At 61.8% G+C, this 461,373-nt stretch carries 397 protein-coding genes, 9 tRNA genes and 11 pseudogenes; 149 read left to right on the top strand and 268 right to left on the bottom strand.

What is annotated here, in order from left to right:
- Positions 1-168: 168 nt before the first annotated feature.
- Both rpsB and tsf read left to right on the top strand, forming a co-directional pair.
- The gene (gene rpsB, locus BE0216_RS02075; protein WP_094636145.1) at positions 169-1,005 is read left to right on the top strand and encodes a 30S ribosomal protein S2; all 837 of its coding nucleotides are present in this window, start codon (positions 169-171) and stop codon (positions 1,003-1,005) included.
- Between the two features lie 81 nt (positions 1,006-1,086).
- Entirely contained in the window at positions 1,087-1,938 is an 852-nt protein-coding gene (gene tsf / locus BE0216_RS02070) for a translation elongation factor Ts (RefSeq protein WP_094636146.1), read from the top strand.
- A gap of 92 nt (positions 1,939-2,030) precedes the next feature.
- On the opposite strand, the gene BE0216_RS02065 is transcribed toward tsf, so the two are convergent.
- Complete coding sequence (locus BE0216_RS02065; protein ID WP_094636147.1) at positions 2,031-3,443, bottom strand: aminotransferase-like domain-containing protein; 1,413 nt, start codon at positions 3,441-3,443, stop codon at positions 2,031-2,033.
- Between the two features lie 94 nt (positions 3,444-3,537).
- Here BE0216_RS02065 and BE0216_RS02060 point away from each other — a divergent pair, with 94 nt between their 5' ends.
- Positions 3,538-4,488 (top strand): ketopantoate reductase family protein, encoded by a 951-nt coding sequence (locus tag BE0216_RS02060; protein ID WP_158217172.1) that lies wholly within the window; start codon positions 3,538-3,540, stop codon positions 4,486-4,488.
- A 16-nt stretch (positions 4,489-4,504) separates the two neighbouring features.
- Here the strand turns inward: BE0216_RS02060 and BE0216_RS02055 are convergent, their stop codons facing one another.
- Positions 4,505-5,224 carry an aminoglycoside 3'-phosphotransferase gene (locus BE0216_RS02055; protein WP_226805673.1) on the bottom strand — a complete coding sequence of 240 codons (720 nt, stop codon included), beginning with the start codon at positions 5,222-5,224 and terminating at the stop codon, positions 4,505-4,507.
- A gap of 246 nt (positions 5,225-5,470) precedes the next feature.
- On the opposite strand from BE0216_RS02055, the gene BE0216_RS02050 reads away from it, so the two are divergent.
- Positions 5,471-6,334, top strand: coding sequence for an aminoglycoside N(3)-acetyltransferase (locus BE0216_RS02050; RefSeq protein WP_094636149.1), 864 nt, complete (start codon positions 5,471-5,473; stop codon positions 6,332-6,334).
- Between the two features lie 47 nt (positions 6,335-6,381).
- Here the strand turns inward: BE0216_RS02050 and BE0216_RS02045 are convergent, their stop codons facing one another.
- The 3 genes from BE0216_RS02045 to BE0216_RS02035 form a co-directional block, all read right to left on the bottom strand.
- Positions 6,382-6,795, bottom strand: coding sequence for a HepT-like ribonuclease domain-containing protein (locus tag BE0216_RS02045; RefSeq protein WP_094636150.1), 414 nt, complete (start codon positions 6,793-6,795; stop codon positions 6,382-6,384).
- Positions 6,796-6,805: 10 nt separating this feature from the next.
- Positions 6,806-7,303: a nucleotidyltransferase domain-containing protein gene (locus BE0216_RS02040; protein WP_094636151.1), complete on the bottom strand. Its 498-nt coding sequence runs from the start codon at positions 7,301-7,303 to the stop codon at positions 6,806-6,808.
- Positions 7,304-7,474: 171 nt separating this feature from the next.
- On the bottom strand, positions 7,475-7,801 hold the full coding sequence (locus BE0216_RS02035) for a hypothetical protein (RefSeq protein ID WP_094636152.1): 327 nt from the start codon (positions 7,799-7,801) through the stop codon (positions 7,475-7,477).
- 69 nt (positions 7,802-7,870) lie between these two features.
- Here BE0216_RS02035 and BE0216_RS02030 point away from each other — a divergent pair, with 69 nt between their 5' ends.
- Positions 7,871-8,716, top strand: coding sequence for a hypothetical protein (locus BE0216_RS02030; protein ID WP_193042825.1), 846 nt, complete (start codon positions 7,871-7,873; stop codon positions 8,714-8,716).
- Positions 8,717-8,825: 109 nt separating this feature from the next.
- Here the strand turns inward: BE0216_RS02030 and BE0216_RS02025 are convergent.
- Positions 8,826-8,957, bottom strand: a pseudogene (locus BE0216_RS02025) (DMT family transporter); the annotation flags it as partial.
- A 96-nt stretch (positions 8,958-9,053) separates the two neighbouring features.
- Here BE0216_RS02025 and BE0216_RS02020 point away from each other — a divergent pair.
- From BE0216_RS02020 to rlmN, 8 genes are all read left to right on the top strand, one after another.
- Positions 9,054-9,776, top strand: a complete 723-nt coding sequence (locus tag BE0216_RS02020) for an AAA family ATPase (protein WP_094636153.1) — start codon at positions 9,054-9,056, stop codon at positions 9,774-9,776.
- 100 nt (positions 9,777-9,876) lie between these two features.
- A complete protein-coding gene (locus BE0216_RS02015) occupies positions 9,877-10,137 on the top strand; it encodes a hypothetical protein (protein ID WP_094636154.1) in 261 nt (86 codons plus the stop codon).
- Positions 10,097-10,264: a DUF4160 domain-containing protein gene (locus BE0216_RS12175; RefSeq protein WP_404801801.1), complete on the top strand. Its 168-nt coding sequence runs from the start codon at positions 10,097-10,099 to the stop codon at positions 10,262-10,264. The genes BE0216_RS02015 and BE0216_RS12175 overlap by 41 nt, the downstream gene beginning before the upstream one ends.
- Positions 10,265-10,735: 471 nt before the next feature.
- Positions 10,736-11,332 carry a DNA-deoxyinosine glycosylase gene (locus BE0216_RS02005; protein WP_226805672.1) on the top strand — a complete coding sequence of 199 codons (597 nt, stop codon included), beginning with the start codon at positions 10,736-10,738 and terminating at the stop codon, positions 11,330-11,332.
- 357 nt (positions 11,333-11,689) lie between these two features.
- Positions 11,690-12,439: a UMP kinase gene (gene pyrH, locus BE0216_RS02000; protein WP_094636157.1), complete on the top strand. Its 750-nt coding sequence runs from the start codon at positions 11,690-11,692 to the stop codon at positions 12,437-12,439.
- 68 nt (positions 12,440-12,507) lie between these two features.
- Positions 12,508-13,062 (top strand): ribosome recycling factor, encoded by a 555-nt coding sequence (gene frr, locus BE0216_RS01995; protein ID WP_094636158.1) that lies wholly within the window; start codon positions 12,508-12,510, stop codon positions 13,060-13,062.
- 169 nt (positions 13,063-13,231) lie between these two features.
- On the top strand, positions 13,232-14,215 hold the full coding sequence (locus BE0216_RS01990; protein WP_094636159.1) for a phosphatidate cytidylyltransferase: 984 nt from the start codon (positions 13,232-13,234) through the stop codon (positions 14,213-14,215).
- Between the two features lie 192 nt (positions 14,216-14,407).
- Positions 14,408-15,586, top strand: coding sequence for a 23S rRNA (adenine(2503)-C(2))-methyltransferase RlmN (gene rlmN, locus BE0216_RS01985; protein ID WP_094636160.1), 1,179 nt, complete (start codon positions 14,408-14,410; stop codon positions 15,584-15,586).
- A 104-nt stretch (positions 15,587-15,690) separates the two neighbouring features.
- Here the strand turns inward: rlmN and BE0216_RS01980 are convergent, their stop codons facing one another.
- The 4 genes from BE0216_RS01980 to BE0216_RS01965 all read right to left on the bottom strand — a co-directional run bounded on the left by BE0216_RS01980 (position 15,691) and on the right by BE0216_RS01965 (position 19,475).
- Entirely contained in the window at positions 15,691-16,893 is a 1,203-nt protein-coding gene (locus tag BE0216_RS01980; RefSeq protein WP_158217173.1) for a sensor histidine kinase, read from the bottom strand.
- Positions 16,894-16,963: 70 nt separating this feature from the next.
- Positions 16,964-17,749 (bottom strand): response regulator transcription factor, encoded by a 786-nt coding sequence (locus BE0216_RS01975; RefSeq protein WP_094636162.1) that lies wholly within the window; start codon positions 17,747-17,749, stop codon positions 16,964-16,966.
- A gap of 105 nt (positions 17,750-17,854) precedes the next feature.
- Positions 17,855-18,523 (bottom strand): M15 family metallopeptidase, encoded by a 669-nt coding sequence (locus tag BE0216_RS01970; protein ID WP_094636163.1) that lies wholly within the window; start codon positions 18,521-18,523, stop codon positions 17,855-17,857.
- Positions 18,524-18,782: 259 nt separating this feature from the next.
- Complete coding sequence (locus BE0216_RS01965) at positions 18,783-19,475, bottom strand: putative ABC transporter permease (RefSeq protein WP_226805671.1); 693 nt, start codon at positions 19,473-19,475, stop codon at positions 18,783-18,785.
- A gap of 152 nt (positions 19,476-19,627) precedes the next feature.
- On the opposite strand from BE0216_RS01965, the gene hisF reads away from it, so the two are divergent.
- From hisF to BE0216_RS01950, 3 genes are all read left to right on the top strand, one after another.
- Positions 19,628-20,398, top strand: coding sequence for an imidazole glycerol phosphate synthase subunit HisF (gene hisF, locus BE0216_RS01960; protein ID WP_094636164.1), 771 nt, complete (start codon positions 19,628-19,630; stop codon positions 20,396-20,398).
- Positions 20,399-20,541: 143 nt separating this feature from the next.
- Complete coding sequence (gene hisI / locus BE0216_RS01955; RefSeq protein WP_094636165.1) at positions 20,542-20,919, top strand: phosphoribosyl-AMP cyclohydrolase; 378 nt, start codon at positions 20,542-20,544, stop codon at positions 20,917-20,919.
- A gap of 162 nt (positions 20,920-21,081) precedes the next feature.
- The gene (locus BE0216_RS01950; protein ID WP_094636166.1) at positions 21,082-22,638 is read left to right on the top strand and encodes a chorismate-binding protein; all 1,557 of its coding nucleotides are present in this window, start codon (positions 21,082-21,084) and stop codon (positions 22,636-22,638) included.
- A gap of 208 nt (positions 22,639-22,846) precedes the next feature.
- Here the strand turns inward: BE0216_RS01950 and BE0216_RS01945 are convergent, their stop codons facing one another.
- From BE0216_RS01945 to BE0216_RS01925, 5 genes are all read right to left on the bottom strand, one after another.
- Complete coding sequence (locus BE0216_RS01945) at positions 22,847-23,848, bottom strand: DUF5131 family protein (RefSeq protein ID WP_094636167.1); 1,002 nt, start codon at positions 23,846-23,848, stop codon at positions 22,847-22,849.
- A 91-nt stretch (positions 23,849-23,939) separates the two neighbouring features.
- A complete protein-coding gene (locus BE0216_RS01940; protein WP_094636168.1) occupies positions 23,940-24,614 on the bottom strand; it encodes a response regulator in 675 nt (224 codons plus the stop codon).
- The gene (locus BE0216_RS01935; protein ID WP_158217174.1) at positions 24,607-25,881 is read right to left on the bottom strand and encodes a sensor histidine kinase; all 1,275 of its coding nucleotides are present in this window, start codon (positions 25,879-25,881) and stop codon (positions 24,607-24,609) included. Before BE0216_RS01935 ends, BE0216_RS01940 begins: the two co-directional genes overlap by 8 nt.
- Before the next feature lie 49 nt (positions 25,882-25,930).
- Complete coding sequence (locus BE0216_RS01930) at positions 25,931-27,298, bottom strand: FtsX-like permease family protein (protein ID WP_158217175.1); 1,368 nt, start codon at positions 27,296-27,298, stop codon at positions 25,931-25,933.
- Positions 27,299-27,351: 53 nt separating this feature from the next.
- Positions 27,352-28,089, bottom strand: a complete 738-nt coding sequence (locus tag BE0216_RS01925; protein WP_094636171.1) for an ABC transporter ATP-binding protein — start codon at positions 28,087-28,089, stop codon at positions 27,352-27,354.
- A 355-nt stretch (positions 28,090-28,444) separates the two neighbouring features.
- Here BE0216_RS01925 and BE0216_RS01920 point away from each other — a divergent pair, with 355 nt between their 5' ends.
- The 15 genes from BE0216_RS01920 (at position 28,445) to BE0216_RS01850 (ending at position 40,496) form a co-directional block, all read left to right on the top strand.
- On the top strand, positions 28,445-29,008 hold the full coding sequence (locus tag BE0216_RS01920) for a hypothetical protein (RefSeq protein ID WP_094636172.1): 564 nt from the start codon (positions 28,445-28,447) through the stop codon (positions 29,006-29,008).
- Between the two features lie 384 nt (positions 29,009-29,392).
- Complete coding sequence (locus tag BE0216_RS01915; protein WP_094636173.1) at positions 29,393-31,480, top strand: bifunctional indole-3-glycerol phosphate synthase/tryptophan synthase subunit beta; 2,088 nt, start codon at positions 29,393-29,395, stop codon at positions 31,478-31,480.
- 31 nt (positions 31,481-31,511) lie between these two features.
- Complete coding sequence (gene trpA, locus BE0216_RS01910) at positions 31,512-32,387, top strand: tryptophan synthase subunit alpha (RefSeq protein WP_094636174.1); 876 nt, start codon at positions 31,512-31,514, stop codon at positions 32,385-32,387.
- 132 nt (positions 32,388-32,519) lie between these two features.
- The gene (lgt, locus tag BE0216_RS01905; RefSeq protein WP_094636175.1) at positions 32,520-33,455 is read left to right on the top strand and encodes a prolipoprotein diacylglyceryl transferase; all 936 of its coding nucleotides are present in this window, start codon (positions 32,520-32,522) and stop codon (positions 33,453-33,455) included.
- Positions 33,456-33,494: 39 nt separating this feature from the next.
- Complete coding sequence (rpe, locus tag BE0216_RS01900; RefSeq protein ID WP_193042869.1) at positions 33,495-34,163, top strand: ribulose-phosphate 3-epimerase; 669 nt, start codon at positions 33,495-33,497, stop codon at positions 34,161-34,163.
- Positions 34,164-34,213: 50 nt separating this feature from the next.
- Positions 34,214-34,477: a phosphoribosyl-ATP diphosphatase gene (locus BE0216_RS01895; RefSeq protein ID WP_072726087.1), complete on the top strand. Its 264-nt coding sequence runs from the start codon at positions 34,214-34,216 to the stop codon at positions 34,475-34,477.
- A 127-nt stretch (positions 34,478-34,604) separates the two neighbouring features.
- A complete protein-coding gene (gene hisG, locus BE0216_RS01890; protein ID WP_072726084.1) occupies positions 34,605-35,456 on the top strand; it encodes an ATP phosphoribosyltransferase in 852 nt (283 codons plus the stop codon).
- Positions 35,457-35,469: 13 nt separating this feature from the next.
- Positions 35,470-36,087, top strand: coding sequence for a CDP-alcohol phosphatidyltransferase family protein (locus BE0216_RS01885; protein WP_094636177.1), 618 nt, complete (start codon positions 35,470-35,472; stop codon positions 36,085-36,087).
- Positions 36,077-37,036 carry a DUF881 domain-containing protein gene (locus tag BE0216_RS01880; RefSeq protein ID WP_094636178.1) on the top strand — a complete coding sequence of 320 codons (960 nt, stop codon included), beginning with the start codon at positions 36,077-36,079 and terminating at the stop codon, positions 37,034-37,036. Before BE0216_RS01885 ends, BE0216_RS01880 begins: the two co-directional genes overlap by 11 nt.
- A complete protein-coding gene (locus tag BE0216_RS01875) occupies positions 37,036-37,368 on the top strand; it encodes a small basic family protein (protein WP_094636179.1) in 333 nt (110 codons plus the stop codon). The genes BE0216_RS01880 and BE0216_RS01875 overlap by 1 nt, the downstream gene beginning before the upstream one ends.
- Positions 37,369-37,371: 3 nt before the next feature.
- Complete coding sequence (locus BE0216_RS01870) at positions 37,372-38,196, top strand: DUF881 domain-containing protein (RefSeq protein WP_094636180.1); 825 nt, start codon at positions 37,372-37,374, stop codon at positions 38,194-38,196.
- 5 nt (positions 38,197-38,201) lie between these two features.
- Positions 38,202-38,639, top strand: a complete 438-nt coding sequence (locus BE0216_RS01865; protein WP_072726074.1) for an FHA domain-containing protein — start codon at positions 38,202-38,204, stop codon at positions 38,637-38,639.
- Positions 38,640-38,721: 82 nt separating this feature from the next.
- Complete coding sequence (locus BE0216_RS01860; RefSeq protein WP_094636181.1) at positions 38,722-39,366, top strand: MerR family transcriptional regulator; 645 nt, start codon at positions 38,722-38,724, stop codon at positions 39,364-39,366.
- A gap of 20 nt (positions 39,367-39,386) precedes the next feature.
- Positions 39,387-39,749 (top strand): hypothetical protein, encoded by a 363-nt coding sequence (locus BE0216_RS01855; RefSeq protein ID WP_193042824.1) that lies wholly within the window; start codon positions 39,387-39,389, stop codon positions 39,747-39,749.
- 120 nt (positions 39,750-39,869) lie between these two features.
- A complete protein-coding gene (locus BE0216_RS01850; RefSeq protein ID WP_094636183.1) occupies positions 39,870-40,496 on the top strand; it encodes a DUF3841 domain-containing protein in 627 nt (208 codons plus the stop codon).
- Between the two features lie 120 nt (positions 40,497-40,616).
- Here BE0216_RS01850 and BE0216_RS01845 read toward each other — a convergent pair whose 3' ends face one another.
- The 9 genes from BE0216_RS01845 to BE0216_RS01805 all read right to left on the bottom strand — a co-directional run bounded on the left by BE0216_RS01845 (position 40,617) and on the right by BE0216_RS01805 (position 51,562).
- Positions 40,617-41,330, bottom strand: coding sequence for an HAD hydrolase-like protein (locus BE0216_RS01845; RefSeq protein ID WP_094636184.1), 714 nt, complete (start codon positions 41,328-41,330; stop codon positions 40,617-40,619).
- Between the two features lie 96 nt (positions 41,331-41,426).
- A complete protein-coding gene (locus BE0216_RS01840; protein WP_072726068.1) occupies positions 41,427-41,774 on the bottom strand; it encodes an RNA polymerase-binding protein RbpA in 348 nt (115 codons plus the stop codon).
- Positions 41,775-41,847: 73 nt separating this feature from the next.
- Positions 41,848-44,433 carry a DEAD/DEAH box helicase gene (locus BE0216_RS01835; RefSeq protein ID WP_094636185.1) on the bottom strand — a complete coding sequence of 862 codons (2,586 nt, stop codon included), beginning with the start codon at positions 44,431-44,433 and terminating at the stop codon, positions 41,848-41,850.
- A 32-nt stretch (positions 44,434-44,465) separates the two neighbouring features.
- Complete coding sequence (locus BE0216_RS01830) at positions 44,466-44,783, bottom strand: hypothetical protein (protein ID WP_094636186.1); 318 nt, start codon at positions 44,781-44,783, stop codon at positions 44,466-44,468.
- Positions 44,784-44,795: 12 nt separating this feature from the next.
- Positions 44,796-46,706, bottom strand: a complete 1,911-nt coding sequence (locus BE0216_RS01825; RefSeq protein WP_094636187.1) for a helix-turn-helix transcriptional regulator — start codon at positions 46,704-46,706, stop codon at positions 44,796-44,798.
- A gap of 137 nt (positions 46,707-46,843) precedes the next feature.
- Positions 46,844-48,238, bottom strand: coding sequence for a UTP--glucose-1-phosphate uridylyltransferase (locus tag BE0216_RS01820; protein WP_404801818.1), 1,395 nt, complete (start codon positions 48,236-48,238; stop codon positions 46,844-46,846).
- A 196-nt stretch (positions 48,239-48,434) separates the two neighbouring features.
- Positions 48,435-48,508, bottom strand: a tRNA-Pro gene (locus BE0216_RS01815).
- A 154-nt stretch (positions 48,509-48,662) separates the two neighbouring features.
- On the bottom strand, positions 48,663-50,792 hold the full coding sequence (der, locus tag BE0216_RS01810; protein WP_094636189.1) for a bifunctional cytidylate kinase/GTPase Der: 2,130 nt from the start codon (positions 50,790-50,792) through the stop codon (positions 48,663-48,665).
- Positions 50,789-51,562: a pseudouridine synthase gene (locus BE0216_RS01805; RefSeq protein WP_094636190.1), complete on the bottom strand. Its 774-nt coding sequence runs from the start codon at positions 51,560-51,562 to the stop codon at positions 50,789-50,791. Before BE0216_RS01805 ends, der begins: the two co-directional genes overlap by 4 nt.
- A gap of 185 nt (positions 51,563-51,747) precedes the next feature.
- Between BE0216_RS01805 and BE0216_RS01800 the strand changes: the two genes are divergently transcribed.
- Positions 51,748-52,737 (top strand): MIP/aquaporin family protein, encoded by a 990-nt coding sequence (locus tag BE0216_RS01800; protein WP_094636191.1) that lies wholly within the window; start codon positions 51,748-51,750, stop codon positions 52,735-52,737.
- Here BE0216_RS01800 and BE0216_RS01795 read toward each other — a convergent pair.
- The 25 genes from BE0216_RS01795 to BE0216_RS01675 all read right to left on the bottom strand — a co-directional run bounded on the left by BE0216_RS01795 (position 52,654) and on the right by BE0216_RS01675 (position 73,990).
- Positions 52,654-52,938 carry a DUF3017 domain-containing protein gene (locus BE0216_RS01795; protein WP_094636192.1) on the bottom strand — a complete coding sequence of 95 codons (285 nt, stop codon included), beginning with the start codon at positions 52,936-52,938 and terminating at the stop codon, positions 52,654-52,656. The two genes, BE0216_RS01800 and BE0216_RS01795, sit on opposite strands and share 84 nt — an antisense overlap.
- A 134-nt stretch (positions 52,939-53,072) precedes the next feature.
- Entirely contained in the window at positions 53,073-54,689 is a 1,617-nt protein-coding gene (purH, locus tag BE0216_RS01790; RefSeq protein WP_094636193.1) for a bifunctional phosphoribosylaminoimidazolecarboxamide formyltransferase/IMP cyclohydrolase, read from the bottom strand.
- Positions 54,637-56,055, bottom strand: coding sequence for a cell division protein PerM (locus BE0216_RS01785; protein ID WP_094636194.1), 1,419 nt, complete (start codon positions 56,053-56,055; stop codon positions 54,637-54,639). Before BE0216_RS01785 ends, purH begins: the two co-directional genes overlap by 53 nt.
- Positions 56,052-56,966: a succinate--CoA ligase subunit alpha gene (gene sucD / locus BE0216_RS01780; protein WP_094636195.1), complete on the bottom strand. Its 915-nt coding sequence runs from the start codon at positions 56,964-56,966 to the stop codon at positions 56,052-56,054. Before sucD ends, BE0216_RS01785 begins: the two co-directional genes overlap by 4 nt.
- Positions 56,966-58,168, bottom strand: coding sequence for an ADP-forming succinate--CoA ligase subunit beta (sucC, locus tag BE0216_RS01775; RefSeq protein WP_094636196.1), 1,203 nt, complete (start codon positions 58,166-58,168; stop codon positions 56,966-56,968). The genes sucD and sucC overlap by 1 nt, the downstream gene beginning before the upstream one ends.
- A 40-nt stretch (positions 58,169-58,208) precedes the next feature.
- On the bottom strand, positions 58,209-58,790 hold the full coding sequence (locus BE0216_RS01770; protein WP_094636197.1) for an adenine phosphoribosyltransferase: 582 nt from the start codon (positions 58,788-58,790) through the stop codon (positions 58,209-58,211).
- Between the two features lie 64 nt (positions 58,791-58,854).
- A complete protein-coding gene (gene yajC, locus BE0216_RS01765) occupies positions 58,855-59,292 on the bottom strand; it encodes a preprotein translocase subunit YajC (RefSeq protein WP_094636442.1) in 438 nt (145 codons plus the stop codon).
- A 77-nt stretch (positions 59,293-59,369) separates the two neighbouring features.
- Positions 59,370-60,434 (bottom strand): Holliday junction branch migration DNA helicase RuvB, encoded by a 1,065-nt coding sequence (gene ruvB / locus BE0216_RS01760; RefSeq protein WP_094636443.1) that lies wholly within the window; start codon positions 60,432-60,434, stop codon positions 59,370-59,372.
- A 20-nt stretch (positions 60,435-60,454) separates the two neighbouring features.
- The gene (ruvA, locus tag BE0216_RS01755) at positions 60,455-61,081 is read right to left on the bottom strand and encodes a Holliday junction branch migration protein RuvA (RefSeq protein ID WP_094636198.1); all 627 of its coding nucleotides are present in this window, start codon (positions 61,079-61,081) and stop codon (positions 60,455-60,457) included.
- Between the two features lie 103 nt (positions 61,082-61,184).
- Positions 61,185-61,769, bottom strand: coding sequence for a crossover junction endodeoxyribonuclease RuvC (gene ruvC, locus BE0216_RS01750; RefSeq protein WP_094636199.1), 585 nt, complete (start codon positions 61,767-61,769; stop codon positions 61,185-61,187).
- Between the two features lie 5 nt (positions 61,770-61,774).
- Positions 61,775-62,530 carry a YebC/PmpR family DNA-binding transcriptional regulator gene (locus BE0216_RS01745; RefSeq protein WP_094636200.1) on the bottom strand — a complete coding sequence of 252 codons (756 nt, stop codon included), beginning with the start codon at positions 62,528-62,530 and terminating at the stop codon, positions 61,775-61,777.
- A 76-nt stretch (positions 62,531-62,606) separates the two neighbouring features.
- Complete coding sequence (locus BE0216_RS01740) at positions 62,607-63,206, bottom strand: HIT family protein (RefSeq protein ID WP_094636201.1); 600 nt, start codon at positions 63,204-63,206, stop codon at positions 62,607-62,609.
- Positions 63,207-63,441: 235 nt separating this feature from the next.
- Entirely contained in the window at positions 63,442-65,475 is a 2,034-nt protein-coding gene (gene thrS / locus BE0216_RS01735; RefSeq protein ID WP_094636202.1) for a threonine--tRNA ligase, read from the bottom strand.
- Between the two features lie 102 nt (positions 65,476-65,577).
- On the bottom strand, positions 65,578-67,335 hold the full coding sequence (locus tag BE0216_RS01730; protein WP_094636203.1) for a type 2 periplasmic-binding domain-containing protein: 1,758 nt from the start codon (positions 67,333-67,335) through the stop codon (positions 65,578-65,580).
- A 19-nt stretch (positions 67,336-67,354) separates the two neighbouring features.
- Positions 67,355-68,125 carry a hypothetical protein gene (locus BE0216_RS01725; protein ID WP_143249267.1) on the bottom strand — a complete coding sequence of 257 codons (771 nt, stop codon included), beginning with the start codon at positions 68,123-68,125 and terminating at the stop codon, positions 67,355-67,357.
- Positions 68,126-68,336: 211 nt separating this feature from the next.
- Positions 68,337-69,419 (bottom strand): hypothetical protein, encoded by a 1,083-nt coding sequence (locus BE0216_RS01720; RefSeq protein ID WP_094636205.1) that lies wholly within the window; start codon positions 69,417-69,419, stop codon positions 68,337-68,339.
- The gene (locus tag BE0216_RS01715) at positions 69,416-70,051 is read right to left on the bottom strand and encodes an ABC transporter ATP-binding protein (protein ID WP_094636206.1); all 636 of its coding nucleotides are present in this window, start codon (positions 70,049-70,051) and stop codon (positions 69,416-69,418) included. The genes BE0216_RS01720 and BE0216_RS01715 overlap by 4 nt, the downstream gene beginning before the upstream one ends.
- Before the next feature lie 28 nt (positions 70,052-70,079).
- Positions 70,080-71,150, bottom strand: a complete 1,071-nt coding sequence (locus tag BE0216_RS01710; RefSeq protein WP_094636207.1) for a peptidoglycan-binding domain-containing protein — start codon at positions 71,148-71,150, stop codon at positions 70,080-70,082.
- Between the two features lie 159 nt (positions 71,151-71,309).
- Positions 71,310-72,515, bottom strand: coding sequence for a sensor histidine kinase (locus tag BE0216_RS01705; RefSeq protein ID WP_193042823.1), 1,206 nt, complete (start codon positions 72,513-72,515; stop codon positions 71,310-71,312).
- 152 nt (positions 72,516-72,667) lie between these two features.
- Positions 72,668-73,342 (bottom strand): response regulator transcription factor, encoded by a 675-nt coding sequence (locus BE0216_RS01700; protein WP_094636209.1) that lies wholly within the window; start codon positions 73,340-73,342, stop codon positions 72,668-72,670.
- Positions 73,343-73,474: 132 nt separating this feature from the next.
- A tRNA-Gly gene (locus tag BE0216_RS01695) sits at positions 73,475-73,550 on the bottom strand.
- Between the two features lie 33 nt (positions 73,551-73,583).
- Positions 73,584-73,656, bottom strand: a tRNA-Val gene (locus BE0216_RS01690).
- Between the two features lie 49 nt (positions 73,657-73,705).
- Positions 73,706-73,777, bottom strand: a tRNA-Val gene (locus BE0216_RS01685).
- A gap of 40 nt (positions 73,778-73,817) precedes the next feature.
- Positions 73,818-73,888, bottom strand: a tRNA-Cys gene (locus BE0216_RS01680).
- Between the two features lie 29 nt (positions 73,889-73,917).
- A tRNA-Gly gene (locus BE0216_RS01675) sits at positions 73,918-73,990 on the bottom strand.
- Positions 73,991-74,169: 179 nt separating this feature from the next.
- Here BE0216_RS01675 and BE0216_RS01670 point away from each other — a divergent pair.
- Positions 74,170-75,003 (top strand): PAC2 family protein, encoded by an 834-nt coding sequence (locus BE0216_RS01670; RefSeq protein ID WP_169714245.1) that lies wholly within the window; start codon positions 74,170-74,172, stop codon positions 75,001-75,003.
- 170 nt (positions 75,004-75,173) lie between these two features.
- Here the strand turns inward: BE0216_RS01670 and BE0216_RS01665 are convergent, their stop codons facing one another.
- The 8 genes from BE0216_RS01665 to BE0216_RS01630 form a co-directional block, all read right to left on the bottom strand.
- Positions 75,174-76,235: a hypothetical protein gene (locus BE0216_RS01665; RefSeq protein WP_143249268.1), complete on the bottom strand. Its 1,062-nt coding sequence runs from the start codon at positions 76,233-76,235 to the stop codon at positions 75,174-75,176.
- A gap of 3 nt (positions 76,236-76,238) precedes the next feature.
- Entirely contained in the window at positions 76,239-76,874 is a 636-nt protein-coding gene (locus BE0216_RS01660; protein WP_094636211.1) for an ATP-binding cassette domain-containing protein, read from the bottom strand.
- Positions 76,874-77,932 carry a peptidoglycan-binding protein gene (locus BE0216_RS01655; protein ID WP_158217176.1) on the bottom strand — a complete coding sequence of 353 codons (1,059 nt, stop codon included), beginning with the start codon at positions 77,930-77,932 and terminating at the stop codon, positions 76,874-76,876. The genes BE0216_RS01660 and BE0216_RS01655 overlap by 1 nt, the downstream gene beginning before the upstream one ends.
- Before the next feature lie 102 nt (positions 77,933-78,034).
- Complete coding sequence (locus tag BE0216_RS01650) at positions 78,035-78,787, bottom strand: hypothetical protein (RefSeq protein ID WP_094636213.1); 753 nt, start codon at positions 78,785-78,787, stop codon at positions 78,035-78,037.
- 367 nt (positions 78,788-79,154) lie between these two features.
- A complete protein-coding gene (locus tag BE0216_RS01645; RefSeq protein WP_143249269.1) occupies positions 79,155-80,237 on the bottom strand; it encodes a sensor histidine kinase in 1,083 nt (360 codons plus the stop codon).
- A gap of 107 nt (positions 80,238-80,344) precedes the next feature.
- Positions 80,345-81,007, bottom strand: a complete 663-nt coding sequence (locus BE0216_RS01640) for a response regulator transcription factor (RefSeq protein WP_094636215.1) — start codon at positions 81,005-81,007, stop codon at positions 80,345-80,347.
- Positions 81,008-81,164: 157 nt separating this feature from the next.
- Positions 81,165-82,646 (bottom strand): DUF1846 domain-containing protein, encoded by a 1,482-nt coding sequence (locus BE0216_RS01635; protein ID WP_094636216.1) that lies wholly within the window; start codon positions 82,644-82,646, stop codon positions 81,165-81,167.
- Positions 82,647-82,825: 179 nt separating this feature from the next.
- A complete protein-coding gene (locus tag BE0216_RS01630) occupies positions 82,826-83,707 on the bottom strand; it encodes an undecaprenyl-diphosphate phosphatase (RefSeq protein WP_072726006.1) in 882 nt (293 codons plus the stop codon).
- A gap of 140 nt (positions 83,708-83,847) precedes the next feature.
- Between BE0216_RS01630 and BE0216_RS01625 the strand changes: the two genes are divergently transcribed.
- From BE0216_RS01625 to BE0216_RS01615, 3 genes are all read left to right on the top strand, one after another.
- Complete coding sequence (locus tag BE0216_RS01625) at positions 83,848-84,636, top strand: fructosamine kinase family protein (RefSeq protein WP_094636217.1); 789 nt, start codon at positions 83,848-83,850, stop codon at positions 84,634-84,636.
- A gap of 132 nt (positions 84,637-84,768) precedes the next feature.
- Positions 84,769-85,425, top strand: a complete 657-nt coding sequence (locus BE0216_RS01620) for a TetR family transcriptional regulator (RefSeq protein ID WP_143249270.1) — start codon at positions 84,769-84,771, stop codon at positions 85,423-85,425.
- A 5-nt stretch (positions 85,426-85,430) separates the two neighbouring features.
- Positions 85,431-86,078 carry a transmembrane-type terpene cyclase gene (locus tag BE0216_RS01615; RefSeq protein ID WP_211279901.1) on the top strand — a complete coding sequence of 216 codons (648 nt, stop codon included), beginning with the start codon at positions 85,431-85,433 and terminating at the stop codon, positions 86,076-86,078.
- Between the two features lie 83 nt (positions 86,079-86,161).
- Here BE0216_RS01615 and dnaJ read toward each other — a convergent pair whose 3' ends face one another.
- A complete protein-coding gene (gene dnaJ / locus BE0216_RS01610) occupies positions 86,162-87,307 on the bottom strand; it encodes a molecular chaperone DnaJ (RefSeq protein WP_094636219.1) in 1,146 nt (381 codons plus the stop codon).
- A 68-nt stretch (positions 87,308-87,375) separates the two neighbouring features.
- Positions 87,376-88,581: a heat-inducible transcriptional repressor HrcA gene (gene hrcA, locus BE0216_RS01605; RefSeq protein WP_094636220.1), complete on the bottom strand. Its 1,206-nt coding sequence runs from the start codon at positions 88,579-88,581 to the stop codon at positions 87,376-87,378.
- 278 nt (positions 88,582-88,859) lie between these two features.
- Here hrcA and tkt point away from each other — a divergent pair, with 278 nt between their 5' ends.
- Together tkt and tal are read left to right on the top strand one after the other, a co-directional pair.
- On the top strand, positions 88,860-90,959 hold the full coding sequence (gene tkt, locus BE0216_RS01600) for a transketolase (protein ID WP_094636221.1): 2,100 nt from the start codon (positions 88,860-88,862) through the stop codon (positions 90,957-90,959).
- A gap of 87 nt (positions 90,960-91,046) precedes the next feature.
- Positions 91,047-92,150 carry a transaldolase gene (gene tal / locus BE0216_RS01595; RefSeq protein WP_072725995.1) on the top strand — a complete coding sequence of 368 codons (1,104 nt, stop codon included), beginning with the start codon at positions 91,047-91,049 and terminating at the stop codon, positions 92,148-92,150.
- A gap of 173 nt (positions 92,151-92,323) precedes the next feature.
- Here the strand turns inward: tal and BE0216_RS01590 are convergent, their stop codons facing one another.
- The 5 genes from BE0216_RS01590 to BE0216_RS01570 all read right to left on the bottom strand — a co-directional run bounded on the left by BE0216_RS01590 (position 92,324) and on the right by BE0216_RS01570 (position 97,257).
- Complete coding sequence (locus BE0216_RS01590; RefSeq protein WP_169714246.1) at positions 92,324-93,895, bottom strand: aminotransferase class I/II-fold pyridoxal phosphate-dependent enzyme; 1,572 nt, start codon at positions 93,893-93,895, stop codon at positions 92,324-92,326.
- Positions 93,896-93,949: 54 nt separating this feature from the next.
- Positions 93,950-94,786: an HAD family hydrolase gene (locus BE0216_RS01585; RefSeq protein WP_094636222.1), complete on the bottom strand. Its 837-nt coding sequence runs from the start codon at positions 94,784-94,786 to the stop codon at positions 93,950-93,952.
- Between the two features lie 132 nt (positions 94,787-94,918).
- On the bottom strand, positions 94,919-95,167 hold the full coding sequence (secG, locus tag BE0216_RS01580; protein WP_072725989.1) for a preprotein translocase subunit SecG: 249 nt from the start codon (positions 95,165-95,167) through the stop codon (positions 94,919-94,921).
- Between the two features lie 103 nt (positions 95,168-95,270).
- Positions 95,271-95,609, bottom strand: a complete 339-nt coding sequence (locus BE0216_RS01575) for a winged helix-turn-helix transcriptional regulator (protein ID WP_094636447.1) — start codon at positions 95,607-95,609, stop codon at positions 95,271-95,273.
- Between the two features lie 28 nt (positions 95,610-95,637).
- Positions 95,638-97,257, bottom strand: a complete 1,620-nt coding sequence (locus BE0216_RS01570) for a peptide ABC transporter substrate-binding protein (RefSeq protein WP_404801800.1) — start codon at positions 97,255-97,257, stop codon at positions 95,638-95,640.
- A gap of 303 nt (positions 97,258-97,560) precedes the next feature.
- Between BE0216_RS01570 and BE0216_RS01565 the strand changes: the two genes are divergently transcribed.
- Positions 97,561-98,517: a zinc-binding dehydrogenase gene (locus BE0216_RS01565; protein WP_094636224.1), complete on the top strand. Its 957-nt coding sequence runs from the start codon at positions 97,561-97,563 to the stop codon at positions 98,515-98,517.
- Here the strand turns inward: BE0216_RS01565 and tpiA are convergent.
- The 6 genes from tpiA to uvrC all read right to left on the bottom strand — a co-directional run bounded on the left by tpiA (position 98,514) and on the right by uvrC (position 106,310).
- On the bottom strand, positions 98,514-99,308 hold the full coding sequence (gene tpiA / locus BE0216_RS01560) for a triose-phosphate isomerase (protein WP_094636225.1): 795 nt from the start codon (positions 99,306-99,308) through the stop codon (positions 98,514-98,516). The genes BE0216_RS01565 and tpiA overlap by 4 nt on opposite strands.
- A 111-nt stretch (positions 99,309-99,419) precedes the next feature.
- Positions 99,420-100,625, bottom strand: coding sequence for a phosphoglycerate kinase (locus BE0216_RS01555; protein ID WP_094636226.1), 1,206 nt, complete (start codon positions 100,623-100,625; stop codon positions 99,420-99,422).
- A 172-nt stretch (positions 100,626-100,797) separates the two neighbouring features.
- The gene (gene whiA / locus BE0216_RS01550; protein ID WP_094636227.1) at positions 100,798-101,745 is read right to left on the bottom strand and encodes a DNA-binding protein WhiA; all 948 of its coding nucleotides are present in this window, start codon (positions 101,743-101,745) and stop codon (positions 100,798-100,800) included.
- 171 nt (positions 101,746-101,916) lie between these two features.
- Entirely contained in the window at positions 101,917-102,840 is a 924-nt protein-coding gene (rapZ, locus tag BE0216_RS01545; protein ID WP_094636228.1) for an RNase adapter RapZ, read from the bottom strand.
- Positions 102,837-103,799, bottom strand: a complete 963-nt coding sequence (locus BE0216_RS01540) for a shikimate dehydrogenase family protein (protein WP_094636229.1) — start codon at positions 103,797-103,799, stop codon at positions 102,837-102,839. Before BE0216_RS01540 ends, rapZ begins: the two co-directional genes overlap by 4 nt.
- Positions 103,800-103,967: 168 nt before the next feature.
- Entirely contained in the window at positions 103,968-106,310 is a 2,343-nt protein-coding gene (gene uvrC / locus BE0216_RS01535) for an excinuclease ABC subunit UvrC (RefSeq protein WP_094636230.1), read from the bottom strand.
- 153 nt (positions 106,311-106,463) lie between these two features.
- Between uvrC and BE0216_RS01530 the strand changes: the two genes are divergently transcribed.
- Positions 106,464-107,741, top strand: coding sequence for an O-acetylhomoserine aminocarboxypropyltransferase/cysteine synthase family protein (locus BE0216_RS01530; RefSeq protein ID WP_072725972.1), 1,278 nt, complete (start codon positions 106,464-106,466; stop codon positions 107,739-107,741).
- 223 nt (positions 107,742-107,964) lie between these two features.
- On the opposite strand, the gene uvrA is transcribed toward BE0216_RS01530, so the two are convergent.
- The 3 genes and pseudogenes from uvrA to BE0216_RS01515 form a co-directional block, all read right to left on the bottom strand.
- Complete coding sequence (gene uvrA / locus BE0216_RS01525; protein ID WP_094636231.1) at positions 107,965-110,955, bottom strand: excinuclease ABC subunit UvrA; 2,991 nt, start codon at positions 110,953-110,955, stop codon at positions 107,965-107,967.
- A gap of 500 nt (positions 110,956-111,455) precedes the next feature.
- Positions 111,456-112,176, bottom strand: a pseudogene (locus BE0216_RS01520) (serine/threonine-protein kinase); the annotation flags it as partial.
- Between the two features lie 53 nt (positions 112,177-112,229).
- Positions 112,230-112,667 carry a helix-turn-helix domain-containing protein gene (locus BE0216_RS01515; RefSeq protein WP_094636233.1) on the bottom strand — a complete coding sequence of 146 codons (438 nt, stop codon included), beginning with the start codon at positions 112,665-112,667 and terminating at the stop codon, positions 112,230-112,232.
- 143 nt (positions 112,668-112,810) lie between these two features.
- On the opposite strand from BE0216_RS01515, the gene BE0216_RS01510 reads away from it, so the two are divergent.
- The 4 genes from BE0216_RS01510 (at position 112,811) to BE0216_RS01495 (ending at position 117,588) form a co-directional block, all read left to right on the top strand.
- Positions 112,811-113,590 carry a hypothetical protein gene (locus BE0216_RS01510; RefSeq protein ID WP_094636234.1) on the top strand — a complete coding sequence of 260 codons (780 nt, stop codon included), beginning with the start codon at positions 112,811-112,813 and terminating at the stop codon, positions 113,588-113,590.
- A gap of 134 nt (positions 113,591-113,724) precedes the next feature.
- The gene (locus tag BE0216_RS01505; RefSeq protein ID WP_094636235.1) at positions 113,725-114,351 is read left to right on the top strand and encodes an alpha/beta hydrolase; all 627 of its coding nucleotides are present in this window, start codon (positions 113,725-113,727) and stop codon (positions 114,349-114,351) included.
- 86 nt (positions 114,352-114,437) lie between these two features.
- Positions 114,438-115,790 carry an MATE family efflux transporter gene (locus BE0216_RS01500; RefSeq protein ID WP_094636236.1) on the top strand — a complete coding sequence of 451 codons (1,353 nt, stop codon included), beginning with the start codon at positions 114,438-114,440 and terminating at the stop codon, positions 115,788-115,790.
- 196 nt (positions 115,791-115,986) lie between these two features.
- Positions 115,987-117,588, top strand: coding sequence for an ABC-F family ATP-binding cassette domain-containing protein (locus tag BE0216_RS01495; RefSeq protein ID WP_094636237.1), 1,602 nt, complete (start codon positions 115,987-115,989; stop codon positions 117,586-117,588).
- Positions 117,589-117,741: 153 nt separating this feature from the next.
- Here BE0216_RS01495 and BE0216_RS01490 read toward each other — a convergent pair whose 3' ends face one another.
- On the bottom strand, positions 117,742-118,395 hold the full coding sequence (locus BE0216_RS01490) for a GNAT family N-acetyltransferase (protein ID WP_158217177.1): 654 nt from the start codon (positions 118,393-118,395) through the stop codon (positions 117,742-117,744).
- Positions 118,396-118,563: 168 nt separating this feature from the next.
- Between BE0216_RS01490 and BE0216_RS01485 the strand changes: the two genes are divergently transcribed.
- Positions 118,564-120,510, top strand: a complete 1,947-nt coding sequence (locus BE0216_RS01485; protein WP_158217178.1) for a glycerophosphodiester phosphodiesterase family protein — start codon at positions 118,564-118,566, stop codon at positions 120,508-120,510.
- Between the two features lie 221 nt (positions 120,511-120,731).
- Here the strand turns inward: BE0216_RS01485 and BE0216_RS01480 are convergent, their stop codons facing one another.
- A complete protein-coding gene (locus BE0216_RS01480) occupies positions 120,732-121,373 on the bottom strand; it encodes a TetR/AcrR family transcriptional regulator (RefSeq protein ID WP_158217179.1) in 642 nt (213 codons plus the stop codon).
- 163 nt (positions 121,374-121,536) lie between these two features.
- Here BE0216_RS01480 and BE0216_RS01475 point away from each other — a divergent pair, with 163 nt between their 5' ends.
- Positions 121,537-122,619: a lipocalin-like domain-containing protein gene (locus BE0216_RS01475; protein WP_193042822.1), complete on the top strand. Its 1,083-nt coding sequence runs from the start codon at positions 121,537-121,539 to the stop codon at positions 122,617-122,619.
- 146 nt (positions 122,620-122,765) lie between these two features.
- On the opposite strand, the gene BE0216_RS01470 is transcribed toward BE0216_RS01475, so the two are convergent.
- The 4 genes from BE0216_RS01470 to BE0216_RS01455 form a co-directional block, all read right to left on the bottom strand.
- Entirely contained in the window at positions 122,766-123,518 is a 753-nt protein-coding gene (locus BE0216_RS01470) for a carboxymuconolactone decarboxylase family protein (protein WP_094636448.1), read from the bottom strand.
- A 2-nt stretch (positions 123,519-123,520) separates the two neighbouring features.
- On the bottom strand, positions 123,521-124,573 hold the full coding sequence (locus tag BE0216_RS01465; RefSeq protein WP_094636242.1) for a zinc-dependent alcohol dehydrogenase family protein: 1,053 nt from the start codon (positions 124,571-124,573) through the stop codon (positions 123,521-123,523).
- A 175-nt stretch (positions 124,574-124,748) separates the two neighbouring features.
- Positions 124,749-127,799, bottom strand: a complete 3,051-nt coding sequence (locus tag BE0216_RS01460) for an ABC transporter permease (RefSeq protein WP_094636243.1) — start codon at positions 127,797-127,799, stop codon at positions 124,749-124,751.
- A 1-nt stretch (position 127,800) separates the two neighbouring features.
- Positions 127,801-128,502 carry an ABC transporter ATP-binding protein gene (locus BE0216_RS01455; RefSeq protein WP_094636244.1) on the bottom strand — a complete coding sequence of 234 codons (702 nt, stop codon included), beginning with the start codon at positions 128,500-128,502 and terminating at the stop codon, positions 127,801-127,803.
- A 147-nt stretch (positions 128,503-128,649) separates the two neighbouring features.
- Here BE0216_RS01455 and BE0216_RS01450 point away from each other — a divergent pair, with 147 nt between their 5' ends.
- The 3 genes from BE0216_RS01450 to BE0216_RS01440 all read left to right on the top strand — a co-directional run bounded on the left by BE0216_RS01450 (position 128,650) and on the right by BE0216_RS01440 (position 131,902).
- Complete coding sequence (locus BE0216_RS01450) at positions 128,650-129,252, top strand: TetR/AcrR family transcriptional regulator (protein ID WP_094636245.1); 603 nt, start codon at positions 128,650-128,652, stop codon at positions 129,250-129,252.
- 104 nt (positions 129,253-129,356) lie between these two features.
- Positions 129,357-131,225, top strand: a complete 1,869-nt coding sequence (locus tag BE0216_RS01445) for a bifunctional ADP-dependent NAD(P)H-hydrate dehydratase/NAD(P)H-hydrate epimerase (protein WP_094636246.1) — start codon at positions 129,357-129,359, stop codon at positions 131,223-131,225.
- Positions 131,226-131,272: 47 nt separating this feature from the next.
- Positions 131,273-131,902 (top strand): HAD family hydrolase, encoded by a 630-nt coding sequence (locus tag BE0216_RS01440; protein ID WP_094636247.1) that lies wholly within the window; start codon positions 131,273-131,275, stop codon positions 131,900-131,902.
- 79 nt (positions 131,903-131,981) lie between these two features.
- Here the strand turns inward: BE0216_RS01440 and BE0216_RS01435 are convergent, their stop codons facing one another.
- A complete protein-coding gene (locus BE0216_RS01435) occupies positions 131,982-133,418 on the bottom strand; it encodes an MFS transporter (protein WP_094636248.1) in 1,437 nt (478 codons plus the stop codon).
- Between the two features lie 192 nt (positions 133,419-133,610).
- Entirely contained in the window at positions 133,611-135,887 is a 2,277-nt protein-coding gene (locus BE0216_RS01430; RefSeq protein ID WP_094636249.1) for a glycoside hydrolase family 2 protein, read from the bottom strand.
- 189 nt (positions 135,888-136,076) lie between these two features.
- Here BE0216_RS01430 and BE0216_RS01425 point away from each other — a divergent pair, with 189 nt between their 5' ends.
- From BE0216_RS01425 to BE0216_RS01415, 3 genes are all read left to right on the top strand, one after another.
- Positions 136,077-137,111, top strand: a complete 1,035-nt coding sequence (locus BE0216_RS01425) for a LacI family DNA-binding transcriptional regulator (RefSeq protein ID WP_158217180.1) — start codon at positions 136,077-136,079, stop codon at positions 137,109-137,111.
- A gap of 129 nt (positions 137,112-137,240) precedes the next feature.
- Positions 137,241-138,164, top strand: a complete 924-nt coding sequence (locus BE0216_RS01420) for a LysR family transcriptional regulator (RefSeq protein ID WP_094636251.1) — start codon at positions 137,241-137,243, stop codon at positions 138,162-138,164.
- Between the two features lie 135 nt (positions 138,165-138,299).
- Positions 138,300-140,114: a DUF975 family protein gene (locus tag BE0216_RS01415; protein ID WP_094636252.1), complete on the top strand. Its 1,815-nt coding sequence runs from the start codon at positions 138,300-138,302 to the stop codon at positions 140,112-140,114.
- A gap of 133 nt (positions 140,115-140,247) precedes the next feature.
- On the opposite strand, the gene pyrE is transcribed toward BE0216_RS01415, so the two are convergent.
- The 14 genes and pseudogenes from pyrE to glgA form a co-directional block, all read right to left on the bottom strand.
- Positions 140,248-140,943, bottom strand: coding sequence for an orotate phosphoribosyltransferase (gene pyrE / locus BE0216_RS01410; protein ID WP_169714253.1), 696 nt, complete (start codon positions 140,941-140,943; stop codon positions 140,248-140,250).
- 126 nt (positions 140,944-141,069) lie between these two features.
- A complete protein-coding gene (locus BE0216_RS01405; protein ID WP_094636254.1) occupies positions 141,070-142,017 on the bottom strand; it encodes a dihydroorotate dehydrogenase in 948 nt (315 codons plus the stop codon).
- A gap of 1 nt (position 142,018) precedes the next feature.
- Positions 142,019-142,843, bottom strand: a complete 825-nt coding sequence (locus BE0216_RS01400; RefSeq protein WP_094636255.1) for a dihydroorotate dehydrogenase electron transfer subunit — start codon at positions 142,841-142,843, stop codon at positions 142,019-142,021.
- A gap of 45 nt (positions 142,844-142,888) precedes the next feature.
- A complete protein-coding gene (gene pyrF, locus BE0216_RS01395) occupies positions 142,889-143,848 on the bottom strand; it encodes an orotidine-5'-phosphate decarboxylase (protein ID WP_094636256.1) in 960 nt (319 codons plus the stop codon).
- A 56-nt stretch (positions 143,849-143,904) separates the two neighbouring features.
- The gene (locus BE0216_RS01390) at positions 143,905-145,452 is read right to left on the bottom strand and encodes a dihydroorotase (RefSeq protein ID WP_226805670.1); all 1,548 of its coding nucleotides are present in this window, start codon (positions 145,450-145,452) and stop codon (positions 143,905-143,907) included.
- A 102-nt stretch (positions 145,453-145,554) separates the two neighbouring features.
- Positions 145,555-145,974 carry an aspartate carbamoyltransferase regulatory subunit gene (locus BE0216_RS01385; protein WP_094636257.1) on the bottom strand — a complete coding sequence of 140 codons (420 nt, stop codon included), beginning with the start codon at positions 145,972-145,974 and terminating at the stop codon, positions 145,555-145,557.
- Positions 145,974-146,936 (bottom strand): aspartate carbamoyltransferase, encoded by a 963-nt coding sequence (gene pyrB / locus BE0216_RS01380; protein WP_094636258.1) that lies wholly within the window; start codon positions 146,934-146,936, stop codon positions 145,974-145,976. The genes BE0216_RS01385 and pyrB overlap by 1 nt, the downstream gene beginning before the upstream one ends.
- A gap of 193 nt (positions 146,937-147,129) precedes the next feature.
- Positions 147,130-150,237 (bottom strand): bifunctional [glutamine synthetase] adenylyltransferase/[glutamine synthetase]-adenylyl-L-tyrosine phosphorylase, encoded by a 3,108-nt coding sequence (locus BE0216_RS01375; protein WP_094636259.1) that lies wholly within the window; start codon positions 150,235-150,237, stop codon positions 147,130-147,132.
- A 142-nt stretch (positions 150,238-150,379) separates the two neighbouring features.
- A pseudogene (gene metF / locus BE0216_RS01370) lies at positions 150,380-151,220 on the bottom strand (methylenetetrahydrofolate reductase [NAD(P)H]).
- Between the two features lies 1 nt (position 151,221).
- The gene (metE, locus tag BE0216_RS01365; protein ID WP_094636260.1) at positions 151,222-153,525 is read right to left on the bottom strand and encodes a 5-methyltetrahydropteroyltriglutamate--homocysteine S-methyltransferase; all 2,304 of its coding nucleotides are present in this window, start codon (positions 153,523-153,525) and stop codon (positions 151,222-151,224) included.
- A 272-nt stretch (positions 153,526-153,797) separates the two neighbouring features.
- Positions 153,798-154,355 (bottom strand): SixA phosphatase family protein, encoded by a 558-nt coding sequence (locus BE0216_RS01360; RefSeq protein ID WP_094636261.1) that lies wholly within the window; start codon positions 154,353-154,355, stop codon positions 153,798-153,800.
- A 60-nt stretch (positions 154,356-154,415) separates the two neighbouring features.
- Entirely contained in the window at positions 154,416-155,495 is a 1,080-nt protein-coding gene (locus tag BE0216_RS01355) for a tRNA (adenine-N1)-methyltransferase (protein WP_094636450.1), read from the bottom strand.
- 119 nt (positions 155,496-155,614) lie between these two features.
- The gene (locus BE0216_RS01350; RefSeq protein WP_226805669.1) at positions 155,615-156,469 is read right to left on the bottom strand and encodes an ABC transporter ATP-binding protein; all 855 of its coding nucleotides are present in this window, start codon (positions 156,467-156,469) and stop codon (positions 155,615-155,617) included.
- Between the two features lie 376 nt (positions 156,470-156,845).
- Positions 156,846-158,087 carry a glycogen synthase gene (gene glgA / locus BE0216_RS01345; protein ID WP_094636263.1) on the bottom strand — a complete coding sequence of 414 codons (1,242 nt, stop codon included), beginning with the start codon at positions 158,085-158,087 and terminating at the stop codon, positions 156,846-156,848.
- Between the two features lie 233 nt (positions 158,088-158,320).
- On the opposite strand from glgA, the gene BE0216_RS01340 reads away from it, so the two are divergent.
- Positions 158,321-159,352, top strand: coding sequence for an alpha/beta hydrolase (locus tag BE0216_RS01340; protein ID WP_094636451.1), 1,032 nt, complete (start codon positions 158,321-158,323; stop codon positions 159,350-159,352).
- Positions 159,353-159,490: 138 nt separating this feature from the next.
- Here BE0216_RS01340 and BE0216_RS01335 read toward each other — a convergent pair whose 3' ends face one another.
- The 6 genes from BE0216_RS01335 to lepA all read right to left on the bottom strand — a co-directional run bounded on the left by BE0216_RS01335 (position 159,491) and on the right by lepA (position 170,319).
- Positions 159,491-159,955, bottom strand: coding sequence for a hypothetical protein (locus BE0216_RS01335; RefSeq protein WP_094636264.1), 465 nt, complete (start codon positions 159,953-159,955; stop codon positions 159,491-159,493).
- Positions 159,956-160,086: 131 nt separating this feature from the next.
- Entirely contained in the window at positions 160,087-160,344 is a 258-nt protein-coding gene (locus tag BE0216_RS01330) for a hypothetical protein (RefSeq protein ID WP_143249272.1), read from the bottom strand.
- Positions 160,345-160,599: 255 nt separating this feature from the next.
- Positions 160,600-162,132 (bottom strand): glutamate synthase subunit beta, encoded by a 1,533-nt coding sequence (locus tag BE0216_RS01325; protein ID WP_094636266.1) that lies wholly within the window; start codon positions 162,130-162,132, stop codon positions 160,600-160,602.
- Between the two features lies 1 nt (position 162,133).
- Positions 162,134-166,714, bottom strand: coding sequence for a glutamate synthase large subunit (gltB, locus tag BE0216_RS01320; protein WP_094636452.1), 4,581 nt, complete (start codon positions 166,712-166,714; stop codon positions 162,134-162,136).
- Positions 166,715-167,075: 361 nt separating this feature from the next.
- Positions 167,076-168,245 carry a radical SAM family heme chaperone HemW gene (hemW, locus tag BE0216_RS01315; RefSeq protein WP_226805668.1) on the bottom strand — a complete coding sequence of 390 codons (1,170 nt, stop codon included), beginning with the start codon at positions 168,243-168,245 and terminating at the stop codon, positions 167,076-167,078.
- A 193-nt stretch (positions 168,246-168,438) separates the two neighbouring features.
- Positions 168,439-170,319, bottom strand: coding sequence for a translation elongation factor 4 (gene lepA, locus BE0216_RS01310; protein ID WP_094636268.1), 1,881 nt, complete (start codon positions 170,317-170,319; stop codon positions 168,439-168,441).
- Between the two features lie 185 nt (positions 170,320-170,504).
- On the opposite strand from lepA, the gene rpsT reads away from it, so the two are divergent.
- The gene (gene rpsT / locus BE0216_RS01305) at positions 170,505-170,765 is read left to right on the top strand and encodes a 30S ribosomal protein S20 (protein ID WP_072726661.1); all 261 of its coding nucleotides are present in this window, start codon (positions 170,505-170,507) and stop codon (positions 170,763-170,765) included.
- A 226-nt stretch (positions 170,766-170,991) separates the two neighbouring features.
- On the opposite strand, the gene BE0216_RS01300 is transcribed toward rpsT, so the two are convergent.
- The 3 genes from BE0216_RS01300 to BE0216_RS01290 all read right to left on the bottom strand — a co-directional run bounded on the left by BE0216_RS01300 (position 170,992) and on the right by BE0216_RS01290 (position 173,733).
- Positions 170,992-171,657, bottom strand: coding sequence for a trimeric intracellular cation channel family protein (locus tag BE0216_RS01300; RefSeq protein WP_094636269.1), 666 nt, complete (start codon positions 171,655-171,657; stop codon positions 170,992-170,994).
- A gap of 136 nt (positions 171,658-171,793) precedes the next feature.
- Positions 171,794-172,921, bottom strand: a complete 1,128-nt coding sequence (locus BE0216_RS01295; RefSeq protein ID WP_094636270.1) for a branched-chain amino acid aminotransferase — start codon at positions 172,919-172,921, stop codon at positions 171,794-171,796.
- A gap of 227 nt (positions 172,922-173,148) precedes the next feature.
- On the bottom strand, positions 173,149-173,733 hold the full coding sequence (locus tag BE0216_RS01290; protein ID WP_094636271.1) for a 50S ribosomal protein L25/general stress protein Ctc: 585 nt from the start codon (positions 173,731-173,733) through the stop codon (positions 173,149-173,151).
- 259 nt (positions 173,734-173,992) lie between these two features.
- On the opposite strand from BE0216_RS01290, the gene BE0216_RS01285 reads away from it, so the two are divergent.
- On the top strand, positions 173,993-175,006 hold the full coding sequence (locus BE0216_RS01285) for an alpha/beta hydrolase (protein ID WP_094636272.1): 1,014 nt from the start codon (positions 173,993-173,995) through the stop codon (positions 175,004-175,006).
- 183 nt (positions 175,007-175,189) lie between these two features.
- On the opposite strand, the gene BE0216_RS01280 is transcribed toward BE0216_RS01285, so the two are convergent.
- Genes BE0216_RS01280 through BE0216_RS01270 form a run of 3 tightly spaced genes read right to left on the bottom strand, consistent with a single transcriptional unit; the run spans position 175,190 to position 178,075 of the window.
- Entirely contained in the window at positions 175,190-176,614 is a 1,425-nt protein-coding gene (locus BE0216_RS01280) for an NAD(P)(+) transhydrogenase (Re/Si-specific) subunit beta (protein ID WP_193042821.1), read from the bottom strand.
- A gap of 3 nt (positions 176,615-176,617) precedes the next feature.
- Positions 176,618-176,920 carry an NAD(P) transhydrogenase subunit alpha gene (locus tag BE0216_RS01275; protein ID WP_072726667.1) on the bottom strand — a complete coding sequence of 101 codons (303 nt, stop codon included), beginning with the start codon at positions 176,918-176,920 and terminating at the stop codon, positions 176,618-176,620.
- 3 nt (positions 176,921-176,923) lie between these two features.
- Positions 176,924-178,075, bottom strand: a complete 1,152-nt coding sequence (locus tag BE0216_RS01270) for a Rossmann-fold NAD(P)-binding domain-containing protein (RefSeq protein WP_094636273.1) — start codon at positions 178,073-178,075, stop codon at positions 176,924-176,926.
- Between the two features lie 290 nt (positions 178,076-178,365).
- Between BE0216_RS01270 and BE0216_RS01265 the strand changes: the two genes are divergently transcribed.
- Entirely contained in the window at positions 178,366-180,396 is a 2,031-nt protein-coding gene (locus BE0216_RS01265; RefSeq protein ID WP_094636274.1) for an AMP-dependent synthetase/ligase, read from the top strand.
- A gap of 60 nt (positions 180,397-180,456) precedes the next feature.
- On the opposite strand, the gene BE0216_RS01260 is transcribed toward BE0216_RS01265, so the two are convergent.
- From BE0216_RS01260 to BE0216_RS01245, 4 genes are all read right to left on the bottom strand, one after another.
- Positions 180,457-181,278 carry an SDR family oxidoreductase gene (locus tag BE0216_RS01260; protein WP_094636275.1) on the bottom strand — a complete coding sequence of 274 codons (822 nt, stop codon included), beginning with the start codon at positions 181,276-181,278 and terminating at the stop codon, positions 180,457-180,459.
- Positions 181,279-181,371: 93 nt separating this feature from the next.
- Complete coding sequence (locus BE0216_RS01255) at positions 181,372-182,154, bottom strand: SDR family oxidoreductase (RefSeq protein ID WP_094636276.1); 783 nt, start codon at positions 182,152-182,154, stop codon at positions 181,372-181,374.
- Positions 182,155-182,271: 117 nt separating this feature from the next.
- On the bottom strand, positions 182,272-183,186 hold the full coding sequence (locus BE0216_RS01250; RefSeq protein WP_094636277.1) for a LysR family transcriptional regulator: 915 nt from the start codon (positions 183,184-183,186) through the stop codon (positions 182,272-182,274).
- Between the two features lie 139 nt (positions 183,187-183,325).
- Positions 183,326-186,241 (bottom strand): glycoside hydrolase family 3 protein, encoded by a 2,916-nt coding sequence (locus BE0216_RS01245; RefSeq protein ID WP_094636278.1) that lies wholly within the window; start codon positions 186,239-186,241, stop codon positions 183,326-183,328.
- A 552-nt stretch (positions 186,242-186,793) separates the two neighbouring features.
- Between BE0216_RS01245 and BE0216_RS01240 the strand changes: the two genes are divergently transcribed.
- Entirely contained in the window at positions 186,794-188,167 is a 1,374-nt protein-coding gene (locus BE0216_RS01240; RefSeq protein WP_094636279.1) for an MFS transporter, read from the top strand.
- Positions 188,168-188,282: 115 nt separating this feature from the next.
- On the opposite strand, the gene BE0216_RS01235 is transcribed toward BE0216_RS01240, so the two are convergent.
- Positions 188,283-189,413, bottom strand: coding sequence for a YhgE/Pip domain-containing protein (locus tag BE0216_RS01235; protein ID WP_094636280.1), 1,131 nt, complete (start codon positions 189,411-189,413; stop codon positions 188,283-188,285).
- A 157-nt stretch (positions 189,414-189,570) separates the two neighbouring features.
- Between BE0216_RS01235 and BE0216_RS01230 the strand changes: the two genes are divergently transcribed.
- The 3 genes from BE0216_RS01230 to brnQ all read left to right on the top strand — a co-directional run bounded on the left by BE0216_RS01230 (position 189,571) and on the right by brnQ (position 193,376).
- Positions 189,571-190,218: a TetR/AcrR family transcriptional regulator gene (locus BE0216_RS01230; protein WP_094636281.1), complete on the top strand. Its 648-nt coding sequence runs from the start codon at positions 189,571-189,573 to the stop codon at positions 190,216-190,218.
- A gap of 259 nt (positions 190,219-190,477) precedes the next feature.
- Complete coding sequence (locus tag BE0216_RS01225) at positions 190,478-191,821, top strand: DUF4190 domain-containing protein (RefSeq protein ID WP_143249273.1); 1,344 nt, start codon at positions 190,478-190,480, stop codon at positions 191,819-191,821.
- A gap of 214 nt (positions 191,822-192,035) precedes the next feature.
- Positions 192,036-193,376, top strand: coding sequence for a branched-chain amino acid transport system II carrier protein (brnQ, locus tag BE0216_RS01220; protein WP_094636453.1), 1,341 nt, complete (start codon positions 192,036-192,038; stop codon positions 193,374-193,376).
- 102 nt (positions 193,377-193,478) lie between these two features.
- Here brnQ and BE0216_RS01215 read toward each other — a convergent pair whose 3' ends face one another.
- The 9 genes from BE0216_RS01215 to BE0216_RS01175 form a co-directional block, all read right to left on the bottom strand.
- Positions 193,479-194,012, bottom strand: a complete 534-nt coding sequence (locus BE0216_RS01215) for a hypothetical protein (protein ID WP_094636283.1) — start codon at positions 194,010-194,012, stop codon at positions 193,479-193,481.
- Between the two features lie 137 nt (positions 194,013-194,149).
- Positions 194,150-195,208, bottom strand: coding sequence for a HAMP domain-containing sensor histidine kinase (locus tag BE0216_RS01210; protein ID WP_094636284.1), 1,059 nt, complete (start codon positions 195,206-195,208; stop codon positions 194,150-194,152).
- The gene (locus BE0216_RS01205) at positions 195,205-195,876 is read right to left on the bottom strand and encodes a response regulator transcription factor (protein WP_094636285.1); all 672 of its coding nucleotides are present in this window, start codon (positions 195,874-195,876) and stop codon (positions 195,205-195,207) included. The genes BE0216_RS01210 and BE0216_RS01205 overlap by 4 nt, the downstream gene beginning before the upstream one ends.
- A 15-nt stretch (positions 195,877-195,891) precedes the next feature.
- Positions 195,892-196,863, bottom strand: a complete 972-nt coding sequence (gene era / locus BE0216_RS01200; protein ID WP_370737556.1) for a GTPase Era — start codon at positions 196,861-196,863, stop codon at positions 195,892-195,894.
- Position 196,864: 1 nt separating this feature from the next.
- On the bottom strand, positions 196,865-198,265 hold the full coding sequence (locus BE0216_RS01195) for a hemolysin family protein (protein ID WP_094636286.1): 1,401 nt from the start codon (positions 198,263-198,265) through the stop codon (positions 196,865-196,867).
- Positions 198,266-198,331: 66 nt separating this feature from the next.
- The gene (gene ybeY / locus BE0216_RS01190; protein ID WP_094636287.1) at positions 198,332-198,877 is read right to left on the bottom strand and encodes an rRNA maturation RNase YbeY; all 546 of its coding nucleotides are present in this window, start codon (positions 198,875-198,877) and stop codon (positions 198,332-198,334) included.
- Positions 198,874-200,064, bottom strand: a complete 1,191-nt coding sequence (locus tag BE0216_RS01185; RefSeq protein ID WP_094636288.1) for a PhoH family protein — start codon at positions 200,062-200,064, stop codon at positions 198,874-198,876. Before BE0216_RS01185 ends, ybeY begins: the two co-directional genes overlap by 4 nt.
- Before the next feature lie 49 nt (positions 200,065-200,113).
- A complete protein-coding gene (locus tag BE0216_RS01180; RefSeq protein WP_094636289.1) occupies positions 200,114-200,452 on the bottom strand; it encodes a histidine triad nucleotide-binding protein in 339 nt (112 codons plus the stop codon).
- A gap of 99 nt (positions 200,453-200,551) precedes the next feature.
- Entirely contained in the window at positions 200,552-201,349 is a 798-nt protein-coding gene (locus BE0216_RS01175) for a 16S rRNA (uracil(1498)-N(3))-methyltransferase (RefSeq protein ID WP_094636290.1), read from the bottom strand.
- A gap of 92 nt (positions 201,350-201,441) precedes the next feature.
- On the opposite strand from BE0216_RS01175, the gene BE0216_RS01170 reads away from it, so the two are divergent.
- The 3 genes from BE0216_RS01170 (at position 201,442) to glgC (ending at position 203,880) form a co-directional block, all read left to right on the top strand.
- Positions 201,442-201,531 (top strand) — tRNA-Leu (locus BE0216_RS01170).
- Positions 201,532-201,594: 63 nt separating this feature from the next.
- The gene (locus BE0216_RS01165; RefSeq protein WP_094636291.1) at positions 201,595-202,479 is read left to right on the top strand and encodes a TrmH family RNA methyltransferase; all 885 of its coding nucleotides are present in this window, start codon (positions 201,595-201,597) and stop codon (positions 202,477-202,479) included.
- A gap of 153 nt (positions 202,480-202,632) precedes the next feature.
- On the top strand, positions 202,633-203,880 hold the full coding sequence (gene glgC, locus BE0216_RS01160) for a glucose-1-phosphate adenylyltransferase (RefSeq protein WP_094636292.1): 1,248 nt from the start codon (positions 202,633-202,635) through the stop codon (positions 203,878-203,880).
- A 106-nt stretch (positions 203,881-203,986) separates the two neighbouring features.
- On the opposite strand, the gene BE0216_RS01155 is transcribed toward glgC, so the two are convergent.
- The 15 genes from BE0216_RS01155 to aroC all read right to left on the bottom strand — a co-directional run bounded on the left by BE0216_RS01155 (position 203,987) and on the right by aroC (position 224,179).
- On the bottom strand, positions 203,987-204,976 hold the full coding sequence (locus BE0216_RS01155; RefSeq protein WP_094636293.1) for a class C sortase: 990 nt from the start codon (positions 204,974-204,976) through the stop codon (positions 203,987-203,989).
- Positions 204,963-205,373, bottom strand: coding sequence for a hypothetical protein (locus BE0216_RS01150; protein ID WP_094636454.1), 411 nt, complete (start codon positions 205,371-205,373; stop codon positions 204,963-204,965). The genes BE0216_RS01155 and BE0216_RS01150 overlap by 14 nt, the downstream gene beginning before the upstream one ends.
- Positions 205,374-205,452: 79 nt before the next feature.
- A complete protein-coding gene (locus BE0216_RS01145; RefSeq protein ID WP_094636294.1) occupies positions 205,453-206,715 on the bottom strand; it encodes a SpaA isopeptide-forming pilin-related protein in 1,263 nt (420 codons plus the stop codon).
- A gap of 177 nt (positions 206,716-206,892) precedes the next feature.
- Entirely contained in the window at positions 206,893-210,423 is a 3,531-nt protein-coding gene (locus tag BE0216_RS01140) for a prealbumin-like fold domain-containing protein (RefSeq protein WP_094636295.1), read from the bottom strand.
- A 278-nt stretch (positions 210,424-210,701) separates the two neighbouring features.
- Positions 210,702-211,274, bottom strand: coding sequence for a metal-sulfur cluster assembly factor (locus BE0216_RS01135; protein ID WP_094636296.1), 573 nt, complete (start codon positions 211,272-211,274; stop codon positions 210,702-210,704).
- A gap of 129 nt (positions 211,275-211,403) precedes the next feature.
- Complete coding sequence (sufU, locus tag BE0216_RS01130; protein WP_094636297.1) at positions 211,404-211,955, bottom strand: Fe-S cluster assembly sulfur transfer protein SufU; 552 nt, start codon at positions 211,953-211,955, stop codon at positions 211,404-211,406.
- Between the two features lie 27 nt (positions 211,956-211,982).
- A complete protein-coding gene (locus BE0216_RS01125; RefSeq protein WP_094636298.1) occupies positions 211,983-213,254 on the bottom strand; it encodes a SufS family cysteine desulfurase in 1,272 nt (423 codons plus the stop codon).
- Between the two features lie 155 nt (positions 213,255-213,409).
- Positions 213,410-214,189: a Fe-S cluster assembly ATPase SufC gene (gene sufC / locus BE0216_RS01120; RefSeq protein ID WP_094636299.1), complete on the bottom strand. Its 780-nt coding sequence runs from the start codon at positions 214,187-214,189 to the stop codon at positions 213,410-213,412.
- 27 nt (positions 214,190-214,216) lie between these two features.
- The gene (gene sufD / locus BE0216_RS01115; RefSeq protein WP_094636300.1) at positions 214,217-215,440 is read right to left on the bottom strand and encodes a Fe-S cluster assembly protein SufD; all 1,224 of its coding nucleotides are present in this window, start codon (positions 215,438-215,440) and stop codon (positions 214,217-214,219) included.
- A gap of 2 nt (positions 215,441-215,442) precedes the next feature.
- Positions 215,443-216,939 (bottom strand): Fe-S cluster assembly protein SufB, encoded by a 1,497-nt coding sequence (sufB, locus tag BE0216_RS01110; protein WP_094636301.1) that lies wholly within the window; start codon positions 216,937-216,939, stop codon positions 215,443-215,445.
- A gap of 219 nt (positions 216,940-217,158) precedes the next feature.
- Positions 217,159-218,790, bottom strand: a complete 1,632-nt coding sequence (locus BE0216_RS01105) for a L,D-transpeptidase (protein WP_226805667.1) — start codon at positions 218,788-218,790, stop codon at positions 217,159-217,161.
- A 136-nt stretch (positions 218,791-218,926) separates the two neighbouring features.
- Positions 218,927-220,588, bottom strand: a complete 1,662-nt coding sequence (locus BE0216_RS01100; protein WP_094636302.1) for a CTP synthase — start codon at positions 220,586-220,588, stop codon at positions 218,927-218,929.
- Positions 220,589-220,647: 59 nt separating this feature from the next.
- The gene (locus BE0216_RS01095; protein WP_094636303.1) at positions 220,648-221,094 is read right to left on the bottom strand and encodes a type II 3-dehydroquinate dehydratase; all 447 of its coding nucleotides are present in this window, start codon (positions 221,092-221,094) and stop codon (positions 220,648-220,650) included.
- 125 nt (positions 221,095-221,219) lie between these two features.
- Positions 221,220-222,881 (bottom strand): bifunctional shikimate kinase/3-dehydroquinate synthase, encoded by a 1,662-nt coding sequence (locus BE0216_RS01090; protein WP_094636456.1) that lies wholly within the window; start codon positions 222,879-222,881, stop codon positions 221,220-221,222.
- A gap of 104 nt (positions 222,882-222,985) precedes the next feature.
- Positions 222,986-224,179, bottom strand: coding sequence for a chorismate synthase (gene aroC, locus BE0216_RS01085; protein ID WP_094636304.1), 1,194 nt, complete (start codon positions 224,177-224,179; stop codon positions 222,986-222,988).
- Positions 224,180-224,224: 45 nt separating this feature from the next.
- On the opposite strand from aroC, the gene BE0216_RS01080 reads away from it, so the two are divergent.
- Positions 224,225-224,698, top strand: coding sequence for a prepilin peptidase (locus BE0216_RS01080; RefSeq protein ID WP_094636305.1), 474 nt, complete (start codon positions 224,225-224,227; stop codon positions 224,696-224,698).
- A 344-nt stretch (positions 224,699-225,042) separates the two neighbouring features.
- Here the strand turns inward: BE0216_RS01080 and mltG are convergent, their stop codons facing one another.
- The 11 genes from mltG to BE0216_RS01025 all read right to left on the bottom strand — a co-directional run bounded on the left by mltG (position 225,043) and on the right by BE0216_RS01025 (position 237,670).
- The gene (gene mltG / locus BE0216_RS01075) at positions 225,043-226,221 is read right to left on the bottom strand and encodes an endolytic transglycosylase MltG (RefSeq protein ID WP_094636306.1); all 1,179 of its coding nucleotides are present in this window, start codon (positions 226,219-226,221) and stop codon (positions 225,043-225,045) included.
- Between the two features lie 11 nt (positions 226,222-226,232).
- A complete protein-coding gene (gene ruvX / locus BE0216_RS01070; RefSeq protein ID WP_094636307.1) occupies positions 226,233-226,691 on the bottom strand; it encodes a Holliday junction resolvase RuvX in 459 nt (152 codons plus the stop codon).
- A gap of 11 nt (positions 226,692-226,702) precedes the next feature.
- Positions 226,703-229,381: an alanine--tRNA ligase gene (gene alaS / locus BE0216_RS01065; RefSeq protein WP_094636308.1), complete on the bottom strand. Its 2,679-nt coding sequence runs from the start codon at positions 229,379-229,381 to the stop codon at positions 226,703-226,705.
- 116 nt (positions 229,382-229,497) lie between these two features.
- Positions 229,498-229,734, bottom strand: a complete 237-nt coding sequence (locus BE0216_RS01060) for a hypothetical protein (protein WP_094636309.1) — start codon at positions 229,732-229,734, stop codon at positions 229,498-229,500.
- Positions 229,734-230,111, bottom strand: coding sequence for a DUF948 domain-containing protein (locus BE0216_RS01055; protein WP_072726703.1), 378 nt, complete (start codon positions 230,109-230,111; stop codon positions 229,734-229,736). Before BE0216_RS01055 ends, BE0216_RS01060 begins: the two co-directional genes overlap by 1 nt.
- Positions 230,112-230,198: 87 nt before the next feature.
- Complete coding sequence (locus BE0216_RS01050) at positions 230,199-230,873, bottom strand: histidine phosphatase family protein (protein ID WP_094636310.1); 675 nt, start codon at positions 230,871-230,873, stop codon at positions 230,199-230,201.
- Positions 230,874-231,139: 266 nt separating this feature from the next.
- The gene (rpsD, locus tag BE0216_RS01045) at positions 231,140-231,766 is read right to left on the bottom strand and encodes a 30S ribosomal protein S4 (RefSeq protein WP_094636311.1); all 627 of its coding nucleotides are present in this window, start codon (positions 231,764-231,766) and stop codon (positions 231,140-231,142) included.
- 403 nt (positions 231,767-232,169) lie between these two features.
- The gene (locus BE0216_RS01040; RefSeq protein WP_404801817.1) at positions 232,170-233,120 is read right to left on the bottom strand and encodes an ABC transporter ATP-binding protein; all 951 of its coding nucleotides are present in this window, start codon (positions 233,118-233,120) and stop codon (positions 232,170-232,172) included.
- Positions 233,121-233,190: 70 nt separating this feature from the next.
- Complete coding sequence (locus BE0216_RS01035; RefSeq protein WP_094636312.1) at positions 233,191-234,402, bottom strand: ABC transporter permease; 1,212 nt, start codon at positions 234,400-234,402, stop codon at positions 233,191-233,193.
- 5 nt (positions 234,403-234,407) lie between these two features.
- Positions 234,408-234,821, bottom strand: coding sequence for a DUF4418 family protein (locus BE0216_RS01030; RefSeq protein ID WP_094636313.1), 414 nt, complete (start codon positions 234,819-234,821; stop codon positions 234,408-234,410).
- Between the two features lie 101 nt (positions 234,822-234,922).
- Entirely contained in the window at positions 234,923-237,670 is a 2,748-nt protein-coding gene (locus BE0216_RS01025) for an ATP-dependent helicase (RefSeq protein WP_094636314.1), read from the bottom strand.
- 205 nt (positions 237,671-237,875) lie between these two features.
- Here BE0216_RS01025 and BE0216_RS01020 point away from each other — a divergent pair, with 205 nt between their 5' ends.
- The 3 genes from BE0216_RS01020 (at position 237,876) to BE0216_RS01010 (ending at position 241,566) form a co-directional block, all read left to right on the top strand.
- A complete protein-coding gene (locus BE0216_RS01020) occupies positions 237,876-238,454 on the top strand; it encodes a xanthine phosphoribosyltransferase (RefSeq protein WP_094636315.1) in 579 nt (192 codons plus the stop codon).
- A gap of 167 nt (positions 238,455-238,621) precedes the next feature.
- Complete coding sequence (locus BE0216_RS01015) at positions 238,622-239,974, top strand: nucleobase:cation symporter-2 family protein (protein ID WP_094636316.1); 1,353 nt, start codon at positions 238,622-238,624, stop codon at positions 239,972-239,974.
- A 302-nt stretch (positions 239,975-240,276) separates the two neighbouring features.
- Positions 240,277-241,566, top strand: a complete 1,290-nt coding sequence (locus BE0216_RS01010) for an MFS transporter (RefSeq protein WP_094636317.1) — start codon at positions 240,277-240,279, stop codon at positions 241,564-241,566.
- A 41-nt stretch (positions 241,567-241,607) separates the two neighbouring features.
- Here BE0216_RS01010 and BE0216_RS01005 read toward each other — a convergent pair whose 3' ends face one another.
- Genes BE0216_RS01005 through BE0216_RS00995 form a run of 3 tightly spaced genes read right to left on the bottom strand, consistent with a single transcriptional unit; the run spans position 241,608 to position 245,070 of the window.
- Positions 241,608-242,900 carry an ABC transporter permease gene (locus BE0216_RS01005; protein WP_158217181.1) on the bottom strand — a complete coding sequence of 431 codons (1,293 nt, stop codon included), beginning with the start codon at positions 242,898-242,900 and terminating at the stop codon, positions 241,608-241,610.
- Complete coding sequence (locus BE0216_RS01000) at positions 242,887-244,143, bottom strand: ABC transporter permease (RefSeq protein WP_094636319.1); 1,257 nt, start codon at positions 244,141-244,143, stop codon at positions 242,887-242,889. Before BE0216_RS01000 ends, BE0216_RS01005 begins: the two co-directional genes overlap by 14 nt.
- Before the next feature lie 9 nt (positions 244,144-244,152).
- Entirely contained in the window at positions 244,153-245,070 is a 918-nt protein-coding gene (locus tag BE0216_RS00995) for an ABC transporter ATP-binding protein (RefSeq protein WP_226805805.1), read from the bottom strand.
- A 261-nt stretch (positions 245,071-245,331) separates the two neighbouring features.
- Between BE0216_RS00995 and BE0216_RS00990 the strand changes: the two genes are divergently transcribed.
- Entirely contained in the window at positions 245,332-246,627 is a 1,296-nt protein-coding gene (locus BE0216_RS00990; protein ID WP_158217182.1) for a sensor histidine kinase, read from the top strand.
- Entirely contained in the window at positions 246,624-247,457 is an 834-nt protein-coding gene (locus tag BE0216_RS00985) for a response regulator transcription factor (RefSeq protein WP_094636321.1), read from the top strand. The genes BE0216_RS00990 and BE0216_RS00985 overlap by 4 nt, the downstream gene beginning before the upstream one ends.
- A gap of 123 nt (positions 247,458-247,580) precedes the next feature.
- Here BE0216_RS00985 and BE0216_RS00980 read toward each other — a convergent pair whose 3' ends face one another.
- Positions 247,581-248,318 (bottom strand): hypothetical protein, encoded by a 738-nt coding sequence (locus BE0216_RS00980; protein ID WP_094636322.1) that lies wholly within the window; start codon positions 248,316-248,318, stop codon positions 247,581-247,583.
- A gap of 27 nt (positions 248,319-248,345) precedes the next feature.
- Here BE0216_RS00980 and BE0216_RS00975 point away from each other — a divergent pair, with 27 nt between their 5' ends.
- From BE0216_RS00975 to BE0216_RS00965, 3 genes are all read left to right on the top strand, one after another.
- The gene (locus BE0216_RS00975) at positions 248,346-249,011 is read left to right on the top strand and encodes a TetR/AcrR family transcriptional regulator (RefSeq protein WP_094636323.1); all 666 of its coding nucleotides are present in this window, start codon (positions 248,346-248,348) and stop codon (positions 249,009-249,011) included.
- A gap of 398 nt (positions 249,012-249,409) precedes the next feature.
- Complete coding sequence (locus BE0216_RS00970) at positions 249,410-249,685, top strand: hypothetical protein (RefSeq protein WP_072726717.1); 276 nt, start codon at positions 249,410-249,412, stop codon at positions 249,683-249,685.
- A complete protein-coding gene (locus tag BE0216_RS00965) occupies positions 249,675-250,049 on the top strand; it encodes a type II toxin-antitoxin system PemK/MazF family toxin (protein WP_226805666.1) in 375 nt (124 codons plus the stop codon). The genes BE0216_RS00970 and BE0216_RS00965 overlap by 11 nt, the downstream gene beginning before the upstream one ends.
- Before the next feature lie 54 nt (positions 250,050-250,103).
- Here BE0216_RS00965 and BE0216_RS00960 read toward each other — a convergent pair whose 3' ends face one another.
- The 3 genes from BE0216_RS00960 to BE0216_RS00950 all read right to left on the bottom strand — a co-directional run bounded on the left by BE0216_RS00960 (position 250,104) and on the right by BE0216_RS00950 (position 254,296).
- Positions 250,104-251,162 (bottom strand): helix-turn-helix transcriptional regulator, encoded by a 1,059-nt coding sequence (locus BE0216_RS00960; protein WP_094636324.1) that lies wholly within the window; start codon positions 251,160-251,162, stop codon positions 250,104-250,106.
- A 312-nt stretch (positions 251,163-251,474) separates the two neighbouring features.
- On the bottom strand, positions 251,475-251,681 hold the full coding sequence (locus tag BE0216_RS00955) for a YbdD/YjiX family protein (protein WP_094636325.1): 207 nt from the start codon (positions 251,679-251,681) through the stop codon (positions 251,475-251,477).
- A 212-nt stretch (positions 251,682-251,893) separates the two neighbouring features.
- Entirely contained in the window at positions 251,894-254,296 is a 2,403-nt protein-coding gene (locus BE0216_RS00950; RefSeq protein WP_094636326.1) for a carbon starvation CstA family protein, read from the bottom strand.
- Positions 254,297-254,440: 144 nt separating this feature from the next.
- Between BE0216_RS00950 and BE0216_RS00945 the strand changes: the two genes are divergently transcribed.
- The 4 genes from BE0216_RS00945 (at position 254,441) to BE0216_RS00930 (ending at position 259,871) form a co-directional block, all read left to right on the top strand.
- Positions 254,441-255,184 carry a LytR/AlgR family response regulator transcription factor gene (locus BE0216_RS00945; RefSeq protein ID WP_211279905.1) on the top strand — a complete coding sequence of 248 codons (744 nt, stop codon included), beginning with the start codon at positions 254,441-254,443 and terminating at the stop codon, positions 255,182-255,184.
- Positions 255,181-256,473, top strand: coding sequence for a GHKL domain-containing protein (locus BE0216_RS00940; protein ID WP_094636327.1), 1,293 nt, complete (start codon positions 255,181-255,183; stop codon positions 256,471-256,473). The genes BE0216_RS00945 and BE0216_RS00940 overlap by 4 nt, the downstream gene beginning before the upstream one ends.
- A gap of 158 nt (positions 256,474-256,631) precedes the next feature.
- Positions 256,632-257,297 carry an ABC transporter ATP-binding protein gene (locus BE0216_RS00935; protein ID WP_094636328.1) on the top strand — a complete coding sequence of 222 codons (666 nt, stop codon included), beginning with the start codon at positions 256,632-256,634 and terminating at the stop codon, positions 257,295-257,297.
- A 12-nt stretch (positions 257,298-257,309) separates the two neighbouring features.
- A complete protein-coding gene (locus BE0216_RS00930; RefSeq protein ID WP_094636329.1) occupies positions 257,310-259,871 on the top strand; it encodes an ABC transporter permease in 2,562 nt (853 codons plus the stop codon).
- 58 nt (positions 259,872-259,929) lie between these two features.
- Here the strand turns inward: BE0216_RS00930 and BE0216_RS00925 are convergent, their stop codons facing one another.
- Complete coding sequence (locus BE0216_RS00925; RefSeq protein ID WP_094636330.1) at positions 259,930-260,826, bottom strand: hypothetical protein; 897 nt, start codon at positions 260,824-260,826, stop codon at positions 259,930-259,932.
- A gap of 200 nt (positions 260,827-261,026) precedes the next feature.
- Here BE0216_RS00925 and BE0216_RS00920 point away from each other — a divergent pair, with 200 nt between their 5' ends.
- The 3 genes from BE0216_RS00920 to BE0216_RS00910 all read left to right on the top strand — a co-directional run bounded on the left by BE0216_RS00920 (position 261,027) and on the right by BE0216_RS00910 (position 264,328).
- Positions 261,027-261,335 carry a hypothetical protein gene (locus tag BE0216_RS00920; RefSeq protein ID WP_094636331.1) on the top strand — a complete coding sequence of 103 codons (309 nt, stop codon included), beginning with the start codon at positions 261,027-261,029 and terminating at the stop codon, positions 261,333-261,335.
- Between the two features lie 151 nt (positions 261,336-261,486).
- The gene (locus BE0216_RS00915) at positions 261,487-262,788 is read left to right on the top strand and encodes an alpha-amylase family protein (RefSeq protein ID WP_094636332.1); all 1,302 of its coding nucleotides are present in this window, start codon (positions 261,487-261,489) and stop codon (positions 262,786-262,788) included.
- Positions 262,789-262,915: 127 nt separating this feature from the next.
- Complete coding sequence (locus BE0216_RS00910) at positions 262,916-264,328, top strand: MATE family efflux transporter (RefSeq protein ID WP_094636333.1); 1,413 nt, start codon at positions 262,916-262,918, stop codon at positions 264,326-264,328.
- 31 nt (positions 264,329-264,359) lie between these two features.
- On the opposite strand, the gene BE0216_RS00905 is transcribed toward BE0216_RS00910, so the two are convergent.
- Positions 264,360-264,935 carry a TetR/AcrR family transcriptional regulator gene (locus BE0216_RS00905; RefSeq protein WP_094636334.1) on the bottom strand — a complete coding sequence of 192 codons (576 nt, stop codon included), beginning with the start codon at positions 264,933-264,935 and terminating at the stop codon, positions 264,360-264,362.
- A gap of 306 nt (positions 264,936-265,241) precedes the next feature.
- Between BE0216_RS00905 and BE0216_RS00900 the strand changes: the two genes are divergently transcribed.
- A complete protein-coding gene (locus tag BE0216_RS00900) occupies positions 265,242-265,955 on the top strand; it encodes a DUF4391 domain-containing protein (protein WP_094636335.1) in 714 nt (237 codons plus the stop codon).
- 49 nt (positions 265,956-266,004) lie between these two features.
- Here the strand turns inward: BE0216_RS00900 and BE0216_RS00895 are convergent, their stop codons facing one another.
- Both BE0216_RS00895 and BE0216_RS00890 read right to left on the bottom strand, forming a co-directional pair.
- Entirely contained in the window at positions 266,005-267,018 is a 1,014-nt protein-coding gene (locus BE0216_RS00895; protein ID WP_094636461.1) for an AEC family transporter, read from the bottom strand.
- 171 nt (positions 267,019-267,189) lie between these two features.
- Positions 267,190-268,155 (bottom strand): lactate/malate family dehydrogenase, encoded by a 966-nt coding sequence (locus BE0216_RS00890; RefSeq protein WP_094636336.1) that lies wholly within the window; start codon positions 268,153-268,155, stop codon positions 267,190-267,192.
- A 207-nt stretch (positions 268,156-268,362) separates the two neighbouring features.
- On the opposite strand from BE0216_RS00890, the gene BE0216_RS00885 reads away from it, so the two are divergent.
- A complete protein-coding gene (locus tag BE0216_RS00885; protein WP_404801799.1) occupies positions 268,363-269,853 on the top strand; it encodes an aspartate ammonia-lyase in 1,491 nt (496 codons plus the stop codon).
- Positions 269,854-269,863: 10 nt separating this feature from the next.
- Here BE0216_RS00885 and BE0216_RS00880 read toward each other — a convergent pair whose 3' ends face one another.
- The 4 genes from BE0216_RS00880 to BE0216_RS00865 all read right to left on the bottom strand — a co-directional run bounded on the left by BE0216_RS00880 (position 269,864) and on the right by BE0216_RS00865 (position 274,355).
- Positions 269,864-270,367, bottom strand: coding sequence for a MerR family transcriptional regulator (locus BE0216_RS00880; RefSeq protein ID WP_094636337.1), 504 nt, complete (start codon positions 270,365-270,367; stop codon positions 269,864-269,866).
- Positions 270,368-270,488: 121 nt separating this feature from the next.
- The gene (locus BE0216_RS00875) at positions 270,489-272,279 is read right to left on the bottom strand and encodes a 1-deoxy-D-xylulose-5-phosphate synthase (RefSeq protein WP_094636338.1); all 1,791 of its coding nucleotides are present in this window, start codon (positions 272,277-272,279) and stop codon (positions 270,489-270,491) included.
- Between the two features lie 255 nt (positions 272,280-272,534).
- A complete protein-coding gene (locus BE0216_RS00870) occupies positions 272,535-273,413 on the bottom strand; it encodes an aldo/keto reductase (RefSeq protein WP_094636339.1) in 879 nt (292 codons plus the stop codon).
- Positions 273,414-273,506: 93 nt separating this feature from the next.
- On the bottom strand, positions 273,507-274,355 hold the full coding sequence (locus BE0216_RS00865) for an aldo/keto reductase (RefSeq protein ID WP_094636340.1): 849 nt from the start codon (positions 274,353-274,355) through the stop codon (positions 273,507-273,509).
- 165 nt (positions 274,356-274,520) lie between these two features.
- Here BE0216_RS00865 and BE0216_RS00860 point away from each other — a divergent pair, with 165 nt between their 5' ends.
- Entirely contained in the window at positions 274,521-275,375 is an 855-nt protein-coding gene (locus BE0216_RS00860) for a LysR family transcriptional regulator (protein WP_094636341.1), read from the top strand.
- 58 nt (positions 275,376-275,433) lie between these two features.
- Here the strand turns inward: BE0216_RS00860 and BE0216_RS00855 are convergent, their stop codons facing one another.
- Positions 275,434-275,808, bottom strand: a complete 375-nt coding sequence (locus tag BE0216_RS00855) for a HepT-like ribonuclease domain-containing protein (RefSeq protein WP_094636342.1) — start codon at positions 275,806-275,808, stop codon at positions 275,434-275,436.
- Positions 275,808-276,308, bottom strand: coding sequence for a nucleotidyltransferase domain-containing protein (locus BE0216_RS00850; protein WP_226805665.1), 501 nt, complete (start codon positions 276,306-276,308; stop codon positions 275,808-275,810). The genes BE0216_RS00855 and BE0216_RS00850 overlap by 1 nt, the downstream gene beginning before the upstream one ends.
- Before the next feature lie 234 nt (positions 276,309-276,542).
- On the opposite strand from BE0216_RS00850, the gene BE0216_RS00845 reads away from it, so the two are divergent.
- The 4 genes from BE0216_RS00845 (at position 276,543) to BE0216_RS00830 (ending at position 280,196) form a co-directional block, all read left to right on the top strand.
- Positions 276,543-277,163: an MptD family putative ECF transporter S component gene (locus tag BE0216_RS00845; RefSeq protein WP_094636343.1), complete on the top strand. Its 621-nt coding sequence runs from the start codon at positions 276,543-276,545 to the stop codon at positions 277,161-277,163.
- A gap of 47 nt (positions 277,164-277,210) precedes the next feature.
- Positions 277,211-277,972, top strand: a complete 762-nt coding sequence (locus BE0216_RS00840; protein ID WP_226805664.1) for an energy-coupling factor transporter transmembrane component T — start codon at positions 277,211-277,213, stop codon at positions 277,970-277,972.
- A 71-nt stretch (positions 277,973-278,043) separates the two neighbouring features.
- Entirely contained in the window at positions 278,044-279,579 is a 1,536-nt protein-coding gene (locus BE0216_RS00835) for an ABC transporter ATP-binding protein (RefSeq protein WP_404801816.1), read from the top strand.
- Positions 279,576-280,196, top strand: a complete 621-nt coding sequence (locus BE0216_RS00830; RefSeq protein ID WP_094636345.1) for a hypothetical protein — start codon at positions 279,576-279,578, stop codon at positions 280,194-280,196. The genes BE0216_RS00835 and BE0216_RS00830 overlap by 4 nt, the downstream gene beginning before the upstream one ends.
- 253 nt (positions 280,197-280,449) lie before the next feature.
- On the opposite strand, the gene BE0216_RS00825 is transcribed toward BE0216_RS00830, so the two are convergent.
- From BE0216_RS00825 to BE0216_RS00805, 5 genes are all read right to left on the bottom strand, one after another.
- Entirely contained in the window at positions 280,450-281,157 is a 708-nt protein-coding gene (locus tag BE0216_RS00825) for an SDR family NAD(P)-dependent oxidoreductase (RefSeq protein WP_094636346.1), read from the bottom strand.
- A 226-nt stretch (positions 281,158-281,383) separates the two neighbouring features.
- Complete coding sequence (locus BE0216_RS00820; RefSeq protein WP_094636347.1) at positions 281,384-282,778, bottom strand: sugar porter family MFS transporter; 1,395 nt, start codon at positions 282,776-282,778, stop codon at positions 281,384-281,386.
- 58 nt (positions 282,779-282,836) lie between these two features.
- Positions 282,837-283,982 (bottom strand): aldose 1-epimerase family protein, encoded by a 1,146-nt coding sequence (locus BE0216_RS00815; protein WP_226805662.1) that lies wholly within the window; start codon positions 283,980-283,982, stop codon positions 282,837-282,839.
- Positions 283,983-283,984: 2 nt separating this feature from the next.
- On the bottom strand, positions 283,985-284,890 hold the full coding sequence (locus BE0216_RS00810; RefSeq protein ID WP_072726742.1) for a carbohydrate kinase family protein: 906 nt from the start codon (positions 284,888-284,890) through the stop codon (positions 283,985-283,987).
- 124 nt (positions 284,891-285,014) lie between these two features.
- A complete protein-coding gene (locus tag BE0216_RS00805; RefSeq protein WP_072726743.1) occupies positions 285,015-285,701 on the bottom strand; it encodes a D-lyxose/D-mannose family sugar isomerase in 687 nt (228 codons plus the stop codon).
- A gap of 313 nt (positions 285,702-286,014) precedes the next feature.
- Between BE0216_RS00805 and BE0216_RS00800 the strand changes: the two genes are divergently transcribed.
- The 3 genes from BE0216_RS00800 (at position 286,015) to hxlB (ending at position 288,191) form a co-directional block, all read left to right on the top strand.
- Positions 286,015-286,773: a DeoR/GlpR family DNA-binding transcription regulator gene (locus BE0216_RS00800; protein WP_226805661.1), complete on the top strand. Its 759-nt coding sequence runs from the start codon at positions 286,015-286,017 to the stop codon at positions 286,771-286,773.
- A gap of 106 nt (positions 286,774-286,879) precedes the next feature.
- Positions 286,880-287,590, top strand: coding sequence for a beta/alpha barrel domain-containing protein (locus tag BE0216_RS00795; RefSeq protein WP_094636348.1), 711 nt, complete (start codon positions 286,880-286,882; stop codon positions 287,588-287,590).
- Between the two features lie 34 nt (positions 287,591-287,624).
- Positions 287,625-288,191 (top strand): 6-phospho-3-hexuloisomerase, encoded by a 567-nt coding sequence (gene hxlB / locus BE0216_RS00790; protein ID WP_072726745.1) that lies wholly within the window; start codon positions 287,625-287,627, stop codon positions 288,189-288,191.
- 82 nt (positions 288,192-288,273) lie between these two features.
- On the opposite strand, the gene BE0216_RS00785 is transcribed toward hxlB, so the two are convergent.
- Entirely contained in the window at positions 288,274-289,563 is a 1,290-nt protein-coding gene (locus BE0216_RS00785) for a uracil-xanthine permease family protein (protein WP_072726746.1), read from the bottom strand.
- 337 nt (positions 289,564-289,900) lie between these two features.
- Here BE0216_RS00785 and BE0216_RS00780 point away from each other — a divergent pair, with 337 nt between their 5' ends.
- The 3 genes from BE0216_RS00780 to BE0216_RS00770 all read left to right on the top strand — a co-directional run bounded on the left by BE0216_RS00780 (position 289,901) and on the right by BE0216_RS00770 (position 292,729).
- Positions 289,901-291,034 carry a 5-methyltetrahydropteroyltriglutamate--homocysteine S-methyltransferase gene (locus BE0216_RS00780; RefSeq protein ID WP_094636349.1) on the top strand — a complete coding sequence of 378 codons (1,134 nt, stop codon included), beginning with the start codon at positions 289,901-289,903 and terminating at the stop codon, positions 291,032-291,034.
- Between the two features lie 183 nt (positions 291,035-291,217).
- A complete protein-coding gene (locus tag BE0216_RS00775) occupies positions 291,218-291,583 on the top strand; it encodes a YccF domain-containing protein (RefSeq protein WP_072726752.1) in 366 nt (121 codons plus the stop codon).
- A gap of 204 nt (positions 291,584-291,787) precedes the next feature.
- Complete coding sequence (locus BE0216_RS00770) at positions 291,788-292,729, top strand: NAD(P)H-binding protein (protein WP_094636350.1); 942 nt, start codon at positions 291,788-291,790, stop codon at positions 292,727-292,729.
- Between the two features lie 159 nt (positions 292,730-292,888).
- Here BE0216_RS00770 and BE0216_RS00765 read toward each other — a convergent pair whose 3' ends face one another.
- Both BE0216_RS00765 and BE0216_RS00760 read right to left on the bottom strand, forming a co-directional pair.
- The gene (locus BE0216_RS00765) at positions 292,889-293,716 is read right to left on the bottom strand and encodes a histidine phosphatase family protein (RefSeq protein ID WP_094636351.1); all 828 of its coding nucleotides are present in this window, start codon (positions 293,714-293,716) and stop codon (positions 292,889-292,891) included.
- A gap of 408 nt (positions 293,717-294,124) precedes the next feature.
- Positions 294,125-294,871 (bottom strand): AraC family transcriptional regulator, encoded by a 747-nt coding sequence (locus BE0216_RS00760; protein ID WP_094636352.1) that lies wholly within the window; start codon positions 294,869-294,871, stop codon positions 294,125-294,127.
- Between the two features lie 179 nt (positions 294,872-295,050).
- Between BE0216_RS00760 and BE0216_RS12070 the strand changes: the two genes are divergently transcribed.
- Positions 295,051-295,173, top strand: a complete 123-nt coding sequence (locus tag BE0216_RS12070; protein WP_264298314.1) for a hypothetical protein — start codon at positions 295,051-295,053, stop codon at positions 295,171-295,173.
- A gap of 65 nt (positions 295,174-295,238) precedes the next feature.
- The gene (locus BE0216_RS12065; protein WP_264298315.1) at positions 295,239-295,364 is read left to right on the top strand and encodes a hypothetical protein; all 126 of its coding nucleotides are present in this window, start codon (positions 295,239-295,241) and stop codon (positions 295,362-295,364) included.
- A gap of 316 nt (positions 295,365-295,680) precedes the next feature.
- Here the strand turns inward: BE0216_RS12065 and BE0216_RS00755 are convergent, their stop codons facing one another.
- The 6 genes and pseudogenes from BE0216_RS00755 to BE0216_RS12165 form a co-directional block, all read right to left on the bottom strand.
- Positions 295,681-296,751: a YeiH family protein gene (locus BE0216_RS00755; protein ID WP_094636353.1), complete on the bottom strand. Its 1,071-nt coding sequence runs from the start codon at positions 296,749-296,751 to the stop codon at positions 295,681-295,683.
- A gap of 162 nt (positions 296,752-296,913) precedes the next feature.
- Positions 296,914-297,729: a LysR family transcriptional regulator gene (locus tag BE0216_RS00750; protein ID WP_094636354.1), complete on the bottom strand. Its 816-nt coding sequence runs from the start codon at positions 297,727-297,729 to the stop codon at positions 296,914-296,916.
- Between the two features lie 164 nt (positions 297,730-297,893).
- The gene (ychF, locus tag BE0216_RS00745; RefSeq protein WP_072726758.1) at positions 297,894-298,988 is read right to left on the bottom strand and encodes a redox-regulated ATPase YchF; all 1,095 of its coding nucleotides are present in this window, start codon (positions 298,986-298,988) and stop codon (positions 297,894-297,896) included.
- A gap of 34 nt (positions 298,989-299,022) precedes the next feature.
- Complete coding sequence (gene proC / locus BE0216_RS00740) at positions 299,023-299,811, bottom strand: pyrroline-5-carboxylate reductase (RefSeq protein ID WP_094636355.1); 789 nt, start codon at positions 299,809-299,811, stop codon at positions 299,023-299,025.
- A gap of 11 nt (positions 299,812-299,822) precedes the next feature.
- A pseudogene (locus BE0216_RS12170) lies at positions 299,823-300,476 on the bottom strand (proline iminopeptidase); the annotation flags it as partial.
- An 87-nt stretch (positions 300,477-300,563) separates the two neighbouring features.
- A pseudogene (locus tag BE0216_RS12165) lies at positions 300,564-301,280 on the bottom strand (alpha/beta fold hydrolase); the annotation flags it as partial.
- Between the two features lie 202 nt (positions 301,281-301,482).
- Between BE0216_RS12165 and BE0216_RS00730 the strand changes: the two are divergent.
- Together BE0216_RS00730 and BE0216_RS00725 are read left to right on the top strand one after the other, a co-directional pair.
- On the top strand, positions 301,483-304,122 hold the full coding sequence (locus tag BE0216_RS00730) for a sensor histidine kinase (protein ID WP_094636357.1): 2,640 nt from the start codon (positions 301,483-301,485) through the stop codon (positions 304,120-304,122).
- Positions 304,123-304,279: 157 nt separating this feature from the next.
- A complete protein-coding gene (locus tag BE0216_RS00725; protein ID WP_094636358.1) occupies positions 304,280-305,098 on the top strand; it encodes a response regulator in 819 nt (272 codons plus the stop codon).
- 126 nt (positions 305,099-305,224) lie between these two features.
- On the opposite strand, the gene BE0216_RS00720 is transcribed toward BE0216_RS00725, so the two are convergent.
- From BE0216_RS00720 to BE0216_RS00705, 4 genes are all read right to left on the bottom strand, one after another.
- Positions 305,225-305,503 (bottom strand): GIY-YIG nuclease family protein, encoded by a 279-nt coding sequence (locus BE0216_RS00720; protein WP_094636359.1) that lies wholly within the window; start codon positions 305,501-305,503, stop codon positions 305,225-305,227.
- A gap of 94 nt (positions 305,504-305,597) precedes the next feature.
- Positions 305,598-308,213: an ABC transporter permease gene (locus BE0216_RS00715; protein WP_094636360.1), complete on the bottom strand. Its 2,616-nt coding sequence runs from the start codon at positions 308,211-308,213 to the stop codon at positions 305,598-305,600.
- A 156-nt stretch (positions 308,214-308,369) separates the two neighbouring features.
- Positions 308,370-309,188 (bottom strand): ABC transporter ATP-binding protein, encoded by an 819-nt coding sequence (locus BE0216_RS00710; protein ID WP_094636361.1) that lies wholly within the window; start codon positions 309,186-309,188, stop codon positions 308,370-308,372.
- A gap of 335 nt (positions 309,189-309,523) precedes the next feature.
- The gene (locus BE0216_RS00705) at positions 309,524-310,840 is read right to left on the bottom strand and encodes an O-acetylhomoserine aminocarboxypropyltransferase/cysteine synthase family protein (RefSeq protein ID WP_094636362.1); all 1,317 of its coding nucleotides are present in this window, start codon (positions 310,838-310,840) and stop codon (positions 309,524-309,526) included.
- Between the two features lie 384 nt (positions 310,841-311,224).
- Between BE0216_RS00705 and BE0216_RS00700 the strand changes: the two genes are divergently transcribed.
- The 7 genes from BE0216_RS00700 to BE0216_RS00670 all read left to right on the top strand — a co-directional run bounded on the left by BE0216_RS00700 (position 311,225) and on the right by BE0216_RS00670 (position 319,750).
- Positions 311,225-312,097 (top strand): pyridoxamine kinase, encoded by an 873-nt coding sequence (locus tag BE0216_RS00700; protein ID WP_094636363.1) that lies wholly within the window; start codon positions 311,225-311,227, stop codon positions 312,095-312,097.
- Positions 312,098-312,453: 356 nt separating this feature from the next.
- A complete protein-coding gene (locus BE0216_RS00695; RefSeq protein ID WP_193042820.1) occupies positions 312,454-312,834 on the top strand; it encodes a YraN family protein in 381 nt (126 codons plus the stop codon).
- A 49-nt stretch (positions 312,835-312,883) separates the two neighbouring features.
- Positions 312,884-314,422, top strand: coding sequence for a YifB family Mg chelatase-like AAA ATPase (locus BE0216_RS00690; RefSeq protein WP_094636365.1), 1,539 nt, complete (start codon positions 312,884-312,886; stop codon positions 314,420-314,422).
- A gap of 262 nt (positions 314,423-314,684) precedes the next feature.
- Positions 314,685-316,109 (top strand): DNA-processing protein DprA, encoded by a 1,425-nt coding sequence (locus BE0216_RS00685; protein ID WP_143249277.1) that lies wholly within the window; start codon positions 314,685-314,687, stop codon positions 316,107-316,109.
- A 63-nt stretch (positions 316,110-316,172) separates the two neighbouring features.
- Positions 316,173-318,041 carry an FAD-binding protein gene (locus tag BE0216_RS00680; RefSeq protein WP_094636366.1) on the top strand — a complete coding sequence of 623 codons (1,869 nt, stop codon included), beginning with the start codon at positions 316,173-316,175 and terminating at the stop codon, positions 318,039-318,041.
- Positions 318,042-318,054: 13 nt separating this feature from the next.
- Positions 318,055-318,999 carry a succinate dehydrogenase/fumarate reductase iron-sulfur subunit gene (locus tag BE0216_RS00675; RefSeq protein WP_094636367.1) on the top strand — a complete coding sequence of 315 codons (945 nt, stop codon included), beginning with the start codon at positions 318,055-318,057 and terminating at the stop codon, positions 318,997-318,999.
- Positions 319,000-319,096: 97 nt separating this feature from the next.
- The gene (locus tag BE0216_RS00670; RefSeq protein WP_094636368.1) at positions 319,097-319,750 is read left to right on the top strand and encodes an O-methyltransferase; all 654 of its coding nucleotides are present in this window, start codon (positions 319,097-319,099) and stop codon (positions 319,748-319,750) included.
- Here BE0216_RS00670 and BE0216_RS00665 read toward each other — a convergent pair.
- The 9 genes from BE0216_RS00665 to dtd all read right to left on the bottom strand — a co-directional run bounded on the left by BE0216_RS00665 (position 319,747) and on the right by dtd (position 327,074).
- Positions 319,747-320,499 (bottom strand): LOG family protein, encoded by a 753-nt coding sequence (locus tag BE0216_RS00665; RefSeq protein WP_226805659.1) that lies wholly within the window; start codon positions 320,497-320,499, stop codon positions 319,747-319,749. The two genes, BE0216_RS00670 and BE0216_RS00665, sit on opposite strands and share 4 nt — an antisense overlap.
- Positions 320,483-321,910 (bottom strand): Na+/H+ antiporter NhaA, encoded by a 1,428-nt coding sequence (locus tag BE0216_RS00660; protein ID WP_226805804.1) that lies wholly within the window; start codon positions 321,908-321,910, stop codon positions 320,483-320,485. The genes BE0216_RS00665 and BE0216_RS00660 overlap by 17 nt, the downstream gene beginning before the upstream one ends.
- Positions 321,911-322,092: 182 nt before the next feature.
- Positions 322,093-323,274, bottom strand: a complete 1,182-nt coding sequence (locus tag BE0216_RS00655) for a MalY/PatB family protein (protein ID WP_169714256.1) — start codon at positions 323,272-323,274, stop codon at positions 322,093-322,095.
- Positions 323,275-323,353: 79 nt separating this feature from the next.
- Positions 323,354-323,430, bottom strand: a tRNA-Arg gene (locus tag BE0216_RS00650).
- A gap of 29 nt (positions 323,431-323,459) precedes the next feature.
- Positions 323,460-323,533, bottom strand: a tRNA-Arg gene (locus BE0216_RS00645).
- A gap of 84 nt (positions 323,534-323,617) precedes the next feature.
- Positions 323,618-324,973, bottom strand: coding sequence for an ATP-dependent Clp protease ATP-binding subunit ClpX (gene clpX / locus BE0216_RS00640; RefSeq protein ID WP_094636371.1), 1,356 nt, complete (start codon positions 324,971-324,973; stop codon positions 323,618-323,620).
- A 190-nt stretch (positions 324,974-325,163) separates the two neighbouring features.
- Positions 325,164-325,865: an ATP-dependent Clp protease proteolytic subunit gene (locus BE0216_RS00635; RefSeq protein ID WP_094636372.1), complete on the bottom strand. Its 702-nt coding sequence runs from the start codon at positions 325,863-325,865 to the stop codon at positions 325,164-325,166.
- Positions 325,866-325,868: 3 nt separating this feature from the next.
- A complete protein-coding gene (locus tag BE0216_RS00630) occupies positions 325,869-326,483 on the bottom strand; it encodes an ATP-dependent Clp protease proteolytic subunit (protein WP_094636373.1) in 615 nt (204 codons plus the stop codon).
- Between the two features lie 105 nt (positions 326,484-326,588).
- Positions 326,589-327,074 (bottom strand): D-aminoacyl-tRNA deacylase, encoded by a 486-nt coding sequence (dtd, locus tag BE0216_RS00625; protein WP_094636374.1) that lies wholly within the window; start codon positions 327,072-327,074, stop codon positions 326,589-326,591.
- A 152-nt stretch (positions 327,075-327,226) separates the two neighbouring features.
- Here dtd and BE0216_RS00620 point away from each other — a divergent pair, with 152 nt between their 5' ends.
- Positions 327,227-328,582 carry a metal-dependent hydrolase family protein gene (locus BE0216_RS00620; protein ID WP_094636375.1) on the top strand — a complete coding sequence of 452 codons (1,356 nt, stop codon included), beginning with the start codon at positions 327,227-327,229 and terminating at the stop codon, positions 328,580-328,582.
- 189 nt (positions 328,583-328,771) lie between these two features.
- Complete coding sequence (gene bcp, locus BE0216_RS00615; protein ID WP_169714248.1) at positions 328,772-329,293, top strand: thioredoxin-dependent thiol peroxidase; 522 nt, start codon at positions 328,772-328,774, stop codon at positions 329,291-329,293.
- Positions 329,294-329,457: 164 nt separating this feature from the next.
- On the opposite strand, the gene BE0216_RS00610 is transcribed toward bcp, so the two are convergent.
- From BE0216_RS00610 to BE0216_RS00590, 5 genes are all read right to left on the bottom strand, one after another.
- Positions 329,458-329,805, bottom strand: coding sequence for an MGMT family protein (locus BE0216_RS00610; protein WP_169714249.1), 348 nt, complete (start codon positions 329,803-329,805; stop codon positions 329,458-329,460).
- Between the two features lie 30 nt (positions 329,806-329,835).
- Positions 329,836-330,162: a hypothetical protein gene (locus tag BE0216_RS00605; RefSeq protein WP_143249274.1), complete on the bottom strand. Its 327-nt coding sequence runs from the start codon at positions 330,160-330,162 to the stop codon at positions 329,836-329,838.
- The gene (locus tag BE0216_RS00600) at positions 330,152-330,709 is read right to left on the bottom strand and encodes a Panacea domain-containing protein (protein ID WP_094636378.1); all 558 of its coding nucleotides are present in this window, start codon (positions 330,707-330,709) and stop codon (positions 330,152-330,154) included. Before BE0216_RS00600 ends, BE0216_RS00605 begins: the two co-directional genes overlap by 11 nt.
- Positions 330,710-331,041: 332 nt before the next feature.
- A complete protein-coding gene (locus BE0216_RS00595; protein WP_094636379.1) occupies positions 331,042-331,371 on the bottom strand; it encodes a DUF2316 family protein in 330 nt (109 codons plus the stop codon).
- A gap of 154 nt (positions 331,372-331,525) precedes the next feature.
- Positions 331,526-332,323 carry a DUF1295 domain-containing protein gene (locus tag BE0216_RS00590; RefSeq protein WP_094636469.1) on the bottom strand — a complete coding sequence of 266 codons (798 nt, stop codon included), beginning with the start codon at positions 332,321-332,323 and terminating at the stop codon, positions 331,526-331,528.
- A gap of 257 nt (positions 332,324-332,580) precedes the next feature.
- Between BE0216_RS00590 and BE0216_RS00585 the strand changes: the two genes are divergently transcribed.
- On the top strand, positions 332,581-332,868 hold the full coding sequence (locus BE0216_RS00585; RefSeq protein WP_094636380.1) for a type II toxin-antitoxin system RelB/DinJ family antitoxin: 288 nt from the start codon (positions 332,581-332,583) through the stop codon (positions 332,866-332,868).
- A complete protein-coding gene (locus BE0216_RS00580; RefSeq protein ID WP_226805658.1) occupies positions 332,861-333,211 on the top strand; it encodes a type II toxin-antitoxin system PemK/MazF family toxin in 351 nt (116 codons plus the stop codon). Before BE0216_RS00585 ends, BE0216_RS00580 begins: the two co-directional genes overlap by 8 nt.
- Positions 333,212-333,214: 3 nt before the next feature.
- Here BE0216_RS00580 and BE0216_RS11915 read toward each other — a convergent pair.
- The 3 genes and pseudogenes from BE0216_RS11915 to BE0216_RS00560 all read right to left on the bottom strand — a co-directional run.
- Positions 333,215-333,856 (bottom strand): annotated as a pseudogene (locus BE0216_RS11915) (Abi family protein); the annotation flags it as partial.
- A 179-nt stretch (positions 333,857-334,035) separates the two neighbouring features.
- A complete protein-coding gene (locus tag BE0216_RS00565; RefSeq protein ID WP_158217183.1) occupies positions 334,036-336,417 on the bottom strand; it encodes a DNA/RNA helicase domain-containing protein in 2,382 nt (793 codons plus the stop codon).
- 207 nt (positions 336,418-336,624) lie between these two features.
- Positions 336,625-337,944, bottom strand: a complete 1,320-nt coding sequence (locus BE0216_RS00560) for an AAA family ATPase (RefSeq protein WP_094636385.1) — start codon at positions 337,942-337,944, stop codon at positions 336,625-336,627.
- A 185-nt stretch (positions 337,945-338,129) separates the two neighbouring features.
- Here BE0216_RS00560 and BE0216_RS00555 point away from each other — a divergent pair, with 185 nt between their 5' ends.
- Entirely contained in the window at positions 338,130-338,426 is a 297-nt protein-coding gene (locus tag BE0216_RS00555) for a nucleotidyltransferase family protein (protein WP_211279907.1), read from the top strand.
- A 163-nt stretch (positions 338,427-338,589) separates the two neighbouring features.
- Here BE0216_RS00555 and BE0216_RS00550 read toward each other — a convergent pair whose 3' ends face one another.
- The 4 genes from BE0216_RS00550 to BE0216_RS00535 form a co-directional block, all read right to left on the bottom strand.
- Complete coding sequence (locus BE0216_RS00550; RefSeq protein WP_094636386.1) at positions 338,590-339,750, bottom strand: ATP-binding protein; 1,161 nt, start codon at positions 339,748-339,750, stop codon at positions 338,590-338,592.
- A gap of 156 nt (positions 339,751-339,906) precedes the next feature.
- The gene (locus BE0216_RS00545; protein ID WP_094636471.1) at positions 339,907-340,275 is read right to left on the bottom strand and encodes a metallopeptidase family protein; all 369 of its coding nucleotides are present in this window, start codon (positions 340,273-340,275) and stop codon (positions 339,907-339,909) included.
- Between the two features lie 170 nt (positions 340,276-340,445).
- Positions 340,446-340,802, bottom strand: coding sequence for a hypothetical protein (locus tag BE0216_RS00540; protein WP_143249275.1), 357 nt, complete (start codon positions 340,800-340,802; stop codon positions 340,446-340,448).
- A 617-nt stretch (positions 340,803-341,419) separates the two neighbouring features.
- Positions 341,420-341,803 carry a transcriptional regulator gene (locus BE0216_RS00535; protein WP_094636390.1) on the bottom strand — a complete coding sequence of 128 codons (384 nt, stop codon included), beginning with the start codon at positions 341,801-341,803 and terminating at the stop codon, positions 341,420-341,422.
- Between the two features lie 282 nt (positions 341,804-342,085).
- Between BE0216_RS00535 and BE0216_RS00530 the strand changes: the two genes are divergently transcribed.
- Entirely contained in the window at positions 342,086-342,850 is a 765-nt protein-coding gene (locus tag BE0216_RS00530; RefSeq protein WP_094636472.1) for a MazG nucleotide pyrophosphohydrolase domain-containing protein, read from the top strand.
- Between the two features lie 340 nt (positions 342,851-343,190).
- Here the strand turns inward: BE0216_RS00530 and tig are convergent, their stop codons facing one another.
- From tig to BE0216_RS00490, 8 genes and pseudogenes are all read right to left on the bottom strand, one after another.
- The gene (gene tig, locus BE0216_RS00525; RefSeq protein WP_094636391.1) at positions 343,191-344,552 is read right to left on the bottom strand and encodes a trigger factor; all 1,362 of its coding nucleotides are present in this window, start codon (positions 344,550-344,552) and stop codon (positions 343,191-343,193) included.
- A gap of 52 nt (positions 344,553-344,604) precedes the next feature.
- Complete coding sequence (locus tag BE0216_RS00520; RefSeq protein ID WP_226805803.1) at positions 344,605-345,894, bottom strand: HRDC domain-containing protein; 1,290 nt, start codon at positions 345,892-345,894, stop codon at positions 344,605-344,607.
- A gap of 7 nt (positions 345,895-345,901) precedes the next feature.
- The gene (locus tag BE0216_RS00515; protein ID WP_094636392.1) at positions 345,902-346,564 is read right to left on the bottom strand and encodes a DUF3000 family protein; all 663 of its coding nucleotides are present in this window, start codon (positions 346,562-346,564) and stop codon (positions 345,902-345,904) included.
- 72 nt (positions 346,565-346,636) lie between these two features.
- Complete coding sequence (pflA, locus tag BE0216_RS00510; protein ID WP_072727075.1) at positions 346,637-347,518, bottom strand: pyruvate formate-lyase-activating protein; 882 nt, start codon at positions 347,516-347,518, stop codon at positions 346,637-346,639.
- Positions 347,519-347,721: 203 nt separating this feature from the next.
- Positions 347,722-350,097, bottom strand: a complete 2,376-nt coding sequence (gene pflB, locus BE0216_RS00505; protein ID WP_094636393.1) for a formate C-acetyltransferase — start codon at positions 350,095-350,097, stop codon at positions 347,722-347,724.
- A 216-nt stretch (positions 350,098-350,313) separates the two neighbouring features.
- Positions 350,314-352,011 (bottom strand): NAD+ synthase, encoded by a 1,698-nt coding sequence (locus BE0216_RS00500; protein ID WP_094636394.1) that lies wholly within the window; start codon positions 352,009-352,011, stop codon positions 350,314-350,316.
- Between the two features lie 6 nt (positions 352,012-352,017).
- A complete protein-coding gene (locus tag BE0216_RS00495; protein WP_094636395.1) occupies positions 352,018-353,169 on the bottom strand; it encodes a M20 metallopeptidase family protein in 1,152 nt (383 codons plus the stop codon).
- Between the two features lie 35 nt (positions 353,170-353,204).
- Positions 353,205-353,324, bottom strand: a pseudogene (locus tag BE0216_RS00490) (ABC transporter permease); the annotation flags it as partial.
- 62 nt (positions 353,325-353,386) lie between these two features.
- Here BE0216_RS00490 and BE0216_RS00485 point away from each other — a divergent pair.
- From BE0216_RS00485 to BE0216_RS11910, 8 genes are all read left to right on the top strand, one after another.
- Positions 353,387-354,190 carry a Cof-type HAD-IIB family hydrolase gene (locus BE0216_RS00485; protein WP_094636396.1) on the top strand — a complete coding sequence of 268 codons (804 nt, stop codon included), beginning with the start codon at positions 353,387-353,389 and terminating at the stop codon, positions 354,188-354,190.
- Positions 354,191-354,315: 125 nt separating this feature from the next.
- The gene (locus tag BE0216_RS00480; protein ID WP_143249276.1) at positions 354,316-354,867 is read left to right on the top strand and encodes a hypothetical protein; all 552 of its coding nucleotides are present in this window, start codon (positions 354,316-354,318) and stop codon (positions 354,865-354,867) included.
- A 182-nt stretch (positions 354,868-355,049) separates the two neighbouring features.
- Positions 355,050-355,586 carry a peptidylprolyl isomerase gene (locus BE0216_RS00475; protein WP_094636398.1) on the top strand — a complete coding sequence of 179 codons (537 nt, stop codon included), beginning with the start codon at positions 355,050-355,052 and terminating at the stop codon, positions 355,584-355,586.
- 145 nt (positions 355,587-355,731) lie between these two features.
- Positions 355,732-356,646 (top strand): LysR family transcriptional regulator, encoded by a 915-nt coding sequence (locus BE0216_RS00470; protein ID WP_226805657.1) that lies wholly within the window; start codon positions 355,732-355,734, stop codon positions 356,644-356,646.
- Between the two features lie 167 nt (positions 356,647-356,813).
- Positions 356,814-357,818, top strand: coding sequence for an aldo/keto reductase (locus BE0216_RS00465; RefSeq protein ID WP_094636399.1), 1,005 nt, complete (start codon positions 356,814-356,816; stop codon positions 357,816-357,818).
- Positions 357,819-357,872: 54 nt separating this feature from the next.
- On the top strand, positions 357,873-358,271 hold the full coding sequence (locus tag BE0216_RS00460; RefSeq protein ID WP_094636400.1) for a cupin domain-containing protein: 399 nt from the start codon (positions 357,873-357,875) through the stop codon (positions 358,269-358,271).
- Positions 358,272-358,376: 105 nt separating this feature from the next.
- The gene (locus BE0216_RS00455) at positions 358,377-359,390 is read left to right on the top strand and encodes an aldo/keto reductase (RefSeq protein WP_094636401.1); all 1,014 of its coding nucleotides are present in this window, start codon (positions 358,377-358,379) and stop codon (positions 359,388-359,390) included.
- Positions 359,387-359,974 carry a cyclophilin-like fold protein gene (locus BE0216_RS11910; RefSeq protein WP_211279909.1) on the top strand — a complete coding sequence of 196 codons (588 nt, stop codon included), beginning with the start codon at positions 359,387-359,389 and terminating at the stop codon, positions 359,972-359,974. Before BE0216_RS00455 ends, BE0216_RS11910 begins: the two co-directional genes overlap by 4 nt.
- A gap of 301 nt (positions 359,975-360,275) precedes the next feature.
- Here BE0216_RS11910 and BE0216_RS00445 read toward each other — a convergent pair whose 3' ends face one another.
- The 3 genes from BE0216_RS00445 to BE0216_RS00435 all read right to left on the bottom strand — a co-directional run bounded on the left by BE0216_RS00445 (position 360,276) and on the right by BE0216_RS00435 (position 363,728).
- Complete coding sequence (locus BE0216_RS00445; RefSeq protein ID WP_094636402.1) at positions 360,276-361,499, bottom strand: MalY/PatB family protein; 1,224 nt, start codon at positions 361,497-361,499, stop codon at positions 360,276-360,278.
- A 245-nt stretch (positions 361,500-361,744) separates the two neighbouring features.
- Positions 361,745-362,746: a DUF3737 family protein gene (locus BE0216_RS00440; protein WP_094636404.1), complete on the bottom strand. Its 1,002-nt coding sequence runs from the start codon at positions 362,744-362,746 to the stop codon at positions 361,745-361,747.
- Positions 362,747-362,831: 85 nt separating this feature from the next.
- On the bottom strand, positions 362,832-363,728 hold the full coding sequence (locus BE0216_RS00435; RefSeq protein WP_094636405.1) for a LysR family transcriptional regulator: 897 nt from the start codon (positions 363,726-363,728) through the stop codon (positions 362,832-362,834).
- Positions 363,729-363,880: 152 nt separating this feature from the next.
- Between BE0216_RS00435 and BE0216_RS00430 the strand changes: the two genes are divergently transcribed.
- The 4 genes from BE0216_RS00430 to BE0216_RS00415 all read left to right on the top strand — a co-directional run bounded on the left by BE0216_RS00430 (position 363,881) and on the right by BE0216_RS00415 (position 368,656).
- Complete coding sequence (locus BE0216_RS00430) at positions 363,881-365,356, top strand: aldo/keto reductase (protein ID WP_094636406.1); 1,476 nt, start codon at positions 363,881-363,883, stop codon at positions 365,354-365,356.
- Positions 365,357-365,429: 73 nt separating this feature from the next.
- Positions 365,430-366,269, top strand: a complete 840-nt coding sequence (locus tag BE0216_RS00425; RefSeq protein ID WP_158217184.1) for an aldo/keto reductase — start codon at positions 365,430-365,432, stop codon at positions 366,267-366,269.
- 36 nt (positions 366,270-366,305) lie between these two features.
- Complete coding sequence (locus tag BE0216_RS00420) at positions 366,306-367,691, top strand: MFS transporter (RefSeq protein WP_094636408.1); 1,386 nt, start codon at positions 366,306-366,308, stop codon at positions 367,689-367,691.
- A 2-nt stretch (positions 367,692-367,693) separates the two neighbouring features.
- Complete coding sequence (locus BE0216_RS00415) at positions 367,694-368,656, top strand: aldo/keto reductase (RefSeq protein WP_094636409.1); 963 nt, start codon at positions 367,694-367,696, stop codon at positions 368,654-368,656.
- Positions 368,657-368,768: 112 nt separating this feature from the next.
- On the opposite strand, the gene BE0216_RS11905 is transcribed toward BE0216_RS00415, so the two are convergent.
- From BE0216_RS11905 to BE0216_RS00400, 3 genes are all read right to left on the bottom strand, one after another.
- Positions 368,769-369,281, bottom strand: coding sequence for a hypothetical protein (locus tag BE0216_RS11905; RefSeq protein WP_226805656.1), 513 nt, complete (start codon positions 369,279-369,281; stop codon positions 368,769-368,771).
- Positions 369,282-369,573: 292 nt separating this feature from the next.
- Positions 369,574-370,095, bottom strand: a complete 522-nt coding sequence (locus tag BE0216_RS00405; RefSeq protein WP_094636410.1) for an NAD(P)H-dependent oxidoreductase — start codon at positions 370,093-370,095, stop codon at positions 369,574-369,576.
- Between the two features lie 134 nt (positions 370,096-370,229).
- A complete protein-coding gene (locus BE0216_RS00400; RefSeq protein WP_211279910.1) occupies positions 370,230-370,712 on the bottom strand; it encodes a flavodoxin in 483 nt (160 codons plus the stop codon).
- 305 nt (positions 370,713-371,017) lie between these two features.
- On the opposite strand from BE0216_RS00400, the gene BE0216_RS00395 reads away from it, so the two are divergent.
- Positions 371,018-371,500: a MerR family transcriptional regulator gene (locus BE0216_RS00395; protein ID WP_094636412.1), complete on the top strand. Its 483-nt coding sequence runs from the start codon at positions 371,018-371,020 to the stop codon at positions 371,498-371,500.
- A gap of 145 nt (positions 371,501-371,645) precedes the next feature.
- Here the strand turns inward: BE0216_RS00395 and BE0216_RS00390 are convergent, their stop codons facing one another.
- From BE0216_RS00390 to BE0216_RS12285, 3 genes and pseudogenes are all read right to left on the bottom strand, one after another.
- Positions 371,646-371,852 (bottom strand): DUF6199 family natural product biosynthesis protein, encoded by a 207-nt coding sequence (locus BE0216_RS00390; protein WP_072725392.1) that lies wholly within the window; start codon positions 371,850-371,852, stop codon positions 371,646-371,648.
- 394 nt (positions 371,853-372,246) lie between these two features.
- Entirely contained in the window at positions 372,247-372,720 is a 474-nt protein-coding gene (locus BE0216_RS00380) for a GNAT family N-acetyltransferase (protein WP_094636413.1), read from the bottom strand.
- A gap of 24 nt (positions 372,721-372,744) precedes the next feature.
- Positions 372,745-372,861 (bottom strand): annotated as a pseudogene (locus BE0216_RS12285) (helix-turn-helix domain-containing protein); the annotation flags it as partial.
- Between the two features lie 400 nt (positions 372,862-373,261).
- Between BE0216_RS12285 and BE0216_RS00370 the strand changes: the two are divergent.
- Together BE0216_RS00370 and BE0216_RS00365 are read left to right on the top strand one after the other, a co-directional pair.
- Positions 373,262-373,894 carry a flavodoxin gene (locus BE0216_RS00370; RefSeq protein WP_094636414.1) on the top strand — a complete coding sequence of 211 codons (633 nt, stop codon included), beginning with the start codon at positions 373,262-373,264 and terminating at the stop codon, positions 373,892-373,894.
- A 295-nt stretch (positions 373,895-374,189) separates the two neighbouring features.
- Positions 374,190-375,203, top strand: a complete 1,014-nt coding sequence (locus BE0216_RS00365) for an aldo/keto reductase (protein WP_094636415.1) — start codon at positions 374,190-374,192, stop codon at positions 375,201-375,203.
- A gap of 662 nt (positions 375,204-375,865) precedes the next feature.
- On the opposite strand, the gene BE0216_RS00360 is transcribed toward BE0216_RS00365, so the two are convergent.
- Positions 375,866-377,140, bottom strand: a complete 1,275-nt coding sequence (locus BE0216_RS00360; RefSeq protein ID WP_226805655.1) for an integrase catalytic domain-containing protein — start codon at positions 377,138-377,140, stop codon at positions 375,866-375,868.
- Between the two features lie 162 nt (positions 377,141-377,302).
- Between BE0216_RS00360 and BE0216_RS00355 the strand changes: the two genes are divergently transcribed.
- The 3 genes from BE0216_RS00355 to BE0216_RS00345 are packed head-to-tail and all read left to right on the top strand — an operon-like array spanning position 377,303 to position 380,055.
- Positions 377,303-377,887, top strand: a complete 585-nt coding sequence (locus BE0216_RS00355; RefSeq protein WP_094637170.1) for an IS607 family transposase — start codon at positions 377,303-377,305, stop codon at positions 377,885-377,887.
- Positions 377,880-379,151, top strand: coding sequence for an IS607 family element RNA-guided endonuclease TnpB (gene tnpB, locus BE0216_RS00350; protein WP_094637169.1), 1,272 nt, complete (start codon positions 377,880-377,882; stop codon positions 379,149-379,151). The genes BE0216_RS00355 and tnpB overlap by 8 nt, the downstream gene beginning before the upstream one ends.
- Entirely contained in the window at positions 379,144-380,055 is a 912-nt protein-coding gene (locus BE0216_RS00345) for a LysR family transcriptional regulator (protein ID WP_094637168.1), read from the top strand. Before tnpB ends, BE0216_RS00345 begins: the two co-directional genes overlap by 8 nt.
- Positions 380,056-380,283: 228 nt before the next feature.
- Here the strand turns inward: BE0216_RS00345 and BE0216_RS00340 are convergent, their stop codons facing one another.
- Positions 380,284-380,520 carry a hypothetical protein gene (locus BE0216_RS00340; protein ID WP_094637167.1) on the bottom strand — a complete coding sequence of 79 codons (237 nt, stop codon included), beginning with the start codon at positions 380,518-380,520 and terminating at the stop codon, positions 380,284-380,286.
- Positions 380,521-380,874: 354 nt separating this feature from the next.
- Here BE0216_RS00340 and BE0216_RS00335 point away from each other — a divergent pair, with 354 nt between their 5' ends.
- The 5 genes from BE0216_RS00335 to BE0216_RS00315 all read left to right on the top strand — a co-directional run bounded on the left by BE0216_RS00335 (position 380,875) and on the right by BE0216_RS00315 (position 385,179).
- Positions 380,875-381,063, top strand: a complete 189-nt coding sequence (locus BE0216_RS00335) for a hypothetical protein (protein WP_143249319.1) — start codon at positions 380,875-380,877, stop codon at positions 381,061-381,063.
- A gap of 87 nt (positions 381,064-381,150) precedes the next feature.
- Positions 381,151-381,903 (top strand): alpha/beta hydrolase family protein, encoded by a 753-nt coding sequence (locus BE0216_RS00330; RefSeq protein WP_094637166.1) that lies wholly within the window; start codon positions 381,151-381,153, stop codon positions 381,901-381,903.
- Between the two features lie 102 nt (positions 381,904-382,005).
- Positions 382,006-383,049, top strand: coding sequence for a zinc-dependent alcohol dehydrogenase family protein (locus BE0216_RS00325; RefSeq protein ID WP_094637213.1), 1,044 nt, complete (start codon positions 382,006-382,008; stop codon positions 383,047-383,049).
- Between the two features lie 211 nt (positions 383,050-383,260).
- Positions 383,261-383,893 carry a flavodoxin gene (locus BE0216_RS00320; protein ID WP_094637165.1) on the top strand — a complete coding sequence of 211 codons (633 nt, stop codon included), beginning with the start codon at positions 383,261-383,263 and terminating at the stop codon, positions 383,891-383,893.
- Positions 383,890-385,179, top strand: a complete 1,290-nt coding sequence (locus BE0216_RS00315) for a ferredoxin reductase domain-containing protein (RefSeq protein ID WP_094637164.1) — start codon at positions 383,890-383,892, stop codon at positions 385,177-385,179. The genes BE0216_RS00320 and BE0216_RS00315 overlap by 4 nt, the downstream gene beginning before the upstream one ends.
- 147 nt (positions 385,180-385,326) lie before the next feature.
- On the opposite strand, the gene BE0216_RS00310 is transcribed toward BE0216_RS00315, so the two are convergent.
- Positions 385,327-385,866, bottom strand: a complete 540-nt coding sequence (locus BE0216_RS00310; protein WP_094637212.1) for a TetR/AcrR family transcriptional regulator — start codon at positions 385,864-385,866, stop codon at positions 385,327-385,329.
- A gap of 142 nt (positions 385,867-386,008) precedes the next feature.
- On the opposite strand from BE0216_RS00310, the gene BE0216_RS00305 reads away from it, so the two are divergent.
- Positions 386,009-387,001, top strand: coding sequence for a lipocalin family protein (locus tag BE0216_RS00305; RefSeq protein ID WP_158217231.1), 993 nt, complete (start codon positions 386,009-386,011; stop codon positions 386,999-387,001).
- Between the two features lie 158 nt (positions 387,002-387,159).
- Positions 387,160-387,309 (top strand): hypothetical protein, encoded by a 150-nt coding sequence (locus BE0216_RS00300; protein WP_158217230.1) that lies wholly within the window; start codon positions 387,160-387,162, stop codon positions 387,307-387,309.
- 101 nt (positions 387,310-387,410) lie between these two features.
- Here the strand turns inward: BE0216_RS00300 and BE0216_RS00295 are convergent, their stop codons facing one another.
- Positions 387,411-387,845 (bottom strand): nuclear transport factor 2 family protein, encoded by a 435-nt coding sequence (locus BE0216_RS00295; RefSeq protein WP_143147979.1) that lies wholly within the window; start codon positions 387,843-387,845, stop codon positions 387,411-387,413.
- A gap of 147 nt (positions 387,846-387,992) precedes the next feature.
- Here BE0216_RS00295 and BE0216_RS00290 point away from each other — a divergent pair, with 147 nt between their 5' ends.
- Positions 387,993-388,625 (top strand): TetR/AcrR family transcriptional regulator, encoded by a 633-nt coding sequence (locus tag BE0216_RS00290; RefSeq protein ID WP_158217229.1) that lies wholly within the window; start codon positions 387,993-387,995, stop codon positions 388,623-388,625.
- A 90-nt stretch (positions 388,626-388,715) separates the two neighbouring features.
- Here the strand turns inward: BE0216_RS00290 and BE0216_RS00285 are convergent, their stop codons facing one another.
- From BE0216_RS00285 to BE0216_RS00275, 3 genes are all read right to left on the bottom strand, one after another.
- Positions 388,716-389,876: a type II toxin-antitoxin system HipA family toxin gene (locus BE0216_RS00285; protein ID WP_226805654.1), complete on the bottom strand. Its 1,161-nt coding sequence runs from the start codon at positions 389,874-389,876 to the stop codon at positions 388,716-388,718.
- The gene (locus BE0216_RS00280) at positions 389,873-390,103 is read right to left on the bottom strand and encodes a helix-turn-helix domain-containing protein (protein WP_226805801.1); all 231 of its coding nucleotides are present in this window, start codon (positions 390,101-390,103) and stop codon (positions 389,873-389,875) included. The genes BE0216_RS00285 and BE0216_RS00280 overlap by 4 nt, the downstream gene beginning before the upstream one ends.
- Positions 390,104-390,195: 92 nt before the next feature.
- Positions 390,196-390,567, bottom strand: coding sequence for a hypothetical protein (locus BE0216_RS00275; protein WP_094637160.1), 372 nt, complete (start codon positions 390,565-390,567; stop codon positions 390,196-390,198).
- 119 nt (positions 390,568-390,686) lie between these two features.
- On the opposite strand from BE0216_RS00275, the gene BE0216_RS00270 reads away from it, so the two are divergent.
- On the top strand, positions 390,687-391,661 hold the full coding sequence (locus BE0216_RS00270; RefSeq protein ID WP_094637159.1) for an aldo/keto reductase: 975 nt from the start codon (positions 390,687-390,689) through the stop codon (positions 391,659-391,661).
- A 409-nt stretch (positions 391,662-392,070) separates the two neighbouring features.
- Here the strand turns inward: BE0216_RS00270 and BE0216_RS00265 are convergent, their stop codons facing one another.
- On the bottom strand, positions 392,071-392,856 hold the full coding sequence (locus tag BE0216_RS00265; RefSeq protein WP_094637210.1) for an ABC transporter permease: 786 nt from the start codon (positions 392,854-392,856) through the stop codon (positions 392,071-392,073).
- Between the two features lie 16 nt (positions 392,857-392,872).
- Positions 392,873-393,739, bottom strand: a complete 867-nt coding sequence (locus tag BE0216_RS00260; protein ID WP_094637158.1) for an ABC transporter ATP-binding protein — start codon at positions 393,737-393,739, stop codon at positions 392,873-392,875.
- Between the two features lie 124 nt (positions 393,740-393,863).
- Here BE0216_RS00260 and BE0216_RS00255 point away from each other — a divergent pair, with 124 nt between their 5' ends.
- The 3 genes from BE0216_RS00255 to BE0216_RS00245 all read left to right on the top strand — a co-directional run bounded on the left by BE0216_RS00255 (position 393,864) and on the right by BE0216_RS00245 (position 396,451).
- Complete coding sequence (locus BE0216_RS00255) at positions 393,864-394,589, top strand: response regulator transcription factor (protein ID WP_094637157.1); 726 nt, start codon at positions 393,864-393,866, stop codon at positions 394,587-394,589.
- A gap of 55 nt (positions 394,590-394,644) precedes the next feature.
- The gene (locus BE0216_RS00250; RefSeq protein ID WP_158217228.1) at positions 394,645-395,661 is read left to right on the top strand and encodes a sensor histidine kinase; all 1,017 of its coding nucleotides are present in this window, start codon (positions 394,645-394,647) and stop codon (positions 395,659-395,661) included.
- 109 nt (positions 395,662-395,770) lie between these two features.
- Complete coding sequence (locus BE0216_RS00245) at positions 395,771-396,451, top strand: DedA family protein (protein WP_094637155.1); 681 nt, start codon at positions 395,771-395,773, stop codon at positions 396,449-396,451.
- Between the two features lie 79 nt (positions 396,452-396,530).
- Here the strand turns inward: BE0216_RS00245 and BE0216_RS00240 are convergent, their stop codons facing one another.
- Positions 396,531-397,142 carry a cyclophilin-like fold protein gene (locus BE0216_RS00240; protein WP_094637154.1) on the bottom strand — a complete coding sequence of 204 codons (612 nt, stop codon included), beginning with the start codon at positions 397,140-397,142 and terminating at the stop codon, positions 396,531-396,533.
- Positions 397,143-397,509: 367 nt separating this feature from the next.
- A complete protein-coding gene (locus tag BE0216_RS00235) occupies positions 397,510-400,458 on the bottom strand; it encodes a glycoside hydrolase family 3 N-terminal domain-containing protein (RefSeq protein WP_094637153.1) in 2,949 nt (982 codons plus the stop codon).
- 259 nt (positions 400,459-400,717) lie between these two features.
- On the opposite strand from BE0216_RS00235, the gene BE0216_RS00230 reads away from it, so the two are divergent.
- The 3 genes from BE0216_RS00230 to BE0216_RS00220 are packed head-to-tail and all read left to right on the top strand — an operon-like array spanning position 400,718 to position 403,766.
- A complete protein-coding gene (locus tag BE0216_RS00230) occupies positions 400,718-401,449 on the top strand; it encodes a LytR/AlgR family response regulator transcription factor (protein ID WP_158217227.1) in 732 nt (243 codons plus the stop codon).
- A 9-nt stretch (positions 401,450-401,458) separates the two neighbouring features.
- Positions 401,459-402,850 carry a GHKL domain-containing protein gene (locus tag BE0216_RS00225; protein WP_143249317.1) on the top strand — a complete coding sequence of 464 codons (1,392 nt, stop codon included), beginning with the start codon at positions 401,459-401,461 and terminating at the stop codon, positions 402,848-402,850.
- A gap of 31 nt (positions 402,851-402,881) precedes the next feature.
- On the top strand, positions 402,882-403,766 hold the full coding sequence (locus BE0216_RS00220; protein ID WP_094637150.1) for a LysR family transcriptional regulator: 885 nt from the start codon (positions 402,882-402,884) through the stop codon (positions 403,764-403,766).
- On the opposite strand, the gene BE0216_RS00215 is transcribed toward BE0216_RS00220, so the two are convergent.
- From BE0216_RS00215 to BE0216_RS00200, 4 genes are all read right to left on the bottom strand, one after another.
- Positions 403,752-406,514 carry an ABC transporter ATP-binding protein/permease gene (locus BE0216_RS00215; protein ID WP_094637149.1) on the bottom strand — a complete coding sequence of 921 codons (2,763 nt, stop codon included), beginning with the start codon at positions 406,512-406,514 and terminating at the stop codon, positions 403,752-403,754. The genes BE0216_RS00220 and BE0216_RS00215 overlap by 15 nt on opposite strands.
- A gap of 238 nt (positions 406,515-406,752) precedes the next feature.
- Positions 406,753-409,083, bottom strand: coding sequence for a RelA/SpoT family protein (locus tag BE0216_RS00210; RefSeq protein ID WP_094637148.1), 2,331 nt, complete (start codon positions 409,081-409,083; stop codon positions 406,753-406,755).
- 73 nt (positions 409,084-409,156) lie between these two features.
- Positions 409,157-409,636, bottom strand: coding sequence for a dUTP diphosphatase (gene dut / locus BE0216_RS00205; protein ID WP_094637147.1), 480 nt, complete (start codon positions 409,634-409,636; stop codon positions 409,157-409,159).
- The gene (locus BE0216_RS00200) at positions 409,636-409,929 is read right to left on the bottom strand and encodes a DUF4193 domain-containing protein (protein ID WP_094637146.1); all 294 of its coding nucleotides are present in this window, start codon (positions 409,927-409,929) and stop codon (positions 409,636-409,638) included. The genes dut and BE0216_RS00200 overlap by 1 nt, the downstream gene beginning before the upstream one ends.
- 155 nt (positions 409,930-410,084) lie before the next feature.
- On the opposite strand from BE0216_RS00200, the gene sepH reads away from it, so the two are divergent.
- On the top strand, positions 410,085-411,164 hold the full coding sequence (gene sepH, locus BE0216_RS00195; protein WP_094637145.1) for a septation protein SepH: 1,080 nt from the start codon (positions 410,085-410,087) through the stop codon (positions 411,162-411,164).
- Between the two features lie 49 nt (positions 411,165-411,213).
- Here the strand turns inward: sepH and BE0216_RS00190 are convergent, their stop codons facing one another.
- Positions 411,214-412,524, bottom strand: a complete 1,311-nt coding sequence (locus BE0216_RS00190) for an alkaline phosphatase family protein (RefSeq protein ID WP_094637144.1) — start codon at positions 412,522-412,524, stop codon at positions 411,214-411,216.
- Between the two features lie 294 nt (positions 412,525-412,818).
- Here BE0216_RS00190 and BE0216_RS00185 point away from each other — a divergent pair, with 294 nt between their 5' ends.
- Positions 412,819-415,542, top strand: a complete 2,724-nt coding sequence (locus BE0216_RS00185; RefSeq protein ID WP_094637143.1) for a DNA gyrase/topoisomerase IV subunit A — start codon at positions 412,819-412,821, stop codon at positions 415,540-415,542.
- Between the two features lie 23 nt (positions 415,543-415,565).
- Here BE0216_RS00185 and BE0216_RS11895 read toward each other — a convergent pair.
- The 5 genes and pseudogenes from BE0216_RS11895 to BE0216_RS00160 all read right to left on the bottom strand — a co-directional run.
- A pseudogene (locus BE0216_RS11895) lies at positions 415,566-419,900 on the bottom strand (Lhr family helicase); the annotation flags it as partial.
- 372 nt (positions 419,901-420,272) lie between these two features.
- Positions 420,273-420,962: pseudogene (locus tag BE0216_RS12280) on the bottom strand (DEAD/DEAH box helicase); the annotation flags it as partial.
- 250 nt (positions 420,963-421,212) lie between these two features.
- Positions 421,213-422,400, bottom strand: a complete 1,188-nt coding sequence (locus BE0216_RS00170) for an MFS transporter (RefSeq protein WP_169714277.1) — start codon at positions 422,398-422,400, stop codon at positions 421,213-421,215.
- A 171-nt stretch (positions 422,401-422,571) separates the two neighbouring features.
- Positions 422,572-422,784 carry a helix-turn-helix domain-containing protein gene (locus tag BE0216_RS00165; protein WP_094637142.1) on the bottom strand — a complete coding sequence of 71 codons (213 nt, stop codon included), beginning with the start codon at positions 422,782-422,784 and terminating at the stop codon, positions 422,572-422,574.
- Complete coding sequence (locus BE0216_RS00160; protein WP_226805652.1) at positions 422,785-423,363, bottom strand: DUF2975 domain-containing protein; 579 nt, start codon at positions 423,361-423,363, stop codon at positions 422,785-422,787.
- A gap of 403 nt (positions 423,364-423,766) precedes the next feature.
- Here BE0216_RS00160 and BE0216_RS00155 point away from each other — a divergent pair, with 403 nt between their 5' ends.
- A complete protein-coding gene (locus tag BE0216_RS00155) occupies positions 423,767-425,104 on the top strand; it encodes a DUF4153 domain-containing protein (protein ID WP_211279940.1) in 1,338 nt (445 codons plus the stop codon).
- Between the two features lie 85 nt (positions 425,105-425,189).
- Here the strand turns inward: BE0216_RS00155 and BE0216_RS00150 are convergent, their stop codons facing one another.
- The 3 genes from BE0216_RS00150 to BE0216_RS00140 all read right to left on the bottom strand — a co-directional run bounded on the left by BE0216_RS00150 (position 425,190) and on the right by BE0216_RS00140 (position 429,885).
- Entirely contained in the window at positions 425,190-427,469 is a 2,280-nt protein-coding gene (locus tag BE0216_RS00150; protein ID WP_094637140.1) for a DNA gyrase/topoisomerase IV subunit B, read from the bottom strand.
- Positions 427,470-427,605: 136 nt separating this feature from the next.
- The gene (locus BE0216_RS00145; protein WP_094637139.1) at positions 427,606-429,027 is read right to left on the bottom strand and encodes an RNA polymerase sigma factor; all 1,422 of its coding nucleotides are present in this window, start codon (positions 429,025-429,027) and stop codon (positions 427,606-427,608) included.
- 180 nt (positions 429,028-429,207) lie between these two features.
- Entirely contained in the window at positions 429,208-429,885 is a 678-nt protein-coding gene (locus BE0216_RS00140) for a DUF4192 family protein (protein ID WP_226805651.1), read from the bottom strand.
- A 224-nt stretch (positions 429,886-430,109) separates the two neighbouring features.
- On the opposite strand from BE0216_RS00140, the gene BE0216_RS00135 reads away from it, so the two are divergent.
- Positions 430,110-431,198 (top strand): polyprenyl synthetase family protein, encoded by a 1,089-nt coding sequence (locus tag BE0216_RS00135; RefSeq protein WP_094637138.1) that lies wholly within the window; start codon positions 430,110-430,112, stop codon positions 431,196-431,198.
- 132 nt (positions 431,199-431,330) lie between these two features.
- Positions 431,331-433,523: a Stk1 family PASTA domain-containing Ser/Thr kinase gene (locus tag BE0216_RS00130; RefSeq protein ID WP_226805650.1), complete on the top strand. Its 2,193-nt coding sequence runs from the start codon at positions 431,331-431,333 to the stop codon at positions 433,521-433,523.
- Positions 433,524-433,621: 98 nt separating this feature from the next.
- On the opposite strand, the gene BE0216_RS00125 is transcribed toward BE0216_RS00130, so the two are convergent.
- Positions 433,622-434,311, bottom strand: a complete 690-nt coding sequence (locus BE0216_RS00125) for a lysophospholipid acyltransferase family protein (protein ID WP_094637137.1) — start codon at positions 434,309-434,311, stop codon at positions 433,622-433,624.
- A 50-nt stretch (positions 434,312-434,361) separates the two neighbouring features.
- Between BE0216_RS00125 and BE0216_RS00120 the strand changes: the two genes are divergently transcribed.
- Complete coding sequence (locus BE0216_RS00120) at positions 434,362-434,928, top strand: hypothetical protein (protein ID WP_094637136.1); 567 nt, start codon at positions 434,362-434,364, stop codon at positions 434,926-434,928.
- A gap of 72 nt (positions 434,929-435,000) precedes the next feature.
- Here the strand turns inward: BE0216_RS00120 and BE0216_RS00115 are convergent, their stop codons facing one another.
- Both BE0216_RS00115 and BE0216_RS00110 read right to left on the bottom strand, forming a co-directional pair.
- Positions 435,001-435,381: a hypothetical protein gene (locus tag BE0216_RS00115; protein ID WP_094637135.1), complete on the bottom strand. Its 381-nt coding sequence runs from the start codon at positions 435,379-435,381 to the stop codon at positions 435,001-435,003.
- 94 nt (positions 435,382-435,475) lie between these two features.
- Positions 435,476-437,113 carry a UxaA family hydrolase gene (locus BE0216_RS00110; RefSeq protein ID WP_094637134.1) on the bottom strand — a complete coding sequence of 546 codons (1,638 nt, stop codon included), beginning with the start codon at positions 437,111-437,113 and terminating at the stop codon, positions 435,476-435,478.
- 205 nt (positions 437,114-437,318) lie between these two features.
- Here BE0216_RS00110 and BE0216_RS00105 point away from each other — a divergent pair, with 205 nt between their 5' ends.
- Entirely contained in the window at positions 437,319-438,185 is an 867-nt protein-coding gene (locus BE0216_RS00105; protein ID WP_158217226.1) for a sugar phosphate isomerase/epimerase family protein, read from the top strand.
- A 387-nt stretch (positions 438,186-438,572) separates the two neighbouring features.
- On the opposite strand, the gene BE0216_RS00100 is transcribed toward BE0216_RS00105, so the two are convergent.
- From BE0216_RS00100 to BE0216_RS12160, 21 genes and pseudogenes are all read right to left on the bottom strand, one after another.
- Positions 438,573-439,619 (bottom strand): LacI family DNA-binding transcriptional regulator, encoded by a 1,047-nt coding sequence (locus BE0216_RS00100; RefSeq protein WP_094637132.1) that lies wholly within the window; start codon positions 439,617-439,619, stop codon positions 438,573-438,575.
- A gap of 36 nt (positions 439,620-439,655) precedes the next feature.
- Positions 439,656-441,788, bottom strand: a complete 2,133-nt coding sequence (locus BE0216_RS00095; RefSeq protein WP_094637131.1) for a glycosyl hydrolase 115 family protein — start codon at positions 441,786-441,788, stop codon at positions 439,656-439,658.
- A gap of 48 nt (positions 441,789-441,836) precedes the next feature.
- Positions 441,837-442,517, bottom strand: a complete 681-nt coding sequence (locus BE0216_RS00090) for a DUF624 domain-containing protein (protein ID WP_094637130.1) — start codon at positions 442,515-442,517, stop codon at positions 441,837-441,839.
- A gap of 110 nt (positions 442,518-442,627) precedes the next feature.
- Positions 442,628-443,947 (bottom strand): ABC transporter substrate-binding protein, encoded by a 1,320-nt coding sequence (locus tag BE0216_RS00085; protein WP_158217225.1) that lies wholly within the window; start codon positions 443,945-443,947, stop codon positions 442,628-442,630.
- Between the two features lie 136 nt (positions 443,948-444,083).
- Positions 444,084-444,989, bottom strand: a complete 906-nt coding sequence (locus BE0216_RS00080; protein ID WP_226805649.1) for a carbohydrate ABC transporter permease — start codon at positions 444,987-444,989, stop codon at positions 444,084-444,086.
- Positions 444,979-445,911, bottom strand: a complete 933-nt coding sequence (locus BE0216_RS00075; RefSeq protein ID WP_211279938.1) for a carbohydrate ABC transporter permease — start codon at positions 445,909-445,911, stop codon at positions 444,979-444,981. Before BE0216_RS00075 ends, BE0216_RS00080 begins: the two co-directional genes overlap by 11 nt.
- 385 nt (positions 445,912-446,296) lie before the next feature.
- Positions 446,297-446,833 (bottom strand): hypothetical protein, encoded by a 537-nt coding sequence (locus BE0216_RS00070; protein WP_193042819.1) that lies wholly within the window; start codon positions 446,831-446,833, stop codon positions 446,297-446,299.
- Positions 446,785-447,033, bottom strand: coding sequence for a hypothetical protein (locus tag BE0216_RS00065; RefSeq protein ID WP_143249315.1), 249 nt, complete (start codon positions 447,031-447,033; stop codon positions 446,785-446,787). The genes BE0216_RS00070 and BE0216_RS00065 overlap by 49 nt, the downstream gene beginning before the upstream one ends.
- A gap of 252 nt (positions 447,034-447,285) precedes the next feature.
- A complete protein-coding gene (locus BE0216_RS00060) occupies positions 447,286-447,924 on the bottom strand; it encodes an RpiB/LacA/LacB family sugar-phosphate isomerase (protein ID WP_094637127.1) in 639 nt (212 codons plus the stop codon).
- A 105-nt stretch (positions 447,925-448,029) separates the two neighbouring features.
- Positions 448,030-448,836, bottom strand: coding sequence for a gluconate 5-dehydrogenase (locus tag BE0216_RS00055; protein WP_169714276.1), 807 nt, complete (start codon positions 448,834-448,836; stop codon positions 448,030-448,032).
- Between the two features lie 101 nt (positions 448,837-448,937).
- Positions 448,938-450,083 carry a glycoside hydrolase family 88/105 protein gene (locus tag BE0216_RS00050; protein ID WP_094637126.1) on the bottom strand — a complete coding sequence of 382 codons (1,146 nt, stop codon included), beginning with the start codon at positions 450,081-450,083 and terminating at the stop codon, positions 448,938-448,940.
- A gap of 57 nt (positions 450,084-450,140) precedes the next feature.
- Entirely contained in the window at positions 450,141-451,748 is a 1,608-nt protein-coding gene (locus BE0216_RS00045; RefSeq protein WP_094637125.1) for an MFS transporter, read from the bottom strand.
- 245 nt (positions 451,749-451,993) lie between these two features.
- Positions 451,994-452,914 carry a substrate-binding domain-containing protein gene (locus BE0216_RS00040; protein WP_094637124.1) on the bottom strand — a complete coding sequence of 307 codons (921 nt, stop codon included), beginning with the start codon at positions 452,912-452,914 and terminating at the stop codon, positions 451,994-451,996.
- The gene (locus tag BE0216_RS00035) at positions 452,911-453,930 is read right to left on the bottom strand and encodes a LacI family DNA-binding transcriptional regulator (protein WP_094637123.1); all 1,020 of its coding nucleotides are present in this window, start codon (positions 453,928-453,930) and stop codon (positions 452,911-452,913) included. The genes BE0216_RS00040 and BE0216_RS00035 overlap by 4 nt, the downstream gene beginning before the upstream one ends.
- 109 nt (positions 453,931-454,039) lie before the next feature.
- A complete protein-coding gene (locus BE0216_RS00030) occupies positions 454,040-455,623 on the bottom strand; it encodes a glycoside hydrolase family 28 protein (RefSeq protein ID WP_094637122.1) in 1,584 nt (527 codons plus the stop codon).
- A complete protein-coding gene (uxaC, locus tag BE0216_RS00025; protein WP_094637121.1) occupies positions 455,614-457,023 on the bottom strand; it encodes a glucuronate isomerase in 1,410 nt (469 codons plus the stop codon). The genes BE0216_RS00030 and uxaC overlap by 10 nt, the downstream gene beginning before the upstream one ends.
- 127 nt (positions 457,024-457,150) lie before the next feature.
- A complete protein-coding gene (locus tag BE0216_RS00020; RefSeq protein ID WP_094637120.1) occupies positions 457,151-458,152 on the bottom strand; it encodes a LacI family DNA-binding transcriptional regulator in 1,002 nt (333 codons plus the stop codon).
- Positions 458,153-458,353: 201 nt separating this feature from the next.
- Positions 458,354-458,857, bottom strand: a complete 504-nt coding sequence (locus BE0216_RS12060) for a mannitol dehydrogenase family protein (protein ID WP_264299037.1) — start codon at positions 458,855-458,857, stop codon at positions 458,354-458,356.
- A complete protein-coding gene (locus BE0216_RS00015) occupies positions 458,791-459,798 on the bottom strand; it encodes a mannitol dehydrogenase family protein (protein ID WP_264299036.1) in 1,008 nt (335 codons plus the stop codon). The genes BE0216_RS12060 and BE0216_RS00015 overlap by 67 nt, the downstream gene beginning before the upstream one ends.
- Positions 459,799-459,972: 174 nt before the next feature.
- Positions 459,973-460,494: a glycosyl hydrolase family 28 protein gene (locus tag BE0216_RS12055; protein ID WP_193042818.1), complete on the bottom strand. Its 522-nt coding sequence runs from the start codon at positions 460,492-460,494 to the stop codon at positions 459,973-459,975.
- 70 nt (positions 460,495-460,564) lie between these two features.
- A pseudogene (locus BE0216_RS12160) lies at positions 460,565-460,846 on the bottom strand (hypothetical protein); the annotation flags it as partial.
- Positions 460,847-461,373: the final 527 nt, after the last annotated feature.

The following is a 461,373-nucleotide window of genomic DNA, read 5'->3' as shown; positions in this document are numbered from 1 at the left end:
CGCGGTCGCAGGCGTTCGGGGCCACCCAACTGATCCCTACCGGCACGCACGCATATCGCGCCATGTCCGCGACGGCCTGTGTCGGTCGGCTGACCTCCCGAGAGGGGGCGACGCTGCACGCAGGTGCGCATGGCCAGGCAAGAACCGACAATGAAAGGTAGCATTACCATGGCTCAGATCGCTATGAGCGACATGCTGAAGGCCGGCCTGCACTTCGGCCATCAGACCCGCCGCTGGAACCCGAAGATGAAGCAGTTCATCCTCACCCAGCGCAACGGCATCCACATCATCAACCTGTTCAAGTCGCTCGACATGATCGACAAGGCGTACGACTTCATCAAGACCACCGTGGCCCACAACGGCACCGTGCTCTTCGTCGGCACCAAGAAGCAGGCCCAGGAGGCCGTTTCCAACCAGGCCGTCCGTGTGAACATGCCCTACGTCTCCGAGCGTTGGCTCGGCGGCATGCTGACCAACTTCCAGACCGTGTCCAAGCGCGTCAACCGCCTCAAGGAACTTGAGGAGATGGACTTCTCCGACGTGCGCGGCTCCGGCCTGACCAAGAAGGAGCTGCTGCTGCTCGAGCGCGAGAAGGACAAGCTCAACAAGCAGCTGGGCGGTATCCGCAACATGACCCGCACGCCGTCCGCGATGTTCGTCGTCGACATCAACAAGGAGGCGCTGGCCGTCGAGGAAGCCCACAAGCTGGGCATCCCGGTCGTCGCCATCGTCGACACCAACACCGATCCGGAAGCCGTCGAGTACCCGATTCCGGCGAACGATGACGCCATCCGCGGCATCGAACTGCTGACCAGCCTCATGGCTGACGCGGTCGCCGAGGGTCTTATCGAGCGTTCCGGCAAGGCCACCAAGGCCGAAGGCGAGACCGCTGAGCAGCCGATGGCCGCTTGGGAGAAGGAGCTCCTGGAGAACCAGGCCGCTCCCGCCGAGGCCGCCGAGGCTGAAGCTGAATCCACCGAGGCCGAGGCCGAACAGGCCGAGTGAATCCAACCGTGAATGGGAGGCGTGTTCCGCGCGCCTCCCGGTTTACGGGAACATCACACTTTCAACAAGGGAGACAAACACATGGCAGCAATTACCGCCGCTCTGATCAAGCAGGTGCGTGAAGACACCGGCGCCGGCATGATGGACGTCAAGAAGGCCCTCACCGAGGCCGAAGGCGACGTCGCCCGCGCCAAGGAGATCATCCGCGCCAAGGGCATCGCCGCCGCCGGCAAGCGCGAAGGCCGCAAGGCCCAGGAAGGCACCATCGGCTCCAAGGTCGTCGAGACCGCCGAAGGCCAGACCGGCTACGCCGTCGAGCTGAACTCCGAAACCGACTTCGTGGCCAAGACCCCGAAGTTCGTCGAGTTCACCGACGAGCTGCTCGGCTACGCCGTTGAGGCGAACGCCGACTCCGCCGACGAGCTGCTGGCCGCCAAGGTCGGCGACGCCACCGTGAAGGAGGCCGTCGAGGAGGCCGCCGCCCTGTTCGGCGAGCACGTCAAGGTCGGCCAGTTCGCGAAGATCTCCGGCGAGCACGTCGAGGTCTACGCCCACAAGAAGTCCGCCGAGATGCCGCCGAGCATCGTCGCGATGATCGCCACCGACAAGGCCGGCGCCGCCGTCGCGCACGAGGCCGCGCTGCAGATCTCCGCGATGGGCGCCCAGTGGCTGACCCGCGAGGACGTTCCGGCCGATGTGGTCGAGTCCGAGCGCCGCGTCGCCACCGAGAAGTCCCTCGCCGAGGGCAAGCCGGAGCAGATCGTTCCCAAGATCGTCGAAGGCCGTCTCAACGCCTTCTACAAGGAGAGCGTGCTGCTTGAGCAGGCCTACGTCAAGGATCCGTCCAAGACCGTCGGCGACCTGTTCAAGGAAGTGGGCGGCAAGGCCGTGGCCTTCGCCCGCGTCGAGGTCGGCAAGGGCGAAGAGGAGTGAGCTTGGCTCACCGTCTTCGGTCATGACTGACTGAACATACGCATTCGGCCGCGCATCCCGATTCGGGTGCGCGGCCTTTGCATACGGCCGTGCTAGACAAGCGGCCGATTGTCCGACAGATAGTCCGAAAGAATCGACAGACCTTTGGCGAGGCGTTCCGGTGCGCCGGCCGTGGAAAGGGCTATCCGCAGATATCGCCGCTTCTGGCGCGGGCCCGACAGAAAACGGTCGGAATGGTAGACGCGCACTCCCGCGTTCTGGAGTTCCTTTTCGATCCGCGCGCCGTCCCGTTGGTCGTCTATCGGCAGCCAACGGTAGAAGCTGAGAGGATGGCCGAAATCCGGCGCATCCGGGAAGAAACCACGGAACAGCGCATTCATTTCGGCCAGCAGATCGCGCTTCCGGTGAATGATCTTGCTCGCCGTTCCGGAGGTGATCAGTTCGCTGATGATCTCCGCGTCCAGCGAGGATGTTTTCACGTTCACGTTGAACAGTGCCTGCAGGATCCGCTCGCGGAACTCATCCGGATAGACGAGATACGCGACGCGCAGACCGGAGCAGATCGGTTTCGAAGTACCGCACAGATATATCGTCCGATCCGGAACCAGCAGCGCCATCGGGCCTTGGTAATCCGCGACGACGCCGGCCGTGAACAGGGCATGGATGTCGTCTTCGATCAGAATCAGCCGATGTCTCGCGATGACGTCCGCCAACTCCCTCTTCCGTCGTTCGGAGACCATCGCCGTCGTGGGATTGCAGCAGGACGGCATCAGAAAAACGCCCTGCACGGGGTTGAGTCCATGCTGCGCCTCCAGCTCATCCGCCCGCATGCCTTCGTCGTCCGCCGCGACGGGTGCGAGCTGGATATGGAGCGTCTTCGCCAGCTCGATGAAATTCGCATAGGTGTAGGTGTCCACGGCGATGCGGTCGCCGGGGTCGAACAAGGCGATGAGCGCCAGCGCGAGTCCGTTCTGCGTTCCCGACACGATAGCCAGATGGTCGGTGTCGGTTCGCAGACCGATGCCGCGCAGCCAGTCGACGCCCGCGGCCTTATGGTGCGGCATGCCCGTCGGATGGTCGTAATCGAGCAGTTGCGGGACATGCCTGTTCCTCGCCACGGAGGCGATGGCCTCGGCGACCATCGCGTTGCAGGATTCGAAGGATCCGACGAATCCCAGGTCGATGCTTTCCCGCGCGAGGTTCGCGGTCGATATGGTGGCCGACCTCGCCGCGTTGGGTGCCACGAAGGTTCCGCTGCCGGTGGTCGCGTACAGCAGTCCTTTCAGCTCGCATAAGCGGTAGGTTCGGGTGACCGTGGTGAAATTGATGCCCAGATAGTCGGCCAGATCGCGCTGCGACGGCAGTCGCACGCCCGGGGCGAGCGAGCCGTCCGCGATGTCGCGTTCCAACTGTTCGGCGAGCGACGCGTAGATCGGGCGTTTCAGGCTGCTTCGATCCGGCTTCCAGGAGAGCGCGGAAGCCCACAGCGCATTGTGTCGCGGCATGACGACCTCCCAATGTAATCCATACAATTCTCGTTCTTAATTGTATGGAATATAACCGTATGATGCAGTCGACATGCGGAAAGGAGCGTGGATCATGGCAATACGAACGGTAAGCATCATCGGACTCGGCGCGGAGGGCAGCGTCGCCTACTACGCCGCAAGACGCTCGTTGGGCGCGGGTCGGGTGCGCGTCATCGCGACAGGGGAGCGCGCGGAGCGGCTCAAACGTGACGGCATGGTCATCAACGGGGAATCCTACGAGCTGAACGTGGTCGCGCCAGGCGAGGGGCGGAGCGCGCCGGATCTGCTGGTCGTAGCGGTGAAAAGCTACCAGCTTCAAGGGATTCTGGACGACATCGCACGGGAGATCGACGGCCACACCACGCTGATGAGCCTGATCAACGGCCTATCCAGCGAGGAGACGCTGGCGAGACGGTTCGGCGCGGGGCATGTCGTCTACTGCATGAGCAAAATCAATGCGAAGAAGTCGGGCAATCATGTCGACTTCAAACCGGTCGGGCAGATCGCCATAGGAGAGAAGGACGGAACGGTCAGCGGCAGGGTCAAGGACGCGCACGCACTGTTCGCGGACGCCGTCCCCTGCGCGATCAGCGACGACATCTATCTGGAGATATGGCGCAAATACATGCTCAACGCCGCCTGCAACACGGTGGAGGCCATCTTCCGTGGGCGGCACCGCTGGTTCCAGCGAATCCCCGAAGCCCGTGACGCGATGGAGTGCGTCATGCGGGAGATCGTAGCCCTCGCCGAGGCGATGGACGTGGGCCTGACCCAGCGGGACATACGGGATCTGGACGGCTTCTTCGACGATTACGATCCGGACGGCATGTGCAGCATGGTCCAGGACGTGCTGCACGGGAACCAGACGGAGATCGATATGTTCATGGGCGAGGCGCTGCGGATGGGGCGGGAACACGGCGTGGATCTTCCCGTATGCCGTTTCGTCTACGACATCATCACGTCCATCGACAAAGCCAACGCCGGCGCTCTTGACGAGCGCGTAAACGAATCCCCCGATGTGTGACCGGTTGGCTCAATCGTCATCCGAACACTTCGATGGCGGCGATCAGTGGGAGAACGTCGAAATCGACTCGCTCCCGCCCGTAGGCGTCGAGGAAACGGTTGTCGTATCGGTCGGTATGCAGATTGAACCGCAGAGTCCATAATGCCCAGAACACGTCCACATGCCGGTCTCCGACGCCGCCGGAATCAAGATCCATGAAACCGGAGAACCGCCAGTCGTCGAGAATGATGTTCGGCAGGCAGTAATCGCCGTGGAGCAGCGTGTCCGTATGCAGCAGATGTTTGCGCTCGACGATGACGCGGTGTATTTCGCTGAGTGAGGCGGGACCGAACATATCGGTGAAGAACGACGGATCGACGCGTCCGATGCGCCGTCCTTCTTTGGCGCGTTCCAGATATCGCGTTGTGTGGTCGGGCACCGGGCATCCGTCGGTCGGCATCGTATGGAGGGCCGCCAGACGTTCGGCCATGAGATCGGCCAAACGTTCGGGCTGCTCCATGTATTGCGATGCGGTGCAATCCTCGCCGGGCAATCGCTTGGTGAGCAGCCAATCGCAGCTATGACGCGGATCCTGATCGTAGCGCAGCGTTTCGGCGGCGAGTCCGCGTTCATGGAAGAATCTCGTGAGTTCGGCCTCGCGTTGGAGGGTGCCCAACTTCGCGCGTTTCAGAAAGAAGCCGTCTTCATGGTCGATGAACGTCACCCGCGCTTCGGGCGACGAACTGCTGTCGAACATGGGCGCATGCGCCAGCGAATCATCCAGCCAGTGCGGTAAGACTGGCCGCTGAAGAGATGTTCGTTTCATGTTCTCGAGCATAACCGTTCGAACGTCTTGTTCGGAAGGCAACGGTGAATGTGTGGCGTGCTTGACATGTATGGATGTCGCATCCGCGGGCGTGGTTCATGGTTCGCGTACTCCGGACTGGTGATGCATGATACATTCTCTTCGTACCGTTTTCCCAATTCAGAAAAGAGACCTGCCATGTCCTGGGATGAGTCCTGTATCGAGACCGTGACCACAGGGGCGCGGCTTCGCGGGGCGTTGACTGCGGTGGGTTTGGGGCGCACGGACTCATGCTTCGTGCACACCAAACTCAGCGCGTTCGGATTCATACCGGGCGGCGAGCAGACCGTGGTCGATGTGCTCAAGGACGTGCTGTGCGAAGGCGACATCATGATGTCGGCGCAGAGCTTGGACCTGTCCGATCCGCAATACTGGGGATATCCGCCGGTGGATGCGGCGTTGGTCGATGATGTGCGCAACGCCTTGCCCGCGTTCGACGCCGCGACCACGCCCGTGCATGGATTGGGACGCACCCCGGAATATTTCCGTGCGCTGCCCGGCACCCGCCGCAGCGATCATCCGTTGTATTCGATGAGCGCATGGGGCGCGCACGCCGACTGGCTGTGCGGAATCGCGGAAGGGCGGGGCGCCGCCGGCAACGGCGTATACGATATGCCGTTCGGCGAGAACAGTCCCATCGCCAGACTGTGCGAACTGGACGGCAAGGTGATTTTCCTCGGAACCGACTTCGAATCCTGCACGGCCATCCACCACGCCGAATCGCTGATCGGGCGTCCGGTCATTCAAGAGACCGCACCGGTCCGTCAAATCGACGCGGTCACCGGTGAGCGCACGGTCGAATGGGTCACCTTCGACACCGTGGAACTCGACCGCTACGAGGACTTCTCCCGATTCGGCGAACACTTCCTCGCCAAGCACGGCGATGCGATCCGTCGAACGAGCGTCGGCGGCGCGCAGATCCTCGCATTCCCCATCCGAACGCTGGTGGACGCCGCCCGCGACTACTATCGCGCCCGTGATCATGAACTCATTTCGGCGTGATTCGTGAAGCGTCCTTATCTTATGTTCGGAAGCGTTGACGATTGCGCTTACCGTGGCGTTTCATCGATGTTCGGCACGTCGAAAGGGTCGGCGACCTGTATGCGTTCGTTGCTGGCTTGATCGGCGTAGGGAAGTAATACGTCGAGTACCTGCGGGGCCTGGTCAATCACCGCATGGTAGAGCGTTTCGAAATCCAATCCATCGTAATTGTGGGTGATCCAGTCACGCATTCCCGCCACCTTGCGCCATTCGATGGAGCTTTCATGTCGCCTGAACTCTTCCGATAACCTTTTGACGTGCTCGCCGCAGCGGGCGAAGGCCATGGCCACGGCGTTCTGCTTTTCGTCGTCGGTTTCGAATTCCTCCAGCGTCATGTCTCCGAGGAAACGCTGTGCGTCATGCAGCGCGCGAATGATGGCGATGATATGGATGAGGTCTCGGTCGCTATACGCCGTGTCCATATTCCTTCTTTCAGATGATGCGGAACATTGGCTTGGAGGTCACGCTGTTGACGAATAGTATCCGCTGTGTTTCCGCAAGCCGATCGCTCAGCGGCGTGGTGAAATAGTCTTTGCGAACAAGATCGACGTTTCGGCCGAACGCCTGTTCGAGGTCGTCGCGCAACGCCCATGAATCAATCGGTGGGTTGGCTTCAGGGGAGAAGCGGTAGATGAGGTCCACGTCTGAGTGTGCGGTGCCCTCGCCTCTCGCCATGGATCCGAACAGGTAGAGCTCGTCGACGAAATGTTTGGTGGCGATTGGGCGCGCGATATCGGCGATTTGTTGTGGCGTGGTTTTGCGGGACAGCTCGTCGAGCGCGTCGCTGTATCGGTCGAGGAATTCCTGCGTCGGATTGCCTCTGACGGCGCGGGAAAGCACCGGCGCGGAGACACCCATGGCGTCGGCGACGCTGCTCTGCGTGAAATCCAATGCCGCGCGCCGCTCGTTTAATGCTGCAATGCTTTCCATATCCGCTATCTTAGCCTATATGCTAATGGTATGTGGGTGATTATGCTGTTGCGACGCCTTAGGGCATGGTGCGCTGTTCGCTCTGCCCAATCCACCTATGGAACTTGTTCCCAAATACGAAGAGCCAGATTGGCACGGAATGACGCTGTGATGACAAGGTGTGCGAGGTGGTTACTCTTTCCTGAAGATGCATGTAAGCAGGCTGCCGAATGCGTTGCCGAGCGCTGCGATGATGCCGCATGAGATGATGCGGAACCAGGAGCTGGCATTGCAGAAGATGAATATCGTTGGAATGAACAGTAGAACGACGATTATCGGATACTGATAACGCCGCCCGCGGCGCAGGCCATACGCTATGGAAGTCACGAACAGGACAAGAGTCATGACAATCAGCATCAGAACTATGCCGCTCCCGGTATCCTGAATCGCCGACGGAACAACATAGAAATCAATGATGACGACGATATAGAGCCATGGGTCGGACCATGTTGCGTGCATACGACCTCTCTTGGCCTTGCGACTATTGTTGCGGCACGTGCCTGTCGCTCGGCGTGCCAACGGGATAGCATGATGGTTGTGTATGAGAATGCGATGATAGCGGCGGCGGCTGAGACCACTCAGGTCGCGGACTTTGTGGCGAAACGGCAGTTCGCGCCGATGTATATCTGGTTGGACATCGCGTTTCTGCTGGTGTTCGCAGGATTGCTGCTGTGGCGGCGCAAAACCATGACGGTGCTGGTAGGGCTCGCCGCCGGCGTGCTGTATTTCGCCGTCGACTACGGCATCTTCAACCTCGCGTTGCACACGCGCAGCATCGAAGGCGGATCGATGTTCTGGGTGCTGCTGTGGATGTCGATGAGCTACGGGTTTACGAATTTCGCATGGATCTGGCTGTGGATATCCAAAGACAGCCATCTGTTCGAATGGTCGCTGCTCATCCTCGGATGGTGGTTCTGCGCGCCGCCGATCGTGCAGACGCTGGTCGCGCGGTTCGCACCCGATCAAGCCGACCATCCCATCATCATCCAACGCACCACCGGTGCCTATCACGGATGGATGGCACTTATTCTATTCGTCGGATATCTGGCCTTGATCATCTGGAATCTCGCACACGAACGTCGCTCCCAGCGCGTGAACATCCCCTGGCTGCTCGCCATCGGCGTGCTCGTGCAATTCGGATGGGAATTGGGACTGTTGATCGGCGGCATCCGCTCCGCGGGTCTTGGCCTGCAGGAGACGTTGAAGCCGCTGGTGGTCAACTCGCTGCTCGAAACCAACCTCGGCATGCCCTATGTGTACGTGATTTTCCTCGCTGTCACCGCGCGATATACCGAAACCCTCTCCAAGCGCACCCATCCGATCACCATGCTCGAACGTCTGGCTGAAAACAACGCCGAGTGCGTGACGCATTAGTCCGGCGAATACGCATCTTGGTCGTCGCAAATCCGCGACAAGCGAAATCAAAGGAGACGGAACGGCTGCGATGTTCAGCTGGGCGTGCAATGTTCAGGCTGTGAATCGTCTAATCGGCGTGCTTGCCGACGCTCATCAGCACGGCAGCAAAAATCAGCGCGAAGCCGACGATGGAATTCCATCCGATGACCTCGTCCCAGAACAGCGCGGAGAACCCCACTGCGAACAGGCTTTTCATACACGGTTCGCCGCCGTGTATGTCATTACGCGCTCGGTGTGGTGGTGATGCGGCAATGCGTTTTGAACGTCGCGGTATGTTCGAGGTATGGTGGGGCGCATGGGATCACCGTTGTTTGTACGTCGGGTGCGTATTGATTGGAACGCGTTGCCTGACGGCTCCTATGTGCGGGGCATCACGGCGTTACAGGACGTTGATGAGGTGACATTCGACGTGCCGGTGACGTTCTTCGTGGGGGAGAACGGATCCGGTAAGTCCACGCTGCTGGAAGCGATCGCGCTCGCCTGCGGATTCAATGCGGAAGGCGGTACGCGCAACTATCGTTTCTCCACCTACGACGATGTGTCCGAACTGGCCGATGCGGTACTCGTGGAGCGGCAACGGTCGTTGACTCAGTCCAGCTACTTCCTGCGCGCGGAGAGCTTCTTCACCATGGCCACCAAGGCGCGTGAATACGCCGTCGGCAGGTCCGATGCGCGCGCGAGACTGCACGAGCAATCCCACGGCGAAAGCTTTATGAGTTGGATACAGTCGTTCAGCGGTCCGGGTCTCTGTGTGATGGATGAGCCCGAGGCCGCGCTTTCCCCACAGCGTCAGCTTTCGTTGCTGGCGTTGCTGTCCGAACTCGCGCAAGCCGGTTCGCAGTTCATCATCGCCACCCATTCGCCGGTGCTGCTCGCCTTGCCAAACGCCACGATTCTCTCGTTCGACGATGGGCGGGTACATCCCATCTCCTATGAGGACACCGAGTCGTACCGCATCACCGACATGATCATCAACCGCCGCGAGTCGCTGCTCCGTCACCTTATCGACGAGATATAGCATTCCTGCCAAAGGCGGCGGAGGCTGGTATGAGACGTTGAGTTAACGATGAGTCACGTTGGGGGATAGTCGCGTACAATGTGCGATAAAGGAGGTTGTCATGCGTATTTTCGATTATTACGAAACAGGGGATGGAGTTAAAGTCACGCATTCTGATGTGACTGTGGATGACAATGTTCTTGTATTTTTCGATAAAGGGGATAGGCATCTCGAAGTGACGCTTCCGGAAGGTCGCATTGTCGAGAATAACGGGTTTGATGATCGTGTTGCTGCGACGTTCCTTGTCAGTACAGTTCGAGGCATGAAATCCATTATGGAATATGCACGGCATGGGGGAGTCGGGAATGCCTGGGCTGTATAGAATCAGTGGTTTTCTCGTTTATTTTTGGGCGAATGAAAATGACGAGCCTATTCACGTGCACGTGGCTCGTGGCAGACAATCTCCGTCCGCGGCGAAATTCTGGATCCTCGAAAATGGCGATGTGTAGTTGGAGAAAGAATGTTCGGATATGACAACAAAGGAGTTGCGCGGCATCGCAGAGTTCCTTCGTTCCGTCTCGCCCAGTATTGTCATGGCATGGCAGGAGATGTTCGGCTATGTCCGCTTCTATGACTGATTTGCGTGCGCGTGGGCATGTCGAAGGGTTCGACGTGTATTTCAACCCCGTCAACCATCGTATGATTTGTGAGCGGCAAGCTGATTTGGCCACTGTGCTTTTCGATTATCCCTCATACCATGTCGTGCATAACTGGGGTGTTTCCGAAAACGAACTTTCCCAGTTGCGCAAAGCTCTTATGAAGGACGTGCGGTAATCGAGAATTGTTTTTCGAAACTGGACACAGTTGCTCTAAGCCAGGCGACGATCGTGTGGAGACATGAGCGATGTGACGACCATAACGATTCACGGATTGTATGAGACGTCGCTGGGACTTTTGGAATCGATTGAAAGGAGTCGTCGTTGGGACGTTGCCGACTGACTGTCGACCGGCTCGAACATGTGGAACATGGGTTCGGTCCGGTATGGGATGCCGACTCGGGCGTACTGGTGCTGGGATCCATGCCAAGCCCCAAATCACGACAGATGCGGTTCTATTACGGGCATCCGCACAACAGGTTCTGGCCCGTGATGGCGGCGGTGTTCGATGATGACTCCTGCCTCGACCCTGACAAAGCGATGACGGAAGAAGCGCTGGTCGAGGCGCGGCGACGGTTCGCGATCAGTCATCATGTCGCATTGTGGGATGTGGTCGCCTCCTGCGACATCGCAGGCGCCAGTGACGCAAGCATCCGCAACGCGGTGCCCAACGACATCGCCTCCGTCGTCTCGCGGTCGAGTATCGCCCATGTGTTCGCCACAGGTGCCAAAGCGGGGCAACTGTACCGAAAACTTTGCGTGCCGGCGTTGATCGAAGCGGGCTACGAAGATTTGCCGATGACCATACTGCCCTCGACAAGCTCCGCCAACGCCTCCATACGGCTCGACCAGCTGGTCGAATCCTATCGGCTCGTGGCCGATTGTTCTTTCCGCACGGACCGGGCATCGCAAACACGTTGAAGGGATCGTCGTGTCTTTCGGCAAAGCGGACGGTTGTGGAACAATGAACGATATGGTGAGCAACATGAGTCGATAATCGAGCGGCTGCGCCGCGAACGCGACGCGCTACTGAGCCGGTTTGCTGCCGGCGAAATCGATGTCGACTATCGCGATTGTTGGAGCCTTGACGATGCGGAGTCGCGTAGACGACGGGACTTGGATTTCGCTTCCATGATCGATGCATATGGAAGGTGAGGCGATGCGGTGGAACACGCAGCGGCGCCGTAGCCGTCGTGTGCGCGTCGTGCGGACGGCCGTCGCGAATAGCCGATATGCTTGGAAATCGGTAATTCCTGAGCCTCAAGAGAAAGGCAACGTATGACTGGCGAAGACGCAGGAGACAAGCCCCGCAGGGTTCTGCTCAAACTGTCCGGCGAAGCGTTCGGCGGCGGCAGGGTCGGTATCGACACGCATGTGATCCGCCGCATCGCCGAGGAGATCGTTCCCGCAGTACGGCAAGGAGTCGAGGTCGCGATCGTGGTCGGCGGCGGCAACTTCTTCCGCGGCGCGGAACTCCAGCAGGCCGGCATCGACCGCTCCCGCGGCGACTACATGGGCATGCTCGGCACGGTGATGAACTGCCTCGCGCTGCAGGATTTCCTGGAGCAGGAGGGGCAGGCCACCCGCGTGCAGACCGCCATCACCATGGGCCAGGTCGCCGAGCCGTACATCCCGCTCAAAGCCATCCGTCATCTCGAGAAGGGCCGTGTGGTGATCTTCGGCGCCGGCGCCGGTATGCCGTACTTCTCCACCGACACGGTCTCCATCCAGCGTTCGCTCGAAATCCACTGCGACGAGGTGCTGATGGGCAAGAACGGCGTCGATGGCGTCTACACCGCCGACCCGCGCAAGGATGCAAGCGCCAAACGCTTCGAAACCTTGAGCTACAACCGCGCCCTCGTCGACAATCTCGCCGTCATGGACGCCTCCGCCCTGTCGATGGCCCGCGACAACAAGCAGCACATCCGCGTCTTCGGACTCGAAGGCGAAGGCAACGTGACCCGCGCCCTCGTCGGCGAGGAGATCGGCACCCTCGTCTCCACCGCCGAATCGCGCGTGGCCGAATGACCCAATCCGCCACCAGATAAACCAACCAGCGTTCACAGCAGAACCGCACATCCACAAAGGAGCAACACATGGCAACCCTCATCGATCAGGCCAAGGACCAGATGGCCAAAACCATCGAAAACACCAAGGACAACTTCGCCGGCATCCGCACCGGCCGCGCCAACCCGGCGCTGCTCAACGGCATCATGGTGGACTACTACGGTTCACCCACGCCGATCAAGGCCGTCGCCTCCATCGGCGTGCCCGAACCGCGCACCCTCGCAGTCACCCCGTTCGATGCCTCCCAGGCCGCGGCGGTCGAGAAGGCGATCCGCAACTCCGACCTCGGCGTGAGTCCGAACCGCGACGGCAATGTGATCCGCCTGACCATGCCGGAACTCACCGAGGAGCGTCGCAAGGAATACGTCAAGCTCGCCAAGACCAAGGCCGAAGACGGCAAGGTGGCGGTGCGCAACATCCGCCGCAAGGCCAAGGAAACCATCGACAAGTCCGTCAAGGACGGCGATATGGGCGAGGATGAGGGCGACCGTCTGCTCAAGGATCTCGACAAGGTCACCAAGCAGATCACCGACGAGATCGACGCGCTGCTGGAAGCCAAGCAGAAGGAGATCATGGAGGTCTGAGACAGGCCATCCTTTCTCGATAACCGGACGATGGCGAGTCCTCTGACGGTTTTTGAGGGTCGGACCTTCCGAATAGGTGTGAGGCTGGGCGCGCGACAGGACGAAAGAATCCTGCTAACGCCCAGCCTCACGCTATAGTGGTCACAGATTGACGATGCTGGAGGACCTGATGGAACGCAACGAACAGTTGGAGAGGAACGCCGAGGAGACGCTCGACAACATCAACAAGAAGACCGGACGCAATATGCCGCAGGCGATCGCCACCGGCGCGGCCCTTGTCATATTGATCCTCGCCTGTCTGCTGATCAGCATCGACCTGTTCGTGGCGCTGATCGTCGTGTTCATGATCCTCGCCTTGTGGGAGCTGCGCGTCGACTTCGCCACCGTCGGCCTGCACATTCCTGTGGTCATGCTGTGGGTGTGCTCGTCGGTCACCCTGTTCGCCACCTATTACTCCCCATATCATCTCGAGGCGGCGGCGTTGTGCGTGCTGATGTCGCTGATGCTGGTCTCTCTGGCCGCCACCGCCAAACTGAGCTTCGGCAACCGCCTGTCGCTTGCGGTGGCCGGAAAACTCTCCCAAACCGAAGCCGGCGCGCGTCTGGAATCCTCCTTCAACCACGACGGGGGAGAGCAGTGGCATAGCCGACTGTCGCATGTGGCGGTCTCCATCCTCACCGTCCTGTACATTCCGCTGCTCGCCTCCTGCATCGTGATCTCGCTGCCGGGGGAGCATCCCGTCGCCCACGCGATCATGCTGGTGTTCCTGCCCGCGCTTTCCGACACCGGCGGCCTGTTCGCCGGCGCATGGTTGGGCAAGCACAAACTCTCGCCGCGTATTTCCCCCAAGAAATCCTGGGAGGGACTGGCCGGATCGATGCTGTTCGCCATGGTGGGCGCGTTCGCCGTGTTCTTCTGCACCTATGACGCGGACGTGTGGGCCACCCGCTGGTGGGTTCCCATCGTCGCCGGCGTGCTGGTGGGTGCGGTGGGCACCTTCGGCGACCTGTGCGCGTCCATGATCAAAAGGGATCTGGGCCTCAAAGACATGGGCCATCTGCTCAAAGGGCACGGCGGTGTGATGGACCGCGTCGATTCCATCCTGATGAGCGCGCCCTTCATGTGCGCGCTGCTGTGGGTGACCGGTCTGTGAGCGTTTCCGTTATTCCACGCGAGTTACCAATGTCAGCCTGCGGAGATGCTTCGACTTCGCTACGCTCCGCTCAGCATGACGAATAATCATCACCAACGTATCCCGAGCGCAGTCACCACCGTCATCCCGAACGTAGCTACCACCGTCATCCCGAGCGCAGTCGAGGGATCCCAACCATCGTCAAGAGGCACTATGAGCGAAACCACCATTTCCACCACCGAACAGCCTGAAACCGGCATCACCCCTGGCGGCACCTCCGGCGCGTTCCGCGACGTGCTCTCCAAAGACCATGCGCGGCGCGGCAAGCCGCCCGTGCATTTCGCCGACATGACCGAGGACGAGCGCGTCGAGACGGCGAAAAAGCTCGGCCTGCCGAAATTCCGCGTCAAACAGCTCGCGAACCACTATTACGGCCACTTCGATGTGAACGCCGCCGAATTCACCGATTTCCCCGCGTCTAAGCGCGAGGAGGCGGCCGCCGCGTTCTTCCCCGAACTCATCACCGAGGTCACCCGTCAGGTGGCCGACGAGGGCACCACCATCAAAACCCTGTGGAAGCTGTTCGACGGCTCGCTGATCGAATCCGTTCTCATGCGCTACCCGACGCGCACCACGCTGTGTATCTCCTCGCAGGTCGGCTGCGGCATGGGATGCCCGTTCTGCGCCACCGGCCAGCTGGGACTCACCCGCAACATGTCCACCGGCGAGATCCTGGAACAGGTGCGCGTCGCCGCCATGATGATGCGCGACGGCGAGGTCGCGGGCGGGCCGGGACGCTTGAGCAACATCGTGTTCATGGGCATGGGCGAGCCGATGGGCAACTACAGGTCCGTGCTGTCCGCAGTGCGTCAGATCTCCGCCATGCCGCCGGAGGGATTCGGCATCTCCGCGCGCAACATCACCGTCTCCACCGTCGGCGTGGTTCCCGGCATCAAGAAACTCACCGCCGAGGGCATTCCGGTGCGTCTGGCCGTCTCGCTGCACGCACCGAGCGACGAGCTGCGCGACGAACTCGTGCCGATGAACAAGCGCTTCAATACCACGCAGGTGCTTGACGCCGCGCACGACTACTGGTTGGCCTCCAAACGCCGCGTGAGCATCGAATACGCGCTGATGCGCGGCATCAACGACCAGGCCGAACATGCGCGGCTATTGGCCAGGCGACTCAACCATTACGGCGACAACTGGGCGCACGTCAACCCGATCCCGCTCAATCCGATCGAGGGATCGAAATGGACCGCCTCCAAACCGGAGGATGAGGCGCGGTTCCTGGAGATTCTACATGCCGCCGGCATCACCGCCACCCTACGCGACACCCGCGGCCAGGATATCGACGGCGCCTGCGGACAGCTGGCGGCCAAGGAGCGGTGACGTCTTCGCACGAAGCCCTCCCGTCGGCCGACTTGTGCGACTTTTCCGAACACCAATCGCACATGACCTCACACGCCTGATCGGCGGATTTCCGGCGTTTTTCATCATTTCGTGTGCGTTTCGAAGCCGCTCGGGGGTCGCACGGACGCGATCGGGTCGGCCTGCCGTGCGACACCGGTCGGCAGCGACACCACGAATGTGGTGGTCCCGTCGACGCTGGACGCTCCGATCGCGCCGCCATGCAGCTCCACGATCTGTTTGGCGATGGCCAGGCCCAGCCCGGAACCTCCGGACGAGCTGCCGCGCGAGTCGTCAAGGCGATAGAATTTGTCGAAGATGCGCGTCAGTTTGTCCGGCGAAATCGTCCGTCCGACGCTCGACACCGACACGCAGGCCATCCCTTGGTCGGGGTCGTCCCACGCTTGGATGGCGATGTCGGTGCCCCGCGTGCCGTAGGAGATCGCGTTGCGCAACAGATTGTTGAACACGCGCGCCAGCTTCTGCGCGTCGGCGTCGACCTCAAGCCGCTGCGGCAGATCCAGCCGTACCGTATTGCCATGCTCCTCCAGTTGCGGATGGAACTCCTCGCTCAGCTGCATGAGCAGTGTCGTCAGATCGAGCCGCTGTCGGTCCAAGGCGATGGTCTGCATGTTGTATCGCGTGATGTCGAAGAATTCGTCGGTGAGCGTATCCAGCCGTTGCGCCTTGCGCAGGGCGATGCCGATATATTTGCGGCGCTGCGCGTCGGGCATGTCCGGCACCTCGTCGAGCAGGCTCAGATAGCCGATCACCGAGGTCAACGGCGTGCGGATGTCGTGCGCGAGATACATGACCAGATCGTTTTTGCGCTGTTCGGCGAGCCGCGCCTCCATATCCCGCCGTTCCAGCTCGTGTTTGACCTGGTTGAGCTTGGCTTCGGTCTGCGCCATCTTCGCAGGCAGTGCGATGTCGGTCCGGCCGCTGTCCGTCAGCGCGTCGATGCCGTGGGACAATGCGCTGAAGTAGCGCACGCAATACGGTTTCAACGACGCGTGGTAGCCGACGAACAGCACCAGGGCCGCGACGGCTATCAGCAACGGCAGCGAGTTGTTGCGCATCAGCGCGAGCAGTCCCAGCGCCTGTTCGTCGGACATGCCCAGCGACAGGACCAGAACGTTGTACAGCGTGTCGGAATCCCACGTGAGCGCGAAGAATCCGACGGCGGCCACCGCCACGGCGAGCATGACGGCGACGCGCAGCAGCATGCCCTGCGCCAGGCGGGTCCCCTCCTGATGGCCGGGGCGGTCGTCCTGGGAAGTTCCATCCATACGGGATGGACGCGCCGCGCCGCCGCCCGTGGAGGGCGGATAGGGGCGGACGTCATATCCGACGAGCATCTCACCCGATTTTGTATCCGATGCCCCATACGGTGCGGATATAGGTCGGCTTGTCAACGTTGTCTCCTAACTTCTCGCGCAGATGGCGCACATGCACGCTGATCGTGTTGCTGGTTTTGATATAGGTTTCGTCGCCCCACAGCTCGTGGAACATCTCCTCCGAACTCACCGGCTGTCCGAGACGCTCCAACAGCACGCGCGCGATCGCGAACTCGGTGGGCGTCAGCTGCACCGGATCACCATCCACCGTGCATTCATGCGTGAGCGCGTTGAGCTCAAGCCCCCGATACGACAGTACGACGGAAGCGACGGACGCGCCCGTTCGGGAGGCCATCGAGACGGCATCGCCCGGCATGGGACCAGCCCGCAATCCGGCATCGTATTGCCGACGTCGACGCAGCTGCGCCTTGACCCGGGCGACCAGCTCCAACGGGCGGAACGGCTTGGTGAGATAATCGTCCGCGCCGAAATTCAGTCCGGCGATTTTATCGACCTCGGCGTCCTTGGCGGTGAGCATGATCACCGGATACGTGTGGTGTCTGCGGATCTCACGGCAGAGTTGGAAGCCGTTGACGACCGGCAGCATCACGTCCAGCACCGCCAGATCGAACGGACGTTGCGCGATGGCGGCCAATGCGGTCTCGGCATCATAGCGCACCTGAGGCGCAAACCCCTCCGCTTCCAGATACAGCGCGACCAGATCGGCGATCTCCCGCTCGTCATCCACGACCAGTATGGTCGCGCCGTTTGCGCCTCCCGTGGCGACCTCGCTGGACTGGCATCCCATCGTCGTTCCTTTCCCTCGACATCCGACCTCCACGCTAATCGATTCGAGCGGTCTTCCGAACACGACACAGGCGGCGAATGATGAAGAATCCATGAACGTTGGCACCTATCGCGTGTATTCCTCCAAACATTGGCCGGTGCCGTGCATGGCGTACGCGGCGTCGATTCCCACGTACCGGTAATGCCATGGCTCGTACATATTGCCGGTGATGTCGGTCTTATCACTCGGATAGCGCAGGATGAACCCGTATTGCCAGGCGTTGTCGGCCAGCCATGCATACACGTCCTGACTGTCGGCGGCACCGGTGGAATTGCGCGTGTTGATATCGACCGCCAAGCCGATCTCATGCTCGCTGGTGCCGGGAATCGCCACCCACTGCTCGGCCTGCTCCTTCGCGTCCTTCGAGGACAGTCCCTGTTCGCGGTATTCGGCGATCTTCTCGTCCATCAGTTGCCGCTGCACCTTGCGCGTGCGGAATCCGGCGGTGACCTCCGGGTCGAGTCCATCCGCCCGCATCGCATCGAACATGCGTTGCAGATCCTCGTAGATGCGCGCGTCGACGCGTTCGCCGTTATCCAGTTCGGTCAGGGTCGGCGTGGGATAGTCGTCGGGGATGGCGTTCCATCGGTTCACGACGATGAGATTCCACTGTTGTTCGGAATATGTGGCCTGCGGAATCGTCGTGTCCGTTTGGGCTGCGAACCATGCGCCGGTGAACACCGCGATCAGCGACGCCGCGATCGCGAGACATGTCATCAGATGTTTGCTTCTCATATCCGCCACCCTATGAGGCCGTGGCCCGGCGGCTTATGAGACCTTATAAAGGAATCATGAAGAAGCGATGAAGGGCGGCTTTCGCACGGAGGAGGCGGGAGAAGAGCGTCGTGCGACTTTTCCTCACATCAACCGAACATGACATCACATGCCGAATTGGCGGAATCTCAAGGATTCATACGTCTTTTTGTTCGATTCGGGGCGTTTGGAGGGTCGCACGGAAGGTGCCGGAGCCACCGTCCGTGCGACCCCGCCCATCTCACACCCTCATATTGGGAAAGTGCCGGCGCATGAACGCGTCATTGAACACGGTGTTGATCACGTCGGCGAGCCATCCGCCGCCCGAGAATCCGTCGGCGCGCTGCGCGTACAGGAAGATGGCCGGTAATGTCACGCAATAATCCACGACGATCCATACCAGCAGGATAACCGCGATCGTTCTGCGATGGTCGTCGTCGATGGCGTGCACCACATGCAGCATTAACGGCAGGATCCACCGCACGATGACGAAGCACAGCAATCCCCAGAACAGCATGAACGGCACGGTGGTGCGTCCGCCGATATTCAACGGCAGCTGCGAATAATCCCAGGAACGGCTGCCCAGCAGATATTGTTGGATCACGCTCATCGAATACTCGAGCACGCCGCCGAGCAGCGCGCCCACGACGAACACCTGATGCCCCTTGCGCAGGCCGCGCAGGGCGAAGAAAATCGCCAGCGCGCCCAGCCCGTACACATAGTTGAACGGGGAGAGGATCGACCCGCTGCGATCCTCGAACACGCCCTTGGACAACAGCGTCCAACAGGTTTCGTGCAAAGTGCCGACGAATCCGCTGATCGCGTAGATGAACACCACATCCATCCAATCGCGCAGATACAGCCGTTCCACCTCGTTGACGGCGGCAAGGGTTTCGCGCCCGCGACGCAAAGTGCGCTCAATCACTGGTTCCATACGATTCCTCCGACCTTCCTGTCTTCCATCATGGCACTGCGTGGGGAAAAGTCGGCCCACCATGCGGGAACCTGCGGATTGTTGTAACGTCGGGCCGGTAACCTGAAGGTCGTCATCAAGCTGAAAGTAATCCAACCTAAGGGGAGAGCAGTATGTCGCTGGCGGTTCGAGTGATTCCGTGCCTGGACGTCGACGCGGGTCGTGTGGTCAAGGGCGTGCATTTCGAGAACCTGCGTGACGCGGGCGATCCGGTCGAATTGGCCGGCGAATACTACCGTCAGGGCGCGGACGAGATCACGTTCCTCGACGTGACCGCGTCCAGCTCGCATCGCAGCACCATGATCGACGTGGTGAGCCGCACCGCAGAACAGGTGTTCATCCCCATGACCGTCGGCGGCGGCGTGCGCAGCCCCGAGGATGTGGACTCGCTGCTGCGTTGCGGCGCGGACAAGGTCGGCGTCAACACGGCCGCCATCAACGATCCGACGCTGATCAGCCGTGTGTCCGAACGTTTCGGCAACCAGGTGCTGGTGCTCTCCGTGGACGCCCGCCGCGAGAAAGGCGAGCAGCATACGCGCTCCGGCTTCGAGGTCACCACGATGGGCGGCCGCAAATCCACCGGCATCGACGCGATCTGGTGGGTCAAACGGGCCGAGGAGCTGGGCGCGGGCGAGATCCTGCTCAACTCGATGGACGCCGACGGCACGCAGCAGGGCTTCGATCTGGAGATGATCCGCGCCGTGCGCAGCCAGGTGAGGATTCCGATCATCGCCTCCGGCGGCGCGGGCAAGGCCTCCGACTTCCCGCCAGCCATCGAGGCCGGTGCCGACGCGGTGCTCGCCGCGTCGATCTTCCACTACGGCAAGGTGTCGATCCGCGAGGTCAAGGACGCCATCAAGGGTGCGGGATACACGGTCCGCTGAAGCGGACCCATCCGCCGGACGGGATGAAGGCACTTGACCACGGCGCGAGGATGCCGGCTGGTGCCGCCAACGTCCGACGAACGGACGACGACCGAACATAACGCCGCCTCCCTCGCCGCGCGAGGGAACGGCAGGAGGTACGAATGGAATACGACAACAGCGAAACGCTGGATCCGCGCATCGCCGCGCGTCTCAAACGCGACGACAAAGGACTGGTCGCGGCCGTCGTGCAGCAGCACGACACCCGTGAGGTGCTGATGGTCGGCTATATGAACGACGAGGCGCTGCGCCGCACGCTCACCGAAGGCCGCGTGACCTTCTGGTCGCGCTCCCGCCAGGAATACTGGCGCAAAGGCGACACCTCCGGACACGCCCAGTACGTCAAGGCCGTCTCGCTCGACTGCGACGGCGACGCGCTGCTCGTCGAGGTCGACCAGGTGGGGGCCGCCTGCCATACCGGCAAACGCAGCTGCTTCCTCGAGGGAGGCCCGCTGCCGGTTGCGCAAGGCCACCGTCCGTAGCCGAACGGTCCGCCGAACACACGTCCGACGGCCGGAGCAGCCATAAGCGAACGACATCGGGTAGGGTAGTCGTTCAGAACACCATGAAACCCGTTATGGGAGCGGCGCGCTTGTCCATGACGGAAGTCCGCGCGCAAGACGCGGGAGACGGAAGGAGCCGCCATGAGCGAATGCAGCGTCGAACATCTGCAGTGGGGCGAGACCTGGCCCGACCGCGCGCAGTTCCACGAACTCGCCGACCAGGGCTACCGCGTGGTGCCGATCGTGCGCCGACTGCTTGCCGATTCGCTCACGCCGGTCGGCTTCTACGAGCGGCTCGCCGGCGGACGTTCCGGCACGTTCATCCTCGAATCGGCGGAATACGGCGGATCATGGAGCCGGTACAGTTTCATCGGCGTCGATTCGATCGCCCAGCTGCGATCCAACCACGGTCGGGCCGACTGGCTCGGCCAAGTGCCGGTCGGCGTGCCGAAGGAAGGCGACGTGATCGAGGTCGCCCACGCCGCGCTCAAAACCCTCAAGGCCCCGCGTGTGGAGGGCCTGCCGAATCTGACCAGCGGTCTGGTCGGGTCGGTCGGATGGGACGCGATTCGCCATTGGGAGCCGACCCTGCGCGCCGAAGCCCCCGACGAGACCGGACAGCCGGAATTGGTGCTCGCCCTCGCCACCGACATCGCCGTGGTGGACCACGTCTCCGGATCGGTGTGGCTGATCGCCAACGCGGTCAACTTCGACGACAAGCCCACGCGTGCTGACATCGTCTACGACGAGGCCATCGCCCGGCTTGACGCGATGCAGCGCAACGCCGCCACGCCCACGCCCGGCGAGGCCCGCGTCAGCGTGCTCGATCCGTCCGTCGCCCAGCCCGGACTGCGATTCCGCACGCCGAAAGGCGACTATGAACGGGCCGTGGAGGTCGCCAAACAGCACATCATCGACGGCGACGTGTTCCAGGTGGTCATCTCCCAGCGTGTGGACATCGACTCCCCGGCCGACCCCTTCGATGTGTACCGCGTGCTGCGCACCCTCAACCCCAGCCCGTACATGTACTTCATGGCGCTTACCGACGCCGAAGGCCGCGACTTCAACGTGATCGGCTCCAGTCCGGAGACCCTTATCAAGGTGGACAACGGCCATGCCATGACCTTCCCGATCGCCGGCTCCCGCCCGCGCGGCGCCACCGTGGAGGAGGACGAGGCGCTGGCCAAGGAGCTGCTCGCCGATCCGAAGGAGCGCAGCGAGCACATCATGCTGGTCGATCTGGCCCGCAACGATTTGAGCCGTGTGTGCGCGCCGGAATCCGTCGAGGTGGTCAGCCTGATGGACATCAAGCGCTTCAGCCACATCATGCATATCTGCTCCACGGTCACCGGCCGTGTGAATCCCGATATGACCGCCTTCGACGTGTTCACCTCCGCCTTCCCGGCGGGCACGCTGTCTGGCGCTCCCAAGCCGCGCGCCATCGAGATCATCGACGCGCTGGAGCTCGCCGACCGCGGCATCTACGGCGGCACCGTCGGCTACTTCGACTTCTCCGGCAATATGGACATGGCCATCGCCATCCGCACCGCGTTCCTGCGCGACCATGAGGCGAGCGTGCAGGCCGGCGCGGGCATCGTGCTCGACTCCGTGCCCGCCACCGAATGGCAGGAGACCCGCAACAAGGCCGGTGCCAGCGTGGAGGCCGTGCAGGTCGCCGCCCAGCTGCGGAGCGCGTGACGCCCGTCATCGTCGGATAGCCGGCCTTCCACAGATCCCTCGACTCCGCTGCGCTCCGCTCGGAATGACGAGGAAGGACGCCACTTCGCTCGGAATGACGTTTTTTGTCTTCGTCATCCTGAGCGAAGGGCGTAGCCCGGAGTCGAAGGATCTCCTACTGTTGATTACTGCGTCATGCTGAGCGGAGCGCAGTGGAGTCGAAGCATCTTTAGGCTTTGGTGCGAATCCAATGCTCGCCGGAATGGAACCAGCGCATCATCTCGTCATGCTTGCCCGCCTCGATTCGCTCCAACTCCTCGACGGGGACGAAGCGCAGATCCTTCGGGCAGTGGTCGCTGCTGTTGCACCCGTTGCAGATCATGCGGCTCGCGCAGAACAGACAGCGCGAATCGTTGTACTGCGGATGGTACAGCTCGTCATCGTCCAGCTCCCGGTGGTAGACCGGATCGAACAGGCGGAAGCGGACGTCGAGATGCCTGCGGTTGGTGCCGGCGAGGAACGCGAAGCGCGACTGTTCGGTTTTCCACGGCAGGTTCCGTAGCGGCCGCCCGTGCCAGCGCAGGTCGGTGCCGGACTCGTACCAGCAGAAGTTGGTCGTATGCTTGAGGCACTGCGCGGCGATGTCGTACACCCACGCCACATCGCAGGGGCGCGGGTTCGCGTAGTTCTCGCCGCCGCATTCGATCTGCTCGATCTGGCCCGACTCCAACGCCGGCCCCAAGTCGATCGGTCCCAGCAGCGGCGCCAACGTCAGTCCTTTGTGCTTTGCGGGAATCGCCTCGAACACCGGCCAGCGACGGCTGAACATGTTCTGGTTCTCCGTGGTGACGTGCAGGATCACATTCTCGTACCCCTCGCCCCAATCCGCCGGCAGATGCCCGGCGATGCGTTCTGGGCGTTTGGTCAGGATATAGAACACCACGTCGCAGCGTCGCCTGATGATATCCCACATCTCGTCGCGCCACTCGTCGGCCTCCTCGACGAAGGTGTCCGAGGTCATGTTCACGCGGATCCGCTCGCCCGCCTTGATTTTGAAATCGCCGTGCCGGTCCTTTCTCAGCGGCTTGTCGAACTCCTGCGTGCGATGCACCACCGTGGGCGGAGTGGTGACGCCGCGCTGCGCATCGAGCTGGAACATATAGCAGTTGCGGCATCCGGCCGACACCTTATGGCACCCATGCCAAGGGTTCCAGATGTCATGTGTGGCCATCTCCGCTCTCCTTATTCAAACAACTGTTCGATATCCAACTATAAGCTTCCAAACGGAACGCGGACTCCATGCTTGACTTGCGGTCGCGCGTCTAGTTGGTTGCGCCGGATCGGAACCAGGCGATGACGATTTGCGTGCGGTCGCGCAGGCCGGTCTTGTCGAGGATGCGGCTGACGTACCGTCGGACGGAGGCGACCTCGATGGTGAGGCGCTGGGCTATCTCCTGGTTGGATAGCCCCTGCGCGATCAGCCCTGCGATCTCATACTCCCTTGGGGTAAGCCTGCCGAGCTGTTGCCTGGCCTGATCTTCGTCGTCTTTGCGGCGGGCGTGCGCCCTGTCTCGGTTGATGATCTCCGCGGTGATGCGGGGAGTGAGCACTGCGTCGCCGTCGGCCACGGCGTGGATGGCCTGATGGAGATCTCGGGTGGACACGTCCTTGAGCAGAAATCCGTAGGCTCCTGCATGCAGCCCGGTGAATGCGTAGTCGTCCTCGTCATAGGTGGTCAGGATCAGTGTGCGGATGGTGGGGAACTCTTTGGAGATGATCGCGGTGGCGCTGATGCCGTCCATCACGGGCATGCGGACATCCATGAGAATCACGTGGGGCAGCGGCCGTCCGGTTTCCTCGAGCTTGCGCAGCGTGGTCACCGCCTCCTGGCCGTTTGACGCCTGATCGGAGACCCGTAGGTCCGGGTCGGCCTCGATCATGCGTGTAAGCCCCTTGCGAAGGAGCGTGATGTCATCGACCAGCATCACGTCAATCATGGGAATCGTCCTCCTTCTTGCCGGTGGCGGGCAGGGTGGCTTTTACCGTCCAGCCCCCGTTCTCGTCTGGCCCATAGCTCAGGCTTCCATGGGTCTGCAGACATTGCTCGCCGATCTGCTTCAGTCCGATTCCCGGGTGGTCTTTGACGGGTGTCTTCCGGTCGGCCCCGGGATGCTCGCTCATATGCCCGTCATCATGGAGGCTGATGTGGAGGGTTCCGTCATCTCCGTAGTCCCGGGAGAGGATGATGGTGGTTGGTTCCGATGCGTGCCGGAGCGTGTTGGTGATCGCCTCTCTGCAGATGATGAAGCAGAGGTTGTCCTGTTCCGGGTCGTGGCATCGACGGCCTGTTTCGGTGAGGACCACGGCCAGGCCCGCCGCGCGGGCATGGGCGACCACGGCGTCGATCTCGTCGAGTGAATGCGGCGTCGAACCGAATCCGCTCCGGGAATCGGACGCCTGGGTCGTTTCCATCGCGTCCTCTTGCAGAGAAAGCTCCTCGTGGCGCTGGACCAGGGTATGGACGGCATGGCGGGTGTCAGCCAATCCCTCCCTTGCGACTTGGCCAATGTCCTTGAGCGCGGCGTGCAGTTCGCTGACATCGGTCGCTTCCGCGAAGCCTTGGGTCAACGCGATGATCGTGGTCAGGTCGTGCCCCACGCTGTCGTGCAGTTCCGCGGCGACTTGGGCGCGGGATATGGCCTGGTTTCTTTGCCTTGTGAGCATCTCGGTGCGAATGCGCTCCCGGTCCGCGCGCTGTTCGGCCTCGCGCCATATCCGGTAGGCCCTGACGGCGATGGCGGCGGCTATGACGGCCGTGACAGCCGCCATGCGGGCCGCCCATTCAAGGAAGAGCATGTTGCCGTCATGCATGCCGAAGGTGACCACGCTGACGGCTATGGCGGTCTCGCATATCCCCGCGACCGCCTTGCTCGCCGGAGACAGGGAAACGCAGAAATAGAGCGCTCCCACCAGAGGGATCAGGAAGCTGCCGTCCAAGGTGACGGCCGATAGGCCGATGTATGCCAAGGCCTCGATGGTGGTGACGCACAGGGGTGCCCGCCTGCTCCAGTACAACAGGCAGGCACTTAGGAGGCCGAACAGAGCGATGATCGTCTTCCATATGGGCAAAGGAATGCGTTCGGCCCAGTCCGGCGGGAAGAGAGGCGCACTGATATAGATGACCGTATAAAGCAGGCTCAGGATGGGCATGACGAATCTGTCCACGTGGAGTTTGCCGAGAATCCTGAACAGGTCGGTTGCCATGACGTTCATTGCGTCTCCCCCTCATGGAGCATGCCGAGGAAGCTCGGACTCATTCGCCAGTGTACCGTGCTATCACGGCGGCGGGGGACTGGCGTACCGTCTTGCGCACTGTGATCCATGAGGCCAGTGATGCCGCCGCGGCGAGGATGAGGTAGACCAGCGCCCAGTGGGCCCATGGTATGCCGATGCGGGAGGCACCGAAGATCTTGCGGAAGCCCGCGGCATACGCGACGATCGGCAGGAGACTGGAGACGAAAGACACCAGGGCCGTGGTCGTCGCCATGATGAGTCCTTCGAAGGCGGACATGAGCTCGAGTTGGCTGGGATCGGCACCTGTAATTGCCACAAGAGACAGGTCCAGGCTCCGGCCGTGGGTCGAGATGAGATAGCCGGCGCACACCCCGGCCAGCGTGACGACCAGCGCGGGGCCAAGGAGGGTGATGAGCATGGAGAAATCGGAGCTGCTAACCTCCAAGTTGGGAGGAAGCAGACGGCTGGATTCGGTGCTGGTCAGGTAGAAGGAGTCGGTCATCATCAGCAAAGACACACCCACGGCCAAGGGTATGACCGTTGAGCTGAGGTTGCGCATGCGGCTGCCGGCCTGCTGGCATGCCACCAGCCAGGAGGAGGCATGCGGGGCGATGATTCCGGTCCAGCAGCTCGTGACCACGCCCAGCAACGCGGGACCGGCCAGGCAGATCGCCGCCAGCAGGAGCACGAAGCCGAACGTGCTGCCCATACCGATGGGGAGGATGGGCTCGGCGGTGTGCAGGCGGGTGAGTTGGTTGGCGGGGATGGACTGCGCCTGCATGACCGGCACCAGCATGAACGCCAAGGCGGCCAATAGGCACAGCGAGGCGAGGATGCGCCGCATCCAGCCGATCGTTTTCGGCGGGGCGATGGCGGCACGCAGGGATTCCACCGGACCGATCCGGCTGATGGTCCTGATGGTCAACAGCGTGCCGACCAAAGCCACCGCCACTCCGCACACCGTGCCCGCGGCCCAGGAGACGAACTGGTGGCTGGCGATAAAAGGCTGTCGGCCGATCAGGAACTGCGAAGTCTCCCATGCGTAGAGAGGCCTGACCAGCAGGAAGGACGCCACCAGGGAGATCAGACTGGCCGCAAGCGCCAGGATGAGCACTCGCAGGCAGGTCAATGCGGTCAGCTGCCACGGCGTGGCTCCCTGCAGAGCCAGAAGGGCGAGGTTGCGGCGCCGCTGCGTGATCACCGACGAGACGACCTGCAGGATGATCAGCACCGCGGCGACGAGGAGAGCCACGAAGGGAATCATCAGATTCTGATAGGCCGTCCGGCTCTGTTCGTCCATACCGGGCAGGTCTCCAAGCGCTTGGGCCGATGAGAGCATTATGGCCAGCAGACCCAGCATGGTTTGCGAGACGGTCAGCACGAGCATGACGCCACTCCAGGCCAGGGGCGCGTCATGCAAGTCTCGGAGGATGAGTCGCATCAGACACCTGCTCTCAGTATGGAGTCCCTGTCGGCTGTGGCTATGCATCCATCGCTGAGTCGCACGACGGTGTCGCATCGGGAGGCGACTTGAGCGCTATGGGTGACCATGACGACCGCGTGACCCGGGTGGTTGGCGAAGGCGGCAAGCTCGTCGACGACTCGGTTGCCGGTGTCCTGGTCGAGGGCGCCGGTGGGTTCGTCGGCGAAGATGACATCGGGGTTGGAGAGCAAGGTGCGGGCCAGGGCGACCCTTTGCTGTTCGCCTCCCGACAGAAGCGTCACGTTGGTTTTGACGAGTCCGTCGATGCCCAGTCTGGTCAGCACGCCGGATACCCGGGATTGAGGCCAGCGGGCGTTGCGCAGGGTGAAGGGCAGCCTGAGGTTGTCCTCCACGCTCATAGAAGGCACCAGATTGTAGGCCTGGAAAACGAAACCCAGATGCTCGCGGCGGAATCGGGCGGACGCGGCGGGTCCCATGGACGAGACGCGCTGCCCCAGGATGTCCACCTGGCCCGAACTGACGGGCTCGAGTCCGGCGAGGCAGTAGAGCAGGGTTGATTTGCCGCTGCCCGACGGTCCTACGATGCCGGTCATGGCTCCCCATGGCGCGGTGAACTCCACGTTGTCCAGGAGGGTGATGGTCTCCCCTTTCCTGGGAGAAACCCGTTTGCATAGGCCGGATGCGTGGATCGGGAATTGTCCCTGCCGGCCAACGGAAGTATAGGTGTGTTTCATAGCCCCTTCTCAGATCATTGTCCGTGGTGGACGGTGTCGATGGTGGACGGATATCCGCGCGGTAACAATGATTCTTCCAAACCGGACCGGCACAATCAACGTCGATCACCGCTTTGCCATCTCCAGATGGCGGCGAGGCTATAACGCCGGATGGCATGCTCCATGCGGTGAAGGATTGCATCCACTTGCGAAGAGACATGGCGCGACGCGCGTAGATGGGGCAACGCGACGAACAAGTTTCACCGTTGTCGAGCTACTAAGTAACGCCAGATCTTCGCGCGCGTATTCGTCAAGAGCGTCCTCGAAGTATGCTAAATCCTTGCTTATTGCGATGATTCACTAACAGGAGGCCGATATGCTACGTGTGGCATGGGGTGACGAGAGCATGCGCACGCAAGGGTTGGACTCACCGGTCTATATGATGTCGGCAGCTATCATCACCACGGACGATGACATACGTGAATCATTGCGGGAGTTGAAGCCACACGGCATGCGCAAGCTTCATTGGAAGGACATGCGCGAGGAGGACAAGCGCTCCAGCATCAACCTGCTGCTGAACACGGATGCGGTACATGTCATACTGGTCTGCGAACGCATGCCAACGAACAAGCCGGAACGTGCACGCCGTAAATGCCTCGAACGGCTTCTGCCTTATCTGGAACAAGAAGGCATCAACCAACTCTGCCTAGAAAGCCGCGGACGTGCCCTCGACGGCAAGGACATCGCCTACTGGCATGCCCTACGCAACACCAGCCGTATACAACACATTCGTCTCCAGCATTGCAAAGGCGGCGAGGAACCGATGCTGTGGATACCCGACCAGGCATTGGGAGCGTTCGGCGATCACCTCATCGACGATTCCCTCTTCGCACAATTCATCGATGAGAAGGTGCTCAGCGACATCTTCCCCTTCGACTAGCGAGAAAGGCAAACAGGTGACAAATGCCTTCAGAGCCAAGTAAACATCGCCCCACCGGGCTTGCGAAAACATTTTTTTCGGTTACAGTGAGTAGTAAGCCACCCACTTCGGCGGGAATGGAAGTGAAAGCCGGTGCTCCCCGTGGTTAACGGGACCCGGCTTTCGCGTTATTCAGCACACCGCCCGACTATAACCCAGCTTGGGCTTGTGGCATCATCAAACGGATGGAACAAGGAAGTCCAGCGAAATGGCACCACACCGTAAAGAGGAAGAGCTGTACTCAACAGTAAAATCCTCACATTTCAAGACGCACGACTCCACCACCCATGCCCATCGCATACAGTGTGGCTTGAAAACCCAATGACGCAAACCAAAGGGAGAGACATGTCGGTACTTGACGAATTGGTGGCGGGAGCCGTCGAGGACGCCAAGGCGCGCGAAGCGCGGGTGAGCCTCGCCGAACTCAAGGAACGGGCGGCCCAGGCCCCCGCTCCGCTCGACGCCAAACGATGGCTCAAGCGCGCCGACGGCATCCCCGTGATCGCCGAGATCAAGCGCGCCAGCCCCTCCAAAGGCCATCTGAGCGACATTCCCGATCCGGCAGCGCTGGCCCGCGAATACGAGGCCGGCGGCGCGAGCGCGATCTCGTGCCTGACCGAGGGGCGTCGGTTCCTCGGCAGCCTCGACGACTTCGACCAGGTGAAGGCCGCCGTCGCCATCCCCGTGCTGCGCAAGGACTTCATCGTCAACGACTACCAGGTGTGGGAGGCGCGCGCCCACGGGGCGGACATCATCCTGCTGATTGTGGCCGCGCTCGACGACGAGACCCTGAAACGTCTGCTCGACCTCGCGCACGAGCTGGGCATGACCGTGCTGGTCGAAACCCACACCCGCGAGGAGATCCAGCGTGCCGTCAAAGCCGGCGCGAAGGTGATGGGCATCAACGCCCGCAACCTCAAAGACCTCAAGGTCGATGTGGGCAAATACCGCGAACTGGCCGACGATCTGCCGGACGACGTGATCCGCGTCGCCGAATCCGGCGTGTTCGGCACGGTCGAATTGGAGGACTACGCCCGCGCCGGAGCCGACGCGGTGCTGGTCGGCGAGGGCGTGGCCACCGCCGACGACCATGTGATGGCGGTGAGCCGTCTTGTGAAGGCAGGAGAGATTGTGAAAGCATCCGAAACCACCCCGTTGAGCGAACACGACGGCCCGTATTTCGGCCCGTTCGGCGGCCGCTACGTGCCCGAGGCGATGATCCACGCGCTCGACGAGCTCGAAACCGTATACGAGCAGGCCAAGGCCGACCCCGAATTCCATAAGGAGCTCGCCCGGCTGCAGAAGCAGTACGTCGGCCGCCAGAGCCCGCTGACCGAGGCGCCGCGCTTCGCCGCCATGCTCAACGAGCGGGTCGGCATCAACGCGCGCGTGTTCTTGAAGCGCGAGGACCTCAACCACACCGGCGCGCACAAGATCAACCACGCGCTCGGCCAGGCGCTGCTCGTCAAGCGTATGGGCAAGACGCGCGTGATCGCCGAAACCGGCGCCGGCCAGCACGGCGTGGCCACCGCCACCGTATGCGCGATGCTCGGCCTCAAATGCCGCGTCTACATGGGCCAGATCGACGCCCGCCGCCAGGCCCTTAACGTGGCCCGCATGCGCATGCTCGGCGCGGAGGTCGTGGAGGTCACCACCGGCGACATGATCCTCAAGGACGCCATCAACGAGGCGTTGCGCGACTGGGTCACCAACGTGGCCGACACCCATTACCTGCTCGGCACGGTGTGCGGACCGCATCCGTATCCGTCCATGGTGCGCGACTTCCAGAAGATCATCGGCGAGGAGATCAAGGAGCAGCTCAACGACTGGTACGACATCGACCATCCCGACGCGGTGTGCGCCTGCGTGGGCGGCGGATCCAACGCCATCGGCGCGATGAACGCCTTCCTCGACGACGAACGCGTGAACCTGTACGGTTACGAGGCCGGCGGACATGGCCCCGAATCCGGCAGGCACGCCATCCGCTTCGCGCCCGGCACCGGCCAGCTCGGCATGTTCCAAGGCGCCAAAAGCTATCTGCTGGAGACCGACGAGGGCCAGACGCTGGACACGTATTCCATCTCCGCCGGACTCGACTACGCCTCGGTGGGCCCCGAGCACGCCTGGCTCAAGGAGATCGGCCGCGTCACCTACGACTACGCCACCGACGAGGAGGCCATGAACGCCTTCAGGGATCTGAGCCAGACCGAAGGTATCATCCCCGCCATCGAATCCGCGCACGCCGTCGCCGGCGCCTTCAAGGCCGCCGCCGACCTCAAGGCCAAGGGCTATGAGAATCCGGTGATCGTGATCAACGTCTCCGGCCGCGGCGACAAGGACATGGCCACCGCCGGCAAATGGTTCGGCTATCTGACCGACGAGCAGAGCGCCGCGTTGGAGGTCACCGGCGCGCACGGCGACACGGTCGCCTGAACGAACGCGAGCACGAAGGAAAGCGACGACAATGACGAACGAAACAGCATCCACCCCGTCCGGCCAGCCTTTGGGCCTCAGCCATAAGCCCAGCGCCACCGAGGCCATGTTCACCGCGTTCAAGGCCGAGGACAAGCCGGCCTTCATCGGCTACCTGCCCTACGGCTTCCCGAACCCCGAAGTGTCGCTCGACGCGCTGCGCACCATGGTCGAGCACGGCGTCGACGCGGTCGAGATCGGCCTGCCCTACTCCGACCCGATAATGGACGGCCCCGTCATCCAGGCCGCCAGCCAGATCGCCCTGCGCAACGGCGAACGCATCAACGGCGTGTTCAAGGCCGTGGAGACCGTGGCCAACGCGGGCGGCGTGCCGCTGGTCATGAGCTACTGGAACCTCATCTTCCACTATGGGGTCGAACGGTTCGCGCGCGACTTCGAAAACGCGGGCGGCGCTGGCCTGATCACCGCGGACCTCATCCCGGACGAGGCGGGGGAGTGGATCGAGGCCTCCGACAGGCACGGACTCGACCGCATCTTCCTGGTCTCCCCGGATTCCAGCGACGAACGGCTGCGTCTCGTCGCAAGGAACGCGCGCGGCTTCGTCTACGCCGCCTCCCGCATGGGCGTGACCGGCGAACGCGACACGCTCGGCACGTCCCCCGAGACGCTGGTCGAACGCACACGCAAGGCCGGCGCCACGAACGTGTGCGTGGGCATCGGCGTCTCCACCGCCGCTCAGGGCGCCCAGGTCGGCCGGTACGCCGACGGCGTCATCGTCGGCTCGGCGCTGGTGCACACGCTGCTGAACGACGACAACCGCACCGCCCGCGACGCCGCCGAAGGCTTGGCGCTGCTCGCCGCCAAAACGGACGAGCTCGCCGAAGGCATCCACAACGCGCGGCGCTGACCGCACGGCGGCACGACATCGACGCCTCGAAGTCAGGGAGGGAATTCGCCGGGAAGAACATCCGGTGAATTCCCTCCCTCATGCTGCGCGCCGTCCGCCCGCGATACCGGCGGACCTATAGGATAGGGAACCATGAATCTCGCGTATATCCCGTCGCCGACCTTCTCGTCGTTCGACATCGGCCCGGTCACCATCCGCATGTACGCGGTCTGCATCCTCATCGGCATCTGTTTCGCCGTCTGGATTCTGACCATCCGATGGAAGCGGGTCGGCGGCACCTTCGACCAGGTGCTCGACACGACGCTGGTCGCCGTGCCCTGCGGCATCGTGGGCGCGCGCCTGTACCACTGCATCACCACGCCCAGCATGTACTTCCCTCCGACCGGTGACCTGGTGAACATCCTCAAGATCTGGGAGGGCGGACTGGCGATTTTCGGAGGCATCTCCGTGGGCGCGCTGGCCGCGTTCCTGTGGTGCCGCCACCGCCATTACCCCTTCGCGCTGCTCGCCGACTGCCTCGCCCCGGGACTGCTCGTGGCGCAGGCCATCGGACGGTTGGGCAACTGGTTCAACCAGGAGCTGTACGGCTGGCCCACCACCCTGCCGTGGGGATTGAAGCTCAACGACGCGGACGCCATCGGCAAAACCGAGGTGTGCTACACCGGATCGGCCTGTCCCGACGGCGCGGACACGCTGTTCCACCCCACCTTCCTGTACGAGATGATCTGGAACCTCGTCGGAGCGGCGCTGATCGTCGTCATCGGCAGGAAGCTCGCCGACCAGCTCAAGGCCGGCCAGCAGTTCGCCATGTACATGATCTGGTACGGTCTGGGCCGCAGCTGGATCGAGAACGTGCGCATCAACTATTCGACGGTGATCCTCGGCCTGCGCACCAACGTATGGACCGCGATCATCGTGTTCGTGCTCGGATGCGTCCTCTTCGTCGTGTTGTACAAGCACGGCAGCCGCACGGAGGAGCTGGCGGGCCGTCTCGCCTCGGTGAGCGCCGACGAGCTCGAACGCCAGAGACTGGCCGACGAGAAAGCCAAGGCTCGCAAAAGGCGTTGATATCCGGAAAGTAGTCGCAAACCAAAGCTAGAGTAGGTAATCATGAGCATTGAAATCGCACCCAGCATCCTGTCCGCCGACTTCTGCAATCTCGAGCGTGACCTCAAAGCCATCGCCAACGCCGATCTGGTCCACGTCGATGTGATGGACCACCATTTCGTGCCGAACCTCACCCTCGGCGAGCCGATCGTCGAGCGCATCTGCCAGGTGACCGATCTGCCGGTCGACGTGCACCTGATGATCGAGGATCCCGACCGTTGGGCCCCCGAATACGCCAAGCTCGGCGCCGCCTCCGTAAGCTTCCACATGGGCGCCACGCACGCTCCCGTGCGTCTGGCCCGCCAGCTGCGCGACATGGGCTGCAAGGCCTGCTTCGCCGTGCGTCCGGCCGAACCGGTCGAGCCGATCTTCGACATCCTCGACGAGTTCGACATGATCCTCATCATGACTGTGGAGCCCGGTTTCGGCGGCCAGAAGTTCCTCGACAACCAGATGGCCAAAGTGCGTCGTCTGCGCGACGAGATCACCCGTAGGGGGCTCAAGACCAAGATCCAGGTCGACGGCGGCGTGAGCCCCAAAACCGCGCATATCGTGGCCGAGGCCGGCGCCGACGTGCTGGTGGCCGGTTCCGCCGTGTACGGCGCGGACAGCCCCGCCGAGGCGATCGATGCGATCCGCGAGAAGGCCGCGGCCGCGTTCAAGGCCTGAGCCGTTTTGCGTCAAACCAACTAGTCCACACATAAGGTAGAAATCCCACCATGAAGACGTTTGAATCGTTGTTCCAGGAACTGAGCGAGAAGGCCGCCACCCGTCCGGAAGGCTCGCTGACCGTCGACGAGCTCGACAAGGGCACGCATTTCATCGGCAAGAAGATCGTCGAGGAGGCCTCCGAGACGTGGATCGCCGCCGAATACGAAGGCGCCGACCGCACCGCCGAGGAGATGAGCCAGCTGCTCTACCACGTGCAGGTGATGATGATCAAGCACGGCATCAGCCTGGAGGATGTCTACAAGCATCTGTGAGTTCGCTTCGTCGCGCCGTCATCGCTTCGAACATCGTCGACGGCGCGACGTGCTGGCCGACGACCCGCGTCCGGCATCCGCAAGACGTGACCGCGCGCCGTATGGGCGTGCGACCTTAGGAGGGAAAATGCTCAGAATCGCCGTGCCCAACAAGGGCATGCTGTCCGAACCCGCATGGAATATGCTCGCCGAAGCGGGCTATCGTCTGCGTTCCAATCCCCGCCAGCTGGTGGTGGAGGATCCGGACAACGACGTGGAGCTGTTCTATCTGCGGCCGATCGACATCGCCGTGTATGTGGGCCGAGGCACCATCGACGTGGGCATCACCGGCCATGACCTGCTGCTCAACTCGGGCACCGAGGCGCAGCGCCATATGGACTTGGGATTCGGCGCCTCCACGTTCCGTTTCGCCGCGCCGAACGAATCCCCGATCGCCTCGCTGGCGGATATCGAAGGCAAGCGTGTGGCCACCTCCTTCGACAAGCTGGTGCACGACTATCTCGTGCGCAACGGCATCAACGCCGAAACCATCCACCTTGACGGCGCGGTCGAATCCTCCGTGCAGCTCGGCGTCGCCGATCTGATCGCGGACGTGGTCTCCACCGGCACCACCCTGCGCAATGCCGGCCTGCGTATCTTCGGCGATCCGATCATGCGGTCCGAAGCCATCCTGATCCGTTCCCCGCGTCTCGACGAGCATGACGAGCGTCTGACGATCCTCAGCCGCCGCCTGCAGGGCGTGCTGACCGCCCAACGGTACGTGCTGATGGATTACGACATCCCCGTCGAGAAGGTGTCCGCGGCCGTCGCGGTGACCCCCGGTTTCGAAAGCCCGACGATTTCGCCGCTGCACGACAAGCAATGGGCCGCCGTGCGCGTCATGGTGCCCAAGGCGAAGGTCAACCAGTTGATGGACAAACTGTATGAGGTCGGTGCGCGCGGCATCATCGTGACCGCGCTGCAGGCCTCCCGCATGTAGACTGTTGCCTGTTATGAGCAATTCGAAATTCGAGAATCGGTATAGCCCGGAGGCGCGCGACATCTACTTCACCGTGCCGAACGCCATCAGCCTGTTGCGTATCGCTTCGATTCCGTTCATCGCGGTGCTGATCGCCCGCCATGAGATGGTCGCGGCTTTGGTGGTGATCGCGATATCGGCGATTTCGGACGGCGTGGACGGCATCATCGCCCGCAAATTCAACCAGGTCAGCAAAATCGGGCAGATTCTCGATCCCATCGCCGATCGTTTGCTCATCTTCTGTTCGATTCTCGCCCTTGGCATCGCCGGCATCATCCCCTGGTGGATGCTGATCGTGGTGGGATTGCGCGACCTGTGGATGGCGATCCAGGTGCTTTGGCTCGCCCAATACGACTATGGCCCACTGCCGGTGCATTTTGTGGGGAAAACCGGCACCGCGTTGCTGATGATATCGATTGTTGCGTTGATTTTCGCGGATCTGGGCACGGGGGCGTTGTTCGCCATGCTGCATACCGCGGCCCTTGCCACCGGCATCTGGGGCATCGCCATGTATTGGCTGGCCGGCTATATCTACACCCGTCAGGGCATAGCGCTGCTGCGTAAGGAACTGGGGGACCGCCATGGCGCTTGAGCCGCTGCCCCCGAGCTCGTTCCCCGTTCCGCAGGAGAACGAGCCGGTGAAGCGTCGCGCCGTGTTCTCATCGTCCTTCGCCTCTTTGGAATCGCATCACGCGCTTTCGCCGGACGAGGCGCCGGTGACCCCGCGCCGTCGCCGCCGGGCGCATGAGGATTCCCTGCAGCTGATCGACAATCTCGTCAATCGTTCCGTCGACCCGATGTTCTCCGACTCGCGTCTGGTGCGGGAACAGCAGTCCAAGGTCACGGTGTGGGTCAACCGCTGCGTCGTGTTCCTGATCTGCATCGTCGTCGGCGTCGCGGGCAGCGTGTTCGTGCAGCAGCTGCACACCGATCCTCGCAAGGAGGTGCGGCAGAGTCTGGCAAGCCAGCTGCAGGAGCGCACCACGCAGATCGAATCACTGACGGCCGAGGTCGAGGAACTGCGTTCCGAAGTGGACGAGCAGTCCAAATCGTTGTCGGGAACGGTGAAATCACAGACCCTGCAGCAGGATGAACTGGTGAACGGCCAGTCGGAGGTCGAGGGGGAGGGTATCGTCCTGACCCTCGCCGACCCCATCGCCGCCACCCAATCCGGTAGTGATACGGCGAGCGGCCATATCCGCGTCGTCACCGACCTCGACCTGCAGAACCTCGTCTCGCTGCTGTTCCAGAACGGCGCCGAGGCGATCGCGATCAACGGCAACCGACTGGGCGTGCAGACTTCGATCCGTATCGCAGGCGGGCATATCCTGATCGGCACCACCGCCGTGGAAAGCCCGTACACCATCGAGGCCATCGGAGACAAGGACGCCCTGGACGAAGCCATGAGCCAGGAGAACCAGCAGGAATTGTATGAAAGCTTCGCACAGGCGGGTATGACGTTTCAGGTGAGGAAATCCAATTCGATTACACTGAAGGCAGCGGTGACGAGCGAGGTCTCGTATGCGAGGAGGAACGAATAATGGCAGCCGTGTTGGGATTGATCGTCGGGGTGGTCATCGGCGTGTTCGTCAAACCGGATATTCCCGTCGTGCTCCAACCATATCTTCCGATTATGGTGGTGGCGGCGCTTGACGCCCTGCTGGGCGCGGCGCGGGCGTATTTCGAACGCAGCTTCCACGACCGCGTGTTCGTCATCTCCTTCTTCGCGAACGTGCTGACCGCCACGCTGCTGGTGTTCCTCGGCAACCAGCTTGGCGTCGGCTCCCAGCTGCAGACGGCCGTCATCGTCGTGCTCGGCATCCGCATCTTCTCCAACGTGTCGTCCATCCGCCGCTTCATCTTCCGGGGCTGACGCATGGCCAGACGACGCAACGAGCCGCGCGATGTGCTGGAGAGAATGCACAGCCAGCACGCCCAAGACAAAAAGAACGACCGGATGGAGACCGGATCGTTCCCGCAGGTGCGCAAAAAACCCAAACGCGATCTCAACCGCAACGCCTCGCGTGCGCGTCTGCTGACCAGCGCGCTGGTGATGGTGCTGTGCGCGTTGCTGGGATTCGGCTATATGACCCAGATCAACAACACCACCTCGACCTACGAGACGATGAGCGAAAGCGAACTCGTGCGTCTGATCACCGAATCGAACACGCAGCTGTCGAATCTGCAGCAGCGCAAAAACGAGTTGACCAGCCAGCTCAACTCGCTCAAAAGCGCCGTGGACGAGCAGGAGCAGGCCCAACGCATCGCCAAACAGAACGAGGAGACCAGCGGACTGCTGTCCGGCAGACTACCCGCCACCGGTGAGGGCGTCATCGTCACCATCGGCGAAGGACGCGACGAGAAAGTCGACGCCTCGATTATGTTCAGCCTGATTGAGGAGCTGCGCAACGCGGGTGCCGAGGTCATCGCCATCAACGACGTGCGCGTGGTCGCCACCACCTACATCAAAGACGCCGACACCGGACTGGTCTCGGACGGCGTGACATTGACCCCCAGCTATGAGGTGCGGGCCATCGGCAATTCGCAGGATCTGGCGAACGCCGTGAACATCGCCGGGGGAGTGGGCGCCCAGCTGCAGGTGAAATACGGCGCGACCGTTACTGTGGAAACGAGCGACACGGTCGAAATCAACCAGGTTCGCGACGATACGCAATACAAGTACGCAAAGACGGTAGAATAACGATTATGACTGAACCGATTCCAAGCGCGGGCGAGACCACCATCATCGGATTGCCCGCCATCAACATTCCCATCACCACCAACGGCGATCGTCCGTTGACCCAAGAGGACCTGGACACCATCTCCAAACTGTCCGACGGCACGGCGCTGCTGATCTCCACCAGGGGAGCGGTGTCGGGCTCGCGGTATCTGTTGGATGAGGATGAGATCAGCGTGGGGCGCGACCCGCGTGCGGATATCCTGCTGGACGATTCGACCGTCTCCCGCGCCCATGCCGTGTTCCGCCGCACCGGCGCCACCTTCACGGTGATCGACTCGGGCAGTCTGAACGGCACGTATGTGAACCGTCAGCGCGTCGACCAGAGCACGCTGAGGAATGGCGACGAGATCATGATCGGCAAGTTCCGTCTCGTGTTCTTCACGAAATCCGCCGTTCTCTCCTGACAACCATCACAACCGCCGGGACTACACTGGAGTTCAGGAATTGCAATCGTGTGATTACACCAGTGTGAGTTAGGGGAGTGCGATGGCCGAGAAGAGCTCCGGAGTCGAGTTTCGCCTGCACGTGCCGTTGGAGCGTCGCGAGAACCTCAATGACGACGCCATCCAAGGCGAGTTGTTCGCCGCCGCGGACAGCGAGGACGCCAAACGCGGATACCGGGGTACCGTGGCGTCCAAAGTCGCCGGCATCACCTACCGCCAGCTGGATTATTGGGCACGCAAGCAGATCGTCGAACCGTCGATCACCCCGTCCCACGGCTCCGGCTCGCGCCGTCTATACTCCTTCAAGGATGTGGTGATTCTGGCGGTGTCCAAAAAGCTGCTGGACGCCGGCGTCAACCTGCAGAACGTGACGGCGGCCATCGGATTCCTCAGCCAGCGCACCACCAGCCAGCTCGCCAACGTCACCATTATGTGCGACGGCCAGCAGGTGCATGAATGCACCACCAGCGAGCAGATGATCGACCTGCTGCAAAGCGGAACCGCGGTGTTCGGCGTGTCCGTCGGATCGCTATGGCATCAGATCGAGGAAGCGCTCGAACATGAGGATTACGTCGATCTGGAGCTTCAGCCGACCGCCGTCGCCGCCGGCCGTCCCATCGACGAGCTGACCGCCATGCGCATGCGTAGGAAACTCGAGGCCCAGCGCGCCCAGCGCGAGGCCGCCTGACTCCCGTCATCCAGATGCTGATGGAGCTGTTGCCCGCCGTCCTGTGGTGTTTCGCCGTGGTCATTTCGGTGAATCTATGCTGTGTGTGCGTGATTCGAGGCAGATTCCTGCAAGGCGGGCATCCGCCGGTACGGCCTGTGAGTTGGGGGATTGTCGGCCTTCATCTTGTTTCGGTGCTGCTGTTCATCCTGCCGTATCCGGTATATCTGCTGATCTGTGGCGATTTCAGCACTCAAGCGCGCGATTTCTACACGCGTATGGGATGGCCGTCCGTGGTCATCGTCGTGCTGTGCGTCGCCGCGCAGTTGACGTTGATGTATCTGCAAGCCAGACGTGCCATGTTCACCGAGATGGACGAACGACTCAAGCACGCCGGCAAATAACAGTGGTATTGCAGCGCAACCGTGAAGCCATGACGGGAATCACAATCTGACATAACGTACATTATCGGCTTATGTTAGACTGTTTTTCGAAAATGGATTTATTCCAATAAGGTGGGTCGTATGGAGTTATGGACGTTCCAACCATGGAGCGCGGTCGAACGCTCCCTCAGGGAGTATGGGCGCTACGTTCCCAATCCGGCGTTGTCCCCGTACATCGGCGTGGACGAGGCGATCGGCGTTGAGGATGAAAAGGATGGCGTGGAGATGCGGCGCGTCTTCGGAAGCGCCTACCGGTGGATCAGGAACGAGATGGACCGTCGCGGCATCGCCCGTCCCGCCGACGCCCTCACGCCGGTCTGGGCGTGGGCGCGGTGGACCACACCTCAAGGTGAGGCCAGAATCCGCCCCGACCGCCGGTACGCGGGGTTCCGCGAATGCGCCGACGACGATCTCATCCGACTCGACATCCCGTCCGACCGCGTGCTGTTGACCGACCTGGCCGACTGGCATGCGGTCATCAACAGGTGTCCCGTCCCACCCGCTGACCTGCCGGACGAGAGGCTGGACGAATGGCTCGAAGAAACCGAACGTTGGACGCGTGAACAGATCGCGGAGACCTGGCATCGCGTGGTCGTGGACACGTCCGATCTTATGGGCGCCGCGCATGCAATGGTGCAGGCGACGTTCTGGGAGATCCGTCCCAAGGACGTGGTGGAGGTTCAAAGGGGACGTCGAATCGGACGCTGATGGTGGACTTGGAGGCTTATCGCATCTTCCGATATGCAAAATGGTGTGTTCCGTACATACGGAACACACCATTGATTGAAGCGCACGAAGTGCGCATACAACGTCGGATGAAATGAATCGTCAGCCGAAATACTCGTTCACCGCATCGCGCAGCTGGCCCACATTCTCGATGATGTGATACGCGCCGTGCTGTGCGAGTTCGTCGCCTTCGGCGTATCCCCAGCCGCAGCCCAGACAATCCAGTCCGCATGCGACGGCACCGTCCACGTCGGTCCAACGGTCGCCGACCATCAGCGCGCGGTCGCCGGCTTCGGCATCGAAGCCGATGTGGTCGAAGCAGTACCGGATCACCTGGTCCTTGTGCAGGCGCGTGTTGTCCATGCTGGCGCCGTAGATGCCATCGACCTGTTCGGTGAGGTGGAAATGCTCGCAGATCGGCAACGCCTGATATTCGGGCTTGCAGGTGGCGATGGCCAGCAGATAGCCGTCCTCACGCAAGGCCGCGAGCTGTTCGGGAATGCCGTCGAACACGCTGTTGTAAAGCCGTCCGGGCACCTTGTTTCCCGGATTCATCGGGTCGTCGAAGATGTTCTGGTTGGCGTAGTAGTTGCGGTAGATGGCGATACCGTCGTCGAGTTTGTTCTCGGGAATATGGTTGCGCCGCAGCGATTCGATGATCGCGGGGCCGATGAAACGCTTCAGCTCGGCGTCGTCGGGAACCGGATATCCGAGTTCCTCGAAGGTTTTGACCACGCAGGCGATGATGCCCGGCGCGGATTCGGTCAGCGTGCCGTCAAGATCCAGCAGCACGACTTTTTTCGGATGTTCGTTCATAGTCCTCTCCCCCTATGATATGCAAACATATGTTCTATGCCGATACGAAAACCGGCGAGCGGCCCCTACTGGTACGGGCCGCTCGCCGTCGACATTCTACTCGTAGTCCGGAATCCAACCGTCACGATGCATCTGCAGGCGTTTCTCAAGCAGAACCTTCAGCTCGTCCACATCGCGGCGCTCCAGCAGCATATCCCAATGAGTACGCGCCGGTTTGGCGAGATCGTCGGCGTTGGCGTCATCATCGCCCTCGCGACGGGCCACCGCGCCGCAACGGCACTCCCATTCGTTGGGCAGTTCGGCACCTTCCGCGAAGGGCAGAATCGTGCGGTGTCCTTTCGGACACACATACGCCACGTCATTGCGTGCCGCGAAATCCACATTATCGTCGGACTCCAGCGACTTCGCGCCGATGCTCATACCTCGAAGGCTACGTTCAGCCATGTGGTGGTTCCTCCTTAACCTGCGCTAACCGTTCTACGCTACCTAACAGTTCGGACTTGGGGCTTATTCCCGTTCATTCGACGCCAGAATAGGCGACGATGCCGCGGTTGACCAGATCCGCCGCCTCATGGGCGAGTGAGGCGAGAGCCTCTCCCCCGGCATCCGGATACGGCTCGGCCACGGCGACCTGCTGCAGCACGTCGGCCAATCGTTTCGCGTTGCGCACGAAGTCGCCGCCGGTCATCTCCCGATCGCGCAAACAAGCGGACAGGCTTTCACCGCCCGCCCACTCGTACATGACGTCCACGATGCCGAAATCCAGCTGACGGGGCGAATCCAGACCATGATCCTCGCAGATCAGATCGATGCGCATGGAAACCTGCGACAGACGGGCGCATGATTGGGCGATGGGCCCGCTCACACCTCCCGGATACCGCCTGGGCTCGCCGCCTTCGCCGCGCCGCGCCTCGTACACCAAGGCCGAAAGCACGGCGGCCAGACCTCGGGCGTCCAATCCGTCGAACACACCGTCCAACAGCGCCTCACAAAGCACCAGATCATGCTCGCTGTAGATTCTGCGCAACAGCCGTCCGCGATCGGTGAGAATCGGTGTGCGGTTGGATGCGTCGGCGGCCTCCTGCTGGCGGAGATACCCGAGTTCGCCGAGGATGTCGCAGATGCGGTCGAACTGGCGGGCCACCGAACCCGTGCGGGATTCGTAGCGGTTGCTGACGCGTTCCAGTTCGCGCATCTCACGCGCCCACCGGTGCCCCCATTTGAGATGCCGCTGCAGATCGGGGCATCGGCGGCAGGGATGCTGGGCCTCCTGCGCGCGGGCTTCGCGGATTCTCTCGTCAAGCGAGGCGAAGGCCCGTCTGCGGTCGCGTTCCGATGCGAACACCTCGCGTTTAAGCCGTCGCCGACCGTCTTTTTCCAGATCGGAGAGCGTCATCCGCAATTTCATCAGTTCGCGGAAGTCGCCATGCTCGCAGGCGAAGGCTTGCTCGTATCCTTCGATCGCCTGCCTTAAGGTGGTCATCTGCGCCTCCAGCTGCCATGCGGACTCATTGGCCTCCCACTGGGCGAAGGAGTGGTCCAAGGTTTGGCGCGCGGTGGCGTAGTCGCTGGTATTGAGCAGATTCACCGCCATATTGAAGGTCGGTCGGAAGCTGGAATGCAGCGGATAGACGCGTTTGGACGACAAAGCGGCCGCGGTGGCCGGCACGAAGCCATGGTGATCGACGACGATGGCGTGGCCGATGTCGTCGATGCCGCGTCTGCCCGCACGGCCGGTCAACTGGGTGAACTCCCCCGGCGTCAATCCCACGTGTCCGGTTCCGTCGAATTTCTCCAACTTCTCGACCACCACGCAACGCGCCGGCATGTTGATGCCAAGAGCGAGCGTTTCGGTGGCGAACACCATCTTCACCAGACCTTCTTCGAACAACCGTTCGACGATCTGGCGGAACAGAGCCACCATACCGGCATGGTGGGAGGCGAATCCCTCCTCCAAAGCGAAACGGAATTTTGAGAACTGCAGAGCCTTGAGGTCCTCCTGGCTGAGCTGTCCTTCCACCATCTCGTCCACGATGCGGCGAATGCGGGTCACCTCGGCGTCGGTGGTGAGCTCGAGACCGGCGTTGATGCACTGCTCCACCGCCTGGTCGCAGCCGTTGCGGGAGAAGATGAAATAGATTCCCGGCAACAGTCCCAGGAAATTGAGTTCGTCGACCACTGCCCATCGACGTGGGGTGTGCCGTTCCGGTCGCGGCGAGCGGTCCCGTGACTTGCCCGCATGTCCTTTGCGTTTGTCGGGACGCTGCTCGCCGCGCCTCCTGGCCGCCTGTCGGTCGAGTTGGTCGAGCCTGCTGACCAGCTGCGCGTTGAGTTTCGTCGTCTGCCGCTCCTGGCCGTCCCTGCGGTACAGATCCAGCACCTCCGGCTCGGTATGATCGTCGGCCTGCACCAGTACATGCTGTTCCAGCGGCACCGGCCGGTGCTCGCTGATCACCAGGGCGGTGTCGCCGCGCACCGAGGAAATCCACGCGGAGAAATCCTCGACATTCGACACGGTGGCCGACAATCCCACGATTTTGACCTGAGGCGGCAGGTGGATGATCACTTCCTCCCACACGGGGCCGCGGAAGCGATCGGCAAGGAAATGCACCTCATCGAGGATCACGTAATGCAACGCGTTCAGCGTGGAGGAACGCTCGTACAGCATATTGCGCAGCACTTCGGTGGTCATCACCACGATATCCGCCTCGGAATTGATGGAGGTGTCGCCGGTGAGCAGACCCACGCGCTCCATGCCGTATTCGGCGACCAGATCGTGATATTTCTGATTGCTCAGCGCTTTGATCGGCGTGGTGTAGAAGGCTTTGACGTTGCGCTCCTGCGCGAGGAACACGGCGAAATCCGCCACCACGGTTTTGCCCGCGCCGGTGGGAGCGGCGACCAGCACGTTGCTGCCGTCCTCCAAAGCCTCGTTGGCCTGCGACTGGAAGTCGTCCAGTTCGAACGGCAACGATGAGGCGAAACGCGCGGCGGCCGTACGCGCCTGACGTCGCTTGTGCTGAAAGGATGCGTAACGTTGCGCCGGCGACGGGGATTCGGCTTGCGATTGCGCCGAGTCGGAACGATGGCGGCAACGGGCCATGGCTTTGTGGTCCCTTCCGGTAGATTCGTGTGTCAGTCGTTGAAACGGCGCCAGACGGCCCAACGCTCGGCATGACGCCGACGCTTGGCCTCCTGGCGGCGAATCACGTCGGCATGCGCGTCGACGTACCGCTCGCGGGCCGCATCAAGCGGCTGGGTGAACAGCGGCGCATCACAGGGGGCCTGCGCCTCGTTCCCCTCCCCCATGGCCTCGAAACGCTGGGAGAGCCTGGCTCCGATCTCACCGGCATCACGCAACGCGCGCAGGCCATGCAATCCCGCATAAACCAGCCCCGCCGCGATCATGGCCAGCATGAACACGACCAACAGCACCCAAACCCACCATGGCATAGCGGCCGCTCCTTACTTGTCGGATTCGCTCAGGCTCAGCTCGCGTTGCGCCCGGGCGATGATCATCGTGCGCAACGTCTCAGGCGCGACCGCGGTGATATGGCGGGCGTGGGCGATGCAGAAGGCGACGAACCAGGAATCCGAGGAGACGACAAGATGCACCTTCTCCCCCGTGCCATAGGACTCCACTTGCGCGCCGGGCAACGTTTTGATGAACGGCAGGCCGCTCTGGTCGGTGATGAACACCGCGGCGGTGCCGTTGTCGAAGTTCCATTTGCGCAGCTCGGCCACCGGAACGTCGGGAATATCGAGTTTGGCGGTGGGCTCGACCAGCGTGGCATCCTCGATGCGCGCCAGACGCAGCACCTGCCAGGTGCGCGGCTTGCCGTTCGTTTTGTCGATGGTCTTGTCTTTGGCGACGTGGGTTTTCATCTCCTTGGGCGCGGCTTTGGCCACATCCGTCCACACGGCCGCGTAGTACACGCCTTCGTCCACGAAGATCTTCGCCGGCGCCACCAGTTTGCGTCGGGTGCGGCCAGCTCCGTCGGTGTATTCCATATCAAGCAGGGATCCGGTGGAGATGGCGCGTTTGACGATGGTGAAGCTGCGTGGCTCGATCTCATAGCCGGTCAGGCTCAGCCACGGCGTCTGCCCCGGCGTGACGTGCTTGCGCAGGCGGCGGTACAGCGACTCCGCCTGGTCGCGCTGGTATGCGGGCAGCAGCGGCGCATGCGCGAGATAGCTCACCGAGGCCGTGAGCATGCTCAGGTACTGTGGCGAAATACCGGCCAGGCGCTCCAATCCGAGCGAGTTGGTGGCTGAAACGATGCCTTCGGAATCGAGCAGCGGCCAGTCGATGTCGAAGAACTGGCTACCGGCCATCTCGCCATCGTCCGAAACGGTGGTCAACGTGTTGATGTCCTTGTGGATGATGGCGATCTGTTTTTTGAGATCGTCGTTGCCTCTGGACTTGCCGATGAAACGTTCCGCCAACTCGGCCAGAGAGAACTCCTCGCCCAGATGCGCGGAAAGGAACAGCATCAACCGCAGTCGGCGATCCACCTCGCTGCCGGTCTGGAACGAGGCGCCGTTCTTCTTGGCCTGGGCCTTCAGCGATTCGGGGTCCCCCGGCTCACTGACGCTGCTGATGGCGTCCGAAACGACGATGGCACCGTTGTCGCTGGCGGTCTCGTCGGCCAACGTGAACTGCGTGGCGGCGTGCAGACGGCGGTGGAAGGCGTCGACCGCCTCCTGCGGGCTCACGATGGAGGCACCGGGATGCTCCAGCACATACATCGCGAGATCGTCGGAATCGGTGTAGGCGACATTGAGATGCTCGCCATCCACATCGACGGTGGCGGCGAAACGGCGCGAGTCGATCACTTTGACCAACGCGTCGGGAATGGTCTGCGTACCCAGTCCGGGCGCGATGGAATCCAAACCGAGGCCGGGGATCGGGGTCTGCGGCACACGCGGCGTGGTACGTGACTGGTGGGTGAGCTGCGGCTGCTCCGGCTCGGACGACATGGACATCGAACGGGCCAGATAGTTGGCCGCGGCCAACACGGGCAGATCCTCCGGCTCGAAGTGCAGCCGCACGCGCGGCTCGTCGCCCAACTGCAGACGGTACGACGCGAAATCCTGCCCCTCCGACTTGGAGGAGTATTCGGGCTGGCGCGACTCGATGGCGATGCCCATGGCGGCGAGTTTGGCACGGTCACGCTGGAACTGCTTGGCGAACGCGGCCTTGGCCGCCTGATCGGCGAGCTCGCCGTATGAATCGGCGTAGGCCTTGACCCGTTGGGCGATCTGACGCGATGTCAGCCATTGCGGAAAGGCGGATGACAAAACGGCGAGCACATCCAGTTCGTGCTTGCCCCATTTGTCCGAAAAACGCCGGCGTCCGCTGCTACCCTCTGCCATTAGTCCTCACGTATCGTTATCGTTTCGTAGTAAGTGTGCACGCGGTGTCACACTTCACTCTATAGTAGAGGGTTTTTGCCGCGGATGCTGTCATTTTTCGAAAAAACATCCTTTTTTTGGCTTATCGGTGAAACGGATCACACCCAATCATCCGGTTCGATACCAAGCGGGCCAACGTATTCGCCGTTGGGAACGTAGCTTGGCTTGCCGGTGTCCTCAAGCGTGGCGTCCGCGAACATGATCACATCGCGGCCGAAGGTCCAGTCTCCGTGGACGGTCACCGAATTCGCGGCGGCCAAAGAGGGCACGGTGTAGGGGAAACGCTCGTCGAAGTCGTGGATGTTCTTGTAATAGCGCGGATCGAGTTCCACATTGGGGAACATATAGTTGCCATCCTCCATCTCGTAGGTGTCGGTGAGGTGGAAGCGGTCGGAACGCATGATGAACAGATCGTTCGTGGTTTTCACCGGCAGGAACCGCATGCGGTCCACCTGCACGCAGATCGCGCCGTTGAACAGGTTGATCGCCGCGCCCATCGCGGTTTCCAGCTGGATCACCGCTTCGGTGTCGGAGTTGGTTGGATCCACGGTTTTTCGGTTTCGGATCACTGGCAGTGGCAGCACACCGTCACATTCGGCCAATTTGTCCTTCAATGCGTCGATGCGCACCCAAATCGAATTCGTGTTGAAGTACGGATGCTTCTTGATGTCCTGGGCGTCGACCTTGTCGTCCGGATGCACCTGGCTCATCTCGCGCAGCATCAGACGGCCGGTGACCTTATCCCTCACGATGTGGCCGCCTTTGCGGTCGGCGTAAGTGCGGGTGGCCACTTCGACCATGAATGGCGCGCCCGTGTTCTCGAAGTGCTGGGCCAGTGTGCGCGAGGGGCGTGCTCCCAGATTGTCGGAGTTGGAGATGAACAGGTATTTGAAGCCCTTGGCCTCCAACGCGTCCAACAGACCGGACTCCCAGATTGTGGAGAACAGATCGCCATGTCCGGGCGGGCACCATTCGAGTTCGGGATTCTCCGGGAACGACACCGGCTCGCCCGTCGCCTCGCTGATCTTCGGCTCGACATGCTGGATGATCTCCAATGGGATGTCGTCCTGCGTGAACTTGCGGTTCTGTCGGATCACCTTCATGGTGTCCTCGGAGGTGCGGAACGAGTTCATCAGCGTCAACGGCAGTTCGACGCCTAACCGGGTGCGCGCGGTGAGCACCTGGCCGAGGATGATGTCGATGAATCGCATCTGCTTGGCCTTGTGCCGGCGTACCGGCAGCAGCGACTTGGCGCAGTCGAGGCCCATTGAGGTGCCCAAACCGCCGTTGAGCTTAAGGAAGGCGGTTTTGGCGAAGGCGTCCACGGCCTTGTCGTGGTTGATGGTCTCATAGACGTCGTGGAAGCTGGGCACTGTGCCCAGCGGTTCAATGTCTTCCTCGCGAATCCAGCTGCTGGTCTCCTCGTGGCGCCACACATCGTACAGACGCTTGAACTGGCTGATGGCCATCTCGCTCATACCCGCATCGCGCATCTTCGCGGCGGAAACCTCGAACACCTCGTCCTGCTGGTCGCTCACCTCGACCCCTTTCTCCACAGTCATACCGCACAAGTCTAACGAATCATGGTGCAGGGCATGTGAATGACGGCGGTGAACCGGTGAATAATCCGTGGAGAAAGGGGGTATGGAAAAAGAAAAGACCGGAATCAAAGATTCCAGTCTTTCTCAGTCGGGCCGGCGGGATTTGAACCCGCGACCCCTTGACCCCCAGTCAAGTGCGCTACCAAGCTGCGCTACGGCCCGAACAGAGTGCATCAGCACCGAGTGGATAATTTACCACATCCGTGGATTCATGCAAATTCTTATAAGCGCCAAGCGTGTTGCCCGCGTTCGCAACCGTATCGCTCGGCGCTTCCGGTTACGGCAAGGGGCGGCATATGCCGCCCCGAACCCGTGGCTATTTGCGCTTCTTCTTTTCCCGGATGTTCACCGAGATCTGGATCGGCGAGCCTTCGAAACCGAACTCCTCACGCAGGGATCGTTCAAGGAAACGACGGTAGCCGTGCTCCAGGAAGCCGGTGGCGAAGATCACGAAACGCGGCGGACGCGTGCCGGCCTGCGTGGCGAACAGGATGCGCGGCTGCTTGCCTCCGCGCAGCGGATGCGGATGCGCCGCCTGGATCTGCCCGAGGAAGGCGTTGAGCTTGCCGGTGGGCACACGCTGGTCCCAGGACTGGAGCGCCTCGCGCATGGCCTTGGACAGGCGGTTGGTGTGCCAGCCGGTTTTGGCGGAGAGATTCACACGCTGCGCCCAGGTCACACGGTCGAATTCGGTGGCCCACAGGCGTTCGAGACGCTGCTTGTCGAACTCGTCCATCGCGTCCCATTTGTTGAACACGAGCACGATGGCGCGGCCCGCGTCCACCGCGGTGCTCATCACCTTGAGATCCTGATCGGAGATCGGCTGTGAGGCGTCGAACAACACCAGCGCGAGTTCGGCGCGCTCGATGGCAGCCTGCGTGCGCAGCGACGAATAGTATTCGGCGCCGGTGAGCTTATGCTGACGGCGTTTGATGCCGGCCGTATCGATGAACAGCCAATCTTCGCCGTCCATGGTCACGATCTCGTCGACCGGATCGCGTGTGGTGCCCGCCAGATCGTTGACCACGGCGCGTTCTTCGTCGGCCAACTGGTTGAGCAGCGAGGACTTGCCCACGTTCGGACGTCCCACCAGAGCCACGCGGCGCAGATTCGTCGGCGTGAGATATCCGGAGGTTTTCTCCGCCTTGGCCAGCGAGTCCAGGGCGGCGTCCAGCAGGTCGCCCACTCCCCTGCCGTGCATGGCGGAGATGGCGTAGGGTTCGCCGAGTCCGAGCTTCCAGAATTCGGCGGCCATATATTCGCTGATTGCATCGTCGATTTTGTTGACGGCCAACGTCACCGGCTTGCCGGAGGCGCGCAGCATCTTGACGATGCGTTCGTCCGTGTCGGTCATGCCCACTTGGGCGTCCACCACGAACACGACGGCGTCGGCCAGCTGCACGGCGATCTGCGCCTGCGAGGCGATGGCCGAGTCGATGCCCTCCACGTCGGCCTCCCAGCCGCCCGTGTCGACGAGTTTGAAGTCGGTTCCTGCCCATTCGGCGTCATAGCTCACACGGTCGCGGGTCACGCCGGGCGTGTCCTCCACCACCGCGGCGCGACGGCCGAGGATGCGGTTGACCAGCGATGACTTACCCACGTTCGGACGGCCCACGACGGCGATCACGCCGACCTGGCGCGGACCGGCGGACGCGGAGTCGTCGGCGAAGCCTCGCCCTTCGATCAGCGCCTCGTCGCCCTCGTCGAGCTCGTATCCGGCGAGATTGGCCGCATACTGCTCGTATTCCTGCTCTTCGATGGCGTCTTCGACGATGGTGGTCAGCACGTCCAAGGTCTGGGAGAAATCCATGTCGGAGTTGTCCACGGTGAGCACGCCGTCGGCGGCGGTCAGGAAGTTCGTCACCTGGGAATCGGCCTTGTCGCGGGCGGCCACATCCTCGGCGCCCACGCCGCCGACGGCCTGTCCGGTGCGGCGGGCCTGACGCACCTCCTCTCTGGCGGTGAGCAGGATACGCACTTCGGCGTCGGGCGCCACCACGGTGGTGATGTCGCGCCCCTCGGCCACGATGCCCGCGCCGCGCGAATACGAGTCGGCCGCCGCCTCGCGGGCGATATAGGCGCGTTGCGCGGCGATCAGCACGTGGCGTACGGGGATGATGTTGGAGACCTTCGACACATGCGACGAGACCTCGGACGAGCGGATCGCCTGGCTGATGTCCTCTCCATCGGCGGTCACACGCGGATCGTCCGGATCGACGCTGATGTCGAAATGCCCCTCGGTGAAGAACGCGCCCACCGCCTCGGTGACGGTCTGCTCGTCAACCGTTTCGGCATCCAGATCGATGCCCTGATTCAGACACCACCAGGCGCAGGCACGGTACATCGCGCCCGTGTCGAGATACGCAAAATCGAAATACTTGGCCAGCGCCTTGGACGTGGACGATTTGCCCACGCCGGCGGGGCCGTCGATGGCGACGCGGATCACAGGCCGACCTCCTTGGAGAGCGAACGGATCTCGGTCTGGCTGAGCACGCGGTAGGAGCCCGGCTTCAGATCGCCGAGTTTGATCGGACCGATCTGCGTGCGGACCAGCCGCTTGACCGGGTATCCGATGGAACCGAAGATACGGCGCACGATACGGTTCTTGCCCGAATGCAGCACGACCTTGACGATGGTGCTGTCGCGGTTGGAGTCGAGGATCGAGCAACGGTCGAGCTTGATCCAACCGTCGTCGAGCTGCACGCCCGTGGTCACCAGCCTGCGGCACACCGTGCCGCTGATCTTGCCCTCAAGCGTGGCGATATAGGTTTTCTCCACCTCGTACTTGGGATGCATCACATGCTGGCTGAGCTCGCCGTCGTTCGTCATGAGCAACAGCCCCTCGGACTCGTAGTCGAGACGGCCCATATGGAAAATACGGTCGTATTTGTCGCCCACGATGTCGCGCAATGTGAAGCGCCCCTTGGGATCGTCCATGGCGGAGAGCACGCGCCGGGGCTTGTTCAGCGCGAGCGTGACGTGATTGGTGTTGATACGGACGCGGGAACCGTCGACGCGGATCTGCTGCTTGCTTGGATCGACGCGGCTGCCCAGTTCGGTGACCAGCTCGCCATCGACCTCGACACGGCCGTCGGTGATCATCTCCTCGCATTTGCGCCGCGAACCGAAGCCCGCCTGAGCGAGCAGCTTCTGCAGACGAATTCCATCGGTGTTGTCATCGTGCGCCTTCTGGGCACGGGAATATGCGTGTGGCATCGTTCTCCCAACGTGGCCTGGCAAGGCGGTCGCCTTGCATGGTTTCTTTATGCATATGGTGTGGGCCGCCGGCCTTCCCAGCGATTCCCAACCTTTCCATTCTATCGTACCGCCGGGGTACTGCTACACTGGCAGACGTTCGGCGGGTCTCTCCCGCTCTACCAATAGAACAGAGGTATTCAACCATGGAAGAAACGAAGCAACAGCCGTTGGCCATTCGCGTGGCCGCAGAATTGGCTGGAAGTTTCCTGTTATGCTTTGCCATCTACGCGTATTCGACCTGGGGGTCGGCCGTGTTCGGCATTAATGTGGTGTTCGCCGCGCTGGCCACCGGTCTGGCCTATGCGGCGGTGACGGCGATTTTCTCGAAGGTCTCCGGAGGCCAGCTCAATCCCGCAGTGACCGTCGCCGCCGTGCTCACCTCGAAAACCAAGGTGCTCGACGGCGTGCTGTATGTGATCGCCCAGGTGCTTGGCGCCATCGCCGCGGGTTTCGCGGTGGTCTCGCTGATCCCCACCAATGAGACGGTGACGATGAACATCTGGCTGCCCGGCGCGGTCAACGGTTTCGAGGAGGGATCCGTCTCCTATTCCGTGCTCAGCCAGTACGGCATCAGCTTCTCGGTCACGCTGGCGATCATCATCGAAGTGATCGCCGCGTTGCTGGTGGTCGCCGCCGCCATGTCGTCCCTGGGTGAGCATGGCGAGTCCTCCGACCGCCACGTGGTGGTGATGGGACTGTCCTACGCGCTCGCCGCCGCCATCACCTACCCGGTGACCGGCGCCGGTCTGAACCCGGCCCGCTCCACGGGCATCGCGCTCGCTGCCCAGGGACAGGGACTGACGCAGAATCCGGTGTCTCAGCTGTGGGTGTTCTGGATCTGCCCGGTGCTGGCCGCTGCGGTGGTGGCGCTGGCGATGATCGCCACGCAGATGATCAACGACGCCCTGTCCCGTCCGAAGCCCGCCGTGGCGGTCGAAGGCGACGACATCGAAGCGCCGTCGGACGAGATGGACTTCGTCGAGACCGAAGGTGAAACGGTGGTCGAGGAATCCGTCTTCGCGGAGGAAGGCTCCGCCGTGGCGGAGTCCTCACATGATGAGGCTGATGCTGAAGTACGTGACGAGCAGTCCGACGCCCAGAGCGATGCCGATGAAGGAGTCGAACGCCACTGAGCGCACTTTCCAAGGGCTGCGTTCGCGTAACACCAAACGCAACACACCGGTGACGATGGCCGTCACGGCGAGTACCGCCGTGGCGGCCATCGTGTATCCGAAGAAGGCCACGATGACGGCGACCACCACCATGGCGAGCACGATCCATTCGAACCAGGGCTGGCCCTCATTCGTTTCGGAAACGGACGGATGGTTCTTCATGGTGGTCCTTACCGTGGGTTTGCGTCTGACGGTTGCATTATAGATGCGTCGCGTCCGTTGCCGCGAATCGGCCGACGGAGACGATATGGAAGGGCCGGCTGGACGGAAGTATCGTCCAGCCGGCCCTTGCTCGATCAGTGGAAGAAGTGGCGCGTGCCGGTGAGGTACATGGTCACTCCGGCCTGCTTGGCGGCTTCGATCACTTCCTCGTCGCGGATGGATCCGCCGGGCTGCACGATCGCTTTGACGCCGGCCTTGATCAGGATTTCGGCGCCGTCGGCGAAGGGGAAGAACGCGTCGGACGCGGCCACCGCGCCGGTGGCGCGATCGGCGTTGTCCGCCAGCGTGTTGGCGCGTTCGACGGCCAGATGGCAGGAATCCACGCGGTTGACCTGGCCCATGCCGATGCCGACCGTGGCCTGGTCGTGCGCCAGCAGAATGGCGTTCGACTTGACGCAGCGGATGGCGCGCCATGCGAACACGAGATCCTTGAGGGTCTCGGCGTCCGCGGCCTCGCCGGAGACGAGCTTCCAGCCGTTCGGGTCATCGCCGGGAGCGTCGATCAGATCGGTGTCCTGCACCAGCAGGCCGCCGTCGATGGCACGGATCTGCTCGTGTCCCTTCGGCGGTTCGGCCACCTTGAGGATGCGCAGGTTCTTCTTCTTGGTCTGCAGCAGCTCCAGAGCTTCGGGCTCGTAGGCGGGGGCCACGATCACCTCGGTGAAGATCGGACGCACGCTTTCGGCCATGTCGAGCGTGACGGTGGTGTTGCACGCCACCACGCCGCCGTAGGCGCTCACCGGATCGCAGGCGTGGGCCTTCTTATGGGCTTCGGCCGCGGTAGCGCCGATGGCCAGACCGCACGGATTATTGTGCTTGACAATGGCCACGGCGATGGAGGGGGCCATATCCCACACGGCGCGCCATGCGGCGTCGGCGTCCACATAGTTGTTGTAGCTCATCGGCTTGCCGCCGAGCTGTTCAGCATGCGCGAAGCCGGTCTGGTTGAGCGGATCGAGATACAAGGCGGCCTGCTGGTGCGAGTTCTCGCCATAGCGCAGCGTGTTGGCGCGATCCCACGTGCGGGTGAACTGCGCGGGGAACTTGGCCGTATCGGTCTGCTCGTCGTCGGCCGCCACGGTGGCGGGCTTGGGCCACTGCTTGGCGGTCCACTCGTTGATGGTCGCGTCATAGGCGGCGGTGTGCGCGAAGGCCTTGGCCGCCAGCCAACGGCGCTCATCCAACGAGAAGCCGGTGCCGTCGGCCACGCGGGAGGCGACCAGCGCGTAATCCTGCGGATCGGTCACGATGGCCACGGTGGCATGGTTCTTCGCCGCGCCGCGCACCATGGAGGGGCCGCCGATATCGATTTTTTCGATGATGGCGTCGGTTTCGGCACCGGAACGCACGGTATCGGCGAAGGGATACAGATTCACGACCACCAGATCGAAGGGTTTGATGCCCAACTGCTCAAGCTGCGCCACATGGTCGGCGTTGGTCATGTCGGCCAGAATGCCCGCGTGGATATGCGGATCGAGGGTTTTCACACGGCCGTCCAGGCTTTCGGGGAATCCGGTGACCTCACTGACCTCGGTGACGCTCACGCCCAGAGCAGCGAGCGTTTTGGCGGTCGACCCGGTGGAGACGACCTCGGTGCCGGCTTTCACGAACGCGTCGGCGAGCACCTCGATTCCTTCCTTATGGAAGACCGATACCAGTGCTCGGCGAATCGGTCGGTTCGTGTTTGTCATCCTGTTCCTCCTTGGGTTGTGAATCTGAAGGTTGCAAGTCGGTTGATTGGCCGGACGCGCTTGCATCCGTGGTGCCGCAGGCGGTGCGCGCGACGGCGGCGGTGCGGGGCGGCCTGTGCGTGTCGCGTGTTTGCGAGACACGGCGTGATATCCAGCCTATCCCGAAAAACGCGGCGGTGACAACAAGCGCCGTCATCCATGCGGCGAACAGTCCGATGGCGGTGGGACGGCCGACGGATTGGGTGGATTGCACCACATCGACACCCACATGGGCGAGCCTGTGCTCCCCCAGCGAACCGTTGGACAGGGCGAATACGGCCGCGGAACAGACGGCCACCAACGCGCCGGCCAGGCAGAAGGCCGCTGCCGGATACACCAGGTCGAGCACCATACGCTTGTCGGTCCGCTCATGCATCATCCGCATCGGTCGATACGCGAAACCGCGCGGTAGAAAAACGACCAGCAGTCCGAGTACGAGGGCGGTTATCATCGGGATCGTCTGCACCAGCGTACGCAGCACGTCATTCTCGACCGGATCCGGAAACAGGCCGAAGATCGGAATGGCCGGAAGTCCACTGGACTGGCCGACCCACAGGGTGAAGGTGCCGAGTTCTCCGATCGCGAAACCCGCGCCGAACAGCCATGAACACGCCCATACGCATAGGTTGGGCAGCCAGATCAGCGAGGCGATGGTGGTGAGCACACGCGAGCCGGTCTGCATACCGGCCATTTCGAACACCGTGCCCATTGTGTCGTGGTTCATCCAGATCCATGCGATCACGGTGCCGATGGCGCACAGCGTGTATACGCCCAGCAATATGCCGGCCAACGCCAGAGAGCATGCCAGGCAATGGCGGATCGGTGCGGAAAGATGGTCCCGGACGAACTGAGCCACGCCTTCGCGCACGCGTGTGCTGGCGCATGCGGCGCAGATAACGGCGAACGCGTATAGCCCCGCGCATTTAAGCAGGGAGAGCCCCAGAGCATCCGTCAGACCAACTTCAACGCCCTGTCTGAGCATGGCGTTGAGTACCAGCCATCCCACAAGTCCTGCGGCCAGTGCATGCGGAGAGGCGGCCCGCATACGTTTGATCAGCGAGACGATGAGCGCGACCAACAGCATGGTCAGGCCAAGCGGCATGATCGTCAACGTGATGGACGATGTGGTGAATCCGATGCCTTGGCTGAGCAGCACCACGGCCTGCGTGAGCGGCACCGTATGGGCGGAGAGGTTGTCCCCGCCCTCTTCCATCGAGACGACCAGCAGGATCAGCGCGATGCAGCATCCCAGCGATATCGCGAAGATGGCCATGGCGAGAATGGAAAGCAGCAGTCCCCTGCCCCACTGTTTGAGGGTTTCGATCATAGCAGCGACTGTTTGGCGAGCACCTCGCGCATCAGAGCGGCGGCCTGGCCCGGGGTTTTGCCCACCGGAATGCCGACGGCCTCAAGCGCTTCCTTCTTGTCCTGCGCGGTGCCCTTGCCACCGGAGACGATGGCGCCGGCATGGCCCATCTGCTTGCCCTCCGGAGCGGTGAATCCGGCGATGTAGGCGACGATGGGCTTGGTCATATGCTCGCTGGCCCACTGGGCCGCGTCCTGTTCCGCATTGCCGCCGATCTCGCCGATCATCATCACGGCCTTGGTGGCCTCATCGGCTTCGAACGCCTCCAGCGCCTCCTGCAGGGTGGTGCCGACGATCGGGTCGCCGCCGGCACCCAGACATGCGGTGAAGCCGATATCGCTCAGCTCCCCCATCAGCTGGTAGGTCAGCGTGCCGGATTTCGACACCAGACCCAGCGGTCCGCGCGACACGATGCCGTCGGGGATGATGCCGAGATTCACTCCCGGCTCGCCCAACGTGACCAGGCCCGGACAGTTGGGGCCGACCAGACGCACGCCTTTACGACGCGCGAGGGAGACGAAGTAGGCGGAGTCCGCCACCGGGATTCCTTCGGTGATCACCACGATCAGTTCGATGCCGGCTTCGATGGCTTCGACCACCGCGCCCTTGGCGAATCGCGGGGGCACGAACACGACGCTGGCCTTGGCTCCTGTGGCCTGTTTGGCCTCCTCGCAGGTGGCGAATACGGGAACATGCGCGTCCCGCCCATCGTTTGCGGCGGGGAAATCAACGGTGGTGCCGGCCTTGCGGGGATTCACGCCGCCGACGATGTTGGTGCCGGCCTTGAGCATGCGCGCGGTGTGGGTCATGCCCTGGTGCCCCGTCATGCCTTGGACGATCACCGGTGCCCCGTCTTCAATGAACAGCGTCATCAGCGCGCCTCCTTCGACTGGACCGCGTCGGCCGCGATGCGCGCGGCCTGGCTGGCGGCCTCCTCCATGGTCTGTGCCACATGGACGTTCGGATTGTTCGCTTTGGCGAGCGTGCTCAGCCCCTCGGCCGCCGCGTTGCCGTCGAAACGCACCACCAGCGGCTTGGAACCGCCGCGGGCGGCCACCGCTTCGAGTATGCCTTCGGCCACCTGCTCGCAGGAGGTCAGACCGCCGTACACGTTGATGAACACCGATTCGACCTGCGGGTCGGAGAGCACGATATCCAGACTGGTGGCCATCACCTGCGCCGACGCGCCTCCGCCGATATCGAGGAAGTTCGCCGGCTTGATGCCGGTGCCCTGTTCCTCCCCGGCACCGGACACGGCGTCGAGCGAGCTCATCACCAGTCCCGCGCCGTTGCCGATCACGCCGACTTCGCCGTGGAGATGCACATAATGCAGCCCGTGTTCACGGGCGCGTTGCTCGAAGGGGTCGGCCTGGACGGCGTCTTCGAAACGCTTCCAACCGTCGTGGCGGAACGCCGCATTGTCGTCCAAGGAGATTTTTGCGTCAAGGGCGCACAGGGTCTTCGACGATTCGTCGTCGGGATCGCCGATCTTCGCCAAAGGATTGATCTCCACCAGCGTGGCGTCGTTCTCCTTGAAGCAGCGCCACATCTTGAGCAGGATCTGCGCGGCCTGGTCGACGTCGGCATGGTAGAAGCCGATGCTTTCGGCCATGCGGGTGGCGGCCTCGATGTCGAAATCCTCCAGCGCGCCGATATGCAGTCGCTTCACCGATTCGGGATGCTCCCTGGCGATCTCCTCGACCTCGGTGCCGCCCGCGGCGGTGGCCAGCACATCATAATCGCGGGAGGAACGGTCCACCGAAATGGACACATAGTATTCATGCAGGATGTTTTTGGCTTCGGCCACCAGCACGCCGGACACCTTATGCCCGTGGATACTCATGGGCAGAATCGTCTCGGATGCGAGGATGGCTTCGTCTCGGGTTTTGGCGAGTTTGACGCCGCCGGCCTGTCCGCGATGGCCGATTTTGACCTGGGCTTTGATCACCCCGGGCAATCCGACGGTTTCGATGGCTTCGGCCACCTCGTGAGAATTCTGGGCGAATACGGCTCGCGGAGTCGGAATGCCTTGTTCCTCAAGCAACGTTCTGGCTTGATATTCGTAAAGATCCATGGATGCTTCCTTGGAATGATGAGGGTATGGAACCAGCGGGTCAGGCCGGCATGGTGACCAGCACGCTGGTGGGGCGACCTCCGAGCTTGCCGGTGCCGTTCAGGCCGTCGAGGCCCATCACGAAGCTGAATCCCACGACCGTGCCTCCGGCGCGTTCGATGAGTTCCGCGCCCGCCGCCGCGGTGCCGCCGGTGGCGATCAGATCGTCCACAATAAGCACGCGTTCGCCGGGTTTGACGGCTTCGGCCTCGATTTCGACGCTTTCGCTGCCGTATTCCAAATCATAGGATTCGCGGATGGTCTGAGGCGGCAATTTGCCCGCTTTTCGGACGGCGATGAAGCCTTTGCCCAAATGCGCGGCCAAGGCGGGGCCGAACAGGAATCCGCGGGCCTCCAGTCCGGCGACGGCATCGAAATCCTCGGCAGGTACGGGCAGTGCCGCCTCCAGCGCTTTCATCATCAGATGCAGGCCTTTGGCGTCGGCCAGTACCGGCATGAAATCGCGGAAGATGATGCCTTCTTTGGGGAATCCGGGAATCGAACGAATCAGAGAGACAAGATACGCGGCATCCTCGGCCCCGATCTTGCCGAGATCAGCGATGGCGATATCGGTGTTCGACATGACGATGTGGCTCTCCATATGACGATTGGCGGGCAAAAAACAATATGCGCGGCGTGAACGTGGATTACTTGGCGGCTTCCTGCGGCTGCTCGTCGGCAACCTCGGTGTCCACGACCTCGGCTTCGACGGTTTCGGTCGTCTCGACCGTGTTCTCCGCCGATTCGAGCGCCTGGTCCATCGGCACCTGCGCCTCGTCATCGTTCTGCTCGATCGGATCCTGCTCGATCGGGTTGCCGTTCTCATCGACCTCATCGTCGGAGATATAGGCCGGGCGCACGTACTCCTTGCTGATCGCGTTGAAGGAGAAGCGCATCAGCGAGCCTTCGGAGTCGATGACGATCTCCTCGTACTGGACGTCCACGGAGACGACCTTGCCGATCACGCCGCCGATGGTGATGATCTCGGTGCCCGGCTGCAGGTTGGCGCGGAAGTCCTGACGCTCCGCCTGCTGCTGCTTGGCCTTGCGGGACTGCCACCACATCATGCCGATCATAGCGACCATGATGACGATGAGGAAAAGCGAACTACCCAAGAGAAACTCCTTGATGATGGAAAACGGACTATCTGGCCTTGAAGATTCTAAAAGAGCTTGCTGACATCATCCTGGGGAACCAATCCCAGATGCTTCCACGCCTTCTCGGTGGCGATGCGGCCGCGCGGCGTGCGCGCGAGGAATCCCTCGCGCACCAGATACGGCTCGCACACCGTCTCCACGGTTTCGGACTCCTCTCCCACCATGGCGGAAAGATTGTTCAATCCCACCGGCCCGCCGTTGAAATTGGTCACGATGGCCTTAAGCACGGCGATGTCCAGTCGGTCCAGACCCTCCGAGTCGATCTGGTAGAGGTCCAGCGCCTCTTTGACGTCCGCGGCGCGCACCACGATGAGATCGTGCACGATGGCCCAGTCGCGCACGCGGCGCAGCAGACGATTGGCGATACGCGGCGTGCCTCGCGAACGCATGGCCAGCTGGGCGGCCGCGCCCTCGTCGAGATTGACACCCAACACGCCGGCCGAGCGGTCGATCAGCCGCTCCAGCTCGTCGATCGGATAGAAGTCGAGATGCGCGGTGAAACCGAAACGCGCGCGCAGAGGCGAGGGCAGCATGCCTTCGCGCGTGGTGGCGCCGATCACCGTGAACCGCGGCAGGGTGAGCGGAATGGACGTGGCGCCGGGTCCCTTGCCCACCATCACATCCACGCGGAAATCCTCCATCGCGATATACAACAGTTCCTCGGCCGCGCGCGGCAGACGGTGGATTTCGTCGATGAACAGCACCTCACCGGTGTCCAAGGAGCTGAGGATTGAAGCGAGATCGCCGGCGTGCTGGATGGCCGGGCCTGAGGTGACGCGGATCGGCACCCCCAGCTCGTTGGCCACGATCATCGCCAGCGTCGTCTTGCCCAATCCGGGAGGGCCCGCGAGCAGGATATGGTCGGGCGGAACGTCGCGTTTGCGCGCGGCGTCCAAAAACAGTTGCAGTTGCGCCTTGAGGGTCGGTTGGCCGATGAAGCCGTCGAGCGCGTGGGGACGCAGCTCCTCGTCGCTCACCGGTTCGTTGCCGATGGGCTGTGAGGAGACCATGCGCAGGGATTCCTCGTTCGCTCCGGTGTTCGACTGGCCGTATGCGGGTGTTTCGTTCAGCGGCGTCGATGCGTTGTTCATCAGCGTCCCCTATCCATAAGAGTCAAAGCGAGCCGCAGCACACGCGGCACATCCTCGGCTGCGAGCGGCGTGGCGATGGCGTTGTCTCGGCACGCCTCGGCCACCGCCTGTTCGGCGTCCTGCTGACGCCAGCCGAGCGACATTAGGCCCTCGACCACCTGATGCGTGCCGGCGTCCTCCTCGGCTGTCTGGGCGTTCGCGGAAGCGGCGGTTCCCTCGACCTGGCTCAAGTCGATCGATCCCTTGAGTTCGAGGATGATCTTCTGCGCGCCCTTCTTGCCCAAACCCGGCGCTTTGGCGAGGGCCGTGGCGTCGTTGTCCGCGATCGCGCGGGCCAGCTGGCCGGGCGTGAGCGTGGAAAGCAACGACTGGGCGACCTTGGGGCCGATGCCGGAGACCTTGATCAACTGCAGGAAGGTTTTCTTCGCGGCGGCGTCGAGGAAGCCGTGCAAGGTGATGGCGTCCTGCGACACATTGAGATAGGTGTGGACGCGCACCTCCTGGCCCATATGGATGCGGCCCAGATCGGCGGCGGGCATACGCACCTCGTATCCCACTCCCCCGACGTCGATTAGTGCGGAATCGGCATCCACGGATTCCACCCGCCCGGTCAGCATTCCAATCATATGCGTCCTCCAAAGTCGAACAACTGTTCGAAGTGTATCATATGGGGGCGGATGGAGAATGTGAGCTGCCTTATGCAATTCCGGAGGAATTGCATAAGGCAGCTCACATTCCACGGTCTGCGTTGATGCGGCGGCGGGAGGATTTTTGCGCGGCTTCGGCCCATTGGCGTTGCGCGGGCGTCAGATGCTGTTCGCGTTCACCGCCTTGCAACGCGCCGGACGGGCGCAGCGCATGGCAGATCGCCAACGCCAACGCGTCGGCCGCGTCGGCCGGAGTCGGCATCTTCGACAGGTTGAGGATGCGCGTGACCATACGCTCCACCTGAATTTTCTCCGCCTGGCCGTTGCCGGTGATCGCCAGCTTCGCCTCGGTGGGCGTATGCAGGGCCACAGGAATGCCGCGTTGCGCCGCGGCCAACATCGCCATGCCGGCCGCCTGCGCGGTGCCGAGCACGGTGTTGCGGTTCGACTGGGCGAACACGCGTTCGATGGACACCGCGTCGGGCGCGAATCGCTCCATCTTCTCCGCCAGCCCGTTGTACACCGCCAACAATCGCAGATCCTGCGAGATATCCGGCGAGGAACGCACGATGTCGACGTGGATAAACGAAAGCCGGCGGTGCGCGCCGGCTTCGATCACGCCGACCCCGCAGCGTGTGAGCCCGGGGTCGACGCCAAGGATGATCACGAGGATTACTCCTCGTCGAGCTGGGCCATCACCTCGTCGGAGGCGGTCCAGTTGGAGTAGATGTTCTGCACGTCGTCGAGATCATCGAGGTTGTCGATGAGCTTGGAGACCTTGCGGGCGTCCTCGAGGCTGAGCTCCACCTCGTTCTTCGGAGCCATGACCAGATCGGCGGAGTCGTACTCGTAGCCGGCGTCCAGCAGGGCCTGACGCACCGTGTGCATGTCGGAGGGGTCGGTGGTGACGACGAACATCTCGCCCTCGTCGGCCACATCCTCTGCACCGGCCTCGGCGGCCTTCTCGAACAGGTCGTCGAAGTCCACACCCTCGGACGGGATGGCGATCTGGCCCTTGCGTTCGAAGTTGAAGTTCACGGAACCGGTGGTGGCCAGCGAGCCGTTGCCCTTGGTCAGGGTGGAGCGCACGTCGGCGGCCGCGCGGTTGCGGTTGTCGGTCAGACATTCGATGATCAGGCCCACGCCGGCGGGAGCGTAGCCCTCGTAGACGATGTCCTCATAGTTGGCGCCGCCGGCTTCCTCACCGGAGCCGCGCTTGACGGCGCGCTTGATGTTGTCGGCCGGCATGGAGGCCTTCTTCGCCTTGTAGATGGCGTCGGCAAGGCTCGGGTTGCCGTCCGGATCGCCGCCGCCCATACGGGCCGCGATCTCGATGTTCTTGATGAGCTTGGCGAAGAGCTTGCCGCGCTTGGCGTCGATGGCGGCCTTCTTGTGCTTGGTGGTCGCCCACTTGGAATGCCCTGACATATTGCTCCGTTCAGGCTAGACGATAAGACAAACGAATTGATTTTAAAGCGGTTCGCCGACAAACGCCGGCGTTTCCTCAGATAGTGGAAGACGCGGGTAGGCCGAACCGCGGCGCGAGATCCGCGAAGGCCGCCGCGTAGGCGGTCCGCTGGTCGGAGAGCAGAATCGGCATGGTGCGGGTTTGCGCGACGATCGGCATGAAGTTGGCATCGCCGTTCCACCGCGGCACAACATGCTGGTGCAGGTGCGCGGCCACGCCCGCGCCGGCCACCTCGCCCTGATTGATGCCGATGTTGTATCCGTCGGGATGCGAAACGGTCTCCATCACCTTCATGGCCAGCGTGGTCGCCTTCTCGAACTCGAAGAGCTCGGCGTCGTCCAAGTCGGTGAGAAGCCCCACATGACGGTACGGGCAGATCATAAGATGGCCCACGTTGTACGGGTAGAGGTTCATGATGGCGAACACATGCGTGCCGCGCCACGCGATCAGGCCGTCCTCATCGGACTTGGCAGGTCCCGCGCAGAACGGGCACTCCTTGGCTTTCGGTTTGGCGGGGCGGTCGTCGGAACCACGCAGCACATAGGTCATGCGCTGCGGAGTCCACAAGCGTTCGACCGCGTCCTCCTGCGGAGGGAACCCTGCCGGATCATCGACACGCACGTGTTCGTCGGTCATATTCACTCCTTCGTGCTGTGTGCTTATACGAATTATTCCGTCATCCCAGGCTCAGCCTCGTTCACCCGTCATCCCGAGCTCGGCTTCGTTCACCCGTCATCCCGAGCTCGGCTTCGTTCACCCGTCATCCCGAGCGGAACGAAGTGGAGTCGAGGGATCTCTTCTCATGATCACGCGAGGAGATCCCTCGACTCCATCCTTCGGCCTCCGCTCGGGATGACGGAATAATGGGTGTTTATTCCGCGGTGGCGGCGGTGAAATCGTCGGCGGAGTTGACCTGCACGCGCTTGGCGATCACCTTGAGGATCTTGGCGCGGGCCTCGTCCACCGGCACGCCGTTGAGCTGGCTGCCGTCGCGGAAGCGGAAGCTCACCGCGTTGTTGGTCATGTCCTCGTCGCCCACGATGAGGATGAACGGCACCTTGGACTTGGATGCGTTGCGGATTTTCTTGCCGAAGCGATCGGCGGAGTAATCCACCTCGCAGCGCACCATCTCGTCCTCGAGGGACTTGACGAAACCGGCCAGATGCGGCGCGACCTCGTCCGTCACCGGCACGCCGAGCACCTGCACGGGGGCGAGCCACGCCGGGAACGCGCCCGCATAGTGTTCGAGCAGCACGGCGAAGAAACGTTCTATGGAACCGAACAGAGCGCGGTGGATCATCACCGGACGCTGGTGCGTGCCGTCGGCCGCGATGTATTCGAGGTCGAAGCGCTCTGGCAGGTTGAAGTCGAGCTGGATGGTCGAGACCTGCCAGGTGCGGCCGATCGCGTCGCGGGCCTGCACGGAGATCTTCGGACCGTAGAACGCGGCGCCGCCCGGATCGGCCACGAGGTCGAGATGGGAAGCCTCGGCCACCTCGCGCAACGTGTTGGTGGCCTCCTCCCAGATCTCGTCGGAGCCGACGTACTTGTGCTCGTCCTTGGTGCTCAGCTCCAGATAGAAGTCGGTCAGGCCGAAGTCCTTGAGCAGATTCAGCACGAAGGTGAGCAGGTTGGCCAGCTCGTCCTTCATCTGCTCGCGGGTGCAGTAGATGTGGGAATCGTCCTGCGTCAGGCCGCGCACGCGGGTCAGGCCGTGCACCTCGCCCGACTTCTCGTAGCGGTACACGGTGCCGAACTCGAACAGGCGCAGCGGCAGCTCGCGGTAGGAACGCTGGCGCGCCTTGAAGATCAGGTTGTGCATCGGGCAGTTCATGGGCTTCAGGTAGTAGTCCGCGCCCGGCTTGGTGATGTTGCCTTCCGCGTCGCGCTCCTCGTCGAGGTGCATGGCCGGATACATGCCGTCCTTGTACCAGTGCAGGTGGCCGGAGGTCTCGTACAGGCCACCCTTGGTGATGTGCGGGGTCTGCACGAAGCTGTAGTGGTGCTTGCGGTGCATCTCGCGCGAGTAGTCCTCCATGGCGTTGATGATCGCGGCGCCCTTGGGGTGGAACACGGCCAGACCGGGACCGATGTCGTCCGGGAAGGAGAACAGGTCCATGGACGCGCCGAGCTTGCGGTGGTCGCGCTTGGCGGCCTCCTCGAGACGGGTCTGGTAGGCCTTCAGATCATCCTTGGTGAAGAACGCCACGCCGTAGATGCGCTGCAGCATCGGGTTCTTCTCGCTGCCGCGCCAGTAGGCCGCGGCGGAACGCTCGATCTTGAACGCCTTGATGAAACGGGTGTTCGGCAGGTGGGGGCCGCGGCACAGGTCCTTCCACACCACATTGCCGTCGCGGTCCACGTTGTCGTAGAAGCTCAGCTCCTTCTCATCGATTTCGGTGGCGGCCTCGGGGTCGAGATGCGCCTGCTTGTCGTTGATGAGCTCGATCTTGTACGGCTGGTCGGCCTCCTCGGCCAGAGCCTCTTCCTCGGTCACCACGCGGCGGCGGAACGACTGGGAGGATTTGATGATGCGCTGCATGCGCTTCTCGATGTCCTTGAGATCCTCCGGAGTGAAGGGCGTGTCCACGTCGAAGTCGTAGTAGAAGCCGTTCTCGATAACCGGTCCGACGCCCAGCTTGGCGTTCGGGTAGATCTCCTGCACGGCCTGCGCCATGACGTGCGTGGCCGAGTGGCGCATGATGTTCAGACCGTCCTCGGAGTCGAGGGCCACGGCTTCGACCGTGTCGCCGTCGCTCAGCGGAGTGTAGAGGTCGCGCAGTTCGCCGTTGAGACGCACGGCGATGATGTTCTTGTCGTCCGCGAACAGCTCGGTGCCGGTGGTGGTTGCCTCCACCTCCTTCGCTTCGCCGTTGACCGTAATGGAGATGGGGCTTGCAGCCATGATAATGTCCTATCTTTCGGGGTCCGCGTTACTAAAACAGACCTGGACTGGTTATATGCAACAGAGGACACGATAGAGGCGCGGGAAGACATCCGCATGGTCCTAACGCAGAGTCTTGTCCCGCTCCATGTAGCGATCGTATTCCCTCTGCCATTCCCGCCTCTGGCCGGCGCGTGCGGAATCCTCCGATTGTGCACGGACGTATGCGTTCCAGGCCTTATCACGATCATATGGAACCGATGCATTGCATACCTGTTCGGCCAGCCACTGGTCTGTGACGCTCCCGATGCCGGTGCCACTTGTCGCGGGCAGATACATGCCCATGGGGAATACGCCGTCCGCCCCCATGCGACGATAGATTTCCCGATACGGCTTGTCGGCCGCCACATAGCGCTCGCGGGGTTTGTCCCCCACGATGATGGTTCCAGGGCGAATCCAACCGACGAACGCGCGTCCATATCCGAGCGGATACGTGCCGTCCCCCTGCACGCTCACCATGGTCCGGCCGTCCTCATGCGTGATGTCGACGGCCTCCTCCCCATAGAATTGGGCGAGGGAAACCGATTCGTCGAACAGCGCGTCCACGACCCGCAACGCGTCATCCCTATGCCGGGTATTCGCCCTCACCGATACGCCATTGAGATTGAAACGCACACGGCCGCTGCGGTCCCAGGTGGGTTGGACACCATCACGCTCGGCGGGAATGGAGATGGACTCGTACTGGTCTTCGTTGGGTTCGAATGCCGAAGCGTCGAAGGCGAACGCCACTCCCACCAACGGAATCGGCGCGGATAATTGGGATTCGTATTCGGCGAATGTGGTGCCAACGAATGTGGAACCGACAAGCGTTGACGAGCCTGCGCCGCCGGAATCGGAGGGAACCCCTCCCCCGTCCGACTGCATGGCCTCGCGCATCGCCTCGTTAGCTTGTTTCAGCGCGTATGATCTTGCGAACGATTCCGAGGGAACCAGTCCTTCGGACGCGAGATCGGCGAGGTAATCACCCACCCTCCGTACGGCGTTGGATGCGGAGATGTCCTTTACGGACGAATCCATGCCTGCGAACAGGTTCTGCCCGGCCTGTTCGTTGAGTTGAGTGGGCGTGCCGGTGGAGTTCAGCAACAGCTGCCATCCGTCGGGCTCGAACGTCTCGGTGCCACCAGGATCGTTGTTCTCGGTGGGCCTGATGGCGAATGGGATCTCGTCCGCCTCGCCGTTGCCGTTGGGATCGCCGTCACGGAAAGCCCTCAGCACGTCGGTCAGCTGGTCCCATGTGGTTGGAACGTCCAGTCCCAGCCGTTCCAACCAAGCTCGGTTGATGAACATATGCGCCATGGACCCGTCATAGTCCTCGCCGGAGTCCCCCGGGATGGAACGGATTGATCTGTCGCCTCGCTGCGCGGCGACGAACGCCTGGGGAACCTCCGCGAAGTACCGAGTCACATTCGGCATGCGATCGAGATATCGGTGAAAATCGAGATAGTCGTCGGCGTATCCACGGGCGATGGTGTCCGGTCCGGTCACCTGGCTGAATGAGACGAATACGTCGGGAACCGACAAGCCGTCCAGTTCGGGGTTGCCTTGATAACTGGCCAAACCATATACGGCCCTGGACTCTGTACTGTCCGGCGTCACATCGCGCCAGACGATGTCGCAGTCGCATGCGGAGGATACCAGTCGTGCCCAATGGCTGCCCGCCGCGGACTGCTGCCCTTTCTCATGCGCGTAGACGACCACCAGCGGAGCGGCATCCCGGGTTGCCTGCTGAAGCCACCATCCGATGCCGTTCGCTATGACAGCCAAGGAGCATATGATGCACAGGAGTACGCGAACGCCACGTCCCGTCAATGTCTTGGCCATCGTGATTGCCTTTCTTCATCTACCAGAGTTCCTCGGTCACGCTATCTTCGCTGAAGACGGTGATATCGTTCGCCACCAGACATTGGGACGCTTCTGGCTTGTAGATGTCGAGCTTCAGTTCATCCTTGGAAGCAGCTTCGTACAGGTCGAATCGGAAATCATCCATGGTGTAGCCTTTTGGCGCCACATCATTGCGGCGAAGGCAGTCCAGTGCGCCCTCGTATTGGTTTTTATACAGATTCGGATTACCGATCTGCATCTTGTACACGTCGGCGATTGTCGCGTATGTGAGTGTTCCACATTCAAGCATGTCTTGTCCGTAGCGAGCGTTTTGTTCTTCGGTTCCTGCGCGGTGCGGTGCCTCCTTGTATATTCCGTTAGACTCTTTGATGAGTTTGATATCCTCATATCCTCGATCCACCATGCACTGCTTGTAATCGGCCCAGACCGACTCGTAATCTGATACGGAGACGCCTCCTTGAGATTTGGCCCGTTCAAGTACTTTCAGTATTCGCCGCGAAGCGTCGCCGGAAGGATCGAATTCCTTCAGTTGTTGGCTGGACTCGACCATTCGAATGGATTGATCGATATATTCAGATAAGGACGATGCCGCCTTTTCGCCAACGCCATCACTCATCATGCGTCCTATGTCGTCGGATTGCGCAGTTGTGTTGCCGTTTTTTGTCTCGGATACAGTGTTTCCGCAAGACGATGACACCATCAGCAGCGAGACGCATACAGCGATTGCCACAATATGATGTGCTTTCCGATACTTTTTTCGTGGAATCATGGTCGCTTGTCTCCCTGTCATAAATGATTCGGAAAAGACGGCTTCGTCCTTTAAATCTGTACAGCTTCTTTGCTTGATGTATCAAAAACGATAAGCAGGGCGCTTTGCGCGGAGCAAGTGCGGTGCCATGCCTCGTAGACAAACGTCTATAGGCATGGCACCGCGCATAACAAGGACAAATTTGAAAGGTAAAGCCTATAGGGAGACCGTCCTAACGTTGTTTGAAGAATCGGAACAACTGTGATTCCCTGATAAACAATCCAGCTGTGAACACACCAAAAAGAGCGCCACAGAACGTTGCGATTGGCGAACGTATTGCGCCACATATCACTGCTGTTGTATCGGTACAAGCGAATCGTGCGCAATATGCCACGATGATGCTGATTGAACATGTTGCGCCCAATCCCGCCCACGTGCATGTCTCCAAAAGCATTCCTAGAAGTTGCGCGTGCTTGCGTTGTCCGCAATGAAGCGCACCTGCATATTCAAGTCGTCTGCGAAGTACCGCGAACACTCCTATGAATATTCCGACGGCACAACCAAGCCACGGCGCAAAACGTGTGATTCGAGTGGAGTATGTTGCATAGGCGGAATAATGAGAATCGAATCCTTTATTCAATTTTGTGACCCCTACTCGGGCTTCGATATTCCCTGTCGGTACTCCAGTGGAATAGAGCAAGGATTTCAGGCCATCATTATCGGGCCATGTTTTTGCCCAACACTCGTCATACCATCCTTGGGTCGAAGAAGAAGGAACGATTAGCGCATAGGCGAAACGTGTATCCCGTCCATCATTCGGCCACTCGAATATGTTTGCGATTTTCGTGTCCCCATGATCGGTTTCCAAGATACTGCCAGGTATCAAACCGAAGTCCTGCGATACGGAGGATGACACCCAAATACCAGAGATATCTCCAGCTGCGGTGGAGGCATTATTCATCAACAGTGGAACCAAGCCGGGAGTGACTTCGTAGGAGCTGAGATCTTTCCCTGGTGTTGACAATGGAGTGACCTGCGGTCCGTCGCGTACGGCTCCTGCGACGGATGGGCCATTCTCTGCTTCGATCAGTCGATCGCAGGCCTCGCCATCTACGTTTTCACTGACGAATGTCATCACATCGGCTTTCGCATGAATACGTGCAAAAGCCTCTTGTTCCAAGCCAACGACGGAGACGGCTTCATATCCGCCTAATAGGGTGCTTACCGACAGAATTGCCAGCATCAGGATGAAAGCATGAGTTGTGCCAGAAGAGATATTGCGTATTGCTTCAGAGCAAATGGAACGGAGCTTCATGATTGTTCCCTGCGTTGCAAAGGTTCATAAACGGACAGGTCGATGACACGGCTGCATGCGTCGCGAGTTGAAGGATCATGGGTGGCGATCATTACAATCATTCCCTGTCCGGCGAGATGACCTAATACACGACTTACGGTGTGCGCAGTGCGCATATCCAATTGCGCGGTGGGCTCATCCACAAGTAGCAGGTCGGGTTGCGAACATACAGCACGTGCCAACATAAGTCGTTGAGCTTCTCCGCCTGACAACTCAGAGAATCGTCGTTGCGCAGCATATTCCAAATCGAACAGAGACATGGCTTCTACAGCCTTGGACTCTGCCTCACACCGCATCATTCCCTGAGCCAGGAGAGGAAACACTACATGATCTAGCGCAGTGCGTCCTGATACCCCATATGGGTTCTGGAATACCCATCTGATTCGCTGAATCCCTTGTTTTTCCACTTTGCCTGCATATGGTTGCTCCCATCCGGCAAGAATTGATAGCAAAGTACTTTTCCCTGATCCGCTGGGGCCGCATACAGCCACTGTCTGCCCTTGATCAGCGGTGAAGTTTAAGTGCTCAAAGAGTAAATCCGTAGTGGGGAATTTATGAGCCAAATCATTTATCTGAATGCGTCGTACTGTCATGACTGTCACTGTTCTGTTGGAAACCGTGTTATTTGCAGACAAGGCCGCTAAGCGTTTCCCCTAGCATCACTGTTCGGATTTGCTGTATATCGACCTGCTCCGATTTGAGTAGGCTGACCCCTAATTCATTTCCAACGATATCCATACGTATCGGTTTCCCTTTGTCTTTACCTGACGCCGGAGCGATGCACCCATACTGCCCATTCACATCGAATACCGCTCCTGCCGGCACTCTCAACACCAGCAACGGTTTTGATAACGATAATGTCGCGCTGAGACCAGCTGTTAGACTTTCGGGACTCAAAGATGTGACTTCTTCGGAATTTGTGAATTGCTGTAGAAAAACAGGATCTGTAATTGTTGTAGTACCGGCTGGCAACGTAGCGGTTAACTTGGCCACAGTGAGTGTTCTATCCTGTTGCGAAGGCTGTCCGTTTTTAACGGTAAGAGCGGTGATAAGGCCTGGAACCTCTCCGACTTGGCTACCAGCAGTGGTCTGAGTTCCCTGCCTAGCCGTCCAAGCATCAACCGCAACGGTAGTATTGGGAATCCATAGGGTATCGGCAATAAATAATTCCCCGTTGGATTCGTTGCCGTTATCCCACATTAGCTGTCGCCAGCCGTCAGATGTTGACCACTGAAATAGGTCTGATTCAGGCTGGGAGTTGTATCCCAAACGATTGAGCTCGTTATTTACGGCACGCACGTCCTCACCACTGTCGCCTATTTTTAGATTTCGGTACAAAGGCGTGGACGTGGATAACGCTATGATGGCACGACCGTTCACAGCAAATGCTGCTTTTCCGGAGACAAGTCCCTGTCCGGACTGGTCAGCGGTCACTATCCCCGAGACATTGCTGAGTAGAGTTTGCGATGCTGATACGGTAGGAACTACCGTAACTGGCTGGTTTCCCGAATAATCTTGCACACTTGTTGGCGCACTTGCGATGATTTTTGCTTCAGACAGCACATTTGGGGTTCGATCAGGCAACCAGAGAGCGCAAGCTTCTACAGTAACTGATACGGCAATGATCGCTGACATTAACGACCATACGAGGATTTGTGCACCATAATGATGGTTTCCCTGATGTTGCTTCATCGTGCATCTCCTCACTTCACATTTGTCGCGCAGACCCGCAAACAACAATGCTTTAACAGTCTAGAGATATGACGAAGCTTCAGTTAATGGCGGGCTAGACGCATAGACGTTTGTCTATAGTCATATTCTTCTTTCGCACGACCGGATGTCTTCATGCAATCACTGGATGACGAGGGGAATCTCCGCGAAAAGCGAGAAACGTCCGTCCTGCGTGAAGATATCGAGCGAGCCGTGGGCCTGCTCGATGCGTCGGCGTTGGCGGGCAAGGCCCGTTCCCGATCCGAGAATGGGCGACATCGACGTGCTCTCACCCGTCTCGTTCTCCGCATGGATGCGCGCCTCGCCGTTGACCAGGCGGATTTGGACGGCATAGACCCCATCCAACTGGCCGTGCGTCACGATGTTGGCGTATATCTCGTGCATCAGCGACATCACAGTATCCCATCGAGCAAGGCTTTCGGAATCCTGTCCGAGTGTGAAGTCGGGTGCGGTCAGCACGGTCGTTCCGCCGTCCATCCCCAACCTCCGCAGATCGGCATCGCATTGCGCGATCATCTTCGCCAAATCGGCAGGTACGGCCCCAGATTGCTGCATAACCGTGTCGGGCATAACGGGATTTGGCAAAGCGGGATATTCAACCGTACCGTCGACAAGCGGCGTCTCGTCGCTGAGCATGGCGATGGCTTGACGGGTATGGGTCAGTGCCGCGACGGCATGGTGATGGACCGTCTCGATGCGGTCCGCGTCCACCGGCTGACCGGCGTGGGGTCTGGTGATCAATGCGATATAGGAGAGATCACCGGCGATGGAGTCATGGATCAAGCGTTGCAGATTCACACGAGTCCTCATGCGATTCAGTTTTTCGGATTGCGCTCGCAGACGCAGCAGTTCGTTCTCCTGCGTCTGCTGGTTTTTCAGCTGTGTCTGCAATCGAAGCGCGTAACCCAAGGCGAAGGCCGCGATGCATTCGAGCACACAGCCGATGTCCGGCACCAACAGACCCGCCATCGGTATGAGGTAACGATGAGGCAGCACATAGGATAAGCACACCATCACACAGCACGGTAGCGAGATGCCGATCGTGGCCGAATACGCCAGCGACCCCATCAGATAGGCCACGAGTATCGGTATCACTTCGGCCAGCGAGAACGGCGATTCGTAGACGTTCAGGAACACCACGACGGACACCATCGACAGTACAGCCATACCGATTCCCGCCACGCGGGGGAACGCGATGTTGACGGTGAGCAGAACCAGCAGCAGCGCATACATGGCGGCGAGATCGGGACTTGTGATCATGACGCGGCGCAGCGGGCCAGCAAGGAACGCCGCGAACGATACGGCGCAGACAAGCGCGATGAGCATGCGCAGCCAATGCGCCCGCACATTCTGCGATACACGCTGCAATACCGTCATGCGCGCAGCTCTGGCATCATGTGGAGTCGAGTCGGCGTTATGCAGAGTCGCATCAGTGTCATATGTCGCAGATAATCGCCGAATTCTGGCGTGTCGTCCTGTCATCGACGTGCCTTCTTCGGCTGGCGTTCATGCCAAGCCACGATCGCTGCCGCTGTACTGGTCGCGCCAAGACGTCGTTTGGCGTGATGCATGATGTTGCGCGCGGTGGAATCGCTGATTCCCAGCTGGCTGGCGGTGATCTTGTAGGATCCCGTCCGCTCGTAGCTCTCCAGTACCGCGCGTTCCCGGTCCGTCAGCGGGCTCTCGTCCTTTGCCCTGGTCTTCTGCTGAGCGGTAAACGCCTTGGTCGCGGTAGAGAACGTCACGGATGGCACCTGCGGACAGTATGTTCCACCGTCGAGCAACGCGTGGATTGCGGACAGCAGTTGACGGTCGGATTCCTTGGTGACCAGTCCCTGTGCGCCGGCCTGGGCAAGAGACCCGGCATAAATATCCGGAGGGAACGCGGTGATGCCGAGAATGCGGATATCCGCGATGCTACGGCGAATCGACCGACACACTTCCACGCCGGATTGTTCGTCAAGCGACATGTCCAGCAACAGCACATCCGGCCGTGTCTGCGTTTGCATGACCAGATGTTCCGCCGCCAGACCGCTGGCCCTGTCCCAGACCACTGAGAAGCCACCATCCTCGAGAACCTGCCGTATCGCGCGTCTGGTGAATCGGTCGTTGTCCACTATCGCCACTGTGGGCGACTCCCCCAAAGTTCCCATCGTCCGCTCCTTTGCGCAATAATCGTATCATTGCCGGGACGGGTGGAAGTGGATGAAGCGCGGATTATCTCGACAAAGAAACGCGCATCGTTGGGCGAATACGAAAAAACCTCGCCGTTTGGCGAGGCATGATGGAGCGGACAACGGGACTCGAACCCGCGGTCTCAACCTTGGCAAGGTTGCGCTTTACCAACTAAGCTATGTCCGCAAAGGATTCCCACCGTGAGAAGCGGGATTCCAGTGGGCGATGTAGGAATCGAACCTACGACCCCTTCGGTGTGAACGAAGTGCGCTAGCCGCTGCGCCAATCGCCCGTAATAATACGGTATTCAGTTATCACCGGTCGGATTGCTCCGACCTGAGTGGGCGATACAAGATTCGAACTTGTGACCCCTTCCGTGTCAGGGAAGTGCGCTACCACTGCGCCAACCGCCCGGGTCTGCGTCTCAGTCGACTGGTTGCCCAGTCACCTGAGAGGTGGGTACGAGAGTCGAACTCGTCTATACGGCTTTGCAGGCCGCTGCCTAACCGCTTGGCTAACCCACCATATAGGTTCGTCAACTCTTCGGACCTAGAGCGGACAACGGGACTCGAACCCGCGGTCTCAACCTTGGCAAGGTTGCGCTTTACCAACTAAGCTATGTCCGCGTGTGTTCTCAGCGGTTTGTACCCGCCGAAGCACGAGTCACTACTATAACCACATCGGCGTAATTTGCAAAATAGGGCGTGTCGCGCAGTCGGTACAGTGGGTTTTCTGCATCGTTCCGCCATTCCTCGCTTACGGCTGAAGCGGATGCGTAAGCGGAAAAACCGCTACTGTAGAAAATATGACAGAAGATACGAAGCAGCGGTCCGGCCTGGTGATGGTGGCCGCGTTCGATGGCTGGAACGACGCGTGCCAGGCGGCCACCAATGTGATCCGCCATCTGGTCAAACGCTATGAGTCGCGCGAGATTCGCCATATCAGCTGCGACGGGTTCTACGATTATCAGGTGTCGCGTCCCATGATGTGCCATGTCACCGGCCGTGCCCGCATCATCTGGCCTCAGACGACGTTCTATGAGATCGCGCTTTCGCACAGGCAGCGCATCATCGCGCAGATCGCGCCGGAACCCAACTACCGCTGGCGGGAATACTGTCGGCAGAGTCTGCATATCGCCGAGGAGCTGGACGTCGACCATGTGGTCACTTTGGGTGCCATGTTCGCCGACTGTCCGCATACGCGTCCGCTGCCGATAAGCATCAGCAGCGGAAGCCGCGCCTGCGAGGACGACCGGCAATACAACGGCCCGATCGGCATTCCGACGGTATTGGACGCGATGGCCGGCGAAGCGGGCTTCGCCACGACCTCGATGTGGGTGTCCCTTCCGCAGTATCTCGGCAGTGAGGAATGCGCGCAGGGCACTTTGGAACTGATGCGTGGACTTTCATGCCTCACCGGCATCGAATTCGACGAAAGCGGCTTGGCGGAGAAGACCAAGCGTTGGGAGGCGCAGGCCTCCATGCTGCTTCGCTGTAACGACCATCTCGCCGATTATGTGCGTCATCTGGAGCGTGAATACGATCTCAACGCCGAAGCCGAACGCGACGCCTCCATCGGCGCGCCGCAGGCCGAGCAGCTCGTGAAGGAAACCGAGGATTTCCTGCGCAGCATAGGGTGACTGCGTGAGATCCTTCGACTTCGGCTCCGCCTCCGCTCAGGATGACGAGGAGGAGTGCGTCTTGCCCGAGATGACGAGGAGGGGCGCGGGGCACCCGAGATGACGAGGGGGCGCGGGTTCAGTCCCGAATGGTTTTCCCGATACGCGGAAACATGCGTTAGCACTGACCTCTAGCGGGTTTTGAAGTGGGTGAATAGGTCGCGTTCCCGGATGGTCAGCGCGGCGGCCATGGTTCCGGCCCATGCGCCGAAGAGCACCCATAGACCTTCCTTGAGCTCGAGTATGAACACGTCGGGAGCGCTTGTCGTGCCCTGCAGGCGGATCATGACGTACAGCACGGCGTATGCGCTGGCCCAGCCGATCAGGACGGGAACCAGATGCTCCACCACCATCTGCAGCACCACGACCGACCTGCCCGCACCGGCATGCATATTGCCCGATAATTCCAGCTTCCGTCTTCGGCAGAATGCGGCGGCGGCCAACGCCATCAGCACGCCGGCCGCGGGCACGGCGAATCTGGTCAGACGGGACGAGAACATCCCATACGCGTCCATCGTGTCCCCCAAGGTGTAGTTCACCTGACCGGTCTGGGAATGCGACGGGTCCATGCTGTAGAACACGCTCAGACGCAGCGTGTCGGTCATATCCGAGGACGGCCACACCGACGCCCAACATTCGTCGAAGGCGCCATACGACGCCACCGGCATCAGCACCGCATAGCCGATGCGGGAGTCCCGCCCGTCCTCGGCCCAGTCGTACACGCCGGCCACCCGAATCTCGCCCTGCGTCGTCTCCAACACCGCTCCCTGCGACACCGCCAGCTTCTCGGCCACCGCCTGCGGCAGCCACACTCCCTGATGGTCGTCGTTGCCGGCGTCCACCACGTCGAGCAGACCGTCCGTGACCTCGTAGATGACGAACCGATTGTCGGGCAGCGCGTTCAGGGTCATCTCCCCGGCCTGACGCAACGCGCCGGACGCCTCGATGCCGTCTTGCGACGCCAGCTGCGCGCAGGCCCGCCCATCGACGCCGTCCTCGTTCTTGATAAGCGTAACGTTCCCCTTGGCCTCCCGGTATTCGATCGCCTGACTCTCCACGTCAAGTATCTGCCAGACATCCAATCCCGCGCAGCACAACACCAGAAGAAACGACAGCAACACCAGCGGTACGGCGCCGGCCATGCCGGACGTCATATCCCTCCACGCCTCGCGTATGATCTCTCTCAGCCTCATCGCTCACTCCGATCTGGCATACAGGTCAAGGTCGATGACGCGGTCGCATGCTTCGCAGGTGCGCGGGTCGTGCGTGGCGATGATGACCGCGGCTCCGGAGCGCGCGAGCTGCGACAACGTGGAGTTGACCAGATCGGCCGTACGCGTGTCCAACTGCGCGGTCGGCTCGTCCACCAGCAACACGTCAGGCTGCGCGTTGATGGCCCGCACCAGCATCAGCCGCTGCGCCTCACCGCCCGACAATTCCTGGAACAGGCGGTTCTCCAGCGCCGACAGGCCGAAGGAATCCAATATGCTTCTGGCCTGCTCCTCGGCGTATGAGCGCGTGTGTCCGGCCGCGAGCAGCGGATAGGCCGCGATGTCGAGCACCGTGCGCCACGCCGCCCCATACGGGTTCTGGAACACCCAGGAGATCCGGCACGGCTCTCCCCTGCGCACCACGCCCTCCGTCGGATTCTCCCAACCGGCGATAATCGACAGCATCGTCGATTTGCCGCAGCCCGACCGTCCGCACAACGCGAGTATCTCGCCGTCGCGCACAGCGAACGACACATGCCTCCACAGGAACGGCGAGCCCGCGAACCGGTGCCCCAGATCGTCGACCTCGACTCCGCGGGTCGCCTCGCCACCGCCTGCCATCAGGCTTCCTCCCCGGCGGCGTCTCCCTTGCCGTCCGTCTCCCCCGCCGTCGCTGGACAGGTGATGTCGGAGCTTCCGTCGGCAACATCCACCGACCGCAGTCCGGACGCAACGGAACCGTCCAACAGTCCGACCATCGCATATCCGTTCTGCGAACCGTACAGCCGGACGGGCACCGCCTCGCCGTCATGCCTGACGCAACCGACCCCGTCGAGAATCGAGAACACCGAACCTGCGGGCACCTTCAACGCCGTTATCGGCTCTTTAAGCCGTATGGTCGCGTCCAAACCCGAACGCTGCCCTTCGTCCGTCATCAGCCATACGGCGAACTGCGAAGTCCCTTCGACCTTGTCGAGGAACGCCTCGTCCACAATCCGACCGTCCTCAGGCAGAGCGGTCTCCTCCCCCGCGATTGTGACGACACGCTCCCCCTGCGCCAGCGTGTCCGGCAGCGTGACGTCGATGGACTGGATGGACGACGCCATCACGCCGATCTCCTGCGGCGCGGCCTGGCCCCGGACCAGCATGCAATCCTCCAACACCACGGACTGGCGCGGCAACCACAGCACGCCCTGCAACGACACCACACCGGTCTGTTCCAAGCCATGGGTCTCCTGCAACGCCGCCACGGCCCACCACAGCGAGGAATCGAACACGTCATGCGACGCGCCGTCCACCTGCGCGGCATAGCCCAGACGGACCAATTCGTCACGCAACGCGCCGACGTCCCCGCCGGACATGCCGGCCTGCAGATCGCGGTACAAGGGCACCTCGGTGTACAAGGCGACCACCGGCGTTCCATCGACCGAGAACGGGGATGATCCCGATTCGATCGTCGACCCATCGCCCACGGAAAGCGACGTCACCGTGCCGCCGCCCTGCCAGGCAAGACTCTGTCCTTGGTCCACTTGGGGAACGGCCACGACAGTCCGCTCGTCATCGAACGACTCCTCCACGACGGGCACGCTCCCCGAATCAGACGGCGCGCGAAGCGCATCCGGCACGGGAGACGGAACCAGAGCATAACCGACCGCCAGTCCGACGACCAGACACGCCACGCACAACAACGCCAGAAACGCCGGGCGATTCCGAACCCGAAGCCGCGAATCCCCGCCGAACTTTGCGGACCGTCCTTCTTTCTTCCCCACCATGGATGCCCCCTATTCGTCGGAGTCGGAGCCGAAATCGCCGCCGAGACTCAATCCGCCCAACGAAATGCAGAACAGCGTCTGCTCGTCATCCGAATCCACGGGGAAGCCGAACGCCGCCGACGGGTTCCCTCCCGATCCCGAGGAACGCGACGATGACAAACGGTCCAAACCGCTGTTGAACTGGGCCGCGGTATAGGAATCATCCACGACTCCGGCCTCGCGCAGGCACTGCACCGCCACGATTCCTCTGTCCTTGTACCGATCAGGGTTGTCCTGCTGGTCGCGGTATTCCGCCTCGATGACGGAAGTGGTGCCCTGCGAGCATGTCATCACCGCGTCGAAATACCCGTCATCGGTCTGCGACTCGTCGGACAGTGAATACAACCCGTTGGGCAGCTTGTCGAACACCAGATGGTCGTATCCGCTGGTCTCCATGCACCGCACGTACAACGCCTGGGCCTGCTCGTAATCATCCTGCGAGATCCGGCCGGTCTCGACCGCCCGCTGCAACACCCCGCGTTCGAAATCGCTCAAATCCCCCGATTCAAGTTCAGCCTTCCAATCATCGACCAGCGGACCATACCGCTCCGCCGAAGCCACCTCCTCTTCGAATGTCTGCCCCCCCGCCGGACTGGCGGCGCCATCGCCGCCACCGCAGCCGGACAACGCCGCGACCATCCACAGACTCGCCAGCAGGGCGGCGCTTCCTTTGAACGCAGTGCGATACGCGTTGCGTTGCGTATGCGCGATGATGCCGTGCATATTCGCTCCTCTCTTCATGGAGTCGATCCCATCTTTCATCTCATTTAGCTCTCGGACTTGTGTAGTCTCTTTTCGAGATAATCCGTAGCGGCAGAATAAACACTGGTATCAGTGCCGCGGCGCACTATCCCTGACAACACTGGCCTTCGACCGTTGAATCGAAAACCTTTTCCATCATCCTAATTTAGCAAGGCGTCCGCTGTTTTTGTCCCCTATTTAGGGGACAGCATTAATAATTCCGTTATTGGTCAATACTGTGGGACCACTAAGAAATGGGCTTTCAGAGGAGAAACCCGTTTATGCGTAAAGTAATTTCCTCATGCCCCGCATTTCTTTGGTGGCTTTGCGGTCGTTAACCATCGGGCATCTAGGCCAAAGGCATTCTGCAGAACACATGCCACTGTCCGTCGTCCCGATTCGTTCGCATCTCGCCTCCGAAGGATTCGATCCGAGCGCGGTGCAGCCTCAGACCGCTGCCCGACGCCGGAGGGGAAATCCATCGAGACGGCCCTTGTGGGCAATCGTTGCTTTGCGTGATGGTCACCGCCTCAGGCCGGAGGCCGATGCGCATACGGTACGTTGTGCCGGACGGTTCGCAATGCCGCTCAATGTTGATGTACAACTCCCGCAACAACGCGATAATCTCATCCGCACGCTCGTCAAGGACGGCCGCACACACTCCTCTGATCTGTGTATCGCCGGTGTATCCCAACTCCTTGAGCCGTTTGTCGCATGCCGCAGTGACGGATTCGATGGCGTCAGCCAATGGCAGGGAAAGCCCGTCACCAACGGATGAGGATTCTCGGTTCATCGTGTCGATCGCGCGGTGCAGCTCACGCAGGGCGTCGGATGCCTCTCGCTCCACTTCCCGCCATCCCATCCGATCGTATTCGTCGGGGTGTTCCCGTCTGACCTTTTCGGCCGCCACGAGAATATGCGTCAGTCTTCCCGAAACCGCATCATGGAAGTATGAAGCCGTAGCGATATCGCGACGAGTCCGGGCAAGCAGCCGTTCCGTCTCATCGCGTTTCCGTTTGTCGTCGGACCGTCGGACCGCCACCCCGACCAAATACGTGGCGAACAATCCGATGGCGAAGTTCACAATCCCATCGGGCACACTGAATCCCATAACGTCGGGGAACCGAATCGTCGCAACGGTCACGGTTGCGACAACGGACGCGATCGCGACCGCGCCCTCCCAATACCGCGCGTTCCGCCCCAACGCCACAATCGCCAGCAGCAGTCCCCATGTGCTGTTGGGACCGGACGAGTCGATGCCCGCGCCGAGATTGCCGACGGACACCAGAACCACGACCGCCCAAGCCGCTTTGAATCCACAACACGGCAAAAGCGCCACGGCAAGGCAATACCCCAGCGAGCACAACATACCGAACCAAGTGCGGGGAGGATTGATCACCCAATCGGCGATCGCCAAGCACAGCACTACCATAGCTAGGCAGACGATGACCCAATCCGCGGTCGAACTCGGACCTCGGTCTCTCCAACGTCGCATATCAGGCAAAAGCCGCCTCGGGACATTCCCCATATGGCCCTCCGTCATGAACGCTGCCACCAATACTCCACAAGATCCGCCCGAGACGACAATCCCAAACGGTTTTGCGCCCTATCGAGATAGGTTTTGACCGACCCCGCCGAAATGCCGAGATTCCGCGCGATGACGGCGGGCTTGTTCGCCTGGGCGTACTGTTCGACGATCTCCCGCTCACGCGTGGAAAGGTCAACGACGGTCGGCTCCATGTCCCCCGCCAGCCGAAGATAAGCCCGTCGCGCGGAATCGAACGAGACGGACTCGGATACGTCCAAACGAACGCCCATCGCCTGGTGATGGAGAATATCGCCGATCGCGGCGTCCATGCCATCGAAATCGTTTTTCCCCACGATGCCCTGCGCGCCCGCCTCGGCGGCACGGCGCGCGTAGTACGCCAGCGAAAACGCCGTGACGGCCAATATCGGAAGACTCCCGTCGCGCGACCTGATCGCACGACAGGCCATCAGCCCCGACATATCACCCATCCTCATATCCATAAGCAGAATATCGGCATCGTTCATCGGATCCAAAGCACGCCGAACCGCCCCATGACCCGTCGTCTCCGACCAGGCGAGCACGACCCGCGGCAGCCTCCGCCTCAGCACCGCCATAAGCCCCATCAGCGCGCAGCCGTCATCGTCCGCCACCGCCACCCGAATTCGCTCAACCATACCCGCAAGTATAGGGCCAACGCCACTGGCTTGTCCGGACCTGTCCGGCGATGCCGTCGCTTCTCGCGACAGACCACATCCCGATGCGGGAGCAAGCCTACTCCTATTCCGATATGCCCAGAAAAGGCGTTCAGTATGTTCTGCGCGGTTCGCGCGTTTAACGGTGGTACAAGGCGTGACGCTCGTATTTGGGCTCGCAGCACACATTGATGCCCAGCTTGCGGTAGATCTGCTCGTCGATAGCCGAAATGATCACCGAGAAGAACGCGTCGCAGCCGCGCAGCCGCTCAAGCGCGGCGAGGGTGCGCGCGGCGTCCTCGCTCGTCGCGCTGGTGATCGACAGTGCGATCAGGGTCTCGTCGGAGTGCAACCGCGGATTCTTGCTGCCCAGCTGGCGGGTTTTCAAACGGCTGATGGGTTCGATGGCGTCGTTCGAGATGACCTCGAGCTCCATATCCACGCCGGCGACCGCCTTGAGGGCGTTCATGAGCAGCGAGCTCGCGGCACCCAGGCGTGTGGACGTCTTGCCCGTCACCACGGTGCCGTCGGGCAGGATCATGGCACCCGCCGGAGCGCCCGTGGTCTCCTCCTTGAGCAGGGCGGCTGAGCGGGCCGGCGAGAAATCCTTATCCACGCCCGCTTTCTTCATGATCAGCTTGAGCTTGTCGACCTGCTCGCCGCCCACACCCGTGCGCTTCAGGTTCACGGCGGTCTGGAAGTAGCGGCGCACGATCTCCATCTTGGCGGCCTCACGGCAGGCGTCGTCGTCCACGATGGCGTATCCGGCCATGTTCACGCCCATGTCGGTGGGGCTCTGGTAGGGGCTCTCCCCCTGGATCCTCTCCATCATGGCGCGCAGCACCGGGAACGCCTCGACGTCGCGGTTGTAATTCACCGTGGTCTTGCCGTATGCCTCCAAGTGGAAGGGGTCGATGATGTTCGCGTCGCTGAGGTCCACCGTGGCGGCCTCGTATGCGATGTTGACCGGATGGTTCAGCGGCAGGTTCCAGATGGGGAAGGTCTCGAACTTGGCGTAGCCGGCGTCGATGCCGCGCTGGTGCTCGTGGTAGAGCTGCGACAGGCATGTCGCGAGCTTGCCCGAACCGGGGCCGGGGGCCGTCACCACCACAAGCGGACGCGTCGTGGCGATGTAATCGTTCCTGCCGTAGCCTTCGTCGGACACGATCAGGTCGATATCATGCGGATATCCCTTGATGGGATAGTGCGTGTAGCAGGTGATGCCCAGTTCCTCCAGGCGGCGGCGGAACACGTCGGCCGCGCTCTGGCCGGCGTACTGGGTGAGCACCACGGATCCCACATAGAATCCGTAGCCGCGGAAGATGTCCGTCAGGCGCAGCACATCCTCGTCGTAGGTGATGCCCAGGTCTCCGCGTACCTTGCTTTTTTCGATGTCGTTCGCGTTGATGGCGATGACGATCTCCACGTCGTCGGTCATGCTCTCCAGCATGCGAAATTTCGAGTCGGGGGCGAATCCGGGCAGCACGCGGCTCGCATGGTAGTCGTCGAAGAGCTTGCCGCCGAACTCGAGGTAGAGCTTGCCTCCGAACTGTTCGATCCGCTCGCGGATGTGCTTGGCCTGCAGCTCGATGTACTTATCGTTATCGAATCCCTGGCGCATGTGCGGACTCCCCTTTCGCTCGCGGACGGATGTGTGCGTGAATCGGCTCAGAGTATACCGAAACCTATCACCGTGTCCATGCCCGACGCGCCTTCACTTTAAGAAAAACGCCGCGTTCCCACCGAAACGAATCGGTGAGAACGCGGCGTTCCACGTATATGGCGCGCCGGCGGAATCCGCTACGCCACGGAGGGGTCGATGGCGGGCAGCACGCCGGTGATGAGCAGCAGCGCCACGACCACGGCCAGACCGATGCGGTAGATGGCGAAGGCCTTGTAGGAGAAGGTGCTCACGAACTTCAGGAAGCCGATGATCACGATATACCCCACGATGAAGGCGACGATGGCGGCGGCGATGGTCGGGCCCCAGCCCGGGAACATGCCGGCCTCGCCCGCGGCGACGTCCTTGACGGCGCTGACGGTTTCGAGGATGCCCGCGCCGAACACGGCCGGAATGGCCATCAGGAAGCTCACACGCACCGCGGCCTCACGGGTGTATCCCAGCGCGCGGCCGAAGGTGATGGTGCCGCCGGAACGCGAGACGCCCGGAATCAGGGCGAGCATCTGGCCCACGCCGAACAGCAGCGCGTCCTTCATGGTCATCTGGTTCATGGTTTTGATCTGCTTGGAACGTGCGTCGAACACCCACAGCAGCACACCGAACACGGCGAGCACGGTCACCGTGATCCACAGGTTGCGCAGCGAGGTCTCGATCATATCCTTGAACAGCAGGCCGGCCACCAGAATCGGCAGCGTGCCCACGATGATGAACCAGCCCATCTGCGTGTCGCGGTCCTTCGCGCCCAGACGGCTTTTCCAATCCTTGCCGTCCTTGCCGAACAGGCTGCCGAACCAATGGGTGAGAATGCGGATGATGTCATGTCGGAAATACAGGATCACCGCCAGCTCGGTGCCCAACTGGATGATGGCGGTGAACGCGGCGCCCGGATCCGAGCCGATCATCAGATCGCCGATGATACGGATATGCGCGCTCGACGAGACCGGCAGGTATTCGGTCAACGCCTGCACCAGTCCCAGAATAATCGCCTGAAAGAAATTCATAGCCCCTCTTCAAGTGCTCGATGATGTTCTTGCCGACCCCAGCCTACTCAAGGGGGTCTAAGAATGGAATCATCGGACTTCTTGTCTTGCACAATGCCCACAATAAAAGCGGTTTTTACGGATGGAAGCAAGGAGCGGTTATGGCGAAATATCGCAAAAGCAGGGCGTTTTCCCCGGCGGGGTTCTTCGAATGCGAAGGCAAGGGGCTCAAATGGTTGGGCGCGGCCCGTGCACAGGGCGGTCCGCGTGTGGCCGAGGTCTACGGTTGGGGCGACGGCCATCTCGACATCGAACGCATCGCGGCGACCTCCCCCACCGCGCAGGCAGCCACCGCGTTCGGCGCGGCGCTCGCCCGCATGCATGACGCCGGCGCCGAGTATTTCGGCTCCGCGCCCGAAGGGTATGATGGCGTGTGCTATTTCGGCCCGTTGCAGGATCCCGTGCCGATGGACACCGGCGAATGGACCGATCCGATCAGCTATCTGGCCGAAGGGCGACTGCTGCCCATGGTCGAGATGGGCATCCGCCGCGGCACGCTCGACCGCGGAGACCTGGAACTCACCCAGCGTGTGATCGACGCGCTGCCGGACATCATGGGACGCGCGGCCGACGACAAACCGGCCCGCATCCACGGCGACCTGTGGAGCGGCAACGTGATGTGGACCGCCGATACCGGCGAGACCGAGGCCGTGCTCATCGACCCGGCCGCGCACGGCGGCCACCGCGAGGAGGATCTCGCCATGCTGCATCTGTTCGGCATGAGCTATCTGACGCAGATCATCGAAGGCTACCAGTCCGTGCATCCGCTCAAAGCCGGCTATCAGGAACGCACCACCCTGTGGCAGCTCTACCCCATCGCCGGCCACTGCGTGTTCTTCGGCGGCGGCTACGTGAGCGAATACCGCGCCATGTGCCGCTCCCTGCTGTGATCGGCGGAGTTGCATGATGGCAAGCCGGCCTCCCCATTTCGCAGGAGGCCGGCTTTTTTATGCGTCCCGCGGTTATGCCGATGGGTATGAGCGGCATCCGCGAAGCGGTGGTTTTTCGTTCGACAAGAAACGTTGACAGATGTAAAGTATGGTGGTAGCCTGAAGCCCACATTGACAGATGTCAACGTTATTGGAGACGATAGGCGGAAAGGTCGAATGAGCAGATACGAAGGCGATAACAGTACGGCGTTGCGCTCGCAGGCATGGCTTGCGGAGGCGCTCGAAAAACTGATGCTGGAGAAGCCCTATGGCAGGATCTCGGTGGGCGACATCTGTGCCCGTGCGCAACTTTCCCGCCAAACTTTCTACAACATGTTCGGCGACAAAGACGAGGTGCTCCACTATTGTCTGCGAAGCGCGTATGAGGAGCGTTTCCGATCGATCTGCGCGCTGGACGCGGTTACGATCGACGACATCGTGGATGGTTTCGTCTCCGTGGTGGAGTCCAAGCGCGATGTGCTCAAAGCGATGGTCGACAATCGCTTGACCGGTATCGTGTTTGAGGAGATATCCGCCTGCGTCGCGCTTTTCGCCGGCAGGTTCGTACGGGAGGACGAGCGGACCGATCTGTTCCCCTACAGCGAGGCGATGCTTGCCGGCGCCATCGCCCAGATGTTGGTGCTGTGGTTTCAACGCGATGATTCGGTGGGAACCGATGAACTCGCTTCGCTGCTGAAAGACTTCATGAACGGACGGGTGTATCAAATCACTTCGGAGCGGAAAGGATAGAGGCCATGGAGATGCTCAGACTCGTTCTGGTGGCCATCAGCGGCGTCTGCTGGTCGGCGGTGTACATCGACAGCATCCGCATAGGATTCAGGCAAAAACTCTGCGCTATGCCCTTGTTCGCACTGGCGTTGAACATCGCGTGGGAAGGCATCTATTCGGGGCTCGACTTTTTCGTGCGCGGCGAGATCAGCGCCCAGGCCGTCGCCAACGCCGCCTGGTTCCTTCTGGACATCGCCATCGTGGTGACGTACTTCAAATTCGCGAGGTCGGAGTGCACAACCGATGCGGAACGCCGGTTCTTCGTGCCATGGTCGGTGCTCGTGTTCGCCAGCTGCCTGGTTCTGCAGCTGCTGTTCGTCGTGCAGTTCGGAGACGTGGAAGGCGAGAAATACTCGGCCTTCCTGCAGAACCTGATTATGAGCGTCTGCTACCTGTACATGCTGCGCGATCGCGGCGGCTCCCGTGGCCAGTCGATGCTGATCGCCGTAAGCAAATGTGTCGGAACGCTGACGCCCACGATCATCGGAGGTATGGAAGGCAACCTGTTCATTGTGGTGACGGGAATCATCTGCTTCATCTTCGACGCGATCTATATCGTCGCGCTGCGATGCGTCCGACGCGGAGAGATCGCGCGCGAACCTGCGGAATCGTAAAAAACGGACGGTTCCGTTCCGAGACTTCATGTCGTGAAGCGGAACCGCCCGGTCGTTTTTTATCCTCTGGCCTTGGGAATCCGTCAGCTCAGAGCGTCCTTGAGTTTGGAGAAGAAGCCCTTTTTGGATCCCGTGACGGAGGGGCGCGAGGATTGCGCCACATGCGAGGCGTCGGCGTCGTGGCTGGCGGCGAACTGCTCCATCAGCGCGCGTTCCGAATCGGACAGCTTGGTGGGCACCTGCACGGCCACATGCGCCACGAGGTCGCCGCGCTCGTCCGACTGCCGCATGCGCGTCACGCCCAGGCCCTTGATCGTGACCGTATCCTCGGGCTGGCATCCGGCGGGCACGGAGATGGTCTGCTGGCCGTCGAAGGTGTCGATGGTGAGGTCATGGCCGAGCACCGCCCAGCTCATCGGCACCTGGATCCAGCAGTGCAGATCGTCGCCGTCTCGTGTGAACTGCTTGTCGGCGCGGATATGCACGTCGACGTACAGATCGCCGGCCGCGCCGCCGCCCTCGCCCACCTCGCCCTGATTGGCCAGACGCAGACGGGAGTTGTCGTTGATGCCGGCGGGCACCGTCACGCCGACGTTGCGTGTGGTGCGCACGCGGCCGTGGCCCATGCAGCTCGGGCAGGGATTGTTGATCACGGTGCCGTGGCCCTCGCAGCGCTCGCAGGGGGCGGAGGTCATCATCTGGCCGAGCATGGTGCGCACGACCTTCTGACGGAAGCCCTGGCCATTGCAGTCGGGGCAGGTGGTCGGCTGCGCGCCGTTGCTCGTGCCCGCGCCGGAGCATTCCTGGCACAGGGAGAAGGTGTTGATCCTCACATGCGCGGTGCCGCCGAACACGGCCGTCCTCAGATCGATGCTGGCGCTCGCCAGCGCGTCACGGCCGGGCTGGGTGCGCGGAACGGGGCCGGAGGTGCCTCCTCCGAACGCCCCGCCGAAGAACTGTCCGAAGATGTCACCCATATCCCCCATGTTGGAGAATCCGCCGAACCCGCCGGCGTTGGGGTTGTTCGGGTCGACGCCCTGGTCGTACATGCGCCGCTTGTCGGGGTCGGACAGCACCTCGTAGGCGTTGTTCACCTCTTTGAACTTGTCCTCGAATTCGGGGCCGGCGATGTCGGGATGGTATTTGCGGCTGAGCTTGCGATATGCCTTTTTGATCTCGTCGTCGCTGGCGGCGCGATCCACGCCCAGCGTCTCGTAGTAATCTGCCACAGATCGTGTCCTTCTGTTCGTTCCGTTATGCCGTAAAGTACCGCGGGATATTGTGCCACAAGGCGGGGTCAGTCACCATCATCCCCATGGGCGAGCGACGCCGTCAGATAGCGTGCGACCGCCTGGACGGCCGCTATGGTGGCGGCGTAGTCCATATGGGTCGGCCCGATGGACCCCACGAACGCCACCGGTTCCGCGTCGTTCTGCCCGATATCGTCCGTCTGTACGGCATGCTCGTCGTATGCCGTGTGCCGGTCGATCATATCGCCGCTTTGTTTCGACGTCCTCGAGGGATTCATGTCACTGTTGCGGCGATCGGGGGAACTTCCGTCGGCGGCGTCGTGGTCTTCCCCGCCACCGGTCCGCGTTTTGGTCTGCCCGTATCCGCTGGCGACCACCGAGGCGTGCAGCAGTCCGGGCGTATGCGTTTCCGAACCGATCGCCACGCCGACGCCGTCATGCCTCGGCATCGCGCTCATCAGCCGCATCAGCATCACCTGCTCCTCCAGCGCGTCGAATAACGGCGCCAGATCGTCGATGGCGGCATGCTGCTGCGCCAGGCGGGACGTGCCGGACATATACAGCTCGTTGGTGCGCTCGCTGTCGGCCATGTTCTCGAAGGCTTGGGCCAGCGATTCCGCCAGCGGCGACAGTTCCTTCCATTGCGCCATGGCGGCCATGGAACGCGCCTTGCGGGCCGCCGCCATCAGCGGCAAAGACGCGGCTTCGGCGTTCACCGCGTTGGTGAACCGTGCGGCGGCGTCCTGTTCGGGCATGGGGTTGACCACGATCGTATGCTGCGCCACGCGGCCGGTGTCGGTGATGACGACCGCCAGCAGCGTGTTCATGGCCACCGGCACAAGCTCGACATGGCGCAGGGTGGATTTCGCCAGAGAAGGGGCCGCGACGACGGCGACCTGGCCGGTGATCTCGGATAAGAGCCGTGCGGCGCGCCGCAGGGTGTCCTGCAGACTGACCGAGCCGGAGAGAAAACTGTCGATGCCGCGTCGCTGCGCGGCGGACAGCGGCACCACCGTGGCCAGACGGTCCACGAAATAACGGTAGCCCTTTTCCGTGGGCACTCTCCCTGCGGAGGTGTGCGGCTGGATCAGATAGCCCTCGTCCTCAAGCGCGGCCATATCGTTGCGGATGGTGGCCGAGCTGACGCCCAGATCATGCTGTTTGGTCAGCGCGGACGATCCGACCGGCTCCTGGGAGCGAATGTAATCCTCGACCACGGCGCGCAACACTAGCATGCGTCGCGATTGCGTCATGCGCGCCTCCTTCGTACCGTCGATCCCGCTCTTGGTCTTTCGACCATTGTATTGGCACTCGGTGCCTATGAGTGCTAAGTACGCTTGTGGATTAACCCGTGGAGAATCAAGTCAAACGGAATGTGAGCGCTAACGAAACAGAAGCTACCAAAACACGCTCAAAATACAACACGGTGTCTGCTCGAATGGGTAGCATGATAGAGCAATGTGAGGGCGAATCTGCCCGGCACAAAGCCGGTGACAGGCCGCCCGAATTATTGGAAGGAAAGTTGACACCTATGACTGAATTCAAGGAGACCGAACTGGACAAGCGCGCCATCACGATGGCCAAGGTCCTCTCGGCCGATGCAGTCGAGAAGGCGGGCCACGGCCATCCCGGCTCCCCCGTCTCGCTGGCTCCCATCGCCTACACCCTCTACCAGCACTTCATCAAGCACGATCCGACCGATCCCAACTGGGAAGGCCGTGATCGCTTCATCCTTTCCGGCGGCCACGCCTCCCTCACGCAGTACGTCCAGCTGTACCTGTCCGGCTACGGCCTGACCCTGGACGACCTCAAGAACTTCCGCGGCGGCGCCGAGACCCGCACCCCGGGCCACCCCGAGTATGGCCTGACCCCGGGCATTGAGATGACCACCGGCCCGCTGGGCCAGGGCGTCGCCTCCGCCATCGGTTTCGCCTACGGCCAGCGTTTCGAGCGCGGCCTGCTCGATCCGGAGGCTCCGGAGGGCACCTCCCCGTTCGACCACAACATCTGGGTCATCTGCGGTGAAGGCGATATCGAAGAGGGCATCTCCGGCGAAGCCGCCTCCCTCGCCGCCAACCAGCAGCTCGGCAACGTGACCGTGATCTTCGACGCCAACCGCATCCAGATCGAAGGCGACACCAACCTGGTGCTCGCCGAGGATGTGCTCAAGCGCTACGAGGCCTACGGCTGGTACACCGACGAGTTCAGCTTCATCCAGCCCGACGGCTCCTACGTGGAGGACGTCGACGGTCTGGCCGCCGTGATCGAGAAGGCCCAGCAGGCCGCCCCGAACCAGCCGAAACTGATCAAGGTCGACACCCTGATCGCCTGGCCCGCCCCGGGCAAGACCAACGATCCCTCCGCCCACGGCTCCAAGCTCGGCGCCGAGGCCGTCGCCGGCATGAAGAAGCTCCTCGGCTACGATCCCGAAGAGAACTTCCACGTCGACGAGGAGGCCCTCGCCCACGCCCGCAAGGTCGCCGACCGCGGCCAGGAGGCCCACAAGGCCTGGGACGAGCAGTACAACGCCTGGCGTGAGGCCAACCCGGACAAGGCCGCCCTGTACGACCGCATCAAGGCCGGCGAGCTGCCCGAAGGCTTCGACAAGGCCATCGACGAGGCCGTCGCCTCCTTCGAGGTCGGCAAGGGCGTCGCCACCCGTGGCGCCTCCGGCACCGTGCTCAACGCGATCGCCGCCGTCATGCCGGAACTCTGGGGCGGCTCCGCCGACCTCGGCGGCTCCAACAAGACCGATCTCAAGGGCGCGGCCACCTTCGCCCCCGAGGAGTGCGCCACCAAGCAGTGGCCGGTGTGCAACAAGTACGGCCGTCAGCTGCACTTCGGCGTGCGCGAGTTCGCCATGGGCGCCATCACCAACGGCATCCTGCTCGGCTCCCACACCCGTCCGTTCGGCGGCACCTTCTTCATGTTCTCCGACTACGAGCGTCCGGCCGTGCGTCTGGCCGCCCTGATGGAGATTCCGAACCTGTACGTGTGGTCCCACGACTCCGTCGCCGTCGGCGAGGACGGTCCGACCCACCAGCCGATCGAGCACCTTGCCTCCTTCCGCGCCATCCCGCAGCTCGAGGTCGTGCGTCCGGCCGACGCCATCGAAACCGCCGAAGCGTACCGCGCCTTCTTCGAGAAGGACAACACGCTGCCGGCCGCGATGATCCTGACCCGCCAGGGCGTTCCGGTGCTCGCCGAAACCGCCGCCAAGGCCAAGGAAGGCGTCAAGAAGGGCGGCTACGTGCTGGTCGACACCGAGGGCACCCCGGATGTGATCATCATGGCCACCGGCTCCGAGGTCCAGTGGGCCGTCGCCGCCGCCAAGACTCTGGCCGATGAGGGCGTCAAGGCCCGCGTCGTCTCCATGCCGTCCGTCGAATGGTTCGAGGAGCAGAGCGACGAGTACAAGGAGTCCGTGCTCCCCGCCGCCGTCAAGGCCCGCGTCTCCGTCGAGGCCGGTCTGGCGATGCCGTGGTACAAGTACCTCGGCTCCTACGGCAAGCCCGTCTCCATCGAGCAGTTCGGTCTGCAGGGCGATGGCGCGCAGAACATGATCGACCTCGGCATCACCGCCGAGCATGTCGTGGAAGCCGCCAAGGCCTCCATCGCCGCCGCCAAGTGACCTCATCGAGGGCGTCATCGCAAGGTGACGCCCTCCCCGTGTCCACACATAAGTTTTATTCCATAACGGAATAGTTAAGGAGAAATAATGACCGCAGCAACTCAGCGCACGTCCGATTCCGGCGTTTCGATCTGGCTGGACGACCTGTCCCGCACCCGCATCGAGTCCGGCAACCTGCAGGAGCTCATCGCCGAGAAGAACGTCGTCGGCGTGACCACCAACCCCTCCATCTTCCAGAAGGCCCTGAGCCAGGTCGGCCCGTACGACGCGCAGCTCAAGGAACTGGGCAAGGTCGACGTCGAGACCGCCATCCGCGAGCTCACCACCACCGATGTGCGCAACGCCACCGACATCTTCCGCGAGATCGCCGAGGCCACCGACTTCGTCGACGGCCGCGTCTCCATCGAGGTCGATCCCCGTCTGGCCCACGAGACCGAGGCCACCGAGGTCCAGGCCGTGGAGCTGTGGGAGAAGGTCAACCGCCCGAACGCGATGATCAAGATCCCCGCCACCCTCGAAGGCCTGCCGGCCATCACCTCCACCCTGGCCAAGGGCATCTCCGTGAACGTCACCCTGATCTTCTCGCTCGAGCGCTACGAGCAGGTCATCGACGCCTACATCGAGGGCATCAAGCAGGCCGACGCCAACGGCCATGACCTCAAGCACATCGGCTCCGTCGCCTCCTTCTTCGTGTCCCGTGTGGATTCCGCCATCGACGCCAAGCTCGAGGAGATCGGCACCGATGAGGCCAAGGCCCTCGAAGGCAAGGCCGCCATCGCCAACGCCCGTCTCGCCTACGAGCTGTTCGAGAAGAAGTTCGCCGAGTCCGCCGACTGGGCCGCCCTCGAAGCCAAGGGCGCCAAGAAGCAGCGTCCGCTGTGGGCCTCCACCGGCACCAAGAACCCGGCCTACTCCGACTGCCTGTATGTGGACGAGCTGGTCGGCCCGTTCATCGTGAACACCATGCCGGAGAAGACCCTGGACGCCCTGGCCGATCACGGCAACGGCGCTCCGACCATCGCCGGCACCTATGAGGAGAGCCACGCCATCATGGACAAGCTCGCCGAGCTGGGCATCGACTTCAAGGCCGTCACCGACAAGCTTGAGGCCGACGGCGTCGCCGCCTTCATCAAGTCCTGGGATTCGGTGCTCGCCGACGTCCAGGCCGGCATCGACCGCGTCAACGGCTGAGACCGCTCGCTAGCCTCACGCTAGGATAAGACGAATGGCCCCGCACTTCACGGTGCGGGGCCATTCTCGTCTTCGAATTACAACGCTTTAACCACCTGCGGATTTAGTGGCCCGAAAACCGCATAATGGCGTTGTTTAATCGGTTCGGGTGGTTAAATCGTTGTCAATCGGACTCATACCTGCCGGTAGTAGCTGAGGAAGTCGCCGATCTCTCCTATGGTCTCGCGCAGCATGCCCATGCGCGGCAGGTAGACCACACGGAAGTGGTCTGGGCTCTTCCAGTTGAACGCGCCGCCATGGCTGATGAGAATATGCTTGTCGTGCAGCAGATCCAGCGCGAACTGCTCGTCGGAGTGGATGTTGAACTTCTTCACGTCGAGTTTGGGGAAGATGTAGAAGGCCGCCTTCGGCTTGACCGCCGTGACGCCGGGGATCTCGTTGAGCATGTCGTACACCAGATCGCGCTGGTCGTGCACGCGGCCTCCCGGCACCACATAGTCCTTGACGCTCTGGTGGCCGCCCAAGGCGGTCTGCACGATGGACTGCGCCGGCACATTCGAGCACATGCGCATATTGGCCAGCATGGTGAGGCCTTCGATATAGTCCTTGGCGATGCGTTTGTTGCCCGACAGAATCATCCATCCCACGCGCCATCCGGCGATCATATGCGATTTCGACAGGCCGGAGAAGGTCACGCAGAACAGGTCGGGGGCGAGCGACGCCGTGGAGATGTGCTCCAACCCGTCCATGACGAGGCGGTCGTAGATCTCGTCGGAGAAGATGATGAGCTGGTGCTCGCGCGCCAACTGCACGATCTGCTCGAGGATCTCCTTGGGGTAGAGCGCGCCGGTCGGATTGTTCGGATTGATGATGACAATCGCCTTGGTGCGGTCGGTGATCTTGGAACGCATGTCGTCGATATCGGGGAACCATTCGGATTCCTCGTCGCAGGTGTAATGCACGGCGGTGCCGCCGGCGAGGTTCACGCAGGCCGTCCACAGCGGATAGTCTGGAGAGGGCACGAGCACCTCGTCGCCGTCGTCGAGCAGGGCGGACAGCGACAGGTTGATCAGCTCGCTTACGCCGTTGCCGGTGTAGATGTCCTCGATGGTCACGTTGGGAATATGCTTGAGCTGCGCGTACTGCATGATGGCCTTGCGCGCGGAGAACAGGCCCTTGGCCGGCGAATAGCCCTCGGTTTCGATCAGCTGTTGCGCCATGTCGTACACCACCTCGTCCGGGGTGCGGAATCCGAACGGTGCCGGATTGCCGATGTTCAATTTGAGGATATGCGTGCCCGCAGCCTCCATGCGCATCGCCTCGTCGGCGACCGGTCCGCGCACGTCGTACAGCACGTTGTCGAGCTTGTGGGATTTGCCGAAGGTACGCATGTGAGCCGCTCCTTGCAGTGAGGGGGATGGATTGGATCGGGTTGATCGGGTTGATCGGTTGACGGATGAGTTTGTTGATGCGTCCGAACCGGACTGATCGTCGTCCGGCTTCGCCTTCGCGGGGAGTCCGTCGCCACCCGCTCCACGCAGCCAGTCCGCGCTGACCTCAAGCGTGTCGGCGAGAAAGTTCAACGTCTCCTCGCGCGGTACGGTCTTCCCTGCGACATATTGGCTGACGTGGCTTTTGCCGAGGCTGAACCCCGCGGCTTGCGCGGCCCTCACGATATCGACCTGTTTGAAGCCGTGTCGCTCCATGGCTTCGCGCAAACGCTCCGCGAATATTGAACTCGACATCGCACCTCCAACCAGAAGTTCAATTTGTTTTGAACACTGGTTCAAAGTGTAGCACTAGTTCAGCATATGATGTTCAATCCACTGGGAGACGCCGTCCTCGTCATTCGCGGGGCAGATTTCGTCGGCCACCTGCAGCACCTTCGGATCGGCGTTCGCCACGGCCACTCCCCTGCCGGACGCGCGCAGCATCTCGATGTCGATCAGATCGTCGCCGAAACTCGCGGTGGCCTCCAGCGGCACATCCATCCGTTCACACAGCAGACGCAGGGCATGCTCTTTGTTGGCCAGAGGATTCATCAGCATCCACATCGTCCCCTCGGAGATGCTCACGTCGAAATCCGGAGGGATCAGCCGCCTTAAGGTGGTCCACTGCTCGGGTTCGGGAAAGATGATGAGCTTGTCGGCCACACCGTCGGGCACGTCGGTGAAATCGGTGAACCGCCAGGTCTGCGTCTTCCAGTACACGCTCACGTCGAAATTCGTGTAGCGCACGTCATCCATAACGATGCCGAGTTTGAGGTCGCCGCCCAATTCGTCAAGCAGGAACCGACACACCTCGCAGGCGCGGCGCGAGGAGAATCCGATTTTCAGCAGATGCCCGTCATCGGGAATCCGCCCGCTGGTGAGCAGATCGTAGTCGGATTCGCCGGGGCGAAAGTCGATCAGCGCGCCGTTGAGATAGATATAGGCGTCCACCGGAAGCTTCCGTGCGAACTCGTATCCGGTGCTCACCGGGCGTGCGGTGGCGATGGCGAAGGCGTATCCCGCATCATGGGCGCGGTTGATCACATCCACCGTGCGTTGGGTGATGAACCGCTCCTCGAAGGTGGGGGCGGTGTGCAGCAGGGTGCCGTCCAGATCGGCGACCAGCAGACGTGTCGTTTCGCTCATCTCATCTCCTTATGCGGGCCGTGCGCGCGTCGCGTGCCGCGCTCCGGGCCTGCGGTTGCGTGGCCCCTTGGATTCCCAAAAGCAATCGCCCCATGACCGTGTCGATCATGGGGCGATTGGCTCTACGATATCTCAGACGAGATCGAACTTCGTCATCAGACCGAGGGCGATGATGATCGCGACCCACAGCAGGGCGATGATCACGGTCCAACGGTTCAGGTTCTTCTCGGCCACGCCGGAGGTGCCGGCGTTCTGGGTCAGTCCGCCGCCGAACATGTCGGACAGGCCGCCGCCCTTGCCGCGATGCATGAGGATGAGCAGGGTCAGCAGGCAGCTGAGTATGACGACGATGATCTCCAGGGCGAGCTTAAGAGCGGTCACGGGTTACCTCCGATTCGAATGACACTGTGCAATAGCATAACGCCGACACTGAACAACGTCGGTATCGACGCGCTTCTCGTCGCGGTTTCGCGTGGTATGCGGCTTACGACGCATGCCGGTCGAGATACGCCTTGTAGGCGGTCCCCCACTGTTCCATGGCCTTGATGATCGGGCGCATGGCGTTGCCGATATCACTCATGGCGTACTCGGTGTGCGGAGGGATCTCCGGATACACCGTGCGGGTGATCAGCCCGTCCGCCTCCAACGAGCGCAGACTGTCGGTGAGCACTTTGCGGCTGATGCCGTCGAGGTCGCGCAGCAGTTCGTTGAACCGCCAGGGGCGCTGCATCAGATTGCGCAGGATCAGCAGTTTCCATTTGCTGCCGATGAGCTGCACGGTGGTGGCGACCGGGCACGCCGGCATCTCCTCTTTGGTGAGCATCGCAGCCTCCGTATCCGTTTTCGACATGTTATTTGGTGATGGCTTCATAGACGGGAATGTTCTTGAAGTCGATCTCCACGTTATCCACATCCTTAGCATAGACGCCGGAGACATTGCCGTACCACAGCGGGATGGCGGGCAGATCGCGCAGCAGGATCTCCTCGCTTCGCTGGTAGAGCGCCTGCGCCTCCTCTTCGCTGCCCGCGCTGGCCGCCTGGTCGATCAGCGCGTCGAATTCGGCGTTCTTGTAGTCCACGTCGTTGCGGCCCAATCCGTCCGCGGCGGACGAGGCGTATTGGCGGGCGAGATAGTTCTCCATGGACGGGTAGTCGGGCGTCCACGCGCGGCGGAATGCGGTGGTGATGGCGCGGTCGGACACCTCCTGCAGCAGTTCGCTGAAGGTGGCGATGGGATTGCCCGAGGCCTCGATGCCCAGCACGTTCTTGATGGAGTTGCATACGGCGTCCACCCAGATCTTGTTGCCGGCGTCGGCGTTGTAGGTGAGGGTGAATTCGCCGCTCCATTCGCTGATCGCGTTGGCCTGCTCCCATAGTTCGCGCGCTTTGTCGGGATTGTAGTCGAGCACGTCGCTGCCTTCGAGCTCGTCGGAGTAGCCGGGAATGCGCGGTGAGGTGAAGTCGGTGGCCGGGGTGACGCGTCCGTCGTAGATCTTCTCGTTGATGGCGTCGCGGTCGATGGCCATGGAGATGGCTTGTCGGCGCAGGCGCCCCTCCTCGTCCCATCCGAAATGCTCCGCCGTGGCGGGGATCGAGAACATGGAGATGCCGGAGCCCGGCTGCGAGTACGCGTTGAGGTTCTCTTCGTTTTGGAAGGTGTCGAGCGCGCTGTTGGGGATGGAGTCCAACAGGTCGATGTTGCCGGCCTGCGCGTCGGCGTAGGCCGCTTCGGTGTCGGTGTAGATGCGGAATTCGATGCCGCCGTTCCTCACCGTGCGGTTGCCGTGGTAGTCCTCGTTTTTGACGATGGTGATGCTGGTGCCGTGGTCCCATTCCTCGAGTTTGTACGGTCCATTGCCGACCGGGTTCTGCCCGAACGCCTCCGGATCGTCGTAGAAGGATTGAGGCAGCGGATAGTAGGCGTTGACGCCCAGCTTGTTCGGGAATGCGGAATCCGGCTTCGACATGGTCACACGCAGCGTCAGATCGTCGACCACGGTCAGTCCGCTCATCGTCTCGTCGGCGGAGACGTCGTCCCGCTGCAGCTCCTCATAGCCTTCGATGGAGTCGAAGAAGGATGCGTTCAGCTGGCCGTTGGCCGCGTTGGCGGTGTAGTTCCACGCGTCGGCGAACGAGCTTGCGGTGACGGGAGTGCCGTCGGTGAACGTCCAACCGTCTTCCAACGTGATGGTGAATTCGGTGGCGTCCTCGTTCGAGGTGATGCTGGAGGCGATCTCGTTGCGCGTGGTGCCGTCGGGATCGTAGGACACCAGTCCGGCGAACAGCTCATCGACCACGCGTCCGCCGGAGGGTTCGGCGGTGTTGCCGGGCACCAGCGGATTCTGCGGGTCGGTGATGGCCGTGGAGATGATGGGCTCGGTTTCGGTGTTCTGCGTTCCGGCGGCCGAGCATCCTGACAGCGCGATCAAAACCGCGCAGGCCGATGCGATGACGGGAATGCTCCGGTTCATGATGGTGCTCCTTCTCGTTTGCGAATGAATACGTAGGCGAGCATAGGAGCGTAATCAACCTGCCGCTAGTACGAACGTTTAGATTACCTAGTCACAAAAAAGTGACTTTTGACCCGTTCCGCCGTTTTTGATAGTCACCAAAAAGTGCCTACTAGCGGTTTTTGAACTTACGGGTTTTGATGAACCGTACGGGTGGTGGCGACGCCACCGCCCTCCCACGCGAGTGCCGCGTCAAGGACCGCACACGGAACGGATATGGGGCCGAGCGATCGGGCCCGCCATCAACATAAGGAGAGATCGGATATGCGTACTGTGACATTGACCGAGCCGACGCAGGCGAAGGATCTGCGGCTGACGGAGCGTCCCATCCCCCAAGTCAAGCCCGGCTGGGTGCTGGTGAAGGTGCATGCGTTCGGACTGAACCATTCCGAGCAGCTGCTGCGCCTCGAGGAGATCACCGAGCCGTATATCACAAAGCCGATTATCCCCGGCATCGAATGCGTGGGTGAGATCGTGGACTCCTCCGACAGTGGTTTCAAGCTGGGCGAGCATGTGGTGTCGCTGATGGGCGGTATGGGACGCACCTTCGACGGTGGATACGCCGAGTACGCGTTGCTGCCCGAACACCATGTGTTCCGCGCGCCCTCCGATATGCCTTGGGAATCGCTTGCGGCGGTGCCGGAGACCTATTTCACCGCATGGGGGTCGCTGTTCGAATGCCTCGACCTGCGTGCGGCGGACACCCTGCTGGTGCGTGGCGCGACCTGCGCGTTGGGCTATGCCGCCGTGCAGATCGCCAAGGCCTTGGGCTGCCGTGTGATCGCCACCACGCATCGCGAATCGAAGCTGGAGCTGTTGCGCGAATGCGGTGTGGACGAGGCGATCGTCGACGACGGTGTGTTGGAAGGGCATGTGCGCGGGGTGACGAAGGCGTTGGAACTCGTCGGTCCCGCCACGCTCCGCGACACCCTGCGTGCGGTGGAGCGCGGCGGCGTCGTCTGCAACACGGGGATTCTCGGCGGTGTGTACACGTTGGACGGATTCGACCCGATCAAGGGCATTCCCAACGGCGTGTATCTGACCGGCTTCTTCAGCAATTTCCCCGACCAGCGGACGATGGACGCGATTTTCGACTTTCTGCGCGGGCATGATCTGCGTCCATGCCTCGGATGCGTGTATCCGTTCGAAGACATCGGTCGGGCATGGCAGGACAGCGAAGCCGGCCTGGTGAACGGCAAAATCGTGATCCGTGTGGATTAACGGGCGGATTTGGCCGTCAGACGGGCGATTTTCGCCAGCTCATCCACGTCAAGCGAGGCGCCGCCGATCAGGAACCCATCCACATCGGCCTCGCCGATGAGCTGGGCGGCGTTGCCGGAGGTGACCGATCCGCCGTAGAGAATGCGCACGGCGTTGCCGACCTTCGCGCCAAACGAGCCGGTCAGGTCGTCGCGGATGGCTTTGGCGGCCTCCTGCGCGGATTGCGGAGTCGCCACCATGCCGGTGCCGATCGCCCAGACGGGCTCGTAGGCGATGATGAGCTTGGCGGCCTCCTCGTCGCTCAGATCGCGGGTCACGTCGCGCACCTGGCTTACGGCGAAGTCGAGTTCGATGCCCTGCCGGCGTTCCTCGAAGCTTTCGCCGACGCATAGGATCGGAACCATATCCGCGGCGAGCACGGCCCTGACCTGGTCGACGATGTTCGCGTCGTCCTCGGGATGGTACTTGCGGCGTTCCGAATGGCCGACGATCACATAGGAGCATCCCAGACGCGTGAGCATATCGGCTGAGACGTCGCCGGTGAACGCGCCCTGCGTGGTCACCGAAACGGATTGCGCGCCGTAGGTGATGTTGAGCTTTTCGGATTCGACCAGCACCTGCACGCTGCGCAGGGCGGTGAATGCGGGGAACAGCGCCACCTCGCAGCGCTTGTATTCGAATCGGGCGTCACGCAGCAGCCACGCGAGCTTCTGCACGAAATACGTGGCTTCGAGATGGTCGAAATTCATTTTCCAATTGCCGGCCACCAGTGGGATGCGCGTGGACGCCATGGGTTCCTCCTTGGAGTGGCGGATATCTCCGCATAAGTGAAAATGTCATCCGCAGGCGGTGTGAAACGGATCGGCGTTCCACACCGCCTGCGGATGACATCATCGAATCGTTCAGGCGAGCACCGTCAGACCGGGCAGTTCCTTGCCCTCGAGGAACTCGAGGGAGGCGCCGCCACCGGTGGAGATGTGCGAGAAGCCATCCTCCGGGAAGCCGAGGTTGCGCACGGCGGAGGCGGAATCGCCGCCACCGACGATGGTGAACGCGCCGGCCGCGGTCGCGTCGACCAGGCCCTGGGCCACGGCGCGCGTGCCGTCGGCGAACTCGGCGATCTCGAACACGCCCATCGGGCCGTTCCACACGACGGTCTTGGAATCGACGATCTTGTCGTGGAACAGCTTCTGGGAGTCGGGGCCGATATCCAGACCCATCTTGTCGGCCGGGATGGCGTCGGCGGCCACGACCTCGGGAGCGACCGGGGTGTCGCCGGCCGGGAAGCCCGGGTTGACGACGATGTCGGTCGGGAGCACCAGTTCGACGCCGTTGGCCTCGGCGGTGGCGATATAGCCCTTGACCTTGTCGATCTGGTCCTCTTCGAGCAGGGAGGTGCCGACCTCAAGACCCTTGGCCTTGAGGAAGGTGAACACCATACCGCCGCCGATGACGAGGCGGTCGGCCTTGCCGAGCAGGTTCTCGATCACGCCGAGCTTGTCGGAGACCTTGGATCCGCCGAGCACCACGGTGAGCGGACGCTCCGGGTTCACGGTGGCCTTGGACAGGGCGGTGACTTCCTTCTCGACCAGCAGGCCGGCGGCGGCCGGCAGATCGGCGGCCACATCGTAGTTGGAGCCCTGGGCGCGGTGGACCACACCGAAACCGTCGGAAACGAAGGCGTCGCCGAGAGCGGCGATCTTCTTGGCGTAGGCGGAGCGCTCCTCGGCGTCCTTGCTGGTCTCCTCCGGGTTGTAGCGCACGTTCTGCAGCAGCACCACGTCGCCGTCGTTCATCGCGGCGACCTTGGCCTGGGCGTCCTCGCCGTAGGTGTCGGCGGCCAGCGGGACCTCGACGCCGAGCAGCTCGCCGAGGCGGGCGGCCACGGGAGCCAGGCTCAGCTCGGGAACGGCCTGTCCCTTCGGACGGCCGAGGTGGGCCATCAGGATGACCTTCGCACCCTCTTCGCGCAGCGCAGTGATGGTGGGCAGGGCGGCCTTGATGCGGCCGTCGTCGGTGATGGTGGTGCCGTCCAGCGGAACGTTGAAATCCGCACGCACCAGCACGCGCTTGCCCTTGAGATCTCCGAGATCCTTGAGTGTCTTCATGAATATCCTTTCCTTGACCGCGATACGCGGGAAAGTGGCCGATTTTGCCACTTCACAGCATACAACACCTTCTGCCTTTTCACCGTGAGCGCCGGAACGCATGTTCGCTTCGGAACAGCGAAAACCCGGCCGGAATTCCGGCCGGGTTCACGAATGACGTCGGATGGACGTATCAGCCCTTCTGCGCGCGCGCCTTCTCGGTTTTCTCCGCAAGCTGCAGCAGACGGCGGATGCGGCCGGCGATGGCGTCCTTGGTGATCTGGGGGTCGGCGAGCTTGCCGAGCTCCTCGAGGCTCTTGTCCACATGTTCGATGCGCAGCTGGCCGGCCTGGCGCAGATTGTCGGGGATGTTGTCTCCGAGCACTTCGAAGGCGTGCTGCACCTTCTCGCTGGCCTCGGCCGCGGCCTTGGCGCTGCGGCGCATATTCGCGTCGTCGAAGTTGGCGAGCCTGTTGGCCTTGCCGCGCGCCTCTCCATCGGAACGCTTGCCGGTCCACTCGCGGGCCGAACGCGGGGCGCCCATCAGCTTGAGCATGCGTTCGATGGCGTCGGGATCCTTCAATGTGACGCGTTCGGAGCTGCGCAACTGGCGGTGTTTGGCCGAGATGCCGAGACGGCGGGCGGCGCCGCATAACGCCATGGCGGCCTCCTCGGTCGGGCAGACGATCTCCATATAGCTGGCCTTGCCCGGGTCGGACAGCGAACCGCGGGTCAGGAACGCGCCGCGCCAGGCCGCTTTGATCTGGGCGATGCTGCCGTTGACGATATCGGCGGGCAGGCCGTGCACGGGCTGCTTACGGCGGTCCAACAGGCCGGTCTGCAACGCCAGGGCGGCCACGCCGCGGGTGACGAGCACCACGTACTGTTCGATGATGCCGTTGGGGGTCTGGCGGGTGATGTGGTTGACTTCCGCCTCATGGCCGTACACCGTCCTGATGGTGTCGCGCAGCCACTGCGCGGCGTCAGGGGAAGTGAAAGACGCTTGGATCACGTAGGTGTTCTGCACCGGGCGGAGGCCGCCGCCGAAGCGGATCATGGCCGCAGCCTGCGCTTTGATGGCTGCCGGCGAATCGCCCTCAAGGGCGGTCAATTCGCTTTTCACGTCATCCAGAAGTGCCAAGGGGCACACCTCCTATGTTCCCGTTACTCCCAATGCTCCGATGCGGTCCCATTGGGTTTCGCCGACGAAGTCGCCGGCTTTCTGTGATACCTAACCTAGTGGACAACTTACCGCCTCATATGGCCATTTTGGAAACATTCTGTTCGAGATATGGTCATGAGGCGTGCGCCGTCACATATGATGCTTCGCGGACTCCCGTGCGGAAACCGTGACCGACAGGCCGCGCGCGCGGAGCCTGCGCGCCAGTTCCTCGCTCATCGCGACCGAACGGTGCTGTCCGCCCGTGCATCCGATGGCGATGGTGACGAAATGCTTGTCCTCCTGGGCGTATCCCTCCAGCGCCGTGGCGATGGCCTGCTCATAGGCGTCGAGGAAAGCCTCGGCTCCGGGGCTGGAGAGCACGTAGTCGCTGACGGGTTTGTCCATGCCGGTGAGCTCGCGCAGATTCGGCACCCAGAACGGATTCGGCAGAAAACGCACGTCCGCCACGAAATCGGCGTCGGTGGGGGTGCCGTATTTGAATCCGAAGCTGAAGATATGCACGCTCACCGTGGACGGCCCCGACCCGAGCATCGCCTCATAGAGTTTGGTGGACAATTGGTGGATGCTCAACAGCGAGGTGTCGATCATGATGTCGGCGCGTTCCTTGAGGTTGGCGAGCAGCTCGCGTTCCTCTTCGATGCCGTCGATCAGACGGTTGCCATGCTGAAGCGGGTGCGGTCGGCGCACCGACTCGTAGCGCTTGATCAGCACCTCGTCGCTGGCGTCGAGGAAGAGGATGCGGGTTTTGACCCCCAGATCGTCCAGATGACTGAACACTTCGGCCAGATCGTCGAAGTAGGCGCGCGAGCGCACGTCGATCACGGCGGCGAGTTTGTGCACGCCTCCGTCATGCGTGCCCGAGGTGGTCATCATATCGACCAGCGGGATGAGCAGTTTGGGCGGCATATTGTCGACCACGTACCAGCCCATATCCTCGATGCTGTCTGCCGCGCGGGAACGGCCGGCTCCGCTCATGCCGGTGATGAGCAGCACCTCGAACTCGTTGGCGGGCTCCGGTGTGGAGTCCTGCGCGGAAACGTTCCGAATCGTCATAATGCCTCCTCAAGAGCCTGTCTCATGGCGATCTCCAACTGGTCGTCGTCCGTGGTGATGTCCTGCAGACGTTCGTCGGCGTCGCTGGGCGGATCGCCGTCCCAGACGCCGGTCATCAGCAGCACCTGGATCAGCGCCTGGTAGAGCAGCATCTCCTCGCCGCCGATGGCGACTCCTCCCCGCGAGCGCCATGCCGTCATGAGTTTGGTCGGTCGCGGATCGTAGACCACGTCGAGCAGCCGCGCGTCGGCGCGTGGCGCGGCGTGCGATTCGGAGAGCAGGTCGGCCAGCGGGTCGGCGGCCCGGCCGGGGATGGTGTTGATGACGATATCCGCTGTGGCGAATGCGTGCAGCACCGTTTCGATGTCGGTTATGTCGATGGTGCGCAGGGCGTTGCCGTGGCGCAGGAATTTCTCGGCCAGCGGACGCAGGGACGGGTTTTTGTCCGGATTGCGGGCGATGACGGTGATATGGCCGATTTCGGGCATCATCGTGCATGCGGCCACCGCGGAGGAGGCGGTGTTGCCGTTGCCGATCACCACCGCATGCCCTTGTCTTGTGTCCGGGGCGACGATGCCGTATGTGCTGCAGGCGCAGTCGAAGGCGAGCTGGATGCCGATCACGTCGGTGTTGTACAGCTTGATCGTCGGCGAATCCGGTCGAGCGTCGCTCCAGTCGAGCACCGCGGTGTTGGCCACGCCGAGTTCGCGCGCCCATAGGTTGGAGGGCGTGCCGTATGGCTGGATGGTCTGCTTCAACGGCATGGTCAGACTCAGTCCGCGCCATGACGGGTCGAGTGCGGCGAGGAATCCGGCGAGATCGTCCTCTCCCACCTCATGTTTGGTGTATTCCCAATCGTCGAGTCCGAGCGCGCGGTATGCGGCGTTGTGCAGCACCGGCGACAGCGAATGCGCGATCGGCTTGCCCAACACGGCGCAACGGTGGTTGATCGTCGTCATGTCCCTCCTGTCCTATTCCCCCTTATGCTACCGCCACCCGGTCGACGCCGTGGGAACGACGTTGGGGTTGTCGGAATATTGCAACGCTGTAACCACCGGCCCCGTTGCGGCGGCGCGTGGCGCGGTTTTTCCGACGTCCGCCATGCCAGGTGGTTGAATCGTTGTTTTTCACTGGGCGTGAAGGGCGTCGACGATGGACTGCGCCTTCTTGACGCCGATGCCGGGAACCTCGGTGAGCTGTTCGACGCTCGCCTCGCGTATGGCGCGCACGGAGCCGAAATGTTTGAGCAGGTTCTTCTGGTGGGTCTCGCCGATGCCGGGGATCTCGTCGAGCGCGCTGCGAAGCGCTCCCTTGCGTCGGGTCTGACGGTGGTAGGTGATGGCGAAACGATGCGATTCGTCGCGCACGCGCTGCAACAGATACATGCCCTGCGACTGGCGTTTGAGGATGATCGGATACTCGTCGTCCGGCACCCACACCTCTTCAAGCCGCTTGGCCAGACCGCATAGCGCCACGTCGGTGACACCGCAGTCCTCCAAGGCTTTGGCTGCGGCTCGCACCTGCGGATAGCCGCCGTCGACGACCACCAGATTCGGCTTGTAGGCGAATCGGTGGCGTTCCGTGTTCTGCTGGACCACGGTCGTTTCGCTGTCGTCGGCCGCCTTGGCCCGGCGCTCCGCCTCCATGCTTTCGCCGGAGTCGCCGGCGATGTTGCCGTGGCGGAACCGTCGGGTCAGCGTCTCGTACAGGGCGCTCAGATCGTCCACCGCTCCCTGGCCGTCCTTGCCGCGGATCGCGAAACGGCGGTATTCCGACTTCTTCGGCATCGCATCCTCGAACACCACCATCGAAGCCACTTGGAACGCGCCGCCCACCGTGTTGGAGATGTCGTAGCATTCGATGCGCAGCGGGGCTTCGGCCAAGCCCAACGCCTTGGCCACATCGTTCATGGCCTGCGTGCGCGCGCCCATATCGGATATACGGCTCATCTTGCTGCGCTGCAACGCCTGCTTGGCGTTCTCCGCCGCGCGGTCCATCAGCGCGCGCTTGTCGCCGCGTTCGGCGACTCGGATCGTCACCGCGCCCCCGCGCAAACCCGACAGCCACTGTTCGAGCTCCTCGCGTCGGGCGGGCTCCACGGGCACGATCACCTCACGCGGCACGGGCGCGATCGGAGCCAGCAAATCATCCCGTCCCGTCTGCTCCTGACGGGCGTTGCGTGTTTTGGTGGCCTGCGCACGGGCCTGCGCATCCGTGGCGGTGAGCCGTTGTGTGACGCCAAGCGCGTCGCGGCTGGTGGCGATGACCGTGGACGAGGCGGAATCGGCCGCCGGTTCCGTGGACTCCTCCGTCCCCGCATCCTCATCCGCGTCTCCCCCGCCGCCGGCGGATGGCGGACGGTCGGGATCGGTGTAGGTGGTGCCGGTGGCCTCCGCGTACACCTGCATGATGAGATCGGCCATCAGCTCGGCGTCGGCGATATCCTCGACGCGTTCCACACTCCAATTGCGTTCGCCGCGAATCGTGCCGGACCGCACGAAAAACGCGTGCACCGACGCTTCCAGCTCGTCGGAATCCATACCGAACACGTCAGCGTCCACCTGACTGTCGAGCACCACCGCGTTCTGCTCCACCACGGTGGCGAGCATCTGGATCTCGTCGCGCAGTCGGGCGGCCTTCTCGAACTCCAGTTCGGCGCTCGCCTCCTTCATCTCACGCGTCAGCTGCGCGATATACGATCTGCCGAGCCGCCCGGTCATCACGCCGACCAGACGCTCGCATTGGCGGCGATGCTCCTGCGGATCGATCCTGCCCACGCACGGCGCCGAGCATTTGCCGATCGAAGCGAGCAGGCACGGACGACCGGTCAGCTGCGCCTTATGGAACACATTCGTCGAACAGGTGCGCACCGGGAAGGTCTTCAACAGCCTGTCCAACCCATGCCGCAGATCCCACACCTTCGCATACGGTCCGAAATAGCGGGTGTCGCGGCGTTTGCGGCTGCGCGTCACCCACACGCGGGGGATCTCCTCGCCCACGCTGACCGCCAGATACGGGTAGGTCTTATCGTCGCGGAACTGCACGTTGAACCGCGGATCGAACTCCTTGATCCACGTGTACTCCAAGGTGAGCGACTCCAATTCGGTGCCGACCACCGTCCATTCGAGGCTCCGGGCGGTGAGCACCATGGTCTGCGTGCGCGGATGCAGCAGATACAAAGGCTGGAAGTAGTTCGACAGACGATTGCGCAGGTTCTTCGCCTTGCCCACGTAGATCACGCGGCCCTCGCCGTCGCGCCATTTGTAGACGCCCGGCTTGGCGGGAATGTCGGAGGTTTTCGGCCGGAACAGGTCACGGGTGTCCCCCAGCAGCGGCGCGCCGTTCGCGTTCACTCCGGCATGGGGATCGTCGTCCGCGCGGTCGGCGGCCGCCGTGTCGCCGACCGTCACGTCGTCATGCAACGCTTTGGCCGTCTCCCTCCACGTTTCGGGGCCATGTCGTTCGATCATTGCGGATTCCATGAAGCCTATGCTAGCGCCTGCCGTGCGTCCGTTTGCGGATGGCGAATCCCGGCCGCGGCGGATCCGCCTCGACGGGGCTCTTCGGGGTGCTAGAGTATGCATGTTCCACATCTTGATGTCGCAAACGCAAAGGAGCCGTATATGAGCGCGATCGATACCACATGCGTGCAGGGAGGCTATCAGCCGGGCAACGGAGAATCCCGCACTCCCCCGATCATCCAGGCCACGACGTTCAAATACACGTCCAGCGAACAGATGAGCCGCCTGTTCGACCTGTCCGAATCCGGCTACTTCTACACGCGCCTGCAGAACCCCACCAACGACACCGTCGCCGCGAAGATCTGCGAGCTCGAAGGCGGCGCGGCCGCGATGCTCACCAGCTCCGGCCAGGCCGCGAACTTCTTCGCCCTGTTCAACATCTGCAACAACGGCGACCATATCGTCGCCTCCTCCGCGATCTACGGCGGCACCTTCAACCTCATCAACGTGACCATGCGCAAAATGGGCATCGACTGCACCTTCGTGAGCCCCGACTGCACGCCTGAGGAGCTTGAGGCCGCGTTCCGGCCGAACACCAAGGCCGTGTTCGGCGAATCCATCGCCAACCCCGCGCTGATCGTGCTCGACTTCGAGAAGTTCGCCGACGCCGCCCACAAGCACGGCGTGCCGTTCATCGTCGACAACACCTTCCCCACGCCGATCAACTGCCGCCCGTTCGAGTTCGGTGTCGACATCGTCACCCACGCCACCACCAAGTACATGGACGGCCACGGCTCCTGCGTCGGCGGCGCGATCGTCGACTCCGGCAACTTCGACTGGATGGCCCACGCCGACAAGTTCCCCGGGCTCACCACCCCCGATGATTCCTACCACGGCGTGACCTACGCGAAGGACTTCGGCCCGGCCGCCTACATCACCAAGGCCACCGCGCAGCTTATGCGCGATTTCGGCTCCACCCCCGCGCCCGTCAACTCGTGGATCATGGGCATGCATCTGGAATCGCTCGCCCTGCGTATGGCCCGCCACTGCGAGAACGCGCAGAAGGTGGCGGAATTCCTCGCCGCCGACCCGCGCGTCAGCTGGGTGAACTTCCCCGGACTGCCCGGCGACAAGTACCACGCGCTGGCCGAGAAGTACATGCCGAACGGCACCTGCGGCGTCATCTCCTTCGGCGTGCCCGGCGGCCGCGAGAAGGTCTCCGCCTTCCTCGACGGACTGAAGATGGTGTCGATTGCCACGCATGTGGCCGACGCGCGCAGCTGCACCCTCTACCCGGCCGGCACCACGCACCGCCAGCTGAGCGAGGAACAACTCGAGGAGGCCGGCGTCGGCATCGACCTCGTGCGTCTGAGCTGCGGCATCGAAAACGCCGACGACATCATCGCCGACCTCGACCAGGCGCTTGCCGCCATCCAGTGACGGATTCCCGCGCCGCCACCCTGAGCGAAGAATGCAATATGCTCGTCATCCTGAGCGGAGGCCGCTAGGCCGGAGTCGAAGGATCTCACGTCTGCGAAAATGCCGCGAGATCCTTCGACTCCGCTTCGCTCCGCTCAGGATGACGTAAAAATAAAACCTTATGTCAACGAAAATGGCCCCGCCTAAGTTAGGCGGGGCCATTTTCGTTATGCTTGCGAGTCCGTCAGCCGAGCATGGGCTTGAGGAAACGGCCCGTCCAGGAGTCGGCGCAGTCGGCCACCTGTTCGGGCGTGCCTTCGGTGACGATGGTGCCGCCGCCGTCGCCGCCCTCGGGGCCGAGATCGATCAGCCAGTCGGCGGTTTTGATCACGTCGAGGTTGTGTTCGATCACAATCACCGTGTTGCCCTTGTCTGTCAGTCCGTCCAGCACCTTCAAAAGCTTCCTCACATCCTCGAAATGCAGGCCGGTGGTCGGCTCGTCGAGGATGTACACGGTTTTGCCGTCGGAGCGCTTCTGCAGTTCGGTGGCGAGCTTGACGCGCTGCGATTCACCACCCGAAAGCGTGGGCGCGGGCTGTCCGAGACGGATATAGCCGAGGCCGACGTCCACCAAAGTGTCCAGATAGCGCGCGATCGACGGATACGCCTTGAAGAATCCCGCCGCCTCCTCGATGGGCATGTCGAGGATGTCGGAGACGGTTTTGCCGTTGTATTTGACCTCCAAGGTCTCGCGGTTGTAACGCTTGCCGTGGCAGGTCTCGCATTCCACATATACGTCCGGCAGGAAGTTCATCTCGATTTTCAGGGTGCCGTCGCCATGGCAGGCCTCGCACCGTCCGCCTTTGACGTTGAAGCTGAAACGGCCCGGCCCGTAGCCGCGCACCTGTGCCTCGGGCGTTTTGGCGAACAGCGTGCGGATCTTGTCCCACACGCCCGTGTAGGTGGCGGGATTGGAACGCGGCGTGCGGCCGATCGGATTCTGATCGACGTGAATCACCTTGCGCACCTGGTCGACGCCTTCGACGCGCGTGTGTTTGCCCGGCACGATGCGCGCGCCGTTGAGCTTGTCCGCCAGCACCGGGTAGAGGATCGAATTCACCAGTGTGGACTTGCCCGAGCCGGAGACGCCGGTGACCACGGTCATCACGCCGAGCGGGAAGCTCACGGTGAGGTTCTTCAGATTGTTCTCGCGCGCTCCCACCACTTTCAGCGTTTTGGTTTTGCGCACCTTGCGGCGGTGTTCGGGCACGGCGATCTCGCGGCGGCCGGCGATGTAGTCGCCGGTGATCGAACGCGTCGCGTCGGTCAGATGCGCGGCCGGGCCGGAGTAGATGACCTCGCCGCCGTGCTCGCCCGCGCCGGGGCCGATATCCACCAGCCAGTCGGCCTCCTTGATGGTCTCTTCGTCGTGTTCGACGACGATCAGCGTGTTGCCGAGGTCGCGCAGATGGTGCAGCGTTTCGATCAGGCGTTCGTTGTCGCGCTGGTGCAGGCCGATGGACGGCTCGTCGAGCACGTACATCACGCCGACCAGACCGGAACCGATCTGCGTGGCCAATCGGATGCGCTGCGCCTCGCCGCCCGACAATGTGGCGGCCGCGCGCGACAGGGTCAGATAGTCGAGGCCCACGTCGTTGAGGAAGCCCAACCGCGCTTTGATCTCCTTCAGAACCTCCCCCGCGATCTGCGCGGCGGCGCCTTCGAGCTTGAGCTCGTTCACCCATTCCAGCTCGCGCACCACAGGCATGTCGCACACGTCGAAAATCGACTTGCCGTTCACCGTGACGGCCAGCACTTCGGGCTTCAGCCTTCGGCCCTGGCATTCCTGGCACGGCACTTCGCGCATATACGACTCGTAGTACTGCTTCATCGCGTCGGAATCGGTTTCGTCATGCCGGCGCATCAGCGTGCGCACCACGCCCTCGAATCCGGTGGAATATTCGCGCAGACGCCCCCAGCGGTTGCGGTAGGAGACCTTCACCTTGAAGTCGCGTCCGTAGAGCACCGCCTGCCGCGCCTCCTCGGGCAGGTCCTTCCAGGGGGTGCGCATCGAAAAGCCCATCTCGTCGGCGAGGCCTTCGAGCACGTGGCTGTAGTACTGCGAGGTGGTTTTCGTGCTCGACCACGGTTCGATCACGCCGTCGGCCAAGGATTTCTCCGGATCTGCGATGATGAGCTCCGGGTCGATCTCCAGCTTGAATCCCAGGCCGGTGCACACCGGGCATGCGCCGTAGGGCGCGTTGAAGGAGAAGGTGCGTGGCTCGATCTCGTCGAGCTCCAGCTGATGCCCGTTCGGGCAGCTGCGGTGTTCGGAGAACGGCTGGCGGCGTTCGGGCGAATCCTCCGCCTCATCCACGAAATCGGCCACGACCACGCCGTTTGCCAAGCGCAGCGCCGTCTCCACCGAATCGGTCAAACGCTGGCGGATGCCGTCCTTGACGACCAAACGGTCGATCACCACCTCGATGGTGTGCTTCTTCTGCTTGGCGAGCTTGATCTCGTCGGACAGCTGGCGTATCTCGCCGTCGATCAGCGCGCGGGCGTAGCCGTCGGATCGCAGCACCTCAAGCAACTCCACGAACTCGCCCTTGCGGCCCTTGGCCACCGGCGCGAGGATCTGGAACCGCGTGCGCTCCGGCTTGGCGAGCAGGGCGTCGACGATCTGCTGCGGGGTCTGCGCGGTGACCAACTCGCCGCATTCGGGGCAATGCGGCACACCCGTGCGCGCGAACAGCAGACGCAGATAGTCGTACACCTCGGTGATGGTGCCGACGGTCGAACGCGGATTGCGGTTCGTGGTCTTCTGATCGATGGAGACGGCCGGCGACAGACCTTCGATGAAATCCACATCCGGCTTGTCCATCTGACCGAGGAACTGGCGGGCGTATGCGGACAACGATTCGACATAGCGGCGTTGACCCTCGGCGAACAGCGTGTCGAATGCGAGCGAGGACTTGCCCGAGCCGGACAGGCCGGTGAACACGACCATACGGTTGCGCGGCACCGCGAGATCCACGTTTTTGAGATTATGCTCCCGGGCGCCTTGGATCACGACCTTCAAGTCGTTGGGGATATGCGAGATGTCGGCGACCAGCGAGCGCCCGTCGTTCGTTTCGATCAACGGCGCTTTGGTGAGTTCCTTGGCGAGGAAGGAATCGCTGTCGAGCACGCGTTCCGCCGTCGTCGTCAAACCTGTGTTGCTGATGTCTTGCATATCGCCGTTCGCACCCGTGTGCGTTGTCGTCTGAGCTGCCACGTCATCCTCCGCTCGTCAAATAACCGACTTACAGAATACCTCACACCACCCCATCAATCGAACACCTGTTCGAGCGTGTTGCCGTATGTTCGGGTATCACCAAGACTGTGCGTACACCTCGTAGGACGCGTAACGCGGAGGGTTGTGGATGGGGGTGGAGGACGGCGTGCTGCCGCCATCCGTGACCGCGGAATCGGAGTGTTGCGGCGTCGCGTCGGAGCCATTGCCGCCATCGAAATGTTCTGCGGCATAGAAGGAGAACGCGACGGTGGCGACGGTGACGATCACGGATGCGATGAATACCGTCGCAATGGATGTCGCGAATATTCGCAAGACGCTCCAGCGAGGTTTGCCCTTGTCGTGTCGCTGTGTCGCGCTGTGCCGGGAATCGCTGACTTTCGTATGTGTTTCCGCACGAGGATTCCGCCGTCCGAGCGCTTCCAGACGCAGGTCTTCGGCGCTTTGCTGTCGCGCGCTCGGCTCGAAGGCGCACGCTTTCAGGATGACGGCGCGGAGACGGGGCGGCACGATCGATTCGTCGGCGAGCGCTTTTTCATATGCGGCATCGTCGGGATAGACGCCCGTAAGCAGATATCCGAACAAACGTCCGATGGAATACACGTCGGAACGGGCGTCCGTTTGCGCGAAGCCGTACTGCTCCGGGGACGCGAAGCCCCAGGTGCCCAACGCGGTGGTGTCGTGCGTCGCCTGTTCCGTTCTCATGCGGGCGATGCCCAGGTCGATGAGATGCGCGCCGTCGTCGGCGAGGATGATGTTCGACGGCGAGATGTCGCGATGCACGATGCCGTGCGCATGCAGTTCCTGTACGGCTTCGCACACTTGTTCGATGACGTGGGCGGCCTGTTCAGCGGGCATGCGTCCCCGTTCGTTGACGATCTGATCAAGGGTTGACCCCTCGACGTAGTCGTAGACCACCACGAAGCAGTCGGGCAGCTCGTATGTGGCTTGGACTTGCGGCAATCGCGCGCTCCGGCAATCCGCGAGCGCCGACCATACGCGACGTCGGGCAAGCTGTGTTGGGATTTTCTTGCGGACGAAGGGGCCTGTTCCGGCGATGCTGACCAGTTCGGTGACGCCGGCCGCGCCTCTCGCGAGCACGCGTTCGACATGATAGGAGTCATCGATGCTCATCGCATGCATGGTCTGCTTGTCGTCCATGCCTCTCCCTGTTTATCGTCGTTGCGCGCCGTGTCTCGTTTGTTGAGTTCAGCTTACGTCAACAACGGCTTCTCCCCCAGTCTGATCAGTTCGTTGTCCGCCGCGGCGCGGTCGAATCCGTTCTTCACGCACCAGATGAGAATCGCGTCGCGTCGTTGCTTGCACCACAGTTCTGAGGCTCCCGCAAGCCGCAAGAGACGTTGCGTCTCGGTCAGATCACAGTTGAGGCCGAAAGCGAGCATGATTGCGTTGTCTCGTCCGGGGCGGCTTTTGCCAGAGAAGATGTCGTAGACGACGGTGGCGTTGAGTCCCGAGTCTCGTGCCACGTCGGCGCGTTTGAGATCATGCTTTTCCAGCAGTCCATGCAGGTAATCGGTGAGTTGGCGTTCGCCGATATGTTCTTCGTCAAGATACGTTTCGATGCTTGCACTGGAGAGAAGCCGTTCCAGCAGCTCCTCGGTCAGATGCTCTTCCTTCTCGTCTTCGGTCATGTGCTCCAGAGTACAAGACCGCGCGCTCCGGTGAATTCAGTTGGCAACTGAGAGGGGTGATGTTTCGCTGGCGTACTGTGACCGATACGTATAGGCATGAGGGCAGGTCCGTGACATGCTCCATGAGATGGAAGGGCACACCAATGATGATGAAGAAACCCCTCGCGCTGATTCTCGCGGCCGCAATGGCCTTGACTCTGGCGGCATGCGGCAACACCGCGGACTCCAATTCCGATGGCAACGCGTCCGGTTCCTCCGAGAACGCGGCCGAACAGCAGAAGGGGAAGGAGGATGCAAGTGGCACGGCCGGTACGGTGGCGTCTCTTGACGAACTGAACGAGAAAGTCGCGGCCGACGTTGATGGCAGCATCACGTCGATGACTCAGACATACGAGTCTCTGGTCGCCAAAACGAGCACATACGACGACTACGTGAGCAACATCGATTCCGTCGAGGCGTTTTACGATGGTGTGCTGAGCTCGACCGAGGACTTATGCGTTCGTCTTCGCGAATACAGCATCGAATACGCCGAGTTCATTCTGGCCTCCGATGCGTCTAGAGGCGACAAATACGACGATATGGACGAGTTATACGACAATGTGTATGAGGATGCGGGAAGCGCGATTTTCGATGACGTCTACGACGGCGTGCTGAGCGATGCGTTTGACGCTTTCTATAGTGGCGTCGTTTCCGACGGCTACGACCTCGCGAGCTACGGTGAATGGTCGGATATCAGTTCTCAGGAATATGACCGTTGGTCGGATGCTAAGTCGGACGTGTACGATGTGTGGTCCGATTTTCGTTCGGATGTCTACAATCTTTATTCGGATATGAGAAGTGAGATCTTCGCCGAAGATTGGGATCGCGCGGAAGAAAAACTTGAAGACTTCCGCAACGACGTTGAAACCATGAAATCGGCCTGATCCGAGCGAACTTCCATGTAGGGCTCGGATGGGCGGCATCGGAAGGTTCCGGCATGCGTCAGTATCACGCTCATCTTGAAACCCCTGTTTGGGTACTATGGGACGCATTGCGTCGCTCGTTCAAGGAGGCTGGTATGCGACTTCGCTGCGTGCAGAACATCGGGACCGATCATGCCGAAGGCGAGCGCCTGTTCGTCATGTTCCACGGGTTCGGCAATGACGAAAGCGAGATGGTCCGCATCCTCGACGCTATCTATGCCGGCTCGAATCGCGCCCCCAACTACCTGTCGTTCCGGGCCACCTATCCCAGACCGTATATGGGCGGCAACTACTGGTATCCGGACGGATGCGGCGTGGCGGAACGGAGGAGGGAATGCTCGCGCGTGGGCGACGCGGTCGTCTCCATGCTCGACTCGCCCCTGTACCGCGGCATGCGCAAAACCCTCGTCGGATTCTCTCAAGGCGGCTACCTCTCCTACCGTCTTACGGTGGAGCGTCCGGAAGCGTTCGATGAGGCCGTTCTGCTCAGCCCGTCGTTCAAAGGAGAATGTTCGGCGACACCGGATGTTTCGCGCACACGATACGTGCTGGCCTACGGCGGGCTCGACCGCACGATACCCGCCGAGGATCAGCGGACGGCGCGCGAGAAACTCTCCGCCACTCACGGCTTCGTCGACCTGAACTACCCCGATATGGGCCACGCCATCTGCGACCAGGAAATCGCCGACCTACGTGAGTTCCTGAACGTCCGACCGATCTGAACCCGCGTGCCGCCTGACGTGTGGCGCCTTGTTCGGCAGCGGGGCTAGCATGTGGGCCGGAAGCTTGTCGAGGAAGGACCGGTGATATGGACGTTGCGGAATCGAATGGTCTTGCCTCCAAACCCATCGGACGGCTGGTGTGGTCGTTGGCGGTGCCGGCGGTGGTGGCGCAGGCGTGCAACGCGATGTACACCATCGTCGACCGTTTGTTCCTGGCGCGCATCCCCGGCGTGGGCGACCTTGCGATGACCGGCGTGGGCGTATGCTTCCCGATCACGCTGGCGATCTCCGCGTTCGCCATGCTCATCGGCATGGGCGGCGCTCCCCTCGCCTCCATCCAGCTCGGACGGGGCGACAAACGCCAGGCGGAACGGCTGCTCGGCGTCTCCGTCGCGGCGTTGCTGGTCATCGCCATCGTCATCCCCACCATTCTGCAACTGACCAAAGAACCCATCCTGATGGCGTTCGGCGCGAGCGCCGACACCCTGCCCTACGCCGAACGGTTCCTCACCATCTACCTCTCCGGCACGGTCTGCGTGATGGCCGCACTCGGCCTCAACACCTTCATCACCGCGCAAGGCAAGGCGCGTGTGGCCATGGTCTCCACGATGATCGGCGCGCTCAGCTCCATCGCGCTCGACTGGCTGTTCATCATCGAACTCGATATGGGCGTCGAAGGCGCGGCGCTCGCCAATGTGATCGCGCAGACGTTGGCCGCCCTGTGGATCGTGCGATTCCTCGCCTCGCAACGCAGCGCGATCCGTCTGCGCGTGCGCGACATCCGCATCGACCGGCGCATTGTGAACATCCTCGCGCTGGGCGTCTCGCCGTTCATCATGCAGATCACCGAATCGCTGATCCAAGTGGTGTTCAACTCCTCGCTGCAACGCTACGGCGGCGACCATTACGTGGCCGCGATGACCATCATGACCAGCCTCATGCAGCTGATCTTCATCTTCTCGCAAGGCATCCAGCAGGGCGTGCAGCCGATCATCGGATACAACTTCGGCGCGCGCCTGTTCGACCGTGTGCGCCGCACCTACCGTTCCATGATGGTGGTGCAGGTGGCCATCAACTCGACGATGACCCTGCTGTTCGCGCTGTTCCCCGCCGCCTTGGCCTCGCTGTTCACCACAGACGCCACCATCGCAGGCATCGTGACACGCACGCTGCCCTACTACTGTTGCGGCATGGGACTGTTCGGCATCCAGAACATCGTGCAATGCTCCTTCGTGGGCATGGGGCAGGCGAAGCCGTCGCTGTTCCTCGCGATCTTCCGCAAGATCATCCTGCTGGTACCGCTGGCGCTCATCCTGCCCCATGTGGCGGGACTCGGCGTCACGGGCGTGTTCCTGGCCGAGCCGATCAGCGACATCACCTCCGCCATCGTCGCAGGCGTCCTGTTCCACCGACTCATTCCCGCGCTGCTGCAGGAGTGACACGGCGGTTCGGCGACCCGTTCGGATAAGGAAGACGATGAGGGAACCCGCGGAGACGCCAGCATGGGAATCCCATCCTTGACCGCTCGGCATCGGCGAATGCGCGCGATGCTTCCAATCTCGCCCAGCCTGTTCGCTATGATGGACGGTTGGACTTTTCACGCGAAGCAACGAACATGAGAAAGCGGTTATCGGCATGGCTATCGAGGCACAGGGCCTGGAGATTCAGATCGGCGCTCGCACGCTGTTGAACCCGACGGACTTCCACGTCTCCAAAGGCGACAAAATCGGTCTGGTCGGACGCAACGGCGCAGGCAAAACAACCCTGACCCGCGTCATCACCGGCGATATGCTGCCCACCGCCGGCAAAGTGCGCATCTCCGGCAAACTCGGCTATCTGCCGCAGGACACGCATGCCGCCGACCCCGAACAGACCGCGCTCGACCGCATGATGAGCGCGCGCGACATCGCCGCCATCATCAGCCGCATCCGCAAGGCCGAAAAAGAGATGACCGACCCGGATCCGGACGTGATGACCCGCGCCATGAACCGATACGACACGGCCATGCAGGACTTCGACAAGGCCGGCGGATACGCGGCCCAATCCGAAGCGACCGCCATGGCCGCCTCGCTGGGCCTGCCCCAGGACGTCATGTCCCAGCCGCTCGGCACGCTTTCCGGCGGCCAGCGTCGCCGCATCGAACTGGCGCGCATCCTCTTCTCCGACGCGGACACCCTCATTCTCGACGAGCCCACCAACCATCTGGACGCCGACTCCATCGAATGGCTGCGCGGATACCTGAAGAAATACGAGGGCGGATTCCTGGTCATCTCCCACTCCACCGAACTGCTCGACGAAGTGGTGAACAAGGTGTGGCATCTCGATGCGCAGCGCGGCATGATCGACATGTATTCGATCGGATGGAAGGCGTACCTGCACCAGCGGGTCGTCGACGAGGAGCGCCGCCGCCGCGAGCGCGAGGTGGCCGAGAAGAAGGCCGAACGACTGATGAAGCAGGGCATCCGCCTGCACGCGAAGGCCACCAAGGCCGTGGCCGCGCAGAACATGATGCGCCGCGCCGAAAAGCTCCTGAGCGAAACCTCCGAGGCGCAGAAGGCCGAGAAGGTGGCCGACATCCGCTTCCCCGAGCCCGCGCCCTGCGGACGCACGCCCATCATGGCGAAGGACATATCCAAAGCGTACGGATCCAACATCGTGTTCGCCGGCGTGAACCTCGCCATCGACAAGGGCTCGCGCGTGGTCATCCTCGGCTACAACGGCGCGGGCAAAACCACCACCCTGCGGCTGCTCGCCCACTTGGAGGACCCCGACACCGGATCGGTCGACTACGGGCACGGCTGCAAAATCGGCTATTTCGCGCAGGAGCACGACACGCTCGACTTGGACGCGACCGTGTTGGAGAACCTCACCCATGTGGCACCCGAACTCGACGACACGCACGCGCGCTCCATTCTCGGCTCGTTCCTCTTCTCCGGCGACGACGCGATGAAACCCGCCAACGTGCTCTCCGGCGGCGAGAAGACGCGACTCGCCCTGGCCACGCTGGTCACCTCGCGCGCGAACGTGCTGCTGCTCGACGAGCCCACCAACAACCTCGACCCCGCATCGCGCGAGGAGATTCTGAAGGCCATCGCCAAATACGAAGGTGCGATTGTGCTCGTCACCCACGACGAGGGTGCCGTGCAGGCCCTGAACCCCGAACGCGTGCTGCTTATGCCCGACGGGGATGAGGATCTGTGGAACGACTCCTATCTCGAGTTGGTCGCCGAGGAGTAGACGGAGGCTCGACGCACGGATTGTCTTCAATAATCGCCCGTGTGACCCTTTGAGAGGCTTCAAACGAACATAAAATGGCGACATTCCTTGGAATGCCGCCATTTTGGCATGTGAGGCGATGTGACTTTCATGTGCGGAAAGGTCGCACGGCACTCACTTTGCTTGGGGCCCGTGCGAAGTCGTCCCCGAGTAAACAAAAAACGTCGGCGGTTCACTGCCGTAACAGTCGCCAGGCTTGGTCTCCAACGGCAGCGCTCCCCTGCGTTCCAGTCCGCGATGCTCATAGAACGTGTAGTCGCAGGTCGTGTCCGTGAATAAAAAGTACTCGTCGATGCCGTTCGCGGCGAAATACTCCATCACGGCATCGAACATCCGCTTGCCCAGACCATGCCCGCGCGCGGCCGGCGCCAATACGAACAGCACCACCTCCGCATCGAACGGTCCGGCATCACGCAGCAACCGGTCGTCCACGTGGGCGATGCGCGCGAACTCATCAAGCCCGCGACGCCCGGCTGCGTCGGCCAGCAGCGTCAGTGCGGAGCCGACCATACGCACGGTATGGCGCAATTTGCTCACCTGAGTGGTATGCGCGGGAATACTGGCGAGGATGAACCCCACGATCTCGCCATTCAATTCCGCCACCCGCGCGAAGGTGGCGCGCGCCAGACAATGCTCCACATCGATATGCGACAGCGCGGCCCCCACTTTAGGCTCATATTCCGCATACCACATGTCGCCGGTGAGCTGTTCGATCCGCGGCAGATCGTCGCGGCGCATGGCACGAATGATAGGTGTCGATTCAGTCATGCCATCCATCCTGACGGTCGGCTTCGACCTTTGCCCATGCGACCCGACATTCCCTGATTTTTCCCTGAAAATCCCCGTAGCGGCCACTGAACTCGCGTACGGAAAACTCCGCGGCTTGCCACAATGGCCATATCAATGCTTGGCGGAACGATTCGAAGGAGAAATGGCATGGCGGTAGTAACCGCGCGCTGGGCGGATTGGGCGAGCGCGCATCGTTTGGGATATTGGGCGGGGCATGCGCTGGCGTTCGAAATCCTGTACCGGCTGGCGGTGACGTTGGTGCTCACGCCGCCATGCGATCTGATCGTCAACTGGTACGCCGACGCGAGTCTCGTCTCGCCGATGATGGACGATCTCGGCATTCTGCAGGCGTTTCTGACGATTCCGGGCATCATACTGCTTGGAATCCTCGCGGCGATCGCATTGGTCGCCGGCGTGTTCGAAATCACGGTGATGCTCACCTTCGCGCGATGCCTGATGGAAAACTCCCGCCACAACGCCTCCTTTGTGTATCGGTATTCGATCGCGCGGCTGGGAAACCTTCGCCACCCCTCGTCGCTGCTCGCCCTGCCGTACTATGTGTTCCTCGTCCTGCTCATCCATATCGGCTATTCGTCATCGCTGCTGCCCACCTTGGAGTTCCCACGATACGTCATCGATGAAATCGCCGCGACATTGCCCGGGCGGATCGTCGGCGCGACGGCCGTATGCGTGGCGGCGTTTGCATATGTCGCTCTGATATTCGCGCCGGTGTCGATGTCGTGTGAGGAGACCAGTTTCGCCAAAGCCTGCCACGACAGTGTGGGGCGATGGAAGACCCTGGACATGGGGCGACGGTTGCGAATCGTCGGAGCGTTGCTCGCCATCACGCTGTGCGAGATGGCCGCACGTTTGGTGTGGACGACGCCATCGGTGAGCGTACGGGATTTCAATGTGTATCTGCTGCGGTACGTGGTCAGATCGTCGTATTTCCGCGAACAGCTGACGGCCACCACCATACGGTGGTTGGTGGCCTCGGCGGCAGCGTTCGCGTTCGGCTGTCTGCTGGTATCCATGATTCGGTATACGTCTGCCGGCGTTGCGCAGTGGAACGAAAACGCGGCCGATGCCATATCATCTGCCATATCATCTCCGCGACGGTTCGCAGGACGGGCCAGTATGACGGATTCCGGAAGAACCCGTGTCGGCAGGGACACACGGTGGCGCGTCATCATCTCGATAATCGCGATTGCCTCTTTGGCGGTTCCCGTAGTGGCGTATCTGCAGCAGGAGCCGCTGTCGCACGAGCCACTGGCCATCGCCCACCGTGGGGATTCCTCGGCTCCGGAGAACTCCTTGACCGGCATCCAAGCCGCGGGGGCGCGTGGCGCGGACTATGTCGAAATCGACGTGCGGCTCACCGGTGACGGGCAGGTCGTGGTCCTGCATGATAAGACGACCCGACGCTTGGCGAAACACGGCGAGAATCTCGCCGTCGCCGAGCATACGCTGCGGCAATTGCAGGCGGTGCGCCTCACCTCGCGTGGCGAGGATTTCCGCATGCCGACGCTCGACCAGGCCATCATCACGGCGCAGAACATGACCGACGGTCCGGGACTGCTGATCGAACTAAAAACCGCCGGTGGACAGGGACAAGCCGAACGATTGGCCGACGCGGTGATCGAGACGGTCGAACGGCATCATTTCGCGGACCGGGCGATGTTCATGTCGACGAATGCGAACGCCGTGGATCGGCTGCAACAGCAACGGCCGCGCTGGTGGGTGGGCTACTGCGTCTTCGGAGCGTTGGGCAACCTCAACTGGCAGATGGATGTGGACTTCGTGGCGTTGAAGGAAAGCCAGCTCAATACGATGTTGCTCGAACACGCGCGCGATCTGCATATTCCGGTCTACGTATGGACGGTGAACGATGCCGACACCATGCGCCACGACCTGCGCCTGGGAGTCTGCGGTATCATCGCGGACCATGCGTCCATAATCCGCACCATCATCGACGAAAGCCGAGAAGCCGACGACATCCCCCGCAATCAGTCATCCGACATTAACGACGATGAATCATTATGGTGGCTTTACGACGAAATCGTCCCCCGGCCTCGCTCCTCCATCTCTGCTTGACCCGGGCATCAAGTCGGATGCTGCCGTCGGACGATAAGATGCGCCTATAGTCGGTGAATGAACGGCGTCTGGCATGCCGATGATGGTGGTCTATTATTTCAGATTGGCGAAGAGTTCCGGCTCGTACCTGTGCATATCATCCACAAAATTGAAGAGGTCGCCGCGTTGTTCCGATACGCTTCCGATGTTGAGATTGGTTCAGCGATGCGAGTGGATATGACTCAGGCGACGTAGTTGGCGGCGAGGGCGCGGATGATGGCAGTCAGTCTGGCGACGGTGTCGTCCTTGTCGACCTGGTCGCGGCGGGCGAACCACCATTGGCTGGTCTGGCTGATCGCGCCGATGAACATCTCCGCGAGCAGCGTCGCGTCGCGGGAGGCCTCTTCGTCCGTCCGTCGCGGATCTCTGTTCAGCAGATCGGTCCGGATACGATCGGCCAGATTCTGATGGAATCCTTCGGCCGTGGCATGGATCAGGATATTGGCCGCCTTGCCGCCGTCCAGCGCCTTGAGCAGCTCCTTGTTGTCTTCCAGAAAATCGAATCCGGCGCGGATGATGGCCTCGCAGTACTCCACGGCGCCGATGTTCCCGTCGCGGCCGCGTATGGCTTTGGCGCTGTAATCGGCCCGCAATTCCTGCGCCATGAACGAGAAGAAATCGTATTTGTCCTGAAAATGCTTATAGAACGTGGCCGTGCGGATCATGGCCGCGTCGCACAGTTCGGTGACGGTGATCGCCTCGAAGGGCTTGCGGCCGATCAGCTCCTTGAACGCGGCGAACAGGGCCGCATAGGTTTTGCGCACACGCAGGTCGCGGGACGCGAAAGATCGCGGTGGCGACTGGAAGTCGTGTTGTCCGTTCATCGTCATTCACCTTTTCGTGGAGGAATCAACCCGATTCGTCAATTAAGTCACGAATCCTCATCATTCGTTCCTTGCGGCCCGATGGGCCCGTGGTTATGGTCATATCAAGAAAAGTTGCGAATGTCAATTAACATGCGTTCGCTCGTTAGAAAGGACGATGATGATGACCACGGCGAGACTGATGGATGACCCCAAGGATTACGTGCGGCTGGGCGTCAATCCGGAGCATATCGAAACATGGGAGGACGGCCGCCGCAGCACGTCGGCCAAAGGCATGTGGGAATGGTGGTATTTCGACGCGATTCTGGACGACGGCACCAAAGTCGTCATCCAGTTCTTCACCAAATCCGGCGCCCACCTCTATTCAGGCAAGGACCACCCACGCTTCACCATCAAGGTCACGCTGCCGGACGGCACCGAATACATGAGAGAACCCAAATTCCAAGTCTCCGAGGCGTCGTGGGGCGAACGGCAATGCGATGTGCGCTACGCCGCGCACCGCTTCAGCGGCGACCTCAAGGACTATGACATCCACGTCGAGCCGATCGACGGTCTCGGCGCGGATCTGCATCTGCACAGCCTGTCGAAGCCATACCGCCCAGGTAGCGCGTACTTCGAATTCGGCTCGCCGGACCGCTTCTACACATGGTTCTGCGCGGTGCCCAAAGGCGAGGTCAGCGGCGCGCTGACCATCGACGGCAAGCGTGTCGAGGCGCACGGCTACGGCTATCACGACCATCAGTGGGGCAACGTGAACTTCCTGAAGGAATGGAACCACTGGGTGTGGGCGCGGCAAAGCTTCGACGACTGCTCCATGCTCGTATTCGACATGGTGGCCAACGAAAAGATGGGCCACGCGCGCTTCCCCATCGTGTTCATCCAGGACGAGAACGGCGACCTCATCTTCGAGAACACCCGCAACGTGGAATGCGAAGTGCTTGAGGACTACCACGATGAGGTCAGCGAGAAGGACTATCCGAAGGCCATCCATTACGTGTTCCGCAACGACGGTGTGACCGCGGACTACACGCTGCGTATGAACGAGATCATCGAATGCAACGGGCGGAACAACCTGCCATGGATCAAGCGCACCGTCGCCGGCCTCAACGGCCTCGATCCCGCGTACACCCGATATTCCGCCACCGGCGACCTCATCCTCACCACCGATGACGACCGGATGGAACGCAGCGGCAATCTGATCTACGAGTTCATGTACCCCGGCGCGACATACAAAGGCCTGATGTGACCTGCCTACAAAAGAAACGGAGCCGAGGAATCTCTTGAACGTGAGATTCCTCGACTCCGCTACGCTCCGCTCGGAATGACGAGGGGAAGCTACGCTGCGCTCGGAATGACGAGGGGGAGGCAAAGCCCCGCCGGAATGACGGAGCGTTACTCCTTGGTGGCGGCGTCCACGCAGGCCAGGGCGTTGAGGGTGCGCGGATAGCCGATGTAGGGCATGATCTGCGAGACGACCGCGATCATGAACTCCTTGGAATTGCCCACGCCCACATTCGCCCTCACATGGCTGGTGAGCTGCGGCTCGCAGCCTCCCTGCGCGGCGAGGAAGCAGGCGGTGATCATCTCGCGCTCGCGGTCGTCGAGGCCGCCGCGCGTGTAGTAGTCGCCGAAGCAGTTATCGACGAGCCACTGGCGTATATGCATCGTCTCGGCGGGCTCGCTGTGCGCGAAGCCGCGCATATGCTCGCCGAAGATGCGGATCTGCGTCTCCTCGCCCGCGGCCTCGCGGGTGTCTGCCGTGACCGTGCCCTGCGGTTCCAGCGGGGTCGCGACGCCGCGCTCGTGCAGCGCGTCGTTCGCGGCTTTGAGGAACGGCAGCGTGCGGCCGAATCCCAGATACGCGGTGCCCTGGTAGACGATTTCCTTGATCTGGACCGGGGTCACGCCGGAATCAAGGGCGACCGGCACCATCATCGCGAACGCGTCCACGCCCTGGCACCCCATCAGCGCGGCCAGAATCGCCATCGAACGTTTCGCGTCGGTCAGTTCGGGATGGTTCGCGCCTTCGGACTCGACCACCTCGCCATAGGCGAAGTTCGAGAACAGTTCGATGAACTCGGGATCGCTCTGTTCCAGCGTCTGCCGTCCGTCCGCAAAGAATCCGTTGTTCTTCTTGCCAAACATCATCAGACCTCGCTCACGCGCAGCAGGGACTTGATGGTGCGGCGCTCGTCCATGGCGGCGTAGGCCTCCTGGATCTCGTCGAGTGTGAACTCGGCGGTGAACACGCGGCCGGGGTGGATTTCGCCCTTCATCACCAGGTCGAGCAGATGGTCGACCTCGGTGTCGTAATGGCGCACCGGGGCGGGCCCGCCCTTGAGCCCCACGTTGCGGTAGAACAGTCCGGGAATGTCGGCCTCGACGTCGTGGGGCAGACCCACGCGGCCGACGGTCGCGCCGGCGCGGGCCACCTTCATCGCGGTGTCGTTCGACTGGGCGGAGCCGACGCATTCAAGCACCGCGTCCGCGCCGTAGCCGCCGGTCATCTCCATCACCTTGGCCACGGCCTCGTCGCCGCGCTCGGCCACGATATCGGTCGCGCCGAACTCGCGGGCCAGAGCCTGACGGTCGGCGTGACGGCTCATCGCGATGATGCGCTTGGCGCCGCGGATCTTCGCGCTCAGCACGCCGCACAATCCCACCGCGCCATCGCCGAACACCACGGCCGTGTCGCCCGGCTTGACTTCGGCGGAGGCGGCCGCATGGTAGCCGGTCGGCATCACATCGGACAGCGCCAGCAGGTCGGCCAGCAGCTCGTCGGAGAACGACTTCGCGTCGCCCGGAACCACCACCAGCGTGCCGTTGGCATGCGGCACGCGCAGCGTCTCGGCCTGGCAGCCCATGCCCTCGTCGGAGCCGAAATAGCCGCCGTGCGGACAGCTCGACTCGAAACCGGCCTTACACACCGGGCACACGCCGCAGGAGAACGGGAACGGCACGACCACGAAATCGCCCGGCTTGGCGACGGTCACGTCGTCACCCACCGACTCGACCACGCCGATCGCCTCATGGCCGGTCTGCGTGTCCGCGTCACGGCCGTCGCGGAAGAACCACAGGTCCGAACCGCACACGCAGGCGCGCACCACGCGGATGATCGCGTCGCCGGCGTCGACGATCGCGGGCGCGGGACGCTCCTCGCACGCCATCTGCTTGATGCCTTTGTAAATCGCTGCCTTCATAGAATCGCTCCTTGAACGGCGCTCCCGCCCGGCCGACGGCCGCCGCGACGGCGGGCGCGACCGGACCGGAGGCGCATCATTGATACGCCTCACACTCTAGGAGAGGCGTATTTCGGATTCAAATGTTTCGCACGAGGGTTCAGCCATGCGCAAAAAGCATGGCGAATCCCGTCCGTCAGTCGACGGACTTCAGCGCGGCGAGCATATCGACCTTCTTCAGCCGGCGCCACACGACCCAGCCGAGCGCGGCGAGCACCAGCGCGATCACCAGGGCCGGCATCCAGAAGGCGTGCGGCACGAGGGAGGGATCGAACATCACTTCGTCGGGCGGCACTTCGGTGATGATGTAGCGGTGCAGCCACGCGCCGAACCCGAACCCGGCCAGAACGCCCAACGCCGACAGCACCAGAGTCTCCCGGTAGATGTACATCGTCGTCTCGCCCGTGTGGAAGCCGAGCACCTTGATGGTGGACAGCTCGCGGATGCGTTCGGACACGTTGAGATTGGTGAGGTTGTAGAGGATCACCACGCCGAGCAGCACGGCCACGACGATCAGCACCTCCATGATCTGGTTGAGCGAGATGACGATCTGGTCGACCATCTGCTTGTTCGTGATGTTCTGCACCACTCCCCTCACGCCGGAAAGCTCCATGAACCGCGCCCCCTGCTCGGCCGCGTTGTCGGTGCTGGTGTCGACGAGCCTGACCATATGCGCATTGGACTGGTATTCCTGATGGAAGGCGCGTTCGTAGCCTCCGGAGCTCATGACCACGAAATGTCCGATATACATCTCGCACACGCCGGTGACCGTGATGCGGCGCTCCACGCCGTTCTCGTCGTCCACCGTGAACGTGTCGCCCACGCCGACGCCCAAGGTTTCGCTGAGCCGTTCCGAAATGACGGCGCCGTTGTCGGTGAGCACCTGGGTGCGCTCCGTGCCGCGCTCGCGCAGCGTCATATAGTCGCCGTAGTTGTACGGGTCGTCCGTCACCAGCAGGGTCATCTCCTGCTTGTCGACGGAATCCCGGACGGTTTTCGTCAGCGTCTCGTAGTGGATGGGCATCGACGAGCGCACCGCGTCGTCCTCGAGCGCCGTCTGCACCTCGTCGCTCTGCTCCTGGTTGTTGTCGGAGTTCTCCGCCACGATGAGGTCGTAGTGGATCAGGTCGCCGAACTGGCGCTCGCTGATCTCGCCGATGGAGCCCTGCACGCCGAGCCCGGCGAACAGCAGCGCCACCGCGCCGCACACGCCGAATATGGTCATCACCATGCGTCCCTTGTATCGGAACAGGTTGCGCGCCGTGACCTTGCGCGTGAAGCTCATCCGGTTCCATAGCGGCGTGACCCGTTCGAGCAGGATCGTGGACCCTTTGGCGGGCGGTTTGGGCAACAGCAGGGCGGCGGGCTTCTCTCGCAGTTCGCGCGAGGCGACCAGCCATGAGGGCAGCACGGCGCTCGCCCAGGCGAGCAGGAACGCCACGAGCGTGATGCCGGGGTGGAATTCGAGACTGATGCGTGGCAGGCGGAATCCGTTCGAATACGCCCGGTCCACGATCAGCGGCAGCAGCGTGTGTCCGGCGGCCGCGCCGATTATGGTGCCGACGGTAGAGGCGGCGAAGCCGTACATGGTGAACTTCCGCATCACATCCATATCGGAGTATCCCAGCGCTTTGAGGGTGCCGGAGTTGACGCGCTCCTCGTCGACCATGCGTCCCATGGTCGCGAAGGTGACCAGCGCCGCCACCAGATAGAGGAATATCGGGAAGATGCGCGCCAGTTTCGCCACGATGTCCGCGATGATCATGTACACGCGGTAGCCCTCGCCGCCAAGTCCCTCGCGCCGCCCGTTGACGGAATAGGCCGGCACGCTCAGGCCCTCCACCTTCTCCTCGGCGAGACGGATCTGCCGTTCGGCTTCGGCGATCTGCTCCTCGGCCGCCGGCTTGGCCTCGTTGAATTCGTCGAGCTTGGTCTGGTATTCCTCCTCGGCCTGTTCCAGCGTGCGCTGGCCTTCGATCAGCTGGCTTGTGCCGTCCGTCGCGGAGTCGGCGAGGTCACTCGCCTTGGAGCGGATGGAGCGCTGCGAATCCTGGATTTGGTCGGCCGTGCTGCCAATCTGGTTGTACAGGTCGCCGATGGCATCGTTCAGCGCCTGAAGCTGCTGTTGGGCGGATTCGAGGGAATCGGCCTGTTGGCTGCGATTGTCGGACAGCACCTCCTCCAGCCGCTGTTGGGCGTCGCGCAGCGCGTTGATCGAAGAATCGATCACGTCGAGATCGCCGCCGATGTCGTCCATCGTGGCCTGCGCGCCCAAAACCGCGGTACTGCTTTCGGTTGAGATCTGATCCTTGCCGGCCTCGATCTGCGCTTTGGCTTGGTCGAGTTGCGCCTCGGCGTCGGCAAGCTGCGTCTTGGCCTCGTCGACCTGCTGGCGGGCCTTGGCTATCTGCTCGCGCCGGCTTTCTCGGATCTCCTCCACACGTTTGTCGGGCTGGTCCGCAAGACGCGTGGAGAGCTCGTCCTTGTGCTCCTGCACGCGGTCGGCGTATTCGTCGCTCCAATAGTCGAGTCCCTGCGTGTCGGTGAAGGTGATGCGGGCGATCATCGCCACGTCGGAATCGAATGCCGCTTCGGTCACGACCGCGTACTGGTTGAGCTGTCCGCTGCCCGCCGTGGATGTGCCCAGGTTGAGTCCGGAGATCGCCTCGCTGGAACGCACGAATCCCACCACTTCGAATTCGTCGGCGGTCAGCACCGTGTCTCCGGCGATGTCCGGCTCCTCGGTGAGTGTGAAGGTGCTGCCGACGCCGTAGGAGTCCTCCAGCCCCTCGTCCAGCGCGATCTCGTCGGCGGCCTGGGGCAGTCTGCCTTCGATCACCTCATAGGTGGATACGGCTTCGGGCAGCGAGTTGATCCGCACGCTGCGGTTCGTCCCTTTGATGACCACGTCCTTGAAATATCCGAATTCCGCCTGGCGCACGCCCGGCGTGCCCGAGATGACGGTCCGGTCGTCGTCGTTCAGCCCGTATTCGGACACCACGGTCACGTCGGCGAGGTTGTGCTCTCCATAGAACGCCTTGCCGGTCGCCTCCATATCCGGCCCTGTGACCCACAGTCCGACCAAGGCGAACGACCCCAGCGCCATCAGGCAGACGATGGAGACGAAGCGTCCCCACGAATGCGTGAAGGCCAGACGGATGTCTTTGCGCAGCATGCGTCTGCTCATGTCACCACTCCAGATCCTTGATGTCCATCGGATGTTCGTTGGTCTCCACGGCGGTGACGCGTCCGTCGTGCATGCGGATCACCCGGTCCGCGATGGGAGCGATGGCCGAGTTGTGCGTGACGATGACGACGGTGGCGCCGCGTTGGCGGCTCATGTCCTGCAGGATCTGGAGCACCTGTTTGCCGGTGTTGTAGTCGAGGGCGCCGGTGGGTTCGTCGCACAGCAGGATCTTCGGGTTCTTCGCCACGGCCCTGGCGATGGCGACGCGCTGCTGCTCCCCGCCGGACAGCTGCGCGGGGAAGTTGTTCACACGGTCGCGCAATCCCACGTCGGTCAGCGCCTGCACGGGGTCCTGCGCGTCCGCGACGATTTCGGAGGCGAGTTCGACGTTCTCCTTGGCGGTGAGGTTGGCGACGAGATTGTAGAACTGGAACACGAAGCCGATGTCGTTGCGACGGTAGTCGGTGAGTTGCCGGGCGGAATATCCGGAGATGTCCTTGCCGTCGATGACGACCTGCCCCGAGGTGTTGGTGTCCATGCCGCCCAGGATGTTGAGCACCGTCGATTTGCCCGCGCCGGACGCGCCGAGGATGATGGCGAGCTCCCCCTGCTCGATGGCGAAGGTAACGTCCTTGTTGGCTTCGATGACGGTGTCTCCCATGCGATAGCGTTTGACGCTGTGGTTCATCTCGATGTATGGCATTGCCGCGTATAATCCTTATTTGAACAACATGTTGATTTATTGTCGTTGCGATTGTAGAATCCGAACGACGACGGGTCAATGAACAATCCGCTTCGAGTTGTTCAATTTGAACACTCCGAGGCGAATCGTCGAAACAAAGGAGCCTGCATGACGGCGAAACGCGCCACCCAATCGGAAGCGAAGATCCGCGCTGCTTTCATCACGCTGATGGGCACGAAAGGATTCGACGCCATGACCGTGAGCGACATCGCGCGCGAGGCGGGCGTCAACCGGGGCACCTTCTACATGCATTATCTCGACAAATACGATCTGCGCCAAAGGCTGATCGACGACGAGGTCGAAACCATCGCCTCGATGGTGCTGGACGCCGCACCCGACCGGAAATCGCGCGAGCATCTCGACCCATGCGACTACATCCCCTATGACGCGATTCTCGCGGCGCTCACCCGCATCAGCGACGAATACGAGTTCTTCGCCGCCATCACCGTGCAGGGCGCGGACACGACCCTCTACGACCGTATGAAGGATATCCTTAAAAACTTGGTCGATGTGAAGCTGCCGGGGCCGGGAGCCGACGGTTCCGACTCCTCCCACGGCATTCCCCGGCCGTACGCGCAGGAGATCCTCGCCTCGGCGGTCTCGTCGATCCTGTGGCTGTGGCTGCGACGCGGCTGCAAGGAAAGCCCCGAACAGATCGCCTCGATCATCGAGCGCAATAAGACCCTGGCTCCCGTCGCCCTGATCGAGTGAACGCTGTGTCGGCATCGTGGCGACGTGATTCGGCGCGGAATGAACACGGTCCAAGGCGAGTAGAGTGGGCTGCGTCAGCACCGGCCGCAACGAAGGGACTCCCCATGGACAGCGCACAAGACGTAGAACGTCGCCATCTTCTTCTGCATGCGGCCTATGACGCCGCCTCCGTGCGCGCTATGGAGCGCCCGCTGCTCGACGACAACGTGCCGCTGATGCGCATGGCCGCCTCGGCCACGGCGCAGGTGGCCGCCCGCATGCTGGACGACGTGGATGTCGATCTGGACCACGCCCGCGTCGTGCTGCTCGCCGGTGCCGGAGACAACGGCGGAGACGGACTGTTCGCGGCCGCCGCGCTGGCCGAGGAGGGCGCGAAGGTGACCGCCATCGCCGTGGGGCGCGCGTTGCATGACAAAGGATTCGCCGCGTTCGTACGGGCCGGCGGCAAAGTGCTGGTGCTCGACCCCGCCGCCGACATCGCGGGCTGCTCCGCCGGATTCTCCGCGGGCGAGGCCGGGGAACGGCTGCAGGCCGCCATCGAGCTGGCCCAACGCGCGCATCTGATCATCGATGCGATGACCGGTATCGGGCTGGTCGGCCCGTTGCGCGGCATCCCCGCCACCATCGCCGCATCGCTCGGCATGGCCCCTCACGATGGGGACCCATCCGCGCCGCTCCCCTATCGGGCGGCCACGCCCAACCGCGAACCGTCCGGCGAACTGCCCATGGTGCTCGCCGTCGACACGCCGTCCGGCGTGGGAGTGGACGACGGTTCGCTGCCCGGACCGTATATCCCCGCCGACATGACGGTGACGTTCGGCGCGATGAAGCCCTGCGCCGTGCTGCCGCCGGCCACATTCGCCTGCGGGCGTCTTGAACTGGTCGATTTCGGATTCGACCTGGATTCGCGCAATCCCGTCGTGACGGCGGTGGGCGGCGAACAGGCCGGCGAGGCCATACGCCTGCCCCATGCGATGGATTCCAAATACTCGCGCGGCGTGGTGGGATTGGTCACCGGCTCCGCGAGATACCCCGGCGCCGCCGTGCTCACCGTGCGGGCCGCGTCGCGCGCGAACACCGGCATGGTGCGCTACCTCGGCCCCGAACGCGCGCAGAACATGGTGCTCGCCGCCGTACCCGAGGCGGTGCTCGGCAAAGGACATGTGCAATCGTGGGTGGTCGGCTCCGGCGTGCCCGAGGCCGCGGCGCTCAAAGACGGTGAGACCGACATCCAACGCGAGACCATCGCGCGGCTGCTGGCCCATTACGAGCTCGCCGTGGACGCCACCGACGACGATCCCGCCTATGATATGCCGCCCATCGTGGTGGACGCCGGCGCGTTGGACCTGCTGCCCGGTCAGGTGCCGCCGCAGGTGGTCGTCACACCGCATGCCGGAGAACTGGCCAAACTCGTCAACCGCCTGCGCGGGGACGCGCCGCGAGTGGACGATGAGAACGCGGACGGCGCCGCGTTGGATTCCGCCGTGCTGGATCCCGCGGGGCGTGACGAGCCCGTATCGGCGGCCGACGTGCTGGCCGAACCGTTGCGGTACGCGCGGCTCGCGCATGATCTGACCGGCGCGACGGTGCTGCTTAAAGGCGCTGTCACCATCGTCGTCGGCGAATCGGATATGACGTTGGCCTCGGGCGTCGCGCCCGCCTGGCTGGGCACCGCCGGCGCGGGCGATGTGCTGGCCGGCATGCTGGGCGCGCTGCTGGCGCAATACGACGAGGACGCCGAGGGGGTGGACGCGGACGAATACGCCGACGACGTGGCCTCCCTCGCCGCGGCCGGCGCCTACCTGCATGGAGTGGCGGCCTCCATCGCCTCGGAATCCGAACAGCGCGGCTGGCAGGAGCCGGATGTGTTCGGCATGACGGGCCGGCATCGGTTCAACGCCATAGGCCATCCGATCGTCGCCTCCGATGTGGTCAAAGCCATTCCCGACGCGATCGCGGAACTGCTCGCCTAGCCGCGTAAGGATCCATATTCGGCGCGCGGGCCTGGGCGGACGGTATCATGGCACGCATGATTACCGATGTGATTTTCGATTTCTGCGGCGTGCTGTTCGATTGGCAGTGCCGCGCCTGCTTGGAGAAGGCCGGCTACCCGGCCGAACTGGTCGACCATATCTGCGCGGACGGCGATCCGTGCGGCTTCTACGCCTATGAGGACCGTATGGACGCGGGCGAGGATTTCGCCGACATCCTGCCGGATGTGCGCCGCGAACAGGGCGATGAGATCGCCGAGGTGTTCCGCTACTACATCGAGCATTACGGCGACTCGCTCCCCCGCATGCTGCCGGGCATGGAGGATCTGCTGCGCGACCTCAAGGCGGCCGGACTCGGCGTGTGGGGCCTGACCAACTGGTCGCATGAGACCTTCCACATCGCCTTCGAGAAATACCCGCAGGTCGAGGAGCTGCTCGCCGGCACCGTCGTCTCCGGCGTCGAGAAGATGCACAAGCCCAACGCCGACATCTACGAACTGACGTTGAACCGTTTCGGCCTGAAGGCGGAGCGGTGCGTGTTCTTCGACGACACGGCGAAGAACATCGACGGCGCGAACGCCGTGGGATTGCACGGCCGGCGTTTCACCACCGCCGAGCAGGCCCGCGCCGACCTCGCCGCGCTGGGCGTCGCGTTGTGACACATACGGTTGGGGGCCGGTGCCGGACTGAACGTCCGGCACCGGCCCCCAACCGTATGCAATGCGGGGCGCGTGCGTCTTATTCGGCGGCGTTCTTCTGACGCTTGGCCTTGAGGATCTCCGTGTTCCTGGCGACGCGCTTCTTGTCCAGCGGGTAGACGAACACCATGATCAACAGCATGACCAGGAAGAAAATCGCCGGCAGCAGCGTCGAGAAGGTGTACAGGCCGTCGAGCGTCTCCTGGCTTTGCACGGCGGTGGCACCCTCCTGATATCCGATCCAGTCGATGGACACGCCGGCGAACCATCCGGCGAACGCCTGTCCGAGCTTACGGGCGAAGGAGTAGACGGAATAGCAGGTGGCGTCCTCGCGGACGTTCTTGGTCACCTCGATGTCGTCGATCACATCGGTGACCATGGCGAACACCACCAGATTGAACAGGCCGATGCCGATGAACGAGATGATGTAGATGACGATGAACAGCACCGCGTTGGTGGTGTGGAGCAGATACAGCACGAACATGCCCACCGTGCCGATGGCCGCGCCGAGGATGCCGATGCCCTTGCGTCCGAGGACCTTGGTGAGCGGCTGGACGAAGGGGGCCAGCACCAGCGTCATGACCACGCCGAACATATTGGCGATGGACAGCAGCTTCGCGTCGCCGAAGTAGTCGGTGTACAGATAGTTCGCCATCTGCTGAAGGAACAGCATGGCCATCAGCAGCGCGATGGCGCTGGAGATCAGTCCGACCATGGAACGGCTGGAGACGGCACCCTTGATCATGGTGAGGATGGACTGCACCGGGCTTTCGCCTTCGTTGGCCACGGTATGGTCCTCGGGCTTGACGCGCTCGACGGTCAGCGAATAGCAGGTGAAGTAGCACGCCAGCGACGCGATGGCGAACACGGCGGAGACGACCATGAAGATCTGGGTATGCTCGCCGCCGCGGATGATCTGGTTGCCGTTCTCGTCGGCCGTGTAGATGATCAGCGGGGCGACGACGCCGATGATCAGCTGGGCGAAGGTGGCGCCGATGGTGCGGAACGTGGACAGCGAGGTGCGGTGCTCCGACTCGAGCGAGATCACCGAGGCCATGGATCCGTAGGGGATGTTCACGCACGAGTACAGGATTCCCCAGATGATGTACGTGACTGACATGTAGACGATCTTGATGCCCATCGACTGGTTGATGCAGAACGTCTGGTACATCAGGAACGAGAAGATCACGGCCGGCACGGCCATCTTCATCATGACGGGACGGTATTTGCCGTGGGGGCCCGGCTTGGCGCGGTCGACCACGATGCCGACGGTGACGTCCGCGAAGGCGTCGATTATACGCGCCACGAGGAACAGTGTGCCGACGACGGTGCCGGGAACGCCCATCACCTTGGTGTAGAACACCATCAGGAACGAGCTGGCGAAGATGAACATGAAATCGTTGCCGAAGTCGCCGAAAAGATAGCCGACTTTGTCTCTGATTCCGAAAGGACGAATCGTTGGTGTCGAGGATGTCATATGCCTCTCCTTGTTCGGAAAAAAGTATGGGAATCCCATGGGGCCGCCGTTGGTTGGCCATGGGGCTTCGGGAGATGGTTTACGTGGGGATGGGATGCGACGGCGTCGTCGTCGAGGGCCGTCGCATCCCATGGGTTGTGTGGTGATGTGGTGGTGTGGGCGGGGCGGCAGCCTGTGCCGCGCGCCCGCCGACTACTTCTTGATCCGCTGGAGCTGCTGGTTGATGTAGGCCAGCTTCTCGCTGTGGTTCTCGGTGGCGCCGCCCATCATGCCGCCTTCGGCGAGCAGGCTTTCGACGCTCTGATTGCCCATGATGCCCAGCATCGAGGCCTTGACCCGCATGCCCGCCATGCTGCTCGCCGCGTTGGCCAGCACCTGCGCGGCCTCCTTGTTGGCGATGATGTCGTTGATGAGGTCCTTCACCGAGAAGCAGGTCTCGTCGATATCGCCGATGGCCTGCACCTCGTCGAGATTCACATCGTCGAACCAGTTGGACACGCCCGCGCCTCCTTCAGGATCCACGAAGACGTAGGGGGCCCACGGTTCGGCCACCTTCTCGAACGTCGTCGAATCCGTCAGCTCACCGGCCTTGGCGCTGATATGGGTGAAGCCCTCATGCAGCGGCACGTCGGCGAAGGAGAACACGTGGCTGCCTACGATCGTGGCATGCTCCACCCCGTCCACGAACAGCGTCACGCTGGGCTGGTTGGAGTACACCTTGACCGTGATGGCGTCGCTGGCGCGCTTGGCGAAACGCTTGGACGCGATGTGCACCATCGGCTCCTTCGACCAATGCGCCTGATAGACGTAGAAGGAGTCCTTGCGGATCTTGCGGTCGATGGTCATCAGACCCTTGTTGTTGCGTCCCTGGACGCCGCCCTCGTTGCGGGCGTCGCAGCCGAAGTCGAACATGTTCCACACATGCGTGCCCCACAGCCAGGGGCGCTGGTCGATGATGTCGGCCATATGCTCGTGGTAGAGCGCCTGGTACTCCTCGCTGTAGTCGCCGCACTGCGGATCGTCGGTGTGGTAGGAGATGATGCCTTCGCAACCGTATTCGGACAGGCCGAAGGAACGGTCCGGATGCATCGCGTGGAACTGGTCGACCCACGCCTCGTTGTCCTCCATCTTGCCGCCGTACCAGCCGAAGTAGTGGTTGTAGCTGAGGATGTCGGTGATCTGGTTGTGCTCGGAATCCATCGGCGTGCTGGACACCTGCGCCATCGTGGTCGGGCGCGTGGGATCGAGCCGGTGGGCCAGATCGTTAAGCTCCTTGAGGTTGGCGACCAGCTGCGGGCTGTCGCCGCCGATGAGGATCTCATTGGAGATGCCCCACATCAGAATCGACGCGTGGTTGAAGCTTTGGGTGATGAGCTCGGTCATCTGGTGGATGCAGTCGCGGTGGGCGGCGGGATCGGCGTTCATACGCGAGATGAACGGGATCTCAGCCCATACCACGAAGCCGAAGCGGTCGCACAGGTCGTAGAAGTCCTGCGACTGCTGGTAGTGGGCCAGGCGGATCGTGTTCGCGCCCAGCTCGCTGATCAGGGCCGCATCCTCGAAATGGTCGGCGTACTCGAGGGCGTTGCCCTTGCCCAGACGGTCCTGATGGCGGGAGACGCCGCGCAGCGGGGTGAGCTTGCCATTGAGGAAGAATCCCTGGGCCGGATCGAACCGGAACTCGCGCACGCCGTGCGCCACCTCGATCTGGTCGACGACCTCGTTATGTCGCACGATCGAGGCGGTGACCGTGTACAGGTACGGATCCTCGGTGCCCTGCCACAGATGCGCGTCGGGGATGGTGATCTCGGTGCGCACCGAGGCGGCGGCGGGCATGGTCGCCGCCGCGACGATGGTCTCGCAATCGTCGGTCACCTCGAAATAGACCTGGTCGCCCTCCTGCGGATCGCTGACCCAGGCGCGGGCGTCAAGCAGCGCGTTTCCATCCTCGATCGTGGAGGACACGGTGACGCCGGGGCCCGCATGGTAGTCGAGATCGAAGTGGGTGGGATTGACCTGGATGACCGTGACGGGACGGTACAGGCCGCCATAGAAGGTGAAATCGGCCATCTGCGGATAGATGTCGGAACGTTCGGCGTTGTCCACCCGCACGGCCAGTTCGTTGGCCGCGTCGGTCAGCACATCGGTGACATCCGCGCGGAACGCGCCGTACGCCCCCTCATGCTCGGCCACCTTATGGCCGTTGACATAGACCTCGGCCACGGTGGCCGCGCCTTCGAACTCCAGATAGGTGCGTGTGCCGGGGGCGCTTTCGGGCAGAGTGAGCTCGGTGACGTACCAGCAGGCGCCACGCCAATAGTCGGCGCCGCCGTCCTGTCCGTCGAGCGCGTTCCAGCTGTGCGGAACCGTCACCGGCCGCCAGCCTTTCGCGTCGGAGCAGGTGGGGACGCCATCGATCTGGTCCTTGGTGAAGAGCCAGCCGTCATGCAGGGTTTGCGTGGTGCGCATATCACTCCTTTGTCGTGCGTATCGTCTGTCGATATCGCGACCGGTACCTCGTTGTCTTCCGCCGGCCGATGAATCAAGGCTAGAATCGCGCGCGCAAGCGTCGATATGTCTTTCCATGTTTTTCCATGGAGCCCACGTCCGATATCCGCTCTGCGTGAACGAGGACCGGGTGCGGGCTACGATGGGCGTATGTCCGATCACGAGCAGAACGCAGATGCCGCCGCCGGTCGAGCGGTCACCATCAACGACATCGCCAAAGCCGCCGGGGTCTCCCCCGCGACGGTTTCGCGCTCGCTGTCGCGGCCCGGGCGGGTGAACGCCGAAACCGCGAACCGTGTGCGGCGCATCGCGCAGGATCTCGGCTATCGGGCCACGAATTCGACGTTGGAGCATGATCAGGCGTTGCGTGGTGCGATATTGGCGGTCGCCGCCGATCTGCGCTACCCCATCTACGCCGAATTCCTCTACGGCATGCAAGGCCTTTGCATGGCCAAGAACTTCTGCCTGACCACCGCGGTCAGCGCCTACCGCACCGACACGGAACGCGGCATCATCGCGCGGTTCTCGCCCTCCGTGGACGGCATCGTGCTCATCGGCACCAGTCTGTCCGACGCGGCGATCCGCAAGGCGGCCCAGATGCGTCCGCTGGTGGCGATCAACCGTCAGGTGAGCGGCGTGCAGTCCGTCGTCTGCGACGACCAGCACAGTCTCGACGAGGCCGTGCGCACGCTCAAAGCGCTCGGCCACACCTCGATCGAATACGTCGCGGGACCGGAACGCTCATGGCAGAACGGCATGCGCTGGCTGGCGCTGCTGAACGCCTGCCACAGGGAGCATATTCGGCTGCACCAGATCCCGGGCCCGAACCGCATATTCGACAGCGACGACGAGGTGGACGAATGGTTCGCGTCCCTGCTCGATCCCTCCGTCACTGCGGTGATCTCCTACAACGACCTCAGCGCCGAGATGATCCTGAACATGTACCGACGTCATGGCATGGATGTGCCGGGACGGGTCTCGGTGATCGGCATCGACGACATTCGCGAGGGAACCCTGCTCACCCCCGCGCTGTCCAGCATCAGCGTGCCGCGCGAACGCATGGGGGAATTGGCCGCGACCAAACTGATCGAGCGCATCCTGCGCGTATCGGACGGCATCGCCCCCGTGACGGTGCGCTCCACCTTCGTGCGCCGCGACAGCATCGGACCCGCGCGGGCGGCATGACCGCCGTCGCATCCACCAGACTGCCGTCACCCATTCGTCGGGCCCGCGCGTGCGACGCGACTGCCGTCCCACTGACGTACGGGGTATAACCGACGGGGCGGACCAGTCCCGCTGCTATAAATAAGCCTTATGACTCTGCTGCAACTCAAGTACATCGTCAAAATCGTCGAATGCGGCTCCATGAACGAGGCCTCGCACGCGCTGTACGTGTCGCAACCGGCGCTGAGCTCGTCGGTCAAGGAGCTGGAGAACGAGCTGGGCATCGAGATCTTCACCCGCTCGTCGCAAGGCATCGCGCTGACCGTGGACGGCGCCGAATTCCTCACCTACGCGCGCCAGGTGCTCGACCAGGCCGCCCTGCTCGAGGAACGCTACAAGCACGCCAAGCCACGCAAGCAGCTGTGCCAGGTCTCCACGCAGCACTACATGTTCGCCGTCGAAGCCTTCGTCAAGATGATCGAATCGCTTAAATCCGACGAATACGAGTTCACGATCCGCGAGACCCGCACGCGCGACATCATCAACCAGGTCGCCAACATGCAGTCCGAGATCGGCATCATGTACCTTTCGGACTTCAACAAGGACGTGATCGGCAAACTGCTGCGCGAGAAGCATCTGGAATTCCACCCGCTGTTCCGCGCGCCGCTGCACGTGTTCATCTCCCGGTCCAATCCGCTGGCCGGCAAGAAGGTCGTCACCATGGAGGATCTGAAACCCTTCCCGTTCATCCAATACGAGCAGGGCGAGGAGGGCTCCTTCTACTTCTATGAGGAGGCGGTCTGGCCGGACTACGCGCCCAAGCAGATCAACGTGACCGACCGCGCCACCATCCTCAACTTCATCATCGGCCTCAACGGATACACGGTGTGCACCGGCATCGACAACGGCGATCTCAACAACGAGAAGATCATCACCGTGCCGCTCGACTCCGACGAGACGATGCTGGTCGGTTGGATCACCAACGAGCGTACGAAACTGTCCAAGGCGGCCGAAACCTATCTGGACAAGCTCAAGGCGGTGGTGAGCGATCAGGGGTACACGCTGATCGACTGATCCGGCCCGAAGCGCCCGTCCGTGCGGAAGATCGGTCGGAGCCTACCCTGATTTTCCCCTGAAAGGCTTGTCAGACGCCCGTCCACGCGCAGGGGCGGCGTATTCTATGAGGAGCGAAGAGGGAGGCTCCGCCACATGGATAGAAAAGAGATGAAAAGGCAGGCCCGACGCACCCTGCGCGGACACTACTGGATTCTGGTCATCGTATGCCTGTTCGCGTCGTTTCTTGGCGCGGAATACGGTTCGTCGTTGTGGACCGCCACCTATGAGGATACGAGCGTGGTACGCGCCGAAACCAGCGATCGGCTGCAATCGCTGGTCGCGGACATCGCCACGGACAACGAAGCCGAAGCCCGCGACGAGGTGCAGCAGCGTCGGGATGAGATCAAACGTGAGGACACCATCAAGGCGTTGGGTCGTTCGCGCGGCGTGTTCTCCACCGTGCTCAACTCCTTCTCGTCGGGCGGCGTCATTCTGACCGTCTTCGATGCGATTCGATCGGTCGCGACATCGCAGAGCATCGCGGTCGTGATACTGGTGGTGTTCAGTCTCGCCGTCTACACCTTCGTCTGGCTGTTCATCAAAGAGACGTATCTCATCGTCGCCCGCAGGATGGTTCTGGAAAGCCGCGTCTACGAGCGTGTGCCGCTGCGCCGCTTCCTCTACCCCATCCAAACCCGCCAGTGGCCCAGGATGGCATGGAACATGTTCGTGTGCAACGTCTACCAATTCCTGTGGACGCTCACCATCGTCGGCGGCGTCGTCAAACACTACTCCTACATGATGGTGCCGTATATCCTCGCCGAGAATCCCACCATTTCGGCGAACGAGGCCATCACCCTGTCCCGGCGCATGATGAAGGGGCACAAATGGGAGTGCTTCGTGGCCGGGCTGAGCTTCCTCGGCTGGGATCTGCTGAATCTCGCCTCCTTCGGCCTGGTGGGCATCTTCTATTCCAACGCGTACCAAGCCGCCTTCTATGGCGAGTACTACGCGTACCTGCGCGGTCTGACCAAGACGAGCGGACTGCCCGGCAGCGAACTGATGTGCGACGTCTACCTGTTCGAGAAGCCCCAACGCGAGGTGGTGCGCTGCTCCTACAGCGACGTGGCGAGCGTGGTGGACGACGTCAGAGCCGCCGAACCGGTCGCCAAGCCGAGCGGATTCGTCGGATTCCTGTCGCAGCAGCTGGGCATCCAAATGAAATCCTCCCCGCAGGTGGTCGCGTATGAGGCGTATGAGGCGCGGCGGCATATGACGCGCGATGGACGTGACATCATCGAGGCTCGCGTCTATCCGGGCAGACTCGCCCCCGCTCCGATGCGTTTCAAAATGGAGGTGACGTCCGACCTGACCTCCGCGCGAAGCTATACGGTGCTGAATCTGGTGATGATGTTCTTCATCTTCTGCTTCGTCGGATGGCTGTGGGAGGTCAGCCTCGCGCTTATCACGGAGGGCACGTTCGTCAACCGGGGCACCCTGCACGGCCCTTGGCTGCCGATCTACGGCACGGGCGGCGTCGTCATCCTCGTGCTGCTCAAGCGTCTGCGCGACCGGCCATATCTGGAGTTCATCGCCGCGACGGTGTTGTGCGGCGTGCTGGAGTATTTCTCCTCCTGGTATCTGGAGGTGACCCATGACGGGCAGCGCTGGTGGGATTACACCGGATACTTCCTCAATCTGAACGGCCGTATCTGCGCCGAAGGATTGCTGACCTTCGGACTGGGCGGCCTGGCGATCGTCTATGTGATCGCGCCCGCGCTCGACAACCAGCTGAGGAAGGTCAACGCCAAAACGTTGGCCGTGATCGCGGTTGTGCTGTTGGCCGTCTATGCGGTCGATCAGGCGTATTCGATAGGGCATCCGAACAGCGGGGCCGGGATCACGGATTATGCGGTTCGCACGTCCGCGATCTCCGCGCCGGACGTGCGAACATTCCGCACACGATAGTCACAGAGGCGCACACGACGAAAACAACAGGAATGGGTGGTTTTCCAATGAAAACCGCCCATTGCCATGTTCGTTTCAGAGCCTCGATAGGGTCGCACGGGAGTCGTCGGGGCCGACGTCCGTGCGACGGCCCTTAAGCCCCATACCGCTCAAGATAACCATCGGCCGCGGCCTTGATCGCCTCGGTCACATACGGCTGCCCGTCGGCGGTCATGATGCGCCGGCCGGCCTCGAAGATCTCACGCACATTGGCGATGGCGAACACCGGGAATCCGAACTCCTGTTCCACGGCCTTGACCGCCGACAAATCGGAGTCGCGGGTCTTCTCCATGCGGTCCACGGACAGCACCAATCCCACGACCTCGACGTCCGCCTCGGCCTTGAGCTTGGGAATCACCTCGCGCACGGCGGTGCCGGCGGTCATCACATCGTCGACGAGCAGCACCTTCATGCCGTCGGTCAGCTGCGTGCCGACCATCATGCCGCCGTCGCCGTGGTCCTTCTTCTCCTTGCGGTCGAAGGTGTATCCCACCTCCATACCGTGCGCGCCGGTCAATGCGATCGCGGTGGAGACTCCCAGCGGAATGCCCTTGTACGCCGGGCCGAACACCGTGTCGATATCGGCGGGCAGGTTGCCGGCCTCGATTTCGGCGGCGATCTTCTCGGCGTAGAACGCGCCGAGCGTGGCGATCTTACGGCCGTCGTTGAACGCGCCCGCGTTGATGAAGTACGGACTTTGGCGGCCGGACTTCAACGTGAAATCGCCGAATTTGAGCGCCTGCGATTCGAGCAGGAACCGGGTGAAACGGATGTCAAGCGAATCGGACATCATGCGTGCCTTTCTATGAACAAGGTTGCTATGAAATATGCGTGGCTGTGGGAGTCTGACTGCGGGCCGGAACCGTCCGGTCCGACAAGGCGGGCCGTCTTGCGGGATCGCCGGAGCGGTTTTCCCTCAGCGCCAGGTCTGGCCCGCGGCGAGTTTGGCCGTGAGTTCGGGCCGCTCGTCCAGCAGGTCGTCGAGTTCGCGGGCCACGCGCAATGGTGCGACCGGGTCGAACAGGGCCGCGGCGCCGACCTCGACGGCGTTCGCGCCGGCGTACAGGTATTCGAGCGCTTTTTCGCCCGAATCGATGCCGCCGATGCCGATGATCGGAACCTCGGGAAGGGCCGTGCGCACACGGTAGACGGCGGCCAGACCGACAGGCAGCACCGCAGGGCCGGAGACGCCGCCGGTGACATGCGCGATAACCGGCTCTCCGGTGCGTATGTCGATGCGCATGCCGAGCAGCGTGTTGATCATGCTCAGCGCATCGGCGCCTGCTTCGACGGCCGCGCGGGCGGGCGCGGTGATGTCGGTGACGTTCGGCGTGAGCTTGACGATCATCGGCTTGTCGGTCATGGCGCGCAGACGGGTGATGAGCTTGCTCAACGCCACCGGATCGGTGCCCACGCTCATGCCGCCGTGGGTCACGTTCGGGCAGCTCACGTTGATCTCCAGCATGTCGGCGGGCGAGTCGGCGAGTTTGGCCACGACTTCGGCGTAGTCGTCGTCGCTATGGCCGGCCACGTTGGCGATGACGTTCGCGCCGATCTCCTTGAGTTTGGGAAGGTCGTCGACGAGATAATGGTCGACGCCGGGATTCTGCAGGCCCACCGCGTTGAGATTGCTGCCGGGTCCCTCGGCGGTGCGTGGGGACGGATTGCCCTCCCACGGCACGGGAGAGACGCCTTTGGTGCAGACGGCGCCGAGTTGGCTCACATCGTAGAACCAGCGCACGGCGGCGTACTGGAAGGTGCCGGAGGCGGTGCCGACCGGATTCTTCCACGGCACGCCCGCCACGATGGTCGGATGCTTCCACTCGTGGTCCTCGTACAGGTTGATATGCTTGGTTTCGCTCATCTCACTGCCCCCATCCCAATTGTTCGCGTGTGAACACCGGACCGTCGGCGCACACTTTGAGCCGTCCGTCCACGGTGTCGACGGTGCACAGCACGCAGGTGCCGAAACCGCAGCCCATGCGCTGCTCCATGCTCAACTGGCATGCGAGCGAACGCTTGGCGGCCCATGCGGCGACGGCCTTCATCATCGGCAGCGGGCCGCAGGAGAGGATCACCGTCTCCAATCCGTCCACCGTCAGTCCGCCGTCCGCCTCCAGACGGTCGAGCAATGTGACCACATTGCCGTGCGCGTTGTCGATGCTGACCGTGCGATCGGCGTATCGCGCGAACACGTCGTCCGCGAAGCGCACGTCGCGGTATCCGACCACGGCGGTGGTGCGCGACCGTTCGTCGGCGGCGAGATGCTGCGCGGCGCGCACCAGCGGTGGCACGCCGAGACCGCCCGCCACCAGCAGATAGTGCGCGGGGTTTTTCGTTTTGAAGGGATTGCCGAGAGGACCGAGCACGTCGACCGTGTCTCCGGCCTGATATCGCGCGAATTCGGCGGTGCCCTCGCCCACCACGGCGAAGATGACGCTCACCTCGTCGCCCTCGATTTCGCTGACGCCGAAGGGACGCGGCATCAGACGCATCGGATCCTTGGTATAGAGGTTCACGAACTGCGCCGGCTTCGCATGCGCGGCGATATAGGGATCATGGAAGGCCAGACGGACGACGCCGGGCGTGAGCTCCGTGACGTCGGTGATCTCGACGGTGTGGCGTGGCGGAAAATATCCGGCCTGCACGGCCTCGGCCACCACGTCGGCCGTTGGGGTGAAGGTTGCCATTGCTCTCCTTGTATGGTTGTGCGGAAGATGGAACGTGTCGGTCGTCTACAGCACCATGCGCAGGTTGTCGCGCATGTCGATGGCCGCCTCGCGCGCGGTGGCGGCGACCAATTCGAGCGCCTCGTCGGCGGACATGGACTCGCGCCACTCCCCCGACTTCTTCCACGCGCCGATGATGCCTCGAGACGAGTTGACGATCGCGCCGGAGCCGTCACGGTCGAACATGCCGCGCACGTCGGCCGCCGTGCCGCCCTGAGCGCCATAACCCGGCACCAAGAAGAAGGTGTGCGGCATACGCGCGCGCAGGGCCGCGCCTTCCTCGGGATGCGTGGCGCCGACCACCGCGCCGACGCGGGAATAGCCGTGGGCTCCGATCGAATCGGTGCCCCAGCCTTCGACCAGATCGGCCACATGCTCGTACACCTTCCCGCCGTCTGCCAGATCGAGCATCTGCAGTTCGCTGCTCGACGGGTTGGAGGTGCGCACCAGCACGAACACGTCCTTATCGGCCTGTTTCGCCGCGTCGACGAAGGGCGTGATGCCGTCGGTGCCGAGATACGGGTTGATGGTGACCGCGTCGATGTTCCACGGGTCATACGCGCCGTCGCCGGCGGCCACGCCGCTGAGCATATGCGCGTAGGCGGCGGCCGTCGAGCCGATGTCGCCGCGCTTGACGTCGGCCAGCACGTACAGGCCCTGCTGTTTGGCGTATTCGCAGGTCATCGTGTACACGTCGATGCCGGCGGGGCCGAGCGCCTCATACATGGCGATCTGCGGTTTGACGGCCGGTACGATATCGGCCACCGCGTCGATGATCGCGCGGTTGAATTCGAAGTAGGCGACGGCGAGCTGCGCGGCGGGCGCCTCCTCGGGGGTTTCCACGGAGTCGCGCACCTCGTCGGCGAAGCTCGCCACCACCTGCGGGGGCACCAGCGCCTCGGTCGGGTCGAGCCCGACGACGCTGGGATTCTGGGTGGCGTTGATGGCTGCGATCAGACGATCCATAGTGGGTCCTTTCTCTGCCGGATCGGCGGTGGCTTGTGGTGCGGGTGAGGTTGTTTCTACAGTCGGCTGAACGCCAGCGCGGCGTCGACGATCGTGGCGAGCGGACGGCCGGTGACCCGCCATCCTCCGAACGGGGTGTTGCGCGCCTGCGAATGGAATCGTTCGGGCTCGACGGTCCATTCGGCGGTGGTGTCGAGCACGACCAGATCCACATCGCCCGGGTCCGCGACCTGGGTCAGATCGAGGACACGTTTGGCGTCCGGTTCGCGCGAAGCGTCGGTTTCCCTGTCGAGCAACGCCGTGATATCCGTCGGCGTGTGTCCCATCAGCCGCGCCGGGGCGACCGACATGAGTTCGATCAGCCGCGCGTCGGAGATATGACCGCCGTCGACCAGCACCTTATGACATACACCGTACGCGCATTCCAAGCCGATGATGCCGTTGGGCGCCTCGAGGAAGCCGAGCGCCTTCTCATCCAACGTGTGCGGGGCGTGGTCGGTGGCGAGCAGATCCACGGTGCCGTCCGCCACGGCGGCGATGGTGGCCAGTCGGTCGGCTCTCCCACGCAGCGGCGGATTCATTTTGGCGAGCGTGCCGTATTCGAGCAGGGCCTCGTCGCACAGGGCGAGGTAGTGCGGCGCGGTTTCGCAGGTGATGGGCAGTCCCTCGGCTTTGGCCGCGCGGATCGCCTCGAATGAGATCGCGGTGCTCACATGCTGGAAATGCACGTGCACGCCGGTTTCGCGAGCCTTGTCGATATCACGCCGCACGATGTTGAGCTCGGTGTCTTCGGGAATGCCGGGCACGCCGAGTTTGCGCGAGACTGGGCCCTCGTTCACCGCGCCCGTGTCGTGATGCTCGCAGTGTTCGATGAGATACAGTCCGGTCTCACGCGTGTTGGCGAACACCTGGTCGAGGATCTCCGGGGTGACGGCCGAACCGTCGTCGCTGATCGCGGTGACCGGATGGGCGAGTTGGTCGGCGTCCTTCTCCTCGTCGTCGACCCCGGGCAGATAGCGCCCCCAATCGTCGGGATCACTGGCCTCATGGCCGTCGCGTCCTTTGGAGGCGCATACGCACAGGTCGTATTTCACCGGCAACGTGACGTTGTGCGCGGCTTCGTAATGCTGCAGGAAGTCGATCACATTGTCGTATCCGGCGTCCAGCACCTCCTTCGCGCCCGGAGCGTTCGGGTCGGTGATGGTCGCGCCGTCCATCGCGGGCACGGTGTTCGGCATGATAAGCACATTGGTGTAGCCGCCGGAGGCCGCGGCCGCGCAGCCGGAGACCATGGACTCCTTGTAGGTCTGTCCGGGGTCGCGGAAGTGCACGTGGGGGTCGGCGAAGCCGGGGGCGAGCGTCAGCCCGGTGGCGTCGATGTGGATGGGATCCTTCGACTGCGGGCTTCGCCCTTCGCTCAGGATGACGGAAGGGGCGGGCTGCGCCTCATTCGCGATTGCGGAAGGATCGGAATGGTCCTCGTTCGCGATTGCGGAGGGGGCGGTCGGCGATTCCACGAGCAGGTTGGGTGAGGCTTCGACCTTGAGGTCGATGATCTCATCGGTGTCCCACACGCTGATGCCATGGAAAACGATTGTGGTCATATCGGCTCCTTTCGCACGCGGCCCGTGGGCTCCCGTGGCGTCGTTCGGTCGTCCTGTCTGCAAGCCGCCCGTCGTGGCACTGGGCTTGGCTGTTGCTCGTCTCTACAGTTTGGCTTCCTCGTCGCAGTAGTCGCAGCGGTACTCCCGACGTTCGGAATGCGCCAGATGGAACATCTGCTTGATGCCGCGCTCGGTGGTGGTCACGCAGCGCGGGTTCTTGCAGGTGATGACGTCGACGATATGCTCGGGCAGCTGCGGCTCACGCTTCTCGATGATCCTGCCGTCGCGCACGAAGCCGACGGTCGCCTGACGCGCCACCAGTCCCAGCACCTCGAGGTCCACATCGAGGGTGTCCTCGATTTTGATGATGTCCTTGGTCCCGTAGGTGGGGCTGTCGGCGTTCATGATCAGCGCGAGCCGGGTTTTCGCCGGGTCGATATGCAGGTAGCGGAGCACCTTCAGCGCGGTGCCGGCCGGCACGTGGTCGATGATGATGCCGTTTTGGACGCTGGTGACTTCCATCAGGCGAGCACCTCCTTGTTCGCGAATTCCTCATATCCGGGCAGTTCGTCGCCCACCACCGAGCTTTCGAGGGCCATGCGCATGAGCATGCCGTTTTTGACCTGCTCGAAGTAGGCGGCGCGCGGGTCGTCGTCCACCTCGACCGCGATCTCGTTGACGCGCGGCAGCGGGTGCAGCACGGCCATGTCGGGCTTGGCGAGGGCCATCTTCTCCTCATCGAGGATGTAGGTGTCGCGCAGGCGCAGGTAGTCGTCCTCGTTGAAGAAACGTTCCTTCTGCACGCGCGTCATGTACAGCACATCCAGGTCTCCCATCACGGACGCCAGGTCGCGCACCTCCACATAGGAGCAGGATGCCGTGGCGTTGATGCGGTCGAGCACGTACTGCGGCGTGGTCAGCTCATTGGGGCTGATCAGCACGAAACGCACGTTGCCGAAGCGGCACAGCGTCTCGATCAGCGAATGCACGGTACGTCCGAAGGTCAGATCGCCGCACAGGCCGACGGTCAGGTCGGTGATGCGGCCGAAGCGCGACTGCAGGGTGGCCAGATCGGCCAGCGTCTGCGTGGGGTGCATATGCCCGCCGTCGCCCGCGTTGATCACCGGCACGGATGAGGCCTGCGAGGCGACCAACGCCGCGCCCTCCTTCGGGTGGCGGATGGCGACCACGTCGACGTAGTTCGAGACGGTTTTCAACGTGTCGGCGATGGATTCGCCTTTGGTCACGGACGCCAGCTGCGAGCCGGCGAATCCGATCACCTGGCCGCCGAGGCGCAGCATGGCGGTTTCGAAGCTCAGGCGCGTGCGGGTGCTCGGCTCGTAGAACAGGGTGGCGATGACGCGGCCGTCGCAGGTATGCGCCACCTCACGGCGGTGGGAATCGATGTACTCCGCCTTATGCAGCAGCTCGCGGATCTGGCCGGTGGACAGGTCATCCAACGTGACGACGCTTTTGCCTTTCATCGGCGTTGGGGAAAACTCACTGACAGCGCCCGCTCCGGCGGATGTCTTGTGCTCAGCAGACAACGGCTCACCTTTCGTGTCGGGAAGGCGGCCACGTGATGTGACCTAATCAAATGTACGCCATTTTCCCGACAGAAGCCGTGATTCGCATGTTCCCGCGCCGAACGTGTCGCCGGCCCATGCGGGTCGGCGACTATTCCTCTTCGGTGACGCCGTAGAAAAGACGTTGGGTGATGGCACGGCAGCGACGCATCACGGAAAGCAGATCGTTCTCGAAATGCTGGCCACGGTTCGCGTCGTATCCGAGATAGACGGCGATTCCACCCAACGAATACATGTCGTCCGGCAGAATATCGGCCTGGTTCGCCCGTCCGCTCCACAGATAGCTGCCGTTGCGCGCCGCCGTGCACAGCCGCCATGCCTTGCGCAGCTGGATCGCATCGGCCGTGTCGAGCAGTTTGCGCCGCTCCAGCACATCCAGAGCCTCCAGGGTGCCGCCCACACGCAGCTCGCGCACATCGCCCGCATGGCGCAGCTGCAGCAGCTGCACGGTCCACTCCACGTCGGACAGTCCGCCTTTGCCGAGCTTGAGATGCCTCTCTCGACGCACGCCGCGCGGCAGACGCTCCGCCTCCATACGCGCCTTGAGCTTGCGGATGTCGGCCAGTTCGGTTTCGCTCAGATCGGTATGCGGGTAGCGCAGCGGATCGGCGATGTTGGTCAGAAAGTCATGCGCGAGTTCGGCGTCGCCGGCCGCGTGCCGTGCGCGCAGCAGCGCCTGGTGCTCCCACGTGCTCGCCCACGAACGGTAGTACTCCTCGCAGGAGGCGTAGGAGCGCGCCAACGGACCGTTCTTGCCCTCGGGCCGCAGATCCAGATCGAGTTCGATTTTCGGTTCCAGGGTGGTGGGTCCTTGCAGGATCGCACGCAGGTCGTCCGTGGTTTTGCGGGCGAAACGGTTCGCTTCGGCGTCGTCGGCGTCGTTCGGCCGGTAGATGATCATGGCGTCGGCGTCGGAGCTGAAGTTCACCTCGCGTCCGCCGTAGCGGCCCATGCCGATCACCGCGATGGCCGCGGGCGCCCGGTCGAGCCCGAATTCGCGGCACTGGTGGCGCATCGACCAGGTCAGGGCCGCGTCGATGATCGCGTCATAGACGTCGGTCATGCCGGCGAGGCATTCGTCGTCGCTCATCACGTCGCTCATCCACGCCAAGCCGATGCGCTCGATCTCATGGCGGCGCATCGCACGCATGGAGGTCGCGAAATCGTTGATGTTGTTCGCGTTGCGTTCCAGCGAGGAGCGGCATTGCACGTCGAGACTGTCGCGCGTGCGCGCTTTGAGCCGGCCGTCGTCACCCAGCCAGGTGACCGATTCGACCGACCTGTTGAGCGCGTCGCCGAGGAAGCGCGAATTCGACAGCACATGGCACAGGCGCTGCGCCGCCGACGTGGAATCGCGCAGGAAGCCGAGATATTCGCTTTCCGTGCCGAAATGCTCCTCCAGTTTGCGCCAGTTGAGCAATCCCATATCGGGATTCTGCCCCTGTCCCAGCCATTCGAGCACGGCGGGCAGGATGATGCGGTTGATTTTCGCCGCCCGGCTGACCCCGGCGGTGAGCGCGACCACATGACGCATGGCCGCGTCCGGGTCTCCGAATCCGATGGACGCGAACCGCTCCTGCGTGGCCTGCTGGCTCAGTTCGATCTGGTCCTCGTCGAGCTGCGCGTTGATGGGCAGCATGGGGCGGTAGTAGATGTCGAGATGCAGGTGGCGCACCTCGCGGCGCACCTCGTCGTAGCGGTCGACCAGCTCCTCGGGATGCAGACGGAAGGTGCGGGCGAGCCTGCGCAGCTCCTGATTGCGGTTCAGCTCGTCGATGTCGATATCGCGTTTGCGTTCCAATCCGCCCAGACTGGCCGCGCCGAGGTCGGGGAACAGGTGGGTGCGTTTGAGCGCCCACATCTGCTGGCGGTGCTCCATCACCCTCTCGAAACGGTAGTCGGCGGCCAGACGCGCCGCCTGCTTGCGTGAGACGTATCCGCCTTCGGACAGCCGCTGCAACGACTCCAACGTGGAGCGGGTGCGCAGGTTCTCGTCGGTGCGTCCGTGCACCAGTTGGAGCATCTGCACGGTGAACTCCACATCGCGCAGGCCGCCCTTGCCGAGTTTGATCTCGCGGTCCTTGAGCGCCGCTGGGATCAGATCCTCCACGCGTTTGCGCATCTGCTGGCAGTCGTAGACGAAGTTGGGGCGTTTGGAGGCGGACCATACGAACGGGCGGGTCATCGCCATATACGCCTCGCCGAGTTCGGGGTCGCCCGCCACCGGCCGGGCCTTGAGCAGCGCCTGGAACTCCCAGTTCTCCGCCCACTGCTCGTAGTAGCCCTGATGCGAGTCGAGCGTGCGCACCAGCGGGCCGTCCTTGCCTTCGGGGCGCAATCCCCCGTCGATCTGCCAGAGGGTCGGCTCGGCCACGCCCATGATCACCGATTGGCAGACGCGCTGCAGCACGGTGCCCATTTTGGTGCCGATGCGGGCGAGCGTCTGGCCGTCGACGTCCCGGTCGGCCGGCTCGACCACATAAATCAGGTCGACGTCGGAGATGTAGTTGAGCTCCTGCGCGCCCAGCTTGCCCATGCCGATGATGGCGAAACGCACATGTTCACTGCCCGCCACCTCACGTCGGGCGATGGCCAGCGCCCCCTCGAGCGCCGCGTCGGCCAGATCGGAAAGCTCCCGACTGATGGTCGGTTGGATGGCGCACGGATCGTCCGCCACCGCATCCTGCGCCATGATGGCGGCCAGTTGGCGGCGGTAGGTGCCGCGCAGCGCGGTCGCCGCTTCGGCCAGATCCTTGCCGGCCACCGGCGCGGCAAGCTCGTCCGGATCGGCGCCGACGGCGGTGAGCATATGGGCACGGCGTTGCGCATGGTTGTACAGATGGCTGTCGCAGCGGTCCACAGAGGCGGCCTCGACAAGTTCGGGGCGGAAGCGCATAAGCTTGCCGAGCGCGTCGGATACGCCGAGCACCGTGACCAGCCGTTCGAAGGCGGCCCGGTCGGGCAGCATGTCCTCGACCCGTCTGCCTTGGCTTTGCATGGCGTTGATGATGTCGACGATATTGCGCAGCGCCCCGTCGGGATCGCAGGCCTTCTCCAACGCCTTGAGCAACAGGTGCAGCCCGTCGTCGGGGACGCCGCCCACACGCAGGGCGTCGAACAGCGAGCGGGCGTCATCGAGGTTCTGCAATCCCGCGCGGATCAGATCCATGGCGCGGGGGCTGAAAGTCGTCGGTTCCATGGTTTCTTATGGTAATACACTCGTTTTCGCGTATTCGCCGACCGTCGCGCATACCGGACGCCTGATATGCGCGGACATGGATGTCCATATGCGTTCGCCCCGATCCCATGCGGGAGTCGGGGCGAACGCATATGACCGCGGGTTAGCCGAACAACGGCCTCACGTTGTTCCAGATGCGGCGGGTCACGGCCGGGCGATTCATCGAATACAGATGCACGCCGTCCACGCCATGCGCCACCAGATCGGCGATCTGCTGCGAGGCGTAGATGATGCCCGCCTCGCGTAGGGTCTGCGAATCGTCGCCCCAACGCTCGATCATGCGCTCCACCGGTTTGGGGATGCGCGAGGCGCACATCGAGGACATGCGGAGCACGGATTTCGCGTTGGCGACCGGCATGATGCCCGCCTCGATCGGCACGTCGACGCCCGCCGCGCGCGCCTTGTCGAGGAAGCGGTAGAAGTCGTCGTTGTCGTAGAACAACTGCGAGATGAGATGGGTCACGCCCGCGTCGACCTTGGTTTTGAGGTTGTCGATGTCCTCGTCCAGCGTGGGCGACTGCGGATGCTTCTCGGGATAGCAGGCGCCGTACAGCTTCAGGTCGGGGCGCCGCTCGCGCACGTACGCGGCCAGATCGCTGGCGTGTTCGAACACTCCGGCCGGCTCTCGGCCCTCCACGCGGTCGGCGCAGGGCAAGCACGCCGGAGACCTTGGCCTGGTCAAACATGTCCAACGCCTCGTCGACCGCCGCCTTGTCCAGGTACTGCGCGGTCAGATGCGCCACCGCGGGGATGTGGTACTCGTTGCGGATGGTGTGCGCGATGCGGGCGGTGGCGGTGCGGTCCGCTGACTTGCCCGTGCCGTAGGTCACCGAGATGAACGCGGGGTCGAGACCCTGCAATCCGTCGAGCGTGTCGTAGATGGTTCCCACCGGAGCGTTGCGCTTCGGTGGGAACACCTCAATGGAGAACAGTGATGCGGCCATGTCAGCTCAGCGAGGCTCGCACGGCCTTGGTCGCGGCGACCAGATGCTCCAGGCTCGGCCATGTTTCGGCCACGCCACGGGTCTTCAGGCCGCAGTCGGGATTGATCCAGACCTTGGAGACGTCCATCTTCTTCAGGATCTCGCCGATGCGCTCCTCGATCTCGGCCTCGGAGGGGATGCGCGGCGAGTGGATGTCGTACACGCCCGGGCCCGCCTCGGTTTCGAACTCGGCCTCATGGATCGCGTCGAGCACCACCAGATCGCCACGCGAGGCTTCGAAGGAGATCACGTCGGCGTCCATCGCGTCGATGTCGCGGATGATGTCGTTGAACTCCGAATAGCACATATGCGTGTGGATCTGCGTGGCGGGCTTGACCGCGGAGTGGACCAGACGGAACGCGGGGATCGCCCAATCGAGGTACTTCGCATGCCAGTCGGTTTTGCGCAGCGGCAGCTTCTCGCGCAGCGCGGCCTCATCGATCTGAATCACCTTGATGCCGGCGGCCTCCAGATCGAGCACTTCGTCACGGATGGCGAGGGCGAGCTGCTGGGTCTGCTGCTCGTGGGTGATGTCCTCGCGCGGCCAGGACCAGTTGAGGATCGTCACCGGGCCGGTGAGCATGCCCTTCATCACGCGGTCCGTGCGCGACTGCGCATAGGCCGACCATTCCACGGTGATCGGGTTGGCGCGCGAGACATCGCCCCACACGATCGGAGGCTTGACGCAGCGGGTGCCGTAGGACTGCACCCACGCGTTCTTGGTGAACAAGAAGCCGTTGAGGTTCTGGCCGAAGTACTCGACCATATCGTTGCGCTCGAACTCGCCATGCACCAGCACGTCGAGGCCAATCTCCTCCTGGCTCTTGATGCAGTCGTCGATCTGCTGTTTGATGAACGCGTCGTAGGTGGCCTGGTCGATCTCGCCCTTGCGCAGCTTGGCGCGCTCGGCACGCACCTCGCGGGTCTGCGGGAAGGATCCGATCGTGGTGGTGGGCAGCAGCGGCAGATTCAGCGCCTCACGCTGCAGCTGCTGGCGTTCGGCGCGCGCGGGCTGGCGGGTGAAATCGGCGTCCGTCAGCTGGGCCAGACGTGCCGCCACGGCCGGGTCGGCGGCCACGCGGGTGCCGTCGAACAGCGCCTGATTGGCGGTGAGCGCGGCGGAGGCCTTCTTGGCGTCCTCATCGGCGTCGGCCAGTTCGGCCACGTCGCGAAGCTCGCCGAGCTTCTCCACGGCGAACGCGAAATGCTTGAGCACCCCCTCGTCGAGACCGTTCTCTCCTTCGGTGCTGAACGGCACGTGCAGCAGGGAGCTGGCGGTGGAGACGGCCACGTTCGGCGTGATCTGCTTGATGGCATCCACCAGTCCGAGACTCACGGCGTAGTCGTTGCGCCAGATGTTGCGGCCGTTGATCACGCCGGCGAAGATCACGGTGCCTTCGGCCACGCCGTACTGCGCGAGGGCGGCGAGGTTCTCGTCCTTGCCTTCGTTCAGATCCAGGCCGATGCCGTCGAAGCCGAGCAGGTTCACGGTCTCGTACACGTCGGCGATATGACCGAAATAGGTGTTGAGCAGCACCTTGACCTTGCCGTCGCGGGCGGGAAGGATCTTGGCGTACAGCGCCTTGAACAGCTCCACGTCGCCCGGCTCCTTGTCGAGCACGAGATACGGCTCGTCGATCTGCACCCAGGCGGCGCCGAGCTCGGCGAATTTGGCGAGCGCTTCGGCGTAGACGGCGGACACGGCGTTCACCAGGCCCTTGTCGAACTCGAGCTCCTGGGCCTGCGGGTCGCGGGCGAGCTTCAAGAAGGTGTAGGGGCCGATAAGCACCGGCTTGGTGTCGATGCCGAGCTCCTTGGCCTCCAGGTATTCATCGAAGGGCTTGGTGCCGTTGAGCTTGATGTCGGTGGCGGCGTCGATCTCCGGCACGAGATAGTGGTAGTTGGTGGTGAACCACTTCTTCATCGGCAGGGCGGTCACATCGCCCTTCTCGCCCTGATAGCCGCGGCCCATGGCGAACAGCGTCTCCTCGGGGTTCTCGAAGGCGAGACGCTGGTAGCGCTGCGGGATGGCGTTGAGCAGGATGGCGGTGTCGAGCACCTGATCGTAGAAGCTGAAATCATTGCTGGGGATCAGATCGATGCCGGCGGCCTGTTGCAGCTTCCAATGCTTGGCGCGCAGCTCCTTGGCGGTGGCACGCACCTCGCCGAGCGTGTTGGCGCCTTTCCAGTAGCCTTCGATGATCTTCTTGAGCTCTCGGTTCTGGCCGACGCGCGGGAAACCTGAGACGGACGTCAAAGCGGACATGAAACCTCCATGGGCTTGTTTCGTGGGTGAAACGTCTTGAACCCGACAAGAGTATCAAGAAACCGCGCAATCGCAGTCATCAAGCCAGTTAAGGTGTCGCTATAACCGAAATCTATATGCTTCGCCGTCTCTTTCCGTCATTCTGAGCGAAGTCTTCTCTCCGTCATCCTGAGCGGAGCGTAGCGGAGTCGAAGGATCTCATAGGATTTGAGATCCCTCGACTCCGCTCGGGATGACTAGGAACGACCTTCGCTCGGGATGACAAGTCACGCTTAGTCGAAATCCTTGGCGGTGATCACGGCGAGCAGGTCGCCGCTGTGGGTCTGCCACTGGTCGAAGGGCTTGTTCGAGCCGAACACCACCACGGAGGCGGGCGAGACACCCAGATTGAGCAGATCGAGCACGGCCGGATCAGAGGCGGACGAGGCGAGCCACTGGCTGCAGATGGACACGGTGGGCTCATGGCCGAGCACCATCAGCACGCGGGTTTTCGGCTTGGTATGCGCCAACTCGTCGAAGATGCTCTGCATGCCGCCGTCGTACAGGCTTTGGCGGTAGTCGACGGTCGGCTCGTCGCCGAAGGTTTTGAGCATGCGATCCAACGTCTGCGTGGCGCGTGTCGCCGCCGAACAGGCGATGCGTCCGGGCTTGAGCTTCATGCCGACCAAGCCTTTGGCCACCTTTTTCGCCTGTTTGAGTCCTTTGTCGGTGATCTCACGGCTGCGGTCGCCGTCCGGGTTGGACGGCTCGGCCTTGGCGTGCCTCATCACCAGCAGAATATGGTTGTAGTTCTTGGCCTTTTTGGCCACCTTGCTCACATTGACGCCCATAATGCCTTCTGCCTTTTGCATAACCGCGGGGCCGTTCGCCGACCCCACGTCATTCCTGCTCTATTCTTGCAGATAATCGGCCGTATCGCCGCCAAGCGCGGCGACCTGCCTGTCGAGATCGCGCAGCACCTTACGGAGTTTGCGGTCGGAGATGTCCCGCAATTCGAGATCCTCCAGTTGCGCCTCGCGCTCCTCGGGCGTCAAATCGTCGATGTCGGTGACCGTATCCTTGGTGGCGCGGTCGCGTTTCCTCAACGCCTGGAAACCCTCCGCCATCGCCCGTGAGACGACGAGGAATCCGGTGTGCCCGATCATCTGATGGTCGGGGCGCACGGCGAGACCCTGAGCCTTCCAACTGCGCTCCAGCGTCTCCTGGATCATCGGCTCCGTCCACGTGCCGGCCTCGCGCAAGGCCTCCACCAGACGGCTCATCTGCGTGGTGGTGGTGATGTAGGCGATAAGCACGCCGCCGGGCGCGATCACACGGTACGCCTGCTCCAAGCGGTTCCACGGGTCGAGCATATCGAGTACGACGCGGTCGAAGGAATGCTCCTCAAGAGTGGCGGCGACGGAATCGAAATCCCCGGTTTTCAGATCCCACCATGCGGGGCGTTCCCCGTAATACAGCGTCGCGTTCGCCTCCGCCACGCGGGCGAAGTCGGGACGCAATTCGATGGTGGTCAGATGCCCCGACTCCCCCACCGCGTCGAGCAGATTCAGACTCATCGCGCCCGAACCGGCACCGGATTCGAGCACGCGCGCGCCGGCGCGGATGTCGCCGAGCTGGATGACCTGGGCGACATCCTTGGGATACATGATCTGCGCGCCGCGCGGCATGGACAGCACATAATCGGCCAACCGCGGGCGCATCACCGCGTACTGCCATCCACCGATCGCACGTGTCGCCTTCCAAGGCTTGGACGCGTCGCGTTCGGGATGCGCCTGGTTGAGCTGCGACTCACGTTTGGCGGTCACCGTGGTGACGAGAACGCCCTCGGTCCGGCCGATCACATCGTCGTGCAGGATCAGACCATGCTCGGTCTGCGTGCTCCCGCCCGCCACCAGCTGGTCGGTGATCTTCTTCGCCTTGCGATCGGTGAACTGCACCTTCTCCCCCGCCTCAAATGCTCCGCGTCTCATGCGTCCTCTTTCCACGATGCTCTCATGATTGTTCCGGATGCCATTGTCGCATATGGAACCCATGCCTTGCGACATCATCGTGGCCCGGCTTCGTGCGATGGGCGGTCGACTGGGCGGTTTTACAGCGCGGCGGAGGCGAAGGCGCCCCAACGGCCGTTGTCGTGGGTCACGGTGAGGTCGAGGCCGAAGATGGCGCTGAGCCGTTCGGCGGTGAAACCGTGCTCGAGGTCTCCGGTGTAGATGATCGTGCCGGGCGCGGGATCATTGCCCGCCACATTGTCGGCATAGGCGTCGGCCTCGCTGCCGGTGATGCGGCCCATAATGGCCACATGGTCGAATCCGACGGGAATCTCCTCAAGACGATGCGTGACGAGAATCACCGTGCGGTCGGTATCCTCTTCGCCGATGCGGCTGAGCGCCCGCAAGGCGAGTTCGCGTCCGCCCAGGTCGAGTCCGGTGGTCGGCTCGTCGAGGATGAGCAGATCGGGATCGGCCATCAGGGCCCGGCAGATCAGCACACGCGTGCGTTCGCCCTCGGAGAGTTTGAACATCATCTTGCCCTCGAGATAATCGATGCCGAACTGGGTCATGAGGCTACGTGCCTTGGCGTAGTCCTCGTCGGTGAAATCCTCGCGCCAACGACCGGTGGTGGCGGTGAGCGCGGTCACCACGGCGTCGAGCGGATCCTCCTGGGGAGGGAAGGACCGCGCGAGCTCAGCCGAACTCAAGCCGATGCGGTTGCGGTAGGAGAACACGTCGACCTTGCCCATGCGGTTGCCGAGGATGTCGACCGTGCCGTTGGAGGGGAATCCGCGCGTGCTCATCATCTGCACGAGTGAGGATTTGCCGATGCCGTTGGGACCGAACAGCACCCACTTCTCGCCACGCTTGACGGTGAGGTTCACGTCGGTCAGAATCACACGCCTGCGACGGCGGAACTCCACATCACGCAATGCCAAAGTGATTTCGTACATAGTCTCCCCTGTCTGGTTGTTCCCGTCATCGTTCCAAGCGTCGTCTTTTCCCTCGTCGTCCCGAACGCGTCCCGTCATCCCGAGCGGACCATAGCGTAGTTCTCTCCGTCATCCTAAGCGGAGCGCAGCGGAATCCTCCCGTCATCCTGAGCGGAGAGTAGCGGAGTCCTCCCGTCATCCTGAGCGGAGAGTAGCGGAGTCGAAGGATCTCTGAACAACTGCCTCAAAAGGCATGAGATCCTTCGACTCCGCACTTCGTGCTTCGCTCAGGATGACGGAAAGGAACGGACCGTTGCCTTCGCTCAGGATGACGGAAAGGAACGGACCGTTGCCTTCGCTCAGGATGACGGAAAGGAACGGACCGTTCCCTCGTCGTCTATTGCTCGTCAAGCACCGACTGGTAGACGGCGACCGTCTTGTCGGCGATGGACTCCCAGCTGAACATGTCGCGGGCGCGCTCGTAGCCGGCCTGGCCCATCTTCTTGGCGAGTTCGGGATCGGCCATGATCCTGTTGATCGCGTCGGCCATATCCTGCACGAACTTGTCCGGATTGGTGGGGGTGCCGGTGCCGTCGTGCAGCTGGTCGATCGGCACGAGATAGCCGGTTTCGCCGTCGACGACGACCTCGGGGATGCCGCCGGTGGCGGAGGCGACGACCGGCAGACCGCAGGCCATGGCCTCGAGGTTCACGATGCCGAGCGGCTCGTAGATCGACGGGCAGATGAACGCGTCGCAGCCATGCTCGAGCGCGTTGAGCTCATGCTTGGGCAGCATCTCTTCGATCCAGACGATGTTGCCGCGCTCCTCGTCGAGCTTGGCGAACGCGGTTTTGACCTCCTCCATGATCTCCGGAGTGTCGGGCGCGCCGGCGCACAGCACCACCTGGATGCCGGGGTCGACCAGATGCAGGGCCTTGAGCAGATACGGCAGGCCTTTCTGTCGGGTGATGCGGCCCACGAACAGCAGGGTCGGCTTGCTGCGGTCGATGTTGTAGCGCTCGAACACCTTCCAGCCCGGATCGTCGTCGGCCGGGGTTTCGAACTGGCTCATCGTGATGCCGTTATGCACCACAACCACCTTATCCGGGTCGACGTTCGGATAGGCCGCGAGGATATCCTCGCGCATACCGGCGGAGACGGCGATCACACGGTCGGCATGCTCGTAGGCCTCCTTCTCGGCCCAGGAACTCAGATTGTAGCCGCCGCCGAGCTGCTCCTTCTTCCACGGGCGGAAGGGCTCCAGACTGTGCGCGGTGATGACCAGCGGGGTGCCGTGCAGCATCTTCGCCAGATAGCCGGCCATGCAGGCGTACCAGGTGTGCGCGTGGCTGATGTCGGCATCCACATCGTTGGCGATCTGCAGATCCACTCCGAGCGTTTTAATCGCGCCGTTGGCGTCCGATAGCTCCGCGGGGGTGTCGTAGCCGACGAGTTTGAGCGATCCGGCCGGATTCTCGCCGGGAATTTCGGGGATGTCGGCTTCGGTGCGCGGGCCGTCGAAGGCACGTACGGTCACGTCGACGCGCTCAGCCAGCACCTTGGACAGCTCCTCGGCGTGCACGCCGGCGCCGCCATAGACTTTCGGCGGGTATTCGCGGGTAAGGATATCAACCTTCATTGGTCACCTCTCCTATAGGTTTTCGATTCCACTGACCACTTTAGGACATCGCCCCATGCGAAACGCACAATCCGCATGTTCGTGTCCTGTCCGCGTTTCGCCGCTTGCATCCGCCGGCTGTCGGGTGGAACCTAAAAAAGGTTTTCGAGAACGAAGCCCGAATGCCCGCCATGAGATTCGCGAAGGATCGCGCATATCACGGCGGGGTGATGACGAACGACGAAGGAGCCTGTATGACGGATAAGATCACGATGGCCACACCCGAGGGAGTGCCGTACGACTACTGGACGGAGGTGGATGGCGATCTGAACGACTGTCCCGAATCCTTGGCCGCGGTCATCCGAGAGGCCCGTCTGGGCTTCGTTCGGTGCGACGAGGCTCGCGTGCCATTATGGCACGACCCCGAAGGCGTGGATATCATCGAGGATCTTCACTATGCCGACGATGCCGATGAGGTTCGTGGCCACAGGCTCGACCTCTACCTGCCCCACGACGCCGTGGTTCGTGGCGGGCGCACGCTTCCCGTGTACGTGGATGTGCACGGCGGCGGATTCGTATACGGATACAAGGAGCTCAATCGCAATTTCTGCACCCATCTGGCCGAACGTGGCTTCGCCGTGTTCTCATTGAATTACCGTCCGTTGCCGCAAACCGATTTCGTCGGACAACTGCGGGATATCGCCACGGCGCTGGCATGGATTCGCGACCATCGGCATGAGTACCCCATCGCGCAGGACGGCGTATGGATGACCGGCGATTCCGCCGGCGGATGCTTGGCGTTCTTCACCACGGCGATCGAGCATTCGCCGGAGCTGGCTCGCCAGCTCGGCGTGACGCCCAGTGGAGTCAATGTCCTCGGCGCGGCCCTCATTTCAGGCGTGTACAACATGCTGCCGTATATGCCGCGTGAGGATGGCGAATCCCAGATCGATCCCGATCACAGCTCCCTTTTGCATAGGTTCTCCGACAGCATGCTGGGATGCGTGAAGGATCTGGATCCGCGCACATTCGATCTCGGCGAGATCACAAGCAAGGTCGATCTGCCGCCGTTGTTCCTGAACACCAGCAGCGATGATTTCATTCAAAACGAGACGCTGCGTCTCGCCATGCATTTGGCCGAGGCGGACGCCGATTTCGAACTGCATGATTGGAAAACCGCCCCTGCCGAGACGCTGGGACACGTGTTCCCCGTATGCATGACCTGGCTTGAGGAAAGCGGCGTCGTGCTCGATATGATCCGCGATTTCACCTACGCGCGCTTGTAAAGGAAAACCGCCGTCGCTCGTCATCCCGAGCGGAGGCGGTCCATTGTTACTCGTCATCCTGAGCGGAGGCGTAGCCGGAGTCGAAGGATCTCATCTCTGGAGATCCCTCGACTCTGCTCGGGATGACGGATATTGAGGTTATACGGCAGTGCCGTGCGCGTCGAGGTTGGGATTGTGCTTGGAATCGCCGGCGGTGAAGAACAGGCTGAGCACGCCGATGATGAACACGCCGGAGATGGTGGCGACCAGCCAGATCGGATGGCTCGGCAGCCACATCACCACGAAGAACGCGATGATGGACAGGGCGATCAGCGTCCAGCTGCCCACGCGGAACCATTGGCGCAACGAGTGCGGCGCTTTGAACATCTTGGGATTCGTGTAGTTCGGATTGGTGGTCAGCGTGGTGTCGGTGGCCGTGATCGAGCCGCCGGTCGGCTTCCATTCGCCGCCGTCCAGTCCCTCCTGCAGGCGCATCGACTTCTGCTGCAGCGCGTATTCGTCGATCATGCCCGAGCGTCCGCGCCCGCGGGTCTGGTCATACTGGGACGGGATTCCGCGGCGCGCGTTCTTCGCATCCTTGCGGCGTTCTGCACGGTTCGGCATTGGGACAACTCCTTATTCACGAGATTGACGGATACGCTGGAGAACAGTGTACCCCAGCCTCTCCCGCCATGTGCGGACCGCCGCATCGAAAGGCACCCTTTTCGAGATCCGCAATCCCGTCCAGGCTGCGCTCAGTCCTTATTCTCCTGAATCCTTTGGGTGATCTGAATCATGCAGATCAGCAGTCCGATCACCGTGACCACCAGTGCGACGGCCATCGCGACGGCGAGATCCATGCCGAACAGTCCCGGCAAGGCGGTCGTCTCCCCCATGCCATCAACAGAGGCGAAAAACGGCGTGGCGACCACGCTTGCCGCGAACAGTATGGCGCTGGATATGAATCCCATCGTCATCAGCGTCAATCCAAACTGCCAGATCTTGTCCATCATGTCTCCTTCTCAAATCCGCAAGAACAATCCGATGCATCCTTGCGTCGGCAATATCATTATGTGCCCCCCCCCAAAAAAAATAAAGTCAACACGCATGGACTGCGGCGCATGCGTGTATGGGCGCTATCAAGTCATGGAAAACCCGTCCGATCGCGGATCCTGCTTCTTGACAGGAAAGACGAGTGGTACGAAACGCAGGTGGCCCCTCGGGTGAGGGGCCACGAATGCGATGCGCTGAATTTACGGGCGCGCGTGTCAGCGCGGCAATGCCATCGGACGCTGGGAGGCGACGATCGGCTTGGGCAGTTCGGTCGCGCCAGTCAGATACTCGTCGACGGCGGCGGCGCAGGAGCGGCCTTCGGAGATGGCCCACACGACCAGGCTCTGGCCTCGGCCGGCGTCACCGCAGGCGAACACGCCGTCCTGCGAGGTGGCGAAGCCGTCGTTGCGGGCCACGTTGCCGCGGCCGTCCAACTCCACCGGCAACTGGTCGACCAGCGTGGTGGTGTCCGGATGCAGGAAGCCCACGGAGATCAGCACCAGATCGGCGGGGATCACGCGCTCGGTGCCGGGCTGACGGGTGAACGGACCGTTCTCCCCCGGCGCCACGTCCACGACCCTCAAGCCGGTCACATGGCCGTTTTCGTCGGCGACGAAGCCTTCGGTGGCGGTCGAGTTCTCGACATGCACGCGGGCCTGCTCCTCGTCGGAACCCACGAAGTTCACCGAATCGGTGCTGTACATGTAGGTGCCGCCCTCCTCCATCGAGGAGGTCTTCTGGTACAGGCGGGCGTAGGTCGGCCACGGCTGGCCCTCAGGGCGCTCGGTGGGCTCCTTCGGCATGATCTGCAGCACGGTCACGTCCTTCGCGCCCTGACGGATCGAAGTGCCGAGGCAGTCGGAGCCGGTGTCGCCGCCGCCAATCACCACCACATGCTTGCCCGCGGCGGTGATGTCGTTCTTGGTCTCCAAACCGTACACACGACGGGTCGCGTCGGGCAGGAAGTCCATGGCGAAGTGGATGCCCTTGAGCTCGCGGCCGGGCAGGTTCATATCGCGCGGCACGGTGGATCCGATGGCCACGACCACCGCGTCGTACCGGTCGCGCAGATCGTCCCAGGAGATGTCCTTGCCGATCTCCACGCCCGTCTTGAACACGGTGCCCTCGGCCTCCATCTGCTCCACGCGACGGTCGATCAGACCCTTGTCGAGCTTGAAGTTCGGGATGCCGAAGCGCAGCAGGCCACCGACCCGCTCGTCACGCTCGTAGACGACCACCGTGTGGCCGGCGCGCGTGAGCTGCTGGGCGCAGGCCAGACCCGCTGGGCCGGAGCCGACGACCGCGACGGTCTGGTCGGTGAGGCGCTGCGGCGGCAGCGGCTTGACATAGCCGAGCTGCCACGCCTGGTCGATGATGGCGAGCTCGTCGTTCTTGATCATCGTCGGCGGCTGGAAGATGCCGAGCACGCAGGCCGACTCACACAGGGCCGGGCAGATGCGGCTGGTGAATTCGGGGAAGTTGCTGGTCATGGACAGACGGTTGTAGGCGTCCTCCCATTTGCCCTGACGCACCAAATCGTTCCATTCGGGGATGAGGTTGCCCAACGGGCATCCGGTCATGCAGAACGGGGTGCCGCAATCCATGCAGCGGGCCGCCTGCTCGCGGGTCCACGGCTGCAGGCCGGATTCGGCGTGCACATCGCACCAATCCTTGATGCGCTCCTCGACGGGGCGCTCGGCCAACTCGCGGCGGGTGCGGACTTTCAGAAATCCTCTCGGGTCGCTCATGTCAGCGCGCTCCTTCCATAACCTGCTCGTACACCTGTTCCCAGACGCCGGGCGAATTGAAATCGATATCGTTGGCCTCGGCCTCGGCCATCGCGTTCGTCATCGCGACGAACTGCTTGGGCACCACATGCGTGAAGCGGGTCTTGGCATGCTCCCAGTCGGCGAGCAGTTCGGCCGCGAATGCGGAGCCGGTCTCCTCGGCATGCGTTTTGACCAGCGCGCGCACGGTCCGCTCATGCTCCGCGTCCAACGGCTGGAAGAGCAGCGCGCCGCTCTTGACCGCGCTCGGATTCACTTTGGACATGTCGAGGTCGAGCATGTACACGTGACCTCCCGAGAAGCCCGCGCCGAAGTTGCGGCCCGTGGGTCCGAGGATGACGACGGTGCCGCCGGTCATATACTCGCAGCCGTGGTCGCCCACGCCCTCCACCACGAAGGTCGCGCCGCCGTTGCGCACGCCGAAACGTTCGCCCGCGCGTCCGGCCACGAAGATCTGGCCGGAGGTCGCGCCGAAGCCGGTCACATTGCCGGCGATCACGTTCTCATGCGTGTCGAAGGTGACGCCCTCTTCCGGGCGCACGATCATGCGGCCGCCGGAGATGCCCTTGCCCGCGTAGTCGTTGACCTCGCCGTAGACGCGCATGGTCTCGCCGCGTGGGATGAACGCGCCGATGGACTGGCCGCCCGCGCCGTGGAATGTCATGTCGATGGTGTCGTCGGGCAGGCCCTCAGCACCGTAGCGCTTGGTGATCTCATAGCCGACCATGGTGCCGAGCGTGCGGTTCACGTTGCGAATCGGCATGTCGATGCGCACGGGCTCCTTGTTCTCGAGCGCCGGCCGGGCCATGGCGATGAGCTCGTTGTCGAGCGCCTTCTCCAGCTCGTGGTTCTGCGGCTCGGTGTTGTGCAGGATCGTGCCGGGCACCGGGCCGGGCTGCATAAGCACGTGGCTCAGATCGATGCCATCGGACTTCCAGCGCTTGATCGCTTCGTTCTGGTCGAGGCATTCGACGTGGCCGACCGCCTCCTGAAGCGTGCGGAAGCCCAGCTGTGCGAGCAGCTCGCGCACCTCTTCGGCGATGAACATGAAGAAGTTCACCACATGCTCGGGCTTGCCCGTGAACCGGGCCCTCAGCTCCGGATCCTGGGTGGCGATGCCCTGCGGGCAGGTGTTCTTCTGGCATGCGCGCATCATCACGCAGCCTTCGACGATCAGCGCGGCGGTGGCGAAGCCGAACTCCTCGGCGCCCAGCAGCGCGGCGATCATCACGTCGCGGCCGGTTTTCAGCTCGCCGTCGCACTGCACGGTGATGCGCGAGCGCAGGCCGTTCAGGATCAGCGTCTGCTGGGTTTCGCTCAGGCCGATCTCCCACGGGGTGCCGGCGTGCTTGATCGCGTTGAGCGGAGCCGCGCCGGTGCCGCCGTCGTAGCCGGAGATGAGCACCACGTCGGCATGGCATTTGGCCACGCCTGCGGCGATGGTGCCCACGCCGAACTCGGAGACGAGCTTGACGTGGATGCGGGCCTGGGGATTGGCCATCTTCGCGTCGTTGATCAGCTGCTTCAGGTCCTCAATGGAGTAGATGTCGTGGTGCGGCGGCGGGGAGATCAGCTCCACGCCGGGCGTCGCGTGGCGCACCTTGGCGATCCACGGCGGCACCTTCGCGCCGGGCAGATGGCCGCCCTCGCCGGGCTTGGCGCCCTGGGCGAGCTTGATCTGCAGGTCGGTGGCGTGCACGAGGTAGTCGCTGGTCACGCCGAATCGCGCGGAGGCGATCTGCTTGATCTTGCTCACGCGTTCGTCGTCGCGCAGACGCTCCGGGGACTCGCCGCCCTCGCCGGAGTTGGAGCGCGCGCCGATGCGGTTCATGGCGATGGCGAGCGTCTCGTGCGCCTCCTGCGAGATGGAGCCGTAGCTCATGGCGCCCGTGGAGAAGCGCTTGACGATCTCGCTGGCGGGCTCGACCTCCGAGATGTCGATCGGCTTGCGCGCGTTGGTGAACTTCATCAGGCCACGCAGCGTCATCAGACGGTTGGAGGTGTCGTCGATGTGGTGCGAGTACTTCTTGAACATCTGGTAGTCGCCGCGCTGGGTCGACTGCTGCAGCAGGAAGATCGCCTCGGGATCGTTGAGATGCTCCTCGCCGGTGCGACGCCACTTGTAGTCGCCGCCCGTGCGCAGATTGCGGTGCGGGGTGGCGGTCCACTGGTTCGGATAGGCCACGCGGTGGCGGATGGCCACCTCCTCGGCGATCTCGTCGAGACCGACGCCGCCCACGCGCGACGTGGTGCCGGTGAAGTACTCGTCGATGATCTCCTTGTTCAGACCCACCGCCTCGAACAGCTGTGCGCCGCGGTAGCTCATGATGGTGCTCACGCCCATCTTCGACATGATCTTGAGCACGCCGGTCGACAGCGCCTTGGTGAGGTTCCTCACGGCGGTTTCGGCGTCCACGGTGAGGTATCCGGTGCGTGAGAGGTCCTCGACGGACTCGAACGCGAGGTACGGGTTCACGCAGGCCGCGCCGTAGGCGATGAGCAGCGCCACATGGTGCACCTCGCGCACGTCGCCGGCCTCCACGGCCATGGAGATCTGCGTGCGCGTATGGCAGCGCAGCAGGTGGTGCTGCACGGCGGAGGTGAGCAGCAGCGACGGGATCGGGCCCCACGTGTGGTTCGAATCACGGTCGGAGAGCACGATGAAGTTCTTGCCGCCCTCGATCGCGAGATCGATTTCGGCGAAGATCTCGTCGAGGCGCTCCTGAAGCGCCTTGCCGCCGCCGGCGACCTGGTAGAGGCCCTTGACCACATACGGCTTGTAGTATCCGCCGAGGATCTTGGCGCGGTCGAGGCGCTTGAGCTGGGCCATCTCATCGGAGTTGATGACGGGCAGCGGGATGAGGATCTTCTTGGCGTGCAGCGCGGAATCGCTCAGCAGATTCGGTTCGGGGCCGATCGCGGATTCCAGACAGGTGACGATCTCCTCGCGCTCCCAGTCGAGCGGCGGGTTGGTGACCTGCGCGAACTTCTGCGTGAAGTAGTCGAACAGCATGCGCGAGCGGCTGGAAAGCGCGGCCATGGGCGCGTCGTTGCCCATCGAGCCGAGCGGTTCCTTGCCGGTGTTGGCCATGGGGGCGAGCAGGAGCTTCAGATCCTCCTCCGTGTAGCCGAAGGCGCGCTGGCGGCGCACCACGGACTGTCCGGAGTGGTTCACATGCGCGCGAGTGGGCAGGTCGCTCAGCTCCACCGAATTGCCCTCCACCCATTCGCGGTATGGATGCTGGGAGGCGAGCGTCTTCTTGATCTCCTCATCCGAGATCATACGGCCTTCGGCGGTGTCCACCAGGAACATCTTGCCCGGTTCCAGTCGGCCGTTCGCCTTGACATGCTCGGGTGCCACCTCGGGCAGCACGCCGGCTTCGGAGGCGAGCACCAGATAGCCGTCGTCGGTGAGCCGCCAGCGGCCGGGACGGAAGCCGTTGCGGTCGAGCAGCGCGCCCACCTGGGTGCCGTCGGTGAAGATGATGTGCGCCGGGCCGTCCCACGGCTCGATCAGTGTGTTGTTGTACTCGTAGAACGCGCGCACGTCCGGATCGAGTTCGGCGTTCTTCTCCCATGCGGGCGGCAGCATCATGGAGACGGCGTGCGGCAGGGAGCGGCCGGCCAGATGCAGCAGTTCGAGGCATTCGTCGAAGGTGCCGGAATCGGAATAGCCGGGCGTGTCGATCGGCAGCAGCGGCTCGAGCTCGCCGAGCAGTTCGGAGCTGAGCCTGCCTTCGCGGGCGGACAGCCAGTTGCGGTTGCCTTGGATCGTGTTGATCTCGCCGTTGTGGGCGAGCATGCGGAAGGGCTGGGCGAGCGGCCAGCTGGGGAACGTGTTCGTCGAGAAGCGCGAATGGACGATGGCGACCTTGGCCTTCATGCGCTCGTCGGTCAGATCCGGGAAGAAGGGCGTGAGCTGCATGGTGGTGAGCATGCCCTTATAGGTGATGGTGCGCGCGGAGAGGGAGGCGAAGTAGATGCCCACCTCATGCTCGACGCGCTTGCGGATGCGGAAGGTTTTGCGGTCGATGTCGATGCCTTCGAGCCTGCCCTCCGGGTCGGCGAGCACCAGCGTTTTGAAGCTCGGCATGGAGGCGAGGGCCTGCAGTCCCAGTCCGTCCGGATTGGTGGGCACCACGCGCCAGGCGAGCACCTCGAGACCCTCCTCGCGGGCGATGCGGGCGATGGCCTGCTCCTGCTGGCCGGATATGGCGATGTCGCGGTCGAGGAAGGCGATGCCGGCGGCGTAACATCCGGGTCCGGGAAGCTCGACGCCCAGTTCGCCCAACGTGGCGCGCATGAACTCATCGGGCATGCTCATCAGGATGCCCGCGCCGTCGCCGGTGTTCTCCTCGGAGCCGACCGCGCCGCGGTGGTTGAGATTGACGAGCACCTCGATGGCGTCCTTGACGATTTTGTGCTCGGCCCGCTTGTTCAGGGTGGTGACCATACCGACGCCGCAGGCGTCATGCTCGGCCCCAGGGTCGTACATGCCTTGGGATTTATGGACCGTGAGATCAAGCGGGGCGTGGAAAGTCACCGAAACCACCTTCATTGTCGTTTTGGCAGAGCCCGAAGGTCCTGCGGTTCTTTGGGTAAAGCTTTTATAGGGTAGCGCCGGCTTGCGTCATTTATGTTACGTGTCCCATATACCGAATATCGAAAAAAGTCAATACCCTTTTTTCGGCATTCGCGCCAGACCAAGCAACACCCTCTTTTCCCGTCATTCTGAGCGGAGCGCAGCGGAGTCGAAGAATCTCATACTCCCGACTCAACCAAACGAGATCCCTCGACTGCGCGCTCTGCGCTCCGCTCGGGATGACGGAGGAAAGATGAACCGCTTCTCGGATGACGGAAAAAATCGCTTCGCTCAGGATGACGTGCGGAGCGTTGGTACGGCTTCAGCCGAGCAGGTCGAAAAGCTGTTCGATGATGGTGTCGTTGAGCAGACGGCCCCGAAGCGTGGGAACGATGCTGTCGTCCGCCACGTCGATCAGTCCGGCTTGGCGCAATCCGTCGAAGCGTTCGCGTGGAATCGCATGTCCGGCCGCGCGCTCGACGTCGGCGATGGCCAATCCCTCGCGCAGGCGCACGCCCAGCATGATCACCTCTTCAAGATGCTCCTGGGCGGATATGGTTTCGCTTCCTGCCCATGGCACTGTGCCATCGGCGATGGATTGCCCCCACAGTTTCGGATGCGTGATGTCCCAGGCGCGCATATCGTTGCCGTCGAGCGAATAGTGGCTGTGCGCGCCCGGTCCCAGCCCCGCCCAATCGACGTTGCGCCAATATCCGAGGTTATGGCGGCTTTCGAAGCCAGGTCGGGCCCAGTTCGACACCTCGTACCAGCGCAGTCCGGCGGCGGTGAACAGCTCGTCGGCGATTTCGTATTTCGCCGCCTCGTCGTCGTCATCGGGTTTGGGCAGGATTCCCGCGGCGATCTGACGGCCCATCCTGGTGGTCGGCTCCACGGTGAGCGCGTAGGCGGAGATGTGGTCCACTCCCAGATCGATGGCGGTGCGTACGGATTCCCGCCAGTCGTCGAGGCTCTCCCCCGGCGCTCCGTAGATCAGGTCGACGCTGGAGCGCAGCCCAGCCCGTTCGGCCGCGCGCACGCCGGCCTCCACGTTGGCGGGCGTATGCGTGCGGTCCAAGGTTTTCAGCACATGCGGCACCGCCGACTGCATGCCGAAGGAGATACGGGTGAACCCTCCATCCGCGAGCTCACGGATATAGTCGGCATCCACGGTGTCGGGATTCGCCTCGGTGGTGATTTCCGCATCGGGTTCCAACCCCCAGACGTCTCGGACCGCGTCCAGCATGGCGATCAGATCGGACGCCGGCAGGATGGTGGGCGTGCCTCCCCCGAAGAACACGGTGCTAGCTTCGGGTTCTTCGATGCCGTGCGCGAGCTGCCAGTCGCGCACCAGACGCATCTCGCGCACCACCATGGTCGCGTAGTTGCCGCGTGAGGCGCCCCCACCCAGATCAAAGGCCGTATACGTGTTGAAATCGCAGTATCCGCAGCGCCTTAAGCAGAACGGCACATGCACATACACTCCGTAGGTCATGATATGCCTTTCATACGTGCGCGACGGATGCTTTGCCGTCATGCTGAGCGGAGCCGCAGGCGCAGTCGAAGCATCTCGTGGCGTTGGGATCCCTCGACTGCGCTCGGGATGACGCTGTCCGACCGTTCCGACGGCCGTCTCGATTTGGGATCCCTCGACTGCGCTCGGGATGACGGATGTTACAGGACGCCCGTCATCCTTCGGTTTTCTGGGCGGCGCGGATCTTGTCCTTGGTGTCGCGGTCATTGCCGGAATCGCCGGTGGACAGGGCGGCGATGAACGCCTCCTGCGGCACCTCCACATGGCCGAGCATCTTCATGCGCTTCTTGCCGGCCTTCTGCTTCTCGAGCAGCTTGCGCTTACGGGTGATGTCGCCGCCGTAGCATTTGGCGAGCACATCCTTGCGCAGGGCGCGGATGTTCTCGCGCGCGATGATGCGCGAGCCGATCGCGGCCTGGATCGGAATCTCGAACTGCTGTCGGGGAATGAGCTCGCGCAGCTTCTTCGTCATCATCACGCCGTAGCTGTATGCCTTGTCGCGGTGCACGATGGCGCTGAACGCGTCCACCTTCTCGCCCTGGATGAGGATATCCACCTTGACCAGGTCGGCGCTCTGCTCGCCATCCTCATGGTAGTCGAGCGAGGCGTAGCCCTTGGTACGGCTTTTCAGCTGGTCGAAGAAGTCGAACACGATTTCGGCCAGCGGCATACGGTAGTGCATCTCCACTCGGTCGGTGGAGATATATTCCATCGTGCCCATGATGCCGCGGTTCTCCTGGCACAGGTCCATCACCGCGCCGATGAACTCCTTAGGCGTGATGATGTCGGCCGCCACCATCGGCTCGACGATGCGCTTGATCTTGCCGTCGGGGAACTCACTCGGATTGGTCACATGGAATTCGGTGCCGTCCTCCGCGGTCACCTCGTAGGTCACGTTCGGTGCTGTCTGGATCAGGTCGAGGCCGAATTCGCGGCTCAAGCGCTCGGAGACGATCTCCATATGCAGCAGTCCCAGGAAGCCGCAGCGGAAGCCGAATCCCAACGCCACGGAAGTCTCCGGCGTGTAGACGAGCGCCGCGTCGTTGAGCTTGAGCTTGTCGAGCGCGTCGCGCAATTCGGGGAACTGCGCGTTGTCGATCGGGAACAGGCCGGAGTACACCATCGGCTTGGGATCGCGGTAGCCGTCCAACGGTTCGGTGGCGGGCTTGATCGCGGAGGTGATCGTGTCGCCCACCTTGGACTGGCTCACGTCCTTCGCTCCGGTGATCACATAGCCGACCTCGCCGGCGCCCAACGCCTTGGTGGGGGTCATGTCGGGGCTAATCACGCCGATCTCGATGGGGTCGTGCGTCATGCCGATGCCCATCATATGCAGCTTCTCGCGGCTGCGCAGCTCGCCGTCGACCATACGCAGATAGGTGACGATGCCGCGGTAGGAGTCATAGACCGAATCGAAGATCAGCGCTCGGGCGGGCGCGTCCGGGTCTCCGTTCGGTGCGGGCACGTCCATGACGATCTGATCGAGCAGATCGGAGACTCCTTCGCCGGTTTTGCCGGAGACGCGCAGCACATCGCCCGGCTCGCAGCCGATCAGACCGGCGATCTCCTCGGCGTGCTTGTCGGGTTCGGCGCTTGGCAGATCGATTTTGTTAAGCACCGGAATGATGGCCAGATCATGGTCGATGGCCATATACAGGTTGCTCAGGGTCTGGGCCTCGATGCCCTGCGTGGCGTCGACGAGCAGCACCGCGCCCTCGCAGGCGGCCAGCGCGCGCGATACCTCATAGGTGAAATCCACATGGCCGGGGGTGTCGATCATACCCAGCGTGTATTCGACGCCGTCGAAGGTCCACGGCACGCGCACGGCCTGCGATTTGATGGTGATGCCGCGCTCCTGCTCGATATCCATGCGGTCGAGGAAGCGGTCGCGCATCTCACGTTCGGGCACGATGCCGCTCAGCTGCAGGATACGGTCGGCCACGGTGGACTTGCCATGGTCGATATGCGCGATGATGCAGAAGTTGCGAATCACCGACTGATCCGTGAACCCCGGCTGGTTATGCTGATCGACCACCAAACACTCCTTCTAGCTGGCGCAAGACAAAACTCAGTCCATACTAGCGAACTCCCCCGTCCGCCGTATCCCGCGCGTGTGCGCGGGCTATGCGCGTGTCGCGGCCGGATGCGTGAGATTATCCGGCTTGCGTGCTATCATCTCTGTTTTGTATGTCCGTATAGCAAACGTCGTTTGGAGTTACATTGGCAAACATCAAGTCGCAGAAGAAGCGCGTACTGACCAACGAGAAGGCGCACAAGCGCAATGTGGCCGTGAAGTCCGGTCTTAAGACCGCCATCCGCGCCACCCGCGAGGCCATCGCCGCCGGCGATAAGGCCGCCGCTGAGGCCGCCTACAAGGTCGCCGCTCAGAAGCTCGACAAGGCCGCCGGCGCTGGCGTGATTCACAAGAACCAGGCCGCCAACCGCAAGTCCGGTCTCGCCGTCGCCATCAACGCGCTGTGAGATATGAAAAAACCGCACCCCGTTCGGGGTGCGGTTTTTTCATATCTTGGGGTCGCACGGAGCAGGTCGTCGCACTGCTCCGTGCGACTTTTTCTTACGGATGCGCACATGGCCGCACATCGTGATTTTGGCGGAATCCCAACGAAGTATCGAATATCATGTGCGTTTGAGCTGCACAAAAGGGTCTCACAGGTGAGATCGAGGGGCAAGTCCGTGCGACGGTCGTCTACAGATACACATGCCGACGCTCGACCGCGCCCGGCACCGTGAGATTGAATTTCACCGACAGCAGCCGCATAATCACCACCACCGCTACGATCGCGAGCTCCAACGCCATCTCCCATTCAAGATTGATCCAGCCAGCGTTCAGCGCCTTGCATACGAAAACGGTCAGCAGGCAGCCCACCGCCGACGGTACCGCGTACCAGTGCTTGTCGCGGATCACCATCGGGACCTCGTTGATCAGCATGTCGCGCACCAACCCGCCGCCCAACGCGGTGAACATGCCCATGAACGCGGCGGTCATGCCCGACGATCCCAATCCCATGGCCTTGGCCGTGCCGTTCACGGCGAACAACGCGACGGCCAGCGCGTCGATGGTCAGCATCGGCCATTTGAGCTTGTCGACTTCCGGGTGGATCACCGCCACCGCGATGCCGGACGCCAGCGCGGTGAGCACGAAGCCTTTGTCGGTGATGCCCACAGGAGGCACGTCAAGCATCACATCGCGGATGATGCCGCCTCCGAGCGCGGTCAGCCACGCGGTGATGACGATGGCGAAGAGATCATAGTCCTTGCGCACGGCCGACAATCCCCCGACCATGCCGCAACAGAAGATGGCCATATATTCGATGCCCAGTATAAACGCATTGCTTTCCAGCGCCACTTCCATCGCAGATCTCCTTTTCGCCGCCCCTCAATATAACAAACCCCATGCTCCCCCACCTTCAGGCGCGCCGCGTTTTCCACGAGACGAAAAGAGGGCTTCCGTCCGGAACGGAAGCCCTCGCATAAGGTTGGGTCGCAGGTCAGCAGACCTTCCACATCCAGTTGTGCGGATCGTCGATCTCGCCAAGCTGGATGCCGAGCAGCTCGTTGCGCAGATTCACGGTCAGCTCGCCGGATTCGCCGTTGCCTACGGTCACGTCGAACTTGTCGGACTTGAAGCGGCCGATCGGGGTGATGATGGCGGCGGTGCCGCAGGCGAACACCTCGGTCACCTCGCCGGACTTGATGTCCTCGAGCAGCTGCTCCAGCGGAATCATCGTCTCGACCACGTCGCGGCCATGGTCCTGCATGAGCTGGATCAGGGAACGGCGGGTCACGCCGGGCAGGATGTTGCCGGTCAGCGACGGGGTCTCCACATGGCCGTCCTTGTGGACGACCATCATGTTCATGCCGCCCAGCTCCTCAAGATAGGTCTTGGTGGCGGCGTCCACGAAGCACACCTGCTCGCAGCCGTTCTCGATGCCCTTGTACTCGCCGAGCAGGGAGGCGGCGTAGTTGCCGCCGCACTTGGCGAAGCCGGTGCCGCCGGGGCCGGTGCGGAACCACTTGTCCTCCACCCAGATGCTCACGGGCTTGACGCCGCCCGGGAAGTACGGGCCGGAGGGGCTGGCGATCACGCAGTAGTCCACCTCGTGCGGGGCACGCACGCCAAGGAAGGGTTCGGAGGCGAACATGAACGGACGCAGATACAGCGTGTACTCGCGGCGGGAGGGCACCCAGTTCACATCCTGCTTGACGAGCGCGGCGCAGGAGCCGAGGAAGTCGTCGATCGGCAGTTCGGGCAGATACATGCGCTTGGCGGAGTTCTGGAAGCGTTCCGCGTTCGCGTCCGGACGGAACAGCCAGGTGGAGCCGTCCGCGTGACGATAGGCCTTGAGCCCTTCGAAGCATTCCTGCGCGTAGTGGAGCACGGATGCGCCCGGATCCATCTTCAGCGGCGCGTACGGTTCGATGCGGCGGTCGGACCAGCCCTCGCCCTTGGTCCAGCTCATGTGGGCCATATTGTCGGAGAACAGCTGTCCGAAGGCGGGCTTGTCGATGAGTTCGGCGCGCTTGGCGTCGGAGGCGGGGTTATCGTTCGGCAGGACGGTGAACGCTTCGGCGAGCTTGCTGAGCGCGGCCGGATCGTGATGCGTGTTTTCAGTCATAGTCACTTCTTCTTGGAATGTACGGCCGCGAGGCGGCGTATTCTCTTGGGGTTCGCCCGTGATGCTTGTGGCATGGGGCCTGCACTTTACTTTTCCACACCGGTGCCGTCCATGCGGCACGGGGTTCACATGGTGAAAACCGGGCGCTGAACGCAAAGGACCCATGACGGCGGGTCATGGGTCCGGATGCTGTCAGCCGATGGTCGCGGGATCGGGTCCCGCCATCATCACTCGGCGGCCGGGGCCTCGGGCTCGGCTTCGGCGGAGGCGTCCTCCGGCACGGTGACGGAGACGACGGGCTCCTCGAGATCGGTCATGTCGAGCTCGACGCCCTCAGGCAGGACGACGTCCTTGAGCAGGACCTTGGCGCCGTCGGTCAGGCCGTCGACGTTCACAACGATCTTCTCGGGCAGGTTGGCCACGTCGGCGCGCACCTTGAGCTCCTGCATGTCGACGAACGCGACGGCGGCGCCCTTCGGCTCGCCTTCGGCGAACACCGGCACCTCGACGTCGATCTTGTCGCCGGCCTTGACCTCGTAGAAGTCGACATGCTCGACGATGCGCTTGACGGGGTTGCGCTGCACATCCTTGACGACGGCCATCTTGGTCTCGCCGTCGAAGTTCAGAGTGAACAGGGCGTTGTTGTGACGCAGCGCCAGGGTGGTCTCCTTCATCGGGAGCTGGATGAACTCGGGATCGGCGCCGCCGGCGTAGATGGTGGCGGGGATGAGCTTGGCGACGCGCAGACGGCGGGCCACGCCCTTGCCGAACTCGGTGCGCTTGGCGCCTTCGAGGGTGATGGTAACGGCCATGATGACTCCTTGAATCGTTTCGTATATTCCGCTTCGACGCATCGACGCGCCGAAGGAACACACTCAAGGAGTGGGTCGAACGCCGAGTCGATAACGGAAGTCTGCCATGCAGCTTCCCTCGCCAAAGCAACAGTTCACCAGTATAGACATGTCGTGGACATTGCGTTCCTCCTTGGCCTCCTCTACCGGAGCGCGACCGTGTGGAGCCGCTCATACGACTAAGATGGATGTCGATCACCCCTCAACGAACCGAGGTCATATGGCTGGCTCATCACGTCGCTTGTCCCCCACCATCCGCGAATCCGGACGCGGCCTTGCCCCGGCGGTTATCGCCTCGTCGCTGCTGGCGGCGACCGGAGGGTGGGCGGCGCTTTCGTACACCGTGTTCGCCCGCGCGTTGGATATGCGCTCGGGTGTGGCGACATCGCCGCAGACGCGGATTCCCTCGGGAGTGGGACGGGACGCGGCCGAAGAGGCCGACGCCATCGACTGGTTCGTCGCGTCCCGACAGCCGGTTACGGTGCGCAGCGACGATAGACTGCTGCTGCACGGCTGGCTGCTGGATCCCGACCATGCCGCTCCCAAGGCGCATCTGTATGCGATCTGCTGCCATGGGCATGGCAGTGAGCCCGAAGCAGTGGCGAAATACGCCCGTCGGTTCGCCAGGATGGGATTCACCGTGCTGTTGCCGGCCTCGCGTGGGCATGAGCTGAGCGAGGGCCGCTATGTCGGCATGGGATGGCTGGAGCGTCGTGATCTGATGCGTTGGATCTCGCTGATCGTCGCCAGCGACCCCCAGGCGCGCATTCTGCTGCAGGGGATTTCCATGGGTGCGGCCACGGTGATGATGACCGTCGGGGAACCGGACCTTCCCCGCAATGTGGTGGCGGCGATCGAGGAATGCGGATACACCTCGGTGTGGGATGCGTTGATGTCCGGTGCCGCGATGCAGGGCAAATTGCCTCGTTGGATGTTCGCCCCGCTGTTCGCCGGCGTGGGGCTGATGGCGAGATGGCGTGCGGGATATGGGTTGCATGAGGCGTCATGCCTGCGTCAGCTTCGCCATACGACGGTGCCGATGATGTTCATTCAAGGCTCGGAGGACGAATTCGTTCCCGTTCGCGCGATGGAGGCCAACTACGAGGCGTGCTCGTCGATCGACCGCGAGAAGTTGCTGGTCGTCGGGGCCGGACATGCGATGTGCGCGGGCACCGATCCCGCTCGCTACTGGAAGCGCGTCGGCGGCTTCGTCACGCGGGTGTTCGATTTGTGAACCTAGGCCCGCTGGTATGGAAAGAGGGACGACATTCAGATCCTCCCTCTTTCCATACCAGCGGATGTCGTGCCGTGACGCGATCAATTCGAATTGGTCGCATAACGTGTGCGGCATCAAGGCGTGGAGGGCGAAGGCGTACACACGGTACGTCGAGCCCTCCACAACGCGGATGACGCTCCGTTATGCGATCAATTCCTTGACGGCGGCGATGACGGCTTGCAATCCAGCCTTCGCGTCGCCGAAGAGCATCTGCGAGTTGTCCTTGAAGTACAGCTCGTTTTCGATGCCGGCGTAGCCCTTGCCGCGGCCGCGCTTCATGACGACGACGTTCTGCGCCATGTCGACGTCGAGGATCGGCATGCCGGAGACCGGAGTGCCGGGACGACGGGCGGCCGGGTTGGTCACATCGTTCGCGCCGACGACGAGGGCCACATTGGCGCTGGAGAACTGCGGGTTGATGTCATCGAGGTCGACGAGCTCCTCGTAGGGCACGTTGGCTTCGGCGAGCAGTACGTTCATATGGCCGGGCATACGGCCGGCGACCGGGTGGATGGCGTAGGAGACCTCGACGCCGTGGCCCTTGAGCAGTTCGCCGAGGTCGGCGAGTTCGCGCTGGGCCTGCGCCTGGGCCAGACCGAAGCCGGGCACGAAGATGACCTTCTCCGCGTAGACGAGCTGGACGGCCACGTCGTCGGCGGTGGTCTCCTTCATGGTGCCTTCGGGGCCTTCGGCGTCGCCGGCGGCCGAGGAACCGCCGCCGAATCCGCCGGCGAGGACGGACAGCAGCGGACGGTTCATGGCCTGGGCCATCAGGATGGACAGGGTCACGCCGGCGGAGCCGACGAGCGCGCCGGCCACGATCAGCGCCACATTGTCGATAGCGAGGCCGGACATGGCCACGGCGGTGCCGGTGCAGGCGTTGAGCACGGAGATCACGACGGGCATGTCGGCGCCGCCGATCGGGATGACGAACACCAGGCCATAGCACAGGGCGAACACGGTGGCCAGCACGCTCCACAGCAGACGCTGCTCGGGCTGCACGCACAGCATCACGAAGGCGATCAGCGTGAGCGCGATGAAGACCACGTTCCACACGCCCTTGGCGGGCAGCGTGAGCTTGCGCATGAACTTGAGGCCCTGCAGCTTGCCGGCGGCGACCAGCGAGCCGGTGAAGGTGACGGAACCGATCACCACGCCGAGTCCGGCGGTGATGAGCACGACGATGTCGGGCGTTTCGGCCTTGGTGAGGATGTCGTTGAGCGCGACGAGGGCCGCCGCGCCGCCGCCCACCGTGTTGAACACGGAGACGAGCTGCGGCATATCGGTCATCTTCACCTTCTTGGCGGAAACGACGCCGGCGATCGCGCCGATGGCGATGCCCACGACGAGGATCACCACGGCCACGGTGGAGATGAATCCCTTGGCGAACAGCACGATGAATGCCATGAGCACGGCCACGACCATGCCGAAGGCGGAGATCATATTGCCCTTGCGCGCGGTCTTCGGCGAGTTCATATAGTGCAGGCCGACCACGAACATGACGGCGGAGAACAGATAGACGAACCAGGCGACGATGTCGATGGCTCCGATGGTTTCAGTTGCCATGGCTTACTTCTCCCCCTTCTTCTCGTTCTTATTGGACTTGAACATCTCAAGCATGCGGTCGGTGACCACGTAGCCGCCGACCACGTTCATCGTGCCCAGCACGGCAGCCAGGAAGATGAACACATACGCGAGCGGCGAATTGGCCTCGGCCGCGACGATGACGACGCCGACGATGACGATGCCGTGGATCGAGTTCGCGCCGGACATCAGCGGGGTGTGCAGGGTGGCGGGCACCTTGCCGATCACCTCGATACCGATGAGCAGGGCGAGGACGAACAGGGTGATGGAAACGACAAGAGTGGGCATGGTTTACTCCTCTTCCTTCTTGGCGGCCGGAGCTTCGGCGCGGCCGGCCACGACCAGCGCGTCGTCGAGCTCTTCGGACAGGTCCTGGGCCAGCTTGCCGTCGCGCACGAAGTGGGCGAGCACGTCGGCCACGTTGCGGCTGAGCAGGTTGGAGGCCGTGGTGGCGACGCCGGAGGCCAGATACGGGGCGCCGATGATCTTGACGCCGCCGTCGGTGACCTGCTCGCCGATCACGGAACCTTCGACGTTGCCGCCGAGGTCGGAGGCGGCGCAGTCGACGATCACAGCACCGCGGTGCAGTCCGTCGACGCCGGCCTTGGTGAGCAGCACCGGGGGCTTGCGGCCCGGCACCTTGGCGGTGGTGATGACGATGTCGAAGCCGGCGGCCTTCTCATCGACCGCGGCCTGCTGGGCGGCCTGCTCCTCGGCGGTGAGCGCGCGGGCGTAGCCGCCCTCGCCCTGACCCGCGGAGAAGTCGAGTCCCAGATCGAGGAACTTCGCGCCCAGCGATTCGACCTCGCCCTTGGAGGCGGGACGCACGTCGTAGGCGGTGACGACCGCGCCGAGACGCTTAAGCGTGCCGATGGCCTGTAGGCCGGCGATGCCTGCGCCGAGCACCAGCGCCTTGGCCGGACGGATCGTGCCGGCGGCGGTGGTCATCATCGGCAGGAAGGAGCCGTAGGCGTCGGCGGCGGCGATGGCGGCCTTGTAGCCCATAACGGAGTTCTGCGAGGTCATCTCGTCCATCGACTGCGCGGAGGAAAGCTGGCGGGGCAGCTTCTCGATGGCGACGCCGACCAAACCGGCGTTCTCGAGCGAGGCGACGTAGTCGGCGTCGGTGAACGAGCCGAGCATGCCGATGATCCATGTGCCGGCCTTGACCTTGGCCAGCGTTTCGGCGAACGGACGGTCGACGAAGCCGAGCGCGTCGGCGCCGGCGATCACTTCGTCGCGGGAGGCGACCTTCGCGCCCGCGTTCGCGTAATCCTCGTCCGTGTACTGTGCGGCGGCACCCGCGCCGCTTTCAATCAGGCAGGAGACGCCGCTCTTGCCCAGCCGGGTGACGATGTCGGGCGTCAACGCGACGCGCGACTCGATATCCGACGTCTCGTTCAGGACGCCGAACGTCACCGTGGCTTTCTGGGTTTCAGCCATGAGAGCCCTTTCTTCTTACGAAACCTTGTCATAACACGTCGTAACGCATGCGAAACCTTGTCATAACAGGTCTTGGTGTACAGCGGAACAGTGTAACCCAGACCACAGAGCTTGCGGCCACGAATCCCGCCAAATGGGCACCGCATGGTTGTTCCATTCGCGCGCTGACCGTTCTTGCGGGCTCTCCGCCTACGGTAGCGTAAGGTGACGTGTCGCGTTTTGCCGGCTAAACTGGCCATTTTGAGAACCGCTTAGGTCATATAAGAAGAAGACTTGTCAAGGAGCATCACGTGTCCGTTATTTCCTCATTGAAGCAGCAGACTGCGAATATGACGCGCAAGGCGCTGCGTCTGGGCGCTGATTTCGTGCATCCGGTCAGTGATGATTCGGCGGGCCAGCCCGATTACGCCGGCGGCGAATACGCCTCCTCCAGCCAGGTCGATCTGCCCCACACCGACGAATGGGGGCCGGGATTCCCCACCGTCACCGACATCGACGCGATCTCCAAGCTGCTGACTTCGCACACCGAGGGCAATCCGCCGCTGGACGAGGGCATGTCGATCTACGACATCTACGCAGACCGTGCCGCCCGCATGGGCGACGAGCCGCTGTATACCTATAAGATCGGCGACCAGTGGATCACCAAAACCGCCAACGAATTCCTCGCCGAGGTGCGCGCCGTGGCCAAAGGCCTGATGCACTATGGCCTGAGGAAGGGCGACGCCGTGGCCTTCATGTGCCGCACCTCCTATGAGTGGGATCTGACCGACGCCGCGGTCATGGCCTGCGGCGGCGTGCTCGCCACCATCTACGACACCGATTCGGCCGAGCAGATCCGCAATATCGTGAACAATTCCGACGCGCGTCTGCTCATCGTCGAAAGCACCGAGATGCGCGACAAGGCCGAGGGCGCGGTGGAGGAATGTCCCTCGCTGGAGCATGTCGCGACCATCGAAACCGGCGGACTCGACGAGCTCAAGGCCTATGGCGCGTCCGTGAGCGACGAGGCCCTCGACGAGCGCATCGACTCGGTCAAGAAAACCGACCTCTGCTCGATCGTCTACACCTCCGGCTCCACCGCGGCACCGAAGGGTGTGGAGATGACCCATGAGCACTATTGCACCACGGCGCTCAACCTGCCGAACTACATGCCGGAACTGCTGCACGACAAAAGCCATTCCGTGCTGCTGTTCCTCCCCCAGGCGCATTCCTTCGCCCGTGCGATCAACTACATCGTGGTGGCCTCCGAACTGCATATCTATATCGCGCAGGGCATCAAGACGCTGATCTCCGATCTGCAGGTGGCCAAGCCCACCGTGATGATCGTGGTGCCGCGCGTGCTGGAGAAGGTCTACAACGCGGCCTCGCAGAAGGCCGGCCATGGCGCCAAGGGCGTGGCGTTCGCCGCGGCCGTGGTCGCCGCGCAGAACTATATGGCCGAGCTTGGCGAGGGCAAGGTGCGCGCGCTCACCCGCACGCGCCGCGCGGCCTTCGACCCGCTGGTCTACAAGGCGTTGCGCGATGTGCTCGGCGGTCGGGCCAAGTGGATCGTGGCCGGCGGCGCCCCGCTTGATCCGGAGCTTCTCGCCTTCTTCCGCGGCGCGAACGTCCCCGTCTACGAGGGGTACGGTTTGACCGAGACGACGGCCCCCTGCGCGTTCACCCCGTTGGGCGCGTCGTATCATCCCGGTTCCGTCGGCATCCCATTCCCCGGCTTCAGCCTGCGCATCGCCGAGGACGACGAGATCCAGGTCAAGGGCACGGCCGTGTTTCCCCGCTACCATAAGAACGAGGATGCGACCGAGGGATCGTTCACCGAGGACGGTTGGTACGCCACCGGCGATCTGGGTCGTCTCGACAACGACGGGTTCCTTTACATCACCGGACGCAAGAAGGATCTCATCATCACCGCAGGCGGCAAGAACGTCGCCCCGGGCCCGATCGAGGAGATCATCCAGCGCTGCCAATTCGTCTCGCAGGCGCTGGTGCTCGGCGACAAGCGTCCGTTCATCTCCGCGCTGGTGACGCTGGACGAGGAGTCGCTGCGGCCGTGGCTGGAATCCAAGGGCTTGGATCGGAACATGTCGATGCAGGCCGCGGCGAACAACGCCGCCGTACGCGCCGAGGTGCAGAAGTTCGTCGACCAGGCCAACGACGGCGTCTCCCGCGCCGAATCCGTGCGCAAATTCATCATCCTGCCCGAGGAGTTCACCCAGGAGAACGGTTTGATGACCGCCTCCATGAAGGTGATCCGTCCGAAGGTGATCAAGCATTACGCCACGCTGCTCAACACGCAGATGTACACCACCAAAAAGAAGTGACGAAAAAGGATGGGCCGCTCGAGTTGAGCGGCCCATCCTTTTTCGTCTTATGGCAGAAACCTAGAAATCGGTGGACGCGGCGAGTTCCGTCTGGGTTTTGAAATCCGCCAGACGGTCTTCCAGCCGTTCGATGGTCGCCGCCAACGCTTGGCTGCCCAGCACCATGCGCAGCGGAGCGGGTTCCTGGTCCGCGCTGGCGATGATGCGTTCCGCCATGCGTTTGGGGTCTCCCGGAGCCAGTCCCTTGGAGGCGTCGAGCATGGTGAGGAATCCATGGCAGCTCTCATATTCCGGCATCAGCTCGGCCATTTTGGCGCTGCCGTAGCGGAATTCGGTGCGGGCGCCGCCCGGTTCGACCATGGTCACGCCGATATTGAACTGCGCGACCTCCTGCGCCACCGCCTCGCAGAATCCTTCGATGCCGAATTTGGTCGCGTGGTACATGGAATTCGCGGGAAACGCCACCTGCGCGCCGTAGCTGGACATCTGGATGATGCGGCCGCCGCCTTGGGCGCGCAGATACGGCAGCGAGGTTTTGATGAACTGGATCGAACCGACCAGGTTCGTGGCGACGATATGGTCGATCTCGGCGTCGGAAAGCTCCTCCGCGCAGCCGAACAGGCCGTATCCGGCGTTGCTGACCACCACATCGATGCGCCCGTGCCGCTCGAAGGCGTCCCTGACCGTGCGCTGGAGCGCGGGCACGTCGGTCACATCCAGCAGACGGCAGTTGAAGGTGTCGGGATAGCGTTCGATCAGGTCCCTGACCTTGTTTTCACCGCGTACGGTGCCGGTGACGACGTCGCCGCGTTCAAGCAGCTGCTCCGTCATTTCGCGGCCGAATCCGATGGATACGCCGGTGATCATCCATGTCTTGCCCATGATGTTCTCCTTATCGTATTCTTATCCGACATCCCCGTATGCAGTGCCGTTGCAACGATTGAACGTCGAATCAATCCTTTGAGATGCAGGTGCTCAACGGACGAGCTCGACGGCTTTAAAATCGTCGAGCACGCGTTCCGGCTGGGCAGACAGCGGGAAGTTGTCCTCATCGAGCACGCCGTCGATGCCGTCGGACGGATCTCGTTCGAGCGCGGCGAACAACGGTTTCAGATCCTCCTGCTCCGCTCCGTGTTCGGCGACGAGCTCGAGCGTGGTGTTGGCGGCCTCGTCGCAGCCAAGCGCGTCGATGAGCACGCGCGCGATCTGACGCCGGGCTACGACCCCGTCCTCGGGGCTGGCGTTGCGGCGGGTGTCGCCCTGCAGAAAGGTGATGCGCAGCTGGTCGTCGTCGTTGTAGTCGAACCAGCCGGGACGCACGATGGTGTATTCGTTGCCGCTCGCGCGCACCAGACGTTCCGAGCGGCGCTTCCAATCATGCGCCTCGATGGTGCGGTTGTACTGCGAGTCCATGTAGGTCACGCCGATGGCGGTCATCAGCGCGATGCGCACCTTGCGCCCATGCAGCGCCAGCAGCGCGTTGCGCACGGCGCCGTAGTCGACGGCTTCGACCATGGCGGCGCTGGCGTGCGAGCCTTGGGTGAACACGATGCCGTCGATGCCGTCCAGCGCGGTTTCGAACGTCTCGAGGCGCGTCAGATCGCCGACCGCCAGTTCGACCTCGTCGGGCAGTCCGGCCTGTGCCGCGTCGCGCACCAGCGCGCGGACATGGTAGCCCTGACGCAGCGCCTCGTCGATGGCGAGGCGTCCGATGCTGCCGGTGGCGCCGACGAACAGAATGCGGGTGGGGATTGTCATGATGTGCTCCTTACGTGTGGGATCGCTGATATCCCTCACGTTAGGCCGCGACAAAAAAGAATACAAATACAGAAACTTATACCAAACACATCTGTTATCTGAATATATTTCCGGTAGTCATACCGTATCGTCCGCATCGCCGGAAGACTCGCCATCGATGACGTCACGCAGCAGCGAGAGAAAGACCTCGGCCTGCCGCGATAATGGCTGGTTCTTCTTCCATGCCAGACTCACGCGCACGACATGCTCCGGCGACACCGGCACGAACGACAGACCGCTCCCCTCGCCCGTCTCGGCCACGCTCGCAGGGCAGATCATCGCGCCGAATCCCTCCCGCACCAGATAACCCGCGTTATGGGCGAGATTCATCGTACCGACCACAAGCAGCCCATCGGTTAGACGACGCGATTGCACCAACGCGTCATTGCGGCTGATGGAGCCTTTGGGCACAATGGCGCGTATGTCTTTGAGCTCGCCCACATCGACGCTCGCGCGTCCCGCCAACGGATGGTCCTCGCGCACCACGACGCCCAAAGGGTCGAGTCCGGGAATGTCGAGGTAGTCGAAACCGCTCATATCCACCGGCTGCACCAGCAGACCGAAGTCGGTCAGACCGTTGTTGAGCCGGTCGATGATGTCGTCGCTGTAGGCGTCCTGCAGATGCACCACAACGCCGGGATGCCGTTCACACAACGCGGCGAGCGCCTTGGCCACGATTCGCATCGAGCAGGTCTGGGCCGCGCTGATGTGCAGATCTCCCTCAACCGTCTCGCTGGTCGCGATCTCCGTCTCGGCTTTGTCCGCGAGCGCGATGATCTCGCACGCGCGCCGGTAGAGCATGCGTCCTTCGCGGGTGAGTTCCAGAGCGCGACCACGGTTGCCGCGGGTGAAGAGTTTTGCTCCTAGTTCGCCCTCCAGATCTTTGATCTGGCGTGACAGGGTGGGTTGGCTGACATGCAGCGCATCGGCGGCTGCGGTGATGCCTTCCTCCTGCACGATCGTCACGAAGTACCGCAACGCGCGTATTTCCACGCCACTCTCCCTATGCTCGATGGAACCGATATTCAAATATTGTACGTGCCGCGATGCGCGATGCGCATGTATTGGACGAAAAGCGCCGCCGCGGGAAACTCCGCGGCGGCGCTTGCAATGCAGGGTGAGAAGTCAGGGGTTACTTGATGTCGGTTTTGGCCTCCTTCGTGCGGGTGAGATAACGCTTGACGGCCAGTGCCTCAAGCCCCACGAGCAGCACGCCGAGCACGGCGATGGTCGTGTAGGTCGCGATCTGCCACATCGGGGTGGAGGATTCGGGCTCGCCGTTCTCGTACCGGTAGCTGTTGACCGCCGTGTACAGGATGTTCTTGGTGGCCTGGCGCATCGCGATCACGGAGGTGGCGCTTTCGTCGGTGATGTGGTTCGTGGTCTCGGTGGTCGCCAGCATCGCGTCGGTGCCGCCGCGGATGGCCTGGTCGCCGGTCTGGTAGGCGTAGTTGGTGCCGGAGAAGTAGTCGGTCTCCACGAAGCCGCGGAAGCCCCACTCGCCGCGCAGCACGGTGTTGTTCAGGCCGGTGTGGGCGCTGGAGTAGGTGTTGCCGATGTAGTTGAACGAGCCCATCATGGCCTGCGCGTCGCCGTCGGCCTTGACGATCGTCTCGAAGGGCTTCAAGTACAGTTCGCGGATCGACTGCTCGTTGGCCCAGGTGCACAGCTGGCCGTTGCGCTGCGTCTCCTGCTCGTTCAGAGCGAAATGCTTGGTGAACGAGTAGACGCCGCGGTCGGCCGCGCCCAGCATCTGCTCGGCCGCCAGATCGCCGGTCAGCACCGGATCCTCGGAGAAGTACTCGAAGTTGCGGCCGCCGAAGGCGGAGCGGTGCAGGTTCACGGACGGGGCGTACCAGCCGGAGATCTGCAGGTCATGGGCCATGTCGCCGATGACCTCGCCGAACTGGCGGGCCAGATCCCTGTTCCAGGAGCAGGCGAGCACGATGTTCGAGGGCAGGCCGATGGAGCTGGCGCCGGTGAAGTTGTCCTTCAGGGCGGCGGGGCCGTCTGCGTCGGAGAGACGGATCTTGCCGATGGAGTCGATGGCCGCGTTCTGGTAGCCGGCGTTGGCGATGATCTCATCCATCTCGTCGAAGTCGAGCTGGTCGAGCAGCAGATCCCACTGCTCGTCGTCATAGTCGACGCCGCGCAGGTCGGCCAGACGCAAGCCGTTGTCCGCGTTCATGGTGGGCATCTCGTCGTCCGGATCGTCGAATTCGGTCGGATCGTAGTTGCCGGTGTTGTAGAACGTGGCCTTGTCCTCGTCGGACATGCTGTAGTCGGTCGGGGCGGCGGTGGCCTCGGCGTAGTTCGCGAAGCCGTCCTCGCGGCTCAGGTAGTTCAGGCCGCCGTTCGCGTCGTCGAACACGTTGGTGGCCACGACCTCGTCGCCGTTGTGGGTGTTGTCCTCGGTGTCGTAGGTGATGGTCTCGGCCACGTTGATGGTCTGCTCGTCGATCACCGTATGGGAGTCCGAATTGATGGACACCACGTAGTCGCCCGCCTCGAGCACGTAGGCTTCGGCGTTCTCGTAGTCGTAGGAGGCCATGTCGTCGTCCTCGAACTCGATCGAGATGGTCTGGGACTCGCCCGGGGCGAGCTCGTCGGTTTTGGCGAATTCGACGAGGTTGGCGGTGGCCTTCTCGATGCCGCCGTTGGTGTAGGGCGGGTTGTAGTAGACCTCGACCACGTCCTTGCCGGCGGTGTCGCCCGTGTTCGTCACCGTCACATCGAAGGAGACCGTGCCGTCGGAGTAGGTCACATCACCCATCTCCTGGGAGAAGGTGGTGTAGCTCAGGCCGTAACCGAACGGATACTGCACGGCTTCGTCGTAGTTGATCAATCCCTCGTCGTCCGCGGTCTCCCAGAAGCGGTAGCCCACGTAAATGCCCTCCACGTAGTTCACGAAGTGCGGGTAGCGCACGCCTCGGGCGGATTCGACCTCGAATTCCTCGACGTTGTCGTAGGCGAAGTCGCCGAAGTTGTTCCAGCTCGGGGCGGTGGTCAGATCGGTCAGGAAGGTGTCGGAGGTCTTGCCGGAGGGGTTCACTGCGCCGGAGAGCACCTCGCCGAGCGCGGCGAAGCCGGCCTGGCCGGGATGCGGTGCCCACAGCACGGACTTGATCTGCGGATAGTCGTTCAGGAAGTCCATTTCGAAGGCGTTCGCGCCGTTGTACACGAGCACCACGTTCTCGAAGCGTTCGGTGACCAGATCGATCATGTCGCGCTCGGAGCGGCTGAGCTCAAGATAGTGCTGTCCGTCCTCGAAGTCGGCGTACTCATCGGAGTTGTTGTCGTAGTTCACGCCCTCCACGGTGCCGGCGACGCTGGCGATATCACCCATGTTGGTCGGCAGATCGAGGCCTTCGCCGCCGACGCGTCCGATGACGATCATCGCGGTGTCGGAGAACTCCTCGGCGTTGGCGAGCAGCTCGTCGCTATAGGTGCTGGCGGGCGGCTCGGGCAGCGTCCAGTCGGCGGCGGTCACGGAGATGACGCCGCGTTCGGAACGGTAATCGGTGTAGAAGTCGGTCAGTTCGTCGTTGGTGGTGAAGCCGGCGTCGTTGAGGCCGTCGAGCAGCGAGGTGGTGTCGTATGCGTCAGACAGCGCGCCGGAGCCGGTGCCGCCGTAGATCGGGTTGGTGGACGCCCAGCCGAACACGTTGATGTTGCCGGCATCGCTTAGCGGCAGCAGATCGTCGTTGTTCTGTAGCAGCGTGATACCTTCGCGTTCGATATCGACCGCGAGCTCGTTGGCCGCCTCGATGTTCTCCTGACTCAGATCGTATCGGGTGGCGGTGGCCATGGTGATCATGCTGTTGAGCGGGCCCATCAGCATCATGGCGACGGAGACGATGGCCGCGACCGCGGCGACGACCCAGGTGGTCGAATGGGTGAGTTTGCGCACGGCGGCGTTCGCGACGGTGCGCTTGTTGACCGCGACGGTGACGATGATCGCCAGCACCAGTGCCACGGCGATCACGATCAGCTGGGTCTGGATGGATTGGATGACCGCGATGACGTCATCCATATTGATTTCCAGCATGGTTTCTCTCCTGCGTAGGACTACTTGTTTCTCTACCGCTCGCAAGGGCTTCGCTGCCGTTGTGTTGAGGAACGTGTGCACGCCGTTATGCGAGTGGTTCCATTGTCGGAGAACCACGGTTCGCGAACCAATACATGACCGGTATCACTTACCATGCCTGACGTGAATAACATCGTGCCAGGCATGGCTGGAAAGCCAATCATTTCAAGGGTTCTGTAGATTTGCTGCGGACGGTCACCACCGTCCGGATACCACGATATGGCCGCATAACCTGTCGAATCCGCCGCATAACCTGTCGCTTCCGTTTCGTGGGATGCTTGCGCCTCGCTGCGTCTTTCTTCGTCATCCTGTGGAGATGCTTGCGCCTCGTTGCACTCCACTCAGCATGACGAATAACCATTATCTTCGTCATCCTGAGCGGAGGGGCGCAGCCCGGAGTCGAAGGATCTCTCCATGCTCACAAGACATGAAGAAAGCAACGGGGCACGTATTGGTTTTCCGTTTTCCCGCTTCCTAGGATGCGTGGTGAAACCCACGATTTGGAGAGCACCCATGTCCACCACCATCATCGAAACCTCCGCCGCAGCCCCATCGTCCGCGCGCTCCGCATCCCACATCCCCGTGTTCGTGGCGTCGGCCGCGTTCTTTCTAAGCGGTCTTGACGTGCTGATCGTCAACCTCGCGCTGCCCACCATCAGCCAGGAGCTGGGAGGCGGCGTCTCCGCCCAGCAGTGGGTGGTCGACGGCTACACGCTACCGTTCGCCGCGCTGCTGCTCACCGCCGGCGGCCTCGCGGACCGGTTCGGTGCCAAACGCATGTTCGGCATCGGCTGCGCGCTGTTTCTGGCAAGCTCCGTCATCTGCACCTTCGCCGTATCCATGCCCATGCTCATCGCCGGGCGATGCCTGATGGGCGTGGGAGCCGCGATGTTCCTGCCCTCATCGATGAGCGTGATCCGCGAGAACTACCCCGATCCCAAGGAGCAGGCTGTGGCGATGGGCTATTGGGGACTGGGCGGAGCCGTGGCCGGCGTCACCGGACCGATTCTCGGCGGAGTGCTCACCCCGATCCACTGGAGTCTGGTGTTCGGCATCAACATTCCCGTATGCGTGCTGATTCTGGCGCTGCTCCCCCGCCTGTCCGCATCCCAACGCAAGGAGACGCCGTTCGACTGGCCGGGTCAGATTCTTGCGCTGCTCGCCTTGGGCGGTGTGGTCGGCGGTCTGATTGAAGGCGGCGAGCTGGGCTTCGTCTCGCCGACCGTCATCGGATTGCTGGCATTCGGTCTCGCCGCGCTGGCGGCGTTTCTGTTCGTCGAGCGGCGCGCCACCCATCCGATGATGCCGCTGCATCTGCTCAGGTCGTATGATATGCGCGTCTCGTTGGCGATCGGACTGGCGTTCATGATCTCCTGGTATGGCACGGTGTTCCTGTGCACCAGTCTGTTGCAGAATGAATACGGACTGTCTCCGCTGGTCTGTGGGCTGATTTTCGTGCCTTCGGCGGTATGCGGCGCCATCGGCAACCTCTCCGCCCCGAGGATCGCCAACATGTTCGGCACCAGGGTTCCGGTATTGGCAGGCCTTGCCCTGATGATTCTGGGTTTGGCCGCGATGGCGGCGCTCGGCACGCATCTCGGGGCTGTACTGGTCGGAGTCTTCAGCGGCATCGTCGGTCTCGGCTGCTCGTTCGTCACGCCTCCGGTCTCCGCTTTGGTGCTCAGATGCGTGGATCCGCACGAATCCGGCATCGCCGGCGCGATGTTCAACACCAGTCGTCAGATCGGCAGCACGCTCGGCATCGCCATCTTCGGCTCGCTCGTCGCCTCGCTGCCCACCTTCGACGCGGCCATGCGAGTCAGCTTCCTCACCGCCGCGGCGATGCTCACCCTCGTGCTCGCCGCATCCACCCGACTCGACCGATAGATAGGAACAGTCGGCGTACGCGCAGGCATGGCGGCTGCATTCCGGCTTTGAATGGGCATCGGCCGTGAGGGAACCCGCGAATCGTGAGTCCCTCACGGCCGGCTTGCGCTCTCCGTTAGCGTTCGAACGCGGATTGGCGGGGTTTGCGTGACGGCAGGGCGACCACCACGAGCAGCAGCGCCAATCCGACCGCGCCGACCACCAGCAGCGGGGCGCTGCCCGAATTCCATGCGCCGTGGCTGTTGTAGACGATGTCGCGCACACCGTCGCCGATAAAATGCTGCGGCACCCACGGGTAGATCCAATCCTGCCAGAATTCGGGCAGCATCTCATAGGGGAACATACCCGAGGACAGACCGAGCGCAAGCGTCAAAGCGCCGCATGCCGCGCCCAGAGGCGTCGCGATGTCGAACAGCGCCAGCGCGGCGAGCATCACGCACAGGCTCGCCATCCACATGAACGGAATCGCCGCGGCGGGCATCCAATTGCCGGAGACGACCGCCGAGATGCAATCCACCGCCAAGGACGCGGCCAGCGAGACGACGACCGCGAGCGCAAGCTGCACGCCGATGCGCTTGGTGCGCTCGAGCCGGCTGTCGGTGTAGGAGATGCTCATCGTCCTCGAAACGAACATGGCACCGACGAAGCTCATGACGAACAGCGGCGCGATCGCCATGTTCTGGGCCATCATGGTGCCGATGGCCAGTCCGGAGGACGAGGATGACGCGGTATCACCCTCATGCACGGTTTCGGTCTCGACGTTCGCGCCCGTCTGTTCGAGCACGCTGGGCAGCGCCTGGGCCAGCAGGCTCGCGGCCACCGGGCTTTTGCCGTTGTCGATGATCACGCGCAGCGTCGGCGTGGCGGACTCGTCGTCGGGGTTGAGCTGGGCCTGCACCTGTTGCGCGCTGAAATCTTCGGGGATCACCACGGCGGCGTAGTACTCGTTGTTTTCGATGGCCTCGTCCAACTCGGCTTCGTCATCCAGCCGCGTCCACACCATCGTCGCGGAGTCGTCGTTGTTCGACGTCAGCTGTTCGGCCATCGTCTCGCCCACATTGACGCTCGCCTGCGGCGTCTCGACGCCTTCGTCCAACGAGACGATGGCGACCGGCAGACCCTTGACCTCCAGGTGCATCATCGGGTAGAAGATCACCATCATCATGCACATCACGCCCAACACCACCGCGAAGGGCATCGCGAACCGTTTCGCCATCCCGATACCGTGCTTCTTCCGCTGTTCCATAGAACCGCCTTGCTTTCCTTATGATTTTCGTATGGTCGTTACCTGATTCAGCTGAAATCAAAAGGACATAATATTAGAGAGTTATTCTAATTAAAACGGAATCAACCAGACGGTTCCTCTAGTTTTCGCACCGTCCCACGCCATCCAAGGAGCACGCATGCCACGACCGAGAAAAGACTCCGGACTGCCTTCGGCGCAGGAACGCATGGAACAGGCGTTCTGGACACTGCTCGAACGCCATCCGTACTCCCAGATCTCCATGAAGGAGGTCACCCGTCTCGCCGCGGTGAACCACAACACCTTCTACTACCATTACAGCGGATTGGACGAACTGGCCGAAAGCGCGCTGCAGCACGCCATTCCGCACGAGCTCGTCGCCGCGGTACTGCGTGGATTCACCGGTTCCGATGAGGCGCTCGCCCGGCTCATCGACGATCCGACGCTCAGTGACCATATGGAACATCTCTGTCATGCGGCCAGCGAACGCAGCTCGCCCCATATGCGCGCGATGGTGAGGGACGCCATCCGCCAGACCTGGTTCACCGTTCTCGACATCGATCCGCAGGCGATGGGCCCGAACTCGCAGCTCGCCGTCGAAGCGGCGCTTGGCGTGTTCATGGCGATGTTCTCCTATCGGGCCGAACATGCCGCGGATATGACGTTGGTGGAGCTGTTGCGCGCGGATTCGGCGAGCCAGTTGCGCATCATGCTGCCGAATCTGGTCATGTCCGCGCTGGTCGAGGATGGGGCGATATCGCAAAGCATGTCCCACACCGCCGTGGAAGCGGATCGGACCGCCATATAGAACCCCCTATATCAACCCCGTATTCCCCCTCCGTGCAAGTCGGTTCGACATGGAGGCAACGGTCTAATATGCGGCCAATAGCCCGAAAACGCGCGATATTGGTCATTTCGTGTCCAATCTGTGGATACTATGTGACAAGTTTGCCAAATCTGTCAACTACCCCCGTTATCTTGTTCCCTGTCGCGATATGAGGTTCAATTCGCGCCTTATATCCACAAGATCCGACACCACAGAACAACCCGTACAGAAGAACACCATCATGAGCGAAAACATCGAAAACCCTGATGTCTCTTCCGAAACCACCGACACGGGAGAGCATTTCTCCTTCAACCCCGCAGGAGACCCGCAGCCGTTGGAGGCTCAGCGCAACTTCCCTCTCGACGAATACGGAGTGCCATATCTTCCGTCCGCCATGGCCAACGGCGACTCCGGCGACCTGCCGGTGTCCGGCGAGATGCTGCCGATCGACGACCCTCTCGACGACCGGACCATATGCCGTCCGCTCTCGAACACCGCAGAAGCCGCGGATCAGAACAATGAACAGGCGGATCCCACGCTGGCGCTGAACACGACGGCGCAGCAGCAAACGGATATGCCTCCGGTCCCGTCGACGGACGGCCATCCGCAGACGTCGAACCAACAGCAGCCGGTCCCCCAGGCAATCCAACCGACGTCTCCCCAGCAGACGTCGGACCAGCAGACGGCCGCCCCGGTGAATCCGCCGCAGACGCAGACGTCGGCGCAAACGCAAGCCTTCGCCACGGCGTTGCCCGACACCTCGGCGACGGCCCAACAGTTTACCCAACAGTCGTTCTCTCCCCAACAGACCGGCATGCAGCAGCCGGTGACCTTCACCGGCATGGCACCCTTGGGCGTCGCCGCGCAACACGCCTCGGCGCAACGCGAACGCGCCGAATGGAACGCCATGTCCATCACCGGCTTCGTGCTGTCCTTCACGGGTCTGATCGGACTTGTGCTGTCGCTGCTCGGCCTCAACCAGACCAAACGCCTCCATGAAAAAGGCCGTGGTCTGGCCATTGCCGGCATTGTGATCGGCACGGTGATGACTGTTGCGCTGACCGCGGCTCTGGCGTTCGGCACCCTGTCGCTGCTCAATCCGCAGGAAAGCTCCCCCGCCGCCGACACCACCGACCAAAGCCAGGTCGCCGAGCCCGAAGCGACTCCCTCGGACGAGCAAACGACGGATGCGGCGGGCGACGAAACCTCGCAGAACGACGAAACCCAGCAGTCCGATGAGGCGGACGCCGACAACGGATTGTTCGCGGACGCCGTGGAGATGCTCAATTATCCGGAGATGCAGCGTCTGTTCCAAGAGGATATGCAGACGTACGAGGAGCAGGGACTGGCGACCTCGGTCACGGCCCAAGGCGATGTGGTCACCATCGACATCATCGTGCCCACGGCTCTGGAGGTTCAGGGCGATGTGCTGCGCACCGCGGTCGAGGGCCGCAGCACCTCCTTCCAGTCCATCGCGAATCTGGCCAGCGCCACACTCAAAGGAGACAAGAAGCTGTCCGTGAGGGTGCTGCTCCACACGCAGCGTGGCCAGTCGCTTTACGACCAGACCTTCACCGGCCAGTAAAGGGCCGCCGCATACACCGAAGGCCGGGGTGGACGGGCGTCCGCACCGGCCTTCGTGCATCCGGACGTCGCGGGTGCCACTATGATGAGGGAGGCTCACGAGGAAGAGGCATGATATGACCGACGGCGAACAGCCCGCAGATCGCACACGGAACCAACGGACGGCGGATCGCGAGGGGCTCGCGGCCCCGACAGCCGATCCGACCCGCGTCAGAATGAGATTGGGCGCGCGCGAACGCATGCTGCTCACCTTCACGTTCTTCTCGATGTTCTTCGGCGCGGGCAATCTCATCTTTCCGCCATGCATCGGCGCACAGGCCGGCTCGCGCACCGCTGTGGCGACGGTTGGATTCATCCTCTCCGCCGTGGGACTGCCGGTATTGGGCGTGATGGCGGTCTCCGCCGCCGGAGGCTTCGAACGTCTCGCCAACCGCGTCTCCCCCGGTTTCGCGCAAGGATTGGGCGTGGCGATTATGCTCACCATAGGCCCATGCTTCGCGATCCCCCGCACCGCCACCACCTCATTCGAGATGGCTGTGGTGCCTTTCGCCGGCTCTTCGTCCCGAGGATTCGCGCAATTGGCGTATTCTTTCGTGTTCTTCGCGGTTGCGTTCGCGCTGTCGAGACACCCGGAGAGGCTTTCGAAAGTGCTCGGCCGATTCATGGGACCGCTGCTGTTGGCGATGATCGCCGTGCTGTTCGTCGCCTGCGTATTGGGCTTCCAAGGAGAGACGGCCGCTCCGATGGGCGATTACTCCGACGGCCAACTGGCGAGGGGATTCCTCGACGGCTACCAGACGATGGATCTGCTGGCCGCGTTGTACTTCGGCATTGTGATCTCCGCGAACGTCAGACAGATGGGAATCGCATCCGACGTGCAGGTGCGGCGCGAGACCGGCTATGCTGGACTCGGCACCGGCGTGCTGCTGGTCATGATCTACAGCGCGCTGTCGTTCGTCGGAGTGGTGTCCGGTTCGCTGGCCACGATCGATCCGAAATCCGACACTGGCGCGACCGTGCTCACGAACTTGACCAGCGCGATGTTCGGTCCCTTCGGCACGGCGTTTCTCGGCGTGGTGTTCGTCATCGCCTGTCTGAACGTGTGCACCGGTCTGATCTGCACGTGCAGCTCGTATTTCCAGAGCCGCTTCCCCACCATCGTCGGCCATCACATCGGATACCGGGTGTGGACGGTGGCGTTCACGGTATTCAGTTTCATCGTCTCGAATGCCGGACTGAGCGCGATTATCACGGTGTCGGTGCCGGTGTTGTCCGCCCTGTACCCGATTGCCATCGTGTTGGTCGCGCTTTCGCTCGCCCACAATGTGTTCTCCGCCCGGTTCCCGCGCGTCTACTTCTGGACCGTGCTGTTCGCCGGAGTGGCTGCCGGATTGCGCTGCATCGCCAGCCTCGCCGTCGTATTCGGATTCTCGATCCCCTGGCTGGATACGGCGCTGTCATGGCTGCCGTTCAGCCAGTTCACCCTCGGTTGGGTTGTGCCGGCTCTCGTCGGCCTCGTGATCGGCATGGCCGATAGCCTGCTGCGCCGCCGCTGACGCGAGCGCATGCTCGCGGAAGGTATGTCCCGCCTCGTGCCGGGCCACGACCGCCCCGCGCACGGCGACGCGCGATATGTCACTTTGAACGCATGACCTACGTCAGCCGAGCAGTCCGCTGGCGCGTTTGGTCAGCTCGTAGATCGAATCGTAAACCGCTTCGATCTGCGGCGCGGCCTTCTGCTGGGCGCTCGACAGCACGGCGCGGTACGCCGGGTACGCGGCGATCCACAGGATGAATCCAGGCACGGCGAGGATGATCATCAGCGCCATGAGTCCGCCCAGATAGGAGAACGTCGCACCGCCAAGGAACACGCAGCCGAGGATGCCGAGCGTGAAGGAGACGATGGAGGCTTTGGTGCGCGGGGACGCCTGCAGCGCGTTCACACGCTGGATCGAGGAGTCGAATTGGCGTTGCAGACGGGAGAGTTCGGCTTTGTTGCGGATCTGGCGGTCGCGCTTGAAGCGCAGTTCGCTGTTGCCGATGGTCTGGCGGGGGCTGGCGGCGTCCAGCATCCAGCCGAAGCTGCGGTAGCTGTCGATGACCAATCCTTCCAGATCGGCGGGAACCTGCATGGTGCGGTATTCGTAGCCGATGAAGTCGGTGGTTTCGGCGGTCGCGTTCGTTGCGTTCATGTTCGCTCCTTCGAGGAATCGTTGGTTTGGTTGGTGATTCCTAAAGTACGGGGCGAATGTTGGCCGACTGTTGGCGGATTGTTTGGTTTGGATGAGGAATTGTTTGAGTTGTGTTAAACCGTGTTCGCGTCGCCCGTCTACCGCGCGACGGGCACGCGCACCGTGACCGTGGTGCCTCGTCCGGGCTCGCTGGCGATGGCGATGTCCCCGCCGCACAATTCGACCGCCCGCTTGGTCATGGCCAATCCCAACCCGTTGCCTTCCGACGCATGCGAGGTGTCGCCTTGATAGAACTTGTCGAAGGCGTGCATGGCCTCCGAAGCGGTCATGCCGCAGCCGGTGTCGTCTACCGTCACTGTGGCGGAACGCTCGTCGGAGGTTTGGGTCAGGCTCACGCGCCCGCCCGACGGCGTGAATTTCAACGCGTTGGACAGCACGTTACTCCACACGATCTCCATCATGCCGGCATCGGCGTGCACCAACACGCGGTCTTCGATGTCCACGTCGAATTCGATGCCCTTGGCGTCGAAAAGATCACCCATGCCCAGCACCACATCGGCGAGCTGGCGGGCCAGATCGTAGTCGTCGACCTGCGCGTGGGCGCCGGCGGCTTCCATACGGCTGAGCCTGAGCACATTGGACACCAGCGTGCTCAGCCGCTTGGAAGCGACGACCACGGTATGCGCGTATTCGATCCGCTGCTCCTCGCTCAGATCCGGCCTTTCCAGCAAGGCGGCGTAGCTTTGGATGATCGAAAGCGGCGTTTTGATCTCATGCGAAACATTCGAGACGAAATCGTCCTTCAGCATCTCGACGCTGCCCAATTCCTCGACCATGGTGTTGAAGTCGGCGTACATCTGGTCGATGGAATCCCATTGCCTCGAGCCTTCCAGATGGCGCGGCTCCAGCCAGACGCTGAAATCGCCGGCCGCGACCTGGCGGCTGGCCTCGGCGAACTCCTCCATCGGTTTGACCCGCCGGCGAATCTGCCGGTAGGTGACGGCGCTCATCACGGCCGCGACGATCACCCAATAGCCGGTCATGCCGAGGATGAACGGCAGCGGCAGCTTGTCGATCCGCGCGTATTCGGCGAGGATCAACGCCTGTCCGCCCGCCAGCACGCAGAGGATCAGGAACGTCCAGACGAATACCCATGGGGAATAGCGGCGTTCCTTGACCGTGGGGCGGGCGTTCACCGCGGCACCGCCTTGTATCCCAACCCCCGCACGGTGAGGATGTCGAAATCCTCACAGGCGCCGATTTTCTTACGCAGATTGGTGATGTACACGTCCACGGCGCGCAGACTGGTCTCACCGCCGGCGTCCCAGAACTCGTCCATCAGCTGGGCGCGTGAGAACACCTGTTTCGGGTAGCTGAGCAGCTTGTAGAGGATGTTGAACTCGCGTGCGGTGAGCGCGATCGGCTCGCCGTTCAGACTGGCCGTGGCTTGGTCGGCGTCCATGACGAACGCGCCGACGACGAGTTTGCGCTCGTCCTCGATATGCGCGCGCCGCAGCAGCGCCTCGATGCGCAGGGTCAGCTCCTCGAAATCGACCGGTTTGACGATGTAGTCGTCGACGCCGGCGTGGAATCCGCGTTTTTTCGAGGCGATGTCGTCGCGTGCGGTCATCAGGATGATGGGGATATGCCGGTCGAGTTCGCGCAGTTTCTCGGCGAATTCGTAACCGTTCGCGCCGGGCATCATGATGTCGGAGAGCACCAGGTCGAACAGCCGGCCGTGCATGGCCTCATAGGCGTCGTGCACGTTGCGGCAGCCGGTCACGGCATAGCCCGCGTCGCGCAGATACATGCAGGTGACCTCGTTGAGGTCCCCGTCGTCCTCCACCACCAGTATTTCGGTCATGGTCGATCGAGAGCCTTAGAAACCGAGCTTTTCCAACTGCTTCGGATCCGACTGCCAGCCCTTGGCGACCTTGACGTGCAGGTCGAGACGCGCCTTGCAGCCGACGATGCGGTTGACTGGCGTGCGCAGCTTCTTCTTGACCGCCGTGAGGTTCGAGGCGCCCTTGCCGATGATGATCGGCTTCTGCGAGTCGCGTTCCACATACACCGACACGCTCACCAGGGCCTTGCCGTCGTAGGTCGCGCCGGTCTCGTTGTCTTCGGGATAGTCGATGGAGTCCACGACCACGGCCAGGGAGTGCGGCAGCTCGTCGTCCAACGTCTCCAGGAACGCGCCTCGGATCAGTTCGGCGATGGTGTCTTCAGGGCGTTCCTCGCTGATCTGGTCGTCCGGATACATCTGCGGGCCTTCGGGCGTATGGTCGATCAGCACGTTGCGCACTTCGTGCAGATTATCGTCCTTCAGCGCGCTGACGGGCACGATGTCCGCGAAGTCGGCGAACTCGTTGATCTCGATGAGTTTGGAGACCAGCTGGTCGCGGCTGAGCGTGTCGATTTTGGTGACGATGGCGATCAGCGGCACACGCCATTTGTAGGTGCCATCCTCGCGCTTGGTGGCGAAGTCGGTGCGCAGACGGGATAGGATGCGCTTGTCGCCGGGGCCGATCTGCTGGTCGCCGGGCAGCAGGAATGCCACCACATCCACGTCGGATAGGGACTCGTCGACGATGTCGTTAAGGCGTTGGCCGAGCAGCGTGCGCGGACGGTGGATGCCAGGGGTATCCACCAGCACGAGCTGCGCATGATCGGTGGTCAGAATGCCGCGAATCGCCTTGCGCGTGGTTTCGGGCCGTGACGAGGCTATGGCGATCTGTTTGCCGATCAACGCATTGATCAGCGTGGATTTGCCCACGTTCGGACGGCCAACCACCGCCACGAATCCGGATCGGTAGACTTCCTCGCCCTGCACCGATTCGTTGTCGGTCATATCACTCCTCGTCATTCGATTGTTCGGCGACGGTTTCGTCGCCCGATTCCTCGTCATTGTCCTCGTCGGCCTCGACGTGCGCGGGTTCCGCCACGATAATCGACACCTTCTTGCGTCGGCCGGCCGAATCGACCGCGGTCAGCCGGATGCCGCGCGTCACCGCGGAAGCGCCAACGATCGGCACCTGACCGAGCAGCTTGGTGAGCAGGCCGTACACGGTGTCGACGTCGTCCTCGTCGATATCGACCTCGAACAGCTCCTCCAGTTCGGCGATCGGCGTGCGGGCCGGCATCTGCCACTTGCTCTCGCCGATCTTCTCCGGTTCGGCGCGCTGCGTGCGGTCGTGCTCGTCCTCCAATTCGCCGACGATCTGTTCGATGGCGTCCTCGATGGTCACCAGGCCCGCGATGCCGCCGTATTCGTCGACGACCACGGCCACATGCTGCCGTCTGCGCTGCATCTGGTGGAAGAGATCGTCCACGGGCTTGGATTCGGGCACCAGCATCGGCTCGCGGCAGATGGACTCCACATCACGGTCCTTGGCCGCGGGATTGAACGCGGTGGCGCGCACGGCGTCCTTAAGATAAGCCACACCGACCAGATCGTCCACGTCGTCGCCGATCACCGGCACACGCGAGAATCCGGAACGGGAGCACAGTTTGAGCATCGACTCCAACGTGCAGTCCCGCTCGATGCAGATCATGTCGGTGCGGGGCACCATGATCTCGCGCGTCAGCGTATCGGAGAGCGAAAGCACGTTGCGCAGCATCTCCGAAACCTCGGGATCGAATTCGTTCGTCTCCATCAGACGGTCGATGGCGGCGCGCCCCTGTTCGAGTTGGATCTTCTCCAATTCCTCATCGTCGGACAGACTTTGCCTGCGTTTGGAGGCGGCCTGCTCGCCGATGCGCGCGAATGGCGTGACGGCCGCGGCCACGGCGATTTTGCCGGCATGCTTGAGCATGATGTCGGTCGGCTTCGAAGCGCCGGCCGATCGCGGACGCACCAGCACCGACACCACGGCCACGACCAGCGCGACCAGCAGACCGAGCAGCAGCTCCGCCCACAGCGGCGCGCCGTACAGCGAGGCGATGCAGGCGACGAGCACGCCGACGAGCACATTGCAGGCGATGCGCACGAAGGCGCAGCTTCCCGCCGTGGCGTACCGGTCCGCGATCAGCCGTTGGACTTTGTGGATGCGGTCGATCTTCTTCATCCGCGCGAACTGGCCGGACTCACCGTCGGTCTGCACCTCGAGGATGAGATTGTTCAGACTCGAGCGGGTGACGCGGGCCACCGCGCCCTCGGCGGCGGCCATGGTCAGCGACAGCCAGACGAACAGCGCCGCGACCAGCACGAGCGCGACGGTAAGGGTGATGAGGACGGTACTGGAATACTCCATCGGTGTGTGTTCCTTTGCGGAAAGAATCGTTGTGTCTACTATGCGGATGACTGGTGAGGGTGCGGGTCAGTGGCCGAGCTGCCGGCCGCCGCCGTGTTCGGCGTCCCATGCGGCGAGCAGATCCGGCGTGCCGGCCGGCAGCACCGCCTGTTGGATGCCCGAAGGGCGCACCGCGAAGAAGGTGAGCAGCAGTTGACGCTGCAGGCCGAACATCTGACGCTCCTGCTCCTCGGTCACGTGGTCGTAGCCGAGCAGATGCAGGATGCCGTGGATGGTGAGCAGCATCATCTCCTGCATGGTGCTGTGCCCCGCGGCGGCGGCCTGTTGGGCGGCCACCCACGGGCAGATGATGATGTCGCCGAGAATGCCCTCCATCACGGTTTTGCCGTCGCCGGGCCGCAGCTCGTCCATCGGGAAGCTCATCACATCGGTGGGGCCTTCGAGGTTCATCCACCGCATATGCAGTTCGGCGATCGGATCGGGGTCGACGAACATGATGGTCAGATCGGACTGCGTGCTCACACGCATCTGGTCGAGCACCCACAATCCCAGTTCGGAGAACGCTTTGGGATCGATGGTCCATGAGGTCTCATTGGTCACTTCCACGCTCATTGGCGCACCTCCTTGCCTTCGGCGTCCGCAGGCCGCGCGTCGTCTTCGCGCTCCCGTTTGTGGTCCGCGTGCCGTGACGCCCGCGAGACGCCCGCCTGCGCGCGATGGTCGCCGTCGATGGCCGCGTGACGGTCGTAGGCGGCGACGATCTGCCCCACCAAGCGGTGGCGCACCACATCGTCGGCGCCCATATGAACGAAGGCGATGTCGTCGATGCCGCCGAGAATGCGTTCGATGGTCGCCAGACCGGAACGCGGCACGGTCAGATCGACCTGCGTGATGTCGCCGGTGATCACCATCGTGGTGTTGAATCCCAGGCGCGTCAGGAACATCTTCATCTGCTGTTCGGTGGTGTTCTGCGCTTCGTCGAGGATCACGAACGCGTCGTTGAGCGTGCGGCCACGCATATAGGCGAGCGGTGCCACCTCGATGGTGCCGTCGTCCAAATAACGTTTGAGCTGGTCGGAGCCCAACATATCGGACAGCGCGTCGTACAGGGGGCGCAGATACGGGTCCACCTTCTCGTTCAGCGTGCCGGGCAGGAAGCCCAGGCTTTCGCCCGCCTCCACCGCGGGCCTGGTCAGGATGATGCGGCGGATGCGCCGGTCCTGGAAGGCGCGCACGGCCTTGGCCACGGCCAGATAGGTTTTGCCGGTGCCCGCCGGTCCGATGCCGAAGGTCACCGTATGCGATTCGATCGCGTTCACATACGCGATCTGGCCGGCGGTTTTCGCACGGACCGGCTGGCCAAGCGCGAAGGTGATCACACCGGGCACCGTGGGCTTGCGGTATTGCGTCTGCTGCCGGGTGCTGAACGCCGGGGAGGGCGCGCCGTCGCGCTGCGCCGACTGCACGGCGAGCCGGGCCGGAGCGGTGCCCCGTCCGGGGAATTCCTTGCGCACGTCGTTGCGCAGCACGCGCTGGTCGAGCATGCGGCGCACGGTGTCCGCGTCCATGGGCGCGGTGAACGCGGCTTGGATAATTGAATTGATGAGGTCCTCGGCCTGCGAGGCGTCGGATTCGGTGCGGCTGGATCGGGACATGATGGCGACGCGGTTGCCCCGCACGATAATCGTCAGTTCGGGAAACGCGCGTTCCACCTCGCGGATGACCTCGTCGACCGGTCCGAGCACCGCGACCGGGTCGAGCTGCGGGGGAATCGTGATGGTGCGTGTTGTGGTGGCCACAACGTCCTTTCGTTAACTACTACGAGCGTCTCGCTGTGATGACTGGGGGTTATTCGTCAAGCGTCTCGCCGGTCATCACATGCGCATGCACATGGAACACGGTCTGTCCGGCATCCGCGCCGGTGTTGAACACCAGACGGTAGTCGCCGTGGAAGGCGTCGTCGGCGATGCCCTGCGCCACCTCGACCATATGCGCCAGCTGCGCGGGGTCCGCCGCCGCCAGTTCGGCGGCGTTCGCGTAATGCTTCTTGGGCACGACGAGCACATGCACCTTCGCTTTGGGATTGATGTCGTTGAAGGCGTAGGTCGTCTCGTCCTCATAGACCTTGCCGCTGGGGATCTGCCCCGCGATGATCTTGCAGAACAGGCAGTCGTCGGAATCGCTCATCATGCTCCTTGGCTCGTCGTCGCCGGCCCCTCGGCCGTCGCTTTCTATGCTATTGCGTCGCGTGGAGATTTCGCGTTACGCAAGAATGAATTTTTCTCGTCAGGCGTATCGTCCCAGCGCGCGGCTGAGCAGGCTCAACGCGACGGGCCCCGCGGTCGAGGCGCGCAGGATATTGGATCCCAGCACACAGGAGTGGGCGCCCGCTTTGACGAAGCTCTCAACCTCAGCCTCGCTGATGCCGCCTTCCGGCCCCACCACCACATAGACGGTACGTGGTTTGCCGTCGGCCAAGCAGCGGTCCTGCAGTTCGTCGACACAGCGTTCGATACCGTCCCAGGTGTCGGTGGCGTCCTGATGGAGCACCACGACCAGATCGCCATGCACACAGGCACGGCGGCACAGGGCCACGATCTGTTTGCTGGACGCGCATTCCTCCAGCGTCGGAATCCAGGAGCGGCGGGACTGTTCGGTGGCCGCCTGAAGCACCTGCGACCATTTGCGGTCGGTGCGCCCCGTCTTCCATTTGGCGATGGACCGGTCAGCCTGCCAGGGCACCACCGCGTCCACCCCGATCTGCGTGGCCGTGTCGACGGCCTGCTCGTCATGTCCGGTTTTCGCCAACGCCTGCACCAACGCCAGCCGTGTGAGCGGCTGCGGTTCCAGGCCCACCTCGGTCACCTTCGCCGAGCCCTCCTGCGCGTCGTCGAGCACGGCTTTCAGTCGCAGCCCGCGTCCGTCGCTCAACTGCAGACTGTCGCCCGCACCCAGCCGCATCGCCTGGATGGCGTGGCGTCTGACGTGGGCGGGCAGGGTGAGCGTCCATCCGGCGCGCAATTCGTCGGTGTTGACGGGCACGCCGTCGACGTCGGGATCGAAAAGAAACAAGGCATCGGTCATGGTCCCAAGGCTACACCGACACACGCGACACTCCGGAATTGCACGCTCGTAGTTTGGTGGTAAAGTATCTACTCGTTGTCCAAACGACACCTGCCCGGGTGGCGGAATGGTAGACGCGCTAGCTTGAGGTGCTAGTGCCTATTTTAACGGGCGTACGGGTTCAAGTCCCGTCTCGGGCACCAACGAAAACCCCTTGGATTCCAAGGGGTTTTCTTGTATCCAGACAGCATATGGAAAGGCCTCGCATGCAGTTCATCACCTTGAGCACCATCGACGACGAACGCGTATCCGCCTATGTGAACCTCACCGAGATGCAGCTGCGCAACCGGCTGGAGCCGGCCAAAGGTCTGTTCATCGCCGAATCCCCCAAGGTGATCGACCGCGCGCTGGCCGCCGGTCGCGAACCGATCTCGCTGTTGGTCGAGGAGCCGTGGATCGAGGGCATGGCCGAAACCTTCGCGCGCATCGACGCGCAATGGGGGCCGGACATTCCCGTCTACGTCGCCAGTCCCGAGCAGTTGCAACGGCTGACCGGCTATCGGCTGCATCGCGGCGCGCTGTCGGCGATGCGCCGCTGGCCGCTGCCGTCCGTGGCCGAGGTGTGCCGCGGCGCCCGTCGCATCGCCGTGATGGAGAATATCGTCGACCCGACCAATGTGGGCGCGCTGATGCGTTCGGCCGCCGCGCTCGACATCGACGCCGTGCTGGTGACACCGTCCTGCGGAGACCCGCTGTACCGCCGCGCGGCCCGCGTCTCCATGGGCACCGTGTTCCAAGTGCCGTGGACGCGCATCACCGGATACGAGCCGAGCGGCGTCGAGAACAAACGGTACTGGCCGTTCCAAGGAATGGATGAGCTCAAGGCGTTGGGCTTCACCACGGTGGCTATGGCGTTGCAGGACGATTCCCTGTCCATGGACGAACTGGTGGACCGTCTGCACTCCCCCGCGTCCGCGCCGGACCATATCGAACGCCTCGCGTTGATCTTCGGCACCGAAGGCGACGGCCTGTCCCATCACACCATCGCGCGCGCCGACCTGACCGTGAAAATTCCCATGAGCCATGACGTGGATAGCCTCAATGTGGCCGCCTCCAGCGCCGTGGCCTTCTACGCGACGCGAATTCGCTGAAATCTCTTGCGCCACGCCCGCGCCTTACCTTGCGTGTCGGAAAAAATCTGCAATTATGGACAGTGCGAGTCATTGGCGACGAAGCCGGGGACTCAGAGGTAATAGTTCGGTGTCGAAAGACGCTCCGGCAGTGACTAAAGAGAGGATGCAGCGATGGCGAAGAACAAACAGAAAATCCTGTCCATCGTTCTGGCAGGCGGCGAGGGAACGCGCCTTATGCCGTTGACCCGAGACCGTGCGAAGCCGGCCGTGCCGTTCGGCGGCGCGTTCCGACTGATCGATTTTCCCCTAAGCAATCTGGTGAATTCGGATTACCGTCATATCATCGTGCTCACGCAGTACAAGTCCCATTCGCTTGACCGTCATATCTCGCAGATGTGGCGCTTCTCGTCGCTGCTGGGCAACTACGTCTCCCCGGTTCCGGCGCAGCAGCGCCTCGGTAAGCACTGGTATCTCGGTTCCGCCGACGCCATCTACCAGACGATCAACATCATCGAGGACGTGCAGCCCGACATCATGGTGATCGTGGGTGCCGACCACGTGTACCGCATGGACTTCGGCCAGATGGTGCAGCAGCATATCGAATCCGGTGCCGAGTTCACCGTGGCGGGCATCCGCCAGCCCATCGACCAGTCGAACCAGTTTGGCGTGATCGATGTGGATCCCGAGCATCCCAACCAGATCAAAACCTTCCTGGAGAAGCCGGACACCTGCGCCGGCCTGCCGGACGATCCGAACTCCTTCCTCGCCTCGATGGGCAACTACGTGGCCAACACGGACGCCCTGTTCGACGCTTTGGCCAAGGATGAGAAGGCCGCCGACACCAAGCATGACATGGGCGGCGACATCGCCCCCTATTTCGCCGCACGCGGCGAGGCCGGCGTGTACGACTTCAACACGAACATCATCCCCGGATCCAACGAGAAGGACCACGCCTACTGGCGCGACGTGGGCACGCTCAAGCAGTTCTACGACGCGCATATGGATCTGATCTCCTATGTGCCGGAGTTCAACCTGTACAACCAGCAGTGGCCGATCTACACGAACACCGGTACGCTGCCGCCCGCCAAGTTCGTGCACGCGGGCCGCGACCGTCTCGGCCACGCCACCGATTCGATCGTCTCCCCCGGCGTGATCGTGTCCGGCGGCGAGGTGCACCACTCCGTGCTCTCCCCGAACGTGCACATCCACTCCTGGGCGCAGGTCGTCGATTCGATCCTGTTCGACGGCGTCACGATCAACCGTCGCGCGCGCGTCTACAAGGCGATCCTCGACAAGAACGTGGTGCTCACCGAGAATTCGACCGTCGGCATCGACACCGAGCATGATCTGGCCCGTGGCTTCACCGTCACGCCGGAAGGCATCACCGTCGTCCCGAAGGGCACCGTCGTCGACGACTGATCGACCCGATCAAGAAACGCGATGAGGGCCTCGCACCACACCGGTGCGAGGCCCTCATCTTTTCGTCATCCTGAGCGGAGCCCGTGGGGCGAGGCGCAAGGATCTCTCAGCCGGACATATGTCGTATCGGCCGTTCGGGTTCCCGCTTGCGGCATCGCAGCAGCATAACCACAGATCCCCCTAAGGCGAGCGCTCCCACCGAGACCCATATGCCGACGGTGCGCGCGTCGTGCAGATCGGTGGGATCGGGCGCAGGCTCGGGAATGGAGACGCGGATTCCGGAGACAAGCAGACGGTGCGTGTTCACACCGTAGGGGGTGCAGGTCATCAGGGTGAGTCGGTCCTCGCCTTGCACGATGGTCAGCTGCGAGGTGTCGTTCGGCTCAATCACGGTGATGCGGTCCACCTGATAGGCCAATGTCTCGCCCATCACCTCCACATACATGAAGTCACCCACCACAAGCTCGTCCAAACGGGTGAACATCATGGCCGAGACCAAGCCGCGATGCCCGGTGAGCACGCTATGGGTCGATTCGCCGCCCACGGGCAGGCTGGTGCCATACAGATGTCCCGCGCCTCTGGCCAGAGCGTCATCACCGGTGCCATGGTAGATGGGAAGGTCCACACTAATGTTCGGAATACGGATGGCGCCCATCTCCCCCGACCCGGCGTCCAACATACTCTGGTATTCCGAGTCGTTTTCTGCGGCCGAAGAAGAGCCGTCGTTCTCCGTGACGCCGCTCGCGCCGGGTTCGCCGGAGAACGGGTCGGAGGCTTCGCCCAAAATCGGCTGACCCTCCACCGCCAGATGCTTGTTGTATTCGCGCGCGGCCCGCAGAGCGTCCTCGGCCTGCGGGTACGGCCAGCCGGCCACACGCTCCTGCGCAGATGCCGTCCGCTCGGCCAGAAGCCGATCCGATCGCCATTGCATGGCGAGCGGATAGCCGGTCACACAAACCGCAGCGACCAACAATACCGCAGCGACCGCACGCAACGCCACCATTTGACGGTACACTCGTCTGCGCCATGCCACGAAACGTGAGACATCGATCGCCTCGCTGAACGATGGCAAAGGATTGGTCTCACTTTTCGTCATGCGCGCCAAGCGAATCCTTCAACCGTACGATCTCGTCCTCCAACATGCGGATCAACAACGACTGTTGACGAATGATGTCATCACGCATATCGGTCACCCCGTATGACGGTTTGAGTGAGTATTTTCTTTTGGGTTTTGCGCAGGTACCAGACATCTCCCGCCACCGCGCGAATGCCCGTTCGATACGTTTATGCCCAATTAATTGAGGGTAGAGCCCGGCTTCGCGAAACAACACCAAGGGTTTCTCCCCGGCGCGGTATCGCCGCATGCATTCGTCGCGGAACTCCGGGGCATAGTAGATACGCGAAGATGTTACACGGTCCACAGCGGGCAACGACTCAAGATACGCCATCTGCTGCTCGGTGAACTTTGACACGGCACTGACACCACCAGCCATATCACAATCCGTTCTTCTCACGTGTGGCAGGGCGTCGAACAACATCCGTCGTCCTGCCACGCATACTTTGAGATTCGTTTCACACGCCCAGCGCGCGCTTGGCGTTGCGGGACCTCGCGTACACCACGACGGCCGCACCGGCAAGCACCACACCGACCACGGTGAACAACGCGACACCCATACCACCTGTCAACGGCAGTTGGGTGATGTTGGTCACATTCTTCACCTTCAGGTCGGATGTGATCGAGCCGGGGGATCCCGTTCCCGAAACCAAACCGGCGTATTCTCCCGAACCGTTAGCCTCATAGGACATCTGGCTGCCGTTGATGTTGATGGTCACGATGAATGCCGGATTGACGTTCTGCATGAAACCAGCAGGAACTGTTGTTTCAACAATCTTGTAGGTTCCGGCAGGGATATTGAGCAATTCCACCCGTCCGCTGTTGTCACTCTCGAACTCGGTGGCGGTTTTTTCATCAGTGGCATCAGACCACAGGCCGGAAGCCGAAGCATAATTCTGATACGTATATGTATCAGGGTCGCTGGTCTTCTTCTGCACCTTGAATTTAGCTCCCTGCAGGGCGGTCGTGCCATCGGCCTTCACCTTCTGGAATTGGAAGGAGCCAAGCGCGGTGGTGGTGATGGTCTGCTTGACATCGACAATCGGCACAATGCCTGTGCTGTTCCCCGTGACTTCAGGGTCAGCTCCGCTGATACTCGTGCCCGCAAGCACCGTGCTGATCTTGGACACGTCCACTCGGCCGTTGGTATCGTCCATGAACGATTGCGTAGCGGAATTGGTGACGTCCCAAATCAAATAGACACCCGCCCTACCAAGCGTGATCTCCAGATCAGTGCCACTAAGCTCGACTTTTTCTGGATCGCTTGCTTGGGTACTCAACGTATCCTGAATTTTGTTGACCAGCACACGATAGTCCGCGTTGGACTGCTTCGTCAGCCACACCAACGGATCACCGTCGGAAACCTCACCATCATATTTGACACCAGTGACGACGCTCTGGTCCGCTGCCGTCAAGACGGCCACGATAGAGTTTTTGACGTCGCCGGCAACCGTCTGCAACGTGACCGCGGTACCATTGGCATCCGGTGTCCTGACATAATCAGCGATCTTCAACGCCGTAAACGAACGCACCGCACCCGAAGGTTTGCCATTATCACCGGCGATCTGGAACGCGCGAGCATCGGATGCCCGCAATGTGATCGTCGTGCTGTCGAATGACGGTGCGGCGTTGGCTGTGGTGGTGGCCATCGCCATGCCGGCGGCGCCGACGGCGAAGGCGGCGAGAGCGGCCAAGCCCTTCTTGAATAATGAACCCTTCATCTTGGCTCATTCCTTTCCCCGCCTCCGCATAGAATCGGAGTCGGTTGTTGTTTCTTTCTTCAACCAGCCGGGAAAGGCGACGTGGTTCACGCGCCAACGAGATTCTCGTCGCCTTCCCGACATTCCCTTCGACGGACGCTTGCCGCATTCCACCGGAGGAAAGTCTCTTATTGTTCCTTATTTCTCAATATCCGTTTGGTTGAGTTTCGCCCTGCGCCAATACTGCGCTCCCAGCACACTCAGCACCGCCAATCCAAGCAGTCCCAAACCACCCACCAACCATTGGCGCGCAGTGCCGAACTCGCCCGTCAACGGCAACGACGACACCGATATCAACGTATTCGGCAGCGGGCACGGATTATCCTTTGTTCCACATTGATTCGATACAGCGTTCCACTCTCCAAACGTGGCGACTGTGATGACACCTTGACTGGTGAACGAGAACACCATATACGTCCGCGAAGCATCCGGCAGCTGATATTTGTCAGGCGACTTCGTCTCCGTAAGACGGTACTCATAATCGGTGCTAAGACCTTCCAATAAGAAACCACCAGGCTCAGGATTCTGGTCGATTCCGTTCTCGCATGCGGCGCTGTCTACGCAATCAGCAATGGAGTCATAAAGCGTCGTCCAAGCATCGGTTGTGTCTTTGTCTCGGCGTTCCAAACTCCATTGAGACCCCGACAATGCCGTTCCTTGCTTGGCGGAATCCACTTTGGACCAAGCGACGGAGCCCCGAATCCTCGTGTTGGTGAGGTAGATCGCAGAACCTCCGGGAAAAGCAACCGCGGTGCTAGGCCGTTTGCCAGTATCGTCAGTGCACGGTGAGAGGTAGAATTCGGTTCCTTCACTTTGCAGCTCATAGCCTTCAGGTGCGGACTTCTCCACCAGTTTGTATGCTGTGCCGCATTCCAGATTATTGAATGTGATTTCACCGTTGTTATCGGTTGTCGCGCTTGCAGTGGGCTCGCTCACATATTCCCCACTGCCTGAATCGTATTGATACAAACTGAATACCGCTCCGCTCAGCGGCAAGTCCGTATCTTTATCCGTTTTCCGCACGGTAAAAGCATCCACGAATCCGCCCGCAGATGATGTCGTCAACGTCACGGTGCTAGTTTTCGTATCCGAGGCCAAGGATGTGGAGGCATTCGTGATTGTCGCCTTGTTACTCGCGGTTATACTGCCTTCCCCTTGAAACACGACGTCATAGGTGATAACGACGGGCTTTCCATCCGGAATTTTCATGGTTGTGGTGAGCTTCTTCCCATCGCTGGAGCGTTTCACCTCATAATCCACCGGATAGTCAGTCATCGGTGAAGGGCAACCGCTACTCCCCCGGTATGAGCTCGAACACACTTTCACGGATACATTGGTCACATTCGCCGAGGCGTATCCTGTGCCGGAAATCTCAAGATCATCCTGGAGATTCAGGAACTCGGCATTCCTAGCCAAATCCAATCCAAGATTATTGACCGTGATGGAATACGTGCATTTCTTCACGCCATCACTGACAGAGCTTTGTGCGCATGTGCTTTTGGTGATGTTCCTAGCTTTGCGAACCGTATATGTGATGGATTGCTCATCTTGGCCGATATCTTCACCTTGTATCGCAGCCGACACCTTATTGGTGAATGTGTTGGCGAGATCCTGTCCGGCGCGGGATACATCCCACAGGTCGGAGCGACTAAAGTCCACTTCCGCGGACACATAGAGAATCACTTCCCCGCGTTCCTGCAGCGAAGTGGATTCTTTAGGAACGACAATCTTATAATGTTGATCATCTTGCTTTGTCACTTGAATAATGAATGTCCCTCCTTCCGCTTTCGTTATGACTGTGTCGCCTTCATTAAGCTCCTGAAAGCTGGAAGAATCCGTGTTTCCAGAATCACTATAGGAGAAGCGTACATTCCTCAACCCATCGGGAAGTTCCTCGACGATTGTGACATCGTTATTGCGTTCATCGGATTGCACATGAACGTCAACGCGCCATCCGATGGTGGGCACCTGCGTAGAGCCAATGCCAAAAGAAGCCGATACTGCGGTATCCTTCCCATAACAGTTGGAGGCACCACCAACGCAACCGTATTTAGTCACCGAAGCCAGTATGACGGGAACGCGGCCGGATGTCTCACAGTATTCACCAAGGCACGCTCCGCCTTCATTGGATGGGGATGCTGTGGTATTGGCGTCATAGTAGCCCGAATAGGAAAGGGTCAATGTAACGCCCGCGTCAAGTCGGGAGCTGGAAATGAATTTCAGCGAGCTGTATTGGACGTTGTCCGGAAGATCATTGGCCGGATATGAGTACGCAGTACCATTAACACTCTTAACTTCGAGCGTTCCCTGTATCAAAATGGTTTTTGCGGCATCCGCATACTGATTGGTGAGAAGCTCATACAACTCTTTGACTTGATCGCTTGTGTACCACATGGACTCCGCGGTGTCATGCAATTCCCAACCTGCGGGAAGAGGTCCGTCGCCTGTATTGGACATGGTGATTTTCCATTGAGCGACACCGCAGGAAGTCACGCCATCCGACGTGGACTGTTCGGGACATGATACGTTCTCATGGGACACATTTTCTTTCTTGAACGATATGTTGGGAGCACTATTGACTTTCGCCGATGCGAAATCCGTGGCTGACGCGTCATACTGATTCGGAGCCCAATTATCAGAGGACGGAGTACCTACGGTAAATCTGTTGTCCTGTTGAGCAACATTGTTAAGAACCGTTGTCTGATAAGTGATGGTCACCTGTTCGCCGGGATGCAACGTCTGTTGGAAATTAGCCCACCATCGAACATAATGAGCACTCTGATCAAGACCTGTTGGAACTGAAACAGAGCCTCCTGAACTGCTGGAGGAAGCATACACAGCCTGCGGCGTTATCGTCCGGTCACCAATCTCGTAGTTTTGCAGCGACTCATACACTGAGTTTATTTGGGTAGCGGTCATCCAGCCGTTGCCGGTAATGACATCATAGAGCTGCCATTTTTCAATATCTTGGTTGCCGCTATTGGTCACAGTCACCTGATATTCCGCCGTATAGGTCGCTTTGTCATCGGACTGCGTCAGGCTGATGAGCTTCTTATCAACTGCCAGGCCCGTCTTTTTCAAGCTGACCGACTGCGTGATGGTATCCGTAAAAACAAGCGCGGCATTTCCATTTTCATCAGCATCGATATGAGACGAGTTGAAACCCAACGTGATATAACCGCCTGAAATTGGTCCTCGCTCGTTCTTTTCGACAGTATCCTTATTGAAAGTCAGAGAGATAACGCCATTCTTAATAACATATGTTCCTAAATCTCCCGCAAGAGGCTGAGAACCGTTGGTCTCAGGCAGCGTTGTGAGTCCACCGATTTCATAGTCGAGAGTAACGCTTCCATCTTGGTTTTTAGTGGCTTTTTCCAATTCGCTTGCTGGAATCTCGAAGTTAATCGTTGCGGATATATCGACATCGACGTTATTGGTCACGTTTATCTCAATGGTGGAACCTGTAGGAACTTGATATACCGTTCCATTGATCGTTAATTGGGCTCCTGTGATATCGGCATACTCCGTCAAAGGATTCGTCATTGTCTGCAAGGTCTCATCAGCCGAGGCGATGGCTATGGCGGCGGACCCTATAAGGGCGAAGGCAACTGTTAAGGTCGTCAGCCGCATAATCGAGGCAATCAGTTTTTGACCGAGCTTACGCAACATTGTCCCACCTCACGTCATCTTTCTTTGCCCCCAAACAGTACCCCCCCCCCACCCGTGTCAAACAAAACATGCTGAAAGAGGGGGAAATTGCCCCCAAAAGGGTATTTGCACATTCACGTCTTCTTCCCCTATGCCCGCGAGGCCATCCATCAACCGAATACGTGGCTGGGGGAAATGATGAATCGCTGTCAGACTCCGCGCATCTTCGCGCATACAAAAAACCGGACCATCGCAATGGTCCGGTTCCTGTCATCGCGCAACGCGCGATCAAACAAATGCTAGTATTTCGGTAGGTTGTCGAAGTTGAAGCCGAGAGCGGCGAGCTGTTCGCGGCCCTCCGGCGTGATTTTCTCCATGGTCCAACGCGGCTGCCAGGTCCAGTCGATGCGGAATTCCTCCACAAGCCCGGCCAGCGTACTCGCGCACTCGTCCTCGATCAGGTCGGTGAGGGGGCAGGCGGGAGTGGTCAGCGTCATGGTGATGATGGCGCGTCCAAGCTCGTCGATCTCAATGCCGTACACCAATCCCAGATCGATCACGTCGATGCCGAGCTCGGGGTCGATCACCTGATGCAGCGCCTCACGCACGTCGGCCGCAGTGGCGCGTCCGATTTCATCGACGAATTTCAGCGGAATCTCGTCATCGTTCCCATCGGAGCAACCGCACTGTCCGCCTTCGCCGCAACCACAGTTTCCACCATCGCCCTCGACTGGCTGCGGACGTCCGTTCGGGAATCCTTTGGCGAGGGCCGGATTCGCCATCACACGACGCGCGGCGTTCTCGTCCTGCAGAACGCCGTTGACGGCATCGAATACGGAGGCGGAGGGTTCAGGAACCAGATTGTCGCTCATTGCTACTCCATCATTAAAAGAACATGCTGCTACACAGCATAATCGTCATATACGGTGTTTGTCACCACCATCACGCCGTTTTCATCCGGCGGCGCAGAGCCGCATCGACCCTTCGATGGCGGCGCTCCGTCAGGCTTTGGCAGCGAGGGCTTTTGCCACCGCATCCTTCATGCCTTCCCAGCCGAGCAGCGCGCATTTGATGCGCATCGGATATTTGGAGACGCCTTGGAACACGACGGCATCCTCCAAAGAGTCTTCGAGCGTCTCATCGTCCAGTCCGGCACCGCGCGACTCCATCAGCTTGCGAAAGGCTCCGGCGAGGTCCATCGCCTCGTCCACGGTTTTGCCGTCGACCAGATCGACCATGATGGACAGGCTCGCCTGCGAGATCGAGCAGCCCTGTCCATCCCACACCAACCGTTCGATGGTGTGGGGTTCGGAGTCGGAGACCTCCACATGCACGGTCGCTTCGTCGCCGCAGGTCGGATTGAACTGGTGGGATTCGCCGGGCGTGCAGTATTCATGCCCCGCACGCACGATGGCCTCGCCACCGGACGCCCCCTCTTCCTTGGTCAGGTCGCGAGCGAAACGTTCCTTGCCGTGCGGGTCTCGCGCGGCCTCCATAATAACCTGCTGGTACATCTGCTCCAGCTCGTCGCCGCTCATACCAAAATCACTCATAGCTCTCCAATCTACCGCCATTCACGGTCACACGCCGAAGAACGCGCGCACCTTGCCCAATGCTTCGACCAGAGCGCGCGCGTCCTCCACGCTGTTGTACACGCCACTGGAGGCGCGGTTCGACGCGTAGATGCCGAAATGGCGGTGCACGGGCTGCGCGCAATGGTGTCCCACGCGGATGGCGATGCCCTGCGCATCGATGAACTGGCCCACATCATGCGGATGCACACCGGCGACATCGAACGCGACGGTGCCGATGCGGCCGACATTCTCGCGGGGGCCGAGAACACGAACGCCGTCGATGTCGCCGATTTTCAGCAATTCGGCAGCGATCTGACGTTCATGCGCCTCGATATTCTCCAAGCCGATGTTCATCATCCAGTCGGCGGCCACGCCGGCGGCCACGACCTGCGCCACCGGCTGGGTTCCGGCCTCGAAACGGGCGGGTGGCACCATGTATTGGGCCGGCTGGTCCATCCACGCGAGCTCCACCATCGAACCGCCGAAATTGGCCGGAGGCAACGCCTCCAGCAGTTCGCGTTTGCCATAGAGGAACCCCACGCCGGTGGGACCGTACATCTTATGCGCGCTCCACGCGGCGAAATCCACATCCAACGCATGGAAATCCACGGCCAGATGAGGCACGGACTGGCAGGCGTCGAGCACGAACACCGCGCCCACCTCATGCGCGCGGGACACCAGCGGCGCTATATCGGTGATGGCGCCGGTCACATTCGCCACATGGGTGACGGCGACCACTTTCGTGCGTTCGGTGATGACCTCGCGGGCCTCATCGACGCGCACGCGTCCCTCGTCGTCCAAGTCCAGCCATTTGAAGGTCGCGCCGGTGCGGGCCGCCAGCTCCTGAAAGGGCAGCAGCACCGAATGATGCTCAGCCTTCGAGACGACGATCTCGTCACCGGGTTTCAACGCGAAACGGGCTGCTTCCGCTCCCCCACGCCCCAGACTCGCGTTGCCGAACGCGGTGGCCAAGAGATTGAGTCCCGCCGTGGCACCGGAGGTCACCACGACCTCCTCCTCGCCCTCCTTCGCGTTCGCGCCGACCAGACGGGCCACTTTGGCGCGCGCGTCCTCAAAGGCCATGGTGCTGCGGGCCGCAAGCTCATGCGCCCCGCGATGCACGCCGGCGTTGATGGTGCGGTAGAACTCGCTTTCCGCATCGATCACGCATTGCGGTTTCTGGGCGGTCGCGGCCGAATCCAGATACACCAGCGGACGCCCATGCACCTGCTGGTCCAGAATCGGAAACTCAGCCCGCACCTTATCGAAATCAATCATTTAATCTCACTCCTACGCACAGACGCCTCGCACAAAACTGGAGCGGGGGCCTGGAATATTCTGTTTACGACCGTAAAGACTTGGCCTGAGCGGCCCGGAGCGTGTCGGAAATAGAATATTCCAGGCCCCCGCGGACCCCGCTGGAACTCTAGCCCTTACGCCAAAGCGCTTTCGGAATCGGAGCCGGCAGGCAGGTACTGGTCGTAGCCCTGCTCTTCGAGTTCGTCCGCCAGCTCCGGGCCGCCGGTTTTCACGAAATGTCCGTCGGAGAAGACGTGCACGATGTCGGGCTTGATGTACTTCAGAATGCGCGTGTAGTGCGTGACCATAAGGATGCCGAAGTTGTTGGCTTCCTTGGCGCGGTTCACGCCTTCGGAGACGATGCGCAGCGCGTCCACGTCCAGGCCGGAGTCGGTTTCGTCGAGGATGGCGAACTTCGGGCGCAGCAGTTCGAGCTGCAGCACTTCGGCGCGCTTCTTCTCGCCGCCGGAGAAGCCTTCGTTCACGGAACGGGTCGCGAACTTCGGATCCATCTTGAGACGCTTCATCGACTCGGTGAGCTCCTCGGTCCAAGTCTTCAGCTTGGGGGCTTTGCCGTCGATCTCCGTTTTCGCGGTGCGCAGGAAGTTCGTCATCGACACGCCCGGCACTTCGACCGGGTACTGCATGGCCAGGAACAGGCCGGCCTTGGCGCGCTCGTCCGGGGTCATTTTGAGCACATCCTCGCCGTCGAGCAGCACTTGGCCGGAGTCGACGATGTACTTGGGGTGGCCGGCCAGAGTGTAGGCCAGCGTGGATTTGCCGGAGCCGTTGGGGCCCATGATGGCGTGCGTCTCGCCCGAGTTGACGGTCAGGCTCGCGCCTTTGAGGATCTGCTTGATGCCGTCCTTGGTTTCGACGTGGGCGACGAGGTCTTTGATTTCCAGGGTTGCCATTGGTGTTCTCCTAAAACTGGTAACGACTTACTGCTCTTCGAAGGCCTTCGCGAGTTCCGCGTTCTCTCCGCGGGACAGGCGTCGGTCGATGACGGTCATGAGATGCTCGGAGATGGCGGGCACGCCGATCTCGTCGACGAGTTCGCCGAAGAAGCCGCGCACCACGAGTTTGCGGGCTTCGACTTCGGGGATGCCGCGCGACTGCAGGTAGAACAGCTCCTCGTCGTCGAAGCGGCCCACCGACGAGGCATGGCCCGCACCGACGATGTTGCCGTTCTCGATCTCCAGATTCGGCTCGGAATCGGCGATCGCGCCCGGGGTGAGCACGAGGTTGCGGTTGAGCTCGTACGAGTCGGTGCCGGGGGCGGTCGGTTCGATCAACGCGTTGCCCACCCATGTGGAGTGCGCGTCCTTGCCGTCAAGTGCGCCCTTGTAGACCACGCGGGATTTGCATTCGGGATGGTTGTGCACCACCATCGTGCGGTGTTCGATATGCTCGCCCGGATCGACGAAGTAGATGCCGAGCATGTTGAGCTCCCCCTGCTCGCCGCCGAAGTCCTGATCCATGCGGATGCGCACCACGTCGCCGCCGAGGGTGACGACGGAGTGGCGCAGGCTCGCGCCCTTGCCCACATGCAGGCGATGGTTGCCCACATGCTTGGATCCGTGTGCCCATTCCTGGATGAACGTGGCGGAGATGTGGCTGTCCTGACCGGTGACGATCTCCACGCCTTCGGCCAGACGGGTTTCGCCGTCGTGCTCGACGACCACGTCGGCATGCGTGTTGGGGGCGGCCGCAATCACCAGATGCAGGGCATCCAACGCCTGGCCCGCGCCGTGCACCCGCACAAGCACCGGCTGGTCGAGTTCGCCGTTCAGTTCGATGACGGTGGCGGTGTCGCCGGAGTTCCATTCCACGGCGGCCACGCGGTCGCTGGGCTTGGAAACGGAACCGGAGGGCGCCTCGCCCAGCTTGCGTTGTGCGATGGTGACCTGGTTCGAGGGAACCGGGGAACCATCCACCATGCCGATCTGAACCGCGGTTTCGCCGGACGGCTCGAACACGTCGAAGAACTCCTCGATGCGCTCGATCGGGGTATAGCGCCAATCCTCCTGGTCGCGCGAGGGTTCGGCGAAATCCGCCACGTCGAAGGAGCGCGGATTGCGGTCGGCGCTCGACGGCATGGCCGCCGGGGTCGCATACGGATCGTTCGGATCCGCGACGGGGATGTTGATTTCCTTCTCGGCCATGCTCAGCCCACCGATCCTTCCATCTGCAGTTCCACCAGTCGATTGAGTTCGAGCGCGTATTCCATCGGCAGTTCGCGGCTGATCGGCTCGACGAAGCCGCGCACGATCATTCCCATCGCCTCGTCTTCGTTCAGGCCGCGACTCATCAGATAGAACAGCTGGTCTTCGGAGACCTTGGAGACGGTCGCCTCGTGGGCCATCGACACGTCGTCCTCACGCACGTCCACATGCGGGTAGGTGTCGGAACGCGAGTAGTCGTCCACCAGCAGCGCGTCGCATACGGTGGAGTTCGACGAACCTTCGGCACCGTCGACGATTTTGACCAGACCGCGGTAGGCGGAACGTCCGCCGCCGCGGGAGATCGACTTGGCGACGATCGTGGAACTGGTGTGCGGAGCGAGATGGATCATCTTCGCGCCCGTGTCCTGATACTGTCCCTTGCCTGCGAATCCGAGCGACATGGTCTCCGCCTTCGCATACGGCTCGGCGAGCACGCAGGCCGGGTATTTCATCGTGGCTTTGGAGCCGATGTTGCCGTCCACCCATTCCATCGTGCCGTGCGCGCGCACGTAGGCGCGCTGGGTCACGAGATTGTAGACGTTGTTCGACCAGTTCTGCACGGTGGTGTAGCGCACGCGGGCGTGCGGCTCCACGAAGATCTCCACCACGCCGGAGTGCAGCGAATCGGTGGAGTAGATCGGAGCGGTGCAGCCCTCCACGTAATGCACATAGGAGCCTTCGTCCGCGATGATCAGCGTGCGTTCGAACTGGCCCATATTCGGGGTGTTGATGCGGAAGTACGCCTGCAGCGGGATGTCCACATGAACGCCTTTGGGCACGTAGACGAACGAGCCGCCCGACCATGCCGCGGTGTTGAGCGCGGAGAACTTGTTGTCGTTGCTGGGAATGCACTTGCCGAAATATTTCTGTACGATTTCGGGGTATTCGCGCACCGCAGTGTCGGTGTCCACGAAGATCACGCCCTGCTTTTTGAGATCCTCCTGGATGGAATGGTAGATCATCTCGGACTCGTACTGCGCGGCCACGCCGGAGATCAGACGGCTTTTCTCCGCTTCGGGGATGCCGAGTCTGTCGTAGGTGTTGCGGATGTCGTCGGGCACTTCCTCCCAGGTGGCGGCCTGCTTGTCCATCGGCTTGACGTAGTACTTGAAGTCGTCCGCGTCGAAGTCCTTCAGATCGACGCCCCACAGGGGCATCGGGCGGTTCACGAAGTCGCGGTAGCCTTCGAGGCGCTTCTCGAGCATCCACTCGGGCTCGCCTTTGTCGGCGCTGATCTCACGCACCACCTGCTCGCTGATGCCCTTTTTAGCAGCCTCGCCGGCGGCGTCGGAATCATGCCAGCCGTAGAGGTATTCGCCGAACTGCGAGATGATCTCGTCATCCTGCCTGATCTTGTCCTCGTTGACGCGGCCGCGATCAGCCACATACTGGCTCATCTCCACGTCAGACGCGGCGCCGGGGGCTTGTTGCTCGCTCATGTGCCCGCCTCCTTACATCTCTGGATTTCGTCTTACGCCAACGTAACAGAACTCGGCCCGCAATACTAGTATCCGCACCGGATGTCGGCCACCCGCGAACGTGATATGGAACACACCTGAACGGGTCTACAGCCAGTGGTGGCGGACGCCTATGACAAAGCGGCTTCCCGTATGCGGAAAGCCGCTTTGCATGACTGCCGAATCGGCTGGTGCGGCTCGTCAGGCCTGCACGTGAACGGTGGTGCCCATCACCAGCCAGTCGTAGAACCATTCGGCCTGATCCCAGCCGATGCCCACGCAGCCGTGAGAGGTGTTCACTCCCATGGCCGCGACGGCGGCATCGCTGTAGTATCCGTCGCTGGCGATGCGGTGGATGGCGCAACCGGTGTGGGAGAAGTAGTTCACGTAGCCGACGTTGGGGGCGTTCCAGGTCTCCACGGAGCCATCCGAAAGCGTGACCGAGCCGCTCATGGTCTGGGAGGGATACTTCAGCCAAACGGTGAAATCGCCGGTGGGCGTGCACAGATCGCCGGTGCACTCGCCGGTGGTGTAATCGTTGCCTTGGCCGGCGGACATACTCATCGCGCGGATCAGCTGGTCGTTCTCGTAGGCGTAGACCTTATGGTCGGACAGGTCCACCACCACATGGCGCTTGGTGGTTTTCGTCTGCATCGGATCAACGGTGCCTTCGACGCTTACGGAGCCGCCGCCGTCGGCCAACGCTTCGACGAGCTGCGGGCCGATGTTCGTGTCGGCGCCATCCGCCACGGTGACGCCGTCATGGCCTTCGTTGACCACTTCGAGCTCTTCGCCGTTGTTGTTGACGACGACTTCGCGATCCTCGCGGCCGGTTTGCAGATTCGTCTTGATGGAGTTGTTGTAGTATTCCTGCATCTTGTCGGCGTTGAACACCACGTAGCCGTTGCGGGTCTCGTTATCCGCCAGCTTGGACTGTTCGTTCGCGTCGATGCGCATCGCGGCCGCGAGTGCGGGAGCGTCGATGGTGGCGATGGTGTGGTCGTTCACCTTGATCTCAACGGGGTCGCTTACCAGGCCGTCGAGTGTGGTCTTCGCCTCGTTGGCGATCTCGTCGGTGACCGCGGGCTCGGTGTCCTTCAATTCGATGGTTACGGTTTCCGGCTGGGTCTCGCCCAGGGATTCCAACGCGGCGATGCCCTGCTCGGCCACCGCCTGCGCGTCGGCACCCTTGCCGAGCTGCATCGACACCACATCGAAGCCGTTACTGTCGGCGTTCAGGGTCACTTGGGCGTCCACAGGCGTCACTTCGGCCGTGCCCAATGCCGCGTCGATCACGGATCCGTCGGCGACGGACGGTGAGATGGACGGCTCGATGTTCTCCTGTTCGCTCGGCAGATAGCGCTTCCACCATGCGCCGTCACGCTTGGCGTTCACCACCTGGTCGGCGATCTCTTCGGAATCGATGTCGTAGCCGAGTTCCTTCAACGTGAAGGAGGCGGTTTCGCCGTTGTATTCCACCGGCACGGAGGTGTTGTTCACCTGATCGTCGATGGCGTTGATGATCTGCTGCCTGGATTTGCCCACCATCGAATTACCCCACAGGCTCACGCCCGGCAGCGCATGGGATTCGAAGAACCACCAGCCACCGGCGGTGGCGCCACCCAGCACAAGCACGACGGCCAACACAATCCACGGCCAGATCACACGCTTCTTCTTGGACGCCAGCACATCCATGTCGTCGTCCACCGGGTCGATAACCGCGGCAAGCGGCGAGGCAGCCACGGGATTGATCACCTCGGTCTCGTCTCCAGTGCTCCACTGCAGCTCTGGTACGGCATCGGAACGGTTCGGGTCCACTGACTCATCGGCCATTGTTGTTCCTTCTTTTGAAAACCCTGGTTTCTCACACAACGAGCGCCGCAGATGCGACGGCGCTCACTGTCTGCCAATATAGCAGCACGCCCCGTCCAAGAGACGGGGCGTGCTTGACATGCGTCACAGGGCGTGATCAGCGGTCCTGCTGATGGTCGAGCGCGGCCTTGACCAGGCCCGCGAACAGCGGATGCGGCTTGGTCGGGCGGGACTTGAATTCCGGATGCGCCTGTGTGGAGACATAGAACGGGTGAACCTCGCGCGGCAGCTCGACGAATTCGGTGAGCTCGCCGTCCGGACTTTGGCCGCAGATCCTCAGGCCGGCCTCGCGAAGGGCGTCCTTATAGGCCACGTTCACCTCATAGCGGTGGCGGTGGCGTTCGGTCACATGCGTGGTGCCGTAGAGTTCGGCGACCAGCGAGCCCTCCTCCAATTCGGCCGGATAGGAGCCCAGTCGCATGGTGTGGCCCATATCGCCCTTGCCGGCGACGATGTCCTTCTGTTCCTCCATCGTGGCGATGACGGGCGTGGCGCACTCGGGATCGAATTCGGTGGAGTTCGCGTCGGTCAGGCCGGCCATATGACGGGCGTATTCGATGACCATGGACTGCAGGCCAAGGCACAGGCCGAGGGCGGGCAGTTTGTTCTCGCGGGCGAACCTGAACGCGCCGATCTTGCCGTCGATGCCGCGGATGCCGAAGCCTCCGGGCACGACGATGCCGTCGACCTGGTCGAGCGCGGCTGCCGCGCCCTCCTCGGTCTCGCACTTGTCGGCCGCGACCCATTTGACGTTCACCTTCGCGTAGTTGGCGAAGCCACCGGCCTTGATGGCCTCGGTGACGGACAGGTAGGCGTCCGGCAGATCGATGTACTTGCCGACGATGGCGATGTTCACCTCATGCTTGGGGTGGTGCACACGCTCCAGCAGGTCGGCCCACTCGTCCCAATCCACGTCATGGAAAGGCAGACCGAGCTCGCGCACCACGTAGGCGTCGAGTCCCTCGTCGAAGAGGATCTTCGGCACGTCGTAGATGCTCGGGGCGTCCACGCAGTTGACCACGCCTTCGGCGTCCACATCGCACATCAGGGAGATCTTGTCCTTGATGGACTGGTTGAGCGGACGGTCGCTGCGCAGCACGAGCGCGTCCGGCGTGATGCCCAACTGGCGCAGCATCATCACGGAATGCTGGGTGGGCTTGGTTTTCAGCTCGTGCGCGGCGGAGATGTACGGCACCAGGGAGACGTGCACGAACATGCAGTTCTCGGCGCCGAGATCACGGCGCACCTCGCGCGCGGCCTCAAGGAAGGGCTGGGATTCGATGTCGCCGACCGTGCCGCCGATTTCGGTGATGATCACGTCCACGTCGTCGCTCGCCTGGGCGCGCATGCGGGACTTGATCTCGTTGGTGATGTGCGGGATGACCTGCACACACTGGCCGAGGTATTCGCCGGCACGTTCCTTGCGCAGCACTTCCTGATAGATCTGGCCGGTGGTGACGTTCGCCTTCTGGCTCAGGTAGACGTCGAGGAAACGCTCGTAGTGGCCGATGTCGAGATCGGTTTCGGCGCCGTCCTCGGTCACATAGACCTCGCCGTGCTGGAACGGGTTCATCGTGCCCGGGTCCACGTTGATGTAGGGGTCGAGCTTCTGCTGCAGCACCTGGATGCCACGCGAGCGCAGCAGACGGCCGAGGGACGATGCCGTCAGGCCTTTGCCAAGGGATGAAACCACACCGCCGGTGACGAAAATATGCTTGGTGATGTGTTCGGAGGAATTGCCATGTTGTCTTCTAACCATGGAATTTCATCCTATCATCCGTATGTGACCCGGCGTGTTTACAAATAGCGCGAATGCGGCTAATCCGCGACCAAGTGGGCGACGGCGTCGAGGGCCATCTTGTAGCCGTAGAAGCCCATGCCGGTGATGGTACCGGTGGCGACGGGGCTGATGACGGAACGTTTGCGGAACTCGTCGCGCGCCGAGGGGTTGGAGATGTGCACCTCGATCAGCGGCAGGCCCTCGTCGATCACCATGTGGGCGGCGTCGGCCAAGCCGTACGAATAGTGGGTGAACGCGGCCGGGTTCATCACCACCGGGGTCTTCTCGTCAGCTGCCTGGTGCATCCAGCCGATGATCTCGGCCTCGTCGTCGGTCTGGCGTACTTCGACCTCCAGGCCCAATGCCGATCCCCATTCGGAGCACAGGCTACGCAGCGTCTCCAGGTCCTGGCGGCCGTACACGTCGGGCTGGCGCACGCCAAGACGTCCCAGATTTGGACCGTTGACGACGATGACTTTGGTCATATTGATCACTCCTTATCCATTTCGCCCCGCAGGACGGGCAGGTGGCGGGCCGGGAGATTCCGGCCCGTTGTCTTCTGGTTGCGACGGATGCGTTTGGGATACGACGTGCCCGCGGATGCCGCGGACTATCGGCTGATACGCTCGAAAGCCTCACGCACGGCGTCGGCCGGTGGATTCTCCAGATGCACCACATGTCCGGGGCGGTCGAGCACAACGAAGCGCAGCGTGTTGCCTCGAGCTTTCTTGTCTTTGTGCATCAGGGCAAGCACATCGTCGAAGGATCCGTTGCTCCATGAGATCGGCAATCCCAGCGAGGAGAGCAGCGAACGGTGGTAGTCGACCAGATCGGCGTCGATGTAGCCGAGCAAACACGCCAGTTCGGCCGCATACACCATGCCGACGGCCACGGCGTTGCCATGCCGCCAGCGGAAATGCTCAAGCTTTTCGATGGCATGGCCCATGGTGTGTCCGTAGTTGAGGAACTCGCGCATGCCGGCTTCTTTGAGATCGGCGGAGACGTGCCGTGCCTTCACGCTCACCGTGCGTTCGATCAGCTCGGCCACCACATCCTGCAGGCCGGAGCCGAGGAAGGTCGCGCCGTCGAAGGCACGCAGCTCGTCGGCGTGCTCTTCGAGAATGCGCAGGATCTCCGTGTCCATGATGAAGCCTGATTTGGCGACCTCGCCCAAGCCTTCGGTGAAGATGTCGTTCGGCAGGGTCGCCAGGGTCTTCACATCGGCCAATACGCCGGCGGGTGTGTAGAAGGAGCCGACGAGGTTCTTGCCCGCGGCCGTGTTCACACCGGTTTTACCGCCGGTGGAAGCATCCACCATGGCCAGCAGGGAGGTCGGGCAGTTCACGTAGCGCACGCCGCGCATCCATGTGGCGGCGATGAATCCGGCCAGATCGGTGGCCGCTCCCCCGCCGAGTCCCACGATCGCGTCGGAACGGGTGAAGCCCTCGTCGCCGAGACGCTCCCAAATGCCGTTGGCCACGTCGACGGTTTTGCCGCGTTCCGCATCGGGGATCACGATATCGCTCACCTCGTAGCCGGCCTGCCGCAGCAGCGTGCGCGCGCGGTCGGAATGACGCTGCACCGGCTGGGTGTGGATCAGGGCCACGCGCACCGGCTTGGGGCCAAGCACGTCGGCGAGATGGTTCATCACCCCTTCGCCGATGGCCACGTCATAGGGTTCGATGGTCGAACCGGTCACATGCACCGTACGCTCCGCGAGCATATCCATCACCTTTCTCGCCGCCATCTGCGGCGTCAATCCACGCGTGCGCACATGCACATTCGCAACGTGGCGGAACACGGGGTCGCGTTCTTTATACAGGGTCTTCCAACGAGCGTCGGCGTCGCCGTTGAGCATGGGACGTCCGCCGCCGCGGTTGGCGCGTTCCATCGCCTCGGCGGGGTCGGCCATCAGATAGACGACCTTCCCACCGTCACTGATGTACGAGGCCAGTCCCCGCTCCACGGCCGGCGTCATGGGAGCGCCGCCGCCCAGCGAGAAGACGCCGTCGAAATCCTCAAGCGTATCGAGGATGAGATCGCGTTCCACCTCGCGGAAGGCGGGCTCGCCAAAGCGCTCGAAATAGGCGGGGATCTTCATGCCCACCTCGCGTTCGATCTCCACATCCGCGTCGGCGAACGGCAGGCCGAGCATATGCGCGACTTCCTTGCCCACGCGTGTTTTGCCCGCGCCCATCATGCCGATGATCACCGCATACGGGCGGATGCCATGGCTTTCGCCGGCCGGACGGCCAGTGTGTTCAACATTCATCTGCACAACCATTCATTCGTCGGTTCGAGGGCGTCTGTCGCGAGCCTGAGGGCCGTCCGGATTTCGGACATCATCCGTCTCGGCATGGGTTCGCCCGCCTCGAGTCAGCGCATATGCTCGGGCCAGGAGGCGATATAGCCTTCCATATTGCGACGGGTCTCCTCGACGCTGTCGCCGCCGAACTTCTCGAGCGCGTACTTGGCGAGCGTGAGTCGCACCATCGCTTCGGCGACCACGGCTGCGGCCGGCACTGCAGTGGAGTCGGAACGCTGGTTGATGGCCTGCGCGGCCTCGCCGGTGAGCACGTCCACGGTGCGCAGGGCCTTGGGGATGGAGGGAATCGGCTTCATCGCGGCGCGCACGCGAATCGGCTGCCCGTTGGACATGCCGCCTTCGATGCCGCCTGCGCGGTTGGTCACGCGTTCGATGCCGCCATGTTCCCCCGGCACCATCTCGTCATGCGCCTGGGATCCGGGACGCATGGCTTCGAGGAAGCCGTCGCCGATCTCCACGCCCTTGATGGCCTGGATGCCCATCAGCGCGGCGGCCAACGCCGCGTCCAAACGTCGGTCGGATTCCACATAGGTGCCCACGCCGGCTGGCATGCCGTAGGCGATGACCTCGACCACGCCGCCCAAGGTGTCGGCAGATTCCTTCGCCTCGTCAATCCGTGCGATCATACGGGCTTCGGCGTCCTTATCCAAGGTGCGCACGGGCGAGGCGTCCAGAGCCTGAACATCGTCCGCGGTGGGCAACATCGCCTCGGTGGGGTCGGTGATGCCGGCTCCTCCGATGGACAGCACATGCGAGGCGGTGGTCACGCCCAGCGTCTGCTCGAGGAACTGGCGTGCTACTTCACCCAAGGCCACACGGGAGGCGGTTTCGCGCGCGCTGGAGCGTTCCAGCACGGGGCGCGCGTCATCGAAGCCGTATTTGCGCATACCGGTCAGGTCCGCATGCCCGGGGCGGGGACGGCTGAGCGGCGCATTGCGGCCCTCGCGTTCCAGCTCATGGTCGAGCGGGTCGGCGCTCATCACTTCGGTCCACTTGGGCCATTCGGTATTGCCGATTTCGATGGCGATGGGACCGCCGATGGTCACGCCGTGACGCACGCCGGTGAGCAGCCGCACCTGGTCCTGCTCGAATTTCATACGCGCGCCGCGGCCGTAGCCCAGGCGGCGGCGGGCCAGTGCGCCGACGATATCAGCCGTGTTGACGCGCACGCCCGCTGGCACTCCCTCGATCATCGCGACCAACGCCTCGCCGTGTGATTCTCCCGCGGTCTGCCAGCGCAACATGCCTTCTCCTTTATCCGATGGGTAACTTCGGACTATCCTACCGGTATGTCATACCTTGCGTGTCTGCCGAGTCTTCTATGTGGACTGGCGTTGTGCGTCGAAGACGTGCGCCATCGTCGGGTGCCGCGCGCATGGGTCGCGGCGGGTTCACTCGCGCAGCTGCTCGCCATCATCGTGGTGGCGGTGGCCGAGAACAACGCATTCGTGATAGTGCAGTCGCTGCTGTTCGCGCTGCTGTGCGCGGCGGTGCAGGGTGTGCTGGCGCTGATTCGGCCGGGAGCGTTGGGATTCGGGGATGTGACCTGCACATTCGCGATTGGACTGGCCGTGGGAATGTTCGGCTTGTTCGCCGTGGTGGTCTGGTGGCTGGCGATGGGGGCGTTCGGCCTGCTGTGGATGGCGGGATGGCTGCGATTCGACCCGCAACGGCACACGCCGTACCGCGGCAAGGTGCCGTTCGTGCCGGTAATCGTCGTCGCCGCGGTTGTCGCCGTGGCATGCGCCGCCATATGGGGTTGAGATCCTTCGACTTCGCCTGGCGGCTCCGCTCAGGATGACGGGTTTCGGCATTCGCACCGGCCCGTCATTCCGCGCAAACCGCAATACCCACCCTCCGTCATTTAAATCAACCGCAATCCCCGTCATCCCAAGCAAACCACCTCTTGTCACCCCAAGCAAACCACCTCTTGTCATCCCGAGCGGAGCAAAGCGTAATACCCCCTGTCATTCCGAGCGGAGCGCAGCGAAGTCGAGGAATCTCTTCCGCAAGAGGAATCTCTTCCGCGAACGTCCAAGAACAACGAAAGCGGCTCGGAGCCGAGCCAGTCGGTTCCGAGCCGTATGCGATTCGCCTTCAGCGCATGTCAGTTGGCGTTCTCGTTGTTGCTCTTGTATTCGTCGCGAATCTGCCAGAATTCGTCTTCGGTGGAGACGAACTTGGTTTCTCCGGTGGAGAGGTCGACCGTCACGAAATACAGCCAATCGCCTTCTTCGGGACTGATCGCCGCTTCGATGGCGTTGTCTCCCGGATTGCTGATCGGCGTGGGCGGCAGTCCCTCGTGGTTGTGCAGGTTGTACAGGTTCGAGGTGTCGGCGATATCCGCGTCGGTGATTTCGCTGGCGCTTTTGCCCAAACCGTAGGCCAACGAGGTGTCCATGCCCAGATTCATGCCGATTTCGAGACGGTTCTCGATCACACGCGTGACCTTGCCGTAGTACTCCTCGCGATTCACTTCGGCTTCGGCGATGGAGGCGATTTTGAGCACGCGTTGGCGTTGGTCGGCGGCGACGCCCAGATCGTCGAGTTTGGCGATGCGGGCATCGACCATCTCCTGCAGGATTTCGGCGACGGTTTTGTTCTGCACGTCGTAGGTGCCGGGTTCCAGCCAACCTTCGAAGCTGCCTTCGGCCTCGGATGGCAGAATGCCGTCTCCGCCGCCATCGACTACGCTTTCGAAATCGCTTTCGCTGTAGTCCGTCAGCAGCACGGCATTGGCGATCACCGCGGAGACGCGGTCGCCGGGGAGCACTTCAAGGAAGCCGCTGGCGTTGTTCTGGTCGGAAAGAATATTCGCCGCGTCTGCGGCGGCCATCTGCAATCGCAGCGTGTAGGTTCCGGGATATAGCGTCAGATCGTTCGCGGCCACCACGGTGGTGAATGCCGCCGCGGACTTGATGATATCCGCTGCGGCGAGGTTTTCGGCGATCTGGGACGCGCCCTCACCCTGCTGCACGGTGAACGTCACTTCTTCGCCGCCTGGCCCTGGATAATCCTGAATCGCGGACTGCGCTTGCTCCGCGTTGCGGGCGGCGCTCCAGGAGAGCAGCGCACGGTATCCGAAGAAGCCGCCGGCAGCCAGCAGCGCCAGCACCACGATGACGATGATCACACGCATCACGCGCTTGCGTGCACGCTTCTCACGACGTTGGCGCATCTCCTTGCGTGATCTCGGTGGACGCGGAGGCTCCGCGCCGACGGAGGAGCCATTGGGATCAACCCATTGCGTGTTCTCGTCGAAAAAATCGTTGAAGCTATCGGACATCGATCGCCTCCTTACATCTCTCTCGCACCGTCAAGTGCTGTCTGCAATATCACCACAGCAGACTGTTGGTCGACGACGGGCCTGTGCCTGTTCGTGCGAACCGACGCGTCGAGAAGCAGACGGTGCGCACTGACGGTCGTCAGCCGTTCATCCACCAATGATACCTGCGGAACCTTCTGAAGCGGCGACTGTTCGTCGTCCACCAGCAGATTCAGGCGCTTGGTGAGATTATCCGCCCATCGGCGGGCTTTTTTCGCGCTTTTGCCTTCCGTGCCGTCCATCTGCAGGGGAAGGCCCACGACCACATGGTCGACATGTTCGTCCTCGATCAGCGCGCACACATCCTCCAGCGCGAAGAAGGAGTCGCCGTACACGGCGATGTTGCCCGCCGGATGGGCAAGGGTGAGCTCCGGGTCGGACAATGCGAGTCCGACCCGTGCGTTCCCCAGATCAACGCCTAACCACACCATAGGCTTGTCGGTCAGGCCTTCGCCACCTCGGAGGACAGCGCCTCCAGCGCCTCGTCGATCTTCGTCGCGTCGGCGCCGCCGCCCTGGGCGAAGTCCGGCTTGCCGCCGCCACCGCCGCCGAGAATCTTGGACGCGCCGCGCACCAGATCGCCGGCCTTGATGCCGAGCTTGCGGGCGGAATCATTGGTGGCGACCGCCACCATGGGCTTGTCGTCCTCGCTCACGCCGGCGAGGGCCACCACCACGGGAGCATCCTCGCCGAGGCGGCCGCGCACGTCGAGCACCGTCTTGCGCAGCGCGTCGAAGGATCCGAAATGTCCGACGTTCTTCGCCGCGACCTTGACCGCATGGTTCGTGTTTTTGGCGGCCGTCACCAGTTCCGGCACGGACGCGGCCAGTTGGGACTCGTACATGGAGGCCAGACGGCGGTCGGATTCCTTGAGCTTGGCGAGCAGCGTGTTCACACGGTCGGCAAGCTCGTCCGGACGCGCGTTGAGCTTGTCGCTCAGCTGCGAGACGAGCGCATGCTCACGCGCATTGTATTCGTAGGCGCTCTGACCCACCAGCGCGTCCACACGACGCACGCCGGAGCCGATCGAGGCTTCGGACATGATGTTGACCGCGCCGATCTTGCCGACATGATCAACGTGGGTGCCGCCGCACAGCTCGCGGCTCCAGCCGTCCTCACCGATGGACACGACGCGCACGATATCGCCGTACTTCTCGCCGAACAGGTGCATGGCACCGAGCGCGATGGCGTCGTCGAACTTCATCTCGTTGGTGGTGACGGCCAGATTGTCGCGCAGACGGTCGTTCACGCGCTCCTCGACGGCGCTGATCACCGTCTTGGCCGGCGCCTTGGACCACTGGAAGTCGAAGCGCAGACGGTTCGGGGCGTCCTCGGAGCCGCGCTGGGTGGCCTGCGGGCCGAGCTCCTCACGCAGCGCCTTGTGCACCATGTGCGTGGCGGTGTGCGAGCGGGCGATGGCGCCGCGGCGGTTCAGATCGATGTTGGCGTTGACCTGCGTACCCACCACCAGCGTGCCTTCGGTCAGGCGGCACTGATGGACGATGAGGTCCTTGATGGGCTTCTGCACGTCGTCGACCTCGAGCACCGCGCCGTCATCGGAGAGAATCTCGCCTTGGTCGGCGAGCTGGCCACCGGCCTCAGCGTAGAACGGCGTGCGGTCGAGGATCACCTCGACGGTCGCCGGAGCGGTGACCGCGGGCACGGAGCCCTTGCCCTCCTGCATGATGCCGAGCACCGTGCCGCGGGCGGAGAAGTCGGTGTATCCGAGGAAGTCGATCGGCTTGGCGAGCGTCTTCTTGAAATCGTCGTAGACGGACAGGTCCACATTATGACGCTTCTTGAGCGCGTCGGCGCGGGCGCGGCCCTTCTGCTCGGCCATCAGCTCGCGGAACTTCGCCTCGTCGACCTTCACGCCCTGTTCGGCGGCCATCTCGAGGGTCAGCTCGATCGGGAAGCCGTAGGTGTCGTGCAGGGTGAACGCGTCCTTGCCGGACACGGTCTCCTCGCCGGCCTCCTTGGCCTTCCTCACGGCCACGTCGAGGATGGTGGTGCCGTTCTCCAGCGTGCGCAGGAAGGTGTCCTCCTCGCCGTAGGCGGCTTCGGTCACATCGTGGAAGGTGTCGTTGAGTTCGGGGTAGCTGGCTTCCATCGCGGCCTTGGAGACCGGGAACAGGCTGGGCAGCACCGGATCGGTCACACCGAGCATGCGCATCGAACGCACGACGCGGCGCAGCAGGCGGCGCAGCACGTAGCCGCGGCCGACGTTGCTCGGGCGCACGCCGTCGCTCATGATCATCAGGGCGGAGCGCACATGGTCGGCGACCACGCGGAAGCGTACGTCGGCGTCGGCGTCCTTGCCGTACTTGTGGCCGGACAGGCGTTCGGCCGCCTCGATCACCGGGTAGACCTCGTCGGTCTCATAGATGTTCTGCTTGCCCTGCAGCAGGTAGGCCAGTCGTTCCAGGCCGGCGCCGGTGTCGATGTTCTTGTTCTCCAGCTCGCCCACGATATGCAGGTCGGTTTTGGATTTGACGTTGTCGACCTCATAGTTTTCGAACACGAGGTCCCAGATCTCGATGTAGCGGTTCTCGTCCGCGATCGGGCCGCCTTCGACGCCGTATTCGGGGCCGCGGTCCACGTAGATCTCGGAGCAGGGGCCGCCGGGGCCGGGGCCGCCGGTGGTCCAGAAGTTGTCCTCCATGCCCATGATCTGGATATGCTCGGGGTCGACGCCTTCGTTGCGCCACATGGCGCGGGCTTCCTCGTCGTCGGTGAAGGTGGTCATCCACAGCTTTTCGGGGGCGAGTCCGTAGCCGCCCTGCTCGACCGGCAGGGTCAGCAGCTCCCACGCGTAGTGGATGGCCTCCTCCTTGAAGTAGTCGCCGAAGGAGAAGTTGCCAATCATCTGGAAGAAGGTGCCGTGGCGGGTGGTTTTGCCCACCTCGTCGATATCCAGCGTGCGCACGCACTTCTGGTTCGAGGCCATGCGCGGGTACGGGGCGGTCTGCTCGCCCATCAGGTAGGGGATGAACGGCACCATGCCGGCGATGGTGAACAGGGTGGTCGGGTTCGGCGAGATCAGGGACGCCGACGGCACGACGAGATGGTCGTGCTTCTCGAAATAGTCAAGGTAGCGCTTCGCGATTTCAGAAGTGCGCATTGTGGTGCCATGCTCCTTGTGGGTTGTGGTGTGCGGGCGTGCTGGCCCTTCATTTAAGGAATTACAGGTGGCCGACGAGGCCGTTGAAACGTCGAAAACAGTCGCGCCTATGGTGTTCAGCGGGCGCGGTCCGCGTATTGCCGGTTGAGTTCAGCCTCGCGGGCTCGACGCGTGGCGTTGAATTCGGCGATCAGGCCTTCCAGCGTTTTCATCGTCACGTTCTCGGGATCGGGACCGAGCAGGAACTGACGCGCATTGTCGGGGGTGTGCGCCTTGACGTAGGCTTGCGCTTTGGTGACGGCCATCACGCCGACGGCCACGCCGATTCCGATCCAGAACAGTCGTTTGAACATCACTTCTCCCCTTGGTCGGTGCTCTGCTTGGCAAGGAAGGATTGGGCGGTGCTTTTCAGCGCGTACGCAGCGGATGCCGCCTTGATCACCGGCTTGCCGAGGAAGGATCCGTACAGGTCGGTGAGAGCGCCGACGTTGTTCGCCGTGGTGGATGCGGCCGCGGAGATCTTGTTCACGTCCTCCAGCGATTTGTTGACCTGACGCACCGTGGTCACGGACTCGTCAAGCGCGGGAATGGCGTGTTCGCCGGACTGCTTGACGGTGTCGGCGATCTGGTCGAACAGCTTGCCCAGACGGATCAGCGGGTAGATCATGAACCCGGCGAGAATCGCGAACACGATCGCCGCGATCAGACCTGCGATCTCTCCTACAGCCATCTTGAACCTCTTTCCTGCTTATGCTCGGCATACTCTTCCGTACACAATACCGCACCAGACTAATCAATAGGCGCGACTCGCGAACCGTCACCGGTTGTATGCGGTGATGGTGATCGCTTCGGCGAAGGGTTTGTCGGTGTCGAAATCGAGCACGGTGACCGAACCGTTGGCGGGGCGTTCGCTCAGATCCAAATCGTCGCCGCCGAAGCGGTGGGCGAGGCTGAGCAGCGTGTTGCCGTGGCTGATCTGCAGCACGTCGTCGCCGTCCTTGAGCGCGGGATTCGCGGCGATCAGCGCGAACGCGCCTTCGACGCGGGTCCAGTACTCCTCATCGGATTCCGCGTCGTGGAAGGGGTCGGCCTCTTTGAGGAAGTCGCGTGTGGCGGCGAGTCCGAATTTCGAGACGATCTCGTTGTAGGTTTTCGCGCCGTGCGGCGCGCCGGCCGCGTACCAGGCCATCGCCATATCCTGGCCTTCGTAATAGCCGTAGCATTGTTCACGGAAGTGCATGTCCGAGACAAGCGTGGGACGTGTGTGGCCGGCCGCCTCGTTGATGTCGAGGATGCGTTCGGCGGTCATCTGCGCGCGTGTGGTGTCCGAGCAGTAGGCGGCGGCGAAGTCGATCCCCTTGAGCTTCTCCCCCGCCGTGACGGCGTCGGCGAGCCCCGCTTCCGTCAGAGGAGAATTCGACCAGCCCTGCAGGCGGTTGTATCGGTTGAAATAGGTCTGTCCATGCCGGACGAGGTGCAGATGAAGAATCATGCCTCCCAGTGTACGCGCACGACGGGGAGTCGCAATCGTTTCCGTGCGACTTTTCCGAACAGGAACCGAACATCGTGTAACAGCGTGAATCGGCGGAATAACGGCGATTCCTCGGGAATATGTGCGTTTCGGCGGGATTTATGGGTCGCACGGGACGGTCCGGGACGTCGGCCCGTGCGACCCCGACCACAACGAACGATGCCCCGCGGCCACATTCGGCCACGGGGCATCGCCCGGTATGTCCTAAAGGATGGGTTCGCTGAAAATCAGCGAGCGTAGAATTCGACCACGTACTGGATGTTGACCTGCACCGGCACCTCTTCGGCTTCCGGCTTGCGGGTCAGGGTGGCCTTCAGGGAGGCGAGGTTCACGTCGAGATAGCCGGGAACCTGGGGCAGCACGTCGCGATGCACGCCTTCGGCGGCGATCTGGAACGGCACCATGGTCTGGCTCTTGGCCTTCACCTGGATGGTCTGGCCGGGCTTGACGCGGTAGGACGGGCGGTCCACGATGTTGCCGTCGACGAGGATGTGACGGTGCACCACGAACTGACGGGCCTGGGCGGTCGTGCGGGCGAAGCCGGAGCGCAGCACCAGGTTGTCGAGGCGGACCTCGAGATCCTGCAGCATGGCGTTACCGGTCTGGCCGGCGGTGCGGGTCGCCTTCTCGTAGGAGGCGCGCAGCTGCTTCTCGGAGACGCCGTACTGGGCGCGCAGACGCTGCTTCTCGCGCAGACGCACCGCGTAATCGGACTCGGTGCGGCGGCGGGTGCGGCCGTGCTCGCCGGGGGCGTACGGACGCTTCTCGAAGATGCGCTGAGCCTTGGGGGTCAGTGCGATGCCCAGGGCGCGGGAAAGACGCACCTGACGGCGGGAACGCTGAACGTTCGTCATGATATTCCTATTCTTTCTGTCGTTGTCTGAACGGAACGCGGGATTCCTTGGGTGGTTCCCCACGCTGAGCCGGCCTCTCCAACGCTTCGTCGTGATCGCTCACGAACGGCCCGTCTCCTTACGGATTCGGGCCGCCGACCCGTTGATGGGCTAAGGCTCCAGACAGTGCGTCCCTGATGGGACACACCAAAGTGAACATAGTACCCGCGCCTCGTGACAAGCGGCACTGGGATCCCTCGGCTTCGCTCGGGATGACGGGTAGGTACGCTCGGGATGACGGGTAGGTACGCTCAAGATGACGGGTAGTCATGTTCGGGATGACGGGAAAAACACCCATGACGACGGAAGAACCACTCGGGATGACAGCGCCTCTATCCGTCATCCTGAGCGAAGTCGAGGGATCTCATACCGACCGCTCCAGCACAAGAGCGCCCCGGTCCATGCGATAGCGGCGGTCGACGTAGGCCAGCGCGTCGGGATCGTGCGTGACCATGAGCACGGCGGTGCCCCGGTCCGCGGTTTCGCGCAGCAGATGCATGACGATGGCGGTGCTTTCCGCGTCGAGATCGCCGGTCGGTTCGTCGGCGATCAGCAGTTTGGGATCGTTCATCAGCGCGCGGGCGATGGAGACGCGCCGCATCTCGCCTCCGGAGAGTTCCTTCGGATAGCAGGCGGACAGATCGGCCACGCCCAGGCGGGTGAGCAACTCCGTCGCACGGTCGACCAGAGGGTCGGCTTCGCTTGCGTGGGATTCGGCGGCGTGCATCGGCGCAATAACGTCGGGCATGTCCGGATCGACCTGCGTTTCGGAAAATTCCTCGACTTCGCTCGGAATGACGGAGGAACCATCCCCCGTCTTGGCAAAGGATTCCTCGGCTTCGCTCGGAATGACGAGAGAACCATCATCATCCGTCATCCCGAGCGCAGTCGAGGGATCTCTTCCCACCGGAGCCTTGCCTCCGCCACCCAGCACGGCGGGCAGGATCACATTGTCGAGCACGGTGAGGTTGCCGAGCAGCGTATGGCTCTGCGGCACGAATCCGATGACCGTGTTGCGCAGGGCCGAGATCTCACGGTCGGAAAGCGAGGCCACGTCACGCCCGTCCAATGTCACCGAACCGCTGGTGGGCTTCAATAATCCGGTGATGAGATTGAGCAGCGTGCTTTTGCCGTTGCCGGAACGTCCGACGATCGCGATGAATTCGCCGGCGTCCACGGTGAGATCCACATGGTCGACGGCGGCGAAGGCCTCACCTCGGCGTTTGAATTCGCGGGTCAGATCGTGTATCGCAAGTAAAGGCGTTTCGTGATCCTGCATCGTTGTGGCTGAGGCCGTCGCGCGCGTCTGGTCCATCTGCGTCATCGCTTCGCCTCCTCTTCTCTATATTCGGGATAACCGAAGGGTACGAGTTCGATCATGCGCGTCACTCCCCCTCCCTGAGCATGAGATAGGTCTCCGGTTTCGACAAACGGTAGGCGGACGCCACCGAAGCGATCATGCCGGTGACCACGGCGAACACAAGTCCGGCCGCCATCAGGCCAAGCGTGGTAGGCACGCCGACCTGTAGGTACGGCAGTTGCAGCTGGCGGCCGATCAGCGTGCTGAACGGGAAGATCACCAGCGAGGCGAGCGCGATGCCGATCAAGCCGCCGATAAGTCCCAGCAAGGCGGATTCCTTGACGATCAGCCCCACCAGCGTGCCGCGGGTCGCCCCCATGATGCGCAGCGACGCGAATTCGCGTTTGCGTTCGTTGGTGGACGAGGAGAACACGGCGAGCAGCACGACCACGCCCATCACCCAGAAGGCCGCGAGGAACAGGGCGACGTAGCCGACGATCGCGCTCAGATTCGTCTTCGTGGTGGCGGTGATGCCGCCCGGATACACGTATCCCAGGCCGTCGAGTCCGGAGGCCTCGGTGATGTTGTCGGCCACCTGTTCGGCCGAATATCCGTCGGCCACTTTGATCAGCACGGCGGAGACGGCCGTGTCGGCGTATTCCTCGGGAATCGCGGGATGTCCCACTTGGGCCGAATATCCCACGATGCGCGGGATCGTCTCCTGATTGACGAAGACGGAATTGTCGAGGCTGGTGCCGGTGGTGGCCAGTTGCGCGGCCACCGGGAACTCGTGGTCGTAGAGTTTGATGGTGCCGGACGTGGACACGTTGATGTTCGCGCCGGCGATCACCTGGCCCGTCTCCAACGTCTGGTCGTATTCCGAGGTGATCCACGGTTCGATGACGAAGTCGGTGGCGGGATTGAATCCGATGATCTGCACCTGTTCGTCGCAGCAGTCGGCGGTGAGCGAGGAGATGTACGTCTGCACGGTGGATTGCGCGATGCCGTCGGCTTTGCTCACCAATGAGTCGATGTCGTTGGTGAAATAGAAGGTGCTGGAGGTGGAGCTGGTGAGCAGCGCCTCGGCTTTGGCGCCGGTGTTCTGCGGCACCACCATGAGGTCGGCACCCAGACGCTTCTGCATGCTGTCAAGGCCTGCGTTGAGGTTCAATGCCAGCATCGCGCCGCCGAAGAACGTGGCGGAGAGCATGGTGACGATCACCAACAACGCGGCCGTGCGGAACGGTTTGCGTTTGAGATTCTCGAAGGGCAGCCTGCCCAAGGTGATGTGCGGCATGTCGGTCAGCGCACCCGCGTGGCGGCGGCGTTGGTGGACTTCGCGTCCATGACCAGGGCGATGGCGGCGAACACGATGGTGAGCGCGCCGAGAACCATCAGCGTGGGCAGCATCACCATACGGCAGTGCATCATCGCTCCCTGGCATACGCCGATCAGCACGGTGGGGATGGCGAGCACCAGCAGCGCGTTGATCACGACGGCGATGTTCAGTCCGATGCGTTCGCGCGTGCCGACGAACAGGGAGGCCACGCCGAGCAGGGCGATGACGACGCCGACGCCGCTGGCCGCCAGCGCCGAGTAATGGCAGGCGCCGGGAACGTCATGGCCGGCGCAGGCGTGCGCGAAGGTCTGCGGGGCGATGGCGGTCAGCGCGCCGAGGATGATGGCGGGCAGGGATGCGATCAGCTTGTTCTTCATGATGTCCTCTCATCAGTTGCATAAACCTTCGAGATTATGCAGCCGAACATCAAGAAAATCAAGACTTGATTTGCATGCCGGTCTGTGGTAACGGCAAACTCTTAGAGTTTTTCGATCGGTGCTACGCGAAGCATGAGACGTTTGGTGCCGGCGGAGCCGAAGTCGACGGTGATCACCGAATTGCGGCCCTTGTCCTGCAGGTCGACGACGGTGCCGAGGCCGAACTTGTCGTGCGTCACCTTGTCACCGATTGAAAAATCGGCGATGTTCAGCTGGTTGTCCTTATCCAGCGAAGACACAGGCTGCGCGGACGAACCGCCGGACTTCGGAGCGACGCGGCGCGTGGTCACCTTGCCGCCGCGCGTACCGCCATACGAGGAGCCGGAACCCAAGCGTCCGGAACCATAGGACGAGCCCGAACCGGAACCGTATCGGGAACCGGAGGACCCATACGAACGCGAGCCGGAACCCGATCCGTAGGAACGGCCGTTCGAGCCGGAACCATACGACGAGCCTCCATACGAGCCGGAGCCGGAACGGCTGGAGCCGCCGTATCGCGAGCCGGAGCCATACGATGACGATCCCGAACCATACGACGAACCGTATCGGGAACCCGACCCGTATGACGAGCCATAGGACGAACCATACGAGGAGCCGGAGCCGCCGAAGGTCGCTCCGGAGGAGAAGTCGTCGTCCCAGCCTCCGAAATCATCGTCGAACTCGTCGCGTCCCCACGCGCCGCGCATACGCTCCACGCCGGCCTCGCGCCGCTTCCAGTCGATCAGCTCGTCGGGAATCTCATCGAGGAACTGGCTGGGCATCATGTCGCTGGCCTGCCCCCACTGGGAGCGCACGGCCGCGCGCGTCACATACAGTCGCCGCTTGGCGCGCGTGATGCCCACGTAGGCGAGACGGCGTTCCTCGGACAATTCGCTGATATCCTCCATGGCGCGCGAATGAGGGAAGGTGCCCTGCTCCATGCCGGTGAGGAACACCACCGGGTATTCCAGGCCCTTCGCGGTGTGCAGGGTCATCAGCGTGACCTTGCCGGAATCCTCGCCCTCGTCGGGCAGCTGGTCGGAATCGGCCACCAGCGCCGTGGTCTCCAGAAAGCCCGCCAGCGTGGCGTCCGGGGTTTTCTGCTCGAATTCCGCCGCCGTGGATTGCAGCTGGGAGAGGTTCTCCAGGCGCGAGGCGTCCTGTGGATCGACGGACTTCTCCAAGTCGGCGCGCAGACCCGACTTGTCGAGCACTTCGGCCACGACCTCGCTGGGTTTGGCGTCATGCGCGCGGGTGAACTGCGAAAGCGAGGCCATCAGGTCGCGGAAGGCCCGCAACTGGTTGGCGGTGCGCGTGGGCATGTCCTGGATCTCGTCCACATGCATCAGCGCGTAGAAGAAGCTGGCACCGTGCTCGCGCGCATAGGCGAGCAGAATGGCCTCGGCCCGGTCGCCGAGTCCGCGCTTGGGCACGTTGAGAATGCGGCGCAGGTTCACGTCGTCGTCGGGGTTGACGAGCGCCTGCAGATAGGCCAGCGCGTCCTTGACCTCCCTGCGTTCGTAGAACTTCGTGCCGCCGACCAGCTGGTAGGGCTCTCCCCCGTTGATCAGTGCCTCTTCCAGCGAGCGCGACTGCGCGTTGGCGCGGTACATAATGGCCATGTCGGAGTAGGCGATGCCTTCCTCGGCGTGCAGGCGCGCGATCTCGCCCGCCACCCATACGGCCTCCTGCTGCGCGTTGTCGGCCGCGTAGCCCACGATCGGCTCGCCTTTGCCCATGGCTGTCCACAGTTTCTTCGGTTTGCGTCCCTCGTTGTTGGTGATGACGGCGTTGGCCGCGTCGAGGATGGTTTGCGTGGAGCGGTAGTTCTGTTCGAGCATGATGGTTTTCGCGTTGGGGAAGTCCTGCTCGAAGTCCTGGATGTTGCGGATGTCGGCGCCGCGGAAGGCGTAGATGGACTGGTCGGAGTCGCCCACGACGGTGATCCACGCGGGGCCGGTTTTGCCGGCGAACCGTCCGTTGCCGCCGGGCGTGGCGTCCGCGGATTCGCGCGCGTCCACTCCGGCGAGTTCGCGCACCAGCACGTATTGGGCGTGGTTGGTGTCCTGATACTCGTCGACGAGGATGTAGCGGAAACGGTGGTGGTAATAGTCGGCCACCTGCGGGTCCTTGCGCAGCAGTTCGACGGTACGGCCGATCAGGTCGTCGAAGTCGACGGCGTTGGCCAATCCCAGACGATGCTCGTATTCGGCGTAGAGGACCGCGTGGATGGCCTCCAGATCGCCGGCGTGGCCGAACTGGTAGCCGCGTTGGCCGGGCGTGAAGTCCGGGGCGTGCACGGCGAGGTATTCCTGCCATCCGGTCAGATTGTTCTTCAGGTCGGAGATCTTGCCCAGGATGGAGCGTGGGGTGTAGCGCTTGACGTCCAGATTGAATTCGGTGGCGATGATTTTGATCAGGCGTTCCGAATCGGCGGAATCGTAGATGGAGAAGCCCGATTTGAGTCCGATGGACTGGCCGTCGCGGCGCAGGATGCGCACGCAGGCCGAATGGAAGGTCGACACCCACATGCGTTGGGCGACCGGCCCGATCAGGGTGGCGAGGCGTTCGCGCATTTCGGCGGCGGCTTTGTTGGTGAAGGTGATGGCGAGGATCTGGCTGGGCCATGCGCCGAATTGGCTGAGGATCCAGGCGATGCGGCGGGTGAGCACGCGGGTTTTGCCCGAACCCGCGCCCGCGCCGATTAACAGCGCCGGGCCTTGGTATTGCACGGCCTCGCCCTGCTGCGGATTGAGGTCGCCCACGAGTTCCTCGGCGGTGCGTGCGATGACATCGGGATCCTGCTGCACTGGTGCTCCTCCTGCTATCCAAACCGTCCGTTCCCTCCGCCGGTCCGTCATGCGTCGGGACGATGCGTATGCGCCCATCATGTCTATCACACCGTCGGGTCAGAACGGCTCCCGACGCGCACGTCGCATGTGCGCCCGCGAGTCAACTATGGGGCGTATGGTTTACCCATTACCGTTTGCATCACCATACGAGGAGTGTTTGTTCATGAAGGAACTCGAAGAGCGAATCCGTCAGGACGGAACGGTCAAACCGGGCAACGTGCTGAAGGTCGACGCCTTCCTTAACCACCAGTGCGACGTCTCCCTGTTCGACCAGATGGGCGCCGCATGGGCCGAGCATTTCGCCGGCAAGCAGATCACCAAGATCCTCACCATCGAGGCGTCGGGCATCGGCATCGCCTGTATGGCCGCGCGTCATTTCGGCAACGTGCCGGTCGTGTTCGCCAAAAAGGCGCAGTCGATCAATCTGGACGGCGACCAGTACACCACCACCGTGTATTCCTTCACCAAACAGAAGGAGTTCCCGGTGATCGTCTCGAAGAAGTATCTCGAGGCGGGCGATCGCGTGCTGCTTATCGACGACTTCCTGGCCAACGGCAAGGCGCTGCGCGGTCTGATCGCGCTGTGCGAGGCGGCGGATGCGAGCGTCGAGGGCATCGGCATCGCCGTGGAGAAGGGATTCCAGGGCGGCGGCGACAAGCTGCGTGAGGAGGGCTACGACGTCGATTCGCTGGCCATCGTCGAATCCATGGATCCCGAGACCGGTCATATCGAGTTCCGCTGAACGACGATTCCCACATAAACGCACTTTGAGATGCTTCGACTCCGCCTGCGGCTTCGCTCAGCATGACGATTCGTTGTCGTCATGCTGAGCGGAGCGCAACGGAGTCGAAGCATCTCTGACGTAAAACGCATACGTCACATCCACCAATGAATCCCAGAGAGGAACCCATGTCTGAAGAGAAGAAGAAGTCCGGCATCTCGATGGAGGCGCTGACCTCCCTCGACGCCCCCGTGTCGTTCTGGAAAGGCATTCCGTTCGGCCTGCAGCACGTGATGGCGATGTTCGTCGCGAACCTCGCCCCGATTTTCATCGTCGCTTCCGCGGCGAATATGACGGACGCGCAATCCGCGACCATCATCCAGGCCGGCCTGCTGGTCGCGGGTCTGGGCACCTGCCTGCAGTTGTATGGCGCGTGGCGCATCGGCTCACGCCTGCCGATGGTGACCGGCATCTCGTTCACCTATGTGGCCGCCGCGGTCGCCATCTGCGCCGACAAGGGCTATGGCGCGGTCGTCGGCGCCGTGATGGTCGGCGGCCTCCTCGAATTGGTGTTGGGCCTGACCGCCAAGTATTGGCGTCGTTTCGTGCCGCCGATCGTCTCGGCCATCGTGGTCACCTCGATCGGCTTCTCCCTGCTGACCGTGGGCGCGACTTCCTTCGGCGGCGGCGACGGCGCCGAGGACTTCGGTTCGTGGCAGAACCTCACGCTCGGTCTGATCTCTCTGGTGGCTTGCCTCGCGTTCCAGCTACTCATGAAGGGCACCGCCAAGCAGCTGTCCGTACTGTTCGGTCTGGTGGTGGGCTATGTGGTGGCGATCTTCATGGGCAAGGTCGATTTCTCCGGCTTTACCGATCTCGCCATCGTCTCCGTGCCGCAGTTCATGCCGTTCAAGCCCGAATTCGATTGGGGCGCGATCATTTCGCTGGGTCTGCTGTACGTTGTCTCCTCGGTCGAGGTGCTGGGCGATACGGCCGCGCTGACCAAGGTGGGCCTGAACCGCCTGCCCACGGAGAAGGAGACCGCGGGCGCGATCGCGGGCGATGGTCTGATCTCCTCCGTCTCCGGTCTGTTCGGCTGCCTGCCGCTGACCTCCTTCGCGCAGAACATCGGTCTCGTGGCCATGACCAAGGTCGTCAACCGCAAGGTGATCCTCTCCGGCGGCGTGATTCTGATCGTGGCGAGCTTCGTGCCGGCCATCGCCGAAGTGTTCAACTCGCTGCCGCAGTCCGTGCTCGGCGGTTGCACGATCATGATGTTCGGCAACATCATCCTTTCAGGCTTCCAGATGATCTCCGAAGCGGGCTACACGCAGCGCAACATCACCATCGCGGCGCTTTCGCTGACCATCGGCATCGGCTTCACGCAGGTGAGCGACATCTTCGTGAACTTCCCGGCCCTGTTCCAGTCGATCTTCGCTTCGAACTGCATCGCCGTCGCCTTCGTGGTGGCCGTGATCCTCAACGCCGTCCTCCCCAGCGAGGAGCACTTCCTGAGCGCGCCAGCAGCGAAGGAAGAGTAAGCACAGTCTGAGCGCGCCTCGCGCGGACTGACCTTATCTCAGTCCGCGCGAGGCGAATCAAGAGAAAGCCCGGTGGGTTTTCTCCCGCCGGAGCTATCCGCTAACAAAACCAAACCTAATTCCCCAAAACCCTCCCCGTCCCAAGCTGCTACACTGGTACACGATACGTACGCATCTTCCGACGAGGGAGGGTTTTCATGTTCATCGTGCGCATGCGGCTACGCTAGTCAGCCGCAGTCCCGCTTTTCATGCTGCGGCCTGTGAAGTCATAATATCCAATCATTCACACCGCGGAGTTTATTATGTCTTTCGACAATTACACACACCCTCATGCGCGCTCAACCGCATGGAAACGTCAAATCGGCGTCGTCTGGGGTGGCGAGGCCATATCCGTACTCACCAGTTCCATTCTGCAGATGGGATTCATCTGGCATATCATGGTGCAGACGAATTCTGCCAGCATGGTCGCGTTGGCTTCGGCAGCGGGATTCCTGCCGCTGGCGCTGATCGGCCCGTTTACCGGCGTGATCGTGGACCGCTACCCCATCAAAATCACGTTGATCGCCGCCGATCTCAGCATCGCCGCCATCAGTCTTGTCGCGTTGCTGTTCGCAATCGCCGGCGATCTGCCGGTATGGATGGTGGTCATCGCCCTGTTCCTCAGAGCAATCGGCTCGTCGTTGCATACGCCGGCGTTCAACAGTCTCACTCCGATGATCGCCCCGCCCGAAGCGTTGGCCCGCTTATCCGGCATCAGCCAAGGCGTGCAGTCGGGCGGTTATATCGTCGGCGCCGCGTTGGCGGCCGTGATCTACCCGATGTTCGGATTGGGTGCGATGATCGCGCTTGACGTGGCCGGCGCTCTGTTCGCTTCGATTGCAGTGCTGTCAGCCCGTCTTGAGGTCGGCGGCAGGCAGGAGGAGTCGCAGACCGCGCAGACCGTCGCCCAATCGTCGCTCGGCATGGCGGCGGCGATGACGCGCATCTGGCGCGAATCCTCAGACGGATTGCGCGTGCTGCGTGCGGACAAGGGACTGTTCTCGCTGCTGCTGTGCGGGTTCATGTTCACGCTGGCGCTCTCCCCTATCAGCGCGTTGTTTCCGGTATTGTGCATCAGCCATTTCCGCAGCGGCACGACGGGCGCGGCCACGGCGGAGATGTTGTTCTCCATCGGCATGCTGGTGTGCAGCGCGCTGATCGGGTTCACCGGCGGATTGCGCAGCAAGGTCGCCAGCGTGGTGCTCGCCACCGCGATGTTCGGCGCGGCCACAATAGTGGGAGGATTGGCCGGCAGTGGCGGATTCGTGCTGTTCCTGGCCATGAGTTTCGTGATGGGATTCAGTTCGCCGCTGTATTCCGCGCCATCGATCGCGCTGATTCAGCAGCGGATCTCACCCGAGTATCTCGGCCGCGTGTTCGGCCTCTACGGCAGTCTGATGGCGTGGGCGCTGCCCATCGGCACGGCGGTGTCATCGCTGTTCGTCGATAGGGTCGGCGCGCCGGTCTGGTTCGTCGGCTCGGGTGCGCTGATGCTCGCCCTCGCCGCGATCACATGGCTGATTCCCAGCATCCGTCATCTTGAACACGACTAAAAACGTCGGGTGCCGTATGGAACATGTACGGCACCCGACCGTCACATCACCTGCGTCAACGCGGGACCGGCGGCGGAGGGATTGAGCTGACGCACGCGGCCCACCGTCAATCCTATGGAGGCGAAGGCCAGCGAGAACAGCAGCAGCACGCCGACCGATGCGCACCAGCCGCTGAAATCAGGCGCTCCGGCGATGACGGCGTCGCGTCCGCCGAAGGATTGGTAGATGGACTCCACATACCACCAGCCAGGCGTGAACTTGGCCAAAGCGATCACGACATCGGGCATCATCGACGAGGGAACCCACGCGCCGGAAAGAAAGGCCGCGACCATGCTCGCCACATTGGCCACGCCACTGGTGGCGTTCCACGACAGTGAGAACTGCCCGATCATGAAACCGAACGCCAATGCCGTCAGGCAAAGCACCAGCATCGACGTCAGCGACAGGGCGATGCGAGACGGATCCAACGCGTCCAAACCGCCCGGCATCACGGCACCGACGACCAACAGCAGCGCCGCATGATACGCCCAGACGACCACCGCCACAACCAGACTGGCGACCATCACACCGCCGCCGATACTTGCGGACGATTGCGGTGCCGCCGCCAGCCGCGAGCGGACGAGCGGTTCATTGAACCGTGACACTACCAGACCGACGGCCAGTGTCATCACCATCATCATCGAGTAGACCATGCTGCCCGCCACCACGATGAACGCGGTGATCGACGTCGCGGTGCTGCGCTCCGCCTCGCCGTCGCCGCTTACGGCCCGCACCGTCACCTGCGGCAGATCGGCCTGTTGTTCGACCACGAGGTCGATCGCCTCGTCGATTGTCGCGTCCGTGTCCGAAGCGAGGGCGAGGCGCACCGCGTCGAGGAATCCGTTGACTTGGATGCCGGCCATGGCGGCCGTGCCGGAGCTGGCGCCGGTCACCGTGTCCATGCTGGGCATCTCGCTTCCCTCGCGTGCCGCCTGGACGAATCGTTCGGTGTAGCCTTGCGGGATGATGACCAGAAGTTTGATCTGGTCGGTGGCCAGGGCGTCCTGCATATCACGTGTGGTGTCACTCACCTCGTGGAAGGTCGCGTTGTCAACCAACGCGCGTTCGAGCCCCTGCTTGAACGCATGTCCCGAATCGGCGTCCCGGTCGATGACGGCCACGCCGACCGTCACCTGCTGGAAGGCGTCGGCGCGCTCGTTCCCATCGCTCAACGTGCCGTGGACCACGCCGACGGAAAGCATGATCATCAGCAGGCTGCAGGCGAATAGATAGCCGAGGAAGATCACGGTTTTATGCGACCAAATGACGAGAAATGCGGTTTTACAGGTGCGCATAGCGTTGCCTCCTGAGCAGAGCCGTCGCCGCGACCACGGCAAGCGCGGACATGATGAGCAGAACGGCGATGGTTTGGGCGAACGGGGCGAGGCTGTCGTAGTACAGCAGGTCATAGAACAGATTCGAAACCTGTTTGACTGGGTTGATGAGGTGGAACAAGGGAGCCTCGCGTTGAATCGTGTCGTTGAGCGCCATAGAGGTGACGCCCATCAGTCCCGCAGGAACGGACAATCCGACGGATATGGCGATCGATATGGCGTTTTTGGCGTTCAAGGAGAGTTCGGGAATCGCGCCAAGCGCCAGTCCCAAGGCGCTAGCTGTGAACGAGGCGACGAGCAGTCCGACCTCGGCCAGAATCTCACGTCCGCCGACGGTGATGCCGAGCGCATAACGGATGTACAGGAACGCGATGCTGGAAGACAGGAACGACATCAGCCATCCGGCGAGGAACGCTCCCAATACCATGCGTGATTTCGGCAATGCGCCCGCGGTGATGCGCGCGCCGCTGTCGGTCAGGTTCGCCTGCATGAGAACCAAAGGAATGCAGGAGAACAGCATGCTCAGCATGGCGGCCATGCCCAGTAGCGCGAAGTGGTATCTCGCCATGGGGTCGGGCGTGAACCGTGTGAGCGTGATCTCATTGGTGTAGGAGACGGCGTCGGAGTCGACCGTGCTGGTATCGAGGCGGTCGCTGAAGGCCGTCCAGAAGTCGGGGTCGCCGGCCAGCCGCGGATCTCGCCGCAACGCCGCGGTGATGGCGTCGGCGATGATGCCGCTGTTCGTGTTGAACACGTCGAGCGCATTGCTTAACGCGCTCAGGCTGATCGAGGTCGCATCGCCGCCGTTCACTTGGGCCGCTCGCACTTGGGCCGCGGTCGTGTCGGAGATGGTCATGACGATGCGGCCGTCGTCGTCCGCGGCCAGTATGGCGCTCACTTCGCCGCCGTCCAGCAGCTCTTCGGCCTGCTCGATCCTGTTTGTTTCGGTCATGCTCACCAGCGTGGTCTCGCCGTCGCCGCCCGCCGCCAAGGCCCGCACGAAGCGTTCGGCACCATACGCGCCGTCCCATGCCGCATCCGACACCACGGCCACCGGCACCGGCTCGATCACGTTTTGCTCGGAGATGCCGCCGAACACGCCCTGCAGCATGGTGGCAAGGATGACGGGAAAGCAGATCATCCAGAACACGCCCGATTTGTCGCGCAGATTGATGCGCATCATGGCGATGAACGTACTCCACATGTCCTGCTCCTACTCTTCGGTTCCGTCACCGTCGGCCGAATCACGCAAGGCGGTGCCGGTCAGTTCCAGAAACACGTCGTTCAGGGAGGGCGGGCGGCTGGTCAGATGCCCGACGTTGACGCCCGACTCGTTGAGCATGTCGAGCAGATCGGCGAGATTGCGTTCGCCGCGTCTGCAACGCACGTCCAGTTCCTTGCCGTCCCAAGTGGCTTCGATGACGAACGGCAGCGCGAGGATCCGACGCAACGTCACGTCATCAAGGTCCAAGGTCGCGACGCAGATGCGTTCCCCCATGCCGATCATGTTTTTGAGTTCCTCGGCGGTGCCGAGCGCGAGATGCCGGCCGTGGTCCATGATGAGGATGCGGTCGGCGATCCGCTCGACCTCCTCCATGTAATGGCTGGTGTATACGATGGTCGCACCTTCACGGTTGAGCCGCCGGATGCCCTCGAGGATGGCGTTGCGGCTTTGCGGATCGACGGCCACGGTCGGCTCGTCGAAGAAGATCAGCTCCGGCCGGTGGGCGATGCCACATGCGATGTTGAGCCGACGTTTGAGACCTCCGGAGAGTTTGCCGGGGCGGAACCTGCGGAACTCCCCCAATCCGACGAAATCGATGGCCTGCTCGACCAGTTCGGCGCGGCGCTTGCGCTCGGTTACGTACAGCGAACAGAAGTAGTCGATGTTCTCCGTGACGGTGAGCTCGTTGAACACGGCCACGTTCTGCGGCACGATGCCGATACGCCGCTTCACGTCGTAGCTGGTCGGTGTGACCGGTTCGCCGAACACGCTGATCTCTCCTTCGTCATAGGTCAGCAATGCGAGGATGCAGTTGATGGCCGTGGATTTGCCGGAACCGTTGGGCCCGAGCAGTCCGAAGATCTCGCCCCGCCGCACGTCGAGGTCGAAATAATCAAGCGCCAGCATGTCTCCGTACCGTTTGACCAATCCCTTCACTTCGACCGCCGAATCCGGCACGTCATCGCCTCCATCCCGAGCCGACGATGCCGCCCGAACGTCAGACGGACGCGATTCGTTTGCTATATCCCTCATCATCACCCTCCCATACTCGTCGATACCTCCATCATCGCCCATGCGTGGGGCTCGACACCGGTGACCACACTCACTATTCGACTTTCGACAATGACATTTGTCACGGCCGCACAGCCGACAAAGGTGGGTAGACTCATGCTTGTGACCGGATTATTGGACAAGCTGCTGCTGATGGCGCTGTGCGCGCTGCTGCTTGTCCAATGGCGGGGTGCCGTCACGGCGCGGGATATCGCCGTGATGCTGACGGCCGTCTGCTGCGCGTCGGTGACGGAATGGCTGCTCGTCACGATGCGGTTCTCTTGGGCGTGGGTTCCCGGATGCCTGACGCTCGCATGCTCGTTGGTATTGCCGACGTTTCTTTTCACCCTGCCGACGGTCGCGTTCGACGCCTGCCGCCTTGCCGGTCATCCCAACGCGGCGCAGGAGCCGCATCAACGCCTCGCAATGCAGCGTTCGGAATCCTGGCTGCGGCAGATTGGCCGTGTCACAGTATTGCCGTATCTGTGGATGGTCCCGCTGTGCTGGACGCTGCTGGCCCATCCCGACTGGCGCGCCACCGGTGCCGTGATCGCCCTGTTGACGGTGATGGCGTTCCTGTGGGGATCGTCCGCGCACCGGCAGACGCTGACGGGACTTCGTTTGAACCGCATACAGGATGAGCGGCGCAACAGCGTGCGGGCGCTGCGAGATCAACTCTCCGACGCCCACGAGGATCGCATGACGGCTACCCGCACCGCCATGCTGAACGAGCGTACGCGCATCGCACGCGATATCCACGACAATGTGGGCCATCTGCTCACCCGCGCGATCATGCAAAGCGAGGCGTCACGTGTGCTCGCCGAAGCGAGACATGACGCCGTATCCGAGCGGGGTTTCGCCGATATTCACAGCACCCTTGATGAGGCCATGACGATGGTGCGACGGTCCGTCCATGATCTCGATGATGAGGGGGTCGATTTCGCCGCGTGGATGGCGGATGCCGCCCGTTCGACGGGCCGACTGCGTGTCGACCTGCGCAGCACCGTCACCGACGCGCCCGCACCTGTCGCCCGCTGTTTCGCCGCGGTTATCCACGAATCCCTATCCAATGCCGCGCGACACAGCACGGCCAACCGGGTGACGGTGGTCGCACAGGAGTTCCCCGCATTCTGGCAGCTGGTCGTACAGGATAACGGCGATGCCGTCGCACGGAGGAATCCCCACGGCAGCGGAAGGATTGCGCCGACGATGCCCTCGCATCCGGTGGACCGCCGCGGTATGGGATTGGCCGATATCGAAGCCAGGGTGCGGACTCTCGATGGCGTCTGCTCGACTGGCCCTCATGGCGACGGATGGCGGGTGTTCGTGTCGATTCCCAAAGCGCCGTTCGCGCATCGCAACGGCGAGATTCAATCCTTAGCCCGGAATACAAGGAATGGAGCGGATTCATGAAAGTGGCCATCGCGGACGACGACGCCATCGTGTGTTCGTCTCTCACCACGATTCTTCAGGCGACGGGCGTCGCTCAAGTGGCTTGGACGGCCGCCGACGGGGTCGAGGCGCTGGAACGCTACCGTTCCGGACCGGCGATGCGGCCCGATGTGATGCTGATCGACATCCAAATGCCCGGTATGGACGGACTGGAAGCCGCCCGACGCATGCTTGAATTCGATAAGGCGGCCCGTATCCTGTTCCTCACCACCTTCGCGGACAAGTCCTATATTGACCAGGCCATGGCGTTGGGCGCGAAAGGCTACCTCATCAAACAGGATGTGGCCTCGGTCGCGCCGGCCGTGCAGGCGGTGATGGCCGGACAGATCGTGCTCGGCGCCGAAGTGCTTGGCAAACTCACCGGCGTGGGGGCCGAACGCAGCGTGGAGAAAGACGGACGGTCCCCTCTCTCCCAATCTGAATCCTCCGCTGGAACGCACAATGCTCCCAGTGTTCGTGCCGGGAACGACAATGCCGGAGGATGCAGCCACGACATCACCATCAATGGCGGCGACAGCGCCACGGACAAAGACCTGCGCCTACTACACTCGTTATCCGACCGCGAACGTGACGTCGCTGCCTTGGTCGCCGAAGGATTCGATAACCGCGAGATCGCCGCGCAACTGTTCCTCAGCGAAGGCACGGTACGCAACCGCATTAGCAACATCCTCGACAAGCTGCACCTGTCCAACCGCACCCAACTCGCCATCCTCTGGCTCAGACAGACTTCGCACAGAACTATTCCCTCCAACCGTCCGTGCGACCCTTTTAATCACCCAAAACGAGCATAGAATGGTGATATTCCTCGGAATGTCACCATTTCGTCTTGTGTGACAATGTGACTTTCCTGTGCGAAAGGTCGCACGGGCTCCATCCAACTTAGGCTTCGTGCGAAGGCTCCAACAACAATCTTCCTAAGAACCGATATCGGCAGCGGCGGCCTCAAGCCAGTTGCTGAATTCAATTGCAAGATGCCACTTATGGCCATCAACCACTTTCGCCATCGTCTTTTTCGGGAATTCTATGCAGAGATGACCCTGCAAGCCCTCAGGCGTGTCCTGAAACTGATGTCTCGCGGCACCGACGCGCTTCCCATCAGAAAGTTTCGATACCCCTTCTATTCGATGGGGGTGATCCGCCAACAACGGGATATTGATGCAATTCGTTTCGTTGAAATAAATGGTGAACGCCGCTGCGAATGGTGACCCTCCATTGGTTTCACACACATATTGCGTTCCATCTGGACGGTTATCAATAATGTAATGTTCAGGATGAGCCGCTAACATAGCCGGAATATTATTCTTCTTGACTTGCAGATCGAACCATGCGGTAAAGTCTTTCGCCGAAATTCCATTCGCATAGATATCTATCCCAGAGAGCACATATTCTTCATGTGACAAGCGTACGAATCTCCTGACGAGAATATCCGCCAAACAGGTTTCTTTTCTCATGAGCTTCTTCAAGACATCTTGTCCTAAATCCAGCTTTCTTTGCAATATGAGTTGGCGGATTTCCGAAAGTTCTTCATTCTGGATTTTCAGGTTAAGTTTCCTAGACGCATGAATGCATCGTTCCATTTCCTTTTTCTGAACGTCCTCTCTGGAAATCTCACGTCCATCGATTACGACACGAATTGAAACATCGCGAGCCATATCCGTTTCCTCCAAAAGTAAACTGTTATGTCACTTTATATTGATATGCTACCGTCGGACTTTAAGGTCAGCAATGTTTTCATGACAAATGACACAAACTGGTCCGAATGTGTCAGTTTGAGAGAATCGATGTACCGTTCAAATAATCCCAGCGCCTTACGGTCGCAGACCAGGATAATCAATTCCTTTTATCAACTTCTTAATGACACCGCTTACGAAGAAATATCTGTAAAGCAGATCATTTCAAAAAGTCAAATCTCAAGAAAAACGTTCTATCGTAACTTTGATTCAAAAGAAGATGTTTTAATTAGCTGCATCTACAAAATATTATCAGCTTACATTGAAGAGATGCATACTCAATCAGAAGTCACTCTGTCATGGATCATAGAACAAGCGTTCCGAATCCTTGAGCACAACAAGAATTTCTTTCAGCTGCTGCAAAGGGACAATCTGCTTTATCTTGTATTGAATGTCATCAACAGAGAAATTTTAGACGAGCATTTTTCTCTGTCTGACCAGAAATCGGATTTCAGCCGATATATTGTCTACTTTAATGTCGGAGCGCTGTTTAACGTTTTGTCTCTATGGCTTGAGAAAGACGATGCTTATTCAGCCGACGATATTCTACGCTTTCTCAGCGATTACATGACAAGCGGTATTACAAAGAATTTAAAAAGTCCTCTGGTCATCTAACCATGAGTTCGTCAGATACGGTTCCGATATTCAAACGAAGACGCTCTTTTTTTATTCTCGCCAAACTACATCCGACAACCGCACCCAACTCGCCATTCTCTGGTTCAACCCCACCACTAACCAGATTCCTTGCGACTCCGTTCGCCGTGCTCACTTCGCTCAGGGTGACGAGAAAACGGCCGCTCCGCCCAAGATGATGTTGAATGCCTACACTTTGAGAAGAGATGTCTCGACTCCGCTCGACATGACGACATAGCCATCAACGTCTCCTGAGCAAAGCGAAGTCTTTTTCTATCATCCTGAGCGGAACGAAGTGGATCCTAGGGATCTCCTGAGGATAAAACCGATATTACGGCTTACGATTGTTTAGATAGAATGATGTGCGGAAGGAGGCTTGTATGTCCACTGCGATATTTGATCCCAAGCCCATGAACGTAGATGCGGATGCTTTGCGCGTATTCAGCGGCCTCGCCAAGCTTAAAGGCATGACGCCGGATGAGTATGTCGCCGATTGGGTGAACTCGTTCAAGCCTGCCACCACAGGCGTCAGCGTAATCGGAGAGGATGAGGACGGGCCGATTTTCGACATCCCGGACGCTCTCGTATATCAGCCTCGATATGACGAGGACGGTGCGATGATTCTTCCCAAGTCCTGGAAAGACGATGATGACTGATCGCAAGCCTCTTCCTAATCAATTGCGTCGTTTCGACGTGGTACGCGCTTGGGTGAGGTACGAAGATGATAAAGGACGCGGCAAGTATCGCCCCATTGCGGTGATCAGAATCTCCAACGATGGTGAGGAAGGCGTGGGAATAAAGGTCACCAGTAATCCCACCTGGACCGAGGAAGGCGACATTCATATCGAAGATTGGGCCGAGGCCGGACTCGATCACCTCAGCACCGCCCGCTGCGCGCAACTTGTGCGCTTCGAGACTGCACGACTCGATGGCTACTATGGCCATTTGTCCCGCAACGACATCGAACGACTGAGTCAGGTCATTACGTCGCTACCGCCGGAACGATTCGTCTGGCTCTAGCGTGATTACACACGTCTAGAGCCAGCGGAAGACAGACACTAAAGCTCTCCGTCGCTACCGGTCATGATGGCTTTTGAAGATTTGGATGATTAGCGCGGCGATGCCGCAGCATAGGGCGCCGATGGGCCACGACAGCCAGAACAGGCCTTGTCCTGTGCGCCATCCGTCGGACCAATCCATCTCACCGATGGGCTCGCCTGTGAACAGAAGCAGCAGGGCGATGATGGTGGCGATGATCATGATGATGCCGCACACGGCGCCGGTGAGCTCCCCGTAGCGGTCACGTTCGCCAGCGCGTTCCTTGCGTTCCTTTTCCAACGAAGCGTTGCGATCCTCGATATTCATCAACTCATGGCGAACACCCACATAGACGAACAGCCATACGCCAACTGCGACCGTCATCAGCATGAGGCATACCGGCCATCCGTCGTCGACACCCAACACCTCGTCGGCGTATATCAGTATCAGAATGCCGATGATGATGACGGCGATACCGACGACCACGCCCACAGCGGTACGTCGCGCGGCGGATGTGCGGTCGGCGTCGGTGTAGAAATCCTCGATGAACGGGTGCTGGCGATTGAAGTCAGCGTGCCTCATGCCGCCCGGAATCAGCAGGGCCAATCCTATGACAGTGCCGACGAATACGAACAAAACGGCCAGCACCTCGTTCCATGAGCTCGGCCCGATGATCGAATGGTTGTCGTCGAACAGACTCGCCAATCCGGTGCCGATGATGATCGCCGCGATGCCGGACGCGACCATCAGGGCGAACTGGCGCACATGATCGTCGTAGCCGGTCATATCCTGCGCCGTTTCCGTGGATAATCCACCGTTCCCGACTTGCCGATCGTCGACGGTTTCAGTGAGCTCGGAGGCATCGCGAGACGAGACGATCGGATTCGCGGGATTGCGCACGTCTCCCATGACCAGATCGTCCAGCGTGCAGCCGAACAGGTCGCAGATCATCAGCAGCTTGTCCATTTCGGGATACGCTTTTTCACTCTCCCATTTGGATATGGCTTGACGCGAGACGCCCAGCAGCATCGCCAGACGCTCCTGCGTCAGATTGCGGCTCGCTCTCAGATATTGCAGATTGTCGCGGAAGCTCATCGCGGGACTCCTTACCGATTACGAATCAGTGTACGGCCTTCACTATGCGGCATCGACACGTCCTCGCGCTACCAACTTGCGGTCGCATCCCGATTTTTCTCCGCAACCCACGGTTGCATCGGCGTCATTCCAACGGTCTGCGCACGACATTATCTCCACCAAGTATTCGTGCGACCCTTGTGCCAACCCAAAACGAACAGGAAATGGCGACATTCCGAGGAATGTCGCCATTTCGTCTTGTGAAGCGATGTGACTTTCATGTGCGGAAAAGTCGCACAGCATCCACTCTCCGAAGATCCCGTGCGAACCCACTCAACAGCAGCAGCTCGTATTGGGATGCAGACGGTCGTATTCCTCGCGGGCGCGCAGGTATTCGACCTCGCTCATCGGGGTTTCGCCGGGATGTTCGACGGCGAAATGCTCGAGATAATGGTCGTAGCGCGCTTCGCCGCTGACCTCACGCAGATACCAGACGATGCCGCGCCATGCGCGCTTCAACTTGTTCAATACGAGGTTCATAGGCTTCCCATCGGCTCGAAATATGTGCGAATCGTCATTCTTCGAGGAGATACCTCGACTCCGCTCAGCATTATCAACGTCATTCTGAGCGGAGCACGAAGTACGGAGTCGAAGAATCCCTTACCCATTGCGAGTGAGATTCTTCGACTCCGCTGCGCTCCGCTCAGAATGACGCAATGCGGGGACGTGCGTCACCCCAGCCGCGGCGCGAATCAAGCCGCGGCTTCGGCGTTCTGCGCGAGTTCGTGCAGCTTGGCGCTGTATTCGCGCTGCACCTTCTTCTCCAACTTGGTGGCGACCAGTCCGGACGGGGCGAACCACTGGGATTCGACGAACGGCTCCTCGCTGGTGGTTTCGACGCCCACTTTGCCCGAGATCAGCGTCTTGGCGACGACCACGATGCCGACGATCAGGAACACGCCCATCATCACGAGGAAGAACACGCTCAGCACGCCGTCGAGGTAGGCGTTGCTCAGTGCGGCCCTCGCGTTGGCCAACGCCTCGCCCTCCAACGCGCCGGAGTCGATCTGCGCGCGGTAGTTGGCGGCGGTGGTGAAGTAGCTTAAGGGGCCGAAGATCTTCTGGAAGTCGGCGGTGAAGGTCACGGCGACATCCCACACGAGCGGAATGACGGGGATCCACGCGTACTTGGCGCGGCCCATCTTGACCACGCACACGGTCACCAGCATGAGGCAGGCGGCCGCGAGCAGCTGGTTGGAGATGCCGAAGATCGGGACCATGGCGTTGATGCCGCCGTTCGCGTCGGCCACGCCCATCCACAGCAGGCCGCCCCACAACGCGGTGGCCACCAGCGTGGTGATGATGTTGCCGGGCTTCCAGGTGGGGTCGCCGAATTTCTTGAGCCGCTTGACGTTGGCGAGCATCTCGCCGATCTGGTAGCGGGCCACACGGGTGCCGTTGTCGACGGTGGTGAGGATGAACAGCGCCTCGAACATGATGGCGAAGTGGTACCAGAAGCCGAGCGAGCCCTGGCCGCCCAGATAGGACTTGAGGAAGTTGGCCATGCCCATGGCGAAGGTGGTGGCGCCGCCGGTGCGCGAGACGATGCTCTGCTCGCCGAGGTCCTCGGCGGCCTTGGTCAACGCCTCCTCGCCCTCGTAGACCACCGGATCGCCGTTCTCGTCGACCGACTCCCACGTGGTGGTCATCTGCTCGCCTTCGATGTCGGAGACCTGCATGTTCTCGGTGGCGGCAACGGCGTTGGCTTCGGGTGAGGCTTCGGCGGAATAGGATTCGCCGGCCGTGGCCTGGATCTGCGCGGCGGACATGTTCGTGGCGAAGTACAGGCCCTGGCTCAGGGTGATCGCGGCGATCAACGCGATTACGGCGGTGAAGGATTCGACCAGCATGGAGCCGTAGCCGATCATGCGGATCTGGTTCTCCTTCTCGACGGCCTTCGGGGTCAGACCGGAGCTCACCGCGCCATGGAAGCCGGAGAGGGCACCGCAGGCGATGGTGATGAACAGGAACGGGAACAGGTCGCCGGAGAAGGTCGGTCCGTTGGAGGTGAAGGCCAGTTCGGTCAGGGCTGGCACCTGCACGGAAGGATTGGCGATGAGGATGCCGATCACCAGCAGCACCAGCGTGCCGATCTTCATCAGCGTGGACAGGTAGTCGCGCGGGGTGACGAGCAGCCAGTGCGGCAGCGCGGCGGCGGCGAAGGAGTAGATCACCAGGGCGATCACCAGCTGCGGGGCGGTCAGGGTGAAGATCGGGGCGAGGACCGGCGAGTCGGCGATATAGCCGCCGGCGACGATGTCGAGCACGAGCAGCACGAAGCCGAGCAGCGTGGTTTCGATGACGCGCCCCGGACGCAGGAAGCGCTGGTAGCAACCCATCAGCAGGGCGATCGGAATGGTCATGCCGATGGAGAACACGGCCCACGGCGAGGAGGCCATGGCCTTGATGGCCACGAGCGCGAGGAAGGCCATGGCGATGGCGGTCATCACCACCAGGAAGATCGACAGGATCATGCCGCCGAACTTGCCCATCTCATCGGTGGCCATCTGGCCGAGGGAGCGGCCGCGGCGCTTGGCGGAGATCCACAGCACCAGCATGTCCTGCACCGCGCCGGCGAGGATCACACCGAGGATGATCCACAGCACGGAAGGCAGGTAGCCCATCTGCGCGGCCAGGATCGGGCCGACGAGCGGGCCTGCACCGGAGATGCCGGCGAAGTGCTGGCCGAAGAGCACGCGGCGGTCGGCGCGTTCGAAGTTCGCGCCGTCGTGCACGCGTTCGGCCGGGGTGGCGTTCGCGTCGTCGGTGCGCATGATTTTCATTTGGATGTAGTACGCGTAGAAACGGTAGGCGATGGCGTAGGAGCACAGCGCCACGATCACGAACCAGATGGCGCTGATCTGTTCGCCGCGCGAGACGGCGAGGATGGACCAGCCGATGGCACCGACGATGGCGATGGCGGCCCACAGCAGGGCCTTGGGCCAGGTCCACACCATCTTCGGGCGCACGCCGACGGGCAGTCCCTTGCTGTTGCGGATGACGCGCTCGGCCTCGGCCGGCGTGTAGTCGTTCTCGAATTCCAGCCTGCCCGGCGCTGGCGCTTGGGCGGCCGCGGATGACGCAACGTTCGTCATGATGTCCTCGTTCGTGATCTCTCTCGTGATATCTCGTATGACTCGGCCACAGTAAGTGTTCCATGGCTTCCATCACGCTAGCCCCCATACATTGCATGGAAAGAAAAAGTCCACTATATGAGCGGACTATGAGATGGCTCACATATGATGGACGATAGAGGGAAGGCAGGTGAACCGGTGTTGCATATAGCGATTTGTGACGATGAAAAAGCTTTTGTTCAGCATTTGACCGACCTATTGAACCAATACAGCAAGGAGACGGGACTGGGCATAAAGGTCACTCCCTACTATGACGGCATGGAGCTGATCGAGAAATACGACCCCACCGTAGACCTGATTTTCCTTGATATTCGCATGAAGCTGGTGAACGGCCTTCATGCCGCCGAGCGCATCCGGCGGATGGATGAACGTGTGGGGATTATTTTCCTGACCACTCTCACGCAGTACGGGCTTGAAGGCTATAAGTATCAGGCGACCAACTACATCATCAAACCTTTACAGTATGTCCGGCTGAAATCGGAGCTGGATAAATTCGTAGAGCGCAACCGGAAGGAAGACAATCCTTCTCTGGTGATCGCCAACGACACGGGAAAATACAAGGTTCCACTGAAATCCATTCGCTATATTGAAACCTTCAACCGCAATCTGATGTTCCATACCGAACAGGAAAACATCATCTGCTACAAAAGCATGAAGGAAATGGAACGGGCGCTCTGCGACAACGACTTTGTGCGTTGCCATACCAGCTATATAGTCAATCTGTTTTATGTGAAAGGCATTAAAAAGCTGGATATTGAATTGATTTCAGGCGAGACCATTCCCATCAGTCAGCCGAAGCGCAAAGAATTCATGGAGCGTCTGACTGACTATTGGGGAGATATGTTATGACATGGGCATATCAGATTCTAGATATACTTTCAACGGCGACAGAAGCTATTTCAGTGTATCTATTCTGCTTATGGTTATGCAAAAAGCCTCGTTTCAGCGCCTTCGCAAATAAGTGCATCATCATAGGCATATATTTTCTCAGCATTTATGCTATGACATGGTTTACCGAGTTGGGCGCATATAAAATTCCCGTTCTTATCATTGTCGGTCTGACTGTAATAAAAATATGCTATGCAGATTCATTTGCCACATGCGGTATTTGCTATGAAGCTTACCTGATTACGATACCAATACTGACCGAAGGCATAGGAATGCTGATAGGACACGCTTTCTACCAGGACAATATTATTGTTGTGATAGACGGCGATTCGCTCATGCGCTGGGAAATTTATGCGATTATTTTGATCGCACGAATCATAGTTTTGTGCCTTTCTTACCTGATGTGCAGAAATTTCACTTATCAAGTGAATTATAAAGACTTTATCTTGCTGACAACGATATTTATTTTCGCAATAGTGTTTTTTATGTCGGATGTTTATATGCATTTGAACCTAGGAGTCGCGGGAGACAGACTCCACTATATTGTTTCAACGGCTCTTCCTGCGGCCGGTATTATGACATTTCTCTATGCGAAAAACACCATGTATCTGCGGGAACAGGAACAGCGAGGCAAACTGCAAATCGCCCTACTTCAGCAGCAGTTTGCCTACTATCAAGAAAAAATGAAAGACGAGGACCGGGTTCGCTCCATCTACCACGACCTGAAAAACCATTTGCTTGTAATGGAAAACAGGCAGAATACAGAGGAAACACGCCAGATGGCGAAAACGCTGCGCTCCCAAATCACAGACTACGAGGATTATGCGCATACAGGAAATGAATTTCTGGACATCATTGTAAAAGATAAGACGGCAAAGGCACGTGAAAAGCAGATTGATTTTTCCGCTATGGTTGACTTTCACGGAATTGACTTTATAGAGCCGCTGGACATCAGCACCATTTTCGGCAACGCCATTGATAATGCGATAGAGGCCAGTGAAAAACTGCCGGAATCCAAACGCCTGATCACCGTTAAGGCCGAGCGCGTCCGGGATATGCTGCTTATCACCGTGGAGAACAATACATTGCCGGAGAACCATCTCACCGAGAGAACCACAAAGAAAGACCGCTTTGCGCATGGCTTCGGTATTCCCAACATCAAAAAAGCCGTAGAGAAATACGGCGGCCAGTGCAGATTCCAACAGGAAGAAAGAACCTATCGGCTGAATATTCTGATCCCATGCCCTTAATCGAAAACGCCGTTTCCTCGCGAAGCGGCGTTTGCTCTTTCGGCGGAAGGCTTTAGTTTTCTCATCGTCGATATTAGATTACGCATTGTCCGTTGCGCCTTTTCTTTGCCTGGATACGGTGAAAACAAAACCAGAAAAAGAAAGCGAGGCTATGGCATATGAGTATTTTGAGCACCGAGCAATTGACGAAGCAATACGGCGCTGAACCGAACATCGTCAAGGCTCTGGACAGCGTGAGCATTTCCATCGAGCCGGGCGAATTCGTTGCCATCATCGGCACATCCGGCAGCGGTAAATCCACCCTGCTGAATATGTTGGGCGGCTTAGACCGTCCTACTTCCGGGACGGTCAAAGTGGACAACTACGAACTGGGCAAGCTGAGAGACGAGGACTTGACCGTATTCCGCCGCCAGCGGATCGGCTTCATCTTCCAGAACTACAATCTGGTTCCCATCCTGAATGTGTACGAAAACATTGTTATGCCCATTCAGCTTGATGGGAAAAAGCCGGATACGCAATTCATCAAGGAGATCGCGGCGCTGCTGGGGCTGGAAAAGAAGCTCCACAACATGCCCAATACCCTTTCCGGCGGCCAGCAGCAGCGTGTGGCCATCGCAAGGGCATTGGCCAGCAAACCGGCCATTATCCTTGCCGACGAACCGACCGGCAATCTGGACAGCAAAACCAGTGACGAAGTGATTGAACTTCTGAAAGTCACCAGCCAGAAATTCCATCAGACCATTGTGATGATTACCCACAACCCGGAAATCGCAGCGCGGGCGGACCGCACCATTCACATTGAAGATGGCCGGATTGCACAGTAAGGCGGCGACACCATGAAAGAACAGAAATCAATCATTCGCACACTGACAAACCGCAGTTTCAAGGCGAATACAACCCGCAACCTGATCGCCGTCTTCGCCATTATCCTCACAACGGTTATGTTCACATCCCTGTTCGTCCTGTCACAAAGCATGGTGGACAATATACGGAACATGAATTTCCAGCAGGCCGGATATAACAGCCATTTGAGCTCCGGCACCATGACGGACGCCGATGCGGAGAAAATCATCACCCACCAAGCTGTTCGGGACTACGGGAAAAGCGCGATCATAGGCGTGGCCGAAAATAAGGAACTGACCGGGCGGCAGGTGGAAATCCGCTATGCCGATGAAAACTACGCTCGTTCCAGCTTTTCCTACCCTACAACGGGAACCATGCCGGTACGGGAAAACGAGATCGCTTTGGACACCATCACCCTTGACAAGATGGGGCTGCCTTATGAATTAGGGCAAGAAATCACCCTTGAATGGCGCAAGGATTTAACTTCTGATGAATACACCACCAGCACCTTCGTCCTCTCCGGATATTGGGACGGCAATTCCGCCGCTATGGCAAGCATGGCATGGGTTTCCGAAGCCTTCGTCCAAATCCAGTGTGCAGATATCGACCAGGAAACGCAGCTTGCGAACGGGCAGGTTTTGGGAACCGTGATGCTCCACCTCGATCTTCACAATGACGACGATCTGGAAGGGACAGCGGAGCGGATCGTAGCCGACACCGGGCTGTCCGACGTGTTCTTTTCTCCCAATGCTGCCTATGACGCCACCATGAACCAGAACATCATCCGCGAAGTGCTGCCGATGGCAATTTGCATGGTGTTGGTATTTGCCAGCGGGTATCTGATTATCTACAACATTTTCCAGATTTCCGTCGCCGGAGACATCCGCTTTTATGGCAGGCTGAAAACTTTGGGAACCACCAAAAAGCAGCTCAAGACGATGATCTACGGGCAGGCCAACCGTTTGTCGCTAATCGGCATTCCTATCGGGCTGGGAATCGGGTATCTGCTGGGAGCAGTGTTGGTGCCGGTGATGATAACCGGGACAACAGGAGAGGCAAAAGCAGCGGTCAATCCCTATATCTTCATTGGCTCTGCGGCGTTCGCCTATCTGACCGTTCTGATCTCCTGCATGAGGCCCGCCAAAATCGCCGGCAAGGTTTCCCCGATGGAGGCCCTGCACTACACCGACGCAGGCACCGTCAGCACACGAAAAATCAAGAAAAGCACCGGCGGCGCAAGCATCCCGAAGATGGCGCTGGCCAATTTGGGGCGGAACACGAAGCGCACCATTACGGTGATCTGCTCCCTGACGCTGGGGCTTGTGCTGCTTTCCTGCGTCTTTGCGAAAAACGCCAGCTTCGATATCGATAAATATATGGGCCAGACGGTTATCAGTGATTTTGAGGTAGAGGACAGCTCGATTTCCTCCACCTTCGGAACCTACAATCCCTACGGCACAACCATTTCCCCGGAGCTGGTACAGAACATTGAGGGGCTTTCCGGGCTGGAAGCCACGGGCCGCTTGTACTCACAAGTATTCACCCACCAGATCGGGGCCTCCGCACTGGAAAATATCCAGACCTACTACCATGCTGACGAACGAATCGCCTACATTGAAGCAACGGACTCGGGGCTGGCCGAAGCCTACCATGACATGATCGAAAGCGGCGAATGCGTTTCCATGATGTACGGCGTCGACGGCCTGATACTGGACGCTTTCGCACAAGACGGCCGGATATTGGATGGCACCTTTGATAAGGATGCGTTCCTGTCCGGGGGCTATGTGGTGATGGAGGCGGCCACCGGCGCAGAGGACAGTGAGAAGGAAACCCAGCCGACCTATTCCGTTGGGGATATGGTGGAGCTGGACGGACGGCAGTATGAAGTGATGGCGATTGTGGCGGATATACCCACGATCACGGAGGGTGTCAACAGCGGTACGCAGGATTTCCTGTCGTTCTATCTTCCGGCAGACGCATTCCGGGAGACGCATCCGAACAACACCCTGCGAAAGCTGTTCTTTGATGTGGCGGAGGAACACCAGCCTCAGGCGGAAAACATGCTGGTCGACCACCGCGACAACGTGGATAAATCCCTGAACTATACTGCGAAATCCACTCTGATTGAGCATTATCAGGAACAAACACGGGCCAATACGGTTATGGGCTTCGCCATCAGCCTGATTATCGCCTTTGTCGGCATGTTGAACTTCATCAATTCCATGCTGACGGCGATTATCTCCCGGCGGAAAGAATTCGCCATGATACAGAGCATCGGCATGACAAAGCGACAGCTTCGACGCATGCTGATCGACGAGGGCTTGTACTACGCCGGAAGCACCTTGCTGGCATCCTACGTTTTGGGCGCTCTGGCCGTGGGAATCGTCGTCCGTATGATGGTGTCGACCGATTGGACGGCGACATTCCACTTCACGCTGTTGCCGCTGGTGATCTGTACGCCTGTTCTGATTGCGCTTGCGACTCTGATCCCCTATATCTGTTTCAAGAATCTGGAGAAGCAAAGCATTGTGGAAAGACTGAGGGCAACCGATTGACATTGTTCATGCGGTCAGTGCAACCGTCACTGGCCGCATGAACAGCAAATAAAGTAGGTCACTCCTCGTCGACGGTTTCGGCGTCGGCCGAGCCGTCGGGTTCGTCTCCGGTATCGCCTGACTCGTCGGAGCCGTCGCTTTGCGAGGAATCGTCCGCCTCGTCCTTCAGCACGTAACGGCCACCCTCGGTGGCGCAATCCTTGCAGGCGCGGGTCTTATGGTTGTCCGCGAACGCCTCCTCGATGGTACCGGAGTAGATTTCGGCGGAACGCTTGAGATGCGGGCAGTCCGGATTGAAGTGGTACACGTCGCCGGATGCGGTCCAGTACACCTCGCCGTCGTCGGCGAGCTGCGCGGCGGCGACCTCGGCCTGATCGTACGCTTCGGAGGTGGTGGGCTGCCAGTTGGCGCCACCAAGACCGGCCGCGACCAGCGCGACGCCGGCCACAATGGAACATACGGTTTTGGTTTTCTTATCGAGGTCCTTATTCATCAAGGTCAGCAGGATGATCGGAGCGAACGCGATCACCGCGATGATCACGCCGAGTTCGGTCTGGATCCAGTAGGCCACGGCGTTCTTCTTGGATGCCGGATCGATGCTGTTGGCGCGGTTCCACGTCAGCGAGCCGGCCAGCACGAATCCGAAGTCGACCACCAGCAGGATGATGACCCACCACATGCGGTCGAGTCCAGGGAAGTTGAAGGTGCCGTTCATCTCCAGCACGGCCAGCACCTCCATCACGATGCCGACCAGCCATAGCACGAACGCCACGATGCGCAGCGGCATGGCCTGGGAGCGGCGGCGCGCGTGCGAGGCGTCCAAGTCGACGCCCGAGACGCTGTGGGCTTTCACATCCGTGACGCTCTCACCGGTGGAACGGTCGATGAACTTGCGGTCTTTGGGATCGTCGACGCGCTTGCTGACGCGCTTCGCCGGGCTCTTCTTCTCTGCCATGATGCTCTCCATCGTCGAATTACAGGCAACAACCGCGATTATATGGACGCGACTCTTCCTCAGACGGGGAGCAGGCGGCGCAACATACCTGAAAGCGGTACGCCTACGCACGAAGATTGCGCAAGTCGACCAGTCAAACATCTTCCAGCGTGCGACGATGGACCAGTCAACACACATCAGAGCGAAGAAAGGGTGCACCCATGACACAGAAAACAGCCGGTGACGCCGGACATCAGCAGATCGTCGATCAGCTCGCCAACGCCATCAAAGACAATCCGCAGATGCTGAAGTCCTTCGGTGTCGACCCCGGTGCCATGATCGAAAAGGTGACCGGCATCAAGCTTGGCGACGAGCAGGTGGCCGAGGTCGTCGGCGCCCTTACCTCCGCTTTGCAGGGCAAAGGCTTCGACATCGGCGATCTGGGCGATCTCGCGCAGAATCTCATGAAAGGCGATGCCTTACAGTCGATTCTCGGATCCGTCGGCGGTCTGTTCGGCGGCAAGAAGTAACGGCGAGCCCGTGCGGGGCCTGAGACCTCCCGCACAAGGCTTCCGTATCGCAAACTAGGCACCGCTCCGGGACGGTGCCTACTTCCGTCCGCGCGCCCCGCATGAAACAATGGTGCCAATGACCTGACCGCGGACCCGACCGACGGGAGATATGATGACCGACGCATTTACGCCTCACTCCATGCCCGATTGGGTGCGCTACGGCATGTTCTGGCAGGTGTATCCCTTGGGATTCTGCGGATGCGACATCCGCCGTCAATACGGCCATGGCTTCAACGGGCGCGGTCTCGACGCGCTGGTCGACTGGCTGGATTACGCGATCGAGCTGGGCGCTTCCGGATTGCTGCTCGGACCGATTTTCGAATCCTCGTCACATGGTTACGACACGTTGGATCACAAACGCGTGGACATGCGGCTCGGCGGCGACGAGGCCTTCGACCGACTCGCTTCGGCTTGCCATGCCAAGGGGCTCACGCTGGTTCTGGATGGCGTGTTCAATCATGTGGGGCGCGAGCATCCGGCCGTTCAGGCGGCATTGGATGAGGCTTGCGGCAGACTCGCCGCCGCGGACAACCCTTGGCATGGGATGATTCGAGTGGAGCGCGACGGTGAGGGAAATCCCTCACTTGACGTGTTCGAGGGGCACGGATCGCTGGTCGACCTCGACCATACGGCATCGCGGACCGTGGATTTGGTCGCCGATGTGATGGGATACTGGCTGGACCGCGGCACGGACGGCTGGCGTCTGGACGCCGCGTACGCCGTGCCGCCGTCGTTCTGGACGCGGGTGCTGCCGCAGGTGCGCGCGAGCCATCCGCAAGCTTGGATATTCGGCGAGGTGATCCACGGCGATTATCCGGCCATCGTGCGCGAATCCGGTATGGATTCGGTCACGCAATACGAGTTGTGGAAGTCCATCCAGCACAGTCTGGAAACCGACAACTTCTTCGAACTCGATTGGAATCTGCAACGGCATAACGCCTTCCTTGACGCATTCGTGCCGCAGACCTTCATCGGCAACCACGACGTGACGCGCATCGCCTCGCAGGTCGGCCAATCCAAGGCGCTGCTCGCGTTGGCCGTGCTGATGACGGTCGGCGGCGTGCCCAGCGTCTACTACGGCGACGAACAGGGTTATACGGGCATCAAACAGGAGCGCTTCGGCGGAGACGACGACATCCGCCCGAAATTCCCCGACTCCCCCATCGAGCTTTCCCGATTGGGCGAAACCATCTACCGAGCCCATCAGGATCTGATCGGGCTGCGCCGACGCAACCCATGGCTGGTCGAGGCGAGGACCGAAGCCCTGACATTGGAGAACACACGCTACGTCTACCGCGCCACCAGCGCCGACGGCACGCACAGCATCGTCGTGGATCTCGATATCACCGACGATCAGAACCCGCACGTCGCCATCGCCGACGAGACCGGCGCGACGCTCTACCGGCGCTGAACGGCATCCTTCTTCAACCCACCCGTCATGCCGTTTCGCTATAGCGTTGCATAGCGTACGGCTATTGTTCCTCGAGGACCCGTGATTCTATAATGCCTGCCGGCATATGGAGCAGAGGGCGAAAGGGATGGTTGCGGTGGAAGGCGAGCGCGCGGTCGAAACGACGGATGGGAAGAACGGGCAAGGCGGCAAAAGCGCGATCGACATGCTGCACGGCCCCATTTGGAACCGTGTGCTCATGTTCGCGCTGCCGGTGGCGGCCACCGGCATTCTGGAGCAGCTGTTCAACGCGACCGGCGTCGCCATCGTCGGCAATTTCTCGGGCGGCGAGGACACGCAGGCCGTGGCGGCTGTGGGCGCGAACAGTTTCATCGTCATGCTGGTCATCAACTTCTTCATAGGCGTGTCTTTGGGCGCGAATGTGGTGATCGCCAACGCGATCGGCCGCGGCAGCATGGACGGCGTGCGCAAGGCGGTGCATACCGCGATCGTCATGGCCGTCGCCGGCGGCGTGGCGGCACTGGTCATCGGCGAGCTGGGCGCCACCGCCATTCTGGGCATGCTCAACGTGCCTGCCGACGTGTATCCGCTCGCATTGCTGTATCTGCGCATCTATCTGATCGGTCTGCCGGTGATCCTGCTCTACAATTTCGAGGCGGCGATCTTCCGTTCCGTGGGCGACACCGCCACACCGCTGAAGGTGCTCGCCATGGCGGGCGTGCTCAACGTGGCGCTGGGACTCACGTTCACCGCGGGGCTCAATATGAGCGTGGCGGGCGTCGCCACCGCCACAGTGCTTTCCAACGCCTTCGGATCGCTGGTGCTGCTGCGTCTGCTGGTGCGCACCGACGCGCCGATTCATGTGGATCTGCGTGAGCTACGCGTGGATATGATGGCCATGCGTTCGATTCTGCGCATCGGCCTGCCCGCCGGTATCCAAGGCGCGGTGTTCGCCTTCGCCAACGTCATCATCCAAGGCGCGATCAACAGTCTCGGCACCACGGTGATCGCGGCTTCCAGCGCCGCGTTCAACATCGAGGTGTTCGCCTACCAGGTGCTGAACTCCTTCGCCCAGGCGTGTTCCACCTTCACCGGGCAGAATTACGGCGCCCGTCAGGTCGGTCGATGCCGCAGGGTGCTCGCCATCTGCTATCTGGAGGATGTGGTCGCCACCGCCGCGGCGATCACGCTGGTGCTGTTGTTCGGCCGCAGTCTGCTGATGATTTTCGTGCATGATCCCGAGGCTGTCGATATCGGCTACATCCGCTTGACCATGGTGTTCATCGGCTATATCTTCTCCATGGCCTACGAGATGGCCTCCGGATATCTGCGTGGATTCGGCATCTCGCTGGTACCGGCCCTGCTCACCGTGCTCGGCGTGTGTGGCACGCGTATCGGCTGGGTGATGCTGGTGTTCCCCTCCCACCGCTCGTTCGAGTCGATTATGCTCGTCTATCCGATCTCCCTCGCCGTCACCGCCGCGCTGGTGCTCGGCTCGCTGATCGTTTACCTCCCTTCGCGCCGCATGCCCGCGCGCTAGGAAGCCGAATCGTTTAGACGGATCGCGCGCGTTATTCGACGCTGACGTCGGGCATGAACACGCCGACGATGAGCTCAAGCAGCTCCTCGGTGGGCATGGGGTCGGGGTCGGTGAGCCACCGGCGGACCACGGCGAGGACGCCTGAGAAATAGAACTCCCGCACATATTCCGCGTGCAGGGGCGTGGCGTCCTTGCTGATATGCCGCTCGACAAGAGGCATCATAAGCGGTTTGACGGCCTCCTTCATCTTCTCCACGAAGGCGGGGTCGCCATGGGGTCCAAGCAGCACTTTGAGAAAAGGCTTGTCCCTGGCGCTCTGATCGAGAAACGCGGCGAGATTGATGCGGATGCTGTCCGGATCGCTGAAATCGACGATGGCGTCCCGTATGGCGGTTATGCGGCGCGTGATGAAATCATCCTCCACATGTTCTCGCAGATCGAGCACACTGGTGTAGTACATGTAGAACGTGGCCCGGTTGTAGCCGGCGAGATCGGTGATCTGCCGCACCGTGATCTTCTCGATGGGCTGGCGTTCGTACAGCATCCAGAACGCGCGGCGCAGACGGTTGCGCGTCTTGGCGGTGACCTCGGGCTGTTTCATAACCATAACGGTATTCTCCCCACATCACTCGACATGTGTCGTATGATCTTCCTCATCTATGACGCGAAGGTAAAACATGCATCACTCAACAAATGTCGAATGATGCATTAAAGACATAACAAGTGCTATCGCCCGACATATGTCGAACACTTCTCGCCGCGAATATTCATAAATTAGAAAAACAACCAAACATGGCTTGGGCACGCGCAGGCCTGAGCGCGGCGACCGGCCCGACTCATGGACGCGCACGGCGTGACGCAGGTTCGACTGGTAGAGTCGGGGCCAACGATATGTTCCGGCGAAAGAAGGTCGATGATGACTGCAGCGGCTTGCGGCACGGTTTCCGCACTGACATTGGGACTGCCCGCCTCCACGGCGATTCCCGCGGCCAAAGGCACGCTGCCGAAGCAGATGTTCATGGCCAAGGCGCCGGTCTCCGCCAAACTCAAGCAGCGTTATGCCAACGAGGTGGAGTCGATCACCATGCTGTCGCTGATGCGCGCGGCGAACACCGGCCTCGCCGACGGCAAGCGCTTCCGTGAGATCCTGGTGATCGGCCTGCGCGTCTCCGGCACGGATGTGCCGGTCGAGGTCGTTGACCATATCGCCTCCCAACGCGCCTCGGGCATCGTGTTCGCCGTGGTGCGAGAGGTGGAACGCGAGGGCGCGCGTCACGAGGAGTGCGCCCTCGCCGTGCGCCGCAATGTGCCGGTCAGGCCGGGACACACGCCCGTCACGAAGGTGTATGCAGGCGACTGGAAGCCGGCCGGCGAGGCCCAGCTGGAACTTGCGGGTTCGACGTTGGACGAGGCGTGGGATGTGCTGTGCGCGCAGGCGATTCTGGATTCCGCCGATGGATCCGATCTGGACGCGCGCATCGCCCGACGCGAGCAGTTGACGACGCTGAAGGCCCAGGCCGACAAACTCGAGCGAGACCATTCACGGGCCAAAAATCCGGCCCAGCGCAACGAGATCTACGCCAAACTGCACAAGATTCGCAAACAGCTGGAAACCTTGGAATCCTAACCATCAAGCAAAGCCGTCATCATGCTGGTTCTCGATGCGAACCGCATGATCAGAACACCAGGTAAGAGACCGCGGACAGTGTGAACAGGCTGGCGATGGTGGTGCCCATCACCATGCCGATCGCATATTCGGGATGGTTGTGTTCCCGCTCTGCGAACATCACCATCGCCACCATCGTGGGCATACCGCAGGCGAGCGTTATCGTGTGCACGATATCGGGGTCAAGCGCGAATCCGAACAGTGGAGGTATGCCCATGCACAGCATGTAGAGCACGATAGGCAGCATCAGCATTTTGGCCACGATGCCGACGTACAGTTCCGGCTTTCTTAGAATCCCCATCCAGTCACGCAACGCGAACAGTCCTCCGAGATACACCATAGACAGTGGTGATGCGGTGGATCCGATGGCTTTGAGCGGTGCCAGCATATCCGTGGGCAATCGCGCGCCGGAGATGATAACCACCAACGCCGCAGCGACAGCGACAAGAGCGGGGCTCAGCATCGGGCGCAAGCGCCGTGCCATTCGCACGACCAACATAGGATGTTCGCGATCCGATTCCCGTCCGCCTCCATCCGTGGCAGCCACGGTCTTCCCGTCTTCTCCGATGCGTTTGCTCGTCCACACGCCGTAGGTCCACATCATGGTCTGATCTACCAGTGAGCACAAGGCGAAATAGAGGGCACCCCTGTCCGGATACAATGCCATGAACAACGGCAATCCCATAAACCCGACGTTGCCAAAAACGAACGAGCCTCGGAACAGACGGCCGCGTTCCGCTTTGAGTCTCATCACCCTGGACAGAACAGTGAACAAACCGATCAGCAGCACGTACATCACCAGATCAAGCACGATGATCTGTCCCGATTCGATCAGGTCGTGACGAGTGGTGCCGGACACCGCTGTGGCGAATACGATCAGCGGAATGCCGACTTTGAGAATGAACGAGCACAATCCGTCAAGGGCCTTCTCCCCCAACACGTTCGTACGTACGCAGATATATCCGATCAGCATCATCACACCCATGCCGATCAGCTGATTGAGCACAATGCCGAACTGTTCCACGCGTCCCACCTCCCCGTCAGTGCCCTTTCTTCCACCGAGACATCATAGCGGGCTCACCGAGCGCAACCGTAAGGTCATCTCAACGGGGAAGACCGATCGGGCGAATCGGAGAACGCAACAAACAACACCTATGCAATGCCCGCATTCCGGCCAACGCACAAGGCCGACTGTCTACAGTCTGTCGGCGATAAGCGCGCAATGCGAGCGCACGACTTCGGCGCAATGATGGAAGCGCTCCATTTCCTCCGCCGTCAGATGCAGGTCGGTGAATTCGTTTGCCCCACTACCGTCCAGTCCAATCGGTAGGCTGAGGAACACATCACGTTCGCCGTATTCGTATTCGCCGTCGATCAGCGTGGAAACGGGGATTACGCGGCGTTCGTCCCAGAGAATCGTTTTGACCAACCCAGACACGGTGGATGCGATGCCGTAGCTGGTGCCGCCGCGACGGTTCTTGATTTCGTCGCCGCGTCGACGCGTCGCATTCTCGATGCCGTTCAGGCTGACGCCTGGATAACGGCCGGGATTGTCGGCGAGGAATCGCGCGAACGGTTTGCCGACGAAGGACACCGTGGACCAGGGAATGAACTGAGAGTCGCCGTGCTCACCGATCACATATCCGGACACGGTACGTGGGTCAAGACCGGTGACCTCTCCGATGATGGTTTTCATACGCGAGGTGTCGAGCGCCGTTCCCGATCCGATGACCTGCGCGCGTGGCAGGCCGGTGCGTTTCCACGCATACCAGCTGAGTACGTCGACCGGGTTGGACACCATGATGAGGATGCCGTCGAAACCGGATTCCCTGATGCGGTCAAGCATCGGGGTGACGATGTCGACCGCGGCCATCAGCCCGTCCAAACGGGTCCGCCCTTCGACCGGCCGAGGCCCGGCTGTGATGATAATGATGTCGGCTTGCGAACAATCATCCCAATCGCCGTGACGGATGGATACGAACCGGCCGAGGAACTCCGATCCGTCGGCCAGATCCATGGCGAGTCCACGCGCTTTCCCCGGATTATGGTTGACGAGCACCAGCTCGTTGGTCAATCCCTGCAACACGATGGACGACGCCACCGCCGAGCCGACCTGCCCCGTGCCGACCACCACCACTCGCGAACGATTCGCCGTGACCATAGTACCCTCCTGCCGGCGTCCGTATGCTCAATACATATATGAGATCAACTGTACCGGCCGAAAAACCAAATGCGAACCGTCGAGATAGTCATGCGCATACGGTCGGCAACGATTTGTTCGAACATCTGACAACCCTCACGAACGTGTTCGCGGACGGCGGACGTATCGGCCATGGCGTTTCACCCTTCGATAGGCCATGATGATGACATGACCGACATGAACGCATCGCAGATAAACATCTCGAACAACGACCACGCGGAAGGCGGAACGGCATCCGTCGCGACAGACACCCGCATCGAACATGACTGCATCGGCGAACTCGCCGTCCCGGCCGACGCCTATTGGGGCATCCACACACAGCGAGCCATTGCGAATTTCCCCGTCTCGGGCACGACGGACGGTGACCATCCCGAACTCGTCAAAGCCTATGCGACGGTCAAACGCGCCTGCGCGGCGGCCAACGCCGAACTCGGTCTCATCAGCGACGACAAGGCCGCCGCAATCGAACAGGCGTGCCTCGAAATCGAGCATGGCGGACTCGCCGACCAGTTCCCCGTCGACGTGCTGCAGGGAGGCGCGGGGACCTCCGCGAACATGAACATGAACGAGGTGATCGCCAACCGTGCGCTGGAATTAACAGGGCACACCCGCGGCGATTACGAGTTCATCCACCCCAACGACCATGTGAACCGTTCGCAATCCACGAACGACACCTATCCCGCGGCGTGCAAACTCGCCATCGTCGATGCCTTGCATCCGCTGATCGCCGCCACCGAAACGCTGCGCCGGTCGTTCCATGACCTCGCCGACAGGCATGCGAACGACGTCAAGCTCGGACGCACGCAATTGCAGGACGCGGTGCCGATGACTTTCGGCCAGGAGTTCCACACCTTCGCGAGTTTCCTTAAACTCGATATGGCCGCCATGGAACGTCTCGTACCGGAGCTCACCGTGCTCAATCTCGGAGCCACGGCCATCGGCACCGGCATCTGCGCCGATCTGCGCTTCCGCAAGGCCGCGACCGAACATCTGGCCCGCATCACCGGGTTGCCTGTCACCGCCGCGCCGGATCCGCTGGCGGCTATGACCGATATGAGCGCCTATATCGCGGCGTCGGCATGTCTGAAGAATCTGGCGATCCATCTGAAGAAGGCCGCCGACGACCTGCGACTGCTCAACTCGGGCCCACGCGCCGGCTTCGGCGATCTGACGCTGCCTGCGAGGCAGGCCGGTTCGAGCATCATGCCCGCGAAGGTGAATCCGGTGATTCCCGAATGCGTGGACCAATGCTGCTTCACCGTCTTCGGCATGGATGTGACCGTGAACTGGGCGGCGGCCGAAGGGCAGCTGCAGCTCAACGCCTTCGATCCGCTCATCGTCCATGAGATCCTTGACGGCATGCGTCTGATGACCAATGCGATGGACACATTCCGTCTCAACTGCATCGACGGCATCATCGTCGATATCGAAGCGGGACGCCATCATGCGCAGCGCTCCCCCGCCATCTCCGCCGCATTGAACGACACGATCGGATACGAGGCGGCCAGCGCCGTCGCCGCCGAAGCGGTGACGTCCGGCCGCACGATCCGCGAGGTCGCGGCCGAACGTACCACGATCAACGATGAGGAACTTGACCGTCTGCTCGACCCGATCGCCCTGTCGCGCAGCCTCGGCCAGACCTGTCGCGAACGCCGGTAGCGCGGTTCTCTCAGCCGACGCGGCGCACCTGTTCGAAGAGATCGCGGTTCTCGTCGAGGATGCATTCGGCGTCGGCGCGGCCCTCGGCCACGGCGTTCCAATACATCGTTTTGATCGCGCAGTAGGACTGTTGGATTTTGATGCGCTCAAGCTGTTCGGCCAAACGCAGGGCCTGCGCATCAAGCAGTTCGACCTGCTGTTTCGCCCGTTCGCGCACGACCAGAGGATCGACGTCGCCCATCTCGGCGGACATGACTTCGGTCGCATTGCCCAGATATTGCCGCATCGCGTCGAGCGACATGCCGATCGCGTTCATGCAGGAGATGGTCTGCAACACGTCGATGTCATGCTCGCTGTAGACACGATGTCCGGAGCTGGGATCGCGCGCCACCGGCGGGATGATGCCAATCTGCTCATAGTAGCGTAACGTCGATTCGCTTAATCCGCTCAGCAGCGAGGCTTCGCGGATCGTATGCCATTGCGTCCGGCTGGTTGTGGTGTTCTGCTGTGTCATACCGTTCACGCTAATGACTTCAAGTACTTGAAGTCAATCGAGCGTCCTCTTCCGAAAAAACGGCGGCTCTCCCCCGCCAGAACAGGTAGGAGAGAGCCGCAGCATGCGTGTGGCTTAGTGTTTACAGCGCGAGTCGCACTTCCTCGGCGATCGTCTCAGGGTTGAGATGATAGCGACGGAACAGTTCGTCGGTGGGAACGCAGTCGTTGAACTCCTTGTCCGCACCGTAGTTGAGCACCGTCATGGTCCTGTCGGCGGCGAAATGCGCCGCAACCTCGCGTCCGAAGCCGCCGGTGAGCATGCCGTCCTCCAAGGTGACGACCACCGTATGCTCGTCGCGCAACGCGTCCAACGCGTTCGCGTCGACGGCGGAGAACACGCGCGGGTCGATCAGTGTCGCGTCCACGTCGAGCTTGTCCTTGAGTTCGGCACGAACCCGCACGCCGAGCTGCAGGAAGTCGCCCAGCGCGAGAATCGCGACCTTCGAACCGCGTGCGATGGTGCGGTACGACAGATCCTTCTCACCGAACGAATCCGACTCCTCTTCGGCGACCGGCTCACCCAAAGCGGCGGCCAGATCGGCCTCGGAATACAGCGAGCCGGGCTGGGCGATGAGTACCGGACGGTTCGCACGGTCGATGGACCAGTCGAGCATGGCGAGGTATTCCTCGCGCGTGGCCGGCGCCAGACCCGTCAGACCGGGGATGGTGTTGGCCATGGCGATGCCGTACATGCCGGCATGCGTGTTGTCGGCCGGCGCGATGGATCCCATGCTCATCATGATGATGGTCGCCGGATTGCCCTGCAGGGCGAGGTCCTGCTGCAGCTGGTCGTAGGCGCGCTGCATGAAGGTGGAGTACATTTCCACGACCGGTTTGCCGCCCGCCTTGCCGATGCCGGAGGCGAAGGCGATCGCATGCTGTTCGGCGATGCCCACGTCGACGAACTGACGGCCCACGCGCTCGCGGAAGTCGCGCGGGAAACCGGAGCCGGCTGTGGCGGCGGTGATGGCGACCACCGTGGGATCGGCCTTCATCTTGCCTTCCAGGAAGTCCACGGTCACGGAGTCGACGTCTTCGACGGGGCCGGCCTCCTCCATCTGCTTCAGCGCGGCTTCGGGCAGACGCCAGTGGCCGGCTTCCTTGTTCTCATCGGCCCATGCGGATCCACGGCCCTTGTCGGTGTGGATGTGCACGACGACGGGGTGGTCGATGTCGCGCACCTGCTCGAAGGCCTCGACGAGCGCGGCGGTGTCGTTGCCGTCGGCCACATACAGGTAGTCGAGGCCGAAGTCGCGGAACATATTGCGTTCCGAAGCGCCGTTCGTGGCGCGCAGTTCGGCGAGGCCCTCGTACATGCCGCCCTGGTTTTCGGCGATGGACCATTCGTTGTCGTTGAGCACGATGATGAGGTTCGTGTCCATCGCGCCGGCGTTGTCGAGGCCTTCGAGCGCCTCGCCTTCGGAGAGCGAGCCGTCGCCGATGAAGGCGATGACGTTCTCGTTCCGGTCGTTCAGGTCACGGCCTTTGGCAAGTCCCACGGCCATGGAGATGGAGGTGCCGGTGTGGCCGACGACGAAATGGTCGTGTTCGCTTTCGCTTGGATGCGTGTAGCCGGTCACGTCGTGATAGTGGGCCGGGTCGAGGAAGGCCTCCTTGCGTCCGGTGAGGATCTTATGCGGGTAGGACTGGTGGGAGACGTCCCACACAATTTTGTCGTTCGGGGAATCGAACACGTAGTGCAAGGCGATGGTCGCCTCGACCACGCCGAGGTTAGGGCCGAAATGGCCGCCTGCCGCGGTGACCTTGGTGAGAACCGCTTGGCGGATCTCGTCGGCCAGTTCGGGCAGTTGGGCGCGCTCGAGCTTCTTCAGATCGGCGGGCCCGTTGATGGAGTTCAGATGGTTCGTCACGGTTGTGTCCTTTCGATATGCGTTTGACGCAATGGACACGACGTTAAAAACTTCAAGCGCTTGAGGTCAAAACCGAATCCCCGTTTGTTCACCCTCGGCGTGAAACCTCCAAGCGAACACGTGCGCCAAACATCCCTTACGCCGTCATCCCGTGCGAATGCGTGCGCCAAACCCTCTACGCCGTCATCCCGAGCGGAGCATAGCGGAGTCGAGGGATCTCAGAACCCATGGCGCCAACCGTCTTCTCGACCTTGGTCAGTACAGATACTGCGTCTCACCCAAACCGGGCTTGATGTAGTTGGCGTACAGGTTGCTGACCGTCTCGACGTTCAGATGGTCGAAGATGCGCGGGAAGTCCGGATCCTCAAGTCCTGCGAACGCGGCCATGTCATCGGAGTCGAGATGGAAGTCGAACACATCGAAGTTCTCCACCATACGCTCGCGATGCGTGGTTTTGGGAATCACAGCGACGCCCTTGTCCAGCAGGGCGCGCAGCACCACCTGCCCCACGGTTTTGCCGTGCTTGTCGCCGATGGATTTCAACGTCGGGTTGGAGAAGATGCCGTTTTGCGCTTCGGCGAACGGCGACCAGGCCTCATGCGCGACGCCGAGGTCACGCATGACGGCATGCGCCTCCTCCTGCTGTCGGAAAGGATGCGTCTCGATCTGGTTGACGGCCGGCGCGACCTTGGACAGCATGCACACATCCACAAGACGTTCCGGATAGAAGTTGGAGACGCCGATGGCGCGCAGCTTGCCCTCCTCATACGCCTCCTCCAGCGCCCGGTACGCGCCGGGGTAGTCGCCCATGGCCTGATGCAGCAGCATGAGGTCGATGTATTCGAGCCCCATCTTCTCCAGGCTTTCGTCGATGGAGCGCTTCGCGCGCTCGTAGTTGAGGTTGATCAGATGGATCTTGCTGGTGACGAAGATCTCGGAACGGTCGATGCCGCTGCCGCGCACGGCCGCGCCCACGCCTTCCTCGTTCATATACGCCTGTGCCGTGTCGATGAGTCGATAGCCGACCTCAAGCGCCTCGCGCACGCAGCGTTCGGTGTCGTCGACGGGAGTCTGGAAGACGCCGAAGCCGAGCATCGGCATAGTCACACCATTGTTGAGGGTTACGAATTCCATAGTGATGTTCCTTTCTGATTCGGCATGAGATGCGGCGCATGGCTTCCGGAGCCACGCGCCGACTGTCGTGCGTTCTGTGCGAATGTTCCGCCGTCACGCCTGCTGGCTGTAGTCGTTGTGGCGCAGCACGAAGTCGGGGGCCTCTTCGGGCACCGTATAGTACGGGCGCTGCGGCAGCGCGTTGATCTCGGCCATCTCATCATCGGTAAGAGCGAAGTCGAAGATGTCGATATTGTCCTTGATATGCTGCGGATCGCAGGTCTTGGGGAAGGTGACGTTGCCTTCCTGCAAGTGCCAGCGCAGGATGATCTGCGCCGCGGTTTTGCCGTACTTGTCGGCAAAACGGGCGAACACCGGTTCGGCGAGCAGCGTTTGGTCGCCGTGTCCCAGCGGATACCAGCCTTCGAACACGAGATTCAGATCGGCCAGTTCGCTCTTGAGCGCGTGCTGGTTCCAGTAGGGGTTGATCTCCACCTGCAGCACGGCCGGCGTGATATCGGCCACGTCGAGGATCTGCCTGATCTTATGCACGGGGAAGTTCGACAGGCCGATGGATTTCACTTTGCCGGCCGCGACCGCCTCCTCCATCGCCTTCCAGCCGGAGACGTAGTCGCCGTAGGGCTGGTGGAACAGCAGCAGGTCGATATAGTCCATGTCGAGGCGTTCGAGCGTCGCGTCGATGTCGTGCGCGCACTGCTCGTACGGGTAGCTTTGCGGGAACAGTTTGGTGGTGACGAACAGGTCCTCGCGCTTGACGCCGCTCGCCTTGATGGCACGACCAACGGCCACTTCGTTGAAATAGGCGTTGGCGGTGTCGATATGCGTGTAGCCGGCGGCGATGGCCTGAGGCAGATGCTCATCGACCTCCTTCGATGTCATCTGGAACACACCGAATCCCAATGCGGGGATGGCTGCGCCGTTGTTCATGGTGAAATGCTGCATGCGTACTCCTTGATGAGTTGAATACCGTACATGCATTATTTTGACGGAGTTGATTCCGTATGTACAATGCAACACAAGGAACCGCTTATGCATCAGACGCATAAGTAGGATTAATGGTGGCGCAACCGCCCAAGACCATCCCAAGAAGAAACGAAGGAGTCCGGTATGGAACTCGACCAGCTGCGTGCCCTTGACGCCATCGCCGCCGAAGGCACGCTGTCCGCCGCGGCACAGACGCTTCGCGTCTCGCAACCGGCGTTGTCCCGTTCCATGCAGCGGCTGGAGGCGGAATTCAATCATCCGCTTTTCGACAGGACGGGGCGGCGGATCACCCTCAACGAGACGGGACGCACCGCGGTGGATTGGTCGCGGCAGATCCTGCGCGACATCCGTCTGATGCGCGAGGCCGTCGAGCTGACGGCCCGCCGCACGCGAACAGTGAGGGTGGGCACCGTCGCCCCGGCGCCGCTATGTCTGCTCGCCAGTCTGATGATGGAACGTTTCCCGCAGGAGACGCTCACTTCGGACACGCTGACCTCAAGCGAGGTGGAACGGCATGTGGCCGACGGCACGCTCGACCTCGGCATCATAGCCCAGAAGCCCTCGTCTCCGGCATTGCGATCCTGCGAACTCATGCATGAGCGTCTTTCCGTCGCTTTGCCGCCGAATCATCCGCTCGCCGCCCGCGAATCCGTCACCGCGGACCAGCTGGATGGCGAGACCTTCCTGATCCTCACCGATATCGGCTTCTGGCGCGAACGCGTGGACCGGTCCCTTCCGCACTCCACGTTCATCGAACAGCGCGACCGCGGCGTGTTCGATCGCCTGCGCCATTCCACGCCGTATTGCACCTTCGTCACGGACGCCCCGTTCATGCTGGATGCCATGACGGGGCGCGCCCTGGTGCCGATCGACGACGATATGGCCAAGGCCACCTTTTCGCTGATCATCCGCTCCGACGCCCAAGGCTTACCGGAACGGCTGTTCGACTGGGCCGCGAACCGCCATTCGCGCCAATAAGGCGCGTGACACGGGCCACCGGGCCGCGCGATCGCGCATCGGGACGAAACCGTGGACTTCACTCGTCTTCAATCGTTGCGACGTAGGGACGCAACTGTTCGAGCAACGATTTCACGTTCGCCGTGGCCGATTCGTAGAGCGCGTGCGATTCGATCTCGTCGTACTGATGCACGATGATGTTGCGCAATCCCCGTAGTTCCTTCCACGGCAGGGCCGGCGCGGACGAGAGGAACTCATCGGATAATCGCCTCGCGGATTCCTGCGCCTGCAGCATCTCCATCGCCACCGAATTGAACAGCCTCCGGTCGGATTCCAACGCATCAGCCGAATCCACCTGGGACGCGTCGGCGAAGGCGTGTTCCAGATGCTCAACCAGACGGAGCAGGTTGGTTTCGTCGCGATAGCGTCGATCGGCATGAATGGTCCCGGACATCACGCCACCTTGATCATGTCGGGTTTGATGTGGTTGAAGAACCGTCTGCTGGCCCGGCTCGTTTCGGCATGACGTTCCAATGAAGTCAATGAGGTCAGCGACACCTCCCTGCCCAGCATGGTCCGCAATTCCTCAAGCAGCGCGGCATGCTGCATCATACCGAAGCGCGCGTCGGGTTCGAGACGGTACAGCAGGTCCACGTCAGAGTCAGGCCGCGCCTCGCCGCGCGCCATGGAACCATACAGCCATACTTCCGCCAATCCATATTGTCGGCATACTTTGGAGATGATGAGTTTAAGCGTCTCCAGCTCAAGCGTGCTCTCGGAGCGGAAGGCGCCGTCCAACGCTTTTTTGTAGCGCTGCAGAAAATCCTGTGTGGGATTGCCGACGCGTTCGGCGCGGGACACGGCCGATTGGGTGGTTCCCATCGCCTCGGCGACCGCTTTCTGGCTCAACCCAAGCCGCACGCGCTCATCCTTGAGTTCATCGATCATCTTCATGCCCCAACTATAGCATGTATGCTATATCCCGCTGAAGGCCGATCGGCGCAGAAACGCGCGCATGCGCCTGAATGCGAACGAGAGACAACGAACGAACAGGTGGATATCCCTCACATCGAGTCATCGAATAATGGGTTTTTGTCAAAAAGTATTGCCTTTTGCGCGCCGGCTCGTTAGATTGAAAAGTCTGACCTCGCAACGCCCATAGGCATCACACGAAGGAAGGCCGTCCCTATGACCGAACAGACCACCACCGACGTCGCAAGCAACCGTCTCACCGTGCCCGACCTCATCACCATCGGCGTGTTCACCGCCCTGTATTTCGTGATGGTATGCGTCGCCACGCTGTCGAGCACACTGTTCACCGGCGGCTTCGGCTCGATCTTCCTGCCGGCCATCTCCGCGCTGATCTCCGGCTGCGTGTTCATGCTGCTGGCCGCGCGCGTCGGCAAATTCGGCGGCATCACGGTGATGGGCGTGGTGATCGGCCTGTTCCTGTTCATCTCCGGCCATTTCGTGCTTTCGTTCATCGCCAGCATCGTCTTCCCGCTGGCCGCCGACCTTATCGCCCGCGCCGGCAAATACAAAAGCAAGTCGCTGCTGCTGGTCAGCTACGTCGTGTTCTCCTACGGGCTCACCGGCCCGATCCTGCCGCTGTGGTTCATGAAGGACGCCTATGTGGCGAGCCTGGAGAACCGCGGCAAGGACGCGGCCTATATCAACGGCGTGTTCGAGAACATCAACATCGGCACGTTCTGGCTGTCGATGGGCGCGATCCTCGTATGCGCGGTTCTCGGCGGCTGGTTCGGCCAGCGGATGATGCGCAAGCATTTCGTCAAGGCCGGCATCGTCTAGCCCGCCCGGCATCCACCGGCTATCGCATCCCTCACGCAAGCAATCCCATGACATATACGAAATCACACGCCGGGGCGGCATTCGGATCGCGCGACGGCATGGAACGCGCTTCGCGCCGCTTCCTGCGTCTTGATCCGCGGGCGAAGCTGTATCTGCTGCTCGTCGCCAATCTTCTGCTGTTCTTCCATGTGAACACGCATACCGAAGCGCTGCTGGTCGCGCTGTTCCTGGCATTGCAGTTGGCATCGGGGCGCGTGCGCATGGCGGCGCGGTTCGCGCTTATCTATGCCGTGCTGCTTGCCGTGAGCATGCTGGTTCCGGCCGATACGACCAACGTCTGGCTGCAGTTCGCGGCATTGCTGGCGGCTGGCATGCGCATGATGCTGCCCTGTTTCATCACCGGCGCGTATGCCTTCGCCACCACGTCGGCCAGCGAATTGGTGTGCGCGATGCGGCGCATGCGCGCGCCCGAAGCGCTTGTCATCCCGTGCGTGGTGGTGATCCGTTTCTTCCCCACCATCGCCGAGGACTATCGGCAGATCCGCAACGCGATGGCATTGCGGGACATCGCGTCGGGTGGAGCGGCGCTGCTGCGGCATCCCGCTCAATCGCTGGAATACATCCTCATCCCGCTGCTGATGAACGCGACCACCGTCGCGCAGGATCTGTCGGTGGCGGCATTGACCAAAGGATTGGGACGCCCGGGCGCGCACACCTCGCGTACGGAGATCCGCATGCGCGCCGTCGATTGGCTGGTGATGCTCGTGTGCACGATGCCGTTGGCCTTGGATATCGCAGGGGTGTTGTGATGATGGATTCCGCCATGCCGAAGTCTTGTGATCATTCCGGTTCCCCCATGCCGCAGGATGCGGGCGCATCCATGCAGGGCGCGGGCGAGGAATCCGTCATCTGCGCCGCCGACCATGCGTCCTTCCGTTATGCCGCCGCCGGCGATGACTATGCGCTGCACGATGCGACGCTTGCCATCCGCCAAGGCGAATGTGTGGTGCTGTGCGGCCAGAGCGGATGCGGCAAAACCACACTCACCCGCCTGTTCAACGGTTTGGTGCCTTCGTTCTTCGCCGGCGAGCTCACCGGCTCGCAGCGCACCTGCGGACTCGATGCGGCGTCCACTCCGATCGACGCGTTCACACCATTGGTGGGCAGCGTGTTCCAGAACCCCAAAACGCAGTATTTCAACGCGGACACCACCGACGAACTGGCCTTCGCCTGCGAGAACATGGGGTTGTCGTCCGAGGAGATTCGCCGTCGCGTGGAGTCCGTCGCGCGGCGTTTCGATGTGACGCATCTGCTGGACCGCAGCGTCTTCCACCTGTCGGGCGGGCAGAAGCAGCGCATCGCCATCGCGGCAGCCACGGTGCTCGACCCCAAAGTGGTGGTGTTGGACGAGCCGACCAGCAATCTCGACGCTTCAGCCATCGACGATATGCGCCATGCGATCGAAAGGATGAAAGCGGACGGATTGACCGTGATCGTCGCCGAACACCGACTCGCCTGGCTGACCGGCGTCGCCGATCGGTACGTGGTTTTCGAGCATGGGCATGTCACGCATGATCTGTCCGCGAGCGAATTCCTCGCATTGCCGCAGGAGCGGATCCGCGCCTTGGGATTGCGCGCGTTGGACCTCACGCCATATCGCCAACGGATCGAACGAAAACTCCATAATGACGACCTTGCCGCCCCAGCCGACCGACCGCCTGCCGAGGCGGCGTCCGCCCGTGAGCGCTCGTGCCCCTCGTGCGGCGAAACCATATTGCGCACGGAAAACCTATGCGTCGGCTATCGCAAACGCGACGCGTTCAGCCGCGACATCCCGGACCTCGAGCTGCGTTCCGGCGAAATCACCGGCCTGATGGGACGCAACGGCTGCGGCAAAACCACGCTGGTGCGCACGCTCACCGGCCTGATCAAACCGCTTTCCGGCCGAATCTCACTCGACGACCGACCCGCGCGTCCCGCCACGCTGACCCGCGCCGGATTCCTCGTGATGCAGGACGTGAACTATCAGCTATTCAGCGACAGCGTGCGCGAGGAGCTCCTGCTCGGATTGGACGAAACCGACCCGCAAGTCGCCGCCCGCTGCGAACGGCTGCTGAGCGAGCTCGACCTCGACGAATTGGCCGATCGTCATCCGATGAGCCTGTCGGGCGGGCAGAAGCAGCGTACGGCCATCGCCTCGGCGATGATGTGCGGCAAACGACTGGTCGTATTGGACGAGCCGACCAGCGGGCTCGACCGGACGCATATGGAGCAGGTCGGCGCGCTGCTGCGACGTCTGGCCGACACCGGCACCGCTGTACTTGTCGTCACGCATGACGAGGAGCTGGCCGCCGATTGGTGCGACCGCATCATCGATTTGGAATCCACCACACCATCTTCCAAGGAGGAATCATGACGTTCAATCCCAACGACTGGGCCGGCCAGTGGGAAAGTTTCGAACATTACATCGCGTCCGACGATCCGGCCATGCAGGCCACGTGGAGCAAGGCGGAACAGGCCGCGCTCTCCAATCCGGCCACCGCGCCGATGGCCGCGCACGGCATCCGCGCGTTCTGGTCGATGGCCTGCGCGACCACTAGTCCGGAACAGCCGCGTCCCATCGCCGGATGGCGCGTCGACGCGCACGGCGACGACGGATTCGCGCTGACTTGGCTGGCTGAGGACGGCGACGAACTCGGCACGTTCGCCTACACCGTGCACCATGTGGTGCCGAAGGGACTCGAAGGCTCCCCCACCACGGTGTTCGAAGCCGCCGACGCGCCTGCGGAATGCCCGTTCCGTTGGCTGCTCTCCATCGATCCGATGCCCGCGCGCGGAGCGTTCGCGCAAGGCGGTCTGCTCAGCCATCTGCATTTCCAGTACGCCAGCGACCTGAACACCCTGCTTGACATGTCGGCAGACCCGGCCGGCACACTGCGCAACACGCGCTGGTACGCCACCATGTGCGCGGATGAGGGCACGATCGACGACCGCTGCGCCATCGTCCGCGCCCTGCATCATCTGGAAGACTGAGCGTCATCTGATCCAATGCCGAAGCCGGACGGCCATAGGGCCCCAGTCGCATACCTATCTGCGTTACGGGTAGTGGATGTACGCCATTGCGGAGGTCGATCTGCGTTACGGGTGGTGTCCGATTCGTCATCCCGGCAGTAGCGGCCTTGATATTATGCGGCTCCTACTCACGAGTAGGGCACATGGGCACTACCCGTAACGCAGATCGACCTCCGCAGTCCAAAGAATCCACTACCCGTAACGCAGATAGCCTTCAGCTGTTGCGTTCGATCTGCAGGTCGGAGACGGTGAGGTTGGCGTCGTTGACGAGGTTGAACAGCATGACGCGCGCCACATCGGCCGGATCCATGAAGGTGTGCTGCTTCTCCTCGGAGACGTAGTCGTGGCTGTCGCGGTAGAAGGCGGTGTCGATGCCGCCCGGGTACAGACCGACGATTTTCACGCTCGTGCCCTTGTATGCCGCCTGAAGGCTCGTCGTATAGCCCTTCTCTCCCCATTTGGTGGCGCAGTAGACGCTTTCGTTGGCGTTGCCGCGCGTGGCTGCGGTGCTCATCACGTTCGCGATTTTGACGTCCTTCTCCCCCGTGGCCTTCAGCGTCTCCACACTCCACAGGATCATGCCCTTGAGTCCCTTGAGACATTTGTCGACGTCCGCGGCCTCGTAGCCGGTGGGCGTTTTGAAGCTCGGCTGCCCCGCATTGTTGATGAGCAGATCGATATGGCCCAACTCGGCGATGCGTGCGACGGAGCCTTTGACGAAGGTCTCGTCGGAGACGTCGCCGACGAACGCATGGTAGGAATCCGAAGGAAACTCTTTGACCAGTTCGCGCTGGCGTTCGGCGTTGAAGTCAACGCCCGCCACAAGCCAATCCTGTTCGATGAGCTGTCTCGCCAGCTCGTATCCCAATCCCAATGCGCTGCCTGTGACGATCGCGATGCGCTTGCCATTGATATCGGACATGGGTTTTCCCTTCTCGAACCGGTTTATCTGGGTTTTCCGTCTATGGTACCTCGCGCACGGAAGGAGTCGCCCCACCTGCCCGTGCGACCCTAATCGCACGGAACCTCACAATCGCACACGCCCCGAATCCGCGGAACCTCGGCGTTTCCACGAATCCCATGTTCGTTTCACACCATGTCAAGGTTCACACGCGGGTCCGGGGCGACGCGCTTTGTGCGAGGGCGGTTCAGGCCTTCATGTCCTCCAAGGCGACTCCCTTGGTCTCTTTGACGAATCTCAGCACGAAGAAGAAGGAGAGGAAGGCGAACAGCGCGAACAGACCGTAGACCAATCCCACGTTGACGCCGAGCAGCACCGGGAACGACACGGTGACCACGAAGTTCGAGGTGTACTGCACGGCGGTGCCCACGGACATGCCCGCCGAGCGCATCGCGTTGGGGAACATCTCGGAGAGCATGCCCCACGACACAGTGCCCCAGGTCACACCGAAGGCGACGACGAAGAGGTTGGCGCACACCAGGGCCAGCGGTCCGGTGACCGGCCCCATCGACGGGGAACCGTCGACGATCGGGGCGGTGCCGAACAGCAGCGCGAGACCGCCTTGGGCCACGACCATGCCGATGGATCCGGCGAGCAGCAGCGGGCGTCGTCCGATACGGTCCACCAACGTCATGCCGATAAGCGTGGCCACGATGTTGACCAGCGAGGTGATGGCGGTGATGGTGAACGAGTCCTTTTCGGTGAATCCGACGGCGCTCCACAGCGTGTTTGAGTAGTAGAAGATCACGTTGATGCCGGTGAACTGGTTGAAGATCATGAACACCACAGCCACCCACACGATTGGCTTGACGCGGCCGTTCGCGCCGAGAAGATCACGGAAGGAGGGCTTGTGGTCGGCGCCGATGGAGGCGCGCATGCGCGCGATCTGCTCGTCGATGGGCGCGGGATCGACGCTGACCGAGGCGAGCACCGCCGCGGCCTGCTCGTCGCGATGCTGGGCGACGAGGTAGCGCGGCGATTCGGGGATGGCCAGAGCCAAGGCGAAATACAGCACGGAGGGCACGGCCATGCACATGAACATCCACTGCCAGGTGTCCAACGGACCCATGACCTCGCCCGCGCCGCCGGAGACGTTGACCAGCAGCGCGTTGACCAGCAGGGAGATGAAGATGCCGATCACGATGCCCAACTGTTGCATCGCACCCAACACGCCTCGCTCGTCGGCCGGCGAGATCTCGGCGATGTACACCGGCGCGACCATGGCGGCGACGCCCGCGGCGAATCCGCCGAGCACGCGGAAGGCGACCAGCATCCAGATGCTGGTGGAGAAGCCGCAGCCGACGGCGCAGATGAAGAACAGCACGGAGGCGATTTTCATCATGGGCACACGGCCGATTTTGTCGGAGATGCGGCCGGCGAGCAACGCGCCGACACCGCCGGAGATCAGCGCGGAGCCGACGGCGAAGCCGAGGACGGCGTCGCCGGTGGCGAATTCGGTTTTGATGGCTTCGGTGGCGCCGTTGATCACGGCGGAATCATAGCCGTACAGCAGGCCGCCGATGGCGGCGATGATGGCGAGACGCCGCGCGACGGCACGCTGGCTTTTGTTGTTTTCGGACATGGTTGTTCCTTCTTCGTTGAAAGATGTTTTTGAAAATGGAGGGAAACGGTCGGCGATGTCAGGCCAACATGGCGTCGCGTCGCGCGATGAGGGCATCGATGGCGTCCCGACCTTCGACGACGGTGAAGGCGAGCGTCTTGCGCTGCGAGCTCTGGGCCGCGATCATAGGCAGATCGCCGCGCTCCTCATGCCAGCCGCGTCCGTACACCTTGGAGTTCGAGGGTTCGAGTCCGACCACATAGTCGCCCGAGGCCATGGATTTCCATTCCATGAAATGGGGGAAGTCCTCCACAGAGAAATCGATGACGACGCCAAGCCCCAGCCCGCGGTTGACGACGGCCGCGAAGCTGCGTCCTGATTCGTCGGCGGCGAGTTCGTGGATGTACACGCTTTCGGGCTTGTTCGCCTCCGGAGCACCGATCTCGTTCCATGCGGTCGCGTCGGCGGCGGTGGTCTCGTCGCGGGGCGTGGCGGCGCGGCTCGGGATGACGACCTCGGCGCCTTCCGCCAGCAGAGGCCAGCCGAAGTTGCAGTGGTACATCCACATCAGCGGCTCGTCGCGGAACGATTCGTTGGATACCTCGTCCTCCACGATGATCGACGGCTCGCCGTATGTCGTGCGGATCGTGCGGCGCAATACGAGGTTCTCTCCGAACAGTTCCGCCTCGCGCATCTCGCCCGAGACCTCGAGCACGTAGTCGCCGCCCTCCCAGCGGGCGTCGGCGCGCACATGCTCGGCCGGAGTGGTGCGCACGCGGCCATGCATCGGATAGTCGCCGGCCGGATACCGCGAATCCTCAGGCGTCGAATACGGCCCGCAGATGTTCTCGAACCCGCAGGTGAAGAACAGTCCGCCCATAATCGAACGCAGCGCCTCCTGGCCGTGCGTGTCGAACTGGTTGCGGCCGTTGAGCCCCGGTTTGGACAGGAATGTGAGATTCTCGCCCCGGTATTCGAACTCGCTCACGTCGAGCGCCTTGTCGGCCATGGAAACGAACCTCAACGGCCCGTTCTTCACTTCGATGGCATCGAGTCCGTGCGCGCGCCCCTCCCGATAGGTGATCGGGCGGACGTAGGCGGCCTGCTGCATGCTGCCCATGTGGGCGAGCGCATCCGAGCGTGTTGCGTTATCGAACGCTACGCCCGCGGCGGCTTCGCCGACGTTGGCATGCGGGTCCATATGTTCCGCGTTGATGCCCGTCATGATCACGCCTCCTCCAATTCGTCGGGATACTGGGGCCATGCGCCCGACTGGGTGCAGACGAACGCGGAGACCTCGACGGCGCGGCGGTGCGCCGCGGCAAGGTCGTATCCCCGCAGCAGGTAGGCGAGAAACGCGCCGGAGAAGGAATCGCCGGCGCCGACGGTGTCGGCGACGTCGACTTTCGGCGTGGGCAGGATGGATATCTCGTCGCGGCCCATCACGATGCTGTAGTCGCCGCCCGCCGTCAGAATCACCACATCGAGGTCGAACTGCTCGGCCAGTACGCGCATGACGTTCTGCTGCGAAGCGATCGACTCGCCCGGCGCGTCGATGCCGAACAGATTGGCCACGACGGGCAGTTCCTCGTCGTTGATTTTGAGGATGGTCGCGCCTTCCATGAATCGGGTGATGACCTCTTTGTTCACGAATCCGGAGCGGATGTTGATGTCGAAGAACCGCACCGCGTCGTCGCGCGCGGCGTCGATCATCGCGTAGATGGCGTCCCTCGTGCCCCATGCCTCGCGCGCGGCGATGGTTCCGTAGCAGATCGCGTCGGCGTGGGAGACGAGTTCCTTCACCTCGTCGGTGAATGCGATATGGTCCCAGGCGACGCCGCGCACGACGTCATAGGAGGGCACGCCGTCAGCGTCGAGGCTGACGGAGGTGATGCCGGTGGGATACTCGTTGACTTGCGCGACGACGTTGACGCCGCCCTCGGACAGCACGGAGACGAGTTCGCGGCCGAGCTCGTCGTCTCCGACCGCGGTGACGGCCGTGGCTTCGACGCCGTTGTGCGCGGCATGGTAGACGAAATTGGCGGGTGCGCCGCCCGGCTTCTTGCCATCGGGCAGCATATCCCACAGCAGTTCGCCGATGGTGACCACGGTTGCGGGTGATGAGTTGGTCATGATGAAGACATTCCTTGGAAGATGATGGGTTTTGGGTATGCGGGGCCAAGGGAGCGGCGCGTCATGTGTCGGCCGCTCCCCTTGCCGGATGATGGGTGCGCGATGGCCTAGGCTACGGGCCGGGTCATTCCTTGACCGCGGGATACTCGTTGCACAGCAGGCGGTAGGCGGGCTCGTCCTCCTCGATTTCGGGGAAGCGGCCGACGGGCTCGTAGAAACGATTGTCGATGTTGTCGTCGTTGCACATCGACACCTCGCCCACCAGTGTGGGCACGGAGTCCTCCTTGATGTAGTACTCGTGGTAGGTGTACGGGTAGAAGGTCAGCGACTCGCCCTCGTTGAGCTCGATGTCCTCGCCGGCGGGCACGTAGTAGCGTCGGCCGTCGCGGCACACCAGCACCGGGGTGTCGAGACGCTCCTCGGTTTCGGGGTCGGCGTTGTACAGATGGAACACCGCGGTGCCGCCGCCGCGCACGATGATGTCCTCCATCTTGTTCCAGTGGAAATGCATCGGGGAGAGCTGGCCGGGCATGCTCATCATGATCTTCTCGGCGTAGACCTTGGTGTACTTGTCGTCCTTCACATTGCCGTTGCGCAATGTGATGAGCGCCAGACCCTTGTGTTCGAAGTCCCCTTCGCCGTAGTCGGTGATGTCCCAGCCGAGCATGTTGTCGCGCACCTCATCCCATTCATGGTCCTTTCCGGCCCACTCCTCGGGGGTGAAGCTCAGATACGGCGGAATGCGGAAGTGGTACTTGTCGAGCAACTCTTCGAACTGCTTGATGGTGGCGTTGATTTCGGAGCGCTTCATGGTGGCGTGCCTTTCTTATTCGAACGTCGGGCGTTGACGTCTTTGTTTCATTATCGGTTATTGGGGTCGGTGCCGCGCCATAACACGTCGCCGTATCGGCGCGACAGCCAAGCATTCCGAACCATTTCGTTTTAGTTTCGATTTGTTTCGTTTTGCTTGTTGACAAAGTTATAACACAAGGTTACGATAGTTGTCAACACAAAACGAAAGGTTTTGAAATGAATATTTCTCCATAAACGATAAAAAACGAAAATCTCTTGGTATGATGAACCCAGCGACCCAGCAACACCGCGACGCCAGCCAAAGGAGGCATATGATGATGAAGGCCGAACGACAGGAACTGATCCTCAAGTACCTCGAAGCCAACGGCCGCATCGTCGTCGCCGACTACGCCAAGGAGCTCGGCGTGACGGAGGCCACCCTACGCAAGGATCTGCAGGAACTCGATGAGATCGGCGCCGTGCAGCGCGTGCACGGCGGAGCGATCAAACCCGACACCGAGCTCAGCCGGTTCGAGAACCGCGTCGACCTCGGAGTGGACGTCAAAAAGCGCCTCGCGCAGACCGCGATGGGCGAGATCTGCGAAAACCGCGTGATCTTCATCGACGGCGGCTCCACGAACTATCTGGCGGCGCAGGCGTTCCCCCGGGATTGGGAGGGCACGGTGATCACCAACAGTCCGGCCGTGGCGCTGTGGCTGTCGGACTACGACCATATCGAGGTCAATATGCTGCCCGGCATCGTGCACCATAAGTCCAAGGAGACCATCGGCTCCGCGGCGCTCACCGTGCTGCAGCAGCTGCACTGCGATCTGGTGCTGCTCGGCGTCTCATCCATCGACCCCGAGCACGGCATCACCACGCCATATATGGAGTCGGCCGAGACCAAGCGCGTGATCATCAAGGCCGGCGCCAAGGTCATGAGCCTCATCACACCGGAGAAATTCAGGCACATCTCCACCTACCGCATCGCCGAATGCGACGCGCTGGACGTCATCGTGACGGAAGGCACGCCCGACTGCGTGGACGCGCTCACCGCCATGGGCGTCGCCGTGCGCGTCACCCAGCAGTAATTCGGCGCGCAACCACACCGCATCACACGACCCGACCGGGGTGGGCGAGACACGGATCCGCCGCACCCTTGGCCCAACGCACCCTTTTACCAGACAAGGAACTCCAATGACGGCCCCATTCCCCGAACCCCATTTCGCCATCTCCCTGTACTGCTCCGACTTCCGCAACCCGGCCCCGCAGGTCGAATACCTCAACACCGTGGCCGACACCTACCACGTCGACATCATGGATGGGCACTTCTCCCCCAGCATGGGCTTGTGCACCTCCTGGATCGAGCAGATCCTGCCCCTGAGCACCCTGCGCAACGAGGTGCATATGATGGTCACCGACCCCGACCATTGGATCGACCAGCTGGTGGCCGCCGGCGCGACCATGCTCACCCCGCACGTCGAATCGCTCGGCGCGCACGCCTTCCGCACCCTGCGCATCATCCGCGAGAACGGATGCGGCGCAGGCATCGCCGTGAACCCGCTGACCTCCTTCGCCGAATGCGAGATGCTGCTGGAACGCGTGGACCTCGTCACCGTGATGACCGTGGAGATCGGATACAGCGGCGAGCCGCTCATCCCCGAAACCCTGCGCAAGATCGAAGAGTTGGCGCGGTTCCGCGACGAACACGGACTGAACTACGAGATCCAGATCGACGGCTCGTGCAACGAGAAGAACTTCAAAACCATGCGCGAGGCCGGAGCGGACACCTTCGTGCTCGGCAACACCGGCATCTTCAAACGCGATCCCGACATCCGCAAGGCCTGGGCAATGACGCTGGACGCCTACGAGCAGGCCACCGGCGAGAAAACCGCCAACAACCGCTAAGCACGCACGCCACCGTAAGAAAGGAACGCATATCATGACCGCAACGACCTCATTCCGCGAATGCGAACGCATCATCGTCAATGAACTGTCCGACGTACTCGCCAACGTCGACGAAAACCAGATCGACCAGCTGGTCGGCATGATCACCGACGCGCGCAAGGTGTTCTTCGTCGGCGTGGGCCGCGTGCAGCTGGCTTTGGAGGCCATCGCCAAGCGCCTCGCGCATCTGGGCATCGACACCGTGATGGTGGGACAGATCACCGAGCCGGCCATCTGCGACCGGGACCTGCTCATCGTCGGCTCGGGCTCCGGAAAAACCGGCTTCCCCCTGTTCATCGCAGGCAAGGCGAAGCAGTACGGCGCCAAGGTGGCACGCATCGGCATCGTGGAGGAATGCCCGATGACGCCGTACACCGATCTGTTCGTGCATGTGCCCGCCGCGGGCAAGCCGGGATCGGGCACCAAGCCGAGCGAGCAGCCGATGACCAGCCTGTTCGAGCAGTCGCTGCTGTTGGTCGGAGACGCCATCGCCATGTCCATGGTGCGGGAGAGGCACATCGATCTCGATTCGCTGTGGGAGTTCCACGCGAACCTCGAGTAGCCCGGCCCGCCGCCGACACGACGAAGCCCACGCCCGCTGGAACGCGCGGCGTGGGCTTCGTCATATAAAAACGGACGACCGATCACTTCACGTCGGGATCGTCCTTGTCGATGGTGCCGGTGGCCTTGCCGATGGCCTTGAGGCCGTGGTAGGCGACGAGCACGGCGATGGTGCCGAGGGCGATGCCGTTGAAGGAGACGCCCTGGATGGCGAAGGTGAAGTCGGCGATGCCGATGATCATCACGATGGCCGCGGTCATCACGTTGATAGGCTTGTCGAAGTTGACCTTGTTCTCCACCCAGATGCGCACGCCGATCATGCCGATCATGCCGTAGAGCAGCGTGGTCACGCCGCCGAGCACGCCGGAGGGGATCGTGTTGATGATCGCGCCGAACTTCGGGCACAGGCTCAGCAGCAGGGCGAAGCCGGCCGCGCACCAGTAGGCGGCGGTCGAATACACCTTGGTCGCGGCCATCACACCGATGTTCTCGCCGTAGGTGGTGGTGCCGGAACCGCCGCCGAAGCCGGCGATCGCGGTGCCCAAGCCGTCGGCGAACAGGGCGGTGCCCATCTGGCCGTCGTAGTCGCGGCCGGTCATCTGGGCCACGGACTTGACGTGGCCGACGTTCTCGGCGACGAGCACAAGCACCACGGGGATGAACATAGGCAGAATCGAGAAGTCGACCTGCGGCAGGTGGAACTGCGGCAGACCGATCCAGTCGGCCTCGCCGATGGCGGAGAAGTCGACCTGGCCGCGGATGCAGGCGTAGATATAGCCGACGATCACACCGAGCAGGATGTTGAGTCGTCCGAGCAGTCCGCGGAAGAGCACGGCGATGAGCAGCACGGCCAGCAGGGTCACCAGCGCGGTGTCGGGCGCGGCCTGGAAGTTGGTCCACACGCTGGGGGCCAGGTTGAAGCCGATGATGGCGACGATGGCGCCGTTGACGACCGGCGGCATGATGATGTCGATCCACTTGGCGCCGGCGTAGTGCACGAGCACGCCGACGAGCGCGAGCAGCAGGCCTGTGACCAGGATGCCGAAGCTGGCCACGGCGATGCCCTTGTTCGCCGTGGTGACGGCGGTGATCGGGGCGATGAAGCCGAACGACGAGCCGAGGTAGCTGGGCAGCACGTTCTTGTTGATGAGCAGGAACAGCGCGGTCGACATGGCCGTGAAGAACAGCGTGGTCGACGGATCGAAGCCGGTCAGGATCGGCACGAGGAAGGTCGCGCCGAACATGGCGATCACATGCTGCGCGCCGATGCCGATGGTGCGGCCCCAAGTCAGGCGCTCGTCGGGTTCGACGACCTCGCCCGGCTTGAGCGTCTTGCCGTCGCCGTGCAGCGCCCAGGAGAACAGGTTGGACAATGGAGTCTCCTCACTTCTTGTATGAGCGCGGGCGCCACCCTGCGCGGCCCGGTTCCGGATCGCCGTCTCCGACCGCGCGCGGGGCCGCCCGCATATTCCTTGGTTATTGTAATCGCCCCGCCGTCATCGTGTGTCACCAGCCGGTTACAGGCCCGTCATCAAACAGTCGGAACGGTTGTTCGCCTGCCAGTCGATACTCCAATGCGACACGTGACGCCGGCATACGGACATCGCCGGACATGCGCGCCCCATCCCACGTATCGTGGGATGGTTTTCGTCGTGCGGCACCCGGTGCCGCGAGTCCGACGAGCGAAGACACGAAAGGAATACCACACCCATGACCTATGCGAAGAACGCCCCGTTCCGCGCCGATGTGGTCGGCAGCTACCTGCGGCCGGCCGAACTCAAAACCGCCCGCGCCGACTTCGAGGCGGGCGCAATCGATGCCGCCGCGCTCAGGGCGGTCGAGGACCGGGCGATCGCCGATCTGATCGCCAAGCAGAAGGCCGCCGGGCTGAAGGTGATCACCGACGGCGAGTTCCGCCGCAGCTACTGGCATCTCGATTTCATGTGGGGTTTGCAGGGCGTGGAGCGCCGCTCCGCCAAGCAGGGCTATATGTTCCATGACGAGGAGACGCGCGCCGACACCGCCGTGGTGACCGGCAGGATCGGCGGCGAGAACCACCCCTTCGTCGAGCATTTCAAGTTCGTCAAAGCGCTGGAGGACGACGGCCAGGTGGCCCGCCAGACGATTCCCGCGCCGATCCAGCTGTATTCGGAGATCACGCTCGACCGCGCCGAAGGCCAGGTGGCCTCCTTGCGCGCCGCCTATCCCGACGACGAGGCGCTCAAGGCCGATATCGCCACCGCCTACCGGCAGGTGCTGGCCGACCTGTATGCCGCCGGTTGCCGCAACGTGCAGTTCGACGATTGCACGTGGGGCATCTACTGCGACACCGATTTCGTGTCCAAAACCGGCATGAGCGCCGTGGATATCGAGCAGGTGAGCCGTCTGGGCGTGGAGCTCAACAACGCCGCCATCGCTGGCAAGCCCGAAGATCTGGTGGTCACCACGCATGTGTGCCGCGGCAACTACCACTCCACCTACGCGTTCGAGGGCGGCTATGATCCGATCGCGCCGTACCTGTTCGCGGATGAGGATGTGACGGCCTTCTATCTGGAGTTCGACGACGCGCGCTCCGGCGGCTTCGAGCCGCTCAAGCACGTCGCCGACGACAAAACCGTGGTGCTGGGTCTGGTCACATCGAAGAAGCCCGAGCTGGAGGACGCCGCCGTGATCAAGGAGCGCATCGCCGAAGCCGCCCAGTACGTGCCGCTGGAGCGTCTGTGCCTGTCCACGCAGTGCGGTTTCGCCTCCACGGAGGAGGGCAACAAGCTCACCGAGGAGCAGCAGTGGGCCAAGATCGCCCTCGTCCAGTCCGTCGCCGCCGAGGTCTGGCCCGAAGACTGATTTCGCCACTTCGCCCGACATTCTTTGATGTTCTGAGCCGCTCCGACCGCATTCGGAGCGGCTTTTCTTCGTCGCAAGACCTTCGCGCCGGCCGGATCACCCTATCGAGAACGATGTTGTGACGAATCCGCATTCAGCCGCCAGCCGACGGCTCGCACCGGCGCGTCGGCTACTCTGGAGAACATGAGACTTTTGGGCAATATTCTATGGCTGGTTCTCGGCGGTTTGGCGATCGCGTTCGGATGGGCGGTGGTCGCTCTGGTGTTGTGCGTCACCATCGTCGGCATCCCGCTGGGTTTGCAGGCGTTCAAGATGGCGGCCCTGACGCTCACCCCGTTCGGCAAGACGGTGGCGTATGGCGGCGGGGTGGGATCCACGCTGGCCAACATTGTCTGGGTGGTGCTGGTCGGCTTGTGGATGGCCATCGGATATGTGATCGCCGGTGCGGCGAACTGCGTCACCATCATCGGCATTCCGTTCGGCATCCAGTCGTTCAAGATGGCGAAGCTGGCCCTCTGGCCGTTCGGCGCCGAAATCCGCAATCTGTGAGACGGAGACGACACGCACCATCTCCTCCTTGTGACGCTTGTGCTTGCTTGGCCGATCTCATCGGATGTCCCATCGCCAATTTCGCGCATCGATTGATGGCGGGCGACCGTTCTCCCAGAATATGAAAAGCCCACTATAAGCAGGTCTTTATTCTCTCGCCGTATAATCGGCCTGTCTTTACCGTCTTAATCAAGGAGGATTCTCATGGGCAAACTCATTCTCACGGGCGTTGATGGCAATCTTGGAGGCCAGGCCGCCGACTATCTGCTTGAGATCGCAAAACCTGAACAGCTTATTTTCACCGGATACAGCCCGGCCTCCCTCGAACGGTATGCGGCGATCGGCGTCGAAACGCGCGTCGCCGATTTCAATGTGAGGGAAGGGCTTGAGGAGGTGTTCGAAGGCGGCGACGCCATGGCCTTGGTGTCGATGCCGTTCGTAGGCGTCAAGCGTCAACGGGCCCACGGCAACGCCATCGACGCGGCAAAGGCCGCGGGAGTGACCAAAATCGTGTACACCTCGCTGGTTAACGCCGCCGATCCCACGAATCCAAGCGTTGAGAAAAAGGACCACGCCTGGACGGAGCAGCACATCCAGGAGGCGGGTCTCGACTACATCTTCCTGCGCAACTCGCAGTATGCCGAGGCCATGATCACCAACTACTTCACCTATGTGCACACCGACGGCGTGCTCAAGAACAGTCAAGGCGACGGACTGATGGCCTACATCTCGCGCAAGGACTGCGCCAAGGCCGTAGCCTATGCATTATGCAATACCGATTTGCATCATGCCATTGAGAATATCAATGGTCCCGAGCTGATGACCATCGCCCAGTTCATCGAGATAGGCAACACCGCGACCGGCAACCATGTGGTCTACCAGGAGATCACCGACGAAGAGAACTATCAGGTGTTTGACGCGATGGGCGTGCCGCGCACCACGGATGGGGTGTTCCAGGAAGGCTCCGAGGCCCCGTTCTCATCCGATGGCATGGTCACCTTCGCGCAGGCCATCCGCGAAGGCAAAATGGACGTGTTCACGGACGATTTCAAGAAACTCACCGGAGACGATCCAATCACGGTGAAGTACATGTTCGAGCATGCGGACGAATTCCAAATCGGCGACCGCCACTCCAAAGACGCTTAGCGCCATATTGTTCTGGCATCGGCAATTGCGTCTAGCACGAAACTGATCGCGCTTCGACGATCCAAGATCATCGAAGCGCGATCCATCATGCCGTTCCAAGTAGGACAACAGTATCAAGAGCCACGGCAGTAGGCGGATTATCTTGAATGACTCCAAGCTTTAGCGGGCGTAATCCTCCAGGTGGGGGTCGACGGCGTGGACCACGTCCACCAGATCGCCGTTGGACAGGTACGGGCGCTGGAATTCGCGCCAAGGCTCGACCTTGACCTCCCAACGGCCGGTCTCCTGATCGAGCACGGGACGTGCGGTCTGTTCCCAGCGCAGGCGCTTGTGCGTGCGGCCCGTCATGGGATCTCGACGCGAATAGTGCAGGCAGGTGCAGTTGGTGATCGCCCATTCGGGGGCGTCCGCGCGGCGCATGAATTCCTCGTCGGAAAGATCCTCCAGAGTGAGCATCAGCGCAAGCATAAAGTCGCCGTGGCTCACCATCACCACGGATTCCGCGTCGGATTTGCGGTTGAGCGCGGTGAGCAGATTGTGCACGCGATCCTCGGCCACGTCGGCGATGGACTCGCCCGCCGGCGGACGCCAGTACAGCGGGTCGGTGGCTTTGAACATCCAGTTGCGTCCGTAGTTCTCACGGAATTCGTCTTTGGTGATGGTGTTGATCTCGCCCCAGGAGCGCTCGCGCAGCACGCGGGTCTCCTCCCATTTGGCTTTCGGCAGCGCCATCGTGGCGGCGGTCTCGCGCGTGCGCACGTAGGGAGACACCAGATATCGGTCGAACAGCTGTTGCTGCGCCACCAGCCAACGGCCGATGCAGTCCGCCTGCTTGCGGCCGGTGGCGGTGAGCCGCCATGAGCGGTCGGGAACGGTGACGTTGTCTTGGGTGAACAGCGAGTTATCGCCCCGCTCCCCCGCCTGCACGATCACGTTCGCCTCGGATTGGCCATGACGGATGACATACAGGTCCAGTGGCATGCCCATGGGTGCGCCCTCGCGTTCTTTCTCGTCGCTGCGGCACGCGAGTCTCCTGCCATGTCGACATGCGTGCCACATTCCTATTCGATACTGAATCCACCGTAGCCCAAACCATCCGAGAGCGGCGGCATTGAGGACGGGAAGTCGTGAAGAATTTACCGCGACGTCTCCAGCATGTCATCCCGGACGCACGATGTCACCATCCATTGGAGATTCCTCGACTCCGCTCGGAATGACGAAAAGACCGCCCATCATTCCGAATAGCACTCCCACGATCGGCATCCCGGACAGTCGCACCGCACACAGGGATTCCTCGACTCCGGTCGGAATGACGAGAGACCGCCCATCATTCCGAGCGACACACCCACCATCCGTCATCCCGAGCGAAGTCGAGGGATCTCAGCACGATCCTCTTTATTCCGGCCAGATGCCGGTCTGCGCGTTGGCCTTGCGGTAGTCGCCGGGAGTCATGCCCATCTGCTTCTTGAACACCTTGCTGAAGTGGCTTTGCGAACTGTAGGCGAGGATCTGCGCGATCTCCCCCAGCGAGTACTGCGAGTATCTGAGCATATTCGCCGCGGCCTCCATACGCCGGTCGGTCACATACTGCGAGATCGACGTGCCGGTCTCCTTGGAGAACAGCTCGGAAAGATACGTGGGGTTGAGATGCACGTGGTTCGCGAGCATCGCCACGGTGATCCGCTCGTGCAGGTGGTAGTGGATGTAGTCCATGCATTCGGCGACCGCTTTGGAGTGCACGTCGACCTTCTGCAGGTCGGCCATCGCCCATGTGAAGAACGTCATCATATCGGTATGCATGCGGCGTACCTCGGCGACGCTTTCGCAGCGGTCCACGTCCTGGATGTACAGGTCGGACGCGTTGTAGGCGTCCTCCTCGTCCATGCCGCCTTCGATGGCGAAGCGTGTGGCGAGGGTGATCGAGGTGACGAACAGGTATTTCGCATTGCGCAACGGATCGTCGCAGACATGGCCGTACAGCCCGGAATCCCAGAGCTTCACGCTTTCGGCGATGGCCGCGCCGTCGCCCGACCTCATCAGATCGTACTGCTTCATCTCCTCGACGTAACGATGGTGCCGCACACGGTCCTCACGGCTCAGGAAGTCCAGATACCGCAGTTTCGCCTCTTCGACAACCGCCATACGCGTCTCCTTTCCTGACAATCACCTCAACACCATGTGAACAAAAGGTAAATCGCTCTGATTACCCGATGATTATATCAAGAATGCGATGAAAATGGCTAGCGAAACCCGTTCAACCCTCGTAATGTAATCATTGTCAACAGAACAAGGAAACACAACAAGTGAGGAAAGGAACCATCATGGATAACAAGATCATGAACGAAGCGCTCCGCGCTCCCCTCGCTTCCACGGATCCCTCGCTGGGCTCCTACGCCCTGGCCCAGGCTTCCTGGAACGCCGTCAAGAGCATCGTGCGCAAGTAAGACGCACCGCATACCGACTCGATAATCAATTAAAAAAAAACGTTAGATAAGAAAAGGACATAACCATGGATAACAAGAACCTGATCAACGAAGCCCTCCGCTCCCCGCTGGCCGCCTCCGACCCGTCCCTGGGCCACTACGCCCTCTCGGTGAGCGCCTGGAACGCCATCAAGGGCATCGTGCGCAAGTAAGCTTAGCTTAATCTTCCCAGCCCGCGTCCGAATCATTACGGACGCGGGCTTTTTGCTATTCCAAACCGCGATTGCGCCACTTGAGATTCCTCGACTTCGCTCGGAATGACGAGGAGGACCGCACCTGTGATGGCGGGCGGCGAAGTAAATCGTCATTCCGAGCGAAGTCCCTCATCGCTCCGGGCAAACAGTCTCCCTCGTCACTCCGGGCAAACAGTCTCCCTCGTCATTCCGAGCGCAGTCGAGGAATCTCCTCCATAAACGACGAGGTGCCTGAACCAGCGCATGCCGGTCAGGCACCCCACATTCGTGGAACTTAGAAGAACAGCACCGCGATGCCCACTCCGAAGAACATGAGCAGCACGGAGGCGATGAAGCTGGCGAGCACCGCCTTGGCGCCCTTCTGCGCGATCGCCTTGAAATTCACATTGATGCCGAGGGCGGCCATGGCCATACCGAGCACAATGTAGGCGATGTCGACCAGATTGGCGGAGATCGCGGTCAGGAACGGCACGTAGGTACCGAGCACGGACGCGGCGATGAAGCCGAGCATGAAGTACGGGAAAGCGACCTTGCGCTTGCCCTCATGTTTGACCGTGGAGTGCTTCCTATCCCACCAGATGGCGATGATGATCGCGGCGAACACAAGCATGAGCACACGGCTGAGCTTCATAATGGTGGCCATGTTGAGCGCCTCTTCACCGAAGGCGCCGCCGACGGCGACCGCATGCGCGATCTCATGCAGCGTCGCGCCGGCCGCGACACCCTGCTGGGCGGGCGTCAGACCGAACAGCGGGAAAAGCGCGATTTCGATCAGCGCGAACACGGTGCCCATGATGGCGACGGTGGCGACGGCCATAACCTCGTCATCCGCCTTCTCCTCTTCCTCCTCCTCAGAGACGGTGATGGAGCCGGACAGACCCATGACGGCGGCCGCGCCGCAGATGCCGGTACCGCCGGCGGTGAGGATGGCGAGCATCGGGTTGACCTTGAGCGCGCGGGCGATGGCGTAGGTGACGACGATCACCAACGTCACGATCACCGCGGCGATCGGCAGGCATTTGATGCCCTGGGTGAACAGCACCTCCAGATTGAGTTTGAATCCGAGCAGGATGATGCCCAGGCGCAGCAGCTTGTTGGAGATCAGTCCGGCCGCGTCCTTGACACCGGCCTTGCGGTCGTCATTGGAACCCACATAGAAGGAGCGGATCGGGAATTGGATCACCATGCCGATAAGCAAGGCGATGATCAGCGCGCCGAACAGCGAAAAGCCAGGGAACTGTTTGAGCCAGGAGCCGATGAAGGACGCGATCAGCGTAAGGATGGCAATGAACAGCATATCGGTGGTCGCGATGCGCTTCCACCATTTCGTGCAGAATTCTCTCATGCTGCCTATTCAACTCAAGCGTTCGTCATCGGTCAAATAGAACATCACGATATGTATCATCGGCTCTATCGATAACACATTCAACAGCCGGAATCCATCGGAGGTGCCGCTCAATGCAAGGCCGCATCACACGGCACGACCAGCCTCTCCTTGCCTATACGATCATCGCCGCAACGCATCGACCACCTGATCGACAAGTTCGTGTTGCGCGCGGGTCAACCCGGATCGTGGCACCAGCGCATAGAAACGCCGGGTGAATTCCGGACCAAGATCACGGATGGCAACGCCGTGGGGCACGCAGGCCTTCGAAATCACGGATTGGCCGACTCCCCCGGCCAGCGAGGCGGCGATCGCCGCATTGCTGGAAACCTCGACCACCTGGCCCGGCACCAATCCCACGGATTTGCAGTACAGATCGGTGTAGTAGCGCACGCCGGAGCCATGCTCGCGCATCATCCATACGCCCTCCGGATCCCCCGCCAGCACCAGCTGGTCCTCGCATAGGGTCACGCGATTGACGGAATCGTTGATGATCGGCTTCTCCACCACGCCGAGTTGCGCGGATTTCAAACCAACCTGTTCCAAGATAGTGTCCGAGTTCTGAGCGTGGGCGGAGACGTCGAACCGGTCGAGTCTGTCGGCGACGGTGGCCAAAGCCCGCGGAAGCAGCACGCCTGCGGTGGTATGGGAGAACAGCATGGTGAACGGCTCGTGCGCGGATTGATTGCGGGCGATGGCGTCGCGCACATCGCGCCATGACCCGCAGATATCCACGGCGCTTTCATAGAGCAGACGCCCCGCCTCGGTGGGGGTCACGTCGCTTTTCGCATGTCGGTCGAACAGAGGCGCGTCCACCAGCCGTTCCAATTGCGCGATGCGCGACGACACCGTGGACTGCGAGACCTTCAGCTCGTCGGCGGCCATCGTGAACTGGCCGGTCTCATACACCGCGATCAGTGTCTGCAACAAATCAAACATGCCACCAGTATTCCATGTGCGCCGCCCACCACGCCTCGGACCGCATTCGCGAAAGAACGACTTCATATGAAAAACGGAGCCGAAGCACCCCAAGGGACGCCTCGACTCCGTTATGTCGCGCCCGGACTGGCGGATGATCTATCGCCAGACCGGCGAAGGAACGGCTACTTGCTGACGTTGAACATGAATTCGACGATGTCGCCGTCGGCCATGACGTAGTCGCGGCCTTCGGTACGCAGCTTGCCTTCCTCCTTGATCTTGGCCATCGAGCCTTCGGCGGCGACGAACTCGTCGTAACTCACCACATTGGCTTTGATGAAGCCCTTTTCGAAGTCGGTGTGAATCACGCCGGCGGCCTGCGGGGCGGTCCAGCCCTTGTGGATCTGCCAGGCGCGCACCTCCTTCTCACCCGCGGTCAGGAAGGTCTGCAGGCCGAGGATGTCGAAGCCCACGCGGGCCAGCTGGTCAAGGCCGGATTCCTCGAGACCCGCGTCGGCGAGCATCTCGCGGGCGTCCGCCTCGTCAAGTTCGGTCAGATCGGCTTCGAACTGCGCGTTGAGGAAGATCGCCTTGGCCGGCGCCACGGAGGCGGCGAGCTTCGCCTTGAGCTCGTCGTTGGACAGTTCGTCGTCGTCCACGTTGAACACGTAGATGAACGGCTTGGCGGTCATCAGATGCAGGTCGTAGACGTCGGCCTTGTCGATTTCGCCCGCGGAGGCGGCCTCGTCGATGGTGCGCCCGGATTCGAGGATCTCCTTGGCTTTCTGCACGGCGGCCAGATAGGAGGGCTCAATCTTCTTGCCGCGCAGGTCCTTCTCAAGCTTCGGCAGCGCGTTCTCGATGGTCTGCAGGTCGGCGAGGATCAGCTCGGTGTTGATGGTTTCGATGTCGTCGGCCGGATCGACCTTGCCGTTGACATGCACGATGTCGTCGTTTTCGAAGGCGCGCACGACCTCGCAGATCGCGTCGGCCTCGCGGATGTTGGCGAGGAACTTGTTGCCCAGGCCTTCGCCTTCGGAGGCACCCTTGACGATGCCGGCAATGTCCACGAAGGTGACGGTCGCGGGCACGATTTTGCTCGTGTTCACCAGCTTGGCGAGCACCGGCAGACGGTCGTCCGGCAGGGGCACGATGCCGGTGTTGGGCTCGATGGTCGCGAACGGGTAGTTCTCCGCGAGCACGTTGTTGCGGGTCAATGCGTTAAACATGGTGGACTTGCCCACATTCGGCAGTCCGACGATTCCGATGGTAAGAGACATGGTTCCCTAGCCTACATTCCCCTCTTGTCAGTCTTCATCCGACGATGGCGTCCACGGCCTTGATAACGGATCCGCGGAACGCGCTTTCCTCCAGCGAAGCGACGCCCTTGATGGTGGTGCCGCCCGGCGAGCACACCGCGTCCTTCATGGCTCCAGGATGTGTTTCGGTGTCGAGGTACAAAGCGCCCACGCCTTCGATCATCTTCGCGGCGAGACGATACGCGGTGGCGCGCTGCAACCCGTACTTCACGCCGGCGTCGCCCAATGCTTCCATGTACATGTCGGTGAAGGCGGGGGCGCAGCCGGCCACCACCATGGCGATGCCCATATGCGCGGTATCGACGCGCTCGATCAGGCTGATCGGCGAGAACAATGCCTCGAAGACCGCCGTCTCGTCATCGGTGAGCGTGTTGGCGATTTCGGTGACGAGCACGCCTTTGCCCACGGCCATCGGCGTGTTCGGTATCGTGCACTGCACATGCGCGCCCTCCCCCAACAGCTCCTGATATTTCGCCAGATCCCATCCGGCCGCGATGGACACCACGGTTTTGCCCGGCATATTCAGCGCATCGGCCAACGGCCCCAGCACCGATTCGATCTGGTAGGGCTTGATGGCCACGACGACCATGTCGGAGGCCTCCACCACTTCGGCGGCGGAGCGCATCGCTCGCACACCGAGCTTGGCGGCGTTGGCCTCCAACTTGTCGAAGTGCGCGGCGCAGGCGACGATTCGTCCGGCCTCCACCACGCCTGCGTTCACCCAGCCTTGGGCGATGGCCTGGGCCATATTGCCGTATCCGATAAATCCAATGGTGGTGTTCATGGGAGTCCTTTCTAGAACAGCTCTTCCAAGTCGCCGCGGTTCAATGCCTCATCCCACAGATGCTTGAACACAACGTCGCCATGCAGCCCATCGTGTTCGAATTCGTTCGTGGTCCAGTAATGCGAATTGCCGACGCGGCTCAACGTGTCGAGCTGCATGCCGGAGTCCACATACATGTCGTCGAAGTACACGGCGGCCTGCAACGGCACCTCGTTGCGGGCGAGCTGGTCCGCATCGTAGATCACACCGAAGCGCGTGTCCTCCATCAGTAGGTCCATGGCGGGCTTGAACGGACGCAACGCGCGTTCCTGCTCGAACATCCACGGGAACATCGCCTCGCCGGTGAACATCAGCGGACGCTGGTCGGCCGCGAACTCGGGGCGGGTATCGCGCACGCGCTGGGCGGCCCAGCGGATCGGAGATGCCATCTCGCCGTTCGCGTAGATGAACTCCTGCAGCGGCCAGTAGAGCGGACGCGAACCGGTGGCGTCCATCACCTTGGTCAGGAATTCGTCGCTCAGCGTGCCGCCGGCCGCGGTCGAACCGTCTCCGGCGAGGAAGGCGTCGTCAAGAATCCAATGCACGCGCTCGAAACTGGGCTTCATGCCGAAGTCGGAGCCGAGCGTCTGGAAGCGTTCCACGGTGAGCGGATCGCCGTTGGGCAGCAGCGGAATCGACGGCTCGACGTCCCCCAGTCGCAAGTCCGCGGAATAGTCGGCCCCCTTGCCGCAGATTCCGGCGGCGGCGAGCCGTTCGGCGACTTCGGCCGCGGTGGGCAGCATGTCGGCGATGGCGGCGGTGCGTTCGGCGTCCTGCGGGTAGCGCTCGTAGAACTGCGTGGTTTTCGTGACCATGCGTGGGAAGGTGTGCTCGTACACTTCGGTCGCGTCCGCGGGCACGTGCGGGATACCGCCGGTGGTGAAGCTGGCGGTCACGCCGTGCGGGAACAGCGAGAGGGTGGTCAGCGTGAGGAATCCGCCGTAGCTTTGGCCGAGCGTCACCCACTTGCGGCCGTCGAATTCGCTCAGGCGCAGGTGTTCGAAATCGCGCACGATCGAGTCGGCGAGGAAATGCTTCAGATACGCGGCCTGTGCGGCGGCGGCCTCGGCCGGAGAGTCGGCTCGGGCGGCGAGCGCGGCCATGGTGTGCGTGTCGACGCGGTTCGAACGTCCGGTGCCGCGCTGGTCGGGCAGGATCACACGGAAATGCTTGATGGCTTCGGCGATCCACCCGTCGGAGGTGGGGCTGTTGGGGCGCGGACCGGAGCCGCCGGGGCCGCCCTGCAGGAAGACGAGCAGCGGCAGGTCGTCGTGCACGCGTTCGGGCGCGGTGACGACGCGGTAGAAGAGTTTGATGGTTTCGCCGGTAATCTCGCGGCCCGGCTCGTTGCCGGCCCAGTCGAGCGGCACGTCGATGGAGTGGTCTTCGATGGCCAGTCCTGGCACATAGTATTTCGTAAGCAAAGTCATGCCTCTATCTCACTCATTGCACGAGACAAACCGTACCGCGACGCACCGGCGCGCCCGTCCGTCGGGCGTATGCGCATCACGCGTGCGACCCGTCGCGGGGAGTGCCGACGAGCCCGGTTGCCGCGCATCCTGATTGCATCCCGGTCGCATCGTCCGCGAGGCGGATGGCGGGCGGTGCGGCGGAGGCGTTAGGCTGAACCTCATGACGAACAGCATGGCTTGGTGGCGGCGCGCGCGGCGGTGGATGGTGGACAATCCGCTGTTCATGGACACATTGAGCGCGCTGACCATGATGTTGTTCGTCGGCGTGACCGGTGCCTCAATGACCGATGGGACCGGCGCGTTGTTCGAGCAAACGCCTTCAAGCACCGCGTTCTGGACGATTGTCGTTATGGTGCCGCTGGCGTTTCGCCGACGCTGGCCGCAGGCCTCCGCGCTGGCGTTCGTCGCGTTGGCGCTGTTGCAGCTGGTGTTCGGTCCGAGTCTGGTGTTGGGCGATTTCTCCGCGCTGGTGATGTTGTATTCGGTGATTGTGTACGGCGATCCGAAGCACACGCACGCTTTTCTTGTGGTGGCGGCGGTGATGAGCGTGCTCACCTCCGTTGTGGGTGGTTTCTCGATTGACGCGGGACCGTTGTTCATGTCGCCTCCGGTTCCATCCGCTCGCGTATGCCGCTCTTCGACGGGAGCGTTCGAGATGACCGCTGATTGCGCCAGCACGATGGTCGGCGAGATCATCGGATTCGGTGTGGCGATCACGTTGTGCGTGGTTTCGGTGATTGTGCTCGCCTATTGGCAACGCGCCCGCCTGTACACGCTGCGGCTGATGCGCGAGCGCGAGCAGGCGTTGCGGGCCAGCGAGCAGGAGGAGCAGCATATCGCCGCGCTGGCGGAACGCGCGCGCATCGCCCGCGATATGCATGATGTGGTGGCGCATACGCTGTCGATCATCATCATCCAGTCGGATGGCGGTCGGTATGCGGGCGCGCATGATACGGCGGTCGCCCGCAGCACGATGGAGACGATCCGCCATGAGTCGCAGCGCGCGTTGGGTGATATGCGCCGGCTGCTCACCGTGTTCGGATGGTCGGCGAGCGCCGGCTACGGCGATATCGAGTCCCTCATCGACCAATCGCGGACGGCGGCGGGCGACGACTGGACGCTGGAGCGTCATATCGTCGGCGTTCCCGCGCCGCGGCGGCTCAGTGAGGATGCGAGCATGGCCGCATACCGTTTGGTGCAGGAGGCGCTGACCAACGTGCGCAAGTATGCGCTGGCGTCTGCGGGCGGACCGGCGGCGCGCGCCCACGTGCGGGTCGACGTCGTCGAGCATTGGGAGGCCAACGGCGTGACCTTGCAGGTGCTGGACGACGGTCGCGGCGTCGAGGCGGAGCGGGACGGCCATCAGCCCGGCTATGGTCTGGTCGGCATGCGCGAGCGCGTCGAGGCGGCCGGCGGTTCGGTGGCGGCAGGTCCACGTCCCGACTCCCGCGGTTTCGAGGTCACCGCATTCCTCCCCTACGCTCCGGTCGAATCCGAAACATCCTCGACTTCGGCTGAAGCATCTCCGACCGCCATCGAAACATCCCCGGCCGCTGTCGAAACGACTCCAAACGCTTTCTCTTCCCGTCATCCCGATCGAAACGCCCCTTTCCCTCGTCATCCCGAGCGGAGTGAAACGCAGTCGAGGGATCTTCTCCCCATTCCCATCCCCCTACCTCTTTCCGCGGCGGCCCAGGTTTTGCGCAGCGAGCCGATCGACCAGCCCGATTCGCTCCACGGCGAACGTTTCAATTGGATCGAGCGCCTGTCGCAGTGGACGGAACGCCACTATCTGGCCATGGACGCACTCGGCACATTGCTGCTGTTGGCACTGCTGTCAGGCACGTCGTTCACCTCGTCCACCTTGTTGGGCACGAACTCGAGCATTGCCGGTTCGACGGCATACGTGTGGTTCGTCAGCGGAGGCACCATTCTGCCGCTGATGTTCCGCCGTCGATTCCCCGACGCCGTGGCGTTGGTCGTGGCCGCCGTGTCGGCGTTCCAGCTGATTTTCCTGCCGACGGTGATGTTCACCAACGTATTCGCTTTGGTGGCCCTGTATTCCGCGGTGCTGTACGAGCGCAGGCACTCGTGGAAGCGGTATGCGGTCATCTCGGTGATCGTCTCCCTGCTGTTCGGTGCGAAGGTCTGGTCGACCACGGTGCCCATTTTCTCCGACTCGGAGGCTCACGGCGACTTCTCGTTGGCGTATGCGCTCTACCGGCTGGCGACGGGGCAGCGCGAACTGTTCGCCGGCATGACCTCCTATCAGCGTTTGATGCCGGTGATGTACATGATGATTGTGATGCTGTGCTGCGCGGCCACGATCGCCGGCGCGCTGTGGTCTCGTTCGCGCGGTTCGAACGCGCTGGTGCTGCAGGCGCGCGAGGATGCGTTGCGCGCCGAACGGGCCAAGCAGCGTGTGCTGGCGGCGAATATGGAACGCGACCGCATCAGCGCGAACATCCAAACCGAGGTGACGGCCACCCTCACCAGTGTGAGCGCGCGGGCCGAAGCGGGTCTGGCGATGCTGGACGAGGCGGCCGCACGCGGCGAGGAGCCGTCCAGCGAGGCGATTGTGTCGGCCTTCGAGGCGATCGGGCATCAGGGGCGCGAAGCGTTGGCCCGCATGCGTCAGCTGTTGCGCGTGCTGCGCGAGACCGGATTCAGCGACGAGGCGCATACGGCCGAGGCGGAAAATCCCGAATTGCAGCTGGCGCCCGCGGCCTCGCTGGACGAGCAGCTGCGCGGCATCGCCGAGACGGAACCGAACACGGGCCATTCCACCCAATCGGCATGAGCCATATGGTGGCCGAGGGAACGGAACTAGGCGCGCTTCGAGGAGCACGACGGCCGGAGGGCGATGCGTCACGGCTGATGCGGCGCATGGATGACTCAGGGAAAAATCAGGGTATGTCCGTCCGTGGCGGCGGCCGACGATTCGATAAGGTGAGTGTATGAGTGAAGAACAGCGGATTCGCGTGGTGATCGCCGATGATCAGGAGCTGGTGCGTGCCGGTTTCGCGATGGTGATCGGCTCGCAGAACGATATGGTGGTGGTCGGGCAGGCGCGTGACGGCGCCGAGGCCGTGGCTTTGGCCGAACGGATGCGCCCCGACGTGGTGCTGATGGATGTGCGCATGCCCGGCATGGATGGTTTGGAGGCCACGCGCCGCATCACCGCGCTGACTTCCGCCGCGGGCGATTCCGACTCATCCCCGATGGCGGATATGACTGGACCAGCGACGCCAAGCGATGACACCGTCCGCCAGACGCGTGTGATCATCCTGACGACCTTCGATTTGGACGAGTATGTGATGTCCGCGATCAACGCGGGCGCGTCCGGCTTCCTGCTTAAGGACACGGAACCGGAGACCCTGCTGGGTTCGATTCGCACGGTGTTCAACGGCAACGCGATCATCGCGCCTTCCGCCACCAAACGTCTCATCGAGAAGATGATGCAGGACGGCTATGCAGGGTCGCATGACTCGACCGCCGCCGCGGCCGAAGCGGCGCGAGGGTATGCGACGGCGATTCCCGGCGTCGGTGGAGAGACGACCGGCTATTACACCGATCCCGAACTCGACGATCTGACCGACCGCGAGCGCGAGGTGCTTATCGAAATCGCGCACGGCCTGAGCAACCAGGAGATCGCCGACAAACTGTTCATCTCCCTGCCCACCGTCAAAACCCATGTGGCGCATATCCTCGCCAAAATCAACGCCCGCGACCGCGTCCAAGCCGTGGTCTTCGCCTACGACAACCATCTCGTCTAGCCATGTGAGATCCCTCGACTTCGCTCGGGATGACGGTGGTGCGCGTCGAAATGACGGCGCTTCGCTCGGGATGACATTGCTTGTTTCGCCGTCATCCCGAGCGAAGCGCAGCGCAGTCGAGGGATCTCACATCACAAGAGACAAGTCGTCCCATAATGGGTTCTGCTGGTTGACCAAAGCGTTCTTCTTATCTCTCCGCCATTTCTTGAGCTGCTTCTCACGAGCAATCGCTTCAATAGCCGTCGGGTATTCTTCCGCGTAAACCAGCTTATGCACGTTGTATTGTTTGGTGAATCCATCAATCAACTTGTTTTTATGCTCAAACATTCGTCTATGAATGTCGCTTGTCATTCCGATATAGATCACCGAATTACTTGTATTCGCCAAAATGTATACGTAATACATGATCTTCCCCTTTGAGACGGTAAATACAGCGTAGCGGAGTCGAAGAATATGAGATCCTTCGACTCCGCTACGCTCCGCTCAGGATGACGCTCCTTTAGGCTTCAGCCAGAGCTTCGACCGGCGGCGTCTTGACGGCGCGGCGGGCGGGGAACACGCTGGCGAGCAGGGCGGCGACCGCGGCGACGAGCAGCACGATGCCGTTGGTGGCCCAGTCGAAGGGGAACACGGTTTCGCCGACGATGCTGAACACCATGTAGGATCCGGCCCAGCCGAACAGGGTGCCGAGCGCGATGCCGGCCATGCCGGAGACCACGGAGATGAGCAAGGCTTCGACGGCGAGCGAGCGCCGCAGCTGGCCGCGCGTCATGCCGATGGCGCGCAGGGTCGCGGATTCGCGGGTGCGTTCGATCACCGACAGGCTCAACGTGTTGGCCACGCCGATCAGGGCGATGAGCACGGCCACGGCGAGCAGTCCGACGAGCATGGCCATCATCGAGTCGATGATGCCGTTCCATTGCGTGCGTTCGGCGACCGGTCCGGTCAGGCTCACGCCCTCCTCGTCGGATAGGACGTTCTGCAGTTCGGTGAAGATGTCGTTGAGGGAGCGGTCTCCTTCTTCGATGCGCATCAGCGTCATATGCCCTTGTTCGGTGATGTCGCCGTCGTCGAACAGGGCGTCGCTGACGAACGCGACCGCGCCGTACATGCTGGAGACGCGTCGGTAGTCGCTTTGCGTGATGCCGAGGTCCAGCGTGGTTCCGGTCGTCGCGCCTTCCTCGTCGGTCAGTTCGATGCGCTGGCCGCCGTCGAAGACGAGGTGGGTTCCGGCCGACGAGTATTCGGGCATCAGCGCCGTATGCTCGTCGATGACTGCGTCGGACAGGTCGGCGCGCACCACGTTCGCGACCTGCGCTTTGCTTTCGATGCCGACGAGCAGCACGGTCGTCTCATGGCCGTTCGCGTCCGTTATGGTTCCGGTGGAGGTGGGCGCGTAGACGACGCTCGCCACTCCATCGACCTTGGCGATGGCCTCGCGCGTGCTCTGACTGATGTCGCCGGTGGCGACCACGTCGGTCGAATAGCGGGTGGAGAGCGTCTCGTCCATGGTCTGTTTGCCGCTGGCCGCGCCGGTGACGATGGTGGAGACGAGCGTCACACCGATGAGCAGCGCGGCGCCGGTGGCGGCGACACGACGCGGGTTCTTCTGGATGTTCGCGTGCGCGACCTTGGCCGAAGGGCCGGCGAGCGAGACAAGCGCGCCGAAGGCTTTGATGAGCAGCGGCAGCCAGAACACTGCGGTGACCACCATGCCGACGAACACCAGCGCGCAGCCGGCGATGGCAAGCAGCAGCACCGGCGTATAGCCGTCATCCATCTCGCTTGAAGTGGCCAGCAGTCCGTGCATCTGCCACAACGCGGCCACGGTCATGGCGGTGCCGGCGACCACCATCAGTCCGCCGAGCAGGCCACGCGCCATACTGGAGCGGCGCATGTCGGTCAGTTCGATCGGCCGCAACGCCTCCAATGGGGTGACGGAGGTGGCGGTGCGGGCGGAGCCGAGCGAAGCGAGGACGGTCATGACGATGCCGAAGGCCAGCGGCACGGCGAACACGGGCCAGGTGACCACCAGTTCGGCCTTCGTGCCGATCAGAACGTTCATCGCATTGGAACGGCATACCACCGCCATCAAGCCGATGCCGAGCGCGATGCCCAACAGCGAGGCGACGAATCCCAACACGCCAGCCTCGAACAGTACGGAGGCATACAATTGCCCCTTCTTCGCGCCGATGGTGCGCAGGAGGGCGAGCGTGCGGCGGCGTTGGGCCACGAGCACCTGGAAGGTGTTGGCGATGACCAGTGCGGCGACAAGCATGGCGAGCACGCCGAAGCCGAGCAGGAACATGGTGGTGATGTCGGTGCCGTTGTTGGTCAGGTTCTCCATGGCCCGGTCGGAGTACGACTGGCGGGATTCGGTGGTCAATGCCGAGGGCAGCAGCTTGGCGATGTCGGCGAGCGCGGCGTCGGCTTTCGTCTCGTCGAGGTCGAGCATCAGCATGGAGGCGTTGATTTGGGAGAAGTCATCGTATCCCCATACGGCGGCGATCACGTTGTTCGAGGCCACGGCCGCGCCGCCGTAATAGGAGAACGCGCCGTTGGGGTCGTCGGTCAATCCCACCACGCGCACGTCGAGTTCGTCGGATTGGACGCGATGGTCGCCGCCGTCGACGGTGATGGTGTCGCCGACGCGCACGCCGAGCTGTTCGGCCACGGACTGCGGCAGAGCGATCTCGTTGTTGTCGATGGGCTGGTCGCCCTCCGTGATATCGACGGGCAGGATTTTGGTCTCTTTGGCGGTGCCGACCGCGAGGATGGAGGCGTGTTTGGAGCCGTGGTTCACCTGCATGGTCACGGAGACGTCCGCACGCACGTCGTTGACGCCGTCGATGGCGCGGATGCGGTCGAGTTGCAGGTCGGCGACCGTCATGGAATACAGCGACTCCGCTTCGGCTTCGCTCCGATCGCTTTTGGGGCTGGCGAAATAGTTCGCGCCGCCGAGCTGCGCGGTCAGCTGGGTGCGCAGTGAGGAGTCCATCGCGTTGCCGAACAGGAAGGTCGCCGCGATGAACGCGGTGCCGATGAGAATCGCGATGCCCGCGGGGATGAGCATCCTCGCGCTTTTCTTCATAAGTTTCAAAGTAATGGAAAACATGATGTGTCTTTCCTGTCGTGAGATTCTTCGACTTCGGCCTGCGGCCTTCGCTCAGAATGACGAGATTCCGCCGTCACGCCGGACGGAACCCCTCCCGTCATGTTGGGCGGAATCCCTCGTCATGTCGAGCGAAGTCGAGGCATCTCAGCCTGTGGATTAGCGGCGGTGACGCGGACCGGAGGCCGTGGGCATGGCAGTCTCTTCGGCGGCGGCCTGGCGGGCGGCGCGGTCGCGTTCGGCCATGAGCAGTTCGTTCATCACTTCGGCGGTCGGATTGGCCTCGTCGGCGACGATGCGACCGTCGGCGAACACGATGGCGCGGTCCGCGTAGGATGCGGCGACCGCGTCGTGAGTGACCATGATGATCGTCTGGTCGAGCTCCTTGACGGATTTCTTCAGGAATCCCAGCACTTCGGCGCTGGAGACGGAGTCGAGGTTGCCGGTCGGCTCGTCGGCGAACACCAGCGCCGGCTTGGAGATCAGCGCGCGGGCGATGGCGACGCGCTGCTGCTGTCCGCCGGATAGTTCGTTCGGACGATGGTTCAGGCGCTGTTCGAGTCCGAGCGTGCGCACCAGTTGGCGGAACCAGGCACGGTCGGGCTTGTCACCGGCGAGCGTGAGCGGCATGAGGATGTTCTGTTCGGCGGTGAACATGGGCAGCAGGTTGAAGCTTTGGAAGATGAATCCGATCTTCTTGCGCCGCAGCAGGGTGAGCTGGTTGTCGGTCATGGCGGTGATGTCGGCGCCGTTGAACATGATATGGCCGTCGGTGGCGGAGTCGAGTCCGGCGAGCGTGTGCATCAGCGTGGATTTGCCGGATCCCGACGGCCCCATGATGGCCGTGAAGCGTCCTTTTTCGAAGCGCACGTTCACGCCGCGCAGGGCGTGCACGGTGTTCTCGCCGCGCCCGTAGTCCTTGACGAGGTCGATCGCCTCGATGGCCGTGGGATAGGCCAGTCTGGTTTGCGAAGTCATGTTCTCCCCTATTCGTTGATTCTTTGTTATTGCTTGGACCCGGACCTTCCGCCGGGTGATACTTCCAAGGTACGAATCAACGCCCGCGCATCCCATCGTGCGCCGGGTGGAAATGCGCGCGGATCCGTCTCATCCTTGAGGACGAGTCCACCCGCCACCGGCCGGCAAACGCGCGAAGGGCCTCGCACCGCATGACTCGGTGCGAGGCCCCTGCAGGGTAAGTGTGTTCTCCTATGTAGTGGACGACGGCGCGGGACGCCCTTCACGTCCCGCCACCGCCACTTTCGGATTCATGCCGAGCGCCTCCCCCTGGATGACGCCCGCCATGAACGCATTCACTTGGCCAGGCCGGATTCGCGCAACGCGGCGAACGCGCCCTTCAAGTCGTCGAGGATGTCCTCGATGTTCTCGATGCCGATGGACAGGCGGATGGTGCCCTGGTGGATGCCCTGATCCTCGAGCTCCTCCAGCGTCTCCTGCGAGTGCGTGGTGGAGGCCGGGTGGATCACGAGACTCTTCGCGTCGGCCACGTTGGCCAGCAGGGAGAACAGGTGCAGGTTGTCGATGAACACGCGCGCCGCGTCCTTGCCACCCTTGATGTCGAAGGTGAAGATCGAGCCGCCGCCGTTCGGGAAGTACTTCTTGTACAGCTCATGGTCCTTGCGGCCTTCGATCGAGGGGTGCGAGACGGATTCGACCTCGGGCACGGTCTGCAGATACTCGACGACCTTCAGCGCGTTTTCGACATGGCGTTCGACGCGCAGGGACAGCGTTTCGACGCCCTGCAGCAGCAGGAACGCGGAGAACGGGCTCAGTGTGGCGCCGGTGTCGCGCAGCAGGATGGCGCGCACGCGGGTCACGAACGCGGCCCCGCCCAGCGCCTCGTAGAAGTTCAGGCCATGGTAGGAGGGGTCCGGCTCGGTCAGCGTCGGGAACTTGCCCAGCACGGCCGCCCAGTCGAATTTGCCGCCTTCGACGATCACGCCGCCCAGGGTGGTGCCGTGGCCGCCGATGAACTTGGTGGCGGACTCCACCACGATGTCCGCGCCGTGCTCCAGCGGGCGGAACAGGTACGGGGTGGCGAAGGTGTTGTCGACGATCACCGGCAGGTTGTGCCTGTGCGCGATTTCGGTGATGGCCTCGAAGTCGGGCAGGTCGGCGTTCGGGTTGCCGAAGGTCTCGAAATAGACGAGCTTGGTGTTCTCCTGGATGGCGTTCTCGAACTTGGCCGGATTGTCGGTGTCCACGAAGGTGGTGGTGATGCCGTCGCGGCGCAGCGTGTGGCGCAGCAGGTTGTAGGTGCCGCCGTAGATGTTCTTGGCGGAGACGATGTGGTCACCGGACTGGGTGATGTTGCGCACCGCGTATTCGACGGCCGCGGCACCCGATGCGACGGCCAGGCCGGCGGTGCCGCCTTCGAGGGCGGCGATGCGGTCCTCGAACACGCCCTGGGTGGAGTTGGTCAGGCGTCCGTAGATGTTGCCGGCGTCGGCCAGACCGAAGCGGGCCTCGGCATGGTCGAAGTTGTGGAAGACGTAGCTGGTGGTCTGATAGATCGGCACGGCGCGCGCGTCGGTCGCCGGGTCGGCCTGCTCCTGGCCGACATGCAGCTGCAGGGTTTCGAAACGGTAGTTCGCGTTCTTCTCAGCCATGATGAGATTCCTTCCGTGTGGTGAGGCTGGTGTGGTTCGTTTCCGCCCGTCGCCCGTCCGCCGTGCGGCGGTTGGCGAGGTGATGGTTATGAAGCTACCTGCGCGGCCTCGCGCGGCGCAAGCCGAACGCTATCGCCGTTGCTTATGACCCCCTCTAACTCGTTGGGATCATTGGGATGCCGCACTGCTCAACCCGGCGGAAACCACGCCTCCATCCGATGCGACACGCCGATACGACGGCTTGCGCGTCTTCTCCGCGGCCGTCCGACGGCATGTTCCGCCGAGACGATTCCCGTCGGATTGCGGACATGTTCCGCACGCCCGCCGCCCATCCGTTACAGTCGGTACCAGCAGTATCGTTCCATAGCCCTTCTGGAGGTTTCGATGACCGATGTCACCCTGTTCGACCGCGACCCGCATTACATTCCGCGCGTGGCCGCCGTGCACGATATGTGCGGCTACGGCAAGTGCTCACTGACCGCCGCGATTCCGATCCTGTCGGCCGCCGGCTGCGATGTGTGCCCAGTACCCACCGCCCTGTTCTCCGCGCATACGATGTACGCCGACTACACCTTCCACGACACCACCGAGATTCTCGACGGCTATCTCGACGCCTGGCGCAAGGAGAACGTGGAGCTCGACGGCGTCTATTCGGGGTTCCTCGGCTCCGCCGAACAGGTGGCGCTGATCCAGCGCCTCTACCGCGAGTATCCCGGCGCGCTGCGTCTGGTCGATCCGGTGATGGGCGACGGAGGCAAGATGTACCCGACCTACACCGAGGAACTGTGCCGGGCGATGGGCGCGCTGGCCGACGGCGCGGACGTGCTGATGCCGAATCTGACCGAGGCGAGCATTCTGACCGGCCGCGATTATCCCGGCCAGAACCTCACCGACGCCGAGGCCGAGGATTGGCTGGACGCGCTGCTGGCCTTGGGCGCGAAAAACGTGGTCTTGAAGGGTATCGACCGCGGCGACGGCACGCTGCGCAATTTCGTGGCCTCGGCCGAAACCGGCGCGGCCTCGAAGGTCGAACTCGTGCATGAGAAGCTGCCGTACATGATCCACGGCACCGGCGACGCGTTCGCCTCGGCTCTGTGCGGCGCGGTGATGGCAGGGCGCCCGCTGGGAGAGTCCGCGAGGATCGCCGGCGAGTTCGTGCGCCATGCGATGGAAAGCACCCGCAACCAGCCGCGTTTCGAGGAGCGCGGCGTGAGCTTCGAACTCAACTTGGGCGAATTGACCGGATTGGTCAAGTAGCCGTTCGCCGTTCCGGCCGTGAAGTTTTCATGGCACCTGACGTTTCCCTGATGGCCGTTCTTCGGAACGGCCATTTTGATATATCCGACCGCTTATCCACATCGCCGTGGAATCGGTGGATATCGCAATAGTTATCCACCTTGAATCCACAACACGCCGATTCCCATCGTTGGATTCACATTCGCCGTTCCCGCTTGCGCGCGACCACACGCGTCGCCGACAGTGGAAACATGAACACCATCGCACTATCCCCAACGCTTTCGCCGACAAGCCACCCGGCATCATCGCCGTCGACAGCATCGCCGGAATCTGGCGACGTTCCCTCCGCTGGCGGGCACACGCTGACGGACCTCGCCATGCGGTTATGCGACCGCAGACTCACCTCCCGGCAGTTTGGCGCGGCCGGCGAGGACTATGCCGCGGCATGGCTGCGTTCTCATGATTGGACGATACTCGACCGCAATTGGCAGACGCGTTACGGCGAGCTCGACATCGTGGCGATGGATCCGCGCCACGTCATCGCGTTCATCGAAATCAAAACCCGTCGTTCCCTGCACTACGGACTGCCGCAGGAGGCGATCACGCATGACAAGCAGCAGCATCTGCGTCACGCCGCCGTCGAATGGCTGATGGATCCGGCGCATCGCATCGCGCATCACGGCGTGCGTTTCGATGTCATCACCATCATTCCGCGCGGGCAGAGACCTGTGATCAACCACATCGCCAACGCGTTCTAAGCGCAAAAGTCTCGCACGGCCGCCGCGCCGACATTGAAAGGAGGAGGGAATGCCCATCGGAAGCACGCTGTCGGTCGGATTGATCGGATTGAAGGCCTTCATCATCCAATTGCAGGCCTTCGTCAGCCCCGGCCTGCCGTATTTCTCCATCATCGGACTGCCCGACACCTCGCTATCGGAGGCGCGCGAACGAGTGAAATCCGCCTGTCAGGCGTCCGGATTCACTTGGCCGTCCGTACGCGTCACGGTGAATATGAGTCCGGCGAGCCTGCCCAAACGCGGTTCCTCGCATGATTTGGCGATCGCCGCCAGCGTGCTGTCCGCGGCGGGCGCGATCCCACCCGATTGCCTGGCCGAGACCATCGTGTTGGGCGAGGTGAATCTGGACGGCTCCGTACTGCCCATCCACGGACTGCTGCCGATTCTGCTGCGCGCGCGGGAACGTGATATCCGCAATGTCATCGTGCCGTACGCCAATCAGGATGAGGCCGAGATGATCGACGGACTGCATGTGGTCGCCGTGCGCCACGTGGGCGAGCTCATCGAACTGATGGGCGGCAACGCCAAATACACGCTGCCCGACGGCCCACCGTCCCAAGGGGATTCCTCCGCGGCCGATATCGCCATGCAGGCCGCCGTCAAAGCGGGCGATATGCGCGAAGTGCTCGGACAGGAGAACGCCAAACGCGCCCTTGAAGTCGCGGCCGCCGGCGGGCATCATATTCTGATGACAGGGCCGCCCGGCACCGGAAAAACCATGCTCGCCTCGCGTCTGCCTGGCATCATGTGCCCGCTGAACGAGGCGGAGCAGCTTGAAGTGGCGTCGATCCGCTCGCTATGCGGCACGCTTCCCCAATACGGCATCAGCGATGTGCCGCCGTTCGAAGCGCCGCACCACACCTCGTCGACGGCGGCGCTGGTGGGCGGCGGTGCCGGTTTGGCCGCGCCGGGCGCGATCACACGCGCGCACCGCGGCGTGCTGTTCATGGACGAGGCGCCGGAGTTCTCCGCCCGCACCCTGCAAACCCTGCGTGAACCGTTGGAATCGGGGTATGTGGCCTTATCCCGGGCGAAAGGCACCACCTATTATCCGGCCCGTTTCCAACTGGTGATGGCCAGCAATCCCTGTCCGTGCGGGTATTCCTTCGGCAAAGGCGAACTGTGCACCTGTCGGGAGAAAGACCGTATGCGCTATTTCGCGCGTCTGTCCGGTCCGATCCTCGACCGTATCGATATCCAGATCCAAGTGCCGCCGGTCTCCCGCATAGCCAACGGCAACGCCGATCCGGGTGAGGCGAGCGAGACGATCCGGGCCCGTGTCATACAGGCGCGGGCGGCCGCCTCCGAACGCTTCCGTCGAAATGGTTGGAGCTGCAACGCGCAGGCCTCCGGCTCATGGCTGCACCACAACACCTCCCAACATGCGATGACCTTGGTGAACCACGCTTTGTCGACGCAACGGCTGACGTTGCGCGGCGCGGACCGCGCGATGCGATTGGCGTGGACGCTGTCCGATCTTGCGGGAGCGACCAGTCCCGACGCCGATATGATGAGCCAGGCGATCGCCATGAAAACCCGGGAGTTCTGACATGAACGGCGCAACCCATCCTCCCCTTCCGGACCAGTCGGAGATTCCGCAAGATCCACGAACCGTGACCAGCCCATCCGACCAAACGGCCCTTTCGCATCGTACGGACCGGCCGGTGCCGCAACCGCGATCGGAGGGGACCGCGCAGGCGACGCGGACGGACGCATCGGCATCGCGCCATTCGATCTCCCCCGCCGAACCCGACGCGGAGACCTTGTACCGCGCGGCGCTCACCTTTCTGCTCGACGGTGCCGACGCGTTCATGGTCGCGTTGCTCAAAGGCAGTTCCAGCGCCGAAGAGCTCTGGCATCTGCTGGCCGAAACCGCGCCCAACCGCAGCGATGACGGCAAACAACGATCCTTGGGCAAACTCGACCAGACCTTCGCCACCGGCATCGCCCGTTGGGGACGCTCCGTCACACCGCAGGCGATGCGCGCCTTCCACACCTCACTGGTTCGATGGCATGCGCGTATGGGCGAAATGCCCTCGGCGCATGTGACCACGCTCGGCGAATGGTTCACAGCCGAGGGTACGCAATGGATCATCGCCCCGCACCATCGTTGTTGGCCCGAACAGTTGATGGACCTGTCGATTCGTTCGGATTGGGCGCCGCCGCTCTGCCTGTGGGGCAAGGGCGATCCGCACGCGTTGGTCAGCTGTCCCAAGCCGATCGGCATCGTCGGCTCGCGCGATATCAGCGATTACGGCCGATATGTGGCGCATACCGTAGCCGAGCAGGCAGCCGCCGCGGGACATACGGTGGTGTCCGGCGGTGCGATGGGCGTGGACGCCGCCGCCCATTGGGGCGCGTTGCGCGCGGCGGAGCAGTTGCCGCAAGGCCATGCGGGACGTACCGTGGCCGTGTTCGCCGGCGGGTTGCATCATATGGGACCGCTGCGCAACAAACAACTGTTCGAATGCATTGAAGCGAATCAAGGCGCGCTGATCAGCGAGCTCTGTCCGGGAACGATTCCCGAAGCACGCCGTTTTCTGCTGCGCAACCGCATCATCGCGGCGTTGAGCTCCACGCTGGTGGTCGCCCAGGCGCGTCTGAGGTCAGGCGCGTTGAACACGGCCGGGTGGGCGGCGGAATTGGAACGCGAGGTGTACGCCGCGCCCGGAGACATCAACTCGCCGATCAACGCGGGATGCAACGCGATCATCAGTCAGAACAAGGCGATGCTGCTGTGCGCGGCCACCTCGATCGAGGATATCTGCCACGAAGCGCACCACCCCGTATCACCGCCCACCACTTCCGCACGCCCTCGGCGGAACGTCTCCCCGCCGACGCCGTCGAACGGCATACGGAAATCGGCGCCCATACCGGATCTGCGCGCTCCCGCAACCGAAAACCTCCGCAAGCGTCCGCACACGGCCGAACATCCACCAACGGTCGACGACGCACAACCCCACCCACCAGAGGATTCCGCGCCCATGCCGGATCCATCCGATTCCCCCATCGCGCTGACTCTCCCACAACGGCGCGTGATGGAGGCGATCGCCACATGCCGCGAGCAGCATCTCTACTCCACGCCGGACGCTCTGCTCGGCATTCTGCGCCGTGAGCGGAACGAAAGCGACTGCACCATCGCCAAGCTGATGGGGACATTGGGCGAACTGGAGCTGCTGGGCGTCATCGATTTGGATGATGGGGTCGCCACGCCCACAGGTGACGCCCCGACATGATGCGACGACACCGGCGCGGTTGTGGCGGAGACGTCGGTCTCCCCTTGTGGGACAATCGTGGGTATGAGTCCGAAGCAGTTGGAAGATATGTATGATGCGGTGGTCGTCGGTGCCGGAGCGGCCGGACTGTCTGCGACGCTGGGGTTGTTGAACTCCCCGGAAATGGAGGATCTACGCGCGCAAGGCCTTGAACCGAAAGTGCTGGTGGTATCCAAACTCCAGCCGTTGCGTTCGCATACCGGTTCGGCCGAAGGCGGCATCGCCGCATCCTTGGGCAATGTGGACGACGACGATTGGCATTGGCATTATTACGACACCGTCAAAGGCGGCGACTGGTTGGTCGATCAGGACGCGGCGCTGCTGCTCGCCCAACACGCCCCTGAGACCGTGATCAATCTGGAGCGTCAGGGAGTGGCGTTCTCGCGCACCGACGAGGGTCGTATCGCGCAGCGGCGGTTCGGCGGCCACACCAAGAATTTCGGCGGAGAGCCGGCGAAACGCGCCGCGTACGCGGCCGACCGTGTGGGGCACCAGATCCTGCACACCCTATGGCAGCAATGCGTGGCCGCCGGCGTCGAATTCGCCGAGGAATGGTATGTGACCGATCTGGCGCTCACCGACGACAGGTCGCGTGTGGCCGGCGTGGTCGCCTACGACACGCATACGGGCAAAACACATGCCGTGCGCGCGCATAATGTGCTGTTGGCTACGGGCGGCGCGGGCCGTCTGTTCCACACCACATCGAATTCGTGGGATCTGACCGGAGACGGCATGGCGTTGGCCCTTGCCGCCGGACTGCAGCTGGAGGATGCGGAATTCGTGCAGTTCCATCCCACCGGTCTGGCCCATACCGGCATTCTGCTCTCCGAGGCGTCGCGTGCCGAAGGCGGCATCCTGCGCAATGCGGACGGCGAGGCCTTCATGGCCCGCTATGCGCCGGAACATAAGGATCTCGCGGCCCGCGACGTGGTCAGCCGCTCCATCATGGCCGAAATCGACGCCGGCCGCGGCGTGGCCGATCCCAAGGATCCGGACGGTCCGAAGGATTGCGTCTGGCTGGATCTGACCGGCGTCGACGAGGCGCATATGCTCGCCGTGCTGCCGCAAGTGGTGGAGACGGTCAAACAGTACGCGAACCTCGACCCGGCCAAGGATTGGGTGCCGATCAAACCGACCGCGCATTACACGATGGGAGGCATTCCCGTCACCACGGAGGGTGAGGTCTACCAATGGGCCGATGGTGCGCGTCATATCGTCGCCGGTTTGTTCGCCGCGGGCGAATGCTCCTGCGTGTCCGTGCATGGCGCGAACCGTTTGGGCGGCAATTCGCTGCTCGACGCCTGTCTGTTCGGCACACGCGCCGGCTCCTCGATGGCCAAGCGCATCGCCGACGACCCGGTGGACGGTCCGATGGCAGATCCCGATATCGACGGCACTTTGGAACAGGCCGTGGATGCCGTCGAATCCACCCGGCAGGCCGAACTGCAGCCCCTGCTTGCCGGCCCGGCCGAGCCACAAGACGAGGTCGCCCCACATGACGACAACCCGTACGCGCTGATGGCCGAACTGGGAGGCGTGATGGAGCGCGCCGCCGCCGTGCGCTGCGACGCCGCTAGTCTGGCCGAAGCGATGGCCGCGTTGCGAGACGATCTGTCGCCTCGTGCCCAGGCTCTGACCGCCCATGAGAAAACCGCCGCGTTCAACCAGGAGGTCACCGCCATCTGGGAGACCCGCCATCTTATCGCCCTGGCCGAAGCGGTGCTCACCGCCTCCGACGCGCGTCATGAGTCACGCGGTTCACTGAAACGCACCGATTTCCCCGAACGCGACGATGAATGTTTCCTCGCGCATTCGATGACCGACGGCGACGGCACGGTCGCCTGGCAGCCGGTGCGCATCGTGGACATGCCGCCGCAGAAGCGCGAATACTAAGGAAGAGAAACGTATGACCAACACCACCGTGACTTTGCAGATCCATCGTTTCACCCCACGCGCCGAACGTGAGCGCGACCGTGCGCGTGGCGGCAGCCCGTTCGCGAAGAAAAGCTCGCCGTTCGGTGACTCCGGCGCCGCGTCCGCGCGCCGTCGCCCGCGCGGCAAACAGTGGGTGCAGGAGTATGTGGTCGCCGCCGGCCCGGAGGACAGCGTGCTCGACCTGCTGCTGACCATCAAACGCACCATGGATCCGACTCTCGCCTTCCGGTATTCCTGTGGTCATGGCATGTGCGGTTCGGACGCGGTGTCGATCAACGGCACTCCGAACCTGCTGTGCACCGCCATGGTGAAGGATTGGGCGAAGCCCGCCGGCTCCGGTCCGACCGCCGATGATGAGGGATTCCGTGCGACCGGCGACGCCACGACCGATTCGGATAACACGGCCGTTCCCGGCTCCCCCATCGCCGACGCCGACGGCAGTCTGGGCGTGATCGAGCTCGCCGCGTTGCCTGGGTTCCCCGTGCAACGCGATCTCGTCGCCGACATCGATCCGATGCTCGACCAGATCCGCAAGCTCAAGCCCTATCTGCAGGCGGACGGCGTGCTCGCCACCACCAGCGAGGGCAAGGTCGACGTGTTCGAGTATCTGCAGAATCCCGAACAGCTGGCGCGATACGAGACGTTGACCAACTGCATCGCCTGCGGCGTGTGCGAGGGTCTGTGTCCGGTGTATGCCGGCGGCGACGCGTTCATCGGTCCGGCCGCGCTGATCTGGGCCAGCCGTTTCGTCAACGATTCGCGTGACGAGCGGACCGCCGAACGTCTGGAGGCCATCGACACGGCCGATGGCGTGGCCGCGTGCCAGTCGGTGCGCGCCTGCACGCGCCAATGCCCGCGTGGCATCGATGTGGGCGAGGAGATGTGGCAGATCGTGGCCAAGGTGCGCGAACGCTAGTCACGTCCTTCTCCCGGTCATATCAACGCCTTCTCGATACGTTCACGCACCCGCGTATCGCGCGCTTGGCCGAAAAGAAGCAGTAGAGTGAGGATTTATGGATAGAATGCAGCACACGAATCATGCCAAAACATGGGAGTTCGCCGAAGACCGTGCCTTCGCCCACCAAAGCCAGGCGCTTATCGAGGTTCGCGCCTCCGCGGAGCAGGCGGGAGCACCGCAGACTTCCGCGGCCCAGGCCGAACTGCTGTCGCTTATGGTCACGTTGACCGGCGCGCAGTCCGTGATCGCAGTGGGCACCTGCTCGTTGGTGGAGACGCTCGCACTGTTGGAGGGCCTGCGTGATGGCGGCCAGCTGACCGCGGTGGATTCCTCCGCGCAGGGCATCGCGATGATCCGCAACATCTTCCATACGCTGGAGGATGAGACCCAGACCTCGCTGCGCGCGGTGAACGCCGACGTGAACGTGTTCCTGCCACGCCTGAACGCGAACGACTATGACCTGATCGTGGTGTCGGGCGACGCGGCCAACTATCAGGCGACGCTCGACCAGGCGCCGCGACTGCTGAGCGAGCGTGGCGCCATCGTGTTCACCGATGTGCTGGCGCGGGGCGGCGTGCTCGATGCGGCCGACCGCAGTGAGAAAACCGTGGCGATGCGTGCCTTCCTCGAATCGTTGGAAGCCAATGAGGAATTCGAGTCGACGCTCACACCCGACGGCACCGGCATGGTGATCGCCGTCAAACGTTAACGGATGCCGCTGACGGCGACGCGCACAGCCTCTTCGGGATCGTCGGTGACCGTGACCAGATGCGGATCTACGGGCGCGATCATACCGCGCCCGCTGACCTCTCCCGCCAGCCAGTCCAACAATCCCTGCCAGTAGTCGCGCCCGAACAGCACGATCGGCATGGACGTGACCTTATGCGTCTGCACAAGGGTGAGCAGTTCGAACATCTCGTCCAAAGTGCCGAATCCTCCCGGGCAGATGATCACGCCGGATGAGTATTTGACGAACATGGTTTTGCGCACGAAGAAGTAGCGGAAACTCATACCGAGGTTCACCCACTCGTTGATGCCCTGTTCCTGGGGCAGTTCGATGCCCAATCCCACGGATCGTCCGCCGGCCATGGCGGCACCGCGGTTGGCCGCCTCCATGATGCCGGGACCTCCACCGGTGATCACGGCGATTCCTTGCCGCGCGATAAGCTCTCCCATGGTTTGCGCCGCCTGATAGTCCGGATCCTGCTCCTGCACGCGCGCGGAGCCGAACACCGATATCGCGGGACCGAGTTCGGCCAGCGCGCCGAAGCCGTCCACGAATTCGGACTGGATGCGCAGCACACGCCATGGATCCATATGCAGCCAATCGGCGTTCTGGTCGGAGCGCAACAGATTCGCGGTGGTGCTCTCCTGCGGAATCATGTCGCCGCGCATAATCACCGGACCGCGGTGATAGGTGCTGCCTAACGGCGATTGCGTCTCATGTTCGGTCATCATGCCTCCTTTGGCGTATTTTCTCCCGTAGTTTTCGCGCTTTGATCTGCGCCAACTGTTCCTGTGTGAACGCTTCGATGGTCACGCTTTGCGTGCCGTCCGACAGTGTGGTGACCTGTTCGGACATCGCTTCAAGGCTCCGCTTGCCTTCCGTTTCAGAGGCCTGCTCCGCCTCGTATCGTTGGGATTGGCGGTGTAGCAGCACACCGGAGATGGCGGCCGCGATCAGCGAGGCCATCAGCACACCGAAACGGGCCTCCGCCGAAAGCTCCGCATCCGTATAGGCCAGCGAGGCGATCAGGAAGGACACGGTGAAACCGATGCCGCACGCGCATGAGGCGGGCAGCAGATCCCGCACGCGCAGCCCACGCGGCAGACTCAATCCGCCGATATGTGTGGTGACCCAGGCGGTGATCATAATGCCCAGAGGCTTGCCGACCACCAACGCCACGATGATGCCCACCACCACCGGTGAGACCATCAGCGCGGGAGTGAGCGCGTCGAAATGCACGCCCGTGGCGAACAGGGCGAAAATCGGCAAGGCCAGCAACGAGGAGAACGGCTGCAGCTTGTCGTGATAACGTTCGGCGCGCGGACTGGCCTCGCCGTACATCTCACGCGACGGAGTGAGCAGACCGACCAGCACGCCGGCCAGCGTCGGATGCACGCCGGCCTCGAACATCATCACCCAGGCGAGGATGCCCACGCAGCCGACGGCGATCCACGGCACGCGGCGCATACGCACCAGCAGCGCCCACACGACGGCGCATACGACGATGCCAAGGAACCAATACCAGTCGTTGAGCGACGAGAAGAACACGGCGATCAAAATAATGGCCAGCAGATCGTCGACCGTGGCGAGCGTCATCAAAAACGCGCGAATCGAGCCCGGCAGCGCTTTGGCGAACAATGCCAGCACCGCAAGCGAGAAGGCGATATCCGTGGCGGTGGGAACGGCCCACCCTTGCGCGATGTCGCTGAATGAGAACACGGAGCCGTTGGCGATCTGCTCCAGTCCGGGCCCGGGCGGCGCGAACCGCGAATACAGGGCGGTCACCGACAAAAACAGGATCGGAGGCACCAGCATGCCGCCCACGGCGCACAGCATGGGCACGGCGGCGGCTTTGGGATTGGACAGCGATCCGGTGGTGAGTTCCTGCTTCAGGTCCAGGCCGACCATCAGGAAGAAGATGGTGAGCAGACCGTCCTGCGCCCAATGGCCGAGCGGCAGGTCGATATTCGTGTACGGAATCGCCAGTTGCGTCTCCGAAATCGTCTCGAACAGGTGCGCGGTCCACGGCAGGTTGGCGAGCACCAGACCGGCGAGGGCGAATCCCAGCATGATCAGGCCTGATATGCGGTCGGAGGCGGCTACGCGCCGGATCCTTTCCCACATGCTCGGGGTGCCTGTCATGGTGGTGTTCACGCTCATCGCCGCTCCTTAGATCCGTTCCATTGTACGGACCGCGTAGGGACGTTCCGCCCCGGGCTTACCCGGTGGAACGACACGCCGTCGTCTCGCATGGCTGGCATGCCGGCGGCTTCTCCATGACGGGGCGATCCTCCATCCGCCATGGCATCGTCACTGGACGCGCGTCAGCGTTCGGACAGGGCCTTGCCCCACCGGTCAAGCACCCGCTCCAGCAGCGCGGTGGGGCATGCGAGGTTCACCCGCTCGAAATAGTCGCCGCATTGGCCGAACATCGAGCCTTCGTCGAGGAACACACGGGCCTTGCCGCGCAGGAACTCGCATTGCGCCTCGGGGGTTTCGAATCCGAGTCCGCGGCAGTCGAGCCAGGCCAGATACGTGCCTTCGGGTTCGATCAGACGGATGCCGTCGGTGCGTGCCGCGAAATCGCGGATCACGCCGAGGTTGCGCTGCAGCACGACCATCAGCTCGTCCAGCCATGGCTCGGCGTGGTTGTAGGCGGCCTGGCAGGCGACCAGACCGAAATGGCTGACGGTCAGCCCGCCGATGTTCTCGGCGGCCACGTCGAAGCGGCGGCGCAGCTCGGGGTTCGGAATGATCGCGTTCGAGCACAGCAGACCGGCTAGATTGAAGGTTTTGGTCGGCGCGGTGAATTCGAACGCGTTGTTCGCGTACCGCTCCCCCAATGATGAGAACATGACGGTGCGATGCCCCGGGTGGGCGAAGTCGGCGTGGATGTCGTCGCACAGCACGGTCACACCGTGTTCCAGGCAGATGTCGCCCACGCGCCTGAGCTCGTCGGCGGTCCATACGCGGCCGACGGGATTGTGCGGATTGCACAGCAGAATCGCGGTGCAGCGCGGGTCGGCGGCCTTGGCTTCGAGATCGTCGAAGTCCATCTCGTAGCGGCCTTCGTCGCTTAGGCGCAGTGTGTTGTCGAGAATGGTCAGACCGTTGCGTTCGCAGGCGAAAGTGAAGGGATAGTAGACCGGGCGTTGGATGATGACTTTGTCTCCCGGATGGGTGACGGCGCGCAGGACGGTGTTGATTGCGGGCATCACGCCGTCGGACAGGCGCACGGCGTCCGGGTCAACGGCGAGGTTGTGGCGGCGGGCCATCCAGCCGGTGAACGCGGCGAAATAGTCGTCGGTCGCGTAATCGTAGCCGAACACGTCATGCGTGGCCGCCTCGACGATGGCCTCGACGATTTCGGGAGCGGGCTTGAACTCCATATCCGCCACGGACAGCGGCACCACGTCCTCGTTGCCGTGCCCCATCTCCTCCACGATCTGATGCCATTTGGCGGATGAGGAGCCGTGGCGTTCCAGGATGGTATCGAAGTCGTACACGCTCATCAGGCGACTCACCTTTCACGGCATCGTTATGGACTACAACTGAAAAAACCCTTGGTTTCCCAAGGGTTTCGTCTGGTGCGCGAGACAGGATTCGAACCTGCGACCTGCTGATCCGTAGTCAGCTGCTCTAATCCGCTGGGCTACTCGCGCATACCACTGTTATCCCCGTGGTTCGGGAGTGCGCGAGACAGGATTCGAACCTGCGACCTGCTGATCCGTAGTCAGCTGCTCTAATCCGCTGGGCTACTCGCGCATGCCGTCTGAACTTGAAGCCGTTCAGGCAACTCGAACAATAATACACATGCTGAGCCACATCGCAAGTCGGCGTGTCATACCGTCAGGCCACGCGCCTGCGGGGCAGGTCGTCGACGGCCTCGCGCAGCAGTTTCGGGCTTCCCTCGCCCCTGACGGAGGCTTCGTCGACGATGACCTGCCGCACATCCTCCATGCTGGGCAGTTGGAACATCGTCTCCTGCAGGGTCCGTTCGATGATGGAGCGCAGGCCACGCGCGCCCGTCCCCTGCGCGATGGCGGTTTCGGCGATGGCGCGGACGGCCTCATCGGTGAACGCCAGATCCACGCCGTCCACGGCGAAGAGCTTGCGGTACTGCTTGGTCAGGGCGTTGGCCGGTTGGGTAAGGATCTGCGCCAGATCGTCGGCGGTCAGCTCCTCCAGCACGCTGATCACCGGCAGACGGCCGATGAATTCCGGCAACAGGCCGAATTCGGCCAGATCGTCGGCGCTCACCTGGCTCAGCAGCTCCTCGTCCTTGATCTCATGGTCATGCCAGGCCGCGCCGAAACCGCTGGAGCGCCGGCCGAGACGGGTTTTGATGATGTCGGTGAGCCCCACGAACGCGCCGCCGCAGATGAACAGGACGCCGCGCGTGTCCATCTGCACGGTGTCCTGTTCGCGATGCTTGCGCGTGCCTTCCAGCGGCACGGAGGCGATGGTGCCTTCGAGGATCTTCAACAGCGCCTGCTGCACGCCCTCGCCGGACACATCGCGCGTGATGGACGTGTTCTCGCCCGACTTGCGGGCGATTTTGTCGATCTCATCGATGTAGATGATGCCGTGCTGGGCACGGTTCACGTCGCCGTCGGCGGCCTGCAGCAGGCGTTGCAGCACGGTTTCCACATCGTCGCCCACATAGCCGGCCTCGGTGAGCGTGGTGGCGTCGGTGATGACGAACGGCACGTTCATCACGCGGGCGAGCGACTGGGCGAGATAGGTTTTGCCCACGCCAGTGGGTCCCATAAGCAGGATGTTCGACTTGGCGACCTCCACTTCGGCGAAGGGGTCGTTGCGTCGGGCGATGCGGCGTTGACGGGCGCGCGCTTTGGCGGCGTTGTCGTCGTCCGCGCCTTCCAGTTCGTCCGCGGACTCGCGCAGTTCCATATTGACGCGCTTGTAATGGTTGTACACGGCCACGGACAGCGCACGCTTGGCTGACTGCTGGCCGACCACGTACCGGTCCAGATAGTCGTTGATCTGCACGGGCTTCGGCAGGCTCAACGCGTTGAGCTGCGCGTCGCGCTGGCGTTCCTCGGAGATGATGTCGACGCATAGCGTGATGCATTCGTCGCAGATGTTCGCACCGGGGCCGGCGACGAGTTTCTTGACCTGCCGTTCGGTTTTGCCGCAGAAGGTGCAACGTGGGATGTCCTCGTTGTAGCTCACCACACGTCCCATGACCGTCTCCTTCGTCTTGCCTCGCGCGTTTCGCGCCGTGCCGTCCCGCACCGCACCGGGCACCGTCACGATACGCCCTATCTGAGCGCATCCGTTGATGCCCGAGAAACAACGATACCCCTGAACCCAGTCGGGTCAGGGGTATCGCTTGTAAAGGTCGTGCGCAGTTCGTGGGGCGCGGACGCGGGATCTATTGGCGGTGTTCGAGCACCTCGTCCACGATGCCGTATTCCTTGGCCTGCGGCGCGGTCAGGAAGGTGTCGACCTCGATGTCCTTGCGGATGCGGTCGATATCCTGGCCGGTGTGCTTGGCGAGCGTGTTCTCCAGCCATTCGCGCATGCGCAGCATCTCCTTGGCCTGGATCTCGATCTCCGTGGCCTTGCCGAAGCCCTGGTCGATGGCCGGCTGGTGGATGAGCACGCGCGCGTTCGGCAGCATCAGTCGCTTGCCCTTGGTGCCGGCGGCGAGCAGGATCGCGGCGGCGGAGGCGGCCTGGCCGAGGCACACGGTCTGCACGTCGGGCTTGATGTACTGCATGGTGTCGTAGATCGCGGTCATCGCGGTCATGGAACCGCCCGGCGAGTTGATGTACATCATCACGTCGCGGTTCGGATCCTGCGATTCGAGCACGAGCAGCTGGGCCATGATGTCGTCGGCGGAGGTGTCGTCCACCTGCACGCCCATGAAGATGATGCGGTCCTCGAACAGACGGGTGTAGGGATCCTGACGCTTGAAGCCGTACGGGGTCTTCTCCTCGAACTGCGGCAGCACGTACCGGTTCTGCGGCGCGAACGCGGCCTCGCGGCGCGCGGACGGCATGAAGCCTATGACGCCGGTGGGGCCGGCGAGACGGTCGGCGCGTGCGGCGAACTTCGCTTCCTCACTTGCCATGGGTCACTCCCCCTTCTTCATCGAGTCGCGTGTGGTGATCACCTGGTCCACGAAACCGTAGTCCAGCGCCTCCTGGGCGGTGAACCAGTGGTCGTATTCGTTGTCGCGGTAGATCTCCTCCACCGTGTGGCCGGTCTGCTCGGCCGTGAGTTCGGCGAGCGTCTTCTTCATATCCATGATGAGTTCGGCGTTGATGCGCACGTCTGTGGTGGTGCCGCCGATGCCGCCGGACGGCTGGTGCATGAGCACGCGGGCGTGGCTGGTCAGATAGCGCTTGCCCTTGGTGCCGGAGCTCAGCAGGAACTGGCCCATCGAGGCGCACATGCCCAGGCCCACGGTCGCCACGTCGGGCTCGATGAGCTGCATGGTGTCGTAGATGGCCATGCCCGCGGTGATCGAGCCGCCGGGCGAGTTGATGTACAGCCAGATGTCTTTCTTCGGGTCCTCGGCGGCCAGCATGAGCAGCTGGGCGCAGATGCGGTTGGCCATATCGTCCTTGACCTCTTCGCCCATCCAGATGATGCGGTCCTTCAGCAGGCGGTTGAAGATCGGATCGGCGGGGCCCGCGGGCGCCTCGTCGCCGGCCATGACCGGGGCGGTTGCAAACATATTGCTCACCGTGGTTCTCCTTCTATGTTTTCAAACAGTGTCTAGCCTACCGCCTTCAAGCGACGGCGGGCGCGGTTTCGCGCTTTTTCGGCGGCCAGCGTACGCATGTGCACATCACGCCTTGCGCATGAGCTGGTCGGTGTCCATCACGATGGTCACGGGCCCGTCGTTGGTGAGGCTCACACGCATATGCGCGCCGAACTTGCCCTCTTTCACAGTCAGACCTTCGGCTCGCAGGGCGTCGCCGAATCGACGCCATACCTTCTCGGCGTGCTCGGGTTTGCCTGCAGCGATGAAACTCGGACGGTTGCCTTTGCGCACGTCGCCGAACAACGTGAACTGCGAGATGGACAGCACTTCGCCGCCGACGTCGTGAATGGAGCGGTTCATCTTGCCGTTCTCGTCCTCGAACACGCGCAGGTTGGCGATTTTACGGGCCAGCCATGCCACCTGCTCGTCGCTGTCCTCGTCGTCCACGCCGACCAGCAGCACGTAGCCTTCGCCGATGGACCGTGGCTCAAAGCTCGCATCCCGCTCACCGGTCGTCTCATCCATCACATCCACCGACGCGGCGCTCACTCGTTGCAAAACAATCCTCATACCCGCCACTGTACGCAACCCCATACCGTACTCCCGAGCCAACGTTCCCCGTCTTCCCGAGCCGCCCCTTCCGTCATCCCGAGCGAAGTCGAGGGATCTCCCCGCAACGAGACTAGACTGGTATGCAGCCGCCGAACGCAAAGGAGCCTGACATGAGCGCAGCACCATCCACCATCATCGAACCATTCGCCATCGCGCACGCCACGCTGGTCACCGGCGATGCCGAAGGCACCACACTGAACGACATGACCGTCATCGTCGGCGCGAACGGACGTATCGAGCAGGTCTCCCCCAGCCTGTCCACGCCGATTCCGTCCGACTACCATATGCTCGACGCGACCGGCAAAACCGTGATGCCGGGCCTGATCAACGCGCACGCGCATCTGTTCTCCGGTGGCAAGCCGATCAATCCCAAACTGGCGACGCCGACCGGGCAGCGTCGCGTGGCCGCGTTCGCCCATTCTCCATTGGGCCGGCCGTATATCGCGGCGAAAGCCAAGTCGAGTGTGATGACGCAGCTATGTTCCGGTGTGACGACCCTACGCACCTTGGGTGATGTGGGGTATGAAGCAGTGGCGTTGCGCGACCGTATCGACGCGGGCGAGATCGTCGGACCGCGTCTGTTGGCGTCCGGTCCTCTGCTGGCGATTCCCGAAGGTCACGGCGCGCCGCTGATCGCGCTGGTCTGCCCGGATGAGGACGCCGCGCGGGCGAACACGTTGGAGAATATCTCGCATGGCGCGAACGCGATCAAAATCGCGGCGACCGGAGGCGTGACGGACGCGCAGGAACTGGGCGAGGCGGGTTCTCCGCAGATGACCGTGGAGCAGATGCGTGCGATCTGCGATGCCGCGCACGAGTCGGGCGTGATCGTCGCCGCGCACGCGCAAAGCACTGAAGGCGTGCGCCGCGCGCTGCTCGCCGGCGTGGACACCATCGAACATGGCGCAGTGTTGAACGACGACCTTATCGAGTTGTTCCTGAACAATCCGAACGCTTTGCGCGGTTGGTCGGCGTTGATCCCCACATTGAGCGCCGCGCTGCCCTTGTTGGATGTCGATCAGTCGGTGTCCGGCATCACGGACATCCAGTTGGAGAATTCGCGCATCGTGGTCGCGGGCATGCTTGAGGGCGCACGTCAGGCGCGCGAGGCGGGATTGCGTGTGGGCGTGGGCACCGATGCGGCGATGACGTTCGTCACACAGTATGGCACATGGCGCGAGTTGGATCTGCTGGTCAAACGTGGCGGATTCACCGCCGCCGAGGCGTTGCATGCGGCGACGACCGTGAACGCGGAGATTCTCGGCGTGGAGGATGTCACCGGTTCGATCTCGGCCGGCCGCGCCGCCGACCTGCTGGTGACGAACGGCAATCCTTTGGAGGATTTGCGTGTATTGGAGCATCCGGATCTGGTCGTCGCAGAGGGCCATCCGATTTGGCGCCCCGATGCCAAAATCAAGCGCATCGCCGATTTGGACGAGATTCTCGATCAGACCTACGCGTCCTGACGCGCAGACGCTTTCCGCTGTCTTAACCGGAAGCTCTGATTCAGCAGGAGATCCCTCGACTTCGCTCGGGATGACGGAAAACACACTCTCCCTCCGCCATCCCGAGCAACTCGCTCCGTCATCCCGAGCGAAGTCGAGGGATCTCAGCCACATCCGCACAACCGCCCTATGAGCGTCTACACTGGCCTTATGAGCGCAACACCAGACACACAGAACGTTTCCGATTCTCAACTCTCCGCCCGTCTAACCCCAGGCCAGACCGCGCCGGATTTCGCACTTCCCGCGGATGACGGTACCACCGTGCGCTTTTCCGACGTGCTGCCCGAAGGCAAACGCGTGATCGTGTATTTCTACCCCGCCGCGATGACGCCCGGCTGCACGAAGCAGGCCTGTGATTTTCGTGACAATCTCAACCGTCTCACCGCGGCCGGATATACGGTGCTTGGCATCTCCAAGGATTCACCGGAGAAGCTCGCCAAGTTCCGCGAACGCGACCATCTCACATTCCCGCTGCTGAGCGATATGGATCTCGCCGTGCATAAGCTCTATGGCGCATACGGCGAGAAGAAACTCTACGGCAAAACCCATGTCGGCGTGCTTCGCTCGACGATCGTGATTGACACCAATGGCCAAGTGCTGCTCGCCCGATACAACGTGCGCGCCACCGGCCACGTCGATTCGCTCCTCAAACAGCTCGACAAGCTCAGCTGACGCCTTTGTACGCGTACCCTCATAGGATCACGAGACGACTCGGCTTCCCCCACATGTCGCTTCGCATCGATTCCGAGGGGTATTTTTGCGTTTTCCATCAAAAATACCCCTCGGAATCAGAGAACAAGCGGAGCCATGGAGCCGGCTAAACGGATAAAGACGTTTCAGGCATCCCATTGGCAGCGACTCAGATCCACGCGCCAGCCGTCCGCGCCGGCGGATTCTCTGGATTGTTCGCTGGGCGGTATGAAGATGACGCCTTCGTTTTCCAAAAGTTCCCGCTGCACGTCGGGACCACCGAATGCGAATCCGGGTGCGAGCGATCCGTCACGGAACACCACACGATGGCATGGGATCACGCCCGGCTCGGGATTGGAATGCAGTGCGAACCCCACGAACCGCGCCGACCGTGGCGCGCCCGCAAGCGCCGCCACCTGCCCATATGTGGCGACCTTGCCCTCCGGAATCCGACGCACCACGTCATACACCTTCTGCGAAAACGATTCAGCCATATCCGCATACCCTCCCATTATTCCAATGGATCAGCGGAGCTGGTATCGCATCTGCAATTCCAAGCGATCATACGGAGACAGATCACCGAGATGTTCTCCAAATGCGCTGATAGGGACTTTCAACAGACGATTCCATCTCACTGCGGATGCTCTGTCGAATCCCTCTTCATTCCAGTCCTTCAGCAACATGAAATCCGGAAAGTGACTCTTTTCAATCTTGCTGGTCACGTAAATCACCACACAGTTATCATCAGTGACTTCCTTGACTACGACGCGTCGATTCTTGCCTCTGCTGGGATCTTCACGGTACGGGAACCAGACTCTGCGGACCTGCCAAGGGCGAACATCAGTCATCATCGTCTTCCCATCCCTCTGGAAGGAACGGGTGCCCATGCTGGTCTAGCTCCGCCACGGTAACCAAAGAATCCGACACTGACGTTTCGTCGATCATCAATGGTGTCTGATTGACCCACTCACGAATGGACTCGCATGAAATGACATTATTCTTGTGTTCTTCGTACGCTTGACTCCACGGCGTACCCGGCTTATGCGTCATCCGCATCAAACCGATAGCCGAATAATCCCTCGCGTAAGTGCGATACACGTCGCACAGCAACTGTAGAACTTCCGGATCCAAGGTTTTCCAGTCAAAAGGACGCGCGACTTTGGCGATGGCATCACGCTGATACCCACTGAACGTCCGATATACATCTTTGACCACAGGGCCATACTTCCGCGCCTCCAAAGGCGCGTCGAACAATGGCTTTCCAAAGCGCTGCAAGCTGGCGGCCTGCGCGAAGAACAACAACTTGTTGAGCTTCATGTTCGTCATGCCGTCATCTTCTTCGGGGTTACCCTCATTCGCCGTTGCGATGAAGAAATCCGCCACATCCATGACATCCATGCGCGCACCTCCACTGACTTTCACTTGAACATATCAGTATACGCCAAAGATTTCATAGCATTCCCTGCCTCTTTCCAAGCGAAGCGCCCTCCGGTCATCATGATTCCTGTTCGTGGCCCACCGCCTGCAATGCCACAGTGCCTTGAACGGACGAATAACCGGCAGCACATCGGTGAATGCAATCCAGTTGGCACTTAAGTCGTCCAGTTGGCACCTGATTTCCGACATCGACCAGTAGGCTTACCGCCATTCCGCCATTGCTTTAATCAGCATCGTCTGGGCAAGTGCCAACTGGACGACTTAAGTGCCAACTGGATATACGGATGCTCCGCTCAGTCAAGCATCATGGCGTTCACACGATCCGCGTCGAGAAACCAGTAATCCTCCGGCTTCCCGCGAAGCGCGGTGAACGCTACCAGTTCAACGCCCTGCTGCGCCGCTTTCGCCATGAGATACCGACGCAATACCCAAGCATCCTCAAGATGCCGCACATTACGTAGGTTCATGACGTCCTCGATTCGAGGCTCATTCACACCAAGATCGGCCGCCACCTGTGCAGGCGTCACGCCCACCAATTCGAAATTCCGCACGAATTCCCGTCTCGTCGCAGCCTTCTGTTCAACGTTCAAAGACATAACCCCTCCAATCAGCTCAGCAAACATACTCCGCTTCACATGGCCGGGTCTCCGATGACGCTATTCGCATAATGACTGGCGCTGGTGCGGCAGTGGCGCGGGCCAATTCCGGCACTCGATACCCCTGTTGAAGCAAACGCGCCCCCGCGACTGCTTCACCATGTCCCAGTTCGAAACGTCGCTACCCCACCAACCACTTGTATTTCGCGACGCTGTACAGCGGCACGAATGGGATGAGAATCGGTGTTGTGGATACGTACGCCTGATATTCGGGGTCGCTGCCGTAGTTCTTGTTCTGGCGCAGTTCCAGTCTGCGCGCGCCGCCGAACATGATCCATACGATGCACACCCATCCGGCGATGGAGGCCAGCCACTGCCATACGCCGTCGAGGGCGGTGACGCCGGAGACGAACATGCCCGTCCAGGTGAGCACTTCGCCCAGATAGTTCGGGCAGCGCACGAGACGGAACAGGCCCACGTCGCAGAAGCGTTGCGGATGTGTTTTCTTGAAACGGTTCTTCGTGTAGTCCGACGCCGATTCCAACACGATGCCGAGCAGCATGATGATCATGCCGATGATGGCGACCGCGTCCGTGGGCGCGTGGTTCTGCAGTCGGAACAGCAGCGGCGATGCCTCGCACACGTACAGCAGCGCGCATACCATCCAGATGATGATTTTGAGGATCGGGTTCATGCTGGAGCCGTCTTTGATCTCGTTCTTCATCGTGCGCTGGTAGGCCGCGCTGCGCTGTTCACGTATCAGCAGGTATCCGCCGAGCCGCAGTCCGTAGACGATGAGCAGCGCTGCCATAATCGTCGTCACCCAAGTGAGTGAGCCGCCCATGCCGAACATGACCAGCAGCGCGATGCCGATGCCCGCCATGGAGAATCCGTAGCCCAACGAGATGAACCACACGAACCGGTAGAATCCGATGGATGAGATGATCAGCGCCACAACGCACAAGATAAGAAACTGCATGCCCACCATTGTATGGTCTGATAGACATTCGCTGTGGCAAGCTCAAGCGGAATATCGCGCACTCTGACAACAACATATCTAAACGCGCGCTTCCTCAGATAACACAGGAGCCCCCGAGCCCGGCCTCTACAAGGAAACTTGGAGGTTACTGCTGTCATCAACGGCAACTCACAAATAGACACGACCAACCAATTGAAGTTCAATGATATATGCAACATATGTATTATATATGAATAAAATATTGATAGGAGGTCATTATGGCTAAAGTAATTGTCAATGTGGACGATGCGGTCAAAGTCGAGGCCAGTCGCCTCTATGAATCGATGGGACTGAATCTGTCCACCGCAGTCAACATGTTTCTTCGCCAGTCGATTGTCGACAATGGATTGCCGTTCACTCCGAAGGCCGCCCAGCGTCCGTTCACGCGTGATACTGACGGCTACCCTATCGTGAAGTTCAACATGGACGATCCGCGCATAGTCACCCCCAAAGTCGTAAACGGCGGAGTCGTACTGCCCGAAGGCTGGGATGATGACGATGACTGAGCCCAAACAATTCGATATCTGGTGGGTTCCGTTCGCATTTCCCGACAAGCCGGGTAAGTTCAAAAATCGGCCGAGTGTCATTCTTGAGTGGAATGACGGGACGCGTGTGGCTTTGGTCACCAAAGTCACGGGGAATACTTGGCGCGATGAGCCTGGTTATGTAGTGTTGCGAGATTGGCAAGAGGCGGGACTATCGAAGCCGAGTGCAGTGCGCTGCTCTCAGCTGCTCCGAATTCCGCGCGACGTGTTTCTCGATGACGGCCCAGTCGGCAGACTCTCCTCATATGATACTGACCGCGTCGTTTGGGCGATCAACGAACTCTACCCCGGTTTGTTCTTATAGGATTTATACATCAGGCCAAGCGATGCGGGGCGCGTTCACGTTGTTGGGCAGGTCGGCTGGGAAGGATTGCACGCAGTCGCGCAAGATGTTGAGTTGACCGCGATCCCCCAGCGCGTGCAACAGCATGGCGACGATGTCGATGACGTGTTCCGTGGTGATGGGTTTGCCGTTCAGTTCGAATTCGCGATCCCAGATGCGACGGTGATGCGCGCACGCGTTGCGCAGGTCGTTCAACGGGTCGAGCCAAGCGTCCAACGTGTTGGCTTTCACGCCAAGCGTTTTGGCGATTGCGCCGCGGTCCTCATCGCGTAGATACCCGTACAGATGTTTGAGATCGCCGAACGGCAGCAGTTCGACCGCCGCTCATACGGGCAGTTCGCCGTCAAAGTCGGCACCGTAGTGGCCTTCGAAGTCCTCGTCGCTGTTGCGCCGCGAGTTCTCATAGTTACGCACGAACCGCTCCCACCCGTTACGGCTCAGGTTCGGCCGCAACGCTTCGGGATGGATATGGCCCAGCGGATCGCGCGCGCCGAGCACATGGCCGATGCGCACGCGCAGCGCGATTTCGATTTTCTCCATCGATGCGAACAGCGTGGCGCGCAACGCATTATCGAACCAATACAACGCCATAACATGTGTAAACCGCGCACCTCGATGCGCGTCATCTGCTGTTCAATACTGAACCACGGTTTGAACCGTTGCGTCATGCTTGCACGCCTAGCTCAAAACAACACACAATCATGATTCAAACAACCAGCCATATGTCTGCAATCTTTGTAAGCAGATATTACGCGAATACCGTCTTATCACACCATTCTTATTCCCTACATTAGGCCCCTCACCTTGTCCAGATAACAGTTATTTTCCAAAGCCGCTTCACGCAACTTATTCTGCAGAGCGGAATCTACCGCGAATAAATACAGTCCATGCACGCCACGTTTCAAGAGAACCCCCAATTGCCTACGCAAACATGCTTTTTTGAATGCTGCCAGTTTTTCATCACCTTTCAAATCGATGCGATCAGAGGAAACGCCTCGGTCACAACTTTTCCCCGGATCGAATATGATGTGTCCGTTCTCGTATCGCACCGATGGTCCAATAATTACACCAACATAGTTCAAATCAAATCCTTGAATCGTGAAGTAAGAGCCTATTTCATCACGAGAAAAATCAGCACTCGACCATGCCTCTTTGGTAGAATGCCGAACTTTGGGAGCATCATCATTCACAGCACGGTTCCATGGCCGTTCAAAGAATTCGGCCCCTCTGTCATATGTAGAGTGTTCATTTTCTTTCTCGGGAATAACCCAATTCCCCGAGACGTCCTTGACGAGTGCCACACTTCCTTTTTTGTTCTTAGGATCATATGGCCAATCGAATGTAGCAACCACACGGCACAAATCCCTTGGTCTCACTGCCACTTTCGATTTCTTCTTGTTTTTCGGCGTCGACTTCAACATCTGGTTTTGCGCAGCAAGAAGGTCATCACCGCACAGACGAATGGAGTCAAACAAAACATTAGGAGACGAACAGACTCGTATCCGATATCCTAATTTCACCTCATCCTGAATACGAGCGTCCTCATCTTCCACTTGGATCGCGGGACTATAATCCGCTGGAATCGATACGCAAGGAAAAGGCACTTCTCCCGATTCATCCGGCTGAACAAGCGAATCAATCCACTTAATGGTTTCCGCATTAGCCTGTATACGAAACTGTTCAGTCAGTTCAATCTGGTGCACCGAATATCTATCCGTAATCACTTGTACTTCACCGTTGTTGACACGCGCATTTGAATAATGCCCGGTTAATTCAAGATATGAAGCCCCAGTTAGAGACATTCGTTCATCACTTGGCAGATCGATTATCGGAGCTTCGGCTAGTTCACGAAGCACATCTTGATGCCACCACTGTTTGCGTTGCATAATCTGCTCCGGGTCGAACACAGCAATCACAATCTTCGCACGACGCAAAATCTCGTGCAGATGGCTTTCAATACCATTTTGCGATTTCTGTGTAAACAATAGATGCGCTTCATCCACAAGTACCACATCAGCTATATCCGATGTCACCTGCGTATAGTCGAAGGACGATTTCCCCACGCTACGGGAACGTTCATTAATAAAAGCCGTCGGGCGCGAAACACATTGTCCGGACTTCTTCTGAAGCCCTTGTTTTAAAGCCATGTCATCATAAACCCGCATTTGATCATCGTTATTCACCAGCAGATGAACCCTAGCTGAGGAATCTGTCTCATAGTCCGGTTGATGTCCCAGCTTGAGCGACAACTCATAGAACAGCGTGCTCAGCAAAATCGACTTACCTGTACCAGCAGCACCTCCAACAAGAATTAGCTGAGTGTCCTTTGGCTCTGTCCACTTCTCAAGCACATCCTCGCTTATAGAAACAATACCTTGTAAAGCCCTATTCTGTTCCTTTCCAAGCTTGTGGAAAGGCGATACCTTGTACAGAGACGACTGCCAAATCTGTTCCTCTGGAGGGAAAATCCCTTCTTTGTCGGCGGATACAAGTCTTTTCCATGCACCCGAAACAATGTCATCAAGATATGCGGATGTAAAATACTGATCTTGAGGATTCCCCCGGCCATTGAGACAATGAATATCGTCTATCGATTTCATGTAATCAATAAGCTTGTTCTCCACATCCAACGTTAAAGACTTATTGAAATGACTTTCCCAAATTACGTATTGATTGACTTTCCGTTGGTCACGTAGCGCCTCGTTTATGCAATCATCTGCTTGCTGCTCTTCAGCCAATCTAGATTTCACAATTTTTTGAGTCACAGACTCAACATTGGACAGCACCTCGTCATCCGTAATTGTCCAATTGTCTTTGCTGGAGGCTTGTACATGTTGCATCGTTCTCTCGTGGATATGCTGCGTTTCCCCAACATACACACACCATTTGTCCCTGCGTTGATCATCATCCGAAGCCTTGGACTTAAACCACACGATATACACCGTCGGCCATGTGAATAAACGCCGCTTAGCTTGCGTCAGTTCAGCAGTCACTTCTTCCAGTTTGGTTTTCGGAGCAATCCAAGCATCTCGATCGTGGTCGATTTCATACTCAAAGACTTCCCTGTATTCTTCCGAGTTTGAAGGTGCACCATCTTTGTCTGGACTGTATGGGTTGGGATAAGGAACCCGAACAATACAAAACTTCAGTTTCTCTGCAGCCATCATGAGTCTCATGATAGAAGAAGGTGAACCTTTCAAGCAATGCCTTCGCCACGTGACGACACCCGGATTCCTGGAGCGCTATCAACGGAACTCAAAGGCTCGGAACAATGTACCGCATTCTCGGATAAAAACTCACGTTTCAAATTATCCGTAACCGTCCATTGCATCTGTCAGCGACTGGCATCTTTGCTGTGCAAGAAGTCGTTATTCTCAGTGTTCCAAGCTCATCATCTCAGCAAACGCCTCATGGAAGTTCGGGCGCGGAGTCGCTCCATACACACCGTTGAGATAGTTCTTGCCGATGTTCTCGCCCTTGCGCACTTTGAGATCGGTCACGGGGTAAATCTCCGAAGCGCCATCGCCGTTCTTCTCCACCAACCGTATCTGGTCGGGATCGATAAGGCGGTCAGCGGTTCCGGTCACATTGATTAACGACGCGTCATGCGTGGTGAAAATCAGTTGCGAACCATGTAGATTGGTCTGCGGATCAACGAACAACGACACCAGTTCCTTCACCAAAGTTGGATGCAGACTCGTATCGATCTTATCCACCAGGGTGACGGAAGGACGCGACAGCACTCTCAACGCAAGCGAAAAGAACGCAAGCGCCGCCAAGGTGCCGTCCGATTCCTGTTCCACACCCAGCATGGCGAAAGACCGCTCTCCGCCATGCCGGAACATCAATCGCGTCTGCTGTTGCGGTGTGAACAGTTTCTCCAGCTTCTGCTCATCGGCTCCAAGTTCCTCTACGAACTTGTGCTTCAGCCGCTCGAACATATTGGCGTCCACTTCCACAGGCACGCTTCGCAGTCCGCTGATGCCGAAGTCCGCATACTTCACCAATGCTGCAAGCTTCTTCGAAAAGTCGTTTTGCTGATTGAACTGTTCCAGTATGAAGGGATACTCTTTGTCGAATCCTCCCCCGCCGTAATATCCAAAACCCGTGGAGAAAAACTCGAACGCAGACTGCGTGCATTCAATGCCAGCGGCGGCGCAAGCGGAGAGAGCCAGTGCGTTGGGACGCAGCTCGACGGTTTTCTTCACTTGCGCTTTGGGACCGCGAAAAGACGGTCCGAACTCCAACACTGTCTCATTTCGGGCGAACAGTCGGGAGGGATGCGTCGACAGTTTGCCGGACTCTTCATCCATGATCTTATATACCGACAGTTCTTCCTCGTGAATCACGTGATCGTCAAAACGGAACCAGTAACGGTATTTTTGTCCGTCAGTCGCGATGAAGCTCACATAAAATGCGGTATCAGCATCGTTCGGATTCTCTCGCAGCAGGAACGGGTCACGATGGATGTCCGACGTTCCGTCGCCTGCGCTATAGCTCGTCACCACCATGTCGCGCATGGAATGCAGCGCATATAGGAAATTGGATTTACCGGAAGCATTGGCGCCATACACTGCGGTCACCGTCGAAATCGACGGACCACCTTCTTCGACAAAACGTGCGTCACGCGTCATAGAGAAGGCCTGCTCATCACGAAAACTCGTCACGTTTTCAAAACTGAAATCGATAAGCATGTCGCCCTCCTCTACGTTGACAAGCTAACTATATCATAAAAATCGGCATTTTTGCATTTTTCTGCAAATATCACATTTAAACACAATCATTTGCTTATTAAAACCTAGAACTCATCAGGTAGTGTCCAAGATTTTGCGCACCACTAATATGAGGGTAGGTTAGCTTCCGGCACGAGGGAGTCGTCATGATTTCACATGTATACAGCCATGATGAACTTCGCGAGCTCATCGTTCCCATGTTGTCGCATTACGGCATGAAATCGGCACGCTTGTTCGGCTCCTACGCGCGTAACGAGGCCACATCGACTTCAGACATCGACGTGTTGCTGGAAGGCAATCCCGGATTCAGCCCATTGAACGTATTCGCCATGGCCGAAGAACTACGAGAGAAATCCGGCAAAGATGTGGACATGTACGAGCTGAGCGAACTCAATGATGGACCGTTCCGCAACGCCGTATTCAAGGACGCGGTGCTGCTATGAACGAGAAAGACCCGCACAAGCTCTGGCGCATCGTAGAAATCGGCTGCAAACCAGAACAAACCATCATCCACAACAACTAGTATCCATGCGAATGGAGGGAATCGTCGTCGAGGCCGAAGCAGCGGCCGCCCCGCCTCGCATCACAAGCCCGGTCTTCTCACAATCATAATGTCAGCTGCGGTATATCACCGATGGTCAGCAGTCTTCCGAAAGAGGTTTCCATAGAGTCACGCCCACCGTACACCACGATGCGTTGTGCCAAATCCAATCCCATGATTTCGGACAACTTTGAAATTGTGGCGAAAGCATGCGAATCATACGTCGCAGAAGCCTTCACTTCGATTGCATAGCGAACGACCCCGCCCTTCTCGATAATCAAGTCGATTTCCTGCTGTTTATCATCACGCCAATAGTACAAGCGTGGAGTTCTTCCACGCACGGCATACGCCTTCATAATTTCCGATACCACGGCGTTCTCAAACAGAGGGCCACGATACTTGCTCATCATCAACTCATCATCACTTTCCAGATCGAGTAGATAACTAGCCAATCCAGTGTCATAAAAATACAGTTTCGGCGCCTTGATCAATCGTTTGCCGAAGTTCTTATGGTAAGGGTGCAACCTGAAGGCGATGAAACTGGATTCCAACATCGAAATCCACTCCTCGACGGTCTTTGCGTCGACGCCACAAGCGGAAGCCATGGCGCTATAGTTGACCACCTCGCCGACCCGAACTGCGCACTGCACAAGAAAGTCGCGGAATTGGGACAGCTTACGCACACCCAACTCTTCACGGACGTCCCGCTCCACATACGTAGACACGTAGTTCGGAAAATAGTCAATAGGATCAAGACCAATGTCGTAAATTCGCGGATAACCGCCTCTGCGAACCCACATATCCATGCCCATGCCAGCATTCGCCAACTCGCTATGAGACAACGGCATCAGGTGAAGAACCGCTGCCCTCCCGGCCAATGACTGTGAGATGCCTTGCATCAGCAGAAAATTCTGAGATCCGGATAATATGAACTGTCCCGGCTCCTGCCCCCGCTCATCGACGATGCCTTGCAGGTAAGAGAACAACTGCGGCACACGCTGCGCCTCATCGAATATGGCATGGTTGTTGTATCTGGCAAGAAACGTCCGGGGATCATTCACAGCGAGACTTTGCGCATCGGGATTCTCTAACGACACGTAATCATACTGGGGAAACTGTTCACGAATCAACGTAGTTTTGCCGCTCTGCCTTGTGCCCGTCAAAGTAAGGATAGGAAACTGTTGAAACTGCCGAATCATGGTCGGCGTAATAGCCCGCGGAATCATCGAGTCGCCTTTCCTTCAACTTATGGCATCATCTAATCCAGATTAACACGCTTTCTATTCCCGATTTACACCTATTCTATTCCTGATTTACACCCACTCTATTCCCGATTTGCGCCAGCGGATCCAGCCGATCTAATGCACACACCCGTATCCATATCAGTACCCGTGCGAATGGAGGTAGTCGTCGTCGAGGCCGAAGTAGTGGCCGATTTCATGGATCACGGTGATGCCGATCTGGCGGACGAGCTGCTGGCGGGTGGAGCAGACGCGTTCGTGTGGGCCTTTGAAGATGGTGATGATGTCAGGCATCACACCGCCGTAACTGGTGGTGCGCTGCGTGATCGGCACGCCTTCATACAACCCCAGCAACTCGCCGTGGGAGCCGCACATGGAGGCGAGCTCGCGCTCGTTCGGCTCGTCGGCCATGGCGATGCCCACATTGTCGAGCACTTCGCGGAACCGTTCGGGAATCGAATCCAACGCCTCCTCGACTGCGGCCGCGAACTCGTCATCCGTCATTCTCAACGCCATATCAGCACTCTTTCACTGTGTTGTCACGCCCTTCAACCATACCCAATCATCTCAGCGTGCACATTTTCCAACACAAAATAGCCCGTCGCCTGCCACTTTTCCAACATGAAACAGGGGTTTTGCTGCACGTTTCCAACATTCCGGGCAGCCAAACCCGTGCAGGCTCAGTCGAACAGCGGGTCGTTGGGGTCGATGATGGGCAGGCGTTCACCGGCCTCCTCAGGAGTCTGACCGCCATAGGCGCGATGCGGCAAAGCGGCCCATGCGTCAAGGAACACACCAATCAGCAGGTTGCGCCCAATGCCAGGATCCAGCATCGCGGCATCGGCACCGAAATCGAACAATCCCACCAAAAGCTCAGCCGGATTCGTCCGAATCGGAGCATAATAAATCGACGCGGCCAGCTCTTCCCAACGCACCATGCAGTCACCCAGAATCGTCAGCGCCCTGCACCGGTCGCGCACCAAACGCACACGCTCTCGCTGTGCGTCGTCGAGACGGACTTCGCCATACGAATGCATTCGGCGGTCAACCGCGGCTCGGATGCGGCAAGCTCCGCCGCGTGGGCCACCACGTATTCCAGCGGCGTCAGCCCATCTTCGTCGGTGAAGTCGAATGTCACCCACTCATCAGCCGCATGCACGAAAGCCGGCGATTCCACGTCGATACACGATTCAGAATCATCAGCTCCCAGACTCTAGAAGCATTCAGCATAGGCTCGCTTCATCGTCTCTTCGGACTCATCGCCCTTGATCTGGGCGTACAAATCAAGCACTATCTGGCAATCGATCAGGTCGCTCTCACACGGATCGTCATCCCAAGGCGATCCGATTGGATGAACCGGCGGAAGACCCGCGCGATCGGTATGGCCCACGTATAGTCCATCAGCGTAGGTGTTCCGGTATTCAATGACATCTTATCCACGAGGCCCAGCCCTCAACGTGGACATTCCGATAGTAAATGGCAGCTTATCCACGGGAGATGGATTTTCAACGTGGGCGAATCGGCAGTAACTGCCGAATCATACACACACGGGTTATCCATCACCGTTGACGGCGTGATAGCGCACAGCAACTCATCCACGCCCGCAGGAGTCAACACGTTAAAGCCCGAGAACCAGAAGGGGGCAGGCCTACGGCTACTCCAACGAATCGAGGACGTCGTCGATAAGCAGACGGGTTTTGGTGGCATCGGCATCGTTTCGCAAGCGCGGGAACCGCCGCAAGGCGTTGGCGGGACTGGCATCGGCGGCGCGGGCGATATTCGATTTGCTGATGCCGCGCGACGCGGCCTTCTCCGCCAAGCGGTCCACCAGAGAATCGGAGACTTGGCGCATGCGTTCGGCTACCCACAGTTGGGCCATTTCTGGTGAGAGATCGTAATCTTCGGACAGTTCGCTGCTCGCCTCCTGCACGGCGGCCCACAGCACCATGAACGGTTTGCGGTAATAGGCGATCTGCTCTTGGGGCGACTCCCTCGCCAGCGCCTCCAGCGCTTTGCGGTCCGTGCTGTTGTCGCTCATATGCCCTCGTTTCGCCGCCATAATCCGCTGGGACAAGTGTACGACAGGATGGTGGAGATGCCCCGACTTCGCTCGGCATGACGAAGAAGGGAACACTCGCATGACGAAGGAGGGAACACTTGCATGACGAGGGAAAGGGACGCTCGATATGACGAGGATGGAGATGCCTCGACTTCGCTCGGCATGACGAAGGAGAGGGACACTCGGCATGACGAAGGGCGCATCAACCAATCGAGGCCATCGGATGGGCGCTGTTACTTGGGCGAGATTAGTATGGGCTGCATGACTGAATCAGCACATGATGATTACCAACTGCCCGCAGGATTCGAACGGTGTTCGAAGCTTGATCCCGTCGTCCAAGCACCGACCGCGTTGGAGCGCACCCGCGTGCTGGTGACGATTCTCGCCAATCCCGGCGGATGCCCGTGGGACGAGAAGCAGACCAACACGACTTTGCTTAAGAATCTGCTTGAGGAGACCTACGAATTCGTCGATACGGTTGAGGAGAACGACCGCGAAGGCATGCGCGAGGAACTCGGTGATCTGCTCATGCAGTCGCTGTATCAGGCCGCCGTATGCGAGAAGGATGCGACCGACCCGTTCACCTTGGATGAGGTGTGCGACCGTCTGGTCGATAAGCTCATCACCCGCCATCCGAATGTGTTCGCGCCTGATGATGATGCGAACGCAGGCAAAGAGGAGTCCGCCGAAGAGGTGCTGGCGACGTGGAATCAGATGAAGCAGCGTGAGAAGCGCCGCAAGTCCGTCATCGAAGGCATCTCGCACGCGCAGGGCGCGTTCCCTCGCGCGGCGAAGATCGTGCACCGTGTGGCCAAGGCCGACGATTCGGAACTATTCGTAAAAGCCATGCTGCGGGCCGATGCCAACGAAGACTCATCCCAGCCGACGCCGGATGATTACGCCGATCAGATTCTGCGCGTCATTCAGCAGGCCGACGCCGATGGGGTCGATATCGAATCGGCTTTGCGCAATCGTCTGCGTGAGGTCGAGCAGAGGATTGTCGAGTTGGAATCAGGCGCTCGGTAGAAGCTGTCAGGGAACATCAACATGAACTTAGCGGAGTGGCGGGATGAGATGCCTCGAATGCGCTCGGCATGACGGGGGAAGCATACGCTCGGCATAACAAAGACGGAACACCGCCATGACGGAGAAGAATCGACAACATAACGAAGAAGAAGGACCGCCGACATAACGGAGAACATGCATTCGGCATGACGAGTAACGAGTGCACGGCATAACAACAACCGCAGCTCAATAGCAAAAGACCGGAACCCATAACGGGTTCCGGTCTTTTGTTAGAAGCTAGTGACTAGCTGTCGGCCGCATTGTAGGCAGCAGCGTCGATGACAGCAGAGTCAGTGCAGGCTCACTCGGCGTCGGCGTTGGCCAGTTCGTCGGCCACGGCAGCGGCGGCGGAAGCGGCTTCGACGGAGTCGGCCTCTTCGTCGTCCTCACCGAGGAACGCGGACAGGTCGACCTCTTCGCCGTCGGCGGTGAACTTCACGGCACGCATGCCGGCGAGCAGGCCCTTGGAACGGCCGACTTCCTGCACGGCGGAGCCGAGCTGGCCGTTGCGGACGATTGCCTGGATGAAGTTGTTCGGATCCATGCCGTACTGCTGGGCGATGGAGGCGAGGAAGTTGAACACGTCGGCCTGGGAGACCTGCACGTCCAGCATCTCGGCCAGAGCGTCGAGGGTCATCTGGTCGCGCAGTTCCTTCTCGACCTGCTCCTCGGCCTCGGCCTTCTGCTCCTTGGTGGCCTTCTCCGGATCCGGGGTCATGCCCTTGAGGTGCTCTTCGACCATGGAGGCCTTGACGCCCTTCGGCACAGGGATCTCCAGCTCTTCCTGCAGCTTGGCGATGAACGCGTCGCGGGCGTCGGTGGCCTGGCGGCCCTTGGCGGCGTCGGCAGCGTTCTTGCGGATATCTTCCTTGAGCTCCTCGAGGGTGTCGAACTCGGAGGCTTCCTGGGCGAACTCGTCGTCCAGCTCCGGCAGTTCCTCGGCCTTCACGGAGTTGACCTTCACCTTGATCTGGGCCTTCTCGCCCTCGTGCTCGCCGGCTTCCAGCGTGCCTTCGAAGGTGGTCTCCTCGCCGGCGGACAGGCCTTCGAGGGCCTCATCCAAGCCGTCGAGCATGGTGCCGGAGCCGAGCTCGTAGCTCACGCCTTCCTGGGAGTCGACGGACTCGCCGTCGATCTGGGCGTCCAGGTCGATGTTGGCGAAGTCGCCCTTGGCGGCCGGGCGGTCCACACCCACGAGGGTGCCGAAACGCTGGCGCAGGGATTCAAGGCGGGCGTTCACGTCCTCATCCTTGACTTCGGGCTTGGCGATGGCGATCTCCATGCCGTCGAGCTTCGGCAGATTGATCTCCGGGCGACGCTCCACGGTGGCGATGAACTTCAGCTTGGTCTCGTCCTTGGAGGAGGCGGGGACTTCCTGCACGTCCAGCTCGGGCTGGGCCATCGGGCGGATCTTCTTCTCCTCGAGCGCCTTGGAGTAGAGCTCCGGCACCGCGTTGTTCACGGCCTCACCGGCGATGCCGGCGAATCCGTAACGCTGCTCGATGAGCTTCGCCGGCACATGTCCCTTGCGGAAGCCGGGGATGTTCGCCTGCTTGGCGATCTCCTTGCGGGCCTCGTCCAGATAGGGTTCGAACTCCTCCGGGTCGACGGTGACGGTGAGCTTCACCTTGGTCGGCTCAAGATTCCTAACGCTGATTTTCACGCTTAACGCTCCTGAAAGTCGTGTTTTCTTACATTCTGCCGTAGGGCAACCTCTACATGATAACCCTACTCACGGACGCTGCGATGAGTTTCACTTGCCATGTTCTGGCGCCCTGCTCCTCGAGGAATCGCGCCACGTCCACATTCGCGGGATCATCCAGCCAGCAGAGGTTGCGCAGAATCTGCGGTTTGACGATGATTTCGGCAGGCGTGCGCGTGTCCTCGCCGATTTGGTTGACGACCTTGCGCACCCGTTGCAGGCGCTCGTATCGTTCGGGATGGCGGGTCTGCCAGATGCGCATCGACCGGGGCGCGTTCGTCTCGTTCTCTCCGGATTGACTGGATGGCATGACGGGCAGTTCGCCGGGTTTCAGGTCCAGCGCGCGTTGGATCGCATCCTTCCAAACGCGGGGTTTGACCTCGCGTTGGATGGGCGCGTATCGTTCGAACATTTTGTCCTGCGCACTGCCGGTACGCATACGCACACGCTCGTTGAGACAGCGGATCGCACGGAATTCGCGCACGTTATGCGGTTTCTTCTGCGCGGCCTCCATAATCGACGAATCGGCCAGCAGAAGGCTGGGGGCAATGTCGTATTGGCGGGCCAACCGGTCGCGCTCCTCCCACAGCGATTTGGCGATGGCGAGTCCGCGTCGGTCACGGCCCAGCTGGGTGATGCGTGAGATGCGCATCCAAGGCGCGGGATGCGCAGGCTTAGGTGCGAGCCCCTCCCGCAGGGCGAACGCGAACTCCTCCTCGGCCCATTCGTCCTTGCCATGCTCACGCAGGTCCCGGCGCATCAACGCCTCCAGCTCGATAAGCAGTTCCACATCCAGCGCGGCGTAGTTGCGCCAGTCGCGCGGCAGCGGGCGGTACGACCAGTCGGCCGCGGAATGTTCTTTGGCCAAGGTCACGCCGAGATAATGCTCGATCACCGCGGCGAGCCCGAAGCGGTGCATGCCGAGCAATCGCGCGGCGATCTCCGTGTCGAACAGGCGTTGCGGGGTCATCCCCAGGTCGCCGAAGCCCGGCAGGTCCATCATCGAATCATGCAGAATCCAAGTGGCGTCGCCCACGGCGCGGTTGAAGTCGTTCCAATCGGCACCGGCCTGTCCCAAAGCCACCGGGTCGAACAGCATGATGCCGGCGTCACCGCGTTTGAACTGCACCAGCCAATCCTCATGGCCGTACCGGTATCCGGACGCGCGTTCGGCATCGGCGGCCAACGGGCCGGATGCCGCGGCCAAAGCGTCGCATGCTTCACGGAACCCTGCGAGTGTGTCGATCACGTCGGGCACTCCCCCGCGCGGCTCGCTGAGCAGACGCGGCTCCGCTTTGGCGATGCGGCGGTCAATCTGATGAGTCACTACCCAATCCCTCGTCGAAACGAACAGTGGATCTGATGAACCTGGCCCACATGCCGACCTGCGCGCCGGCGTCGAGTCCGCCGTCAGGCAGACCAAGCGGCGACCACGACACGCGCATCTCACAGCCGGCCTCCGCCTCGGACAGCAACGACCCGAACGACGTGTTCTGGGTCACGGTCACCGTGCCGCCGACGGAATCGGGGTCCACGTCCGACAGAAAGTCGCACATATCGTCCCAATACATGCGGGGGGCGAGTCCATCGTTCTCGCTGGCATGCAGCGGCAATCGGGTGAAGGCCACGCATCGCCAGCGACCGGCCCAGTCGATACGCGACTGCGCCGAGAAAAGAATCATAATCCAACCCGTGGCAAGTCGCGGCGAATGGGACAGGTCGGAGGAGAACGAAGCGGTGTTCCCATCACGCTCGCCGCATTCCAGTTCAACGCCGATGCCGTAGTCGGCCAGTGTGGAGGGGACGGGAATCTCGCGATAACGCACGTCGGCGACACGCGTCATATCCCGAACCGATTCCACGGCGTTCCACATCTCATCGGGCACGCCGGCAGGCCGTTCGGGCAATCCGTCTTGCCGGGGCGCCGACGCCGTTGGAGGCGCACCCGTCGGGAATGCATAGATGTCTGCCATATACCTAGGCTAAAGGCTCCAAGCCGCGTTGCGGCGCATCCACACACCCTTACGCCCGAACTCCGCAGGAATTTAGTAGACGGTGAAGCCGTAGGATTGGAACTGTTCGATGACGCGCTGGCGCAGCTTGGCGCTGGGGCCCTTGGCGTCCTCCAACGGGTATGGGATGCGCAGCTCATGCCACTTGGGGCGGCCGAGCTGGTGGAATCCGAGCACGTCGATATGTTCCACCGCCCCGTCGAAGCTCGCGCAGATCTTCGCCACGTTGTCGACGTTCTCTTCGGAGTCGGTCAGGCCCGGCACGAGCACGAAACGCACCCAGATCTTCTTGCCGGCCTTTGAAAGACGCTGCCCGAAGTCGATCGTGGGCTGCAGCAGGCCGCCGGTCACCTTGTGGTAGGTCTCCTCGTCGCCGGATTTCACGTCGAGCAGGCACAGGTCGATGTCTTCAAGCATCTCGTCGGTGTAGTTCTTGTTGAGGAAGCCCGAGGTGTCGAGGCAGGTGTGGACGCCCATCTCCTTGGCGGCGCGGAACACACGCGAGACGAACGCGGGCTGCATCATCGACTCGCCGCCGGAGAAGGTGATGCCGCCGCCGGTGGCTTTGAACAGATCCTTGTAGCGGTCGACCTTCTTGATCATGGCCTCCAGGGTGACGGGCTTGCCGTCGCGCATCTTCCAGGTGTCGGGGTTCTGGCAGTACTGGCAGCGCAATGGGCATCCGCTCATGAAAACGGTCATGCGAGTGCCGGGCCCGTCGACGGAGGTGTTGATATCCCAGGAGTGGACGAAGCCGATATCGCCGGTTTTGAGCGCGTCGATGCGGTCGCGCCGGTCGAGTCCGATGGGAGATTCGAAGCCGGACAGGCCGCCCATCAGCGTCTGGGAAGCATATTCCTTCGATTGTTTGAGCATATGCCGCGTGGTGGTGCGGAATCGGGTCGCGTCAGACATCGTCGTCCTCCTGGATTCGTCATGGCCTTGTACTGACATCCCAGTCTAGTGCTCCGATGGCGGGGCCGCCGGTGGCTCGCCGGAAAGCCGATGTGGGCTTCGTCACGTCGCTTCCCCGGCTGACAGTGAATACACGAAAAAAGGCGGAACCCATGTGGGGTCCCGCCTTTCAGCGTTTCACGCTCAGCGCGTCACGACTTCAATCAGTCGGTGACGGCGCCCTGGTGGAACGTACGGCTGATCACGTCGAGCTGCTGCTCCTTGGTGAGCTTGACGAAGTTCACCGCGTAGCCGGAGACGCGCACGGTCAGGTGCGGGTACTTCTCCGGGTGCTCGACGGCGTCCTCCATGGTCTCCTTGCGCAGCACGTTGATGTTGGCGTGGTAGAGACCGTGGCCGTTACCGGCGTCGAGGATGCCGACCAGGTTGCCGATGCGCTCCTCCTCGTCACGGCCGAGGCCGTCGGGGGTGATCGTGTTGGTCAGCGAGATGCCGTCAAGCGCGTCGTTGTAGTCGATCTTGCCGACCGAGAACATCGACGGCAGCATGCCGTGGGAGTCCATGCCGTTCTCCGGGTTGGCACCCGGAGCGTACGGGGTGCCCTTGGCGTGGCCGGACGGGAAGGAACCGGTGTTCTTGCCGTACTCCACGTTGGAGGTGATGGTCAGGATGGACTGGGTGGGGACGGCGCCACGGTAGACGGGCAGGCGCTTGACCTGGCCCATCACGGTGGAGACGACCCACTTGGCGAGGTCGTCGGCGCGGTCGTCGTCGTTGCCGTAGAGCGGGAACTCGCCCTCGGTGCGGTAGCCGACGATCAGGTCGTCATCGGCGCCCTCGACGTACTCGTACTCGTGGCCTTCCATGGTCTTCGCGTCCTTGTTGTAGATCGGGTAGACCTTGGCGTACTTGACGGCGGCCAGGGAGTCGGCGGCGATGGACAGACCGGACATGCCGCAACCCAGGGTGCGGTACACCTCCTTGTCGTGCAGGGCCATCTCGATGGACTCGTAGGCGTACTTATCGTGCATGTAGTGGATGATGTTCAGCGCCTCGACGTAGGTCTCGGACAGCCACTCGAGAGCCTTCTCGTAGTTGTTCTTGACCTTCTCGTAGTCCAGGGTGCCGTCGGCTTCGGGGGCGATCGGCTCGATCACGCCCTTGTCGATGACCTGCATGCCGGTCATCTCATCGCGGCCGCCGTTGATCGCGTACAGCAGCGCCTTGGCGGAGTTCACGCGGGCGGCGAAGAACTGCATCTGCTTGCCCACGCGCATCGGGGAGACGCAGCAGGCGATGGCGGCGTCGTCGCCCCAGTGGGAGCGGATCTCCTTGTCGGACTCATACTGGATGGCCGAGGTGTCGATGGAGATCTTGGCGCAGAAGCGCTTGTAGCCTTCCGGCAGCTTCGGATCCCAGAAGATGGTGATGTTCGGCTCCGGGCCGGGTCCGAGGTGCTCGAGGGTCAGGGTGTTGAGCAGACGGAACGAGGTCTTGGTGACCATGGAGCGGCCGTCGTCGCCGAAGCCGGCGTCGGACCAGGTCGCCCAGTACGGGTCGCCGGAGAAGATCGCGTCGTAGTCCTGGGTGCGCAGGAAGCGCACGATGCGCAGCTTCATGACGATGTTGTCGATGAGCTCCTGGGCGCCGGCCTCGTCGAGGATGCCGGCCTTGAGGTCGCGCTCGATGTAGATGTCGAAGAAGGTCGAGTTGCGGCCGAAGGACATGGCGGCGCCGTCCTGGCTCTTGACCGAGGCGAGGTAGCCCATGTAGGTCCACTGCACGGCCTCCTGGGCGGTCTGGGCCGGGCGGGACAGGTCGAGGCCGTACTCGTTGCCCAGGTTGATGAGCTTCTTGAGGGCCTTGATCTGCTCGTCATGCTCCTCGCGGAAGCGGATCCAGTGCTCGATCTCCGGCTCGGTGAAGTCGTTGCGATAGGGCACGGAGTCCTTGTCGCGCTTCTTGAACTCGATGAGCTTGTTCACGCCGTAGAGGGCCACGCGGCGGTAGTCGCCGATGATGCGGCCGCGGCCGTAGGCGTCCGGCAGACCGGTGAGGATCTTGTTGTGGCGGGCGACCTTGATGTTCTTGGTGTACACGCCGAAGACGCCGTCGTTGTGGGTCTTGCGGTACTTGGTGAAGATCTTCTTGACTTCCGGATCCGGCTCCTTGCCGGCTTCCTTGATGGCCTGCTCGACCATACGCCAGCCGCCGTTCGGCATCATGGCGCGCTTGCAGGGTTCGTCGGTCTGCAGGCCGACGATCACGTTGTCGACCTCCGGGGAGTCGATGTAACCGGCCGGGAAGGCGTCCACGTCGGCGGGAGTGTGGGTGTCCACGTCGTAGACGCGCTGCTTGCGCTCAACCGCCAGGTAGTTGTCGTCGAGGTACTTCCACAGGTGCTTGGTCTTCTCGGTGGCGTCCGCCAGGAAGGACTCATCGCCGTCGTACGGGGTGTAGTTCTTCTGGATGAAGTCGCGAACGTCGATATCCTGCTGCCAGTTTCCACCTTCGAAGCCGTCCCACGCCTTGGCGTCCAGCTCCTCAGGGGTGACCGCGGTCGTCTCAACTGCTGTCATATCCACTCCTTGGTGTTTGTTTGTTGTGATGCCGCATCGTCACAGCACCATTGCCTCCCCAGTGTAGTCTTCGCCCGCTGGGAGAACCCATAAAACTCGCGTGAGCTATCTCACATTCCGTTATCGCTCACACCATCGTGGCTTCGCGCCATCGACGAAAACGCGATCGGGCCGCGTCCGCATATGCTTGCGGTCGTGGCCCGATCTCATGTCGCGCTATTCGCGGAAGGCGGTGGTGATGGGCAGGCGCCGGTCGCGTCCGAACGCCAGCGCCGTGACCTTCGGCCCGAGCGGATACTGGCGACGCTTCCATTCGGCGCGGTCCACCAGACGCATCACCGTGTCGACGGTCCGCTCGTCAAAACCGTCGGCCAACAGGTCGGCGCGGCCGTGCGCATGCTCGATGTAGGCGGCGAGCACCTGGTCGAGCAGCTCGTATTCCGGCAGCGAATCGGAGTCCTTCTGACCGGGGCGCAATTCGGCGCTCGGCGCCTTCTCGATCGAGCTGACGGGGATCATCACACCGCCGGCGAGTGGAATGCCGTGTTCCCCTGCCTCGTTGCCCACGATGTTCAGTCCGCCGATGCCGACGCCCGCAGCCGCCGCGCGGTTGCGCCAGCGGGCCAGTTCCCACACGCGGGTTTTGAGCAGATCCTTGATGGGCGCGTATCCGCCCACCGCGTCGCCGTAGATGGTGGAATACCCGCAGGCGAGCTCGGACTTGTTGCCTGTGGCGACGGCGAGCAGGCCTTTGGAGTTGGAATAGGCCATCACGATGACGCCGCGGATGCGCGCCTGTAGGTTTTCGGCCGCCACGCCCTCGAGTTCGAGCTGGTTCTGGAAGGCGACGAACAGCGGTTCTATGGGCTGCACATCGTAATGCGCACCGATGTTCGCGGCCAGATCGGCCGCGTCGTCCTTGGAACCGTCGGAGGAGTACATACTCGGCATGGAGATGCCCCACACGTTCTCGCCACCCACCGCGTCGGCGGCCATCGCGGCGACGAGCGCGGAGTCGATGCCTCCGGATAGGCCGAGGGTCACACCGGTGAAGCGGTTCTTGGCCATATAGTCCTTCAATCCCAGCACACAGGCGGTGTACACCTCCTCGTCCGGGTCCAGATCGGGCGCGACGCGGACCCGCTCCTGATGTTCCAGGGCGGTGTCGAGCGTCCAGCAGGCCAGATCCTCCATGAACATCGGGGAACGCTGCAGCAGCGCGCCGTCGCGGTCGACGACGAAGCTGCCGCCGTCGAACACGAGGTCGTCCTGGCCTCCGACCTGGTTCACGTAGATCACCGGCGCGCCCACCTCGGCCGCGCGGCGCTGCACCAGCGCGCAGCGGGTCTGTGTTTTGCCCTCCTCATAAGGGCTGCCGTTGATGGTGACGAGCGCGTCGATGCCGCGGCCGGCGAGATCGGCCACCGGGCCGCCGTCCTGCCAGATGTCCTCGCAGATGGCCACGCCGAGGCGCGCGCCGTCCACGTCGAGCACCATGGCTCGATCCCCCGCCGAGAAGATGCGGAATTCGTCGAACACACCGTAATTGGGTAGGAAATGCTTGTCGTATCCGGCCCACACCACGCCGTCGTGCAGCACCACCAGACGGTTGCGCGGCTTGTCGTTCGCGCGGTCGGTGCCCACCGTGCCCACGACCACGAACAGGGCGCCGAGCCCTTCGGCGGCGAGATCGGCGGCGAGCGCGTTGGCCTTGTCCCACGCGGCCTGTCGGAAGGTGGCGCGCAGGGCGAGGTCTTCGATGGGATATCCGGTGAGCGTCATTTCGGGGAATACGACGACTTTCGCGTCCATCCCCGCGGCCTGACGTGCCCTGTCGAGCACTTTGGCGGCGTTGGCGTCGAGGTCTCCGACGCAGGTGTCGATCTGGGCGAGTGCGAAACGAATCTGAGTCATGTTCCTTTAGTGTAGTTCCTTCAGCACGCGCAGCGCGGCGTTGACGTAGAAGTTCACGAATGTGGGGATCGACTCGTCCAATCCCACGAAATGGGGGCTGTGCCAGTCGGGGCAGCCTTCGATGCCGTTCGAGCCGACGAACGCGAACACCGGCAGCGTGACCTTCGTGTATTCGCAGAAGTCCTCTCCCGCCATGGAGGGGCGGATGGGCTCGAGCTGGGCGTAGTCGCTGACCTCGGAGGCAAGGGCCATCGCCAGATCGGGGTCGGAGGCGAGCGGGTCCTGGAAGTCGTCCCAGTCCACGTCGGCCCGGATGCCGTATGCGGCCGCGGTCTGCTCCGCGACGGTGCGGAACCGCCGGCCGACCAGCTCGCCGTCTTCCTTGTGGAAGTATCGCACCGTGCCTTGGAAGCCGGCTTCGGCGGGGACCACGTTCCACACGTGTCCGCCGTGCACTTCGGTGATGGACAGGACCAGCGGATGGAACGGCGAGACGTTGCGGCTTACGATGGTCTGCAGGCTCAGAATCATGGAGGCGAGCGCCTCGATCGGGCCGGTGCCCTTGTGCGGATATCCGGCGTGCGTGCCCTCGGCGTGCAGGGTGACGTTGAACCGCACGCAGCCGGCCATCATGGGTTCGGCGCCGATGGCGATCTGTCCGGGAGCGTAGTTCGGGTTGTTGTGCGTGCCGATGATCGCGTCGACGCCGTCGAGCAGACCCGCCTCGATCATGGCTTTCGCGCCGAGACCGGTCTCTTCGGCGGGTTGGAACACGATCAGTATCGATCCGGAGAAGCGGTCTCGGTGGGCGGCCAGCCAGAAGGCCGCGCCCAGCAGTCCGGTCATATGCAGGTCGTGCCCGCATCCGTGCATCACGCCTGTGTTTTCGGATTGGAAGTCGAGGGCGGAGTCCTCTTCGATGGGCAGTCCGTCGATGTCGGCGCGCAGGGCGACGCGCGGGCCCGGTCCCGCGGCGCCTTCGATGAGCGCGACCACACCGGTCTCCATCGGATTGTCGAGGATTTCGATGCCATGGTCCGCAAGCTGGCGTTCCAGATAGACGGTGGTCTCGAATTCGCGGAAGCTCCGCTCGGGGTGGGCGTGCAGGTGGTGGCGGATGGCGATCAGCTCTTCGTCGATCTCGATATGTTCGGTCATGATTCCATCCTAGTGAACCCGTGGCGCGGACGCCGCTACCGTTGGCGTTTGAGCAGGTGTTTGGCGATCGCGTTGGCGAGTCCCTGCACCACCTGCACGAGCAGGATCATGATGATCACGGCCGTCCAGGTGACGGTCGGGTCGAATTTCCGGTATCTGTTTCGGTCTTCGGCACGCACGACAATGGTTTCGGATATACAGACGGGAGGCTCCGACGATGGCATCGCATGACATCAAGGCCGTATTCTTCGATATCGACGGCACACTCACCAGCTTCACCACCCATGAGGTGCCCGTCTCCACCATCGACGCGCTGCATCGGTTGCAAAGCAGCGGTGTCAAGGTGTTCGTCTGCACGGGGCGCGCTCCCTCGCATATGGGTGTCGTGCTCGACACGATTCCCGTCGCGTTCGACGGCATCGTCGGCCTCAACGGACAATACTGCTTCGACGACCACGGCTATCGCGAATACCAGACGTTGGCGCCGGGCGACGTGCGCACGATCACCGCATGGCTTGACGCGCATCCGGATGTGGTGGCGAACTATTGCGAGGAGGACTACGTCTACTTCAACCAGATCACCGACGCGATGCGCGCGACCTGGCGCAAGCTCGGCAAAACCGCACCGACCACGCATATCGGAGACCCGCACGTGCGGCCCGAAACGCATGAGACGTTCCAGATCAGTCCCTTCGTCGACGAGGCTCTCGAAGACGAGATCATCGGCCTGTGCGGAAACGTCAAAGGCGTGCGTTGGCATCCCGACTTCACCGATCTGATTCCAGCGGACGGCGGCAAGCCGCGCGGCATGCAACGGTTCATGGAACGATACGGATGGAGCCGTGAACAGACGATGGCTTTCGGCGACGGCGGCAACGACACGGAGATGCTCGCGTTCGCCGGCGTCGGCGTGGCGATGGGCAACGCCACGGAAGCGCCGAAGGCGGCCGCCGACTATGTGACCGACGACGTCGACCACGACGGCATCCTCAACGCGCTCACCCATTTCGGCGTACTCTAGCCCGAGCGCGCCACTGTCGAGTTCTCCCCTTACCGCATCCTTGTGGGGGTGTGACGCAGCTCATACGCCTGTGACTGGAAATACGCTGGTGGCACTGCGTAGAATTGGTGGGCATGAACAACACAATGACGCGTATCATAGCCACCTCCATCACCGCCATTGCCGCGCTCACTTTGGTGGGCGGATGTACCAGCAGCGCCGACCAGCAGATCCTCAACAAGCTCGATTCCATGCAGCAGGAGATCGACGATCTGAAGAACAGCCAGACCGGCGGCTCATCCGGCACGACGGGCTCGACCGATGGTTCCGGATCATCCAATGATTCGTCCAGCGGTACCGGATCGTCCGACACCCAATCCTCAACAAACACCGACGATTTCGAAGCCACCATAACCGATTTGGAACAGCAGGCCGCCTCCGCGGTCGAAACCGCAGGCAACGTCTCCGTTCCCTCGAATCTCGCGGACCGTCCGAAGGCGTATATCGACGCCAAAGCGCCGCTTGAACAGATCGAATTGCAGGTCGATTCAGTCGAGGACCAGATCGAAGCCGCCGTGCGTAGTGGCGCGATCGACCGTCAGACGTATTTCACGCTCGACACCCGTCTCGATGCGATCGACGATTCCCTCGACCGGGCCAGCGACTCCCTCGAACTGCGCATGGGCGTAGACGACTGATCCAACAGCGTCAATCCAGACATGCATAGATGACACGCGCAACGGTAACGATGCACGTGTCATCGCCCACCTGATATGGCATCACGACAACGACGTCAGGCACCCGACGCCTCCAACGCCTGACGCATAGCCGACATCGCATCCTTCACCTACGGTCTGACGGGCGTGCGAAACTAGTGCGCATGACTACAGTTATCATGCGCACCTCTGAGGGCGACATCACCATCAACCTGTTCGACGAGAAGACCCCGGAGACGGTGGCGAACTTCCTCGGCCTCGCCACCGGCGAGAAGGAGTGGACCGACCCGATGAGCGGCCAGACCTCCCACGAGAAGTTCTACGACGGCCTGGGCTTCCACCGCATCATCAAGGACTTCATGATCCAGGGTGGCTGCCCGCTCGGCAACGGCACCGGCGGCCCCGGTTACAATTTCGACGACGAGATCGTCGCCGACCTGAAGTTCGACAAGCCGTATCTGCTGGCCATGGCGAACGCCGGCCTGCGCCGCGGCATGGACGGCCAGATCCACGGCACCAACGGCTCGCAGTTCTTCATCACCACCGTGCCGACCCCGTGGCTCGACGGCCACCACACGATCTTCGGCGAGGTCGCGGATGACGAATCCAAGGCCGTGGTCGACAAGCTCGAAGCCGTCGCCACCGATCCGATGGACCGCCCGCTCGAGCCGGCGATGATCATCTCGGTCGACGTGCAGTAGGCGCACGCGGCAAGCGGCACAGCAAGATACGACAAGTCCGGCGGAACCTGATCACCGTCGGTCCAATAGCGAAAAGGGCGGCTCCCAGGCCGTCCTTTTGCTATATGCTGAAAACCACACCACCCAACACGAGGAACGGACAGCCATGACCGAAATCATCCCTCCCGCCAAGCCCGCGAAATCACCGCTGGACCTGCATGTGCTGCGCTACTTCCTCGCCGTGGCAGAAGAGCGCAACATCACCTGGGCTGCCGAACTACTGCAGGTCTCGCAGCCGACGCTCTCCCGCCAACTACGCAAGTTGGAGGACGATCTGGGCGTCGTCCTGTTCCATCGGGGATCCAAAACCATCGACCTGACAGCCGAAGGCCACCTGCTCTACGAGCGTGCGCAGACGCTGATCGCACTGGCCGACAAAACCGAGCGCGAGCTGCGCGATTCGCAGGGCAACCTCACCGGCAACATCGCCATCGGATGCGCGGAATCCCGCAGTATGACGTATCTGTCGCGCCGCATCGCCGCATTCCGCAAACTGCATCCCCTTATCCGTTTCGACATCCGCACGCTGACCGCCGATCTCACACAGGAGCGTCTGGAGCAGGGATTGTTGGACTTGGGACTGATGAGCGAGCCGGTGGCGGTGGACCGATACGACTATGTGCGCACGCATGTCACCGACCGATGGGGCATTCTCATGCGCAACGACGATCCACTGGCGCAGCACACCACGATCCGCCCGCAGGATCTGGAAGGGGCGACGATGATTCTCCCCTATCGTGCCGAGGTGCAGCGCGAGGTGATGAACTGGCTGGGAGATTACGCCAACAGCATCACCCTCGCCGCCACATTCAACTTCGGCACAAACGCGGTGACGATGATGCGCAACGGCGTGGGCATGGTGTTCGGCATCGACCTCGGCGTCATCGACGACGGTCTGCGATTCCGCCCGCTCTCCCCAAAAATGGAGACCGGCGCGGTAATCGCATGGAAGAAGGGCCAGTCGATGAGCCCGGCCGCGGCCGCGTTCGTCGAATTCCTGCGCGCCGACGAACCCGCATAATCCGCATAGGCCTGTCTCGCACTTGCCATGGCCTCGCGTTCGCACAGTCTCGTCGCGATAGCCGAAACGCATGGCGGCGTATGTCGTTTGCTTATTGGCGGCATGGGCGCGCACGGTGTTCAATGATGATGACATCGCAGTAACGAACATTCGACAAGCGAGGCATCATGCGCACACGCACTCTGGGAGCCAACGGTCTGGAGGTTTCGGCCATCGGACTGGGCTGCATGGGATTCACGATGAGCTGGCCGCCGTTCCTGCCGCATGACGAGTCCATCTCGACGATTCGCAAGGCGCACGACGAGGGCGTCACGTTCTTCGACACCGCCGAGGTCTATGGCCCGTTCACCAACGAGGAGCTGGTCGGCGAGGCATTGGAGCCCTTCCGCGACGAGGTCGTCATCGCCACGAAATTCGGATTCGACCTGCACAGCAACGAGCTCGATCCTTCCGGCCGTGTGCAGACGCTCGACAGCCGTCCCGAAACCATCCGCGCCGCGGTGGAGGGATCACTCAAGCGCCTGCGCACCGATCGCATCGATCTGCTGTATCAGCATCGCGTCGATCCGAACGTACCGATCGAAGAGGTGGCCGGCACCGTGCAGGACCTCATCCGCGAAGGCAAGGTGCTGGGATGGGGACTGTCAGAGGCCGGAGTGTGCACCATCAAACGCGCGCACGCCGTATGCCCGCTGACCGCCGTGCAAAGCGAATACTCGATGTGGTGGCGCAAACCCGAGGAGCAGCTGTTGGACGTTCTGGAGGCGCTGGGAGTCGGATTCGTGCCGTTCAGCCCGCTCGGCAAAGCCATGCTCACGGGACGTTTCGATCGCGGGGCGAGGTTCGCGGACGACGACTACCGCAGCAAGATCCCACGCTTCTCCCCCAAGAATCTGGAGCACAACGTGGCGTTGGCCGAATACGTGCGTTCGCTCGCCGAAGCGAAGGGCACCACGCCGGCGCGCATCGCCTTGGCCTGGCTGCTCGCGCAGAAGCCTTGGATCGTGCCGATCCCCGGCACCAAACATGTGGACCGCCTTGAAGACAACATCGGCGCTGCGGACGTGGAGTTCACCGCGGCCGAGCTGGCCGATATCCGCACGCATCTCGAAGCCTTCGAGGTGAGAGGCGCGCGATATCCGGAGCTTCAGGAAAGCCTGACCAACCGGTAGCCTCGGCCGTCCGCACACACGAGCCAACCAAAACCAACAATCAAGGAGATAATCATGGAGAATCCCAGCAGCTTTCCGATCGGCGAGCCGAACAACGCCTTCGCGCAGTACTTCATCGGCCAGAGCTATCTCGCGCCGCTGATCGACGCGCCCGAAATCGGCGTGCACAACGTCACCTTCGAGCCCGGCTGCCGCAACAACTGGCATATCCACCACGGCTCCCCGCAGATCCTCATCGCGGTGGGCGGACGCGGCTACTACCAGTTCGACGGCGAGGACGCGCATGAGCTCAAGCCCGGCGAAGCGGTCTACGTGCCCGCCGGCACCAAGCACTGGCATGGCGCGGCCCCGAACGAGGCCTTCGCGCACATCGCGATCATGCTGCCCGGCGAGAACGTCTCGACCGAATGGCTGGAGGCCGTGGAAGACGACGAATATCTTACGCTGAAATAAGTCGAACGCGATCCGTTCTTCAAGCCGCTGCGACGGTTCGGACGCCAGCAGCGGCTTTCTTTGTTTCACCGTCGCAACCGACCGTCCGATAAGGAGAAGAGCAACATGGACTATGTGAGACTCGGCAATTCTGACCTGATGGTTTCCAGAATCTGCATGGGCTGCATGGGCTTCGGCAACGCGTCGCAGGGCCAGCACAGCTGGACGTTGGACGAGGAGCGTTCCCGCGAGATCATCAAGCGTGGATTGGATCTCGGCGTGAACTTCTTCGACACTGCGATCGCCTACCAGAACGGCACCAGCGAACAATATCTCGGACGCGCCCTGCGTGACTTCGCCAAACGTGACGAGGTCGTCGTCGCCACGAAGTTCACGCCCCGCACCGAAGCCGAGATTCAAGACGGCGTCACCGGACAGCAGCATGTCGAGCGCATGATCAACGCAAGCCTGACGAATCTCGGACTCGACTATGTGGATCTGTACATCTGCCATATGTGGGATTACGGGACACCGATCAACGAGATCCTCGAAGGGCTCGACTCGGTGGTGAAGGCCGGCAAGGCGCGCTATATCGGTATCTCCAACTGTTTCGCGTGGCAGTTGGCGCAGGCCAACGCCATCGCCCAGCAGAACGGCTGGCCCCGATTCGTCTCCGTGCAAGGCCACTACAATCTCATCTTCCGCGAGGAGGAACGCGAGATGGCGCCCTTCTGCTCGCAGGAGAACATCGCCATGACGCCCTACAGCGCGCTGGCGAGCGGACGTCTGGCCCGCAGGCCCGGCGATTCCTCCAAGCGTTTGGAAGAGGACAGCTACGCCAAATCCAAATACGATCTGACCGCCGAACAGGATGGCGAGATCATCGCCAGAGTCGAGCGGCTCGCCCAAAAGCACGACGTCTCGATGACCGAGGTCTCCCTGGCATGGCTGCTGACCAAGGTCACGGCGCCCGTCGTCGGCGCGACCAAACTCCACCACATCGAAACCGCGGTGAAGGCCGTTGAGCTTTCCCTGTCGGATGAGGAGATCGCATATCTGGAAGAGCCGTACGTCCCGCACCGTCTCGTGGGCGTTATGGCGCAAAACACCGCGACGACGAAACCAAGGAGCCGCTCATGACACAAGACGAATATTCGACCGATTCCCGACGACGGACCGCGGCGGTATGCGGCGCGCTGCTGGCGGCCATGCTGCTGCTCGGCGCGTGCGGTGCCGCGCAGACGTCGGATGGCTCGTCAGACACGAACACCGGTGGCGGGGCATCCTCATCATCTCCCGCGCAGGATTCCACCACGTCAACGGACGATTCCACAACCACCCAGGAGGAAGACGAAACCATGCATAACGACACGACCACAGCCCAACGCATCAGCGTCCAAGACGAGAACGGAACCACCGTCGTATTCGAGCTGAACGACAGTTCCGCGGCGACTGATCTGCTCGGCCAACTGCCGATGACCGTCGCGGTCGAGAATTTCAGCACCAATGAGAAGATCTTCTATCCGGACGCGTTGGACGTCTCCGACACTCCGCTGGCGAGCGTCGCGGTCGGAACGCTGGCCTACTACGAGCCGTGGGGCGATGTCGTCATGTTCTATGGCTCGTACAACGCCAACAGCGCCCTGTACGAGCTCGGCCACGTGGTGTCCGGCGGCGACGCCATCACCAATCTCTCCGGCACCATCACCATCGCCGCCGAATAGCCGGCGAAACCACAATGCCTTTCCCAACCCTGTATCAATAGCTATCTGCGTTAGCGGTAGTGGAAATGGCAGTCTGCGGAGGTCGATCTGCGTTAGCGGTAGTGCCCTTACAGGCCGACAGCGTGTATGAGCCGCGGAATACCAGGCTTGCTAGATGGGATAGGGCCGATAGGGCACTACCGCTAACGCAGATCGACCATTGCAGACCCGAAAATCCACTACCGCTAACGCAGATAGCATGCCAAGCAGTGCAATGTTCAGCAATCTTCCCTAGCACCCGCTTTGGTTTTCTCAGTTCCGGTCAGCCTTGCCTTCGCTCGGCGACGTAGGCGTTGACGCCGCGGACGAAACGCTCGAGCGCATCGCACACTCGTTCGAGGGGACACGCGACGTTCAGCCGCAGGAACCGCGCGCCGTCGCCATGGTATTGGCCGCCGGCCGTGAGCAGCAGGCCTGTCGTGCGCTGCAGATAATCGCCCAGATCCTCGGTGTCCCGCCCGCCTATGGCATCCAGCACATCCACGCAGTCCAACCACAGCAGGTAGGTGGCCTCCCCCGGCACCACGCGCACGCCCGCGCCTTCAGGCAGCGCCGGCCAATGCGTGGGATCGTGCAGATAGTCGGTGACCACGCGGCGGTTCTCCGCCAGATACGCGCGCAGTTCCTCCAGCCAAGACTCTCCTTGGGTGAATGCGGCCACGGCGGCGGGAATGGCGAACGCACCCGGCTCCCCCACCTCGTCGGTGTTGATGCCGCGCCAGACGCGGTGCCGCAGGGTCGGATCCGGCACGACGACCGCGGCCGTGTGCAGGCCGGCCAGGTTGAAGGTTTTCGTCGGTGCCACGCAGGTGACCGAGTTGTCGCGGCAATGCGCGCTGACGGAGGCGAACGGCGTGTATTCGACGCCGGGCATGGTCAGGTCGCAGTGGATCTCGTCGGAGACGACGATGACATGGTGTTTCCACGCGAGTTCGCCGATACGCTCCAACGTGTCTTTCTCCCACACGATGCCGATGGGATTGTGCGGGTTGCACAGCAGCATCAGCGAGGTCTGCGGGTTGGCGAGCTTGCGTTCCAGATCGACGAAATCGATGCCGTAGCGCATGGTCGCCTCGTCGTAGACGAGCGGGCATTCGATCGGGTTGCGGCCGTTGTTGAGAATCGAATTGAAGAAGATGTCGTAGACGGGCGTCATGACCAGCACGTTCTCGGCCGGAGTGGTGAGTTTGCGTACGATGCTGGAGATCGCGGGCACCACACCGGTGGAGAACACCAGCCATTCCTCGTCGAATCGGAATCCGTGCCGGCGTTCCCACCAGTTGGCGATGGCATGCCGCCATTGTGCGGTTTCGGTCGCATAGCCGAACACGCCTCGGTCCAGTTCGCGTTGCAGGGCCTCGCGGATCTCAGGCGCGGTGGCGAAGTCCATATCCGCCACCCACATGGGCAGTTCGGCGTTGTATTCGTCCCATTTAAGCGATCCGGTGCCGCGTCGGTCGATCAGAGTGTCGAAATCGTAGGTCATACCTTCTCCTATAGCACAAGAGATCCCTCGGCTCCGCTCGGGATGACGAAAAACGGAAAACACACCCCGCACGGGATGACGGAAAAGACCACACAAATCGCTTGGAACATCGAAAGACACTCCTCGTCATCCTGAGCGGAGGGCGCAGCCCGCAGTCGAAGGATCTCCTCTCCGTCATCCCAGACGAAGCCGAAGCCCTTCGCCATCCTGAGCGGAGCGAAGCGAGGCGCAAGGATCTCTATTGTTTAGAACGATGCGGGCTTGGTGTCGCTGCGTGATTCGATGGCATCGCAGACGATGCGGGTGGCGGACACGTCCACCTCGTTGGGGTTCATGGTCAGCTCGCCGATCCTTTCGGCGCGGATCACGCCGCCCGACGGGTTGAGCACGCTGTCGATGGCGCCGTCGACCTGCACGTCCACGGTGGAGTATTCGAAGGCGAGCGTGGTGTTGAGCAGGCGGCAGTCGCGCATCACGAGATTGTCGATGTAGCACATGCCCTGCAGGCTTTCGATGGTGCAGTTGACCAGGGTGATGTTCTTCGAGTTCCAGCCGAAGTATTCGCCGGAGATGAAGGAGTCGTAGACGGTGATGTTCTCGGCGTTCCAGAAGGCGTCTTTGGAGAGCATTCGCGCGTTGTGCACCTCCACGTTCTTCGCTCCGTCGAAGGAGTAGTTGCCCACCAGCGTGAACCCGTCGATGGTCATGTTCTCGCAGTTCATGGCGAAGTAGTCGCCTTTGGCGCTCACCTGGTTCATGACGACGTTGCGGCAATGCCACAGCGTTTCGGCCGCGTTCGGGAACTGCACGTTCGTCAGCCGCACGCCGTCGGCGCGGCGGAAGTTCTTCGGCGCCTCGATGACGCTGTTCTCCACGGTGATGTTGTTCGTGTACCACACGCCGGCGCGGGCCATCTCGAACCAGGTGCAGTCCTTGGCGACGATGTTCTCGCAGTACCACAGCGGGTACTTCCATTTGAACATGCCGCCGATGATCTCCAGATCGCGCGCGTGCTTGAGCGGCGATTCGCCGTCGGCGAACGTCGAGTCGACGATGCGCTGATTCGATGCCCGGAACATCGCGCGTTCGCCGGTGAGCACCTGCTGGCACACATCCGCGGACTCGCGGTGGTGCTCATGTTCGTTCAACTGTCGCTTCGCCAGACACGCGCATTCCGCCGCGCCGTCGCCCGCCGCGGAGGAATCAAGATTCTTCAATGAGGCCGCGTTTGATGCCGTTACGCCCATGATGCCGTCCTTCCTGTCGTATTACCGGCATTCAATCACCATCATGGGCACATATCAAATACCTATCCGCGATGCCCCTCCATGCTCAATCGTTATGGAAGAGCGGGCCGGCGGTGCGCATCGCTTCGACGAACCGTTCGACGATGGGGGCGGGTTTCAACGGATAGACGATGCCGTAGGGCACGGTATAGCGCCATTCGCAGGGAACCGTGACCAATGAGGGATGCAGCTCCGACCAGATCTGGACGCTGACCATCAGACCGCCCAGGGCCTCGACCTGGTTGAACACATCGGTGCCGTAACTGGGCACGCTGTGGATGCGAATGCCGGGATGATTCGTTTCGATCTCGTCACGCAGCTCGTCGATATAGCTGGTGTCGCCCCTGCGAATCATGATCAGCGTCTGCCCGTCGAGATCATCGAAGGTCAGGCGGCGCTTATAGGCCAGAGGATGGTTCCGGGCCATCGCGCAGCACAGCGGCAGATCGGCGAGATGCAGCGCCTGACAGCGATTGTTCCACAACGTCGAGGGATATATTCCGGCGATGACGTCGATTCCCTCGCCAAGCGCGTCAAGCACGGCGAGCAGGGATTCGTCATTGAAGGGAACGACGCTCAACGAGATGTCCTGATACCGCCGGCTGACCGTCGACCAGACGTCCACCAGCGTTTTGCAGGGGCGCAATTGCGATGTGCCGATGCGGATGGACCGCCCGCTCAAGCGTTCGATGTCTTTGGCGGCCCGCACGGCCTGCTCGGATATGCCGATGATGCGTTTGGCGTCGCGGTAGATGCTGCGTCCGGCGTCGGTCAGTTCGATGCCCTGCCGGCTGCGGACGAACAGGGTGATGCCAAGTCTCGATTCCAGCAGATTGATCTGTTTGATCAGCGCGTTGGTCGAGATGTACAGCCGCTGCGCCGCCTGGGAGAAGCTTCCGCAGTCGGCGGCCATCAGAAATCCGTCCAGATGCTTGTCGTACATACGCCACCTCACCACACCACATCAGCGTATGAACCTTTCAGTTCACACACTGATAGCATATCGCGACCACAGGCGCGGCGTTGCCGAATCCGCGCCGCCATATAACTGAACCCGTCACCCCACGAAGCCACTCCACAGGAAAGGAGACGCGGATGATACGCAAAACATTGACCTGCATGCTCGCATGCGTCATGGGACTCACCATGGCTGGATGCTCGGACGGTTCCGAAGGCGAAAGTTCTTCGACCGTCGCCGACGGCACCATCAACGCCACACTGCCCGATACATCGGCAACCGCAACCCCGTTGGTGGTCTACTACTCGTATTCCGGCAACACCAGGCGCATCGCGCAGCGTCTTGCCACCATCATCGACGCGGACTCATATGAGATTCGAACCGTCGACGCCTATCCGGAGGATCCCCACGACACCGCCGAAGTCTCCCAACAGGAGCGGAACAGCGGCGATCTGCCCGAACTCGTGGACGATCTGCCCGACTTGGAGGCATACGACACCATATACATCGGCGGCCCCATTTGGAACGGATATGTGGCGACTCCGCTGGAACGCTATCTTGAAAGCACCGACTTCTCCGGCAAAACCGTGGTTCCGTTCAGCACCAGCATGGGATCCGGCCAGAGCGGATACCTCGACGATTTCAACGAACGCGTGCGCGACCCCGAGGCCATCGGATCGTATACGGATATCGAATTCCCTGGCAACGGCGATCCGGACGCGTTCACCGACGAGCAGATCGACGAACTGCTGTCCGACTGGCTCGACGACAACGACGCACGCCCACATGCCGTCGCCGATGTCACGTTGAACAGCGGATACACCATGCCGATGCTGGGACTCGGCACCTGGACGCTGTCGGACGACGAGGCGGAGGACTGCGTGTACCACACGCTCGAGGACGGATACCGACTGGTGGACACCGCCCAGTATTACGGCAACGAGGCGGGTGTAGGCAGGGGCGTGCGCAAGGCGATCGCCGACGGCATCGTCACCCGCGACGAGGTGTTCGTGACCACCAAGATCATGCCCGGTACCTATGCGGACCCGGACGGCGCAATCCAGGAGTCGCTGGACAGGCTGAATCTGGAATATATCGACCTGTTGCTGCTGCACCAGCCCGGATCGCACGACGAAGAGGTGTACCGCGGCATGGAAAGGGCCGTGGACGAAGGTGTGGTGCGTTCGATCGGCATCTCCAACTATTACACGCAGGAAGCGGTGGACGAGGTGCTGTCGTTCGCGCGCATCACACCTGCGGTGATCCAGAACGAGCACCACATCTACAACCAGGACGACACCCTGCAGCGGTATGTGAGCCAATATGGCATCGCCATGGAAGGCTGGTATCCGTTCGGCGGCCGTGGCCACACGTCGGAAAGCTTCAACAACGAAACCATCATGGCTTTGGCCGACGAATACGGCAAGACCTCCGCCCAGATCATTCTCCGCTGGCAGCTGCAGACCGGTTTCATCGCCATTCCGGGCTCGAGCAACCCCGATCATATCGCCGAGAACCACGACATCTTCGACTTCGAGCTCACGGACGAGGACATGCGCTCCATCGGGGCCATCGACGAGGGTCTTCGCTACGAGGAGGCCTGGCACGACTGACCGCGCTGGGCACCTCCCCATGCCCGCAATCATTTTCGAAAACGCAACGGACAGCACACCTAAGGAGCACACTATGGAAACCATCACATTGAACAACGGCGTGACCATGCCGGCCCTCGGCTTGGGGGTCTTCCAGATGCGAGATCACAACCAATGCGAGCGCACCGTCGCCACGGCGCTGGAATTGGGATACCGGCTCATCGACACGGCGCAGAGCTACGGCAACGAGGCCGCCGTGGGCAACGCGATCTCACGCAGCGGCATCCCGCGCGACGAACTGTTCGTCACCACGAAGCTCAAAGTCGCGAATCTGACCTACGACCGGGCGCGAACCTCCCTCCTCGAATCATTGCACGTCATGCGGTTGGACTATGTGGATCTGCTGCTGATCCACCATCCCTACAACGACGTCTTCGGCGCGTGGCGGGCCATGCGGGAGCTGCGCGACGAAGGATTCGTGCGGGCCATCGGTGTTTCGAACTTCCCGCCGGACCGTTTGGAGGATCTGGTGCTGCATGGCGGCGAGACGCCGCAGCTCATGCAGATCGAGATGCATCCGTTCAACCAGCAGCACCCTTCGATGGAGCTGATGCGCCGGCACAACATCCGTCCCGAGGCATGGGGGCCGCTGGCGCAGGGCAAATTCGGCATCTTCGACAATCCCACGCTTATGGGCATCGCCGACGAACACGAAAAGACGGTGGCGCAGGTCGTATTGCGCTGGCTGTTGCAACGCGGCGTGACCGTCATCCCCAAAACCGTGCACGAGGAACGCCTCAGGGAGAATCTGGACGTATTCGATTTCACGCTGCGCGACGACGAGATGCTCGCCATCAACGCGCTCGACCAGAACTTAACCGTCACGCCGCAGATGCGAGAACCGTTCTGGATCGACAATCTCAGCTCGTTCTAGCCCAACCAACCACCCATCATTACCCGATTTCGCATTATGATCCCATCGCAAACATCCGGCCGAAGTCTCGACCGCCACGCCCCCACGGCCCTGCTGACCACGTTGCTCGCGTCCACCGCGTTCTTCCTGACCTCGATGGACGCGCTGATCATCAACGTGGCGCTGCCATCCATCACCCATGATCTGGGCGGAGGCATCGCCGCCCAACAGTGGGTGGTGGACGGATACACCATCCCGTTCGCCTCCCTGCTGCTGCTCGCGGGCAATCTCTCCGGCCGCTTCGGTTCTCGAAACGTATTCGCCTGCGGCACCGCGCTGTTCGCCGCCAGCTCGCTGCTGTGCGCCGTCGCCCCCACCATGGCCGTACTGATCGCGGGACGCGCAGTGTTGGGAGCCGCAGGCGCGATGATGCTGCCCACCTCGATGTCGATGATCAACGAGGCCTACCGCGAACCTCTGGCCCGTACGAAGGCGCTCGGCATCTGGAGCGCGGGAGGGGCCGCCGCGTCCGCCTGCGGCCCGCTGCTGGGCGGCCTGCTCACCACCATCCATTGGAGTCTGATCTTCGCCATCAACATTCCGTTCTGTCTGATGGTCCTCGCTCTGGTCGGACGGGTGCCTGACTCGCCGAGGCGTTCCACCTCCTTCGACTGGATGGGCCAGGGGCTTTCCATCATCGCGCTGGTGTGCCTGATCGCGGGCATCATCGAAGGCGGGACGCTGGGCTACTCGTCCGCCGAGATGCTGGCTCTGTTCGCCGCCGCGGTCATCGCATTGGCCCTGTTCTTCCGCGTTCAACGCCGCTCATCCCATCCGATGATGCCGCTGCGCATGTTCGCCTCGCCGAGACTACGCATCGCGCTGGTGCTTGGTTTCGTGCAGATCTGGAATTGGAACGCGGTGATATTCCTCGCCACGTTGGTCCTGCAGCAGGGATGCGGATTGTCCCCGTTCGTCAGCGGCCTGGCGTTCATTCCCGGCGCGCTCGCCGCTCTGGCAGGCAATCTCGGCAGCGGCGCGATGGTGAGGCATATCGGTGGACGCAATGCGATTCTCGTCGGCCTGTCAATCATGCTGGTCGGCTACGGCGTGATGGTTCCGCTCACCGACCGTTTCGGATTCTGGACCGTATGCGCGCTGATCGTCGTCTGCGGCATCGGCGGGTCCACCACCATGCCGCCGACCTCGAATCTGGCGCTCTCCTCCGCCGATCCGGAGCTGGCGGGCATCGTCAGCGGCGTGTTCAACACCGTACGGCAGGTCGGAGGGGCCATAGGAGTCGCGGTCGTCGGAGCGTTCATCGCCGTCAACGGCACCGATCTGGCCACTGCGACTCGCTGGTTCTTCATCGAAGCGACGCTGGCGGTCGCTCTCTCCATCTTCTGCGCATGGCATATATCATCATCAACCAAGGAGGCATAACCATGAGAACAATGCAATTGGCGCGTTTGAATGTATCGGCCATCGGCATGGGCTGTATGGGATTCAGCCACGGCTACGGCGAGCCGACGGAGCACGACGAGGCGATCCGTCTCATGCGATACGCCCACGAGCGGGGCTGCACGTTCTTCGACACGGCCGCATCCTATGCGGCGGGACGCAACGAATCGCTGGTGGGCGAGGCGTTGGCGCCGATCCGTGACGAAATCGTGCTGGCGACGAAAATCCATATTCCCGAAGACGACGAGCGTCCGGTCTACGACGTACTCAAGGAACGCCTGACGGCGTCGCTGAAACGGCTGCGCACGGATCATGTCGACCTGTACTACCAGCATCGGGTCAACCGCGGCATCCCCGTCGAGGATGTGGCCGAGGCCATGGGCCGGCTTATCGACGAGGGGCTCACGCTCGGCTGGGGCCAGTCGCAGCCCACCGAAAGCGAGGTGCGGCGCGCCCATGCCGTGACGCCGATGACCGCCATGCAATGCGAGTTCTCCATGATGGAGCGTTCGTTCGAGAAGTCGGTTATTCCCGCATGCCGCGAACTAGGCATCGGCGTGGTCGCCTTCTCCCCCATGGCCAGCGGGTTTCTGTCCGGCAAATACGCGACGGACGCCGTCTACACCGGCGATGACGTGCGGCGGGTCATCACCCGCTTCGCGCCGGAGAACATGGCCGCCAACCAACCTGTGTTGGATCTGCTCAGAGAATACGCGGCGGCCAAGGGCGCCACGCCCGCGCAGATCGCCCTCGCCTGGATCCTCGCCAAAGGCATCGTGCCGATTCCCGGCATGCGGCGGATCTCACGCATTGACGAGAATCTTGGCGCCGCGGCGGTATCGCTCACCGACGACGAATATCGTCGGATCGAAGAGTCGCTCTCCCGGCTGACCATCCATGGCGACCGCACGGACGAGGACATCGCCAAGCTCAAAACCATGCGTTGATCCAACAACGCAGAATGGGTGTGCGGGAACATACTCCTGCACACCCATCTTTCAAGAATCGTCACGCCCGCTCACGCCATGCAGACGGCGCGGAAGCGGGCGCGGCGCGCCATCAGGCGGACACGGACGCCGCGGCCATGCGCGCTTCCGCGACGGGCTCGTTCCAGCGGGCGGCGTCGCCGATCATGTGCACGATCTTGCCGGCCAGCGGGGCCACGATAAGCATCTGGATCGGCAGGGCGATGGTGAAGTTGTAGGGGAACATTTCAAAGAAGCCGACGACCGCGGCACCGGTGAATCCGAAGGCCATGATCGCGCCGAAAATCGTCATGAACACGGTCATAAGCACCACCATGAGGAATTTGACGGTGATGCCCTTCCAGACCAGACGGTCCTCCTCCTTGCAGAACATGCCCGCCAGCTTGCGCGAGCTCGGCGTGCAGATGCCCAGATCGCAGATCATGCCCACCACGTAGGCGAGTGGGAAGTTGAACACGGCGTAGCTCCAGGCGGCCGCGCCCACGTCGCCGGTGCGCACGCCATAGTTGAGTGCGGCCATCACGTAGATCATGATCGCGGACATGATGAAGCTGAAGAGGATGCCTTCTTTGCCGTTACGGGGCATGGTTCGAGAATTCCTTTCGTTATGGTTTCCGGCCCCTCTTGATGCAAAGCAAGGGGGCGCATAACGAAAGCCCGCGGAATGCGGCAATCATAATGGCGACTTCCTGGCAAACGGGTCGAACCGTCGTGTCGGGGGCCGCTTGCAACGTGTTACTTTAGCAGACCCGTCGACCACGTAAGCCCCTTTCGGGCGTGTCTTTCCGCGTCGAAGCCATACGAAAAAACGGCTTGGAAGAAGGCTTTCCAAGCCGTTTTGAGTTCTTTCGCAGGGTTGGTATCCCGCGGCCGGCAGACTATCGAGCCAACGCCTGCGCGTACCGGCCGGCGGCCGCCTCCAGCTCGTCGTCGGAAAGGTTCAGCGTGCCCGTCAGAATGAAGGGATCCAGCCAGGTCATGCCGATGTGGTTGGCGGTCGCGCGCATGGGGGCAAGCAGTTCGGACACGGTGATGCCGAACTCGCCGTCCTTCGTGTACTTCTCGCCGGCGCCGCCCGCGCTGACGGCGACCATCAGCTCCTTGCCGTGCAGCTTGTCGCCGGTGGAGCCGTACGCCCACCCGTATTCCAGCACGTCGTCCTGCCACTGCTTGAGCAGCGCGGGCGAGCTGTACCAGTAGAACGGGAACTGCCAAACGATGCGCTCATGGTCCTCGACCAAGCGCTGTTCGGCCTTCACGTCGATGGCGAAGTCCGGGTAGAGCGTGTACTCGTCGCGCACGGTCACGTCGGCCATGCCTCGCGTCGCCTCCAACAGACGGCGGTTGACCCGCGACTCGTTCATATTCGGATGGAATGTCAGAATCAGCGTGTTCGCCATACTCGTGTCCTTTCCAGATTCTTGTCACAAGTCCCCTCATGCTAAGTCAGGAGGCCGCGCGTCACCAATGCCAAGCCGACAGCGAAACCCATGCCTTTGGGGAATGACGCCGCCCGGCAATCATGCGATGGCCGTCAGATTCCCAGCGATTCGACCCACTTGCGCACGTCATTGTCGGACACGGAGGATTGGAAGCGGTGGCCGGGACGCCAGTCGCCCGCGTCGGCGAGCGCGGCGAGACGGGTGTCGCTGTCTCCTAGCGGCGAGCTGGAGGACGTGCAGAACGGGATCACCGTCTTGCCGGCGAAGTCGTTGTCGGTGACGAATCCGTTGACGGGCCATGCGGCGATGCCCCACCAGATCGGATATCCGATAAGCACGGTGTCGTAGGAGTCCCAGTCCGGCACGGCCGCGCTGTCCAGCGGGGTTTCGCGCAGCGTCGGGTCGTCGTGTTCGCGCACGACGCGGCTGTTGGCGTCACGCCAGTCCAGGTCGGCATCCGTGTAGGGTTCGGCCGGGGTGATTTCGAACAGGTCGGCACCGGTCGCGTCGGCGATGGTTTCAGCCACGCGCTTGGTGTATCCTTCGGCGGAATAGTAGGCCACAAGTGTTGTCATGATGCTCCTTCTTTGGATGGATGGACGGGTTGGCACCGACATTACTCTCCGGTAGTTGCTACCGGTCAAATCGGGACGTGCCTGGGGAAGAGATCCTTGCGCCTCGCTGTGCTCCGCTCAGGATGACGGGTGGCGGAATCTGGAAGACGCCGAATCCCATCCGGGAATCTCCACGCCGTCGCTCAGGGTGATGTTGTTCACATGAAGCCCTAGGTCGATTGTTGTTGTCGTGTTATCGTTGACCATAGTGGCCGGTAGCGGCTACCGGTCAAATCGGCGACACGCCGTTGCGGAAGGATGCGACGATGTATTCGATGAAAGAGGCCTGCAAACTCGTCAACATGAGCTACGAGACGCTGAAGTTCTACTGCAAGGCGGGGCTGGTGCCTAACGTGCGACGGGACGAGAACAACCGCCGCGTGTTCGACGACAAGAACATCGCGTGGATCGGCGCCCTCAACTGTCTGCGCGCCTGCGGCATGGGAACCGCGGAAATGAAGGAATACCTCGACCTGTGCCTGCAAGGTGAGTCCTCGATCCCCGAACGCAAGCAGATTCTGGAGGCAAAGCGGCAGATTCTCGAACAACGCATGGCCGAGATCCAGCGCAGCATCGACTACATCGACGCCAAGCAGGAGTTCTACGACGGCGTGCTCGAAGGACGCACCAAGTACTACAGCAACCTCATCGAGGTCGACGACCCGGATGCCACGATGCCCGATGAGCTCGCCGCGTTCAACGAGCCGGAGCTCCCCGCCGAACGGCACCTCGTCGGAGCCTTGCGGTGATGCGTTTCATATGGGGCAATGAGATCCTTGCGCCTCGCTACGCTCCGCTCAGGCTGACGAAGGATGCTACGCTCCTCAGTGCGACGAAGGATACCGCGCTTGAGGGCGGATTCCAGTGGCGGCTGTTATCTGTCCCAAATCATATTCAAGAAAAGAACAACAAGATGATATCGCCAGCCAAACCCACCAAAATAAACATGGCTCCACCAAATCTTGTCGAGATAATAAATAGCTGGGAGGGCTCAGCATAACCGTCATTTTTCCAACCCTGGGTGATTTCATAGAAGGATTTCGGTTCAATGACCATAAGAAGTCCGATGGCAATCAGCACAAGGCCTAAAACAATGTACATTATCTCACCTTGAACTTCCGATTTTTGATTTGCCTGCCCTTACGGCAATCATAAAATATATCTGAGGTCTTTTCAACTCTTTTCTTGATTACATCCTCTTAGCCATGCGCTGAAAGAAAAACTGGAAGCGGTCGAAAATTTCAAGGGCAGTCGGGATGAAAAGATGATCGTTCTTTACTGCAAGCAGCTTGGCATCAACTATAAAAATCTGTCAGACGAAGAATTTCGTTAGCTGATTCGGATTCCCAAAAAGGCAAAGAAAACGGGAACGCCTATCAGCCAGAGGAAAAGGTAAAGAAAAACCGCTGTCGCATGGTGGGCAGACTTCCTTGTAGCAGCGGTTTATGCTGTGCTTATTCAGTTAAAATTCAAACCAACAAACTGAAATTTAATGTTACAAATTTATAGCCATAATATATTCTTCACTATTTTCATCAACAACAGTAAATCCAGCTTTCTTATACATTTTTACAGCGTAATTACTCTTCTGAACAGATAAAGAAATTTTCGAATAACCAGCTAATCTTTCTACTGACAATAGTTGTTTCAATAATGAAGTTCCGATTCCTAATCCTCTGTATTCTTTATAGATAGACATAGCAAGTGATGGGGTATCATTATCAATATGTCCATAATCATTCATTATTCTAACCCAAATAGCTCCTACCACATTCTCTTGAATTTCTGCAACTAAGGCTTTATCATGTTTTCGTTTTCCAAAGTCAATGATATATTCTTGTAATTCAGGACAACCTATTATGGATTTAGGTGGAGCTTCAATACCGTCTGGAATATAAATCGCTTCGTATAAAAAATTGTCTAACAAACAATATTCTTCATTTCTCATTTCTCGTATTACATACTCCATCTGCTCACCTCAAATTCCGATTTGTCACTTTGTTACTTCTGCGGCAGCTTCGTCCCGCTCCAACTCAATTACATCCAAAATGCCACAACTCAGGGTTTCACAGATACGAGCCAGCGTTTCCATGCTGATGTTTTTGCCTTTCCCATGTTGGTAATCATATTCGCGGTCAGACCGGCAGCAAGCCGTAAGTCCTCTTTCCTCATGTCACGCTCAACCAACATGCGCCAGAGGAGTTTATAGCTTATGCGCATTTATCCTCCTACCTTTCTCCCGATTCCGGGTTCCTACTCCTATTACATCAAGGTTCTTGCTATTCCAGAAACATTTCTTGACACAACCGCCGGTTCCGTCTGGATTGTGCCTTTCCTTTCTTTTCTTGATTACGTCCACTTAGCCATGAGCTGCGTCATCCCGAGCGGAGGGCGAAGCCCAGAGTCGAAGGATCTTTCGCTCAGAGCGTGTCGCGAATTTGACCGGTAGCGGTTACCGGATTTTAGGGTCGAATCATCCACCGCAACCGACCTTTAGGAGGATGAACCCCATGAAGAAAATCGCAGCGGCGGCCATGAGCATCGTACTCGCCGCCAGTCTCGCCGCCTGCGGAGGAACCTCGCAGTCCGACGCGCAGGATTCCGATACTTCCCAGTCCGATTTGTCGATGACCACCGACACTCCCACCACCAGCGGCGACGGATCGACGCTTGTGGTCTACTACTCGGCCCAAGGCCATACGGAGGAAGTGGCGAATGTCGTCGCGGACGCCGCCGGTGCCGATGTCTTCGTGATCACCCCGTCCGAGCCATACACGGACGACGATCTCAACTGGACGAACGACAACAGCCGCGTCTCCATCGAACATGACAATCCCGACCAGCGCGACGTGGAATTGACGACCACCGATGTGCCCAACTGGGACTCCTACGACACCGTGTTCATCGGCTATCCAATCTGGTGGGCCGTCGCCGCATGGCCGGTCAACGGCTTCGTCGAGGCGAACGACTTCACCGGCAAGACGGTGATTCCGTTCTGCACCTCCACCAGCTCGGGGCTCGGATCGAGCGCCACTCAACTGGCCGAACTCACCGGCACCGGCGACTGGCAGGAAGGCCAGCGCTTCTCGTCCAACGCATCCGAATCGGATGTCCAGAACTGGGTCGCCAGCCTGAATCTGTAACCCTGAATCCGTAACAGAGACGGCCCATCCAGCGTGGATGGGCCATCAGTATGTGTCGTCTCGTCCACGCTAAAGAAGGGCGATGCTGATAGGGCCATCCGCTATGTCGCCGCCGTATGGAGCTATGCGCATTGCGTATGGGTGTTTGCCGAAGCCTCACGCGCCGCCCGCATGCGGGCGCATAGCATGAACCCATAACGAACGGAATCGGCCGGCCCGCGCAGCGCGCTTGCGCCACGTGTCACCGGCGGAACAGCGGAAACGCGGCGAAAACACAACGGAAAGAATGGCGGATATGGGCGAAGGGAACACACAACACAGGGTACTTGGCGGATCCGCAATCGAAGTATCTCCACTGGGACTGGGCTGCATGGGATTCACCCACGGCTACGGCGCTCCTATGGATCAAGACCAAGCGGTCCATGTGCTGCATAAGGCCTACGAGATGGGGTACACGTTCTTCGACACCGCGGAAAGCTACACGGGCATCGATGCCGACGGACGCACGGCATACAACGAGGAACTGGTGGGCGAGGCGGTTCGCGGCATGGGCGATGACGTCGTAATCGCCACGAAATTCGGCATCACAATCGCTCCGGACCGCACGCTCACGACAGACAGTTCGCCGGATACCATCCGCCGTTCAGTCGAAGGCAGTCTGAAACGTTTGGGCGTCGAAACCATCGACCTCTACTACCAGCACCGCATCGACCCCAAGACCTCTCCGGAGACGGTGGCTGAGGTCATGGGCGAACTCATCCGCGAAGGCAAGATCCGGGCATGGGGCGTCTCCGAAACCGACGAAGATTATCTACGCCGCGCCCATGCGGTCTGCCCCGTGGCCGCCGTGCAGAACCGGTATTCGATGATGGCCCGCTGGCACGAGTCGCTGTTCGAGACTTTGGAGGAATTGAACGTCGCATTGGTGGCGTTCTCCCCCATGGCCAACGGATTCCTCACCAACGGCTACGATGCCACGACGAAGTTCACGGACGCGGCGGACTATCGCGCAGCCATGCCGCAGTTCGGCGAAGAGGGCCGACGCAAAGCGCAGGGACTCACCGAGCTGGTCACACGGCTGGCCCAAAACAAGCAGGCCACCGCCGCGCAGATCTCGCTGGCGTGGATGCTGTGCAAGAAGCCGTGGATCATCCCCATCCCCGGATCGAGGAAACCCGCGCGCCTGCGGGAGAACTTCGCCGCCTCGCAGGTGGCGCTCACCGCCGACGAGATCCGCACCATCGACGAAGCGCTCGACCATATGGATTTGGACGTGTTCGGCGGCAGCCGGATCCGCGAAAACTCCTGACCCAATTCGGCGGCGACTATGGGCGCACAGTATTTAGTTAACTGATGGATTGGTAGCGATGCTGCCGCCGGCGCCATGTGTGGCGCTGTTCGGAAGAGCGGCGTCGGCGAGGACCACGCGCCGCCGACTAGCCTTAAACCAACAACGAAAACCGTCAGGCGTTGCAACCACCACTAGAATCCGCCGGGCGCACAGATGCCCGCGTCCTCGGACAGCGGGCCGCGCGGCCCTGAGCGACCGATCGCACGACTCGAGAGGTCCAGCATGTCCGACGCGTCCGCCAACGCGCGCCCGGCTCCTCCCACGCGTCCGCCAGCACCGAGAGCAACGCCGGAAACGTCCCGAACGCCCCGATGCACGCGCGCCTACCCGCGATCCATGGATACGGTCACGTTGGTAGTGTTCGACACGAGGCTTCCTCGCAAAACGGAACGGAATCAACGCACCATCCATTTTGCCTAGAAGCCTCTTCGCTTACCAACCCACCCATCAGACCAGCAAACACGGCCCTATGGGCGGGCGGCATCGCCCGGCATGTCCACATGGTGTACAGTCATGGGTTTGAATCTGTAGACGATACTGCCGAGGTTCGTCATTAATAAGTGAGCGCGTAATCGTTGTTCGTTTGTCGTAATGGGTGAGCGCGAAACGGTGCCTGCGATCTATTTGTCGTTTTGTCCGGCGTCGGCGCGCATGCGTTCGATCGCCTTTCCCAAGTATCCCATGTCCAGGCCGGCGCGGCGGGCCATCGCCTCGGTGCGGTCCCGGCTGACGCGTTCGAGTTCGTCCTGGATGACGGCGATCTCGCGGTTGAGGCGGGCGGGGTTGGTGGCGGCGATGATCCCCTCGATGCGGCGGCGGGCGTCGTCGACGACGTATCCGCCGCCCCCGGCGGCGCGGTCGGCGGCGTCGTGCTCCAGCACGCGCGCCCACGGGGTGCGGGGCTCGTCGTACACGGTCTTCCTGCGCCCGTCGCGCCCCTGGTCGACGCGCACGGGCTTGCGGGTGGGCGTGAACAGGTTCAGCAGCACGTAGGTCTTCGCCCACAGCCGGTTGAGCAGCTCGCGCTGCTGCGCGGTGTCGTAGCGCCAGTGGAACGCGTATTTCCTGACGACGTGGTTGTTGCGCGACTCGACGGTGGCCTGGTCGTTCTTCCTGTACGGGCGGCTGCGGGTCTGTTCGATGTCCTGTTCGAGCAGCCAGTCGACGAGCTCGTCGTTGATGAACTCGACGCCGTTGTCGGAGTCGAAGCAGGTGACGGGAAACGGGAAGAGCGGCAGGGCGGTGGCGACCGCTGCCTTGATGTTGGATTTGGCATTGTTGCGGGCGGTGACGTTCACGGTCCAGTTCGTCGCGTAGTCCACCATCGTCAGGGTGCGGGCGAACTCGCCCTTCATGCTGGGCCCGCAGTGGGCCACGGTGTCTGCCTCGGCCAGGCCGGGAACGCGGATTGTCTCGTCGGTGCATTTGCGGATCCTGATCGAGTTGCGCATGTGCTCCGCGGCCGGCCGGGTCAGCGACGCGCCCTTCGGCATGGCGGCCTGTTTGAGCGGTCTGAGCCGCCGGTCGATGGTCGACGGACTCATCGCCAGCACCTGGTCCAGCGCGTCGCCGTCGATGCCGTCGAGCTCGCCGTTCGCCAGGAGCGCGGGAATCCACTGGTCGAACATGGCCTTCATGTACGGGCCGCACGGCATGCCCATGAGCAGCCACAGGCGCTCCAGCAGCCGCTGCGCGCCCGCGTCGTACTTCGGCCGCCTGCCCCGCGCCGCGCCTTTCACGGGTTTCTCCCTCTCCGCCTGCGTGAGCAGCCGCCGGGCGGTGGACCTGCCCATCCCGACGGCCTCGAGGCGGTCGAGGATCTCGCCCTTCTGTTTCTTGTCGCCCTTGGCGTACTCCGCCTTGAACCTGTTCGTCAGCCGTTTTCTCGTGGCCATGTCCAGTCTGCCTTCCATAAGGCAAGCATCCCCGCGAACGACGCGGGCCGCGCGGGATTTCGCGCTCATTATTTATGACGAACGGAATCCAATTTCGCGCTCAAACATTACGACGAACGTCGCTGCATGGTTTGACTTGTTTCCGTTTGCTATACTTGGCACATGAGAGCAAGGGAATGGGCGGAACGCGAAGGCTTCAACATCCAGACGGTCTGGAAATGGTGCCGCGAGGACCGTATGCCCGTGCCGTTCGAGCGCACCGACGCGGGATACATCATCGTCCATGATCCAAAATACGAGAAGGCGGATAGGACTCCCGCAGGTTCGCGAACCGTCTGCTACGCGCGCGTCTCCTCGGCCGACCAGAAGGACGATCTGCAACGCCAGGCCGACCGGTTGAAGGCATTCGCGTTGAACATGGGCGTCGAAAATCCCGAGGTGGTCACGGAGACGGGTTCGGGCATGAACGACAGGCGACGCAAACTCAACCGACTGCTCGCGGATCCGGAGGTTGGCGTGATCATCGTGGAGCATCGCGACCGACTTGCCCGCATGAACGCGGGACTGGTGGAGAGCGCCTTGAGCGCCCAGGGACGCAGACTCATCATGGTCGACGACAAGGAGATGGATGACGATCTGGTGCGTGATATGACCGAGGTGTTGACCTCCTTCTGCGCCCGCCTGTACGGACGCAGCGCGGCGAGGGACAAGGCCATGGCGGCGTTACGGGCGGCGCGCGATGCTTGAGGCGGTCAAGGTCGCTCTGGATCCCACTCCCGCGCAGGAGCGTCTCATGCTTTCGCATGCGGGCGCGGCGAGGTTCGCGTTCAACGCGGCTTTGGCGCATGTGAAGGACCAACTGGAGCGCGGGGAGGCTCCCGACTGGAATCTGTACGCGTTGCGCCGCTGGTGGAACGCCAACAAGGCGCGACTGGCGCCATGGTGGGCCGAGAACAGCAAGGAGGCCTACAACACGGGCCTGTCGGGACTGGCGGACGCCCTGTGCAACTTCACCAGATCGCGCAAAGGCCAAAGAAAGGGGCGCAGGGTTGGTTTTCCGACGTTCCGATCCCGCGACCGAACCACTCCGCGGTTCGCGTACACGACAGGCTCGTTCGGTCTTATCCTCGACGATCCGAAGGCGTTGAGACTGCCTCGCATCGGACGCGTCCACACGTTCGAGAATGTCATGAAGCGCGTGGGCGACGGCAGAGTGTTGAGGATGACGGTCTCCCGACGCGCGGGACGCTGGTATGCGAGCCTGACCGTGGAGCGCGCGGATCCTCCGGCGTCGATCCCTCCCGAAGGCGCTCCCATCGGAGTCGATCTGGGGGTCAAGGAGCTGGCGACCATCTCCGACGGCACCGTCGTCCATAACCCCAGACCATTGGAGCGCAATCTCGGAAGACTTGCCAAGGCGCAACGCTCGCTGAGCCGCAAAAAGCGGGGCTCCAACCGTTACGCCAAGGCGAGGGTTACGGTGGCCCGGACATATGCCCGTGTGGCGAATCTGCGCGCGGATGCGATGCACAAGCTCACCACAAAGCTTGCCGACGGTCATTCGGACGTCTGCATCGAGGACCTCAACGTCCAGGGCATGACGCGCAACCACAAGCTGGCCCGCGCCATCGAGGACGCCGCCTTCGCCGAATTCCGGCGCATGCTGACGTATAAATGCGCCCGAAGCGGCGCGCGATTGCACGTCGTCGACCGTTTCTACCCCAGCAGCAAGACCTGCTCCGCGTGCGGGATGGTGAAAGCCAAACTGTCCCTCAAGGAGCGCACCTACGCGTGCGAGGCCTGCGGGCTGACCATCGACCGCGACCTAAACGCGGCCAAAAACATCCTCGACGCGGTGAGTGCCACCGGGTCGTTAAACGCGCGTGGAGCGGACGTAAGACCCGCCGGCCCCCGGACCGGCGGGCGGACCGCGATGAAGCGCGAACCAAGCGTCCGCGCAAGCGGTGTGAGACTTGGAGCTGGCGTCGGCAACGACGCCATGCATGACTGAATGCTTCGACAACGAAAACAAACAGTCACGCAACGGTATGTCGGATATGGAGGATCTCGAACAGCTGGTCGCGTTCGCGAAGAAGGGAACGCTGTCCGGCGCCGCCCGCAGCCTGCATATGTCGCAGCCGTCGCTCAGCCGCACGATGCGCCGGCTGGAAAGCGAATTCAAAGTGCCGCTGTTCGATCGCGACCGCAATACCATCGCGTTGAACGAGAACGGCGAGATGGCGGTCGAATACGCGAGCCGCCTGCTTGCCATGCATGATGAGATGATGCGTCATGTGCGTGAATACGACCGCAGCCGCCATACCATCGCCGTGGCCTCCTGCGCGCCGGCCCCGCTGTGGGAGGCATCGCGGATCCTTTCGCAGATGCAGCCCGATATGACGGTGTCCAGCGAGATGAAATCAGACGACGAGATGCTCGAAGGAGTGTCGGACGGCACCTATCGCATGGTCATCCTCAACAATCCATCCAAAGGGATTTTGGAGGAACTGAACCTGATCGGCACTCCTTTGATGACGGAGACGTTGTATCTGGCCGTTCCGCAAACCCATCCGTTGGCGCGGTTCGACGAGATGCGGTTCAAAGACTTCAACGGCTACAACATCCTGTTGGTCAACGGCATCGGCTTCTGGGAGGATGTGTGCCGTAAGCATCTGCCCGCCTCGCGTCTGCTACGCCAATCCGATTCCGAATCGTTCACCGCCATCGCGCAGGCCACCGACCTGCTGTACTTCGTCACCAAAGCGTCCCTGCGCATCTACGAGCGACCCGTCCGCGACCGCAAACTCGTCAGAATCACCGACGCCGACGCCACGGCGGAATTCCACTGCGTGTGCCGCGCCGACGACGCCGGCTTCCTCAACGCGTTCGTCACGGCTGTGGCGGCTCGTCCGTAGGAACCCTTCAGAGGTTGACGAATAACCCCGATTCTCCCTGAGATAACGTGGCGAGCGCCGCTTTCCGCATGCCTGGAGACATCCCTCTCGTCGCGTCTTCGTTTGGGGCCGCACCTTCATCATGAGGCACGACCATATCGCCTATAACAAGACGTGGCGTCCGGGAATGGAGGAACCCGGACGCCACGTCAGGCAATAGAACGGATCTAGCAACGGCCGGTCGGCCGATCATATCTCACTCGTCGGAAGGGGCGGAAATCGCGCCCTCCTCGCAACGACGGCGACCAACACCGCGAGCCAGGTCTCGCCATGAACCAGTTTGCGCACGGACGTGGCCCGCACGGTGCGCGTGTTGACGGCGACCGTCACGACGATGCCGATGATCAGCGCGATGCCGATCGCGATGAGATGCGGAGCCACGGATGTGAGCACGTTGATCACATCGCTCCAGTTGATACTGAGCATCTGCTCTCTCCTTTGAGTTGCGTTGGGATTGACCGGCCCACCGGCATGCCGATGGACGGCGGGCGGTGGGGAGATGCTGCCATGCTAAGGCGGACGCCCGGCTGCCGTCTCGCGAAACTTCGCATCACGCTATGCGGATAATGAATAGCCTAATGCAGGTTTCTTATAGAACAACCGCATATCTGCCTTATGGAGCTGCAATCTGGGTCCATACACTTGGCGCATATACTTCCGTCGCGTTGGCGGGAATCCAAATCAGGAACGAGGTCTTGCCATCATGAACGCATCCGCACGCCAGCCGATGAGCCAAGCGTGGGTGAGCCTTCGCAAGGCTTGCACCTCGCGTATGGCAGAGTGTTTTCAATCAGACAGTCGTGGGTGAGTTTCGCGTGCACCGGCGTGCCCGCCGCGGACGGACTGCCCGAATGGGAGCCCTATACGCACGAGTCCGGCGCGACCATGCTGCTCGACGACAACAGCGAGCTGGTCCACCACCACGACCAGGCGCTGATGTCGCTGCTCGCGCCGGATTACCAGTGCTGAGGTGCAACGTGTCACCGACTTGACCGGCAGCCACTACCGTCTCCTATACTCAGCGGTAACACGATTATCAGCGAGGAGGCAGTCATCATGCGGACCGAAGAGACATGGGTGGATGGAGGAAACGGACGCGTTTTCGTCGAACTGCATCATCCGGAACATGCCGACGGCGAATTGCCGTCGGTGATTTACTCGCATGGTTTCGGCGGCTCCCACCAAGGCGGATTGCGGTACGCGCAGGCGTTGACCGAACGAGGGTTCCTGGTCGCGTGTCTTGATTTTCGCGGAGGCAGCCCGTCCAGCCGAAGCGACGGATCCACTCTCGACATGACCGTCTTCACCGAGCGAGACGACCTGAACGCGGTGATCGACGCCATGCTTCGACGCGACGACGTGGACCGTAACAACCTGTTTCTTCTCGGATACAGCCAAGGCGGTGTGGTGTCGGCCCTCACGGCCTCCGCGAGACCGGACGACATCGCGGCGATGGTGTTGTCGTCGCCGGCCTTCTCTCTGGTGGATGACGCGAACCGTCTCTTCCCCGACAAGAACGATATTCCAGAGTCCTACTTCCACATGCTGATGGATGTGGGGCGCGACTATTTCGCCAGCGTGAACGGTTTCGACGTGTTCAACGCCATTTCGGGATACGAAGGCGACGTGCTGATCATCCATGGAGACGGCGACACCCTGGTGCCGATATCCGCTTCCCGAAAAGCGGCCGAAGCGTTGCCGCATGCCACTCTGGAGACGCTGAGGGGTGCCGGACATGCCTACTCCCCCGATGCCGCGAATCACGCCACCGAGCTTATTTGCGATTTTCTCGCGCGCCGCGTGTCTTGATTTGACCGGTAACGGCTACCGGAGAATATCGTCGGTCCCGTATCCCAACGACGCTCCGCCAGTGGAGCGCGAACGATAAAAGGAGTGCGGACTATGACAATGATGAAAGCAGCCGTATTTGTGGAGCCTGGCGTCATGGAGGTCCACGACGTGCCGGAGCCTGCGATCGAGAAGCCGACCGACGCCATCGTGCGCGTGCTCGACGCATGCGTGTGCGGGTCGGATCTGTGGTGGTTCCGAGGCATCTCCCAGCGCCAGCACGGCTCGCTCGCCGGCCACGAGGCCATCGGCATCGTCGAGAAGGTCGGTGCCGACGTGCGCGAAATCAAGCCGGGCGATTTCGTCATCGTGCCCTTCACCCACGGTTGCGGCCATTGCGCCGCATGCAAGGCCGGGTTCGACGCCGACTGCCCCAATGTGGAGCCGGGCGGCAACGCCGGCTATCAGGCGGAGGTCATGCGCGCGATCAACGCGGACGGCGCGCTGATCAGGATTCCCGGAACGCCGGACGATTATTCCGCTGATATGCGCGCCTCGCTGCTCGCTTTGTCCGATGTGATGGCCACCGGTTATCACGCCGCCGTGAGCGCCGAGGTCAAGCCCGGCGACACCGCCGTGGTGTTCGGCGATGGCGCGGTGGGTCTGTGCGGTGTGCTGGGCGCGAGAATGCTCGGCGCGGAGCGCATCATCGCCATGAGCCGCCATGCCGACCGTCAGGCTGTGGCGCGTGAGTTCGGCGCCACCGACGTCGTGCCGGAGCGCGGCGACGAGGCGGTGGAGCGTGTGATGGAACTCACCGGCGGCGACGGTGCCGATGCCGTGCTCGAATGCGTCGGCTCGGAGCAGTCCACGCTGACCGCTCTGGCCGTCGCCCGCGCGGGTGCCACGATCGGACGCGTGGGTGTGCCGCATATCGATGCCGCGAAATTGGACGTCAACTCACTGTTCTGGCGCAACGTCGGTCTTAAGGGCGGTCCCGCCTCGGTCATCACCTACGACAGGAACGTGCTGCTGGATGCCGTGCTCGACGGCCGCATCGAGCCGGGCAAGGTGTTCACCGCCGCCTTCGACCTCGATCATGTGCAGGACGCCTACCAGGCGATGGATGAACGCCGCGCCATCAAATCCCTAATCCATATCGGCTGAGACACCCGAACCTGTCGGCCCACGCGTGGGGCCGACAGCCGTCCAATCGCCGACGCACGACGATTTGACGGCCGAGTCCCCACGCGCACTATGCACAAAAGGCATACGGCTCCATATTGTCCGCACATTTGATGAGCCATCGCCGTTCACCGTATGCTGACGGCACATCCTCACGGATGAGACACCCAAACCCGTAGACCAAGGATCCATCATGAAGAAGCTCACCACCGTAGCGCTCAGTCTGTCACTCGTCGCAAGCCTCGCCGGCTGCGGCTCTTCGACGGATTCCGCGCAGTCCTCGACGGATTCCGCGCAGAACGACTCAGGTTCGTCCACGAGCACGTCCGAACCCGTCACCGACGCCACCGTTCTGGTGGCCTACTATTCGGCCACCGGCACCACCGCGGCCGTGGCTGAGCAGATCGCCGCGGCGACCGGAGGCGACCTGTTCGAGATCGAGGCGGCGGATCCGTATTCCGATGACGATTTGGATTGGACCGACAACGACAGCCGCGTTTCGCGCGAGCACGACGACCCCGACAGCAGGGACGTGGAGCTCGTCTCCGCTGCCGTCGACGGCTGGGATTCCTATGACGTCGTGTTCATCGGCTACCCGATCTGGTGGGGCATCGCCGCCTGGCCCACCAGCAGCTTCGTCGTGGCGAACGACTTCACCGGCAAGACGGTGGTGCCGTTCTGCACTTCCTCCAGTTCGGGACTCGGTTCGAGCGGCACCCAACTGGCCGAGCTCGCCGGCACCGGAGACTGGCTGGAGGGGCAGCGTTTCGGCTCCTCGACCTCGGATGACGACGTTCGCTCGTGGGTTGAAGGCCTTGGCCTATGAGCGCATCCCCTCGCCCGAGTCTGATCGTGCCTCTTGTCTGGATCGCCCTGCTGGTTGTGATTCCGGCGACGCTGGTGGCGGTGTTCGTCGTCTGCGCGCCGGCGATGATCGCCGCGTTGATACCGCGCATCGCCGCGGGGCTCGTCGCCTACGTGTGGATGCTGGAGGCCATCGTGCTCGCCACGCGCCCGCACTGGCTGGACCGTCTGATTGGTCTGCCGAAGATGTATATGATGCATGGCGTGCTGGGCGTGCTGGCTTTGGTGTTCGCGTTCCTCCACCAGCTTGATCTGCCGTCGGCGGGCCTGACCCGGCTGACCGGTCAGGTCGCGTTCTATATGCTGTTGGCGCTGGTGGTGGTCGCGTTGGTCACGATGGCGGGTTGGATTTCGGAGCGTTTCGCTCCGGCCAAGGCGTTGCGGCGGGCGATCGAGCGCGTGGGCCGGCATGAGGTCAACGTGTGGCTGCACCGCCTGCTGATCGTGGCGACGGCCATCGTGATCGCGCATTTCAATCTCGTCTGGTATTTCACGATGATGCCGGCGTTCGTCGCCACGGCGAACGCCTACGCCGCCGTTGTGGCGGCCGTATATGTGTGGGCGAAGTTCCGCGACCGTGTTCTGGCACCGCAAGGCAGGGTCGTCAACATCCACTGCATCTCCGGCGATGTGTGGAGTCTCGAGGTGCGCGTTTCCGCATTGGCCGACTCGTGGGAGGAGGGCGATTTCGTATTCCTACGCTTCCCCGGGGTCAAGGGCATGGGCGAATACCATCCGTTCTCCATCATGAACCGGCCGAACGCGGTTGGCCTGATGACGTTCGCGATCCGCGCCGACGGCGATTTCACACGGCTGCTCGGCACTTCCATAAGCAAGGGAATGCGGGTCGCCATGCTGCGCCCGTTCGGACGATACCGCCGGTTCTTGGAGGAACGTGGGAGCGGGCGACCTGTGGTCATCTACGCCGGAGGCATCGGCGTGACGCCGCTGATACCGGTGGCCCAGTACTGCACCGAGCATGGCCGCGAGGTGACCATGCTGTATTCCGCGCGCACGCTCGATGACCTCATCGGACAGAACGAGCTGACCGCATGGGCGGCGGAATCGGCAAACACGCTGCGTCTGCTGGTCGGCCAGTTCAGCGAACAGGAGCTCGCCGACGCGATCAGACCCGACGCCCTGTATCTGATCGGCGGCCCCTCCCCCATGCTGCGCGCGATCACAACGATGCTACGCCGCAACGGCGTGCGCCCCGCCGACATCTTCTCCGAACCGTTCGCCTGGTGACGAACTCCTCCATCCCGGCCTCCGCCATCCCAAACAAGGCATCACAACGAACACGCATGCCAAATCGGATCCCATCCTCCTCATCATGGAAGGACATACGCACGTCGCCGAGAACGCCTCGCCGCACGAACCGCACCGGTTGCGATGTCATGCCATCGCGCGCTGGAACATCAGCGATATGCCTTCGCCCAAACGGCTCGCGATGAGCCGCTTGTCGTCCTTGTTTTCGTCGTATTCCGTGGTCACACCCATCAACCCGTGGAACACGAAGGTCAGCACGAAGTCGAATCCTTCGCTGTCACGCAACTCGGGGAACCGTCGATACAGATCCTCCCTCACGCCGGCGAACAGTTTGCGCACGAACGTCGATCTCCGGCCGCTGTTCATAAAAATGTTCGCCGCCTCGTTGTCGCCGCAGGCGTCCAGCATGCGCATCAGAAAATCGGTGGGGGCGCGCAGGGCCCTCTCATCGATGACGTTGTCCGCTCGGATCTCTTCGATGGCCTTGTCTTCCATATCCTCGAGCAGTTCGTGCATTCCCGCGTAGTGGGCGTAGAAGGTTGCCTTGTTGATTTGCGCGTGGGTGCAGAGCGATTTGACCGTCATGTCCTCTATGCCGTCTTTCGCCGCTAGGTCCAGAAACGTTCGTTCGATGTTCTTCAGCGTTTTCACCACTCGTAGGTCCATGCTTATGCTCCTTGCGCCTCGTTATCGAACTTTTTCGCCGATATGGTCGGTTATCCAACCGATTTATCGAACTCGAAGTTGTTTTTCATTCTCTGAGTTCTACAATAAACCACACGTACGAAAAACACACAAGGACATGAATATGAACGTCAACGAAAACCTCCTGACCGCAAATCTGCGCACGCCCATGACCGGCAGCAACCCCATGGTGGACGTCGAAGAAGATCTGGCCAACAAACCCGAATACGGCCTGAACTCATGGTTCATCATCGGTCATTTCACCGACCGCGGCCACACCATCAGCTATCTGTTCCATTTCATGATCATGAAGGTTCCGGTGTTGGGCACCAAGTACGTCTCCGTCGTCTCGGTGACCGACCACACCACGGGCTACTACTACGGCGAGGACAAGATGTACTCGGCCAAGGACGTCACGCTTGACGAGAACGGATTCGGCATCACCATGCCCAACGGGTACATGCGCGGCACATGGGACCGGATGGAGTTCGGCTTCTCGATGCCCGACGCCACGGTCGAAGGCGTCGGAGTCTGCTACGGACTGCCCATCTACAGCAAACGCACCGGCGCATTCCAGCTGCTTGATATGTACGTGCACCAGTACTCGATCCCGCATATGAGTACGACGGGTACGATGACCCTCAAAGACGAACGCTATTCGATTCGGGCGGATAGCTGGTTCGACCGCCAATGGCAGGACCAGAACATGAAGAATGTGCTGCGCTGGTCGTGGATCGCGGTGTATCTGGACAACGGCGATGTACTAAGCGTGTTCGACTGCGACGTCCCTTCGCACCAGCAGCATTGGGTCACGATTCTGCGAGCAGACGGCACCTTGGATTACGCCGAGATCGAGCCGTTCGAAAACGGCATGAACGCGTATTGGCTGAGCGAGCGGACCGACCAGTACTATCCGACGAGGATCACCGTGCGCATTCCATCAGAGGACGCGGTTCTGACGTTCGCGCCGGACCCCAAGGAACAGGAGATCGCTTCAGTGATGAAGCAACTGCATAAATACGAAGCCTCCTGCGATGTGACGGGCACCTACCACGGCAAAGAGATCGGCGGCCACGCATGCATCGAACTCATCGGATCCTGGAAGCACTTCAAATAACCGCCGGCATTGCATGAGAAGGATCCGTCGAAGCGTGGGGCGCCGTAAAGCACCACGGCCAGCACGCCGCCTCCTGCCCGACCATTCAGCGCGTATCCGTTGTCCTCATTAAGACGCAGGCCTGAGTCGGACAGCGCGCCGGCGGCTTCGGCGAATCGGTGGCGGCGTTCTACGGCCCCACCGGCGTGCGCACGCTCACGTACGGCGCCGACAAGGAGTTCACCGACCGGGAACCGTTGGACTCCCAGTATGCCCGTTATCGCCTGACCGCCGAACAGATTGTGGATGATATCGACAAGCTGCTGTGAGGCGATCAAGTCACATCCGGGATGCAGTTCAGGACCATGGGCCGCGATGTCGCTGATATCGGCGGCCCATCACTGCGCCGAACATGGCCGCGAACAGCGATTCAGCACAGCGCGGAATCAGACAGGGCCCAGCCTTCCACGACGCGCACGCCGCGTTCGTCCTTGTTGTCTTTGAACTTGACGAATTCCATGGTGTGCTGGAGGATCTCCGCCCCGGTGTCCAGATTCTTGACCTTCACCGTATACCTGATCGCGGCCCAGTCGCCCTTGATGATCATGTTGTCGAAAGCGCCGAGCTCCATGGTGAAGTGCTCGAACAGCTGTCCCATCATGCCCTTGTATTCCTCGAGCGTGCAGCGGCGCTGGGATCCGTTGAAGGGGATGTTGTAGTAGGCATCCGGCTCGTAGAGGGTGTTGCACCATTCCAGCCAACCGTCGTAGCCGCCGTTCCAATTACGGAATCCCGTCTCCAGACGGTCCTTGATCGCTTCCTCCATCGCGCTCGTCTCAGCGTAGTCGGCCATTGTGCATGCCATCCTTCCTTGGGGTTCATATTCCATATTGATTGCGTAAAGCCGGCCGCCTTCACCCTGCATTGTGTTGGGAACCGGACGATATTCAGTGTAGTTTTCACTGAAATACCAACATTCAGACACAATCTGACAATGTGTAAGGTATGCTGGATGAAAACCCGTGATTTTCCGCAGAAAAGCGAGCGCATCACAATGCAAGGCGAACATATCGCAGTCTCCGCACGCGAAAGACGCCCGTCCCAGGCGCGGGAGAAACTCATCCGCGCGTTTTGGCGACTGTATTGCACCGGCCCGATCGACAAGATCACCGTGCGCGAGATCACCGCGCTGGCGGGATACAGCCGTGCCACGTTCTACGAGTATTTCAGTGGCGTGCGCGACGTGCTCACACACATCGAGGACGAGTTCTTCGACCGCATCAACGCGATGGACCAGTCGCCGAACGAGGCGCCGTCGTATGAGCAGCTGACCGCGCATATGAGCGACATCCTGTCGTTCGCCGAGGAATATCAGGAGTATGTCGCCGTGCTGCTCTCCGACCGGGGCGATCCCTCGTTCTCGCGTCGGTTCAAAGACATGCTCAAACCCCTGATCGAGGCGAACCTGCCGGCCCAGGCTCCCAGATACGGGCGCGAACGCGATCTGGTATGCGAGTTCTACGCCTCCGCGCTGACCTCCACCATCGCCGCATGGCTCGCCGACCCGGGCGGCGTGCCCCTCGAACGTTTCATCGTCTTCCAGATGAACTACATCTTCCGAGGATTCTCACTGACGCAGGCGTAATGGAGCTCGGACACTCCCAGCATCGACATCGTCAAGGTCCGTCAGGTCGTATGGGCCGCACACATCAATCATATGAATCTGACGGACTCGTCAATCCTTCGGCGTGATGCCCGCCGAAGCGACGGCGTCTCGAATCTCGCCTGCGATGCTCAAACAGCGGGTACGAGTGATGCCCGCACGCACGCCGATGCCCACCATATCCACAACGGCGATTCCGTGTCCCTTGCCGGCAACCGCGGTGGTATGTTCCCCGTTGATGCCGGGATTTTCCGTCAGGTCGTAGGCGGGAGACAGTCTCCATCGTTCATGCCCAAGGTCATAGAGGTAGCTGAAGTTTTTTGCGTGGTCGTCACGGTTGCCGATGAACACGTTGAAACACATCAACCGGTATAGCCGCTCGCATTCCTCCGCGCTGTCGGTGATGCGCATGATCAATCGCATCAACAGACCGTAATCCAGATTCGCCAGACGATGCGATGTTTCCAATAAACCGCCGGCCGACACCATATGCACTTTGGACAGCCCCGAAGTCGTTCGCACCCTGTCAAACCGTTTCACGCCAAAATACCCCGAACATGTTCGGGATGGGAACAATCGCGTTTCGGGCATATCGATGCCACATGCTCGCGCAAGCGTTGACAATTCGTATTCCCGTTCCCCGATATCGGATGAATCCATCGACGACGGGAATTTGATGATCCAATCCTCGCCATCAACAGCGGTCATGATTTTAGGACGGGCGCCTCCGGACGAGCCGCCAAGCGCGAACAGCCGATCCAAGTCGTCGGAGTAGTCCGTTTCCAACAGTCGGGCGCATTCCCTCGCGATATCATCCAAGTCGGCGCATAGAGGCTCGTTCTCCAGTACCGCCTCAGGCTCGTACTCCAACGCACCCATTCCGCCGGAACCGACGATGGCGAGTCTTTGCAACAATCCCACCGCATAGGGATCCATGCCACGTTGACGCAACAGACGATCCGTCAGCAGACGACCCCATCCATCAGGCATGCTGTCATCGAACACGCCGAACATTCCGTTCAGCGGATCTCGCTTCGCCACGAACACCCCCTCACGGAGGGGAAGACTCAACGGGCTGATGGAAAATCCGTTGCGCAACCAGTCGGAATCGTACGAGAAGGCCAACGTTCGAGCGGCGGAAAGTACCAATGTTCCCACCGGATGCCCATCGAACCGCACATGGAGTCGCTGGACATCTGGCAATGCATCCACACGTGCCCCGCCCGTCATCATTCACCCCGTTTGCGAGCGGCCTCGACATCCTCGATGGTCGCATAGTACGGGTTCGCGAACAATGATTCGAAATCATTTTCGCATTGCAACGCAAAGGCTATGCTGACCAGCGAGGTCAGCGAAATCTCATGAAGCTGCTCAAACCGCCTCAGCGAACCGAGACTCACCCCGGACACGGAGGCAAGCTGCGCCTGACTCATATGCCGTTCCTTGCGACGCGCCACCATGCGCTCCGCGACACCAGCGGAGACATCCCCCGGCATTAATTCATCAAGCAATGTAAACATACTTATATATTAGCAATACCTAAGGATTTAATTTAAAAATACTCATATATAAGTAGTTCATCACCATTCATATTAAATGGACGCCGACGCAGCATGCGCTTGACGACGGCGATGAATCCTCTCACGCGATCATCCGGACGTTTGGCATATAGCAGTCCGTAGGGGACGCGCAGATCCCATCGCACGGGAACAGTGGTCAGCGAGGGGTGCACGCCCGACCAGGCGTCCAAGGTGAGCAGCAAGTCGCCGCTTTGCTCGCATCGGTTGAAGGTGTCCATGTCGTAGAAGCGATGCGTGCGTTCCACATCCAGTTCGGGATGGGCGTCGAGGAACGACTGGAACTCGCCCGGCGACTCCTGTTCGGGAACCATCAGATGACGCCCGCGCAAATCGTCGACTTCCAAGCGTCGTTCACATGTCTACAATGACAGCATCATTCGATTTCAACATGCGGGCCACACTCGACAAGCCCGACCACGTCAAGATGACCCACGCACACGCTTCGCAACGAAGGAGACCCGCAATGCGCACGCGCAAACTCAGGGATCTGACCGTATCCGAAATCGGCATGGGATGCATGGGATTCTCCCACGGCTACGGCCGCATCCCCGACGAGGAATACAGCATCCAGGCGATCCGCGCCGCCTACGAGCATGGGTGCACCTTCTACGACACCGCGGAGGTGTACAGCCCCAATCTGGAAGGCATCGGGCATAACGAACGCATCGTCGGCAAGGCGCTGCAGCCGATGCGGCGCGACGTCACGCTCGCGACGAAACTGTTCCTGCCGACCGGCGAGGCGCGACGCGACGGCGTGTACGCCACGCTGCGGCATCATCTTGAGGGATCCATGCGACGGCTATGCACGGACTACATCGACCTGTACTATCTGCATCACCTCAATCCCGACGTTCCGGTCGAGCAGGTGGCCGAAGGCATGGGGCGGCTCATCGAAGAAGGTCTGATCCGCGCTTGGGGCCTGTCCAACGTCGGCGTGCGGGCCATCGCGAAAGCCCATGCGGTGACGCCGGTTTCCGCGGTGCAGAACATCTATTCGATGATGGAGCGAGATTGCGAGGAGAGCGTCATCCCTTACTGCATGGAGCATGGGATCGGGGTCGTGCCGTTCTCGCCGATCGCCAGCGGATTCCTGTCCGGCAAGATCACGCCGCGGACGCGGTTCGAACAGGTGGACGACGTGCGCAACGTCGTGCCGCAATTGTCGCGGGAGAACATCGCGGCGAACCAGCCTCTAGTCGAGATCCTACGCGACTACGCGGCACGCAAGCACGCGACGTCCGCGCAGATCTCCCTGGCGTGGATGCTGCACAAGTATCCGAACGTCGTTCCCATTCCCGGTTCAAAAAACCAGTCGCGGATCCTCGAAAACCTCGACGCCGCGAACGTCGAACTGACGGCCGAGGAATTCGCCTCGCTGGAGCAAGCCCTCGACTCCTGCACCATACACGGCCATCGCGGCTGCGCGGAGACCGAATAGCTCTTTCTAAAGACGTTGAACGCGGTCGACAGTTCGGCACATATAATCGCATCTCCAGCTATCTGCGTTAGCGGTAGTGAATTCAAGGCCTTGCAAGCATCGATCTGCGTTAGCGGTAGTGTCCTTAATCCCGTAAGCCAAGTATGTTCGTTGGAACGCCGCGGAACATATCTGGTCTACGGTCCCGCAGACACTACCGCTAACGCAGATCGATGTTTGCAAAGGCCCAAATCCACTACCAGTAACGCAGATGCCCCTCAAACGCTTGATGTTACGCTGAACCGCTTTTAAATAACCCACTTTCAGCATGGACACTGCCACGGATTAATTCCGGTCACGCGGATATCGCACAACCATCAGGACAATTCCGACATACCGTCGCTACCGATAACGGCTGACCATGTGTTCGTCACACCAGCGGCCGGTATTGGTCGTCGGCGGTGAAGCAGGTTTTGTAGACCATCAGCATGATGAGACTGTCGGCGAGCAGGGTCAGCGCGGCGATGGCGGCGAGGATCACGAACTGGTATTTCGCGGCGTCGAGCGGATCTCCACCGGCGATGACCTGACCGGCCATCATGCCGGGAATGGTGACGATGCCGCTGGATGCCAGCGATGCGGTGGTCGGCAGCAGGCCGAGCCGGATCGATGAGACCACCGACGGCCGCGCCGCCTCCCACTTGCTCGCCCCGAGCGCCAGCAGAGTGTCGATTTCGTCGCGCCGTTCCCCCATGCTTTCATAGAACCGGCTCAATCCCACCGCCAGAGCGCTCACCGTATTGCCCAACAGCATGCCGGTGAGCGGCACCACCAATTGCGGCGCGTACCACGGTTGCGGACGGACGATGAGTTCCGCCACCAGGGCGATCATCATCGTCATCGTGACCACCAGGCTGAGCAGCACCGGCCCCGCGAGCCCCTTCGGCACGCCTTTGGCGCGCGAAAGCGTGATCTGCACGCCGGCGACCAGCATCACGGCGATCAGGGCGAACACCAGCCACGGATTGTTCGCCTTGATTACGAAGCCCATGACGAAACCCATCGCGCACAGCTGCAGTAGAGCCCTGCAGGCCGACCACAGCAGCGTGCGCCCCACGCCCATGCGCATGATGCCCGACACGGCCGCGGCGGCGACCACCATAAGCATCGCCACCAGCAGACCCCAGATATCGATGGAATAGGTCGTGCTTCCCATCAGCCCATCTCCCCCGTCATCGCATCGCGTGCGACGCCGCGACGGCCGCACCGACCGCGCCGCCAGCCATGTCACCGTCAGCACCGCCAGCAGCATCACCGTCCATGCCGGAGACACCAGCCGAACCGGCCGCGTCGGACAACACGCCGTCCGCCAGTCTGAGGATGCGCGACGCGCGGCCATCCGGCGGACGGTGGCGGATGCGCACCACCGTCATGCCGCGTCCGGCCGCTTCGGCCAGCACATCGGTCACCAGCCGCGCGTTATCGTCGTCCAGCCCGGCGTCGACCTCGTCGGCGAGCAGCACCGTCGGACGGGTGAGCAGCGTGCGCGCCAGGCTGACGCGGGCCGCCTGCCCGCCGGACAGATCATGCACAGGCCGGGAAAGGTCGACATCCGAGCAACCGACGGCGTCCAACAGCTCGCGAATCCGCCCGTCCGGCAGAAGCGAGCCAGTTTCCAGACCCGTCTCCAGACCCGCATGCGAACACAATTTTCCGAACCGGGCTTTCACGGAAGAATCCGCTTCCTTACGCACCGTCAGCGTCCACGGCAGACGGATCGCCTCGCCCACGCTGTCGCCGATCAGCGTCGGCTTCTGCGGCAGATAGGCCACACGGCGACGCCATTGTTGCGGCGCGAACTCCTCCGCCGGCCGACCCTCAAGCGTCAGCTCTCCGGCCGCATGCGGATTCAATCGGGCCAGAGCGGTCAGCAGACTGCTTTTGCCAGAGCCGGACGGACCGACCAGATCGACGATCTCACCCCGGCGAAGCGATATCGAAAGCCCTTGGAACACGCTTGTCACGCCATGCTCGGCCGGCATCGCGCATGACATATTCCGCGCGCGCAGCACCTCTTGCGACTCTTGCACCTCTTGCATAGGCACACCATACCGCCGCACGGCATGGCACGGCGTCTCCCCCGCGTTTCTTAGCGTATTCTTAGCGACAATTCCTTTGGATGGCACTAAGCGAAAACGGGCCCGACCCGGCGGAAGGAGAAGCATGGCGGATGATATTCAGAATCCCGCGAGCGCTTTGGCGCTCAGCGACCCATCGCGGCTGCTACTGCCCGCGGTACTGCTCATCGAAGACGACGAACGTCTGGGCGCCATGACACAGGAGATGCTCTCGGAGGATTTTCAGGTGTCATGGGCCCGAACCGGCGCCGAGGCGCGGGCGCTCCTGTCCGGCTCGCATTATGACGCGCTGGTCGTCGACCGCAGACTGCCTGACATGGACGGTTTGCGGATCGTCCGCGATCTGCGTGCGGCGGGCATGACGACGCCGGCGCTGATGCTCACCGCGCTCGCCGAGGTCGATGACATCGTCGCCGGGCTTGATGGCGGTGCCAACGATTATCTGACCAAACCGTTCCATTTCGCCGAGCTTCAGGCGCGCCTGCATGCGATGCTGCGTGGGTTCGCGGCACGGACCGTCACCATCGCCATCGGCGATTGGATGCTCGACACCGTCTCGTCACGCATCGAGGATCCCGACGGGCGGGGGCTTACGCTGACGCGGGCGCAGGTCGCGCTGCTCGCCACGCTCGCCGCCTCTCCCAACCATGTGTTCTCCCGCGAGGAACTGTTGCGCGAGGTGTTCGACGACGCCAGCGAGCCGAACACCGTGGACGTGTACGTCTCCTACATTCGTGGCAAAACCACGCGTTCAATCATCGAAACCGTGCGTGGGCGCGGCTACCGCATCGGCTCGCCCGAAGCCGACTGAAACCGAGGGAGGCCCTATGCGCGGTTTCGCACCATGGTTCAAGAAAGCGGCGGATATGGCATCGTCCATAGTCCGACCATCGTCGACGCGGACCGGGGAGCGCCGTACCATCGCGGACTCCATCAGCCTGCGTATGACGGTGACGGTGGGCGCGATCACCATCATCGGCGGTCTGCTGTTCATCGCCGGAGTGCTGCTGGGTTCGCGGCATGAGTTCTCGGAGCGAGGCATCGATCCCGACCGTATGGCCGTCGATGCGCAGTTCGGCGACGGCATGATGGTGATCGACACAGAAAAGGCGATTTTCTTCACCGTGCTGTTCGTGCTTGGCGTGATCGTCGCGGTCGCCGCGGCCGGTTGGTATTACTCGCGCAAGGAGGTGGCTCCGTTGGAGCGTGCGTTGCGGCTGCAACGTAATTTCGTGGCCGATGCCAGCCATGAGCTCAAAACGCCGTTGGCTGTGATCTCCACCCGCATCGACCTCATCGACTTCCGGCTCGCCCACGGCCAGAACATCGATGAGCCGCTGCGCGATCTGCGCGACGACGTGGATCGGATGAACGCCATCGTCACCGATCTGCTGACCGCCGCGCGTGGGGCAACGCATACCGAACCGGTGCGTATCGCGGATGCGGTGAGCCGGTCGGTCGACGCCGTCGCCCCGCTGGCCGAACGTCAGGGGGTGACCATTGTGCGGCATGACGACGCTTCGGATTCCCGGCTTGTTGTGGATGGCAATCTCACCGGCATATCGCGCTGTCTGGTGGCCGTTTTGGACAACGCCATCGCCCATTCGCCGCGCGGTCAGCAGGTTTCGGTCCGGATCGGATTCGGGCACCATGACGACGTCGCGATCCGCGTCATTGACCACGGCCCCGGCATTGGGGAGGATCCGGAACGGCTGTTCCAACGGTTCGCACGCAGCGACGACGGCACCACGCATCAGGGATATGGTCTCGGCCTCGCGCTCGCACGGGACGTCGCCAGCCGCTATCACGGATCAATCATCGTCGAGGAGTCCTCGCCGAACGGCACCACCATGCTGGTGCGTTTCCCGCTCGCCGAACAGTGATAAGCGCATAAGGCCACCGCGGCGCAAAGACCCGTGGCCGCGGTGGACAGCGCAAGGCCATCCCAAAATCTGAGTGGTATCTGAGTACTGGTCTCATAGGCTATGTCGCATGGCAGCAACAGCACTGATTCAAGAGTCGGCATCATCCATCGACACCCTGCAATACACCACCGGCACCGGTGGCGTCATCGACTCGATCACCACCTGGCTGGTCGATCTGATGGCCGCCATGGGCGGCTTCGGCACCGGCGTGGCCGTGTTTCTGGAAAACCTATTCCCACCCATCCCCAGCGAGGTCATCCTTCCTCTGGCCGGGTTCACCGCGGCGCAAGGCCATATGTCGCTGCCTGAGGCGATCATCGGCGCGACCATCGGCTCGGTGGCGGGCGCGTTGACGCTGTACGCCATCGCCTACGCCATCGGCGCCGAACGCATGCGCCGCCTGTTCGATTGGCTGCCGCTCACCGAGGCCAGCGACATCGACAAGGCGAACGATTGGTTCGAACGGTACGGGTCGCCGTCGGTGCTGGTGGGGCGTGTGATCCCCATCGTCCGCAGTCTCATCTCCATTCCTGCAGGCATCGCTTCGATGGGGCTCGCGTGGTTCGTCGCGCTCACCACGCTCGGCTCCGCGGTGTGGAACACCATGTTGGTGATGGCCGGCTATCTGCTCGGCTCGCGTTGGAACACCATCCTCGCCCTGCTCGACCGATTCCAGATTGTCGTCGCCATCCTGCTTGTGGCGCTGATCGTCTGGTATGCGGCCGTCAAGCTCAAGAGCGCCCGCTAATTCTCTCGGCGGTTTCGGCACATTCTTTCCTTAACAGAAACAAATAGAACATTTATCCCCGTTAACAGAAAAGATTGTTTCAGTTAGCGAAACTCACGGTCACGCTGCCGCCGCCCACGGCGTCGGGAAGGTCGGCGGCATCGTCGATGGAGGCGATGCGGGTGTAGGTGTAGGAGGTTTGGAAGGTCTCGTAGAACAGCACGAGGCAGTCGGAACCGAACAGCATCAGGTCGCCGGCATGGATGGTTCCGGGATTCGAGGCGTTCGTGGGCAGCTCCTCGTCGAGGTAATGGTATTTCTCGTTGCCGTGCAGATCGTCCATGCTCACGGTGAGCGGCAGCCGTTCGGCGAAGGCGCGGGCGGCTTGGGTGTCGGCCAAGGTCGCCGAGAAGGATTGTCCGTTGACGGTGATGGTGATGTCGTTCATTGTCCGCTCGCTTTCCGCAGTGTCGTCGTTTCCAGTATCGCCATTCGCTGTTGGAGCGTTGGTATTGGATTCGGATTGGGTTCCGACATCACCGGATTCGCTTTGCATCGCGTCCGATTGCGACGAGTCGGTTCCGGAACCGCCTTCCCTCGCCGATTCGTTCCGCGCGCCGCATCCGGCGGCCAGAAGCAGCACCGCGCACGCCAGCATGGCCGCCACCGCACGTAATACGACGACACCGCGAGAAATATTCAGTTGACCCATTGCGGCTCCTGAAGAGATGGTTGTGCCATATTGTTCGCCTGCCTTGGAAGCAAAATCATTGGAATCGCATTCAGCTTAGGCACCGCACGGCAGCCTTATCAAATACCTATGGACGATACCGACCCATATCCGCAAGGCATGAGTTGAGTGGACATCCAGAGCGAAGCGAGCCCCTCGTTCTTGATGTCATCCTGAGCGAGGCAAGCCTCTTGCGACGCCATCCCGAACAAAGAGACTTCCCTCTTGGCGTCATCCTGAGTGGAGTGAGTGAAACGAACGAAGTCGAAGGATCTCCACCGTTGTTAGGTAAGAGATCCTTCGACTTCGCTGCGCTCCGCTCAGGATGACACGAGAGGAAGCTACCGGATTATTCTGCGGACACCGTCACGGTCGCCTGACGACGCTTGAGGAAGCGGCGGATGGCCACGACCTCGGCGGCGATCAGCAGCACGCCCAGCACGCCGACGGCGGCGTAGTAGATGTACTGCCAGGTCGGAGTGGCGACCTCGGGCTGCCCATCCTCGTAGATCCAGCTGTTCACCGCGGTGTAGAGAATGTTGTGGGCCGCGTTGCGCATGGCGATCAAAGAGGTGGCACTGTGGTCGGTGACATGGTTGGTGGTTTCGATGGTGGCGAGCATCGCGTCGCCGCCGTTGCGGATGACCTGGTCCGCCACCATGTAACCATAGCCGCCGAAATAGTCGGTTTCCACGAATCCGCGGAATCCCCATTCGTCGCGCAGCACCGTGTTGAGCAGGCCCGAATGGGCACCGGCATAACGGGTGCCGATGTAGTTGTAGGAGCTCATCACCGCGGTGGCTTCGCCGTCCTTAACCGCCATCTCGAAGGGCTTCAGGTAGATCTCACGGATTGCCTGCTCATCGGCCCAGGTGCAGATCATGGAGTTGCGGTTGGTCTCCTGGTCGTTGAGCGCGAAGTGCTTGATGAAGCCATACACGCCCTTGCTGGCAGCAGCGGCGTTCTCGTTGGCGGCCATCACGCCGGAGAGCAGCGGATCCTCGGAGAAGTACTCGAAGTTGCGGCCCGCGTAGGCGGAACGGTGGATGTTCATAGCGGGTGCGTACCAGCCGGTCACATTCATCTCATGCGCCATATCGCCGATGATCTCACCGTATTCGGTGGCCAGATCCGCATTGAAGGTGTTGGCCACGACGACGCTGGCGGGCAGGCCGATGGAACCGACGCCGGTGAAGTTGTTGTTCAGCGCGGCGGGGCCGTCCACATCGGACTGCTGGGGCTTGTTGATTGCGGCAATGGCCACGGTCTTGTATCCGGTGTTCGCGATCAGCTCATCCATGTCGTCAAAGGTGAGCTGGTCGAGCAGGTCATCCCACATCGGATCGTCGTAGTCCTTGCCGTACAGATCGACCAGGTCGACGCCGTTGTCCGCGCCGGTGGTCGGCATCTCATCCGAATCGTCGTTCTCGTTCTCATAGTTCGAGGCGTTGATGAACGTGGCCTTGTATTCTTCGGACATGGAGTAGGTGCTCGGCGCGGCCGTGGCCTCATCGTAGTTGGCGAAGTGGTCGGCGCGCGACAGATAGGTCACATCGCCGGCGGCGTCATCGAACACATTGGTGACTTCGGCCTGGTCGCTGGAGCGCGTGTTCTCGCCGGAGTAGGTGACGGTTTCCGGAACGGTCACGGTCTGCTCCTCGATGATGGTGTGGGAATCGGACCGGATCGAAATGCCATAGTCGCCAGATTCGAGCACGTAGGCGCGGGCGTTCTGGTAATCGTAGGAGGCCATGTCCTCGTCGGAGAATTCAATGCTGATGGTCTGCGATTCGCCCGGAGCGAGCTCCTCGGTCTTCTCGAAGGCGATGAGGTTCGCGCTGGCCTTCTCGATGCCACCATTGCTGTACGGCGGATTGTAGTAGGCCTCGACCGCGTCCTTACCAGCCACGTCACCCGTGTTCGTCACGGTCACGTCGAAGCTGATCGTGCCGTCGGCAGCATAGCTCACCTCGTCCATCTCCTGCTCGAAGGTGGTGTACGACAGGCCATAGCCGAAGGGATACTGCACCACCGCGTCATAATCGATCGCGCCCTCGTCGGCGGCCGTCTCATAGTAGCGGTAACCGACGTAGACGCCTTCGACATAGTTCACGAAAGTGGGCGTATTGGTGCCGATGTATGAGGTCGCGCCGAACTCGTCCATATTGTCGTAGGCGAAGTTGCCGATGTTGTTGTACCACGGGGCGAGTGAGAAGTCATGCACGAAAGTGTCGGTGGTGTGGCCGGAGGGGTTCACGGCGCCGGTGAGGATCTCGCCGAGGGCAGCGAAGCCGGCTTGGCCCGCGGGCGGCGCCCACAGCACGGACTTGATCTGCGGATAGTCGTTCACGAAGTCGAGCGCGAAGGTGTTGGCGCCGTTGTAGATGAGCACCACATTGTCGAAGTTCTCGGTGACCAGGTCGAGCATGTCGGATTCGTTGTGCGACAGGGTCAGGTAACCTTGGTCGTCCTCGAAGTCCTTATAGTCGTTGGAGTTGTTGTGATAGACCTGACCGGCTCCCACCTGTCCGGCGACCCGATCCACTTCGCCTTGCCCGTCGGAGGACTCTTCGTCGGGCCCGGTCTGGGAGATGTCGCCCATGCGGTGTGGCAGGTCCGCGCCTTCGCCGCCGGAACGGGCGATCACGATGACCGCGGTGTCGGAGAAGTCACGGGCGTTGGAGAGCATGTCATCGGAATAGGAGGACACTCCCGGTTCCGGAAGGCTCCAATCCTGGCTGTACACGCCCATGGTCGGCCGTCCGGAGCGATAGTCGGTGTAGAACTGCGTCAGCTCGGTGTTCGTCTCGATGCCGGCGTTGTTCAGACTTTCGAGGATGGAGGTGGTGTCGTACTGGTCGTTGAGCGAGCCGGAACCGGAACCACCGTAAATCGGATTGGCAGAAGCCCATCCGAACACGTTCACCCGACCGGTCGCAAGCGGCAGCGCGTCGTCGTTGTTCTGCAACAGCACGGTGCCTTCGCGCTGGATGTCGACGGCCAGATCATTGGCGCGGACCGTCGTCTCCTCGGTCAGCTTTCCGCCGCCGGACAGCAGCGAAAGCGTGGCGTTCAACGGTCCGAACAGCATCATGCTCACAGCCACGATCATGGTCACGGCCGCGATGATCCAGGTCTCGCTGTGCACGAGCTTGCGCACACCCTGGTTCTTTACGGTGCGCTTGTTGACGATGAACGTGACCAGCAGCGCAGCCACCAGCGCCACTCCGACGACGATGAGCTGCGTGCGCAACGATGCAAGCACACCGATCACGTCGGCCATATTGATGCCTAACATGTTCTTCTCCTTCTGTGGGACTGGACTTATGGTTGGGAATCACCGCCGGGCTGCCATGCCCGGGCACAAGTCTGAATCACACGGCCTTCCACGTCTTTCCTTGTCATGGAGCCGAATGTCCGGTTTGTGCGTGGTGTTGAGTTCACCATAAAACGGTGCGAAATGCCGTATCGCGGTTTTTCACGAGCCGTCATCGTGGTCGCATAAGCCGTCTCATATCGGCCTCGGCCGACGGCCGTCACCGGCTAGAATGCCTACTATGGCATTGATTTCGATAGCGATCACCGATGACGTCGACGATGACGCCGCCATCACCGAGTCGATGGTATGGCGTTATTGCGCCGACCATCCGGACGAGGACATCCGTCTCGCCATCACCCGCTTCGAGGATGGCGCCGCGCTGCTGCGTTCCTATGACGACGCCGACCGCGGCCCCATCGACCTGATCTTCCTCGATGTGGAGATGCCCGGCATCGACGGTTTGGAGACCGCGCGTCTGCTGCGCGAAAGGGATACGCGCACGGTGATCGTGTTCACCACCAAAATGGCCCAATACGCCACGGTCGGCTACGATGTGGACGCCGTCGGCTATCTCGTCAAACCGTTGGAATATCCGGGCTTCGCGCTGAAAATGCGCAAGGCGTTAAGCATCATCGGCTCGCGCAAGGGCACGACCATCGCCATCAAATCCGACGACCACATGCATTTCCTCGACTCGCATGACATCCGCTATGTGGAGGTGACGGGGCACAACGTGCTCTACCACACCGCCACAGGCACATGGCGGGATTGGGGCTCGCTCAAAGCCACGGCCGAACAGTTGAACGGCCATGATTTCGTGGCGGCAAGCCGGTACTGCTTGGTCAATCTCGCTTGGGTGGAAGCCTTCGAGGGCGATACCGTGGTTGTGGACGGCGAGCGCGTCCCCGTCTCCCGCTCCCGCAAGAAACCGTTGATGCAGGCGTTGAACGCCTACTACAGGCGGGCATAGGTGGCCGTCATGCAGTTGCTGTTCTTTATGCCGTTTCTGGTGGAGTTCGTAGTCGGCGTGCTGCTGTTCGCAACGCGATTGGACTGGCATCGTCCCGTCCGCGCAGCCGCCGGCGCATGCGTGATGGTGGCCTTCAGCGTGGCGGCGGCCGGCACGCGCATGATATGGCCTTCGGTATGGACGGAGCCGTGGGGCAACGGAACGTTCATTCCCGTCATACGGTTTCTCTCAAGCGTCACGTTTTTCGCCTGCTGCGCGGCGTTGCTCGTCATATTGCTGCGTTGGATCTGCTCCGTGTCGTGGATGGAATCGTTGGTTATCGTCGCCGTGGGCTATTGCGCTCAGCATATCGCGTTCGCATGCGTGGCGCTTCTGCGCTCCATCGCGGGATCGCAGCTGTATGTCTACGATATGCGGCTGCTTCCTTTGCATCTGGTGGTGTTCGCCGTCGTCTACTGGCTGATTTGGTTGCTGGTGGCCCGTGATTTCGCTGTGGACGAGGAGAAGATCCGCGATACGAAAGCCCGCGTGCTGATGAGTCTTGGCGTGTTGGCGTTGGTGATTGTGTTCAATCAGGCGGTGGAGGAGCTCGTCGATGGCGAATGGATGGGATTCGTTCCTCAGATCATTTGCTACATATATGACCTGGTGTGCAGCGTACTCGCGTTCGCGCTGCTGCTCGCCGTGTCGAACAACGACCGACTGGCCAATGATCTGGCGGTGATTCAACAGATCAACCGGCTCAAGGAACAGCAGTATGAGATGAGCCGCGAGAACATCGAATTGGTGAACACCAAATTCCATGATGTGCGCAAGGATCTCGCGTCGCTGCGCAAAACGGCGCAGGAACTGCAGCGCGCGCAGGAGTCGCAGCCCGGCGACTCCCCCGTGCCAAGCATTCCCACCGAGGCGTTGGAGCGGATGGAGCGTTCGATCCGCGTGTACGATTCGATCTTCCATACCGGCAACGACGCGTTGGATACGCTGCTGACGGAGAAAAGCCTGTACTGCGCGCAGCATGGCATCACCCTGACCGCCATGGCAGATGGCAAACAGCTCGGCTTCATGGACCGCTCCGACGTGTACGCGCTGTTCGGCAATATCCTCGACAACGCGATCGAGGCGGTGACACTGCTGCCGGACGCCACCGACCGGCAGATCACCTTCGACCTGCGAGCCAACGGCCGTATGCTGCGCATAAGCGAGGAGAACTACTACACCGGCGAGGTGCGCATGGCGGACGGCCTGCCGCAAACCTCCAAGGGCGACAAACGCTTCCATGGCTTCGGCATGCGCTCCATCGCCCGACAAGTGGCGAAATACCAAGGCCAGCTCGACATCGCCACCGCCGACCACGTCTTCTCCCTCAACATCCTCATCCCCATTCCCACACTTCTATAATCGAACCGACCATACTTCCGGAAGGCCACTCATGAATCTGCGAGTTCTGCGGTATTTCCTCGCCGTCGTCGAAGAGGAAAGCATCACCGGCGCGGCCGACATCCTCATGATCTCCCAACCCACGCTCTCCCGCCAACTGCGCGAGCTCGAGGAGGAACTCGGCAAGCAGCTGTTCATCCGCGGCAGCCGCACCATCACCCTCACCCCGGAAGGCGAGCTATTGCGCGACCGTGCACAGGAGATCATCGAACTGACCGACCGCACCAAAACCGAACTGACCGAAATGGACGAGCCGGTCGGCGGTCCGGTGTTCATCGGCGCAGGAGAAACCGATGCGATGCGTCTGCTCGCGCAGGCCGCGAAAGACACCCGCGACAGGTATCCTCGTGTGCGTTTCCACATGTACAGCGGCGATGCCGCGGACGTCGTCGCGCAACTCGATGCGGGACTGCTGGATTTCGCCGTATTGTTCGAGCCGTGGGACACGACCAAGTTCGCCTGCGTGGATTTTCCCGCCGCCGACGTATGGGGCGTGCTCATGCGCCGCGATGATCCGATGGCGGCACGTCACGACATCACCGCCGACGATCTGAAAACCATGCCGCTGCTCGTATCGCGGCAGACGCGCTTCGACCGCGAATTCGGAGCGTGGGGTATCACCGGCGAGCAGGATCTCACTATCGTCGGCACATACAATCTGCTGAACAACGCCGCGCTGATGGTGTCGGAGGGGTTGGGCTACGCGCTCACGCTCGACCGCATCATCAACATCAGCGGAGACAGCGACCTGACGTTCCGTCCACTCGCGCCGCGACTGGAGGCCAAGCTCAGTCTGGTGTGGAAAACCAACCGTCGTCTCTCGCGCGCGGCCGCAGCGTTCCTTGAGTCCGCGCGCGAACGTCTACTCGGTGCGTAGCGCGGTGGCGGGATCTTGCTTGGCGGCCTTGCGCGAGGGGATGATGCCGCCGATCAGGGTGAGCACCACGCTCAACACCACCAGCACCACGCCGGCGACCGGACTGAGCGCGGCGTTCACCTCATCCGTCTCCATGAAGTAGTGCAGAATCGAGTTGATGGGGAAATTCAGCAGCACGGTCAGCCCCACGCCGAGCAGGCCGGAGCATAGGCCGATGATGCCCGTCTCCGCGTTGAACACCTGCGAGACGTTGTGCTTCGAGGCGCCCATGGCGCGAAGGATGCCGATCTCCTTGGTGCGTTCCAGCACGGAGATGTAGGTGATGATGCCGATCATGATCGACGAGACGACCAGCGACACCGACACGAACGCGATGAGCACGTAGGAGATGACGTTGACGATGGTGGTCACCGAGCTCATCAGCAGGCCCACGTAATCGGTGTAGGTGATCTTGTCGTTCTCGTCGGCCGAGGCGTTGTAGTTCTCGATGGCCTGGGAGATGCCGTCTTTAGCTTCGAAGCTGTCGGTGTAGATGTTGATGGCGCTGGGAGCGTCGCGACTGACCACGCCGAACGCGGCGAGGTTGTCGTCGTAGGTGCCGGTGGAGATGTAACGGTCGTAGATCGTCACAAGCACGTCATCGCCGGCGGTGGCCAGATATTGGTCGAAGCTGTCGGCGATCTGCTGTTCGCTCATCGCGGCCAACTGCGCGGAGTCCATGGACGAGCCCATGATGCTGCGGGCCATGCTCGCCTTGTCGCTCACATCCAGCGAAGCCACGTAGGTGCGCGCATCCTGGGCTTTGGCGGCGTCGTCGGCCGGGGAGAACTCCAATCCGTTGAGCACGCTGTGGTCGGGGTCGGCCTGCTGTTCGGTGACGATGGCGCTGGAGTCGGTGTGGTCGATGAGATCGTCGGTCAGCGCCCGCGTGTAGCCGATGCCGGGGCTGAGCAGCGTGGTCTGCGCGTCCTCGACGGGTTTGACCACGCCGACGATCCTCAGCGAGGTGCCGGTGCCGGAGTCGACGAGCTGCGTGATCTCATCCGCGTCGTCGCCGATGTAGCGCCAGTGGCCGGAATCGTCCTTGACGTACTGGTCGCATGCGGGAATCAGCGTAATCGTCTGGTCGAGCGCGGTCGCATAGTCGAGTTTGTCGGTGGTGGTCTCGACCTCCTCGTCGGCGTTGAGCTGGTCCATCATCGTCTGATAGTCGCTGGCCGGCAGCAGACCGAGCTCGTAGAGGGTGGTCAGCGGGATCTCGTTACGCTCGTTGAGCACAAGCACCACCTCGTCCGCGCCGGTTGGCCATGCGCCGTCGACCACCTCGTAGTTGTCGGTGACGACCTGACTGATCAGCGTCTCCTCGTCCGCGCCGGGCATGATCTCGCTGAACGAGCTGGGTGCGGCGTTCTCATCCGTTTCTCCGGTGAGCATCGACATGGAGCTCGTCGACGACGAGTAGGGGGTGCTGGTGGCCATCTGCGCGGCCATCGAGTCATTCGAGGCGCTCTCCCCCACGGTCACGCCGTCCGTATTGACCAAAGTGCCGTCGGGATCGTGCGTGTATGCGGAGAATTTCACGTCATATGAGTATTGGATGCCGTTGCCGCCCACGTATTGGTGGATTTCGCTGTCGGGATCGTCGAGGTATTCCTTGAACGCGGTCAGATTGTTCTCGCTGATGGAGGTGGTGAGCGTGGAGGCCCGCTGGATGCTGGAATCGTCCGGATAGATGCCGTCGTTGGCGTGGTCGGCCCCTTCCTCACCGCCGCCCGCCGTAGCGCTTTGGCTCATCAGACTGCTTAGGTCGATGGACTGTTCCTCGATGGTGATGGGGTACGAGGTCATCGTCTCGCGTTGGATGTCGTCGATGTAGGTGTTCACGCCGTTCGAGACGGACATGATGAGCGCGATGCCGATGATGCCGATGGATCCGGCGAAGGACGTGAGGAAGGTGCGCGCCTTTTTGGTGCCGAGATTGTTCAGGCTCAGCGACAGGGCCGTAGTGAAGCCCATCGCGGCCTTGCCCATGGTGCGGTGCACCGGCTCGCCCGACTGCTGGCCCGTCACCTCGAACGGGTCGGAGTCGCTGCGGATCGACCCGTCGCGCAGCTCCACGATGCGCGTGGCGTACTGCTGCGCGAGTTCGGGATTGTGCGTGACCATGACGACGAGACGATCCTTGGCCACCTCTTTGAGCAGGTTCATGATCTGCACGGAGGTGTCCGAGTCGAGCGCGCCGGTCGGCTCGTCGGCCAGCACGATGTCGGGATTGTTGACCAGGGCGCGGGCGATGGCCACGCGCTGCATCTGCCCGCCGGAAAGTTGGTTGGGTTTCTTGTTGATATGCTCGCCAAGGCCGACCTGTTTGAGCGCACGGCGGGCGCGGTGTCGTCGCTGCGACTTCGAGACGCCGGAGATGGTCAGCGCGAGCTCAACATTCGACAGGATGGTCTGGTGCGGGATGAGGTTGTAGCTTTGGAACACGAAACCGATCGTGTGGTTGCGGTAGGAGTCCCAGTCGCGGTCCTTGTACTGCTTGGTGGAGATGCCATTGATCACGAGGTCGCCGTCATCGTAGCGGTCGAGACCGCCGATGATGTTGAGCAACGTGGTTTTGCCGGAGCCGGAGGGGCCGAGGATGGCCACGAACTCGTTGTCGCGCAGGTTCAGGCTGACGCCGTCCAGAGCCTTCTGCGTGAAATCGCCGACACGGTATTGTTTGGAAATGGACTTGATTTGCAGCACGAATTCCTCCTTGGGCCTATGGGAGAGGATACCAAATGGGCCCCCACCCGCTCTTCGCCGGAGGCGAAGTCGCACAAAGACATTCGGACTGCCCATCCGTGCGACTTTTCGTTACAGTTCCGCACACGCCCGCACAGCACGGGTTTGGCGGAATCTCAGCGAAACAGCACCCCGAATGTTCGTTTCGGTCGCGTTTTAGGGTCGCACGGCGCGCCTCGGGTATGGAGTCCGTGCGCCGTCAGCTCTTCATCTTACGCAGCCGAGGCTCGGCGGAGTCCTTGGCTCCGGTGATGCGATACACGTCGAACACGCCTTCGATCTTGCGCACGGCGGCCAGCACCGTGTTGAGATGCTGAGGATCGGCCATTTCGAAACTGAACTGGCTGATGGCCACACGGTCCGACCCCGTGGAGATCGATCCCGAGATGATGTTCACTCCGTGGTCGGCCAGCACGCGGGTCACGTCGCTCAGCAGATTGCGGCGATCCAAGGCCTCGATCTGGATTTTGACCATGAACACACCCTTGGTGCTGGTCCATTCCACCTCGATCACACGCTCCGGCTGGCGTTCCTGCAGATCGATCATGTTCTGGCAGTCGGCGCGGTGCACGGACACGCCCTGGTTGCGAGTGATGAAGCCGATGATCTGATCACCCGGAACCGGCATGCAGCAGCGCGCGAGTTTAACCCACACATCGCCCACGCCTTTGACGGACACGCCTGTGGAACTGGTGGTGGACCGGCGTTCCACCGGCTTCAATGGCAGGGCCTCCTGCTCCACCTCCTCGTTCACCTCGTCGGCGCCCGCGTCCTTGATGAGGTGGGAGATCACATTCTGTGTGGAGATCTGCCCCTCGCCGATGGCGGCGAATACCGCGTCGGCGTTGGCGAAATTGAGATCGTCGGCGATGCCGACCAGCGCTTCGGCGGTCAGCAGCGTGTTGATCGGCAGGTTGCGTTTGCGCATGGCGCGCACCAGCTCGTCGCGTCCCTCCTCGATCGCCTCGGATCGGCGTTCCTTGCTGAACCACTGGCGGATCTTGTTGCGGGCCTTCGGGCTTTTCACGAAGCTCAGCCAGTCGCGCGAGGGTCCTGCCGCATCGGACTTGGAGGTGAGCACCTCGACGGTATCGCCGTTCTCCAGCTTGGTGTCAAGCGGCACCAGACGGCCGTTGACGCGCGCGCCCATGGTGCGGTGGCCGACCTCCGTATGTACGGAGTAGGCGAAATCGACCGGCGTGGCGTCGGCCGGCAGCGAGACGATTTTGCCTTTCGGCGTGAACACGTAGACCTCGGCCGCGCCGAGATCCTCTTTCAGCGAACCGAGGAACTCGTTGGAGTCCGGAGTCTCCGACGTCCAATCGGCGAGCTGCTGGATCCACTTGAGATTGTCGGCCTCGCTCAATTCCTGCGTTTCGACGTTCTCGCGTTGGCGGTCGGCCTTGTCCGGCGAGCTGAGCGCGCGTCCGGCCTGGCCGTTCTCCTTGTACTTCCAGTGCGCGGCGATGCCGAATTCGGCGCGGCGATGCATGTCCCATGTACGGATCTGGATTTCGACCGGCTTGCCGCCCGGCCCCACCACCGTCGTGTGCAGCGACTGGTACATGTTGAGCTTCGGCATGGCGATGTAGTCCTTGAACCGGCCCGGAACCGGATTCCACCGCGCGTGCACGGCACCCAACGCCGCATAGCAGTCCTGGATCGTGTCGACGATGATGCGCACGCCGACCAGATCGTAGATGTTGGAGAAATCATGGCCGCGCACGATCATCTTCTGGTAGATCGAGAAGTAGTCCTTCGGACGGCCGGTCACGTATCCGCTGATATGCTGCTCGTCGAGATCCTCGTTGATCTCGGCCAGGATCTGCTTGAGATACACGTCCCGCTGGCCGGCACGACGCGCCACCAGCACCACGATCTCGTTGTAGATCTTCGGATAGAGGACTTTGAAGCTCAGCTCCTCCAGCTCGGTTTTGATGGCGTTCATACCGAGCCTGTTGGCCAGGGGGGCGTACACGTCGAGCGTTTCGCGCGCCTTCTTCTGCGCGCTGGAGGTTTTCACGTAGCGCCAGGTGCGCGCGTTGTGCACGCGGTCGGCGAGTTTGACGACGAGCACGCGCACGTCGCGGCTCATCGCCACCACCATTTTGCGGATGGTCTCCGCCTGGGCGGAATCGCCGTATTCCATTTTGGACAGCTTGGTGACGCCGTCGACCAGACCGGTGATGGTGTCGCCGAACTCCGCGCGGCATTCCTCCAACGTGTAATCGGTGTCCTCCACCGTGTCGTGCAGCAGGCCCGCCGCCACGACGATCGGCCCCATGCCCAGATCCGCGAGGATCTGCGAGACGGCCAGAGGATGGATGATGTACGGCTCTCCGGATTTGCGGCGCTGGGGCGAATGCTGGATGACGGCGCGGCGGTAGGCGCGTTCAAGCACCGACATATCCTCGTCGGGATGGTGCGCCTGGCACACCTTCAGGATGGGATCAAGCGGATTGAGCGGATCGGCGCTGATCTCGCAACCCAGCATGCGGGCGGCATACTGCTCCTCAGTCTCCTCGGTCATGCCAGTCACCTCCCTCGTGCGTTTCCAACCATAGTACGCGCATGCACGTCCCGTACCACGCCGTCGCGGAACGTCAGTCCGTCGCCACTCCGGTCGATCCGAAGCCGCGTTCGGCGCGATCCGAGCCGGGCAGCGTCTCAGCCTCGACGAACCGTGCCTCGACGTACCGTTGGATCACCAGCTGCGCGATACGGTCGCCGGGCTGGAACACCGCGGTGTGTTCGGGATCGAGATTGATCAGCGGCACCTTGATCTCGCCGCGATAGCCCGCGTCCACGGTGCCGGGCGCGTTGAGCACGGTCACCCCCTGCTTGGCGGCCAGACCGCTGCGTGGATGGACGAGCGCCACATAGCCCGCGGGCAGGGCGATCGCCACGCCGGTCGGCACCAGAGCACGCTCGAAGGGCTTGAGCTCGACCCGAACCGTGGTGATCAGGTCCGCGCCGGCATCACCCGCATGCGCATAGTACAGCCGCGCGGGATGGTCGGGGTCCAACGACTTGACGAGCACTTCGGTGTTCTCCGGCTCGTTGTAGGCCACGTCGAAGGTCATCAGGCGGCGCACTCCTCGCACACCGGCTGTCCGTCGGCGTCCACGGTCGCCAACTGGCTGCGGTGCTTGACCAGGAAGCACTGCGAGCAGATGAACTCGTCGCCCTGCATCGGGATCACGGTCACCGAGGAGTCCTCGTTGCTCAGGTCGGCACCCGGCAGCTCATAGTCCTCGGCGATGGCGTTCTCGTCGTCGTCGATATCGCTCGACGAGCTCTGGGCGCTTTTGCCCAAAGCCTGCAGCGACTCCTCGTCCTCGTCCTTGTTGCGGGGAGAATCATAATCCTGTGCCATTATGGTTCCTTTCATCGGTTCCAACGCGACTGGGCGCCGAAACAAAACACGCCTTTACTCGCCCATAGGATACACGATTTGAAATACTCGTAAAGTTCGACACGTGGGGCATACTTGAAGAAGTAATGTTCCACAGCATGGAAAGTGGTGCGCATATGCCCCAGGATCGGCTTGAAGAAGCCCGCTTCGATCACGTTGGAGAGACGGGCGAGCTCGTGTTCTCTTGCGGCGGACAACTGTTCGCCGTCACGGTGGACGATGCCCTGGAACACGCCATTCTCGAGGCCAAGCAACTCGCCAGCGAACACCAGCGGAACAGTCGACAGCCCCGACAGCAGACCGTACTGCCCATTTCACAGATCCAGTCGCTGATTCGCGCGGGTGCCGATCCGACGCGCGTGGCCGAACGCTACGAGCTGAGCGAAGCGTTGGTCCGTCGTTTCTCCGCGGCAGTGGAAACCGAGAAACAGTACGCCATCGAACAGTTCCTCAGCGTTCCCGCGCCCAAGGAAAGCAAGGTGCGCACGCTCTCCGAACTGGTGGAACGCACGTTGGCCTCGGTGGGCATCGGTATGGAATCGGTGGTATGGCGCGCCACCCGCCGCGGTCTTGAGCCGTGGCACATCACCGCGCAGTTCTCCACCGCGGGGCGCACCGCCAAAGCCGAGTGGACGTGGGATATGCACGACAATTCCGTCGCCAGCCTGAACAACACGGCCCGCAAACTGCTGGGCGAGCAGAATCTGAACGCCGGCGCCGACGCCTCGCCTGACGCGCCGATGCCGACGCTGCCGGGCGATTCCGTCAGATCGGCCCGTATCGAACGCGCCGTCTCCGCATGGAACACTCCCAAGCCGACTTTGCCGGCGGCACGGCCCGAAACACGCCAGCAGGCCTCTCCGAATATCGGACGGGATCAGTCCACGAGCGTGCCGAATCCGGCGGATGAGACGGAAGCCGACGAACAGCCGCAGCAATATCCGGGAGGACTGACGCAACCGGATATCATGCAGACCCTGGCGGAGATCTCCCATGAGAGCGACGCGCGCGGAACGGCTCCCGACACCACTCCTGCGGAACGTCCCGCCGCCGTGCAGAACACGACCGAAGCGTCCACGGACGGGTCCGCCCCCGAAACGCGCGAGCAGACCCCCGCCGCTGGAAAACCCGCCGCCAAGCGCAAATCCGGACGTTCCGCCGTGCCCAGCTGGGACGAGATTCTGTTCGGAGACTGAGCCAGACCGGCCGTCACCACCCGTCCACCAATGCAAACGAAGAACCCGCTCACACCACGTCGACGAGACAGGGAATATCCATTTCCAGACGTGTCTGCGAGCCGTGGACGCTGGGCAGTCGCGTGGCCTTCTCCGCCTGCGAGCGCGAATCGACGATGGTGACCGCGCCCGTGGCCTGCACGAGCACGTCGCCGATCATCGGCAGCACGCGCGCGTCCACAGATCCGAACACCCCCTGTTCGACAGCCTGCGTTTTGGTGCGCACCAGAGCCCTATCGCCGAGGAAATTCGTCCATCGCGCGGCCAATTCCTCGGGCGAGGTGTGCTGATCCGCGTATAGCATCACCGAACGCGGTTCTCCCCCGACGAGTTCCACGCCTTGGGACAGACGCGGCTCTTCGGCGATGTCGATGCGTTCGTCGGGATCGGCACTGACCATGCCGTGGTCCGCGGTGACCAGGATCAGCGTGCCGGCGGGCGCGCTGCGCCGCAGCAGCCCCAGTTGCGCGTCGATGCGTTCGAAGGTGGCGATCCACTGGTCGGAGTTCCAGCCATAGTTGTGCCCGACCTTGTCGGCGTCGCGGATGTAGAGGTAGCTCAGCCCCGGGGTCGCGGCGGCTTTGCATGCGGCAAGCACGCGGTCCCGCGGCGTCACGCTGCCGATATAGTCGGAGCCGCGCAACGCGGCCTGGGTGAGCGGTGAGTTGGCGAATTTGGGCAGGCCGGAGCTGGTGACACGCACGCCACGCTCACGCAGCCGTTCGAATATGGTGGCTTGGCGTTGCAGGTCGGCGGGTTCCAACGCCTCTTTGAATTGGATGAGCTGGCTGAGTTGGCCTGTGAGCGGGTTCCTCTGCGTGTAGCCGGTCATACCGGTCAGTCCAGGGCAGGTGCCGGTGCCGAAGGTGGCCATCGCGGCGACCGTGGTGCTGGGCGCGCATGTGGAGATGGGACGCTGGTTGGCGGCGTCGTTCATCAGCGAGCGCAATGTGGGCGCGTGGCCCAGTCTCATGGCGATGTTCCAGTAGCCCAGTCCGTCCACCAGCACGACAATGGCGGATTTCACGTCGGGCAGTCCCAGCGTGGTCTGCAGGCGGCGCGGATCGGCGTGCACCGCGGTGGCGGCTGGATGTCCGATGGCGGAGGATACGGCGGGCAGCAGCGACGACAGGTGCAGCGCGCCGCCTCGGAATTCCTCTTGGGCCGCCTCTCGCGGCGCGTTTGACGACATATGCGACGACGTATGCGACGACTCGTTGGAGGTGTCACCGCGTCCGTCGCCGCCCGGCGACGCATCCCCATACCGCGCGGTGGGCACCAAACGCAATAATTCTTCCATTTCCGGCACTTCGACGCTCATAATCCCACATTCAAGCACAACGACTTCCCTCCCGAGGGGACCGTTCCAAACGGTTTGGCGAGTTTGGTGTGCGCTCCTGCCGATACTTCGAACCGACCTCTACGTCATTGCGCCGTTTTGCGCGGGTCGCCCCCTAGGCCACGCGCGTTTTTCGGCAATCGGACACACCAAACTCGATGTCGGTTTTTTGCGGGCGCTTTGGCGGGCCTTTCGGACACCCCGTTGTCGCCGATTCGCGGCTTTGGGGCACGCTGACGGTATTATGGGGCGGTTGTTCGAACTGAGGGAGCGCATATGGCATCACGCAAACCGGCCCAGCCGGCCTATGACCCGCGTACGGTCAAGGAGCATATCGTCGAAACGCCGTTGAACGAGGAGATGAGCAAGTCGTTCCTCGAATACGCGTATTCGGTGATCTACGCGCGTGCCCTGCCCGACGCCCGTGACGGCATGAAGCCGGTGCAACGCCGCATCGTCTACCAAATGGGCCAGATGAACCTCACTCCGGACCGTCCGTACATGAAGTCCGCCCGTGTGGTCGGCGAGGTGATGGGCAAGCTCCATCCGCACGGCGATTCCGCGATCTACGAGGCCATGGTGCGTCTGGCGCAGCCCTTCGCCATGCGTCTGCCCTTGGTCGACGGCCACGGCAATTTCGGTTCGCTTGACGACGGCCCCGCGGCCTCCCGTTACACCGAGGCGCGCTTGGGACCGGCGGCGTTGGGCATGAACGCCGACATCGACGAGGACACCGTCGATTTCACTCCGAACTACGACAACAAGCTCAAGGAGCCGACCGTGCTGCCGGCGGCGATTCCGAATCTGCTGGTCAACGGCGGTTCGGGCATCGCGGTGGGCATGGCCACGAATCTCGCCACGCATAATCTCGGCGAGGTGGTGTCGGCTGCGAAGCATCTGATGACGAATCCCGACGCCTCTTTGGAGGAACTGATGCGGCGCGTGCCGGGACCGGATTGGCCGGGCGGCGGCATCATCATCGGCCGTGACGGCATCCGCGAGGCGTACGCGACGGGCCGTGGCACGCTGACCACGCGCGCCGCCACGCATGTCGAGAACGTGACCGCCCGCAAGAAGGCGATCGTCGTGACCGAACTGCCCTATATGGTGGGGCCGGAGAAGGTTCTGGAACGCATCTCCGACGGTGTGAAGAACCGTAAGCTGGAGGGCATCTCCGGCGCGATCGACTTGACGGACCGCCATAACGGCACGCGCATCGTCATCGAGATCAAAACCGGTTTCGACCCGCATGCGGTGCTGGTGCAGCTGTTCAAGCACACGCCGCTGCAGGACAACTTCGCCATCAACAATGTGGCGCTGGTCGAGGGCCGCCCGCACACCATGGGATTGAAGGAGATGCTGCAGGTGTGGATCGACCACCGTCGCGTGGTGATCCGCAGACGCAGCGAATACCGCCGCAAGAAGGCGCTGGAACGCCTGCACTTGGTCGACGGCCTGCTGCTCGCCATGGTGGACATCGACGAGGTCATCCAGGTGATCCGCTCCTCCGACGACGCGGACGCCGCCAAAACACGACTGATGGCCGTGTTCGACCTCGATGAGATCCAGGCACAGTACATTCTCGACCTTCGCCTGCGCCGTCTGACCCGTATGAGCCGCATCGAGCTCGAGGCCGAGCGTGACGAGTTGAAGCGCCGCATCGAGGAGCTCGACCGCATCCTCTCCTCCGAAACGGAGCTGGATGCCGTGGTGGTGCGTGAGATGGACGAGGCGGCCGCCAAGTATGGTTCGCCGCGCCGCACGGTGCTGCTGGACGCGGGCGAGGACGGCGCGCTGACCCCCGTGGCCGTCGAGGGTGATTCCAGCGTGTCCGCATCCGCGATGGAGGCCGTGCGCTCGGCGCAGACCGTATCGTCCGCGGCCGCCGATGTGGAGGCCGCCGCGCAGGCCGCGAAGAAGAGCGGCGAGGACGCGCTGCTCGCGGGTGCATTGAAGATCGAGGACGAGCCGTGCGTGGTGATGATGAGCGCATCCGGCCTGATCGCACGAACCACGCCCAGCGCGATGGACGTGTTCGAAACGCGTTCCGCCTCCGACAAGCGTGTGGCCGACGACCAGATCGTCGCCATCTTCCCGACCTCGACCCGCGCGTCCTATGGTCTGGTGACCTCCGCGGGTCGCCTGGTGCTGGCGCATGTGGCTGATCTTCCCGCGCTGCCCGCGTCGACCACACTGGCGTTGACCGGCGGCGTGAAGGCGGATGAGCTCATCGGCATGACCGAAAGCACCGACCCGGTGCCGGGCGAGAAGGTGATCACCGCCATCGCGATGGAGCCGGCGAAGTCCGCCTCCGGCGAGGGTGAAAGTGCCGAAAATGCCGAGGCGGCTTCCGGCGTGCCGGCCGCGTTGCCGCCGCTGGCGATCGGCACGCGGGGCGGCGTGGTCAAGAGGTGGAACCGCGAGTCGCCCACCACGATGGATTCGTGGCCGATCATCGACCTAAAGGATGGCGATGTGGCGCTGTTCGCCGCTCCCGCCGAGGATGAGGATCGCCTGGTGTTCATCGCCACGGACTCCTCGCTACTGACCTTCGAGGCGGGCAATGTGCGTCCGCAGGGCCGCACGGCCGGCGGCATGGCCGGCATCCGCTTGGCCGAGGGCGAGCAGGTGGCCGCGTTCAACGTGGTGCCCGCCGGCAAGATCGCCTGGGTGTATGAGGAGGGCGAGAACGGTCTGTCCTCGGCATCCGGCGCGGTGGTGCTGACCGTGGCCGGCGATTCCGAGGCTTTGCCCGGCACCGAGAACGGCGCGGCAAAGGTCACGCCGTTGGAGATGTACCCGACCAAGGGCCGCGGCACCGGTGGCGTTCGTTCGCAGCGCTTCCTCAAGGGGCAGAACACGCTGATCGCCGCATGGGTGGGCGCCTACCCGCTGCATGCGTCAACCGAGGGCAACTCCCCCGTCGAGCTGCCCAAGCCGGATATGCGCCGCGATGGTTCGGGAACCGACCTCGCCGCGCCCATCGCCTTCATCGGCTGACGCGGCCGCCTCGCTGTATCGCATCAGCGGTACAGCTTCATGCCTTGCGGCGTGAGCGTGAACCCCACCAGTCGGAGCACCCGCGTATAAGGGTTGCCTCCGGCGAACGATTCGCCGTTCGCATCGGCGAAGGTGATGCTGCCGGTGGGACTGTCGCGCCGCAAGGCGTACGTGAGTTCGCTTAAGGCGCGCCGCAACAGCTCGTTGTTCTCGTAGCTCTCGCTCTTCTCGCCGTCCTCGTTGTTCTCGCTGCCATCACGGTTCTCGCCACCACGCCCGGCCGCCCCGTCGAATATGGTGAGGTGTTTGGATTTGACCGCAGCATAGGCGACCGGTCGACCGGCGGCGATGACGACCACGCCGCCGGCGCGACGGATTGGTTTGGTCGCGCCCGCTGACACATCAGGCCAGGCCACTGCGGATCCAGCGAGATTCGCGGGGTCGAGCACGCTCAACGCCACCGCCGATTCGACGTGTCCTTCCGTCGATTGGCGCAGCACGTCGACCACCTCTTTGGAGGCGAATTGAGCCGCGCCGAACCCTTTGACGAACATGCCGCGCACCAGCGTGCCGTGCTCCTCCATACGCCTCAGCACCGGGTAGAGCGCGGAGAAGCCTCCCGGCAGGTTCTCCTTGTCCACAAGCGGCTGAGCGACCACCCCGTAGCGGTCCAGCAGGGCCTCGACACGTGCGATCGCCACCTGTTCAGGCCGCGACGAGAGCCGTCTCCCATCGGAACGTCCCACCGACGGCCCAACCTCGCTGGCATCGGAACCGCCGGTGTTGGGATTCCCGCTTGCGGCGAAGCTCCGCACCGCCTCAGGCGACATGCCGGTGGCGCGGATCACCGCCCCGTCCGACCGATCATCCGCCTCGGAACCATCCGCGCCGTCCACGGCCATCCATAGGCCCGTCATGTTGAGGGGAATGGCCGGTGCCATGCGCATATGTCTGCGGGAGGCCCTTGACGGGGCTCGTGCAGCTCGCGTGCCGGCATCCAACGCCCGCACCGGCGAGAATGAGCTGTTGGTCACCCTTCCCTGCCAGACCAGCGACCAGAGCGCCTCTTCGAATTGACTGTCCGACCATGCCTTGCCGACGATCTCGCCGGTGTCGGAATCCACTTCGGGAGCTATTTCCTCCCAACGTCCGCGCGACAAGGCCGCCAGTTGGTCGGCGCGATACGCGCCCGACGACGACAGCACGTCGGCGATCGCGTCGGGCAGGGTCCCCACGCCGGCGGCGGCGCGCCTGTCGCGATGGCCGAACCGTTCCGGTAATGGCGAATTCGCGGGATGGAACGACACCAGCCCGGGTTCTTTGACTCGTTCCTTGGGCTTGGCGCCGGATTGGGATCCGATCCAGACCACATCGCCGGAGGTGATGAGCTCGTCGAGCAGCGCGGGCTGATAATCGCGCACGCGGGCCGGAAACACGCTGCGTTCCCATACGGACGCCGGTAGTGCCACGCCTTCCAACTGTTCGATGACGCGCATCAATCCGTCGACGCCCTCGTATCGTTCACCGCCGACCGGACCGACGCCCTGCCGGTCAAGCAGGAAGGTTTGGAAGGTCGAGACGTCCACTGGTTTGACGGATTCGCGCGCCTTCTTGAGCGAGCGCGAACGAATCCGCCGGAACACATCCCTGTGCAACCACTGGTCGGGGTGCGAATCCGCTGCATGTGATGCCGAAGTATGCGGCTCCACAACACGCGGTTCCGGTTCCGAGGCGTGTGATTCTGTGAATTGCGATTCCAGACCGCCTGTTCCTCCGGCGTCCGCGTGGGCCTTCCTCGACTCCCCCGACACGGGTTGGGCCGTGAACCGACCATGCAGCAATTCGCCACGTAGGGTGAGCTCGTCGAGCGTGCGGACGACGGTCGAGGCGTCCAATGCCAGCTCGCGCATCACTTCGTCGGAGGTGAAGGGCCCATGGGTTTTGGCGAATCGTGTGACGCGGCCGACCACGTCGGAGAGGTCGAGATCGTTCCAGAAGGTGCGTGCGGCGAGTTCCGCTTCGACTTGCGTGATGACCTGCTCGTCGAGCACGCTGGTCATATCGGAGCTTCCCAGTAGGCGTTCCAGTACTTCGGGGTCGATCGACAGCAACTGCGCGCTGCGTTCGGCCTGCGGCACGTCATACTGGTACATCACTTGGCCGACGTATCCGAACAGCAGGTTTTCCGCGAACGGAGAGGGACGCTGCGTTTCCGCCTCTCCCAGCGCGATGGTTCCGGCGTTGAGCCCGGTCATGAGTTCGCGCAGGGCGGCCATATCGTAGACATCCTGCAGGCATTCGCGCGCGGTTTCCAGCAGCAATGGGAAGTTGCGTCTGGTGCGCGCGGCGTTGAGCAGCTGCGCGGCCCGCAGCCGCTGCTGCCACAGCGGTACGCGTTTGCCGGGGTCGGTACGCGGCAGGAACAGCGAACGCGCCGCGCATTCGCGGAACCGCGCGGCGAACAGCACCGACTCCCCAACCTGCGTCTCCACATCGCGCGTCAGTTCGTCCGTGTCGAACAGGAACATGTCGCGCAGCCATGAGGACGACATGCCGTCGGATAACGGCCGGTCTTGGCCGGTATAAGAGACGTCGGCGGCTGCGGTGTCCGCAGACGTCTCACCGTAAGACAGGGATTCGCCGACCGCCACGCCGTCCGGCAATCGGAGGATGATGCCGTCATCCGCGGCATAGGTCTGGCCGTCGAATCCGTAGCGCTGTTTGATGCGGTGGCTTACGGCCATGGCCCAAGGCTCGTGGACGCGCCGACCGTACGGCGAATGGAGGATGACCTGCCAGTCGCCTTCCTCGCTTGGGCAGCGTTCGATGACGAGATGCCGGTCGTTGGGCACCACGCCGGTACAGGCCCGCTGTTCGGCGAGCAGGGCGGCGAGATTGTCGATGGAGTTGCGGTCGAGGCCGTCGGCGATAAGGCGTTGTTCGGTGGATTCGGAGAATCGCGGGGAGGGATCCTTCGACTCCGCTGCGCTCCGCTCAGGATGACAAGAAGAGGCTGCGGTCCACTCAGGAGGACAAGCAGAGGTTGTGCTCTGTTCGGAAGGACGTTGATGATGTTTATTCGTCATGCTGAGCGGAGCGCAGCGGAGTCGAAGCATCTCCTCAGGAGGACGGGAAGAAGCTGGGTCGTGGTCTGGATGGCTGGGGATGAGGGCGGCGCTGGTTTCGCGAAGGAATCGGCCTTTAGTTCGTCCGAAGGCCGCGTCACGTCCGTTGCCATCGCCATGCCAGAACGGCAGTCTCGCGGTGCGTCCGGGCGCGGGCAGCACCGTCACGCGGTCTCGGGTGATCTCCTGAATCTGCCATGTGGAGGTGCCCAACGTAATCACATCGCCGACGCGTGATTCGTAGACCATCTCCTCATCGAGTTCGCCCACGCGGCGCGGCCCTTTGCCCGCGTCGGCTTCGGGCAGCACCACGGTGTACAACCCTCGGTCGGGAATCGTGCCGCCTGAGGTGACGGCCAGCCGCTGGGCTCCGGGGCGGGCGGAGATCAGACCGGCATCCTCGTTGAACATTAGCGGCGGACGGAACGCGGAGAAATCCTCGCTGTTATAGGCGCCGGTCATCATGCCCATCACCGAGTCGAAAACGCCGCGTTCGAGACCGGCGAAGGGTGCGGCACGCCGGACGATCTCGAACCAATGGTCGGCGTCGAGATCGTCCATCGACGCGGCGGCCACCGTGTGCTGGGCGAGAATGTCAAGCGGGTTGCGAGGCATGTGGATCGGTTCGATATCGCCGGCCCGCATGGCTTCGATGCTGGCAGCCGAGCCGATGATCTGTTCGCGGGTCAACGGGTAGAACAGGGCGTGCGAGACGCCGCCCACGCGATGGTCGGCGCGGCCGACGCGTTGCAGTCCGCTGGAGACGCTTAACGGCGGCGCGATTTGGATGACCAGATCAACCGAGCCCATGTCGATGCCGAGTTCCAGACTGCTGGTCGCCACCACGCAACGCAGACGACCGTTTTTGAGGTCGTCCTCGATGCGTTTGCGACGGTCTTTGGACACGGATCCATGGTGTGCCATGGCGATCACGTCACTAGTCTCATGGGAATGGACCAGCTGCGTGGTGCCGCCGACCACGGCGTCGTAATGTCGGGCGAACGACGAGCGGCCTTCCGGCGAGCCGGTGTCGGGATTCCTCGGCTGCGCTGCGCTCCGCTCGGAATGACGAGACGGGGCGATGGTGTCCGCGTAGAGGTCATTGAGGCGAGCGGTGAGTTTTTCGGCGAGGCCGCGCGAGTTGACGAACACCAGAGTGGTTTTGTGCGCGAGGATCTCCTCGAGCACGCTGCGCTCGATGACGGGCCATATCGAGCCGGCCTGGTCGCCCGTGGGCGAGCCCATGCCGCCCATGCCGTCGCCCGCCGCTCCGACGATGGCCTGATAGCCGATGCCGTCGCCGTCCGCTTTGGCCAGCCCTTTGCGTTTGGCCAAGCGGCGCATGGCCGGTGTGACTCCTGAAATCGCCGGTTCGCCAGCGGGCCGCGCATCGACGCCGCCGGCGCGGTGCTTCACATTCGCCGATTGCAGGTCGCGCATATCGGCGAGGGGCTCGACGATCTTCAAATCCATATCGGGCGCGCTACCGGGGTCGATGATCTCAACCGGCTGCGATCCCGCGAGGAACCGCGCCACTTCCTCGGGAGGTTTCACCGTGGCGGACAGGCCGATGCGCTGCACGCGCCGACTCCCCTGCGGCTCCGTTTCATCAGCGCGATCGCTTCGACCGGATTCCGCGCCGCAACCGCGTTGAGACCGGCTCACCAGCTCGTCCAAACGTTCAAGGCTGAGCGCCAGATGCGCACCGCGTTTGGTGCCCGCCACGGCGTGCACTTCGTCCACGATCACCGTGTCGACCGTCGCCAGTACGTCACGCGCCTTCGACGTGAGCATGAGATACAGCGATTCGGGTGTGGTGACGAGGATGTCCGGCGGATGCGAGACGATGCGGCGTCGCTCCTGTGGCGTGGCGTCGCCGCTGCGCATGGCTACGGTGACTTCGGGCGCGGGAAGCCCCATCGCTTCGCATTCGGCGGCGATGCCGTCAAGCGGGCGCATGAGGTTTTTGGCCACATCCGCCGCCAAGGCCTTCAGCGGCGAGATATACAGCACGCTGACGCCACGGTTCGTCTTGCGTCCGCTTCGACGCTTCCGAACAGGGGAGGCTTCGACGTCTTCTTGCCGGCCGCGGGCCGATGGCTCGCCTATCGTGTGAGACATCAGCCGGTCGATGGATGAAAGGAACGCGGCCAGGGTTTTGCCCGATCCGGTGGGCGCGATCACCAACGTGTCGCGCCCGGATCGAATCGCGGGCCATGCCCGCCGCTGCGCCTCGGTGGGCTCGCCGAACGCATGGGCGAACCATGCCCGGGTGGGCTCGGCGAACGCATCCATGCAATCGTACATATGTTCGATTGTAGAGCGTGCCCGCCATCTTGGCTAGCGTCTGCGCGTCGCCTTCGAACGGTCCATCCATCAGGCCCGACGGCACAAAAACGGCAGTCCGGCGCGTCGCCGGCGCTTCAATCCGCACCCGCGATTCACACCTTCGCCCATCGCCGCCCCTCGCCTCCGAGACCGGAGGCATCAGTCGCACCCGCGGCCCGCGCGCCATCCCGGTCGAGAGGCGCGCACAGGCGTGAAACTAGCCGCGCAGCTTGCGCAGACGTTCGTGCATCACGACCATCAACACGAGAATCACAAGCATATACAGCGGATACAGGGCGATGGACACATACTGCGCGATCAGACCGAACAGCGGCGGAGCGGCGAGCGAACCGACATAGGCGCTGGCCATCTGCACGCCGACGATGGCCTGCGATTTATCCTCACCGAAATACGCGGGCGTGGAGTGGATGACGCACGGGTAGATCGGAGCGCAGCCGAGACCGACCGTCACCAGGCCTGCGATCACACCGATATGGTTGGGCAGGGGCAACACCATCAGCACGATGCCGAGAGCCACCGTGGCCTGACCGATACGGATCATCGCCGGGTCGGAGAACCGCATGGTCATGAAACCGCTCAGCGCACGTCCCACGGTGATGCCGACATAGAACAGACTGGCCCAGCTGGCGGCCGTGGTCTTGTCGATGCCGACATGCATCACCATATAGCTGCTGGCCCACAGTCCGGCCGTGGTCTCGACCGCGCAGTAGCAGAAGAACATGATCATGATCTCTTTGGCACCGCGGATGGCGAGCACTTCCCCGAGGCCCAAAGGCTTCGTCGAGACGGATTCCGACGCCTTCTTGGCATCGCTCTCATCAGCGGCGGCTCCCGCGTCACGCGTTTTCCACAACGGCAGACTGAACACCAGAATCGCGGTGAGCACCACCTGCAGGATGGAGATGTAACGGTACCCCCACGGCCAACCTTGGCCGTTGAGCAGCGCGAAGCTCATGAAGTATGGGCCGATCGAGGCGCCGAGCCCCCACATGCAGTGCAGCCAGCTCATATGTCGGCTGCTGTAGTGGATGGCGACGTAGTTGTTCAACGCCGCGTCGACGCCGCCGGCGCCAAGGCCGTACGGGATGGCGATGAGCAGCAGCACCCAATAGTTCGGAGCGACGGAGAAGCCGAACAGCGCGGCCGCGGTCATGCCGACCGACACGGCGGTGACCTTGCCCGCGCCGAATCTGAGCGTCATACGGTCGCTCATCAACGCGGAGAGGATGGTGCCGGCGGAGATGATCATCGAGATGCCGCCCTGCCATGAGACGGGCACGCCGAGATCCTGACGCATGGTGGGCCAGGCCGCCCCCAGCAACGAGTCCGGCAGTCCCAGACTGATGAACGCCACGTAGATTACCGCCAACAACAGGTTGACCACGACTCGCCCTCGCTTCCGCACACATCGCACGAACGAATGATAACGATGTCATTCAAACATGTTTTCCGACGCGACATGCAAGGCATACGCAAAAACGCCGCGCCGCCACGCGCGATCCATCCGCGCCGGCGGCACCGCGCGCCGCCCAGAACGGTGCGGACCGCCGCCCGGCTATTCCTCGCCCTCCGCCCATTCGAGGATGTCGCCGGGTTGGCAGTCCAGAACGCTGCAGATCTGGTCGAGGGTGGAGAAGCGGATCGCCTTGGCGCGTCCGTTCTTCAGCACCGACACGTTCACCGGCGTGATGCCGATGCGGTCGGCCAGTTCGTTCACGCTCATCTTGCGTTTGGCGAGCATCACGTCGAGGTTCACACGGATCGTCATTCAGATCACCACCGCGAGCTCGTCGCGCTGGGCGGTCGCCTGCGCGAGCAGCGAGCGCATGACCAGCATGAGCATGATGAAGGCGACGATCAGCAACAGCGCCACAACCAATGCCAGCGACAACGCCGGCATACCCACCGCCGCGGGTACGAAGGCGCCGCGAGCGGAATCCCATATCAGGGGCGGTTCCAGCACCGTGGACAGCAGCAGCACGACGAACACCACAGCCCCTTCCGCCCCGGCGCATCCGATGATGAGATTGACGGGCCGCATCGCCTCGCCCGAAAACACGTCATGGCGGCGCACCATCGTCAGCAGCCGCCACAAGCCGGCCAGCGCGATCTCGAAGCATGCCACGGCGAGGATCCCCAGCACAACATAGAGCCAGCGCATCGGCGCGGTTTCGGGATACATGGCGACCGCCTCGCCGGACAACGGCACGATGATGCACTGCGCCGCAAGACACAGCAGTTCGAACAGCACGACCATGCCTTTCAACACAGCGACGGCGACGGGATGTCGCTCGTCTCGCGCACCATCCGACGCCTCACTTCCACGCCTTCGATGCATCCGCTCCATACCGCGCTCCTTTCTCGCTGCCTCCGAGATCCTCTAAGAGACGCCCCGGCGTCGCCCAACACGACACCATAACTGATTTTCGATAATAACCTATCGAAAATCGATATGCAACTTCCGTGAAGAAATGATATTCGATTACTATCTATCGTTTTTCGATAGCTTACGATGACGGCATCACCACCAAGGAGGCAGCATGCCAGACAGCCCGACACACAACGCATCCAACGCGACCGACGCGCCCAATCCACCAAGCCAAATCGCGACGGCGGAGCAAGCCGCTGCGACGCTTCCCGCCGAAACGTCATCCGGCGCGGATACCGCGCAACCGCTAACCATGTCGGTCCCGCATATGGCCCGGCCGAAGGCATCCTCCGCAACACTCCATACGCCAACCGCGGAATCGATGGAAGAAATCGCCCGCGCAACGCCGCCTCGACGACGGTATGCGTTGCTGGCGGCGGCCCTTGCCATTCCGCTGCTGTTCGACCGGCTGTTCGTCAGCGGTTCGATCAGCGACGGGACCACCCTCTTTCAGGCATGGGGGTGCTGGTGCGCGCTCATCACGCTGATAGGCGCAGCGCTGTTCGCCGTACGCGCACGCCGTACCGCCTTGTGGTGGATCACCGGCGTCGCGGCTCTCGCCATGAGCGTGTGGCTGATGACGGTCACCGCGCAAACCGCCGCGTTCCGCATTCCGCCGGCGAATCTCGCATATGCGATCACAACCGCCACGCTTGTGCTGCCCGCAACATTGATGGCCTTTCTGCAACTCTCGTCGGGAACGCTCAACGTCCATCGTCCATCGGAGCTTATTGTCGACTGGCTGCGCGGATGGACGCTCTCGTGGTTCACGCATTGGCCGGTATTGGCCCGCACCTGTTCGGATGCGATCGCCCTCGTCACCGGCGCAAACGGTGCAAACGGCTCGAACGGCACAACGACACCACGGCGGTTCTGGGGACGTATCGGGGTGGCGTTGCTGATTTGCGCGCCCATTCTGGTCGTGGTCGTACCGCTGTTGATGGAGACGGACGAAGTGTTCTCCTATGTGCTCAGCCGAGTGGTGTCGAATCTCGACCTGAGCGACTTCGTCATGCATGCCATGGTGATATTGGTTCCGGCGCCGTTCCTGTTCTCGCTTCTGGCGAGCGTGGAGACTCGCAAGCATGAGCCCATGTTGTCCAGTCTCGAAGCGGCTCGCCGCAACCGTCCGTTCGATCCGTTGATCAGCGGCATCGTGCTGGGCGTCGTGCTGGTGGTCTATCTGCTGTTCTGCGCCATCCAGTTTACGTTCCTGTTCGCGGGGCATGGTCTGCCGGACGGCTATACCTACGCTGAATATGCGCGCACGGGATTCTTCCAGCTGCTGTTCGTCGCCTCGGTCAATCTCATCGGATTCGGTGTCGTTGCGACCTATGCGCCACGACGAGCGCCGCTGATCGGGATGCAGATCGGTCTTATCGCCGCCACCGGCGTGATGCTCGTATCCGCGGCCATGCGGCTCGCCCTGTATATTCAGGCCTATGGTCTGACCTGGCTTCGGTATCTGTCGATGACGTTCATCGTGGCCCTGGCCATCACGCTAGTGTTGGCGCTGGTGCGTCTCTTCGTCGAATGTCTGCCGCTGATCACGATCGCACTGGCGCTGCTGCTGGCATGGTGGCTGATCATCGGCTTCGCCAATCCGGACAACGTCATCGACACATGGAATATCACGTATGCCGCACCGCTATGCGTGTGACACCAAGACTGGGCTGTTTGCAACATATGCGACGCTCGCGACGCTATCGCTGCTCGCTGCTACAAACAGCCCACTGGGCTGTTTGTCACGTGTCAATTTTGGAACGGTCGAAGTCGTCGGCGTTGTCGACGATGAACTGCTTGCGCGGAGGCACGTCGTCGCCCATGAGCAGGTCGAACACGGCCGAGGCGTTGGCGGCGTCCTCCATGCGGATGCGGCGCAGCATGCGCGTGCGCGGATCCATGGTGGTGTCGGCCAGCTGGTCGGCGTCCATCTCGCCCAGACCCTTGTACCGCTGGATGTCGTCGTTGTAGCCGATATGCTTGGCGTCGAGTTCCGCAAGTTTGACGGCCAGCTCGTCGTCGGAATACGTGTAGATGTATTCGCCCTTGCGCGAGCCGGTCAGCGCGATGCGGTGCAACGGCGGCACGGCGGCGTACACGTAGCCGTGTTCGATCAGCGGCCGCATATAGCGGTAGAACAGGGTGAGCAGCAGGATGCGGATATGCGCGCCGTCCACGTCGGCATCGGTCATCATGATGACCTTGTGGTAGCGCGACTGCGTGATGTCGAAGCTCTGTCCGGAGCCGGCACCCACCACCTGGATGATGGCCGCGCATTCCTTGTTGCCGAGCATCTGCGTGATCGAGGCCTTCTGCACGTTGAGGATCTTGCCTCGGATCGGCAGCAGCGCCTGGAAGCCGGCGTTGCGCGCGGCCTTGGCGGTGCCGAGCGCGGAATCGCCCTCGACGATGAACAGTTCGGCCACATCGTCGTTGCCCGGCTGGCAGTCGGAGAGTTTGGCCGGCATGGACGCGGATTCGAGCGCGTTCTTGCGGCGCGTGACCTCCTTGGCCTTGCGTGACTGGATGCGCGCGTGCATCTCGCCGACGATCTTCTCCAACACACGGCCGGACTGGTCCTTGAACCCGCGCTTGGAGCCGGTGATCATCTCGCCGAACTGTTTGTCGGTCAGACGGGTGACGATCGGCTTGACCTGCGCGGTGCCAAGCACGTCCTTGGTCTGGCCTTGGAACTGCGGTTCGGCCACGCGCACGGTGACCACGGCCACCAGACCGGCCTGAATGTCGTCGCGCTCCACCTTCATGGCAGAGTCCTTGAGGTTCACCTTGAGCTTGCGCGCGTTGTCTTCGACGGTTTTGCGGATCTGCTTGGTGATCGCGTTCATGAAGCCGTCGACGTGCATGCCGCCGCCGGGGGTCTCCACGATGTTCACGAAGCTCATGATCGTGGTGTCGTAGCCGTTGACCCAACGCAGGGCGATGTCGACGCCGCAGGTGCGTTCAATCTCCTCGGCGTGCAGTTCGCCGCCCGCTCCCACGGCCTGCGTCTCCTCCCTGTAGGTGCCTTCGCCTTGGATGCGCCAGATGTCGGAGATGGCCTCGCCTTTGGAGAGGAAGTCGACGAAATCCTTCACGCCGCCGGTGTGGAGGAATTCCACGACGCGCTCATGGGCGGGCTGCTTGCCGAAGGCGCCGTCGACGACGGTGGGGGTTGCGGAGGCGTCGCTTTCGCTGATGGAAGGGGCGTCGTCAATGAGGGAGGGAGATTCCTCGACTTCGCTCGGAATGACGGAAGAGGTATCGCTCGGAATGACGAGGGAAGCGTCGCTCGAAATGACGGAGGAATTCTCGGGGATGTTCTCGTCGACGACGGTGATTTTCAGGCCGGGCACGAGGAAGCTGGTCTGGCGCACGCGGTCGACCAGCTGCTCGTAGGAGAATTCCGCCGTTTTGTTGAAAATCTCCGGGTCGTACCAGTAGCGGATGCGCGTGCCCGTGGTTTTGGGCGGTACCTTGCCGATAACCTCAAGCTCGGTGGGTTTGTTCTTGCGGGTGCGCTTGAACGGCGAGTCGGGCGAGGGATGCGCCGGATCGGCGTCCTCATACACGCCCGGATGCCCCTGATGGAACGACATGTGATGGGTTTTGCCGTCGCGGTCCACCTCGACCTCGAGACGGGAGCTCAGCGCGTTGACCACCGACGAGCCGACGCCGTGCAGACCGCCGACCGCGTTGTACGACGAATTGCCGAACTTCGCGCCCGCATGCAGTTTGGTGAGCACGACCTCCACGCCGGACAGGCCGGTTTTCGGCTCCTTGTCGACCGGGATGCCACGGCCGTTGTCGGCCACCTCCACAGAACCGTCCGTATGCAGGGTCACGACGATATTGGTGCAGAATCCGGCCAGCGCCTCATCCACGGAATTATCGATGATCTCCCACAGGCAGTGCATAAGACCCTGCGAGTCGGTGGTGCCGATGTACATGCCGGGGCGCTTGCGCACCGCGTCCAGACCTTCGAGGACGGACAGGTCTTTGGCGCCGTATTCTTCAGTTGCCATAACTCTCTATCTTGTGGGGGTATTGCCGTCTGACGTCGGCGAATCTTATCCGCGGACGTGATGGAACCGGCTGAGTCGTCTCCACGACTCAGCCGTAATCGCATGATTCGGTATAAAACAGGTCGACTGCGACGACCTATTGATCAAGGAAGTCACGCAGGGTCTGCGAACGGGAGGGGTGACGCAGCTTGGACATGGTCTTCGACTCAATCTGGCGGATGCGTTCGCGGGTCACGCCGTACACGCGGCCGATGTCGTCGAGCGTCTTGGGCTGGCCGTCCTCAAGGCCGTAGCGCATTTTGATCACGCCGGCCTCGCGGGGAGACAGGGTCTCGAGCACCTGCTTGAACTGCTCCTGCAGCAGCGAGAACGCGACCGCGTCGGACGGGGCGATGGCGTCGGTGTCCTCGATCAGGTCGCCGAACTCGGAATCGCCGTCCTCGCCCAGCGGGGTGTGCAGCGAAATCGGCTCGCGGCCGTACTTCTGCACTTCCTGAACTTTCTCGACGGGCATGTCGAGCTCGCGTGCCAGCTCGTCGGGCGTGGGTTCGCGGCCGAGGTCCTGCAGCATCTGACGCTGCACGCGGCTGAGCTTGTTGATCACTTCGACCATGTGCACGGGCACGCGGATGGTGCGCGCCTGATCGGCCATGGCGCGGGTGATGGCCTGGCGGATCCACCAGGTGGCGTAGGTGGAGAACTTGAAGCCCTTCTTCCAATCGAACTTCTCGACGGCGCGGATCAGACCGAGGTTGCCTTCCTGAATGAGATCGAGGAAGAGCATGCCGCGGCCGGTGTAGCGCTTGGCCAGCGACACCACCAGTCGCAGGTTGGCCTCCAGAAGATGGTCCTTGGCCTTCTTGCCGTCGGACGCCGCCCACTTGAGTTCACGCTTGCGCTTGAAATCCATGGTGTCGCCTTCGGTGTCGAGCAGATGCTGCGCGTACAGGCCGGCCTCGATGCGTTCGGAAAGATCGACCTCCTGTTCGGCGTTCAACAGGCTCACGCGGCCGATCTGCTTCAGGTAGTCCTTGACGGGGTCGGCGGTGGCGCCCGCGGCGATCACACGACGCTTGGGATTGCCGGCACGGACGGGAGGCTCTTCCTCGTCGTCCGCGTCGGAAAGGACGAACGCGCCCTTCTCCTTCGGACGTTCGGGGGCCTGGGCCTTCTCGGCCTCCTCCTCGTCGTCCGCCACATCCTCGTCGAGATCCTCGACGTCCAATTCCTCATCCACCTCGACGTCGTCATCGGCGGCGGCGTCGAGATCCTCGGCGTCCAAATCTTCGACGTCCAAATCGACGTCGTCCACCTGGTCGGCGTCGAGATCATCCACATCGTCGAGCTGATCGGCCTCATCGATCACTTCGGCGTTGTCATCCATGGTTTTCTTGGCGGCGGTTTTGGCCGTGGTCTTCTTGGCACCGGCGGTTTTCTTGGCACCGGTGGCCTTCTTCGCGGCGGAGGTCTTGCGCGCGGCCGGCTTCTTGGCGGCGGAGGTCAGCTCCTCGTCCATGTCAGCCGTGTTCTTGGTTGCCGTCGTTTCCTTCGTGGCCAAAACTTTCCTCCTGCGTGTTCCTGCCATCGGCACATACCATAAAGGCGCACTTCTGGCAAGGGCAAATCGTCAACTATGTGAGTAAACCACCTTGCAAGGACGATTATTCCCACCGCGCGCAATTCTCCTCGTCGCCGTCGCCACCCGTCGTATGGATGGCGGGCGAATGCGCCCCGCCGATCAGCAGGCGCACCATGCCGGCCTAATGCCCCTGTTGATCGCGGAGAACACAATCGATGCCAACGAGCATTCGTCGTCGATGGCCAGACAGTGCATCGCGAACAGGATGGCATGCTCGTCGCCCATCCACCACAACGCGTAGGCGACCACCGCCAATGGCTGCACGGCGAGATCGGTCGGCACCGCGCGGGCGATGTCGAGCAGCATCATCACTCCCGTCTGGCAACGCTCCACATCCGGGGTGATGCCCTCGTCCTCGAACGCCGCGGACAACAGCTCGCACATGCGCCGCTTCGAACGCGACAATTGCGGTCTGGCCGCGAACTCCATAAGCTGCGCTTTGGGACAGGCTTCCTCGTCGGTGATCATCGAAAGAATCAGCGCGTCGCGGATCGACAGCGTCTCGTGCATGCCCACGGCGATCGCGGCCATATCGTCGCCGCCCAATTCGGTTTCGCCGTCGTCGAGGTTGGCGAGCCAATCGTCCAAGGGCCCATCCAACCATGCGGACGTCGCTTTGCGATGGCCGTCTCTGCGGCGTTGGGTGCGAAACAGTCGCGTCATCTCCTCAAGAGAAGCCTCGTCGACGGGGTTCTCGCAGCATCCGACATCCTCGCGGATGCGGGCGCGGAAGCGCGCGTCGTTCACACGCGCGCTGGTGGCTGTGGCGTTCATCATGTCCTCCTTGACATCGTTGTGCAATGGTGTGCAATGGTGCGGTTGCGAGTAGGAAAAGCCGCGGCCGGTTTCGCGGCCGCATGCCTCCACCATGAGCGAGCGAGCGTAAGCCGCGCAAGCCGAAACGGGTGATGTGGAACCAGCCTCGGGAAAAAGCCTTCGATGTGCATAATTCCCCCACGCATCCACAGCATTCGACATGGCCTGTCGATAAGTTAGGAGGCATGAGCCTTACCGAAACGGATCGTATGATCATTGAACCTCGTATCGCCGAGCTGGTGCGCGAGCGTGCCGGCGTCCCCGCCCTTTCCGGCGAAGACGGCGCGATGGCGGCGGATGGCGCGCGGGTGATGGACGAGGTGGTCGCGCAGGCCGTGGCATCCAGCGAGGGCGGCAAGCGGCTGCGCGCGCTGCTGACGCTCGCCGCATTCGACTCGTTGGACGGCGACGCGGTCCTGCGCCAAGCCATGGTCGATCTGGCCTGCGGCATCGAAGTGTTCCAAACGGCGGCGCTGGTGCATGACGACATCATCGATGATTCCGATCTGCGCCGTGGCAAGCCTTCCGCGCACCGTGCGCTTGAACAGGCGGTGGGCAGCCGCAGCATCGGCAATGGATTGGGGCTGATGCTGGGCGATATCCTCGCCACGGCCAGCGTGGATATCGTGCATCAGGCCGTACGGGACCTGCCTTCCGGCGGCGATCTCGTCGCCGCGTTCCTGGAGATGCATCGCGAGGTGGAGGTCGGCCAGGTGCTGGATTTGGCCGTGGAGACTTCGCCGTTGGACGATCCGGAAAAACTCGCCCAGGCCTCGCTGAACGTGTTCCGATGGAAAACCGCCAGCTACACCACCATCGCGCCGTTGCGTTTCGCCATGCTCGCCGTCGGCATGCCGGCCGACCAGGCGCGCGAGCATGCGATGGCGATCGGCCTGCCGTTGGGTCTGGCCTTCCAGCTTGCGGACGATCTGCTTGACGTCATCGGCGTCAGCGCCGCCACCGGCAAACCCATCGGAGGCGACATCCGCGAGGGCAAACGCACGGTACTGCTGGCGGACGCATTGGCCGCGGCGGGAGACGCGCAACGCGACGAATTGCTCGCCATCTTCACCTCCAGCCAGCGCAATCAGACGCAGGTGGACCGAGTCATCGCCCTGTTCGACGAGACCGGCGCGATCGAGAGGTCGCGCGAACGCATCGCCGCGCTGTGGGCCCAGTCGCGTCAGGCAATCGGACGGCTCGCTCTGCACGATGAGGCGGAGGACCGGCTGCTCGCCGCATGCCGCGACTTCATCCCAGAATCGTTACGGTGAACGCCTTTGCGATTCGCTCCCGCCATGTACACTTAGGTAGCGTGATGGGTCGCATGATCGCGGCCCTTCCATGGGACGCACCGCCCCCACGACATTCGGACCACGACATCAAGGAATCGACCGAGCACCATCATGACTGAAGCCTTCGAGGAACCCAACGGCCAGACCATGCCGACGATCGACGGCCGTTATCGCGTCGTCCGCAAAATCGCCGAGGGCGGCATGGCCACGGTGTTCGAAGCGGTGGACGAGCGCCTTGACCGCACGGTGGCGGTTAAGGTGATGCACACCCAGCTCGCGCAGGGCCCCCACCGCGAGCAGTTCGTGGAGCGGTTCAAGCGCGAGGCCAAATCTGCGGCCGCCATCGCGAACCCGCATATCGTGCAGGTGTATGACACCGGCGAGTTCAACGGCTTGGACTATCTGGTGATGGAATACGTGCATGGCGTGAACCTGCGCCATGAGATGAACCAACAGCGAACCTTCTCGGTGCGGGAGACCTTGCGCGTGGTGTCCGAAACTCTGGACGGTCTCGCCTCCGCGCACCGCGCCGGCGTGGTGCACCGCGACATCAAACCGGAGAACATCCTGCTCAATTCCCGCGGCCACGTGCAGATCACCGATTTCGGTCTGGCGAAGGCCGCGTCGCAGGCCACGCTCTCATCCACCGGCATGCTGTTGGGCACGGCCGCGTATCTGGCGCCGGAGATGATCGAGAACAACCAGGCCACCCCGCAGGGCGACCTGTATTCGGTGGGCATCATGGCATGGGAGATGCTCAGCGGCGACGTGCCGTTCCATTCCGACAATCCCGTGACGTTGGTGTTCAAACATGTGCATGAGGATGTACCGTCCGTAGCCACCGTCTGCCCGGGAGTCGCTCCTGCCGTGGCCGAGTTCATCGCGCATCTGACCGCGCGACAGGTCGACCGTCGGCCGGCGAGCGCCGTCGAGGCCGCCGATGAGCTGCGCTCGCTCAGCGCCACGTTGGGCATTGAGGACTGGCAGTACCGCAAAACCCCGGGTCTGGATGCATCCGATTCGCAGGACAGGGCCGATGACACCACGTTCACGCCGGTCGTCGCGGGCTCGTCGCTGCCGCCCGCTCCCCCGGCCTCCGATACCGCGCAGCCGACCACGGCCATCAATTCCTCGGCCACGCGGGTCGTGCCGTTGCCTCAGTCGGGAGACGCCCCGTCCACCCTGATGCGGGGTGACGGCGCCTTCGGCGAGCAAACCCAGATATTGGGCGGATTGGATGACGCGTTCACGCAGACCATCATGACCGCGGATGCCGCGGCGTCGGCGAAGACGGACGACCCTTCCAAAAAACGTCCGCGCAAGCCGCTGATCATCGTCATAGTGGTGGTTCTGGTGCTCGCGCTGATCGGTTCAGGCGGCGCATGGTGGTATTTCCTCGGTCCCGGCAGCTACTGGTCGGTGCCGCAGCCCACGGACGTCACCTGCGAGCAGGATGCGACCGATTGTTCGTTGGCGGGTGCCGTGTGGAGCGATTACGAAAGCACCTTGAAGGTGGCGGGCATCCCTTACGAAACCGTTGAGGATTACAGCGACGACATCGCCGAGGGGTCGGTGATCACGGCCACCGTCGGCGATTCGACCGCGTATGTGGGCAGTCATGTGAGCAAACGCGACGGTGCGACGCTGACCGTGACGGTCTCCCAAGGCGTGCGCACGGCCACCATTCCCGAGGATATCCTCGATCCGACCTCCGAATCGGGCAAGGCGCCTTTGGACGCGTTGCAGGATGCCGGGTTCACCAATATCACGCATGACGAGTCGCAGGACGTGTATTCGGAGAATCTGCCCGAGGGCACGGCCGTAAGCGTCTCCCCTGATCCGGGCACCACGCTCAACCATAACGACGAGGTCTCCGTCGTGCTGTCGAAGGGTCCGATGCCGGTGAGTATGCCGGATATCCTCGGACGTTCCCAAGATGAGGCGACGACCGCGTTGGACGACCTGAAGCTGAACGCCAACTTCACCGAGGAGTACAGCGACACCGTGGAAGCGGGCGATGTGATCTCCGCCTCCGTCGATGCTGGCACCCAATTGCATTGGGGAGACACGGTCGACGTGGTCGTCTCCAGGGGCCCCGAGATGGTGACGATCCCCGACGTGCGCGGACAAAGCACCACCGAGGCGACGCAGACGTTGGAGGCGCTGGGTCTGCAGGTGAAGGTCTCCGCTCCCCTGGGCGATCTGACGCATACGGTGCGTCTGCAGGATCCCTCCCCCGGAGAGCAGGTGCGTCTGCGCGACACGGATGGCAACGCCACCGTCGTCACCCTCACCGTGGTCTGAGGTTCGAGCGTTCCTGACGCCCCATACGACAAGGCCTCGTGGAATCCGTCACAGCGGAAATTCCACGAGGCCTTCTTGGATGCTTCGTGACGAGGCCGTCAGGCCGCGGACTGCTCCTTCAGACGCTTCTTGACGGTTTGGGCGTACTCGTCCACGTATTCCTGACCGCTCATCTTCTGGATTTCCGCGGTCACCCGGTCGGTGAGCGCGCGCAGATCCTCGTGCGTGATCTCGTCGGAGGGCTTCTTCGGCACATCGATCGGCTTGCCGTAGATCACTTGGGTTCTGCCCTTTTTCGGAATCACCGTGCCAGGCTCCTGCAGTTCGCGTGAGCCGATGATCGCCGTGGGCACGATCGCGCAGCCGGTTTCGAAGGCGAGGCGCGCGGCACCGGTATGTCCTTTGTACAGGCGGCCGTCGGGACTGCGGGTTCCTTCGATATGGATGCCGAACAGGTGGCCTTCCTCGATGATCTCGCGCGCATGGGTCAGCGCGCCCAATGACTTATTGCCACCGGAACGGTCCACGGGGAACACGCCCACGGAGGTGAACCACCACTTCTTGAAGCGGCCTTTCAATCCTTTGCCTTCGAAATACTCCGCCTTGCCCATGAAATGGATCATGCGAGGCGAGGTGATGGGCAGCAGCGCGTCGTCGATCACCGCCAGATGGTTCGCGGCGATGATCGCCCCGCCCTCGCGTGGAATGTTCTCCAGACCGGTGACCGTGGGGCCGAGACGCCGACGCGCGAGCCATCCCAGTGATTTGACGAAGAACCAATACAACATGTGGCTTCCTCTCCGCATGATTGGCCTCATGCCCGATTAGAGTGGTATCTATGACTGACCTCAACAATAGCAATGCGGACGACGAGCGTACAAACCCCACGCCGGATGACGGAAATCTCGACGACGCGTGGGCGGCGTTCGCCGCCGCCCATGCCGACGATCTGAAGGATGTGGAGTCGTCCCGGCAGGCGAAACGCTTCGAGAAGCACGCCCAGCGCAAGGAGAAGGAGGCGTTGCTGTCGGTGAACGACCTCGATGCCGGCACCTTCACCGATGACGTGCGCCCCATGCGCGAACGTGTGCGCCAGCAAGGCCCACGCGATTTCACCGGATCCAGCTGGTTGGACACCGATGATGTGATGGACCGCTACGGCGATGACTTCGTGCCGCCGAACCCGCAGATCGGTCCGGTCAAAACCTCCAAACTGGTGTTCTGGGCGCTGCTGATCGTCGGTATCGCGGGGATCATCTTCTCGGTGTTCGTACCGTCAATGGCGGCGATTCTCGGCACCATCTTCGGTCTGTGCGCGATTCTCGGCGCGGGAGGCCTACTCATGCAGCACAAGGGCCACACCGAAACCCGCGAGGATTTCTTCGACGACGGCGCACGCGTCTGATCGTTCGCATGACGTCCGTCGCCGAGGATCCGTCTGGCCGGCGCGAGGAATGACGGTCGGCGAATCGGCGGATCAGTACGGCTGATTGCCGTGGATGATGATGCCGCGCTCATGCTTCAAAAACTGGCGCGCGGATTCACGGTCGATATCATGACCGCGTTCCAGGCTGGTGTAGACGATCGCCGTCTGCGCTCCGCGGCTTAACTTCAGGAACGCCTCATGGGAATCCCAGCCGTCCTGCGCCACGCCCATGGTCGGCTCCCACACGTAGCCGTAGCCCGCAGCGTTGCAGTATCCGTTGAACGGCAGTCCCCACGCGTTGTGCTTGTCGAGAGCCTGGCCGAAGGTCTCGGCTTCGGCGATGTCGGCGTCGGTGGCGCCGGCCGCCTTGGACAATGCGATGGCGTGGGCATGATCGTAGCCGGAGTCCTCCGGCGGAATGGGAAGTGGCATGTCAGCACATCCTTTCAATAAAAAAAGTTTCCGGATGACAAAGTACTCGCCATCTGGAAACTTCACATTTCATTGACCACTTTTACAGCAATCGTTATTCGGTGGGGCCGTCTTTGAAGATGACGGTCTCCTGCATCGCGTTCTTCTCGTTGTTGGTCCTGCGTCCGTCGACGACCTCAAGCACCAGTTTGCGGAAGTCCTCATCCACCACCGAGGCGGGCTCGTCCAGTAGGCGTCCGGCGTTGAAGTCGATCCAGCGTTTCTTCTTTTCGGCGAGCGGAGTGTTGGTGGCGACTTTGATGGTCGGCACGAAGCATCCGAACGGCGTGCCGCGGCCGGTGGTGAACAGGATGAGATGGCAGCCCGCGGATCCTTTGGCGGTGGTGGACACCATATCGTTGCCCGGCGTCTGCATGAGCGACAGTCCGTTGCGCTTGATGCGGTGTCCGTAGAGGATCACGTCCTCGACCTCGCAGCGGCCGCCTTTGCGGATGCAACCCAGGGATTTGTCCTCCAGGGTGGTGATGCCGCCGGCCTTGTTGCCCGGCGAGGGGTTGTCGGAGATGATTTCGCCGTATTTGCGGAAATGCCCTTTGAAGTTGTTGATCAGATCCACGATGTCGTGGAACACGCCTTCGTCGCGCGCCTGGCTCATCAGCACGGTTTCCGCGCCGAACATCTCCGGCACTTCCGAGAGCACCACGGATCCGCCCTGGCTTACCAGCCATTCGGCGAAACGTCCGACCATGGGGTTGGCGGTGATGCCGCTCATGCCGTCGGAGCCGCCGCATTCGACGCCGACTTTGAGCTCGCTCATCGGGATGGGTTCGCGCCGGTCGCCGGCCGCAGCCTCGTTGAGTTCCTCCAGCAGATCGGCCGCGCGGTCGAACTCGTCCGTCTCCTCCTGGCAGATCATGGTTTTGACGCGGGATTCGTCGATGCCTTCCAGTCCGGCTTTGAACAGCGACATCTGGTTGTTCTCGCAGCCGAGGCCCACCACCAGCACGCCTCCGGCGTTCGGATGTTCGACGATGCCGCGCAGGGTGTTCTGCGTCCATTCGAGATCGCCGCCGAGCTGCGAGCAGCCGTAGGGATGACGCGCCACGACCACGGAGTCGAAGTTGCCGTTGCCGTTGTGGCGTGAGGTGAACATGCGCGCCATGGTGGCGACCAGTCCGGAGATGCAGCCCACGGTGGGCACGATGTACAGGTCGTTGCGGATGCCGACTTTGCCGTTGGCACGGCGGTAGCCTTGGAAGGTCATGGTGGGTTGGCCCGGTTTGACGGTGTCGTCGGTGGGCTCGTACGTGTATTCGAGGTTCGCGCCGAGATTCGTGGCGATGTTGTGGGTGTGCACCCATGCGCCGCGTTTGATCGGCTGCTTGGCGCGGCCGATTTCGAAGCCGTATTTGACGACGTTGACGCCTTCGGGAACGTCGACCAGCGCGATTTTGTGTCCGCGGGGCACATCGTCGAGCACCGTCAGCGGCTCGTGCCCTTCGACCTGCACTCTCTCCCCCGCTTTGATGGGGCGGGCGGCGACGCAGACCATATCGCCTTGCGCGAGGAAGATCGTGTCCAAGCCGGTGTTTTCGGGAATCTCGGCCACATAGTCGTGGTTCGGGGCGACGCCGTCGGCGCAGGTGGGGATGAATCCCGTCGAGGCGACGCGTTCGGCGCAGTCGTCGGCGGGGATGTTGGCGATGTTGTGATCAGGCTGCTTTGCGTTCATACGCTAAACGTACGAAGGCGCTTCGCGTTTCGTGGCTTTTGTTGCCAATCGTTGCGTTCGCTCTGGCGTGTGCGCAGGATCCATGATATATGGTCCGATTTCGCCGGCAACCCTTGGCAGCGGATTCGCAGGACCACCCGTCATCCTTTACGCTGGGCCGCATCGGCCCGTCGTACGGCCGAGCATCCCAGGAAAGGCGGATTCGATGATCAATCTCGGCACGCGCGGACATGATGTGACGTGGGGCGATACTCCGGAGCGGTTGGCCGAAGGATTGTCCGGATACGGCGTGCACGTCACGCAGTTGGCGTTGGGCAAGTCCTTCCCCGATCTGCCAAGCGGCGCGGCCGACATCAATCCGGGAATGGGCATGCGCATTCGGCGGGTTCTGGCCAAACACGGCGTCGATATCGCGGTGTTGGGCTGCTATATCAATATGACGCATCCCGATATGGCCGCACGCGAGGCCGGTCTGCGCAAATTCGAAGCGTATCTGGCCAACGCGAGGTTTTTCGGCGCTCCGATGGTGGCCAGCGAGACGGGATCAGTCGACGCCGTTCCGGGCGGATTCACCGAAGCCAATTTCACCGAATCGATGTATCAGGAGGCTTTGGCGTCGATCCGCCGTCTTGTCACGGCCGGAGAACGTTTCGGCACGATGGTGGCCGTCGAGCCGGGCGCGAACCATCCGATATACGATATCGCCACCACAGAGCGCCTTTTGGCCGATGTCGATTCGCCTTGGCTGGGTGTTGTCTTCGACGCGACCGCCTATACCACGCCCGATGGCCGCACCGTCGACGGTTCGACGCAGCTGGAGCTCGCGCATGAGGCCTTCGATCGTTTCGGCGAGCGCATCATGGCCGTGCATATCTCCGATTTCACCGTCGAGCCTTCGGATGCGACGGCGTGCGGCACGAATATCCGCCGTTGCGACGCGGGCACGGGCGAGCTCGACATCGAGGGCATCGTCCGTCTCGCCAACGGCCGCCGCCCGTGGATTCCCGTCATCCTCGAGCACACCACCAACGAGGCCATCGCGCGGGCCGCACGGCAGTATGGGAATCTGTAATCTTAGCCAATCGGATAACAAGGTATTCGTGATTCCTACGGCTGATCGCACAGTTCGATGCGACCACTGCCATGTTCCACACCGCTGAGCATGCAGTCCTTGACCACGATGCTCCAGGCTTCATGGCCCGGTTTCTCGAAATAAACCACCAGCTGGTACTCGCATTCCGGCATCAAGCCAGTGACGGCGAGTAAGCATGGTTGCCACGCGTTGCGATGACACCATCCACCATAACCATGTACCGGGCTCCCGATTCAACGCGTCCCGGCTGATCCCAAACACGGTGAACATGGTACCGGTAGCGCATACTTCGAGCATGCCTGTCTGTCGGAATGCCGATTAGTCACAGCCATCGCTCCGCACCACTGGTAGTGATGGCCGTGACAGTCAGTCGTCTTCACCTCGAAAATCGACGGTGGTGTCCCTGGTAGTGACGTGATCTGTTTTGACGGTCATGATGGATTGGGGTCGACTGGGATGCTCGATGCGATCGATCAGCATATGCACGGCTTGTATTGAAATCTCCCGTGGACGCTGTGAAAGGTTCGAAGGCTGCAGACTAAACGAGTCAATTTTGGAATCCGGACAGAGACTCACCAGTGTCAGGTCGCGCCCCGGAATCAGGTTATGTCTTACTAAAGCATCCATGCATGCTTTGGTGGAGCGCGGCTGGCGCGTGACCACAGCCAGCCGGTTGTGGATATTCTCGCCGACCATCTCCATCGCTGACTGTTCATGGTCTCGATCGAACGGTATGGCATCGAATGACATGCCATGATCAGAGCAACGCTTCCGTAGCGACTCATACATACTTTGATACGAGATGTAGCTGCTGTTCTCTAAAGGATTTTCATCCAAGAACACCACGGTGCGATGCCCGAACCCGGCCAAATAGTCCGCAATGATTGCGCCGGCGCTTTCATAGTCGAAATAGATGACGTCCAACCCGTGCGCGTCATCGGGCTTGCCGAAGACCACTGTAGGCAGGCCGATCTGGGCAGCCACAGGGATACGCTCGTCATGCCGCTTGATATCCATCAGGATGAATCCATCGCAGATATTGCGTCCGTCCATGCGGCGCAGGCTGTCCGGATCGGCCTTGGTGGTGTTCAGGATGACGTCATAACCTTGCCGATAGGCCTCTTCGATGATGGAGGTCAGATACGGCGCCACATCCGATGCATCCGATTCGTAATCCAATCGTTCGATAAGGGTGATGAGATTCGTGCGTTGGGTGCGCAACGTACGGGCGCTGGAGTTCGGGTGGTAGTCGAGCGTCGCCATCGCTGCTTCGATGCGCGCCCGAGCGTCTTTTGACACCGGCCTGCTGCCGTTCATGTAATACGATACCGTGCTTTGCGCCACACCGGCCAGCTTGGCGACGTCTTTGCTGGTCGCTTTTCCTCGTATTCCGGTCGGAACCACAGTGCTCATATCACACCCTCTCAGTCGATACGTATCAGTCACATTCTAGTCAACACACCGGTATATATCCCCAATTCTGTCATCCTCCCATTTGACGAGCATAGCGTCGAATAGCTCGTCGTTGGTCAGATGGTTTTCGAGGTTGAGCAATGTGGTGACCTTCGCCTCCTCACGGCTGTAGATAAAGTCTCGCTGCCATTGGTAGAAATAAGGACCGTCGCCCATGGCGCGCAGGAACGACATAAGACCGGATACGACCCAAGCGCTCTGCGCCACATCAGTCAGACACTCGTTGGCGTAAAAGCCCCGCCATTTGCCATGCTCACGCGACAGCATCGCCTCACGAGCCCGCTGGAACTCCCTGCGGGCCAATCCCGCATGCCAGAACGCCCGTTGCCAATCGGATTCCAGGCCTTCACGCAACGCCTCGCACACCAAATGGGTGGCCGTACAGCAGTGGGCGTAGATGAGTGTATGCAAAGCGATAGAGTCGTTGAACAACCTCGCCCCATGTTCCGTCATGCCAGCTGAGGCCACGACATTGCGTTCCGCTAACTCCGCGTATTGACGCATACCTATGACAGACGCTTTGTCGATGATGACTATCTGATCGATCAACGACCGATCGCCGGTAGCCCACAGCAGATCGGAGCAGACGGATGTGCGATCGTGCATGAATTGGGTGATCAATTCGCGCGGACCATAATTAAAATACTGTTCTGCCGCGTGTTCATCCCACTGCTCGCCATAAGGCACAGCCGCGTCAAAATACGCTTGGTAGGCCTCGGCCACTGCCCGCGCGTCGGGCTCGCCATAATAGGTGGTCGCGAAATCCTGCGCATGCTGGTCGACAATGGATTGGCATACAGATTCGATGGCATCCCGCGTGCAATCAGTGTCGGCGGATGCCGCCAGCGCTGGCATACCCTCGCGCCACAACCGGGCCATCAGATCAAGGTAGTACGCGTGGGGTTTAACATTCGACGAGTTGACGATCCAGAACGCGTCACCTCCACAGGCCAGCACAGCACCCAATTCGCGGACGATATGCACCGGCTGATTAGGCAGAGTGGTGATATGGTTGGCAGCCTGCAGATCGTAGAACGACGCATGATAGTAGATGCCTTGCGCGCCATCGTCGTCCGGGTTGGGCATGGCGTCGATACGCGGATTGTGGTTGCCTTGACGACGGGTGACCATACGTCCGAATCCATTGTCAGACCAAATTTTGATCACATCGTCCGGCAGATCGAGTACGCCCTGACGATATAGTTCCAGCGTCTCGCCATATAGATAGACGCAGCAACGCGCGTCAGGATCTGATTCCAACACCATCTTCCGCTGGATTCGGATGATCTCACTCATCAGTGCACCGCGCTTGTCATCGGTATCGTAGGAGGGATCCGAACACCAGAACGGCTCATCACCTTGACCACGGAATCCCACGTTCCAGATCACATGCTGTCCGGCATGCGCGGACAATGATTCCTTCCACAACCCGATGAACAAGTCTTTATGCTCGTCCCATGAGGGTTTGAGATCGGGATAGACGGATGAGAACAGGCGCGCGCCCAACGGCTCGGCGTGATGCTGCGCAATCTTCAAGCCACGGGTCGTGGCCGCAACGGCATGTCGGGCGGAGTTGTTGCCTGTTCCGGGAATGACCATATTGCCGCCGCAGCGCAGCAGCGCCTCGAACACCATCTGCCATGGCAGGTCGGGATCGTTCTCCAGCTGCCATCCCATCAGCAGCACTTCGTCATTGACGAACCAACCACGTTCGGCGACGGCGAAGGGGCGCGACTCGAAACGGTAGTCGTCGGGCACCTCGACCGTGCCGACACGAGAGGGCTTCCAATCCATCCAGAACCACAGGTCAGGAACCCCCAACAGTTCACGGCTGATGTGGTACAGGCCATAGATGAAACCGAAATCATCGCCGGCCGCAACAACCAATTCTCGCCGGTTCGCAACGGACGAGACACGGAACATGCCTTCAGAGGGGAACTCAGCGTCAATAAATACGATATGTACGCTATTGGCCGTCATTTCACTTTCGTGCGGATCGTGCGTGGTTCCACACACCTCGGCCAGATCGCGACGCACGTCGGCGACCGCGGAGCATACCGACGATGAGCGCCCATCTGCCGCAATAACGGTGTTGGCATCAATCAACATGGCTATATCCTCATAACTTGGAAGAACATACGGATCGGAACGATTTCGTTATTTCAACACCAGAGCGGCCAGACTCTCTTTGGTCATCACCGCGCCCGCAATCCCAATCAAACTCAATCCGAACAGGGGAAAAACGGCAACCGTCCACGGCATCAATAGAAAAACCACCATCAGTATCACCGAATCGAACACCATGACCAGCAGACTGGATTGGAACCTCGCGATCACCAGCAGCACCGCATTACGCCATACCTGCGCGGGACGCAATGCAGTATTCGCGATCATCGCAAACAGGTATGCGCCTGCCACGAATCCCCATATCGCGAGTACGCCACAAACCCCCGCAAGTATAACGCCCGCAGTCAGGCCAGAATTCAGGTAGAATCGCACACCGATCATCGCAAGCAGCATGGCCGCACAATACGACGTCCCGACAGCATAGGCGCGCCTCCACAGTCTTTTCCAGGCGCACCAATAATCACGCCAGACGAACACCATGCGACGCCCGGCCACCATGCCCAACACGTCGGCCATCGCGGCCAACGCGACCGGGATTGTGATGATGGGAACGCAGGAGACGACGAACAGCACATTCAGCTTGACCAACGCCCATGGATACGCGCAGACAAGGTGACCAAACAAGCGGATGCCCGTCAGAGGTTTGGCATTGTTCTTTTGCAGGGAGGAACTCGACTCCGGTGGATTCACGATGCGTTCAGTGAGATTCATGATGCCATTCCTCCGCTGGCCTGGGTTCGACACGTTGACGTTCACGAATTGTTATTCAAGATGGCCTGAGGTGGAATCATGGTTGCCTGACCCCACCTCAGACGTCGTCATTAGGCGGATGCGATTGCGGTGTTGATCTCGCTGATCATGGCCTTGGCGGCATCGGCGGCCGACTGCTCTCCGAACATCACCTTCTGGTTGTAGCGGGCGATGATCTTGTCGAGGTCGGAGGCACCGTTAGGTGTGATGGCCGGAGCATCGCCGAGAGTGTCCTCGATTTGGGAGGGGAAATCCAACGCTTGCTTATCAGTGCCGGTGGAAGTCTCGGCGAGAGATTCGCGAATCGTGTTGTTGGAGGGGATTCCGCGATCCGTGCCGAGGGTCTTGCCAGCCTCTTCGTTGTTCAGCAGATAATCGATCAGCATGGCGGCCTCGGCCGGATGCTCGGATTGAGAGGACACCGCCCAATACATGCCGGGTTTCAGGTAACCGTACTTATTGGAGGCATCATCGTTCGGCATAGGCACGAGGGTCATATTATCCGTGCCCGCCGCCTTGGCATAGGTGCTGATCTGAGTGGACTGCGTGAAGATCATCGCCTGCTTGTTGGTGGCGAAATCGGATTGGTCCACGGTTCCGGAAGACTGTTCAGCCTGATGGTCCGGCGTGCCGGCTATCGGATTGTCGCCATGAGTCCAGTCGTAGGACATCTGCAGATACGAGGCCAGCGTATCCTCCGAAATGGAGACCTCACCGTCCTCGAAGAGGTTCTCGCCTTGCTGGCGCGCCCACAGCTGCAGGCTCATGCCGTTGTTCAGCGGTGCGATGCCTACGGTCTCACCGTTCGAGGCCTGAACGACCTGTTCGGCGAACTCAATGAGGTCATCCCATGTCCATGCGGAGGTGTCCGGAACGGTCAATCCCAACTGTTCCACGACATCATTATTGATGACCACGCCGAAGGCGGTCGATGAAATCGGGGCGGCATACTGGACGCCATCCACCTTTCCCATATCCCTCAACGATTCGTCCATGCCATCGAGGCTCAAATACTCGGACGTCTTATCCAAATCAAACAGTGAACCCTGCGAAGCATATGAAGCAAGGTAGAGCTCGTCCATCTGCATCACATCCGGAGCGTTTTTGCCGGCGTTTTCAGTGGCTAATTTGTCCCAGTATCCTGACCAGTCGTTGTACGTGGTCTCAACCTCAATATTGGAGTGTTCTGCTTCGAACGCTTCAATGGCGTCTTCGGTGATCTGCACTCGCGTGTCGGAACCCCACCAACTGATACGAATGGTGACGGCCTCGTCCGACGCCTTCACCTCGGCATCGCCTGTGGCGGACGTGCCGCCTGCGCATCCCGCCAAAGTCATCGATGCTACCGCTACAATCGCGGTGGCGCTAATCCACTTCTTCATGGACTTCATGGTTAACTCCTTTGTTGTTGTCGGCATTCGCCGGTTACTTCTTCGAACGCCTCAAAACGTTCATTGCCTGCGATATCGAAATTTGAGGAACAAAGCCTTTTCCAGCTTGTCTTCAGCTACTTCTTCCTCCCTTACCTCACTTTCCTCCGGTGGTGGCGATGCCTTCGACCAGATACTTCTGTCCGAAGCAGAACACGATGAACAGCGGGATGATGGACAGCACGCTCATGGCGAACATCGGGCCGTAACTCGACTGGCTCGTCGCATCGATGAAGTTCCTCAGCGCAATCGGCACCGTGTATTTGGCCGGGTCGGTCAGATAGATCAACTGGCTGAAGAAGTCGTTGAACGTCCACATGAATGTGAACACAACGGTGGTGCCGATGGCCGGTTTCATCAGCGGCAGCAGCACCTGAAAGAAAATCCGAATATGTCCAGCACCGTCAATTTTGGCGGCTTCATCGAGGTCCCGCGGAAGTCCACGGATGAACTGGTAGAACAGGAATGTGAAGAAACCATCCATCGCCAGGAATTTCGGCAAGATCAGCGGCACATACGTGTTGATCAACCCCAAGTTGTTCCAGATGATGTACTGCGGAATAATCACCACATGCACGGGAATCATGAGCATCAACAGCATAAATCCGAACATCAAGCCCCGGAATTTGAAGTTGAGTCGAGCGAAGGCATAGGCCGCCATCGAGCAGGTGAGGACGTTGCCCACGATTGCGAAGGCTACGATGATGAACGAGTTGAGGAAGTATCTGCCGAAACTGTAACTCAGCGCGTTCCAGCCGTCCACATAATTGTGCCATTGAGGATCGGAAACCCACAGCCCCATATTGGTGAAGATCTCGGATGGCTTCCTCAGACTTGAAGCCACCATCCACAGGATGGGGTACAGCATGATCAGCGCGAAGGCGAGCACCACCAGTTGCTTGACCACCTGCAGGATGATCCTGCGAATCTTATGCTCCTCTTTTCGGACGGGAATCGACGCAGCCGAAACGGCGTTAACAGTGGTTGTCGCATTAGTCATCATAGTGCACCCAATACTTCGAAAGGACGAAATTGATTACGGTCAGCGCGGCAACGATGACCACGAGAATCCATGCCATGGCGGCGGCATATCCCATCTTCATCGAACCGAAGCCTTGCATATACAGATAAAGCGTGTAGAACAAGGTCGCATCGTTGGGGCCGCCGGTGCCTCCGGAAACGACGAACGCTTGAGTGAAGGTCTGGAAGCTGTTGATGATGCTTATCACCAAATTGAAGAAGATGATCGGGCTGAGCATCGGCAAGGTGATGGACACAAACTGACGCCACTTTCCCGCGCCGTCAACGCTTGCGGCCTCATACAGCTCTCGTGGTATTTGGCGAAGTCCTGCAAGGAAAATCACCATGGGCGAGCCAAATTGCCAGATATGCAATACCATAAGCGTGCCGTTGGCGGTGGCGGTGTTTGCGATCCACGACTGGGTGACTTCCAATCCAAACAATCCCAAAGCCTGATTGAACAGACCCTCGGAGCCGAACACCATCTTCCACAACACCGCGATAGCTACAGAGCCTCCCAGCATGGAGGGCAGATAGAAGGCCGATCGGTAGAACGTCAAACCTCTCATTCCCCGATCAAGTACCACGGCCAGAGCGAGGGCGACGATCAGCTGCAGCGGTACCGAAATGATCACATAGCTGAACGTGACCTTCAAGGATTGGATATACCGTGTGTCCTGAAACAAGGTTGCGTAGTTCTGCAGACCGACGAATTTCGGACTGGTCAACATGTTGTACTTGGTCAACGACAGATAAAGCGAGACTATCATGGGAACGAGGGTCAGACATATCGCTCCAATAAGCCAAGGAGCCAGAAAACCCAAAGCAGCCCGGGTATCGGTGGCCTTGTCTTTGGACTTACCTCGATTCTTAAGCAAAACGGCGAATTCGCTTGCTGCGCTCACGACTCGTCCCCCTTTCGGCAGACGCCGCCACGACTGACAAAGCCACGACGGGCGCGATATTGGAATCGCGCGGAATGATCCTGTTTCATCGATTTCCTTTCCCTGAGCAGCTTCTTCGCCGCTTCCAGAAACGACCAGTGATCCTTCAGATCTGATCGCGCTTGTTATTGTCGATACGTATTTACTCGATACGTATTTACTAGAATATCGACGTTTCCCATCGATGCAAGTTTGGCGTGTCGCAACCACTGACGATTCCACGGAGCCGTCGTCAACGAGGACGACCCTCGACGAGTCGATCATCGCGGTCCCCTGGCACATGAACGGCGACCGTTATGCCATCGACTTCCCATGGAAGTCCAGCGCAGTGATTTCACAAATGAGATCAGCGCAAACCTTCTATTACGAAGGAAATCTTCTCGCCCAACACCGGCGTATAGAACCGGTCGATGGCCGGAAAATTAGGGTGGGTGCCACTCGGTTGCGTGTCCGGTTGACTATAGGTAATGGTTTCAGGGGTTCCAGGCAGACCGTCACAACCCAGAGCGTCAAAAGAATATCGTTCCCGGTCCGCAGTCCGGCGGGTGTCAAGATCAGAGTCCGCCCACACATCGGCCACAGCGACATTCCATTTAGAGCACGCCCCCAACGCCAGTCGGCGGGCTGTCAGCTGATCATCATAGCTTTGGCCACCGTTGCGATGCACAGCCAGATAGATGATTGGCACGCTCGGCCAATGACGACGAAATTCAGCGATGGTTGACTCGAAACAACCAGCATAGGTATCCGAATCAAAGCACGCCGGATCGAATTCATCCAGCGCGGTTAACGAGCCGGGATTCTCACGAATAAAACCTTGATGCACATCGTTTGTCAAACCATCGAACACGATGATGTCGGGCTCGGGAGCATCCGCCGGCACCTCATCGATCTGGGTTTTAATCTGTCCCCCAGATCGGCGTTGTGTAATTCAGTACAACAGATGGTGGCACCATTGCGGGCCATCTTGATCACTCGACAGCCGCCAATCGACGCGGCGGCACGTTCCACGCTGCCTTGCTGCGGATAGGCATGACCGTTGACAATGCTGTCTCCGAACGCATAGATAACCGTTTCAGACATACCAGGAGCCCTCCTTTGGGAGCGAGACTCACGGCACACAACCATCTTGGCACAGCCGTGAACAACACAGTCGGAAGTCTATCACCGGCGAACCTGCGACGAAACCGCAGAACCGCAGCCATGGCATTGGATAACTAAGACCGACGTCCATTTTCAACGCCCCATCTCAAATCCATACAATCTCCCCTAAAAGCATGGAAAGGCCGTACGGACTCAATAGACCGCACGGCCGGCAAACCGAATGAGAAGGAGTCATCCAACTAGCGACAGCACATAGTCCTTGATCTCGCCGTCGGCCGCGTGGGCGGAGAAGAGCTCCTTGAAACGCGCTCCGGCGAACGCGCCTTTGACCAGTTCGGGGTCGAGGGCCTTGTAGATGTCGACCAGCGGCTTGAAGGCGGCTTCGCGCACGCCGTCGAGGATCTTCTTGTTGCGCTGTTCCGGAACCACACGGTCCTTGGGATAGCCGGAGCCCGGCGCCTCGAGCCACATCTGTTCGAAGATGTACTTGAGTTGGAGTTCCTGCCCCCAGCCGTTCTTCAGGGCGAAGGGGATGGCCATGGCGTTGCCGTCGTTGATCTGCGCGAAGGTGTAGGCGTCGAGCGGGTCCTCGACGTGCCCGCAGATCACGCCCGGGAAGGAGTTGAGGGCGAGCATGGCGCCTTCGCCGGTGCCGCAGCCGGTGACCACGAAGTCGGCCGCGCCGGTGTTGAGCAGGGCCGCGGCGAGGATGCCGTTCTGCACGTAGGTGAGTTGGGCGTCGTCGTCGGCCGCGTACATGCCGTAGTTGTCGACTTCGAATCCCTTCTCGTCGGCGACCTTCTTCAGGGCCTCGTAGATCAGACCGTTCTTGGCGGCCTGGGAATTCTCATTGATCAAAGCGATGCGCATCGGTTGTTTTCCTTTGCTGTTGAAATTATCCAATTGTCTATCCGGTAAATCGCGCGGTGACGTGTGCGACTTCAAGGCGCTCCGTCACCGCGCGATTTACTTCGATCAGGCGGGCTGCTTGCCGATATAAGCCAGAATGCCGCCGTCCACATACAGCACGTGTCCGTTGACGAAGTCGGAGGCGTCGGAGGCGAGGAACACGGCGGGGCCCTGCAGATCCTCGGTGGTGCCCCAACGGGCGGCCGGCGTCTTGGCGATGATGAACTGGTCGAAGGGATGGCGCGATCCGTCGGCCTGAAGCTCACGCAAAGGCGCGGTCTGCGGGGTGGCGATATAGCCCGGTCCGATGGCGTTGCATTGGATGTTGGCCTCGCCGTATTCGGAGCAGATGTTGCGGGTGAGCATTTTCAAACCGCCCTTGGCCGCCGCGTAGGCGGAGACGGTTTCGCGGCCGAGCTCGCTCATCATAGAGCAGATGTTGATGATTTTGCCGTGGCCTTTGGCGATCATGCCGGGGATGACGGCTTTGGAGACGATGAAGGGGGCGTTGAGGTCGACGTCGATGACTTTGCGCCAGTCCTCGACGGGCATGTCGAGCATGGGGACGCGCTTGATGATGCCCGCGTTGTTGACCAGAATGTCGACGGTGCCCAGATCGCGCTCGATATCGGCGACGAGTCGGGCGACCTGCTCCTCGTCGGTGACGTCGGCCACATAGCCGCGGGCGTCGATGCCGGCTTCGGCATAGGCCTGTTTGCCCCGCTCCAAAGCCTCCTCGTTGATGTCGTTGAACGCGATCTTCGCGCCCGCCGCGGCGAAGGCCGAGGCGATGGCGAAGCCGATGCCGTAGGAGGCGCCGGTGACCAGCGCCACCTTGCCCTCCAACGAGAACCTGCCCATATCGAATGTCATGTCATCCGTCCTTTCTGTGCCGTCATCCGCGACGGCCGTTGATGTTGTATTGAAGCCGAACGAGTCGCTCAGACCAAATTGGTTGCATGCTGTTGCCAGCGTCAGCGCTTGCCGCGCTCATGCCGCAGCACCTCGATGTACGCGAGGACGAGCGGCGCGACGCCCTTGGCGTCGTTGCGAACCTTGGGCTCCCTCATGTAGTAGTCGAAGGTGCCTTCTCGGTGTTCGGTGTTGCCCAGGCCGGCGACCAGACAGATGTTGTCGAGTGTGAGGCGTCCGCCTTCCTCGTTCATGCAGGTGTCGCAGATGCCCTTGTAGGCCTTGTATCCGTAATCCCAGTAGCGTTCGTCGAGCACGCCCAGACGCGCGCCTTTCATGATCGCGTTGGCGAAGATGGCCGATCCGGAGGTCTCCAGATAGTTCGGCGCGATGCGGCCCAGATTGATCACCTGATGCCACATGCCGGTTTTCTCGTCCTGATAGGGCAGCATGGCGTCGACCAGCTCGCTGAACATGCGGCGCATCGTGTCCTTCTCGGCGCTCATATTGGCCGGAAGCAGCTCCCACGTGTCGATCAGCGCCATCGCGAACCATCCTTCGGCGCGCAGCCAGAAGTTGGACGACAGTCCGGTGACCGGATCGCACCAGAAGTCCTTGCGCGACGAATCGTAGGCATGGTAGTACAGTCCGTTGCGCTCGTTGCGCATCAGATCGTGCACCACCTGGAACTGGTGGAAGGAGTCGGAGCAGGCGCGTCCGTCGCGGTAGCTCAGCTCGTACTGCACGTAGAAAGGCTGGGCCATGTACAGACCGTCCAGCCACACCTGGTTGGGGTAGATGAGCTTGTGCCAGAAGTTGCCTTCCTTGGTGCGCGGCTGGCCTTCGAGCTGGCCGTAGATCACGTCCATGGCCTTGCGGTACTTGGTTTTGCCGGTGATGTTGTACAGTCCATACAGCGTCTTGCCGGCGTTGATGTTGTCGAGATTGTATTCAAGCGGGTCATAGCTGGCGATCATGCCGTCGTCGTCGACGAAGTAGTCGATGAACCGGTCCGCGAAGTCGAGGTAGACGTCTTTGCCGGTGATCTCGTTGAGTTCGATCAGCGCCTTGATCATGCAGCCGTCGATGTAGTTCCACGTGTTCGGTTTGCCGGCGCGAATCTTCTCGATGTTCCACGCGGGCGCCTCCGGCGTCGAGGTCTCGATGAGCTGCTGGATGTAGGTGTTGAGGATGCGTGAGCTTCCCATGGTTCTCCTTGTCGCGGGAAAGGCCGCCCTCTCGCGCGGAGGACGGCCTTCGATATGTTACTTGCCGAAGTTCAGCGCCTTGCGCTCCGGCAGTTCGGCCTTGATGCGGGCGAGCTCCTCGGGCGTGTGGTAGCCGACGGTGTTGTGTCCGAAGCAGATCTCGTACTGGACGCCGGTGAGCTCCTCGCAGATGCGCTTGACCTCGGGGTCGACGTCCTCCATGCGGCCGCCGTTCTTGATGCGCTCGCATTCCGCGATGGCGATCTCGTCGTTCTTCTTGTCCATCTTCATCAGATGGGCGGAGAGCATGCCGAGCAGGGACAGGCCGCCCACGCCGATGACGAGCACCAGCAGGATGGTGGTGTGCACGGCGGCCGGCTGGTCGGCGGCGGCCACCTGGTTGTCGGCGGTGGATTCGATGAATCCGGCGGCGGCCAGCGCGGTGCCGAGGATGGCGACGACGGCGGAGTTCATCAGCTTGCCGCACAGGTGCATGGCGGCGGAGAAGGTGCCCTCGCGGCGGCGGCCGGTGACGATCTCGTCGGCGTCGGCCACGAACAGGTACGTCTGCCATGGGATGTAGTAGACGGCGCCGGTGCCCAGACCGAACACGACCACGATGGAGGTGATGGCGACCATGCCGGCGGCGGACGAGGCGTCCAGATGGAAGAATCCGCAGGCCGCGTAGGCGATGGCGCAGGTGATGATCACGCATTCGGCGATGATGTAGGGCTTCCTGAAGCCGATCTTCGCGATGAGGAACATGACGCCGAGCGTGGAGACGACCTGCAGGATGGGGCTGAGCGACTGCCACCAGGAGGCGTTGGACTTCTGGAGCATGAGCACGTAGACCACGTAGTAGCTGAAGGTGGAGTTGAACAGCCATTCCGCGCCGAAGCCGAAGAGGTACATGCCCAGCAGGTGGCGGAAGGTGCGGATGCGCAGGGTGGAGAAGATGTCGACGAACAGCTTCTTCAGGGCTTCGAGCGGGTTGTCGACCTTCTCCATGGTGGTGTCGTCGACGGGACGCTCCCATGTGGTCAGGTACACGAACAGCATGGCACCGGCCATGATGACGCCGAATGCCAGGCCCATGTAGAAGAACGCCATCGGGTTCTTCTCGCCGAAGGTCACGAAGAACACGCCGGGCAGCGCCGCGGTCAGGAAGTTGGCGCCTTTGCCGAAGATGGAGCGCAGGCCGGACAGATAGGTGCGTTCCTTGAAGTCGCCGGTCATCTCGGCGGGCAGCGCGTCGTAGGGGATCATCACGGTGGTGTAGATGAGGTTGTACACCAGATAGATCACGAAGTAGTACCAGAATCCTCCGGGAACCACGATCCACATCAGCGGGTTGAGGATGCCCAGGGCCGGCACGGCCATGAGGATGAAGAAGCGGCGGCGGCCGAAACGACGGCCGAGTTTGGTGTTGTTGAAGGAATCGGAGATGAATCCGGCGATGGGGTTCATGACCACATCGGCGATCAGGGCGAACGAGTAGATGAACGTCGCCTGGGCCATGCTCAGACCGCAGTAGGTGGTGTAGAAGATCGTCAGCCATGAGGCCGAGATCGCGAGCGCGCCCGATCCGACGAGATTGCCGGACCCATATCCGAGACGGGTGAGGAATCCCACCTTGCGCTGTTGCGGAACCGCTTGTTCAGCCATGCTTCCCTCCTTGGAGGCCTGATCGGCGCGGCTGCGATGCCATTGGCGTCGATCGTGACAGGAATGATATTCGGCGCAACACACATACTTTGTATGTTGCATTAATTTCAGCTTAATACGCAACATTTGCGCAACAGCCCAAGACGATAGGATTATTGATATATCAACCATCTCAGCCGCGTGTCATCCGCGCTCAGCAAATGATGGCAACAACTTTGTTGCGTTCTTGTTGCACCATCTGTTTCTTAGCGCGTCGTACCGCGCAACACGATCATCGATTCGCGCTGGAACCGCACCGCCTCGACGTCGTATCCGGCGGCGCGTTCGTGGATACGCCGGGAAAGCAGGTCGACGGCGGCGGACGCGATCCATGTGATGTTGGAATCCACGGAGGTCAGCGGAGGAACCATGCGTTCGCCTTCGAAGGTGTTGTCGAATCCCACGACCTGCACCTCGCGGGGCACGTCACGGCCGAGCATCTTCATCGCGAACAGCGCGCCGATGGCCAGTTGGTCGTTCAATGCGACGATGCCGTCGAACGGCGCGTCCGCACGGGCCAGACGCATCATCGTCTCATAGCCGGCGCCGATGGTCCATTCGTTCCCCGTCACGCCTATCAGCGCCGGATCCAAGGCGACGCCATGCGTCTCGCATGCTTCGAGCACTCCGCGCACGCGCTCCCAGCCGCGCGTGGTCTCGCGCGTCGCGTCCACGGCGACGCCGTCGAAGGCGGCCTGCGCCCCCAGCAGCACAAGTCTGCGGCTGCCGGCGGAGATGAGCAGTTCGGTCGCGTTGCGCGCGTCGGCCACATTGTCGGCCAACACCTGGTCGGCCATGCCGTAGGTCTGGCGGCGCGGCCCCATGCACACCACGGGGAACGGCTGCGTGAGCGCCCGCTCGCTCAGGGTGTCGTCGCCCACGAGATACAGCAGCAGGCCATCGCACGGCCCATGCCGGGTGTCGAGATATTCCTCGGCGCTCAGTCCCCATTCGTCCTGGTAGACGACCATATCCACCCGCCAGCCATGCGAGCGGGCCTCGGCGATCACCGTGGAAGCGAGCTGGGCGCGGTAGGGGCGTGATATCGAGGGCATGGCGAGCGTGATCAGACCTTCGACCCGGTCCAAAGGCCCCACGGTTGACTGCATCATCTGTGCGTTGTTCATGTCCGTCGCCTTTCGTTGCGCTCCGCGGTGCCGACGCTGCCACGCAGCACCAGCGAGGACGGCACCGTCACATAGGCGTCGCGAAGGGACTCGTCATCCCCCGCCCCCTCAAGCCGGCGCATCAGCAGACGTGCCGCGGACGAGCCCAGCGCGTCGGCGGACATGCGCACGCTGGTCAACGCCGGGGTCGCCGCCCGGGCCGAGACGTTGTCGTTGAATCCGATGATCGCGTAGTCGTGGGGCGCTTCGTATCCCCGTTCGCGCATGCCGGCCATGAATCCCAACGCCATCATGTCGTTATAGGCGATCACCGCGCCGGTGGGATCCTCGAGATATTTGCCGACGAAGGCCCGTCCGCCCTCGAAGGTGGGGTCGCCGGGCCACAGATGACGCACGGCGAGTTCGTGCTCGTCGCAGGCGGATTCCAACGTTTTGAGACGGTAGGCCGCGTCCTTGGCGAAGCCCGGGCCGGCCAGATAGGTGACGCGCTCGTAGCCGCGCACGGCGAACAGGCTCATGGCCTGGCCGATACCCGCCGTCAGATCCACGACCACACACCCCACTCCCCTGATCTGCCGGTCCATCACCACCAACGGCAGACGGTCGGCGTACTCGCGTATCTGCGCGTTCTGCATCCGCGATGAGAACAGCAGCGCGCCATCACAGTTCCTCAGCACCCCGTCGAGCGCCATACGCTCCCAGGAGACGCTGCCGCGCGATTCGGCGACCACCAGGGAGAACCCATGTCCGAAGCATTCATGCTCCACGGCGTGCGTGACGGCGGCGCAATACGAATCGGTCAGATCGGGCACGACGATGCCGAGCAGACGCCTCAGCGCCGGCGAAGGGGCGGCGGCCTCGTCGCCGGGCATCTGGTATCCGAGGCGTTCGGCTATTTCGAAGATGCGTCGCGTCGTCTCCGAACTCACCCGCTCGGTGGCGCTCAACGCACGCGAAACCGTCGAGGGCGCCACTCCGGCCGCTTTGGCGACGTCGCGTATCGTGACCTTCTTCATGGGCAGCCTCCCGCAATGCTTCACGTGTTGGGCGTTCTTCGCCGACCGGCGTCGCCAACCAGTCTAGGCCATGCCGCCGGCCCGCGAAAGCCTGGGGCAGGTGCCGCCATCATTCGACGACGTCGATATTCGACGGCAGCACCGCATCCCCCTCCTGCCCTTCGATGTCCACGTCGTCGAGCACCAGACAGGAGACGTTCTGGGCGATGATGCCCTGACGCGTCATCTCCTCCACACCGCACGCCATGGCGGGCAGGAAGGGCTGGGCGTCGGGCGCGAAGGTGACGTGCACGTGGTGGAAGGCCACGCGTCCGATCTTGCTTTCCGGCAGGCCGGTGATATAGGCCGCCGCGGCATGGCAGTTCGTGGCCTCGATATTGCGGAACGACAGTGACGCCACATTCGGCGTGCCGTCGTCGACGGGCAAGGGTCCGCGGTTCTGCACGTAATCGCTGGTGCCGTCCGCGTCGCAGTAGTAGAACGAGTTGACGACGAAGGGCACCTTCACCTCGTCCATCACGATATGGTCGAATTGGATCGCCTCATACACGCTGTCGCGTCCGCGCCCGCGCCTCGTTTTGATGCGCAGGCCGCGGTCGGTGCGTTCGAACAGGCAGTCGCGGGCGATCAGGCCTTTGATGCCGCCGGCCGCTTCGGAGCCGAGCACGATGGAGCCATGCCCGTCGTGCATATGGCACTGCTCGATCACCAGATTGCGGCATGCGGGGCGCAGTTCCTTCGGCATGGCGATTTTGCCGGATTTGACGGCGATGCAGTCGTCGCCCACGGAGAAGTGGCATCCTTTGATCAGCACGTCGTCGCAGGATTCGGGGTTCAGCCCATCGGTGTTGGGCGAGACCTTGGGGCTTTCGATGGTGAGGTTCAGGAAGCGCAGGTTCCGGCTCAGCACCGGATGGATGTTCCAGCTGGGGCTGTTGCGCACCGTGACGCCGACCAAATCCACCCGTTCGCAGTCGGAGAGGAACACCATGCGCGGGCGTGTGGCGACGCGCATGCGCTTGGCCTCGTACCACCAGTTGTCCTCGTCGTCGTTGGCGCCGCCGTCGATGACGCCGCGGCCGTACACGGTCACGTCGTTCACGCCCAGCCCGGTGAGGATGCCGCAGAACATGGGGAAGGACTCGCCCTCCCATCGACCCAACGGAAGTTTGTCGCCGCCCGCGTAGCCGGCCCCGGGCTCGCCCTGCACGGTGCCGGGCAGATAGGCGAGGTTCTCGCGGTCATGCCGGGCGGCGATGGTGGCGCCTTCGGCCAGTTCGAGGGTCAGCCCGCTGGTGAGGAACAGGTTCTTCACCCGGTATTCGCCGGCCGGCACCAGCACGCGCCCGCCTCGGGGGCAGGCCATGATGGCGGCCTGCAGGCTGATGGTGTCGTCGCGCTCACCGTCGCCGGCCGCGCCGAAATCGCGCACGTCCAGCGTGAAGGTCTCCGGTTCGGTGACGAACACGGCGTTGGACGACTCCACGGTGCCGTCGGCGAGGTCTCGTTCGTAGCGCACGCGGTACGTGGTGTTCGGCTCGAGGCCGTCGAGATAGGTTTCGACCAGGTCGGTGGTTCCCCACAACCGGTCGTTGACGATGATGCGCCACTGGGTTCGGGTGCGGTACACCCCGCCGTCATCGGCTTCGACGACGGCGGCCCGCGCGCATTTCCAAACGATGCTCAGTCGCATAGGAACAGCTCCTTGGCGTTGTTGAACGAGACGTTCTCGACCAGCGGCGCGAGGTAGTCGACGTCGTTCGGCACCTCGCCCCGGGCGGCCCAGTCGCCGATCAGCTCGCACAGGATGCGGCGGAAGAACTCGTGCCGGGGGAAGCTCAGGAAGGAGCGGGAGTCGGTGGTCATGCCCACCGCGTTGCCCAGCAGCGAGGTTTCGGCCTGCACCTCCAGCTGCCGGCGGATGCCGGTGCGGGTGTCGTTGAACCACCAGGCGTTGCCCAGCGACAGCCGCTGCTTCATATCGCCTTGGAACGCGCCCATGACGGTGGCGATGGCCATGTAGTCGTTCGGGTTCAGCGAGTAGATGAGCATCTTCGGCACGTCGCCTCCGCGCGCGGCGGCGTCGAGCAGACGATACAGCGGTTCGGCGATGGAACGGTCGTTGATCGCGTCGTATCCGGTGTCGGCGCCGTGGATGCCGAATTCGCGGGTGTTGACGTTGCGCATGGCGTGCAGGTGGATCTGCATGGCCCATCCCTTGTCCGAGTACAGACGCATGAGTTGGACCATGAAGGCGGTGCGGTACTGCGACACCTCGAGCGCGGTCAGCTCCTTGCCGGCGCGCGCTTTGGCGAGGATCGCGTCGAGTTCGGCCGGCGTGGCCTCGTCGTAGGTCATCAGGTCGGCGGCATGGTCGGCCAGACGCGACCCGTGCTCGTGGAAGAAGTCGATGCGCCGGCTCATCGCGGCGATGAAGTCGTCGAACGAGGAGATGGTCGTGCCGCTGACGGCCTCAAGTCGCTCCACCCACTCGACGAAGCCCTCCTTGTCGGGGTTGAGGGCCTTGTCGGGGCGCATGGCGGGCAGCATGGCGAAGGTGTCGCCCTCACGCGCGAACTCCTCGTGGTAGTGCAGATCGTCGACCGGATCGTCGGTGGTGCACACCGTGTCCACATTCATGCGGCGCAGCAGGGACCTGCGGGAGAATTCCGGGGTGGCGAGCTTGGCGTTGCATTCGTCGAAGATGGCTTTGGCGCTTTTTTCGGTCAGCGTCTCCTCGATGCCGAAGTAGCGGCGCAGTTCCATATGCGTCCACAGATACACCGGGGAGCCGATCGCCTTGTCCATTGTGGTGGCGTAGGCGAGGAATTTCTCCCATGGATCGCCGTCTCCGGTGATCAGCGCTTCGGGCACGCCGTTGGCTCGCATCAGACGCCATTTGTAATGATCGCCGTAGTTGTTGCCGTCGGTGAGCCATGCGGCGACGATATCCGTGAAGCAGGGGTCTTCGACGATCTCCTCGGGATGCAGGTGGCAATGGTAGTCGACCACGGGCATGGTCGCGGCGTGGGCGTGGAACAGCTCTTGGGCCAGATCGGTGGTCAGCAGGTAGTCGTCGTCCAGAAAATTCATATGCACTCCTTCATGCTGGTTGCGTCGTGCCGTCAGCTTAAGGAGACGACGGCCGCTTACGCCCGTTTGTTGCCAAACGTTGTGGACGGGGTTCGCCGCCGGCCATATGGATGCCGACCGAACGGCGTCACGCGCCTTCCCCGCCCGGGCGGCGGGTGCTCTCGCGTATGATCAGCGAGGTGGGCACGGTGGTGATGTCCTGCGCGGGGCGCTCCCCTTTGAGCCGGTCGAAGAGGATGCGCGCCGCACGCGTGCCCATCAGGGCGGGCGACTGGCGGACCGTGGTCAACGTCGGCTGCGAGATCTGCCCGATCAGATCGTTGTCGAATCCCGCGATCGAATAATCCTGTGGGCAGTGCCTGCCCTGTCGCCGCATGGCGGCCATGAAGCCGACGGCCATCAGATCGTTGTGCGCCACGACCATGCCGGTGGGATCGTCGAGGTATTTTCCGGCGAAGGCGAAGCCGCCCTCCACCGTGGGAGCGCCCGGCCATAGTCTGCGCGCGGCGATCCCACGCGCCGCGCAGGCCTGCGAGACGGTATGCCAGCGGAATCCCACCGACCATGAGGTGGCGGGCCCGTCGAGATAGGTGACGCGGTCGAATCCCATGCGTTGGATATGGTCGGCGAGCTGTTCGACGCCGTCGTTGATGTCGATGACCACGCTGTCCACGCCGCGCACGATGCGGTTGGCCGAGACGATGGGCCGGGTCTGCGCGCATTTGCGGATCATCGCGTCGGGCATGCGCGACGAGGTGAGGATCGCGCCGTCGACCAGCGGGGCGATGCGGTCGAAGGCGGTGCGTTCCATGGAGGCGCTTTCGCGTGATTCGGCCACAATCAGCGCGTAGTCGTGCGTGTCGCATTCATGCTGCACGGCGCGGATCACGTCGGAGAGGAATTGGTTGGCGATATCGGGCACGATGACGGCGATGACGCCGCGGATGCCGCGCAGCGGCACGGTCTGCACCGGTTCGCTGTGGTAGCCCAGTCGGTTGGCCGCGTCGAAGATGATGGTGGCGGTGGCGGCGCTCACACGGTCGGGTCGGGCGAACGCGCGGGAGACGGTGGATGGGGATACGCCGGCCTCCCTCGCCACGTCGCGGATCGTCACCTTGCCCTCGCTCATGCGTATGCTCCCCTCCGCTCGCGCCTTGGTATGCCTCTGAGCATTCATCATAGCGGAAGAAGGCCATGAGGCCGCCACCCGTTGGCACCCGGGTGGCGGCCTCATTGGGAAGGAAGGAACACGCATGACGAAACGGGTTCCACGTTGTTCGAACGCGCGGGCTTTGGGCCGCCCATGCGGCCTAGAGCCCCACGCGTCGGCTCACGCCAACGGCGCGATCAGGGTTCTGATGCCTCCCGCGGCGATCGTCTCGACGTCGTCGGCGACCAGATCCGCCAATCCGTCGATGGCGGTGAGATCCTCGCCCCACAGGGCCGTGTCGGCGAGCGCCCGAACGACGGAGTCCCTTTCGGCGGTCGCGCCCGCCAGACGCGTCGTGACGTCATCGACATCGGCGACGGCGACCTCGACCGGGGCCAGCCGCGCGTAGGAGGCGATCAGGGCGGCGAGGGCGAGGGCGACGCGACGGGGCACGCCACGCCCCTGCTCCACATTGCGGTGCACGATGGGCAGCAGGCGCGCGGTGAACTTCGCCACGGAATTCAAGGCGATGGAGTCGAGCGAATGCTTGACGAAGGGGTTGCGGAACCGTTCGAGCACGGCGTCGGCGAAGCCTTCGAGCTCGTCCTCGGGCAGGGTCAGCACGGGGATGATCTCCTCGCGCATCTCGCGTTCGATGAAGGAGCGCAGCTCGTCGTCGTCCATGACCTCGCCCACGGAGCCAAGGCCCGCCAGTCGCGCGACCTGGGCCATGGTGGTGTGGGGCCGTTGAGCAGGAACACCTTGCGTTCGCGATAGGGACGCACCTGGTCGCAGGTCACCAGATCGATGCCGAGCCGTTTCGCCGGCAGCAGCCGCTCCACCGTGGCCTGGGACTCGGCGTCGCCGGCGATCACCCACAGGGCGAAGGGTTCGGCTTTGACCATGTTGTCGTCGCGGTAGCCGAGCTCCTCCCACAGCGCTTCGGCGTTGTCGCGCGGATATCCCGGAACGATGCGGTCGACCAGCGTGGAGACGAAGGTGTTCTCACGCTCGAGCCAGTCGACGAAATCCTCGCTCCAGCCGAAGCGGCGGGCGGTGTCCGTCAGGCAGCGCTTCAGGGCCGGGCCGTTGTCCTCGATCAGCTCGCAGGGTATGATCAGCAGTCCGCCGAGGCCCCGGTCGTAGCGGCGCTTGAGCAGTTGCGCCAGTTTGGCCGGATAGCTTTTCGGCGGCTTGGCGTCCGGCGCGTCCTCGTCGCTGAGCGCGATGCCCGCTTCGGTGGTGTTGGAGACGACAATTTTCAGGTCGGGGTTGTCCGCCAGGGCGAGATAGCCCTCCCAATCCTCATACATGTCGACGGTGGCGCCGATGGAGTCGATCAGCTCGCGGCTGCGGACCTCCCGGCCGTCCTTGATGCCTTCGAGCATCACCGTGTACAGGCGGTCCTGCGCCTCGAGCTCCTTGACGCGCCCGCGCTCCAACGGTTGGACGATCGCGACATTGCCGTCGAACAGCCCCTCGTCGTTCAGCCGCTGGATGATCCAGTCCACGAACGCGCGTAGGAAATTGCCTTCGCCGAACTGGACCACCTTGATCGGACGGTCCGCCGCCCGCGCCGTGGTCAGTCCGCGTTCGAGAGCCATGCCGGCATTGATGGGTTCCATATGAGTTCCTCGTTTCGCTGTGGCGTTCAATCAGGTCGGATCCCATCCGATACGATACGGCCGCGTGGCGTATCGGTTTGGGATTGATGCCCTCAAGGCTACGGCGAAACGAGTCGGGCCCGTCAACATGTTGCCATGGATTGCAGAGGCCGGCGGCGCCGCCCAGCCGTCCGTTCAAGCAGCGGCGGCCTTGAACGGTCGGCTGGGGTCGGTGACGGGATTGGAGGCGGCGTCGACGCGGTCGAACACCACTCCGGCGCAGTCGCATAGTTCGACGCGCCCGCAGCCGCCGTCCACACCGCCCAACGTCACGTCTTTGAACACGATGTCGCGGGCCTCATGGCCGGGTTTGTCGAATCCTTTGACCAGCACGGCCGTGCTGGGATACACGTCGTCCGCGGTCTCGCCCCAATAGCGTCCGAGCGCGTGCAGCCGTTCGAACCGGAAACGCTCGAAATACGGCTGGTCCGGTCCGCTTTCGCCGTCGTCGTTGTAGGAGACCGAATGGATGGTGACCGCCGCAACGGTCGAGTCGCGCACGCTGACGTCGCGCACGTATCCGCCGCGTTTGGCGGTGGCCTTGATATGGATGCCGTACCGCGAGCGCGCGAGGTCGACGTCCCAGATGCGCACGTCCTCGACGCCGCCCGAAATCTCCGAACCTATGGCGATGCCATGGCCGCCGAGGCGGAGCATGAGAATATCCGCACGCGGCGCGTGGCCGGTTGATGCGGTTGCCTTCCGGATTCTTGCCGGATTTGATGGCCACCATATCGTCGCCGGTGTCGAACGTCGTGTCGAACAGCACGCAGTCCTCGCTGGAATCGGGATCCCACCCGTCGCCGTTCCACACGCCACACGAGCGGATCATCGCCCCATGGGTGACGACGTGACGCGAATAGACGCAGTGGATGTTCCAGCCGGGCCCGTCCTCGAAGGCCAGTCCGGCAAGCTCGACGCGCTCGGCGTTGCAGATGGAAATCAAGCGGCCTCGGGCGCGGGCCGGAACGGTGTCCTCGTTCTCGCATGCGGCGATGTAGTCGGCCATGCCGTCGAGCTCTCCGCCCATCCGCACGCGTTCGCGGTCGATGGTGGCGCGCATCAGCCGGGCGCCGCCGCCGCGAATCGCCCCCTCCCCCGACAGCCGCACGTCATGGGTAGTGGGGCCCGCCGTATGGTCAAGCACGCCGATATTGACCAGGCTCGCATAGCATTCGCGCTCCACGCCTTCGAAGCGGCTCCATACGCGCGGCTCGTAATCACTTGGATCGACGCTTCCCTGCACAACTCCCCCGGCCTTCACATGCAGTTCGCTTTCCGAATGCATGGTCAGGGCCCCGGTGAGGAACACACCCGCGGGTATGACGACGCGGCTGGAGGCGTCGCAATCGTCGAGCGCCTGTTGGATGGCCCGCGTGTTCATCGTCACGCCGTCGCCAACGGCGTTGTATGGCGGGCGCGACACGTCGATGTCGCGTTTGACCGTTTCCGTGCGGAAGCTTCCTTCGGCGAGCCGGATCGCGCTCGCCCCTTCGGGAAAGCACGCGCGCAGCTCCACGTGGTAACGGCGATCGG

Origin of the sequence: Bifidobacterium eulemuris, from assembly GCF_014898155.1 — a bacterium.
GTDB lineage: Bacteria > Actinomycetota > Actinomycetes > Actinomycetales > Bifidobacteriaceae > Bifidobacterium > Bifidobacterium eulemuris.
The sequence above is the reverse complement of the archived record's forward strand: the minus strand, read 5'-3'. Positions and strand labels throughout refer to the sequence as shown.

Coding starts and splice junctions, on each gene's coding strand:
- hisI (WP_094636165.1), top strand. CDS start 20,542: ATGGAATACGACAACAGCGAAACGCTGGATCCGCGCATCGCCGCGCGT.
- BE0216_RS01920 (WP_094636172.1), top strand. CDS start 28,445: ATGCTACGTGTGGCATGGGGTGACGAGAGCATGCGCACGCAAGGGTTG.
- BE0216_RS00755 (WP_094636353.1), bottom strand. CDS start 296,751: ATGAGAGAATTCTGCACGAAATGGTGGAAGCGCATCGCGACCACCGAT.
- BE0216_RS00425 (WP_158217184.1), top strand. CDS start 365,430: ATGGAAACCATCACATTGAACAACGGCGTGACCATGCCGGCCCTCGGC.
- BE0216_RS01465 (WP_094636242.1), bottom strand. CDS start 124,573: ATGAAGGCAGCGATTTACAAAGGCATCAAGCAGATGGCGTGCGAGGAG.
- BE0216_RS00885 (WP_404801799.1), top strand. CDS start 268,363: ATGACCGACATGAACGCATCGCAGATAAACATCTCGAACAACGACCAC.
- BE0216_RS00355 (WP_094637170.1), top strand. CDS start 377,303: ATGAGAGCAAGGGAATGGGCGGAACGCGAAGGCTTCAACATCCAGACG.
- BE0216_RS01725 (WP_143249267.1), bottom strand. CDS start 68,125: ATGATTCCACGAAAAAAGTATCGGAAAGCACATCATATTGTGGCAATC.
- BE0216_RS01215 (WP_094636283.1), bottom strand. CDS start 194,012: ATGAACGCAACGAACGCGACCGCCGAAACCACCGACTTCATCGGCTAC.
- BE0216_RS12055 (WP_193042818.1), bottom strand. CDS start 460,494: ATGCTCCGCCTCGGCGGCCATGGCATCGCCATAGGTTCGGAGATTTCG.
- hemW (WP_226805668.1), bottom strand. CDS start 168,245: ATGACCTACGGAGTGTATGTGCATGTGCCGTTCTGCTTAAGGCGCTGC.
- aroC (WP_094636304.1), bottom strand. CDS start 224,179: ATGTTGCGCTGGCAGACCGCGGGAGAATCACACGGCGAGGCGTTGGTC.
- BE0216_RS00915 (WP_094636332.1), top strand. CDS start 261,487: ATGATGACCGACGCATTTACGCCTCACTCCATGCCCGATTGGGTGCGC.
- BE0216_RS00700 (WP_094636363.1), top strand. CDS start 311,225: ATGACCGATGTCACCCTGTTCGACCGCGACCCGCATTACATTCCGCGC.
- BE0216_RS01040 (WP_404801817.1), bottom strand. CDS start 233,120: ATGGACCAGACGCGCGCGACGGCCTCAGCCACAACGATGCAGGATCAC.
- BE0216_RS00325 (WP_094637213.1), top strand. CDS start 382,006: ATGAAAGCAGCCGTATTTGTGGAGCCTGGCGTCATGGAGGTCCACGAC.
- BE0216_RS00795 (WP_094636348.1), top strand. CDS start 286,880: ATGACGGCCCCATTCCCCGAACCCCATTTCGCCATCTCCCTGTACTGC.
- BE0216_RS01005 (WP_158217181.1), bottom strand. CDS start 242,900: ATGCGCACCTGTAAAACCGCATTTCTCGTCATTTGGTCGCATAAAACC.
- BE0216_RS01230 (WP_094636281.1), top strand. CDS start 189,571: ATGCCACGACCGAGAAAAGACTCCGGACTGCCTTCGGCGCAGGAACGC.
- BE0216_RS01590 (WP_169714246.1), bottom strand. CDS start 93,895: ATGTCGAGTTCAATATTCGCGGAGCGTTTGCGCGAAGCCATGGAGCGA.
- hisF (WP_094636164.1), top strand. CDS start 19,628: ATGTCGCTGGCGGTTCGAGTGATTCCGTGCCTGGACGTCGACGCGGGT.
- pyrB (WP_094636258.1), bottom strand. CDS start 146,936: ATGAAAGGCAAAAGCGTCGTCACGTTGGATGACCTGTCCACCGGCCAG.
- BE0216_RS01945 (WP_094636167.1), bottom strand. CDS start 23,848: ATGGCCACACATGACATCTGGAACCCTTGGCATGGGTGCCATAAGGTG.
- dtd (WP_094636374.1), bottom strand. CDS start 327,074: ATGAGGATTGTTTTGCAACGAGTGAGCGCCGCGTCGGTGGATGTGATG.
- glgC (WP_094636292.1), top strand. CDS start 202,633: ATGGCGAAGAACAAACAGAAAATCCTGTCCATCGTTCTGGCAGGCGGC.
- ruvA (WP_094636198.1), bottom strand. CDS start 61,081: ATGATTGGAATGCTGACCGGGCGGGTGGAATCCGTGGATGCCGATTCC.
- BE0216_RS00955 (WP_094636325.1), bottom strand. CDS start 251,681: ATGAACCTCGTATTGAACAAGTTGAAGCGCGCATGGCGCGGCATCGTC.
- BE0216_RS01030 (WP_094636313.1), bottom strand. CDS start 234,821: ATGAAGAACAAGCTGATCGCATCCCTGCCCGCCATCATCCTCGGCGCG.
- BE0216_RS00295 (WP_143147979.1), bottom strand. CDS start 387,845: ATGGCATGCACAATGGCCGACTACGCTGAGACGAGCGCGATGGAGGAA.
- BE0216_RS02060 (WP_158217172.1), top strand. CDS start 3,538: ATGGCAATACGAACGGTAAGCATCATCGGACTCGGCGCGGAGGGCAGC.
- BE0216_RS00845 (WP_094636343.1), top strand. CDS start 276,543: ATGACCGAACAGACCACCACCGACGTCGCAAGCAACCGTCTCACCGTG.
- BE0216_RS01245 (WP_094636278.1), bottom strand. CDS start 186,241: ATGCTGGAAATCAATATGGATGACGTCATCGCGGTCATCCAATCCATC.
- pyrE (WP_169714253.1), bottom strand. CDS start 140,943: ATGTCCGATTCGCTTGACATCCGTTTCACCCGGTTCCTGCTCGAATCG.
- BE0216_RS01180 (WP_094636289.1), bottom strand. CDS start 200,452: ATGAGCGATTCCGACGACTGCCTGTTCTGCAAGATCATCGCGGGGCAG.
- BE0216_RS00580 (WP_226805658.1), top strand. CDS start 332,861: ATGACTGAGCCCAAACAATTCGATATCTGGTGGGTTCCGTTCGCATTT.
- BE0216_RS01940 (WP_094636168.1), bottom strand. CDS start 24,614: ATGATTGACGTGATGCTGGTCGATGACATCACGCTCCTTCGCAAGGGG.
- BE0216_RS01020 (WP_094636315.1), top strand. CDS start 237,876: ATGAAGGAACTCGAAGAGCGAATCCGTCAGGACGGAACGGTCAAACCG.
- sucC (WP_094636196.1), bottom strand. CDS start 58,168: ATGGATCTTTACGAATATCAAGCCAGAACGTTGCTTGAGGAACAAGGC.
- BE0216_RS00095 (WP_094637131.1), bottom strand. CDS start 441,788: ATGTTGATTGATGCCAACACCGTTATTGCGGCAGATGGGCGCTCATCG.
- BE0216_RS02045 (WP_094636150.1), bottom strand. CDS start 6,795: ATGGACACGGCGTATAGCGACCGAGACCTCATCCATATCATCGCCATC.
- BE0216_RS00610 (WP_169714249.1), bottom strand. CDS start 329,805: ATGGCTGAATCGTTTTCGCAGAAGGTGTATGACGTGGTGCGTCGGATT.
- BE0216_RS01100 (WP_094636302.1), bottom strand. CDS start 220,588: ATGGTTAGAAGACAACATGGCAATTCCTCCGAACACATCACCAAGCAT.
- BE0216_RS00110 (WP_094637134.1), bottom strand. CDS start 437,113: ATGAACGCAAAGCAGCCTGATCACAACATCGCCAACATCCCCGCCGAC.
- sufD (WP_094636300.1), bottom strand. CDS start 215,440: ATGGCCGAGAAGGAAATCAACATCCCCGTCGCGGATCCGAACGATCCG.
- BE0216_RS01145 (WP_094636294.1), bottom strand. CDS start 206,715: ATGAAGGGTTCATTATTCAAGAAGGGCTTGGCCGCTCTCGCCGCCTTC.
- BE0216_RS00285 (WP_226805654.1), bottom strand. CDS start 389,876: ATGATGACGGGCGGGGCACGTGTGGATGCATTGCCAGATGTCCAGCGA.
- BE0216_RS00320 (WP_094637165.1), top strand. CDS start 383,261: ATGAAGAAGCTCACCACCGTAGCGCTCAGTCTGTCACTCGTCGCAAGC.
- BE0216_RS00865 (WP_094636340.1), bottom strand. CDS start 274,355: ATGCAGCATTTCACCATGAACAACGGCGCAGCCATCCCCGCATTGGGA.
- BE0216_RS01800 (WP_094636191.1), top strand. CDS start 51,748: ATGGAAGAAACGAAGCAACAGCCGTTGGCCATTCGCGTGGCCGCAGAA.
- BE0216_RS00935 (WP_094636328.1), top strand. CDS start 256,632: ATGAGTATTTTGAGCACCGAGCAATTGACGAAGCAATACGGCGCTGAA.
- BE0216_RS01385 (WP_094636257.1), bottom strand. CDS start 145,974: ATGGAAGTCACCAGCGTCCAAAACGGCATCATCATCGACCACGTGCCG.
- BE0216_RS01195 (WP_094636286.1), bottom strand. CDS start 198,265: ATGGAGTATTCCAGTACCGTCCTCATCACCCTTACCGTCGCGCTCGTG.
- BE0216_RS01645 (WP_143249269.1), bottom strand. CDS start 80,237: ATGGTAGTGCTGTGCTTGGCGATCGCCGATTGGGTGATCAATCCTCCC.
- BE0216_RS00690 (WP_094636365.1), top strand. CDS start 312,884: ATGCCCATCGGAAGCACGCTGTCGGTCGGATTGATCGGATTGAAGGCC.
- BE0216_RS00985 (WP_094636321.1), top strand. CDS start 246,624: ATGAAAGTGGCCATCGCGGACGACGACGCCATCGTGTGTTCGTCTCTC.
- rpsD (WP_094636311.1), bottom strand. CDS start 231,766: ATGACGAACGTTCAGCGTTCCCGCCGTCAGGTGCGTCTTTCCCGCGCC.
- BE0216_RS00975 (WP_094636323.1), top strand. CDS start 248,346: ATGTCACTTTATATTGATATGCTACCGTCGGACTTTAAGGTCAGCAAT.
- BE0216_RS00905 (WP_094636334.1), bottom strand. CDS start 264,935: ATGGTTATGAAACAGCCCGAGGTCACCGCCAAGACGCGCAACCGTCTG.
- BE0216_RS00030 (WP_094637122.1), bottom strand. CDS start 455,623: ATGCGACTGAGCATCGTTTGGAAATGCGCGCGGGCCGCCGTCGTCGAA.
- BE0216_RS01360 (WP_094636261.1), bottom strand. CDS start 154,355: ATGGGCGTCAATGTGAGCAAGGTGGCCAAAAAGGCCAAGAACTACAAC.
- BE0216_RS00710 (WP_094636361.1), bottom strand. CDS start 309,188: ATGACTTCGCAAACCAGACTGGCCTATCCCACGGCCATCGAGGCGATC.
- BE0216_RS00405 (WP_094636410.1), bottom strand. CDS start 370,095: ATGGCGAACACGCTGATTCTGACATTCCATCCGAATATGAACGAGTCG.
- BE0216_RS00430 (WP_094636406.1), top strand. CDS start 363,881: ATGATACGCAAAACATTGACCTGCATGCTCGCATGCGTCATGGGACTC.
- sufU (WP_094636297.1), bottom strand. CDS start 211,955: ATGAGTGATTTTGGTATGAGCGGCGACGAGCTGGAGCAGATGTACCAG.
- proC (WP_094636355.1), bottom strand. CDS start 299,811: ATGAACACCACCATTGGATTTATCGGATACGGCAATATGGCCCAGGCC.
- BE0216_RS01140 (WP_094636295.1), bottom strand. CDS start 210,423: ATGTTGCGTAAGCTCGGTCAAAAACTGATTGCCTCGATTATGCGGCTG.
- BE0216_RS00500 (WP_094636394.1), bottom strand. CDS start 352,011: ATGACTCAGATTCGTTTCGCACTCGCCCAGATCGACACCTGCGTCGGA.
- BE0216_RS00305 (WP_158217231.1), top strand. CDS start 386,009: ATGAACGTCAACGAAAACCTCCTGACCGCAAATCTGCGCACGCCCATG.
- BE0216_RS00365 (WP_094636415.1), top strand. CDS start 374,190: ATGGGCGAAGGGAACACACAACACAGGGTACTTGGCGGATCCGCAATC.
- BE0216_RS01880 (WP_094636178.1), top strand. CDS start 36,077: ATGGCGCTTGAGCCGCTGCCCCCGAGCTCGTTCCCCGTTCCGCAGGAG.
- mltG (WP_094636306.1), bottom strand. CDS start 226,221: ATGTCCGATAGCTTCAACGATTTTTTCGACGAGAACACGCAATGGGTT.
- BE0216_RS00340 (WP_094637167.1), bottom strand. CDS start 380,520: ATGCTCAGTATCAACTGGAGCGATGTGATCAACGTGCTCACATCCGTG.
- BE0216_RS00825 (WP_094636346.1), bottom strand. CDS start 281,157: ATGTCCGATATCAATGGCAAGCGCATCGCGATCGTCACAGGCAGCGCA.
- tsf (WP_094636146.1), top strand. CDS start 1,087: ATGGCAGCAATTACCGCCGCTCTGATCAAGCAGGTGCGTGAAGACACC.
- BE0216_RS00550 (WP_094636386.1), bottom strand. CDS start 339,750: ATGATTCCGCGGGCTATTACGCCGACCATGATTCGGCAGTTTCAACAG.
- hrcA (WP_094636220.1), bottom strand. CDS start 88,581: ATGACGCAATCGCGACGCATGCTAGTGTTGCGCGCCGTGGTCGAGGAT.
- BE0216_RS00465 (WP_094636399.1), top strand. CDS start 356,814: ATGCGCACACGCACTCTGGGAGCCAACGGTCTGGAGGTTTCGGCCATC.
- BE0216_RS00400 (WP_211279910.1), bottom strand. CDS start 370,712: ATGACAACACTTGTGGCCTACTATTCCGCCGAAGGATACACCAAGCGC.
- BE0216_RS11905 (WP_226805656.1), bottom strand. CDS start 369,281: ATGCCCCGTAACGGCAAAGAAGGCATCCTCTTCAGCTTCATCATGTCC.
- BE0216_RS01730 (WP_094636203.1), bottom strand. CDS start 67,335: ATGGCCAAGACATTGACGGGACGTGGCGTTCGCGTACTCCTGTGCATC.
- BE0216_RS00830 (WP_094636345.1), top strand. CDS start 279,576: ATGACGTTCAATCCCAACGACTGGGCCGGCCAGTGGGAAAGTTTCGAA.
- BE0216_RS01745 (WP_094636200.1), bottom strand. CDS start 62,530: ATGTCAGGGCATTCCAAGTGGGCGACCACCAAGCACAAGAAGGCCGCC.
- BE0216_RS01205 (WP_094636285.1), bottom strand. CDS start 195,876: ATGACCGAAATACTGGTGGTGGAGGACGACGGGGACCTCAACGAGGTC.
- BE0216_RS00260 (WP_094637158.1), bottom strand. CDS start 393,739: ATGCAAGAGGTGCAAGAGTCGCAAGAGGTGCTGCGCGCGCGGAATATG.
- BE0216_RS01455 (WP_094636244.1), bottom strand. CDS start 128,502: ATGCCATACATCGAGATGAACCACAGCGTCAAACGCTATCGCATGGGA.
- BE0216_RS00200 (WP_094637146.1), bottom strand. CDS start 409,929: ATGGCACAGGATTATGATTCTCCCCGCAACAAGGACGAGGACGAGGAG.
- BE0216_RS00590 (WP_094636469.1), bottom strand. CDS start 332,323: ATGCAGTTTCTTATCTTGTGCGTTGTGGCGCTGATCATCTCATCCATC.
- BE0216_RS01485 (WP_158217178.1), top strand. CDS start 118,564: ATGGCGGTAGTAACCGCGCGCTGGGCGGATTGGGCGAGCGCGCATCGT.
- BE0216_RS01835 (WP_094636185.1), bottom strand. CDS start 44,433: ATGGCCCGTTGCCGCCATCGTTCCGACTCGGCGCAATCGCAAGCCGAA.
- rlmN (WP_094636160.1), top strand. CDS start 14,408: ATGAGCGAAACCACCATTTCCACCACCGAACAGCCTGAAACCGGCATC.
- BE0216_RS00390 (WP_072725392.1), bottom strand. CDS start 371,852: ATGTACATTGTTTTAGGCCTTGTGCTGATTGCCATCGGACTTCTTATG.
- sufB (WP_094636301.1), bottom strand. CDS start 216,939: ATGAGCGAGCAACAAGCCCCCGGCGCCGCGTCTGACGTGGAGATGAGC.
- tal (WP_072725995.1), top strand. CDS start 91,047: ATGACCGCAGCAACTCAGCGCACGTCCGATTCCGGCGTTTCGATCTGG.
- BE0216_RS00965 (WP_226805666.1), top strand. CDS start 249,675: ATGATGACTGATCGCAAGCCTCTTCCTAATCAATTGCGTCGTTTCGAC.
- BE0216_RS00160 (WP_226805652.1), bottom strand. CDS start 423,363: ATGGAGCGGATGCATCGAAGGCGTGGAAGTGAGGCGTCGGATGGTGCG.
- BE0216_RS00940 (WP_094636327.1), top strand. CDS start 255,181: ATGACATGGGCATATCAGATTCTAGATATACTTTCAACGGCGACAGAA.
- BE0216_RS00705 (WP_094636362.1), bottom strand. CDS start 310,840: ATGGCTGAGAAGAACGCGAACTACCGTTTCGAAACCCTGCAGCTGCAT.
- BE0216_RS01950 (WP_094636166.1), top strand. CDS start 21,082: ATGAGCGAATGCAGCGTCGAACATCTGCAGTGGGGCGAGACCTGGCCC.
- BE0216_RS00960 (WP_094636324.1), bottom strand. CDS start 251,162: ATGAGCTTCCGCGACAATCTGCAATATCTGAGAGCGAGCCGCAATCTG.
- BE0216_RS01135 (WP_094636296.1), bottom strand. CDS start 211,274: ATGAGCGACAATCTGGTTCCTGAACCCTCCGCCTCCGTATTCGATGCC.
- BE0216_RS01895 (WP_072726087.1), top strand. CDS start 34,214: ATGAAGACGTTTGAATCGTTGTTCCAGGAACTGAGCGAGAAGGCCGCC.
- BE0216_RS01505 (WP_094636235.1), top strand. CDS start 113,725: ATGCGACTTCGCTGCGTGCAGAACATCGGGACCGATCATGCCGAAGGC.
- BE0216_RS00060 (WP_094637127.1), bottom strand. CDS start 447,924: ATGCGCATCGCTTTGATCAATGAGAATTCCCAGGCCGCCAAGAACGGT.
- lgt (WP_094636175.1), top strand. CDS start 32,520: ATGAATCTCGCGTATATCCCGTCGCCGACCTTCTCGTCGTTCGACATC.
- BE0216_RS01290 (WP_094636271.1), bottom strand. CDS start 173,733: ATGGCCGTTACCATCACCCTCGAAGGCGCCAAGCGCACCGAGTTCGGC.
- BE0216_RS00415 (WP_094636409.1), top strand. CDS start 367,694: ATGAGAACAATGCAATTGGCGCGTTTGAATGTATCGGCCATCGGCATG.
- BE0216_RS02055 (WP_226805673.1), bottom strand. CDS start 5,224: ATGTTCGACAGCAGTTCGTCGCCCGAAGCGCGGGTGACGTTCATCGAC.
- BE0216_RS02015 (WP_094636154.1), top strand. CDS start 9,877: ATGCGTATTTTCGATTATTACGAAACAGGGGATGGAGTTAAAGTCACG.
- BE0216_RS01570 (WP_404801800.1), bottom strand. CDS start 97,257: ATGAACCGGAGCATTCCCGTCATCGCATCGGCCTGCGCGGTTTTGATC.
- BE0216_RS00290 (WP_158217229.1), top strand. CDS start 387,993: ATGAAAACCCGTGATTTTCCGCAGAAAAGCGAGCGCATCACAATGCAA.
- BE0216_RS00925 (WP_094636330.1), bottom strand. CDS start 260,826: ATGGCAGAGAAGAAGAGCCCGGCGAAGCGCGTCAGCAAGCGCGTCGAC.
- BE0216_RS00085 (WP_158217225.1), bottom strand. CDS start 443,947: ATGAAGTCCATGAAGAAGTGGATTAGCGCCACCGCGATTGTAGCGGTA.
- BE0216_RS00050 (WP_094637126.1), bottom strand. CDS start 450,083: ATGGGAAGCTCACGCATCCTCAACACCTACATCCAGCAGCTCATCGAG.
- BE0216_RS00480 (WP_143249276.1), top strand. CDS start 354,316: ATGACGCGTATCATAGCCACCTCCATCACCGCCATTGCCGCGCTCACT.
- BE0216_RS01850 (WP_094636183.1), top strand. CDS start 39,870: ATGGAGTTATGGACGTTCCAACCATGGAGCGCGGTCGAACGCTCCCTC.
- BE0216_RS00715 (WP_094636360.1), bottom strand. CDS start 308,213: ATGTTTTCCATTACTTTGAAACTTATGAAGAAAAGCGCGAGGATGCTC.
- BE0216_RS01970 (WP_094636163.1), bottom strand. CDS start 18,523: ATGAGAAGCAAACATCTGATGACATGTCTCGCGATCGCGGCGTCGCTG.
- tnpB (WP_094637169.1), top strand. CDS start 377,880: ATGCTTGAGGCGGTCAAGGTCGCTCTGGATCCCACTCCCGCGCAGGAG.
- BE0216_RS01270 (WP_094636273.1), bottom strand. CDS start 178,075: ATGGCTGAAACCCAGAAAGCCACGGTGACGTTCGGCGTCCTGAACGAG.
- uvrA (WP_094636231.1), bottom strand. CDS start 110,955: ATGCAAGACATCAGCAACACAGGTTTGACGACGACGGCGGAACGCGTG.
- BE0216_RS00470 (WP_226805657.1), top strand. CDS start 355,732: ATGACCGAAATCATCCCTCCCGCCAAGCCCGCGAAATCACCGCTGGAC.
- BE0216_RS00330 (WP_094637166.1), top strand. CDS start 381,151: ATGCGGACCGAAGAGACATGGGTGGATGGAGGAAACGGACGCGTTTTC.
- BE0216_RS01325 (WP_094636266.1), bottom strand. CDS start 162,132: ATGAGCGACCCGAGAGGATTTCTGAAAGTCCGCACCCGCCGCGAGTTG.
- BE0216_RS00805 (WP_072726743.1), bottom strand. CDS start 285,701: ATGAAGCGCTCCGAAATCAACGCCACCATCAAGCAGTTCGAAGAGTTG.
- BE0216_RS00310 (WP_094637212.1), bottom strand. CDS start 385,866: ATGGACCTACGAGTGGTGAAAACGCTGAAGAACATCGAACGAACGTTT.
- BE0216_RS01975 (WP_094636162.1), bottom strand. CDS start 17,749: ATGGGATGCCAGTCCAGCGAGGTCGCCACGGGAGGCGCAAACGGCGCG.
- pflB (WP_094636393.1), bottom strand. CDS start 350,097: ATGACAGCAGTTGAGACGACCGCGGTCACCCCTGAGGAGCTGGACGCC.
- hxlB (WP_072726745.1), top strand. CDS start 287,625: ATGACCGCAACGACCTCATTCCGCGAATGCGAACGCATCATCGTCAAT.
- BE0216_RS01475 (WP_193042822.1), top strand. CDS start 121,537: ATGACCACGGCGAGACTGATGGATGACCCCAAGGATTACGTGCGGCTG.
- BE0216_RS00595 (WP_094636379.1), bottom strand. CDS start 331,371: ATGTTTGCTGAGCTGATTGGAGGGGTTATGTCTTTGAACGTTGAACAG.
- BE0216_RS01630 (WP_072726006.1), bottom strand. CDS start 83,707: ATGAATTTCTTTCAGGCGATTATTCTGGGACTGGTGCAGGCGTTGACC.
- BE0216_RS01935 (WP_158217174.1), bottom strand. CDS start 25,881: ATGGCAACCGACCTGTTCAGGATTCTCGGCAAACTCCACGTGGACAGA.
- BE0216_RS00460 (WP_094636400.1), top strand. CDS start 357,873: ATGGAGAATCCCAGCAGCTTTCCGATCGGCGAGCCGAACAACGCCTTC.
- BE0216_RS01035 (WP_094636312.1), bottom strand. CDS start 234,402: ATGCCGCACATCACCTTGGGCAGGCTGCCCTTCGAGAATCTCAAACGC.
- BE0216_RS01720 (WP_094636205.1), bottom strand. CDS start 69,419: ATGAAGCTCCGTTCCATTTGCTCTGAAGCAATACGCAATATCTCTTCT.
- BE0216_RS01845 (WP_094636184.1), bottom strand. CDS start 41,330: ATGAACGAACATCCGAAAAAAGTCGTGCTGCTGGATCTTGACGGCACG.
- BE0216_RS01405 (WP_094636254.1), bottom strand. CDS start 142,017: ATGAGCGAAACCAAGCATATCAACCTGTACGAGGACCACGAGTGGAAG.
- BE0216_RS01155 (WP_094636293.1), bottom strand. CDS start 204,976: ATGACGAAAAGTGAGACCAATCCTTTGCCATCGTTCAGCGAGGCGATC.
- BE0216_RS02065 (WP_094636147.1), bottom strand. CDS start 3,443: ATGCCGCGACACAATGCGCTGTGGGCTTCCGCGCTCTCCTGGAAGCCG.
- BE0216_RS00515 (WP_094636392.1), bottom strand. CDS start 346,564: ATGGCAGACATCTATGCATTCCCGACGGGTGCGCCTCCAACGGCGTCG.
- BE0216_RS01650 (WP_094636213.1), bottom strand. CDS start 78,787: ATGCACGGCATCATCGCGCATACGCAACGCAACGCGTATCGCACTGCG.
- BE0216_RS00120 (WP_094637136.1), top strand. CDS start 434,362: ATGACTGACCTCAACAATAGCAATGCGGACGACGAGCGTACAAACCCC.
- sepH (WP_094637145.1), top strand. CDS start 410,085: ATGCCCCAGGATCGGCTTGAAGAAGCCCGCTTCGATCACGTTGGAGAG.
- BE0216_RS01530 (WP_072725972.1), top strand. CDS start 106,464: ATGAGCGCGATCGATACCACATGCGTGCAGGGAGGCTATCAGCCGGGC.
- BE0216_RS01050 (WP_094636310.1), bottom strand. CDS start 230,873: ATGATTCTTCATCTGCACCTCGTCCGGCATGGACAGACCTATTTCAAC.
- BE0216_RS01330 (WP_143249272.1), bottom strand. CDS start 160,344: ATGATGGACAAGATCTGGCAGTTTGGATTGACGCTGATGACGATGGGA.
- BE0216_RS01865 (WP_072726074.1), top strand. CDS start 38,202: ATGACTGAACCGATTCCAAGCGCGGGCGAGACCACCATCATCGGATTG.
- BE0216_RS01420 (WP_094636251.1), top strand. CDS start 137,241: ATGACTCTGCTGCAACTCAAGTACATCGTCAAAATCGTCGAATGCGGC.
- BE0216_RS02050 (WP_094636149.1), top strand. CDS start 5,471: ATGTCCTGGGATGAGTCCTGTATCGAGACCGTGACCACAGGGGCGCGG.
- BE0216_RS00850 (WP_226805665.1), bottom strand. CDS start 276,308: ATGAAGATGATCGATGAACTCAAGGATGAGCGCGTGCGGCTTGGGTTG.
- hisG (WP_072726084.1), top strand. CDS start 34,605: ATGCTCAGAATCGCCGTGCCCAACAAGGGCATGCTGTCCGAACCCGCA.
- BE0216_RS01275 (WP_072726667.1), bottom strand. CDS start 176,920: ATGCCCACTCTTGTCGTTTCCATCACCCTGTTCGTCCTCGCCCTGCTC.
- BE0216_RS01670 (WP_169714245.1), top strand. CDS start 74,170: ATGACAGAAGATACGAAGCAGCGGTCCGGCCTGGTGATGGTGGCCGCG.
- BE0216_RS00900 (WP_094636335.1), top strand. CDS start 265,242: ATGATGACTGCAGCGGCTTGCGGCACGGTTTCCGCACTGACATTGGGA.
- BE0216_RS00695 (WP_193042820.1), top strand. CDS start 312,454: ATGCGGTTATGCGACCGCAGACTCACCTCCCGGCAGTTTGGCGCGGCC.
- BE0216_RS00685 (WP_143249277.1), top strand. CDS start 314,685: ATGGTCGCGTTGCTCAAAGGCAGTTCCAGCGCCGAAGAGCTCTGGCAT.
- BE0216_RS00045 (WP_094637125.1), bottom strand. CDS start 451,748: ATGGCTGAACAAGCGGTTCCGCAACAGCGCAAGGTGGGATTCCTCACC.
- BE0216_RS01715 (WP_094636206.1), bottom strand. CDS start 70,051: ATGACAGTACGACGCATTCAGATAAATGATTTGGCTCATAAATTCCCC.
- tpiA (WP_094636225.1), bottom strand. CDS start 99,308: ATGGCGTCCACGCGCATCCCACTGGTGGCCGGCAATTGGAAAATGAAT.
- BE0216_RS01805 (WP_094636190.1), bottom strand. CDS start 51,562: ATGCCACACGCATATTCCCGTGCCCAGAAGGCGCACGATGACAACACC.
- BE0216_RS01460 (WP_094636243.1), bottom strand. CDS start 127,799: ATGAGCAGACGCATGCTGCGCAAAGACATCCGTCTGGCCTTCACGCAT.
- rpsB (WP_094636145.1), top strand. CDS start 169: ATGGCTCAGATCGCTATGAGCGACATGCTGAAGGCCGGCCTGCACTTC.
- BE0216_RS01175 (WP_094636290.1), bottom strand. CDS start 201,349: ATGACCGATGCCTTGTTTCTTTTCGATCCCGACGTCGACGGCGTGCCC.
- BE0216_RS00860 (WP_094636341.1), top strand. CDS start 274,521: ATGGAACTCGACCAGCTGCGTGCCCTTGACGCCATCGCCGCCGAAGGC.
- BE0216_RS00130 (WP_226805650.1), top strand. CDS start 431,331: ATGACTGAAGCCTTCGAGGAACCCAACGGCCAGACCATGCCGACGATC.
- BE0216_RS00020 (WP_094637120.1), bottom strand. CDS start 458,152: ATGAGCGAGGGCAAGGTGACGATCCGCGACGTGGCGAGGGAGGCCGGC.
- BE0216_RS00670 (WP_094636368.1), top strand. CDS start 319,097: ATGGATAGAATGCAGCACACGAATCATGCCAAAACATGGGAGTTCGCC.
- BE0216_RS01375 (WP_094636259.1), bottom strand. CDS start 150,237: ATGGAACCGACGACTTTCAGCCCCCGCGCCATGGATCTGATCCGCGCG.
- BE0216_RS00730 (WP_094636357.1), top strand. CDS start 301,483: ATGACGAACAGCATGGCTTGGTGGCGGCGCGCGCGGCGGTGGATGGTG.
- BE0216_RS01965 (WP_226805671.1), bottom strand. CDS start 19,475: ATGGAACCAGTGATTGAGCGCACTTTGCGTCGCGGGCGCGAAACCCTT.
- BE0216_RS01125 (WP_094636298.1), bottom strand. CDS start 213,254: ATGATTGATTTCGATAAGGTGCGGGCTGAGTTTCCGATTCTGGACCAG.
- BE0216_RS01840 (WP_072726068.1), bottom strand. CDS start 41,774: ATGGCTGAACGTAGCCTTCGAGGTATGAGCATCGGCGCGAAGTCGCTG.
- BE0216_RS01820 (WP_404801818.1), bottom strand. CDS start 48,238: ATGCGCGATGCGGGTATGAGCGAGATGGCCATCAGCCAGTTCAAGCGT.
- rapZ (WP_094636228.1), bottom strand. CDS start 102,840: ATGACGATTCGGAACGTTTCCGCGCAGGACTCCACACCGGAGCCCGCC.
- BE0216_RS00125 (WP_094637137.1), bottom strand. CDS start 434,311: ATGTTGTATTGGTTCTTCGTCAAATCACTGGGATGGCTCGCGCGTCGG.
- BE0216_RS00585 (WP_094636380.1), top strand. CDS start 332,581: ATGGCTAAAGTAATTGTCAATGTGGACGATGCGGTCAAAGTCGAGGCC.
- BE0216_RS00225 (WP_143249317.1), top strand. CDS start 401,459: ATGCAGTTGCTGTTCTTTATGCCGTTTCTGGTGGAGTTCGTAGTCGGC.
- BE0216_RS01980 (WP_158217173.1), bottom strand. CDS start 16,893: ATGGATGGAACTTCCCAGGACGACCGCCCCGGCCATCAGGAGGGGACC.
- BE0216_RS00155 (WP_211279940.1), top strand. CDS start 423,767: ATGGAAGAAATCGCCCGCGCAACGCCGCCTCGACGACGGTATGCGTTG.
- pyrH (WP_094636157.1), top strand. CDS start 11,690: ATGACTGGCGAAGACGCAGGAGACAAGCCCCGCAGGGTTCTGCTCAAA.
- BE0216_RS01105 (WP_226805667.1), bottom strand. CDS start 218,790: ATGGCCGATGAGTCAGTGGACCCGAACCGTTCCGATGCCGTACCAGAG.
- BE0216_RS01445 (WP_094636246.1), top strand. CDS start 129,357: ATGGACAGCGCACAAGACGTAGAACGTCGCCATCTTCTTCTGCATGCG.
- BE0216_RS01705 (WP_193042823.1), bottom strand. CDS start 72,515: ATGCTCATCGCGCTTGTCTGCGCCGTATCGTTCGCGGCGTTCCTTGCT.
- BE0216_RS00280 (WP_226805801.1), bottom strand. CDS start 390,103: ATGGTGGCGCGTCGCAAGGAACGGCATATGAGTCAGGCGCAGCTTGCC.
- BE0216_RS00560 (WP_094636385.1), bottom strand. CDS start 337,944: ATGCTTATCGATTTCAGTTTTGAAAACGTGACGAGTTTTCGTGATGAG.
- BE0216_RS01635 (WP_094636216.1), bottom strand. CDS start 82,646: ATGCGCCAGGGATTCGATAACGATAAGTACATCGAGCTGCAGGCCAAG.
- BE0216_RS01235 (WP_094636280.1), bottom strand. CDS start 189,413: ATGGAACAGCGGAAGAAGCACGGTATCGGGATGGCGAAACGGTTCGCG.
- BE0216_RS01875 (WP_094636179.1), top strand. CDS start 37,036: ATGGCAGCCGTGTTGGGATTGATCGTCGGGGTGGTCATCGGCGTGTTC.
- BE0216_RS00945 (WP_211279905.1), top strand. CDS start 254,441: ATGATGGACGATAGAGGGAAGGCAGGTGAACCGGTGTTGCATATAGCG.
- frr (WP_094636158.1), top strand. CDS start 12,508: ATGGCAACCCTCATCGATCAGGCCAAGGACCAGATGGCCAAAACCATC.
- BE0216_RS01860 (WP_094636181.1), top strand. CDS start 38,722: ATGGCCGAGAAGAGCTCCGGAGTCGAGTTTCGCCTGCACGTGCCGTTG.
- BE0216_RS00555 (WP_211279907.1), top strand. CDS start 338,130: ATGATTTCACATGTATACAGCCATGATGAACTTCGCGAGCTCATCGTT.
- BE0216_RS01470 (WP_094636448.1), bottom strand. CDS start 123,518: ATGTTTGGCAAGAAGAACAACGGATTCTTTGCGGACGGACGGCAGACG.
- BE0216_RS00035 (WP_094637123.1), bottom strand. CDS start 453,930: ATGAAGAAGGTCACGATACGCGACGTCGCCAAAGCGGCCGGAGTGGCG.
- BE0216_RS00930 (WP_094636329.1), top strand. CDS start 257,310: ATGAAAGAACAGAAATCAATCATTCGCACACTGACAAACCGCAGTTTC.
- BE0216_RS01660 (WP_094636211.1), bottom strand. CDS start 76,874: ATGGCAGGCGGTGGCGAGGCGACCCGCGGAGTCGAGGTCGACGATCTG.
- BE0216_RS00250 (WP_158217228.1), top strand. CDS start 394,645: ATGGCATCGTCCATAGTCCGACCATCGTCGACGCGGACCGGGGAGCGC.
- BE0216_RS00445 (WP_094636402.1), bottom strand. CDS start 361,499: ATGACCTACGATTTCGACACTCTGATCGACCGACGCGGCACCGGATCG.
- BE0216_RS01625 (WP_094636217.1), top strand. CDS start 83,848: ATGGCGAAATATCGCAAAAGCAGGGCGTTTTCCCCGGCGGGGTTCTTC.
- BE0216_RS00890 (WP_094636336.1), bottom strand. CDS start 268,155: ATGGTCACGGCGAATCGTTCGCGAGTGGTGGTGGTCGGCACGGGGCAG.
- BE0216_RS00345 (WP_094637168.1), top strand. CDS start 379,144: ATGACTGAATGCTTCGACAACGAAAACAAACAGTCACGCAACGGTATG.
- BE0216_RS00725 (WP_094636358.1), top strand. CDS start 304,280: ATGAGTGAAGAACAGCGGATTCGCGTGGTGATCGCCGATGATCAGGAG.
- BE0216_RS00870 (WP_094636339.1), bottom strand. CDS start 273,413: ATGGAATTCGTAACCCTCAACAATGGTGTGACTATGCCGATGCTCGGC.
- BE0216_RS00190 (WP_094637144.1), bottom strand. CDS start 412,524: ATGAGCGTCGAAGTGCCGGAAATGGAAGAATTATTGCGTTTGGTGCCC.
- BE0216_RS00015 (WP_264299036.1), bottom strand. CDS start 459,798: ATGGAACCCATCAATGCCGGCATGGCTCTCGAACGCGGACTGACCACG.
- sucD (WP_094636195.1), bottom strand. CDS start 56,966: ATGACGCTGTTCATTGAAGACGGGGCACCGGTGATCGTCCAAGGCATG.
- BE0216_RS01165 (WP_094636291.1), top strand. CDS start 201,595: ATGCAGTTCATCACCTTGAGCACCATCGACGACGAACGCGTATCCGCC.
- tkt (WP_094636221.1), top strand. CDS start 88,860: ATGACTGAATTCAAGGAGACCGAACTGGACAAGCGCGCCATCACGATG.
- BE0216_RS01295 (WP_094636270.1), bottom strand. CDS start 172,921: ATGACTGAAAACACGCATCACGATCCGGCCGCGCTCAGCAAGCTCGCC.
- BE0216_RS01055 (WP_072726703.1), bottom strand. CDS start 230,111: ATGGCTGTAGGAGAGATCGCAGGTCTGATCGCGGCGATCGTGTTCGCG.
- BE0216_RS01585 (WP_094636222.1), bottom strand. CDS start 94,786: ATGAGCGAAACGACACGTCTGCTGGTCGCCGATCTGGACGGCACCCTG.
- BE0216_RS00440 (WP_094636404.1), bottom strand. CDS start 362,746: ATGGGCGTAACGGCATCAAACGCGGCCTCATTGAAGAATCTTGATTCC.
- BE0216_RS00760 (WP_094636352.1), bottom strand. CDS start 294,871: ATGGCGGTTGTCGAAGAGGCGAAACTGCGGTATCTGGACTTCCTGAGC.
- BE0216_RS01350 (WP_226805669.1), bottom strand. CDS start 156,469: ATGTACGAAATCACTTTGGCATTGCGTGATGTGGAGTTCCGCCGTCGC.
- BE0216_RS00475 (WP_094636398.1), top strand. CDS start 355,050: ATGACTACAGTTATCATGCGCACCTCTGAGGGCGACATCACCATCAAC.
- sufC (WP_094636299.1), bottom strand. CDS start 214,189: ATGGCAACCCTGGAAATCAAAGACCTCGTCGCCCACGTCGAAACCAAG.
- BE0216_RS00855 (WP_094636342.1), bottom strand. CDS start 275,808: ATGTCCGGGACCATTCATGCCGATCGACGCTATCGCGACGAAACCAAC.
- uvrC (WP_094636230.1), bottom strand. CDS start 106,310: ATGATCGAACGACATGGCCCCGAAACGTGGAGGGAGACGGCCAAAGCG.
- BE0216_RS02040 (WP_094636151.1), bottom strand. CDS start 7,303: ATGGAAAGCATTGCAGCATTAAACGAGCGGCGCGCGGCATTGGATTTC.
- BE0216_RS01335 (WP_094636264.1), bottom strand. CDS start 159,955: ATGCCGAACCGTGCAGAACGCCGCAAGGATGCGAAGAACGCGCGCCGC.
- BE0216_RS00220 (WP_094637150.1), top strand. CDS start 402,882: ATGAATCTGCGAGTTCTGCGGTATTTCCTCGCCGTCGTCGAAGAGGAA.
- BE0216_RS00835 (WP_404801816.1), top strand. CDS start 278,044: ATGCAGGGCGCGGGCGAGGAATCCGTCATCTGCGCCGCCGACCATGCG.
- pflA (WP_072727075.1), bottom strand. CDS start 347,518: ATGTCTGACGCGACCCGATTCCGCACCACCACGCGGCATATGCTCAAA.
- ybeY (WP_094636287.1), bottom strand. CDS start 198,877: ATGAGCGTGGAAGTGACCAATGAGACCTCATGGACCATCGATCCCAAA.
- BE0216_RS11910 (WP_211279909.1), top strand. CDS start 359,387: ATGACACAAGACGAATATTCGACCGATTCCCGACGACGGACCGCGGCG.
- BE0216_RS01500 (WP_094636236.1), top strand. CDS start 114,438: ATGGACGTTGCGGAATCGAATGGTCTTGCCTCCAAACCCATCGGACGG.
- BE0216_RS01915 (WP_094636173.1), top strand. CDS start 29,393: ATGTCGGTACTTGACGAATTGGTGGCGGGAGCCGTCGAGGACGCCAAG.
- alaS (WP_094636308.1), bottom strand. CDS start 229,381: ATGCGCACTTCTGAAATCGCGAAGCGCTACCTTGACTATTTCGAGAAG.
- BE0216_RS02030 (WP_193042825.1), top strand. CDS start 7,871: ATGATGGTTGTGTATGAGAATGCGATGATAGCGGCGGCGGCTGAGACC.
- BE0216_RS00115 (WP_094637135.1), bottom strand. CDS start 435,381: ATGCCACTTCCCATTCCGCCGGAGGACTCCGGCTACGATCATGCCCAC.
- BE0216_RS01785 (WP_094636194.1), bottom strand. CDS start 56,055: ATGATCGAAACCCTCAAACAGTGGGGCAGGGGACTGCTGCTTTCCATT.
- BE0216_RS00980 (WP_094636322.1), bottom strand. CDS start 248,318: ATGGCTCGCGATGTTTCAATTCGTGTCGTAATCGATGGACGTGAGATT.
- BE0216_RS00665 (WP_226805659.1), bottom strand. CDS start 320,499: ATGATGACCGAACATGAGACGCAATCGCCGTTAGGCAGCACCTATCAC.
- BE0216_RS01095 (WP_094636303.1), bottom strand. CDS start 221,094: ATGACCAAAGTCATCGTCGTCAACGGTCCAAATCTGGGACGTCTTGGC.
- BE0216_RS00600 (WP_094636378.1), bottom strand. CDS start 330,709: ATGGATGTCATGGATGTGGCGGATTTCTTCATCGCAACGGCGAATGAG.
- BE0216_RS00265 (WP_094637210.1), bottom strand. CDS start 392,856: ATGGGAAGCACGACCTATTCCATCGATATCTGGGGTCTGCTGGTGGCG.
- thrS (WP_094636202.1), bottom strand. CDS start 65,475: ATGGCTGCAAGCCCCATCTCCATTACGGTCAACGGCGAAGCGAAGGAG.
- BE0216_RS01225 (WP_143249273.1), top strand. CDS start 190,478: ATGAGCGAAAACATCGAAAACCCTGATGTCTCTTCCGAAACCACCGAC.
- BE0216_RS02020 (WP_094636153.1), top strand. CDS start 9,054: ATGGGATCACCGTTGTTTGTACGTCGGGTGCGTATTGATTGGAACGCG.
- BE0216_RS00080 (WP_226805649.1), bottom strand. CDS start 444,989: ATGATGACTAATGCGACAACCACTGTTAACGCCGTTTCGGCTGCGTCG.
- BE0216_RS01490 (WP_158217177.1), bottom strand. CDS start 118,395: ATGACTGAATCGACACCTATCATTCGTGCCATGCGCCGCGACGATCTG.
- BE0216_RS01930 (WP_158217175.1), bottom strand. CDS start 27,298: ATGCTCGTGCTGACCGTCTCGCAAACCATGCTGGGTCTGCTGGCCATA.
- BE0216_RS00210 (WP_094637148.1), bottom strand. CDS start 409,083: ATGACCGAGGAGACTGAGGAGCAGTATGCCGCCCGCATGCTGGGTTGC.
- BE0216_RS00255 (WP_094637157.1), top strand. CDS start 393,864: ATGGCGGATGATATTCAGAATCCCGCGAGCGCTTTGGCGCTCAGCGAC.
- BE0216_RS01770 (WP_094636197.1), bottom strand. CDS start 58,790: ATGTCGAACACCGATATCGCCATCGCTGATCTCGGCAAGATCGGGGCC.
- BE0216_RS01440 (WP_094636247.1), top strand. CDS start 131,273: ATGGCACGCATGATTACCGATGTGATTTTCGATTTCTGCGGCGTGCTG.
- BE0216_RS00565 (WP_158217183.1), bottom strand. CDS start 336,417: ATGATGGCTGCAGAGAAACTGAAGTTTTGTATTGTTCGGGTTCCTTAT.
- purH (WP_094636193.1), bottom strand. CDS start 54,689: ATGACAAACACGAACCGACCGATTCGCCGAGCACTGGTATCGGTCTTC.
- BE0216_RS01415 (WP_094636252.1), top strand. CDS start 138,300: ATGGATAGAAAAGAGATGAAAAGGCAGGCCCGACGCACCCTGCGCGGA.
- BE0216_RS00140 (WP_226805651.1), bottom strand. CDS start 429,885: ATGATGAACGCCACAGCCACCAGCGCGCGTGTGAACGACGCGCGCTTC.
- BE0216_RS00245 (WP_094637155.1), top strand. CDS start 395,771: ATGGCAGCAACAGCACTGATTCAAGAGTCGGCATCATCCATCGACACC.
- BE0216_RS01855 (WP_193042824.1), top strand. CDS start 39,387: ATGGAGCTGTTGCCCGCCGTCCTGTGGTGTTTCGCCGTGGTCATTTCG.
- BE0216_RS01555 (WP_094636226.1), bottom strand. CDS start 100,625: ATGAAGACACTCAAGGATCTCGGAGATCTCAAGGGCAAGCGCGTGCTG.
- BE0216_RS01830 (WP_094636186.1), bottom strand. CDS start 44,783: ATGCCATGGTGGGTTTGGGTGCTGTTGGTCGTGTTCATGCTGGCCATG.
- BE0216_RS01700 (WP_094636209.1), bottom strand. CDS start 73,342: ATGGGAACTTTGGGGGAGTCGCCCACAGTGGCGATAGTGGACAACGAC.
- BE0216_RS00495 (WP_094636395.1), bottom strand. CDS start 353,169: ATGACCGAACATATCGAGATCGACGAAGAGCTGATCGCCATCCGCCAC.
- BE0216_RS01240 (WP_094636279.1), top strand. CDS start 186,794: ATGTCCACCACCATCATCGAAACCTCCGCCGCAGCCCCATCGTCCGCG.
- BE0216_RS00910 (WP_094636333.1), top strand. CDS start 262,916: ATGGTTGCGGTGGAAGGCGAGCGCGCGGTCGAAACGACGGATGGGAAG.
- BE0216_RS00105 (WP_158217226.1), top strand. CDS start 437,319: ATGATCAATCTCGGCACGCGCGGACATGATGTGACGTGGGGCGATACT.
- BE0216_RS00055 (WP_169714276.1), bottom strand. CDS start 448,836: ATGACATTCGATATGGGCAGGTTCTCGTTGGAGGGCAAGGTGGCGCTG.
- BE0216_RS00765 (WP_094636351.1), bottom strand. CDS start 293,716: ATGGGCATGCCACTGGACCTGTATGTCATCCGTCATGGCCAATCCGAG.
- BE0216_RS00435 (WP_094636405.1), bottom strand. CDS start 363,728: ATGTACGACAAGCATCTGGACGGATTTCTGATGGCCGCCGACTGCGGA.
- BE0216_RS00950 (WP_094636326.1), bottom strand. CDS start 254,296: ATGACGAACGTTGCGTCATCCGCGGCCGCCCAAGCGCCAGCGCCGGGC.
- BE0216_RS00535 (WP_094636390.1), bottom strand. CDS start 341,803: ATGAGCGACAACAGCACGGACCGCAAAGCGCTGGAGGCGCTGGCGAGG.
- BE0216_RS00065 (WP_143249315.1), bottom strand. CDS start 447,033: ATGTCTGAAACGGTTATCTATGCGTTCGGAGACAGCATTGTCAACGGT.
- BE0216_RS00315 (WP_094637164.1), top strand. CDS start 383,890: ATGAGCGCATCCCCTCGCCCGAGTCTGATCGTGCCTCTTGTCTGGATC.
- BE0216_RS00235 (WP_094637153.1), bottom strand. CDS start 400,458: ATGTTAGGCATCAATATGGCCGACGTGATCGGTGTGCTTGCATCGTTG.
- BE0216_RS01015 (WP_094636316.1), top strand. CDS start 238,622: ATGTCTGAAGAGAAGAAGAAGTCCGGCATCTCGATGGAGGCGCTGACC.
- BE0216_RS00455 (WP_094636401.1), top strand. CDS start 358,377: ATGGACTATGTGAGACTCGGCAATTCTGACCTGATGGTTTCCAGAATC.
- yajC (WP_094636442.1), bottom strand. CDS start 59,292: ATGGTCGCTATGATCGGCATGATGTGGTGGCAGTCCCGCAAGGCCAAG.
- ruvX (WP_094636307.1), bottom strand. CDS start 226,691: ATGGTGTGGTTAGGCGTTGATCTGGGGAACGCACGGGTCGGACTCGCA.
- BE0216_RS00370 (WP_094636414.1), top strand. CDS start 373,262: ATGAAGAAAATCGCAGCGGCGGCCATGAGCATCGTACTCGCCGCCAGT.
- BE0216_RS01515 (WP_094636233.1), bottom strand. CDS start 112,667: ATGACCGAAGACGAGAAGGAAGAGCATCTGACCGAGGAGCTGCTGGAA.
- BE0216_RS00100 (WP_094637132.1), bottom strand. CDS start 439,619: ATGAGCACTGTGGTTCCGACCGGAATACGAGGAAAAGCGACCAGCAAA.
- BE0216_RS01010 (WP_094636317.1), top strand. CDS start 240,277: ATGTCTTTCGACAATTACACACACCCTCATGCGCGCTCAACCGCATGG.
- BE0216_RS00240 (WP_094637154.1), bottom strand. CDS start 397,142: ATGGGTCAACTGAATATTTCTCGCGGTGTCGTCGTATTACGTGCGGTG.
- BE0216_RS01870 (WP_094636180.1), top strand. CDS start 37,372: ATGGCCAGACGACGCAACGAGCCGCGCGATGTGCTGGAGAGAATGCAC.
- BE0216_RS00840 (WP_226805664.1), top strand. CDS start 277,211: ATGACATATACGAAATCACACGCCGGGGCGGCATTCGGATCGCGCGAC.
- BE0216_RS01080 (WP_094636305.1), top strand. CDS start 224,225: ATGTCATACCTTGCGTGTCTGCCGAGTCTTCTATGTGGACTGGCGTTG.
- BE0216_RS00530 (WP_094636472.1), top strand. CDS start 342,086: ATGACTGAATCAGCACATGATGATTACCAACTGCCCGCAGGATTCGAA.
- BE0216_RS00270 (WP_094637159.1), top strand. CDS start 390,687: ATGCGCACGCGCAAACTCAGGGATCTGACCGTATCCGAAATCGGCATG.
- dut (WP_094637147.1), bottom strand. CDS start 409,636: ATGACCTTCGACGTGGCCTACAACGAGCCGGAGAACACCGAAGTGCTC.
- BE0216_RS00750 (WP_094636354.1), bottom strand. CDS start 297,729: ATGTTTGATTTGTTGCAGACACTGATCGCGGTGTATGAGACCGGCCAG.
- BE0216_RS12060 (WP_264299037.1), bottom strand. CDS start 458,857: ATGGACGACGACGAGCTGCGCTCCTTCATCGAACGCGAGATGCGCGAG.
- metE (WP_094636260.1), bottom strand. CDS start 153,525: ATGTCCGCTTTGACGTCCGTCTCAGGTTTCCCGCGCGTCGGCCAGAAC.
- glgA (WP_094636263.1), bottom strand. CDS start 158,087: ATGAAGGTTGATATCCTTACCCGCGAATACCCGCCGAAAGTCTATGGC.
- BE0216_RS00800 (WP_226805661.1), top strand. CDS start 286,015: ATGATGATGAAGGCCGAACGACAGGAACTGATCCTCAAGTACCTCGAA.
- BE0216_RS00775 (WP_072726752.1), top strand. CDS start 291,218: ATGAGACTTTTGGGCAATATTCTATGGCTGGTTCTCGGCGGTTTGGCG.
- pyrF (WP_094636256.1), bottom strand. CDS start 143,848: ATGGATCGTCTGATCGCAGCCATCAACGCCACCCAGAATCCCAGCGTC.
- BE0216_RS01285 (WP_094636272.1), top strand. CDS start 173,993: ATGGCTGGCTCATCACGTCGCTTGTCCCCCACCATCCGCGAATCCGGA.
- BE0216_RS00815 (WP_226805662.1), bottom strand. CDS start 283,982: ATGACGGGCATCAACGCGGAACATATGGACCCGCATGCCAACGTCGGC.
- BE0216_RS00185 (WP_094637143.1), top strand. CDS start 412,819: ATGGCATCACGCAAACCGGCCCAGCCGGCCTATGACCCGCGTACGGTC.
- BE0216_RS00660 (WP_226805804.1), bottom strand. CDS start 321,910: ATGACAGGCACCCCGAGCATGTGGGAAAGGATCCGGCGCGTAGCCGCC.
- BE0216_RS01615 (WP_211279901.1), top strand. CDS start 85,431: ATGGAGATGCTCAGACTCGTTCTGGTGGCCATCAGCGGCGTCTGCTGG.
- BE0216_RS00995 (WP_226805805.1), bottom strand. CDS start 245,070: ATGCTGGCGCTTGATTATTTCGACCTCGACGTGCGGCGGGGCGAGATC.
- BE0216_RS01710 (WP_094636207.1), bottom strand. CDS start 71,150: ATGAAGCAACATCAGGGAAACCATCATTATGGTGCACAAATCCTCGTA.
- BE0216_RS01640 (WP_094636215.1), bottom strand. CDS start 81,007: ATGGTTGAGCGAATTCGGGTGGCGGTGGCGGACGATGACGGCTGCGCG.
- BE0216_RS00090 (WP_094637130.1), bottom strand. CDS start 442,517: ATGAATCTCACTGAACGCATCGTGAATCCACCGGAGTCGAGTTCCTCC.
- BE0216_RS00920 (WP_094636331.1), top strand. CDS start 261,027: ATGACACAGAAAACAGCCGGTGACGCCGGACATCAGCAGATCGTCGAT.
- BE0216_RS01260 (WP_094636275.1), bottom strand. CDS start 181,278: ATGGGCAAGACATGGATGATCACCGGCGTATCCATCGGATTCGGCCGC.
- trpA (WP_094636174.1), top strand. CDS start 31,512: ATGACGAACGAAACAGCATCCACCCCGTCCGGCCAGCCTTTGGGCCTC.
- BE0216_RS01740 (WP_094636201.1), bottom strand. CDS start 63,206: ATGACCGACGAACACGTGCGTGTCGATGATCCGGCAGGGTTCCCTCCG.
- BE0216_RS01340 (WP_094636451.1), top strand. CDS start 158,321: ATGACGGATAAGATCACGATGGCCACACCCGAGGGAGTGCCGTACGAC.
- BE0216_RS01565 (WP_094636224.1), top strand. CDS start 97,561: ATGCGTACTGTGACATTGACCGAGCCGACGCAGGCGAAGGATCTGCGG.
- BE0216_RS01510 (WP_094636234.1), top strand. CDS start 112,811: ATGATGATGAAGAAACCCCTCGCGCTGATTCTCGCGGCCGCAATGGCC.
- brnQ (WP_094636453.1), top strand. CDS start 192,036: ATGAGATTGGGCGCGCGCGAACGCATGCTGCTCACCTTCACGTTCTTC.
- uxaC (WP_094637121.1), bottom strand. CDS start 457,023: ATGAATTTTCTGGACGACGACTACCTGCTGACCACCGATCTGGCCCAA.
- BE0216_RS01280 (WP_193042821.1), bottom strand. CDS start 176,614: ATGGCAACTGAAACCATCGGAGCCATCGACATCGTCGCCTGGTTCGTC.
- BE0216_RS00165 (WP_094637142.1), bottom strand. CDS start 422,784: ATGACGATCCGTGTGAACCTCGACGTGATGCTCGCCAAACGCAAGATG.
- bcp (WP_169714248.1), top strand. CDS start 328,772: ATGAGCGCAACACCAGACACACAGAACGTTTCCGATTCTCAACTCTCC.
- era (WP_370737556.1), bottom strand. CDS start 196,863: ATGACCGACAACGAATCGGTGCAGGGCGAGGAAGTCTACCGATCCGGA.
- BE0216_RS01990 (WP_094636159.1), top strand. CDS start 13,232: ATGGAACGCAACGAACAGTTGGAGAGGAACGCCGAGGAGACGCTCGAC.
- BE0216_RS02035 (WP_094636152.1), bottom strand. CDS start 7,801: ATGCACGCAACATGGTCCGACCCATGGCTCTATATCGTCGTCATCATT.
- BE0216_RS00135 (WP_094637138.1), top strand. CDS start 430,110: ATGAGCCTTACCGAAACGGATCGTATGATCATTGAACCTCGTATCGCC.
- BE0216_RS01390 (WP_226805670.1), bottom strand. CDS start 145,452: ATGACCACAATCGTTTTCCATGGCATCAGCGTGTGGGACACCGATGAG.
- BE0216_RS00675 (WP_094636367.1), top strand. CDS start 318,055: ATGACCAACACCACCGTGACTTTGCAGATCCATCGTTTCACCCCACGC.
- BE0216_RS12070 (WP_264298314.1), top strand. CDS start 295,051: ATGGATAACAAGATCATGAACGAAGCGCTCCGCGCTCCCCTCGCTTCC.
- BE0216_RS12175 (WP_404801801.1), top strand. CDS start 10,097: ATGCACGGCATGGGGGAGTCGGGAATGCCTGGGCTGTATAGAATCAGT.
- BE0216_RS01480 (WP_158217179.1), bottom strand. CDS start 121,373: ATGAACGGACAACACGACTTCCAGTCGCCACCGCGATCTTTCGCGTCC.
- BE0216_RS01825 (WP_094636187.1), bottom strand. CDS start 46,706: ATGGCAGAGGGTAGCAGCGGACGCCGGCGTTTTTCGGACAAATGGGGC.
- BE0216_RS01425 (WP_158217180.1), top strand. CDS start 136,077: ATGTCCGATCACGAGCAGAACGCAGATGCCGCCGCCGGTCGAGCGGTC.
- BE0216_RS00605 (WP_143249274.1), bottom strand. CDS start 330,162: ATGATGACTGATGTTCGCCCTTGGCAGGTCCGCAGAGTCTGGTTCCCG.
- BE0216_RS00230 (WP_158217227.1), top strand. CDS start 400,718: ATGGCATTGATTTCGATAGCGATCACCGATGACGTCGACGATGACGCC.
- BE0216_RS00360 (WP_226805655.1), bottom strand. CDS start 377,140: ATGGCCACGAGAAAACGGCTGACGAACAGGTTCAAGGCGGAGTACGCC.
- BE0216_RS01435 (WP_094636248.1), bottom strand. CDS start 133,418: ATGACATCCTCGACACCAACGATTCGTCCTTTCGGAATCAGAGACAAA.
- BE0216_RS00380 (WP_094636413.1), bottom strand. CDS start 372,720: ATGGAGTATGTAATACGAGAAATGAGAAATGAAGAATATTGTTTGTTA.
- BE0216_RS01430 (WP_094636249.1), bottom strand. CDS start 135,887: ATGCGCACCACGCAAACCCTGCATGACGGCTGGCTCTTCACCAAGGAC.
- BE0216_RS01300 (WP_094636269.1), bottom strand. CDS start 171,657: ATGGAAGTGGCGCTGGAAAGCAATGCGTTTATACTGGGCATCGAATAT.
- BE0216_RS00770 (WP_094636350.1), top strand. CDS start 291,788: ATGGGCAAACTCATTCTCACGGGCGTTGATGGCAATCTTGGAGGCCAG.
- BE0216_RS00420 (WP_094636408.1), top strand. CDS start 366,306: ATGATCCCATCGCAAACATCCGGCCGAAGTCTCGACCGCCACGCCCCC.
- BE0216_RS01355 (WP_094636450.1), bottom strand. CDS start 155,495: ATGAGACGCGGAGCATTTGAGGCGGGGGAGAAGGTGCAGTTCACCGAT.
- BE0216_RS01795 (WP_094636192.1), bottom strand. CDS start 52,938: ATGAAGAACCATCCGTCCGTTTCCGAAACGAATGAGGGCCAGCCCTGG.
- BE0216_RS01255 (WP_094636276.1), bottom strand. CDS start 182,154: ATGACAATCCCCACCCGCATTCTGTTCGTCGGCGCCACCGGCAGCATC.
- BE0216_RS01060 (WP_094636309.1), bottom strand. CDS start 229,734: ATGTTCAAACGACTGTTCTGGATCGGAATCGGCGTGGCCGTCGGCGTG.
- BE0216_RS00485 (WP_094636396.1), top strand. CDS start 353,387: ATGGCATCGCATGACATCAAGGCCGTATTCTTCGATATCGACGGCACA.
- BE0216_RS00810 (WP_072726742.1), bottom strand. CDS start 284,890: ATGACCAACTCATCACCCGCAACCGTGGTCACCATCGGCGAACTGCTG.
- BE0216_RS00780 (WP_094636349.1), top strand. CDS start 289,901: ATGACCTATGCGAAGAACGCCCCGTTCCGCGCCGATGTGGTCGGCAGC.
- BE0216_RS00680 (WP_094636366.1), top strand. CDS start 316,173: ATGAGTCCGAAGCAGTTGGAAGATATGTATGATGCGGTGGTCGTCGGT.
- BE0216_RS00635 (WP_094636372.1), bottom strand. CDS start 325,865: ATGGCAAGTGAGGAAGCGAAGTTCGCCGCACGCGCCGACCGTCTCGCC.
- BE0216_RS00395 (WP_094636412.1), top strand. CDS start 371,018: ATGTATTCGATGAAAGAGGCCTGCAAACTCGTCAACATGAGCTACGAG.
- BE0216_RS00040 (WP_094637124.1), bottom strand. CDS start 452,914: ATGAACAACGCACAGATGATGCAGTCAACCGTGGGGCCTTTGGACCGG.
- BE0216_RS01665 (WP_143249268.1), bottom strand. CDS start 76,235: ATGAGGCTGAGAGAGATCATACGCGAGGCGTGGAGGGATATGACGTCC.
- BE0216_RS01495 (WP_094636237.1), top strand. CDS start 115,987: ATGGCTATCGAGGCACAGGGCCTGGAGATTCAGATCGGCGCTCGCACG.
- BE0216_RS00720 (WP_094636359.1), bottom strand. CDS start 305,503: ATGTATTACGTATACATTTTGGCGAATACAAGTAATTCGGTGATCTAT.
- BE0216_RS01150 (WP_094636454.1), bottom strand. CDS start 205,373: ATGGCTGGTGGTGTCAGTGCCGTGTCAAAGTTCACCGAGCAGCAGATG.
- BE0216_RS00150 (WP_094637140.1), bottom strand. CDS start 427,469: ATGGCAACTGAAGAATACGGCGCCAAAGACCTGTCCGTCCTCGAAGGT.
- BE0216_RS01450 (WP_094636245.1), top strand. CDS start 128,650: ATGACGGCGAAACGCGCCACCCAATCGGAAGCGAAGATCCGCGCTGCT.
- BE0216_RS01575 (WP_094636447.1), bottom strand. CDS start 95,609: ATGCTCACCAAAGAGGAGATGCCGGCGTGCCCGGTCGCCACCACCGTG.
- BE0216_RS01400 (WP_094636255.1), bottom strand. CDS start 142,843: ATGGCAACCTTCACCCCAACGGCCGACGTGGTGGCCGAGGCCGTGCAG.
- clpX (WP_094636371.1), bottom strand. CDS start 324,973: ATGGGACGTGTGGTGAGCTACAACGAGGACATCCCACGTTGCACCTTC.
- ychF (WP_072726758.1), bottom strand. CDS start 298,988: ATGTCTCTTACCATCGGAATCGTCGGACTGCCGAATGTGGGCAAGTCC.
- BE0216_RS01925 (WP_094636171.1), bottom strand. CDS start 28,089: ATGAAACACACCTATACTTCCGTTGGCCGGCAGGGACAATTCCCGATC.
- BE0216_RS12065 (WP_264298315.1), top strand. CDS start 295,239: ATGGATAACAAGAACCTGATCAACGAAGCCCTCCGCTCCCCGCTGGCC.
- BE0216_RS00880 (WP_094636337.1), bottom strand. CDS start 270,367: ATGACACAGCAGAACACCACAACCAGCCGGACGCAATGGCATACGATC.
- BE0216_RS00540 (WP_143249275.1), bottom strand. CDS start 340,802: ATGCATTCGTATGGCGAAGTCCGTCTCGACGACGCACAGCGAGAGCGT.
- BE0216_RS00990 (WP_158217182.1), top strand. CDS start 245,332: ATGCTTGTGACCGGATTATTGGACAAGCTGCTGCTGATGGCGCTGTGC.
- BE0216_RS01885 (WP_094636177.1), top strand. CDS start 35,470: ATGAGCAATTCGAAATTCGAGAATCGGTATAGCCCGGAGGCGCGCGAC.
- BE0216_RS01540 (WP_094636229.1), bottom strand. CDS start 103,799: ATGACGACGATCAACCACCGTTGCGCCGTGTTGGGCAAGCCGATCGCG.
- BE0216_RS01090 (WP_094636456.1), bottom strand. CDS start 222,881: ATGAATGTTGAACACACTGGCCGTCCGGCCGGCGAAAGCCATGGCATC.
- BE0216_RS01000 (WP_094636319.1), bottom strand. CDS start 244,143: ATGTGGAGTACGTTCATCGCCATGATGCGCATCAATCTGCGCGACAAA.
- BE0216_RS00620 (WP_094636375.1), top strand. CDS start 327,227: ATGAGCGCAGCACCATCCACCATCATCGAACCATTCGCCATCGCGCAC.
- BE0216_RS00820 (WP_094636347.1), bottom strand. CDS start 282,778: ATGTCCGAAAACAACAAAAGCCAGCGTGCCGTCGCGCGGCGTCTCGCC.
- BE0216_RS00970 (WP_072726717.1), top strand. CDS start 249,410: ATGTCCACTGCGATATTTGATCCCAAGCCCATGAACGTAGATGCGGAT.